Here is a 415,788-nt window from a genome sequence, read left to right as displayed (position 1 = left end):
TTCCCCGGGTAGTCATGGGCATAGGAATACGATTCTCCGTACCCCAAATCCTTCATAAGCTGTGTAGGGGCGTTTCTTAGGGGCAGCGGCACGGAGAGGTCTCCCGTATCACGAACCGCCTTCTGGGCACGGTTTATGGCCATATAACTGCTATTGCTCTTAGGCGAAGTAGCCAGATAAATGGCACATTGACTCAGAATGATGCGCGCTTCGGGATGGCCGATTACCTGAACAGACTGAAAAGTTGCATTGGCCATTACAAGGGCAGTCGGATTTGCCAGGCCAATGTCTTCGGAGGCGGCAATCAACATCCGCCTGGCGATAAACTTCACATCTTCTCCGGCCTCAACCATGCGGGCCAGCCAATACACAGCTGCATTGGGATCACTTCCGCGAATCGATTTGATAAAAGCCGAAATAATGTCGTAGTGCTGTTCTCCTGTTTTATCGTATCTGAGTGGATTTTCCTGTACGAGCTCGCTTACCCGGGCATCTGTAATTTTTACTATCTCGTCTGCCGCGGCCCCTACGACCAATTCAAAAATATTGAGCAGCTTACGGCCATCTCCTCCTGAAAGCCGGAGTAGCATATCCGTTTCTTCAAGGATGACGTTTTTGGATTTCAACCAGGGATCTTCACGCATCGCGCGCTCCAGGAGGGTGAGCAAATCCTTTTTTTCAAGGGCATTGAGTATATATACCTGGCATCGGGATAACAAGGCAGGGATTACTTCAAAACTCGGATTTTCAGTTGTTGCACCGATTAGGGTTACCCATCCTTTCTCAACTGCCCCAAGTAGTGAATCCTGTTGTGATTTGCTGAAGCGATGGATTTCGTCTATAAATAAAATCGGGTTTTTTGTGGTAAAAAGCCCGCCGCTCTGTTTGGCCTTGTCCAAAACCTCGCGGATGTCTTTTACCCCGCTGTTTATAGCACTGAGGGTGTAGAAGGGACGGCCGCTTTTTGAGGCGATGACCTGGGCCAGGGTGGTTTTTCCGGTTCCTGGAGGCCCCCATAGAATAAGGGAGGGGAGGGTACCTTGCTGAATTTGTCGGAAAAGGGCTCCTTCTGGGCCCACCAGATGTTCCTGGCCAATGAGCTCGTGGAGTTCTTCAGGGCGTATTCGTTCTGCCAGGGGTTCGTTCATGGACTAAAAATACTATAATTCGTAATTCCATCTCAGGGTGGGCAGTTATTTCTCTTGGACTTTCGCCTGCTTCATTAGTACCTTGCACCCATGGCAGATGATACTACCCATTACAAGTATACCAATGCTGTCCTTCTGGTTCCTTTTACACTCGTGCTGGGAATTTGGCTGGTGTATTATATGGAGTTGAGACTGGGTGTAAATCTCAATAACTGGGGTATTTATCCCCGAACCCCTATTGGTTTGAGAGGGATCGTGTTTTCGCCCTGGATTCACGGTTCACTGGAACACCTTTACAATAATTCAATCCCATTAGCCGTACTGACCGCAGCCCTCTTTTATTTCTACAGGAGTATCGCCTGGAAGACGCTGTTTTTGGGAGTCTTATTCTCCGGTCTGATCACATGGGGTATAGGACGCACCTCTTATCATATAGGTGCAAGTGGCTTGATTTATGTCCTGGCCAGTTTTATTTTCTTTAAAGGGATCTTTACGAAGTACTATCGACTGGTAGCCTTATCCCTGGGTGTTGTTTTTGTGTATGGAGGTATGTTGTGGTATATTTTCCCAGTACTGGATGGCATGTCCTGGGAAGGGCACCTGGGAGGGTTTCTTACAGGCTTGATTCTCGCCTTATTTCTGAATACCCCTGTTCCAAAACCCACAAAATACCCCTGGGAATCTGAAGATTACCAGGAAGACGCAGATCCTTTTATGAGGCATTTTGACGCCGACGGAAACTTTATCGAGCATCCGCCCGAGGAAGAACAAGGGTCAACGGATGCACTCCAAATACGCTATCATTACCGGGACGGGAAGGATGCCAAAACGGACTAGATTATCCCAGGCGTTGTCGAACCGCCTCATAAAGGAAGACGCCACAGGCCACCGATACATTTAATGATGCGATGGTACCGCTCATGGGGAGCCGTACATTGTCATCAGCAATTTTCAGCACGGCAGGGGAGACCCCTTTTTCTTCAGAACCCATCACCAAAGCTGTAGCACTTTTCAGATTTGCATCATAGAGGATTTTACCGGCTTTTTCAGAGGCGGTTACAATCTGCACGCCACTTGCCTGCAGGTAAAAAACGGCATCTTTTATATGCGGACAGCGCCCAAGGGGTACTTTAAAAACAGCTCCTGCAGAGGTTTTAACCGTATCTGCAGTAATTGGGGCGACCCCGCTCTGGGGGAGGATAACGGCATGGACACCCGTGCATGCAGCCGTACGGATTATGGCTCCGAGATTTCGGACATCGGATACCCCGTCGAGTAATAAGAATAAGGGATCGTCTGATGACCCGATTACCTTGTCGATCAGCGGTTGGTATTCCTCAAGTTTTACAGGGGAAATTGTAGCTACCACACCCTGGTGATTGCGATCCCTGAAACGTTCGAGTCGTTGCGGCGGGACGTAGCTGAGACGGGCCCCTTTCTTCTTGGCCAGCGCTTGCAACGCCCTGGCCAGGGATCCCTGCAGGCCTTTTTCAATGTATATACGATCAATTGCCTTATCGGACTCAAGGGCTTCCAGAACCGCACGTATCCCATAAATTTGGGTTTCCTGTTCCATGACATCAAAAGTACACTAATTTAAACAGGATTGACGATCGGACCGCCACTGTGAATCAAACCAGGTTATGCGTATCCATACGAATCAAGAAAAATAAAGGTGCAGGCTTTCTAGCTTTCAGGTTCTGAGTTGCGGTCCATAAAAAGAATAATGCTCATCAGGTCTTTGTCGCTATCCAGATCAAGGTCATTATCTTTAATAAAGGCTTTAAGACTTGCTCTCTGGTCTTGACTTATTTGGTTGTAAAGCTTACCCTTTTTTGGTACTAATTCGTCAATACGGTCAACCCCGGCTTTCTGAATGTAGTATTCTTCGAACTGCGTAAAACGACTGGGAGTGGCCTGCACAAATGAATTAGCGGCCTTGGACCCTTCTGTAAATTTAACCCGGGTACGCTTATAAAGGTCAAAGTTTTCTCCGTCGACAAGTTGGGTAAGGTATCCGTTGAGGGTTTTCCCATCTTTATCGATAAAGGTCATGAAACGCATAGGATTGCCGTCCACCTTAAGGATGATATTTTTATCCCGGCTCAATCCCCGAAGACCTTCTTGTGTCGGGGTCTCTTTTATTTCGATTTCCTCGTTCAGGGCGTTGTAGCGATAGAATACAGGTCCTACTTTCTCATCTTTGTAAAAAAGTTCTGCCGGCTGGTAAACATCTGCAGTGTATGGGGAGCCCGCAAAACTTTCCCATTCCAGGGTTCGTTTCTGAGAAGAATCAGAAACCGGGCCTAAAAGGGTGGCAATCGCACCGGCTGTACCTGCCTGGTCGGCTCCGCCACCTGCCATATTGGTTTGTATCTGCCCGGAAAATTGTCCGTATGTAAAACCGGTTAGGGCAACTGAAAAAACGAGTGTTAAAACTTTGTTAGTCATGATCATAGAAATTTTTCTAAAAATACACATTATTTAGATAGTTCGGGGGACTCAGGCACATTATTGCCACTTAACCCGTATAAAAGTGGGGAATCGTCATTTCGACCCGCGAGAATCCAGAATTTCTCATTTTCCTCGAAAGAAAGTAAAGATTTCATATTTCCCCTCAGGTAGAGTCCTGAATAAGCATGTGGCAATACGTCATACGTGCCATTGGAAGATGCCAGCAGGACAGTTCCCGAAATTGCATCCAACCGGGGCGTTTCCACTTCGGTTTCGTATATGTTGCCTGCCAATATCAGATCATCCCTGCCATCCCTGTTTAAATCCTCAGAAATAATGGCAAAAATTGGTGTAGTCTGCGCCTGTGCGGGTAAAGGTATAGGGGTAAAACTCCCATTGCCTTTATTGAGCAACAGATAGCTGCTAAAACTAGTGACTTCCCTCTCGTAACTCTCCTGCAGGGACTCGCCATAGACTTCCTCCAGGCTTGCGCTGGCGAACTCGCTGTAACTTGGGAATTTCTGGGCAATAAAGGGCATCTGTTGGGAAGAACACTCCCGTCCGCGGACAGGAACGTACTTTCCTTCGTACTTTTTACTCAGTACGATGTCAGGAGTTCCATTATTGTCAAAATCCGTAGCAAATACTTTAAAGGGTTTATCGGTGCTGGCCGTAAACTTAATATTGCGTCCGGCATTGCCGATTACGTAATCCGGCTTGCCATCTGCATTGGCATCGGTTTCACTGATTGCAAACCACCATCCTTTCATTGGAGCACCCAAGGCGTTTGAATCCTGTAGTTCGAACGAACCTCCTTTATTTTTAAAGAAGCCGACACCCGTCCATTCCCCTACTGCGATAAAATCCTGAAGGCCATCGCCATCAAAATCCGTTATTACAAGATCATTTATAATCCCGAAATCCAGTAATTCCGGAGCGATCTCTGGTGTCGCATTAATGAGGTTGCCATCCCGGTTTTCCAGGATGGCCGAAGGGGCATGCCGGGGATAATTCCCGGCGAGGATCCGATTCCCGACCAGCAGATCCTCATCGCCATCGCCATCAAAATCCAGTGTCGCCACTGCTTTGCCACTATAAGACACGCTCTCTTCCATGTTTGTGCCCCGGGCAAAGTTGCCTTGGCCATCGTTTAAGTAGATCCTATCCTGATACAGGGAAGAGCCCTGCTGAAATTCGTTGCCTCCGCTGACGACATACAGATCCAGGTCTCCATCGGAATCCACATCAAAAAATACAGACCCCATGTCTTCATATACCTTGTCTTTCTCAAAGTCGGGTAGGGCAACCGTTTCAAATCCCCTTTGTTTTTTGATCAAAAGCTTACCCGCCTGTCCCGAAGCACCGCCCATATAGGCATCCTGCAGGCCATCTCCGTTCACGTCTCCCTTACTGAAATACGGTCCGAAATTGGACTGTTTATACGGCAATAGAATTTCAGTATCAAAATCTACAAATGGATTTTCCTTATGAACGGCTGTAATGCCCATTTCCAAGGGATCCGCCGGTTCAAAAAGTGTGGTTATGGCTGAGTTTATGGTTTGGGGTTTCGCATCCCGCTTATGTACCTTCAATGTTTGATTGCCCTGAACATCCGTCAATAGCAACGTATTTCCATCCGGCCATAGGATTCTAAGGCTATCTGCCCGGGTATCGGTACCCAAACCAAAATGTGCTGCGGTTTCATGGGCAGACCGATATCCCCGAACCCTGCGCACTTCTATCATCTGTTGTGTTTCGCCACTGTAAAGGCGCACCTGTGGGAAGGATTCAGAGCTTTCACCCTCAACGGATACATTCAGGTAATTTCCGCTGTTGTGCTCTACCGATTGATTTTGGTATAAGAAGGCATTTTCATCCATATTATTGACCACAAGATCCAGATCGCCGTCATTGTCCAGATCCCCCATTGCAGCCCCATTACTAAAGGAAAGATCCCCGAGGCCCCAATCTTTCCCGCGCTCCTGAAATTCAAGATCGCCTTTGTTTTCATAAAGTAAATTGGACAGTTTTTCAGAAGGCATGCTGTTGTACAATTCTTTTTTGACTTCGAGAGGAACCTTATCTCTGTACTGTTTACGCGCTTGAAATACACGCTGTTGCAGGTCGTTGTCCAGGGCGTATTTCCGATAGCCATTCGTGACAAAAACATCTTTATCTGTATCAAGGTCAAAATCCGACATAAGAACAGACCAGCTCCAGTCCGTACTTGCCATGCCGGTCTGCTGAGAAATATTGCTGAAGTGGTTCTGACCCATGTTCAACTGCAACGAATTATACATGTACTGATAATGGTATCCGGCCTTGCGCGTCAGGTAGTCGAATCGGGCCACATCCATTGAGGCCATCAGGGTTTTGGAGCGATAATGGTCGCTTGAGGCCATATCGAGGACAAAGATATCCTGCAGTGCATCGTTGTTGATGTCGGCAATATCAATCCCCATTCCGTAATAGGAGATCTGTTGGGTATACTTGGAAATTTCATCCTTAAATGTTCCATCGCCCTGATTAATAAATAAGGCGTCGGGGAGATAATAATCACTGGCGAGATAGATATCGAGCCAGCCATCCGAATTGATATCGGAAACAGAAAGCCCCAGGCCAAATATCGGACGTTGTATGCCTGCATCCTTACTGATTTCAGTAAATGAATCCCCATCATTTCGATACAGGTGAGAACTATTAAAGAAAGGCGCTTCCGGGTTTTCTTTAATCAGGCGGTCTAAAAGAATCGGGTCCGCCCCGTAGTACTCGCTTTCGTTCATGACAATGCAATCCAGGTCTCCGTCCCTGTCGTAGTCAAAAAATGCCGACTGTGTACTGATACCCATATCGGCAAGGCCGAAGGCTTCGGCTACTTCCTCAAAGGTTCCGTCCTGTTGATTCAGGAACAACAGGTTTTTCCTGTCCGGCCGGGTGTTCGGCCCTCCCTGAGAGACATAGATGTCCAGCCAGCCATCTGAATTAATATCCACAAAGGTTACCCCGTTGGACCATTGTTTACCCGTATTGATCCCGGCGGTTTCCGTAACATCCTCGAATTTGAGATCACCTTTGTTTATAAAGAGCTTGTTTTCAACCTGATTGCCACAAAAGAAAATATCGAGGAGGCCATCATTGTTCAGGTCGGCAATCCCGGTACCTGCCCCGTTGTAGAAATAATCGTAATCAAATAGATTTTCTAAAGTGGCGACATTCTCCTCAATGCGATTTTCGAATTGAATACCGCTTTCTTCCGGCGCTATTTTCTTAAATACAGGCCCGGAAATAGACGCCTGAACCTCTCCTGAAGCCTCATCTTCCGCTTTATTTTTACAGGCGGACACAATAAGGAAAGCCAGGGCAAGGGGGATTGAAATCGAAGTGAAAAAGGATGATTTTAGGTTATAGGTTGTCTTCATAATGATCTAAAAAACCTGTGTTTACAAGAACCCAAAGGTAGTAAATTGGCATAGATTGGGCGTAAAGATCAAACGGTGTATTGACGGTAAAAGTTTTACCCGGGGAAAGGGGTATACTGGGCACAGAGTTTAGAACAAAGTAATTGTGAGCTGCTTAGGGTAGATGGATGAGAAATCGGGGAGGAGGTTTAGTACAGGTGCAGGTTGTTTTACGGCAAAAAAAAACCACCTCCAAAAGGAGGTGGTTTAGTAGGTATTTCACGGGTTTTACCCGTGTCTTCTGTGACTAGTAATCAAAACAGTAGTTAATCAATACAGGTCCGGCTTCGGTTCCCGTACCAATATCAGCGATCACAGCGCCACTAGGATGTATAATCTGGAAGCTGATTTCACCGTAGAAATCACCTGGGAAGAACCATTCTGCAGATTCAACACCAGCTGGAACTGTAATTGTTGCCGTACCTTCTGTATCATTATCAATACAGGCATATGAAGGAGTCTCATAAGGTGAACAAAGTCCAACTTCGAAAACTTCACCTGTACTTAAGGTCAGGGTCAGACCAGGTCCGCCATCACCAGTAGTAGTTTGCCATCCATCCCCGAAAGAATCCTGCATGTTCACAGTATATACACCTGGCGCAGGTCCGATTGGAGGACATACGATATCCGCAGTGTACTGGAAAGGTGAACTAAAGAAGGAACCGGTTAAGGTATTCGTGTTGTCTCCGATCGAATAACGTCTGCCATCATCGAGAACAAGCTCGTAGCGAATTACGAATTGATCACCACCTTGAACCTGATCACCGGTTAATCCTAGCGTACTGGACATCTCAGCAAGGGTTATCGTATTGGTGAAACGAGGATATCCAAATTCACCTATTGTGAATGTAGAGGGATCAATGGTTTCATGCAATACTTCATCTTTACTGTCGGTGTCTCCGGTGTTGTCCCGAAATGCGACATATACTTCGACAAATTCAATATTCTTCCCGTCTTCCTGGCTCTGAATCTCCTGTTCTACGGAGAAGAACCCTTCGGCATCGCCAATAGGCAATTCACTAGAAAGAATAGTCACGGTCCTGAGGATTGCTCCCCGGGTTTCATTAGCATTGATCTCGTCAATCGGGTTATCTCCCTCCTGACATCCTGAGAAGAGCAGCGCCGTCCCAGCCAATACTGTCATTATAAATTTGTTGCTATATTTTTTCATGTTCAGTTACTTTTTAGTTAGCTGGTGGGAAGGTTGGACTTGCTGGATTCGTATCCCAGAACACTTGTTCTGTAAGTGACGTTTTCTGGGTAAGCCCAGGATTTGTGATCACTTCGTTCTGTGGGTAAAGGAGCGTTCTTGGGAACGGTCCTGGATTGGCTTCCCAGTTAGGCAAGAGCGTTGTTGGGAATCCGGTGAGTCTGTAGTAAGTCCAGGCCTCCAGTGCTCCACCGTAAAGAGTGGTGAAGTATTGCTCAGCATAGATATTCTCCTTGTCGTCACCTGTAGCTGCGTTAAAGGCATCTACGATTCCATTGATGTAATCTTCCACATCAGCAGTGGTCGGTGCAGTTGTCAGGTCCGCACTTCCGTCCAGAGATCCGTATTCTTGTACAGTGGCTATGGACTTTTCAAGACCCGATCTAAGGAATCCTGCTCTTTCAGCATCAGATCCTGCCATCATTCCCCTCCAGAAATCTACATAAGAGGACATGATGATTGGCTCAATACCGGCTCCTCCACCACCGAGGCCTAAGCCTACGTTGCCGAAACTACTGTCGTCAAAGCGGCCACCTGCAGGATAAACCCCTACGGCTGCTCTTTTGAAGTTGTCCGGAGGTGTACCTTCATCGTTCCCATGACTTCTTCCCCAGTATCCGTTTGGAACGGAACAGTAGGTGAATCCATCATAGTGGGGTGGAGGCACAGCCAGTGAACAGTTGAGGTCTTCTTCGTTAGGATCAGCATCAGCACCCGGAGTCGCATCTACCTGACGGTAGAAGTAGTAGCGGATTCTTGGGTCCTCGTTGTTAAGCATCACTTCCATCATCCAGTTAGACTGGTAAATGTTCGCTCCAGAAGGTGTATAGTCAGCCGCATAATCCGGATGCCTGTTATCTGGCTGAAGTTCGCTGGTTCCATATTGCAGGAAGAAATCATCTTCAGCATTCTCGATGAAATTCCCATCAGCAATTACCGCATTAAAGGCAGAAGCATTACCTGTTGTGTAATACGCCTTCAGACGGATGGTGTTAATCAACTTTTCCCATTTCGAAATATCCTCGTCGTAAAAGAGATCAACGGCGCCAATGGTAGTTGGATCGGAAGCAAACGAAGCTTCTGCTTCATCTAACAAGTTTAAAGCGGCTGCGTATACATCCTGACCACTATCTAATTCTGGAGCAGGAAATTCAGCGGGATTACCAGCCTGGCTAAAGGCCGCTTCTCCTACCCAATCCACGATTAACATAAGCTGGTGGGCAAGAAGTGTCTTAGTGACACCAATATGAAATCCAAGATCTGTCTCAGGATCTTCATTTAAAGCTTCCAGGTTCTGAAGGTTTGTCAGGATACCGATGGAAACCGGATCTCCAACACCATTTCCGTTACTACTGTAAGTACGTCCCCAAACCCCATTTAAATCGGAGCCTGGATAGTTGTTGAAATAATCCCTACCAAACATGTAGTCTATACGGGTCAATTCTGCAGATTGATCACTCATTACCTGCATGTTGGTTCCATACGCCAGCTGCACTGATGTCAGCAGGAGGTTAGGATCCGCCTGGTCAGAAGCCAGGTCGTTCGGACTCACTCTCAAGTCCAGATCTGTCGTCTCACAGGAATTCAGTAAGGCTCCTGCAATAAAGACTATCGAAATATATTTAATCAAATTTTTCATAATAGCTATATCATTAACAATTTTTATTAGAAGGATGCTCTAAGACTAATTCCATATCTTCTTGAACTCGGACCGTTGAGGAAGTCAAATCCTCGTCCGTTACCAATACCAACACCTGCTACGTTCGGATCGAAGTTAGCTCCTGCTGGTGTATTGTAGGCATCGTACCAAAGGTTGAAGCCCTGAGCGGTAATCGTCAGCTGGCCAAATGGCGTCTTGTCTAAGAATTTCTTAGGGAAGCTATAACCGAAAGAAAGTTCCTGCAGACGGATTACAGAAGCATCGTAGATACGAGTCTCTGTGGGTCCGAATAACAAGTTGCTGAAGAAGTATGTGGAGTTGTTGATCTGTCTGTTGTTAGGTTCTCCTGTAGTTTGATTGACACCAGGAAGAACGTAAGTATTCAGACGGTCAGCAGTTTCTACAATAAGTCCCCGTCCAAGAAGCGCGGCAACAGTACTGGAGAGAACGTCTCCACCTTTGATATGGTTGATCTGGAAATTCAAACTCCAGTTCTTGTACCTCAGCGTGTTGATGAAGTTCATGGTGTAATCCGGAACGGCATCTCCAACGATTGGCACATTACCATCCAGGTCCTGCTCAACAACAACGTAGTTACCCGCATCGTTCACGAGGAAGTTTCCATCTGCATCACGTCCGATGGCAGTACCAACAATGGTACCGAGAGACTGACCTTCAATCGCTGCGTTAGAGCCCCGGAAGAGTCCTCCTCCTTCGGCTAAACTACCCGCATAAGCGATGAAATCCTGATCTTGCTGAGTTACCTTTTCATCGTTCGTAAAGAAGTTCACTCTTGAATTCCAGGTGAAGTTTTCACTTCTAAAGATGTCGATTCCGAAATCGGCTTCCCATCCTTTGTTCGTGATTTCTCCAATGTTATTCTGTGTGAAGCTAAATCCTGTTGAAGGAGAAAGCGGCTCCGTAACGATAAGGTCATTGGTTACCCGGCTGAAGTATGTTGCTTCAAACGAGATCCGCTGATCCCAGAATCGGGTTTCAAGTCCAAATTCAAGCTCTTCCAGTAATTCAGGTTTCAGGTCCGGGTTTGCCCGGAAGTTATCCACCTGGTTTGTAGTAAGGGATGCTCCGCTAAACGGATCGGTAAACCGAAGCGTGTTCTGCTCGATAACGTTAACCGTTGGGTATCCAGTCGGGAACGTAGCTGAAGTACCGTAGCTGGCCCGCAGCTTGAGGTAGTTCATACCAATATTGTTGTTCCAGTCTCCCTGAAAAGCATTGATAGGAAGGAAGGAAACACTTACCCCAGGATATGTCTTACTATTGTTTTCGGAGGTAAGGTTAGAAACCCAGTCTGTCCTGGCCGAAAGGTTAAGGAATAACCAGTTGTCGTAATCGAGGGTCGCCTGACCCAGGATACCAACAATATTCCTCTTTTGTGAAAACTGTATTGGAGTTTGGTTTTCGAAGTTGAAATGCCGTTTAACTCCAAATACGATCTGACCTGTACTTGCAGCTCCCTGCCTGTCAAAGTTATCCTGACGGGATGTCGCACCGACTGTGAAAGTCATTCCTAACTTCTCGGTGAGATCGTAATTTCCGTTCAAGGCAAAGAAATGATCCCAAATCGTATTGTTGTTATCATAAGTGTCGAGGAAACCGAAAATAGCCGAGGTAAATTCAACCCCACCTTTATTGGAACTGTTTTCATTACGCTCGTTGTAGAAGTCAAGACCACTTCTCCAGGTAAGGGAAAGATGATCGTTGATATCGTAGTTAAGCGATGCCGTCCAGTTTACACGATTCGTAAGCTGCTTGTACGTAACGTTCTTAGCAGTCCACCGTGGGTTGATGATGTCGTTACCATTACGGTAGTAAACACTGGAACCGTCGATTGGGTTTTCAAAAGGAAGTCCCATCAAATCCACTGAGATTGGCGTAAACATTACGTTACCGTAAACGGACAGACCGTCTGTACCATTACCCCTAGAGGAGGCGATCGGAGGAGTCCGGTAATCCGTACGGGCGTAATTTGCAGTGGCTGTAACGGAGAACTTGTTGCTCAATTGAGAACGTCCACCAACCGAAATGTTGAATCGATTCAGGGAGTTTCCAGGAGTAAATCCTTTATCATCCAGGTATCCAACGTTCACATTGAAATTTGTGCTCCCGTCCTGAGTACCACCAGCGATGTTTACGTTGGTATTGGAAACCGATCCTGGGCGGAAGAAATTATCCACAGAGTTGTAAGGCTTCCATGCGTACCGCGCTCCCTGTAATTCCGGGAATGCATCCCTTGTCTTTGAAACGGATGTAGTAGAGTAAGGGTGCTCTAAAGTACCCTGATCATCGATGGCTGATTGCTGTCCCCATCCTGCAACACCGTCGCGATCGAAACTTGGTCCCCAGTTGGAGAAGAACCATCCAAAGGACTGGTCGAACCCGTTACCATACTGTTGCTGGTAATCCGGAATGGACGCCATTTCATTCGTAAAGAAGGATTGCGAGATAGTGATCTCAGTCTTCTTAGCGCCTGTTGAACCAGACCCAGCCTTGGTAGTTACGAGGATAACCCCGTTTTTACCCTGAGTACCATATAGTGTGGCAGCTGCAAGACCTTTCAGAACTTCGATATTCTCGATGTTGTTAGGATCTAAATCCAGGAAACGGGAAGATCCCGTGTTACCATCGATAAAATCCCCGGTGGAGTTGGTGTCACTACTAAATGGAACCCCATCCACGATGAAAAGTGCCTGGTTACTTCCGCTAAAGGAACTAAGACCCCGAACTGTAATGTTCGTTGCAGAACCAGACATACCACCTGCGGCGACAACCTGAACACCAGATGCTTTACCGGAAAGGACCCGGGCAACATCACCTTCTGCTCGTTGCTCGAGGGACTCCGATCCAACGGAAGCGACAGCGTATCCGAGAGCTTTCTTCTCCCGCTTAATACCCTGGGCCGTTACCACAACCTCTTCGAGTGCCTGCGCATCTTCCATCATTTGGACATCGATTACGCTACCTGCACCAACTGTCCTGCGCTCGTCCTTTTGGCCGATGTAGGAAAAGAGAAGTACCTGTCCCGAACTGGCCGAGATTTGGTAGTTCCCATCGAAGTCGGATTGGGTACCCTGTGTGGTGCCCTCTACAACAATGTTAACTCCAGGTAACGGGAGACCATCCTGGTCCGTAACCGTACCTGAAATCGTTTTGTCTTGTGCAAACGAAACCTGCACAATAAACGCTAGCAACAGCGTCAAGATTCCATTCAATTTTGTTCTCATTGTTTAATTATTTGAATTAGCTAATTGCGAAAATCTTAATTTCATGTTAATAATCCAAACTTATTTTAATAAAACTTTAAGCAAGTCTGCGATAATTGAGGTTATCTCTATCTAGGTATTTTGATTTATCAATTCAATAATCTCAAGGAAGGATAATTGCGAAGTTTCCATTTTGCGGAACCTCCCGGGTCCTTTGTGTGGTGGTGGTCAATTGAATAGGTCTTAATGTGCAGGCAGCAGAATGTGTTAATAAAACGGTAATGAGGATTCTGTGCTATGTGCATAAGACCGTTTATTCCGGGTGTATCTTCTGTCAAAAGTTTTTTTAAGAAAAGTTTAAATACCGCCTGAATAATTGCACTTCAGGAAATCATTGAAGATTTTTTTAAGCAAGCACGTATTTTGAGTATATATATTAAGGTATACAAACTTCTCGGCAGAAAATGTAAATCTTGCTTTGAAAATTAGAGGTTCTGCATCCGAGTGGTTCGGTTGCTTCTGAAAGGATTTTGCAGAGCGCTGAATTATCAAATAAAATGCTGTCAGAGGGCTTCTTTTTTTTCAGTGGGTGAAATTCCCATAAAATTAATTTACAGGGGTTTGAATTATAGGGAATAATTGCTACATTTGCCGACCCTTAAACAGGGCTGGAATATATTTTTAGAGTTTATGCCAACAATTTCACAATTAGTACGAAAAGGAAGAGCCACAATTACCAAGAAGAGTAAATCGGCTGCTTTGGATTCGTGTCCTCAACGCAGGGGCGTATGTACCCGGGTGTATACAACAACACCCAAGAAGCCTAATTCCGCCATGCGGAAAGTAGCTCGGGTACGCCTTACCAACGGGAAAGAGGTGAATGCCTATATCCCCGGTGAAGGACATAATCTCCAGGAGCACTCGATAGTATTGGTTAGAGGCGGAAGGGTAAAGGATTTGCCGGGAGTTAGATACCACATCGTGCGCGGGGCACTGGATACCGCTGGGGTAGCCGGAAGAACGCAGCGCAGGTCTAAATACGGAGCAAAGCGCCCTAAGAAATAGGATTCACTAGTTAAGCAGTAGCAATGAGAAAAAGACAGGCAAAAAGACGTCCGCTGTTACCGGATCCAAGATATGGAGACCAGTTGGTAACGCGTTTCGTGAATATGATGATGTGGGACGGTAAGAAATCCGTAGCATTCAAGATATTCTACGACGCCCTGGATATTGTCGGGGAGAAGAACACGGATGAAGAAAAATCAGCCCTCGAATTATGGAAAGATGCCCTTTCCAACGTAATGCCGCACGTGGAAGTACGCAGCCGGCGCGTTGGGGGTGCGACATTTCAGATACCGATGCAAATCCGTCCGGACCGGAAGATTTCCACAGCCATGAAATGGTTGATCAGTTTCGCGAGAAAGCGAAATGAGAAATCTATGGCGCAAAAGCTTGCTGCTGAAATACTTGCCGCTTCCAAAGAGGAGGGTGCTGCAGTTAAGAAGCGTGTGGATACCCACAAGATGGCAGAGGCGAACAAAGCATTTTCTGACTTCAGATTTTAGTCGCAATGGCGAGAGATTTAAAATACACCAGAAATATTGGAATCGCGGCTCATATCGATGCCGGGAAAACCACCACTACAGAGCGAGTCCTGTACTACACAGGAGTAAGTCACAAAATCGGGGAGGTACACGATGGCGCGGCTACTATGGACTGGATGGAGCAGGAGCAGGAACGCGGAATCACGATTACCTCTGCGGCCACCACCTGTACATGGCAGTTTCCACTCGACAATGGTCAGCCTACAGAGGTGACCAAGCCTTACCACTTTAATATCATAGATACTCCCGGACACGTTGACTTCACTGTTGAGGTGAATCGTTCCCTGAGGGTATTGGATGGCCTTGTTTTTCTGTTTAGCGCTGTGGATGGTGTTGAGCCTCAATCCGAGACAAACTGGAGGTTGGCAGATAATTACAAAGTCCCGAGAATGGGATTTGTGAACAAAATGGACCGTCAGGGCTCTAATTTCCTCGCGGTATGCCAACAGGTTCGCGACATGCTTAAATCCAATGCAGTGCCGATCGTTTTGCCTATTGGAGACGAAGCGGATTTCAGAGGAATTGTCGATTTGGTTAAGAATCGGGCAATCGTTTGGAGTGAAGAGAATATGGGGTCTACTTTCGAGGAGATTCCGATACCAGAAGAGATGAAGGCCGAGGTGCGTCAGTACCGGGCTGAACTTATCGAGGCTGTTGCGGAATACGATGAGAATTTAATGGAAAAATTCTTCGAGGACGAAGATTCTATTACTGAAGATGAAGTACACGCCGCTCTGAGGGCAGCCGTTATGGATATGAGTATCATTCCAATGGTCTGTGGATCGGCATTTAAAAATAAAGGTGTTCAATTCTTGCTGGATTGCGTTTGTCGCTATCTCCCTTCTCCTCTTGACAAGGAGGCAATTGAAGGGACGAATCCGGATACTGAAGCACCTGCAATTCGGAAACCGGATATAAAAGAACCGTTTTCTGCGCTCGCATTTAAAATTGCCACTGACCCCTTTGTTGGAAGGCTGGCATTTTTCCGCTGCTACTCCGGGAAACTGGATGCAGGTTCCTACGTGTTGAACACGCGTTCTGGAAATAAGGAGCGAATTTCGAGGATTTATCAAATGCATTCAAACAAGCAGAATGCGATTGATTCCATCAGTGCCGGAGATATCGGAGCAGCTGTAGGTTTCAAGGACATCAAAACAGGGGACACCCTTTGTGATGAAAAGAATCCGATCGTTTTAGAGAGTATGGTTTTTCCAGACCCTGTTATCGGTATAGCCGTAGAGCCCAAAACTAAGGCGGATGTCGATAAGCTGGGAATGGCATTGGCTAAACTGGCAGAAGAAGATCCTACCTTCCAGGTAAAAACAGATGAGGCCAGCGGGCAGACGATTATCTCCGGTATGGGAGAGCTGCACCTGGATATCATTGTAGACCGATTGAGAAGGGAGTTCAAGGTTGAAGTAAACCAAGGACAACCTCAGGTAGAATACAAGGAAGCGATAACAGCCACAAATGACCACCGTGAAACTTACAAAAAGCAAACAGGTGGGCGTGGAAAATTCGCAGATATCGTCTTTACCATGGGGCCTTTGAGTGCCGATGACGAAGAGACCACCGGGCTGGTATTTGAGAACAAGATCAAAGGTGGGAACATTCCAAAAGAATACATCCCTTCTGTTGAGAAAGGTTTCAAACAGGCCATGAAGAACGGACCTTTAGCCGGCTTTGAGATGGATAGTCTTAAAGTTACATTGAATGATGGATCTTTCCACCCTGTGGATTCGGATTCACTTTCTTTCGAATTGGCTGCACGTATCGGGTACAAAGAGGCTGCTAAAAATTGCCGCCCTGTGCTTTTGGAGCCTATTATGAAGCTGGAGGTTTTGACTCCGGAAGAGAACATGGGAGATATCGTTGGGGATCTCAACCGTCGGCGTGGTCAGGTCAATGACATGTCGGACCGGGCCGGATCTAAAGTGATACGGGGAGAAGTGCCTCTTTCAGAGATGTTTGGCTATGTAACTTCCTTGCGTACCCTGTCCTCCGGACGGGCAACATCTACGATGGAGTTCTCACATTATGCTGAGACCCCGTCTAATATTGCAGAAGAAGTAATTAAAGCCACAAAAGGTGTAACCGCTTAATTTCGTTAGGATGAGTCAGAAAATCAGAATAAAACTCAAATCGTACGACCATAATCTGGTAGATAAATCTGCCGAGAAGATTGTGAAGACGGTTAAGACAACAGGAGCGGTGGTCACAGGTCCGATTCCGCTTCCAACGCATAAGAAAATATTTACAGTACTGCGTTCTCCCCACGTGAATAAAAAATCGCGGGAGCAGTTTGAGCTTAGCTCTTACAAACGCTTGCTCGATATATACAGTTCGTCCTCAAAAACTATCGATGCGCTTATGAAGCTGGAGCTTCCGAGCGGGGTAGAGGTCGAGATTAAGGTCTGATGATCTAAGCCAGGAGGTTGGAAATCTCCTGATACATGTCCGGAGCCCATTGGCGAAGGAAAAACGGTAACAAAAATACATTCGGGGTCGAATTATTTTTGACCCTGTTTTTTTGTCTGGAAGACAAAATTTTGAAGTTTTGAAGTGAAAAGGGGAGACCAGTCCCTGATGGGATAGGATGTTATAAAAAGCATCCTGGAGCGTCGGAAAAGGTCCCTTAACTATTTTTAATAATTAATGTAATTAGTATGTCTGGGTTAATTGGAAGAAAAGTAGGCATGACCAGCATCTTTGACGAGAATGGGAAGAACATTCCCTGTACCGTCATCGAAGCAGGGCCATGCGTAGTTACCCAAGTCAGAACCGAAGAGGTAGACGGGTACAGTGCCCTGCAACTCGGTTTCGATGACAAGGCAGAAAAGCGTGCAAATAAGGCTGAAACAGGCCATTTTAAAAAGGCAGGCGCTTCTCCCAAGAAAAAAGTCGTTGAGTTCCGGGATTTTGTAGGAGATTACAAATTGGGAGACACCGTTGGTGTGGATCTTTTTAAAGAAGGAGAGTTTGTCGATGTGGTGGGCACTTCTAAAGGAAAAGGTTTCCAGGGTGTGGTAAAACGCCATGGATTTGCAGGTGTTGGACAGGCCACTCACGGTCAGCACAACAGGCTGAGAGCACCGGGTTCAATCGGGGCGGCATCTTATCCGGCTCGTGTTTTCAAAGGTATTAAGATGGCAGGACAAATGGGTTCGGAGCGCGTGACAGTTCAAAACCTACGGGTGCTCAAAGTAGTTCCCGAAAAAAACCTGATCGTCGTTAAAGGATGTATTCCGGGTCATAAAAATGCATTCATAACAATTGAGAAGTAATGAAGGTAGCTGTTAAAGATTACAAAGGAAAAGACACCGGTCGTAAAGCTGAGCTTTCTGACGATGTTTTCAAAATAGAGCCCAACGAGCACGCTATATACCTGGATGTGAAGCAATACCTCGCCCATCAGCGGCAGGGAACGCACAAATCCAAAGAGCGCGCTGAAATTGTTGGAAGTACCCGAAAGATTAAGAAACAGAAGGGAACAGGAACTGCGCGAGCAGGTAGTATTAAATCCCCGATCTTCAAGGGTGGAGGTAGGATATTTGGCCCAAGGCCGAAAGACTACACCCAGAAACTCAACAAGAATGTCAAGAGATTGGCGCGGAGATCTGCCCTCAGTCTTAAGTCGAAAGAGAATGGGATTGTAGTGTTGGAGGACTTTACTTTTGAGCAACCCAGGACCAAGGATTTCATTGAGGTGCTGAAGGCGCTGGGTCTTGAAAACAAAAAGTCCCTCTTTGTGTTGGGCGATATAAATAATAACGTATATTTGTCGTCGCGCAATTTGGCGGGTTCTGAAGTTATAACTAATTCAGAATTAAGCACTTACAAAATATTAAACGCAAACAGCGTAGTCTTTTTGGAAGGTGCACTGGAAGCCATAGAGTCCAACCTTAAGAAATAGGAAATCATGAGTGTGTTGATAAAACCCATCATTACCGAGAAAATGACCTCCGATAGTGAGTTGTACAACCGCTATGGTTTCATCGTGGATCGTACAGCAAATAAGTTGCAGATCAAGGAGGCGGTTGAGACGGCTTACGGAGTTTCAGTTACTTCTGTTCGTACGATGAACTACGGAGCCGGTAGACGGACCCGATTCACCAAAACGGGAGTACAGCAAGGAAAGACCGGAGCCTTCAAGAAAGCAATCGTAGCTGTTGAGGATGGTGATGTTATTGATTTTTACAGTAACCTTTAAAGAAACGGCATGTCAGTCAGAAAATTAAAACCGATCACACCCGGCCAGCGATTCAAAGTTGTCAATGGCTTCGATGCAATCACAACGGACAAGCCGGAAAAAAGCCTCCTGGCGCCGCTGAAAAAATCGGGCGGACGAAATAAGCAGGGAAAAATGACCATGCGCTACAAAGGTGGTGGTCATAAGCGCCGGTATCGTGTCATCGATTTCAAAAGAGATAAGCAGGACGTAGTCGCAGAGGTGAAGTCCATTCAATACGATCCGAACCGATCGGCCTTTATCGCACTGGTCGAGTATACGGACGGGGAGAAGCGCTATATCGTTGCACCCAATGGGCTCGAGGTGGGTCAGAAGATCAACTCAGGGCCTGGTTCTGCGCCGGAAATTGGAAATGCTTTACCGCTTTCTGAAATTCCGCTCGGAACGATTATCTCATGCATTGAACTGCGCCCGGGTCAGGGAGCAGTAATGGCGCGGAGTGCTGGTACCTTTGCTCAGTTGATGGCCAGGGAAGGCAAATTTGCTACTATTAAATTGCCATCCGGGGAAACCCGAATGATTCTGGTCAATTGTATGGCCGCTATAGGTGCTGTATCCAATTCCGATCACCAGTTGATCGTTTCTGGGAAAGCAGGACGCAGTCGTTGGTTGGGTAGAAGACCTCGTACACGTCCGGTAGCCATGAACCCTGTAGATCACCCGATGGGTGGTGGGGAAGGTCGCGCTTCGGGAGGACACCCGAGATCGCGCAATGGTATACCTGCCAAAGGTTTCAGGACGCGCTCCAAAACCAAGGACAGCAACCGATATATTGTAGAACGTAGAAAGAAATAAAAGTAAAGATACATGGCACGTTCCCTAAAAAAAGGACCTTACGTTCACCTAAGTCTTGAGAAAAAGGTTCAGCAGAACCTGGATTCCGGAAAGAAATCTGTAATCAAGACCTGGTCGAGAGCTTCGATGATTACCCCAGATTTTGTTGGGCAAACCATTGCAGTACACAACGGGCGACAGTTTGTACCGGTATATGTAACGGAAAATATGGTAGGGCATAAGTTGGGTGAGTTTTCACCTACCCGGACGTTCCGGGGACATGCCGGAGCCAAAAATAAAGGTAAAAGATAAGCGGTATGGGTGTTCGTAAAAAACAGATGGCCGAAAGGTTAAAGGAAGAGCGCAGCCAGTTGGTTTACGCCAAGCTGAACAACTGCCCGACTTCCCCCAGGAAAATGCGCTTGGTAGCCGACCTGGTACGTGGAGAGGATATAGAGAAAGCTTTGGCGATCCTGAAATTCAATCCAAAGGAGGCTTCCAGACGCCTTGAGAAGTTGTTGATGTCTGCGATAGCAAACTGGCAGGCAAAGAATGAAGATGGCGATGTGGAAACAGCGGAGCTTTTTGTTAAGGAGATCCGTGTAGACAGTGGGCGTATGCTCAAGCGTCTGCGTCCCGCTCCACAAGGGAGGGCGCATCGGATTAGAAAACGTTCCAACCACGTTACCTTGGTTTTAGGAGCTAGAAATAACGCAGAAAGTCAAGTTAAATAGAATATGGGACAGAAAACGAATCCAATAGGTAATCGTCTCGGCATCATTCGTGGCTGGGAGTCCAACTGGTACGGAGGGAATGATTACGGAGACAAGCTTGCGGAAGACGACAAGATCCGGAAGTATATCCACGCCCGTTTGGCAAAGGCCAGTGTTTCACGTGTCATCATTGAACGAACCTTAAAGCTGATTACCGTAACCATTACAACTGCCCGCCCCGGTATCATTATTGGAAAGGGAGGACAGGAAGTGGATAAGCTCAAAGAAGAGCTCAAGAAAATTACGGATAAGGAAGTTCAGATCAACATATTTGAAATTAAAAGGCCTGAACTCGATGCAAATCTGGTCGCTGCGAGTATCGCACGGCAGGTTGAAAGCAGGATTTCATACCGACGCGCCATTAAAATGGGTATCGCGGCTGCCATGCGAATGAATGCAGAGGGAATTAAGGTTCAGATTTCGGGAAGATTGAATGGTGCAGAGATGGCCAGGTCTGAGTCTTATAAGGATGGTCGGATTCCATTGTCCACTTTCAGAGCGGATATAGACTATGCGTTGCACGAAGCTCATACCACTTATGGTCGCCTTGGGATCAAGGTCTGGATCATGAAAGGAGAGGTTTATGGTAAGCGCGAGTTGTCTCCTCTTGTAGGAATGAGCAAGGGAACTGCTGGCTCAGGAAAAAGGGATTCCAAGAAGCGTCGCAGAAAGTAAATTAAGAAGCTAAGAGAAGATGTTACAGCCAAAAAGAACCAAGTTTCGTAAAGCCCAGAAGGGGCGTATGAAGGGCAATTCGCAACGGGGCCACCAACTTTCCAATGGAATGTTTGGCATCAAGTCGCTGGATTCGTGCTTTATCACCTCACGTCAGATCGAAGCTGCACGTATTGCAGCTACCCGGTACATGAAAAGGCAGGGTCAGCTATGGATCAAGATATTTCCGGACAAGCCCATTACCAAGAAGCCTCTTGAGGTTCGTATGGGAAAAGGTAAGGGTAGCCCAGAATACTTCGTGGCTGTCGTAAAACCTGGAAGGGTTATGTTCGAAGTAGGTGGAGTCGATAAGGAAATAGCTCAGGAAGCACTGAGACTTGCCGCCCAGAAGCTACCGGTGAAAACAAAATTTATTGTGGCCAGGGATTACGATCCCTCCTAAAATTACAGGATGATGAAACAGGCAGAGATTATAGCAATGTCCAACGAGGAGTTGACAGAAAAACTGGCCGAGAGTAAGAAGCAGTATGCGGACATGAAAATGGCGCATTCGGTCACTCCTTTGGAAAACCCGCTTCAACTCAGAAAATCCAGAAGAACGGTTGCAAGACTGGCGACAGAATTAAATAAAAGGGAAAACCAATAATTGGTGCTGCTTTATGGAAAACAGGAATATTAGAAAAGAACGAGTGGGCGTTGTGACCAGCAACAAGATGGAGAAATCTATCGTGGTAGCTGAGGTCAAACGCGTAAAGCACCCTATGTACGGGAAGTTCGTCTTGAGGACCAAGAAATATGTAGCTCACGACGAGACTAACGATTGTAAGATCGGGGATACGGTGAAGATCATGGAGACGCGCCCGATGAGCAAGACCAAGTGTTGGAGATTGGTAGAAATACTTGAAAGAGCCAAATAATTATGGTACAGCAGGAATCCAGACTTAAAGTCGCAGATAACACAGGAGCTAAGGAGGTTTTAACCATCCGTGTCCTGGGAGGAACTAAGAGAAGATATGCATCTCTCGGTGATAAAATCGTCGTCAGTGTAAAGGAGGCAACTCCGAATGGCTCGATTAAAAAAGGAGCTGTATCTACTGCAGTAGTAGTGCGCACACGTAAGGAAGTTCGACGTCCAGACGGATCGTATATCCGTTTTGACGACAACGCATGTGTCCTTCTCAACCCCACCGGGGAAATGAGGGGTACCCGGGTTTTTGGCCCGGTAGCTCGCGAACTGCGAGACAAGCAATTTATGAAGATCGTTTCCTTGGCCCCCGAGGTACTATAAAGACAATTGAAATGAAAATTCGTATAAAATCAGGAGATACCGTACAGGTGATTGCCGGCGACCATAAAGGAAGTGAAGGCAAAGTGCTGAGAATCCTTCGCGATAAGAATAAAGCTATCGTAGAAGGCGTCAACACGGTATCCAAGCACGAAAAACCAAGTGCCCAGAACCCTCAGGGGGGCATTGTGGAGAAAGAAGCTCCGATACATATTTCCAACCTTGCACTGCTCGATCCGACATCGGGAGATCCTACACGAGTAGGTTACGAAGTTCGGGACGGAAAGAAGGTAAGGGTGGCAAAAAAATCCAATGAAGTTATTTAGTTATGGCTTACGTACCCAGATTAAAGAAAGAATATAACGAGCGCGTCATTCAGTCGCTCATGGAGGAGTTCGGTTATAAGAACATCATGCAGGTTCCCAAGCTCAAAAAGATCGTTTTGAGCAGAGGAGTTGGGGCTGCTGTGGCAGATAAGAAACTGATCGACCACGCGGTTGACGAATTGACCCTCATAACAGGCCAGAAAGCGATTTCTACACTTTCTAAAAAGGATGTAGCGGCTTTCAAACTTCGTAAGGGTATGCCGATTGGAGCCAAGGTGACACTCAGAGGCGAGCGCATGTATGAATTCATGGATCGCCTGGTAACCTCTGCCCTTCCAAGGGTTCGTGATTTTCAGGGGATCAAAGCCACTGGATTTGACGGTCGGGGAAATTACAACCTCGGTGTTACGGAGCAAATCATTTTTCCGGAGATCAATATTGACAAAATCAATCGCATCAATGGAATGGATATCACTTTTGTGACCTCTGCGGATACAGACTCAGAAGCGAAATCACTGTTAAGCGAATTGGGATTACCCTTTAAAAAGAATTAGAATGGCTAAAGAATCAATGAAGGCCCGTGAGCGTAAAAGGGCAAAAATGGTTGCAAAATATGCTGAGAAACGCAAGGCTCTTAAAGAGGCTGGCGATTACGAGGCACTGCAAAAATTACCTAAGAATGCTTCTCCGGTGCGGATGCACAATCGCTGTAAACTTACCGGACGGCCTAAGGGATATATGCGCACATTCGGAGTATCCAGGGTGATGTTCCGTGAAATGGCCAACAAGGGATTGATTCCCGGGGTAAAGAAAGCAAGCTGGTAATTTCCTTAAATACAGTAAAGAGATGTTTACAGATCCAATCGCAGATTATTTGACCCGAATCCGGAATGCGAACAGCGCAGGCCACCGGGTAGTTGAAATCCCTGCTTCTAATTTGAAAAAGGAGATAACCAAAATTCTTTTTGAACAAGGGTATATCCTCAGTTATAAATTCGAGGATGTCGGAGCTCAGGGAACCATTAAAATTGCCCTGAAGTACGATAAAATGAGCAAAGAGCCGGTAATACGGGAAATCCAGCGGGTAAGTACACCGGGGCTTCGGAAATATTCCGGATCCGGCGAGCTGCCCAGGGTGCTCAATGGCCTGGGTATTGCTATTGTATCTACCTCTCACGGGGTGATGACAGGAAAGCAGGCTCAAAGAGATAATGTAGGTGGAGAGGTTCTCTGCTACGTATATTAATATTTAAGATTCAACAGAATGTCTAGAATAGGATTAAATCCAATCGCCATTCCCGAAGGAGCCACTGTTGAGGTTTCGGATAACCTCATTACTGTAAAGGGTAAGTTGGGAGAGCTCCAGCAGGAGTTTTCTGAAGTAGAGGTAGTCGTGGAAGATGGACAAGTGGTCGTTAAGCGGCATACGGATCTAAAGGCTCACAAAGCCAAGCACGGTCTTTACCGGTCGCTTATCGCCAATATGTTGGAAGGTGTCACCAAAGGGTGGACCAAAGAACTCGAACTTGTTGGAGTAGGATATCGCGCCAGTAATCAGGGTCAGAAACTGGACCTCGCTTTGGGAATGTCCCATAACATTGTTATGGAATTGGCTCCTGAAGTAAAGGTGGAGACGACTTCTGAAAAGGGTAAAAATCCAACGATCAAGCTCACTTCCTACGACAAACAACTGGTCGGTCAGATTGCGGCCAAAATTCGCTCTTTCAGGAAGCCTGAACCCTACAAAGGGAAAGGAATCAGATTCAAAGGAGAGCAGATTCGAAGAAAAGCAGGTAAATCAGCATAATTAAGGTGTTATGGGACTAACTAAGTCTGAAAATAGAAGTAGAATCAGAAGGCGGATCCGCAAGGTTTCCTTCGGTAGCCAGGAGCGGCCTCGTCTTTCCGTATTCCGCAGTAATAAGGAAATCTATGCACAGATCATAGATGATACTACGGGTAAAACTTTGGCATCTGCCTCTTCGCGAGACAAAGATTTAAGTGATGTCAAGGGAACCAAGACTGAGCTTGCTTCGCAAGTAGGCAAGACGTTGGCTAAAAAGGCACTTGATGCAGGTATTGAAACCGTAGCTTTTGACCGGGGCGGATACCAGTACCACGGAAGAGTTAAATCACTTGCAGAAGGAGCCAGAGAAGGCGGATTAAAATTTTAATAGGAATTATGTACGGGAAATACAAAAATGTGGAAACAGTTAAACCAGGAGGTCTGGAATTGAAGGATCGTTTGGTAGGTGTTCAACGTGTTACCAAGGTAACTAAGGGAGGCCGTGCCTTCGGATTTTCTGCCATAGTGGTTGTAGGTGATGAAAATGGTGTGGTTGGACACGGACTTGGTAAATCCAAAGAAGTTGCCACCGCTATCGCCAAGGCAGTAGAGGATGCCAAAAAGAATTTGGTGCGTATTCCATTGGACAAGGGAACGCTTCCACATGAACAGAAAGGGAAATTTGGAGGAGCCAGGGTTTTTGTTAAGCCGGCATCACATGGTACCGGAGTTATTGCAGGTGGAGCGGTTCGTGCCGTTCTCGAAGCGGTAGGTGTTCAGGATGTACTTTCCAAATCCCAGGGTTCATCAAACCCACACAATGTTGTAAAGGCGACATTTGACGCCCTTTTGCAACTCAGGGATGCCAGTACTGTAGCAAAACAACGCGGTATTTCTCTGGACAAAGTATTCAACGGATAAGGAAGCAGGACAATGGCAAAAATTATCGTAAAACAGGTAAAAAGCAGTATCAAGCGCTCACAGAGACAGAAACGGACTCTGGAAGCCCTTGGACTCAAGCGAATTGGACAAGAGGTCGAGCATGAAAGCACACCCAGCGTCCTCGGAATGATCGATAAAGTAAAACATCTGGTTTCTACCCAGGAGGCTTAAAAGGTAATCACTATGGATTTAGGGAATTTAAAACCAGCAAAAGGCGCCGTACACCGGGCAGGTAAAACTGTAGGTCGTGGGCAGGGATCCGGTAAAGGAGGAACAGCTACTCGGGGCCATAAAGGTGCGAAGTCACGTTCCGGGTATTCCAAGAAAATTGGTTTCGAAGGAGGTCAGATGCCTTTGCAGCGCAGGGTTCCGAAATTTGGATTCACAAATATCAACCGGAAGGAATATCGCGGGATCAACCTCGATACACTTCAGGGGCTTATCGATAATGGAGCCATTGCCAAGGAACTCAACCTCGATCAGATGATCGAGATGCGTCTTGCGCACAAAAACGACCTTGTAAAGATAATGGGAAGGGGAGAGTTGAAATCACCTCTAAAAATTACAGCACATAAATTCACTGCCACTGCGAAAGCAGCTATTGAAGCTGCAGGTGGAGAGGCTATTAGTGCCTAAGCGAAAGCTTTATGAAGAAATTCTTTGAGATTGTAAATAATATCTGGAAGATCGAAGAGCTTCGGTCGCGTATTCTCGTGACCCTTGGCTTGTTGTTGGTATACCGCTTTGGGGCCCAGGTGGTCCTTCCGGGTATCGATACGGGGCAGCTCGCCGAACTTTCTTCAAATACGGAACAGGGTATTTTGGGGATTCTCAATGCGTTTACCGGAGGGGCTTTTGCCAACGCTTCTGTATTTGCACTTGGGATCATGCCGTATATCTCGGCTTCCATTGTTGTGCAGTTGATGGGAATTGCCATTCCTTATCTGCAGAAACTGGATAAAGAAGGGGAAAGCGGTCGTAAAACCAAAACACAGATTACGCGTTGGCTCACCATCGCCATTTGTATTGTTCAGGCCCCTGCTTACCTCTATAGCCTTGGAGCTCTGGGAGTACCGGATAGTGCTTTCCTCCTCGGAAAAGGCCTGAATTTTATAGTTCCCTCTGTAATCATTCTTGTCACTGGTTGTGTTTTTGCCATGTGGCTGGGTGAAAAAATTACGGATAAGGGTATCGGAAACGGTATTTCGCTCCTGATTATGATTGGGATTATTGCGACCCTTCCCCAAGCCTTTGTTCAGGAATCAGCGTCCCGACTCAATGGTAATGGAGGCCCGATGCTTATCCTTGTTGAGGTTATCCTATGGTTTGCGGTTATTCTGGCAAGTGTTTTGCTGGTCATGGCTGTTCGCCGGGTACCCGTGCAGTATGCGCGCAGGACTGCCTCAGGAGGTTATGAAAAGAATGTCATGGGATCACGTCAGTATATCCCGCTTAAGCTCAATGCATCTGGTGTAATGCCGATCATCTTTGCACAGGCGATTATGTTTGCTCCGGGATTGCTTGGAAGGTCCTTTAATACGACTGCTGTTGGGCAGTGGATGGAGGTTCAGTTTCAGGATATTTTTGGCCTGGCCTATAACATCCTGTTTGCGTTGCTAATCATTATTTTCACTTATTTCTACACGGCGATTACTGTGCCTACGAATAAGATGGCTGATGATTTAAAGCGAAGCGGAGGTTTTATTCCTGGCATCCGTCCCGGAAAGGAGACCGGGGATTTCCTGGATAAGGTAATGTCGCTCATTACATTTCCGGGATCCATATTCCTCGCCTTGTTGGCCGTATTGCCGGCTGTGGTGGTTAAACTGATGAATATTCAGCCCAGTTGGGCCCTCTTTTACGGGGGTACTTCGCTACTGATTATGGTAGGGGTGGCTATAGATACCGTACAACAAGTTAATGCATACCTGCTCAACCGCCATTACGATGGCCTGATGAAAACAGGTAAGAATAGAAAAGTAGCATAAACTATGGCTAAACAAGCACCGATAGAACAGGATGGTTCCATCATTGAAGCGCTTTCCAATGCCATGTTCCGCGTGGAGCTGGAAAACGGACATGTTGTTACTGCCCACATTTCCGGGAAGATGCGTATGCACTATATCAAGTTGCTACCCGGGGACAAAGTTAAACTTGAAATGAGTCCTTACGATTTATCGAAGGCGAGAATTACATATAGATACTAAGAAACCGGATACGATGAAAGTTAGAGCTTCCATAAAGAAAAGAAGTGCAGATTGCAAGATCGTACGACGCAAGGGACGGCTGTACGTGATCAACAAAAAGAATCCTAGATTTAAACAAAGACAGGGGTAATTATGGCAAGAATTGCAGGTGTTGATATACCAAAACAGAAAAGAGGGGTCATAGCCCTTACCTATATTTACGGTATCGGAAAGAGCAGAGCCCAGGAAATCCTGGAAATGGCCAAAGTAAGTGAGGACACTAAGGTTTCTGACTGGTCAGATGACGAAATCGGCAGGATCCGGGAGGCAGTATCTTCTTTAACCATTGAAGGGGAGTTGCGTTCTGAGACTCAGTTGAACATCAAGCGTTTGATGGATATCGGCTGTTACCGTGGGATTCGCCACAGGGTTGGACTTCCCTTGCGCGGACAACGGACCAAGAATAACTCTCGGACGCGTAAAGGAAAGCGCAAGACAGTTGCTAATAAAAAGAAGGCCACTAAATAATAAGTAGCAGGGCTGCTGCCAGGAAGTCGGGATCCCAGCGATTACGACCCCCGGATCAGCATTTCTCAGATTCATAATACTATGGCAAAGACAGGTACAAAATCAAAGACTACAAAGAAGCGGAAAGTTATCGTGGAATCCACGGGAGAGGCTCATATCACTGCTTCGTTTAACAATATTATCATTTCCCTTACCAATAAAAAGGGAGATGTTATTTCCTGGTCTTCAGCCGGGAAAATGGGGTTTCGGGGATCTAAAAAGAATACACCCTATGCGGCTCAGGTAGCAGCAGAGGAGTGTTCAAAAATAGCTCACGAAGCAGGCCTGCGTAAGGTTAAGGTTTACGTCAAAGGACCCGGAAACGGAAGAGAGTCGGCGATTCGTACGATTCACAATGCCGGAATCGAGGTTACTGAAATAGTCGACGTTACCCCACTACCGCACAACGGTTGCAGGCCACCAAAACGCCGCAGAGTCTAACAACGAATATTAATTTTTCACTGGGGGTGCAGATACGGTTATCGAAGGATTCGCCTTAATTCATAGTCGCACGCTCTAAAGATCAGAAAATGGCAAGATACACAGGACCAAAAACGAAAATAGCCCGGAAGTTCGGCGAGGCTATCTTTGGGGACGATAAGTCCTTCGAGAAAAAGAATTACCCTCCGGGAATGCATGGAAATGCGCGCAGGAGAGGTAAGAAATCCGAATATGCAATTCAACTTCAGGAGAAGCAAAAGGCCAAGTATACATACGGAATCCTTGAGCGTCAATTCCGAAACTTATTCGAAAAGGCAACCCGAAGCAAGGGCGTTACCGGTGAGGTACTCCTGCAACTTTGCGAATCTCGTCTTGACAATGTAGTTTTCAGGATGGGAATTGCGCCATCGCGCCGTGCTGCCCGACAATTAGTAGGTCACCGTCACATTACCGTTAATGGAGAAGTCGTTAATATCCCTTCGTATTCCATGAGTCCCGGAGATGTAATAGGTGTTCGCGAGAAGTCCAAATCACTTCAGGTTATAGGGGATTCCCTCGCTGCCAATAGCAGTGTATACGAATGGATTACATGGAACTCCGATAAAAGGGAAGGAACATTTGTTACCGTTCCTGAGAGAATGCAGATTCCTGAAAATATTAAGGAACAACTGATTGTCGAGTTATACTCTAAATAAAACAACACAAATCCGATTATGGCATTATTAAATTTTCAGAAGCCCGATAAAGTTATCATGATTGACTCCACGGATTTCGAAGGTAAATTCGAATTCCGTCCCTTGGAGCCAGGTTATGGACTTACGGTTGGGAATGCGTTGAGAAGGGTATTGCTGGCTTCCCTGGAAGGGTTCGCCATCACCTCAGTACGCATCGATAAGGTAGATCATGAATTCTCGGTTATTGAAGGTGTTGTTGAAGATGTTACCGAGATTATACTGAACCTGAAACAAGTCCGGTTTAAACGTCAGATCGACGACGTTAATGAGGAAACGGTTTCCATCTCTGTCAGCGGTAAAGATCAGTTGACGGCAGGGGATTTCCAGAAGTTTATTTCAGGATTCCAGGTGCTGAACCCGGACCTCGTAATTTGTAATATGGACCCAAAGGTGACTCTGAATATGGAGATCATCATCGAGAAGGGCAGGGGGTATGTTCCCGCAGAAGAGAATAAAAAGTCCAATGCGCCTCTGGGCAGTATTGCTGTGGATTCGATTTTCACTCCGATACGGAATGTAAAATACAGTATCGAGAATTACAGGGTGGAACAAAAGACAGACTACGAAAAATTAGTCTTCGAAATTTCATCTGACGGTTCCATTCACCCGAAGCAAGCGCTTACAGAAGCTGCAAAAGTCCTCATTCATCACTTCATGCTCTTTTCCGACGAGCGGATTACCCTGGAGGCCGATGAAATTGCACAGACGGAATCCTATGATGAGGAATCCCTTCACATGCGTCAATTGCTCAAGACAAAACTTGTGGATATGGACCTTTCGGTTCGCGCCCTTAATTGTCTGAAAGCTGCAGAGGTGGATAGCCTGGGAGATTTAGTGGCATTCAATAAGAATGACCTGATGAAGTTCCGGAATTTTGGAAAGAAGTCGCTTACCGAGCTCGAAGAATTGGTAATCAACAAGGGACTGAATTTTGGAATGGATTTATCAAAGTATAAACTGGATAAAGATTAAGTGAGGCCTGGCAACACTGCCTGAGTACCACACGAAACGATACTAAGCGATGAGACACGGAAAGAAAACCAATCACCTGGGAAGGAAAACGGCACACAGAAGGGCTATGCTGTCCAATATGGCGTGTTCGTTGATTGAGCATAAAAGGATCAATACCACAACGGCGAAAGCAAAAGCGCTAAAGCAATTTGTGGAGCCATTGATTACAAAATCCAAGGCTGAGAATAATAAGACGGCAGAAGAGGGAACCCATAATCGCAGGATCGTCTTTAAAAGTCTTCGCGACAAGCATGCGGTTACCGAATTATTCGGTGCAGTTGCTGAGAAAGTCGGAGACCGGCCCGGAGGGTACACGCGTATCATTAAGCTCGGAAACCGGCTTGGAGATAATGCGGACATGGCGATGATCGAACTTGTGGATTTCAATGAGATTTACAACGCAGGCAAACCCAAGAAGAAATCGACACGGAGAAGCCGACGCTCTAAATCGGATAAATCCGAGGCAGCACCTGTTGCTTCTGCAGAAACCAAGACAGACGTCGCACCCGAAGCAAAAGCTGAGGCGCCTGCGACGGAGGCTGTGGAGACTGCCAAGGAAGAAGTGACACAGGAAGTAGCCGAGGTCAAGGAAGAGGCAGCAGAAGCCGCTGCACCAGAGGCAGCGGAGGAAGTTACTCCCAAGGCTGAGGATTCAGATACAGCAGAGGAGGATTCTGATTCGAAGAAAGGTTCAGATGCCTAGACTACGGGTTTTTAAAAGTTATAAACAAGAAAAGGATAGTCCTCAACGGCTATCCTTTTTTTTATGTTATTTTGTTACTGAAGCTAAAAAAGGAAGATAGTATTATGAAGTACCAGGCCAGAAGGAAAGCAGTTATTGTATTGGCGGACGGGACCGTGTTCCACGGGAAGTCCGTGGGAGATAATGAGGGTACAGCCTTTGGGGAAGTTTGTTTTAACACCGGCATGACCGGGTATCAGGAAATCTTTACTGATCCATCATACTTTGGACAGCTTATGGTCACCACAAATGCCCATATCGGGAACTATGGAACCAAGGAAACCGAAGTGGAGTCTGAAGGTGTAAAAATATCAGGTTTGATCTGTAAGAATTTCAGTTATCACTATAGCCGTCCGGATGCCGATTCGAGTCTTAAGGAGTTTCTGGATGCCAACGGGCTTTTTGCGATTTCTGATGTAGATACGCGGGCTTTGGTGAGCTACATTCGGGATCATGGAGCTATGAACGCGGTTATTTCCACCCGGGTAAATGAATTGGAAACCCTAAAAGCCGAATTGAAGGAAATTCCCGGAATGGAGGGACTGGAACTGGCTTCCAGGGTCTCAACTAAATCACCCTACACCCATGGCGATCCGAATTCCAAAATTAGGATTGCAGCACTGGATATTGGAATCAAGAAGAATATTTTGAGAAATCTGGCGAAAAGGGGAGCCCTTATCCAGGTTTTCCCTCACGATACATCATTTGAAACAATGAAGGCCTGGAATCCGGATGGATACTTTATTTCCAACGGACCTGGGGATCCGCAGCCCCTGAAAGCAGCTGTAGCCACAGCCAGGGAAATCATAGAAAGCGGGAAACCCCTGTTCGGTATTTGCCTTGGACATCAGGTCATTGCCCTTGCCAATGGTGTAAGCACGTACAAAATGCATCATGGTCACAGGGGAATCAACCATCCGGTTATCAACCTCCAGACAGGAAAAGGCGAAATCACATCGCAGAACCACGGGTTCGCCATTAACCGGGAGGAAACCGAGGCCAATGAGGATTTAGAGATCACCCATATTCACCTGAATGACCAGACGGTAGCCGGGATTCGGATGAAGGATAAAAAGGTATTCTCTGTACAATATCACCCTGAAGCAAGTCCGGGCCCCCATGATGCCGAATACCTTTTCGATCAGTTTTTTGAGTGGATTGAAGAATCGGTCTCTGCGGATGCAGCCGTTTAAGGCTCCACCCAGGATAATGTTACTTTTTAAATAATTAATCTAAGATCAGCAAACCTATTTGATATGAGTATAATTCTAGATGTTCACGCCCGCCAGATATTTGATTCCAGGGGTAACCCTACCGTTGAGGTAGATGTAATCACTGAAAACGGAGTGCTCGGAAGGGCGGCGGTTCCTTCAGGGGCCTCAACCGGGGAGCACGAAGCCGTTGAGCTTCGCGATGGAGGGTCGGATTATATGGGAAAAGGAGTGCTTAAGGCGGTTTCAAATGTCAATACTGTGATTGCCGAAGCAGTGCGGGGAATGATGGTGTACGACCAGAACAGGATAGATCAGGCGATGATCGATCTCGACGGTACGACCAATAAGTCAAAATTGGGAGCCAATGCCATTCTTGGAGTATCACTGGCCGTTGCAAAGGCCGCAGCCAATGAAATGGGAATGTCCCTTTACCGCTATGTTGGTGGGGTCAGCGCGAACACGCTTCCGGTACCCATGATGAATATTATCAATGGAGGGTCGCATTCAGACGCCCCTATCGCTTTTCAGGAATTTATGATCATGCCTGTTAAGGCTGAAAGTTTTTCTCATGCGTTAAAGATGGGAACGGAAATCTTCCATCATCTTAAAAAAGTATTACACGACCGTGGCCTGAGCACTGCTGTTGGGGATGAAGGCGGATTTGCCCCTTCACTTGACGGTACAGAGGATGCCCTGGATACCATTGCCAAGGCGGTTAAAAATGCAGGATATACCATGGGCGATGAAGTGATGATTGCTCTGGATTGTGCCGCTGCCGAGTTTTACGAGGATGGCAAGTACAATTATAAGAAGTTCGAAGGCGACTCCGGAGCTGTGCGCAGTTCCGCAGAACAGGCCGAGTACCTGGCAGAACTTTGTGCGAAGTACCCCATCATTTCGGTTGAGGATGGCATGGATGAAAACGACTGGGCCGGATGGAAACTGCTTACCGAAAAGGTCGGTGAGACCGTTCAGTTGGTTGGAGATGACCTTTTTGTAACCAATGTTGAGCGATTGGGCCGTGGGATCTCAGAGGGCATTGCCAACTCAATCCTTATTAAGGTTAACCAGATTGGTACGCTTACCGAGACTATTGCTGCTGTAAACATGGCCAAAAATGCCGGATATACCTCTGTGATGTCTCACAGGTCTGGGGAGACGGAAGACAATACAATTGCCGACCTTGCGGTTGCCCTGAATACCGGGCAGATTAAAACGGGATCCGCTTCACGTAGTGATCGGATCGCAAAGTATAACCAGTTATTGAGGATTGAAGAGGAACTGGGTTCTGTTGCCTTTTTCCCCGGAGAAGCAGCTTTTAAGATCAAGAAGTAGTTTTTCAATTTCTTAACGATAGAAAAAGGTCCTGATTTCAGGACCTTTTTTAATTTAGCCCATCGGGATGTCCCCCCGTGTTTTAATTCCATATCTTAGAAGTATGCCAAGCAATTTCCTCTTTGTAGCTGCCGAAAACGATGCCATTCTCGATTGCAAAGCAGGGGGAATGGGGGATGTTGTCAGGGATGTACCCCGCGCAATAGCCGAAAGGGGAGATCAGGTCTCCATTGTGGTACCGTCCTATAGTCGGCTGCACCAGAAAGGTGAGTACATTGGCGCGGTAGCGTTTTTATTCGCCGGTACGTCTTATGAGGCGGAACTTTATAAGGTGAAACCAAAAAAGGAATTTCCGGGTATAGTTCATTATGTGTTGCACCATCCAGAGATTACCGCAGGGCAAATTGCCCATATGTACCACCACGATCCGGAAGAACCCTTCTACAATGACGCCATAAAGTTTGCCATTTTCTGTACGGGGGTCGCCGGGGCAATCCAGGAGTCCCGCTTTGGGAATCCCGATGTCATTCACCTTCATGACTGGCATACAAGTTTGCTCCTTTTTTTAAGGGAATTCCACCCGGATTACAACGCTCTTAAAGCGATCCGTTTTGTCTACTCCATACATAATCTGGCGATACAGGGGATTCGTCCGTTAAGGGATAATCCGTCCTCTCTTCAGGCATGGTTTCCGGATTGCAGCTATGAGTTAGGTGCTTTGCAGGACCCGCGATATACGGATTGCATTAATCTCATGGCCCTTGGAATCCGAAAAGCGGACGCTGTTCATACAGTCTCACCCTCTTATATGGAGGACATTTTAAAACCCAGTAAACCCCCCGAATTTATTGGTGGAGAGGGTCTTGAGAAGGACCTGGTCGCCGCCCGAAATGAGAATCGGTTATTTGGAATCCTGAATGGATGCAACTACAAAAATATCCGAACGGCTACCACGGGTAAACTATTTACGAATACCATTTCGGAAATCTTCCGCTGGCTGCAGATGGAGGATAAAAAATACAAGGCAGATTTTCTGGCCCACACCGGAGAAAAGGTGTTGAGACTTATGGAATCACCGCCTGCCATGATATGTGCCAGTGTAGCGCGGCTGACGGAACAAAAGTTCTATTTCTTTAAAAATGATCCCCATTCCCTTGAGGAAATACTAAGCGTACTACAGGAAGTCAATGGGATTTATATGCTGTTGGGAACCGGTGCTCCGGATTACGAGGAGTTTTTTCGGGAGGTGAGTTATGCCTATCCGAATTTTATCTTCACCAACGCCCAATCCGAAGACCTGATCGATTCGATGTATCTGGAAGCGGATCTTTATCTGATGCCCAGTCTTTTTGAGCCTTGCGGGATTAGCCAGATGCTCGCCATGCGAAATGGAAATCCGTGCTTTGCGCATGCCACAGGGGGTTTGAAAGATACCATCCGACATATGGAGACAGGCTTTCTTTTTGAAGGTGAATCCTATGAGGAAAAAATCACCGCCATTGGCAGAACCTTTAAAGAGGTAACCGACTTGTTTCTCAATGAACAGGAGCGATGGCAGAAAATTAAGAAAGCGGCCGCAAAGGAACGATTTACGTGGAGTTCTAGCGTGGAGGAGTATTATAAGGAACTCTATCAATTGTGATTTGACCCATATAGGAGGACCTTGTGTTAATAAAGGTTTAAAGGAGGGCTTCAAATTGTTAAGGTGGGGGCGTTTTCTTATTTTTACAGGACGTTCAAAATTTATCAGAATTCCAAACTATGGCAGAAGAAGCACAAATTTCCTTTGGAGGGAAAACTTACGATTTCCCCGTTGTGGAGGGAACAGAAAATGAACTGGCAATCGATATCAAGGCGCTGAGATCGGCCACCGGGCTGATTACTCTAGATCCGGGATTCAAGAATACCGGGTCATGTGAAAGTGCTATCACCTTTCTGGATGGAGAAAAAGGAATCCTCAGATACAGGGGTTACCCTATTGAAGAGCTAGCTGAGAAAGCCGACTTCCTGGAGGTTGCCTACCTGTTGATTTTTGGAGAACTCCCAAACACACAGGAACTCGAAAAATTCCATTCGGATATCAAGGCAGAGTCGCATGTTGATGAAGAAATGAAGAAGATTCTGGATGGATTTCCGAAATCGGCCCATCCAATGGGTGTTCTGTCTTCATTGACCAGTGCGCTTATCGCATTTAATCCCTCTTCAGTGGATGTCACTTCGGAAGCTGATCTGTACCATGCCATAGTGCGTTTATTGGCAAAGTTCCCGGTGCTTGTGTCCTGGACACTAAGAAAGAAAATGGGATTACCTCTCGACTATGGAGATGATTCCCTTGGATATGTACAGAACATCCATAAAATGATGTTCAAGCGGCCGAATCGGGAATATGAAATCAATGATACGGTGATTGAAGCCCTTGATAAACTCCTAATCCTTCACGGGGACCACGAGCAGAATTGCTCCACCTCAACGGTGCGGATCGTCGGATCTTCGCATGCGGGACTATTTGCTTCCATTTCCGCAGGTATCTCAGCCCTGTGGGGGCCACTCCACGGAGGGGCCAATATGGCGGTTCTCCAAATGCTGGAAGCCATACAGGCGGATGACGGAGATACCAAGAAATATATGGCAAAAGCCAAGGATAAGAATGACCCGTTCCGATTGATGGGCTTCGGCCATAGGGTTTATAAGAATTTTGATCCCAGAGCCCGGATAATTAAAAAGGCGGCAGATGAGGTTCTGGCCCAGCTCGGAGTCGACGATCCGATTCTCAATATTGCAAAAGGCCTGGAAAAGGAAGCCCTGGAGGATCCGTATTTCGTCGAACGCAAGTTGTATCCCAATGTGGACTTTTACTCCGGTATAATTTATCGCGCCCTGGGGATTCCGGTGGATATGTTTACCGTAATGTTTGCCCTCGGACGGCTGCCTGGCTGGATTGCCCAGTACCGGGAAATGCGGCTTAAAAATGAACCGATTGGACGACCCAGACAGGTTTATGTAGGTGAAAATAAACGCTCTTTCGTTCCTTTAAACAAACGATAGTCGATACTTGAATCAACCAGGAAAGGATTCCCAATCAGGGGGTCCTTTTTTGTATCTTCCAGCAACCCTAAACAAGATATCAATGTTTAATCTTCAGATTACCGATGAGACTTCTCCATTGAAATCCGTCGTGCTGGGAACCGCCATGAGTTCCGGCCCGATGCCCAAACCTGAAGAGGCTTACGATCCCAAATCCCTGGAGCATATCCTTGCCGGCACGTATCCGGATGAGGCTGATATGGTTCGTGAAATGCAAGGTTTTTCAGCTGTTCTAGAAAAGCATGGGGTTCAGGTTTTCCGCCCGGAAATTCTGGAAGACTGCAATCAAATATTTTCAAGGGATATAGCCTTTGTCGTTGACAACCGGTTGGTAGAGGCAAATATCCTGCCCGAGCGGGAACGTGAATTTGAAGCGATATTGCATGTTCTGGACCATTTGGAAGAGGACCAGGTGATCGTCCCGCCAGAAGAGGTGCATGTAGAGGGGGGAGATGTAATGCCCTGGAATGAGTATCTTTTTGTAGGGACATACACGGGCCCGGGCTATCGCGATTTCATAACTGCACGAACAAATCAGGAAGCGGTTGATTTCCTGAAAGATACCTTTCCAAAGCGTATCATAAAGCCTTTTGAATTACGGAAATCCAATACGAATCCGAGAAAGAACGCGTTGCACCTGGATTGTTGTTTTCAGCCTGTTGGCCGGGATATGGCCATTCTCCACAAGGAGAGTTTTATAAATCACGGGGAATACCAATGGCTGGTGGATTATTTTGGCCCTGAGAAAGTCTTTGAAATTACTGAAGATGAAATGTATCGGATGTTCAGCAACGTTTTTTCCATTTCCCCAGAAGTGGTCGTTTCAGAACGGAGCTTTGAACGCCTTAATACCTGGCTGCGGAAGCAGGGACTTACGGTAGAGGAAATTTCATATCAGGAAGTCGGAAAACAAGGGGGGTTGTTGCGCTGCAGTACGCTTCCTCTGGAGCGCGGACAGGCCTGAAGTCCCTTCTAATATCTAAAGCGGGACATTGTTTTCAGGTACCTGCCCGGTGTCGTCCCTTTTTCCTTCTTGAATGCCGTTATTAGCGTGGATCTTGAACTAAAGCCGCAGTTGGGTGCAATGGAGTCCAGCGTATATTTGGAGGCATTGCCGTTTTCAACTAAAGCGATGAATTTTTCAATTCGGAAGGCATTGAACCAATTTGAAAAATTCTTTCCGGTACACGTATTGATAACATACGAAATACGGTAGGAGGGAATTTCAGTTTCCTGAGCCAGATTATGAATGGTATATCCTACATTTTCATAGAGAAACCGCTCTTTCACAACCGTATTGATTTGATTTAGCAGTTCTAAATCTTCCGTACTTCCACCATTGACTGTTTTTTCGTCAGGATTCTTTGGCAATATAGGATCACCGTCAAAAATCCAGTAATATCCATAAAGCAGCCTGGGGCTAAAAAGGAGGTTTAGGGTGATCAGGAAAAGGGTTACAGCTATCGAAGTCATCATAAAAATCTGGGTATAATCCTTGAATTCAAAGAACAGGAACCCCAAAGCCGGAAGTAACAGCAGGACGACGATAATACTCCATAACACAACCAGCCTTCCGTAAAACAACACGTTTCTGGTATTGGGGCTCTTACTGAAATCCAGGCGGAATTCCACGAGGATTCGAGCGATCAGAAAGAGGAAGAATGCAGACCACAGTGTTCTGAAGGTAAAGTGGAAATTGGTCCATCCAAACAATCCTTCATTGACCTTTATAAGTTCGCTGGGATCGGCAAGCGTCTTTGAAAAGAGAGCTATCTTTTCATTTGAAGGGAGCAGAAAAAAAGGCAGGTAGTCAACCAGATATATTAGCGAAGGGATGAAAAACAGATAGTAATGAAGTTTCCAGTTCTTTTCACTTTTGAAGACCCCCCTGTAGAAAAGATACAGAAAAGGCGTAAAAAGATAAACCGTGAAATTCCCGCTCCTCATGATAAAAGGGACTTCTAGAATCCACCTGGTATTGTTGAGCAAAGACATCAACAGGAGATGCGTGAGAATCAGTACTGAGATACCGAGAAAACGATTGGCTGATTTCCGTGATAGGGGAAACAGCAGAAGTACCATGCTGGAGAGAATCCCGCATATAAGACCCGCTGAGGCGATCATGCTATAAGACTCCAAAATCTGCCGAAATATCAGTGATGGAACCGAAGATACAGAAATTTAGGGTATTATTTTAAAGCCCGCATCCCACTTGAGAAACAGCTGTTCGACATTTCTCAAAAATAGCCGATGAATCTCCATTTTGATCCTCAAATATACCCGCAGATTTAGCTACATTTGAGCACCTTTTTATTGTTTCTATGCAGATTACAAACTCCATCCTCATGGTGCGTCCTGTCCAGTTCCGAATGAACGAGGAGACAGCGGTAAATAATTTTTTCCAGGAAGACCTGGAACTTCGAAATTCAGTTATAAATCGTCAGGCGCAGGAAGAGTTTGACACCTTTGTCCAAAAGCTCCGGAAGGAAGGGATAAGGGTAATCGTTGTGGAGGACCGGGTGGAAACGGATACCCCAGATTCTATTTTTCCCAACAACTGGGTTTCTTTCCACAAGGATGGGACTGTGGTGGTGTACCCCATGTATGCCGAGAATCGGCGCAGGGAACGAAGGGAAGACATATTTGCAATTCTCGAGGAAGAAGGATTCGAAATACGTCAGATCTTAGACTATACGCGCGCTGAGTTGGAAGGGTATTTTCTGGAGGGTACCGGGAGTATCCTAATGGACCGGGAGAATCAAAAAGCCTATTGTGCCCTCTCAGACAGGGCAGATGAGGCCCTTTTTATTGAATTCTGTGAAGAATTCGAAGTAACCCCTGTGATCTTTACGGCCAATCAATCTGTAGACGGGAAAAGACTTCCTATCTACCATACGAATGTAATGATGTGTATAGGCGAACAATTTGCCGTGATTTGCCTCGATGCCATAGACGATAAAAAAGAGCGCAAAAATGTCCTGGATCATCTAAGGAGCGATGGGAAAGAGATTATCGAGATCTCGGAGTCCCAGATGCATGCTTTTGCCGGGAATATGCTACAGGTTTTGGGTACGGATGGAGAGCGACTTCTTGTGATGAGCCAGTCGGCCCATGATTCCCTGAATCCCGACCAGATAGCAGTAATCGAAAAATCATCGCGAATCCTTTCCAGCCCGCTGGATACCATTGAGACCTGTGGAGGTGGCAGTGCCCGATGCATGATGGCAGAGGTGTTTTTACCCGTTAAAATGCCCTGATTCAATTGCTGGGGTATAGCGGTAGGTTAAGGCTTTTGCGAACAGAGATCACCGGTTTGTCTGTGTTCTTTTCCTTATAGGTAAGCAGTAACTGATAAGACATGTATTCTTCGGGAATCTCTAACTCCAGCTGGCTGCCTCTTCTCAGAGGTTTCAACCCAATAGGTTCGCCAAAATGGCCGCGTTTCACTAAAATCCATTCAAAGTTTTCTGCTTCTGCCTCCGTGGGATTCTGCCATGATCCGTTTTCATACTTCAGGGCAGTAAAGACTCTTTTATCTCCGGGCAGAAGGATAAAGGCCGGGCGCAGGATAGAGATGCTTACCGGAACAACTTCGAAGGTCATATCGGTCCAGTGTGCCCTAAGTGTGTAGTATGATGGCTTTTTTTGTCCCCGATGGTCCACCAGGCCATCAAAAGTCACGTGATGTGCTTCCCATTGATCCTGCCAGTTCCTGATGACGACATGAGACTCCTCTAGGTTTTTGAGGTCTTCTACCTTGCTATCTGCTATGTAATAAGATATTTCCTGCCGGCTGTTTATGCGTTTGAAAGTGCTGATATCTGCTGAATCGCGGATCATCAGTCCGAGGGCATCAATAGGTATTTTTCTATTTTTCACCCTATGGATATACTCTTCTGAACCCTGTGATATTGAAAAATCTGCAAACAACCGACGTTGTGGATCAATATTCTTAATCTCATCGCAGAGGTCTTCAAACCAAACCAGAAAAGCACTGCGCTGAAGGTCGAGGGCAGGGCGGGCGAACCTTTTTCCGAGATTATCCCAAACGGGATTGCCCAGATTCCATGCTGAGATATGAGATTGATCTTTATAGCGTTTTATGATTTTTATAATTTTTTCCCGGAGCTCTTGCAATGCGACCTGATCTTCGCGGAAGTCCAGCGTATCGGGAATTCGAAAACTGTATATCAACTGGAGGCCCTGTTCAGCTGCTATTCGGAGCAAGTTATAGGAATAGACCTCAGGATCATCAACGCGAATGGTATTGACCCCGATATTTTTTAATTCGCGAAAGTCCTTTTCCAGAGTTGGACGATCCAGGACATAGTGGCTGCTGAACCATCGCTGTCCCTTTTTGTAGCGCACACCACGGATTTGATTATTGGGGAACGGTAGTGGAGTGTATGCGTTATCCTTTTCCACAATGGGTATTTGCGTATAAGAGCCCTCTTCTAGTGGATCCGCTTTCTGCAATAATTGCAATGATTCCGGGGATACCGTCCAATCCAAGTATGTATTGCCATAATTCGTTCCCAACGGAATATTTTGGTCCCATTTACTGTTAAAAAACACTCGAGCCTTTATCCTGGGATAGGTTTGATCAGACGTGCTAAGTGCTTCGGAAAACCACAGATCGCGATTGCCACCCAGATTTAAAGATCCAAATTCAGCGAGCATTACCGGAAGGTCCGGGAGCTTTTCAAAAGCCTTTTCAAAGGGTTCATAGAGGGTCTTGAATCCTCTCCATTGTCCGTCCTGGTTAAGTGTGCCATAATTCAGAGAGGTTACCCCAATCCAATCCATGTAGGCGTTACCTGGAAAATACATTTCAACATTTAAGGGATACAATGGATTCCACACCCAGATAACATTAAAAGCGCTTTGGGCTGAAAAACGATCATATACATATTGCCAGGCTTGCCTGAATTCCTGAGGACTATTCCCTCCACTGGAAGACCATGGGTATGAAGGATTGTCGAATTCATGTGCAAATCGGAGAAAGACCGGAGCATTAAAGGATTTGAGTCGCTCAGCAAACCTATCGATATAACCGTCAAACTGGCCGCTGAGGATTTTTTTAAAAACGCCCTTGTTCTCGTTCATTTCCGGGATGGAGTCAGAAGCTCTAAAATCGTTCATCCAGGGTTCCCAGGTGATCATGGGTAACGCCCCGGATTTGTAGATGTCCTGAATCAGATCCTGGGGTACCTCATTGGAGGGGCCGTCTCCCCACGCCAGGTAAAGGGAGATCAGATCAAATTTTTGTTCCAGGTCGTTCTCCAAATTCCCTATGGCTTCCATACTGGAGAGGCCATTTGGTTCGGTGGGATAGAAGATTCCGGAGTAATCAGGTCCTTTTCTGGGTGAGGGTAATTTAGCGGTAATACCTTCCCATTGACTGTACACGTATTGGTCTATAAGAAAGGCAGTCGTAAGGGTTCCGAGTAAGAGCACTGGTAGGGCTCCTTTACGTGCCCAAGTGAATACAAAGCGAGAAATTTTGCGGTAGATGGATTTTATCGATACCCCTATTTCCTGAATAAATTGGGGCAAATGCTCCTTGAAGATTCTACTATTGTTAGTAACCCCGGTTGCAAGATAGAGGCTGAAGAACATGAAGCTGGCGTTAAGGGCTGCAAACCCTGCCATCATTATCGAAAAAGGGGTAAGATCTCTGGAAAGACCATAGACGATTGCAAATACAGAGACCAGACCCACCAGAATATTGGGGATGACGATCTGAAGGTTGGTAACCTGGATTTCTTTCTTCTCAGTAGGCAGGTAGGGTACTTCTTTATTAATGATCGAATAAACAAAGCCCAGAAAATGAATCCACCAGGTACTGATCTGTAGTAGTCCTCCCGCTAGATGGAATCCACGTTCTGTGCGCTCAATAACCCATTTCTGTATGTAGGCCCGGATCAGCAAAGTACTAAGGGCGACAGGGGTTATGGCCAAAAGGAAAATCAGAATGTTTCCCGTCCATGGAGAGATTGAAAAAATAAGGGAGGCCACGGGAATACAAAAGCTCAGAAGGTAGATCAGACCGATAAGGAAATGCAGGGGCAACAAACCAAAATGCAATTTCTGACGCCAGGTGAACTTGGGAAACAATCGGGGGTAGACCCTGAAGAGCAAGTCAAAGGTGCCCCGTGACCATTTGAGCTGTTGTTTGAAATGTGTTAGGAGTGTTTCGGGTACCTGACCCCGGGCAAGCACTTTTGGTACATATACGGATTTCCAACCTTTGGCATACAACTGCATTGCTGTATGCATATCCTCGGCCAGCCCGGGTGCATGCCCACCGATACTGTCGAGGGCACTTCTTCGGAAAGTGCAATTTGCCCCAATGGCGTTTACAGTGCCATAGGAGTTCATGGACATCATCATAGGACCATAAAACTGATAGGTCTGCTCTGCTGCCCCCCGGGCGACAAGGGAACTTTTGCGATTGTGGTAAGACTGGACAATTTGTACAAAGCCCACTTCAGGATCTGAAAATTGGGGGAGAATATGGTCCAGGATATCCGGTTGTGGAATATGATCGGGATCCAGTATCAGGCAAATCTGCCCGGAAGCCTGTCTTAACGCATTGTTGATATTTCCGGCCTTGGCGTCCTTCCGCGTCAGCCGGGTCACATGACGGACACCTAATTGCTCACAAAGGTTTCTCAGGTAGGGATCGTTAGCTTCATCGCATAAGTATGCGGTATGGGGATAGGTAATATCCTTAATAGCCCGAAGGGTTTTCTCCACCATTTCTATGGGCTCACCAGGAAAATAAGTCGTTAACACATCTATGGATACTTCAGGGGTAACCGCAGGAGTTTTGGGCACTTTGATTGCTGCGTAATGGTACCAGAGGTATAGGTGCCGCAGCATCCCATACCCAAAGACTACACATAACATTCCATATAGAACCGGATGTCCCCGGAATGCTGGCTGAAAAAACCAATAGAGAAAATTCAGAATAGAAAGCACACCTAACAGGATCAGGATGCGGATAACCCATTGCTCTTTGGGAATCGGAGCCTGAATATGTGGGTTATCGTGCATATTCCGGGTTCAGGATGAAAAATGGAATATTCGCTGTTGCCACGTGACCTTCCTTGTCACTTAAGTACAGATACAGGCGGTAAGGCCCTTCTTTTAAGGGTGTCTGAAAAAGCACTTCCCTTGGATTTGGATGCGTAAAAACTGTCGGTATAACCCCCGGGGATTCCAGGTCTAAGGTTGCCTTTGGGGATCGATTCCAGTTTTCGGGTCGGATATTCCATTTCACTTCCAATTGAGAAGGATCCGGAGTTGCATGGTGAATGGAGGCGGTTACCTCCTCACCTGGGGTAAGGATTATATTCCCGGGGGCACCCTGACCTTCAAGCAATATGTATCCGAGCCTGGGGCCCCGATATGGCCTGACTACTTTACCCAGAATTCTATTGGTTTCATGGACAACCTGTGTAGGCCGTCCGTCGGGTAAAAAGGAACTAAACCAGGTAGGGGTAGCCTGATGTACAGCCCCCCAGTAAAAGAAAAACCCACCAAGAACACGCGTGCTGTCTAAGTCCATGATATCGGAATATCGCTCGGAGTATTGTTCAGCTTTCTTTGTGCTGGTTTTTTCAATAGGTGCCCCCCAGGAAGTTGTTTCTCTGGCCTCCCAGGGACCATTGATACCCCATTCGGTGATCATAAAGGGATGTTTATAAAATGCTGCTATGGTTTTCATTCTGTATGGAAGGGAAGCGATCGACCCGAAAACGTTAATAGAAAGAAAATCCAGTTCAGAACTCCCCCATTTAAGACTCAATACAGTCCTGCGACTCATGCCACCTACAGTGGTTGTTACCGGATGGTTTGGATCCAAATCATGACACAAGGAGATCAGGGCATTGAATTTCCTGACAAAATCTCTGTCCTGAAGGTAGTTTGGATAAAGAATTTCATTGCCCAAAATCCAAAAAAGCAGTGCAGGGTGATCCTTGTGCTGGGAAACCAATTCTGAGACTTCTTTGGTCGTCTGCTCCATATTACCGGGATCGGCATACCAGTTGTTTAGTTCGGTATATTCGGGTAACGGGATATCCACTGCTACCATTAGCCCCAGAGAATCAGCACGATCCAGCTTTGCTCCGAGATTTACAGGGTCGTAAATACGGATGGTATTACCACCGACTTCCTTAAAGGCTGCCCAGTGGTCATCCCCCACACAGGCGCCTTTAACAAAAAAGGGGTTTCCATCTTTGATGAGCTGATACCCGGAATCAGATTCCGCCACATATACTTTTTTGACATCATCTCTGGCGCTCTCCTTTTTTGAACAACCTGCCAGGCTTACTGAACAAGCTATAAAAATGAAAAGAGAGTTTATATTCGAAAACCACCGCATGAGACTGAATCCTTGCACGAAGTTATGACAAATTCCCTTTCCGGATTTGGATACCAACCCATTCAGGAGGGACGGGTTTTTCCAGGTATATGACCATAAGCCGGGCTTTTAAATGGGTTAATCAGCCCACTGAGGATTACGTTTTCTCCACAATATTCCGAATCATACCACTGAAGATAAAGTAGTGAAGTGGGACGATGGCATACCAGTACAGGCGACCCAGCAACCCCCTCGGACGAAAGGTTGCGGTCTGATGCAGAATGTCCTCATCGTCAATACGGAATTCCAGCCAGGCTTCTCCGGGCAACCGCATCTCGGCGAATAACAAGAGCCGGCCTTTTTCCCGATCGGCCAACAAGACCCTCCAGAAATCGAGGGAATCGCCGGCAAAGATTTTATCGGGATGCGTCCGGCCCCGCCTAAGGCCAACGCCTCCACTTATTTTATCCAAAAATCCGCGGAACCGCCAGAGCCAATTTGCATAATACCAACCATTTTCCCCCCCAATTTTCCATATGTTTTCCAGGACGGCTTCCCGATTGCCAACTTTCCGCTGTTTTTCGTCCGTAAGCACCCCGAATTTAGGTACCTGAATATACCGCTCCAGGTTTTGGTTGAACCGTCCGCTGACCATACTGTCTTTCCAACTGCTGACCACTAAATTCTGTTCGATTTTTTCGAAAGCCATGTCGATGGCTTCTTCATAGGTATGGGTTTTAATCCCCAGTAAGTCCTGAAGTTTGCTGTCGCGGGCCACAACTTCCATTTTCATGCTGTCCACAAGGTTTATGGCCAGCTTATAGGAGGTGGAAGTGACAAAATACAACCAGTAAGAGGAAAGTTTAGGAGTCATCACGGGGACTGTAAGTATCCAATTCCGGAACCCCCGAACCTTTGCATAGCGCTCCAGCATTTCCTTATAGGTAATGACGTCCGGGCCACCAATATCAAAGGACTGATTAAAGGTATCCTCCCTTCCCAGAACCCCGGTAAGGAACCGGATGACATCGCGGATGGCAATAGGTTGTGTTCGCGTCAGCACCCATTTAGGAGTGATCATTACGGGGAGTTTTTCACAGAGATCCCTGATAATCTCAAAAGAAGAACTCCCTGAACCCACTATGATTCCCGCCCGAAGAACAGTGAGCTCAAAGGGGCCTTCGTAGAGGATTTCCTCAACATTTTTGCGCGAACTGAGGTGTTTGGACAATTCGCTATTGTTCACAATTCCGCTGAGGTAGATGACCTGGGAAGGCTTTGCCTGTTCCATGTAGGCGTTGAAGTTTCTCGCCGATTTTGCCTCCTTGACGTCAAAATCGGAAATCGAGGAACTCATGGAGTGGATCAGATAGTAGGCCACATCAAAATCGGAGGGAAATACGCCGGGACCGGGTGGCTTCAGGAAATCTATTTCGACAACCTCTATTTTTTTCCGCGTTTCCGAATCAATGGAAAGGCGTTTCTCGTCCCGCACTGCACAGACAATATGATGACCTTGTCTGAGCAGCTCGGGCAGCAGGCGCATTCCAATATATCCATTGGCTCCGGTGAGCAGGATTTTTAAGGGGCGTACCTCTTGTGAATGTGCGGTCATAAGTCTTCCATGCTGGGGGGGGCCTCGGGAATCTGATCGGCCTTGTATCCGAGAAGCTTTACAAAAAACTTTTGTATCGCCTTGGTATCTGCCTGCACCCTGACAAAGTGATTGTCAACATGAACGGTATAAACACCGAGATCCCCTTTATACAGGGTCAGTTTATAATACGGAATGATTAAGCCATAGGTCTCTAATAAGGATCTGAATCGCAGAATAATTCCTTTGGGACGGAGTTCAATATTGCAGCTGTTCCGGTTATTATCGAGAAGTAGCAGATTTTGAATTTCAATACTCGAGCCGGTAATAAAAAGTTTAGGCGACCCGATGCCTTTAAGCGCCCATCTTTCTTTCAATGTGAAGGGCTTACCCAGAAGATCGTCTATCTTACGGGTTAGTTCGGGATTATTGTAGGATACATTAACGAGCATTCTGTGGATATTGAAGGTGATTCACTACCCCGGCAGCCCGGTTGAAACCAAAATATGTCAATAACATAGCGTTTTTACGTAAAGTTAGCCATTTCGATCGATTCCCTCAAACCTGCTGTAGTGCGTCTAAAATTATGTAGTTTTGCAGCCTTAATCATCGGTTTATGGACCTATCAGCCTTGTTGATTCAAAAGGTAAAAGAAGGGGTTAAGGACCTCTTTGGTGCAACGCTGGAAACAGTGGAATTACAACCTACGCGTAAGGAATTTGTGGGGGATATTACCGTTGTGGTTTTTCCCATGCTTCGCCAGGTGAAGGGAAACCCGGTCGAAATCGGAAATGCTATAGGTGAGTTCCTGAAATCCAACCTTCAGCAGGTTTCCGGTTTTAATACCATTAAGGGGTTTTTAAACCTTGAAATCAGCGATGCTTATTATTTGGATTTTTTCAATCACATCCGGAATGAAGTGTCCTATGGTTATCAAAAACCCAATTCCAAGGGGGTCGTTATGGTCGAATATTCTTCACCAAACACGAACAAACCCCTTCATTTGGGCCATATCCGAAACATCCTCCTGGGGTATTCGGTTTCCGAAATTTTAAAGGCAGCCGGGAATAAAGTCTATAAAACGCAGATCGTCAATGACCGGGGGATTCATATCTGCAAGAGTATGCTAGCCTGGGAGCGCTACGGAAAAGGTGAATCTCCGGAGAGCTCAGGATTAAAGGGAGATAAGCTGGTCGGGAATTACTATGTGGCCTTTAACAATGCCTACCGGGATGAAGTGCTGCGTTTGGTATCCGAAGGAATGACGCAGGAAGAGGCCGAGAAGCAGGCGCCAAGCCTAAAAGAAGCCCAGGAATTACTTCGCCTCTGGGAAGCCGGGGATGAAAAGGTCGTTGCCTTATGGAAGTTGATGAACGGCTGGGTGTATGATGGGTTTAATGCCACTTACGGAGCTCTGGGAGTGGATTTTGACACCTTATACTACGAAAGTGAAACCTACCTCCTGGGTAAGGATGTCGTGGCTGAAGGCCTGGAAAAAGGAGTGTTCTTTACCAAAGAGGACGGAAGCGTCTGGATCGATCTCACGGAGGATGGCCTGGACGAAAAGATTGTGCTCAGGGCCGATGGTACTGCGGTATATATGACCCAGGATATTGGGACGGCCATTCAGCGAGTTCGGGATTACCCGGACATTACGGGGATGGTTTACACCGTCGGCAATGAACAGGATTATCATTTTAGGGTGCTCTTCCTGATATTGAAAAAACTGGGTTATCAGTGGGCCGAAAACTTATACCATCTCAGTTATGGCATGGTAGACCTGCCCACAGGCAAGATGAAGAGCAGGGAGGGAACCGTCGTGGATGCCGATGATCTGATTGAGGAAATGGATGAAACGGCCAGGCAAATTGCAGAGGAACACGGCAGGGTTGATGATTTTTCCGCTGTTGAGAAGGAACAACTGTACCATACCATTGGGTTGGGAGCCCTGAAGTATTATATCCTGAAAGTGGATCCCCGGAAGCGCATGCTTTTTAACCCGGAGGAATCCGTGGATTTTCAGGGCAATACCGGACCCTTTATTCAATATACCTATGCCCGGATCCAATCGATACTCCGGAAGGCGGATTTTGATTTTGGGGCAACCATCCCGGCATCTTCCCTGGGCGATTTGCATGTCAAGGAAAAGCAACTCCTAAAAGACCTGGAGCAATTTCCACATATTGTGGAAGAAGCCGCCCTGCAATATAGCCCAGCCCTGGTTGCCAATTATACCTACGACCTGGTTAAGGATTTCAACTCCCTGTATCAGCAAGTTCCGATTCTTGGTGAAACAGATGAGGTGCACAAGAAATTCAGGGTGCAACTCACGGAAAAGGTGGGTGAAGTGATCCGGAATGCCACAGCATTGCTCGGGATTGAAGTTCCCCAGCGTATGTAGTTCTACATTCCAAGGCTTCCGTCTATAAGATCTATGATGGTTTCAATCTCTATAAGTAGGGGGAGGTAATGGTTCTTTTCAGTAAGGCGGGCGGTAAGTATAAAAATTAACAGGTGGTTTTCCAGGTTTCTTGAATGCAGCAGGTCCAGGTTGTTCGTTTTTGTATTACTTGGCAGGAGCCCCATTTCCCCCGTGAGGATCCCTGTATTTTCCAGGATACCCCGAATACTACCACCCTCTTTTAGGGCCAGCTCCATGACTTCGGCCCGTTGTTCCCTGAGGTTTTGTTCCTGCTGCCTAATTTGTTCGAGCCTTGAGGACCAGGTGGTAAGGTGGCCCCGAAGGGCAGGGTTCGAGAGGTATTCAAGCCGCCCGGAGTTGAGCAGTTCCTGTAGTACGGAGTTGTTTGGGTTATAGGTTATTTCATCAGAGAATGAGTGAAACAAGAGGCCTGAAAACTCGAGTTCACTCAGGCCTTCTCCACCCTGTATCATGACATTGGCAATTTCACTTGCTTTGTAATACGTCTGACGGTTTGCTTCAATGAGGTTTTCCAGTTTGATCCGGCTTGCTTCGAATTCGGCTCGCAGCTCGGTGAGGTAGAATTGCTCCCGCTTATTTTCAAGCCTGTGGTCATTCCAGTTATCCACATATAAGGCAAGAAGGATCCCCATAACAATAAGAAGTAATTCTCCCAGCCCGTAGAGCAGGTACTTTAAGAAGGAATTCCCGTTTATAAGTTTCCGGCGAAGCTGCCTGAGGTAAACAAACATATTCGGTATTTCTCTGCAATCTCCCTACTTGAGGGAGGCGGTGTTTTTTTGTCTCTTTAAAAGTACGTGTTTTTCATCATTCAGGGATTCTGTATACCCTTTCGCTTTTGGGCTGTAATGAAACAAACAAAAAAAGGGCTTCCCACTACAGGAAGCCCTTTTCTCATCAATCATCCAAAAAGACATCTATGCTTTTTCGCTGCTATAGCCGGATGCATTTACAGCAAGGTTATAGACCACCAGTCCGAAACCTATTTTGTTTATGGCGTCCCCGATATTGTAGATGACATCCATATTGAGGCCCGAGAACCATCCTTCATACCATCCTGGGGTTCCAGCCATATACCCAAGCGGATAAATCGCCCATCCGACGAGTACAAACCAGCAAAGGGTTTTGTGGGCACTGAGCACAGCACCTCCTGCGTTTTCTGCCAATTTCTTCGCGGAACCAAACCAAATGATGTAAACAATAATAAAGTAGGCAATCCCGGAAATCAGACCCCAGAGCCATGCCTGGTCGCGGAATACAGCTTCTCCGAAATAGCCGGTAACCAGCATAATCACTGAGAGAAAGATCAGGTTCCACATCAGGGATTTCTTAGCCCCGGCTACCCTGAGGATAAGGAAAAACTCTACGCACATCAATGGTACGGTAAGTATCCAGTCTACATACCTGAAGAAGGTAGGGGATTCCATGTTCACCGCCCAATAGTCACGCATGTACCAATAGTGGACCGCCGCGATAAAGGTGATCAGGCCGGAAACCAGAATTGAAACGCGCCACTTCTTGTCGAAATGATTCATAGACAGGAAGAAAAATGCGGAGGCAGCCATCATGGCCATACACCCAACAAAAAAGGTGAAACCTACATAATCGTCCGTAGCCATCTTGGTCACGAGCGAAAAATTTGAAAAAAGACTCATCATAATAATTAGTTTTTAGTAGTTTTGTTTAATAAAATTAATAAATAATTAAACAGAAATGTCTAAATAAAAACATAAATTGTTAAACATTATGAAAAATAATCGGTGGAAAAGTGCGGAATTGAGAAATGCCATGATGGTATCCACCTTCTTTTTTCTATGGCTGGCGATTTTTTTTGGTGAGTCTGTAGAGGAGGTATTGGCCTTTACGCTGATCTTTTCTTTTGGCATACTCCACGGGGCTAATGATTTGGAAATACTCAGGCGGAAAGGTATAGGCGGGAATCAGAAGAGAACCGGCCTGAGTATACTTGCAGCCTATATTGGTTTTGTCGGCCTCAGTGCCCTGCTTTTTTACCTGCTCCCAATACTTGCGCTCTCCCTGTTTATTGCATTCAGCGCCTATCATTTTGGAGAACAACATTGGGTGAAGCGCAAAGGCAACAGTAAACGCCTTCAGAAGCTGCTCTATTTGACCTATGGGTTGGTGGTACTTTTTCTATTGTTCTATGCGCACAGGGCAGAAGTATCCGAAATCATATACGATATCAGCGGGTATGCACCACCAGGGGATTGGATAGCTTACATCCTTTTTGGTAGTTTTTTGTTATTCCTGACCCTGGCATTCTCAAATTTCTACATAAGCCAGTTTCTACGCTACATCCTAAGGGAGTTGTTATTGTTGGGATTATTTTTCGTCGTATTTAATACGGCATCCCTTTTATGGGCTTTCGCCATATATTTTGTCGTTTGGCATTCCATTCCATCCCTTGCAGATCAGGTTCGGCTACTCTATGGGAATATCAGTCTTAAAAGTGGAAAGAAGTACCTAAAAGCCTCTGCGATCTACTGGATTGGAGCCTTATTTACCCTTGCCCTGGCCTTTATGTTTTTAAAAGACAGCGAGTACGGATACTTGCCCTTGTTCTTTTCTTTCCTGGCGGCGATTACGTTTCCTCATGTCCTTGTTATCACTCGACTCTACGGAAACCAGGACAAAGCATAATCTCTGTGTTTATTTGGTTGAAATTCGGAAGTATTCCTTCTAAAACAGCCCTGAGATATTACCATCCCGGTCAATTGTAATGCGCTCAGAGGCCGGGCTGGAGGGAAGACCTGGCATTCTGAGGATGTTACCTGCAATCGGCACAACAAACCCTGCCCCTGCGGCAATTTCAAATTCCCGAATATGGATATCAAAATTTTCAGGTCGCCCCAGTTTCTTCTCGTCGTCGCTAAGGCTTTTCTGAGTTTTGGCCATACAGATTGGGAGATTGCCATACCCCAGGGTTTCGAACCTTTTGAGTTGTCTGCTGGCTTTATTTGAAAGAATAACGTTTTCCGCCCCGTAGATGGTGCGGCAAATTTTTTCCATTTTGACCCGCGGGGAATCCTCAAGATCGTAGGTTGGCCTGAAACGCGTGTCGCATCCCGAGGCGGCTTTTACAACGGCTTCAGCCAGAGGGGCACAACCTTCTCCTCCCTTGGCCCAACCATTGCTTATTTCCACTGGAATTCCCTGTGCGGTACAGTGGTCCATAAGCAGTTTTTTTTCTGCAGGGGTATCCTTGACAAAATTATTAATGGCGACCACCACGGGTACGCCAAAACTTTGTAGGCTTTTAAGGTGCCGGTCCAGATTGGGAAGACCCGCCTTAAGCGCATCTGTGTCTTCCTCTGTCAGTTCTGAAATAGGTTTCCCACCGTGGTATTTTAAGGCACGGATTGTAGCGACCAAAACGATGGCTTTTGGGGACAATCCGGCCGTACGGCATTTAATATTAAGGAATTTCTCCGCTCCGAGGTCGGCCCCGAATCCAGCTTCGGTAACTACATAATCGGCCAGGCTGAGGCCCATTCGGGTCGCCAGGACGGAATTCGTACCCTGGGCGATGTTGGCAAACGGGCCGCCGTGAATGATGGCCGGGTTTGCTTCCAGGGTTTGGACCAGATTTGGCTTTATGGCATCTTTAAGAAGTACTGCCATGGCCCCTTCAGCCTTTAGATCTTTTGCATAAACCGGCTTCCCATCGAACGTATCACCAATATAAATGTTCCCGCACCTATTCTGAAGGTCTTCAAAGTCATTGCTAAGACAAAGGATTGCCATTATCTCCGATGCAGCCGTAATATTGAATCCGGTTTCCCTGGGGATTCCTCCCGCTTTTCCCCCTAGTGCAGCTATGATTTTTCGAAGTCCGCGGTCGTTCATATCCATACACCGCTTCCAGAGAACCGTTCGCGGGTCGATTCCCAGGTTACCTGTTTTTGCCTGAATATTATTATCGATCAATGCTGCAAGCAGGTTATTTGCCTTTTCAACAGCGTTAAAATCCCCTGTAAAATGCAGATTGATATCCGCCATAGGAATGACCTGGCTGTGACCCCCGCCAGCAGCACCTCCCTTGATCCCAAAGACGGGTCCCAGGCTCGGCTCCCGAATTACAGTAAGCGCTTTTTTGCCAATGTAATTCAGACCATCGCCCAAACCTATGGAAACCGTTGTTTTGCCTTCCCCGGCTGGGGTAGGGGTAATGGCGGTTACAAGGATAAGGTTGCTCTTGGAAGCTTTTTCCGAATCGATCAGCGAGAGGGGGAGTTTGGCTTTGTTGCTGCCGTAAAACTCCAGCTGGGATTCGGGGATATCTAATTTGGAAGCAATGTCCCGGATATGAAGGGCCTCGGCACCCTGGGCGATTTGAAGGTCGGTCATAACTTGTGTTGTTTGCTACGGAAAGGTACTAAAATACTTGAGATGGCAAGGGGTTGCTTTTCAGCCTCTGACATCCAGATTTCTTATCAGGCAGGCAGTTGATCCGGGCAGTTAGCCTACTCCAGATAATCCAAAACCAACTGATAGTTTTCAGGATGCCCTTCTAATTCCTCTTGAGGTACTTCCGTGGCCATAGAGGCATTGGAAGGATATTTGCCATCCTCCGAATCGAGTTTCCTGAATCCCTGACTCCATACATACAGGGGTTTCCAGGATCCTTTCGACTTCATACCTTCTATTGTAGTAGCAGGCAGATAGATGGGCAGTTTCACCACAGTTGTATTGGAAAGTGTTTTCCCGTTTTCATCAATGATAAGCAGGTTGCACCCACCGCTGCCACACACCATCGGATCCATGATGTAGAGCAGGTATTCCCGGGTGGTGTAATCATTGTCCAGGTCGATTTCAAGCTCCATAAAACGCAGGTTATCCAGCTGCTGCTGCGTATATCCGAAATCGTTAACTTCTTTGACCTGTTTCAGTCGGCTGCGGTCCGTAGTGTTCACCTTTTTTTTCAGGATTCCCTGCTGGTACGCCCTCATTTCAACGGTGTACTTCTCGCAGGAAACAACAGGGACAGTGATAATGGGTTTGCCTGAGTCATCTAAAAGCGAAACTCCTTCCGCCCCGATTTCGTAGTCTCGCTGCTCCTCGTAATACTCCCCTTCCGCCAAATAGGTGGTCGTCGTCTTAAAGCGTTTTTGGTCTTCCTGGTAGATACCAGAGATCGATCCACGTGAACCATCTGTACCATAGGGTGAAGACAGAAAGGTTCCTTCGACCTTATCTCCGTCATTCAACCTAAAACGAATAAAGTCGTAATTATAGGCCTCACCCATAGTACTCGGGGCAGCGGACTTACGCACATAACAGAAATCGCGCGACCCGGTTACCTCACCGCCAATCGTTTCTTCGGGCGGACTGGATATTTCTGCCCCCTGAGTTTCAGCGGGGGCCTTCGTTTTCGGATCGCCTTTACATCCAATAAGGGCGATCATAAACAGGAACGTTATGATTCGTCTTTCGGTCATATCTGGGTCTATTTTTTACGAAAAAACTGGATTGCGGAGATCAGGACAAGAATCAGCAGGACTGGGTAGATCAGAAAAATATCTGCTCGTATTACAGGGTCGGATTCCGGCAGGGTTGCCTCCCATTTGGGAATCAGGATGAACTCATAAACCAGATAGGCAAGGAGTGCCACCAGCGTTACCCATTGAATTTTAGTCAGTTTCATTTTTGTGGTGTTATTGGAACAAAAGAAATGGCCTGCCGGAACATTGGGATGCCTGACCCGGTTGTAGTAAATATAATAAGTTCTTTGAATTTTTTACGCCAAGGCCTAGACCAACTCTTCGAGTCGCGTTTCCATTTTTTGCTTGTAACTGAAATACATCAGGAAGAAAAGGGGCATTCCCAGGAAGAAAAAAGCCAGGGGGCTCCCATCCGAGTGGTAAGCGCCTAAAGCCCTGTAGAAAAGGGATTGTTTAAATAACGCTACCATGACCAGAGTCAGCAGGGAGGAAAAAATGAGGATTAAACCTACAGATATTACAGGAGAAGGTTCGAAAAGATATGAAGTTAGGATAGAGCCGATGAAGACAAGGTAACACACAAAAACCCATTTGGAATATCGCTTGAAGGCGAGGTAATATTTTAGGGCCTCATTAAAGGGATCTGCACTCAGATATCCGATCCGCCTTAGAACGTCCTTATCCAATCCGCGACCTGACAGGATTTGGACGATTTTGTCCATGGCTTCTTTTGAAAGCCCTGCCCACTTGTGTTTTTTGATCAGCGAAAGCAGCTGGGCGTTATCCAGTGTATCTAATGTGGCTATTTGCAGCGTTTTCATCGCTTAATCTCCATTTCTCAAGTGTTCTTGTCCGGGTTTATCACAAGTTTTCCCAACATGAATCAGGGCTTTTTTTTTGATAAACCTTCCGTAAAATACACCAGCAGGCGATCAATGACTCCTTCTCGGAGATGAAAGTCAAAAAATTACGATCTATTGCCTCAATTTGCTAAAATCGTGTTGTTCATCGAAAAAGTACAATATCATGTGTTTGGTATTGGCGTGGTTATGATCAAATGGGTGGGGTTACCCTCCCTCCCCAAAACCAAGATAATTCACACCCGTGCAATTTCCTTTCAGTTCTGCGTAACATTTCTTCAATTCCCGACACCTATAAAGGGTATACCGGTAGCATTAGGTTTCCCGGTGCAATTACTTTTCGAACTATAAATCATTTAGCATGCTATTGACCACTACGAACACCCTTGAAAACCACCCCATATCTGAATACCTCGGTATTGTAACGGGCGAAACCATTATTGGCGCTAATATATTCAAGGATATTTTTGCAGGCATCCGGGATGTTGTAGGCGGCCGGTCTGGCTCCTATGAGCGCGTACTGCGGGAAGCTAAAAACAACGCCCTTTCTGAAATGCAGGAAGAAGCCCGAAAAATGGGTGCCAATGCAGTCATCGGGATTGACCTGGATTATGAGACCCTGGGAGCCAATGGTGGGATGATTATGGTTACGGCCTCGGGCACTGCTGTGAAATGCTGAGATGAGGGTAGGCGAAATGGAGGTATGCTCCATTTCATCAGTGATCATAGGGGGGTGAAAAGTCCTGCCCACCCCAGTAACAAATTACACACAACCCCAGCAACTTCCATTCAGGAAACCCCCAAAATCAGGGATAAGGAAAGGCCACCCACAAAAACCTGAAACCCGCAGTCTACAATTGCGAATACGGCAAAGGTTTGAGAAATACACGTGTGATGTCGTTCATGGAGTTGGCGTATTCCTCGAGTTTGGTGATGCGCTGCCACTCGGGATGCGGGCCGAACTTAGACCAGGCTTCTTCATGCCCGGCTTTGTCCTTAAATGCCAGCAGGTAGGTAAGACAGGGCATTTGATGCCCTGAAATGTTTTCCCCGAAAAATACCATGGGCAACCCCACCTCCTCGAATATTTTGAATTCACTATCGTTGAACATCTTTACCTTTCGCCTCAGGGCATCCTCATTGTGGCTTTCGTATATCCGCAATTCGAATAGCTCGGAATCCTCAGCCGGTTTTAACAGGTCTGGAAAGCCCACAACGGATCGAATAAAACTGCTTTCGTACCTGTTGTATGCGATCTTTTCTTCAGGCGCTTCAAAATAGGGTTCGGCAGCCGAAAGGTAGTTACTATCCTTTCTAAGGGCATCTGTTACCGTACCGTAAGCTCCCATGTTATCATAAGCTATGAGCAGGTATAGCTTTTTGGGCAGGGCATCGCCTGCTTCCTCAAAAGCTCCCACATGTTTAATCCCCTGTCGGTTCAGGGCCGGGATCAGAGCCTTTTCCAGGTAAGTGTGCAAAACTTCTGCAGGCCTGAAAAAATCGAGCTCATACACCCTGAGTTCGTAGATCTGGGATTGTCCGAAGGAGCTGTTGAGGAGGAATCCGAATAAAACAATCAAGAAGAGGCGTCTGAACATGGCAAGGGTTATTTCGTGAATGTTGAAGTAGGAAGATACAATTTATCTTACTTACTCACTCGGGTCTAAGAATGGGGATTCGACAATTTTTTGCTTTATGGATTATTCAGTGACTCCTCAAAAAAAACCATCAGTGTGGAACTGATGGTTCAAGATTAGCTGATAGGGAAGATCGTGGACTACCTGAGTGAGATCTTCACATTTAAGTTTCCACTCGGAGTAAATAAGCTTGTAACCTTAAGTTTTTTCTCGGAGGTCGGGTCCGTACAATCCCAGGTAAGATTATCAATGTCGAGGTTTCGTGCCGCATCATTGACCAGGGCCGTCAATTGCAAATTGTTAGCAGAAGAGATATCACTGAAAACCGGGGTGTAATAATCAAAATCCACGAAAGGATCATCGGTAATCAATTCAAAGGGGGCTTTCACATTTATGTGTAAATTACCCACACGTTCTTCATAGCAAAGGTTGGAATAGATCAGGTCAAAAACCTCGTTATAAACTTCTACGGCAAAGTCTTTGGAACGCGAATTGAATTGAGCTTCTCCGTTTGGAAGGAATGTAACATCGATAGGAGACCTGTAGAAACCGTTTTCATCAATCTCATAGAAACAGACAAAACGATCTTCCCCAAAACTACACGCCACATAATCAGCGGCATTTTTTATAAATACAACCCCGTTCCCATTTCCCTTGGCGGTACCCTGGGGGCGAAAGAGGGCGGACATAGATGCCTTGCCCCTCTCCGTGGAGAGTATTTCGGCAATAGGGCTCTTGATTTGAATACTTTGCATTTCTTCTACTCCCAAAGCCGGTTCCTCTGGATCAGAGCAGGAAAAGATCAATAGCATTGATGCCAGTGCGATACAAGTTTTTGTTTTCATAATGTTTGTTTTTAGGTTTATGATTGCCTTTTAAAGCTCCGGAATTCAACATAGAGCTGGTTTCAGGCATGATACAAACACCTTAAATTTTTTTTTAAGGTTTGAAACTATGTTCCGAACGACCTCCTAAACGGGAATATGCCCATTACTAATGGGGTTTCATTGTTTTTCCAGGAGGGCCGTCCAGTGAAGCCACCCGTTTTTAACTTTTTTGCGAAAAGGTTATCTTTAAAGGAAAGCCTCCAACATTCAGCGTGTAATGCCTTCCAATGGGTTTATATTAAGAGCCAGGCAGGTTGTTCTGGACAACCTACTGAACCCCCAGTTCGGGGTTTCTGCGCTTGCGGAAGAACTGGGCATCAGCCGTTCCGAATTGTACCGGAGGGTCAGGGAAGCGGAACAAAAGTCGGCCAGCCAGTTTATTCGTGAGATTCGGTTGGACAGGGCCCTGGAGCTCCTTAAGACGGATCAGTACCCGATCACCGAGATCGCCTATATGGTAGGCTTTAACAGCCCTACTTATTTCTCTACCTGCTTTAGGGAATACTTCGGGTACTCCCCCAGCACGGCGGACCAGAACGGACATACCTCTAGGGATGCGAAGGTCTCTGAGCCATCCAAATCCAGAAAAGTGTTGCTCCCATTGGCTTTAGGGGCCCTAGCCATTCTATTTGCGATTTTTGGGATATCCGCTGTGGGGGGGAGCAATTCCCCGGAAGGAGAAAAATCCCTCGCCGTACTCAAATTTGACTATCTGGGCGCTGATTCTGCCCAGGGCTACAAAGCATACGCACTTGCGGACGAAGTCCTCAATTCCCTGAGCAACCTGAGTATGCTAAAGGTGGTGACCGCATCCTCTTCCTTTCAGGTCGATAAAAGGGAAGCCTGCTCGAAAATCGGAAAAAGGCTGGGTGTTGATTATCTGGTGGATGGGTCCCTTTCGCACCAGGGAAATCAACTTAAGGCTTCGGTTAAACTCATAGATGCCAAAACCGGAATTCAGCTTTGGTCTGAATCGTTCCAGGAAAATTCCGAGGCTATTTTTGAAATGCAGGAGGAAATTTCCAATAAAGTCGCCATGCAATTGAAGCGCTCCCTGCCTGAGGATGTAAGGGATCTGATCCGTCAAAGGAGGACTGCCAACCTGGAAGCCCTGGAATTATACCTCAAGGCCGTTAAAAAAGGAAAAGTGCGGTACGAAGATTCGATTACACAGGCCATACACTGGCTGGAAAGGTCAGTAGAATTGGATCCTTATTTTGCCGAAGCTTATGCAGAGCTTACCTTTTTGTACGGCAGGTGGCATTATTACGGCAGTTTAAACCAGGAGGAACGGGATCGGATGATGGAAAAGTATATGAGAATGGCCTTGGAATTGAACCCTGAAAGCCCTGAAGTGTTATTTGCCAAAGCGGATTTCGATTACATACAGGGCAACATTCTAAATGATTCTACCGAGATCATATCCGGCTTTCGCAAGGTGCTGGAGATGAATCCGAATCACCACAGAAGCAGTTACCGGCTCCACCAGGTCTTCAGGGGTATCGGGAAATATCACACTGCCCATGGCTATTTGGAGAACGCCTTGAGACTGGACCCGCTAAACCACCTTTATAACAATGTATATGCCCGGGATTTATTCTGGAAATGGGACCAGCGGGAAAAAGCCTTTGTGATCATTCTGGAAGAAGCGTCGAAGGAAAATCCAAGCAGGGGATCGATTTTTTTCAAAGCCATTATGTTGGCCGATCAACCGGGAGGCAATTATCTGTCGGCATTCAGCGTGATTCAGGAAGCCCTGAAAGAACAGCCCTATACCTATGGATTCTTATTTTGGGGAAGGCTCCTGGCCCTGGACTTGGATTTAGTACCCATGGCCAAAAAGTACGCCCATCTGAATCAGGTGAAGTTTCCGGACAACCCGATATACACCTATGAGCCGGCCTATGAGATCTGTATTATCGAGCAGCGGTACCCGGACGCCCTGGATCTGACCCATATTTGGATGGAGGACAAAGGGCTGGACAAAAAGCTTGGGTATACAAACCTGGCGAGGGTGTATTATTTGCAAGGGAATGTTAAGCAAGCCCGTGACATCCTGCTTCAGCATTTTTCTGAATTGTACAGGGATATAGCGTCCGGAAAAATGACGGTTGAGAGCCTGCAGCTTTCTGAAATTGGGCCGGTGCGGACATACATCGAAGTTCTAAGGGCAGAAGGTGATGAAGAAAAAGCTACGTTTTTCGCGGACTTTTTGTGTTCTTATTACAATCAGCACGGCAAACGCGTTATGTTGGCCAATAAATTTTATCCGATGCACTGCGCTTACGTGCAAAATGATCTGAAGGGATTCCTAAGGGCACTGAATGAAGCTTTTTTTGAGCCCGGACATCGGCTGGGCATTTACAGCCATCTGAAAGGTTCAACGTTTTCAGCCTTTGAAAAATACCCGGAATATCAGGAGCTTTTCAGGGAGATTGAAGCTGAAACCCACCGGATGCGCGCTGAGGTGATCACCTACCTGAAAGAAGAGGGGGACTGGGATCCGGTCTGGGATGCTGCTTTACAATAGCTTGGCGGGTGGAATTTTCGTCTGAATAGGACTATATGTTCCAGGGAATCCTGTCAATTTATGCGCACTACTTTGTTAATGGTTACGGTAACATGGTTATTTAAAGACCCGTATTGGATTGGTGCAGAAAACGACGTTTGCAATCTGGAATCAACGGTCCAGCAAGGGTTCCAAAAGTGCTTTTACCTCTTTGACCTGGGAAGGTTGCGGTGCACTGTAATTCCTGTACCCGGACGAATTATCAATGATCAAATACCTCGGATACCCTTTGGCAATTGATGAATCCTTCGAGCGGAGTTCCGCCCATAGTCTTGTTTCAAATTCCCTGTCCATCATATAATGCCAGCCGGTAAGGTTGTACTTACGTATCGCGTTCTTCCATAACTGAAGCGCATTGGGGTGTAACGTACGGTGCGAAATATACAGGAATACCAAGTCATCCCGGTTTTTAAAATGCTCTTTCAGGAGTGGGGGATTTTTGAACTCTTTTATGCAGGGAGGACAGGAGCTGAACCAGAGGTCCACATAAAGGACCTTGTTTTGAAATGGCTCTGAAGCTAAAAGTGCTTCAAGGTCCGAATATTCAGAGGCCACAAAACGAATCGAATCATCTCCCTGATAGGACGTATCCTCAAGATAGTCAGCCCCAAAGATCAAAAGTGCCACGACGCCGAGTACAATGCCCAGCCAAAGGAAGTTTTTGTTTTTAAAAGCCATTGAATGTCATTTCATTATGTGTCAAAGGTACTTAAAGGGTGAAATCAGGTGAAAGGTATTCGATCAAAACCTTTTTTGCATCCATGTTTTAAATGGAAAGGTGAGCCTGAATAATTGAAATCGAGCACAAAATCGCCTAGTCCGAAAATTATGGTGCTCAATAGCCGGAGTATTTTATCCGCGGAAACCTGCAACAGGCAGATGCGGGTTTCGATGCATATTATCAAACAATAGTACCTCCGAAGGCTTTCCTGTTTTGTTGTGGAAAGTATTCCAGTGGCAGGTATTGGAGCCCCTGTTCCGTGTTTGTTTCGACCGATTGAGGAATAGGGCCAGCTTCGATTGCCATAGCGCTATGCTTCCTGTTGTGATCCCTTCCCCAATCCACCTCAGATTATTATCTTTGCAAGACCTGAAAAAAGGCAAAATTTATGTTTGACAACTTAAGTGATAAACTGGACAAGGCCATGCACGTCCTTCGCGGGCATGGGCAGATTACTGAGATAAATGTAGCGGAAACCACCAAGGAGATTCGGCGTGCGCTTCTGGATGCCGATGTCAACTTTAAAATTGCCAAGGAATTCACCAATACGGTTCGGGATAAGGCCATTGGACAGAATGTACTGACCACGCTACAACCGGGCCAGTTGATGACCAAGATCGTCAAGGATGAGCTTACTGAGCTCATGGGTGGGGATGCCGAAGGGATTGACCTGTCGGGAAATCCTTCTGTAATTCTGATGAGTGGTCTTCAGGGCTCTGGTAAAACCACCTTCTCCGGAAAGCTGGCAAACTTCCTTAAAACTAAAAAAAGCAAGAATCCCTTACTGGTTGCCTGTGACGTCTATCGTCCTGCGGCTATTGATCAGCTGCATGTGGTTGGGGATCAGATTGGAGTTCCCGTTTATTCGGATAAAGAGAATTCAGATCCGGTTTCACTGGCCCAGGCAGGGGTTGCCCATGCCAAAGCCAATGGCCACAATGTGGTGATTATCGATACTGCGGGGCGTCTGGCTGTGGATGAAGCCATGATGACCGAAATCGCCAACATCCGCAATGCGGTAACCCCCCAGGAAGTACTTTTTGTGGTGGATGCCATGACGGGACAGGATGCGGTAAATACGGCAAAAGCATTTAATGAGGTTCTCGATTTTGACGGGGTGATCCTGACCAAACTCGATGGGGATACCCGGGGTGGGGCTGCGATATCCATCAAATCCGTGGTGAATAAACCCATCAAATTTATTGGTACCGGGGAAAAGATGGATGCCATCGATATTTTCTACCCCTCCCGGATGGCAGACCGAATCCTTGGAATGGGTGATGTCGTTTCCCTTGTGGAAAGGGCTCAGGAACAGTTCGATGAAGAACAGGCGCGCAAGATTCAAAAGAAGATTGCCAAGAATACCTTCGGGTTTGACGATTTTCTGAGCCAGATTCAGCAGATCAAGAAGATGGGTAGTATGAAGGATCTTGTGGGTATGATCCCCGGTGCTGGTAAAGCTTTGAAAGGGATGGATATTGACGATGATGCCTTTAAGCATATCGAAGCCATTATATACTCCATGACGCCCGAGGAGCGCTCCACTCCATCCAAGTTGGATGCGCGCCGGAAAAAGCGGATCGCCAAGGGGAGTGGTACAAGCATTCAGGAAGTAAATCAGCTGCTCAAACAGTTTCATCAAATGAGCAAAATGATGAAGATGATGCAAGGTGGCGGCGGCAAGAAAATGATGCAGATGATGCAGAACATGCGATAGGATTCGCCAGGTTCAATTACACATAAAAAATACGGATTATGAGGCTCCTCGACGGCAAGAAAATCTCCAATGAAATTAAGAACGAAATCGCGGCTGAAGTAGCCGGGATGACAGCCAGGGGGGAAAAAGTCCCGCATCTGGCCGCCGTTCTGGTCGGGAATGACGGAGCCAGCCTTACCTATGTAGGCAGCAAGGTAAGAGCCTGTAAGAGGATCGGATTTGATTCTACGTTAGAACAACTGCCCGAAGAAACTACAGAGGCAGAACTCCTGGAGGTGGTAAACAGGCTTAATGAAGATCCGGATATCGACGGGTACATCGTTCAATTACCCCTCCCCAAACATATTGATGAGGAGAAAATACTGATGGCCGTGCATCCGGATAAGGATGTCGATGGCTTTCACCCGGCCAACTTTGGCAAGATGGCACTGCAGATGGAAACCTTTATTTCGGCTACGCCTTTTGGCATTATGGAATTGCTCAAAAGATACGGGGTTGAAACTTCGGGAAAGCACGCTGTAGTGATTGGAAGAAGTAATATTGTGGGAAGGCCTATAAGCATTTTGCTCAGCCAAAAGGGCCCGGCAGGAAATGCAACCGTTACCCTTACCCACAGCCGCACCAGGGACATTGCCTCTCTGACCCGCCAGGCAGATATTGTGGTTTCGGCTCTGGGGATCCCAAACTTTCTGAAAGCAGATATGGTAAAAGAAGGTGCAGTGATTATCGATGTGGGAATCACCAGGGTCCCGGATGAGACCCGGGAAAGGGGCTACTACATTTGCGGGGACGTGGATTTTGAAGCCGTTAGTGAGAAGGCTTCATTCATCACCCCTGTACCCGGAGGAGTGGGGCCGATGACCATAGCGATGTTGCTGAAGAACACCCTATTGGCCAGGGAGCGGCACCAGGCCGCCGTATAAAGTAGTACTATATAAAAAACGGCTTATTGGTCCGTATTTTCTACCGGATTGAGGGTCTCAAATTCCGGATCTCCTTCATCATTTCTGCAACTTGAAAACCAAATCAGCAGGCCGAGGAGAATTGCTGCGTAATGCCAACGTTTCATGGTCGTAAGATTTTTGGGTAACGGCTTTAACCTCTAACGATTTATCCGGAGTTTTCGTATACTGAATCGTTGAACTTCAGGGTTTTGACGCTTCAGGTGAAGTTTTAATTTTTATTTGAGTATTGTAGCGCCTCTTAAAAAGCCCTATCTTTTTTAAAAAAATAGGTCATGCGCGTATTACTTACACTCGTTTTTTCAGCCATAATATTCTCGGGATGTGAAAATGCCGGAGATTCCACAAGTGCAAATACGATTCGTATTTCCTTTACAGAAGCCGTTGCGGACTCCCCAAAAGATGGACGTCTATTACTGATGTTCTCAAATGACGCCTCGCAGGAACCCAGGTTTCAGATCAGTGCAGGGCTCAATACCCAATTAATTTTTGGCATGAACGTGGAGGGAATGCAGCCCGGAGCTGGGATGGATTTTGATTCAGGTGCTTTGGGTTTCCCATATGAAAGTCTTTCAGAGATCCCCCCAGGGGAATATCAGGTACAGGCTTTGCTTCACGTCTATGAAACATTTAATCTCTCGACGGGTCATACCGTTAAGCTTCCCATGGATAATGGAGAGGGACAGCAGTGGAACAGATCTCCAGGGAACCTCTACAGCAAACCGATAACCGTTAATGTCGGAAAAAATGGAGTCACCGGACTTGAATTGGTGATGGATCAGATCATTCCCCCGATACCCGCCCCCGAGGATACCCCATGGATTAAACATGTCAAAATAAAGTCCGAAAGACTTTCTGAATTCTGGGGTCGCGATATGTATCTGGGCGCACATATTCTGCTGCCGAAGGACTTTGAAGCGCACCCGGAGGCCCGATATCCACTCATGGTTTTTCAGGGCCATTTTCCTTCGGACTTCGGGGGTTTTCGTACCACGCCACCCGATCCTGGAATGGAACCGGAATACTCGGAACGCTTCGGGGTTGAGGGCTATAATATTATCCAACAGCAGGAAGCATATGACTTTTACCAGCGCTGGAATTCACCCGATTTCCCCCGTTTCCTCATTATTGAGATCCAGCATCCCACACCCTATTACGACGATTCCTACGCGGTTAATTCAGCAAGTCAGGGGCCTTATGGAGATGCCATCACCTATGAACTGATTCCCTTTATCGAATCCCAGTTCCGGGGTATCGGAGCAGGGTGGTCGCGGTTTCTTTACGGCGGTTCAACAGGGGGGTGGGAGGCCCTCGCCGTACAGGTCAAGTACCCTCAGGAGTACAACGGATGTTTTGCTGCCTGCCCGGACCCCATCGACTTTCGGGCCTACTGCCTGACAAATATCTATGAGGACACCAATGCGTATTGGACGGAAAGTGCCCATAAACCCATAGAAGTCCCGGCACACCGTGATTACCTCGGTAATGTCCAGAGTACCATAAGGGAGAACAACATCCTGGAGCTCGTGCTGGGGGACAAAAGCCGCTCAGGCCAGCAATGGGATATTTGGGAAGCGACCTATTCTCCTCAGGGAGCAGAAGGGTATCCGCAACGCATATGGGATAAACGTACCGGAGTTATCGATAAGGAAGTAGCGGATTATTGGCGGGAAAATTACGACCTCAGATACATTTTAGAACGCGATTGGGAAAAGCTCGGACCGGAACTAAGAGGTAAAATCCATATTTACTGCGGTGACATGGACAACTACTATCTGAACAACGCCGTCTATCTGATGGAAGATTTCCTCGAGAGTACCACGGACCCGTATTACGAGGGCGAGGTGCTTTATGGTGATCGGGCGGAGCACTGTTGGAATGGCGATCCGGACCAACCCAATCACATCAGTCGCCTTCGGTACAACAGTATGTATGTACCTAAAATCATGGAACGGATTGCTAAATCGGCCCCTGAAGGTGCTGATATCACAAGTTGGAGGTACCGCTAGGGACCAGGGAATACATCACCTATGAAACCAAGAACGAACAAATTCGCCTGGGTAGCTTTCGGAATGCTGGCGATCACTATTGGATTTTATCCCCTTCTATATTTGCTCGGAGGACGGGATATGGGACTTCTCGCCACCAAGCCGGTTGAGATTCTCGGGAGTTTGCCATGGAATGTGGCTTTTTACGGTCATATTGTTTTTGGGGGAGCCTCCCTTCTGGTGGGCTGGACTCAGTTCAGCCGGGCACTTCGGCGCTATTACCTGAAGTGGCACAAAATCCTGGGCAAGGTGTATGTCGTCTCAGCCCTGATCAGCGGAGCATGCGGGATTTACCTTTCATTTTTCGCTACAGGTGGCTGGATTGCCAGCCTTGGGTTTTTCTTCCTCGGGGTACTTTGGATCTTTTTTACCCTCAAAGCTTATACTTCCATTCGCTCTGGGGACCTGACTGCCCATGAAGGTTATATGATCTACAGTTATGCAGCCTGTTTTGCTGCTGTTTCACTGCGAATATGGATGCCCGTACTTATATTGATTTTTAGTGAATTCCTGACCGCGTACAGAATCGTGGCCTGGCTTTGCTGGGTGCCTAACCTGATTTTTGCCTTTTACTGGGTCCGCCGCCGTGGCTTGCAACTCGGATGATATGCGCAGTAGTACTTCCTTTCATACCAGGCGCACCGATTTTCGGGACGAGGGATTCAAACTTCTCGTAGCGAAGCTGGATGCCGAACTCGAGGAACGCGATGGAGCTGAACACGGATTTTACGATCAATTCAATAGTATCCAGGGTCTGGATCGGGTCTTACTGGTGTTTGACGGGGAATCCCCGGTGGGTTGCGGGGCCATAAAACCGTTTAAGGCGGACAGTTTTGAAATCAAACGCATGTATGTCCTCCCGGCCTACCGGGGTTCGGGGGCAGCTCATAAAGTGCTTTCCGGCCTTGAGGAATGGGCCTTTGAGTCCGGGGCGGTACGATGCGTTCTGGAAACGGGTAAACGCCAGCCTGAAGCCATTGCTTTTTACCGGAAAGCCGGGTATTCAGAAATGGAGAACTACGGCCCTTATATCGGAATTGAAAACAGTGTTTGCTTTGTAAAAAGATTTCAAGGCAGGATTGCCAACTCTTGAAGAATTAAACAATATAACGATGACAAAACAGCGGTTACTTTCCCAGGCATTGATTGGCGGGGTCCTTTACTTCGTGGTATCACTAATACTCGAAAGGAGCTTTTCTTCGGAAGTGATGCAAAAAGAGGGTGTGGAAGCCCTGATTTTTGCCCTAGTCTATGGAGTGGGGCTGTGGGCCTACCATAGATTTATTAAAAAATAGACAGAATTATTTGGCGAATAGCTGATCTATGTTTCGGAAAGACTTGAATTCCAGGGCATTGCCGGCAGGGTCAAGAAAAAATAAGGTAGCCTGCTCCCCGGCCTCCCCTTTAAACCGAATATAGGGTTCAATAACAAAATCAACCCCTTTGGCTTTTAATTCCTCTGAAAAAGACTCAAACTGCTCCCAGGGCAGGACCACCCCGTAATGGGGTACCGGTACATTTTTACCATCCACCGCATTGGTGTGAAGAACCTCTTCTGTTTTTGGTTTGTAATGGATGACGAGCTGGTGCCCGAAGAGATTAAAATCCACCCAGTGATCACTACTTCGGCCTTCCTGGCAGCCCAGAATTTCGCGATAAAATGTTCGGCACTCATCCAGGTTGTGTACGGGTATGGCGATGTGGAATGGTGAGACGTTCTGCATACTAAACTTTCTTAATACCCGTAAAAATACAAAATACCCAAATCCGGCCGCACAATATGAGTGCTAGTTTTTGAGGAATTCCACGATTTGTCTATTGACATCCTCCTGATGCATGGAGTGCCCAAGGCCTTCGGTCGGAACCAGCGTGCTGTTTTCCCAGGCCTGGTGAACTTTCTCGGATGCGTGGAAGGGGGCGATCAGGTCCAGCCTGTCATGAAGCAAAAGCCCTTTTTTGGGATTTCCCCGAATAAACTCCGGGGTGGCAAATTCGTGGATGTGGTATCCGAATTCGTCATAAATTACCCGATCAAAGGCATTGAGCACCCGATCGTTAAATCCGAGCATTTGCTGATAGGACCTCGCTATGGCTTCAAATTCTGCCGGTGACCCAATGGTGACCACTTTTTCAACGGATTCATTGGGATGTCTGTGCGCGTGATACAGGGCAGTCATGCCCCCCATGGAATGCCCGATTACATATTTGGGCTCAAATTGCTTTACCATATGCTCCACGCACTCTCCATACAGAGGCACATGCAGGATTTTTCCTGTTGAATACCCATGGGCGGGAGCGTCGAAGGCGATCACATGAAAATTATCATTCCTGAGGACTTCGATCAGTTTTCGCCATCGAAAAGAGTTGCTTTCCCAACCGTGAATAAGCAATACACGTGGCCCCGTTCCTGGCCATTGGTAGGTTTGAATGCGCGACCCATTGACAATCTCCACACTGTGCCGGGCTTCATCCAGGTAGGGCTGTTGCTCCGGCTGTACTTTTCCTTTACGAACTTTGATAAAAGTCTCAAAGGCCAGTTTACCGGCGTAGGCAGGGTTGAATAGGGCAACCAGGTTGAACCACTTCCCGTAGGTTGTGGCAAGGACATTTTTAAGAAATACAGAAAAGGGGGTCATGGATTTGATGGAGCATTTATTCCCAGCCGACCATTACGTATTTTACCCTGGCTTCATCCGGAATCTGAACAGCTTCCACAGGTGTTCCGGAATATTTGAGGGCGCCCGGGAGCTCTTCCCTGGAAATGGTAAAATACATGGGGTTATCCTTGAGCAGTACCAGGACATTGTTCAGGGAGCTAACCACTTTACGGATTTCATATGTTTTTTCTATTTCTCCAAAAGTTGTTTCCATGCCGATTCCCTCAGCAGTTTTATACCTGGGATCCCGAATCCAGACCGATTCAATTCCGGGCACTGAATCCTGGGATGGGGTTAGGGTAAGCAGGTGTGCCCCTCCTTTTTCATAAATTTCGATTTTTCGATTCCTTCCCATATTCATACGTGTGGTGTCCCGGATCAGGGAATCCGTTTCAAAGACCGTTTCCAAATCCGAAACAGTATGGGTTTTTTCGAGTTTGCCAACCCGGTCCTTATCAACCCGGAAAGGATCTTTTTTATCAGTGGTACACTGGACAACCAAAAAGGCAAGGCACAGAAATAGCGGGATTTTTCTCATGTATTGGAACTAAAATTTGTTAGGGTTCTGATTATTTGAGCACTTTGTTTAAAATACCCATCACACCCCGGATAAAGGTAGCGCTGGTCAGGACTTTCACGATGGGATCCTGACGCCTGGAACTCCTTCTACGGGACGTTTTAGGAGCGGGAGGTGGGGCTTTGGATTGGGCTTTTTCAATTTTTTTATTGAGAATTTCATAGGCGCTTTCACGGTCTACAACCTCGTTATAGGAATCTGCAATACGCGAATTTTTTACAACTGTTGTAAGTTCCGCATCGGTGAGGATATCCATACGGCTCATCGGGGCGCGCATCAGGGTAGCGGCCAGGGGGGTCGGACGTCCTTTTTCATCCAGTACGGTTACCAGCGCTTCTCCGATTCCCAATCCCGTAAGGACTTCTTTGGTGTCGTAGTAGTCTGAAGTCGGATAATTTTCGGCCGTCAATTTAATGGCCTTACGATCTCTGGCGGTAAAAGCCCTGAGGGCGTGCTGGATTTTTAATCCGAGCTGGGAGAGTACCTCATTGGGAATGTCTGTTGGGTTTTGGGTGACAAAGTAAATTCCAACGCCTTTAGACCTGATGAGTTTGACAATACTTTCGATCTGCTCCAGCAGGGCATCAGAGGCTTCTTTAAAGATCAGATGGGCCTCATCGATAAAGAAAACAAGTTCAGGTCTTTCAGTATCTCCCTGTTCGGGAAAGGTGCTGTAGATTTCGGCCAGCAAACTCAGCATAAATGTCGAAAAGAGTTTGGGTCGGTTCTGGATGTCGGTAAGGCGAAGGATGTTTATCACCCCCCGGCCCTGGTCGTCAATTCGCGTGAGATCATCGACATCAAAGGACTTTTCGCCAAAAAACAGATCTGCTCCCTGCTGTTCCATTTCGATGACTTTTCTTAGAATCGTCCCCGTGGAAGCCGTGCTGATCCGGCCGTAATCTTTGGAAAAGGCTTCCTTGCCTTCCCCCGTGGCGTATTGCAATACTTTCTTGAAATCTTTGAGGTCTAAAAGCGGGAGTTTATTGTCGTCACAGTATTTAAAAATAACAGCCACGATCCCGGACTGAGTATCGGAAAGATCCAGAATTCGGGAAAGTAAAACGGGTCCGAATTCTGATACCGTAGCCCTTAGTCGCACCCCTTCCTGCTCGGAAAGCGTCAGGATTTCAACGGGGAAATCCTTAGGCTCAAAGGGGAGGCCGATTTGCTCATGGCGCTCGTCGATTTTCGGATGACCGGGGCTGGGCTGTGCCAGGCCACTCAGGTCGCCCTTAAGATCCATTAGAAAGACCGGGACCCCTTTTTCGGAAAGGTTTTCGGCAAGTACCTGAAGGGACTTTGTTTTACCGGTCCCCGTTGCGCCTGCAATCAGCCCATGGCGGTTCAACGTTTTCAAAGGGACCTTAACGTAGGCTCCGGTCAGGGCTTTTTCCTCTAGCATGGCCGCTCCCAGGGTAATGGAATCACCCTTAAAAGTATAACCCGCTTTAATTTCAGACCGAAATGCCTCCTCCTGGTTCATGTTTTGAATTTTGGTAAAAGTAGCGGAATTCAGCCAAATACTAAAGTGCGCTTTTCTTCAGGATCGAAGGATGTGCATGCCCGGATTTGTTATCTTTGACCCCATGGAAAAAGCAGCTGTACTGGCACAGGTTGAACAAGGTTTGATGCTGCCTCTGATGGAAGCATTTTACACCATACAGGGGGAGGGATACCACAAGGGTACGGCGGCGTATTTTATCCGTGTGGGGGGCTGCGATGTCGGTTGTCACTGGTGTGACGTAAAGGAGAGCTGGAATGCAGAAACCCACCCGCCTACTGATATCCATACCATTGCGGATGAGGCGGCACGATATTCAGATACCATTGTAATTACGGGTGGAGAACCCCTTACCTGGGATATGGGTCCGCTTACGGAGCAACTGAAAAAACGCGGATTAAAGATTCATATTGAAACCTCCGGAGCCTACCCGCTGACCGGGGTCTGGGATTGGATTTGTCTTTCCCCTAAAAAGAATAAACTTCCGATTGAACCCGCTCCTTCAAGGGCAGACGAACTCAAGGTCATCATCTATAACAGGCACGATTTGGTTTTTGCAGAACAACAGGCAGAAAAGGTATCAGATTCTTGCCTGCTGTATCTACAGCCTGAATGGAGTGTTCGCGAAAAGGTTACCCCGATGATCGTGGATTACGTCATGGAAAACCCAAAGTGGCGGGTATCCCTTCAAACGCATAAATATCTGAACATCCCCTAAGCGCGGGAAGTGTATTTGGAACCTGCTACCTTCCGCCTATAGCCTGAAGGTCGCGAATGCATTCTGCGTCCAGCCCGGGAAGTTCTGACAACCCCTTGGCAGCGCGTTTCTCAAGAACACTCAGGACTCCTGTCCCAAACTCCAACTCGGCCCGCATAAGACATCCCTCTACATCGCAGTGGTTGGAAGCTTCCGGGTCTTCATGGGGATTTACTTCGGGGGTTCCGAGGTCTACAAGCCCAAACAAATGGCCGAATTCATGGATTAAGGCTGTGCTTTCTACCTCTGCAACTGTAATGAGGACGCTCTTCGAGGCAAGGCTCCTGATGGTACTTTCATGAATGACCATGGAAGTGTTGCGGTAAACGGCACCCAATGTGACCAGGCCCTCGGATTCATCATCATTTACCGATGGGGCGTCTGCAAAATAGATATAAACGGAGAGAGTTCGTCCGTCGTTGTATGTCGTTCGGTTTTCTGTTTCAAGGGTGGCGATCTCCTGTAAGGTCAGATCGTTTTCATCCGGTGAGGGGAGGGGAAGAAAAAGATAACTGATGTCTTCCTTGAAGGTCCGTTCCTGAAGGTATTGACTAAGGTTGTCAAGGGCAAGGTCAGTGGGGCGGAAGCCATTGACATAAGCCACTTCAATCTGTATGCGATCAAAATCCTCATTTGTGAGGATGTCAGAACCGCTGGCACCTGCGCTGAGCAAGTTTGCAGAGCGGTCAACCCGGTCGGTATCACCACCGGAAATATCCGAATCATCGGTACAAGCGGACGGCATAAGCAAGCCACTCAGAACTAAGAGTGCAAAAAACCTTTTCAGCATCAGTATTTTTTTTGTAAAACTAACGTTTTCAGTGCAAATCACATGGACAACGGGGTAAGCCGTGCCAAATAATCGAAATGCGGGCCTTTCATGATCATTTCGACTTCAAAACCAAGCATGGCAACCTCATTTTTCAGGGTATTGAAGTCCAGAAACAGCCAGGGAAAGGTCGGTCCAATTTGGCCATCGTACTCCCATTGATAACTAACCTCTCCATAGTACGCTACATCTCCGGGAACCCAAACCCCACCATCTTCATCGGCATCAAACATATAGATCAAATCGCTGGAATCCATTAAGATCTGCCCTCCGGGTTTCAATAAAGTCTTTAAATGCCCCAGAAATACGGGTAATCCCTTTAAAGTACCTGCAATTCCGATCCCATTCATCATCAGGAGGAGCGTATCGTATTTGCGGGACTGGTATTTCAGGATGTCCGAACAGCTAGCAGATTCCACCCCTCTTTTTAAGGCGATTTCTATGGCTTCAGAACTGCTGTCCATCCCCGTACAATCCCGTCCCGTTTTCTGAAGGTAGAGGCAATGACTCCCGACGCCGCATCCAATATCTAAAACCGACCCCCGGCATTGCCTGAGCGCTTCCTGCTCCAGAGCGGGCATGCTCTCAAAATCCCTGAAGAAATACGAAGCGGGAACCTCTTCCAGGGTATTGAGGGAAGAACGACTTCGCAGCAGTCCCTGGGACTGGTCCGTGTAATAATCCATCAAAGCCTTTCCGAAAAGATCCACAGAGTGTACTTTTGAACAAACAGCCCGCTATCCGGCTGATTTAAAGAGTTTCAAAGGTAGCTAAAACTGCTTATTAAATGCAGGAAGAATTGCGATTACTACCCCAGCGGGCTGCCCAAAAAGACCCTGAGTCCCGCCGCTTTCTCAAAAAAATCAAATCGCGTCCCCCCCGGGATCTGGATGGGACGATGCGGAAATTGCATGACCATGAATTCCAGCATACAGATTGCCTGCAGTGCGGCAACTGCTGCCGAACCACCGGCCCTCTTTTTACCGATCACGATATTGCCCGGATTTCACGTCATTTAAAAATGAAACCATCGGAATTCAGCACCACTTATTTGCGGAAGGATGAAGAAGGTGATATGGTCCTTCATGGGGTTCCCTGTGCCTTTCTGGGTACCGATAATTACTGTTCCATTTATGAGGTTCGCCCAAAGGCCTGCAGGGAATTTCCACATACAGACAGACGTAAGTTCCATCAGATCAACCACCTTACCCTGAAGAATGTCGCAATTTGCCCTGCGGCTTTCCGCATCGTTGAAGCTATGAAAGCGGCCTACCCCAGGTACATGTGAGTTATGAAATTATTTGATTTGCTATAAATCAATACAGAATTTGATATTTTTACAATATGGATGCTGTTATCGCCTATTTTGAGGGTATTCCCTCCTCACACAGGAGCCTGATACTGGTTCTGGGGATTACTTTTTTCTGGATTCTTGAAGGAGCCGTCCCCCTGTTTAAATTCAACTATAGAAAATGGCGGCATGCGCTGCCCAATTTCTTTTTTACCCTAACCACGATTATTGTCAATTTTGCACTGGCCTTTCTCCTTTTAAAAACCAGTGACTGGGTTCAGGCAAATGATTTCGGGATCCTGAACTGGCTCCCGGAAATGCCCCTTTGGCTTTATGTCCTTCTGGGTGTTTTGCTCCTCGATTTTATCGGGGCATACCTCGCCCACTACGTGGAGCACAAGGTTAAACCACTGTGGATGGTTCATCTTGTGCACCACTCAGACCAGGAGGTCGATACCACCACGGCGAACCGGCATCATCCCCTGGAAAGCCTGATCCGGTTTTTCTTTACCCTTACCGGGGTTTTTATCATTGGAGCCCCCATAGGAATTGTGATGTTGTATCAATCCCTTTCCCTTGTGGCCACACAGTTTACCCATGCCAATATCCGTCTCCCCAGGCGGGTGGATAAAGCCCTTAGCTGGGTACTGGTCTCTCCGGATATGCATAAGGTGCACCACCATTTTGTACTGCCGTACACGGATTCGAACTACGGAAATATTTTTTCGATCTGGGATCGGCTTTTTGGCACTTATATGGAATTGGACCGGGATACAATTGTCTACGGGGTGGATACTTTCCCGGACAGAAAGGAGAACAGTAGCGTTGCAGGCCTTTTAAAACAGCCCTTCCATAAATACCGCAGACCCACTACAGTCGAGGTGCCAAGGGGGGATACGACCTAGTGGTACATCAGGTATTTCGCTCTGATTTTCTTAAATGCCTCAAGATCCTCCTGCCATGTTAAGCGAATTTCCGAGGCAGACATCCCGGCTTCTATCTGTTTTTGTAATTCGGCTGTTCCCGCGTGTTTGGTGAACCCTTCCGTTTTAAAGAATGCTGAAGTATTATCCCGGTGGGTATAGGCCTCTATAAGCCACTTGAGATCAACGGCATCCGGGGGAGGTACCTGGCTTAGATCTCTTCCATAGCATACTTTTCCCAATTGTTTTGGATTGCTAGCTCCCGGGCGTGACTCAGGCGTGTAGGAGTAATCGAAATGTGAATCCGAAAGAAAAGGCGCCCCGAAAGACTGAAACTGAAGGGAAGTCCCCCTGCCTGCATTGACGTGAGTTCCTTCAAGCAGGCCGAGGCTTGGGTACAATCGAACCGCCTGATGGGACGGCAGGTTAGGGGAGGGGGGAATGGGTAACACATAGGGGGTGTTTCGGCTGTACCCCTCAAGAGCGATCACCGTTAAGTCCGCTTTCACGCCATCTGCTAACCACCCTTCCTCGTTGATCATCCGTGCGTATTCCCCTATGGTCATACCATAAACAAGGGGGATTTCTGTTTTACCTAAAAAACTGCGGTGCTCTGCTTCCATCATTGGCCCGTCCACGTAATGGATATTGGGATTGGGACGGTCCAGAACCACAAGGGGAATCCCGGCTTCGGCACAGGCTTCCATCACCAGTTGCAGGGTTGCGATATAGGTATAGAACCTGACCCCTACATCCTGAATGTCAAAAAGGACCAGGTCCAGATCTACTAATTGCTCCTGAGTAGGTTTTCGATGCGCGCCGTGAAGCGAGAGGACGGGCAGGCCTGTGCGCGAATCCATCCCATCCATAACTTTTTCACCGGCGTCTGACAGGCCCCTGAAGCCATGTTCGGGAGCAAAGACTTTTTTTAATCCCATACCTGCACCCAGCAAGCTATCTGCCAAATGAACCCACATCCGGGAACCCTCTGCTCCTTCGCGGACCGGAGTAAAGATTACTGAAGTTTGATTGGCTACCAGGGCGAAGTCCTTACCGCGTAGGAGGTCGAAATAGGTTTCAGTGCGGTTTGCTGCAACGATAACCTCCTTCTCCTGCGCTTCGGATACCGTTTCGGTCGCCGAGTTTTGGGTCTGCTGTGACCCTCCACATGCCATAACGGTCAGAAGAAGAACTAAAAATGTATTTTTGAAGGCAGTTAAGACAAACATCCATTGAATTTAGAGTGGTACATCGCCAGGCGGCTTATAGGGAGTAAGGAACATAAAAGTAGTATTTCCGCCCCGATAATTAAAATAGCCATAGCGGCTATAGCCCTCGGCCTCCTTATGATGCTCATCGCCCTGGCAACAGGTGTGGGTCTGCGACATAAAATCAGGGAAAAGGTATCTGCTTTCAATGGCCATATTCAGATATACAATTACGACAACAATAGTTCGGAGGTCTCCATTATTCCTGTGAGCACGCATCAGGAGTTTTATCCTGAATTTAAGATTACCGATGGTGTACGCCATGTACAGGCCGTGGCGACTAAGGCCGGGATCATCCGTATGGAAGATACCTTTGAAGGCTTTATCGCAAAAGGGGTGGGTACGGATTACGACTGGTCCGCATTTGAAGAGTTTCTCGTTGGGGGCCGCCTCCCCGACTATTCAGACGCCCTCAATTCTGAAGTCCTGATTTCAAGGAGGATGGCCGAACGTCTCCAATTGGGGGTAGACAGCCTGTTCAACAGTTTTTTCCTGAAGGAGGAGAATCCAGATAGAATCCCTAACCAGAGGCGTTTCCAGGTAGTGGGTATTTACGACAGCGGTTTTGAGGAATTTGATGCCACCTATATCTTCACGGACATCCGCCATATTCAGCGTATGAACAACTGGCAGGCAGATCAGGTTGGGAATTTTGAGGTGTTCCTCGAGGATTTTGAGCAGATCGATGAAAAAGGAGCTGAGATTTACGGCAGGACGCTTTCCAATCTCGATACGCAGACCATTCAGAATAAGTACTATCAGATTTTTGAATGGATTGGTCTTTTTGATTTTAACATTGCCCTTATCATCGGGATCATGATACTGGTTGGCGGAATAAATATGATAACGGCCCTGCTCGTACTGATTTTGGAAAGGACTCCCATGATAGGTATTTTAAAATCCCTGGGGACTACAAACTGGAGCATCCGCAAGGTCTTTTTGTACAATGCCGCTTATTTGATTGGTTTGGGGCTATTGTGGGGGAATCTCCTCGGACTGGGAATCCTGGCGATTCAGTGGAAATTCAGGGTTTTTAAATTCCCGAACCCGGAGGAGTACTACATGACCTATATCCCGGTATATCTCGACCTTTCGACAGTTCTGATTCTGAATGCAGGCGTATTGGTGTTGTGTTTGCTGATGCTTCTGATCCCTTCCTGGATCATTACCCGGATCAGTCCCGTGAAAGCCATCCGCTTCGCCTAGATTATTCGGTTTAGTTCGGTGTGCTTTGTATCTTTGCCCGTCCATGGAATACGCTCAAAATATACTCGAGACCATTGGGAATACCCCACTGGTCCAAATAAATCGGATCACGGCAGAATTGCCCTGTCTGGTTTTGGCCAAATATGAAACTTTCAACCCTGGAAATTCGGTTAAGGACCGAATGGCACTCCGGATGGTCGAAGACGCCGAAGCCCGGGGGATATTGAAGCCCGGAGGGACTATAGTCGAGGGGACTTCAGGTAACACGGGTATGGGGCTTGCCCTGGCCGCCATAATAAAGGGCTATCGGATGATTTGTGTAATCAGTGATAAGCAATCCAGGGAAAAAATTGATATCCTCAGGGCCGTGGGTTGCGAAGTTCATGTTTGTCCTACGGATGTTGCCCCGGAGGATCCCAGGAGTTATTATTCTACAGCCAGACGTTTGTCTGAGGAGATTCCAGGTGCCTGGTATGTCAATCAATACGATAATCCGGCCAATACGCTGGCACATTTTGAAAGCACCGGTCCTGAGATCTGGAAGCAGACCGATGGAAAAGTCACGCATTTTGTCGTTGGTGTGGGCACGGGAGGCACGATTTCGGGTGTGGGGACATTCCTGAAATCCAAAAATCCGGACATTAAGGTATGGGGAGTGGATACCTACGGCTCCGTATTCAAGAAGTACCACGAAACCGGTATTTTCGATGAGAATGAAATTTATCCCTATATCACAGAGGGTATCGGAGAGGACATCCTTCCCGAAAACGTGAATTTTGAGGTAATCGACGGATTTACGAAAGTCACCGATAAGGATGCCGCCGTATACACCCGACGCCTCGCAAAGGAAGAAGGGATGTTTTTAGGGAATTCTGCAGGTGCGGCTATAAAAGGGGTACTTCAACTCAAGGAGCATTTCGGCCCTGAGGATATCGTCGTCGTTCTGTTCCACGATCACGGGAGTCGCTACGTGGGTAAGATTTTCAATGATGACTGGATGCGCGAGCAGGGATTTCTGGAGCCGGATCAGGTCGCTGAAAAATAAGGCCCCAACTTAAGACCTCAGGAAGGCTGCGTTCATCTCAATGCCTGTTCAACCCTTCGGAAAACGCCGCCTCCGTGCATACATCTGACCGCAATCAGAAGACGCTACGCTACATTAATCGGACACACCACCCGGGGGTCCGCTGCAGAATGTAACAATGGCAGGATTGTTTCGTCCTTTAAGTATCAGGCTTGTTCCACTAAAAGATAGGAAAGTATTACTTTTACTTAAGAAGTAGACGTATTAAGGTCTTGGAATTTTATTGTTTGCTCCAGAAATGATTGTTTCCAATCGGCGCGTAGCAGACACAAGCGCCCAAAGACCTTAAAAATGTTAAAGTTTTCTTAAATTATTTTTGACTTTTTTGTATCTTTAACCTAATAAGAACTGGAATGTTCAAGGAATTTGTGGAACGGTTGGGCTGGATGAATATTATCCTGCTTTTGGTGGTTTTATCTATAATAGTAGTTTCTGAAATACGCTTCCTACAGGGGGAAAAACTGGAAGCCATCTTCATAGGTCTCTGGGCTCCCACTATCCTCGGCTTTATGAACTACCTGAAATATAAGAAGTAGCGTGGAGTTCGTACTCATTTATTCCATTTTTGTAGGCTTCATCTTTTTGATGTGGCTGTTTTTCATCATACGGATGTTTTATAAACTTCGGAACAAATAGCCGGGTCCCCACTTTAGATTACCCTTCCATACTAAAGGTTTTAAAATGCTCCCCTTTGCCGGGATTTTTCAGCAAATAGGTCTGTATGATCCGCTCGGTTTCCGGATATGCCTGCTGCGGCACCAAAAAGTACTCAAGGTCTTCAAGGCTGCGCACCTGGGATTCCTTGGGCACAAATCCGTAACCTCTGTATGTTCCGCCGGAAATCCAGACAAAAGCTTCTTCATCCCGTTCCCTGCCTTTGGTACGAATCAGGAAATTTTCGGGTTTTTCCAATAGTGCCTCCAGGGCCTCCTCAACCCGTCGGTTGTAATTCGCGGCCGTTTCTGTTCCCCTGCAAACCCCTGAGCATTGAGGCACTCTGAAATGATTGCACTCGGAAACCCCTGATTGCAGATGACAGTATTTGGCGCACAGCCCATACTGTGTACAAAGGGTTTCGAGAAAGAGCCGGGCCTCGGCAGGTTTAAAGAAAACTTTCAGAGACTGCTGGCCTCTTCGCAGTTTGTTTACGGCGAGATGCCGTATGCCCGACTGGTCAGAATAGGTGAATAAGCCGTAAGAGGGATTTCTGGTTTTTTGTGCCCGGTTATAACGCGGAAAATATTTTTTTATGGCTGCCGCTTCCATGAGCAGGGCGACCAATTCCGAACCGGAATTTTCATAATCGAGCTCTGCAGTCTCCCGGCACATCATCAACTCCTTCTCAGACTTGTCATAGAAGTGGCTAAGCACCCGCTTTTTCAGGTTTATGGCCTTACCCACATAGATAATTTCCTTTTTAGCATTCAAAAAATAGTAGATCCCGGGCGACTCGGGTAGCCTCTGATAGGATGCCCTGGGAAGATGAGGTGGCAGGGTGGATTCCTGCGAACGCGCGTTTAGGAAATGTAGGATGGATTTCGTCCCTTCAGGATTTGCCAAAATGCGCTGAAACAGCAATGCAGTGGCCCTGGCATCTCCTGCGGCACGGTGCCTGTCTTCAAGGGGGATTTGAAGGCTGCTACAAAGCTTTCCCAGACTATAGGATTGGAGCCCAGGGTATACCTTTCGGGAAAGGCGAACGGTACAGAGTTTTTTACGTAGGAATTCGAACCCGGCCCGTTTGAATTCCTGCTGGATTATCGGATAGTCGAAATTGACGGAATGTGCAACAAACACCCGATCCCGGGTAAGGGCCTCAATCTGCGGGATCAATTCTGGGAAAAGAGGAGCCTGCCGGACCATTGCCGTATTAATCCCCGTGAGGCCCGTAATAAATGGCGGAATTTCACATTCGGGGTTGACCAGGCTGCTAAAGGATTCTGAGATCCCGTTCTCGTCCAAATTGAACAAAGCAATTTCAGTGATTCGGTTTCCATGAATCCCGTTTCCCGTGGTTTCTATGTCAACAATGGTATACAAATGCCGATTAATTTATTCTTTACTATTTACTAAATGTTTCCCTTACGACTGTCTGGTTCATGCCAGGAAAGTTTCCCCAGGATGGAGCTGTGCTTCTTTACCCTTAGCTGCAACCCGAAGGGAGCCCGAATTCGAGGCCACATTGAGAATCGAGATTTCCTTTTGATTCAAACCAACCTCCAGTAAACAACCCTTAATCCGGATTTTAAACGTGTAGGCATCCCAGGTCTCTGGAAGTGCAGGCCTGAAGGAAACTCCATCATCTGTCAGAACCATTCCGGCAAATCCTTTGACCAGGATTAACCAAACCCCTCCGGCGGCGGCCGTATGAATTCCTCCTAAAAAAGAGCCTCCGCTCATAACTTTCTTACTCTCGTTATAAAGATCGATTCCCGCAGATTCCAGAAAATACCGGTAGGCTTCCTCCGGATGTCCGGCCTTGCTGGCCACCAGAGCGTGAACACTCGGACTCAGGGAGGAACCGTGTTCCGTTCGGGGTTCGTAATACTCGTAATTCGCGGTCAGGATTTCCTGTGAAAACCCATCCAGCATGGCGAGGAGCTGAATGACATCCGCTTGTTTCAGTACCTGAGTATGAATGGCAATCCCATTAGGCCATCCCCAGTATTCCCCGGGATCAATGAGACGTTTCCGGAGCGCATCGGGCCGAATATCTTCGAGTTTAAAGTACCCGTCGAATTGCTCGATTATCCCTGTTTCCGGATCGGGCTGGGGGAGGAACAAGTTTTCTGAAATCTCCTGCCAATCTCCCCGGGCCATTTGAGGCAGTTCAATTTTTCCAACCAGGGCTTTGAGGGTCTCATTCTGTTCTATTGCAAGTCGGTCGTATACAATACAGGCCTTTTGAAGCGCATACCGCGCGAGATAATTGGTAAAGGCATTGTTGTCTACATTTTCATGGTACTCATCGGGCCCGAGTACCCGGATGATTTCATACCGTCCCTTGTCTTTTTTAAGGTGCACTCGTGAAACCAGAAAGTGGGCTACTTCAAAGAGGACTTCTGCTCCTTGCTTTACGATAAAATCCCAGTCTCCCGTGGCCTGGTAATACAACCAGATCCCGTAGACCACATCAGGAGAGATATGGATTTGCCAGCAATTAAAGTGGTTTCGTATTGGTCGACCGGTAAGTACGTCTGTAAAGAAAAAGTCGGGAAACAATTCGTCACCGGTTTTGCCGCTGGTCCAGGCGTAAAAGGCACCATAGTATCCAAGTCCCTGTGCTTTGCGGCGGGCGCCCTGCAGGGTGTCGTACCTGTAGGCGACAAGTCTTTCTGCAATCTCAGGATGTGTAAAGGCGAACATGGGGAGGTTGTAGGTTTCCTGGTCCCAGAAGGCGGCTCCCTGATAGACCTGACAGGAGAGACCCCGGGCACCAACAGGCAGATTTGCGTGGGTCGGGGTAGCGATAAAAGCCTGATAGAGGTTAAAGCGGGTAAGAAGCTGGGCTTCCGGATTCCCCGAGATCTGAATGTCTGAGATCTTCCAGAAGGCATCCCAGGGTTTTTTATGTGATGTGAAAAGTTCAGCATATCCCTTTCCAAGTGCATCGTGTACCATTTTCTGTGCTGCTCCAAGCGGATCCTCGAGTTCATTGCTATGTGCAATGGCAATGACTTTCTCCAGAGCCACAGTTTCTCCTGGCTTAAGATGAAAGGTGTATTCCCGGAAAATACTGTCCCCGGATTTGGAAATATGCATTTCTTCAGGAGGATTACCTTTTAGGTTTACCCCCTCTACGATGGCCACTTCGGTGCCTAACTCATAGGTCTGCAGGTGGCTTCCGATTAAATCTTCTGTTAATCTCAGCGTTTTACCGCTTTTGAAATGAGATCCGTTAAGGCTCCATACCTCCCCGTTTATCCCTGTTTTTAAGGTGTAAATGCCAGATTTTACGGCACTGAATTTGAACTCCTGAACAAGGAGATTATGAGTGTCATAGCTCGCAAACTTTCGGCTTTCCAATTCTACGCCCTGCCCGTTTGAACCGACCCATTGGATCTTCCTTGAGTTTAGTCCATATCGAAGATCGAGCCGATGTGAATAATTCTTTAAGGATCCGGAGAAAAGGGAGCAGGTTTCCCCATCTGCTTTTATTTCAGAAAACAGGCCATTGGGAACGTTACATAATTCACTCCAGCGACTGTCTTTAGCCTGATCCCAGGTATCTGTCACCACGCAGGCCACAAATTCTTCCGGTCCCCAATTATCAAAAGTGCCCCGGTAGCCCAGATAGCCGTTACCGATCATAAAATTACTCCCTGTAGTAACCAAATCTTCGGGGTCAAAAGCATCCTGGATGATTTCCCATCCGGTTTCTGTTGTGAGGTTATTTTTAAGCTCCATACGGGTAACTGAATTAGCAATAGCGTCGGAAAAATCTGCGAATTACTAGAGATTTTAAAAATAATGCAAAACCCTCAGGATGAAAAGGTGATCCGGGATTTCCTCAAAGCCCGCGGCAGCGAAACGCCCATGTTTACGCCTACGGGCAATATCCTTTCTATTGTCGTCAGCCTGATGCCAATCCGGTTGTAATTCTATTTTGCAGTAGAATTCCTGGATCCAATGCATGTTCGATGGGTAGAAGATGGGATTTACCTTCTTTATATCGGTGTTAAATGGTCCAAAGGGGTTGTTATTTACAACGAGGTAGAAGATGGCACAATTGACCTGTTCAAAACGAAACTATCGAGATAAGAGGACGCCGATTAATTTTTCTTGATACTCTCTTCCTTCAATGCTGTGACCAGTTCTTTAGCATAGTTCGAGGTCGTTTTCTGAAGATCCTTGGGATCTTCCAGTTTAAACCTCCCCAGCCATTGCAGGTTGTTTCCGTCTGTTGCCCTGATATCGTATAGAGCACTTTCGAGCTCAAGGGTGGTTCCTTCTACGGAGTATCCCGAGGCCCAGTCCAGAGCGGGATAATAAATCCAGTAGTATCCCCATTGCCCGTAATAATTCGGATCCGTCGACGGGTAAACTCCGGTTGGAATGAGTTCCTTGTACTTTTCGGTGTTTACAAGGTGGGTAATTATTACACCGTCAAAATTCATTTCGATGACTTGCTGACGCAAATCCTCGATCTGAGCTTCGGTAAGTTCGATGTCCACGGGCACTTTAATGCCCGACTCTTTGTGGTAAGCTACGCCATCAATTCCAAGTCCGTCAAGGTTCCGGGCGACATCCTGCTCAAAAATTGATCTGGAAATTTCATTTTTACCCCTGGCAATCACAAGGATTTTGTCATAGGATTTTTTTCCTTTTACCACGGCTTGTGATTTGGTCATGTACATGCTCCCACACCCGGAAATTATCAGGAGAAGACCCAGGGCAATACCATTTCGGTATACGGTTTTAAAGAAAGAACTTTCAGTCATGCTACTCATCTCTTTGTGTTTTTATTTCCAGGAATGGTTTAAGTCGCCGAAGGTATAAAAAAAGAAGGTTAACCGGGAATTTGAATCCAATTAAAGCGCATCCCACGCACCCCGGGATTGATGGAGGACCTGCAGCCTTTTTTATTCATTGTAATAATCGTTTTTACAAGGTCTGATTGGTTTATTTTGGGAACATCAGGGTGAGGCCTGCCCTGAAACCCCAACTTGCGGAGTTCGCATTTCCATAGGGAATACGGGGACCTATAAATACCTGTGTCAGCTGGTCTCCAATGGCAAAAACTTTGGAGCCAATAAGGTGAAGGGAACCCAGGGTAGCATTTAGACCCCAGTCGTGAGAGAGTTCGGTATTGAGTGACAATGCATATCCACCAGGGAAATTTCGGGCCAGAAAGGGCTGGAAAAAAGTAGCATTCACGTCCGACCGATCGGAATTTCCAGCAACGGACCAAATATGGTTCACCAGTGCTCCGATGGTAAAAGAGCCAGCTTGTTTTAATGCAACGGCTGTTGGCCCAACTCCGAATTGACCTGCTCCAAGCAGGTTATCCGTGGCCGTAGGGATAAGAAATACCGGGCCGGCACCCCAGATTAGTCCTCCCGAGGTCGGTTCTTTTGGTGAAAAAAAACTACTGAGAACGACATCCCCAAGACCGGTCTGACTGCCGCTCTCGCCAAAAATATCATTCTGAGAAATGACTGGTAAAATTACCCTCCCAATAAGATTCCAGTCCTCCCCTATACTCATCGGAATTACAGGTTGCACATTCATCAACCATCTGCTGCCATCTGCCGGACCCATTCCAAAGTCAAAATTGCTTTGAAAAGGCAAACTGACCAGGTTGGCGATAGGATTCAGTAATTCTTTTGCAAGTTCATCCTCCTCGCTCCGCAGTGCCTCATCCTCCTGGGAGAAGGCAAAAAAGGATAAAAGGGATGCAATTGTAAAAACCAGCGCTTTCTTCATTTATTTTGCTTTTGAATAAAGATACGTTTAAAAAACAGGTATACCTTTTTATGTTTGTTTGGTAGGATTTGGCCGGGACAAGGAGTCATCCTGTATATGGTTAAAATGGAGTCATCAAGTCGCCGGGTTGGGGTTTCAATCTGAACTGACACATTAGGGATGCCACAGTGCTAATTGCGTTTATATACCGATTCCCCCTCCTTTATGGTCTCCATAACCAGGATATCTTTAATAGCACCTGGGTCTACCTTGAGCGGATTGCGATCCAGAATGACCAGATCCGCCAGTTTGCCGGGCACGAGACTACCTTTTTGATTTTCTTCAAAATGCTGATAAGCCCCCCAATACGTTATTGCCCTCAAGGCTTCGTAGGGTGTCAAACGCTCTGATTCGCCAATGACGGCTCCTGAACGCGAGGTGCGTTCTACCGCAGTCCATACCACGCGCATCAGGTTAGGCAGGGCTACCGGGGCATCCGTATGGATTGTCAATTTGAGGCCTTTGTCGAGGGCCGTACGCGTGGGACTGATCCTGTTGCCAAGGGAATCTCCGATAATTTGCTTGTGCCAGTCGCCCCAATAAAAGGTATGTAAGGGGAAAAGTGACAGTATTACGTCCAGTTCCCTGAAGGAATCGATCTGGTCATCCCGAATATACTGGCCATGAATCAGGGTATTTCGACGGTCGCCCTTACCGTATTTTTCAACAAGGGGCTTAAAGGTTCGAATCATCTGATCCATAGCAGCATCTCCATTCGCGTGAACCAGGGTTTGCCAGTTATTTTTGAAACCTTTTTCAAAAATAGCTTGAACCACAGAGTCACTTGGGATGGCAGGATATCCCAGATAGTCTTTATCCTGTCCATCCGGGGGGAGGAGGTAGGGTGTCGTTCTCCAGGCGGTCCTCCCCTGAGGGGACCCATCCAGGGTTACTTTCATTCCCCCAATCCTGTAATGGTTTGTATAGGCCGAATCATGCCATTTGGAGCTCATATAATCGTCCACATAGAGGTAGTCTATATAACTAACCACATCGAGCTTAAATTTACCTGCCTCAGCACTTTGGGCTAAACCTTCATGGTTTTGCATGGCACGGCCCTCCTGGGCAGTGGTGTAGCCGTAAGAAAGAGCCATTTGCTGGCCAGCTTCAAAATACAGATCAGCTGACTCGGGATTTTTTGGCATCATGGCCTTTAACATAAAAGGTATTGCCGCCAATTCTTCCAAAACCCCATTGGGCTCCAAACTTCCCGCTTCCCTGCGAATAATGCCACCCTCAGGGTCCGGGGTATTGGATGAAATTCCCAAAACTTCCAAACCTTTGCTATTTACAGCGGCAAAATGACCCGAAATATGTACGATCATGACCGGGTACTCCGTACTTACCTCATCCAGGTCGTGCCGGGTTGGGAAGCGTTTCTCCTCCAGGACGGAATCGTCGAAACCCATCCCGTAAATCCAACCTGTCAGAGCCCGATTTTCCGGGGTATTCCAATCTTTAAGGATTTGGATCAGAGCAGGAATATCTTTTGCTTCAGCATCCGGTGGTGGAAGTATCTGTGCCCCAATGGCCTGTACCCCGAAATTTCCAAAATGGGCATGGCCGTCGATGAGTCCGGGAAGAAGGGTTTTTCCATTCAGGTTTACCATGGCATGACCTGGCCCGGCTACGCTCATGGCTTCTGCAGAAGCTCCGGCATACTCAATTTTGCCATTGCGCTCGACCAGGGCTTCAACATACTGAGGCGTATCTCCTTCCATGGTTAGGATATCTCCTCCGTAGTAAACCGTCGCCTGGCTGTCAGTACCGGATGGTGTCGTCTTTTCATCCGTACAACCTGCGAACATCAAGAAGGCAAGCATAATTATATACACACTGATCTTTGTCTTTCTCATATCACTATTTGATTTCGTCCCTTGCTTGCGCAGAAATCTGTTTAATTTTTTGACTGATGTATGGATCTTTTTATCGAAAGAATAATCCGATTAAAAAGGCACAGCCCTGCAGGTATAACAGGACTGTGCTTTAAGTGTAACTAATTTAAGAATTTCAGAATCAGCTTAATCCAACTCACCACTTTTAGCAGCGTCTATCATATCATCATTGGCGTAAATGGCCAGTTCTACCCTGCGGTTTTTCGCGCGGTTGGCTTCGTCATTTGGATATTTCGGTTGTGTCTCACCATACCATTTTGCGGTGAGGCGAGCCCCATCAACCCCCTGGGAAATTAAATAATCCCGTACCGCTTTTGCCCGCTTTTCCGAAAGGGACATATTGTATTCGGCGGACCCGGTATCATCTGTATGGCCTTCTATCAGGATGTTCGTGTCCTCGTAGCCTTTAAAAACAGAAGCCGCTGCATTGAGGTCACTTTTATAACTATCGCTGATTGCCGCCGAATTGATCTTAAAGGCCAGGGTTGCATCGAAGGTCATGTTGATACCTTCTCCTACGCGCTGTACTTCCGCGGTCGGAACGGCCTGGCTAAGTTCTTTGGCCTGTCGATCCATTTTTTTACCGATCAGGTTTCCGGCAGTACCTCCAATAGCGGCACCGGCAAGGATGCCCCATATGCTTCCACCAGAAACGGCAGCCCCTAACAGGGCGCCACCTGCTGCACCTGCTGCAGTACCCTGTTGTTGCTTATTCATGCCCTGAATGGCCGAACAGCTTATCAGCATACTTAAGGCTAGGAAGGCGGATAGAGTAATTGTTAGTGTTCTTTTCATGTGTAGAGATTTATAAAATTATTGACAAACTAGTGCTTTAAACATTTCTTTATTCATGTCCTTATAACCCAGCTCCATAGCCCTGGTTAAATCGCCGCATATGGCGGCTTTTTCCGCGGCGGACATCATGCCTCTGAGGTCCTGAGCTTTGGTTGTGCCGTACTTTTTGGCCATTTCCTGTAGGCCGGCATTGCTTTTGGAGACATAGACCTCCTGGGAATCCGGATACAAGCGGGCTGCCTCATCGTAAACGGCATAGGCACTCTTAAAATCGTCATGTACCAGGTACATGTCACCTTCCTGCAAAATGTAATTCACATTTTCCGGGTCCAGTTCCTTTGCTTTATTGAGGTAGACCATGGCGGAATCCATCTGCCCCATCTGCCGGTCATAAAGGGCAGCCATAAGCGCATAGTTGGAAGCGCGCTGGGCGGTATTCTCATTCATCTCCGTGAGTTTCATTACAGATTCCAATTGCTTCTTGGAACCTTCGATATCTCCGGTTGCATTCAGTGCCACCGCCTTTTGAAAATGCCCGGCCAGGCTGCGATCTTTGGTTCTTTTTAATACGTCGTCGGCTTCGGCCATGGCTTCAGTATGCATTCCCAGGGCGTTGTAGGCTTCTGCTTTACCTTCAGAAGCCAAAATTTTGGCATCCTTAGTTTTACAGTCTGATGAAAAAGCTTCAAAAAGCGAAAGGGCATCCTGGTAGGATTTGCTTTCCAGGGCCGCCTTGGCACTGGCATAGGATTCCTGGCATTTTTTGCCCATCGTAAAGGTTTGGGCAAACCCATTGCTCATAAGGAGCAGGAGTAAAATGGTAAGTAGTTTTTTAGATTTCATATTAAGTATAGTTTACGTGTGCTCATTGAATAACATGATAACAGGACTTATAGATGGGGTCATAACTTTACGGCTACCCCAAACCCGAGGTTCCAGTTGTCATAAGCGTTAATTTTGATATCATATGAAAGATTCAACAACAGATCCACATGGGGGGATATTTTCAAAAAAGGCTCAAATCCCATACGGATTAAACCGAAGGTGTCTTCTTTGGCATATTCGAAACCACCGCCAGCGAGTACGCCCAAATGGTTAAAAAGCCTGTAGGTTGCCGTGGCAACCAAAGCAATGGGATACGAACGCTCGGTTATTCTTGCCGATTCCCCTTCACCAATTTCCAGTTCAAATTGTTCAATAATGATATCCCCTGCCAGTCCTACAGCAAAACGCTCAGTGATTTCATAATTGTAAGCCATCATAAATGATGGAAGCGTTATCCATGATCGGATGCCGTCCTTCACACCGCGTTGTACATGGTCATGAGCCAGCAAAATGCTTAGAACATGACGGGACTCGTTTTCCTCAGATTCCGCTTCAACTCCTGTCTCTATGGTATCTTCAGAGGAGCTTTCTTCCTGTGCCCATGCCACTCCTCCTAAGGAGAAAAAGAGCAAAAGCGCTCCAAAGAGTATACGAAAAAAGGGATGCTTCATAGTTTGGGGTTTCAAAAACCGGAGATGTACTCAGTGTATTTTCCCATTGAACTAAAGCCGTCGACAAACCTTTTTGAGGAAGTCTTTAGCCTGGGTGTGGAATCAAATAATGGATGCAATAATTCGCCCCTTTAAAAATATAATTTTAAAACTGTTATAACAAATTAATCAGGATTCAGTGGAGCCATCCGAAAGTGATATCCGAGTGTGCCCGAATCCTCTCTAAAATTGTCGTTTTTGAACTTCTATTTTCCAAGCTCCTTTTTAATTTCCTCCTGTACACTATTAAAGCGCTCTTTAAGCTCTGATGAAATTTTTGTACCCATTCCTTTGAGCTTGCGAAGCTTAAGTGAAAGGTAAATACTGAAAATCCCCGCGGAGACCAATGCAAGTCCTATCCAGAAGACAATGGTCATACCAGCGAAGGCCGGATTCCATAGGAGCATAAAGGAAAACAGAACACCGAGAATTCCGAAAAGCAGGAGCGTACCCCATCCGGAATTATCAGCGTAGTTCTTTAAATCCAGGGCAAAACTGATCGCTCCGATCGAACGAAACAATACGAGAAAGCCAAGGCTAAAGGCCAGGATTATTTCTGTAATCCCAGGTCTGGAGATCAGTAGCATCCCAACCAGCAAGGTCATGATTCCAAAAATAAGGGTCCATCCCCAGTTTTCGAGTTCGTCCCGGTTCGAGATTGAAAAAACAATTTCAATGGCTCCGGATACGACAAAGGACCAGCCGAAGAAAAATGCCAGAGCTAAAAACGAGCTTTCAGGTGAGACAAAACTATAAATACCCCCTGCGAGAAATATCAGGCCTACAATCAGGAGAATATACCAGTTTTTAACGGAATTACGGACGGTTTTAATGGTTTGCATGGGTTGGTTTTTAAGAGTCTGGGATCTGCTTCAAATTAGTCTGAAACAAGACTTCGCCAGGCTGATTGGTTTATGGTCTGTAAAATACAGAAAAAAGGTATTGGAAAAAAGGGGCCTAGCCTAAAACGGACATTGGCAGACCTAAAATTAAGGGGCAATTTGGGGGGATTTTACGAAAGGCAACTTTTTTCCATTAGGCATGAAGGGCAATTGGATTAGGAAATGTAAACAGGTTTTTTTAAAACCTCTATTTGGACCGTTAAAGATGATTGTGGCCCCGGTAAGTGGTACCGAACTTAATTATTGCTGAGCTCCCGTTCTATCTCATGCTGAATTGCGCGGTACCTTGCCACTAATTCTTCAGAAAGTCTGGATGAAATGCCTTTGAGTTTGCGAAGGCGAAGCGAAAGAAAGAGGTTATATGCCCCCGCTGAGATGAAAGATAGTCCAGTCCAGATAATCAGCATACCACCTGAGAGCATATGGCTCATGAGTAAGGCAAAGGAGAAAAAAACACCCAGGACAGCCAGGCTCACCAGAACCCACCAGTATTTTGCGCCATAGTGCTTGAGGTCCAGGGAGAAAATAATGGCCGCTATGGATCGGAACAAGACGAGAAAACCCATGGTCAGGGTCATCAGAATGATTGTGAAATCTGGGTTGGAAACAAAGAGAATGCCGATCAGGATCGTTAAAATACCAAGGACCAAAGGCCAGCCCCAGTTATGCAGCTCTTTTCGGTTGGCCAGGGAAAACACAATTTCGATAATGCCTGCAAGGATAAACCCGAATCCAAGAAAGGTAGCCAAAGTGATCAGGGCTTCTGCCGGTCGGGCGATAACCATGAAGCCGACAGCGAAGTATATCAGACCGATAAGCAGAATGATATACCAATAACTGACTGAGGTTTTTATCGATTTGATCTCAGGATACTCCATAAGTTTAATGTTGAGGGGAGGAACTAAAAGAAGGCCTGCCTGGAATAGGTTAAGCCTGACACTTTAGAAAAATACTAAATTATACGGAACGAAATGGAAAATCTCCTTTTTTTCGATAAGTGCTCCTTTTGGAAGTGTGGACAGCAGCCCGTTTTAAAGCCCTACCATTTAATTAAACTAAAAGGTATTCAGTTACTCCACAGCCCGAATTTCGATCTCCTCGGGGAGCAGGGGCAATTCAAGGATTTCGAACCAATCCAATTCAAAATTTGTAAGAACGACGCCTCCTTCTGCAGATCCATTTCCCCTGATGTAGGAGATGGCGATGATCCCTGTCGGCAGGTCTACCCCATAATTTCCAAACAGTATGCGGTCCCCTGTTTCCAGTTCTATGCGTGCCTGAAGTTCCGGCAGGAAAGGTTCAGCTCCTTCCACCAGGATTCCGGAATCAAAATCATAAACCGCCGGCTGTGCAAAAAACAGGCTGGGTTGCTGATAAATAAAACGAACCAGCAGCTGGTTCCCAGAGAATCTAGAGTCGAACATACCCGGCCCCTGGGCGGGTAAACCCGGGGCAGTACCAGATTGGATAAATGTTCCAGTTTCGACATTGAAAATCAGATACGACGCATCCTCATTGAAAATCCAGAGTTCATTTCCCCTGAAGGTTGCTCCCTGAAAGTCCGAATTTAAATTAATGGTATCCGTTACTTCTCCAATGGACAAGTCCACGATCCAAAGGAATGGATTGCCTGAACCCGGATCCCTGTAATATAGTCCGAACCACTTTCCGGCTAAACTGAAGTTTACAACCCCGGCGGGTACAATTTCGGGAAAGAAGACGTCACGGCATTGTGAAAATTCCCTGTCGAATATCCGCAGCCCAAATTCCAGGGACATCCCCTCACTCTGATACGTATAAGGCATTACAACAAAGTTTTCATTGCCGTCCACACTCCGGATCACTTTAGGAGTCTCCGTTTCCCCCCTGAAACCGCATATGTCATTAACTTCATACGATACGCCGGATTCCAGGTTTTTGTAGTAGGCACGGGATTCTTGCTGCTGCCAGAAATAAAAGCCCACAGCATTCTGGTGGACGTCCCTGCGCCCGAAAAGCAGGAAATCCAGCCCGAGTTCTTCATTTATGTTGGTTATGATTGGCGGCGATCCTTCATTGGTTACATCCATTTGAATTTCCTCCGAATCTGAGCTAAGAAAGGTGTTCAGGCTGATTTTGGGTATGGGGTTTTCAGGTTGAGGATCGTCCTTGGAGCAGGATGAAATCAGCAGCAAAAGAACCAGCAGGACAAGGCTGATTAACCTATGGAAGAAGTATTGGGACATGAAGTCAAAGATACCAAAATCAAACAGGTCCTGCAGAAAGCTCCGTTGTTTAGCCCAACGCCCTGTTATAATTTTAAATTCCGACATAATTACCTAAATTTCAACTCTTCCTTAACGGGGGGTTATTCTACTTAAAACAGCACTATTTAAATGTACAGGTTTCCAGAACAGCTTAATTGGATAATTTGTGCGGAGTTAGTGCGCAAAGTGCTGCTGATCCTCCCTTTGGCCTTGCTTTTTTCGATGCAGCTTTCCGGACAGCACGATACGCTCTGGGTAAAAAATGGGAACGTGCTCTACGGGGAAATCAAGAGTTTCAGCTCCGGGGTTCTCAAGATGGAAACCCCTTACAGCGACGATGATTTCACCATCGACTACGATGAGGTCGTCCAAATGAGTTTGGAGCGCAGGTGTCTGATCATACTAAAAGGAGGGGAGCGCCTCTTTGGATTTATCAAGTCCAGGGATGACGGAAAAGTCACGATATATTCTACGGAGGGAACCCGGGAAGGTATTGACCTGAAGGACGTAACGTCAATTCAAGTGATAAAAGACGAGCTTTGGAATCGCTTCTCCGGGTATATCGATTTTGGATTCAACCTCACCAAAGCCAATAATCAACGCCAGTTGAATGCGGATGGGGGAATCTCCTACACGGGTTATAAATGGTTGATGAACGCCAAGATATCTTCTCTTTTCGCCAATCAGGATCAGGTAGAGCAAACGGAACGAACCAGTATCGATGCTCAGATAAACCGCCTGCTGGGAGATGAATGGTATGTGCTTATCTCAGCCTCCTACCTCTCCAATACCGAGCAGAACCTCGTTGGCCGTTATAGTGCCAAGGTAGGTGCAGGTAAGTTCCTGGCGATTACCGATAAACTCCTGTGGGGACTGGCAACGGGTATTAACTTCAACTTTGAAAACTACACGGACGAAAGCCTGAATAAAGAGTCTACAGAATTATTTATTTCTACCCGTTTCAATATGTTCGACTTTAAAGACTTCGATTTGGATACCAATGTGGACTTTTATCCCAGTATCTCGGAAAGAGGCCGGATTCGTGTGGATTACAATCTCAATCTGAAGTACGACCTTCCTCTTGATTTTTACATCAAGACGAGTTTTCAATTTAACTATGATAACCAGCCCCCGGAAACGGCAAGCGATTTTGACTACATTTTAACTACCGGATTCGGATGGAAGTTCAATTGATCCTGCCTGAATGTGAAGGTCCGGGAATACGCCGATTTTTATATGGTACCCGGTAAGGTAAAGGTGAGAAGGAAAATTGCCACCTGTCATCGCGGTCAAAATTTTTTCCATTTCTGAGAATTCATAATCCGCATTATTATAATTTCTGATTTACCTGTCACCTGAAATCCCTTTTAGACCCGAATATCGATAAACCTCACGCATACTTTCGCGTTATTCCCTATGTTCTGTGCGGTTTGGGGTGAATTATATTTGCTACAATTGTTTTATGCCTTCCGCTATAAGTGAAAATTTCTTTTGGGGAGAGGTTCGGGATATTCTCAGCAGATACGGTCGCAAGCCAGCAGAGTACACTCCTGTGTGTTCATTCCAGAAAATCAGAAGTTAGCCTTTTTGAAAGGTAGGAGGACATTGTACTATAGAATCATTCTTTCTAAAATGTATGATAAACTCTTATTCTAAAAACAATATCATTTGTGCCAAAAACATCCTCAACGGTCTGCCTTGTATAAAAGTATCCAATCCGAAATTCAGCTTTCCATGAAGGAGAAAATTCCTTGCCAATACCCGGAGTAATTCTAACAACATCATTAAACTGTTTTACACCTATGAGATTCCAGAAAAGCTCTAGTCCGATAGGGAGGTAAACGCCATCATTAAAACTAAACCATTCACCTTTTAAAAATAACACCATTTCCGCCTGATAGCGAAGCCTAAGTCCAAATGTGTTTTTCCAATTTGCAGTTTCTATATCAAAACGTTCTTCCAACCTAAGATAATGCCATATATTGATTTTAGGCCGATCTGGCCAGGTTAGTTTGTAACCTTGGAAAGGTCTAATTTCCAAACGATTAGACTCTGTATTATTGCTGGTAAAGAAGAGCGCTACACCGCCATATAATTTTGAATTATGATATAAATTCGGAAGAAGTCGTTTGGGCAGTTTATAGCTAACAGAAGGCCTTATAACAAATCTATACCACTCATTGGGAAAAACTGTTCTGGCCCCAATCTCACCATATAGATTCACCTTTTCTGACACGGTGTAGGATACATCATAATCCAACCAAATTTGTTCAGTAACAATGCCATTGGTGAGTGTGTCTTGAGCATTGACTGTGGGGTTTAAACCAATGCTAAAAAGCACGATAATTAAAATTAGTTTAAACTTCACAACAGAATTATTTTCCTATTACATAAACCGTTCTAGAAGGCGATAATATCTGTACTCGAATTATCCATTTTCTGCATTTTATGAATCTCTTATCACTTTTTCTATTTCACCAATTCAACTTCTCCGGGTCTCCATGTTTTATCTATCCATGGTTTTAAAGGACCATACACACGAAGGATGACTATAAAACTTTTTCCCGGAATGGTTTGCAACCAATTATTTTCCTGACCTGGTCCGGGGTTTGGTGAGAAAAAGACATCGAAAGAACCATCTTCGTTTTGCTTAAATCCTTCCGTTAAACTACCCACTGTTGGAAATTGCTGATCGGTCTGTAGCAACGAGCGTGTTTGGGTATCATAAATGGTTACCGCCCAAAAATCATTAACCGGTACATCTGCCGGGATATGCAATTTGTATTCTTTTGCGCCATCAAAGGGATTTTTATCTCCATCCAGAAATGCAATGGCGTAATCAGATCCAGCTCCTTCCATAGTAACGGCCATAGCCGGAGTAACGGCCGTATAGTTATAGTGGAACATATCCAATGCATCGGTATTATAGCCTCCGGTTTCAGTAGTGAAGAACACGTTTTTATCGGCAAAAGCCATTATCCATGAACTTTCAGTATCCGGATATATTTCAACACCCTCCAAATTCATAGCGGTACGCGGATAGTAAGTGATGGAGCGGGCTGCAGCATTTCCTATGGCAACAGCTTCAGTAAGTATTTTTTTCATTCTTTCGTCTGGAGCAAAAGGCTTTCCCTTTTCAATGCCGATGGATGCAAAGAGGCCTTTTGTTTGATTGTCGAGCATATCCACATACTCCTCATTAATCCATTCTGCTAAATGCTCATAGAACGAAAAGTCGTTGGTGTGTACCGTGTTAAAATCCACGCCCGAAATATCTACCAACTCCATTTTTTTGGCATTGTCTTTTTCAGTCAATGGATATATTTTTAGGTTTTCTCCGATCATCTTTACGGCTTTATCTATGCCATTTGCAATGGATGTACGTGTGAAAACAAAGACTCTATTGGTCGGGGACTGAATGACAAAATAACCTTCCGGAACCTCACCCTCATACCCTGGAGGTAGTATCAAATAGTTGCCGCCTTTGCCTTTGTCTTCGCCAAAAGGTCCGATATCGGCTATGTAGCGAAACCATGCATCGTTAAAAGCACCCAACATGCCCGGAGGAGTTTCCATAACTATGGGGCCGCTTTTACCAACGTTTATATATGGAGTTACATAAATGGTTGAAGTGTTTGCCGTTAGTAGAAGTGATTTCGAATCTAACAAGGTTTTTGTGATGCCTACTTTATTGTAATCATCCACTCCTACTTCTTCTAACCCAAGTATTAAACCTCTTACCGAAGCACCGGGAATACCTTTCATAAACGCATCTACTCCTCGCATTCTATCGAGGTAATCATAGACATTTTCCGATGTTTCTTTTGAAGGAACTCCATCAAAGTATTCTAAAGAACCAATACTTGTTTCTACCTTATCAGGAGTCAAAATACCCGTTGGAATTTCGGTGGTCATTTCGTACGTCTGAACGGTCTCTTTTTCTTTAACTGCTGCCTCTTGCTGACACCCTGCAAAAATCAAGACTAACAGGATTACGCTAATACCTCTTTTCATATTGTGATAGTTTAATTATTCTTCTAAAACCGCCAAGGCCGCTACTTCTTCTTTTGCCACTTCTAAATCAATCCTAAAATCGATATTAGCATGTAAGGCAGCTACAGCTGCTGCCCCCATCATTCTTCCATAAACCACATCGCTGTGCCAATGCACATTACATACGTTACGACTTATGCCAAACTGTTTTCCTCTTTCGAGAATATCATCGGCTTCCTCAGGAAATACCTCAGTTAAAATTAAGGCCCAGGCCCAACCAATAGCAGTATGTCCTGAAGGGTATGAGCCATCTTTGCGTAAAGCGGCTTCATCTTCAGGAGTGCAAATAGGGGTGTTATTTACCATAAATGGTCGTCCACGCTGATAGTGGTTTTTCGCAGCATAAGTTGATAAACCTGCGTCTGTCAAAGTTCTCCGAAGTATCATATACAAATGAGGCGTGGTCTCTTCAGATATTTGTACTTCCAAAACCCTATTAAATGCATTAACCGCTTCAGGGAATGATAATACCGCATCTTGAGTGGCTTGCTCTTTTCTGGCTTCATCTTTCGAAGCTACATACTTTGCAGCCATTTCCTGATCTAATTGGAGAGCTGCTGAGCCTTCTTCCGGTGGTGGAGGGACTAGTTCTAAACTATTTGGGATTGCATCTTTGGATAAATACCCCTCTAAAATTCCAGGGCTAATTTCCTTAAGATCCTTTGATAAAGATGTACTAGGTTGCGTTATAATCTTTGATTGCGGTCCACAACTTAACATTACTGCGGAGAGTATTACCGCTGTAAAAAAACTAGGCCTTAAAAATTTTCGTTTTATCATTGTAGTGGATAAAAATTTTCAGAATACGTCCTAATCAATATATTTAATATCGATCTTCTCAATCTTGCCATTAAACTTAAATGGCGCCCTGTCAAAGTAATCCAGTGCTACAGGTGATCCCAAATCCGCCCCAACATCAAAGGTTTCAGATGCGGTATGAATACTTGGTACAGAACGTTCTATTCTCCCTTGCCCAACTTCTTTACCATTGACTTTTAAAGTAATGGTCGCAGGAGCCATACGTTCCTTGGTATCATATTTTGTTACTACTTCAATTTTTACCTTCCCGGTGGGAATAGCTGATTTAGAACGAATCTTGTAGCGATTCAAGGTCATGGCATTGTATTCTGCTTTTAAAACACCCTGATCCATGTAGACTGTGAACCCTGATGAGATACCCCCTACAGCAAAAAAGACCCCTTCTGCACCCTCAGTAATTTCTGCATCAATCACTGCTGAGGTAGATCGTCCACTCAGGAACTTTGGAGCCATTGCTTCAGGAATTCGGTTTTGACCTTCATAAAAAGACCATTCTTTTAGTGGAGATGAAGGCAGTTCCTCAGGATGAAAGAATACAGTATACATGGAAGCACCAATCGGGTAGACCAAATTATCAGTAGCTTCCCGGTCGAAAATATCTTTCAATTCAGCTAATTTTTCCGGATTGTCTGAAGCTATATCATTTGATTGAGCATAGTCTTCTTCTAAGTTATAGAGTTCCCAGACTTCTTTTTCCGGTTCCCAGTTTATTATTCCAGTCGGGTCGGTAGACCATGGCGGTTTTGGGCCAGGTGTACCCGCAAACCAACCCTCATGATATACACCCCGACTGCCGAGGATTTCAAAATACTGGGTTTTCTTATTTGATTTTGCCTCCGGCTGATCAAAAGTGTAAGCCATCGATACGCCATCTAATGGTTGTTGCTCTATGCCATTTACAACCTTAGGAGGGGTGATGTCCAAAATGTCATACAGGGTAGCCGCGATGTCATTTACATGATGAAACTGTGAACGTGGCATTTCGTCATGTTTAATTTTTGCAGGCCATGAAATAACCATCGGTGTTCGTGTTCCTCCCAAATGTGCGGCTACTAGTTTGGTGCCCTGAAATGGGGATGAACCTGTATAGGCCCACCCATGGTGATACATAATATCCAGTTTTGGTCCACCCAGGGCATCCATTCCACCGTAGTCTTTATGAAGTACTTCAAGGTGTTCTTCAATGGTCGATGGCATTGAATTCTGTGCCAAAAGTTCAGAGATGGTTCCATTCATACCTTCTGAGGAAGGTCCGTTATCTGAGTTAATGTAGATAATCAGGGTATTTTCAAGTTGTCCCTGACGTTCGAGTTCATCTACAATTTTTCCATACTGCACATCAGTGTGCTCTAAAAACCCTGCATAAATTTCCATCAATCGAGATTGAAATTCGCGCTGTGAGGTAGGAATTTCGTCCCATTTTTGCTGGGTTGAAGCCAATGGGTTGAGAACCGCATCCTGAGGAATCCATCCCAATTCCTTTTGTTTTGCAAAAGTCATTGTTCGTAATGCTTCCCAGCCTTCATCAAATTTACCTTCATATTTATCTGCCCATTCCTTGAAAATCTGGTGAGGGCCATGGACGGCACCCGGCGTGAAATACACGAAAAATGGTTTATCAGGGTTTAATGTTTTACTGGTTCTAATCCACTGAATCGCTTTTTCCGCCAAATCCTCAGTTAAATGGTATTTGGAATCGTGTGGCGCTTGGATGGGATTTGTGTTTTCAAACAGAGAAGGTTCATACTGGGATGATTCTCCTGCCAAAAAGCCATAAAAGTAGTCAAACCCCAGCCCTGTTGGATAGCGATCGAATGGCCCGAGTTTGGTAATATCTGTAATTGGTGTGTTGTGCCATTTTCCAAAGGCGGCCGTATTGTAACCATACGCATTAAGCACTGTAGCAAAGGTTGCTGTGGACTTTGGTATTTTGCCCACATAGCCATCCCAATCAGAAGCCAATTCAGCAATCTGACCTGCTCCGACTCTATGGTGGTTGCGCCCTGTCAATAAGGAAGCTCGTGTAGGAGAACACATGGCCGTCGTATGAAATGCATTGTAGCTAATTCCTGATTTAGCCAAACGGTCCATCGTTGGCATATGAACAGGACCGCCAAAGGTTTCGGGATTGGAGAACCCCGCATCATCAGTCATAAAAATGACGATGTTGGGGGCATCCGCTGGTAGATGATTCTCAGCGGTACGCCACAGGTGTTTTGAGTCGGCAAGGGTTTTACCTGTGGTACTCGCTGAGGGTGGTTCCGGGAAGGGTAAGACTTCTTGTGCCTGCAGTTGCGTAACTCCTAAGAGTAAACCAATCAGACAAACTGTAGACAGATAGATATGGGTTTTCATTTTATCTCCTTTTTATGTACTGTTTTCCTTTATTTGTTAGGTAATTAAAATTACTTCACCAACTTAACATCCGGCATCGTCCAGGATTTGTCCCAAAACTTCTCAGTGCCGCCATATACACGAAGCACTGGTAACGGCTTCCTGCCGCCAGTCGGAATCCAGTTGGATTTCTGCCCTTTGGGCGCTTTCGGGCCAAAATATAGTGTCGTGCTGCCGTCTTTATTTTTCTGCATTGTTTCACCATCGATGGCGGAAGATAGTCCAGGGAGTTTCTCTGGGGTATAGATAAAGGCCCATGTTTCCACATCGTAAATAATCAGGGACCAGAACTGTTTTATCGGCGCGTTGGCAGGCATTGTAAATGAGTAGGTTTTTCCTGCTTCTAACTCCTTTCCGTCTTCATCGGCCAACGCAAATAGATATTGAGTAGCCGGTTGTGGCCCTACTTTTTGTGGATAGTATGTGCCTATAAAATAGCGCTCTGCACGAGTGTCGATATCTATCAAGTTTTCGTAAATAAAGCTAAAGCCACTGTTCTTATCTGCAAACATGCCGTTACCCCAGTGCTTTCCCTCCCACCAAGTTCGCGATGTATCAGCAGAATGCAATATCCGCTCCTGCATGTAATGATATGCATCTGTTACTGCCTGTCGCATGGCTTTCCTGGTTTTTTCATCTGGGTTGTAGGGTTTGCCTTTTTCGATACCGAGGGAGGCCAACATGCCCATCATTACCTTGTCCTGCTCTTTAACATTCTCCAGGCTGAAGATGGCGTGTACATCCTCAAACCAACGCTCATCGTATGAGGGTAGTGATGAAAACCGCATATCCGCGGGATCGATGAACTGAGTTTCTTTGGGGTCATTCAGATAATACATCTTGAGTGTTTTAGCATACGAATAAGCATCAGCAGTTGTTGCGGTCTCACTCTTGATCGAACGAAAGGCAAAATACACCCGGTAACTGGGGCTTTTGACTTCGAGATAACCAGATGGGATCTCCTTCTCATAACCGGGAGGAGTCAGCAGTATCTTGCCGCCTTTACCCTCATCGACACCCGATGGGCCGACGTCGGCAATCGACAATTGCCAGTGGTCGACAATTTGACCGTATAGACTCGCTTTGTCTGTTTCAGCAGGGATTTCTAGCACCACGGGTCCCTTGCTCAGGTCTGTGAGTGCTGTTATGTATGGAGTGACATTATTAGCGGTCAGCGTCTCCAGATTTGCTTCAGCTGGCTTTGAGTAGGCCAGAATTGTGTTTTCAGCACCTCCAACGCCCTTCGTCGCATGGGTAAAGCTATAGATGGCAACAGCAGGCATCGACCAGAGCACAGCTTCGAAGGCGCGCTGGTACTTCACTTGATAGTCTAAATCAGCAACCGAAGATTTTGACCCTGCGGGTGGCTTTCCACCGATGGGATCTGTTGGCAACGACTGGGCATGTAATTGGCCCATGAGGAAAGTGACAGCCAATAAACTACCTATTGTTAGCGCTTTAAACTTTATGACTTTCATTGTTTTAATTAAAAATTATTTAATGGATATTAAACTAAAAAAAGCTGGTGTTTGCAGTCTAAAGAATAGATTCTAATCAATATATTTAATGTTGATCTTCTCAATCTTACCGTTAAACCTGAATGGTGCTCTATCAAAGTAATCCAGCGCCACAGGCGAACCAAAATCTACTCCAACATCAAAAGTTTCCGATGATGTATGCCCGCCTGGTACAGAACGTTCCATACGCACTTGTCCTACTTCTTTTCCATTCACTTTTAAAGTAATCGTTGCAGGAGCCATACGCTCTTTTGTATCATATTTGGTCTCTACCTCAATGTTTACTTTACCCGTGGGAATAGCTGATTTAGAGGAAGCTTTATAACGATTTAATGTCATGGCGTTGTATTCCGCTTTTAAAACACCCTTATCCATATAGACGGTGAATCCTGACGAGATACCCCCTAAAGCAAAAAGTACTCCTTCTGCATCCTTTGGTATTTCTGCATCGATAACGGCCAAAGTAGAGCGTCCGCTTGTAAACTTTGGAGCAATTGCTTCAGGAATTCTACCTTGACCTTCAAAAAATGCCCATTCCGTCAAAGGGGAAGAGGGCATTTCACTGGAGTTGTAGAGCGCAGTATACAATCCTGCTCCAATAGGATATACGAGGTTATCTGAGGCCTCTTTGTCAAATACGGCTTTCAACTCAGCAAGTTTTTCCGGATTTTCTTTTGCCAGGTCTTGCGACTGTGAGTAGTCCTTTTCCAGGTTGTAAAGTTCCCAAACATCATTTTCCGGCTCCCAGTTCATAACACCGGAAATGTCAGTAGACCATGGTATTCGGGGACCTGGAGTCCCTGCAAACCAACCCTCGTGATAAACACCACGGCTGCCCATAATCTCAAAATACTGGGTTGTCCTGGTGGACTTGGCCTCAGCATTATCGAAGGTGTAAACCATGGATGTTCCGTCAAGCTGTTGCTGTTCTATTCCATCCACAAACTTAGGAGCTTCAATATCAAGAATGTCATAAATAGTCGCTGCAATATCATTCACATGATGAAACTGAGAACGAATTTTCCCATCATGCTTTATTTTTGCAGGCCATGATATAACCAGCGGAGTTCGGGTTCCACCCAGATGAGCAGCAACTAATTTGGTACTCTGAAAAGGTGCAGCCCCTGAAAAGGCCCAACCATGGTGATACATGATGTCAAGTTTGGGTCCACCCAAAGCGTCCATCCCGCCATAATCTTTGTTAAGAACATCCATTTGTTGTTCTTGAGTTGAAGGCATTGAATTCTGTGCCAAAAGTTCAGAGATTGTTCCATTCAAGCCTTCAGCAGAAGGCCCGTTGTCGGAGTTAAGATAGATAATCAAGGTGTTGTCCAGCTCTCCCTGACGTTCGAGTTCATCCACAATCTTTCCGTACTGCACATCGGTATGCTCCAGGAATCCTGCATAAATTTCCATCAGGCGCGATTGAAACTCGCGTTGGGATTCCGGGATATCATCCCATTTTTGCATGCTTTCTGCTAATGGGTTCAGCATGGCATCCTTTGGAATCCATCCCAGTTCTTTTTGTTTTTCAAAAGTCATGGTTCTAAGTACTTCCCAACCTTCATCAAATTTGCCGTCATATTTATCTGCCCATTCTTTGAAAATGTGGTGCGGACCATGAACCGCACCAGGAGCGAAATACACAAAAAATGGCTGGTCAGGATTTAATGTCTTACTGGTTCTAATCCACTGAATGGATTTTTCAGCCAAGTCTTCTGTAAGGTGATATTTGGCATCGTGTGGCGCTTCTACAGGGTTGGTGTTTTCAAACAATTGAGGTTCGTACTGTGATGTTTCTCCTGCCAAAAAGCCATAAAAGTAGTCAAACCCCAGCCCTGTTGGATAGCGATCAAATGGTCCTAGTTTAGTTATGTCAGTAACAGGAGTATTGTGCCATTTTCCAAAAGCAGCCGTGTTGTAGCCATAATATGTCAGCACCTGTGCAACCGTGGCTGTAGACTTTGGTATTTTTCCTACATAGCCGTCCCAGTCTGAAGCAAATTCTGCAATCTGGCCTGTAGCAACTCTGTGATGGTTACGCCCTGTCAATAGGGAAGCTCGCGTAGGAGAACACATGGCCGTAGTATGAAAGGCGTTGTAGGTGATACCAGTTTTAGCCAAACGATTCATCGTTGGCATATGAACAGGACCGCCAAAGGTCTCAGAATTAGCAAAACCCGCATCATCAGTCATAAAAATGACAATGTTTGGTGCATCTTTTGGAAGATGGTTCTCGACGGTACGCCACTGGTGTTTTGAGTCGGCAAGGGTTTTACCTGTAGTACTCGCTGAGGGTGGTTCGGGGAAGGGCAAGACTTCCCCCGTCATTGCCTTTCCTTTATTCGATTCCTCTGTATCTTTTGAGTTTGTGCATGCCAGGAATGTTGCCGCTGCCACAAACCAAATCAGACCGTACTTTATCGTTTTCATGATTATTGATTTAATTTTTAGTATTACTTCTGAGATGCTTTAACAAGCTCGGGAGCAACCCATTTCCCTTCAAGGACTTCTTTTTTTGGCCCATAAAGCCTCATCGTGGCATAAAAAGGACCATTTGGAGCAGGTAGCCAGTTGGATTCCAGGGCTGCACCCGGAGACTCTTTTTGAAGATAAAAAGTCAAAGAGCCATCTGCATTTAGTACAAATTGATCCATCATAGGAGAATTGAGTAGATACCTGTCTAAAGGATTGTCTATCAGTAGCTGTGTTGTCCCATCGTACATGGTAAGCGACCAAAAGGCCTTTACCGGTGGAAATTCATCTTTTTTAAATGTAATGGTATAGTTGTTTTTTGACGCGTCCAAAGGACTATCCTTTGCATCAGTCAAATAGGTAGGATAAATCGCTTCCTCTCCTGAGTTTCCATAAATACCCATTAGTGCGCCCATTGCACGAGGGATAAACAAGTCGTTCAAGTTATAGTTAGCTTTTGCGCTTTCATTTAAAAATGTTCTTGTGCCAAATATTTTTCCACTGGCTATTGGGTCATTAACAGCCTTTCCGGCAAATTCTTTCATCGCGGCAAGGCCCTCTTGCGCCCCTTCTTCCAGAGCTTCCTGAATCTCTGGAGACCACTTACTGATATCGAAATCACCTTTACCATCCAATCCAATCTTTGCAAACCTTTCGATAAGCGCTTGCTCTTCTTCAGGTGTTTTAACCAAAGTCAGCATAAAATCGAAATACGGAAATAACTCAGCGCTAAACTCGGTTCCGTCTTTCCATTCAGGAAACTCAATAGCAGGTACAGAAGCAGGTGCCTTCGTTCCGGAAAAAGAGCTATATGACTCAATGATGTAGCCGTCCTGAATATTTTTAACGTTATCTAAATCTTCAGGATTAAAAAGTTGTGTACGAGCGATGGCGAGAAGAAATTGGGTTTCGCAAGGAATAACTTCTGTAATACCTTCTGGGATTTCTCCCTTCCAATCAGGCCCTGTAATGAGATATTTACCGGGAACATTCCCCTTTGCTACCGTACTGATGTATGCAAAATTATGTGTGAAGAGGTCAATAAGTTGCACCTGATAAAACCTTTCGTTTTCAATCTCGGGGATGGTAAATACAACGGGTTCGGCTCTCAGATCTATCCATCCCATACAATAAGGTGTATCTGAATTTGGCGTAATAACGGCCTTGTCTTCAGGAGTATATACTCTGGCTGCACATCCCAATTGATTAAAATCCCCTTTGTATTCCGTTGATTTTTTGTCAAGGGTATAACTGTACATTGTTTTGTAGTTCAGTACTAGAGGAAAGCCATAGATATAGGCTTCTTTGGCAATGGTTTTAGCTTCGGCTGGTGTAAGCTCCGGGGCTTTTTGATTACAGCCGATGAACAGCGCAATCAAAAGCGTCGAAAGGAGAAATTTGAATTTCATTTTTTTAAAGTTTGATTCAACTAATAAGTGGTTAATCCATTGTATTTGATTTTTTGAACAGATTGGCAGGAATCAAAAACTGCATCTGAACCCGCCATTGCCACTCGGGTCCAAAATCGGGTCGTACCACATTGTAATACAATTGCGATTGCAGATTTAACGGCAATTTTCCACCGAGCATCAACACTTTTCCGCCACCGGCTCCCAATGGAACAATCCATCGATCCTCAGAATCCACTGTCCAGTCTGCCGTAATTATGGGAGCACTATTGACATACCATCCGCCGCCCAATTGACGCACCAGAAACAAGTTCAGAAGCATCCGGTTTACTTGCTCCCTATCCGAGTTTCCGGCAAAGGACCAGGTGTTATTCACCAAGCCCCCAAAGGTCCAGTCTCCAGGTTGTACCAATACAACAAGGGATGGGCCAGCACTCCATTTCTGGGTGCCGCGAATGGCTCCCCCGGTAGGCAATTCCACCACAGGGCCAAACCCCCACATGACACCCTTACTTTCGGGAACATAAAACCCGGTAAAAACAACATCGCTGAGTCCTGAAGAAAGGTTTCCGCTTTCCGAACCAAAATCGGGGATATTCACTATGGGAAAGATGGTCCTTGTAATGATTTTACCCCCTGCCAGAGGAATAACAGGTTGTATGTTTAGTACGTTCAAATTGCGGTTGAATTCTCCATAATTCATATTCAGGTTGTTCTGAAAAGGGAGACTTATTAAATCTGCTAATGGATTGGCAGCTGCCTCGGCCAATGCTTCTTTGGATTCCTGGGAGTGCAGCATCCCAACACCTATAAGAGCACATAGGGCCAAGCGGAGTGATTTTTTCATAGTATTTCAATTTGTTGTTCTTTGGCTTCAACGCCTTTGGTTGAAATCTCTTTACTACGGATCCCCGGGGTCTTTGCATGAATGCCATTTTCCCTGTTCTACGAGAGTAAAATCACCGGGTTTCCAGATTTTATCAAACCAAGGTTTCAGCGGATCCTAAAGACTGAGCAGGACAGGGCAGGACATTATTTTAGTCTTTATGAAAAGTCGTTAAACATTTGAACAACAGATCTTTAAACGACTTTTAAATATTCATTTAAAGATACGCAATCTCAAGGGGGTGGGTTAGACAACCCTGTATAGTAACGGCGGTTTGAAGAGGTCCGGCTATACGGTTTTGCGCAGGCGGGTGTAGAGGGGGGAATTCGTGAAGACAGAGAGGTTCTGTATGATTTCTTTAGCGAATTTCTGTAAGGTCCCGGAGGTAAGGTCATCGGGATCCAGCCTGGAGTACCAGGCCTCACCCAGGGTCAGCCAGAGATGGTACACGTCACTATCGGACTGGGTTAAGCCCAAATGTTTGGCAAACAGCTCCAGGGCAAAACTCCTTGCAGAAGATTCATAAGACTTAATAAACAGGTAATTGAAGCCCGGAGTGCTGCGATGGTGAAACAATTGCAGGTTGAATTGCAATGGGATCGTATATTCCCCCAACGCATCGTACAGATCGGGAATAAGGACCTTGAATTCTTCCTTACCCAATTTATTAAAAGCCTCTATGATATGCCAGTGTCTGGTCAGTAATTCATCGATAAAAATTTCAACGTCGCCAAAGTGGTGGTAAAAGGAGGCCCTGGAGGAGCCCACGTCCTTACTTATTTTATTGATGCTTAAGTTTTCCGGACCATACAAAGCAAAATGTTCATAGCCTTTCTCAATCCATAAGTGCCGTTTGCTTTCTACTTCAGACATAAATCACTTTTAAACCACAATAGTTTCGCCATGTGATTATTCTTGCTTCTGCGGATGCTTCTTTTCGCATTGCCGAAGGGAAATTAAAAAAAATTGCCAATATCTCTGGCTTTTTGACTTACGCCTTAAAACGCTGGAGCTTCCGGGATACTACCCAGTTTTCTAAGTTAGGGAATTAATCCATGTTTTGGGGAACACATATTCCCCGCCTACAGCCCATACGTCTTTTTTGCACTTTCGATCTGTGCTTTCTCCGTGGTTTCCGGAAAGAGCATGTATCTGGGAGCTATAATTGGCTTGACCTTTTCTACGGTGATTTGTGTTATCGTTGCGAAAGGAAAATTACCCCCGGTCATCCCGGTCAGTATTTTTTCCATTTCTGAGAATTCAGAATCCGCTTTGTCCGTAATTTTCGCTTTACCCGTAACCTGAAATCCCTTTTGTACGAGAATATCGATAAAACTCACGCACACCTTCGCGTTTTCCCCTATGTTTCGCACGGTTTGGGGTGAAGCTATATTGGCAACTATAATCTTGTCCCTTCCGAAATATGTGAAAATCTCCTTAGGCGAGACGTTCGGGACATTTTCAGCAGATGCGGTCGCCAGCCAGCAGAGTACACTTCTGTCCAGGTATTCCTTAACTTCTGAGGATAGTTCCATATCGGGTTTACTTGCGAAAAGGCCCTCATTTTATACAGACCTCCACGACAACCTTGCTTGCAGCGTTGATGGCAAAGTAACTTACACCTGAGGGCTCACATCAAACTGAAAATCCGGGAGGATTTTCAGAAGCAGGCCAGAAAAAGCAATTACTTATAGCCACTGTTGTGCTTTCGTTATTTTTTTCGTTCTGCCAATTCTGTGTCAACCATCTTTAACACTTCTTCAGTTTTTTCTTTGAAACCCATTAAATTTCGTTCATATGTCAAATTCAAAAGTTCCAAATGGTAGAATGGTCCTAAAACTTTTGGGTCATTAATTAACTGGTTATAATCATAAGCTGTCATTATTCCACCAGAGCCTTCCGGATTTTTAGTAAGCTTAAAGTTATCATATAAATTATCAGCTTGAATCAACCCTAATTGTTCAATTCTAGTAAGAATTCCATTTATATCTGATAAATCGGTTGTATAGTGTTTCGTAATTCGCTTTCTTAAATCGGTATTTTGAATAATATCAAAACCTCTTTCCTTTAAAAGCTCAAAACCCGAGTTGTTAAAAGTTTTGTAACCTCTGTGATAATAGACATCCATAAATAAACCGTCTAGTTTTTTATCATAGGGCAACTTGTTTTCAATATGCATTATCACTTCTCTACTATGAAGTATTTTAGTTTCTAAATTCTTTAAGTTTGTGGATAAAACAGATACGTCTTGATTCAGTGCTACTTGTATTTCAGACAGCGTTTCTAATTCCGACAATCTTAATTGTTTATTCTTATTCCAAGTATTTATTTGTAACGCAATTAAGATTCCGATAACCACAAGGACAATCTCCCCAATTGCATAGATGAGATATCTACTGAACTTATTTTCAGATAGTAGTCTTTGTCTAATTTTTCTAAAAAATTTTATCATTGGTTAGCGGTTGGTTATAATGAAACACAACATGTTTTATAAACATAAATATAGCCCTTATCCCATAATGTAGTTTCGCGTAAACGTAATTGAAGCTCTCCTTATCCATGATGCTGTTGTGCGCAGGCATTTATGTGGAATGTTGAATGAGGGTTAATTAAGCTTTCCTCATTGGTCCAGGTCTGACCAATTATACCTGGTCCTGCGGACCTTTTTAGCGAGGAGCGAGCTGGTGCGTTGGTGATAAGGGAGTAAATATCATTGAGTTGTTCATATTTAATTGTAGCGGAGGGATTACCTCGCTTTGCTCGGTGATCCCTTGGGCTCCCATCCTGCAAATGCAAACCTTGCCCTGGCTCTGCCAGGGTGGTTTCGCGTTCCTTTTCCCGCGTTCAAAGGAGCTTGACGCGGTTCTAAGAAGCACGAAACCCCACCGGATTCCCGGCGGGGTTTGCGTTAGATTGTGGAGCCGGAGGGATTCGAACCCTCGTCCAAACAAGCAATACTAATGCTTTCTACATGCTTAGTTTCTGATTGATTGTCGGCGCGAAACTGACCAAAAACCGCCTATTACGCGCTTAGCTTCTTTAGGTTTGCCCGGTTGCCGAAGCAACAACTGGGCTATGTTGACTTTTATGGTGCCCCCGGTAGGGTCGCCGTCAACAAGGGCTACCCGGGGACATTTAGCTTTCCCGCCTTGCGGGACTAGGCCTTAACTTACTATAATTCAGTTAATTAGGCTGCTAAAGCGTAGTTAGACTCGCCATTTAAAAATGTGAGTTATGAGATTAACGAGCTGTATCCCAGCGCTCGGCATGCTTACATCACCACTGATCTCGCTGTCAAAACCAGTCGGCCCCAAATTTCAATGAACTCTTATTTCTTCAGTACGCCTTTACGGAAAATTATGCTTCCGGTAAAGCGCGTACAAAGGTACGGATTATAAAGGGATTTACGCTCTGAATTGTTCCTCTGAAAGGATTTGCATACCCTTTGAAATCCACCTACTTTTGAGCAAATTTCATACCAAAAAGGTTTATGACATTCGGATTGATTCGCGAGCGCAAAAACCCGCCTGATCACAGGGCGGTTCTCTCACCGGCAGCATGCCAAAAAGTCCTGGAACGTTTTCCACAGGCGCAAATATTGGTTGAATCCTCTCCGGTTAGGGTCTTTTCTGATCAGGAGTATTCAGAAGCGAACATTCCCGTTGTCACGGATATGTCGTCCTGCGAAGTTCTTTTGGGAGTGAAGGAGGTTCCTTTGGACGCTTTGATTCCCGGCAAGAAGTACTTTTTCTTTTCGCATACGATTAAAAAACAGCCGTATAACCGGGAATTGCTAAGAGCGGTATTGCAGAAAAACATTGAACTCTACGATCATGAAGTCCTCACAAATAAGGCCGGAAAACGGCTGGTTGCCTTCGGCCGTTATGCTGGTATCGTAGGTGCTTACAATGGCATCAGAGCTTACGGATTGAAGACCGGGGACTTTAAGCTGCCCAAGGCAGAAACCTTGTCGGATCAGCAGGCGCTGATCCGCGAGCTTCGTAACCTGGAACTTCCTCCCATTAAAATACTACTCACCGGAAGAGGCCGGGTAGGAAATGGCTCGAAAGAGATGCTTGAAGGTATGGGACTGCAAAGAGTTGCTGTGAGCGATTACCTCACCAAGGAATTCAAACACCCGGTATACTGCCAGATTGATGCTTCGTATTACAACAAAAGAAAGGACGGGGTTCGCGGGAATAAGGAAGAGTTTATCGCGAATCCTGAGCTTTATGAATCCAATTTTTTCCGCTTCTCAAGGGTAACGGACCTTTTTATCGCCGGCCATTTTCACGGGCAGGGCGCACCCTATCTCATAACCCGGGAAGATGCGAAACAGCCCGATTTCAGGATACGGGTCATCGCCGATATCAGTTGTGATATCGACGGACCGGTCGCGCCTACCATTCGGGCATCCACAATTGCCGAACCCCTGTTTGGCTACAATCCGTTTACGGAATCGGAAACGGATTACAGGTCCCCGGAAGCCATAGCAGTTATGGCTGTGGATAATCTTCCGGCAGAATTGCCAAGGGATGCCAGTGAAGGATTTGGCGGTGCCTTTGTCAAGTATATTATTCCTGCATTTTTTGATGGTGACAAAGACGGCATCCTGGAACGCGCACTGATGACCAGAGCAGGAAAACTAACCCCCCGATACGCTTATCTCCAGGATTATGTCAATGGAACTTAAGAAATCTATTCTACAGGGATATCCCAGGTAATTTCAGGATGAACGCCCGGGGCCATGTAGGCGCCAAGTGCCCTTAGTGAAAGGACTATAGCATCTTTTATTTCCAGGGTTTTTACCTGAAGGGTGTAGGATTGCCCTGCCGGAATCTCAAATACCGGGGAACTGCTGTAAAAAGTGTACTCCATGATGTTTTCAAAAAGGAGGTCCGAACTCGTCCGATTTTCCAGAACGAGTTTCAGGATTTGCGTTTCGGGTATGTAGGATGCCTGTGTCACCACAATACTCGCCTTTAAAAAAGGAACCAGCCATTCTGCCCGCCCTACCCAGAGGCTATTGTAAACGGCTACGGTCCGTCGTTCCATCAGCGCCTCCTTCACAGCACTGCTGCTTCGGTCTTTTGCAAAGACCACAGTGAGTGGCCGGTGTTTGCCATGGTCTATGTAATCCCAGTCGATCAGCCCGTGAATATCACTTGTGCCCATAATGGTCAGGTTTTCATCCAGTGCAATTTGAAGGGCTTCCTGAGAATAATCCGTGGTATTGATGACTTCAATCCCGTGTAATTCTCCCTTGCTTATCCGTTCTTTCTGAAAATCGCTCAGTACCGGATTGCCCTGAGGTTGCTGGGCATACCAGGCAGGATGGTTCCAGAAGATGAAAGCACCCTGCTTCCTTGCTACGCTAAAGGGAACTTTCGGGTCGGTATCCAACAAGGCATTTGCATCGGTAATAAAAACGGCATTGTTATGACCCACCGGGCTGCTTCTTGTGATTTCTGAACCGTGGACAATTATCAGATCATGCGCTTTGGCCTCTTCAAGCGCGATTTGGTAAGACCTGTTTCGGTCCGGGTGGGGGATATCCTCAGCATGAGGCTGGTATTCCAGATGCTCTGTCAGGGAGATAACATCCAGCCCTTCTCTCAGGGCTTCCATTACACGGATATCCGGCCATACACTCCCATCTGAAAAAACAGTATGCTGGTGGAGATCTGTAGTGAGACTCAGGTAGCCCGGTATATCCGGAAAAGACACCGGAGTGGAACTGCTATGCGAATGCGGTTGAGCAAAAGCCGGACGTATTGAAAGGAGCAAGAGTATTGGGATCCAGAAGCGGAGGGATGGTGTCATATTTTTTTATGTATTTTTCGAACTCAATGGCCAGGGAGAACCTCCTTAGGGGGTTTGGGAAATAGCCGGGATTTTAAAGGCTATTTTGTAAAAAGGCCCCTCGATTACTTGTATGAATCCCGCAGCGCTATACATCCTCGATCAGCCCGAACCTTTTCGCACCATATTGTTACAACTCCAAACGCTCATTGAGCAGGCCGTCCCCGAATGTTCCCTGAAATTTAAATATAAAATTCCTTTTTATTATCTCAGGGACAAGCCTTTTTGTTATCTGAATTATTCGCGGGATTATGTGGACCTTGGTTTTATAAGAGGCGCCTGGCTCAAGAGCCATCCGGATGTTCTGATCTCGGAGGGTCGAAAAGTAGTCAAGTCCCTCCGCTATAGATCGGTGGGGGAAATAGATGTAGCGGTATTGTTTGAAGTCCTTGAAGAAGCCGTAGCTGCCCAGGATAAAAAAAACGGGCGACCTCCTCCGCAATCCTGGTAGGGGAAAGGATTCGGCCATAAATTTGAAAGGAATGCTGCCCGAGGGTAAGTCATTTTCTCCCCTGGGTTCCGATCCGAGATACAACCGATAATTCATAAAAAAACCGCCGGGTTAGCGGCGGTTTGTAAGTTGAAAGGAATACCCGTTATAGGGGTTCTGGTCCTTTATCAAAGGATCTATTTAAGGCGTTTAAAAATAAAGCGGGTAATAAAGATACCGGTACCATCTCCTTTACCGGAATCACTCTCTACACCACTGGTAACAAAGGCGAGTTCCCAGCCTTTTTCAATCATGGTATTCACTTTGGAAGAAAGCAGGGCATCATTTGAGGCAATATTCTGGAAGTTGATACCGGTGGCACTGTAGAAGTTCAGAATCTTGGTTTCTTCGAAATCATCTACTTTGGCTTCACCTCTTTTTGATTTATTCTGCTTTTTGTTGTCTTCAGTTCGCATGGTCGTATAGTCCTGATAGTTTTTGTCCTCTTCTGAGGAAATGATTCTGGAACGTCCCAGACCCATTGGAACAACAGATTCTATACTTGTTATGATTCGATATTCGTACGCCTGTGCAGCCAATTCAGGAATTGAGGCGCATAACAAGGCGATAAAGAGTAATTTTTTCAGCATGATATTTTATTTAAAGTTTTGAAATGATACATGTTACTGAGATAACTGATTCAGGGCCATAAAATTGTAATGATGGCCTTAAATGTGAGTCTTATCACGATTTTGCTGTAAAATACAGGCTACCTCTATTGTGCGGAAGGGGAAGAGAAGAACTTTCTCCTATCTTAAAACTGATTCACGGTTTTCCTCAGGGCTGTAAGCCGGGTGAGTAACTTTTCGAGTTGACTCAGAGGCAGCATATTGGCTCCGTCACTTTTGGCGTTTGCAGGATCAAAATGCGTTTCTAGAAATATACCATCTACACCTGCGGCAATTCCGGCTCTGGCGATGGTGTCAATTAGTTCGGGTTTCCCCCCGGTTACGCCTGAGGACTGGTTTGGCTGTTGAAGGGAGTGTGTAACATCCAGCACAACTGGTGCATATTGCTTCATTACGGGGATTCCGCGAAAGTCTACGATCATATCCTGATACCCGAACATGGTCCCCCGATCCGTAATCCAAACCTGTTCATTCCCGGAATCGGTGACTTTTCGCACTGCGTGGCTCATGCTTTCAGGGCTCATAAACTGTCCCTTTTTCAGGTTAACGGTTTTACCTGTTTTAGCTGCGGCAACGACCAGATCGGTCTGGCGAACCAGAAAAGCTGGAATTTGCAGGACGTCTACATATTGAGCGGCCCTCTTGGCATCTTCAACTTCATGAATGTCCGTGACTGTGGGAACTTTAAACGTCTCAGAAACTTTCCGCAGAATTTTAAGGGCCTTTTCATCCCCGATGCCGGTAAAGGAATCCACACGACTTCGGTTCGCTTTTTTGAAGCTCCCTTTAAAGACATAAGGGATGTGCAACCGGTCGGTTATGCCCACTATGGTCTCGGCAATACGCATTGCCATATCCTCACCTTCAATGGCGCATGGCCCCGAAAGCAAAAAGAAATTGTCTCCGGAAGTGTACTTGAGCTGAGGGATTGAAGAAAGGTCCATTTCTTAAAGTTTTGACAAAGATAGAAACTAAAGGGGGAGCTTTTAATACCTTGATATTTAAAACCACCATTATATGCGCCCAACCCTGTTCTTACTGGTATTGCTGGTCTCCTTTTCGCTTTTCTCCCAAAGGACCGAGCGCGGTTTTGGCCCGGTGTATCTGGAGCGGAATAATTTTCAGTTCAACTTATTGATGCCGGGATTTCAATATGAATTCGGGCTGGCCCGCAACCTCACCGTTGGCGCGGAAGTGGGTTTGAGTCTGGCGACCCCCACAGAAGGGTATTCGCTTGCACCAGCGTATCGGGCTTTTTCGCGTTACTATCACAATCTTAAGAGCCGGGCGTCCCAGAACAAAAATGTCACAGGAAATTCAGGGAACTATTTTTCGGTTTCCTTTCAGCAGTATTTTGTGGAATGGGAATTGGCAGGGAATCTGGATAACGAGGGACGGGACCTGAATTTTCTGGGCGTCCTCTACGGGATACAAAGGACTTACAATAATGGATTTGCTTTTGGAGCTGAAGTCGGGGCCGGGAATTATTTCAGAAACCGGATAAGCGGGGGCATAGGGCCTGCAGTGAATTTCAAAATAAGCTGGAACCCATTTCACAAGAGAAAACAAAATCGCATACCGGAATTTGATTAATTTGAATGGCCTTGGAATTTGGTCCGGATAAGATTGCGCTGGCTGGGGCAACCGCCCCCTCCCCAATCTCAAGATACCCGCAGCTTCTGCAAATTCCCAGCACAGGTTGAAAATAAAAACACCCTGGAATATCCGGAATGCAACACCTTTCAGATGCGCCAGTGCAGAAGGATTTCAGGGATCGGAATTTGTGTTTCCTTAAATTAAGTATAACAAGCGCATTTACAGGATTATTAGACGTATCTTTGCGCGCTTAAAATCAGCTATATGGCTACAATCAAAAATATTGCCATCATTGCCCACGTCGACCACGGGAAAACAACCCTGGTGGATAAAATACTTCACTATTGTGAACTCTTCAGGGAGAATGAGCAAACAGGGGACTTAATTCTGGACAATAACGATCTGGAGCGCGAACGCGGCATTACCATTGTATCGAAGAATGTTGCCGTAAACTATAAGGATACCAAAATAAACATCATCGATACTCCGGGCCACGCGGATTTTGGAGGGGAAGTTGAACGCGTGCTCAATATGGCCGATGGTGTACTTCTTCTGGTCGATGCTTTCGAGGGACCCATGCCACAGACGCGTTTTGTACTTCAAAAAGCCCTAAGCATGGGCTTAAAACCCTGTGTGGTGATCAACAAGGTGGATAAGCCAAACTGTACGCCCGAAGAGGTTCATGAACAGGTTTTTGACCTGATGTTCGAGCTGGGTGCAGAAGAATGGCAACTGGATTTCCCGGTCGTCTATGGCTCTGCCAAGGAAAACTGGATGGGTGAAGACTATTCGAAGCCCACAGATTCCATCGCCCCGTTGCTCGATATGGTGCTTGAACACATCCCGACCTTTGAGCCGGAAACGGGTAACACGCAAATGCTCGTTACCTCCCTTGATTTTTCATCATATACCGGACGTATCGCCATTGGAAGGCTGCAACGCGGTCCTCTCAAAGAAGGCCAGCCGGTTACCCTTGTAAAAAGAGATGGAAAGCAGGTGGCTTCGCGTATAAAGGAGCTCTATACCTTTGAAGGCCTTGGCCGGAGCAGGGTACAGGAGTTGCAAACCGGCGACATTGGAGCCCTGGTCGGACTCGAAGGCTTTGATATTGGAGACACTATTGCCGATATTGAAAATCCGGAAGCCCTGGGGACCATTGCCATTGATGAGCCCACGATGAGCATGCTCTTTACGATAAATGACAGTCCATTTTTCGGAAAAGACGGAAAATATGTTACCTCTCGACACATAAAGGAACGCCTGGAAAAAGAGCTTGAAAAGAATCTTGCCCTCCGCGTTAATGAAACGGACAGTGCAGACAAATTTATGGTCTTTGGAAGGGGTGTCCTTCATTTATCGGTTTTGATCGAAACCATGAGGCGGGAAGGTTATGAACTTCAAATCGGCCAGCCACAGGTTATTTTAAAAGAAATAGACGGCAAACAATGCGAGCCCATTGAGTCCCTGACCATCGATCTGCCGGAAGCTGTTTCCGGGAAGGCCGTGGAAATGGTCGCCATGAGAAAGGGTGAAATGACCAAGATGGAATCCCGGGGAGAGCGCATGCTATGCGAATTTCTGATCCCATCAAGAGGAATTATCGGACTTCGGAACCAACTCCTGACAGCTACCGCAGGGGAAGCCATTATGGCACACAGGTTTTTGGAATACCAGCCCATGAAAGGGGAAGTTCCTCAGCGTCAGAACGGGTCCATGGTTTCCATGGAGACTGGTAAAGCGATTCCATATTCCATCGACAAGCTACAGGAGCGCGGGCGGTTTTTTATCGATCCGGGAGAGGATATCTACGAAGGACAGGTCATTGGGGAGAACTCCCGAGGAGATGATATGGTCATCAATGTGACCAAAACCAAAAAACTCACCAACGTCCGGGCTGCAGGATCTGATGATAAGTCCCGCATTGTGCCGGCGATCAAGTTCTCCCTTGAAGAGGCTTTGGAATATATTCAAAAGGACGAATACGTGGAGGTGACTCCAAACCACCTGCGCCTTCGAAAGATCCATTTAAAGGAAACAGACAGAAAACGGGCGAAGTCCGCAGACGCCTGATTACTGGAGGTATAGTTCGGGGTGGTTCACAAGGCAACCTGTGGCAGCCCCGATAATCCCCGCATGGTTCTGCAATCCGGCCGGGATAACTTCGGTTTCTATATTGATGTATTCCTTGTATTCCTGAAAGTGTTTGGACGTTCCTCCCCCAAGGATGATCATGTCCGGATTCACAATAAGTTCCACTAACCCAAGGAACTTATTAAAACGCTTGCCCCATTTTTTCCAACTCAGGCCTTCGGCTTCCCGGGCCGAGGCAGCTGCCCAGGATTCTATTTTACTGTATTCTTTGTAGGGTATCTGACCGAGTTCGAAGTTCGGTATAAGCCTTCCGTCGAGAAAGGCACCACTGCCCAATCCCGTGCCAATGGTGATCATCACGATAAAACCTTTGAGTCCCTTACCGATACCGTAATTCATTGTGGCATAACCGGCAGCATCGGCATCATTGATAACTGTAAAATCATTCCCGGATGCCTTTTCAAATGTTTTTTCGATCGAGACATTCATCCAGGATTTATGCAGGTTGCCCGGGGACTTACACACCCCTTTTTTGACTACTGTGGGAAAGCCACATCCTACCGGCCCCGTGTAATTGAAATGCGACACAATTTCGGCGACTACTTCGCCCATTTCCTCTGGCTTTCTGCTTTTCGGTGTTGGGATCCGAAAACGATCCGATAGCATTTCACCGGTTTCCATGTGGATAAGTGCTCCTTTTATTCCTGAGCCTCCCACATCTATTCCGAGTACTTCCATGTATGGGTATTGATTTTGCCCTGCAAAGTACTAAAAAAGATCGGGTCTTAAAGATTCATTTCAGGGTGCCCCGCTGATACAGGAAATCAAAAACGAGCTGGTCTGCAGGGGCGACCAGATGGCGATCGCTGTAGGTCAGCCATACAATTTCCCGTACTTCTGAAGAAGGTTTTAGGTCTCCTGAATACAGTGCTGTATAGCAGCTGAGTCGGACCAAAATCCCCGGGGGTTGCCCATCTGCCTGCGCTTCAAAGACCCCCAGAAATTCGATGCTTTCCGCTTTCAGGGATACCCCCATTTCTTCTTTGGTTTCGCGAACTACGGCTTCGTGTTTTCCTTCGCCTTCAAGGGGTTTCCCTCCTGGGATGTAATACCGGTCATTCCCTTCGCTCCGGCTACCGAGTATGCGCCCGTCTTTCAGGTGTACCCAACTTACCGCTTCGATGATTTGATCGGTTGGTTCAATATAATAATCGATAGAATTCAGGGAGTGGTTTGGATCTATCCAATCGAGGAAGGCATCCACGGCTTTTCCAAAACCGCTCAGCGTATCATTCCGTTTGTTTCGACCCAGAGCACTGCTGATGGTTTCATCCCTGTTTCCGAAAGCGTAGCCGCCTTTCTTAATCCAAAGCAGGTTTAAGAGGTGTTGCATCAGTACGTTCCCCAACTGATCGATGGAAATGGCAATCTGCAATAGAAATTCCCCCAACCCCCTGAAACCCCTTTTGATCAGGGTGTAAAAAATCCCGTAAATCAGGCCGAAGAACCCGGTTGTCAGCAGCAGGATTATGGAGATGACAAAAAGCAGGAGCCCGACAAGGGGATGGGTTTTCCGGTCCGACTGTTCCCTGTTTTTGCGATAAATCATCCTGATTTGGGTTTAACCCGCCTTTTGAATTACTTCAAAGACCTTATTCCCATCGCATTTGAGGGTTTTTGACGGATATTTCAGGATGAGGGCATAGTCATGGGTGGCCATTAGGATGGTACGCCCCGTTTTGTTGATTTCCTGAAGTACTTTCATAACCTCTACACTGGTCTGTGGATCCAGGTTTCCGGTGGGCTCGTCAGCCAGTATGAGTTCCGGATCATTCAAAAGGGCCCGCGCAATGGCGATGCGCTGTTGTTCGCCTCCGGAAAGTTCATGGGGGAATTTGAAGCCTTTGGTCTTCATGCCAACCTTATCGAGAACTTCCTCGATCCGGGTGTCCATTTTACCGGAATCTTTCCAGCCCGTAGCCCTCAGGACAAAAAGCAGGTTATTGTGAATATTCCGGTCCGGGAGGAGTTTAAAGTCCTGGAACACGATGCCGAGCTTGCGCCTCAGATGGGGGATGTCCTTTTCCGGAAGGGTTTTAAGGTTAAAGCCCACGATACGGCCATTGCCCTGTTTCAGGGGAAGATCGGCGTAAAGTGTTTTCATAAAACTACTTTTCCCACTTCCCGTTTTTCCGATAAGATATACGAATTCCCCGGGCTTGACATCCAGGCTGATATCGTTCAGCACCATATTTTCCTTTTGGAATACGGCAACATCTTTGAGGGATAATACAGGTTCGGCCATTGTCTGTTTGTTGATATAAAAGTAAAAAGTTCCATTGGATAGAGCAGCACGGAGTCACAAAATTCCCTTAATTCATTTTCGCGGACATACTTGTAAACTGGAATCGCCGTTATTAATGGAAATTCGGTTATCCCAAGAGAACACTATGGAAAAACCTTATATCGCTCTGGCAGTCCTGCTTATGGCGACTGCAATCTGCCTCGGGCAGGAAACCATGGTTTACACCCATGACGAATCCCCTTATCAACAGGCGTTTAACCTTTACCGCAACAAACAATATCAGGCGGCTCAAACCCTTTTTGAGTCGGTTTTGGCTACAAGCCAGGACGAACAGACCCGCGCCAATAGCGCGTATTATATCGCCAATGCTGCGGTTCGGCTCAACCAACTTGGTGCAGACCGCCTTATGGAATCCTTTGTCGCCGACTATCCTACGTCCACAAAACGGAATTCCGCTTTTATGGATGTGGCCGATTATTACTTCGAGAATGGGCGCTATCCATATGCGCTGAAGTGGTATAACAAAGCGGATCCGGGTTCCCTGAACCGAAGTGAGCGGGAGCGTTTTGATTTTCGCAAGGGATATGCCTTGTTTAATTCAAATAAACCCGGCCAGGCAGAGCCTTATTTTCAGCGGGTGAGCAGTTCTGCCGAATACGGTTCCCAGGCAAAATACTACCTGGGCTATATCGCCTATCAACAGGACGACTACCAGGAAGCCAATGAGCGTTTTGATCAGATTGCAGATCAGGAAGTGTTGCAGGAGAAACTCTCCTACTATCAGGCAGACATGAATTTTAAGCTGGGCAATTTCAGGGAAGCGATCACTCAGGCCGAGCAACAATTGTCAAAAGCGAACCGAAGGGAGGTTTCGGAATTGAATAAAATCATCGGGGAGAGTTATTTCAATTTGAAGGAATATGAGGCGGCCGCGCCTTATCTGGAGCAATACCAGGGTAAGGGTGGAAAATGGAGCAATACCGATTACTATCAGTTGGGCTATGCATACTACAAACAGGGGGATTACGCCAATGCCATAGGACAATTCAACAAAATTGTTGACGGAGCGGATTTTGTTGCGCAAAACGCCTATTACCACCTGGCCGAGTGCTATCTCAACCTGGATAAGAAACAGGAAGCCCTTAACGCTTTCCGCAATGCATCACAGATGGAATTTGATGCGGAAATCCGGAAGGATGCCTATTTGAATTATGCCCGTTTGAGCTATGAACAGGGCAATGCTTATGAATCTGTCTCCGAGGTGCTGCAGGGGTATCTGCAGACTTATCCGGGGGATGGAAACGAAGCTGAAATCAAAAAACTGCTTATCGATTCCTATCTCTCTACCCGTGATTTTAAGGGAGCCCTGGCGCTTCTGGAGGAAAAGGAATCCTTTGCAAGCCCTGAGACCTACCAAAAGGTAGCATACTACAGGGGTGTTGAGGTATTCTTAGAGGAAGATTATCAAGGGGCTCTTGCCCTTTTTGAAAGATCCTTGTCCAGGGGAGGAGATCCTGTTTTCAAAGCCAGGGCACAGTATTGGAAAGCTGAAGCTGCCTTCGAACTGGGACGCTTTGAGGAGGCCCTTACGGCTTACACCCAATTCGGAAAATTACCTGCATCAAGTGCGCTCGAGGAGTACAAGGGGCTGGATTATCAGATAGGCTATGCACATTTCAAACGCAATGATTACGAAAATGCAGCCCGCTATTTCGAAAAGTATACCAGGAGCGGCGGCACGGGAGACCAGAATGCAGATGCCTTAATGCGGCTGGGGGATAGTTATTTTGTCAGTAGTTCCTACCGGGATGCCATTGCAGCATATGATCGTGCGCGGAGTTCGGGCAGCCCTGATCCTGATTACGCAGACTTCCAAAAGGCCCTTTCCCTGGGGTTCCTTGGACGGGAAGGCGAAAAACAACAGGCCCTTACCGCGTTTATTGATGCCTATCCCAAATCCACACTGAAAGACGATGCCTATTTGGAACTGGGAAATTCGTTTGTACAGGAAGGGAAAAGCTCAGAAGCGATAGCCGCCTATGATCGGCTTATCAGCGAGTATCGCATGAGTTCGCTTGTTCCAACGGCTATGATGCGCAAAGGCCTGGTTTTCTATAACCGGGGCGACAACCGCGAAGCTCTTGAAGTCTTTAAGGAGGTCACCCGGGTATATCCGGATAGTGACCAGGCCGTGCAGGCCGTGCAGACAGCGAAGCTGATCTATGTGGATTTGGGCGAAGTAGACGCTTATGCGCAATGGGTCCGGGGTCTGGATTATGTAGAAGTAAGTGATCAGGAACTGGAAACAGCTTCCTATGATGCCGCAGAAAAGCAATATCTGGATGGCAATGCAACCCGGGCCGAAAAGGCATTTGAAGCCTACCTGAAGGAGTTTCCCGGGGGAAGTCGTCATATCGAAGCGCGATTCAGACTCGCCACCTTGTATTTTCAGAGGGGTGAGACTGAAAAAGCCCTGGAGCCTTTTAAAATGGTGGCGGAATCCGGTACGGGAGAAATGGCGGAACAAGCGCTGACCCGTGTTTGTGAAATCCTGATTTCGGGCGAAGGGTACCCTCAGGCCATACCGTATTTAAAACGACTGGAGGCAATAGCGGATATTCCACAAAACCGAACATACGCCCAGTCCAATTTGATGAAAGCCTACTTTGAGAACAAGCAGTATTCCGAGGTACTTGAGTATGCGCAAAAGGTCCTTGATAACCCTTCCCTTAACGACCGCATCCGCTCTGATGCCCGCCTCATGACGGCTCGGGCAGCCATGGAAACCGGAGACGCTACCAAAGCAAGGGAGGCCTATGCCCTGGTTTTGGAAACAGGAGGCCGCGAAGCCAAGGCGGAAGCCCTTTACTACAAGGCCTTTTTCGAAAGGGAAGATGGAGATCCGGAGGCTTCCAATGCCAGCCTGCAGGAATTGGTACGCGATTATGCCACCTACAGGCAATGGGGGGGCAAGGGACTCATTGTAATGGCCTTGAATTACGACCAGTTGGACGATGCCTTTCAGGCCACTTACATCCTCGAGAGCGTTGTGGCCAATTTTGAGGACTTTCCGGATATAGCCTCCGAGGCGGGCCGGGAACTTTCAAAAATAAAAACTCGGGAAGCTACCCGAAATGCCTCTATAAAACCAGAAGGAAATTAAAGACGCCACCCGGATATGAAAATGACGAAACTGCTCATCCTTTGCCTGGTATTATCTTCAGTGTTTTGCCTGAATGCTCAGGAAAAGGACCTTGGAACGGAGACGGTGACCGTAGTACGATCCTACCGGCCCACGGTTAGCGATGCCTACAAATTAAAAACGGTCCCCAGCCTCAACGACAGTATTGTCGGCAGCAGGATCCCAATTCAATACAGTATTTTTTCAGTACCCGTGGCTTCAACCTTTGTCCCTGCCAAGGGGCAGGCAGCTACGGTTGCCCGTGTGGAACGCGAGAAGCTATACAACACCTACGCCTCTTTAGGACTGGGCAACTATACCAATGCGCTGGCGGATTTTTACACAAGTCTTGATTACGACCGGGGGAAGCACTTATTGGACGTTGGGTTGAATCATTTTTCCTCAAGAGGAGACATCGATGGGACCTTTCTCAATACGGATTTTTACAACACCGGACTGGACCTGACCTATGCCCGCCGGGAACGCGAATGGGATTGGAATCTCGGGGCGGGTATTGAGCACAGGAAGTACAATTGGTACGGACTCCCGGAGGGTACGTTAGAAACAGATCTCCCAGGAAATGTCGATGAAGCTCAGAATTACTTTATGGCTGAAATCAAAGGAGGGGTACATCTTTCGGATAGCTTTTTTGATGAAGCATCCGTCCTGGTCAGGGGCTTTTGGGATGCCGTTGGATCGGGTGAGAATCGCATGGCCCTTAAAGGCAATATTGGGTTGCCGATTAGCGATGAGACGTTCACCCTTGGTGTGAGTCTGGATTATGTTGGAGGGGAGTTCGAAAATGGTCCCCTGACGCAACTTCAAGCCGAGCCAGGAGTTGTATACAGTTATTTTCAGACCGGAATCCTGCCTAGCCTGGAATTAATCCGCGATGATCTGAAGCTGGAACTGGGGGCCAAAATTGTCCTGGGGCTCGATACCGAAAACAGCCAGACCGACTTCTATATTTACCCAGCAGTGAATGCTTCCTATGTCCTTTCAGAGGATATGTTGGTTGCCTACGGTGGGGTAGAAGGAGGGCTGATCCAGAATTCCTATTACGATTTCAGCAACCAGAATCCTTTTATTTCCCCAACGCTTATGGTAATGCCTACAGACAGGCAATATGAAGCATATCTGGGGATAAGGGGGCAATTACTGCCCCAGTTGAGCTATAACTTAAAAGGAACGTATCGTGCAGAGAATTTTTCACCTCTTTTTCTTCTGAATCCGGTAAACGAATTCCGCTCAGACGATAAAAGCTATATGTATGGAAATTCCTTCCGGGTATTCTACGACGATGTCAAAACACTGGGAATTTTCGCAGAGCTGGAGCTTTCGGTCAACAGAAATTTTACCCTGGGGGTAAATACCAGCATAAATGATTACAGCACGGAAACCGGAAATCCGGCCTGGAACCTCCCAAACCTGGAGGGAAGCCTTTTTATGGATTACCAAATCGGATCTCAATGGTATTTTGGTGCCAGCCTTTTTTATGTGGGCGAACGGGAAGATCTCGCATCCATTGCGGGATCCGTAATTCCACCTGAAGATTTTCCAGCTCAGATCCGAACACTCGAAGGGTATTTTGATGCGAACCTGCAATTGGGATATCACCTGAATGGGCAACTTTCCCTTTTTGCAAGGGCCAGTAATTTGGTGAATAATTCCTATCAGCGGTGGGCGAATTTCAGGGTACAGGGGTTACAGGTGATGGCTGGAGCGAGTTATAAATTTGATCTCTAAAGCGCTGTCAGGATCATTTTGATCTGACGCCTGACCGTTTTAGGAGCCCTTTGATCGAGGGATTCCGCATGCATTTGGTGGTTTTTGCCTAATTATAGTACCTTGAAAGTTCAAAAGTCAGTGTGATGTTTCTCAGAATACACCCAAATCTTGTCCTCATTGCGTTTTTAGGTGTTTTGCCTGTGTTTGTTTATTCACAAAATTTGATTTCCAATCCGGGGTTTGAAACCTACAATGAATGTCCCAGGCATTTAGGTAATTTACATCAGGATGTCGCCGATTGGACAACACCCACCTCAGGCACAACGGATTACTTCCATATGTGCAGTTTTCATATGGGAACCCCCGAAAACTTTAATGGGGTTCAGCGAACCGTGGAAGGTGAGGGCTATGCAGGATTCTATGCGTATGCTCCGGACGATTACAGGGAATATTTACAGGTACCCTTAAGGTCAACCCTCAAAGCAGGTGCGGTCTACAGGTTGTCTTTTTACGTCAGTCTTGCCGAACGTTCGGATTACGCCATTCGGGACTTTGGTATCCTCTTCAGCAGTGAACCCCTCGAAATAGATACCAAGAAGAATATCACCAAGGCCAAGCGTTTTGCCTATGCAGAGAATGAATACAACTATTTCGAGACACCGGCCGATGATTTCCTGTCGGATACCTCGGACTGGAGTCGGATCGAGGCGCGTTTTGAAGCAGAAGGCACAGAACGGTACCTGATTCTGGGGAATTTCCGCACCAATCGGCAAACCCGTACCACAAAGACCGGGAGAAGTTCCAATAAAGGAGCTTATTATTATATCGACAAAGTTGCGCTATTAGAACAGAAACCGGAACTGGCCATAGCACATGCGTCTTCTGAGCGCCAAAAGGAAGGGTTTCAACTCGATAGCCTGCAGGTGTTTCGGTCATTGTTATTTGAGTTTGACACCTACAGTCTTTCGCATCCGGGACGTGAGGAACTACAATCTCTTTATGAGTTTCTGAGGCAGGATCCTGATTTACAACTCCAGCTGGCCGGGCATACCGATGGGAAAGGAACTGTGGATTACAATAGGACACTTTCCGAAAAACGCTGTCTGGCCGTAGCGAAGTACCTTGAAAACCTTGGAATACCTTCAGGCAGGATACAATGGGAGGGCTATGGATCTTCAAGGCCTATCGCCTCTAATGAAACGGAAGTCGGCCGGAGTCAGAACCGCCGAGTGGAATTCCTTATCCGAAAAACCCGGCACCTGCCACCGGATTCCGAGAAATAAATCGCTGCGGCAGTCCTTTGTTTGGAATGTTCTGTAGTATCTGTTATCCCATTAGTGATCCCAGACTTTTGCGGATAGGATGGTCTTTTGGGCAAGGCACACAGATACCGCTCCCACAACGGATGATTTTTTCACAGGAACCAAAAAAAAAGCGGCCTCATTGAGGCCGCCATGTTTGGATTAGAAAGGGAATACAATTACCACATTACTGGAACTGCTACGCGGGTGTTACCCCATCCCATAACCATATGCGCACCGCCGTCAACTTCTTTAAAGGCGATGGAAAAAGCTTCAAGGGATTCTCCGGATGTGCTTGCAGCGGCAGTAGTCCGGGCTACATCTCCTTTTTCGTCGTAGGTATAAGCACCCCATTGATTCAGATTCTTGTTCAGGATTACTGTCCATTCCTTGTCACCTGGAATGGTAAACAGGGCATAGGTCCCTGCCTTTACATCCTGGCCACCGAATTTGACGTCCTTGTAAAAAGTGATTTCAGGAGCTTCATTTGCCCCGGTACGCCAGACTTTGCCAGCCGGTGCGAGATCGCTGAGCGATCGCCCTTTGAGCTGGGGCCGTCCATAAACAATTCGCATCGCCTTGTCGGAAACTTTATAGCTGGAAGGAAAGCTGGCCATATCCATGGGGCTCTTGTCCAGCCCGCTGAATTCCTGGGCGTTTGAGGAAGTTGTAAAAACAAGTGCAAGTACAAAAAGTGAAAGCGTTAGGTATTTTTTCATCTGAATGGTTTTTTTAGATGGCTAAAACTACACCCTTTTAGAAGAGCCCTGTTTTAAAAACTCGTTAAAATTTAGAGTTCTTACGAACCGATATTAATCAGGTGGTTTATTCAAATTAAACTTTCATATATAATTAAAAAACACTTATAATAGTAAAAAATGAAATTAATTATGAATTAAATGTTTTAAAATAGAAACTTTAAATCAATATTTGAATCAAATTTATATTGATATGTGTGGAATCGTTTGTGCATTTGATTTAAAACAACCCGCTTCTGAATTGAGGTCACGCCTGCTGGAAATGTCCGGTAAATTGCGACACCGGGGTCCGGACTGGAGTGGTATTTACGCCTGTGAGAACGCAATTCTCACCCATGAGCGCCTGGCAATTGTCGATCCGGCTTCGGGCCGGCAGCCGATTCTCAGTGCCGATGGGGAGCTCATACTTGCCGCCAATGGAGAGATTTACAACCACAGGGCCATTCGCGAGGCCCTGGGCGATTCGTATGCGTTTCAGACCCAATCCGATTGCGAAGTAATCCTGGCACTTTATAAAAAAGAAGGTACCGGATTTTTGGACTCCCTCAACGGGATCTTTGGATTTGCACTTTATGACCTGCCCAATAATCGTTATTTCATCGCCCGGGATCATATGGGAATAATCCCGCTCTATATGGGATGGGACAAACACGGTACTTTTTACGTGGCATCTGAATTGAAGGCGCTCGAAGGCGTTTGTGTCCGGATTGAAGTTTTCCCTCCGGGACATTTTTTAAGCAGTGAGCGTTCCGGCTTGCAGCGCTGGTATACCAGGGACTGGCAGGAGTATGATGCCGTTGCGGAGAATCCAACTGATATTCCTGCCCTTCGCAAGGGGCTGGAAGAAGCTGTACATCGGCAGCTCATGTCTGACGTACCCTATGGCGTTTTGCTATCGGGCGGACTGGATTCTTCAATAACATCGGCGATCGCCAAAAAGTATGCAGCGATGCGCATCGAAGCGGACGATACCACAGAAGCCTGGTGGCCCCGTCTGCATTCCTTTTCAGTAGGACTTGAAGGTTCCCCGGATCTCGCTGCGGCAAGGAAGGTAGCCGAGCACATTGATACGGTTCATCACGAAGTGGAATTTACCATTCAGGAGGGCCTCGATGCTTTGCGGGATGTTATCTATCATCTGGAAACCTATGATATAACCACTGTACGTGCCTCAACCCCTATGTATCTGTTGGCCCGGGTCATCAAATCGATGGGTATAAAAATGGTGCTCTCCGGAGAAGGAGCCGATGAACTTTTTGGCGGTTACCTCTATTTCCACAAGGCTCCGGGCGCGCGAGAATTTCACGAGGAGAATGTCCGTAAACTTGATAAACTCCACCTGTACGATTGTCTGAGGGCGAACAAATCCCTTGCCGCATGGGGAATTGAAGGTCGTGTTCCTTTCCTGGATAAGGAGTTCATGGATATCGCCATGCGCCTGAACCCCAGTGATAAAATGATCGGAGATGGGCGGATGGAAAAATGGGTTCTCAGAAAAGCCTTTGAGTCGTATCTACCCGAGTCTGTGACCTGGCGACAGAAAGAACAGTTTTCGGACGGAGTGGGATACAGTTGGATCGATACGCTGAAAGAAGTAGTGGAGGCAGAAGTTAGCGACGACCAGCTCACCAATGCCCATTACCGCTTTCCGATACAACCCCCTACCAGTAAAGAGGAGTACTACTACCGTGAGATTTTTGAATCGCACTTTCCTAGCGATGCAGCGGCTCGCAGTGTGCCCCAAGAGCCTTCTGTGGCCTGCAGTACGCAAACGGCCCTGGAATGGGACGAGGCTTTTAAGAATCTGAACGACCCTTCGGGCAGGGCTGTTCACCAGGTGCACGAAGAGGCCTATGAGGTATAGTTGCTTCAGGTTGCACTACCAGAGCCATCAGACCCATGTAACTAAAGGCTCAAGGGCAGCATTCCGGGTGTACCCTAATCCTCTTAAGTCACCAGGGCATAGATTATAAAGGCGAAGACCGTGATGAGAATGGGTGAAATGAATCCCATCGCCACCCCTCCGAGGCGAAAATCTTTTTGCTCCAGTTTTCCGGTGCTATAGGCGATGGCATTTGGGGGCGTAGAAATGGGCAGGAACAGAGCCGATGAAGCACTTAAACCGATTACGATGGGCAATATGACCGGATTCTCAAAGGTAAGAATGATCCCCACCGGGATAAGTATGGTCGCCGTGGCCGTATTGCTCATAACATTGGACATGAAAATCGTAAGAAAGCCAAAACCGAGTACCATGACGTAGAAATTCAAATCGAATTGTTGGATTTTTTCTACATACAGATCGGCCAGCCCGGTTTCCTTTATCGCCAATCCGAGGGCGAGTCCCCCCGCTACCAGCATGAGTGTGTCCCAGGGCAGGTGACGCACATCATCCCCGTTAATAATGCCCGACATGGTCAGCAGAATAATGGGAAGGAGTGAAACCACAGAAGCGGGGATACCATGGGCTTTTTCGGTTAGCCACAAAAGTAAGGTCAGCCCCATTACGATCAGGACAACCCTTTTTTTAATGCGTTCAAACCTGTAATTGACCTGGTATTCCGCAGTTTCTTCCGAGGGCAGTTCAATATGCATTTCCGTGCGTCTTGGAATGTATTTTCGGATGAGTAAAAACCAAAAGACTAGCGTAAGGATAATAGCAAGGGGAAAGCCAACGAGCATCCATTCCAGGAAACCTACATCAATACCATGCGTATTGAGGGCCTCCACAGCGATGGCATTGGGAGGAGATCCGATCAGAGTTCCCATACCTCCAAGGGATGCGGCTCCCGAGATTCCGAGCAGTGAAGCCTTTGTAAACGGTGCATCATCTTCCAGGGTACTGATAAATGGCATTACAGAAGCGATCATCATGGCCGCGGTTGCCGTATTGGACATGATCATGGAGAAGAGGGCTGTGGTGAGCATCATCCCCAGCAGGATGTATTTCGGATTCGTGCCGAATTTTGCAATTGACATGCGGAAGACTTCTTTGTCCAACCCGGTTTTCCGCATGGCTTCAGCCATAAAAAAACCACCCAGCATCAACCAGATTACACTGCTGGACCATGAATTGACGTATTCGCTGTAATAGGACTGAACATTTTCCGGGTCTATCTTGGAATAATAACTGTTCATCGCAAAAATGAGAAACCCGAAAACCAGCAATCCGACGGCAAAAGGGGGTATTGCCTCGGTAACCCAGAGTCCCACGGCGAGAAACAACAGGAAAAGCACGTAAATCTGGGCCTGATTCATGACGGGTTCGTACAGGGCGTAAGTCAGCCCAAAGGCCAGAATAATGGCAAGCAGGAAGTAGATAATTTTACTCTGAATATCTACCACCTTCTGCATTTGGGGCAGTAACTTTAAGGATGCGGTTCTCGAATCAGCCATGCGAAGCAGGGGTTTGAGTTCAAACTTGGGCAAAGGTACAGGTTACTCCAGTTTAACAACATAATAAATGTCATCTTTCGGGGAAGCTTTATGGGCTTAAAAATCGATGGAATTGTTCTTAAATTGTTGATAACTTCAAAGCATTGAATGCTCGGAAAGCACAGTTTTCATGGGCCATTCCGTATATTTGTAAGATTGTAAAATTTGAAGTCGAATTTCCTAAAAACAGGTATGAGCGAACAAGAAAATAAGAAGGCCTATGGCGCCGATAGTATTCAGGCACTGGAGGGGATTGAGCATGTAAGGATGCGTCCATCCATGTATATTGGAGATGTCGGGGTACGCGGGTTGCACCACCTGGTTTATGAGGTAGTGGACAACTCTATCGATGAAGCCATGGGAGGCTATTGCGACACCATTCACGTTACCATAAACGAGGACAATTCCGTCACCGTCGAAGATAATGGTCGGGGGATTCCCGTCGGCCTGCATAAAAAGGAAGGTGTTTCTGCCCTCGAGGTAGTTATGACCAAGATTGGGGCCGGAGGAAAATTTGATAAGGATTCCTACAAGGTTTCAGGTGGACTGCACGGGGTAGGGGTCTCGGTTGTCAATGCCCTTTCCAACCACCTCAAGGCAACCGTACATCGCGAAGGCAAGGTATGGGAACAGGAATACGAGAGGGGAAAGAGTTTATACCCCGTAAAAAGCATCGGTGATTCGGACAAGACAGGGACTGTGGTCACCTTCCACCCGGATGAGGAGATTTTCCAGCAAACCATCGAATTCAGCTACGATACCCTCGCCAACCGCATGCGGGAATTGTCCTATCTCAACAAAGGGATTACCATCAGCATCACGGATCGACGGGTAAAGGACAAGGATAATGAAGGCGAATTCAAAAACGAAACATTTAAGTCCGAGGAAGGCTTAAAGGAATTTATACGTTTTCTGGATGGCAATCGCGAACCACTGATTCAGAATGTCATCTCCATGGAGGGTGAGAAAAATGACATTCCTGTTGAGGTTGCCATGATCTACAATTCTTCGTACACGGAGAATTTACATTCGTATGTAAATAACATCAATACACATGAAGGGGGTACGCACCTCTCGGGTTTCCGCAGGGGACTGACTACCACTTTGAAGAAATACGCAGACAATTCCGGGATGTTGGACAAGGTAAAGTTCGAGGTTTCCGGAGATGACTTCAGGGAAGGCCTTACGGCTATTGTTTCCGTCAAAGTGGCGGAGCCTCAGTTCGAAGGACAAACGAAGACCAAACTCGGCAACCGAGAGGTTTCTTCTGCCGTGAGTCAGGCAGTATCCGAAATGCTGACGAATTACCTGGAGGAACACCCGGACGATGCGAAAGTGGTCGTTCAAAAGGTGATCCTTGCGGCACAGGCGCGCCATGCTGCTGCCAAGGCCCGGGAAATGGTACAACGTAAAAACCCAATGTCCGGAGGCGGACTTCCCGGAAAACTGGCGGATTGTTCCGAACAGGATCCCGAGAAGTGTGAAATATTCCTCGTAGAGGGAGATTCGGCCGGGGGAACTGCCAAAATGGGACGCGATCGGAACATACAGGCAATCCTCCCATTAAGAGGTAAAATCCTCAATGTCGAGAAGGCGATGCAGCATAAGGTTTTTGAGAATGAAGAGATCAAGAACATTTATACTGCCCTTGGGGTCACCATCGGAACAGAGGAGGATAGCAAGGCGCTGAACCTTGAAAAGTTGCGGTATCACAAAGTGGTTATTATGTGTGATGCGGATGTTGACGGGAGCCATATCGAGACGCTGATCCTGACGTTTTTCTTCAGGTATATGCGGGAACTTATTGAAGGTGGACATGTCTATATTGCAACCCCGCCGCTGTACTTGGTGAAAAAAGGAAATAAAAAGCGCTACGCCTGGGATGACAAGGAGCGGGATACCATTGCAACGGAATTTGGAAATTCCGGAGTGGGTATACAGCGTTATAAAGGTCTCGGAGAGATGAATGCTGTTCAGCTATGGGATACAACGATGAACCCTGAATTCAGAACGCTGCGACAGGTTACCATAGAAAACGCGACCGAATCGGACAGGATATTTTCAATGCTTATGGGGGATGAAGTACCTCCAAGACGCGAATTTATCGAGCAGAATGCCATTTATGCCAATATCGATGCCTAGCATCGCTTCTTTCAATTTAAAAACCCCCGACTTACAGGTCGGGGGTTTTTTTATAGGTTTAAAAAAAGAAAACAGCTGTGTAAGGCCAGCTGTTTTCGCAATTGAGGGTATTAAAAAAAACAGGAACTATTCGCGGTAAGCCAGGACGTTTCCCTGCAGGTCCATGAGCAGGTTTCCCTCCTGATTTTGTTTTATTTTCACTACGTTTTTAACCTTCTTTAAACCTGGATAGTGTATGGTATACACATCGGCATGGGCTTCCCATTGAAAATCCGTTTCCACCACTAATTCATCCCCGGCATAAAGGTTGTAACGTCCGAGATAGGCGTCATTAAAAATCCACTCCTCCCGTTCCATATGTTTGGCTCCACTGTCCCTGGAAGCCTGGGTTTGGGCCCATATTCCAATTACAGGGTCAGTATTTTCAGGAATTTCGGAACAACTGCTAATCGCAGAAATAGCCAGAATCATAATGAGGGAACTAAAAGTGCGCATGGTGTCGGTTTTAAGATTCGGTATTTAGGCCAACGCAGGCCCGAATCCGGGTATTGTTATTTTTCGATGTACGGTCGTTCAAAAACCGGATAATTCGATCAAAAGCATATTTCGTTAACAATTTCTGTGATTTTGAATCTTTTTTAACTCTTGACTTTAAGGAGTTGTTACAGGCGTCTTTTCAAGGGAAATTGACTATTTTTGCAACTCTTGAAACCCGATAAAATCAATCGATATGAAAGTTACCATAGTAGGAGCAGGAGCAGTAGGAGCAAGTTGTGCAGACTATATTGCCAGTAAAAATTTCGCGTCGGAAGTCGTTATCCTTGATATCAAGGAAGGAGTTGCTGAAGGCAAGGCAATGGACCTGATGCAATGTGCTTCCCTCAATGGCTTCGACACCCGGATTTCCGGATCTACAAATGACTATTCCAAAACTGCAAACAGTGACATTGCTGTGATTACTTCGGGAATTCCCCGTAAGCCTGGAATGACGCGTGAGGAATTGATCGGAATAAATGCGGGCATCGTCAAATCCGTAGCGGCAAACCTGCTGGAGCACTCTCCGGAGGTTATTTTAATTGTTGTCAGCAATCCGATGGATACCATGACCTATTTGGTACATAAAACCACAGGACTGCCTAAAAACAGAATTATAGGAATGGGAGGCGCCCTGGACAGTGCCCGCTTTAAATATCGTCTGGCTGAAGCTCTGGAGGCCCCAATTTCTGATGTAGATGGAATGGTAATTGGTGGACATAGCGATACGGGAATGGTGCCTTTGACGCGTCACGCCACCCGAAACAGTATTGCCGTTTCAGAATTCCTGTCCGAAGAGCGCCTGGATCAAGTGGCTGCGGATACCAAAGTAGGAGGGGCAACCCTCACCAAGTTATTGGGCACCAGTGCCTGGTACGCGCCCGGAGCAGCCGTTTCCGGATTGGTACAGGCGATAGCCTGTGACCAGAAAAAAATGTTTCCCTGTTCAACCTTGCTGGAAGGAGAATACGACCTGAATGACCTGTGCATAGGGGTACCTGTGATCCTTGGACGTGGTGGAATTGAGAAGATCGTCTCCATAGAACTCAATGAGGCGGAAAAGGCCAAAATGCAGGAAAGTGCTGCCGGTGTTTCCAAGACCAATGGCCTGCTGGACGTTTAAGAGTCCTATTTTTAAGTTTTACAGAAAAGGCATCTCGAAATGAGGTGCCTTTTCGCTTTCGGAAGCCCCTAGGTCCATTAGCGTGAAATGCAGGGTGCTACGTGCTTACAAATCAATTGTTTTTATTGGCAGTTCCTAGTGGAAATGATATATTTGCACGCTGTTTGCAACACCATAAAATATACAGTTAACCTCATAACTCATGCAGAATAAAGGACTTATAAAGCTCTTCGCCCTTTTGTTTGGCCTGGTAAGTATCTATCAGCTTTCCTATACATTCATCACATCCAAGATAGAAAGCGACGCCGAAGCTTACGCTGCAGCCTCAGTTTCTCCCGATGTAGCGGATTACGTAACGGAAAGGGAGACGGTAGAGGCCCGCTACCTGGATTCTATTTCAAAAAACCCAATCCTGGGCTTTACTTCCTATGAAGAAGCCAAGAAAAAGGAACTGAATAAAGGTCTTGACCTCAAGGGTGGGATAAATGTCACCCTGCAGATTTCCGTTAAGGATATCCTGAAAGGACTGGCCAATTATTCGAAGAATCCGGTCTTTAACAAAGCGCTGGCGGATGCGGATCTGGCTTCAAAAAACAGCGATGACACCTATCTGGAACTCTTTTTTGATGCCTTTGATCAGATTAAAGGGGATACCAAACTGGCTTCTCCGGATATTTTTGCCAATAAGGGCCTGAGTGATGAGGTCAATTTTGAGATGTCCGACGAAGAGGTTAAAGGTGTTATACGCCGAAAAGTTGATGAATCAGTAGTTTCTGCTTTTGAAGTCCTTCGCGAGCGTATCGATGGTTTCGGTGTTACACAGCCGAACATCCAAAGAGAAGGGAATTCAGGTCGGATTCTTGTGGAGCTCCCCGGAGCCCGTGATATTGCCCGTGCCCAGGATCTGCTCTCGAGCACGGCTCAACTCGAATTCTGGGAAACCTATGAGCCCGGTAACCAAAGCCTGCTCAATTTCTTCATTGAAGCCAATGAGTCGCTCAAGTCAATAGTGGAGAAGGAAGAGACCCCGGTCAAACCGGAATCAGAAATCGATTCCCTGCTTTCTGATGTCGCCCAGGATTCTCTGAACCTGGATGCACAGCGGAATCCGCTTTTTGAAAAATTACAACTCAGCGGCCCCGGATTTGCCGTGGGTATGGCTGCTGTTCAAGATACAGCTGAGATCGGTGCCTGGTTGCGACTACCCCAAATCAGGAGGTTGCTACCCACTGAAATCCAGTTCACCAAATTCCTTTGGGAACGCCCTTCACAAGGTACTGAAGTTGCCGCTCTCTTTGCCCTTAAGTCCAACCGGGACAACACTCCGAGAATGAGCGGGGATGTCGTCAGCGATGCGCGCGATCAGTTCGATCAGTACAACCGTCCCGCAGTCGGAATGGATATGAATGTAAGAGGTGCTCGTGAATGGCAGGAACTCACCAATGAAGCCAACCTGAATAATACGGGTATTGCCATTGTGCTTGACAATCGCGTTTACACCGCCCCCGGTGTTTCCTCCAAAGGAGGTATTGCCGGCGGGAGTTCGGAAATTACCGGAACATTTACCGTTACGGAAACCAAAGATATCGCCAATGTCCTGCGCGCGGGTAAACTTCCGGCCTCGGCTGAGATCATCGATTCTTTTGTGGTAGGACCTTCTCTGGGTCAGGAAGCGATTGACAGTGGTTTTATGTCCTTTTTGATCGCCATGATCTTTGTGCTGGTCTGGATGGTCTTTTACTATGGACGCGCCGGGTTGTTTTCGGATATCGCACTGGTCTTTAATATCGTCCTGATCTTTGGGGTACTTGCGAGCCTCGGGGCTGTGCTTACCTTACCAGGGATTGCAGGTATCGTGCTTACCATAGGGATGTCTGTGGATGCTAACGTACTGATCTTCGAAAGGATCAAGGAAGAACTTCAAAAAGGAAAAGGAATGGGTCAGGCTGTCTCAGACGGTTTTGACAATGCCCTTTCCTCTATTTTGGATGCGAATATCACCACGGGTCTTACCGCATTGATCCTCCTGGTCTTTGGAACCGGTCCGATCAAAGGATTTGCCACCACATTGATCATCGGTATCCTCACCTCCTTGTTTACAGCAATCTTTATTACCCGATTGCTTATCGACTGGTACCTTTCCAAGCGGGGTCGTAAACTGGACTTTTCCACACCTCTTACCAAAAACCTCTTTACAAATGTCAACATCAACTTCCTCTCTAAGCGGAAAGTGGCATATGTCGTCTCGGGAATTTTCCTGGTACTGAGTCTGTTTTCGCTCTTCACCAAAGGATTGGACCAGGGCGTTGACTTTGTGGGAGGACGGAACTACCAGATTCGCTTTGTGGATCCGGTGAGCCCGGCAGAGATTACCGGGGAACTCACGGCTGTTCTGGGTAGCGCAGGTGCCAAGACTTTTGGGGATGCCAACCAGATAATGGTCACCACGAAATACAAGGTAGATGAGCAGGGAACCGAGGTGGATGATGAAATCCTTGGGTTGCTTTTCACCACCCTTCAGAAATACCTTCCCGACGGGACCTCCTATGAGGATTTTGTTCCCGGCGGGACCAATGAAGATATTGGGGTAATGAAATACCGGAAGGTAGGACCTACTATCGCAGATGATATAAAGAAGAACGCCGTTTGGGCTGTGATTGGGTCTCTTGCGGTGGTATTCCTCTACATCCTTTTCAGATTCCGCAAATGGCAATTCTCACTGGGTGCCGTTACCGCGGTCTTCCACGATGTGCTAATTGTACTGGGTGTCTTCTCAGCCACGAGCGCCCTTATGCCTTTCAGTATGGAAATCGATCAGGCGTTTATAGCGGCCATCCTGACGGTTATCGGATACTCCCTCAACGATACGGTGGTCGTATTTGACCGTATTCGGGAGATTATCAATGAGAAGGGCTGGAAAGGCGGAGAAAATGTGAACCTGGCCCTGAACAGTACCTTGAGCCGAACACTTAACACCTCCCTGACTACTCTCGTAGTACTCTTGTCGATATTCATCTTTGGAGGGGAGACCCTTCGCGGATTTATGTTCGCAATGATCGTCGGGGTAATTGTGGGTACCTATTCGTCTCTCTTTATCGCAACACCGGTAATGTTTGATACCCTTTCGAGGAAACTGTCTAAAGGAAAGAAATAAGGATTTCCTGATATTTAGAAAAACCGCAGTCCATTCGGGCTGCGGTTTTTTTATGTTTGATCCGTATAGTGGATAATACCGCGGGATCCCTCATCCCCGGGACGTAATTCCAAAACTTTGGAAGCCTGCAATCCAGGTTCCTTTCGATGCGATACAAAGATGATGGCGGTCTGGCTCTCAGCTGCCATTTTGCGAACCAGGGCGATTAACAGAGCCGCTGAAGACTCGTCCAGGCCTGCTGTAGGTTCATCGAGAATAAGGACCGGCGGATGTTTGATCATGGCCCTGGCACACATCAGAAGCCTTTGATGCCCCTGGGACAGCTTTCCAAACAAGACATTCCCCAGATCGGATAAACCGAGTAATTCCAGCCATCTGCCGGCCAGTAACCTTTGCTGGTCTGTTGGTTTGGTGTACAGGCCAACGGAATCCAGAAGACCTGAAATCAGCATGGCTTCCGCACTGTGATTTCCTCGAAACCGATCTGTAAGGGCAGGGGTGAAGTAACCGATTTTCTCTTTGATGTCCCAAACACTTTCGCCACTGCCTTTTCGGGTTCCAAAGAGGTAGAGTTCCGTTCCGTAGGCCTTTGGGTTGTCCCCGATAATCATAGTAATCAGACTCGTTTTTCCACTTCCGTTGGGCCCGCGGAGTTCCCAGAAATCACCTTTTTCTATTCTCCAGTTGATCTTGTGCAGGATTCGGCTACTCTGGTAACTCAAATCTACGTTTCGGAATTCTATAAGCACATCGGGAAGGGAAACTTCTGGAACAGGGGCAGGGGGAAGCTCCCTTTTATAAACCTCCAATAGGGTCCCGGGTGAAGGTGGCGTATAGTTGGGGAAACCAATGATCCGGGATCCGGAAAGTTGCGCCCGCTGTTCGATATACGGCAGGAGGTCTTCAGCCCGACTTAGAAATTGCAGGAGCAGGATTCGATTAGCCCGGCTTTTCAATTCCGATTTCAACGCCTGCCGCGATGCCTGGTCGAGATTGTTAAAGAGGTCATCTAGGATCATAAAATCCGGGTTCTGCTGAAAGAGATGCAGGAGGAGGGCTTTTTTGCGTTCTCCGCTCGAGAGGGATTTCAGGGTACGGTTGCCCAGGTTCAGGCCCGAGAGGTCGTAACGTGCCTCGGCCTCCAGAAATGCACCCAGACTGGTATTGGAAAAAAACACGCCCCTTTTTCCGTTGAGAAAAGCAAGGGGTTCTGGTGCTGCACCTTTGAGTATTTTCTTCGCAAGCTCGGTTTTGGAAGAATTGTTATCGGTATAAATCGCCGTATGGGCAGGCATAACTGCGGTTTACCACGAATGTACGCGAACAGGAATTCAGTGCAAAATATGCAGGCGAAAAGAGGGGTGTAATGCCAAAAATTACAAGGGTGGCAGTGCAGCCAATTGACGCCATCCGGAGAGTTTACAGTTTGCAAAAGCTGATTAAGATCAGTCTTTCAACGGATCAGGATGCATACTTTTGGTATTCGATGAAAGGAAAAATAGGTAAATTCGTTTTGGTCTGCCTGCTTTGTGTAGGGATCATCAGCCTGATCGTATGGAGTATAACCGCTCTGTCTAATTAAATATCTAATGGTATGAAAAAAAACATGGGAAATGCGGATCGCGTGATCCGGTTAATTATCGCAGCTGTAATCGGTGTATTGTATTATACCGGGACCATATCGGGGACACTGGGTATTGTGCTCCTCGTGCTGGCCGGGGTATTTGTACTCACCAGTTTTATTAGTTTCTGTCCGCTCTACGCCCCTTTTGGTCTTTCGACCTGCCCGGCGAAAAAGGACTGATTCCTTTCTTGCAGGAACGACTTCTGGAATTTCTAAAGAGATTGGTGCGCCTTGTCCACCCTGAAAATGTGGACCGGGTTGCCTTTGTATTGCGTAGTGGTATCCAGGGTCATTCCCAATCGTAATGCCACATTAATCGACGGGGTATTGTCGATATGGATAATTGAAATCAGAGATTCTGCCCAGGCGTTTGCAAACGCCTTATCCCTGCAGTGTATTCCGGCCTCGGTTGCAAAACCCATACCTCTGAACCCCGGCAACAGGGAATACCCTATTTCCATTTCACTTTTTCCGTCAACCTCCTGGATAAGCAGCCCGCACATTCCCACGAGAACCTGTTGTTCCCTTTCAATAAGCGCATTCATGCCCCCAAGACCTTTGTCATACCTTTCAAAGATCCGGTCGAACTGTGACCGGCATGCCCGATCAGGGGAATCCGGAATCCCTTCCCAAAATCCTGTGCTGGCGGGATCCAGGTAAAAGGGAAACCAATCCGTATAATCGGCTGCACTGAACTTTCGAAAAATCAGTCTTTCTGTCGAAGAATGCTCGAGCAAATACCTAGTTCCATTCATCGGTGAGAATCCATTGGTGCGTGTACTTCCAGAGCGTGTTTTTAAACGCAGGTCTGAAATATCCAAAGTGTCCGGGTGCAGACCCTTCGTCCGTATAGTGAATCCGATTCATTTGGGCACTGGCATACTGCCTTGCCAGCCAGTCTACCGTTTTTGGCGGGGCCAGGGGATCCGCGGGAAAACTTAGGGATAAGATCGGCATTTTCAGGTCCTCAAAAAAATAAGATGCATCTTTAAAGGCCATCATATATTCGGGCTGTTTTCCCCATCGCCTCCATTGGCGTGCCATTCCTTTCGGAAGATTCTCAAAAAGGCCGAGGTGTTTGGCTGGAAAATATCCAAAAAAAGGGATGGTGAAGGGTATGATCATATTCCAGAATGACCACATTTTGGTTTTGTGCCAACCGGGAAAGCTTTTCCAGTAGCTGTTTTGAGATGCAGCCATAATGATCCTGTCAATACTCGGGTGCTCTGGGTTAAAACCGCATAGCTGACCTCCGATGCTATGGGTTACCAGGGTAATCGGGGATTCCGGATCATAGTCTTTTAGAAATCGCACAGCGCCGGCCTGATCATTGGCTCCCCACGCTATAAGGTTGGTGGGATTCCTTTTGAGTAAGTCAGGGCTTCCTCCGGAAGAACCAATGCCACAATAATCAAACGTTAGAACCGTATACCCCAGAGAGGCAAAATGCCTGGAAAAGGCGTAATAGAATTTTTGCAGCATCCCGGTGGCTGAAGAGATCAGTATGGATTGCCCAATCGGATCCGCGGGAATAAAGAGCGTTCCCCCCAGATCCCTTTCGGCCTGGGTGGGTATCATTACAGACTTTTCGCTATGGTTTTCAGGGGATTTTTTCATACCGGATGCGGTCGCCAGCTGCAAGCTTCCAACGGTCGCTCAGGCCGGCATTGATTTCCAGTACATACTGCACCGGACCAGAAGAGGGGATACCGGATTCACTCAGGGGAGTGGTGTTCTTTTGTATGTTCACGATCCTGAGGTCTTTATCAATAAAGAGGATGTCAAGGGAAATCAGGGTGTTTTTCATGTAGAAGGAGTGCGGTGCTTCTTCCTGAAACACGAATAGCATTCCCTGGTTTGCTTCCATGGACTTGCGATACATCAGCCCGGTTTGGATTTCGTAATCGGTCAAGGCCAATTCAATATCAAGGGCTGCAAGAACAGTATCGGTATCTGATTTCAGGATTTCTAATTCCCCTTCTTTTGAAAAGGCAATAGGCGTAGTATCTGTAAGTGTTCTCTGATCTTCTTTGCAGGCAGTACTACTCAAAACGACCAGGATCAATCCGAAAACCACGAATTTCTGAGTTTTAAGCAGCGGCATGGGATTTCGTTTTGCGGAACATGAAATAAAGCCCAATGGCGATAAAGGGTAAGCTCAGCCATTGCCCGGTACTGAGCAATCCAAGACTCTCTTCAAACCCACCCTGACTCTTTTTGACGAATTCGACAAAGAACCGGATGGTCCATAAGGCGACCAGGAACAGTCCAAATAAGTATCCGGGCTGGTCTTTTTTGGAGGTATTCCAGTAGAGGTAATACAAAAGCGCAAAAAGCCCGAGATACAGGACCCCCTCGTAAAGTTGTGAGGGATGTCGGTAGGGGATGGCCTCTAAATACTCTGAAAATTGCGGATTGTCTTCGAGGGCGTGATAAGCAGCATTCGGAGTATCTTCTCCGGTAATGGCCATGGCCTTGCGGGCTGGCATATCATCAGAATCCCGTACAAATCGCGTACCCAGAAAAAAGGAAGCCTCCGTTATCTTTCCGTTTATCTCCGAATTGAAAAAATTACCCAGGCGCACCAGAAAAGCACCCAGGGCGGTGGGGATAACCATGCGATCCAAAAGATACAGGACACTGAAGTCCTTGTGTTTACGGTGGAAAAGATACATTCCGATGATAACACCGATGGCCGCTCCATGGGAAGCCAGGCCGGTAAATCCGGTAAATTCGTATCCGTTGATCAACCCAAAAAGGGTGCTGCCCGCCCGCTCCCGAATTGGCAGAAGAATTTCGATCAGATGATTCTGATAGTAATCCCAATCGTAAAAAAAGACATGACCCAGGCGCGCCCCCAGCATGGTGGAGAGGACCATATACACGAAGAGGGAATCCAGGGCTTCCCGGGTTTTTCCTTCCCGGTCAAAAATACGTTTCATGATGTACCATCCAACTGCAAAGGCAACAATCCAAAGCAGGTTGTAGTACTTAATTTGCAGGAATCCAAGTTTAAACAAGGTGTCATCGGGATTCCAGGTAAAACCTAAAAAAAACATAGACGGGGCTTTGGGGGCTAAGATAGTAAATCCGAACGCGTCATCCTTGCAGCGCTTTTATTTATGACGGGATCATTTCGTGCTGCCGCAGAGGCTCTGTCAGCTAAAAGAGGCCAATTGGGCCATACCTAAAGGAGCCCCCCTTACTTAGGATTCCTCCTTTTCGGGAACCGGATCGTATCCGGAACCGCCCCAGGGATGGCAGCTTCCAATCCGCTTAATGGCCAACCATCCTCCTTTCCGCAGCCCGTGTTTCTGAAGGGCTTCAATGGAGTATTGGGAACAGGTAGGGAGATACCGGCAACTCGGAGGTGTGAGGGGGGAAATATACTTCTGATACCCCCTGATCATGGAAATAAAAAGAGCTGAAATGGAATTTTTCATGGCGCCTGAAACCTCTTGTCACAAGGTACGCTTTCCCGGAATCTAAACCAATGCGGTCGGTTATCGGGTTAAGAGTACCAGCCGTTTCAAGAATTTATCAGTTGAATTCGTTTAGGACCAGTGGACAAAATTGCCCCAAAACATGTTACAGGATTAGCTGTTCGGGTCAGAGCTGATAACTGGTGCCTTCCTTCCCGTCCTTGAGCTGGATCCCGAGTTCCGCCAGCGTATCCCTGATCTGATCGGCGGTGGCGTAATCCTTATCGGCCCGGGCTTTGTTTCGCATGTCGATTAGCAATTGGACCAGACCGTCCACTTTGCCGCTGGCCTCTGTACCTGCAATGGGTTTTTGGATTCCGAGAATATCAAAAACAAATGCATTCAGGCTCGATTCGAGATTTGTTTTGTCATCCGCGCTAAGGTTCTGTCGTCCTTCCCTGGCAAGATGAATCCATTTGACGGCTTCAAAGAGCTGGGCAATGAGGATTGGAGTGTTGAAATCGTCGTTTAAGGCATCATAACACCTTTGTTTCCAGGCGTTCAGATCTACATCCGACTTTTCCGAAATGGGAATGGAATCGAGAAGCGCCAGCGCATCCATCAGGCGGATATAGCCTTTTTCAGCAGCCAGCAACGCATCATCGCTAAGATCGAGAATACTCGTATAATGCGCCTGCATCATAAAGAAGCGTACCACACTGGGCGAATAAGCTTTGCTGAGGATCGGATTATTACCTTCAAATATTTCCTCCGGAAGCAGATTGTTGCCGGTGGATTTGGACATCTTCCTGCCGTTGAGGGTCAGCATATTGGCATGCATCCAATACCTGACCGGGCTTTGGCCATATCGGGCTTCGGCCTGGGCAATCTCGCATTCGTGATGTGGAAATTTCAAGTCCATCCCACCTCCGTGTATATCAAAGGTTTCTCCCAAGTATTTTGTGCTCATAACCGTGCACTCCAGGTGCCAGCCTGGGAATCCTTCTCCCCATGGAGAGGGCCACCGCATTATATGCCTGGGTTCAGCCCTTTTCCACAGCGCAAAATCCTGCGGATTGTTCTTTTCATCCTGGGCGGTCAGTTCCCGGGTATTGGCAATCATATCTTCCAGCCTGCGTCCGCTTAACTTGCCGTATTCAAAATCCGAATCGAACTTTTGAACATCGAAGTATACAGAGCCATTCTTTTCGTAAGCATATCCTTTTTCAAGGATTGCTTTAATAATCTCAATCTGTTCCACGATATGCCCCGTAGCGGTGGGTTCGATACTGGGTGGAAGAAAGTTGAATTTTCGGAGGATGTTGTGAAAATCAGTGGTATATCGCTGGACAACTTCCATAGGTTCTATCTTTTCCAGCCGGGCCTTCTTTGAAATCTTATCTTCCCCTTCGTCCGCATCGTCTTCAAGGTGTCCGGCGTCTGTGATATTCCTTACATAGCGGACCTTATAGCCCAAATGAAGGAAGTAACGGTAAACCATATCAAATGACATAAAGGTCCTGCAATTACCCAGGTGTACCTTGCTGTATACGGTGGGGCCACAAACATACATCCCTACATGACCTTCATGAACAGGGGTAAAGCTTTCTTTCTTACCGGACAGCGAATTGTAGATTCGCAGGTTTTGTTCCTCGTAGAGGGCCATAAGCAATGCCTTAGAATTCGGTTTCCAGATTGATATATTCAAGGAATTCTTTTCTCAGACCTTCCTCTTTAAAACGACCGCCGTATTCGGCAGTTACTGTGCTACTGTCAACATCCCTGATTCCACGGGAATTTACACAAAGGTGCTTTGCATCGATTACGCAAGCCACATCTTTCGTACCCAGCACATGCTGCAGCTCCCTGACGATTTGAATGTTCATCCGTTCCTGAACCTGAGGCCGTTTCGCGTAGTAATCCACAATGCGGTTCATTTTGGAGAGCCCGACTACAGATCCACTTGAAATATAGGCAATGTGGGCCTTACCCACAATTGGGAGCAGGTGATGTTCACAGGTGCTGTAGACCGTGATGTTTTTCTCCACAAGCATCTCCCCGTATTTGTATTTATTGTCAAAGGTGGAAGATTTGGGTTTCCGATCCGGATGCAGTCCTCCAAAGATCTCTTTTACATACATCTTGGCTACCCTGTTAGGCGTGCCTTTCAGACTATCGTCTTCCAGATCCAGACCCAGGGTAAGCATGATGTCCCTGACACTTTCGGAAATGCGTTCAATTTTTTCGGTTTCGCTGAGCACAAAAGCGTCTTTGCGCATGGGAGTGTTTTCGGAAGCCGAAAAGTGGTCATCTCCGTGAGATTCCTGAGGGGTTTCCAAGGCAGGATCAATTTTCATCAGACATCAATTTTCAAAGGGCAAAGATATGCATAAAATGCCACTTTGGAGCCGTGACCTTGGGCATCGCAGTATAAATTCATGTTAAGTCCGGCGGGCACTTCAAATGAAATTAAGTCCTGTATGGAAAGGTCATCGCATCCAAAAAAGCAGGAGGTAAACCCACTATTTATGCATTATTTTCAGGAGGAAGGCCTGTTTGATTATGAGGATGTTTTATTCCGCTTACAAATTAGCACATGGAAGCGGTTAAGCTCAAAGTACGGCACCTGTGACCCTGAACAACCGGGGAAAAAGCCAATGCGGTATTTTAAGAGGGGAAAAGACCGCGCTTTCGATCGCATAGGCAGGGTATTCACGGATATCGGGAGTTTCGAATCTTTTGGACTTGGAGTCCCATGTTAAAACCAATTGTTACTGCCTTTAAATGGCATTGATCTAAAACTCCAAAAATGCCATACTAAAAAGGGGATATGCCAGTTATATAAGAGGTAAAAACAACCTTTCCGCATGCGGTTTATGCGATTATTCTTAGTGGTTTTTCTCCTGTTTGCCGTAGAAGGATACGGGCAGAATTCCGGGGATTGCCGTTCGGCAATTCCTGTCTGTGCTGATGAAGCTTTTATCTGGGTCGCAGACGGGGCCGGGGATATAGACGATTTTGATCCGGATGTAATTCGTCAGACGGGATGCCTGGAGAAGGGGAGTGTCGGGTCCGCAAATATTGAAAATAATACGTCATGGTTCGTCTTCCGGGCGGGGACCGATGGGCAAATAGGATTCGATATTGAAGCGCTTCCGGTTTCCCCGGGAGGTACCATCACAGCAGAATGGGATTTTGCCCTCTATGGTCCGGACGTAGATTGCGCCTCGATAAGTTCTGGCAGTGCGCAACCCATCCGGTGTAATTATGAGGTGAATGACACCCGTTTTACGGGAATGGGCGTCAATCCGGAAAACGGTCAGGAAGGAGCTCCATTTGTAAAGGGAAGTCAGAATACATACGACGAGTTTCTCGATGTTCAGGCAGGGGAGCTCTACTTTTTGCTGATCAATAACTACAATACAAACTTTGACGGGGATGCGGAGTCGTATATCCTGACATTTACGGGTTCCTCTGTGGACGCCGATCAGAATAGCGCCCTGGACTGTACCCTCAGGGATGAATTCCTGGGATTGGATATTACGGCCTGCACAGGGGATCCGGATATTGTTTTGAGCGCTTTGAATTCTCCGGCAGGTCCGGATATAACCAATGTGCGTTGGTCCGTGGATATTGATCTGGATGGAACGCCCGATACCAATCTGCCTTCAGGTCCCACAGCCTTTACCTATACGGTAACCAGCCCGAATACAGGACGGTATTTTGTCGAGATTGAGACCTCTACGGGTCAAACGATTACAGATGATATCCTGATTATTTTTTATGGGGTTCCTGGCCCGATTCGCGTGGATACTTTGAGTGATCTCTCTGATAGTAATGATGTGGAAGTCGTGGTGCTGGGGGGAGGTAGTTACGAATATTCTGTAAATGGAAGTCCATTTCAGGATTCGCCAATCTTCCGGGATCTACCGCCAGGGGAGAACCAATTGGTGGTCAACGATAAAAATGGATGCGGGACAACCGAACCTATCCCATTTCTCGTCCTTGGATATCCCAAATTTTTCACCCCAAACGGCGATTCGATAAACGATACATGGAATGTGCAGGGACTCGAGACCCTTGCCGATCCGGTCGTTTTTATATTTGACCGCTATGGGAAATTGCTAAAACAAATTGACGAGACCAGTGAGGGATGGGACGGTACCTTCAACGGGCGACAACTCCCGGCTTCGGATTACTGGTTCCGACTGGAATACGGCCGGGTCGAGGGTGGAGAAGTGGTAAATAACGTCATTCGTTCCCATTTTTCCCTCAAGCGATAGGCCTGAGTTTCCCCGCTCCTCTAAAAGGTGCTTTCCGATATTAGAAATTCAGCGTATAGGTAAAGGTGTAGAAGGAATTCACACGCTCTACCGAGGCACTGCTGATATCCAGTTCAAAGATGGATTGTGGAATATTCTGCCGGGTCTGGCTAAAGGTAAAATCCAGGCGACTCGGACCAAAGCCGAATCCCAGACCTCCCGAGTAACCCTGAAGGTTACCCCATTCGGAATTGTTCCTGTACGGGCTTTGTTCCGATCTGTACCCACCTCTGAAGCTCACCCTGCCAATGCGATATTCTCCCCCTGCTCTCAGGGTGGAGACACCCCCGAGTTGCTGGGAAATAAATATGTTTTCAGAATTAAAATCGGGGTCAGAAGTCGGACGCAGTTCCGCTCGTGACATGTCCTGGAAGCCATAGTCAAAACTGAGCAGTCCTTTGTTACCAAAGACCATGGCAAGGGATCCGGTATAGCGGGCAGGGGATTTGATTGTGTACCTCGGGAAAAAGTTGACGATGCTAAAATCAATAAAAGTGATATCCGGGTTTTTGTCCGGAAAATCCGAATTTACCCTTTGGGATAAATCATCGACAAGCTGATACCAGGTAGGGGACTGGTAACTCGCCCCAACCCGGAAAATATCACCAAGTCTCGCTATGGCACCCAGGCCAATTGAAAAACCAGAGCCCTGGGTTCTTAGGAAATTATCGAAGCTCCCCAACTGTATTTCGGAGTCCGGGCTATACGAACTCTCATTAATGGTGGTGACACTTTCGTAAAAGACGGAGTGGAAGTTCAAGGATGTTCCGATGGAGAGAAAGTCCTTGTACTGTCCTGCAAAATTCATTGTGAACTTGCTGTTATACCCATAAGAGCTTTGCAGATAGCTTTGATCTACCCGATCGTAATCTGCGTTGGAAAAATATTCTGTATTGTTGTTGTCTTCAAAATCAACAGGGTCAATAAAACCAGACTGAAATCCGAGAAATGCCTGCTGGGCACCGAATCCCAGACTCCCTCCAATATCTAGGTATGCATCTTCGATGAATTCGCCTTCCTGAACCCTTAGTGGCCCCAGTGGAACCCCCTGGGCATAATTCAGGAAATATTGGTCGATACCTACAGGGGTATTTCCCCTTATAAAGATTTCATTGTCAAAATTCTGAACGAGGTCGTAATTAACAGCGAGTGCCAATTTCTTCCAGTCACCGCCTCCGTAGTTCTTAAACACCCAGACACCCCCCACCTGGTTGAGTTTAAAACGACTCCCACTTGTACTTGTAGCCGAGCCATTAAAAAGTGAATTGTTTTTCTTTTGGTGAACACTTCCGGTGATGCTGAACTGCCCGTTGTTAAATACAGCTGAACCAGCCGGATTGATGCCAAGGGCGGAGAGTTCTCCCCCGAGGGCACCAAAAGCACCACTTAAAGCCTGGTAACGCGCCGTTCCCTGTACGTCCTCAATACTGAATCTGAGAACATCATTTATCGTTTGTGCATTCGCCAAGGTGCATAGCAATACGAAGCTGAGGGTATAGATATGTTTCATTGGGATTGTTTTAAATTAGTAGGGAATAATTAGAAGCCACCGCGTCCGCCGGAACGTCCACCACCGGAGCGTCCGCCACCGGAGCGACCGCCGCCTGAGGACCGCATACCGCCGCCTCCGCTGCTTCGCATACTACCGGATGAACGCATGCCGCCTCCGCTACTCCTCATGCTGCCAGATGATCGGCTGCTGCCCGAACTGCGATAAGAGCCTGGCCTCGATGAGCCACTATAGTTTCTTCCTGAAGAATTGGAACTCCTGGAATAGCGGTTGGAGTAGTTGGATCCCGACCGGTTTCCGGAACTTCTGGAATAGGTATTACCCCTTGAAGCTGTATAATTTCGTGGCGCACCCGTATAGGTCCGGTTCGATCGCGAACTGTTGCCATACCTTGGCGTAGAACGTGTGCTTTTGCTACTCCTATATGCATTGTTTCTGGCAATCGCGCTCTGATTTCGATTTACAGACCGCGAATTGCTCCTCGAGGCCGATGTCCTGCTCCGGTCCACGCTGCGTATATTCGAACTCCTGCCACTGCTGCCGCGATCCAGGTTAGACCGCCCGCTATTGGAGCGCACTCTTGAACTATTCCCGGCTGCCATTACAGAACGGCCTCCGAGTGCATTAATATTATTGTATCTACTGTAATTTCCTCTGCGGCTATTGACATATCCACCGTATCTGTAATAGGGATAATGACCCCAGCCATAGCCTGGGTAGCCCCAGCCATATCCTGGATAACCCCAGCCCCAGCCCGGATAACCACCACAGCAGTAGCCGTATCCTGGAAAACCCCAGCCCCAGCCCCAGCCCCAGCCGTATGAGGGATAACCCCAGCCCCAGCCGGCACCCCAGCCCCAGCCGCCGCCCCAGCCCCAGCCGGAATAGCCCCAGCCACCGCCCCAGCCACCGTAGAGGTTTATGGATACATTAGTACCGCTATCACCCCAACCCGGCTGGCCGCCGTAGTCGTTGTAATTCTGGATATAATTTCCTTCTTCCAGGCCTAAACTGTCAATCTCTGTAGTGCTCGAATAGGCATCCGCATCCGTAAATACCTCGCCATCCATGTATTCATCGAGCTCCCTCGATTTTTCCCCGAAATAATCCTGGTAAAAATCGTCCCCGGTCGACTCTGTTTTAACCTGTGGCTGTTGATATTCCCGGACAACCACCCTTTCAGTGCGCTCAGCCGGACTGGCGTAGATGCCATCGCTGTCGTAATAGGAAGCCGAGTCGTAGGATCCACAGGAAACTACCAGGAACCCAAGGAGTCCGGAAAAGGTTGTTAAACTTAGATTACGCGGGGTTATAAGGGGTGTCATCGCAATAAAATTAAATTGTTGAACAGTCTAAAATTAGTTAGTTTTGGCCAACTGAATTGCTATTAAAGTTGCAAGATTTGTGCCAAACTAATTTCAATGGGTAAAAACTTAACAAAACGGTCCGAGGATTATTCCAAATGGTACAACGAACTGGTTGTAAAAGCGGATCTGGCCGAAAACTCCGGAGTACGGGGTTGCATGGTAATTAAACCATATGGATACGCAATCTGGGAAAAAATGCAGGCAGCACTCGATGCTATGTTCAAGGAAACAGGGCACGAAAATGCCTATTTCCCTATTTTTATTCCCAAATCCTATCTGAGTAAAGAGGCAAGCCACGTGGAGGGATTTGCAAAGGAATGCGCCGTAGTCACCCATTACAGATTAAAGAATGCGGAGGATGGCAGTGGTATCGTAGTCGATGAAACGGCAAAGCTGGAGGAGGAACTTATCGTTCGGCCTACCTCTGAAACCATTATTTGGGATACGTACAGAAGGTGGATTCAGTCCTATCGGGATTTACCCCTGAAAATCAATCAGTGGGCCAATGTAGTGAGATGGGAAATGCGTACCCGGTTGTTTCTCAGAACCGCTGAGTTCCTGTGGCAGGAAGGACATACGGCTCATGCGACCGAGAAGGAGGCTGTAGAAGAGGCCGAAACCATCCTTGATATTTATGCAAATTTTGCTGAAGGCCATATGGCCGTTCCAGTGATCAGGGGGACCAAGACGGCAAGCGAACGTTTTGCCGGCGCCCTGGAGACCTATTGTATTGAAGCGTTGATGCAGGATGGCAAGGCGCTTCAGGCGGGGACTTCTCACTTTCTGGGGCAAAATTTTGCCAAAGCTTTCGATGTTCAGTTCGATACGCGCGATGGACAGCGAGATCACGTCTGGGCGACATCCTGGGGGGTTTCCACCCGCCTGGTCGGTGCCCTGATCATGACGCACAGTGATGATAATGGTCTGGTGCTGCCCCCAAAACTGGCCCCAATCCAGGTTGTGGTAGTTCCTATTTACAAAGGAGAAGCCCAGCTTGAAGCGATCAGCACAAAAGTTCGTCCGCTTCTCGAAGCCCTTAAAGCAAGGGGAATCTCCGTAAAGTACGATGACCGGGATACGCATAAGCCAGGGTTTAAATTCAATGAATACGAATTAAAAGGGGTCCCAGTACGTGTGGCTATCGGGCCACGGGATATGGAGAACGGAACCTTTGAGGTTGCCAGACGTGATACTTTCGAAAAACAAGTCATTGCCTCGGAGGGTATTGTCGATCATATATCCGACCTCCTGGAGGAGATGCAACGTGCAATTTTTGCCAAGGCACTGGATTTCCGGGATACCCATATAACGGACGTGGATTCATATGAGGAATTCAAGGAAGTGTTGAATTCAAAGGGTGGTTTTGTATCCGCGCATTGGGATGGAACGGATGCAACCGAACAGCGCATCAAAGATGAAACAAAGGCAACCATCCGCTGCATTCCCCTGAATTCGGTATCCGATCCGGGGCAGTGTATGGTTAGCGGGAAACCATCCCCCTATCGGGTTATTTTTGCCAAGGCATACTAGGTAGAAAAAAACAGTTTCAGGAGTTGGTCTAGTTAAAAATAATTGTATTTTTGCACCTGCCTAATTAGAAGCGAATTATGCTTCGAGCCAATGGCCCGTTCGTCTAGGGGTTAGGACGCCAGGTTTTCATCCTGGTAACAGGGGTTCGATTCCCCTACGGGCTACGAAACGTTCTGAAACGGGTGTTTTTGTCGCCCGACTGGATTAAAAGACAAATTTTGGCCCGTTCGTCTAGGGGTTAGGACGCCAGGTTTTCATCCTGGTAACAGGGGTTCGATTCCCCTACGGGCTACATAGTTTTTGAATTAAGACATACGCTAAGAAAGATCTTTATGGCAAATCATAAATCTGCATTAAAACGCATCCGTAGGAACGAAGCCGTACGCCTTCGCAACCGTTATCAGCATAAGACCACCCGTAATGCGATTAAGAAACTTCGCATGGAAAAGGACAAAAAGAAAGCGGAAGCTTTGTTACCTTCTGTGGTTGGTATGATTGACAAGTTGGCCAAAAGGAATATTATACATTCCAATAAGGCTTCCAACCTGAAGAGCAAGCTTACAAAGCAGGTTGCAACCCTGTAACTAATCAGGCTCCTTTTGAAGTATTTATACCCGGCTTTGTCCGGGTTTTTTTGCGTTTAGACCTGAGGAAAACGACAGCAGAACAGGAAGGAATACGCCACTTGTATCAAACAAAAAACCCGGTTAAGTAACCGGGTTTTTTTATGATGTATGGTAAATTCCTATTCGTTCATGGTCATAAGGAATTCCTCATTGGAACGCGTCTGCTTGATGCGTTGTTCTATGAACTCCATGGCTTCCACCGGGTTCATGTCTGCAAGGTATTTCCTTAGAATCCACATGCGTTGCAGGGTTGTCTCGTCCAGCAGGAGGTCATCCCTACGCGTACTTGAGGCAACAAGGTCGATGGCCGGAAAGATCCGACGATTCGAAATGCGCCGATCCAATTGCAGTTCCATATTACCGGTACCCTTGAATTCTTCAAAAATAACCTCGTCCATCTTGGAACCTGTTTCTGTCAATGCGGTAGCGATAATTGTGAGGGATCCACCGTTCTCTATCTTCCGTGCTGCTCCAAAAAACCGTTTGGGTTTGTGGAGTGCGTTAGCATCTACACCACCGGAAAGTACTTTACCGGAAGCCGGTTGTACGGTGTTGTAGGCCCTTGCCAGACGGGTAATGGAATCTAGAAGGATGACAACATCGTGCCCGCACTCTGTAAGCCGCTTGGCTTTTTCCAAAACGATATTGGCGACCCGTACGTGTTCGGTTGCCTCTTTGTCAAAAGTAGAAGCGACGACTTCTCCCCGGACATTTCGCTGCATATCCGTTACTTCTTCCGGCCGTTCATCAATTAATAATATGATTTGATATACCTCCGGGTGATTTGCCGCGATGGCATTGGCCACATCTTTCAGCAACATGGTTTTACCCGTTTTGGGCTGGGCGACAATCATTCCTCGCTGTCCTTTTCCAATAGGGCAGAACAGGTCGATAATCCGGGTGGAAATATTGCTCTGGCGTTCTGCGAGATCAAATTTTTCCTGAGGGAAAAGGGGTGTGAGGTGCTCAAAAGCAACCCTGTCCCTTACAACCTGAGGATCGAGGCCGTTGATCTTATTGACCTTGATCAAAGGGAAATATTTTTCCCCTTCTTTTGGTGGACGCACGTTTCCAAGAACGGTATCTCCTGTTTTCAGACCAAAAAGCCTTATTTGTGACTGAGACACATAGATATCATCAGGGGAGGAGAGGTAATTGTAATCCGAGGAACGCAAAAACCCGTAGCCATCGGACATAATATCGAGAACTCCTTCACTTGCAATAATGCTGTCGAATTCGTATTCCGGCTGCTTGTACTTGTTTTTCAGCTCCTTATCGTAATTGCTGCTTTTCTTTTCGTTCGTATTCCCTTTGTTGGAATACTCCTTTTTGCGATGTGGCCCCTTTTGAGACTGGGAATCGCCGTTTTTGTCGTTTCTACCCTGTCCGGAATCCTTTTTATCCCTGCGCTGTCCGCTATCTTCCGATTTTTCGTGACCGTTAGAAGTGTGTTTGCGGGGGTTTGGTTTTCTGGGGGACTCGGTTTTCTGTGAAGGCTCCGATTTTCTGGATGCCTCCGATTTTCTGGATGCCTCTGGTTTTCTGGATGCCTCCGGCTTTCTGGGGTTTGGTTTGTTCTCCTGGGTTCTTTGAGCGGGGGGAGTCTCTTTGCTTTTGGATTCTTCGCTCACTATTTTCTGATCTTTCAGAACGCCTGGATTTGCGGCCTGCAAATCGAGAATTTGATAAACCAGGTCAAGCTTTTTAAGGCTACGGAATTTGGGAACATTTAGGTTTTTGGCAATGTCCTGAAGCTCAGGTAGCTTCTTGGCCTTTAATTCGGAAATCTCAAACATGTATACTTGAAAAAATAAATGGTTATGGATATTATCCTTTTGTCAATAAACTTGAAGAAAAGTTATTTGGATATTGCTTGGGAAAAAACCCTGAGTAGGGAAGTGCTATAACTAATAACGGAGCGAATATACGAATATTTTTCTATAAACCTTTTTATTCATCCCAAATGTCGATGTAAGGTCCTCTTTAACAATTACCTGCAATTCCCGGACTGAAAAACACTTAGGATTCCCTTCCAAATCACGTGCATAAAATATCAGATTCACGTATTTTTGTCTCTCAATTCTAAGAACGAATGATTCAGCGCATACAATCTGTATACCTTCTTGTAGCAGGCCTGCTCGCAGGGGTATTGCCCTTTTGGCTGAATTTATGGACAGATGAAAGAGGTACGCCCGTTTATGCGGAATACGACATAATGGTCTCTGGTGTTTTTTACGCTTCCGCTGTCCTTGCTGTAATCGCGTTATTGGGATTCAAAAATCGTAAGAACCAATTCGTGTTGAATCGCCTCAACATGTTATTGAACCTTTTTTTACTAGGATTTTTCGTTTACCGGGCCCTAAATTTATCCGGAGGAACTTCGGTTTCTGAGAAGGGTATTGGGATGCTGATTCCTGTATTTACTATCGTTTTTTTAGTGATGGCCAATAAGGCGATCAAAAAGGATGAAGATCTCGTAAAATCTGTGGACCGCTTGCGTTAAACCTTTTATCTTAGTAGTATTAGTGCGAAGAACCCCGGCTTTTGGCCGGGGTTTTGCATTGGGACCCCCCGGGAATCCTAAAGGAGTTCCTTCAGAATACCCCTGGCTATTCCAAAATGTGACAAATGGATTTTTCCAAGTAGTTTTAAAGAAGTTTGCCAACCTAAAAATAGCTCCATGCGTACTATACCAATAGCCTTTCGGGCCTGCTGTTTCAGGAGGTTCGTGAATTTCGATCCCTGGCATATGCCACCGGGGGCAACTATATAGACCCGGTCTTTGAGCCCGCGAAAAGGGGCAGGCTGGTTCTTTTTACGGGCTCCCAGGCCGACAAAACAGTCGATGCGGTTCAGGTGGTGTACGGCCTTCTTACGGATATGCCTCTCAATTCGATGTGGCTCAACTCAGGACCCTGGGTAAGGTTGTTGAATTAAAAATGGCGGATATTTTAGTGGAGTAGGGGGATGCCTTAGGCAGGGGTTCAAAGTTGTATTTCACAGTTAGCACCAGGCACGGCCAACTGCTACTATCCACTGAAACTGCTCACTTCAAAATAGCTACTAAAAATTGATTACTCGAGAACTTCATAGATCGTCAGGGGTTCCGATTTGTTCTTCAGGGATACTTCCCCGAGTTTGTTGCATTTAAAGGATTCCTTCACATGCTCATAGCAGTCCCTGGAGATGACGATTTGGTTTTCACCGGCTGCGCCCTGCAGGCGTGCCGCTACATTTACCGAATCCCCGATGACGGTATAATCCAGGCGTTTCAGACTGGAGGAACCGATATTCCCCGACACCATTTCTCCACTTTTAATCCCGATAGAAACCATAGGCTTGTATTCAGCAATTCCTTGTATTTCGGGGAGCTCCCCGATTTTATTTCGGATGGCTAGGGCCGAATCGATAGCGCGGTCCAGGTGATATTCCCCACGGAATACGGCCATTACCGCGTCCCCCATAAATTTGTCCACATATCCTTCGTGCGCGATGATTTCCTTTACTATGGCATCGAAATACGTATTGAGCATCTTTACGACCAAATCTGCAGGTGTTCGCTCGGTTATGGCCGTAAATCCACAGACATCGATAAACATCACTGTGGCTTCAATATTCTCATTTGCCGAAATTTGAGATTCGTATTCCTGACTCCCCATAAAATTCAGGACATTTTCATCCACATACATTTTTAAGATGTTATTCTCCTGAATCGCCTTTAGGGTTTCCTGCAACTGCCGCACGTGTTTGAGGGTTTTTTCCACAGTGATCGTGAGGTCCTCAAAATTGATGGGTTTCGTGATAAAATCGAAGGCCCCCCTGTTCATGGCAGTACGAATATTGTCCATGTCGCCATAGGCCGAAACAATGACCGATTTGAGCAAGGGATTGAGTTCATGGAGTTTGCTGAGCAGGGTGAGTCCATCCATTTCCGGCATGTTGATATCACTGAGGACCAGGTCGATATCGGGGTTTTCCCGAAGTTTCTCCAGGGCTTCCTTCCCATTTAAGGCAAAACTGAATTCATATTCGTTTTTACGAATCTGTTTCCGGAACTTCTGTTTGATCAGTATCTCGAGGTCTGTCTCGTCATCCACGACCAGTATTTTAGCCATCATGAAATTGAAATTAATTTGTCCTTTAAGAGCGTAAAATCCAGTGGTTTTGTCAAAAAGTCATTGGCGCCCAGTCTTTTCGCAGTATTTCGGTTTTCCTCATCCCCGTATGCCGAGATCATCATAACCACGGGTGGTGGTTGATCGTATTCCTTCCGAATTTCATCCAGGAGTTCCAGTCCACTCATCCCTGGCATGTTGATGTCCGATAGAATCAGGACGGCCTTCTGTTCCATTTGTTCCATGACCGAGAGGGCTTCTTCACCTGAGAACGCGAATTGGAAGTCGAGTTCCCCTTTTCGAATTTCCTTGCGGAAACGCTGACGAAACAGGATTTCCACATCTTTTTCGTCGTCTACTACGAGTATTTTCATCGGTCTTTAATTTTTTTGGGCCTTTTGCCAGTTGTTCACTTTACGGGAAGGAAAATACGAAAAGTAGTTCCCTGCCCTTCTTTGGATGTTACTTTAATTTCACCCCCGTGGCCTGTGGTTATGATATCGTAGCTCATGGAGAGCCCGAGTCCGGTACCCTGCCCCGTTGGCTTTGTAGTGTAAAAAGGTTGAAAAATCTTTTCAAGGGCCTCCCCTGGGATGCCGTTTCCATTATCACCAACCTCAATATCAATACCTTTTTCCTTCTTTGAGGTCCGGACAAATACTTCGGGGGAATAGCTGTCCGGATTCTCCTTTTTCTTCAGGTCTACAGCATAGAAGGCATTGGTCAGTAAGTTAAGAATAACCCTGCCGATATCCTGAGGCACGACGCTTATTTTACCAACATTTGGGTCCAGTTCTGATTTTATCTTAGCGTTAAAGGATTTGTCCTTGGCCCGAAGTCCGTGGTAGGCAAGGCGAACATATTCATCCACAAGGGTATTGAGGTCTGTGGATACTTTTTTTCCATCACTGCTGCGACTGTGTTGCAGCATCCCCTTTACGATGCTATCCGCACGTTTGCCGTGGAATATAATTTTCTTTTCGTTTTCGTCAATATCGTCTGCAAGACTATGAATCTCCTCCAGATTACCTTTATCCAGTGCTTCTTTCATTTCCCGGATCAACTCGGAGTTTACCTCTGAAAAATTATTGACGAAGTTCAGCGGGTTTTGAATCTCATGGGCAATTCCGGCGGTGAGTTCCCCCAGAGAGGCCATTTTTTCGGATTGGATGAGTTGTTGCTGGGCTTCTTTTAGCTGGTTGTAAGCCTTTTCAATCTCTCGAGCCTGCCGAAGCTCTCTCTCCTGGGTCCTTTTTCTTTCCTGTAGGAGAAGGCGCCTTTTCTGGATTTTGTGTACGCCAAAGACACCTGCGAAGAAAATTATCGCATATAAGGTAAACGCCCATGGAGTTTGCCACCATGGGGGATTAACTCTTATTTGAAGTTTAACACCATCTGTATTCCAGGCGCCAAGACCGTTTACGCCCCGTAACCTGAAGGTGTATTCGCCGGGGGGCACATTTATATAGAAGGGTGTTTCCCCATTTCTTAGATCACCGCGCCAACCCCGATCATAGCCTTCCAGCATAAACTGCAGCATATTGGACTCGGGTTCGTAAAAGTCAAAACACGCTACGGCAAAGGCGAAGGTATTTTCATTATTTCCCAATTCTATTAATTCGGTTTTCCAGATGGGTTCCTGAAGCAGGTCCTCCGGGCGATGTGCAAGACCACTGATCATTTTATCATCCATTAGCTTAAAACCGGTAATTCGCAGATCGGGGAGTTTTTTCTTTACGTTACCCAACAAATCATTGGGTTTAAACGCGTGGTATCCATCCCATCGTGCAAACAACAACTCCCCATCCTCGGTGAGGTATCCGGACGTTGTATTGCCAAGCGCTTTTCGTATTCCGTGGTGCTCATCGTAAATTGAGAAGGTTTCCTGAATCGGATCAAAGGCTATGAGTTCGGAATCTGTCCCAATCCATATATCCCCACCGGGATACTGAACTATCGATTCCAGCCTGCTTCCGGGTAATAAGCTGTTTGTAGCATTAAAACGTTTCACCTCCCGGGTAACCGGATTCAGTTTATATAGACCGTAATTCCAATCTATGAACCAGAGGTTTCCAGTGCTGCTCGCGGTGATATCGGAGACCATACCAAAGGGCAGCGACTCACTAATAAAAGGCTCAAAGGTGTTTGTATTCGGATCGAATCGATCCAGGAAGAGAGGCGTGGTATTCGATGGTGTTGGTGAACCGCCACCCATCCAGAGCGCACCATCAGGAGCTTCATAGATCGACCACACATTGGGTCCGGAGGGGCTATTGGGATCTGCAGGATCATGTTCAAAAAGTTCATATTCCTCCTTTACAGGATCGTAGCGAATGACGCCATGCCCCCAATACGGAATCCATATATGCCCGGTACTGCTCTGAATAATCGGGGCTAACCACCAGCTCTCAGGTTCATCATCTTCTGGAATGAATTCTCGAAAGGAATTCCCTGTAAGACTTCCGATGAAATACCCGTCCGTGGTGCCTGCCCAGATGTTACCGGATGAATCGAGGGAGATACTGCCTATAAATGCCGAGAGCTCCCGGGAAGACTCATCTTGCTTAAATTTTACGGCTTCAATATCCCCTGATTCCTGGTCGATTCTCCATAGTCTGGAAGTCAATCTTTCCGGGCTATTTGGGTTCGGAGCAGACTGTGCGATCCATATGGACCCATTGCTATCTTTAATGATACCGCGCTGGACGCGAACGGAATCTATGAGTTCCTGAGTTTCAAAATAGGGGAATTTGAACCTGTTTTCTTTCACTTTGTAGACCGCATAACCCTCTCCCGCTGTGGAAATCCAGACGGTCCCGTCATCACTTTGAAAGGTTTGCCAGATAAAGTTGGACGTCAATTGGTTTTCACCTTCCGAGGCCTCGAAATGCCTTGCAGTATTCAAATTCGGATCATAGATATTTAATCCACCCCCTACAGCAGAAATCCAAAGGCGGCCGTTGTGATCTTCCATAATGGAAGCAATATGATTCCAGGGCGCCGCGCTGGAGAGGTCCGTGCCTTTTAAAAAAGGCATGGAAAGCGCATCGGGAGCCTCAGGATTGAACGCATAGCGGGTAAAGGTTTTATTAGCCCTGTCAAAAAGGTGCAGCCCATCCCTTGCCGTGCCGACCCAAAAATTGCCCTTGCTGTCTTCAAACATGGCCCTTACCTTATTATTGGAAAGGGTGGTGGAATCCCCGGGATCGTGCATAAAGCGCTCAAAGGAGTCTGTATCCGGATCGTACCTGTTCAACCCGCCATTGTTGTCCGGGGTCCATGGCATACCTGTCGCAACCCATATCGTCCCTTCCGTGTCCAAGTAAAGCCCTCTGACTTCATTGTCCGACAGTGAGCGGGAATCGGTTGAGTCATGCGAATAGCGTCTGAATTTCCCCGTTTCTTTATTGAGCCTGGAAACCCCGAAGCGACCTCCTACCCATATGTCCCCCTCTGAATCTGCAATGATGGATGAGGTTTCGCCTATTAAAATAGATTCCGGATCGTTTACATCGTTGACATATCTGGTAAAGGTGTCTTGTTCCGGATTATATGCCGTTAGACCTCCACCGCTCCAGTGCGTCAGCCAGAGCATCCCGGATTTATCCAGATAAATATCTTCAATGTAGTCGCTATTGAGTGTATTTTGGTTTATGGGATCTGAATTATAGGTAATAAAATTCTTCCCATCATAACGGTGTAATCCCGCCTGTGATCCGAACCACATATAGCCCAGGCTATCCTGGATAATTGCCGTAACCGCATTGCCCGTTGACCCCCCGGGAAGCTCAAAGATTTCAAAAGCGATATCACTTTGCCCGGCGCCTCCTGCCGCATAATGTTGTCCATAGGAGTAAAAGGCACTAAAGAATACAAAAAGAACCAGAAAGATTTGCCTGGTAGAATAAGGACTTCGGGACATCGGTCAAACGATTATACAGGTAAGATAACAAAAAATACAGCCCCGTCACCTTGATTACTTTCGACTTTGAGTTTCCCATTATGCCCCTTGGTCACGATGTCGTAGCTCATGGAAAGCCCCAGACCCGTGCCTTCCCCTGTGGGTTTGGTGGTAAAGAAGGGCTGGAAGATTTTCTCTCTGATGTCATCGGGAATGCCACCTCCATTGTCCCGGACAGATATTTCCACGCCATCCGCGGTTTTTTGGGTTTTTACCCAAACCTTGGGTTCATAAGGACCGGTTTCCTTTTCCGTCCGCTCTTTTACGGCATGAAAGGCATTGGTAAGCAGGTTGAGTAGTACTCTTCCGATCTCCTGGGGTACCACTTCTATTTTACCTACCGCAGGGTCGAAGTCGGTTTCCATAGAGGCATTAAAGGATTTGTCTTTTGCCCGTAACCCGTGGTAGGCCAGGCGGAGGTACTCATCCGCCAGGGCATTGAGGTCTGTAGGTTCCTTCTTGCCATCACTGCTGCGACTGTGTTGCAACATACCTTGTACAATGCTGTCGGCCCGCTGGCCGTGTTGTGAGATTTTTTTGAGGTTTTCCCGGACGTCTCCGGCGATTGCTTGAGCTTCAGGTATATCTCCTTTTTCCAGTTCCTCTGACATTTCGTCGATGAGTTCACAACTCACCTCCGAGAAATTATTTACGAAGTTCAAAGGGTTTTTGATCTCGTGAGCGATACCCGCGGTAAGTTCCCCCAGGGAGGCCATTTTTTCGGAATGGATCAGCTGGGTTTGTGCCGCCTTTAATTCCGAATAGGCTTCTTCGATTTCCCGTGCATGCTCGAGTTCCCTGTCCTTTACGCGTTCCCGTTCTCTGCGTATGGTTCTCGACTTTTGAATTCGTTGTAGCATAAGGATAGTTGCCAATACAATGAGGCCATAGCCTGTGTAGGCCCACCAGGTTAACCACCAGGGCGGGGCAATTGTGAATGCAACCGTCTCGGGCTCACTCCAAACGGCATTTGGGCTTGCGGCACGCACGGAAAAGGTGTAATCCCCCGGTTTCAAATCGTAAAAATAGGCGGAGCGGGAACCCCCAACTTCGCGCCAGTCCTCGTCTACAGGGGAAAGCTTGTAGGCAAATTGATTTTTGGATGGATTATCGTAATGGATTCCTGTATAGGTTATGGAGACATTGTTCTGTGAGTACTTTAAAGGCACCCCTTCATTCCCAGAAAAGGGCACGGAATCGTCCCCTGCCTTCATTCCTGTGATCCTTGTGATCGGGGGCTGGCTGTCCCCACTGAAATTGGAAGGATTGAAGACCGTTACCCCGTTACTACCCCCGAAAACAAATAGTCCATTTGCCAATTCCAAAGCGGATTTATCAGCATAAAGATTTTGGGCTCCAGCCTCATTCCCATAGCTGGTAAAGGTTTCCGATTTTTTATCGAATCGTGCCAGTCCCCGGAAGGTACTCAGCCATAAAACCTCGTTTGCTTCATCTTCCAATATACCCTGAATGCTGGGGCTGGGAAGACCATCTGCTATACCGTAGTATTTAATCTCCTTCTTGTCCGGATGATACTTGTTTAGCCCTCCTTGCCAGGTACCCACCCAAAGGTACCCATCCTCATCTTCCAAAAGGGAATTGATATCCTGGGAGGAGAATACCGGACCTTTGCCGGGGTCATACCCATGCCTCACCAATTCATCTGTTTTTTTGTCGAGGAAAAACAAACCTTCATTGGTCTGAACCCAGAGTCCACCGCGTTTACTCTCGAGAACCTGAAGTACTTCATTGCTGACTACCTGACCCATCTCGCCCTGGCTAAAATCATACAGACTGTATTTCTCCCCGGACTGCCTGTATAACCCGGACATGGTGCAAATCCAGAGATCCCCTTCAGAATCCCGGTATACATAGTTCAAAAACTCGATGTTTTCCGAATCACTTAAGATATCTGGGTACAGGACCTCACCGGTATTCACATCATACCCGTATATTTTATTACCGGATCTGAAGAGCAGGCGCCCCTTGTCATATGCGTTGATCATTTGCAACCGATCAAACTGAGGCAATTTATCCCTGAATAAAAACTTTTCGATTTTACCGGTTTCAGGATCGATTTTATTCAGTCCTTCTGCCCCGGCCCAATTGAAGGTGGCAAACCATATATTGCCTTCTTCGTCTTCAAATGGATTACTCACCCAACCTTCCGTAACAGAGGCCGGGTCATCTGGATTATGCAGGTAGGAAGTCAGGGATTGCTTCGTGGGTATACAATACAATCCATAAGCCCCTGTACCGAGCCAAATATTGTCCATTTCATCTGTAAGGAAGGTAGTAAAGGGTCGGGACAACATATTTTCCGGCGTAGCGAAACGGCCTGCCTCGATATCGAATAATTCAATGCCTTTGTCATGACTGACCCATAAACGCCCTTTATCGAAACCGATCCGTACACTCCCGTCACCCGTTCCATTGTAGGGTTCTTCAAAGTCCCAAAACGCTATTGAATCCGCAGACATATCAATTTTTCCGAGACGCCTGAGGTTGGTTACAAGCCATAGATGGCCCTGATCATCCCATACCATATCCGTTGCGAATTCCCCATCTTTCCAGGCGTACTTTGAGAGTTGTTCATTGCTTTGGAATTCAGTGCCTTCAGGTCCCATGATTATAAAACCTTCATCGCTATATATGGCGATCTGACCTTTTTCATTACTGAACATTCCGTATACATTCTGGACGGGTTCCCCATTGGGCAGATCCACAAGTTCAAAGCTGTCTTCGGCCTCTGAATATCTGAGTAATCCCGGGTAATCGTTGTAACCCGTACCTGATACGATCCCAAAATACATTGTTCCCTTATGGTCCGCCTCAATATTGGCGACCATTGGTTGTGCATCAGCAGGATACTCCACGTATTCCTGCAATGGGTAATTCTTAAATATACCGGTCTGAGGATTATAGCGATAGATTCGATTCATGCTACCGATCCAGATATGGCCATCCTTTCCTTCTGCGAGTTTGTAGAGGAGCAAATCATCAATGGTGGTAGAATCCCTGGGGTCCGGGTAGAAATTCCTGAAATCGTATCCATCAAAAGTAAGGAGGCCGCTGAAGGTCGTTATCCAGATTTCTCCGTTCTGATCGGCCAGGAGATCTGTAATAATCATCCCGTTTAGCTCTTCGTAATGGTTGACCCGGCTGAATTGGTTTTGGCCAAATCCCCATAAGGACAAAAAGAAAAAAAGTACTAAACCTGAAAAATGCCGATTCATACAGGTAAAATAATCAAAAATTTGGTGCCCTTTCCCGTTTCGGACTCCACGGTCAACTGCCCCCCATGACCCTTGGTTACTATATCATAACTCATGGAGAGCCCGAGCCCCGTGCCTTCACCTGTGGGCTTGGTGGTAAAGAAGGGCTGGAAGATTTTGTCCCTGATGTCATCAGGAATGCCACCTCCGTTATCCCGCACTGATATTTCCACGCCATCTTTGTTTTTTCGAGTCGCTACCCATACCGCAGGTTCGTAGCCTTCTTCCTTTTTTTCATTCCGTTCGCTGATGGCATGAAAGGCATTGGTGATTAAATTCAACAGGACCCTTCCGATGTCCTGGGGAACCACCTCCACCTTTCCGACCGCATGATCGAAGTCGGTTTCCATGGTCGCGTTGAAGGACTTATCCTTCGCCCTCAGCCCGTGATAGGCAAGCCTTAAATATTCATCGGCAAGAATGTTGAGGTCCGTAGGCTCCATCTTGTCGTCACCGCTGCGACTGTGTTGCAGCATTCCTTTGACGATGCTGTCGGCCCGTTTTCCATGATGGACTATTTTTTCAAGGTTCTGTATAACGTCCTGGGCAATGGCATCGACCTCCTCTACATCCCCGTTTTTCATTTCTTCCAGCAATTCTTCCAGTAGCTCCCGACTCACCTCGGAAAAATTGTTTACAAAGTTGAGTGGGTTCTGGATCTCGTGGGCAATGCCTGCTGTAAGCTCTCCGAGGGAGGCCATCTTCTCGGCATGCACCAGTTGCTGTTGGGTCAGTTGTAATTCCTTCAGGGCGTCTTCGGCCCGCTTTTTTTCCTCCTTCAGCCGCTTCAGGTCGAGCCGGGCCTGGGTGAGGTCTTTGAAACGGGAATAGGCCAGGGAGAATACGGAAGCCGCTCTTTTGAGCAGGCCCCAGCTTTCTTCAGAGAGATCGCCCGGGGTTGCGGCCCCGATGGCCCCGTGCGAAAATTTATACAGATGGTAGGTCCGCTCCGGGATGACCTCCCCGTAATACCCCTTAAAAGCCCTGGAATGGGATTCACAATAGGAGATCCACTCTTTCCGCTCCGTTCCTTTCATGACAATGGATACCTGATCCGCCGGGGACTTGTAGAATTCAAGCATTTCACGTCCGACCCAGGTATCGTTCAGGTCCAGTTCAAAATGATCCGTGAGCATTACCTTTTCCTCCTCCCGAATGTCCTTGATGGCAAACCAGCATTCGGCTTTCTGCACTTGCTCGTCGTTGACGTAAATACTGGAAGTCTCCAGCTCTTCCACCCCGAGTAAGCCCATCTCACCCCGCAGGACCTGGACCACGTCCTTTAGTTCCTCGGGCTCCTGCATGGCCAGGGCCCGGGCCCTGACGCGTTCCAGTGCCGTTTCGATTTTGGATTCCCGGGCCTGGGCTTCCATGTTCTTCAGGTCCAGGAAACGCGTATAGGTTTGTTCAAATACGGCCGTAAAACGTTTGAAGATCTCATGCGCCTCGGGTATGGGTTCGTAAGTGATAAACAGCAGAAAGCCATGGTTGAACTTACAGAGGTGGTTGACCTGGTTGGTGGGCAATGAAAGCCCTTCGGCCTGCAGGGCTTCAAAGATGGGAAGCAAATCAGGGAAGGATAACATGTGATCGTAGTGTTCTTTCAGAGCTTTTTCCCCCAGTTCCTGTACCAGGAGGCTCTCGTCCCCACGCACAAATTCGCCCATCTCCTCGAAAGAGGCTTCGCCCCACAGGCGCAGGGTAAAAGGCTTCTGGATGGTACCCTCGCTGCTCATCCAGCACCGGGCGGATTTTTTGTCTGTGGCCAGGATGTTATACCCACAGCTCCAGGCCGGGATGCCCAGGGCCTGAATTTCCAGGAACAACACATTGGCGGCCTCGGGCAGTTCGTCACTGTGCTGCATGGCCATGGTGCGCGAACGCACTTTTTCCAGGGCGTTTTCTATCTGTGCCTCCCGGGCCTGTGCCTCCGCTTTTTTCAGGTCGAGAAAGCGGGCATAGGTCTGTTCGAAGACCCTGGTGAACCGGGCCAGCAAGACCTCCTCTTCTTCCTTTAATACCGTTGGGCATACCAGGTGCAGGTAACCATGCGAAAAATTGAAGCAGTAAAATACCGTCGGGTCGGGAAACTGACTTCGCACCATTTCCTCTGCCTCTTTAGAATTAAAGGTGGTAATGGCATATTCAAGATGGCTGTTTCGCACCTCGCCCGCCACGGTTTGGTGGAAGATGGTTTGTTGTCGTTTCCAGGCATCATAGCGCTCATCAAAAGTGGCATCCCCGTTTAAAGGCAGGTAAAACAAACCCATAGTATCCCCGCCGGGGGAGGTCACCCAGGTAAATTGCCTTTTGATCTCTTCATTGACCTCTACATATCCGCAGGTGACGAAATTTGTAACCCCCAGGGCGATGAGCTCCTTATACAAAAGGACGGCAACCTCTTTGAGCTCTTCACCCTTCTGCATGGCCATTGTCCGTGTCCTGACCTTTTCCAGGGCCGCTTCAATCTGGGCCTCCCGGGCCTGTGCTTCGGCCTTTTGCAGGTCGAGGAACCGCTGGTAAAGGGTGCCGAATTCCGAAGCCATCCGCTGCACAATATCTTTCTCTTCCTCGGTGGGTTCCCGATTGTGGGCAAAACCGATATATCCGAACCGGCAATAGCCTTCCGTGATAAATAATCCGTCTGGGAAATCTTCGATCTTCGGCCGGGCTTTTTCGGGGATGGCTGCGAGGATATCGGCGTATACCGCCCATACCTCAGGGAGCACTTCTGGGGGATATTCATTTACGTTGACGGCATTGGGCTCACTTTTCTTCCATTTTTCCTCCGTATCGATCCAGGCATCCGTTACCGCCAGGTCCACTTCCTGTTCGGCAACCACCCTGTAGCCATTGGTTCCGGTCGTACGGAAGTTCAGGGTGTTCTTCTCTTTGTCGATCAGGGTTAATACAGCATGGCTGGGGTTAATCCCCAAAATATCAAACTGCTGGAACAACGTGGACAACACATCGCTTAATTCCTCGGAATGTTGCATGGCCATGGTAGAGGCCCTTACCCTTTCCAAAGCAAGTTGAATCTCAGATTCCCGTGCCTGAGCCTCTGCTTTTTGCAGGTCGAGAAAACGGGTGTAGGTTTGTTCGAAGACCCTGGCAAACCGCCTTAGAATATCTGGTTCCGGATAGGGCTCCAGGGTTATGACCAGGAGGTAGCCATGGGTAAAGTAAGCAGCGTTCCACTGTTGCCACTCGGGAAATGACAGGCCTTTATCGAGAATTTCCTGAAAAAAGGGCCGGACCTCGTCAAGGGACATCATGTATTGATAATGTTTTATAAGCGCTTCTCCGGAAGCTTCAATGGCCAGAAAATCCTTCTTGCCTTTCCATCCTTTATACATTTGTTTATGTGCCGGATCGGTGGTATTGGGAACGGAGGCAGGGGGGAGGACTCCTTTTTCGTAGGCGAACCAGAATTGGTCAGTTTCCCTGTCTTTTTCGCACAATCCAAAGCCAGTCCCCCAAAGATTCCCGCCCAGGCTTCGGAGTTGTTCAAACAGCACAAAGGCGGCATCCGCCAGTTCTTCGGATTTTTGCATGGCCAGGGTCCGGGCCCGGACCCGCTCAAGCGCCAGTTCGATTTCCGCTTCCCGCCTTTGGCGTTCGGACTCTTTTAAATCCTCAAACCGCCGATAGGCCAGGTCAAAGACCCCGGCAAAACGCTCCAGGGTTGCCAGGTCTTCGGCCGGAGGTTCCGACACCACCCCGGGTAGGCTATAGCCTATTTCCCCATGCGTGGTACGGGCCATCACAAAAGTGAGCCCGCCAATGTGCCGGATGTCATCTGCAGAGGGGGCCTGAGGGTCTATCTGCTGGAAATTTCCAAGGGAAACCATTTTGTCCACGTAGTCTACTGCCGCTTCAGCATCCATTGCGTATACTACAGTAGGTTCTTCCCCCTGTTCCCATGAAGCCAGCAATGGGATGTCCCCGTGCATATGCCTGGGCAGTTCCATGACCATCCCAATACGTGTGCCGTCTCCCGAGGTCATGGCCTTCTGATAGGTGTCCGGCAGCCAGCGCATGTGCCAGAAATAATAGGCCTGGTGGCCCAGCTTTGTAAATTCAGACCGCATGGTGACCACAATTTCCAGAAGATCTGTGGATTCTTTCATGGCGGTCACTTTAGCCCTAATACGCTCCAGGGCCGCCTCGATTTCCAGTTCCAGGTTTTTGTTTTCAAGTTCAATCGTGCGTCTTTTGATCGCTTCCCGAAGTTGAAGGTTTTCGGCGCTTATTTGGTCATACCCTATGGTCTCGCCCTCCTGGGCCTTGCTATCCGGCGTGGAGAAATGCTGGTAAATAAAACACCAGCCGGCATCCGTGTCCCGGAGGATGGAAGTAAACCGGAACCTTCCGTAATAAGTCCATTCCTCCCCGGAGAGGAACCATGCGTCAAAGAAATGGGTGAGGAATACGAGTTCCCCAAAGCTCTCGAGCGTTTTTACCTCATTCCTATGTTGTGTCTTTCCCACAAATTGATCTGCCGTGACCCGAAGAAATTCGGCGGCATCTGTTGGGCTCAGAAATTCTTCATTATCCGTGGAGCCTATAAAACGATATGCGTCGTCGAAATAATGGTCGTAGGTTTTTACATCCCCTGTCAGGTAACTTTGCAACCAGGTATCATAGACTTCCAGAACCTCTGCTTCTATTTCTTTTGTAAGGATCATTTCCCTTCCTGTTTTACGGGTAATACAATTTTGAATACCGTGCCCTCTCCCTCTGCCGTCTCCATCTTAATGTCCCCCCCATGTCCTTTATTAATAATATCATAACTCATGGAAAGCCCCAGGCCGGTGCCCTCACCTGTGGGTTTGGTGGTAAAAAAAGGCTGGAAGATCTTATCCCGTATTGCAGGGGGAATACCGCCCCCGTTGTCCTGTACCGAAAGCGCTACCCCGTCCGCAGTTTTTTTGGTTTTTACCCATACAGTGGGCTGATATCCCGGCGCTTCTTTCTGCGTGCGTTCGCTGACAGCATGGAAGGCGTTGGTAATAAGGTTCAGCAGTACCCGCCCTATATCCTGGGGCACCACGTTTACCCTTGGCAGGTCCGGATCAAAATCCGTTTCCATAATTGAGTTGAAGGACTTGTCTTTCGCCCGAAGCCCGTGATAGGCAAGCCTGAAGTACTCATCTGCCAGGGCGGTGAGGTCTGTAAGTTCTTTCTTGCCGTCCCCGCTTCGGCTGTGTTGCAACATACCCTTGACGATGCTGTCGGCGCGTTTGCCGTGGTGTAATATTTTTTCCAGGTTCTGTATGACGTCCTGTGCAATAGCATCCACCTCCTCGACATCCCCGCTTTTCATTTCTTCCAGCAATTCTTCCAGAAGCTCCCGGCTCACCTCAGAGAAATTGTTTACAAAGTTGAGGGGGTTCTGGATCTCGTGTGCGATGCCAGCTGTGAGTTCCCCCAGGGAGGCCATTTTTTCTGAATGAATCAGCTGTTTTTGAGTGGCCTGCAAATCGCTCAGTGTCTCTTCGAGCCGCTGTTTTTCCTCTACCAATTTTACCGCCTGTTCTTCTTTTAGCTGTAAATCCAGAAAGCGGGTATAGGTTTGTTCAAATACCTTGGCGAAACGTTTAAAAATCTCATGGGCTTCCGGCACCTCTTCCCGTGTAATGAATAGGAGGTATCCGTAATTGAAATACGCCACGTGGTCTATCTGGTAGGAAGGGAAGGAACCATTGGTTTTCTTAAGTTGCTTAAGGACATCCCCAACCACCGGTAGGGTACTCATATATTCGTAGTGGGCAATACATTCCGCTCCGGCTATTTCCTTCACCAAAAGAGATTCCCCTTTCTGGCCCCTGTCGTAATACTGTTTAAAGATCCCTTCCCTAGGAACTGTGTAGGTGGGTAAAAGGCCCGCTTCATTCCCAAACCATTCAATGGAGTCATTTTCCCTGTAAATGTGGAAGGCGCATCCCCAGGTTTTGATCCCCAGGCCCCGGACCTCCTGATCCAGCAGGTGAGAAGCCTCTGCCAGCTCGTCTGAGTGCTGCATAGCCATAGTACGCGACCGGACGCGTTCCAGCGCGGTTTCGATCTGGGCCTCCCGAGCCTGGGCTTCAGCTATTAAAAGGTCATTAAAACGCGTATAGGTCAGGTCGAAAACTCTGCCAAACCTTTCAAGAATATCCAGGCTGCTATCAGAAAGGGGTTCATTGCCAACGGTTTGCAATCCGCCAAAATTGCTGAATGTAAAAGAGCAGACATATTTTTCCATTGCCCTGGAGGCCTCTTGTGCCTCCAGAGGGGCATTTCTGAATTCTGTTTGAGTGAATAGATAGTCGTCATAGACCCTTTTCTCCTCACCTTCTATGGTATAAATATATTTAGACTTCCTGTTGAGGTACCCCTCCATCATGGCGTGGTGAAAAGGGTAATCCTCGAAAAGCATATGATAGGATTCCGGTGATTTGTCGGTGTCGGCATTAGATGCCCAAACCGTATTGCATAATCCCGGGGCATCAATGATATTGATCATACACCAGTTCAGCGCAAAATCGAGCTTGGTCAATTCCTCGAAAACGATATTCACCAGATCTGATAGCTCTGAGGAACGCTGCATGGCCATGGCTCTGGTCCTGACCTTTTCCAGCCCTAACTCGATCTGGGCTTCCCGGGCCTGGATTTCCGCTTTCTTCAGGTCGAGAAAGCGCGTGTAGGTTTGGTCAAACACTTTGGCAAATCGCTGGAGAATGAGCGCTTTTTCTTTTTCAAGGGCTTCCGGGCCGAGCACCTGAATGGCCCCATTGGCAAAGTATGCTGTGGAGAGGGTTACCTCAGGCAGGCTCATCATTGCTTCCTTCGCCTCTGCATGTACGTCCTTAAAACCGGTCTCTGAAAAGAAGCGTTTGTCAAAATCCCTTTTTTTAGCTCCGTGGTATCTATAAACCACATAAGCTTCTTCCTTTTTCCATGGGGCCAGTAACGCTTCATAATAAGGATGATCCAGATAGGGAACATGATAGCTAACGGGATAGATGTCTTTTGTAAACCCGGACACCCAGTAATTCGCATCGCCGGTTTCCTTGTTCAAAATGATGATATTGCAGGCCTGGGATTCAAATTGCAGCTGTTTTAACTGTTCATTGATAAGAAGCACCACTTCCCGAAGTTCATCACTGTTCTGCATACCCATAGTCCTGGATCTGACTCTTTCCAGTGCGGTTTCGATCTGCGCCTCACGGGCCTGAGCCTCTGCTTTTTTCAGGTCGAGGAACCGGGTGTAGGTCTGCTGGAAAACCTTGCCAAAGCGTATCAGGATTGAATTTTCCTCTTCCGTATAGGGAATACCAGAGAAGTTCTCGATGTAGAGTCCGATATCCCTTCGTATGACGGTTGATGCGGCCAGTCCGGGACAACTCAAATAAAAATCCCGTGCCTTTTTGGTCAATCCTTCAATGTGGGGCAGCAGCTGCTCATAAAAGCTGTTCTTTTCTTCAAAATCCAGTTGGGTCGTAAAGAAATCCCTGCCTTCCTTTTTCGCTTCAGTGAATTGCCTGTCCCAGACCAGGTCGAGATACGGGACGGTAATCTTCGCTGGAATATCCTGTGTTTCGGCAACCCAAAAATGCCAGTCTTTTTTGGGCTGATAATCTACGACGATACCCGCATGTTCCGCATTGATATCCAAGAGCGCCAGCTGATCAAAAATAACCCGAATCACTTCTTTAAGTTCTTCACTGTTTTGCATTGCCATGGATCGGGACCTGACGCGCTCCAGTGCAGCTTCAATGTGAGCTTCCCGGGCCTGGGCTTCTGCTTTTTGGAGGTCCAGAAACCGGGTGTATGCCTGTTCAAAGACCTTGGCAAAGCGCGGGAAAATATGGCTCTCCTGAAAAGGTGCCAGAGAAGAGACCAATAAATAGCCATGGGAAAAAGATGCCCCGTAGTCCAGTTCCCAGGTAGGGGTCGTTATGTCAAAGCCCTTTTGTGCCACCTCTTCCATGGCTTTCTTAAAGGAGGGCAGGGTATACATTTTATCAAAATGGTCCTGAATGTAGTCTTCGGGAATCTCTATGGAAAAAAGCTCTTTCCCGGCCTTCCACTGATCATAGCGGTATTGATGGATGTAATCCAGGTCTACGGGTACCTGGAAGGGGGATATCATCCCTTTGTCTGCCAGGCTGTGCCACTGTTCCACTATATTCTTTTCTTTTGAACACAGCACAACGCCAAAGGCAAACAAATCCCCGCCCAGTTCCTTCATTTGTTCGAACATCACAGATGCCACCTCCGAGAGGTCTTCGCTGGAGCGCATGCCCATGGTATAGGTGCGGACTTTCTCCAGGGCCGTCTCAATCCGGGCTTCCCGGGCCTGAGCTTCTGCTTTCTGAAGGTCCAGGAAGCGGGTATAGGTCTGCTCAAAGACTTTGGCAAAACGGTGAAGGACATCTTCTTCCTTTTCAGAGGCCTTCTCACGTGAGGAGATACTAATAGTGCCGTATTTGTAATTCGCATCCACGAATTCAAGCTTTTCCAATTTAAGTTTCTTTTGGAAGTGGCTGAAATAAGTTGAAGCTGTGGCCTCATCACAGGCCTGAACCAGGGCATCGACTTCATCCTTAGAATGCAATGAGAGGCGCGAAAAGGTATTGCCGGCTTTCCAGGACTTAAAAGTGGTGTCTTCAAAGAGGAAACTTGGCAACTGGAAATGCGCGGGTTCGCTGTAAACGCCTTCCAGAGGGGAAAACCAGATGTCATAGAATTTCTCTTCCAGGTGGAAAACATTGATCCATGCCTGGATGAAATTCAAATTTAATTCCTTTAGCTGATCCAGGAAGACAATGGTCACCCCGGAGATATCCTCCGTTTTCTGCATGGCCATAGAAGCGGATCTGAGACGCTCCAGGGAGGCCTCGACCTGTGCTTCCCGGGCCTGTGCTTCTGCCTTCTGAAGGTCGAGGAAGCGCGTATAGGTCCGCTCGAATTCAATAGCAAACCGGTGCAGGATTGATTTTTCCTCATCGCTCAGGGACCTTCTGATGTCGATGCCGAAACACCCGTACTTCATAAAGGCTTCAGTATAGTATATACCCACCGGGAAAAATTCGGCTTTCAGCCTTTCAGCCCCTTCCAGCAATTCCGCCCAGGAAGCAAAAAAACTCCTGATGTCCTCCGGGGGTACGAAATGCTCATGTACAGGCTGCCCGCTCTCCCAGTCTGAAAAACAGAGAGCTGTATAGGGCTCAGATTTATCCAGTGGGTATACCACAGACCGGGATTTGAATTGCCACTCCCGGGGCGAACCTTCAGCCCAAGTGGTCCAGAATAAATGGGTATTTGCCGCTTCGTCGGGCAACCAGACAAAGGAGAATTCCGAATCGATGCCCAGTAGTAAGAGCTGTTCGTGGAAGACTTTGGACACCTCATTGAGCTCGCTGGAATGCTGCATGAGCATGCTTTGGGAACGGGCGCGTTCCAGGGCTGCCTCGATCTCCAGGTCGCGGGTGCGTTCCCTTATTTTTGCTTCGAGTTCCAGATTTTTTTTCCGCAGCCCTTCCATGGGGAAGGCTTCTTCCTCCGCGATATCCGAATCCGGAGTGGAGCCGTGAAAATGGGTTACCATCCATTTACCGTCTTTCTTTTCCAGCATGGATGAGAGCCTCAGGAGGAAGTGATGATTCATCTCGGGTATGGTAAGTTCAAACTCTTCCAGGATCAGGCATATCTTCCCGTTGGCGAAATATCTTTCCTCAATCGGCTTGCGCACGCGCTCAAACCCCTTTCCTTTGAGCTGTTCCGATTGAATCCGGGCCATCTTCTGTACATCCTGACACGTCTTCATAAATTCATGTTCGGCGCTCCCATAGCCTATGACGTCAGGCTGTACCACATCCACAAGTGCTTTTTCGTCATGGAAGTCCAGCATGACCCCGATCATCTGTTCATAGGCCGAACGTGCTGAAATATTATGTTTGGGAATGTCACTACTCATGCAACAGGTAATTTAATGATAAACTCGGTGCCTTTACCTTCTTCGGATTTCACTTCTAATGTCCCTCCATGGGCTTTTATAATGTCGTAACTCAGACTCAGGCCCAGACCCGTGCCCTGCCCGGTAGGCTTAGTGGTGAAGAAGGGCTGGAATACTTTATTCCGCACCTCTTCCGGCATTCCTTTGCCGTTATCCGACACCTGAATTTCAATTCCATTTTTCGTCTTCTTTGTGATCAGCGAAACGGTCGGGGAATACTCCTTTTGGGTGGTTTGTTTTTTCTCGTTGACCGCATAGAAGGCATTGTTGAGCAGGTTCAGGACTACCCGACCGATTTCCTGGGGAACGATATTCACCTTGCCGATGGAGGAATCCAAATCGGTCTTAAAGGTGGCATTGAAAGATTTGTCCCGGGCTCTTAGCCCGTGGTAAGCCAGGCGGACATACTCGTCGGCAAGGACGTTGATATCCGTAAGTTCTTTTTGCCCGTCACTGCTCCGGCTATGCTGCAACATACCTTTTACGATACTATCGGCGCGTTTACCATGGTGGTTTATTTTCAGTTCATTCTCTTTTATATCCTTAGTCAGATTTTGCACCTCTTTCAGGTTGCCCTTGCCGGTCTCTTCATCCAGTTCCTCCAGCAGTTCCATGTTCAATTCTGAGAAATTGTTGACAAAGTTCAGGGGGTTCTGGATCTCGTGGGCAATGCCGGCCGTGAGCTCTCCCAGGGAAGCCATTTTTTCAGATTGGATGAGCTGGCTTTGGGTAGCCTTTAATTCTGCATAGGCCTTTTCAATTTCTTTGGCCTGTTCGAGTTCTTTTTCCCGGGCTCTTTCCCGTTCCTTGCGGATGGTTCGCTGTTTCTGGAACAGGTGGAGGCGGTACCCGATAAAACCTACCAGCAGAAGGTAGAGGAAATAGGCCCATCCCGTCTGCCACCAGGGTGGTCTTATGGTAATGGCCATGGAGGCCCCTTCCTCGTTCCACACCCCATCGGCATTAGAACCTCTCACCCTGAAAAGGTAGGTGCCCGGAGAAAGGTTCTTATAGCTAACCCGGCGATCTAAGGAGGGTTCAGACCATTTGGTGTCGTAGTTTTCCAGTTTCCAGGAGTATAAATTGTCTTCAGGTTTCAGATAGTGGAGCGCCACAAATTCAAAGCTCAGGTCTCGCTGGGTGTGGTCCAGGGTTACCGCCTGCGTATAGGGAACAGCCTTTTCAAACAGGACGCCATCGGCAGAATTATAGACACTGTCCTGAATTCCAATTCTGGTTATGACCACGTTGGGGAGAGTACTGTCCTTCGCCGCCAGTTTTTCAGGGATGATGTGGTATAGTCCCTGATCCCCGCCAATCCAGATATCTCCTTTTTTCGTCTTAATCGAACTGTGGACACCTGTATATTGCTGGTACCCGTCAGCTTCGAAATAACTGGAATAGGTTTTTGTCGTAGTATCAAAAACAGACAATCCCCGCTGAGTGGGTAGCCATAGCTTCCCGAAGTCATCCATCAATAATTTTCCTTCCCCCCAATTTGTCACCACATCATTATGCAGTAACCCTATGTCTTCACCGAAGACTTCCACATCATTCACACCAGGGCCAACCAGGGCCAGACCTTCACCGCTATAGGCTGTGAACCACATTTTTCCGTTTCCAGCCTGATGAAATCCCGGTACACTGGGCAGAGACATCAAATCGAGGTTTCGATGGAAAATATCATTGTCCCGTTCATAAAGGTTCAGGCCTCCATCTGTACCCACCCACATTCTACCCCGGTCATCCTCTGTCATAAAAAGAATTTCATTACTGCTTAGGGTTAAGGTGTCCTGGGCATCAAAACGGTAATGTTCAAATTGTTCTTTTTCCTCCACATATTTAAATAACGCCTGATCATTATCACGCGGATCGCCCAGCCAGATCTGATTCTTAGAGTCTTTGAAGATTTTTACTATAACATTACTAGATAATAAGTGCGTGTCTGCACCCTCTGGCTCAAACCTTTTGATAACCATGCCTGTATCCGGGTCCAGGATGTATACCCCCTTCCTAATGGCAGAGAGCCAAAGGTTTCCATTACCATCCTCCGCCATTCGAATTACATTCACCTCCTTATCTTCAAGAAAAGGAATGCTTTCGTAGCTGAGGGTCTGTTCATTGAATCGGAGCAAGCCCTTATCAATGGCACATACCCAGATGCGCCCTTGAGAATCCTCATAGATTTGGTTAATATCACCCAACGAGTTTTTCCCTTCATTTCCTGGGCCTATAAAGTACTGGCGGAAAGTATTTTCCCCAATCTTTTGTGCAATACCATTCTGGGTGCCTACCCAGAGGCGTTCCCGGCTATCCTCAAAAAATGTCCAAATGGTGTCGTTGGGCAGGCGGCTAAGATCTTCCGGGTCGTTCCTGAAACTGGTTATTTGCCGTTTTTTTGGAGCCTGTTTATACATATTGGGACGGGTGCCCACCCAGAAAAGCCCGGATTTGTCCCTGAGCAAATTATATCGGAATCCATTTTTTGCAAATGCATTTTCCGCATCATTGAATCCGAGGTCATAGAGATGAAAGGCCCCATCAGAGAATGTATATCTTAAAAGGGCTACCAGGCCACGATCAGTACTATTGACATTGAATACTATAAAATCTAAATCTTGATAGGAAGGAATAATCGAACGTATATTTTTGAGGGTCTTATCGAAGGCCAGGACCCCCTGCCCGATTTTGTAATCTGATCTTTGAGCATTTTTCCTGTCGATCCTTGAAATTTCGTCATAGGATGAATTCCATATATTTCCATGCAAATCCTCAAAAGCGGTCCCTTGCCATTCCACCGCTTCCCGGGAGGGAAAATCGAAAGTTTCAACAACCTTTTGCTCTAACGGATCCCAGAGATAGAGATGCCGGTTATTGCCCATGGGGATCAGGCCGCTTTTCCCCGGGGGGGTGATATCCTGTATGGAATCGTTCCTATCCGTCCCCGGCAGGACTTCACCTTTCTTAAAAATGAGCTCAAAACTATCTTTTTTTCGCTCAAACCGCATTACATTACCTTTATCCTCCCTGAGCCAGAGACTGCTATCTTTTTGGGATTCAGCTAACTTAAAGTTCAGAACGATATCATTAATTCTTCCCTGCCTAACCGTTTGCGGATAGCGGGAAACGATCCCTGTTTCCGGGTTCAACCTGCAAAGGACCGGATCCTCTTCGCCATCGGAAATACTATTGAACCAAATATGATTGCTCAGATCCTCATATAACAAGAAACAGTTGTTATAGGGTGTTTTTGTAGGATCGTCATAATCAATAGGGTAAGTAGTGAATGTTTCCGTCTCCGGATTAAAAGAAAAGAGTCCGGTCCCTTCGCGAACCCCCCCGATCCACAACTTTCCATTTCTGCTCAAAAGGAGTCCCCCATTTAAGTTACGGATATGATAGGTTGTGTCTTTTTCCTGCCAACTTTTAATAACCTTCATTTGATACCCGTCAAATTTCACCAGACCATTTTGAGTAGTCGCCCAAATAAACCCCTGCCTGTCCTGAACCAAATTGACGGCCATTTCTTCAGGGAGCCCCTCTGCCACCCCGTATTTCTCAAAGGCCACTTTGTCCGGCAGGGTTTGTGTAGAAAGGAGGGAGGGCAGCAGCCCTATACACATGAGTAGAACATGCACTGGTTTTATAAGTATAGGGGTTTTTCGCATGGATTCCGGTATTTAGCTGGTTTTCGCCCGTTAAGGGGGTTTTTAAAGTAATAAGGATTTGCTCTCACTACTCATGCAACAGGTAATTTAGTGATAAACTCGGTGCCTTTACCTTCTTCGGATTTCACTTCTAATGTCCCTCCATGGGCTTTTATAATGTCGTAACTCAGACTCAGGCCCAATCCGGTGCCCTGTCCAGTAGGCTTGGTGGTGAAGAAGGGCTGGAAGATCTTGTCCCGCACCTTTTCAGGGATGCCGTTTCCGTTGTCCGTAACCCGGATTTCAATCCCTTTCCCAGCCTTCCGGGTTTGTACGGTAACCCCGGGTTTATATTCCTTGGAACCTTCTTCCTTTTTTTCGATGACTGCGTGGAAGGCATTGGTGAGCAGATTCAGCAAGACGCGTCCTATTTCCTGGGGCACCATCTCCACCAAGCCCGCATTTGGGTCCAGATCCACCAGCATGCTGGTATTGAAGGTCTTGTTTTTGGCCCGCATACCGTGATAGGCAAGCCGTTGGTATTCATCCACGAGGGTATTTAGGTCGGTAAGTTCCTTTTCGCCCTCACTGCTGCGGCTATGCTGGAGCATCCCCTTCACAATTCCGTCCGCACGCCGGCCATGGTGGTTTATTTTACTGAGGTTTTCTTTGAGATCTGCCCCAAGGGCTTTTACCTCTTCCCAGGCCCCGTTATCAATTTCCTCCTGCATTTCGTCGATTAATTCGCCGCTGACTTCTGAGAAATTGTTGACAAAGTTCAAAGGGTTCTGGATCTCGTGGGCGATGCCCGCCGTAAGCTCCCCGAGGGAAGCCATTTTCTCGGCATGAATGAGTTGTTTTTGGGTGGCCTTAAGCTCGGAAAGCGCCTCTTCCACAGCCTTTCTTTTCTGTTCGAGTTCCGCGATGGTCTCTTCCAGCAAGATAGAAGTAGTCCTTTTGACTTTTTCCGTTCGCTCCAGCTTAAAGTCCAGGATCTTAAGTTCCTTATCCACTCCTTTGAGCGCCTTTAAAAGCGCCTGCTTTTCACCTTCGGGTATGTGTTGACTTGCCTTGATAAAATCAGCTATGTGATTCAGGTTTTTATCCATCAAATCTCTTTTAGGGCAACAGTACAGGTGGTAAGGTTGTGCATTTCGAGGTTTCCGCCTGTGGCACGAGCTAATTCGGCATTCGAAAACATCCCGGCCATGGGTACATTCCAGACGTTTTTGATTCCTTCCAGTTCTTCAGACATCAACGGACCCAACGATAAGATACGCCCGGCACAACTAAAGACTACAAGGGCATCCGCCTCAGGCATTTTAGTATCCTTCAGGGTCTTGACGCCTTGAACTACCTTTTCCATGACATCCCAGTCGGGAGGCAGTGAAAAACGGACCTTTGAGCCCTGGGGAACTGTGCCGCTGGTATAAAAGGATCGATCCGTCCAATCGATGACCAACCCGGGGCGCATTACCGGGTCTCCTTTTTCCCGCTGGAGTTGCAAGGGAAAATTGGCTGCAATTTCCACCATAAGGTTTGCATTTTCTTCCGTCGCATTTTCAATTCCGCCAAACTTGACTGTGATATCCAGGGCGGGAATATCATCTATGGTGTACACGTGGTTGCCCTCACTTTTGGTAACCGTGCGTTCCGTGCCTATGGCTTTCCAGCCGCAGGTAGCTATCCCTTCCATTTTTACTTTGGTCTCATCAATGGCCAGGAGTACCATTCCTCTATCGCTTTCCCAATGGTCCGAAAACACAAAAGTTTCTTTAAAGGCATATTGGTCTCCTGCCGCTCCCCCAAAGGCCTTGATTTGGTCGCCGCATGAATCTCTTAATCCCATCAGGACCTGCTCTCCATCTGTCGCGGCGTGGCTGGTGGCCAGCATAAACCCAACTTCAGGAAATCTTGCTTGGCCCTTTTCAGACAGGATTTGGGCAGTTCTTCGATAATTGTCCTGATCGAAATCGGCGTAATAGATTTCAAAAAAATCCGGATTGAGGTCCAGGAGCAGGATCGCGGCTGATCCTTTTTCAGTCTCCTCATCGATAAACTCTCCATTGGTCGTGGCCCCAAACACCGAAATGTTTGCCTCTGAAAACAGGGTTCGGATAGCTTCCCGATCCAGCATTACCGAAGCAAAGACGAATGCCAGGGTAGGGGAAAACCCATCCTGAATACTGTCTTGAAGTCCGACTTTGAGCTCCTCAAGAGACACCCCTTTTATTGACTTAGCTTTCATATGCGCATTCTTTTTTTATTTTTCGGTCAGTACGACCCAGCTATTGGTTGTGGAGTGAAATTCGTGTTCCCCGTGCACGGCCTTCCCGAATTCCCCGTAGGTGTAAAAACCAGCCATGGGAACCTCCCAGATTTCATGTAAACCATCATTCTCCTGCTGAGCCATGGGTCCAAGGGCACTTAATCTGCCTGCACATGAAAATATGAGCAGGGCATCGGCTCCTGCCCCGGTTTTCTCCTTAAGGTTATCTGCCTTTTCGAGAATGGTCTCGACAATATCAAAATCCGGAGGGGTTGAAAAGTGGAATTGTGCGCCTGTGACAATCTCAGATTCGAGGATCAGTGCTCCTTTATCCTCATCGTATCCGATGGGGTTGCAGAACATTGGGGTTTTTCCTTCCCGGGTGATTTGGAGCGGATAATGCACCCCTTCCGTATTGAAAAAATTAATTTGGTTCTCCAAAGAAGCAAAGTCTATGCCCAAAAACCTTAGGTACACTTCCAGAGCGGGCTTATGGTCGATGGTTAGCACCATGTTTCCAACGGCTTTTGTAATGGTTCTCGAGATGCCAATGGGCTTCCATCCAGAGAGCGCCACCCCTCGTAACCCTATTTTATTCTCATCCAATACCAGGGCGGCTATTCCGTAATCGGTCACCTGAGAATCCGCAAAAACAAAGGTTCCCGTGAAGGTGATATCATCTCCGGCCATGCCTCCGAAGAGGTTAACTTCCGAACCCGCTAATTCCATTATATGGTGGATAAGGCTTTCCCCGTCCACGGTGATGCCTTTTTCACTGTGAAAGGTGCTGAGTAGGATAAAAGAGGGGTTAGAAAACGCTTTTTGTGCCTGACCCAACAGATCTGCGGCGGCTTCCTGTAAGCCGCCGTCCCCGATTTCCCGAAGAATGATGCGGTAGGAGGAAGGGTCGAGATCCAGAAGCATTGCCACAATCCCGCCCTTGCTTTCATGACCTTCGACAAATTCTCCGGAAGAAGTCGCACCGATCACCTGAATGCCTTCCCTGTTAAAAAGGGCAGACACTGCCTCCCGATCCTGTTTTATGGAAATAAAAACAATGGCCAGTGTCGGTAGATAGCCCTCACTCAGGCTCTGTCGCAAGGCTGCCTGAATTTCTTCTGGGGAATCTCCATGTATGGTTTTTGCCTTCATATTTTATGTAGTCTCCGTTTTAAAGTTCATATAAAAGGTAGTGCCTTCGCCCTGGGTGGTTTCAACTTTTAATTCCCCCCCATGTGCCTTTACAATATCATAGCTCAGGCTGAGGCCCAGGCCGGTTCCCTCCCCTGTGGGTTTGGTGGTGAAAAAGGGCTGGAAGATTTTTTCGAGGACCTTTTCCGGGATCCCACCCCCATTGTCCGAAATTGAGATTTTCAATTGGCCGTTTTCCCTTTTGGTCCGTACCGATACTGTCGGCTCGTACTTGCCCTTTTCAGAAGCGCCTCCCCCGGCAGATTTTTCGTTGACAGCGTAAAAGGCATTGGTCAGCAGGTTCAGCACCACCCGGCCGATATCCTGTGGGACAACATCCAGGGTCCCGAGTTTGGGGTCAAAGTCGGTATTGATAGTGGCGTTGAAGGACTTGTCCTTAGCCCGCAGCCCATGGTAGGCCAGGCGTACGTATTCATCGGTCAGGGCGTTGAGGTCCGTGGGTTCGCGCTGACCGTCGCTGCTCCGGCTGTGCTGCAGCATACCTTTGACGATGCTGTCTGCCCGCCTGCCGTGGTGGACTATTTTATCCAGGTTGTTCACCAGGTCTCCGGTCAGGGCCTTTACTTCTTCCAAATCTCCCTTTTCCATTTCCTCTAGAAGTTCTTCGAGCAGTTCCCGGCTCACATCTGAGAAATTATTGACGAAGTTCAGCGGGTTTTTGATCTCATGGGCTATACCTGCCGTCAGTTCCCCCAGGGAGGCCATTTTTTCGGATTGTATTAGCTGGGATTGGGTGGCTTTCAGTTCATCGAGGGTGTTCTCGACCTTCAGCTTGGCTTTTTCCAACTCCCTGAAATCCTCATACCGGGCGTAGGCCACGGCAAAAGTCCGCGTAAGGGACTGGAGGATATCCATTTCAAGGTCTGAAAGCGGCTCGGCGCTGCCGACATAGAGCATGCCCTGGGCAAAGGGTACCTGGTGGAGTACCAGGCGTTCAGGTGGCTGTTCCCCCGCCTGGTAGGATTTCGCACTCTTCACCTGTCCTTGTTTCATCAATTTTTTGGTCATTTCCACAAATTGCGCCTGATCCCAATGTTCAACAAGGATTTGTTGCCTCCGCCAATGATCCACACCTTTTTGAATAAGGGACATATCAAAATCAAAAGGCAGATCCATGGCAGCCAGGGCCTTCCCCCCGGGAGTGGTCAGGTATACGTGTACCATTTGATTCACCTCATCCATAATAAAAACGCCACAGCGGAAAAAAGGAATACCCAAAGTGGTCAATTCTTTCCATACCAGGGGAGTGATGCGCTCCAAATCTTTGGCGGTGCGCATAGAAGCAATTTCAGCCCGGACACGGTCCAGGGACGCCTGCTTTATCGCTTCTTTTTCCCGTGCCTCTGCTTCCACAAGGTCATTGTAGCGCCGGTACGTAATCTCTACCACCCGGGAGAATTTTCTAAGGATACTGATCTGCTCCTCAGAATGCGGAGTGGCCGCCCAGGCGTACAAGCATCCTTCGGGAAAATAAAGGAAGCAGCCATAATGCTTCGAAGATGTGCCCAGTCCCTGAACATCCACGGATTTTTCCAACCCCTCGTAATAACTCTTGATTTCATTGCCCTCTAGGACAGGGAAATAGTCTTCTTGCGACCTTAAATGGGAATATATCTCCTCAAGAACGGGATGTCCTTCTAATCTGAATTTTCCGCTAACTTCTATGATTTCTCCCTTGTCATTTATTCTGGAAGTGACGATTTCGCCTATGGGATCTTTAGCGTCGAGCAGACCTAAACCCAGGCGCAGGGCCTGAATTTCCAGTTTTTTAAATTCTTTAAAGATCACCGTAATGGTCTCGCGCAAATCTTCAGAACTGTGCATGGCCATAGCCTTTGCCCGGACCCGCTCCAAAGCAGCTTCGATCCTGGATTCCCGGGCCTGCTTTTCCGCTCGTTCCAGGTCCAGGAACCGGATATAGGTTTGTCCGAACACCGAGGCAAAACGGGTGAAAATATCCCGGATTTCTTCTTTTATAGGAGATTCCGAAAAGACAAAGAGGGTACCGTTGGGAAATATGAAACTGTTGTGCCATACGGAATCAGGGAGTTTGTCCAGGGCTACTTTTACAGGATATTCAGGGGCTTCATTGATAACTTTGAAATAGCTTAGTTTTTGAGCCCCTTCCAGAGTATATTCATATAAGGATTCCCCTTCGGACCAAGCTTTTTGCAGCCCCTGCAGCAAGGAGTGGCTGCGCATATCAAGGGGTCCAGAATGCAGGGTAATAGCGCCTTCATCCTTTAAGGACGCCGTCCAGACCTGCATAACCTGAGAAGGATTGAGGATGCCGATGCCACAGCGTGTGGAATTCCCTATCCCAAGGCTCAGGAGTTCATTGAAGAAGGTAGTCACCATATCGGCAATATCCTCAGTATTGTGCATGGCCATGGTCTTGGCCCGGACCCGCTCAAGGGCCGCCTCGATTTGTGCTTCCCGTGCCTGGGCTTCCGCCTTCTGAATATCCAGGAACCTTTGGTAGAGGCGTCCGAATTCCTTGGCAAACCTGACGACAAGCTCCTTTTCCTCCTCCGTGGCCCTTCGGGAGTGGTTAAATCCAATGTACCCGTAATTACAATGCCCCTGGGTGGTATACAACCCTTCCGGGTAGTCAGATGCATAAATGCGCTGATCTTCCGGCAAGGCGTTCATTACCTCATGAAGGACATCCCAAAGGTAAGGCAGGACTTCTGGGGGGTAGTCAATACAGTCAAGGGCGTGAAGTTCACTTTTTTTCCAGTTGGCAAAAGAGTTTTTCCATGCCTCTACGGCATTTACATCGATTTGCTGTTCCGCAATCGTGCGGTTTGTACCGCTGGTGGCAATGCGAAGCGTAAAGGTCTCATTTTCCTCATCGAATAGCGTTAGGTGAGTGAGCACAGGGTTGATCCCCAGGAAGTCAAACTGGTCAAAAAGGACTCCCAGAACATCTGTTAGTTCGTCCGTTGAATGCATAGCCATGGCCCGCGCCCGAATCCGTTCCAGGGCGGCTTCAATTTGAGCCTCCCTGGCCTGGGCCTCAGCTTTTTGCAAGTCGAGATACCGCCTGTAGGTTTGTCCGAATACGCTGGCAAACCTTTCCAGGACTCGATTGGCCTCCTCTGATAACGGGTTTTGTGTAAAGGCAAAGAGGACTCCATCCCTAAAGAAGAAAACATTGTTATACTGCTTGTCCGGCAGCGTTTTCAAGTCGACTTTTAACGGATACTCCGGTTCGTTGTTGAGGGCCCTGTAATATCGGGTGACATCCTCGCCGGTTAATTCATGATAAAACCTTTTGACTCCTTTTTCTCTGGCTTTTGTGACCTCCACAAGCATGGGGTGAACACCCATATTCAACATCCCCATCTTCAGATCGACATCCCCTTTCAGATCAGAATTTACAGACCAGGTCTCCATTCTATCGTTTTCATGGTGGATTCCAATGCCACAGCGTATAGAATTATCCAGACCCAGACCTACAACCTCCTGAAATAATGTAATAACAGTATCCGAGACATCCTGACTGTTATGCATGGCCATTGTTTTTGACCGTACACGTTCCAGGGAAGCCTCTATTTGTGATTCTCTGGCCTGGGCCTCAGCTTTCTGCAAGTCGAGATACCGCCTGTAGGTTTGTCCGAAAACGCTGGCAAATCTTCTCAGGATGTTTTTGGCCTCTTCTGTCAGCCGATTTTCCGTGAATGAAAACAAGATCCCTTCCGAAAAAAAGAAGCTGTTGTGGAATTGCTTTTCCGGAAGACGCTTCAGGTCGGCATTGAACGGGTATTCCGGTTCATTATTCAAAGCTTTGTAATAACGCTGAACATCTTCCCTGTCGTAATCGTACTGATACCCTGATTCTCCATTTTTCCAGGCTTTTTTAAGCCCCCTTAGCATGGGGTGGATCTCCATATTGAGCATCCCCATCCTCAAATCTATTTCCCCATCCTGATAGGCATTTGCAGACCAGGTTTCCATGCCATCATAGCCTTCCAGAATTCCAATACCACAGCGGATAGACTCATCCAACCCCAGTTTTTTTACTTCTTCAAAAAGGGTCGCTACCGTTTCGGAAACATCCTGGCTGTTATGCATAGCCATTGTTTTTGACCGTACCCGTTCCAGACCAGCTTCTATTTTTGCTTCTCTTGCCTGGGCTTCAGCCCTTTGAAGATCCAGAAAACGGGTGTACGTCTGTTCGAATACCTTGGCAAAGCGATACAGCGTTTCCTTGTCCTCTTCACTCGAGGTCTCGTGCCATGACATACTCACCGTCCCGTATTTGTGGTTTGCATCCACGAATTCGAGACGGTCATAGCGATTCTTCTTTTGCAATTGTTCAAAATAATGCCCTCCGAGCCTTTCGTCCATACCTACCAAAAACCCCATTACAACTTCCTCACCGGGCAAGGACACGTAGGAAAACCGGTCACCGTTCAGCCAGGATTTAACCGACGTATCCTCGAATTGGGCCGAGGGTTGCTTGTGGTAAATGGGCTCATCCCCGTGCCCAGCAATGGGCGACAACCACATCTCGAAATAGCCTTCGTCCAGGTGCCAGATACTGATCCAGGCCTGAATGAAATCCACTTCCAGAGCTTTCAACTGGTTGAACAACACGACAACCACCTCGAGGAGTTCTTTAGTAGAATGCATGGCCATGGATCGCGACCTTACCCGCTCCAGGGCCGTTTCTATCAGAGCTTCCCTGGCCTGGGCTTCGACATTTTTCAAATCGATAAAGCGGGTGTAGGATTGGTCAAAAACACTGCCGAATCGCTCTAATACCTGATTCTCTTCATCTGTAAAAACTTCCAGGCTGTATCGGTAAAACTGAATGAACGAATTATTAGATAAGACCGTGGTTCTGGATAATCCGGGGCAAGAAAATATATAATCCTGTCGGGTCTGGGGAACATCCCTGTGATTGGAATTATTGAAGTAATGCTCGAAAATACTGTCCTTCTGCGACTTGGTAAGTTGATCCGAAAACACGGATTTACCTTCTTTATCAGCACGAGAAATGCGGTCAAAAGCGGCACTTCGTATGTAGGGTACGTGTACTTTTTCCTGTCGCGTATATACTTCTTTGCTCCCGGAAGAAATAGCCAGCCACATGTGCCAGTCTTTAGAACCTCCCACCTTCTCATTGATCATTGCGGCATCTATCCCAATCCCCAATTGATTGAGCTGCTCACTCAGGATATTGATGACATTAAAGAGCTCAGAGCTGTTATGCATGGCCAGGGAAGCTGCGCGAACGCGTTCCAGGGCAGCCTCGATCTGTGCTTCCCGGGTCTGTGCTTCGGCTTTTTGAATATCCAGGAATCGCTGGTAAAGCCTGCTGAACTCTGTGGTAAACCGCAGCAGGATATCCGCTTCTTCAGGGTTGGCTTCCCTGGTTTGGTTGATGCCCAAAAAGCCGAATTTACAATAGGCCTGGGTAGTGTACAGACCGTTGGGGAAGTCCCGGGGAGACACTTTTTCTCCTTTTGGAAGCTTCGAGAAAATCCCATCGAAGAGCTCCCAAATGGTATCGAGGCCTTCTGTAGGAACCTCAAACCGCGTAATTGGATCCGGGTCCGTGTCCGGGGATTTGATGGAATCAGAAATATGCGCCCAATGCTCCGAAGCATCCAAGGCAATTTTTTCCTCCGCCATGATGCGTTTTCCGTTCCGCCCTGTCATTCGGTAGGTAAACGCATTCTCCTCCAGATGGAGTAGGGTCAGGTGCGTCCAGACCGTTTCCACCCCAAGTGTTTTCAACTGCTGGAAGATGACGGACAGCACTTCCGTGAGCTCCGAGGATTCCTGCATAGCCATAGCCCGTGCCCGAATCCGTTCCAGGGACAGTTGAATTTCGGCTTCCCGCACCTGGGCTTCCGCTTTTTTAAGGTCGATGAATCGGGTATAGGTTTGCTCAAAGACTTTACCGAAACGCCCAAGGAGGTTAATTGAACTTTCAGGAATGGGCTCCGGGGTGGAGACCAGCAACATTCCATGTCTGAAAAACACAGCCGAGTGTACCCTGCGGTCTCGTTTGAGTTTTTTGTTAAAGGGCAATCCAATAACCTCTTCCAGGTGAGAGATCCAACGCTGCAAATCTTCTCCGGTTTGATCAACTTCAATGGATTTCTTTCCGGCCTTCCAGGCAGAATACACTTTGGCAAGGGTGGTAGGTTCCTCAATACTTCCCCTGAAAAGTCGGTTGATCTGTTGCCCCCCTTGTTCTGTGGACCAAAATTCGATAACACCTTCTTCCTCCTGGACGATTCCGATATTCAGACGTTCAGGTGTATCCCCAAGATTTTCGATTTGTTCAAAAAGCACCGCGGCCACCTCACTCAATTCCTCGCTCCTGTGCATGGCCATCGTGCGGGCGCGAACCCGCTCGAGTGCAAGTTGTATCTCGGATTCCCTGGCTTGCTTTTCTGCCTTTTTCAAGTCCAGGAATCGCTGATAGACCCTTCCGAATTCACCAGCAAACCGGGTAAGGATTTCGCGTTCTTCCACGGTTGGCTGTCTGGTATGGGTATATCCGATGTACCCGAATTTGCAATGGCCCTGGACGCTGTATCCCCCTTCCGGGAAATGGGCTGCGGTGAGTCTTTCCCCTTTGGGCATGCTCTCAAAGGTTTCGGCCATCAGGGTAAATAGCTGTTCAAGGTCTTCTTTGGCATAATAAAGCACCTCCACATCTTCGGAAGCACCGGATTTCCATTTATCGTAAAGGTCCTTCCAGATGTCCATGCCCTGGATCTCGACAACCTGCTGACCCTGGATGCGCTTTCCGGAAATACCTGTAGACCGGTAAGTAAACGTATTTTCTTCCGTGTTCCAAAGGGTCAGCCAAACTGTTAACGGATCGATTCCGAGGCGGTCAAACTGTTGGAAAAGCGTACTTAGCACATCACTTAATTCCTCCGAGGATTGCATGTCCATGGCGCGTGCGCGTACCCGTTCCAGGGCCGCCTCAATCTCCAGGGCCCTTTCGCGCTGGCGGAGGGTTTCCTGTAATTCTGAAAGTTTGTCTATAGGTTTCCCCGGCCGATTTCCGCGTTTTACCGGAGTCTGAGATAAAGCACCTTTTTCCTTCCCGGTACTTTTATTCGGCTTTTTGCTCATCTTCAAATTCGATTTACCGTGTGGGGGTCAGAACCCGGGGAAGCAGAGTAGTTTACTATTCGCAATTCAATCATGTACAAACTCGTTTTTGTGCATGCAGGAAGTTACAAAAAAGGACGGGATTGCCATCAACTTTTAAAGACCGATTAAACAAAGGAACTCCTACAGGCTTTCTATCTTTGCGACTTACATTGCACAATGTCTAAAATCCTTCTTCTTTCCGATACCCATGGACATATGGATGACCGCATTCTGGACTATGCCGGGCAGGCTGATGAAATATGGCACGCCGGGGACATTGGTTCCCTCCAGGTGACTGATGCACTGGCGGAACTAAAACCCGTTCGGGCCGTTTACGGGAATATTGACGGTGCGGAGGTGCGACGGGAATTTCCCCTGGACAACCGTTTTACCTGCGAAGGCGTTGAGGTTTGGATTACCCATATTGGGGGATATCCGGGAAGGTATCAGAAAAGGGTAAGGGAAGAAATGCTTATGAATCCTCCAAAGTTGTTTATCTGCGGGCATTCGCATATTCTAAAGGTGCAGTATGACAAGCGTTTTGAGCTGCTGCATATGAACCCCGGTGCTTGTGGGAAAGTCGGGTTTCACAAAGTGCGTACAATGCTCAGGTTTGCCATTGAGGGTTCGGAAATTAAGGACCTTGAGGTGATCGAATTGGGGAAGCGAGGATAAAATTCCGCAGGAGTGTAACCTCAGGAGGGGGAATTACCGGAATTTCTAAAAAAGGGAAAAACCCTTAGTCCCCCATGCCAAATTATTCAATTTCCACGCAAGCACCTTTCATGTAGAGGCTTTGAATAGTCTCTGTCATTTTGGAAATCCCTGAGGACAGGTATTTCTTCGAAAAAAACGTAAAAAAAAAGAAGCCCTCTGAGGCTCCTTTTTTAGGCTTCGTATCGCATGAAATGACTTAGGCGGAATGGTCTTCCACAGGGGAATCCGAGGCGTTTTTCTTTACCGAGGCAATCCCGTTTTCCATGGCACTTTCGCTTGAATACATCTGGCTGGTCCCAATGACTTGTCCATTGGTAGCCATAAGGTCGAAGTACGGTTGATCACTTTTGGATAATTTTCTTTCGAAGCGGGCATCGTCCTTTGAGTTTGTCCTTACGGATTCAATGCCGTTTTCACAACCAGCCTTGCTCGTATATCCCTGGCTCGTCAGGATAACCTGTCCATTTTCTGCTTTTAGGTTGAAACGGAATTTCCCCGCTTTGTCGGTGTTAATTTCAAATTTTCCCATGATAAGTGTTTTTTTTAATTAGCTCTAAAGCTACTAAACTTTGGGAATTTTCCAATGAGACGGCCTTCTCTTTTTAAATCAATAACCAGGAACTTTTTTTATAAATCCATTTGTACATATTTAAAAAAGGCAACTCCGAATGCCTTCACATACAACACTACATGAATCTTTATCTTTGCATGTAAAATGTGTTATTCCCATGCGCTATTTTCTCCAGTGCTCCTTTTTTGGCAAAAATTACCACGGCTGGCAGCGCCAACCAGCGGATATCTCTGTGCAGGAAGTTATTGAAGATTGCCTCGGGAAGCTTTTGGGCCAGCGCATTGAAATACTCGGAGCAGGACGCACCGATGCCGGGGTGCACGCACGGGTGATGTATGCTCATTTTGACTGGGATGCACCCTTACCCGAAGATTTGGTTCATCGTCTGAATGCCTTCCTCCCCCCGGACATTTCCATCCAACGCGTTTTCCCGGTAGTGCCGGAGGCCCATGCCCGTTTTGATGCGCTGAGCAGGACCTATGAGTATTTTTTGGTGCAGCATAAAGATCCCTTTCAGGAGCATACGGCCTTTTATCAGAACCGCTCACTGGATTTCGATGGGATGAACAAAGCGGCCGGGTATTTAATAGAGTTCGAGGATTTTAAGGCGTTTTCAAGATCCCGGACAGATGTCAAAACCTATTTCTGCAAGATTTCGAATGCGCAATGGCATTGGGCAGGCGATAAATGGGTATTTACAATCACGGCGGACAGATTCCTCAGGAACATGGTTCGGGCTATTGTGGGCACTTTGGTGGAGGTTGGGAAGGGGAACCTTTCCCCGGAGGATGTTAAGACAATAATAAAAAGCCGGGATCGGTCCCGCGCCGGAGCCTCGGTACCTGCAAAAGGGCTATATTTGACCGGCATAATGTACCCTGAACAGATAGAACTCCAAGATGGAAAAAGATAGTGGTAAAGCATTTGACATGTACCTCTTTAAAAGGGTACTCGCCTTTACGCGCCCATACCCCATAACGTTTTTGGGAACGGCTTTGGCGGCCATTTTGCTTACCATTTTTTCCATCCTTACCCCATTGATCCTTAAAGAGATCATCGATATAGCCATTCCTCAGATGGACCGGGATATGCTTTTGAATCTCTCACTGGCCATGTTGGGTGTTCTGATTGGTCAGGTGGTTTGTCAGTTGCTTTTCACCTATTATGCCAACTGGCTGGGGGAATCGGTTATTATGGATATGCGCGTCCGGCTGTTTCGACAAATGGTCGGATTTCGAATGAAATATTTCAGCAACTCTTCAATAGGGGTGCTGGTAACCCGTTCGGTAGCGGATCTCCAGCGTATCGGGGAGATTTTTTCCCAGGGATTCTTCACCATTGTTGCCGATTTGCTCAAAATGCTGGCCGCCTCGATAATCATGCTTTGGTTGAATTGGAAGCTCGCCCTTCTTGTTTTTGCGATTTTACCGATTATTCTCTATGCGACCCGGCTTTTTCAGCGCGCGATGAAGGTGGCTTTTATAGAGGTGCGCGCACAGGTTTCCAATCTGAATTCCTTTGTGCAGGAACGCATAACGGGGATGAAAATCGTTCAGTTGTTTACCCGTGAGACTATGGAAAGTGAGAGCTTTCGTCTGATAAATGAAAAACACAAAAATGCCTGGTTAAAAACGGTCTGGTATAACTCTTTTTTCTTTCCCGTCGCCGAGATCGTAACCTCTCTGGCCATTGGCCTTGTTGTTTGGTACGGTGGATTGCAGAACATTGTGAATATTGGAAATGAAATCGCGGGGACCCTTTTCGCCTTTATCCTGCTGATCGAAATGCTGTTTCGTCCCTTAAGGCAGATTGCGGATAAATTCAATACGCTTCAAATGGGGATGGTGGCGGCAGGCCGCGTGTTTAAGATTCTGGATACGGATAGCCGTATTGAAGATACGGGCTCCCTGGATGTGGCACATATGGAAGGGGCGATCTCTTTCAATAAAGTTCGTTTCTCATATGAGCCCGGTGAGGAAATTCTACACGGGATTTCTTTTGATGTTTCCCCGGGGGAGAAGGTCGCTATCGTTGGGGCAACCGGGGCCGGGAAATCTACGATCATCAATCTGCTGAACCGGTTTTACGATATTGATTCCGGTACTATCCTCCTCGACGGTGCCGATATTAAGGAGTATACCCTTTCCAGTCTGAGGTTGAATATCGCCGTCGTCCTGCAGGACGTTTTCCTTTTTGCGGATACCATCGCAAACAACATATCCCTGGAAGACCCGGAGATCAGTAGGGAGGAAATAGAAAATGCAGCCCGGCAGATAGGCGTTCATGAGTTTATCAGCAGCCTACCCGGGGGGTATGACTACAACGTAAAGGAACGCGGGAGTATGCTTTCCAGCGGACAGCGCCAGTTGATCTCATTTTTGAGGGCTTATATGCGCAACCCCAGTATCCTTGTTCTCGATGAGGCCACTTCATCTGTGGATACGTATTCCGAACAACTTATACAACGCGCCTCTGAAAAGGTAACCGAAGGCCGAACTTCCATCATTATTGCCCACCGTCTTGCCACGGTCAAGAAAGCGGACAAAATCCTGGTGCTCGATAAGGGAGTGGTTGTTGAAATGGGTACCCATCAATCCTTGCTTGAACAGAAGGGATACTACAATGCGCTCTACGAAGCCCAGTTTATGGCCGAAGAGGTCCTTTAGGGCTTTGGGAGAAAATCCTCCAGCGTTACAACCCCGGTAAGCAGCATAATCAGGTTGATCAATAGGGAAAGGCCGAAATAGCCGATGATCACTAATACGGTGTACAGCATACTTCTTATCAGGGTAATTCCCAGCCCGTATCGGTGCAGTCGGATCAGAACGAAAAGGGAATACCCAATCATAAATACGATGTAGATCAAAGAGTATTTCAGGTAATCCTCCGGAACCAGAAACAGGATTAACATGCTTATCGGGAACGTCAGTATGGAGAAGTGGGCCAGGGAATAGGTTGCGGATACCACATGTTCCGGCAGGTTGTAATCCCTTTTATTAAAAGAAAGGATTCCTGCGATGGCCAGGAGTGGGATATAAAGCAGGAAGATGAAGGAATTATATTCCATCGTCGCGTCCAGGATTTTAGTGCTTGCGGCAGAAGAGGTACCCATCCCGAGGAAATCAAAGTCAATTTCATGGATACTATACTTCATGGCAAACAGGAGAATACCTGAAAGTCCCAGGGCGATCCCCAGATAACTCATCGGGTTGAGATAGCGTCTGCGGACCCCGTCTATGTAATCACCGATAACTTTTTCCGGGTGTACCGTCATGGTCCTGACCGTGCGGTGAAAACTGTTGTCCCAATCGAAAAATCGCTCCAGGATATCGGCAAACAACCCTCTGTAAGTAAGGCGATTCGGAGCGACTTTTGCACCACAGGCCGGGCAAAACACATAATCGGTCCTCAAAGCAGCCTTACAATTCTTACAGGTCATGTATTGAGGTCTTTGCTGATGATCCGTTCTAATTCCTCCATATCCTTGTAAGCGACAAATTCACCATTTTTTATATAGGAAATAGATCCGGTTTCCTCACTGACCACAAGGGTAAGTGCATCGGTGCGCTCCGTGATTCCAAAAGCTGCCCGATGGCGCAGGCCAAAACGATTTGGGATATTCTGTTGGCGGGATACCGGAAGAATGACCCGGGTGGCGACGATCTTGTTCCCTTTGATGATGGCAGCCCCATCGTGAAGCGGACTATTCTTAAAAAAAATACTCTCCAGGATCGGCTGGTTTATTTCAATCTGCATTTCATCCCCGGAGGACGTAATAAAATCCAGTGAGGTGTCCCGTTCAATTACTAGAAGTGCCCCTGTCCTGTTTTTGCCCATGATCTCACAGGCTCTGATAAGTGCATTTACATTGAGTTCCGTATTTACACCTTCCTCCCTTAGGAATTTAAAATGTTTTGTAAAACGTCGTTTTTTGGCAAAGTTCGTAGAACCAACTACAAGTAAGAATTTTCTGATCTCCTGTTGGAATACGATGATAAGGGCGATCAGGCCTACCTGCATAAAGCCCCCAACCATGCTCGCGGTCATGCGCATATCAAGGAGTTGCGTTCCTTTCCAGAAAGCCCAGATTATTACAATTCCCAGAAAAATGTTGATGGCTACCGTCCCACGGACCAGGCGGTAGAGGTAATAGAGCAGGATGGCCACCAGGAGTATATCGATCAGGTCCGTAACCCCTATGTCAAGAAAATTAAGAAAATCCAATCCCTTAGGCTTTTTGTAAAATTAGAAAAATTAACCCAACCTGTATCTAGCTATTCCCCTGAAGGGCTCCCCAAAGGTCAATACACTCTTTTGCCTCCTTTACATCGTGAACCCGCAGGATGTTTGCCCCTTCCTGAAGCGCTACCATATGCAGAGCCGTAGTCCCGTTAAGGGCCTCTTTTGGGGTAATTCCAAGTGTTTTGTGGATCATCGATTTCCTGCTGATGCCAACCAAAATGGGTGCGTCAAGCGTTTTAAAGGCGTTCAGGCCGCGAAGGAGCTCGAAATTCTGTTCTCTGGTTTTGGCAAAACCAAAACCCGGATCTGCAATACAGTCCGTTATGCCCAATTCCCGCGCTGCCGAAAGACGTTCAGAAAAGTAATACAGGATGTCGGGGATCAGGTTTTCGTAATCGGTATGGTCGGTCATCGTTTGAGGGGTGCCCTTCATATGCATCATGACGTAGGGTACCTGCCGTTTGGCAATAAGTGGGAGCATTTCTGAATCCCGAAGGCCGGCACTGATATCATTAACGATAGCCGCTCCGGCATCCAGGGCTTTTTCGGCGACTATGGCACGGAAAGTATCTACGGAGATCAGGGTTTGCGGGAATTCCTCCAAAATTCCTTCGACCATAGGAATAACCCTTTTTAGTTCTTCGGTTTGAGATACATCTGCAGCTCCCGGACGGGAACTGTACCCCCCTACATCAATAAAATCGGCTCCGTCCTTCAGCATCACTTCTACCTGCTTGAGTCCCAGATAGGGATCCCAGTATTTACCACCGTCAAAAAATGAATCCGGAGTAGAGTTTAGAACCCCCATGACCCTGGGACGGCTGAGGTCCACGAGGTCGCCTTTGCAGCAAATCGTCATAAATCGGTACCTTTGTTCTGTTGATTAGACCACATAAAATGGTACTTTTGGCAGGGTTCCTCCCCGCCGGGAAATTACACAAAATCTATGAAGGAAACATACCGGGCCTATGATGAGGTAATCGGGCAGTGCAGAGAGTTGTTCAGTAAGAAAATGAATGATTATGGAGCCGCATGGCGCATTCTCAGACTCCCTTCCCTGACCGATCAGATCTTTATCAAGGCACAGCGCATTCGAAGTCTGCAAGAAAACGCCACCCGTAAGGTGGACGAAGGAGAACGTTCCGAGTTTATTGGGATTATCAATTATTCCGTAATGGCCCTGATTCAACTCGAGCGCGGCGTCGTGGAAATGCCGGATCTGAGCACTTCTCAAGCCCTGGAACTTTACGATACCCAGATCGCCAATACCAGGTCGCTTATGGAGGCGAAAAACCACGATTACGGAGAGGCCTGGAGGGATATGCGGGTAAGCTCGTTAACCGACCTGATCCTCCAAAAACTATTGCGCGTAAAGCAAATTGAAAATAACCAGGGGGTTACCCAGGTTAGTGAAGGCGTTGATGCAAATTACCAGGACATGATCAACTACGCCGTCTTTGCGCTGATACATTTGGGCGCAGCGGATGAACCTAAAAAAGAAGAAGCTTGAAGTATTTTGTGCAATTTTGCCGCATAGCGGTGGGCGTTTTGTTTATCATCAGTGGGCTCATCAAACTCAATGATCCGCTCGGGTTTTCTTTCAAACTGGAAGAGTACTTCAGCCCGGCTGTTCTGGATTTGCCTTTTTTGGAACCCTACGCACTTGCTATTGCACTTTTTGTAGTGATCCTCGAGGTCATCCTCGGCGTTACCCTGCTTTTGGGATATCAGATTCGCCTGACCCTTTGGACGCTCCTGGCCACCATTCTGTTTTTTACCTTCCTCACTTTTTATTCGGCTTATTTCAATAAGGTTACCGATTGCGGGTGTTTCGGAGACGCGGTTAAGCTTACCCCCTGGGAGTCCTTTTCCAAGGATGTACTCTTATTGGTTCTTATCCTTATCCTGATTTGGGGAGAGAAGTATATTAATCCTTTGGGATCCAAGTTTTTCAGGTTAGGGACTACGGCTATGGCCCTGCTGGCCTGTATCTGGTTTGGCAACCACGTGCTGAACCATCTGCCCGTTGTGGATTTTCGCCCCTACAGACTGCAGGCGAGTATTCTCGAGGGTATGGTAATCCCCGAAGACGCTCCCAAGCCGGTATACGAATACGACTGGAAATTCAATATTGATGGCACGGACAAGGTGATCACTACGCTTGGGGAATACCCCGATGTTAAGGGGGAGTTTGTGGGATTGGAAGGTACCAGGGAGATTCAAAGCGGTTACGAACCACCCATTCACGATTTTACGATTGAGTACAATGGCCAGGACCTGGCATCTTCTATACTGCAGCGGAGGAACCTCCTGTTGGTCGTAGCCTATGATCTCGATAAAAGTGAAAAGGAAGCTTTTACAGCGATTAAAAAACATACCGATTCGGCCCTTACCCTTGGGTATTCTGTAGCTGGTCTTTCGGCATCTTCAGGGGAGGTTACCGGTTCACTAAAGGAGGCTTACGGCCTTGATTTTCCGTTTTATTTTACCGATATGACCGCCCTGAAGACGATCGTCAGGTCCAATCCGGGTCTGCTCAGGCTTAAAGATGGGATTATTGTCCAGAAACTGCATTTCAATGACCTGGATGAGTTGAACCTTCCGACGTTGGAAGAATCAGACCGGTATCCTGAGGATCTGAAATCCACCCTTGATAGCATAATGGTTATGGATCAGAAATACCGATCCGACTTCTCCATGGAGAATTGGGGAAAACAATTTGAAATCGACCAACAAAATATGGTGCTTATCGATTCGATCCTCCAGGTGCACGGCTACCCGGGTAAGAGCCTGGTCGGTCCTGAAACCAATAAGGCGGCCTGGTATGTCATTCAGCATTCAGAGCGTATTGATGAGTTTTTACCCTCGATCCAGATCGCTGCTGAGACCGGTGAGCTTCCGTATCGCCTTTATGCCATGATGCTTGACCGTTCCCTTATGGGGCAGGGCCTGCCACAGAAGTACGGAACGCAGGGCAGGTCTTATTTTATGAATACCCCGGAGGAAATAAACCTCATCTGGCCTATTGAAAATCCGGAAGAAGTCAATAACAGACGCAAAGCGGCCGGGTTCAACCAATCCGTGGAGGAGTACGTGGCAGACCTTTTTGGAGAAGGAACAGCGTACAAAGTATACACCCTGGAAGAAGTCCGGGAAATTGAAGCAAAACAACAATAAATACATAGTCTCATGAGGACAAAAATCGTAGCAGGCAACTGGAAAATGAATATGGATAAAGCGGGTACCAAAGCGCTATTATCCGATCTGATTGCGGAATTACCCCAGACCGGAGCACTTGTGATGGTTGCCCCCACCTTTGTAAACCTGGAATCGGCCGTGGATCAGCTCAATGGTATTCGCATTGAAGCCGTCGCTCAGAACATGCATTTTGAAGACAGTGGGGCATATACAGGTGAAATCTCCGCGGATATGCTTCGCTCGATTGGGATTCAAACGGTCATCCTCGGGCATTCTGAGCGCAGGGCATACTTTCATGAAACCGATGAACTTCTCGAGAAAAAAGTAGCCAAAGCCCTTGAGAAAGATATGCGGGTGATCTTTTGCTTTGGGGAAGAACTGGCCGACCGAAAGGCAGGGAAACACTTTGAAGTTGTGGAACGCCAGCTTAGTCGGGCCTTATTCAACCTGCCTGAGAGTGCATGGAATCAAATCATCCTGGCTTATGAGCCTGTTTGGGCCATCGGGACTGGTGAAACTGCTTCCCCGGAACAGGCTCAGGAAATGCATGCGTTTATCCGACAGCGTCTGGCCGCAGCCTTCTCAGAAGCTACTGCAGAATCCGTATCCATTCTATATGGGGGAAGTGTGAAGCCCGGAAATGCCAAAGAAATCTTTTCCAAAAAAGACGTAGATGGCGGCCTTATCGGCGGGGCGGCATTGAATGCAGCGGATTTTGTAGCCATTATAAAGGCATTTGACTAAGATTTTCTCCAATGAACTACGTCCGGTGTACCCTGGAAATGCATCCGTTGCAGCCGGCTACCGATATTTTTATCGCTGCGCTTTCCGAACTGGGTTTTGAGAGTTTTGAAGAAACCCAAACAGGTTTAAAGGCCTATATTCAGGAATCCCAATGGGATGAAGCCGCCTTTCTGGAGCTTCCGTATTTGAACAGTGCGCTCTGGACGTTAACCCATCGGTGGGAGGTCGTGGAGCCCGAAAATTGGAATGCGGTCTGGGAGCGCGATTACACTCCGATAACAGTAAGGGACAAATGCATGGTCCGGGCACCCTTTCATGCCCAACCCCCTGAAAACATCACCTATGACATCGTTATATCGCCGAAAATGAGTTTTGGGACGGGCCATCATCAGACCACCCGCCTGATGCTGGATTATCTTCTGGATCTCCAGATTTCGGATACATCTGTGCTGGACGTAGGTACGGGCACCGGGGTCCTCGCAATACTGTGTGGAATGTTGGGAGCTAAAGCGGTAACGGCAATAGATATCGACCCATGGTCCTTTGAGAATGCCGTGGAGAACGCCCATCGGAATCAGCAGGAGGGAATTGAAGTTTTACAGGGCTCGGTGGAGGTTGTGGCCGGCAGGGATTTTGATGTTATTCTGGCAAATATCAACAGGAATGCCCTCGAAGAACTCATGCCGGAATTATCGGCTGGCCTTCAAATGGGAGGCTCCCTGCTTATCAGTGGTTTTTACAGGGAAGATCTGGCGCATCTTAAAAAAGTGGCCCACTTACATGGCCTGGCATTTAGTAGTTCAAGAGAATCCGATTTATGGACGGCTGCCCACCTGGAAAAGAAATAGCGCACAGGTAAATCGGCCTTAAATCAAACAGATTTTCCACTCGGGAAAAACCCGTACTTCACAGGTCGGTGGCGCCGAAAAAATTTACTATATTCGTAACAAAGCCTTTCAATATGAGTACGAAAGAACGCTTAGAAGAATCCCTTTTGGTAGATGAAAAAGAGCAGGATCTCAATGAGATTGTACTTTTTAATGACGACGTTAACACCTTCGACCATGTAATTCAGACCCTGATCGATGTGTGTGAGCACTCTCCGGAACAGGCAGAGCAATGTTCCCTGATTGTGCATTACAACGGGAAATGTACTGTAAAGACTGGAGAGATCACCGATTTAAAACCCCGTTGCACGCGACTGTTGCAGGCGGGTTTGAGCGCCGAAATCCTGTAGTTTGAATAGCTCTGAAACTTCAGTCCCATGAAGGTCACTGAATTGGGAAGCATGTTGAAACCACATGCTTTTTTTTTGCCTTTTTACGTTTGAAAAATACTAAAGGATTTAGCAACCCACCAAGTTAAAAACCTCCTTCCCATGCAAACAGAAACTGTCGTCAAAATGAATAAGTCCTATACGGTGCTGATCAGTCTGATCGTTGCCCTTGGCGGCTTTTTACTCGGCTTTGACAGTGCGGTCATCTCCGGGGCAGTCCGTGGAATAACCCTCTATTTCGATATGACGGAATGGATGCTCGGTTTTTCTGTGGGATGCGTGGTCTTTGGCGCCATGGCAGGGAATCTATTAGCGGGTCCGTTAAGTGATCGATTCGGGAGGAAGCGCGTCTTGATCCTTGTGGCTGCCCTATTTACAATTTCAGCTACCTGGTCTGCCCTGGCAACCGGATATACAGAATTCATTATCGCCCGGATTATCGGGGGAATTGGAATCGGGGGGGCGATATTGATCGCACCGGTTTACATAGCCGAAATAGCTCCACCAAAATTACGCGGGAGTCTGGTATCCTTCAACCAGTTGAATATCGTAATTGGTATCTCAGTGGCGTATTTTTCCAATTATTTTCTGGTCAATATGGAAGGGGAAGCCTGGCGATGGATGCTGGGGGTAGAGGCCGTTCCGGCCCTGATCTATTTCCTGGCGCTTTTTACGGTGCCCAAGAGTCCCCGGTGGCTGATCCAAAAGGTCAATAATATTGCGCTTGCCCGCAAGATACTCACCAAAATTGGCGGCGAGTCCTATGCGGATGCTACCATTGAGGAGATACAGAGGGGAATTGACAGAAAAGAGGTAAAAGGGAAACTGTCGGATCTTCTCAAATCCAAATATGCGACAATCATGATTATCGCGCTGGGGATTGCTTTTTTTCAGCAAATCACCGGGATTAATGCCATATTCTATTATGCGCCGACCATTTTTGAACAGGCCGGGGGAAGTACCGACTCCTCATTTTTGCAGGCTATCGTAGTAGGGCTGACAAATTTAATATTCACCCTGGTCGCTATTTGGCTTATCGATAAATTGGGTCGGAAGCCCTTACTGCTCATCGGTACGACATGTATGACCATTGCCCTTCTGATGGCAACCTTTGCCTTTAATAATGCGAGTTATGTCTTTGATGAAGCGACACTTGCCAAGGTCAGTGATATTGAAATCGGCAATGCGTTGTCCGATTTAAAAGGGACTACATACTCCGGACAGGCCGAATTGTTTGAGGCTGTGGAAACACGGCTGGACCAGGAGCAGTTTTTGGCCTTCAGGCGGAATGAAATCACGAATTTTATCGACATTAATGCAACCCTGGTGCTTATTGCTATCTTGTTGTATGTAGCTTCCTTTGCCATTTCTTTGGGTCCCGTCATGTGGACGCTTATTTCTGAAATCTTCCCGAGTAAGATTAAAGGGATAGCGATTTCGGTGGTGGGCTTTTTCAACTCCCTGGTAAGTTTTTCAGTGACCCAGGTTTTCCCCTGGGAACTGTCCAATCTGGGACCAACAATGACATTCCTGATCTATGCCGTCTTTTCTTTCTGCGCCATCCTGTTCGTAAAGCGCTATGTGATTGAAACCAAAGGAAGGAGCCTGGAAGAGGTTGAAGAATTATTAATACGAAAATAAGGGACCTGCCTGACACAGGTTTTAACCGGGCTTTCCGATTCGCTGTAAACAGATAGGGGCAAATACCCGGTTCGGATCGTGTAATCCGGTGCCAGGAAAGGTTCACAATACAATTACTTATGAGTGAAAAAATTTTTGTGGGAAAAAATGAGTATCATCCCAATGAGGGTGAGGTTCAGGGCAGTCAGATTGAGCTGGAAGGTGAGGTCTTCTATAAAATAGCCAATAGTGATTTAATGCGGCCTTTTTTTATGAGCATCGTCAGCGACTCCAATCACTGGATGTTTATTTCGAGTAATGGGGGGTTGACAGCCGGACGGAAGAACAGCGAATTTGCACTTTTTCCATATTACACGGATGACAAGATTACAGAGAGCGCCGAAATTACGGGTAGTAAAACACTGCTGCGACTTGAGAAAGATGGGAAGACGTTTTTGTGGGAACCCTTTTCCGAACGACAAACAGGCGCCTATTCCATACGACGTAACCTCTATAAAAATGCCTATTGCAACAAAGTAATTTTTGAAGAGGTCAATTCGGACCTGGGCCTTACCTTGAGGTACCAATGGAATTCGACCAATCTGTTTGGTTTTGCTAAAAAGGCAAGCCTGATGAACCACGGGAATACCAGTGTGAACGTGCACCTGCTGGACGGTTTGCAGAATATCCTGCCCTATGGGGTGACCACTGACCTGCAGAACAGCAGAAGCAATTTGGTGGATGCCTATAAAAAAAGTGAATTACAGCCGGAAGCAGGTCTTGGAATATATAGCCTGAGCGCGATCATTGTGGATAAGGCAGAGCCCAGTGAATCTTTGAAGGCAAATGTGGCCTGGTCCGTTGGACTTAAGGACCCTTACTACCTGATTTCATCCATGCAACTCGATGCCTTTCGATCAGGATTGAAAATGACCTCAGAGACAGACATCCGAGGAGAAAAGGGGGCGTATTTTATCGGGGCAGAGCTGTCCCTTCCCCCGAAACAGGAGCACCACTGGATGCTGGTAGCAAATGTGAATCAGGGGCCTTCGGATATTGAAGGACTCCTTGAGGATCTCACCGACCCTGAGGCCCTGCAGCTCCGTGTTCTGGAAGACATCAGGCAGGGGACACGGCGCCTGATCGGGTTGACTGCGGCTGCAGATGGCCTGCAACTTACACGGGACCAGCTGCGCATTACCAGGCATTACGCCAACACCATGTACAATATTATGCGCGGCGGGATATTCGATCAGAATTACGAGATTGAAAAACGTGATTTTACCACCTACCTGCGGCATGCCAATTCAGGGGTTTATAAAGAACAGGAAGATCGGCTACAGGCATTGCCAGATACCTTTACACTTTTTGATTTACGGGAGCTAACCAAAACTGCAGATCCCGATTTCTTTCGGCTTGCCTGTGAATACCTGCCCTTAAAATTCAGCAGGCGGCACGGGGATCCCAGCCGGCCATGGAACCGTTTTTCAATCAACACCCAAAGTGAAAAGGACGGATCAAAAATACTGGACTATGAGGGAAACTGGAGGGATATCTTCCAGAACTGGGAGGCTTTGGCCCATGCCTATCCGGAGTTTATCGACGGGATGATCCATAAGTTTCTCAATGCCTCCACTTTTGATGGTTATAACCCCTATCGAATTACCAAGTCGGGGATCGACTGGGAAGTTATTGAGCCTGATGACCCATGGTCGTACATTGGGTATTGGGGAGATCACCAATTGATATACCTTCTGAAATTCCTTGAGTTTATCGAGGCGTATTATCCCGGTCGTCTCCTGAGCTACTGGGATCGGGATCTATTTGTCTATGCCAATGTGCCCTACAGAATTAAGCCATATAAAGACATCCTTAATAATCCGAAGGATACGATTGATTTCAATCATGAACTCGAACAGGAGATTTCCAGGCGGAAGGAGCAGATGGGCGCCGATGGTACATTAATACAATTCCAGGACGCACCCTACCGGGTAAACTTGGTGGAAAAATTACTCGCCACCCTTCTGGCCAAGGCATCCAATTTTATCCCTGAGGCAGGGATATGGCTGAACACCCAGCGACCGGAATGGAACGACGCCAACAATGCGTTGGTCGGCAATGGTGTCTCTATGGTCACCTTGTACTACCTGAAGCGTTTTCTCAGTTACCTCGAAGGGGTACTCGAGACTTATCAGCTCGAAAATGTGACTATTTCTGAGGAGCTGGAACGTTTTTTTAAGGAGGTTACCCAAGGGCTGCAAAAGTATGAAGGAGCTCTCAATGGCCCGATTTCAGATACAGTGCGCAAGGACATTGTCGATGCCCTGGGCAAGGCAGCGTGCCGGTATCGCACCCAGGTCTACGATCACGGATTTTCAGGTGTAAAAAATAAGATCTCAACCGCTGATCTTAAAGATTTTACCAGGGTCATGTCTTCCTTTGCAGACCATGCTATTAGAGCGAACCAGCGCCCTGATAAACTCTATCATTCCTATAACCTGATGACCGTTTCCGGGGAGGACTCCATTTCGGTAGCCCACCTGAGTGAAATGCTGGAAGGGCAGGTGGCTGTCCTCAGTTCGGGTGCCCTGAATCCGGAACAGGCCCTGGAGGTCCTGGATGCGCTTCGAAAGAGTGCGCTTTACCGCAAAGATCAGAATAGCTATATCCTTTACCCGGATAAAGACTTGCCCAGGTTTGTGGACAAAAACAAAATCCCTGATGACCAGGTAGGGAAGTCGTCGCTCCTGCTCAAACTCTTGTCGGATGGGAACCGTCAGGTTATTGAAAAAGATGTTGCCGGAAACTATCATTTCAATGGCAGTTTCAACAATGCCAAAAGCCTGGATAAGGCCCTTTCCGATTTGCCTGAGCAATACCACAGCCAGGTTTCAGAACAACGGGAACTGATCCTGGAGATTTTTGAAGCCGTGTTTGACCATAAATCCTTTACGGGTAGGTCGGGAACCTTCTTTGGTTACGAAGGTCTGGGTTCCATCTACTGGCATATGGTCTCAAAACTTGCCCTGGCGGCACAGGAATGTTGTATAAAGGCGCTCAATTCAAAGGTAGATTCCCAGACCTGCAAGGGGCTTCTGGAACATTACCGGCAAATCAACGAAGGAATCGGTGTGCATAAGCCTCCACAGCTGTATGGCGCATTTCCAACCGATCCCTATTCGCACACTCCTGCACATCGGGGAGCACAACAGCCCGGCATGACGGGTCAGGTCAAGGAGGATATTCTCGTTCGTATGGCCGAACTCGGAGTGCAGGTCGCAGAGGGGTGTATACATTTTGGCTCCGGACTGCTCCAGCCAGAGGAATTTCTCACTAAACCCCGGACTTTTGATTATGTGGATGTCCGGAATCGGGTTCAGACCATAGAGGTACCGGAAAAGGCCCTTGCCTTTACCTATTGCCAGGTTCCCGTGGTATATTGCTTTAGCGAAGAACCTTATTTGGAAATCCATCTATCGGATGGGACTGTGGAAACCCAGAAGACCGCTCACCTTGGAGCCTCACAGAGCGATGCTATTTTTAGGAGAACAGGTAAAATACAGCGGCTTAATGTTGGAATTAAAGTATAATCCAGGGCAGAAGTCCATAAACACCGGAATAACGCAGGAGAAGAGATTACTTCTTCTCCCGAACTAAAACACCTTAAAATGCTTTTTTTCTCCAGACCGGCCTTTTCGATCCTGAAGGCAGTGCCTTTTGCCGCACTGTTATTAAGTCTGCAGGTATCGAATGCCCAAACGCCAGAATATTCAGATAGCAGCTCTTTAAATATTGATAAAATGAAGGATGTAGATAAGTCCATCGAAGAAATCCTGACCCAACTAACCCTTGAAGAAAAAGTGGCCATGTGCCATGCCCAGTCCAAGTTTAGCACCCCTGGAGTTGCCCGCCTGGGAATTCCAGAGGTGTGGATGTCCGACGGGCCTCATGGGGTTCGGGGTGAAATCAACTGGGACAACTGGGGTTATGCCGGATGGACGAACGATTCGATTACAGCTTTCCCTGCCCTGACCAGTCTTGCGGCCACTTTCGATCCCACGCTTTCCCATGCCTATGGCGTAAGTCTGGGAGAAGAGGCACTCTATCGCCGGAAGGACGTTTTACTCGGCCCTGGGGTGAACATCTATCGCACTCCCTTAAATGGGAGGAATTTTGAATATATGGGGGAAGATCCCTACCTGGCCTCTGAAATGGTCGTTCCGTATATCAAAGGAGTACAACAAAATGGGGTAGCCGCATGTGTAAAGCACTTTGCCCTCAACAATCAGGAAAAATGGCGGAATTACGTTGACGTGGAGGTGAGCGACAGGGCGCTGCATGAAATCTATCTCCCCGCTTTTAAGGCTGCTGTTGAAAGGGGAGGAGTATGGTCCGTCATGGGCTCCTATAATAAGTTTCGCGGGCAATATTGCAGTCATCACGAACTTTTGATCAACAAAATCCTCAAAGGGGACTGGGCATTTGACGGTGTGGTTATTACCGACTGGGGAAGCGCCCATAATACGATGGAAGCCGCCCTGTACGGGCTGGACATGGAGATGGGTACAGGTACGGACGGACTGACAACAACCCTTGTCAATGCCTATGACAATTATTACCTCGCCAATCCATTTTTGGAGGCTCTGGAGGCCGGAGAAGTGCCTGAATCCGTATTGGATGATAAAGTAAGACGCATTTTACGCCTGATGTTTCGCACGACTATGAACCCGAATCGGGGCAGGGGCAGGATGAACAATCAGGAACACCTGAATGTAGCCAGAAAAGTGGCTGCATCGGGCATGGTATTGTTAAAGAATGAAGAGGCGTTTTTCCCCCTGGACCCTGAGGTTGAAATGACCATTGCTGTGATCGGTGAAAATGCCACCCGTTCCATGACCCTGGGCGGCGGCTCTTCTGAATTGAAAGCCAAAATAGAGGTGTCTCCTCTGGAGGGGTTGCGCGAGCGCTTTCCAAAGGCCACTATCCTGCATGCTATGGGATACGCATCCGGCCCTTCGGTATACGGCCGTGTGGAACCTTCCCCTTACGATGCAGATTCCCTGCGTCAGCAGGCGATCGAAATCGCAGCGAAAGCAGACAAGGTCCTCTTTATCGGGGGTCTGAACAAAAATCACAGACAGGATTGTGAAGGCGGGGACAGGGAGAGTATGGACCTGCCTTTCGGTCAGGACCGGTTATTGTCAGAGGTCATCGCTGTCAATGAGAATGTCGGGGTGGTTCTCGTCAGTGGCAACGCTGTGGCAATGCCCTGGATAGCAAATGTAAAGGGGCTACTGCAGGCATGGTATGGCGGCAGTATGGCAGGACATGCCCTGGCGGATATTGTAAGCGGAGATATCAGCCCTTCAGGCAAACTGCCGTTTTCATTTCCAGTAAAGCTGGAGGATAATGCCGCACATAGTTTCGGCGCTTCTTCATATCCCGGGATCAAAAAAGAACAATTTTATGAAGAAGGTATTTTTGTGGGTTACAGATGGCATGACACCCAAGATATAAAGCCCCTCTTCCCTTTTGGGTTTGGTCTGTCCTATACCCGTTTTAAGGTATCTGAAATCAAAACCGATCGAAAAAACTACAGGTCAGGGGATACCATTACCGTCTCTTTTGAAATACAGAATACCGGATCGGTGGCCGGCGCTGAGGTCGTACAGGTCTACATCGGGAAACCGAAATCCCGGGTAGCCCGGCCCGTAAAGGAATTAAAGGGGTTTAATAAAGTAGCCCTGGGTGCTGGAGAATTAAAGAAGGATACGATTGATATTCCGGTTTCCAGTCTTATGTATTACGATGAAGACATTTCTGATTGGCAGTTGGAAGCTGGTGATTACAGCCTCTACATCGGAAACTCCTCAGATCGGATATTCAGGGAGGTAAAAATAAAGGTTGCCACAGATTAAGGCGAGGCCTCGGGTTGTGGAATAATGTAAACCGAGTTATTGTTTTGAATAGATCTCAGCTTGTAAACCAGGAAGATTTTCCCCGATAATATTGGTCAGGGTTTCCTGAGTACTACTGAAGGAAAACAGTGTAATAGCTCCCGTTCCATCGGCAAGGCGCAGGACATTTCCTTCTATATCCCAGTTCCCACCTTCATTTCGAGAGTTTTCGGAGCACTGGAAAATAAACAACCCTCCGGTAATCGTGGTGACGATCAGGTCGTTTCCTGAGAAGGTCCAGGTATTGTTTTGGTTTATGGTGATTCGCCCTGTAATGGTGCAGTCTATTTCAGAAAGTACATTGGTAGTTGTACTCCCGTCCTGGTTAATATCCTGAGCCGGCGATATTGTTAACTCCGACAGGTTCCACGTCCCGACCACCAGATCGCGATTCGGATTGGTTGTGGAGCCACCATCGTCATCTGAACATCCGAACAGTGAAATCGAAATCAGAAGTATTAAAAACTTTTTCATAGGTTGTGATTCAATCGGACTGATTTGTGCTTGTGAAGATAATCATTTTTGCCAATGGCACATAAAACAGAGGTGTGACAGTTACCTTTATCGGGCCCCGGGTGTAACAGTATTGAAGTTAATTGCTCTCTAATAAAACATGTAACGAATCAACTGAAAATAAAACCGAATTCTATGATTTACCAAATTTCACGCATGGTGCTCTGGACCCTTGTATTCGGACTTTTTGCTTCGTGTTCACAGAGACCGACGTCCAAAGAGGAGATGAAGATAGCCCCGGCCAGCAGCTATTTCCCCAAAGAGCGCGCTCAGGTGCTTGTATTGGGCACCTTCCATTTTAATTATCCCGGACTGGATGCCATGAAGGCCTCCGAGGAAGATAAGATCGATGTGCTGGAAGAACCGAAAAAATCCGAAGTTACCGACCTGATTAATTACCTGAAAGCCTACAAGCCAACAAAGATTGCCCTGGAGGCACACCCGGACTGGGGTGCCGTGCGTAAATTCAGAGAATATCAAAAAGGCGGGCACAGGGATAAGCGGGATGAACGGTATCAGATCGGTATGCGCATGGCGGATGAATTAGGTCTGGATACGCTTTACAGCATTGATGCAGAAGCCCTTATTGAAGATCTTATTGAAGTGACAGATTCCACCTATCTGGAAGATTTGGGCGAAGGATATGATTTTAGAAGTGATTCACCTTACGACTCTCTTATGACAGAATGGTATATGGCAGACACCAGGATGATCAGCAAAGTACCTTTGTTGGATTATATGAAGCACATTAATAACCGGGAGTCCCATGAATATGGTTATGGCGCATACCTGATCGGCGATTTCAAACTTGGGGAATATCGCGGAGCCGATTTGTTATCCATCTATTGGTATAACCGTAACCTGCGGATCTTCAGGAACCTGCAGCGTATCTCTGAGGGACCGCAGGATCGGATCCTGATTGTTATTGGAAACGGACATGCCGCCATTTTAAGACAGCTGATTGAAATGTCCCCTGAATTTGATTTTGTAGAACTGGACAGTCTTTAGCTCATATTCCAATCCGCTTCGCATGAGGTTCCCGAATACCTGAGCCTCAATTATAACGTAGTTTTAACGCCTGAGTCCTTGCTGAATTTTTCCTTTTTTGTGTACTTCGTGCCATGACGGTTTTTGTGGACATGGATGAGGTGATTGCCGATACGTACGGCGCGCACATCAAGTGGTATAATAAACGCCATGGCGGCTCCCTGACACGTGAACAATGTATGGGCGGAGAGGTCTGGCAACAAGTCCCGGAGCACAGGGAAAGTATCTGGGGGCATTATTTCGAACCCGGTTTTTTCCGCGACCTGGAGCCCATAGCCCATAGCCGGGAAGTATTGCGGGAACTGGTGGAAAAGTATCAGGTGTATGTGGCCTCCGCTGCGATGCAATTTCCCAATTCCCTGATTGAAAAACACCAATGGCTCGATGAGCATTTTCCCTTTATTCACTGGCGCAACCGCATACTTTTGGGGGACAAGCACGTGCTGAGAGGAGATGTTTTAATCGATGACCGAAGCCATAACCTGGAAACTTTCCAGGGCCGCAGCATCCTTTTTACCTCTCCCCATAACATCAACACCAAAGGGTTTGAACGTGCGAATAACTGGAGCGAAGTCGGGGATTTATTGCTTTAAGGGGACGTTGGGTTTTTAGCAGGGGGGATGCCCGCCCACCCCCAGGTTTAAATTAAACTTCCCTGCTGAAACTTCCTATCAGGTGTCATCCAACAGGATACACACCCCCCCCGTCATATTATTCCAGATTTCAGCGCGCTCCTCCCGCCCGGCAGGTGTAACAATTTCCTCCAGATGTCGTCAATTAAGTATACCAACCACTAAGTACTTTCCCATGAAAAGTTTACTCCTTTATGCGTTACTCCTCGTTTTTGCCGGAAATGTTTTAGATATGCGGGGTCAGGACCCCGGAGAATATGCGCTCCCCACATGGCTTACACAACATGAAGCAGTGACGGCAGGTGTTTTGGAAGTGCCCGAAAATCACGATAAACCAAAAGGGAAGCAGATTCAGATAGCCTACGCAGTGGTCCGCGCAAAAGAACCGGTGGAGGGTGCACATCCCATGATATTTTTTTCAGGAGGACCTGGAGGCGTAACCCTCGACGAGGGTCTGTTGGGAGCCATCATGGAGCATCCCTTTCGGCAGAGCCGGGATGTTATTCTTTTTGATCAGCGGGGGATTGGTTTGTCTTCCCCCCTCCCTGATATGTCTTTCGATTCCTTTGAGATTTTGGCCAAAGATGCGGACCCGGAAGGAGAGCTCGCGCTCACCCGGCAAATGATTGAGGCGTATAAGATTAAGTGCGCGGAATTCAATGTGGAGCCCGCCCACTACAATTCGCAGCAAAGTGCCAGAGATGTAGGGATGCTTTTTGAGCATCTGGGATATGCGAAATACAATCTTTTTGGAGGATCCTACGGTACGCGCCTGGCCAGGGTAGTGCAGGATTTATTCCCCGACGCTGTTTATTCCTCTGTACTCGATTCGCCGGCTCCATTAAGCGGGGATTTCTTACTAAATCGACTGAATAGTTTTTCCCTTTCCCTCTCTCGGATCTTTGATTACTGTAATGACACCCCGGAGTGTAAAAAGGCCTATCCGGATCTTGAAGGGGATTATTTTAAGGCGATAGATCATCTGGAGAAATCACCATTACATGTTACTTTAAGGGATTCTATCCCGTTTGTGATCAATGAGCAGGACGGTATTTACCTGATCCGACGCCTGCTCTATCAGGACAATTCTCGTGAGAAGGCACCTGAGTTGATCCATGCCTTTCTAAATGGAGAAGGCGAAGTACTTCAAAACGTGCTTGAGTTTGAATACCGCCTTACCGGAGGGCTGAACCTTACCATGTTATTGTCCGTAGAAAAATACGAGAATTTCAACCCAGAAAATACCCCTGAAACAATACGGGAAGTATATCAGGATTATCCCCTGGTACCCGTTAAACTCGGATTTTTTGATGCGTTTTATCAGGCGGGCATGGATTGGCATCCCGGGCATATGCCTTTGGAAGACAGGCACTTTGAGGAATCGGATATCCCGACGCTTATTTTTGTGAATCGATACGATCCGGTAACGCCCCCGAAAAACGGCGTGCTGTTTAAAAAACAACTGAACAACGGTACCTTGCTGATACTCGATGAGGGTGGACACGGTGGCGGAAATGGGGATTGCAAAGACCAGGTGATCGTTGCATTCATGGATAATCCCAATCAATCACCCGATGTTTCCTGTTTGAATCTCTACAAAGAATAGGGCAGCGACAAGCCAGATGCCATTGGGGGATTTATGGTGGCTCTGGAGTGCAATTTGTGGAGGTTGTTTGGTATTTGGTAAAGCAAGGCGAGGGCCCCACCCACCCAACTTCAAATTACGCCTGCACCCTGCACCCATCAATCAGCCGTTGACTATTTATAAAAGGGGTCTTAGCCCCCCTGTTAAAAATCCCTACATTTAAGATCTGAGCCAGTGACCCATTTGTTGGAGCGGAACAAAAATCACCAACCATTTATGAGAAAATTCCCTAATGCGTTTGTAATCCTACTCGGAGTCATCGTTTTATCCTGGATTTTAACCTTTTTAATCCCTCACGGAACTTACGAAAGGGTTACCGATCTGCAGAGTGGTCAGACGACGGTAATCGGAGGGTCTTACCATGAAATTGCCTCTGAGTCCCTGAGCTTTTTTGATTTGCTCCTGGCCATTCCACAAGGCCTGGCGAGTCGTGCGGATTTGATTGTATTAATCCTCCTTTTGGGGGGATGTTTTTATCTTATCGAAAAGACGGGTGCCCTTGGACAGGGGTTACAGGTTGTTGTAGATCGTTTGAAAGGCAGGGAAGCATTGGCCCTTATCCTGGTTTCAATTTTATTTGCTGCCGCCGGGGCTACCATTGGATTACAGGAAGAAATCATTGCACTTGCGCCTATCCTGATACTATTTTGCCGCTCTATGGGGTATAATTCCCTTGTGGCCCTGGGTATAAGTTATGGCTCAGCGGTTTTAGGGGCAGCTTTCAGTCCGATAAATCCATTTGCTGTAGTCCTTGCCCAAAAGGAAGCGGAACTCCCTTTGCTTTCCGGGTCGGGATACCGCCTCGTCATTTTGGGTATTGCCCTTGTCCTCTGGATTTGGTATTTGTGGCGCTATGCCAGAAAAAATCGGGTTACCGCGGTTCCCATGAAAACAGAAGGCGCTGGTATTAGCTGGCGAACAGGTTTAATTCTGTTTCTGCTTTGTCTGACTTTTGCAGTTGTAACCTATGGGTTGATCACTCTGGATTGGGGTTTTAACGAAATTTCGGCTTGTTTTTTTGCTCTCGGTATTGCTTCGGGGCTAATTGGTAAAATGGGTATTGACCGAACCGGACTGGTATATATCGAAGGGATGAAGGAAATGACCTTTGCGGCTATCATTATGGGGATGGCCAGCACCATTCCCTTACTGCTCGAAAAAGGACAGATACTGGACACCATTGTCTACGCGCTCTTTACTCCGATTGAGAACCTGCCCCCCAGCATTTCTGCCCTGGGAATGATGGGGGCACAGGCCATGCTGCATTTCCCAGTTTCCAGTTATTCAGGTCAGGCTTTATTGAGTATGCCGATTTTAACGCCATTGTCCGATCTTATGGGAATCTCCCGCCAGGTATGTGTACTGGCATATCAATACGGGGCGGTGACGATGGACTTTATCGTACCGACCAATGGGGCCTTGATGGCGATTATCGCTGTAGCCGGGATTCCTTATAACAAATGGATACACTTTATCTGGCGCCCTCTTTTAATTTTGTTTTTGGTAGCAGCCCTTGGGATTGTAACCGCGGTGTTTACAGGGATATAATACCCGATGGACCCGGTTCGATAGCCCTATGAGACAGGGGCCGAAATATACGTGAGGGATCACTCCGACCCGGTCAAAAATCCCTCAATTTGATTTTGAAGTTTTAGTATTTCCTCCTGGTAGGTTTGCAGGTATGCCGTGTGAAACCCAAGGTTTCGCTGCATCCCAAACAGGTCGCCAAAGAGGGTGTTATTTTTACGAAAGCCCAGGTCTTCGGCCGAATCGAACTCACTGGATTTTCCAAAAATAAGCTCAATGCTTTCACGGTTCATCAGCAGGGGGGTGGTGTTATCCACGAACTTCCTGGTGAGGTCTTTAACGCGATCCTGCATGCCAAATAGGAGGTTGCCTTCAGAATAAAATTTGGAGATGTTGGTGCGGAGACTATCGTTTGAAATAAGGTCGATGTTTTCGGCGGACAACATATTGTCAAAGGCCACCCGGTTGGGTGTATAAACACTGAACTCGGCAAGTGCCGGCATGTTTCCGAGAATGGTCATCATGGACTCCGCGTCGGAGGATCCTTCCAATATGGAGGTGAGGCAGAGCTGTATAATGGAATCTTTTCTTTGGTTATGGGCGATAGAATATGCCACATTTCCAAAATCGTCTTCCAGATTCGTCCGAATCTCCTTCAAATATAATATCTCCTTTTTGCGCTGCATGCGCTCCGTCTGCCAGGAATCGATTTGCAAAGCCAGGAGGATACCGATAACCACAAGTGCAATTTCCCCCAAAGCGTAGAAGACATACCGACGTGTCTGCCCGTTTCTGATAAGATTTTGACGGATATTCCTGAAGAATTTAAACATATGGACTTCGGCCTTGTCTGCTTAAAATACAAAAATTAGCAGGAATTTCATGCTGCACCTGTCCCTCTGCGGGCAGAGCATCCCAGATTGCAAAGGTTCGGACCGGAACGCTTTTCTCAAATCCCCGTACACCAAAGGTTATCGTTACTGGATTTCCAGTTTCATCCTGCCACAAGGATTCGAAGTTTTGAAGTTGTGTAAGGTTCTGGTTGATCGTCGATCTGCCCTTTCAAGTCCGAATGCTCCACACATCAGAACACAGCGTTCCTAGCGGAATTTCAGTTCTAAAAAAGCCTCCTGAAGCCTCCGGGTTACCGGACCCATGCTTTCGGGATAAACAGTTTTTCCGTCGACTGTCGATATGGGGGTGATTTGCGTACTGGTCCCCGTTAAAAACGCCTCGTCCATTTCCAGGATCTGGGATGCGGGAATGCCCTGCAGCTGTACTTCAATTGACAGGGATTTACAAAGCTCCAATACCACCTGTCGGGTAATGCCATCGAGGATGAGGTGATTCGCAGGATGTGTATGGACCACATCGTTTTTTACGAAGAATACATTTGAGTGCGAAGCTTCTGTGATTATGCCATCGCGTTCAAATACAGTTTCATAGCAGTTGTGCGATTTGGCAAACTCATTGGCCATCACATTGCCTAAAAGGGAAGTCATTTTGATATCGCATCTCGACCAGCGAAAATCTTTTTGAAGCACTACGGCCACCGGGGTATGATTTATATCCGGCAGGGTTTTGGGCCAGGCGTACATCATTACAGTAGGTTGTATTCCAGCGGGATAGGAGTGCTGGCGCGGGGCTACACCCCGGGTAACCTGAATGTACAGCAAGCAATCCGCTTCTTCCAGGCCAGATGCGCTTAGCAGGGTTAGGATTTCCGTCTCCAGTGAGGATACGTCCAGGGAAATATCAATTTTCTCCAGACAGGTTCTGAGTCGCTCCATGTGGGCTTCCCGGTAAAAAAACCGCCCCCGGATTCGGGCCATAACTTCGTAGATGCCGTCCCCGAAAATAAATCCCCGATCAAAGACGGATATCCTGGCATCTGCAGCATCCAGGATTTCCCCATTGAGGTAAACTTTAGCAGGGTATGAATAGGTTTTCTGCACCGATAAATAGACTTTAAATCACGTTATTAAGATAAGGCGTTTTGACCAGAACAGGAGTTCAGATTGGCTGCCATCCCACAATTTGGAATTCCGGAAGCCGCTATCTTAAGGCTATCATAGCCAGCGGAGTATGAATTGGCTTTTTGGATTTCACGCAAATACGATTACTTTTCTTTGACTACCCGGAGTCCGGTGTGCTCCGTTGCACTTGAAGGGTGCTGGGCTGCAGGATCCACAAAATCATAAGCGCTGTAATCATAGGATTTCAGGCCCGAGGGGGTCTGGTAGTACTCCGCGGCATTCCCCCCAAGGTCGTACACCATAACTTCATCTTTTAATTTTACCATCGGATGGCTGCCCGTATTACGGATAAGTGATGTTTTGACTTCCTTCAGTTTTTTCTGCAAGTCTCCGACGTCCAATGCAGTAAGCTCATAACCCGCCAGGGTGTTCAGGTTATTCTGGGTTTTGTATGCCTCCCGGGCTTTTTTATGTAATCGCTCCGCTTCTTTCTCATTAGGAAGCCGATACGTCGCTCCGGTTTTTTCCTTCAGCCATTCCAGATAGGCACGAATTTCCGATTCACTAAGAGCGGTCACCGGGGAATTGGCGTGGAGCCTATCATAAGATTTCCCCGTAAAGGCATGATACTGAGCAAGGGTCACTTCATGAGTGCCTATCGCAATGGTGTCTTTTCCCAGGCTTGCGGTTGGGGGGATCAAAACGCCATCAAATGTAGTTCCAATCAGCCCGTCATCTGACATGTTTTTTTGCATGGAAAGAAGGGAAGCCAAAGGGCTATCCTTTTTAAAGGCCTCGTTTTTTGGTTTGGTGTCTTCAAAAAGATACTGGTCAATCCAGGCAATTTCCTCTTTCATTTTCCGTAGCTGATGGGTGATTTTCTGCAACCCATGCGGCTGACCGGGGAACCAGAGGAATTTTACAGGAGCCTGTCCAACTTGCTGCAGCCCTCTGTAATATTCCCAGCCCTGGTCCCTTGGGACCGCCCGGTCTTCGCTCCCGTGAAAAATAATTGTAGGGGTTTTGATTTTCTCGATCTCGAAAATAGGGGAGTTGTCGATATACCACTCATTGTAGTGTTTACCATTGGTGTCATCCCAGGGCGCCCCCCCGAAGTAGCTCTGGTCGAAAGTTACTCCAAAGCGGCAAGTGCCGTAATCTGAGGTCCAATTGATATCACCTGCGCCGGGTGCTGCCACCTTAAACATATCCGGGTATTTTAGTGTCATCCAGGTGGCCAGGATCGCACCGTTGGACCAACCCATAAGCCCGAGCTTATCCATATCGATAAGTCCCTGGTCATTCAGATACTGTATGCCGTTGTATAGGTCAATTTGCTCCAGGGAGTAGTAGTTGCCGTTTTTTATGGATTCAATAAAAGCCAAATTGTGGTTGCCGGACCCGTGATAGTTGGGTTTGAGCACAAAGGCACCCTTATCCGTATAGATTTGCGGATAGGTGGACCAGCGTTCTGACCATTCATCCTGATCCACTCCCGTAGGCCCGCCATGTATACTCAGGATCAGGGGATAGGTCTTTCCTTTTTCGTAGTTTTTGGGGTAATACAGGATTCCGTTAACCTCCTCATCATTTGCGCCTTTCCAGTAGATGATTTCGGATTTGGCAATCGGCTTCTTTTTTAATTTTTTATTCAAGGTGGTCAGGATTAAGGGATCCTCCAGAGATACATTTTTTCTATTTACCTTCAGGGTTGCCACATAGTATTCCGGCAGTTTAGAAGCTGTTGAATGTGTGTAAATGACGCGATCCGTCTCCTGATGGAAAGCAAGGATATTGGTGTGGTATTGAAGTTCCCCCAATTCAAAGTCCTTCCAGTTCCAGGTGTTGCCCTCTTTTTCGAAATAGCGAAGCTTTTGGAGCGGGCCATTTGCAAGCTGTACTATAACGTGAGGCCCATCCAGGAAATAGGATCCGGACAACCCATTCTCCCAGTCCAGGGGTACTTTTATAAAGTCTTTGCCCAAAAGGTCAAAATAGTAGAGCTCCCTGATCCCAGCCCCATTCCATTCCGGATCTGACGAAGTTTCTGCGTTAAAATAAAATCCTTTACCATCTTGGGTAAAACGAAATCCACCGGGACTTTGCAGCCCTTCCAGAATGGTTTGTGAAGTCCCTTTTTTAATATCCAGGAGCACATAGTTTGGTTTTGGATTGCCATCGGTGTTGTAGTCCGGGGAGGTGATTTCCTGGTAGACGATATACGCCCCGTCCTCAGAAGCCGAATAACTGTTTATCCTGTATGGGTTTTGGGTGAGGCGGGTGGTTTTTTTGGATTTCAGGTCAAAAGAATACAACCGGCGTGGGTTCCAATGGGCGGTATCCTCTACCACTGTTGTATTGTCCTTTTCATATGTAATGTCATACAGGGATTTTCCTTCTCCCGAAATAAATACAAGGGCACTGTCTCCGAGCCGTGAAAGGGAACTAAGGCCGTTTTCAAACTTGGAAACCTCTTCGGCTTCACCACCCTGGAGTGATAGTCTCCACAGGGACTTCCCTTTTTCACGACTGGATTTGAAATAAAGGGCGTTTCCATCTGCACTGAAAACAGGGTTGGATTCACTCTCCACGGAACGGGTTAATTGAATAACTTTTGGGGTATCGCTTACATTTTCAAGTCTTGTGAGGTAAAGATGGTTCACAAACTTGTCTTCTTTAACCAACCCCTTGCGCTGCAGCCATACGATCTTTGAGCCGTCTTTGGAAAAAGAAGGCTGGGTAAGGTAGACGGTGTTGATGATTTCTTCTGGGGTCCATAGATCTTCTTGTGCCGATAGAGCAATGGTGATCAGCAGGAAAAAAAGGGTGGAGATACGGTTCATGACTTGATTTATAGGTGTCGGATGGGTGATGGTATTCTGATGCGTAAAGATAGTATTTTCATCGGTTGACGGGAAGAACCGGCGAAGCCTCAAGTGCCCTGGAAGCCCTAAGCAGGATAGGGTATTAAGCTGCCATCTGAGACTCGATAAAATACCTTAGAATTCAGATGCTGTGTCGATGCCTTGTCACTTGTCTCTTTATCAGCGCTTTTGATCCGTACCGGTTTCAAATGTCTTCAAAATTTAGTTTCTTGTAAAAGCGAAAACACTATTTACCCATGTACCATTCCAGTACTTTGAAACTTTTAGGCTGCCTGCTGGGGATTCTGCTTTTATCTCATGCCAGGGGTACCGCACAGTGTGAATTCCTGAAAAGTGATATCGAGGATGTCCGCAGTAATGCCATGGAAGTGCTTCGTATTTCAGATACCTTAGAAACTTTTGCTATCCGGACAACCAATTACCGTTCGGCCCGCTCCAATAGCCGGAAGGCACAGATTTATGCTGGAGAAATCCTGGCGGCCACATACCGTATTTCGACCCGGGCAGCTGAGGCGAGACAAAGGGCTGAGCATTGCGGGGTCGAAGGTGCGGCCCAGTATCTCACGGGTGCAGATAGGTATGCGGAGAGAGCCAAAACCCTTGCAGACAAGGCATTTGGACTGGCGAAAAAAGCCTATGCTTCCAGAAACCTCAGCACTATTCAGCGGTACCTCAACGAATCTGTAACTACTGCGCGCGAAGCCCGGAAAGCCGCTATTCTTGTTGCACAGCAGGCATCAGAGGCCCACTTTTGCTGCGGCGGACAGGAAATCGTTGTTGCGGCCGGAAGGGGGTAGGAATGATTCCAAACCGCAGGGATTCAATGAAATACCCGTTACAGAAGGTCTACGCTGTTTATCTGCTCAATTGCTGGAAGGCGTTTGGAACCTAACCGCTTAGCACTTCCTTTAAGTAATGTCTTGAGGCCAAGCCAAAAAACAGGATTGCGAGTGTTTGGGATAAAAAGATACCGCAAAACGCCCATCTCAGACTCAAGTCTCCGTATTCAGGTTGAAATAAATCGCTTAAAAAGCCTATAGTCAGGGGTCCCAGTCCCAGCCCTATAATATTCAGAATCAGGAAGAGGACAGCAGAGGAAAAGGCCCGCATCCGGGCACTTACAAGGCTATGGGTAACCGCAATGGCAGGGCCCAGGTAGGCCCCAAGGAGGGCAGAAACCATGAAAATCATCCAAACCACTACATTCAAGGAGTCCGAAAACAGATAGATCCCAAAGGGGATCAGGGCCAATAATGCCGATACCATAGGAAGCCAGATATACCAGCGCATATCGGATCTTCTCATCTTATCGGCCAGGTAACCTCCCAAAAATGTACCTAAACCGCCCCCAATACCGAAGGAGATGCCCAACAGATATCCCGCTTTAGAGATATCAACGCCGTGTACCCGCTGTAAAAAGGAGGGTAAAAAGTTACCCGCACCGTAAGATCCGAACGCGATGAAACCGGATCCGAGGGCAATAAAGACAAATGTTTTTTTACCCATCAAGGTTCTGACAACATTGGAGAGTGTAAGATTTTCTGAGCTCAGCTGAGGGGGATCAAACCTGCCTTTTGGGGGTTCTTTTACAAAAAAGTAGATCAGGACCGCTAAGAGCACACCCGGAATCCCAACGGCATAAAAAGCAACACGCCAGCCGTAATGTTGGGCGAGCACACCCCCAATGGTAAACCCGACAAAGATTCCGATATATATCCCCACAGAGTAGATAGAGAGGGCAGTAGCCCGCTTCTGGGGCTCGAAGTAATCCGATATGATGGAGTGGGAGGGAGGACTGCCTCCCGCTTCGCCTATTCCGACTCCGATCCGCGCAAAAAGCATCTGTACAAAATTGGTCGCCATTCCAGAGATAACAGTCATGAGCGACCAAATGGCCAGGCTGGCACTTACAACATTTTTGCGATTCCCTTTATCTGCCAGGCGTGCTACGGGCAGTCCGAGGGTGACATACAGGGCAGCAAAAGCCAATCCGGTCAAAAGTCCTAACTGGGTATCGCTAAGACCAAGATCTGCTTTCACAGGTTCTGCCAGGATAACCAGCAATTGACGATCGATAAAACTAAAAGTATAAACAAGGGTCAGTATGGCGAGGACTACCCATTTATTCTGATTCGTCTGCGCCATTTTAGGGAGATAAGAACTATACCTCCTAAGTTAGATAAATAATTTTAACCCTGTATCCAGTCAATAATGGAGATTCGAACTGCACTTACAAAGCTCTGAGCTAAAGATACCTAGTATTCTATTAGCGTGCCGGCGAGGTCGTCCCTGGTCCGGACCGGATTCCTCGTATTTCCCAGAAGGGGTTCGAGTGTAGCTTCTTTAAGGTAAAAGGTCCCAACGGAGTTGTCCTCGTAATAAATATTGATTTTCAGGGGATTACCTGATCTCAGCGGCCGTCGTGTTACCAGCCTGGATTCCCCTATTTCTATACGCTGCATACTGACCGAAAAACCATCCTTCAGAACCTTGTAAAGGTAATCCAGTTCCAGATCGGTGGCATGGAATTGCAGGGCCTTTATCTTACGGTCAGAAGTTGTGTCATCCCAGTACCATAGGGTATAATAGGGAGACATGCCGGTTACCTCGGAATATTCGATAAAGGGTAGTTGCAGGGTAGAAGCCCTGGCAGATCCGACAATTACTTTGTTTTCCTGTATAACATCACCTATTTGCCCCTTCGCCTCTGGGGCGGCTAAAAAGAGCATCAGGCAGAGCGCCACAAGCAAATTGCTCCTGCGACTGGAGGATTTAAGGTACATGTTCATTTTCATATAGGTTCTCCTCCAAAAATAAGGTAGTTAATTGAGAAACAGGCAAAATAAGCTCTTGAAAGTCCATTATTCGACCATTTCACTAAGGATATCGATAACTGTCGCTCAAATGAATTTTCCTGTAAGACGTAATGCTGTATCCTTCGTTGAATGGCAACCTGTTCAGGTTCCCCCGGGCCCCGGTTCCCGAAAGAAACGCTTTCCCTTTAAAAAGGTAGTCAGGTAGCCTTCTATCCCCTGATTACAGGCGTAGGGTCAATAAAAAGGACGCAGGTACCTGCAGGGAACAGGAGCTACTCAGAGGTTTTGCCATCCGCCTTGAATTTCCGGAATTGGTAGAGGGCGAAAAAGGCCAAAACCCATTCGCCAACTAAACCCAGCGCAAAGGCAGGAGACGGGATACCGTCCAAAATTAAACTTAAGACCCGTCCAGAGCCCAGGCCGCCCATAAAAGCAATATTGAGGATGGTAGCGGATTTCCATAGGGCAGGTTTCACGATTCCGAGATACCAGACGATTGAAAATGCCAGATACAAGCCCATGATGGCCCTAAAAACATTGTACAGATCGGGAGAGGTTACCTCAAAATCAAAAAGCCAGGGTAGCGATACGCCAGGGTATAAACCATAGATCAGGGCCGCTGGAATGACAATGAACAGGGAGATGCTCAAATGCAGATTTTTCAGCTTCAATAGCTTCATAGAAGTACTTTTCCAAAGGGGTTAATGTGCTGAAAAACAGTTTATAGAAGAAACTAAATAAAGTTCTCTATTCAAAGTGTTTTACACCAATGGCTTCGTATAATTCTTTTGATGTATAGATGTTTCCATCCTTTATGGTGAGTTCTACCCTGCGGATATCTGAGATATCTGAAAGTGGATCCCCATCTATCAGGATGAGATCTGCCAGTTTACCCGCTTCAATGGACCCGAGCTTCGACCCATATCCGCTTACTTCTGCTGCGGTAAGTGTAGCCATTTTAAGCACATCGGCATTGGAAATACCGGCTCGCACGTAATTTTCAAGTTCATTGTGCAGGCCAAACCCGGACATGGCGTCCGTTCCAGGAACAAGGGTTATCCCGGCCTCATGCAGTGTGCGAACCATTTCCAGCAGGTTTGCAAAGGAGTCTTTGTATTGCTTTTCCTGACCTTCCGGAATCGGCAGGCCACCGGAATAAAAGCCCCTGCTCACTTGTACGGGCAGGCGGTCAAGGATTGCCTCAAACATCGGATCGGGTTCCCCTGCTTTGGTCGTAAGCATGCCTTCGAAGATCGATACCGTTGGATCTACCACGATGTCCTTAGCTTTTAAAAGTTTGATAAAGTTTTGGAAGTCAGTTCCATTGACATCTATTTCATGGGCGTGTTTCCCGATCATCGAAAACCTGAGGGGAGTACGGGTATCTATGGTATCCGACATAAAATTCAGGGCGATCATATTGATGTGCTGGATTTCGTCGTATCCGTCGGCCACGGCTTGCCGGGCCAGCATATGGGCCGGAATATGACCACTCACCCTGAGGCCGAGTTCATGTGCCTTGGCCGCAAGCGGCTTTACCCAGGCCGGATCTATGGAACTGTAGAGTTTAATTTGGTGGTAGCCCCTTTCCTTATAGAACGCTATGGCCTCCAGGCCCTCATCCAGAGAACTGATAATTTTACCAATGGGTCCGGCGTAGGGACCTGCCTGGTCTATAAAACCACTCATTACCAGGATGCGCGGCCCGATAACCGAATTGTTGTCAAACTCATTGGCTATGTCAGGCAGATCGAAGGAATTAGCCAGATCCCGTACCGAAGTAACCCCGCCAGCCAGGTTCAGTATACCGTCGGACCGGCTGAGGTGGGTATGCATATCAAAGAGGCCGGGCATCAGGGTTTTACCCTTCCCGTCTATCACTTCTGCGGCTTCGGGAAGTGCTTCACCCCCCGGAAGTACGGCCTTAATGGTGTTTCCGTCAATGACTACGTGTCGGTCGCTGAGGTTGGTTCCCGTTTTTGAATCAAAGAGGGTGACATTCGAAATAATTACCTTCCCTTCCGGGGTTTTGGTAAGTTCTCTGGCCGTTTTAGCGTAATATGCCTTTTCACTGGCCAGCTGGATTGCCAGAAGTTCGTCCGTAACGGATTCATAACCCTGCTTGATCGCCGTCAGCCATGAAGAGGGGGCGGCAAAAAACCGATCGCTGGTGTCAAACCAATAATAGTTCGGGGAGAAGCCATAGCCAACAACTTCAATAAGTTTCAGATTCAGCGTATCCCCCAGTTTTATTTCCTCAATTGCGGATATACTCAGCCTGCCGCTTGGGTAAATTTCCAACGATTTATTGGGTAAAGAAAGCATTTTTCGGATCAGCAGTTCCACATTCCCATAGCCGCTGTTTACCCCAACATAAAACCCGCCCCCGGCTACTGCTGCTTTGCCATTTTCTGAGGTGCTTTCCCATGTTGCTTCATTCTCAGAAATGACAAAACGTTCGCTAACGGTATCCTTCAGGTAATTGTGGCCTGTTATTTCTATAGACTCCGAGTATCCGTCAGCATTCAACCTGATGGTTTCCACCAAATGCGGGCCTCTGCCGCGATCGTTGTATTCCATTTCGTACTGATAGGCTCCTTCCGCAGATCGCCAGCTCTTGAAGTAGCCCGCTTCATTGTCTCCAAAATAGAGTTTGTAATCTATGGGTTGATAGGCGACCTCCTTTTTTTCAGGAGTACAGGAAATGGCAATCAGGGCTAAAAAGAACCAAAGGGAAATGGACTTCATTTGAGGTGGTTTAGGGGTGTTGGTTATTGAAATTATTTTATGCAAATGGGTTTAGTATCCGGCAGCCTGTCCGTCTTTTCTGGATTCGGATGCTCCGGTATACACCCGGTTATCGAGATCGATTCCGATGGCCTGATAGCCTCCGTAAATACCCACCCCGAAGGAGATGCGGTGTCCTTTTTTGCGAAGTTCCCGGATTGTGCCGTAATCAAATCCACTCTCCATATTTAAGGTTCCCCCATTGGTCATTCGGGACCCGGTGGGTTGGGAACTGCCTGCGTGGCGTATCCTGGGGGCATCTCCGGCTTCCTGCAGATTCATGCCAAAGTCGACCAAATTGATGACGATCTGGGCATGTCCCTGGGGTTGTACTGCCCCGCCCATTAGGCCGAAACTGACATGGGGTTTCCCATCCCTGGTGATAAATGCCGGGATGATGGTATGAAAAGGTCTCTTACCGGGCTCGAGGGCATTGGCATGGGTTTTATCCTGGACATTGAACATCTGCCCCCTGTTCTGAAGTACAAACCCAAGGCCATCGGGAACCATGCCGGAGGCAAATTCCGAATAGATACTTTGAATGAGGGAAACGATATTCCCATCCTTATCGGCTACGGTTAAATAGGTGGTGTTGCCCGACTCGATTTCCATATCGCCGGCGGGATAAGCGCGGGCAGATTCATCGGGACCAATCAATTCCCTTCGGCTTGCTGCATATTTTTTAGACAGAAGTTCGGAAAGGGGGATGTTGTTGAAAGCCGGGTCGGCATAGAACTTGGCGCGATCCTCATAGGCGAGCTTTTTCGCCTCTGTGAGGACATGAATATATTCCGCACTCCCAAAACCCATGGCTGCGATATCGTAGCCCTCCAGGATGTTCAGCATTTGCAGGGCTGCAGTACCCTGGCCGTTGGGTGGCAGTTCCCAAACATCAAACCCGCGATAATTGGTGGATACGGGTTCAACCCACTCCGAGGTGTGACCGGCCATATCCGAATAGGAAAGAAAACCGCCGTGTTTTTTCATGAACGCATCAATAGTGCGGGCAATGTCTCCTTTGTAAAAGGCATCCCGACCTCCCCTGGCTATTTTGTCATAGGTATTGGCCAGGTCCGGATTCTTAAATACTTCTCCTTTGGCGGGCGGTGTACCCCCGGGTAAATAGGTCTGTGCGAACCCGGGTTGATCCTGAAGTCCTTTGTAGTTGGAAACCATTTCATAGGCGATTACCTCCGATACCGGAAATCCATCACGCCCGTAACCAATGGCCGGTTGTAGAATTTCCGCCATGGGAAGCTTTCCGAATTTTTTATGGAGTTCGAACCAACCATCCACACAGCCGGGAACGGAGACCGGCAGTGGCCCATAAAGTGGGACGTATTTTATCTCCCGTTCCATAAAATATTCGATGTTCAGGGACTTAGGGGCCCGGCCACTGCCGTTGAACCCAAAGAGTTTTTTTTCCTTCGCATCCCATACAATGGCGAAAATGTCTCCGCCGATTCCACAACTGGCGGGTTCTACCAGGCCGAGAACGGCATTTGCGGCAATGGCGGCATCCATAGCCGAACCACCTTTCTTAAGGATTTCAAGGGCAGCCTGAGTGGCCAGGGGCTGGCTTGTGGCCGCCATGCCATTTCGCGCAAGCACCTCGGAACGCGTGGTAAAGGTTTCTCCTGTGAGGCGGTCCTGGGCATAAACTCCATTAAAGAGCAATTGGCACAGAATAAACGAAAACAATTTATACATGGGATCTGATTTGAAGTCCTAAAAATAGGGAAAAGTATCATGCCGGGCCGCCAAGGGCAATACGGGGTTTCCCATAAAAGTTTCTGAAGGTAAAAAACCTAAGGCCTGAAAAGCCGCTGATCAAAAATGAAGGGTTCACTGGAAAGTATTTTGGCCTGATGGATTTCCTTGTGGAGCGGGTTTATCAGGTAGTTGTAGTCGCCCTGTACAATGGCAGAAGGAACTTTTAAAACCAGCGCTTTCCCTTCCCGGATAAAGGCATCGCCTTCCCTCTGGGTGAAATCAGAAGGGGGGTGTGTTTTCCAGTTTACGGACTCCAGTCTTTTCTCAGGATAGTTTCGGATCAGTGCATCGGGTATTTCGATAGCGGTGAGAAAGTAGTCATTGGGGACAATATGCAGGGGTACGTGGACGGCCACTTCCAGATTAGCAAGCGCCCTCGATTGGGCGGTGTAGATCATACGGGTACCCTTGTTGTTCCACCGTCCTCCAAATTTTTCAGCCCCAATTCCGGACAGGTCCGCACTATACGTTTTCTTGCTTAGCCTGTAGACGATCATGCCAGTACGCCGTGCTGAATCCGACCCAGTTCATCTCTTACCATGTCGATGCCGATACTCGTATCCAGGAGGTCTTTTGGGCGGATTCTCCCAAAGGCGATATTGACTGAATCCATCCAGGTATAAAAATGTTCCTGATTTTCAAATACGGTCCTTCCATAATGAAGCAACTGGTAGATGGATACAATTCGTTCGCTCTGTTGTTGCCTGAAAACCTTGCGTTCCTCCCGGTGCCTTTCCAGGGTCCTGCTTGAAATATTGAGGTATTTGGCCCATTCCTTGGCCGTAAAAGGGGCAAAGTCCAAAATTTTGGCAAACTCGGGGTAGGGGATGCCTTCCCGTACCAGTTTGATCAGGTCGATAGATCGTTTGTCATCATTCCAGGAAAACGAGATACCCCCGTTATTCTCAATAAATAGTTTTTCAGCGGATGCCATATGAAATCCAATTATGTTTAAATATACGACAAATGTCGCAAATAATATGACAATTGTATAATAAAATTTAAGATTGCCGGAAGGGCTCAGGGGTTTACCGGTCTTAAAAGGCTATTGTGTTTGGAGGTATGAGATGTCCCTATTCCTCATAGACCATTTCCACATCATCCACGATAAGAACGCTGCCAATGGCCCCGGCAAAGTTGGCCCCGTCGAAGCTCGAAGAGGCTACAAATGTGATATGGGTTGGCAGGATAAAATTAGCGGAATCCCTGCTTACATATCCCTGATTCACGGGACGGGTATAGTCCGGAAAACTGCCATCCAGTTCGCCATAGGTGAAGTCAACTTCGATTTCTGTTAAATCCGACTGAGGGGTTTCACTCCGAAGCCAGGCGGTTGCCAGACGCTCCGTTCTACCCCCTGCCCGCACTTCCAAAAGCGCATAAATATCACAGGCATCGCCATAAGCCAGGACGTTCCCGTTTTTGTCCTTGTTCGATGGACCCGGGGTATAGGCGTATTTAAGCCGGAGTTTTGCAGGTCGGCCTGCGAAAGGTGTACCAAACTCAATAGCGGCTTCTGGATTCGATGGATCTATTTTATCGCTGTTAAAAACTCCGGTGAAAATAGAGCCTGCGGAAATTGGCGCCCCAAAGGCACCTGAAATAGGCCCATTGTCCAGGGTCTCCATTCTGGCGGAGAGATTTCCGCCCCCAAGGTCCAGGGGTGTTGTTGCCAGTTTGTTCAGGATTTGGGTGCCGGGATTTCCCGTTCCCCAAATGGTTGAGCTCGCATCTGCCCCCGGTTCAAAATAGTCGGTACTGGTCTTATACCATAAATTCAGCTCGTAATTATCCAATTGGGGATTATCTGCAGCGACAAAGGATTCAATCTTCCATGGATAGGTGCTGCCATCTTCGGCCGTGACTGTAATAATCTGAGGGGTATTCAGATCCAGGACATCCCCTACGGTTTTGTCGGCTGTAGCAAAAGAGGAAACCTCTAATTTTTCAAGTGTTATGGTCGATAAGTCCACGCCCGCAGGAATCTCAACAAGCACTTTGACACTGTCATTCAGGATCCGGGCACTGGAGGCCTGGTTGCTCACCGAAATTTCCTTTATGTTGCCAAATTTTGAACGTCCAAAGTAATCTTCCCCAATACAGGACATTGTGGATACCAATATTACCAATAGATACAGGACAACCTTCTTCATTACGCCGTAAATTAATTTCGTTTCTTACTCGCTCCAAAGTAATACGCCAAACCGAGTTTCAATGAAAGTAAATTTATATTGAAATCGATATTGTTGGTCACTACCCTGGATTGTTCTATACCATTTGTCTCCTTGTTTTTAACGTTGAGTTCATAACCCAAAACATCCAACTGCACTTCGAAGGCAAAGTTCTCAATGGCAAAAAAGGTTATCCCCGGGCTGATACCCACCCGAAAGTTGAATTCATCCGTATAACTGGTTTCGATTTCATCCAGGTTCTTCGTGTTTCGCGTAAGGGTATTCCCGACCCCGAAGGCAAGTCCTACTTCAGTGAAAAAACTAAGTCGTTCCGTTTTGGTAAGCGGGACCGTGGAGCGCACATTCGGAGTGAAGTTATAGTATCTGGATATGGAGTTCGATTGCACGGTGTCCGCATCCCGTAGCAGGGTCCCTTCAAAGGTCTCCTGGGCATACTCAAAATTCAGGCCCACCATGGCGTAATCCCCGGTATAGTATCCCCCTTTAAGTATTATGCTAAAGGCTTTGTCCTTGCCGTTGACGACATTCCGAACGAGCTGGTTTACATTGCTTAAATTCTTATCGCTAAGGGAGAAAGCCAGGCCGGTATAGATGTTTTTCTTCTGAAACGGTTTGAACTGTTCTGCGTAATAGGAAGACATCAGTTCATAGGGCGTTCGGGTACCTTCGTTTCTCGTGTTTTCCTGGGCCATCCCCCCCACTGGAAGGATTAAAATCAGGGTGATAAGGATGAGAAGGTGCTTCATATAGCCGGGGTTGATTATTATGTGTTTATTTAAGTGGCCTAATACGCTTCAAGGTACTAACTTTTTCTAAACCGTTTTATGTCCCGAGAATTCAGCTGTTACCGGAGGTTTACCCGCCAGCCATGCCATTGGGTACTATTTTGGGGTGTACCAAATCGGGCTCGATACGCCCCGTTCCTGGTGTACCAGAGGAATATTCTCAGGTAATTCCAAATTGTGCCGGACTTTGTCGAATAAGGTCCATCGGGGTGATGGGATTTCCAGTACCCTGACGTAGTAAAAGGCGGGCAGAGCCGCATTGAATTCTGGGTCCGTCCAGAAGGTGCTAAGTTCGGTCTCTCCAATGGTATTGGTATATTCGGCCGTCTCCATATTTACAGTGCTGCCAATGGAAGCGATTTTTCCTTCACCATCTACCGCTCGATCACCAGCCCAAACCACTTCAAAGATTTTCTCCTGTGTATTCCCCTGGTCATCTACCCAACCTTTGACGATTTGTACCCGATCCAGGTTGGCCCCGTCCGGATCCTTCAAACAATGGATCAGGAATCCGGGTGCATTGCTGCCTTCCACATTTTTCAGGACGCTTCCCATGGGCACACCTTTTCCATACCCGGCCTCAGCCATCCCCTGAGCTATATCTCCCTCGGAATATTCGAAACCGCCAAAAAAGCGCATTTTAATCCTGGGCCCCGAGGTTGAAAAAGTCTCCCGGTTGTACATGGCTTCCCAAATGGCCTCCCGGGTATTGGATTCAGCCCATACCCCCATTACCCCGGAAGCGGACATTTCCCAGCCCATATAGTTGTCCGTTTCACCCTCGAGTATTGGAAAATTCCATCTTTCATCATTACTCGGTTCCAGGGTTTTGAATTTGCCATAGAATTCCGATTCGTCCACAGAAGAGAGCCCGGTATGGGTATCGGTAGCACTGTTCGACCCATACATAAAGGGGTTGACCCCCAATTCCTGACCTATGCGCATCCCGGATTTAAGGCCTTCCCGCCAATATTCATACTTCCACATATCCCTGGAGGTTTTCGGGACTAATATGAGGTTCCCGCGATCCCAGAGCTCGTAATTTGCAAATTCATCCGCAGGGGAGAGATAAGGATGAGCCTCACTCTGTCCCTTGTATTGGAACAGTTCCATCAGCCGTTCATATTTTACGCGCAGTTCGGCCCATTCCCGGGTCATTGGTTTGCCATCGAACTGCTGCTCTTCATACATGCGGCCGTTGGACATATTGCCGTTGTGGGGGATAGCCAGAAGTCGATCACCCGTTTTTTCTTCGTATTGGCTCATCCACTCCCAGAGTTTTCGGGAATCCTGGGTTTCAAAGGTTGTAAGGGGGAGGGTCCCGCGGGCCTTGTCACCGCCTTCCTTGTAAATGATGTTTCTGTGGAGGTTGTCACCTCCGTTTGCATTTACGGTCCATTCATAGGCCGTAAAAGTGGTGAACTTTCCGGGCTCGTAGAACTTTTCGGCTGCATCAATGGTCTTGTTCCATGCACTCACCATCCATTTTGGATCCATGATAATTTCAGGGACCTGTCCATTGGACTGGAGGACAACCACTTCACTTTTGGCCGCAGCTGCCGCTGCCGGATCTCCGGAGTTAAAGGCCTTATTCCATCCCGCGACTACTTCCGATGCCATCATCTCAGGATTGCCATCAATCACTTCATTGATCGTTCCCATAGCATCGGAATGGTCCGAAATCAGAAACCAGTCATAAGGGCGTTTTAGTTTGGTTTTAATACCTGAGTTTGAGGTTACCTCTTCCCCCATTGCAAAGCGATAGGCGTCTTCAGGTGTCAGTATGGCCCCGTCCAGGCCGGCGTCAAAGGACCACCCGGTATGCACGTGCGTATCACCGAAATAAGCTTCCTTGAGTGGGTTAACGGGAATGTCACTTCCCGCATTGGAACTGACAGGCATCTCTTCCTTATCCGTGTTGATTTCTTTGGAATCGCTTTTACAGGAAAATGAGAAGAAAATGACAAGAAGCACAGTGGAGGTGAAAATGGTTTTCATGCGTAGAAGAATTGAAAAAAGATTTATGAATTTGCCTTTAAACAAACTGAGATACTAAAGTTACGAAATTGTAATAGAGATTATTGACCAATTTCCCGCTATGGACCTGCCTTAATCTCTTCCCGGGGATATTTGGTAATTTCACATGGAAATGCGTGGAAACTATTTCAGAAATACGGTATTTTTAAGAAAACATAAACAGCCCTAACGGCCTGATGGCAATTTATTTCGGATCCAAAACCTTTTATGCCCCGGGAACTGTAGATTACAAAGAGTATCTTAAAGCGAAATCATGAAAAATATTACCAGAATCACCCTCCTGTTAGTTCTATTCGGATTTTCCGGGAGTCTCAGCGCACAGAAACCGGCAGATAATGCGGCCTACTGGAACTACGCAAAAGCCTCTTTTCCCCAGCTGAAAGAACTGCTGGCCATCCCGAATGATGCCCATTTTCCAAAGGAAATAGAACGCAATGTTCAATGGTGTGAGGCGAATTTCAGCCAAAGGGGATTTACCACAAAAAGACTGGAAACCCCGGGAGCCCCTTTATTGCTTGCAGAGCGCAGTGCCAGAAACCCAAAGGCCAAAACGGTCCTGATCTACCTCCAGGTAGACGGCCAACCCGTAGATCCAAAATTCTGGAATCAGGACAATCCTTATGAAGCTACCCTGAAGAAAAGGACGGCAGACGGGGATTGGGAAACCCTGCCGTGGGACCGCCTCGATTCTGATTCCATTGATCCGGAATGGCGGATATTCGCCCGAAGTACCTCCGATTCCAAGGGTGCAGTAAATATGTTCTTAACGGCAATCGATATGATTAACGATCGGGGTGAGGCTCCAAATTTCAACATGAAAGTGATCATGGATTTTGAAGAGGAAATGGGGTCTCCCAATCTGCCTCGGGCAGTGCGGGAATACGATGAAGTGCTTGCTGCTGATATGCTCATTATTTTTGACGGCCCCCGGCACATCACAAACAGGCCATCCCTTACTTTTGGCGCCCGCGGCATATCGGAGATTACCCTTACCGTTTACGGTCCGAACTTCCCCCAGCATAGCGGGCATTATGGGAATTGGGCGCCCAATCCGGCGGTTCGCATGTCACAACTTATCGCGAGTATGAAAGATGCGAATGAACGGGTGACCATCCCTGGGTTTTATGAAGGGATAACGATAAGCAAAGAGGTCAAAGAACTGCTGGAAGCTGTGCCAGACGATGAAGCGTATATCAACAGGCGATTGGGAGTGGTCCGGGGGACAGGTGTAGCACCTACCTATCAGGAATCCCTGCAATACCCCTCCTTAAATGTCAGGGGGTTTAGTTCCGGTTGGGTGGGCGAAGAAGCGCGGACCATTGTACCTTCAACAGCAACTGCTGAGATCGATATAAGGCTGGTCCTTGAAAGCAATCCGGACCGGCTTATCAATTTGGTTCGGGATCATATCATAGCACAGGGATATTATGTTATTGACCGCGCCCCAACTCAAAAAGAACGGGAAACCTATGAGCGCATCTGTCAGTTTACCAGCATTACTTCCTACCTGGCTTTCCGAACTGATTTTGATTCGGAGGTAGGGATCTGGCTGGATCGTGCGCTTACCAATGCCTTTGGGGAAACTCCGGTAAAACAGCGTACGTCGGGTGGAAGTATCCCAATTTCGCCCTTTGTGCTGGAACTCGGTGTGCCTGCCGTTACCGTTCCCACGGTTAACCGGGATAACAACCAACACAGCCCTAATGAGAATATACGAATCGGGAACTACGTAGATGGAATTAAAACGATCCACCATATTCTGATCGAAGCGCTATAGCGTCCCTGGCAGTAGGGTTTATAACTACAGGTTGCCTAGGTGGTTCAGGCTCAGGTGGCAGTCAAAATGATAATAAGTTCATCGATTCTTCCCACGGATACCAATGGAGGAGAAATATGCGGTGCGATTGGCAAAGAAACCGCAGGCCTCGACTCCTGAGAAGTAAAGTTCCACTAGGGGGCAATACGTATCTGAAATATACCCCCTTACGCCTTTTTAAAAAGCTTTTTGACAATTCCCATAAGGAGTACAGCCACAGACCCAACGACAAAGCCGGTTAAAAAATCCTTTAGGAGGGAAGGCATGTCCGGGATGAGATGGTGCAGGAATTCCACATTATGGTTAAAGATACCCCCGGAGACCAGTAAGAGCGCCAGGGTTCCAACAACAGAAAGTATTTTGATGACCCATGGCAAGGCATTCACAAGGAACCGCCCTACTTTATCCGACAGCCCATCATTGCCGTCCTGCCAGTTAATCAGCCTGCGTCCATAATCGTCCATTCGTACAATGAGCGCCACAATACCGTAGACCCCTATCGTGGCTATTACAGCTACGGTCGAGACCACCAGGATTTGATTGGTAAGCGACTCATTGACCACAGTACTCAGGGCGATGATGACGATTTCGATGGACAGGATAAAATCTGTGAAGATGGCTTGTTTTATTTTCTTTTTTTCAAGTCCGGGCAAGTCATTCTCCGAAGCGACCTCTTTCCTGATATCTCCCGCTTGTTTTTTGTGCCCGAGGGCAAATTCGATAACTTTTTCCGCCCCCTCATAGGCCAGGTAAATCCCGCCAAGGATGAGTATTATCGTAATGGCCACAGGAAGGAAGGCACTGAGAAGGAAAGCGATAGGGAGGATAATGAGTTTATTGAGAAAGGACCCTTTAATGATCGCCCACAGAACCGGTAATTCGCGGCTGGCCATAAAACCCGTAGCCTTTTCCGCATTTACGGCCAGGTCGTCTCCGAGGATGCCGGCCGTCTTTTTGGTGGCAATCTTGCTCATGGAGGCCACGTCATCCATGAGGGTGGCGATGTCGTCCAATACTGCAAAAAAGCCTGAAGCCATAGGGGCGAATAAATTGGTTTTTAGGCGTATTTCAGAAGGAGACGTTCTACGGCCTTTTCAGCAGCGTTACCCTTTATCGCCTCTTCGATCAGGTCCCTGAGCAGGGAATCAATGGTTTTGTCACTGCACCCTAATTTCATCGCCAGTGATTTGCAGAGGAACAATTCCTTTTCATCGATCCGCCCATCCACCATCATCACGGAGATCAGATCATAGAGATGTTCCATTCGCTCTTCGGCGGTTTTAGGGGTAAAAAGCGCTACATCCTCAGGGTTTCTGATGATTCTTGTTACTTCATCCGTGGACATATGAAACTTTTCGGCCAACCCGATCACCAGGTCCATCTCCGCCCGGTCCACATCCCCGTCTGCGCGGGCTACGGAAAAGAGGTTCTTAAAATGGCTTCTTCGCTTTTTTTTGTCGTAGCTGTTGAATAGATCACTTAGTCCCATCTGAATGTTTTATGCGATTAAGAATTGTGGCGTCCTTATTTGATTTATCCCAACCATCCAAATGGGATGAAATCATAGGAATCCTTTGCGAATCTAAATATAGGAAATAATGCATCCTATTTTCTCCCAAGCAAGTTGATCACATACCCAAAAAGGAAGAAAACAAACCCGACCAAACTAATGGGGGGTAATCCTCCGTTCCATCCCCCCGGGTTGAGCCATCCTTTGTAGCCCATAAAGAATAAATGCACAAGTCCTAAAAGCATTGCAACCAATAAAAAACGACGGGATGTGATAAACCGGATAAACTTTTCGTCTTCCCTGAGGTGGGTCTGAAAACTTAGATTATAACCCCACAGGACTACGAAAGCAAGCACGCCCCCCAGCATGCTCAGTCCTCCAATCAGGTTGAGTGTGCCGTCCGCTTCGAAGAATTGGCCATAAACGGCTGGGTTAAAGAGTAGAAAACTTATCAGCGCATGTATCAATACCAGGAGGAATCCGGTCATGCCCAAAGCCTTTCGGGCATTGAGATAGCTTTGAGGTACTCGAACCCCAAGATTATTGAGGGGGCCAAAACCAAAATTGAATGTCAAAAGGATAAAGGCCGCAAGGGAAATCCCTTTATTAAGGATGTAGAAAGGAAAATCTTTCCAGGGCACAGGACCCAATAGATGATAACGTAAAATGGCGTAACCGATTGATAGCAGGCAGGTGACCAGTACAATACGGCCTGTAGCATTTGGTGGTTGAACTGTTGATTCCATTGGAGATCCTCGTTTGTCGCCTTACCCCTTCTTGAAAAAGGAGGTAGGGGCAAGTGCCGGCCTAAGGTACTCATTTGTTGATTTAAGCCATAATTCGAAGATCGGTCTGAATGTCCTGGCCGTCAAATTACAGTCCTTCGAATAGGGCTAATTGAAATTATATCCAACGCCAACAAAAAAACGTAGGTTATTTGTTCCATTTACCCATGAAAGATCAAAATTAATGGGTCCCAGGAGAGAGGCGTAGGATATGGTACTTCCTGCGGAGAAGAGCAAACTGGTTTCCAATCCGTTTTGCCACTCTCCCTTGGGATTGTAAAAATCCCTGGTAAAATCATCAAAAGTACCAAAGCCCACGGATGCCAGATCCACATGAGGGGTGAGAAACACTTTGCGCAACAGATTGATTTGTGTGCCCAGCGCAAGTTTTACATATTGATTTGCAATGACTTCCTTTTGATTTAAACCCGGGAAGGGACGCGTGTCATATCTGGGGTTTTCGATATTACCGCCGAGTATGTATTTCGCACCCAGGCCAAATTCCAAAGATGAAATATCGCCGTCATTCAGGGGGTCTTCGAAGAAAAAATGGGATGCGGCTCCCACGATTAGAGTAGTTTCCTGGCTTACCGGGATCCTTACTTCATAATCCAACCCAAGTTTTGTAAACCCATTGGTCTGCCCCTTTACCGGCTGAGCCGAATCCAAAGAATAGTCAATATCTACCTTGCTGTAAAGCGACCTTCCCAGGTAGCCCTGAATCGAAGTTCCCTGAGTGGCGAAAAACACCTTGTTCATGGAATTATGACGATACTGGCCGTAAATTTCAAAATTGTCAAAACGATAGCGTTCAAATTGGAAGAAATTGTCATTTACATTAGGGTCAATGGTTGGCTTAAGGCCCGTGTACTCATATTTTAAGCCGAAACCTATATAATTGATCAATGAATTCAGATTCAGATTGAGTTGATTATCGAAGATCCCGTTTCGGTAATTTATGTCATCCACGTATTCCCCCAGTACAAATACCTTTTCTTTTTGTTGCTGCCCCATGAATTCCGCGCGCCACCACCATGCCTTTTGAGAGCCGAACGAGGCCTGGTGCTGTAACCGAATTTTTGGCCGTTCAGCCAGATCTATGGTTGCCAATGACCTTGACGAAGTTCCCAGCACATTGAATCCGGTATAATTTAGTACCAATCCTACGCTGTTATCCGTGTCGAAATGCAAAGAGCCTTTAAACTGGTGCTTGGAGCGTTCAAAACCCCGCACCTCGAATACAAGGGAATCATCCGTATCCTGCAGCCCGTAGTTGATATGTGTGAAACGTGCAGTACCCATGGCACGGTCTATCCCGGACTTCAGATCCTGAACCGAATAGGGTGTATGGGGCTTTAAATTTGCGCGTTCCCGGACAAGGGTTCTGTTCCCCTTGCTTATTCCTTTGAAGACAATCTTGTCCAGGGTGATCTTGTCTGCCACATCGGGAATTTGGTGTGTTCTTTGATCGAACCCTTTTAGGCGCTCAGCCAGGGCCACCAGGGCATTGCTGTTTTCGGAAACCGCAATTTTGCCTTCTTCCATCATCGTCCTGGATTTGGCAAAATCGGAGGTGGAATAGGTCAGATTCGGGTAATGGTCGATCAGGATATCACAAAGGGCCCGACTTTCGGGGTTTTTGAGATTGCTGTTGAGCATGCCAGCCTGGAACATAAGCGCGCTCAGGCTTTCAAGTTTCTCCTTGGGCAACATGTTACCGCCGACATCGCTTCCGATGATGATGTCCGCCCCCAAATTTTTTGCGACATCAACCGGGAAATTATTCAGGACACCTCCATCGACGAGCAGGGTTTCATTATAGGGGACGGCAGAAAAAATACCGGGGATGGAGATGCTCGCCCGCATGGCAAAGGACAGGGATCCGGATTCCAGGATGACCTCTTTCCCGTTTACAATGTCCGTGGCCATGGCCCTAAAAGGTATAGACAGGTCGTCAAAGTCATTGACCTTGTGGGCCGGGTAGGTGAGGTACGAAATAAAGGTCCTCAGGTTTTGATCATTAATAAGCGAATTGCCTAAACGGAACTTTCTATTTTCGAGACTGAGGCTAATCATGTAGCGATTAAATTCACTCTCCTCCTCTACGGTTACATCGTTCAGAGAAATTCCACCGCCCATCAGGTTATCCCAGTCCGTGGAGCTGGCAATCTTTGCAATACTATCTCCGGAGTATCCCATGGCGTATAACCCCCCGACCATGGAACCCATGCTATTGCCCACAACCAGGTCTGGGACAATACCGAGGGAATCCAGGGCTTGCAACAACGGAATGTGTGCTATGCCCTTTGCACCCCCACCGCTTAGTACTAAAGCTACCTTGGGTTTCTTATCCTGGGAAACAGATGACAAAGGCACCAGACAACATAATAAAAGCAAACTTAGGAAGCGGTGCCAGGGCATAGTACGAGAGCGTTTGTTTTCTCAGTCGCAAGATACGAACCCCCTGCATACTTGGAAGCCTGTAGAGAATGCTTTGTTCTTTTACCTATGGTCTTCTTCCAAGATTAATTACTTAATTTTAGAGTTAGAGAAGACCAAATGTTAGAGGCCAAACGGATTAACCCATTCCAAACCCCCAATATTCTGGAAAGACCCAGGATTATAGAGTTGCTCGATAGGGGGGCTGCCAAACCTTTTATTTTGGTATCTGCCCCGGCTGGTTTTGGGAAAAGTGTGGCGGTACGTCATTGGTCGAAACAGCAGAAAAAATCCACCGCCTGGGTCACTCTGGGGGCTCCTCACAATAATCTTAAGTCTTTCGTGTCTTTTCTGGTAGCCGCGTTCAGGCAAACAAATTCCGGTGGATTTCAGAAGACGCTTGCACTATCGAGAAATCGAAATGGCAGGAGTTTGTCGGACATTGTAGATGTGCTTTCTCATGAAATCAATGCTTTGGGTAAAGCCCAACTTCTTGTACTGGATGATTATCACAATATTCAAGACCCAGGGGTTCATTTTTTGATGCAATCCTTACTGGAGCATCCCCCGGGAAATCTGAAAATTGTACTCATAACCCGAAGTGATCCCCCATTGAGGCTTTCAGGGCTGCGACTTTACGACAGGCTCTTTGATATATCAAAAGAGGATTTGAGGTTTACCGCAGGTGAAGTGGGGCTCTTGCTTGAGACAGGTACATTCAATAGAGCGGATTATAAACTAAAAGATGCCTTAGTCGATGCAGGAGGTTGGATTCTGGGAATAAAAATGATGCTCTCTGCTTATTCGCTTAATCCCAACGAGCTTACCAAGTATAGAAGGGAGGCCGATATGGAATACCTCGTTGGTGAACTTTGTGGGGAACTTTCATCCGAATATTTTGATGCCCTCTGTCTGAGCACTCTTCTGGAAAGCTTTACCGCTGAACTCCTTGATGTGCTCTTTGAGGCAACTCAAAAAACTAAGATACGGGGAAGCGCCTTTATTGAGGAATTCATGCGATTGGATCTCTTCCTCATGGAAGACGAGGTTGAGAAAGGATGGTTTCGTTTTCAGAACCTGTTCAGGAAATTGATCCGCAGTCAATGCAGGCATGAAGAATCAGCACAAAAAATGCAGGTATTTTCCCTGACAAGCAAATGGTTGGAAAGGAATGGTTATCTGAATGAAGCAATCGAGTATGCAGTTGCTGTAGGGAACTGGGAGCTGGCTGTTGCCCAGGTTTCCACCCACCGAGTACGAATCTTTGAAAAGGGCGAGTGGTGGCGGATTGATTCCTGGATTCAAAAACTGCCTGTTGATATTATACACGGAAATCAGATATTGCTCCTTTCCTTAATGTGGATCAATGAATTTACCTGGAAGATCTGGGAAATTCCAAAGTTGCTGATCCGTTTTGAGAATTTGGGAAACAAAAAGGGACTCGCTCCCCGGTATCAGGCGGAGTACGAAGCCCACCTTGGACATCATTACCTCTTTTATCAATCCGATCCTTCAACCGCACTGGATTATCTGGAAACTTCAAAAAGCAGGTTTCAGGATACGGGTATGCTCGGAGGGACCCGTGAATTATGTATTGGGATAGCCCGCCAAATGACTGAGGGTAAGGAACAGGCATTGGAAGGCCTGGATATATTGGAGAAAAACTCCCCATCCCAATCGCCTGTTTACCTCAGGAGCCTTATGACAAAGGTATTTGTACAACTGCTTTCGGCAGATTTCAAAAAGGCCCAATGGGAAAGCAATAGGTTTTATGTGGATGCAGGTAATTCTTCCTACCCTTCATTCAGGGCCTGGAGCCACTATCTGGCTGGGAACATCGATTTCCAATACGGTGGTAACGCTGCCCTCAAACATTTTGAAGATGCTGCTGAATACGAGGATTCCCTAAACAACCGCATCCTTATAGATGCCCTTGCAGCAATAGCGCTCACCTTTGCCATGGATAATGATGAATTCAACGCGTGGAGGTCCTTGGAGAAACTAAAAAACAAAGCCGTCCAATTCAAGGATCCTTATTTGGCCCTTGTAGCAAAATCAGCCGAAAAGAGGATACAGTTAATTTATGGCAAAGCGGATATGGCGCTCAACACACCTTTACCGGAATACGAATCCCAGGCCATGGAAATGTTCTGTTTGGTGGATGTACCTAAAATCACGGGAATCAGGGTGGCGGTTAGTAAGGGGGGGCATAAGGAAATCCGACATAACCTGAAGAGGATTGAGGGTTTGCTCAAGCTGCTCCATTTGGCCCATAATTTCTACCATGATACGGACCTTTATTTACTACGGGCACTTGGGAATTTCCGGATCGGCAAGCTCAAGAAAGCTCAAAAATGGCTGGCTCAGGCATCCCTCTCATATTCCTCCACACAGAATCTCCGTGCCTTTAATGAGATAAGCATGTCGAATCCCGAATTTTATGCATGGGCACCGGCATCCCACCTTCCTTATGGATTCAATAAAAGACAAGGCATACCTATGGGTGAGGACCACAAAGCATACATTGTAGCCCCTGACCTCAAGTCGAGACTTACGAAACGCGAACTGGAAATTGCCCGTTTGGTAGCGCTGGGGCTCCGGAATAAGGAAGTTTCTGAAGATTTAAATATACGGGAAGTCACCGTTAAGACCCACCTTACCAATATATTCCAAAAGCTCGGTGTCCAAAACCGCACCGCCCTTGCCCGGATGACGGATTTTCATTAGACCCCGCACTGTTCACCTCACTAGGGTTCCATCATACTACTTTAGTAGTAGACTTAAACATTTTATTAATGATTTGGTCAACATAAAAGGGTAATATTCTAAGGCCTTAAACTTACCTTTAACCATCCAATCGATGCGCAGTAATGGACTAAATGTAGGCTTTGAAGTGCGTAATTCATGGATGACTTTCTTTGAACTCGAACGGTTTAACCCTGGCTTTAAACAGTAATCACCCGTGTAGGACATATTACTACTGGATTTTTTCTCCCCCAATGTAACATTTAGAACAGGAGTTGAAGGCAGGGACAAAAATTATGTCCTTCCGGTAAAAAATCTTGATTTGGTTGGAGAACCGGGTAAGAACTTTGTAGTGTTCATGAAGGATGGCAAGGAGTTTAAAAACATTTTAACTGAAAATTAGATGAAATCGTTATGAGAAAATCGTTAGTAATTGCTGTTTGCACATCGGTCTTATTTATCGGTTGTAAGCAAAATCAGGACCAGACCTCCTCAGAAAGCCAGGCTAAAGAGGCCGTTAATCTGGATGACTTTACCTCCATGCAGATGACCGGTGTGGAGCAAATCTCGATTGATGTTGATCTGGACGGAGCTATTAAGCGTTTATCTAAAGGGGTCACCTATAAAACCATCTCCAATCAGGACAGGGAAGACTTTGACACTGAAGCCTTCACTGGGTACCATGCGTTTTTGGAGCAATCCTATCCCAACGTACACAAAACCCTGAAAAAAGAGGTGCACGGGGATCCGCGCCCCTATAGCTTGCTCTATACCTGGGAGGGAAAGGATCCAACCCTGCAACCGGCCCTGTTTTATGCCCACATGGATGTCGTGCCGGTTCCGGAAGATTCCAGGGACCAGTGGAAGGTAGAGCCTTTTGCGGGCACCGTAAAGGATGGTTACATCTGGGGGCGTGGGGTCCTGGATGACAAGAATCAGGTGCAAGCCATCCTGGAAGCAGCTGAGATGAAGATTAAAGAAGGCTGGCAACCTTCCCGTACCATCTATTTTGTGTTTGGACAGGACGAAGAAGTGGGCGGGGCCGAAGGTGCCAAAAAAATCGCGGATGTACTGGAAGAACGCGGTATTGAACGATTTGTCTACGTGATGGACGAATCGGCACCCTTAACGCCTGGTATTTTCCCCGGAATTGAAGAAAACACTGCCCTTATTGGCATTGCCCAAAAAGGATTTATCAGTCTGGAGCTGGCCATCAATGGTGTCGGTGGGCACTCGTCCATGCCTCCTGAAGAATCCAATATTGGTATTTTGGCAGAGGCCATAACGAAATTAGAAGCTGCCCAATTTCCGTATCGCATACATCCGGCAGTGCGTCAGCAATACCGTTATATGGGACCTGAACTGGATGCGGAAAATCAACCTTTATACGCCGCTGTTGCCTTTGGCAAGGATGGGGAGATCACTGATTTGGAACAACAATTCATTGACGAAATGGCCAAGAACGAAGTTACGCGTGCCATGCTCCACACCACAATTGCTCCTACCATTTTTAATGCAGGTATTAAGGATAATGTATTGCCGCCTTCGGCTACCGCTGTTGTGAATTTCAGGCCAATGCCAGGTGACAACCCCGAGGTTATCATGGAGCACGTTAAAAATGCCATTGATGACGATCGCATAACCATGCGCGACATTTCAGCTTCTACCCCTGCAACCAATATTGCCGATGCCAGTACCGGGGCCTATAAAATGCTGGAGAAAACCATCCGCCAGATCTGGGGCAATGATTTGATCGTATCCCCCTTCTTTGTAGTCGGTGGATCGGATTCCAAGCATTTTCAATCCCGACCCTTCGCCCCGGATGTGTATACCATTACCGCGATTCAATTGGAAAACACCGAAGAGTTCAAAGGCTTTCACGGGGTAAATGAGCGCATTTTAGTAGAGGAGTACGCCAAATCCATCGGCTTCTTTTATCAGATATTTGATAATCTGGAGGAACTGAAATAGTCTGCACATTGAGTTATCATCGCTTTATTTTAGGTGGATAGAACATCCGTTAAGGGCTTCCTGCGCTATCTGCAATTTTAAATTCTATCTATGAAAAAGAACACTTTTCTGTGCCCAAATTTCGGTGCGATGTTGTTGCCGGTTTTTGCAATAATAACCATGCTTGCGCCGGGGGCGATAAATGCACAGGACGACCCTCCGGCGGATAGTTCGGCAGAACTGGCCAGGAAGCTTGCAAACCCGAACGCCACCCTGGGCCAAATGCTATTTCCAATCGATTACATCCGATATAACGGGGACTTGCCTGATGCTGGACAGAATGGATTTGTACTTAATTTTCAGCCCTCCCTGCCTTTCCCGATTTCAGAGGGGATCAACCTGTATTTAAGGCCCCTGATCCCGGTTTATTTATCCCAACCCGTTCTTGGGGAGGATGGTTTTGAATCCAGGGGTGGTCTCGGTAATATCAGCGCGGATCTGGCGATCGGAAAGACATGGCCTTCCAAATGGATCACCCTTGTAGGGGTGTTCGGAGGGTTTCGCACCGCCTCCAACGAAGCCTTAAGGTCCCGTCAAACCACCCTTGGGCCTGAATTGATGGTAGCCAAACTGACCGGTTTCGGGGCTGTGGGATTGATTGTAAGCCATGCCTTTGGGGTAGGAAATTCCAACGACCCTGATCTTACATCGACCACCGTGTTGCCAGACGACTACTGGATAGCCGCTAGCGGCTCCACCAGTACCAGCGTTACGGCAGGCCAGTATTTTTATACTATAAATCTGACGAAGGGATGGCAAATTAATGCCTCACCTACGTTTGCGTACAACCACAGGGCCGAATCTGGAGACAGGTTAACCCTTCCCCTGGGTACCGGATTCCAAAAAGTGGTTCTCCTGGGTAAGATGCCGGTCAGGTTCGGGGCTCAGTACTGGTATTATGTTGCCTCTCCCGATTCCTTTGGTCCGCAACACCATTTCAGGATAACTATTGCGCCCGTGATTCCCTTGCCATGGTAGTAGGAGATATATTCATCTTTTAGGCTGTATAGATGCTATTTCCTTATACTTGAATTAATAAATTTTAAAGAATGTCAGGATCTAATCTTTGCTGTCTTATAAAACATAAAATCCTGTTTTGGATTTTTGCCCTTCTCTCTGTCTCAGGTATTTCACAGGAAAATCAGAAAACAGGCGATGCTGGTAATACCCTGAAGAGCCCTGATGCGGATGTAAAGGAGCAGGTGCTCCAAACCGCTGCGGAACTTCTGGAAGACAATGACTTCCCTGGATCCTGGCCCCTTTTCGGTACAGACCTACGCATGAAGATTGGCGGGTACTTAAAAGCCGATTTTCTCTATGATTTCGACGGAACTACCGATCAAAATCAATTCCTGATGTCGACCATTCCTGTGGAAGGGGAGGATGCGTTTGGCAATGAGGGTTACCTGTCATTTTTCGCGAAAGAAACACGGGTCAATATCGACTTGCGCCGAGTGGCGGAAAATAAGATCCCACTACAATTATTCATTGAAGGAGATTTTTTCACCCAGGGTAATGGGTTTCGGTTGCGGCATGCTTATATGACTGCAGGGGATTTTATCATAGGTCAAACATGGACGACACTATCCTTTCTGGAATCTATGGCATTTATGATTGACTTTGCCGCCGGGGATGCCTTATTCGGAGGCAGGACAGCCCAGGTGAGGTACCAGAAAAACCTGGATAAGGGGTACAGGCTTTCCATAGGATTGGAGTACCTCGGGTCCCTGGGTATTGAAAATTCATTTGGGTTTGACGGAAAAGCCAATTTGCAACTGCCGCTGTTGGCCCTGCGCCTGGACAAAAGATGGGAAACAGGGGTCTTATTTATGGGAGCCAGCCTGGCACAGTTGCGCTGGGATGGGGGAGACACCGGACCCAGTGATCAACTCCCACAGTTGGCCTTCGTTGTGGCTGGCAGGCAATACCTTGGAGAAAACAATTACTTCACCTGGAATGTCAATGCGGGCAGTGCCTATGGTGAAAATATTATCTCCTTTGCCGGGAGCTCAGCCAATGCACTCTTAAATGAAAACGGGGAACTGGAACCAATTGAAGCCTTTGCCCTTATGGCGGGCTTTATGCATCGATGGGCCCCGGGGCTGGAATCCAATTTTAATTATGCCTACGGCTGGCTGGATGCCCCGGAGACCCGTGCGGATTTTGCCTTAAAACGCGGAGGTGTGGGTCATTTAAACCTGATTTACCATTTTGATAAGAATTTCTCCATTGGCGCTGAGTACATGTGGGGTGCGCAACGGACCGCCAATGATGCCTATGGAAGTGCCGGCCGGTTACAGACTATGGCCAAGTTTGAATTCTGACATCTCAACGTGCAATTCGGTGATTCTGAAAGCGGTCTCGCATTAGCAGGTCATCCGGGGTTCTAAAATAAAAGTAAGGTTGATTGAAGAAAAAAGCCTCGCTTCATATTTCCTTTACGCCATAAACAAATAACTTTTCTTTCCGAATCGGAATTACCTTGGTAGGCCCGAGATCATGTGTGATTTCTGCCGCCCAGACTCGACCCCGTAAATTAAGTACCTCCAATTGATGATAGTCTTCCTTTGGATTTTTTGAGATAGCGTCTATTGCTTATCTTTCCAAAGACGTAGTCGTATCAAAACTCAGAACATTCAAACTATCTTTAACTGCCCCAGATAGATTCATCCCATCTAAACACCTGGACCTAAAATTTGAACAAATCCACCATACATATTATTCTTTTTTTGACTTTAATGGTGATTCCACAAATAAAAGGCCTTGCTCAAAAAACAGATACCATAGTTCATACAAACGGGAATATCCTCAAAGGCGATTTTAAAAAAATGGAATATGGTATAGTAACATGGAAAATGGACGGGATGGGAACAATAAGCGTTGAGATTCCTTTTGTAAGCACCATTGTTTCACAAAAACAGTTTGAAATCGTAATGAAAAATGGGACTATTTATTATTCCTCCTTTGAAGCATCTGACAGCACAGGTGCCGTTCTAATAAACCTAGCAGAAGAAAAAAAGGAACTAAATATTGATGACATTGTGGAAATCCATCCCATTCAGGGGAGTTTTTTGCAAAGGTTTTCCGGAAATATAAGTCTGGGCGGTAATTTTTCTAAAAGTAGTCAATTAACCACCGTAGCCTTTTCGGGTAATCTACAATTCAGAAATAAGAAAACATCCCTAAATACAGACTGGTTTTTAAACCTGTCTTATCAGAATGACAGCTTGATTACCAATAACTCCGAGGTCAATTTAAATTGGCAGCATTTATTTGAAAATAAATGGTCTTCACTGGTAGGTCTGGGGAGGAGTCAGAATTTGCAATTAGGGATCAAGGAAAGGTATAATCTCACTGTAGGAGCCATAAAGGACGTTACAAATACGACATGGAGCAGATTATATATGTTCGGGGGTGTGACCGGCATTTCTGAAAAATCATTTGATACCAACACTGCAACACAAAATGATATTGCAGGTTTAATCCGTTTGTCCTACGATATTTTTAAATACACCAATCCAAAAATCTCATTGAAGTCTAATATCAGTTACATTCCCTACTTTACAAGTGATAACAGATATAGGGTAAGTTTTAATTTGAATCCAAACGTCAGTGTGTTTAATAACAATTTTAAAGTTGGGTTTAATTTTTATTACAATTACGATAGCAGCCCTCCTGCCAGTTCACTTTCAAATGATGATTACGGCATAAACCTTCAATTAACCTATACCCTAAATTAGGGGGTTCAGGAGGTATGGTCAGCGAGGTGAATATGGCTATTTTAGTGGCCATTTGAAGCAATCTATTGAAATCTATGCGCAATGGAATATCTAAAACAAATCGGGCAGCTTAATCCTCCTTACCTTTTATGGTCGGCGCTGGGCCTCTTTGTTATAATCTTCATTCGCTATCTGATCTTCTCAGGGGTGTATCATCATTTTTTTCATAATTGGTTTGGGGATCGATTCCGGCATCGATTTCTGAGTATTTCTAAGTTGAAGCGCAAACAAATCAGGAAGGAGGTTTACAGATCTGCGATTAGCGCTGCTATTTTTACCGTCCTGGGCATGGGGATGATTGTGCTATGGCAAAGGGGCCATACCGCTATCTATACAAGTTTTGACGCCTATCCCGTTTGGTATTCGGTATTGAGCGTACTGCTTGTACTGATCATCCAGGATACTTTTTATTACTGGCTCCATCGCTGGATGCACCTTCCCGGGGTCTACCGATGGGTACATAAGGCACACCATATGAGCCTGCAAACCTCGGCCTTCACCTCTTTCTCCTTTCATCCTTTGGAGTCATTACTGCAGGCCATTGTCATCCCATTGTTGGTGCTCTGGCTGCCTCTGCACATTGGGGTCATCCTGGCGCTGTTAATGTTTATGACGCTGTCGGCAACGATCAGCCATGGGGGCGTGGAAATTTACGCCCCCAACTGGGCCCGGCACTGGTTGGCAAAATGGCTGATCGGAGCGGCCCATCACGATGACCACCACAAGAAGTTCAACTACAACTATGGACTTTATTTTACCTTCTGGGATACCTGGATGGGTACGGAAACTCCGGATTTTAAAGAGCGTTTTGAGGAACTGACACGGAAGGAGGAGGCGGTTTGAATACTCCGAATTTGGAACTCTTTTTCTTAAGGATATCCCCTTATTGAAATTATACCAGAAATAGCGAGCTTTCCCCTTTTTCCTTAAAATGATTCGATGTCCTTCGCCAACACTACTGGACTTTCTATTGGCTCAAGATCTTGAGGATTTGCTGAAAGTAAAAAAGAAGTCCTGACTGATCTGGATCATTTCACAAAATACTGATTACCAGTATGTTTAGTGCTTCAATGTAAATGAGCGCACAAATGGATCCTGGGATTTTCCGGCGATTCGCCTGGCTGCGGATCTGGAATAAAAAATGGACACTATGTACTTAGTAACGGTTACCCCTGAAAATGCTATACAGGAATCTTTCTTCTGTATAAAAGATACCCGAAGACAGGGGTTTAAGGATAAACTTCAGTGGTTTGGAAAGCGTTTCAAAGAGGGGCTAAGAATCAAGATCCTGAAAAATGAGGAAGGAAAAAGGTTGGGGTTTATTGAATATGTTCCGGGCAGGAACGCCTGGCGACCCATAGATGCCGATAACTATATGTTTATCCATTGTACCTATATCTATTCCATGAAGGAAAGGAGTAAGGGCTATGGTTCAATATTAATCTCAGAGGCTGAAAAGGAAGCCAAAGCATTGGGGATGGATGGCCTTTGTGTAATGACAAGTAATGGCGGCTGGTTAGCCAATAAGGATCTTTTCAGGAAAAATGGCTTTGAACAAATTGAAACCAAGGACAGGTTTGAATTGCTCTCTAAAACATGGATTGCGGATGCTGATAAACCGAAATTCCATAACTGGACGGAACAACAAAAAAAATATAAAGGTTGGCATTTACGCTATGCCGATCAATGCCCCTGGAATGAAAAGTCCGTATTTGCCATACTCAATGTTGCCCTTGATTATGGTGTGGAACTTAAGGTATCCAAAATCAATACTGTAAACGAAGCAAAAAGGGCGCCGTCCGGCTTCGGAGTTTTCAGTCTACTGCACAATGGAAAATTGCTGGACGACCATTATCTGAGCGCAACCCGTTTCAGGAATATTTTAAAAAGTGAACTTGACAAGGACAAGGGGTTGAAACAATCCTAACCGGGTGCAGAAGTAATTGATTGCTAACCCCCCGGGATCGATTTCGCACCTGGCAGATTTAATTATTGTTGCGCTTCCACGCTTCAAATGAGGCTTGCTTATCGGCTGAGGTAAGGGGATAAAGGCCAACTATGGACGCTCCTTCTTGTACCTGTTCAAGCACAAAAGTTTCATAAAGGGTCATGTCCATGCATTCTTCAGCTACTTCATCAGCCAGATGTTTTGGAATCACAATGACTCCGTCACCATCGCCAACCAGAACGTCACCGGGGAAGATGGCCACATCTCCGCAACCAATTGGAACATTGATGTCTATGGCCTGATGCAGGGTTAGGTTTGTCGGAGCAGATGGGGTTTGGTGATAGGCAGGAAAATCGAGGGCGGCGATTTCTTCGGAGTCCCTGAACCCTCCGTCCGTTACCATACCTGATGCCCCCCGTATCATCAGGCGGGTGGCAAGGATTGAACCCGCTGATGCTGCCCTGGCATTCTTTCTGCTGTCAAAAACCAACACACTACCCTTTGGGCATTGTTCTACCGCCATACGCTGGGGGTGATCCGGATTCTTGAATACCGAAATTGGATTCAGATCTTCCCGGGCTGGAATATATCTGAGGGTATACGCCTCCCCAACCATGTTGGGGTATTCCTTCTGCAAGCGCTGTACGCCTTGGATAAACTGGTTTTTCAGTCCTTTTTTAAAGAGGCAGGTTGCAATAGTCGCGGTACTTACCTGTTGAAGTTTAATTTTTGTAGCCTTGGATAAAGAAGTCATACTTTGATACGGGTATTTTGAAACGTTATAGGACCATATATATATACTAACGAATTTATTAGATGCCCACTTCTGGTCCTTCAGAAATGCCAAGTGACCTGTAGGTTATCCCCCAATTTCCGAATGGCCCTGGCCAAATGAATAATGGATAGAAGCGAAAGCGTGAATCGGAAGTTCCTAAATTTGTGGCATTGCGATAATACATTAGGTTATTTTGCCGGATCTTCAGTTTTCTGCTTCAATATTTGGGGATTAAACAAATATACATATATTTGGTAAACCAATCTGGTTAACCAATTACAAAATAATATTCCGGTTGGAGCTTTGTTCCCTCCGGCAGCCTAATTCATAAACGGCCTAATTAACGAACCAATTTAGAAACAATCCTATGAAGAATTCCTACTTCCTGGTTATCCTTCTACTAATAATGTGTCTTCAATCATGTATAGAAAATAGTATTGAAGGCATACTTGTTAAGTCGGTGGAGGAATTTGAAAATGCTGTTGAAAATGCCAAGCCAGGCGATGTAATCGTGTTGGCCAATGGAGTATGGAAGGACAGCGAACTCCTCTTTGAAGCAAACGGTACTGAAGCTAGTCCTATTACCCTTACCGTAGAGGAAAAAGGGAAAGTAACCCTGGAAGGCTTATCTAATCTCAGGATTGCAGGATCTTATTTAGTTGTCGAAGGCCTTGTGTTCAAAAATGGGTATACGCCCACAACGGAAGTCATTTCTTTTAAAAAGGACAAGAACACACTAGCGAGTCATTCGAGATTAACAGAATGTGTCATCGATAATTTTAGCAATCCCGAAAGGCATGAGCCGGATACCTGGGTGGCGATCTACGGAAAGAACAATCGCGTAGACCACAACCATTTGGTCGGCAAAAGAAATCGGGGGGTCACCATGATTGTTCGGCTCAATACAGAGGAGAGCCGGGAAAACAATCACCAAATTGACCACAACTATTTTGGCCCCCGGCAAAATTTAGGAAGCAATGGAGGCGAAACAATGCGCATAGGGACGAGTCATTACTCTCGTACAAACTCCAATACAATGGTTGCCGCCAATTATTTTGATCGGTGCAATGGGGAACACGAAATTATTTCAAATAAATCAGGCCAAAATACCTACAAGAACAATGTGTTTTACGAGTGCAGTGGGACCCTTACCATGCGCCATGGCGAAGAAACTTTAGTGGACGGCAACGTATTTATTGGAAACAACAAACCGAGTACAGGCGGGATTCGTGTAATCAATGGGAAGCAGACAGTGATCAATAATTATGGAATTGGCTTGACTGGCTACCGGTTCCGCGGGGCTTTTGTTATTATGAATGGCATTTACAATTCACCCATAAACAGGTATGATCAGGCCAAGGACGCGGTGGTCAGAAACAATACTTTTATCAACTGTGATCATGTGCAGTTGTGCGCTGGAGCAGATGCAGAGCGCAGTGCGCCACCCGAAGACTGTGTTGTAGAGAACAATATTTTCTATAATGAAGGCCGTGCAGACCTCTTTACGGTTTACGACGATATCAGCGGTATTGACTTCAGCGATAACATCATCAGTCCGAAAACAAAACCCATAAGTGAAACAGGTTTTGTGCAAATGAATCTCGAATTGGTAGAAGATGAAAGAGGTTTTTTAATTCCTTCAGATCCAAATTTGAAAATTGGAGCTCAAATTAGCCCGGACATCGCCACCAAAGAGAATACAGGTGTTGCCTGGTATCCAAAAGAAATGAATGAGGGGAAACGCGCCTCAGGAAATACTTTATCCGTAGCACCTGGCCTGAATACTTTGTATGAGGCGGCAAAGAATGCCGCACCAGGAGATGTCATAGAATTGCAGGAAGGTACGTATTCAGTCAACAAGACTATTGCAGTCAACTTTCCGCTTACCTTTAAATCCAATGCAACGAACAGGCCTGTAATTCACTTTGAGAAAAAAGCACTCTTTGAAATTGTCAATGGTGGAAGCCTGGCGCTGGAAAACCTAATACTCGACGGAAAGGAATCTCCTGACAGAACAGGGAACTCGGTAATTACTACCAGCAAGTACTCCATGAATAAAAACTACAAGCTTTTCATTGAGAATTGTGATTTTGTAAACTTAGATGTGAACCATTCATATGATGCAATTCGTGTTTATAAAAACACATTTGCCGACACCATCAGTATCCGGAATTCAAAATTTCACGCGATAACCGGTAATGTCATCGCCCTGGACAAGGAAACCGAGGATATAGGGATTTACAATGCCGAATACGTAATTATGGAAAATAATGTCTTTTCAGATGTTGGCGGGGCTGCTCTGCGCTTGCACAGAGGGGGTAAGGACGAAAGTACCTTCGGCCCCTTTTTGGAGTTAGATCACAATGTATTCGACAATGTCGGCCTGGACGCCCGCAATAAATACGGTGCTTCCATTTCTCTTTATGGTGTACAGGAAATTGATGTCAGCAATAACATATTTAACAACAGTAAAGGGGTAAACATGCATTTGGTGGTTGGTGAACCCATAGTTAGTATAGCCAACAACAACTTTTACCAATCGGACAACCTCGAGGTCACAGGGGATCAGGAATACAGTACGGAAAACTTGTGGTCTTTAAATCCTGGTTTTGTAGACTCCGAGACCTATGGGTTGCGTGAAGATTCTCCCTTAAAGGGTAAAGGAACGGATGGCCTGGATTTAGGACAGGTAAATAAGTAAAAAATGTGTAGAAGGATATTTCGCCTGATCGGTGTACAGTTGGCTGTTTTATGGATGGCCCAATTAAGCATGGTTCAGGCACAGGAGCATCCGAAACTTATCCTGACCAAAGCCGGGGTCGAGCGAATTCGGGCCGAACTGGGAACGGTACCCCTTTTCGATGCCTCCCTTGAAAGGATGCAGGCTGATGTAGATGCTGAAATAGCGATGGGTATCGATACGCCCATACCCCGCGATTATTCCGGGGGATACACCCACGAGCGGCATAAACGGAATTTTCTGATGCTTCAGAAAGCGGGAGTACTCTACCAAATCCTGCAGGATGAAAAATATGCCCGTTATGTACGGGACATGCTTTTTCAATACGAGGCCATGTATAAGGATTTACCCATTCATCCAAAAGAGCGGTCTTACGCAAGGGGCAAGTTGTTTTGGCAGTGCTTGAACGACTCGAATTGGCTTGTTTATGTGAGTCAGGCATATGACTGTATTTACGAATGGCTTAGCGCAGGAGAGCGCCAACAACTCGAAACCAATCTTTTCAGACCTTTTGCCGATTTTATTTCCATCGAGAATCCTCAATTCTTCAATCGGATTCACAATCACAGTACCTGGGGCAATGCTGCCGTAGGTATGATTGGTCTTGTTATGGGGGACGAAGAATTGGTGGAGCGTGCGTTGTACGGTATCAAAGATGATGGATTGAAAGCAGCGGAAAGAGATGATGATGGTGGGCTTATCCGAATGGAGGGACAAAAAGCCGGATTCCTGGCAAACCTCGACGAACCCTTTTCACCGGATGGCTATTACACGGAAGGACCTTATTATCAGCGATATGCAAGCTATCCGTTTCTTCTAATGGCCGTAGGCCTGCAAAATATCAGGCCGGAAATGCAGATTTTTGCACACAAGGACAGTGTGCTCCTTAAATCCGTTTATGCGCTCATAAATTTGTCGGATGCGGATGGGGAATTTTTTCCTTTGAACGATGCGCAAAAAGGGATGTCTTATTACTCAAGGGAATTGGTGTCTGCTGTGAACATTGCGTATCACTACGGAGAAAAAGATCCTGAACTGCTAAGTATTGCCAAAAAACAGGGTCGTGTTTTGTTGACCGATTCTGGTTTGTCGGTGGCCCTTGGCCTGCGCGAGGATAAATCCCTTCCATTTGAAAAATCTTCCGTGAATTTGACCGATGGGGCAGAAGGGAAGGAAGGAGGAATCGCAGTTTTGCGTCGGGATGACCTCGAACTGGTCTTTAAGTATACCGCCCAGGGTTTGAGTCACGGGCATTATGACAAACTCTCATATATGCTCTACGATCGGGGACAGGACATTCTGCAGGACTATGGAATGGCGCGTTTTGTCAATATTGAGCAAAAGGGAGGTGGGAATTACCTGAAGGAGAATACATCATGGGCAAAACAGAGTATAGCCCATAACACGCTCATACAGAACGAAACCTCTCATTTTGATGGAAGGTATGAAACGGGTAGCAAGCACCATTCCGAGCTTTATTTTTACGATACTTCAAACAAAGAGATTCAGGTGGTAAGCGCCAAAGAACGCAACGCCTATCCAGGAACGGAATTACATCGGACCATTGCACTTATAGCCGAAGAAGGTTATGATCATCCCATAGTCCTTGATATTTTAAAAGTAGAAGCTGAAGGCGACAATCAGTATGATCTCCCGTTTCATTTTATGGGGCAACTGATGGAGGCTAACTTTCAGTATGAAACACCAGCTGCACTTGAGGCCTTTGGAACCAAAAATGGGTATCAGCACCTGTATTTGGAAGGCTATGGAACACCCTCAGGTATTAATACCCAGCTTTCCTGGTACCGTTCAGGCAGGTTTTATACCCTAATCACGACCAGCGAAGCGGAGGACGAGTTACTGTTCACGCGCTTAGGAGCTGATGATCCGGAATTTAACCTCCGCAGGGACGCCGCCTTTATGGTAAGACGAAAAGGACACCCCAGTACGGTATTTGCATCCATAATTGAGCCTCATGGCAGTTATAGTCCGGTATCCGAAATAGCGGTAAAAGCCGAAAGTAAGATCAAGGCCTTAAAAATTCTGTACAGCGACAGGGAATATCTGGTCGTTGGTGTTGAGGATCAAACAGGGAATAGGTCGGTATTTCTGATGGTATTGGATGATGCCGATAAGACAAAAGAGCACAAATTGATAATAAACAATACGGAGTATGCTTGGACAGGCCCGTATTACTACTTGAAATCAAAACAATAACGGATTATGAAAACTTTCGGAGCGAGTAAAGAATTTTTATTGAATGAAGAACTGGAATGGGAAACCGTTGCTGAGGGGGTTGAACGCCAGATCATGGGTTATGACGATCGTATTATGCTCGTCAAGGTAAACTTTGAAGAAGGTGGTATAGGCCAAATGCACCAACACCAACATTCCCAGGTGACATACGTAGTCAGTGGTTCTTTTGAATTGACTATAGGGGAAGAGACGCGAACCGTCAAAGGAGGGGACGCCTTTTACATTCCACCACATGTCATGCACGGCGCAATCTGCAAGGAAGCCGGAACTTTAATTGATGTGTTTAGTCCCATTAGAGAAGATTTTATGGAGGGATAAATATTCAATGGATTGATAATTGAGCATTTTGAGTCCATTTAATGTGGTTAAACATCAAAATTTTAACATTTAATTCCCAAAATCGTTTTTAATTAACAATTCAATAACATATATTTGGTTATCCAAAGTGGTAAACCAATTTGGATAACCAGATTGGCTAACCAGGATTAACAACTGACGAATTAGCTAAAAAGTATGCAGAATTATGGGAATATTTCTGAAATAGAAAAAGGATAGGTGCACGCCTATCCTTTTAGAGATTACTTCTTGTAGGAGGGAAGTAATGCAAAAACACAAACTATATAAAGCTTATGTTCTTCACAAAAATAGTGAAAATCATCGGTTTTATAGTTGAAATCGTGTTTGACGGAATTCGGATTTCTCTAACCGGGTTCGAATTAACAACCAAAAGGATAATTAACACTAACTAAAAACTGATGAATCTGAGAATCTCATTTATTTTAGCAGCGATCCTGCTCTTCTCGTTTGGGGTCAATGCCCAGGATCGCGTTCAGGTTACCGGTACGGTAACTGACGATGCGAATCTCCCGATACCGGGGGCAACGGTAATTGTTCTTAATACCACCCGCGGAACTTCCACGGACTTCGATGGGAACTTTACCATTGAAGTGTCACCTGGTGAAACACTTCGATTTTCCTACGTAGGATTTGTTGCTCAAACTGTAGAAATTACGGGTCAACAAACAATTAATGTAAAACTACTTGAAGATCTGAATAAACTTGAAGAAGTTGTTGTCGTCGGGTATGGTACAAGGAAAAAAGTTCACATGACTGGGGCCGTTTCCAGTGTGGTAAACGAAGAATTAGATCAAATCCCGGTTGCCAGGGTTGATGATGCCCTGGTTGGGCAAATTGCAGGTGTCAACATATCAGCAACAGAAGGTGAAGCAGGTTCTGCGCCTACGATACGGATACGGGGTGTGGGGTCATTAAATGGCGACTCTGCGCCGTTAATCGTAGTAGATGGTTTACCTGTTGATAGCGATTTTCTCGGGAATTTGGACATGAATGAAATCGAGAGTTTCGATGTTCTGAAGGATGCCGCATCCTCATCTATTTATGGATCAAGAGGGGCGAATGGGGTCATTCTGATTACTACAAAACAAGGTAAGGAAGGAAAGACGCGGTTCAGCTACAATGGATTCATTGGGTTTAAGGAAGCCCGTCAAAGTGATCCCTATTATTTTTCTGTGGCCGAAACGGCAGCCGCTCAGCAAGAGGCTACCGGAACCCTTTCTGACAGGACCAGGTACAAGCGCCTGATAGGTGTTGATAGAGACTGGCAGGACGTTATCTTTGATGGCGGAAAAATTGAAAGTCACTCATTTAGCGCACGGGGCGGTAGCGAGAATACCAAGTTTAGCCTTTCCATGGGGTATCTTCACGACGAGGGTGTCCTGCTGACAGACGACTACAAGAGGTATAACCTCCGACTAAAACTCGATTCCAAAATTGGCAAAAATTTCAGGTTTGGAGGAAATCTTGCTCCTTCCTACACAAGAAGACGAAGGTTTGATGGTTCAACTCACGATATACTAAGACAGACACCATGGCTTCCTCTTTACCACGACGAGAATTCCATTCAATATGTGGATCGAAATGTATACCCGGATGTACAGATAGGTGACTATGCAGTGCAAAGACACTTCGACAATTACGATCTTTATGGAGATGGTAGTGAATTGGTCGATATTTCAAACACGTCTAATACAAACCCTGCAGCCAAGGTTCTGGAGCGTGATAGAAACGACTATAAGTTTAAACTAGCAGGGATCGTTTACGGTGAATTCCAAATTACAGATGGGTTGACCTTTAGGTCCAATCTCTCGGGGGATTACCAAAACACATTCCAGGATAGATGGCAAGGTGTGCTTTCTAGCAGGAATGGGGCTTCAGCGGCGAGCTATAATGTAAACAACGAGAATCGATTCCACATTGTTTCGGAGAATTATTTCTCATACAACAAAGTCATCAACAAACACGATATATCTGCATTTGCGGGTCTGTCATGGGAGAAATGGGAATGGCAGGGAGATGGCGCTGCAGGAACAGGATATACCTCTGACCTTATTAAAACCCTAAGTGCAGCAACCGTTCTCACCTCCATTGGTTCCTTTAAGTTGGAAGAGCGTTTTCAATCTTACTTCGGGAGGGTGAATTACGCTTACGATAATAAATATCTGGCATCAGTAAGTTTCAGACGCGACGGAAGTTCCATCTTCGGGGTAGATAAGAAGTTTGGTAATTTCCCTGCAGCCTCCATTGGATGGCGGATATCAGAAGAAAGTTTCCTTCAGAATAGCGGATTTTTAAGCGATTTGAAATTGAGGGTAAGCTATGGTTTCACCGGGAACAAGGATATCAGTACAGGTAATAGCATTATTGACCTATATCCCTCAATTCCTTTATTAGGAACAGATGTTTATAATTCGCAGGCAGCATTTATCGCTCTGAACATCGAAAACCCTAACCTCCAATGGGAGCGGCTGGAAGAGTTTAATCCCGGGGTTGATTTTGGTTTCTTCAACGGAATTATTACAGGGTCTTTTGATTACTATGAAAGAGTAAGTGACAATTTACTCTTGTACAACCCGGTATCTACCACAACAGGTTTCAGTAGTGCACTGGTTAATTTAGGAGAAGTTAAGAACAGCGGTTTTGAAATTGAGTTGAGGACCCGAAATATTGCAACAGAAAAGTTCCGATGGTCTACAACGATACTAGCCTCTATGAATAAAAATGAACTGACCGATTTTGCCGATGCAAATGGACAGATTCAAAATGTGGATGACAAACGGGCGGCAGAATGGATCAACTTGGAAGGTAACCCAATTTCGTCTTTCTACGGTTGGGTTGTCGATCGGGATATCCCGCTGGAATTCATCAATGATCCTTACCATCCGGTTGGTGCTGAGGCGCAGGATGTGTACGTAAAAGACCTTAATGGTGATGGGTTGATTGATGACGACGATAAGACTATTCTCGGGGATCCCTATCCAGATCTAATCTGGAGCATTACCAATGAATTCCGGATCGGTCTGGTCGACCTCAGTTTCTTGTTCCAGGGAAGTCACGGTGCCCAAATTCGGAACATGGGAGATCAGTATTTGTTCAACCACTTCAATAGTGCTCAGGACTTTAATACGGATACAACTCCAGACCAGGGCTTTATCAAAGAGAAAATCTTCACTAATGACATTATCCAAGATGCGTCATACGTGTCTTTGCGAAATATTAATGTTGGATTTAGTCTGCCCAGGGATATCAACGAAAAACTTGGGCTATCCAGATTTCGAGTATATCTCGCAGGTCAGAATTTGCTCTATTGGACCGCGAGTGATTATACAGGATTCAACCCGGAATCTATAAATAATACGAGCCCTACAACATATGGATACCAAAGAGCTGGTTCTCCTGTGTTTAGCACTATTTCCTTAGGAACGAACATTGAATTTTAGTCCACCCGACCGTAAAACGCAAAGTATGAAAACAATTAAATATATAGCACTGGCCTTCCTTATTGGATTCACAGGTGCCTGCGAGAAAGATTTTCTTGAGCCTACACCTGAGTCAGCCATCAGCAGCATCGAATATTTCAGCAATGACGATGAAATAGAAACAGGCGTAATTGGCATTTATGATGCTATGCAGGGAATTAACTCAACTAGTCTCAATGACAATCGAGGGATACAGATTGAGTATTATGTAACCGAAATGCGCAGCGATAATACACGGACCAAGAGTCAGGAAGGGGAAGCCGCTCAATTTGAGCAGTATAATGTATCTTCTGCAAATGGACTTGTCCAAAATTACTATCGCAGTTTCTACAACGTCATATACAGGGCAAACCTGGTTCTGGATAAATTGGAAAACGCTTCAGAAGCCATGGCGCCTCAATTCGAAGGGGAAGCAAAATTTGCACGAGCTCAGGCATATTTCAATCTTGTTAGGCTTTATGGCGACATTCCGCTTATAGACAGAATTATTGGACCCCTGGAGAATGATGTAGCTTTCACACGGGTCTCTACAACTGAGATTTACGAACTAATCGTTTCAGACCTGGAATTTGCAGCTGACAACCTCGGGAATGGTGAATTTTACCGGGCCTCCCGAGCAGCAGCTCAGGCACTTTTGGCGAAAGTTCATCTTACACTGGGTAATTATACGGATGCTCAGGTGCTTTGTGAAAGTGTGCTATCCAGTGGGTTTAGCCTTGAGCCTAATTTCAGTGATGTGTTCTATAATGAAGGAAATAACGAGGTTATTTTTGCCATTGCGTATAATCCTGGAGTTGAAACGGATAGTCAGGATTTTTCTGCTGAATGGTTAAATGGCGTTGGTCGTACCGTTGGGGTAAATTATGTAACGGATGAAGCGATTGCAGCTTTTGATGAATTCGGAGGTGACAGAACGGCCCTTTCTATAAGGACAGATCCGGCGCAGCCAACCCAAACTCAGGTGACAAAATATTTGCCAAATGGCGAAGATGGGGGTGCAGATGGCAAAACCTTTTCTACGGACGCAACCCTTTCCGGGAATGACTGGATTGTCATCCGTTACGCAGATGTTCTACTTATGCATGTGGAATCAATATTGGCAGGAGGACAGGAAACCTCTGCCGCGGCAGCCCTGGCTTCATTTCAACAAATTCGAGACAGAGCTGGACTAACCGATCCGGTTACAAGCATTTCTAAAACCGATCTTTTAAACGAGCGTCGCGTGGAACTGGCCTTTGAAAACCACAGGTTATTCGATCTGCTCCGGTTTGGTGTAGCTCAGGAAGTACTATCAGAATTTTCCAATAATAATGGATACAGTTTCGGAGCGACGGATTTACTGTTGCCTATTCCGCAAAGCGAAATTAATCTAAGTAAGGGATTGATGAATCAAAATCCTGGTTATTAATACTATATCATCAGTATCACTATGAAAACAACTAAACTTTTAACAGCCGTTTTGACCTTGATAGGTACAATAGTGTTGACATCCTCATGCGATTTCGACTATGATCTACCGGAAGAAGGTTCTATACCAGATGAAACCCCACCGAGCGCTAATTTCTCGGCGGCGCAGAGTGACACGGACTTTCTACTGTACAATTTTGCCAACTTATCCTCAAGTGCCACAACATATGAGTGGGATTTTGGCGATGGCAATACCTCAGCAGAAATAGATCCGTCAAATACCTATCCAGATGAAGGCACCTACACGGTAAACCTGACGGCATCAGATGCCCTGGGCGCAACAAGTACCTTTACAATGGATGTTACCGTTGTAGAACCCGAGGTGCCTGAAGCCATAGTGCCAGTGGTCCTGGAAGGTGATTTCGAGGATAACAGTCTTCCCGATGGATCTGGAGATGGACGTGATTCGTGGCGGAATGATTTTGGAGGGGTCATTCAGATAACTAGTAGCCCTGTGCAATCCGGGGATCAAGCATCGAAATATCCTTCTGATGGGGATCGAGTAGCTTATCAGGAAGGCATAGCAGTAACTCCGAATACGGACTACATTATCACATATTACTATACCCTGAAAACCAATAATCCGGGATCTGTTACCCTAACAGTACTTGGAGGTGGAATTACAGACCTTTCAGAGGTGGAATCCAAAAAACTTGTTGATTTAGTTGGAATGGATCAGGCGGATGCCGATACCTATACAAAGGTTGATCTTTCCTTTAATACGGGTGCCAATGCGACTGTAGCCATCTTAATCACCAATGAGGGCGAAGAAGCAAGGGTGGACAATATTTCTATGGCCCCTGTACCGGAATAAATAGTTTTCGCCAGATGTATAACCAATTAAGTTATTGAAACTATACAATGCGACAACTAGCACCCTTGGTGATATTTCTATTCCTGTCTGTTGGGGTTTATGGGCAGTCAGATGATGTTCTGGTTGCCGTTGATAACAGTAACGTCCGGCAGAAAAAAAAGAAAAAGCGCTACAGGTTACCAGAAATAGATTTGAGTCACTGGAAGGTTACATTGCCTATTTCTGATAATAATCGGCCTATTGAAGTAGAGCCACCTGAAATTCTGGAATACGCTACGAATTCTATTTTAGTTCCGTTTATGTATAATGATTCCACTGACGGGTCACTGGTTTTTCATGCCTATCCAGAGTCAACAACTGCAAATACCAAATATTCCCGAACGGAATTGCGCGAACAGATGGAACCTGGGAGTAACTCCGTAAACTGGAAGTTTTCCGAAGGTGGATTAATGAAAGGGACAATGCGAATGGAGGCTGTTTCGAAAGACCGGGGCGGGAAGTATCATAAGGTGATTATTATGCAAATTCACGGTAGACTTTCAAATGATCAACGTGATCAGATTGGCCAAAAGGATAACAATGCACCACCGATTTTAAAGATTTATTGGCAGGATGGTAAGATCCGGGTAAAAACAAAGGAGCTTACAAACAATGCCGTGTCTCCAGAAGGTGTATTGTTTGAAGAGGCTTGGAAAGATGACCGAGGAAGAACTTTTGAAGAGGAAGTAGGTTTTAACAAGTTTAATATCGAGGTTAAAGTCTCCAAGGGCAAATTGGTTGTGTCACTGAATAAAGGGGAATTCTTTGTTTATGATAATGCAAGTATTCGGAGATGGGATGTTTTCGAAAATTATTTCAAAGCGGGAAATTATTTGCAAACCCGGGATGAAGGAGCCTTCGCCAAAGTAAAATTTTACAAATTGGAAATTAGTCATTAGCGAATTATTTTGAGTTAGTTCAATTTGAGTAAGCCATTGGCCTTTTCTCAGGGCCAATGGTTTTTAAAAAGAACTAATGAATCTTCATATAAAACATTAAGAGGTTAGTCAGGATTATTTCTTAATTTTAACAAACCAATCTGGTTAACCAATTTTACTTCCAACTCCGAGAATATGAATTTAGATACTCTGACAAAAAATGAAAACGATGAAATCCAGCGTGAAATCATCGTCCAGATCAGGGATTTGATCAACTACAAGAATCTGGAGCCAGGCGATAAACTACCTTCGGAACGTTCACTTTCCGAGCGCTTTGGGGTAAGTAGGAACAATGTTCGGGAGGTGATTCGAAAACTAGAGTTTTATGGATTATTAATGTCCAAGCCTCAAAGTGGGACCTTCGTTGCTGACATTGGTCAGGTAGCTCTGAATGGCATGATCGAAGACATCTTAAAACTCGACACGCCAGACTTTAAGTCTCTTGTTGAGACACGAATATTACTTGAGCTCAAGACAGCGCGGTTGGCTGCGCTTCGAAGGACAGAGCAAAATTTAAAAGAGATGGAGGCCACCATTAAGGCCTATGAAAATAAAGTCCATAACGGTGAGGATGCTGTCCAGGAGGATCTATTGTTTCACCTGGCCGTTGCTCGGGCCAGTGGAAATGGCACAATGATCACATTTATGTTGATTATTACCCCTGAGATTATTACAAATTTTGAAAAGTATCACGTATGTGATAAGAATCAGGCTTTTACAGCCATACAGGAGCACTGGGATATTTATGAAGCCATAAAAGCAAAAAATCCGCAATTGGCTAAAGCAAATATGAAAACACATTTCAGCGCCCTGTACCAGTATTTGTATAATATAGAATAGATTGCCCTCGCTGTAAATATGCACGAATTTGCGCGAGGTTTAAATTAAGTAGGAGGGAAAGGGAGTCATATCGGTATTCGATACCTCTCATAAGTATTGCATTTTATTGCCCGCAATGGCAAGAACTTTCCAATCGTCCCTTTAACTGTAAACTTGAAGTATGAAGGTTAAAGGTTTGAGGTGGTGGATAATAGCCTTAATTTGTATTGCCACCGTAATTAATTACATAGACAGAACCGCGTTTGGAGTGATGTGGCCCGAGATGGGTAAAGATCTCGGAATGGACGAAACAGATTATGCGGTTATGCTGAACGTCTTTATGATTACCTATGCTCTAGGTAAATTTTTATCCGGAAAATTATATGACCAAATAGGTACCCGCCTGGGTTTTGTCTTTTCCATTGCACTTTGGTCGACCGCTGCTGTACTCCATGCATTTGCCAGAGGATTAGTGTCTCTTTCAATAGTGCGGGCAATGCTCGGACTGGGTGAAGCGGGGAATTGGCCCGGGGCTGTCAAGAGCAACGGAGAGTGGTTTCCAGTAAAAGAGCGGGCAATTGCCCAAGGAATATTTAATGCAGGCGCTTCTCTCGGTAGTGTTATTGCGCCGGCACTAATTGCATTCTTATACGCGCAGTTTGGTTGGAGGACCACCTTTATCATCTTGGGTCTGGTTGGATTTGTGTGGATCTTTCCCTGGCTTATTATCAATAAGGCCAAACCAGAGAGCCATGCCTGGCTTACTGATGAAGAACGCAAAATGATCCTGGCGGATCGTATTGTACCGGTGGCGGAAACAAAGCAAGAAAAGGGCCTTTCAATTATGGAAATCCTGGCATTTAGGGAATCTTGGGGGGTCTTGGTTTCACGCTTTTTTATAGAACCCATTTGGTGGTTATTCGTCGGTTGGATGCCTCTGTATCTAAATTCAAAATTTGATTTCAGTATTGAAGAAATTGGAAGTACCATCTGGATTTCCTATCTGGGAGGTATGGCCGGAAGTATTTTGGGCGGATGGTTCTGTGGAAAATTAATGGAAAAACACACGGTGGACTATGCGCGTAAAGTCTCTATCCTTATCGGTGGGCTTTTGATATTTATGGGCCTTTTAGGGATTATCTTTCTGGTGAAAGGGAATAACCCAATGACCTTTATCTACATCGTTGCCATCGTGCTTTTTGGATTCCAGTTCGCTATTGGGAATATACAAACACTTTCCAGTGATTTATTGCAGGGTCCCTCGGTGGGGACACTGGCGGGGCTTGCAGGCACCATTGCTGCCGTTTCCGTAATCATAATGAACTGGCTCATTCCACAAATAACCACAGTGTCCTATACACCGGCTTTCATAATTATTGCAGTATTGGCCCCATTGGCAGTGCTGTCGATTTATTTCTTTATTCGAAAGATTAAGCCTGTCGAATTGGATTCGAAATAATATAAATTTTTAAAAGTAGATCAATGACATCAAAACAAAAAGTAGCCGTTATAACAGGAGCAACCGGGGGTATTGGCTTTCAAGTTGCAAAAAGACTCGGCCAGGACGGATATGCAGTAGTCTTAAATGGAATAGAAGATGAGGCAGGTGCACAAAGGGTTGCAGAACTCACGGCTGAAGGGATTACCGCTGAATATTACGGCTTTGATGTTACGGATGAAAATGCCGTAACTGAAAATATCACAGCCATTGGAAATGAATACGGCAAAATAGACGCCTTGGTTAACAATGCTGGAGGGCTGGGTGGCCGGTCCCGGTTCGAGGAGATGACCACCGAGTTTTACAGGTTCGTCATGGCACTCAATCTGGATTCTACATTCTTCGCCTCACGGGCTGCTATCCCCTTTTTGAAAAAAGGTGAGAACCCTTCAATAATCAACTATACTTCAATTGCAGCCTGGAATGCCGGAGGGCCAGGTGCGGGAATTTACGGAACGTCCAAAGCTGCCGTTCAGGCCATTACAAGGGCTCTGGCAAAGGACCTCGCAGAATATGGCATCCGAGTGAATGCCGTATCTCCGGGCACTATAGATACTCCATTTCACAATCAAATTAAATCGACCAAACCAGAGGTCTTCGCTTCCTGGAAGAACAATATTTTACTGGGACGACTGGGTCAGCCAGAGGATGTTGCAGCTGTTGTATCCTTCCTAGTGAGTGATGATGCCGCCTTTCTTACAGCAGAGACCATTCAGGTCGGAGGTGGTCAGGGACTTGGAATCTAAGAGCGTGATATGAGCAGACTTAAAGGTAAAATTGCAGTTGTCACAGGGGGATCCAGAGATATTGGTCGAGAGATTTCAATCAAACTCGCCAGGGAAGGGGCTGACGTAGTTGTTAACTATTTCAATTCAGCCACGGGAGCTCTGGAAACAGTGAAGGAGATCGAGGCACTGGGACAACGAGCCCTTGCCGTGAAGGCCGACGTATCCAGCCTTGCAGACATCAGGGAATTAAAGGCAAGGGTGCAGGAAGTATTTGGTCAGCGGATCGATATTCTGGTTAACAATGCAGGGGGACTCTTCGCCCGTAAAACCCTGCAGGAATTTGATGAGGCCTTTTATGCGCAGGTTATGGATGTGAATTTTAAATCTGCAGTCTTCGTTTCACAGGCTTTTGAACCTATGATACCTGAAGGCGGGTCAATAGTCAACATTTCCTCTCAGGCTGCTCGCGATGGCGGTGGCGGTGGTTCGGCCCTTTACGCTTCGTCCAAGGGTGCATTAACGACCTTTACCAGATCCATGGCAAAGGAGCTTGGCGGAAAGGGAATTCGAGTCAATGCCTTATGTCCGGGATTGATTGGAACGAAATTTCACGATGATTTTACAAAAGATGAGATCCGAAACAAAGTTGCTGCCGCCACCCCATTAAAAAGGGAAGGTAATGCGAGCGAAGTAGCTGATCTCGTGGCTTACCTTGTGTCGGATGAAGCTTCGTTTATCAACGGTAATAATATCGATATCAATGGAGGGTTAGCCTTTAGTTAAGTAGCTCTCGTTTCATAATTCAATAAATAATAGCCTGATGAAAAAAGTAGTAACCTTCGGAGAAATCATGCTTAGGTTGGCTCCTCCGGGATTTTTGAGGTTTTCGCAAACCAATAGTTTTGATGTTATTTATGGTGGAGGGGAATCCAATGTGGCCGTTTCTTTGGCGAATTATGGTGTCCCTGTGGATTTTGTCACCCGATTGCCCGATAATGATATAGGTCAGTGCGCACTGATGGAAATGCGAAAGAGGGGAGTGGGAACGGATAAAATTGTCTTTGGAGGGGATCGCCTGGGCATTTATTTTCTGGAAACAGGAGCGGTATCCCGTGGCAGTAAGGTGGTATATGACCGAGCGCACTCCGCGATGGCCGAAATTGAGAAAGGGATGATAGACTGGGATACCGTCTTTGAAGGCGTGGAATGGTTTCATTGGACCGGGATTACACCTGCCATTTCTCAGGGAGCCGCAGACGCCTGTCTTGAAGCCGTAAAGGCCGCCAGTAAGAAAGGGGTTACCATTTCCACGGATTTGAATTACCGGGCCAAACTTTGGAAATACGGTGGCGATCGGGAGGCCATAATGACGGAATTGACCTCTTATTGCGATATTGTTCTGGGGAACGAAGAAGATGCCGAAAAACATTTTGGAATTAAACCGGAAGGATTAGACATCACGACGCAGGGAGAGCACGTTAAGGCCGAGGCCTTCCTTTCCGTTTGCGAGCAAATGATGGCCAAATTTCCTAAAGCTAAAAAAGTAATTACCACATTGAGGGGTTCTATATCTGCCTCTCATAATACCTGGGCCGGTGTGCTCTATGATGGTACAAAAATGTATAAATCCCCGGAGTATCAGATTACACATATCGTAGATCGCGTTGGTGGGGGGGATTCCTTTATGGGCGGACTCATCTACGGCTTGCTGACCTATCCGGATGACGACCAGAATGCGCTGAATTTTGCAGTTGCGGCCTCTTGTTTAAAGCATACTATCAAGGGAGATGCAAATTTGGTAACGGTACAGGAGGTTGAAAAGTTAATGGGAGGTGACGCTTCCGGGCGGGTCTCCAGATAAGATTTAAAATAATTGTTCATATAGAGGTCCCCGCAGGAATAGAGTGCTTGCAGGTCCGATATTCAAACGAGTAGGAAATGGCGAAGTATACGAGATTGGAGGTAGCAGGGGCTATGCGCGACACGGGCTTGGTTCCTTTGTTTTATCACCCGGATGCAGATGTGGGCATAAAGGTGCTGAAAGCCTGTTATGCTGGAGGCGCAAGACTTTTGGAATTCACTGCCAGAGGGGATTTTGCCTTCGAAGTATTTTCTGAAATGAATCGATATGCCCTGGAGGAATTGCCGGGTATGATTCTCGGGGTGGGTTCCATTACGGATGCCGCTGCTGCTTCACTTTTCTTACAGATGGGCGCTAATTTTATCGTAACCCCCTCCCTCAGAGAGGATATTGCAATAGTCTGCAATCGAAGGAAGGTTCTTTGGTCCCCGGGTTGCGGCTCGCTGACTGAAATCAACCGGGCTGAGGAACTCGGATGTGAGATTATTAAGTTATTCCCGGGATCCACCTACGGGCCGGGATTCGTCAAGGCTGTGCGAGGACCACAACCCTGGACCAGCATCATGCCCACAGGTGGCGTGAGTACGGATGAAGACAACCTGCGAGGCTGGTTTGATGCCGGGGTAACCTGTGTGGGAATGGGCTCCAAGCTTATTTCGAAAGAAATCATACAAAAAAAGGACTTTGCCGGACTTGAGGCCGAGGTAAGAGATGCCATTTCTACCATTTCCAGAATCCGTAATTGATTGATAAATGTCTGAGAGATCCGGGGACCAGTCGTTTGTAAAAAAACTCCTTGCCCTGGTCCTGGCATTTGGCCCGGGTATTTTTGCCATCGGCTACACCATAGGGACGGGAAGCGTTACTTCAATGATCGTAGCCGGGAGTACCTATGGGATGGAACTCCTCTGGGTACTGATGTTGAGTTGTGTTTTTTCCGGTCTTTTGATCTATGTCTACGGAAATTATGCCCTCCTAACGGGAGAAACGGCGCTTTATGCCTTTAAAAAACACCTGAAGGGCGGCAAAATCATAGCAATCCTTATCATCCTTGGGATTACCTTCGGCCAATGGAATTCTTTGATGGGCATCCTTGGAATTACAGCGAATATCATCTTCGAGATTCTGGCCATAAACTTTCCCGACCTCAGGGGCATTGAATATAAAACAGTCCTGCTTATTGCCATAGGGATTATTGTTGTCATGTATGGCCTATTGCTCATCGGCAAGTATACCTTCTTTGAAAAAGTACTGGTGATTTTTGTAACCATTATGGGTCTCTCATTTTTGATATCCCTGTTTATGGTATACCCTTTGCCTATGGATGTCCTTAAAGGTTTGGTGCCATCCGTACCTCAAGTCCCTGGGGGCAAAATGATGGTAGCTGCTTTTGTGGGGACTACAATGGCAGCGGCCACGTTTCTTTCTAGGCCGCTTTTTGTTCAGGGTAAAGGCTGGACCCGGTCACATTTAAAACGCCAGAAAAAGGATGCTATTACGGCAGCAGTTCTGGTATTTATTATCAGTGCTTCCATAATGGCAGTGGCAAGTGGGGCCCTGTTTTATCAGGGGCAACCCGTCACCAAAGTTTTGGATATGGTTCAGGTTTTGGAACCTATAGCAGGTAAGTTTGCGCTAACACTTTTCGTTTTTGGAACCCTTAGCGCTGGATTGTCTTCAATTTTCCCCTGTTTATTGATTGCGCCGATCTTACTGGCAGATTTTCAATCAGGTACCCTGGATACAAATTCAAGACAATTTCGGATTATAACGGCAGTAGCCTGTTTATTTGCCTTAATTGTCCCCGTATTCGGAGCTAACCCCATCGAAATGCAAATCCTGTCTCAGGTCTTCAATGTTTTTGTATTACCCCTTGTTATTGTTGGGATTATCCTGCTTATCAATAACAAAAAGCTCATGAGGGGTAATCCGACGCACGTACTGGTCAACGCAGGGCTGGTGGGCGCCTTGTTTTTTTCAGTAGTGATTTCCTATAACGGAGTTATGGCGTTGATTGAGTTCTTTTAAAGACTAAGAATACTCATAACCCGGATAGAAAAAGCGGGGTTCGCGCCTTAACTGATCAAGCGAGAATTTAACCCCTCGTCCGTCCCCCCCTTTTTTTTAATGCCGTATTTCACAATTCCAGGATATTGTGTTGACGATTTGTGAGCCAAATATATGTTGGATTTTGGATTGAATTGACAATCCGTCAGTTTTAAGACAGCGCATCGAATAATCCTGTTGGTTTACGCATTCAACAACTCGCATTTTCAATAAACTCAATCATGGACACTCCCTCCTAATACCCCCAGTAAGGATTTGCACCCACCTTGGTTTAAATAGTCTGAGTGCGCGCCAAGATCCTTAAAACATTGTCCGCAGATCTCATTACAACGCATTTTTCCTTTTGTTTCGGCCTTAAAGGATTTCAAGATTCTCCTCGCTGTCTTATTGTTAAAGTAAGGAGGGTCTTCATCGGGATTTTTGCGACACCAATCCAGGGTATTTTTCCAAAGGGCTGCACTAAGTGCTCCGCAGGCCCCACCATACAACCCCAGTCCACCTGCAAATCCGGCAACCATGACCATTTCTTCCTGAGAGCCTCCCATCTGCCTGACGACCTCGGAAGCGCAACTTTTGGTTTCGTTTTTCGTCTCGGCTTTTTGCTCCAGCATTTCAGTGGCCGCATCTATAGCCGCAGGGGCCCATGCTTCGGCGAGGTTAAAACAGCGGCTGTTCTCATTGCCCTTTATGGTGGTTTTAATCATGAATTTGGCCATGCCGGAAAGGGTGGTCAGGTCATATCCGATAATTTCACGGCAGTTCATCGTTTCGGTCAGGTTCAGAAATGATTGCACCACATGTCGTGTGGCCAACACGGCAACTGCTATGGCATCCGCTGCCTTTTCATTCCTGCGAAAAGACTCAGCCCCAACTGCCAATGTCGCACCCCAAAGCATACCGCATTGGTAGCCCTGGTTCAGAATTCCCCCGGCCATCAGGTTCATGGCTTTTTCCTCGGGTACCCTGGGGTGTCCAAACTGTCGGTTCAGTATAGTAGCAAAGGTCCTGGAACAGGTTCTGCACTCTTTGAGAATATCCTTTGTGCCTTTGCAGGGACAGCATCCATAGTATTATCCGGTTCCTTCATCTATACAGGTTTTAAGATTCACATTATTTCCGCCATACTAGCATGTCCGAATTAATGTGCTCAGGACGGATTGGGAAGCGATTCGAAGACACTTTTTGCGTTTGACTTTCCGAATTCTCTAACGGCTTTCTGCCTTCATCTTCTTTACTGTTTTCCCTGAAATCCATTTGGCCATTTTCTTCTTCCAAAAAGGGATTTTGACGTCATAGTAGAAATCGTGCTTGCCATGGTAAAACTCGTAATCCGCCCATCCCTTTAATTTATTCCATTCAGAAATCGATTTGAAGATGTTGAAATATACAAGCTGGTTTAAAGAGGGATGGATTACCGCTTTGGAGCGAAGGGCATTAATCAATTTTTCGTAAGCAGTTAAGGCCAGATTGCGGTTGCGTTCCGTTTCATTTTTTGTTTTTCGGGCTACCATCAGTTCCACCGGGGGCACAAAGTTGAAGCCATATTGAGTGAAGTGTTCGGTAAGATACTTACAGGTCAGGTCCGCACCAAACCCCGCGCAGGTAGCCAGTGCCATGGCGTATTTCCCAAAGAAGATGGGTCTATGCGCCAAAAAGCTTGTTCGCTCCACAAATTTCTTCATCAATGCACTGACGGTTCTGGCATAGGTAGGAGAGGCAAAAATGACCCCATCGGCAGCCTTCATTTCTTCAATAATCACATCACGATCATCCTGGTGAGGACAACTTTCTTCTCCATTATCGATACATGAATAACAACCGAAACAATCCTTAAGATCCAGTTCAGAGAGCATGAGGATCTTGTAATCTACATCGGGATGGGCATTTGCAAGCATCCCAAGTATTTTATAGGTATTTCCCCGGTGCGGGCTTCCACAGATGGCTACTATTTTTAATCTTTCATCCATTTTATAATAATATCTACCAGACGCTTCGGAGCTTACTCCACAAGTAATTCCTGATGTTGAAACTGCCTTACTAATTCTACCACAGGTTCAATGCTATTCCTGTCAACATAATCAAAACCATATCGTTCATCTTTACGGGCTCCCGGATCAGGGTTAAAAAGGGAGCCCATCCAAAGCATTTGTTTAACCCACCAGCTAACCTTGGTATGGTCCAACCTGCCTCTTAGCGCCACATGCTCCATTTGTGCAGCGAGTACAGCGGGAAGGGATTTAGCAACCCATCTGTTGAGTTTAGGGCTCGGACCGGCTCCGGATACGGAAAACAAGACTTTGGACCTGCCTTCAAGCTTCGACAAATTTTCATTAAGCCAGTCGCGGATAGACAGCCGAAAGTATAAAATTGAACTGCCCAGAATGAGAAAGTCATATTTGGACGGATCGGCTTTCGGATCCTTGATGTCAAATACAGGAAATCCTATGGCTTCGCCAATCCAGCTAGCGTATTGTTCTGTGCTGCCGTACTTGCCCGAATAAAATATTGCACCTTTCATAATATGTATTTCTTAGAGGTCCTATTAAAATTGTACTAATCCATAGGTCCAAATACAATTGCCTCATCTCCTGCCTCTATCCCCTCACAACTTATGGAGAAACTGCTGCCATCCTTCTTGAATTGGAACTGCAGTTGCTCATCCTCGCCATTCGAGCCCAGTGGAAGCCAGCGATACGGAAGATCCAATTCAGTTACTTTTGGATCTTTAAGTTTGAGGATGGCGTATTGCCCTTTTTTATTCTCAAACCCTTCAGGCTTTTCAAAAGTCAATTCGACGGTTTCCTTGTCAACTTTTTTTGACGATTTGAACTTCACGATGCGATCATCTATGAATTTCTCAGCATCAATATCCGACCAGATCTTGTCTTTGTTCATTTGCAGGGCCGCTAAAAATCCGCCCGTAATAGTACCTTCAAAACCCCCGCCCGGGAACGCCCAAGCCGAAGCAAAATAGAGGTTGGGAATCAGAAAGTTATTTCGAAATCTCCTGGATCCGGTTAATCGTTTGGTTTGGGCAAATCCATAAACTGCACCTCCGGGGTTTGAAGTGTACCGCTTGATGGTTTTTGGTGTAGAGATTTCGTAATACTCTATGCTGTCTCGAATTCCCGGGAATTTCGCTTCCAATCTCTCCAGTAAGATCTGACCTACCTCTTCCTTTTTCGCCCTGTATGCTTCATCACTCAAACCCTCCCAGTTTTTGAGATAGGCTACCGTACATATGACACCGGCAGCTTTATCTGGTGGTGCCAGTCCCGCATCGACCTTTTCATAGTCTACAAAGATGAAACTGCGCTTTTTCCAATCGCCGAGTTGATTCGGGTGCACATCCCTAAGACTTTTTACATCATCCCCTTGTATGAAATTTGAATAGTATTTGACCCCAAATTGATCTACTTTTTGATTAAACCCTAAGTACATGCATAAAAGCGAGGTAGACTGCGGGTGCGGGCTGATCTTTTGTTTAAGTGTGCTGGCGAAGGGCTCATCCAGCAAGGCGGGTACCAAAGGCATGGCACAATTGGCTACAACATTGTCACAAGCAATGGTTATGGACTGTCCATTATTGTTAAAACTATCGCTAAATGTCACCCCTGTGGCCCTACCGTTTTCTGTGATTATTTTCTCAACCTTTTTGCCCAATAACACAGTACCTCCATGTTCTTCGATAAAAGCGGCAAGATGATCAGAAAGTTTCTGTGAACCACCCTTTATAAAATAGCCCCCGCTTTCAATAAAGCCGGCAAAGGGCAAGCCAAAATAAAACATGGACAAGGTATAGGGGTCATCACCCCAGTAGGCAATATGCGCTACCAGGTCCAGTTTGGTTTTTTCATTTTTGATGTGCTTATCCAGCCAGGATCCTACTGTATGTTTCGTTGCCGTTACCAGATTGGGGTAAAGCAAAGGCATAAGCGGATAGATCAGCTTGCGTTTTAATGGGGATCGAGGTAAGTTCAATGCCTCCTTCCGGATTCCAGCCAGAACCTGCAAAAACTTTCTTATGCCCTTTTCCTCTTCAGGGTATTTGTCTATGAGTGCCTTTTTGGCCGCCTCAAAGCCGTGGGGAAACACAAAATCTTTGCTGTCTGAGGGAATACCGTAGAACTCGGGTACTTGTTTAAGTTCCACATTATCTTCTACTTCCAGCATTTTGAAAATGTTCCTAAGGGTACCGCCCTCCGCCAATCCGCTCATTTCATGAAGGCCGACTTCTATGATGAAATCCCCTCGTTTAAAAGTGGTTGCACAGCCTCCTGGTTTGTGATGTTGTTCCAGCAGCAGCACCTTTTTTCCGAATTTAGCCAGAGTGGCTCCAGCAGTTAAACCTGCCAGACCGCCACCAACGATGATCGTATTGTACTTCATAATTAATTCGAATATTCCGTTCTACAATGGATAAAATAACATTTGAAATTATGTAATACATGCCTGATTAACAATGACCTAGGTCATGCAATGGGGGGTTGATCTTAGGAAAGGGGAAGGGGCAGAATATTAGTGGAAGAATAAGCCGGGCCAAAGTTCAGCATGCGTAATGATCATGATCCGATTCTTGTCCTAATCTGCAAAACGGGATAACCTACAGTGGTTTCACCTACCTCGGGTACCATTGGAATTTGGGATATCACGAAATGTGGGCCATATCCAATTCCTTTATAAATTGACCAATTGAAAAACATGTTGGCATTCTGTGAACCCAAGAAAGTTGTTTTTGAATTTAAATTTGAGTGATTCGTAGTCTACATGAAATCTACCAGCCTTTCACTGGTTGCTTTTTCAGCCTTCACTTCGGTAGGTGCGAGATTTCTACCTTGCTATTGGGGTATATAAAGTGTAACAACCAAAGAAAGAGTTGCTCATTTAAAAAGTAATATAGAGTCAAATGAAAAAATCAATAGAGCTAATTGTACTAATCACATTATTTACTGCGTGTTCTTCTAGAACTACACTAACAAATGAAGAGGTTATTCAAAAAATCTCAATGGTCGAATTACAAAAGCATGTTACTGAATTAGCAGATGATAAATACCAGGGCCGTGGTGCGGGATATAAAGGTGAGCATGAAGCGGCTCTATATATAGCCAGGCAATACCAAAATATTGGTTTGGAACCGTTTTATGAAGATTCAAAAAACCCTGTCAGCTATTTTCAGGAATTTGACTTTGAAGTCTTAGATTCAACTAAGCCATGGGAAATCTTATCAACACAGAATGTGGTTGGTTTCTTGAAGGGGACTGAAAAACCGAATGAATATATTGTAATAGGTGGGCATCATGATGGTCAGGGAATGAGCAGTCAGGCAGATTATGGACGCAGTATTCCAGAAGATTTAGAAGTGGATTCTATACGGGCTTCAAATGATAAAATATGGAATAGTGCCGTAGACAATGCTGTAAGTATTTCGGCGATCATAGAAATGGCGAGAGTTCTAAAAAAATACAATATAAGAACAAAACGATCAATAATCTTTACCACATTCAGTGCTGAGGAAAATGGATTGAATGGTTCTGCTTTTTTTGCGAATGACCCTCCGGTTCCGATTAAGAACATCAAGGCAATGGTTAATCTGGAAAAAATCATTGGTGATCCAGATGCAGAGTTTCTTTATGTTTCATACGGCACAAATCCCGTATTCGAAGAAATAAGAATAGAAACGGATAGTTTGAGAGGACTAAAAATGACACCGTTTTATCCAGGGATGATAGCAAATACCGACCACTATGCCTTTGGACAAAGAAGGATACCCACTATTACAATGGGTACAGGCAGCATAAAATATGTACATACATCGTTAGACCATGCTGACAGATTAAACTATGAATTACTAAATAAGCGGACTCAATATATACTTTCATATCTAATAAGGTTAGTGAATGCTGACAGCGACTTCAAATTCTCCGGAAGTTTAGATGGGCTGTTGGGAGTGACTGGAGGTCAAGCTAGTGAAGAAGAAAAAAAGATTAAAAACTTTAACGGTGATGTAGCATTTAAAATTTCAACTGTGGTAAACGATTCTCATGGTTATAATGCGGATTTAAAATCTGGGGATTTGATAATTGCTATTGACAATATGCCTCTTAAGCGAAAATCATTCTATAACGGTCTTGAGGATTTAATTGGAGATATCACAGAAGAGACTATTGGAGAGGTTGAAAAAAGTAAGGTAACACTTCAACTTATTCGGGGAGATTCAATAATTGTAAGAACCATTACGCTAAAATGATTTGAAAAGCTAGGGAATATTTCCGCATTTAACTTTCCTCACTTCGGCCTGCAAGCAAGCTTGCGCCTCGTTCGAAAAGAAAAAGCCCGCCTTTTCAGGCGAGCTTTTCATGCTTAAGTGACCACGCCAGGATTACCTTCGCTGCGCTCGATTTTCCTGGCTATTCCCACCTGAAAATGCAAACCCTGCACCGCCTGGGGCGGTGCGGTTTTGTTTCCCGTGTCCACTTACGAAAGCAAGCTTTCGACGGTTCCCCGAACAACAAAACCCCGCAACATTTGTTGCGGGGTTTGCGAGTTAAGTGACCACGCCAGGATTCAAACCTGGAACCTTCTGAGCCGTAATCAGATGCGCTATTCAGTTGCGCCACGTGGCCGGAAATCAATTCCCTTGATTAAGGGGTTGCAAATATATTTCTTTTTAGATTTAGGGCAAAATAACTAAGCCCTGATTTACATTGAATTTACGAGACTATATTACCGAGGTGCCCAATTTCCCTGAAAAGGGGGTCAGTTTTAAGGATATTACTCCTCTTTTGGAAGATCCGCAGGGCTTTGCCCTTGCAGCCGATCAGCTACTTGATTTTACGGAGGGATTGCATATAGACAAGGTGGTGGGGATCGAAAGCCGGGGTTTCTTTTTTGCCCCTTTGCTGGCCCACAGGCTGAATGCCGGGTTTATACCCGCCCGGAAACCGGGTAAATTACCCCGTAAAATTCACAGTCAGGAGTACGAGTTGGAATACGGTACGGATGCCCTCGAGATTCACCAGGCAAGTATATCCGAGGGGGATCGGGTATTGATCCATGACGATGTGCTGGCTACCGGGGGCACGGCCCGGGCCATGTGCGATCTGATCGACAATCTGGGAGGGGTGGTGGTGCAGTGTAATTTTCTGATCGAACTCAGCTTCCTCAACGGAAGGGACAAGCTGGAAGGGGTTCCTTTAAAATCCCTGATAATCTACTAACCCAAAGCTTTGGTGGTTACATAATACCTCCAGCCGATAATGGCTAATTGCCATTTGCTGGCTTTTGATAAATCCAGGCGCTTTTTGCTGTAAGAGGGCAGGAGCCACTTGTTCAATCTGGCCAAACCAGTGAAGAATGCTTTTTCCATTGCGGTAAAGATACCATTCTGGACAAAATCAACAGAAAAATTTAGGGTTTCTCAAAAGGGTGGATTCCCTTACGTGCTTTACATCATATCAAAACAAGGATCAGAGTTAGGAGTACAGTAAACACGAATTTGGCAATGGCAATCATACTACTTGTTTTGAGGTTTAGCTTTGTTCGTCGGCCAATATATAATCTTCACCCTCCATCTGCCAAGCATTTCTGCAATTATTAACGATACTAACTACACTATTGTAAGTGTAAAAACCTTTAATACTCAAAATAGTAAGTATGATTCCTTGTAAAAGGTTACATAATAAAATAATAATACTTCTTTAAAGTTATAAAAAGATACATTTCAAGGGGGTTTTTAGGAAGTTTTCTGAATTGCAAGGGAAAAAAGGGCTCATTTTGGCCGTTTTTCGTGCATTAGGTTTTGCTGGACATAAAAACACCGGTCTTGACCAAGACCGGTGTCCGAATATTTAATGGCGCTTTAAACTGCTTTTATTCCTTCTTTGTGGTGATTTCAATGACGCCATCTTTCGCTTTTTTACCGAATTTCTCCATAGCCTTATCTCCCTTAAAGACATTGATGGTTTGGATCTGGTCCGGATCTAATGCATCCATCGCTTTTTCATTGGCCTTTTTACCGTCGATGTAGATAAGCGGTTTTTTGCCATCGGTGGAGATCACTTTCATTTGAGTATCATAGTCTCCGGACTTTTCAGAATTTATGATGATTTTCTTGTGTTTTGATTCTGAACCGTCATCCGTATGCCAAATCATGGTGTTTCCATCGTCGTCATCTTCATCAATGTCTATTGTAAAAATATTGGACTCTGAGTCCCCATCTCCATCGATGACTTTGACGAAAATATTCTTATGCGCTCCGGCTTCGCGGAGTTCTTCCTCACTGACCTCTTTTCCATCTACGATGACGATCTTCCTGCCGTCTTTTTCACGCACCTCGATCGTTTGATCATCTTCCTCCACTTCAAGGATTATCATATTTTCCCGTTCCTCAAGTAACTCGAGATATGCTTTTTCTCCTTCCTCCTCCGTGACCTCTTTTCCGTTAACAATAAAGACGGATTCCCCCTTGTCCATGCGGGTTCCGACCAAATGGCCATTTTCTTCTCCGGAGCGATGTACCCAGATCATTTTTTCGCCGGATCCGGTACTAAAATGAACTTCTTTGCCGGTGCTGAATTTTTTAAAGGTGCTGGCTTCCCCGAAAAACACGCCTCCTTCGGAATTGATGTAGATCAGCACCGGTTTAATGGGTTCTTCAGTGTCCGAATTGTAGCTGCCGCTGAAGGGATTGCCGTTTTCGGCTTTTCCGCTGATGCTAAACGAAAGGTTAATGATCTCACGGGCATCGTTCCGGACAGTGGTATAGGAAAAGTCCACCCCATCTTTGGCGAGCTTTTTCTTGAGTTCGACCAGTTCTTCATCCGTGGTCCCCTTTTCTATGGTAACCTCGATGGTTTTGGCATCTGACAATATGAGCTCCTGAACGGAATCCTGTTGGGTTACATAGACGGTCTCACGGTTAAAGGCCATCAGGAACAGGGCCAGCATGGGCAGGATCAGAAGGTACTTCGCCAAATGGATTGATTTGGATTGATTGCGTTGTAACATGACTATTCGTTTTTTGATTAATGATTGATTGAAAGGGCTGACAAGGGCGGGGGTCAGCTCATTCCCCGATACTTTTAAGAGGGCATACTGGTATTCACGAATCGACGGGAGGTCACTAACAGCTTGTGAATCAGCAAGGTATTCCAGGTTTTGTTGGATAACCTTTTGATACAACCAGACCAGAGGGTTTAACCATAGTACGATGGCAGTGACACGGGCCAAAAGGATATCCAGCGAGTGCAATTGCCTTCCATGTACTTTTTCGTGTTCCAGAATTAGATTTAGTTCTGTTTCCCCATGTGCCTCAGGATTATAGAATATGTATTTGAAAAACGAAAAAGGGCCTTTGATATAACGTGATGGAATAAAGACGTATCCATCATGGTTATAGGTGCTACCTGTTTTAATCATGGATACAATACGCAGCAGATTTTTAAAAACCACTACCGTAAAAAAGGCAATGCCCATAAAGTAGACCCAGAGCAGGGCGACATTCCAGTCCATACCGGCGGATTCAATTGCCGCCACCGGATTTAATTTGGCTGAAGCATTCAAAGGGACCGTTTGAATGATAATTTCTTCCCGGATTCTGATAAAAGGCAGTAGGAGTGAAGCCAGGAGCCCGCCCAGCAGGAAAAACCGGTTCAGTTTAAAAAAAGTTTCATTTTTCAGGAATACCTGATAAACCAGCAAAAAGATAGCGAGGATGGCTGAGGCTTTAAGTAAATAGTGTTCCATGGTCGTACTATTTCTTTTTTTCAATGAGTTCGATAATTTCCCTGAGTTCCGCTGCCGAGATTTTCTCCTCTTTTGCGAAATAGGAAACAAGACTCTTGTAGGAATGGTCAAAATAATCGGCTACGGTTTCCCCGATAAATTCTTTCCGATACGCTTCCCTGGAAACCATCGGAAAATATCTGTGGGTATTCCCGAAAGCTTCATGGCCTACAAACCCTTTTTCTTCCAGGTTGCGCACCATTGTGGATAAGGTGTTGTAATGCGGTTTGCGTTTTCCCGGGAATGCTTCCAGAAGTTCTTTTACAAAAGCCTTTTTGAGCTTCCAGAGCAGTTTCATCACTTCCTCTTCTTTATTGGTTAATTTTTCCATGTGCTCTTTTTTACTTTAGTTTGGCGTTCCAGTGGCTTTAAAAACTTCAGGGAGGGAATGAGAGCCTTTAGCTACCGCATTTCCCTTAGGTCCTCCTGGACTTAAAAAATAAATGGCATGCTCGATACGAATTTACCACTTACGGGAGTTAGGAGTAGACCTGAATCTCTTTGATTGCAGGGAAACTACAGATCTCCACAGTTTTTACAGATCAAATGTAACTAAAGAAACAGTAATAAAACTAAAAAAATAGTTAAAAAACTAAAAATATAGTTACAGCTCTAATTTCTATGGAATCTAACCGTAATACTTTTAAAAGAACTATTTTGTGCCGATGGATATCCTTTTTGTGATTCTGGGACTTGTCGTGCTCATCGCGGGAGGTGATTTCTTACTTAAAGGTTCTGTTGACCTTTCTTACCGCTTGTCCATTCCCAAGATTGTAGTAGGAATGACCGTAGTCTCCTTTGTTACATCAGCGCCAGAACTCCTGGTAAGTTTGCAATCGGCTATACGGGGTTATCCTGATCTCGCACTGGGGAATGTCGTAGGATCGAACCTGGCAAACCTGGGGCTTGTCCTGGGCATAACGCTTCTTATCGGGTCGCTCGACATACGCCGGAGCTTTTATTTTGTCGACTGGCCTGTGATGATGTTCTCCTCGCTCCTCTTTTTCGCCTTTATTTATTCGGATCGCCTGCTCGGAAAGACGGAAGGCATTATAATGGTGGTCGCCCTCTTTGTATTCCTGATTTACCTGTTGCGATTTCAGAAGCCGGCCGTTTACGAAGTGATTCCTGAGGTTATTTCCCTTTACCCGCTGTATAAAACCATTTTTTTTCTCGGGGCGGGTGGGGTTGCCCTTTGGGGCGGATCTAGGCTCTTGATTTCAGGGGCGGTGGGTCTGGCCACCAGTCTGGAAATAAGTGAGCGAATCATAGGAATTTCGGTGGTGTCCATCGGTACGAGTATTCCTGAGCTCGCTGCTTCCGTTATGGCCATGATTCGAAAGGAGAAGGCGATTTCGGTAGGGAACCTGATCGGTTCGAACATCTTTAACCTTTTGGCCGTGTTGGGGATCACTGCAATCATCCATCCTATTCACGTGGTAGATGACCACCTGATTGCGTATGACATTCCCTGGATGCTAGGGATCTCCCTACTTATTTTGCCATTGGTATTTATTCCCCGGAGCCGTCGCCTGGGCTGGCAGGAGGGACTGATCTTACTTGCGGTATACGGGACCTTCTTGATTACGACCTTTTCATAAAAAATCCGTCGGAAGGGTTAAGGCCCCACCGACGGTTTTAGCTTTGAACAGTATTGCTTTTCAATCAGGCTTCAACCTCGATATTCGCGCTTTTCACTGTCTTTATAATCCGTGCGGCTACTTTATACGGATCTGCATTTGAAGCCGGGCGTCTGTCTTCCAGCCAACCTTTCCATCCTTTTTCAACGGTTAGAATTGGGATACGGATGGAGGCTCCGCGGTCGGATACCCCGAAACTGAATTCATGAATGGATTGGGTTTCGTGAAGTCCGGTAAGGCGTTCGTCGTTAAACTCTCCGTAGACCTCTATATGCTCACGGGTAACAGGACGGAAGGCTTCACAAACCTTCTCGTAAATCTCTTTAGAGCCACAGGTTCTCAGAAGGTTGTTCGAGAAGTTGGCGTGCATTCCACTTCCGTTCCAGTCTCCCTTAACAGGCTTTGGATGGTACTCGATGTAGTACCCGTAGTCTTCTGTCAGGCGGTCTAAAAGATAGCGGGCTACCCATACCTGGTCGCCGGCGTTTTTTGCCCCTTTGGCAAAAACCTGGAATTCCCATTGCCCACAGGCAACTTCCTGGTTGATCCCTTCAAAATTAAGGCCTGCCTCAAGGCAGTAGTCCGCATGGCGTTCCACGAGTTCCCGCCCATGGGTATTGCGTCCACCCACCGAACAGTAGTACAGACCCTGTGGTCCCGGATATCCGCCTATAGGGAATCCAAGTGGCAGTTGGGTATGGGAGTCCATAATGAAGTATTCCTGTTCAAACCCAAACCAGAAGTCATCGTCTGCGTCTCCGTCGATAGTAGCCCTTGAGTTGGTCACGTGTTGTGTCCCGTCGGCATTCAAAACCTCGGTCATGACCAGGAATCCATTTTCACGGGCCGGGTCGGGATAAATGGCCACTGGCTTCAATAAAAGGTCTGAAGCTCCGCCTTCTGCCTGTTTGGTTGAACTTCCGTCAAAAGACCAGATTGGACAGTCCTCCAGCTTCCCGCTGAAATCTGTTTCAATCTTGGTTTTACTTCTCAGGTTTGCGGTAGGGTGATACCCGTCCAACCAGATATATTCTAACTTCGATTTACTCATGCGTACAGAATTTAAGTGTTTTTTATTTTAGACCGTCAAAAATAGAATATTTATACACTCGTTATATACACTTCAGGGGGTAATTATCAAAAAAATCGATGTAATTATTAACACCCCCTATAAATTGAGGGGGTATAGTCCTAAATTTATAGAATTGTGATAATTTTGCCCGTTAGGGATTTTATCCCCGGAATTCAAACACCCATCCTATGAATCAGCAACGAATGCAGGCACTTGCACAAAAGCCAACCACAGCCAAGGAAACAACACAGGATCCCGCTGCGCGCTCTGAAGTGTTCGGTAAATCTGTTTTTAATGAAGACCGGATGCTCCGCTTTCTTACCGAGGACGCCTTTAAAAGTGTTAAGGCAGCTATTTCCGCCGGGACCAAAATAGACCGCAAAATAGCAGATCAGGTCGCCGAAGCCATGAAGGCCTGGGCCATGACGATGGGGGCTACCCATTATACACACTGGTTTCAACCCCTTACCGGATCAACGGCGGAAAAGCACGATGCCTTTTTCGATTTGCTTCCCGATGGGAGGGCCATTGAAAAATTCGGAGGCAGCCAGTTGGTCCAACAGGAGCCGGACGCCTCAAGCTTTCCGAGCGGCGGCATTCGCAATACCTTTGAGGCCAGGGGATATACCGCATGGGACCCGACCTCCCCGGCTTTTATCTATGGAAAGACGCTGTGCATTCCGACCGTTTTTGTCTCCTATACGGGAGAAGCCCTGGATAATAAAGCCCCCCTTCTAAGAGCGCTTCACGCCGTGGATGAGGCGGCTACAGCGGTTGCCCGTTATTTCGATAAAAATGTCAACAAAGTAATTGCCACCCTGGGCTGGGAACAGGAGTATTTCCTGGTAGATAAGGCGCTGGCGCGAACACGGCCAGATCTGGTTCTGGCAGGGCGAACGCTACTCGGGCAGGCTGCCGCCAAGGGACAGCAACTCGATGACCACTACTTTGGCGTTATTCCACACAGGGCCTTTCAGTTTATGAAGGATCTCGAGCATGAATGCATGCTTCTGGGGATTCCGGTAAAGACCCGGCACAATGAGGTCGCTCCGAATCAATTTGAGTTGGCACCCGTTTTTGAAGAAGCGAATCTCGCCGTGGACCATAACCAGCTCCTGATGGATATTATGGATAAGGTCGGGGGCAGACTCGGGCTGATGGTTCTCTTTCACGAAAAACCTTTTTCCGGGATCAATGGTTCGGGCAAACACAACAACTGGTCCCTGAGTACGGATACCGGCACCAATTTGCTGAGCCCGGGATCTACCCCCATGAAGAACCTCCAGTTTCTCACGTTTTTTATCAATACCCTGAAAGCGGTCGATACCTATGAAGAACTGCTGAGGTCTTCAATCGCCTCGGCCAGCAATGACCACAGGCTCGGGGCAAATGAAGCGCCCCCTGCCATTATTTCAATTTTTGTTGGAAAACAGTTGGCCGGGGTCCTCGATGAACTGGAAGGGGTCTCCAAAGGCAAATTGTCCCCGGAGGAGAAGACAGAACTCAAACTCAATGTGGTCGGAAAGATCCCTGAAATCCTTATGGATAACACGGATCGGAATCGAACCTCGCCCTTTGCCTTTACCGGAAATAAATTTGAAATGCGGGGAGTTGGGTCCAAGACGAATTGTGCAAAACCAATGACGGTGCTCAATACGATTATGGCCCGCCAACTAAAGGAGTTTAAGTCCGAGGTCGATGCCCTTATCGAAAAGAAAAAACTCCGCAAGGACGAGGCGATTTTTAATGTCCTGAGAGAATATATCAAGGCGAGCAAACGCATCCGTTTTGACGGGGATGGCTACAGCGATGCATGGCAAAAAGAAGCTGCCAGGAGAAAATTGAGCAACAACACGAATACGCCTGCTGCCCTGAAGGTCCTCACCGCCCCGGATACCCTGGAACTTTTCGGATCCATGGGGGTGATGACAGAAACTGAAATCCGGGCACGAAAAGAAGTAGAACTGGAAACCTATTGCCTTAACGTTCAGATCGAAGGCAGGGTTATTGGAGAATTGGTATATAACTACGTCATTCCGGCGGTAGTAGGTTATCAGAACCAATTGCTGCAAAACCTGTCCGGGTTAAAGGAGGTTTTCGGAACTGGGCATAAAAAAATGGGGGCCGCCCAACTCAGTATTTTGGAAAACCTTTCATTTCACCTCCAGGAACTAAAGGTCAAAATCGATGCGATGACGGAAGCCCGGAAAAACGCAAATGCGATCGGCGAAGTCGGCGAAAGGGCCCGGACTTATTGCGAATCTGTTTTGCCATTTTTTGAGGAAATCCGCTACCATAGCGACCGTTTGGAGCGGCTCGTTGGTGACGACTACTGGCCGCTGGCGAAATACCGGGAGTTATTGAATTTGAAGTAATCCCCCGGATTCGCTTACTTTTGTCCTATTCCAAAAAATGAACATGGAGTCCAAAACACCCGGCCGCTACGAACAAAGAGGCGTTTCACCTACCAAGGATGATGTGCACAAAGCTATTGAGCATATAGACAAGGGGCTTTTCCCAAAGGCGTTCTGCAAAATAGTCCCGGACTACCTGACCGGGGATCCTGACTATTGCCTGGTCATGCACGCCGATGGGGCGGGTACGAAATCTTCCCTGGCCTATATGTATTGGAAGGAAACCGGTGATCTGTCGGTTTGGAAGGGCATCGCTCAGGATGCACTTGTCATGAACCTCGATGATTTATTATGTGTGGGTATCACGGATAAAATTCTATTGAGTTCAACTATCGGCAGGAATGCAAACAAAATTCCAGGAGAGGTCATCGCTGCCGTAATCCAGGGAACGGAAGAGTTGATAGCCGATCTTTCCAAATGGGGGGTTCACATCCATAGTACCGGAGGCGAAACGGCAGATGTGGGAGACCTGGTGCGGACCATTATAGTGGATTCAACGGTTACCGCGAGGATCCGAAGGGATCAGGTGATTGACAATTCAAGAATCAGGGAAGGAGATGTGATCGTCGGATTGGCATCCTACGGGCAGGCGACTTATGAAGCGACCTATAATGGGGGCATGGGCAGCAATGGCCTGACATCAGCGCGCCACGATGTATTTGACAACTCCCTCGCGTCTAAATACCCGGAGAGTTTCGATCCGGAAGTACCGGAGAACCTCGTCTATTCTGGTTCAGTGGGCTTAAAAGACCCGGTTGACGGGACCGATTTGGATGCCGGTCGGCTTGTACTTTCTCCGACCCGGACCTATGCTCCGGTCATCCGGAAAATCCTCGAGGCCCACACCGCCCAGGAAATCCACGGAATGATCCATTGCAGTGGAGGTGCCCAGACCAAAATCCTGCACTTTATCGAAAACCTTCACGTGATAAAAGATCAATTGCTTCCCGTCCCCCCTTTGTTCGAATTGATCCAGAGGGAATCCGCTACGAGCTGGAAGGAAATGTTTCAGGTGTTTAACTGCGGCCACCGCATGGAATTGTATGTGCCGGAATCCGTTGCTGAGTCCCTTATAGCGATTTCAGAATCCTTTGGTATCCCAGCCCAGATTGTTGGGCGGGTTGAAAAGTCAGCAGAAAAGAAGCTTACCATAGAGAGTCCCTACGGTACCTTTACCTATTAATCTATACGAATCCCTTCAGAATTCCGTTTTCTTCTTAAACAGGTCTTTAAATAAAAGAAACCATGGAGCGAAAAGCGTTTTTACGTTCACTCGGGGCCGGGGCAGCTTTTGCTTTGGTCTTTCCCTGTGTTCACGGATGTAGCAGCGATAGCGGTAATGAAGGAGAGCAGGAAGTTCCTACGGGTGTTGATTTTATCGTAGACCTGAGCGGTCCTGACGGAGCTGCTTTAGAGAATAATGGTGACTTTATCATTCGGAACGACGTGGTGGTGGCACGTAACCTGCAGGGCCAATTTGTAGCGGCCAGTCGTATTTGCAGCCATGAGCAAAATGCCGGTGTCTCCTTTGTCGAGACCCAGGGAGGTATTTTTGAGTGCGAAGTACACGGGTCCCGGTTCGATCAGAGCGGAACACCCCTTAACACCATCACCTCAAATCCGCTCAAGGTTTTTAATACAGAACTACAGGGTGACCTGCTCCGTATTTTTGAATAAACTCAATTTACAGGCATCCCCCAATTCGTTAACCACCCTGGTACTTAAGGGGTGATTTTACTTCTTTTTACGCTTGTCCTGACTCTGGAAATGGTTTCAAAAAATTGTACCTTCGCTGGGAACTCAGGAGTATATGCTGGAAAAACTCGAAATTGTAAAGCAACGCTTTGATGAGGTCTCTGACCTGATTATTCAACCCGATATTATTTCCGACCAGAAGCGGTATGTCCAACTCAATAAGGAGTATAAGGACTTAAAGGAAATAATGATTAAGCGGGAGCAATATCTGGAACTTCAGAGCCGAATTGAAGAGGCAGAAGAGATACTGGCGGACGGCAGTGATCCCGAAATGACTGAAATGGCCAAGATGCAGCTCGATGAGGCCAGGGAGGGACTTCCTGCCCTGGAGGAAGAAGTGAAGATGTTGTTGGTTCCCAAAGACCCTGAGGATGCCAAAGACGTGGTTATGGAGATCCGGGCTGGAACCGGGGGAGATGAAGCCAGTATTTTTGCAGGTGATCTCTACCGCATGTATACCAAGTATTGTGAATCCAAAGGCTGGAAAACCCATCTTCTTGACTTCAGCGAAGGTACCAGCGGGGGATATAAGGAAATTCAGTTCGAAGTATCTGGAGAGGATGTTTACGGCACGCTTAAATTCGAAGCCGGGGTACACCGGGTGCAGCGGGTTCCGCAAACCGAAACCCAGGGGCGCGTCCATACGAGTGCTGCCACGGTAATGGTGCTACCTGAGGCTGAGGATTTTGAGGTTCACATAGATCCGAAGGATGTACGCATCGATTATTTTTGTTCTTCAGGCCCCGGGGGGCAATCTGTGAACACCACTTATTCTGCTGTGCGTTTGACCCACGTGCCCACAGGTATCGTCGCCCAGTGCCAGGATGAGAAATCCCAGCATAAGAACAAAGACAAAGCTTTTAAAGTACTGCGCTCGCGCCTCTATGATATGGAATTGGCCAAAAAGCAGGAAGAAGATGCTGCCAAGCGAAATTCACAGGTGAGTTCTGGCGATCGTTCCGCCAAAATACGCACCTACAATTATCCGCAGGGTCGGGTGACCGATCACAGGATAGGACTTACGCTTTACGATCTGCAAAATATCGTAAACGGGGATGTTCAAAAAATCATTGACGAGCTGATGCTGGTCCACAATACTGAAAAATTAAAGGAAGCCTCTGAAACTTTCTGATCTGCCATGACTGTAGCTCAACTCACCGCGGAGATCCGGAGAAAACAGACTTTTTTGTGCATTGGTCTGGATACGGACCTGGATAAAATTCCAGCCTTTCTAAAGAATACGGAGGATCCGCTTTTTGCATTCAATAAGGCAATAATTGATGCAACCCATGACCTTTGTGTCGCATACAAGCCCAATACGGCCTTTTACGAGGCTTATGGGAGTATGGGGTGGATGGCCCTTGAACGAACCATTGCCTATCTGGAGGAATCCTACCCGAACCACTTCACCATTGCCGATGCCAAAAGGGGTGATATTGGCAATACCTCGGGACGTTATGCCCGGGCCTTTTTTGAGACCATGTCTTTTGATTCTGTTACCGTGGCACCCTATATGGGACGGGACTCTGTTGAACCCTTCCTGGAGTTCGAGGACAAATATGTGATCCTTCTTGCCCTGACTTCCAATGAAGGCGCTTTTGATTTTCAGGTACTCCCGGCTCCTCAGGAAGCCCTTTATTTGCAAGTTTTGCGGAAAACAAGGGAATATGCCAATGCAGATCGGCTTATGTATGTAGTAGGAGCTACGAAAGCTACTTTTCTTAAAGATGTGCGGGAAATCGTACCCAACCAGTTTCTGTTGATTCCAGGGGTAGGGGCGCAGGGGGGAAGTCTGGAAGAGGTATGCAAGTACGGACTCAATAATCAGGTAGGGTTATTGGTCAACTCTTCCCGGGGAATTATCTACGCTTCCGGAGAAGAAGATTTCGCCGAAGCTGCCCGTATAAAGGCCGCCCAACTTCAGGAGCAAATGTCTGCCATCCTCCTGAATTCAAAAATCTAAAGCGATCTCTGAAGCATTTTTTGAATTTTCTGGGCTTTCCGCTCAAAAAAGTCCTTTAAACGCGAATCTTTCTGTGCAGCTTCGAGTGCCTTCTGATTGAAATGTTGAAGCTGGTGTCTCAGCAGTTGCAACTCCTGTGAACCTGATCCGATCGGATTGATGGATCCCACTTTACAATACTGTTTTTCCATGGCGAATTGGGTTTCTTACAAATTTACGGTGAAAACCGCGCTTTAGATTATCGCCCCCCCGTGTATTTACCTATAATTTGGGCTATTTGTCTAAAATTTAACTTTTTTGTTATCTGAAAGGTGAAAATTCCCCCATCTCAATTACAATTCCTTAAAGTATCCATAACTCTTAATTTCCAGGCATTTGTAGTATATTTAATAAAGTGAAGGAATGAAAATCAGGATTTTTTGGATCTTATTTTGGATGTCCCTGTCTGTATGGGGACAACAGGAGTGCAGGTGTTGCGACGCCTCTTACCGGGTATTTGATTTCTGGCTTGGAAAATGGGAAGTCCGGCTCGCGGATGGTTCTCCAGCCGGGGTCAATGAAATTACGAAGGAACAGGGCGGTTGTATCCTCAGGGAGCAATGGAAAAGTGCAAAAGGCGGCGTAACCGGTACCAGTCTTAATTTTTATAATTCCAGCATTGACCAGTGGGAACAAATTTGGGTCGACAGCAGCGGTAATGTCCTGAAGTTAAAAGGTGGACCAGAGGGCAATCAAATGCGGCTCGCTTCGGAGCCTTTTAAGAATGCAGAAGGGAAGCTGGTAGTAAACCGCATTACCTGGACCCCAAATCCGGACGGAAGTGTTCGGCAGCACTGGGAGGTGCTTGAGGATGGAAAAGTAAGCCAGGTTCTATTTGACGGGTACTATCGAAAAGTGAATGAGTGAGTTTCGGGGTTGGAAAAATCGTAAAACCCCGCTTGGGATAGGCGGGGCTTTAAACTAACTAACTCAAAAATACTAACTCAAATGATCGGGGGTAAATTTGCAGTCTGCGGTAAAATCTCCATAGAAGTCTTTCCGCAAAATACCATTGTACCCTTTTCATTAGTAATAACGCTAAAAGTCAAGGCTTTAGTATGTCTGAAATTCTATTATTCGCAGGGTTTTGAAGCGGCTTACGATTTGTCCGAATGCAAATGATTCCGGGAGAATTATTGCAGAATTGAAAAAAAACCTCCCCTTTCGCATCTGAAGAATTTATTATCCGGAATAGGGACAGGGATTTTTTACATTTTCGGTAAATTGCAGTCCGCTTAATTCTCGAGAATCATGAAAGCCCAAACCCCCTATAAGCCTAAGCACAAAATTCGCATCGTAACTGCGGCCTCTCTATTTGATGGCCACGATGCAGCCATCAATATCATGAGGCGTATTATTCAGACCACCGGGGTTGAGGTCATCCATTTAGGCCATGACCGCTCCGTGGCGGAGGTCGTGGATTGTGCGATTCAGGAGGATGCCAATGCCATTGCAATGACTTCCTATCAGGGGGGTCATAATGAGTATTTCCGGTATATGTACGACTTGCTGCAGGAGAAGAATAGCGGTCATATCCAGATTTTTGGAGGAGGGGGAGGGGTAATCCTCCCTAAAGAAATAGAAGCCCTGATGTCTTACGGCATTACCCGGCTTTATGCTCCCGATGACGGACGCGAACTCGGTTTACAGGGGATGATTAATGATCTTGTGGCTACGGCCGATTACCCCGTGTCCGAGTTGCCCTTACCGGACCGATCACCTCTGAAAGAACTGATTCGGCAAAAAGATGTGCCAACCCTGGCGCGACTGATAAGCCTGGCGGAAAACAGGCCTGAGGCCTATCAGCAGGTACAGGAGTCTTTCCCTGCTCCTGAACACGTTGCACCAGTCCTGGGAATTACCGGTACGGGAGGCGCAGGGAAAAGCAGCCTGGTGGATGAATTGGTCAGAAGGTTCATCAATGAACACCCGGAGAAGACATTGGGGATTATTTCGGTCGACCCTTCCAAGCGTAAAACAGGAGGGGCGCTACTGGGAGATCGTATCCGGATGAATTCCATTCACCACCCGAACATCTATATGCGCTCCCTGGCGACACGGCAATCCAACCTGGCACTTTCCAAACACGTTAAGGAAGCCGTGAGTGTTTTGCAGGCTGCTGGTTTTGACCTGATTATCCTGGAGACTTCCGGAATCGGTCAGTCCGATACCGAGATCCTTGAGCATTCAGACCTTTCGCTCTATGTAATGACCCCTGAGTTTGGTGCTGCTACCCAGTTGGAGAAAATTGACATGCTCGATTTTGCCGATCTGGTGGCCATTAACAAATTCGATAAGCGGGGGGCTGCTGATGCCCTGCGGGACGTCAAGAAACAATATCAGCGCAATCACGGCTTATGGGAAACCGACCCGGAAACCCTTCCGGTCTACGGAACAATTGCCTCCCAGTTTAACGATCCGGGGATGAATCGCCTTTTCAGGGCGGTTATGGCTGATTTAAGCAAAAAGGGGATTGCCTGGGCTGCACCCGCTATGGAAGATGCCTCAGGGGATGAACCCGAAAAAATATTTATCATTCCCCCTTCCCGTACCCGGTATTTATCCGAGATTTCTGAAACGAATCGCGGATATGATCAAATGGTGGACACGCAGGTGGAAGTTGCTGAGCGGCTTTACGGCCTGTACTTGTCTATATGTGTGCTTTCGGGGACCGCTGTAACGGATTCCGCAGGCCTGCTCCCAACGGGGTTGGACACCGATATGTTTCTCGACAAAATCGGTTCGGATGCTGAGCGCGACATGTTAGCTGCGTTAATTGCCCGCTTTGAGACCGAGTTTAAAAACCTGAATCCGCACTATTGGGATCTTTTGCTGGCCTGGCCAGAGCTCAAAAAACGCTATAAAGAATCGGTCTATTCATTTACGGTCAGGGGTAAGGCGGTCGATATCGACACGCATACCGAATCCCTTTCACATTTGCAGATCCCGAAAGTTGCGTTGCCCCGTTACAGGAGTTGGGGTGAAATCCTGGCCTGGTCACTTCAGGAGAATGTCCCGGGCCAATTTCCATACACCGCAGGACTCTATCCTTTTAAACGCAAAGGTGAGGATCCTACCCGCATGTTTGCCGGGGAAGGAGGACCGGAGCGGACCAACCGGAGATTTCATTACGTCAGTCTGGAGATGCCGGCTAAACGACTCTCCACAGCCTTTGATTCGGTCACCCTTTATGGACAGGATCCCGGACATCGTCCGGATATTTACGGGAAGATCGGGAATGCCGGGGTTTCGATCTGCTGTCTTGACGATGCCAAGAAGTTATATTCGGGTTTTGATCTGTCGGATCCGAAAACCTCTGTGAGTATGACCATCAATGGTCCGGCTCCCATGTTGCTCGGATTTTTCCTGAATGCTGCAATCGATCAGAATTGTGAGAAATACATTAAAGCCCAGGGGCTTGAAAAGAAGGTTCAGTCTAAAATCGACCAGCTATTCAGTGATAAGAAGATGACCCAGCCCATTTATAACGGAGAATTGCCGGAGGGGAATGATGGTCTTGGGCTAATGCTTTTGGGTGTAACCGGAGATCAGGTGTTGCCTGCTGAGGTCTATGAAGGAATCCGGGCAGATACCCTTAAGCGTGTTCGCGGCACCGTTCAGGCGGATATCCTCAAAGAGGATCAGGCCCAGAATACCTGTATTTTTTCCACTGAATTTGCCCTGAGGCTCATGGGAGATGTACAGGAGTATTTTATCGAGCACGAAGTGCGTAATTTTTACTCTGTATCCATCTCAGGATACCATATTGCTGAAGCGGGTGCCAACCCAATCACCCAACTGGCCTTTACGCTTTCCAACGGGTTTACCTATGTGGAATACTATCTGAGCCGGGGTATGGATATCAATAAATTCGGGCCCAACCTCTCTTTTTTCTTTTCAAATGGCATTGACCCGGAATACGCAGTAATCGGTCGGGTAGCCCGAAAAATCTGGGCTAAGGCTATGAAAGAAAAGTACGGTGCCGACCCCAGGGCCCAAATGTTGAAATACCATATACAGACCTCTGGCAGGAGTCTTCACGCTCAGGAAATTGATTTTAACGATATCCGTACCACGCTTCAGGCGCTCTACGCTATTTACGACAATTGCAATTCCCTGCATACCAATGCCTATGATGAGGCAATTACCACGCCAACGGAGGAGTCGGTGAGACGAGCTATGGCCATTCAACTGATCATTAACAAGGAACTGGGCCTGGCCAAAAATGAAAATCCCCTTCAGGGGTCATTCATAATCGAGGAACTTACCGACCTGGTAGAAGAGGCGGTGTTGCTTGAGTTTGATCGGCTGACGGAAAGGGGCGGGGTATTGGGTGCCATGGAAACCATGTACCAGAGATCGCGGATACAGGATGAAAGCCTGCACTATGAAATGCTCAAACACACAGGGGAATACCCGATTATTGGAGTGAATACCTTTCTTAATTCCAAAGGGTCCCCTACAATATTGCCCGCTGAAGTGATACGGGCTACTGAAGCCGAAAAGCAGTCACAGATCGAAACCCTGAACCGCGTTCATCAACAGCACGAAGAAGCAGGGACAAAAAGACTTCAGGAATTAAAGCAGGCTGCAATACATAATGAAAACATGTTCGGTGTGCTGATGGAAGTGTGCAAGGTATGTTCCCTGGGGCAGATCACTCAAGCCCTTTTCGAAGTGGGGGGGCAGTATCGCAGAAACATGTAATGATAGGAAGGTCCTGGGGGCTAAGAAGACAAACTTTTGCGCCAGGCTTTAAAGGACTTTCTGAAATTGCGCAGTTCTTTTTGCATCAGGTGGACGTATTCCCGTTCCCGTACATTATCCATTTCAAGGCCTTTGCAATAGCTGTTGAGGTTGCGGATCATGATGCTGATAAACTGCAGGCTCTGCCTTCTGATGTTTAAGGACGGGGTGCTCGCAGCCAACGCAATCTGCTTGCGAATCAGCACAGCATCTGTGAGCAGGGCATCTGCTATCTGATCTCTTAAGCTATCAGAACTGGAGCTGTGCAGCGCGTCCTGGCGGTTGCCGATGCAAAATGAAATGGCCCGACTCATGGTCTGTAACTCCATGGCCTTTCGATAAACGTGAAGATCGCGAATACCTTTAGCGGACATCTCTTGGAAATTTTTATGTAAATTACTTTGAAGAACGTGTGCTATACTTAATATTAACAGTAAAAATTCCGTAATTTGCTTTAATATAATAAGAAGAAAATACTTTATACTTTGGATTTTAAATTAGATGGTTTAAACTGGGAAATCCTGGGCGTTTTACAAAAGAATTCCCGGGCCTCCTTATCTGGAATCGGGAGAAAAATCGGACTTACGCCACCGGCCGTTGCCGAGCGCGTAAAGCGGATGGAGGATTACGGGATTATAAAGGGCTACAATACTGAGGTTTCACATACCAAGCTGGGGTATCAGTTAAAAGCCATCATTACCCTGAGGGCATTTATGGGAAAACTCAAGCCCTTTCTGGAGCATGTTAAAAATTTGGAAGAAGTAATCAACTGCTACCGGATTACCGGAAATGAGAATATTATCATGGAAGTGGTTTTGAGGGATCAGTTCCATCTGGAAACCTTTATAGACCAGCTTATTCAGTACGGTGAGACCCGGACCCATATCATACTGTCTGAAGTTATTTCCAATGCTCCGGTGGGTAAGATGAAGTCTCCGAAAAATCGGGTATTATGAGTATATGGGATGTTTTTTGGATTTTACTTCCCTTTAATATTGCGTATCTTGTAACCACAGAATACGCATGCCTTTTCGGACGATACCCTATAATCGAAAAATTGGCCGGATTTTTGCAGCCAGTGGAAATATGAGAGGATTTTTTGTTTTCTTAATGTTGCTTGGGAGCGTCTCTTCCTTCGTATCAGCACAGGAGTTAGCACTAAAAAAGGGCATTGTCCTGGATTCACTCCCCATAAATGACTCCATTGCCCGTCAAATCGTACTCTATCTTCCACAGGATTTTGAGCTCACCACAAAATGGCCCATCCTCTTTCTATGTGATATGGACGGGGCTATTGAAAAGAAAATGCGCTATTTGAAAGCTCTGGCCGATAAAAACGGATATATCCTGGCCAGTTCAAGATCACTTAGTGATTCGGTTTCCCTGACCGATAAGATTTTAGCGGTAAGCGGTAGCCTTGGGAAGTTAAAGGATCTGCTTCCCCTCGATTTGAATCGCATTTACACTTCCGGCTACGACACGGGTGGCCAGCTGGCCACCATAGTGCCTTCTATGCTTCGTGGGGTAACTGGGGTTCTGTCTGTGGCCTCGGGTCTTCCGAACCTCGAGCTTATTAATCCTAAAGAACCCTTTGATTTTGTCGGTATAATGGGGAGGGCAGATTATCAATATCTGAACTTACTGGCCGAAGAAGAACTACTCGACCAACGAAAAGTGCCAAACTTTATGCTCTACCACGGGGAAGGACATGAATGGCCGGATCTCAGGTTTCTGGACCTGGGGATGCAAATCTTTACCCTAACGGGAATGAAACGGGGTACCATCCGCAAGGATGAAGGGCTTATCCAGTCTGCATATACCGATTACAAAGACCTGATCATGGAGTTGGAAGCTATGAATCAGCTTCGTCTGGCCCATCATTATGCGAAGCAGGGTGAGACACTTTTCGAAGGGTTAACTGCCACAGAATGGTTTAAGGCACGTGAAAAGGAAGTGCGCAAGTCCAAAGCCTACAAAGATCAGAAACGCGAATGGGAGGCGGTTCGCCTCAAGGAACTTATCCTGACTGAAGATTATATTTTTTATCTGGAGGAGGATGTGCTTAGTTTCAATCTTGACAACCTGGGTTGGTGGAATAATCAAATGGGCAAAATCACAAAGTATAAGAACAGTACAATTGCCGAAGAAAAGCTCCTCGGCAGGCGCCTTGATGGCTATCTTAATGCTATTGTAGATGAGTATATCGCACTTTCTGCCAAGGTGCCAAATCCGGATTACGATGGTCTTATCCTATTGAATATGTTGAAAACCATAACGTCTCCTTTTGATTACAACAGCTATCTGCAAGTCATCTCCCTGACCGCCAAATACGGGGATTTTGGGACGGCAAATTACTATCTGGAAGCACTTTTAAAAAAGGGCTATACGGATGCCGATCATTTGTACGAACTCCCGAACACAGGGCTTTTGAGGATCAGTCCGGAATTCAACGCCTTAATCGATGAGTATCTGGGAGAAGCCAGGTATGCCATTGAGTGAACACCCGGTAAATCGAAGGGTATCTGTATTGCGTGCACCAAAATTTCTCGGATGTCATACCATTAATTTTTTATTTTTAGTGCCACAGGAATTCCTTTTTTCAATGATGGGTAAAACAAACCTCAGGACAAACAGTGGTGTTCGCGCAGTCGTACTCCTGACGCTCTGTACCCTCCTGTTTTCAGGATGCCGGCAGGAGAAAAAGTACCACGATACCAGTGCCCGTGAAGTCCCTCAGGGGTCCGGCGCTTTAGCCGATATCACAGCATTTCAAAATAGCCTTGATGCCTCCTTCAGGGACCCGGAGATTTCTCCGCTTCCCGATCGCTTCAGAGCGCGCTTTGACGGTCTTGATTTCTATCAGCCCGATACATCCTTCAGAGTCGTGGCACGGTTGGATCGCACTCCAGACGCCCTTCCATTTCAGATGCCAACAAGTACTGACGAGGCTGCTTCTGAGCGCGTCTATGGAGTGCTGACTTTTATCTTAAAAGGGGAACCACATCAGCTGGAGGTCTATCAGAGCCCCGACCTCGTATTGGAAAAAGGATATGAAGATTATCTCTTCCTGCCCTTTTCGGATCGGACCAATGGTAAGGAAACCTATGAAGGCGGGCGATATATCGATTTGAGGATCCCCGGAGGGGATTCTATACTACTGGACTTCAATAAGGCTTATAATCCGTATTGCACCTACAATCCGAAGTACTCCTGTCCCCTTGTACCTAAGGTCAATCACCTGGATGTTGAAATTCGCGCCGGGGTCAAAGCCTTTAAGAAATGACGCAGGGATTCTCCAGAAACAAGGGCTTTAATTCAGGTAGCTGACGGCTTCTCCGAAAAACTGTATGGGGGCCTGTTCCGTGTTCATGCCAATCCCGGCCTCAATTGAGGTCAGTGTTGGTTCATCCGGAAATCTGCATAGGAATCCATCCCGTGTTCATGCAAATCCAGACCTTCTAATTCTTCCTGCCGGTCTACCCGAATCCCAACAATCTTTTTGAGTCCAAAAACAATTGTGAAAGCCGAAGCGACACAAAATAAACCAGCGGCGGATATCCCGCCGAGTTGATACAGAAATTGCTGTATCCCTGCCTTGGCGCCAAAAAGGCCTACAGCGAGTGTTCCCCAAATCCCACACATGAGGTGAACCGTAACCGCCCCGACCGGATCGTCCATTCTCAATCGGTCTATCAGCGCAATTCCTCCAACGATAATTCCCCCTGAGATTATTCCGATTATAACGGCCTCATTAGGGGACATCAGGTCGGCTCCTGCCGTGATCCCCACAAGGCCACCGAGGATGCCATTGAGAAACATGGTGAGGTCGTATGTCTTATATGCCAGGGTGGAAACCAAAAAGGATCCGACACCTCCAGCTGCAGCTGCCAGGCTTGTTGTCGTCAGGACAAGTGAAGTCAGGGCCGGATCTGCAGAGAGCACCGAGCCACCGTTAAACCCGAACCATCCCAGCCAAAGGATCAATACCCCGGCGGTGGCCAGGGGAATATTGTGTCCCGGAATGGCGTTCGATTTGCCGTTTTCGTCAAATTTTCCAATTCTTGGCCCGAGCAACCAAATAGCCACCAGGGCACCCCAGCCTCCCACAGAATGTACGAGCGTGGAGCCCGCAAAGTCATAGAACCCGCCATGCTCATTTCCTAATGTGGAAAGAAATCCTCCACCCCATTGCCAGGAACCTACAATAGGATAGACTATACCCACGTAAAGGAAGATAAACATCATAAAGGGGCCAATCCGAATTCGTTCGGCTACAGCGCCTGATACAATGGTTCCCGCAGTGGCTGCGAACATTCCCTGAAAGAGGAAATCCGTCCAATAGGTATATCCGCCATTGGCGTAGGCGGCGGTTACTCCTGCGGCATCCGTTTCCAGTCCAAAACCACCAAACCCCAGGAACCCATTAAATGCTCCGGGGTACATCAGGTTAAAGCCCCAGACATAATACATCAGCAGCCCTACAGTAATTATGAAAATATTCTTGAAAAGGATATTGATCGTATTTTTTTGACGCGTGAGCCCGATTTCCAGAAAGGCAAATCCCGAGTGCATAAAGAATACCAGTGCGGTACAGACCATCATCCATACGTTGTTGGCAGTAAAAGTGGCAAGATCCATAGAATGTGCGTTTTGAGCGATTGGTTAGTTAATTCCGGTATGGCCGTTTTCCCCTGTTCTGATCCTGTATACATCGAGGACCTCGGAAATAAAGATCTTACCATCCCCCACGTTTCCGGTGTAAGCTGAATCCAGGAGGGTTTGTACGGTCCGGTCGAGGAAGTCATCAGACACTACGATGACCAGGAAACGCCTTTGGATATCTGAAGTGCTATAGGCTATGCCCCTGTATATATGTCCCTGCTTTTCATTTCCAACCCCGGTAACGTCCCAGTAGCTGAAGAAATTGACTTCAATCGCATGCAAGGCCTTTTTGACTTCGTCGAATTTGGATTTTCGGATGATCGCTTCCACCTTTTTCATGGAGTATAACTTTAGTTAATCGGTTCAAATATATAAGAAAATAGAAAATACCCCTATAAAAATAGGGGTGACTTGCATTTAAGTATCATTATAATAATTATACCCCTAATAAAATAGGGGTATAATAATAAAAATAGAAATGTTTCTATAGGTTATGACCAGACAGATCTAAATCAGGTTAGGGAAGGGTTTAAAGGGGGAAAAAATGACATGTGAAAAGTTCTGGCCGATCTGGCAGGGACTAGAAGCTCCGTGAGAGCCAGAAGCCGAGGGCTGTCGACAACAGGCCAATGATCAGACTTCCCCCTGTATACCGAAAAAACATTGCGTAGTTTTCTTCCCGCAGCAGGGTGAACATTTCCATTCCAAAAGTGGAAAACGTTGTGAAGCCTCCACAAAATCCAACACCTAAAAGGAGCATTACTTCTCCTGATACTGAATTTTCCTTTAACGAAAGCCCAACGAGAAAGCCCAATAGGAGACACCCAAGGATATTGACGAGGAAGGTCCCAAAATAAAATTGGGATTCACTGGAATTAAGATATCCGCTTATGAGGTAGCGCAGCGCACTACCTGTCCCACCGCCTAAAAAAATAAGGAGCAGGTGTTTCATTGGAATAAATCTCTTGAGGTGAATGTAACATGCAGGGCGGGACTCATGGGATCGAATTCAGAAGAGGGCTTAGATCGCCTTCTTCAAATCAGAGTCTGCCGATTTAAAATTGTACACTTTTTTAGTGTTCTCAGCTTTTTGTCCCAAAACCGCATCCCGGTTGAAAGTAAATCGAAGGGAGGTGCTGAACGTTAGCAGAAGCACATTCAGGACGACAAGCGCTATGAATATGGTAATAAAAATCACCATCGGTAAAGGTTGTTTAATTGGCTAACGCAAATGTACGGCAATTCTTATATTTTCAACAATCTTTTTCGTAAAACGTTGTAAATGAATTGAAAACCTTTGTGGATGGTTCGAAATTCGTTACGGTCTAAGAATGTATTTCAGGAATACCAGAAGCGAGACAAACCCGATAAAAAAAATGAGAACCCAGACAACACCCTTGTACTGCTCACGCTGCCAATTCCTGTCCTTTCGATACATTCGAATGATTACAGCGACAAAAACAAGGACAAAAGCGATTGCAAAAATGAGTTGCCCGGTGGTGAACATATTTTTTATTTTAGCGCAAAGCTAAACCAAACCCCTACATAAATGAAAGAAAAAATAAAGGCTGTTGCCGAATTTCACCGCGCCTTTGGTCTGGGAATTTCAGAGGAGCCTACTGCTGATCTGGGCAGGCGGAAAAATGCGCTGCGTTTCAGCCTAATGCAAGAGGAGAACCAGGAATATTATGAAGCAGCCCAGAATGGCGATATGGTCGAGGTGGCCGATGCCCTGGGGGATATGCTCTATATCTTATGCGGCACGATACTCGAACACGGAATGCAAGAGAAAATCGAGGCAGTATTTGCCGAAATACAGCGGAGCAATATGAGCAAATTGGGATCCGATGGTAAACCGGTTTACAGGGAAGATGGCAAGGTGCTTAAGGGACCAAACTACTTTAAACCCAATATCGCCATTGTTCTGGATACTTAAAAAAAAAAGCCCGCTCCAGCGGGCTTTTCTATTACTTAACAGGGTATCTCCAGTCAAAGGGATCTTCAGCACGGTTGTACTGAATGTCGGTAATGCGCTTTTTGAAATGTGCTGCATAGCTCTCTTCGAGTTGTGGCAATTCATACCGCTGTCCCTTATATCCAAAACTGCTAATCGGGGAGATGACTGCTGCCGTCCCAGAACCGAACATTTCTTTTAACGCCCCGTTTTTCTGAGCCTCCAGCAATTCCTGAACACTGATTTTGCGAACTTCAGTCGGAATGTTTTCAGCTTCGGCCAGTTTAAGAATACTTTTCCGTGTAACCCCATCCAGGATGCGGTCAGAGGTAGGGCTGGTGAGGAGGGTATCTCCGATGCGAACAAAAATATTCATCGCTCCGGCCTCTTCAATATATTCGTGGGCGTTATCGTCGGTCCAAATAACCTGCTGATAGCCATCGGCCACCGCGAGTTGAGTAGGGTAGAACTGACCGGCATAGTTTCCTCCGGCTTTTGCATACCCGACACCCCCATTGGCAGCTCTTGAATAGGTTTCTTCGATACGGACACCGACCTTTCCTGCGAAATAAGACCCGGATGGGGAGCAGGCAATTATGAAGGTGTACTCATCTGCCGGTGAGGCGTGAAACCCCCGTCCTGAAGCAAAAATAAAGGGTCTTATATACAGCGAGCTTCCCTCGGTCCTCGGGATCCACTCATGGTCTGTCTCAACAAGTGTTTTAAGCCCTTCCATAAAAATGTCTTTCGGTACTTCGGGTATGGCGAGTCGTTTCGCAGAAATGTTTAGACGTTTCTGGTTTTCTTCGGGACGGAATAACCATACCCCTCCCTTGGAATCCTTATAAGCTTTCATACCCTCGAAAATCGTTTGACCATAGTGAAAGACTTTCGCAGAAGGATCCAGTGAAATGGCCTGATACGGCACTACCTTTGGATCTTGCCAGCTACCGTCTTTAAAGGTGCAGATAAACATGTGATCGGTATTGACCTTTCCAAATGGAAGGTTCGAAAAGTCAACGTTTGCCAGCTGGGAATCTGTTGTTTTCTGGACGGGAATTTGAAGAGTTGATAAATCCATACGCCTGATTTTGCAGTTTAAAATTACGTAAATTAAATCAGTACTCCTTTTAATTTATCCCTTAAAATCAAGAGATTTGCAAACTCAGGCTGTAAACTGACGACTATGAAATATTTTAACATTTTCCTTATCATTTTTTCACTTCTTTTCGGATGTAAAGAGGTCAAAACCGAGATGAAAACCCCCACTGAGGCTGAAGAAAGCCCATCGTTTGTCCTGGCTGGCGCACCCCTTACCGACGGAGTAATCTATGAACAATCTGAGCTCGGTCAGGTATTTGCAGACTTGAAACCGGGAGATTCGCTTAGTACGCGTTTTGAGGCGGAAGTTGCTGAAGTATGCCAGGCCAAAGGTTGCTGGATGCGTGTAAACCTGCCCAACGATGAATCTGTGATGGTCCGGTTTAAGGATTATGGATTTTTTGTTCCCAAGGATATCAGTGGGAAAACAGTTGTTGTTGAAGGAAGGGCATTTATCTCTGAAGTTGATGAAGATGAGCGCCGGCATTTGGCCGAAGATGCAGGAGCATCAGATTCGCTCATTGCGCAGATCAGGGGTTCTGAATTCGAGAACGGTTTCGAGGCTACTGGTGTTCGAATCTTGCAGTAGGATGGAGCGCAGGATCGTGCGGACCTCGGACGGGTCAAAGACCATTCAGCTGACCGACTGGAATGAGCAGTACCATTCAATGCATGGCGCGGTTCAGGAAGCCTATCACGTTTTTATTCAAGCAGGACTCGGGCAATTTTCCGACAGGGAACTGGAGATCCTCGAAATTGGCTTTGGAACTGGGTTGAATGCGCTGATCACCCTTTTGGAAGCTCCTTCCCATAACCTGAGCATAGCGTATACCTCCCTGGAAATGTACCCGGTACCTCAATCGGAGTGGAGTCAACTGGACTATGGATCCGATCTTGATTACCCCTCAGCAGCTCAGTTATTTAAACAACTGCATTTAAGTCCCTGGAACGAACCCGTAACCATCGGACCGGGTTTTTCACTTTGCAAACGGAAGTCGGATGTAAGGGAGTTTGCAACTGAGCATCCTTCTTTTGATCTGATTTATTTCGATGCTTTTGGCGCCCGGGTACAACCCGATCTCTGGACACTTGATATTTTTGAACGCATGTATAAGGCACTGAGGCCCGGGGGGATTCTGGTCACTTACGCGGCTAAGGGAAGTGTTCGAAGAGCCATGCAAACTGCCGGGTTTGTCACAGAACGCTTGCCCGGACCTCCCGGGAAACGGGAAATGTTAAGAGCCTCAAAACCCGCTTTGTCAGGTATTCCGGCCTAAAGTGTTAAATCCCCTATAATCTCTACGGCCCTCGGCGGGTAAAGCACTATTTTTGCATAAAAATAGCTTTGAAAGTACTCATAACAGGGGCTACGGGTCTCGTAGGTAAGGAACTGGTTACTCAACTCCGTAAGAAAGGTATGGGAGTGCATTACCTGACAACCTCCCGCGCTAAAATCCGGGACGAAGGTGATGTAAAAGGCTTTTTCTGGGATCCCGCTGCCGCATATATTGATCCTGCCAGCTTTGAGGGGGTCAAATGTATTATAAACCTTGCCGGGGCTACAATTTCTAGGCGCTGGACTGCTTCCTACAAAAAGCAGATCCAGCAGAGCCGGACGGATAGCCTGAATACATTAAAAGGCGGTTTGAACGCCCTCGATTCTCATGAAGTTGAATACGTGCTTTCTGCCTCTGCAATTGGGATATACCCGGATTCAGTAACCGATTTATACACGGAACAATCCGAAATTTCCGGCCAGGGGTTTTTGGCTGAAACCGTTCAGCTGTGGGAAAGTGCGGCCCTGGAATTTGAAACTATGGGTCTTCCTTTGGGGATTATGCGGATTGGTTTGGTACTCTCAAAAAAAGGTGGAGCCCTTCCGGAAATTGTCAAACCCGTTCGGCTGGGGGTGGGTGCTCCACTGGGAAGTGGACAGCAATGGCAGTCTTGGATTCACCTGGAGGACCTCGCTTCAATGATGATTTTTTCCCTGGAGGAGCGCCTGGAGGGGATTTATAACGCTGTGGCCCCGAATCCGGTCACCAATCAAAAACTCACTCAGGAAATTGCACGCATCCTCGGCAAACCCCTGTGGCTGCCAAAAGTTCCTTCCTGGGTACTTTCAGCTGTTTTTGGCGAAATGTCTAACCTCCTCCTGGCCAGCCAGCGCGTCAGTTCGGAAAAGATCGCTATGGAAGGGTTCAAATTTACTTACCACAATGTGCATCAGGCTTTGGAAAATTTACTGACTCCCTGAGATATCTGCCGGCGATGCTGCCGGAATCCTATTACTATTGCCGATTTTTAGTGACATTTTGACATTTTCTTAGAAATGGCAGTACTTTTGCCATCATTTAAGCGATGTAAATTTTGAATTTTCGTATGAATAAGGATAAAGAAATCAACGAACAGGACGATTTGTTGCAGGATCAGGAGGCGACTCTGGAAAACGGACAGCAGCAGGAAGCCAATGGAGAAGAGCGATCTGAAGAAGAGGTTCTAAAAGAGGAGTTGGGCAAGGAAAAAGATAAGTTTCTCAGGCTTTTTGCTGAATTTGAGAATTATAAGAAGCGCACCACGCGGGAACGGATGGATCTCTATAAGACAGCAGGGCAGGAGGTGATTTCAGCCCTTCTTCCTGTAATGGATGATTTTGACAGGGCTGTACGTGAAATAGACAGGTCGGAGGATTCTGAACTCTTCAAAGGGGTAACCCTTATACAGAATAAATTCCGCGATACCTTAAAGGCAAAGGGCCTGGAGGAAATTGAAGTGAAAACTGGGGATACCTTCGATCCAGAGGTGCACGAAGCAGTGACGCAGATTCCCGCTCCGGATAAGAAACTGGTAGGGAAGGTTATAGATGTTATCGAAAAAGGATACAAACTCGGGGATCGGATAATCCGGCATCCTAAAGTGGTTGTAGGAAAATAAGCTTATGAAGGAGGATTATTACGAAATACTGGGAGTCGAAAAAAACGCATCGGCCAGCGAAATCAAAAAGGCTTACCGAAAAAAAGCGATCGAATTTCACCCGGATCGGAATCCCGGAGATTCTGCTGCTGAAGAGAATTTTAAAAAGGCGGCCGAAGCGTATGAAGTGCTGAGTGATTCCGATAAAAAGGCACGTTACGACCGTTTTGGTCATGCTGCTTTTGAAGGGAATGGAGGTTTCGGTTCCGGCGGCATGAATATGGAGGACATCTTCAGCCAGTTCGGAGATATCTTCGGGGGTGCATTCGGAGGTGCATTTGGTGGCGGTTTCGGCGGTTTCGGGGGTGGACAGGCCCGCGTTAAAGGAAGTAACCTTCGTATTCGTGTGAATCTCAGTTTAGAGGAAGTCGCCAACGGAGTCGAGAAAAAAATTAAAGTAAAGCGCAAAATTCAGGCATCTGGAGTGACCTACAAGACTTGTGCTGCCTGTGGAGGTAGCGGGCAAGTGACACGGGTGACCAATACAATCCTGGGCCGGATGCAAACAGCTACTGCCTGTACAACCTGCGGGGGATCCGGGCAGGTGCTCGATCATAAGCCAGCAGGCGCAGACGCCCACGGACTGATTGCTCAGGAAGAGACGGTCTCTATAAAAATACCTGCAGGGGTCGAGTCGGGTATGCAGCTCAAAGTTTCCGGAAAGGGGAATGAGGCTCCGGGGAACGGGATACCTGGGGATCTTCTGGTTGCTATTGAAACCAAAGAACATCCGACCTTAAAGCGGGAAGGGGACAACCTTCATTACGATCTGTATATCAGTATCCCGGATGCAGTTTTGGGAACCTCCAAGGAAATAGATACCGTAGGGGGAAAAGTGAGGATTAAACTGGAGTCCGGTTTACAATCCGGTAAAATCCTCAGATTGCGAAATAAAGGGATAAAGAGCATTAACGGATATGGCACCGGCGATTTACTCGTTCATGTTAACGTCTGGACTCCTAAAGAGCTGAGCAAGGAACAACGAGAGTTTTTCGAACGTATGCAAAACGATGAAAAATTTGAACCAAAGCCAGAGAAATCTGATAAATCTTTCTTTGAGAAAGTAAAGGATATGTTCTCCTGAGGATAATTGCGTCCCATTAAAATAAAAAATGTATATTTGACTTGATATTGGGACTCCAATATTAATTTTCTTTTTCATAGCAATTTTTTTCCCATCCTTAAATTCGTTTAAGGATGGGTTTTTCTTTTAAAGCCGCGCCCCATTTTTGCAAGCTTTACCGCCAGTGTTAAAAAGCCCGGGTTGAAGCGCAGATCGTGCAATAGTTAGTCCTGAATACCTATCTTTAAACCACTCAAATCAAATCGGTATGGATCCCATTCTTTCCATCAGGGAAGTCAGTAAATCTTTCGGGAATTTTAAGGCACTGGACGGGGTATCGCTCGAGGTTCCAACACATTCTATTTACGGTTTGCTGGGTCCGAATGGGGCTGGTAAGACAACGCTGATTCGGATCATTAATCAAATTGCTTTTCCGGATCAGGGGCAGGTATATCTCGGAGGGGAACCGCTTAAGCCTGAACATGTGGCTCAAATTGGCTATCTACCCGAGGAACGCGGCCTGTACAAAAACATGAAAGTAGGGGAGCAGGCACTCTATTTGGCCCAGCTCAAAGGACTTTCCAGGGCTGATGCCCACAGGGAACTGAACTACTGGTTCGAAAAACTTGAAATCGGGGACTGGTGGAACCGCAAGGTTCAGGAACTCTCCAAGGGTATGGCTCAGAAAATCCAGTTTATTACAACGGTACTGCACAGGCCCAGACTCCTTATTTTCGATGAACCATTCAGTGGGTTCGATCCGATTAACGCGGCGTTGATAAAGGATCAAATCCTGGAATTGCGAAATGAGGGAGCTTCGATAATTTTTTCAACACACCGGATGGAATCCGTTGAGGAACTCTGCGAGTACATTGCACTGATCCATCGGTCTCATAAGATTTTGGAGGGAAGGTTATCTTCTATAAAAAAGGCTTACCGAAGCAATGAATTCAGGGTGCGATGGATGCCCTCAAAGCAGGAGGATGGGCTGAACGGGATGGAAGCTTTGGCACCGGTGGTTCGGTCCGCCTTTCACTCCGATGAAGGTATCTGGGATTTTGTGGTCAGCCTGGAGGATGCAAACCAGGGTGACTTTATGAATTACCTCACCCGGCGAGGTGTTTTATCCTCATTTCAGGAGGTCGTTCCATCAGTCAATGATATTTTCATTCAAACCGTTCAAAAGCAGGAGGCCCATGCGTAAACTTGGATTGATTATTCGACGGGAATACCTCGCCAAGGTCCGCAATAAATCCTTTGTAATCATGACGTTCCTGAGCCCGATACTCCTGGTGGGAATGGTAGTCCTGATTGCATATCTCACCAAGATCAATGACAACGAAAAACGCATTGTGGTGGTTTTAAACGAGAGTGGCCACTTCCAGCAGGAATTCCTTCCGCAGCCCGGGCTTGCTTTTGTGATGATGCGGGATATTTCAATTGAGGAGGCCAAGGACAGCACACTTTCCCTCGGTTATTACGGCTTGCTCCACCTCGAGGACCGGGGCCCGCTTGACAAAGTAGTTGAAAGCGCATATTTTTTTACCCGCGAGGCCCCCAGTACACAGGTACTGGAACATATTGAACGTATTCTGGAGCGGGAATTACGTGCCTACCGCCTGGAGGAATTGGGAATGAGCCCGCAGACGTACGCCAATCTCGGGAAGGGTTATGAGATCAACACTGCCACCTTTGCCGGGGAACGCAGCGGTAAGGGGATCAACGAATTTAAGGCTCTTGTGGGGGGTGGTTTTGGATACCTCATAATGATGTTCATTATTATATACGGGGGGTTTGTAATGCGTTCCGTTATAGAGGAGAAGACCAGCCGTATTATTGAAATTATCATTTCATCGGTCAAACCTTTTCAACTTATGCTCGGGAAAATCATCGGGACTTCCCTGGCGGGGGTCACCCAATTCCTGATATGGATCATATCCGCTTCGCTGCTGATGGTTCTCGCCCTGATCTTTTTGGACCTTGATCCCGCCATTTTATTGGAGAGGCCCGGGACTCCGGGCATGGACCCTGCCTTTCCGGTTGACGGGCTTCCGGCCGATGCGACCACATCTCTATTAATAGAGGAGTTCCTGAAAATCCCCATGGGCCTGATGATCGGTTTCTTTCTGATTTATTTTGTGCTCGGATACCTGATCTACAGTTCAATTTACGCGGCTATTGGAGCCGCGGTGGATAATGAGACGGATACACAACAGTTTATTTTTCCCATAATCCTGCCGTTGATGCTGGCGATATATGTGGGGTTCTTTTCTGTTTTTTCGAATCCACATGGCCCGATTGCAGTGGGATTTTCTATTTTTCCACTGACTTCACCCATTGTGATGATGATGCGCCTTCCGGGTGGCGTGGGTGAGGGGGGCGTTCCCATTTGGGAGCTCGTACTTTCGATTTTTCTTTTGGTCGTAACATTTTTAGGGATCGTTTATCTGGCCGCAAAAATTTACAGGGTAGGTATCCTGATGTACGGTAAAAAGCCTACATATCGGGAATTGTTCAAATGGCTAAAGTATTAGGTTGATGATGCAGGAAAATTCAAATGAAGTAAATGATTTTATTGAGAGTGACCTCTGGGAAAGTATCAGTGAGTTTCTCAATACCGGGATACATCTGGGAGAAGGGGATAAAGGATTCCATTTAACTTTTGGGATTTTGATCATGGTCAGCCTTTCCCTGATCGCTACCAAGTATTTGATGGGCTGGACCCGAAAGCTTATTACCCGCAGGATGGATCGGGATGATAAGATGAAGTTCATCACCATCTTTAAGTATGTAAAGTACCTGATCTATATGGTGGTCATTTTATTGACCATGAGTTCTGCCGGAATCGACATCACACTCCTGATCACCGCTTCGGCAGCCCTTTTTGTGGGTATTGGCCTGGCCCTTCAGGAATTGTTTCAGGATATTATGGGAGGCATACTGATCGTCGTGGACAAAACCCTGAGGGTTGGTGATATCGTGGAAGTGGACGGACGGGTTGGGAAAATCCTGGAAATCCGTTTACGGACTACGCTTGCGCATACCAGAGATGATAAAGTTATGGTGATCCCGAACCATAAGTTTATGAATGATACGGTATTTAACTACACCCAGAACCACCGCCTGACAAGGGAGTCCATTAAAGTGGGTGTAGCTTACGGCAGTGATGTAAAGCTCGTCTCCCGCCTGCTTTTAGAGGCCCTTGAGGGGGAGGAAGGAATCCTGAAACATACTGAACCCTTTGTAATGTTCGACGATTTCGGGGATTCCGCCCTGATGTTTTCAGTCCATTTTTACATCGATGACGCCTTTATGGAGCTTCGACTGAAAAGTCGTATCAGATATCGGATTGACGCCTTATTCCGCAAAAACGGGGTGAAAATTCCATTTCCTCAGCGGGATGTGCACTTTTATTCGCATACACCACTTACAATTGACAGGGATACAGAACCTGATGGTTCAGGCCAAAGCAACTAATGCCAATGCAGTTCGATCAGCCGAGATTCGAAAACTTTTCAGGGACCCTCCTTGTGGGTATGCGAACGCATATGAGTCTAAAGGAGAATACCACCCGGGACCTGTGGAGCCGTTTTATGCCAGCCCGTAAGGAAATCCGGAATGTCAGAGGGTCGGACCTCTACTCGGTGGAGGTTTATGATGACACCACTTTTTTCAGGAATTTTGATCCTGGAAAAACCTTTGAAAAATGGGCAGCTGTAGCGGTGGATACCCTTACTGAGACCCTCCCTGTTGGGATGGAGCGCTTAGAGATAGAAGCGGGGTTGTATGTCGTCTTTTCCTATACGGGGTTTCCGAGTGAAGCCCATAAAATGTACGCCTATATTTATGGGCAATGGATGCCTGATTCGGGTTACGAACCTGATTCCAGACCCCATTTCGCATTGATGGGATCCGGCTATAAAGGGGAGCATCCGGAGTCTCAGGAAGAATTGTGGATCCCCGTGCGAAAAAGAATGAGTTAATACGATGTCGGAAATGAAGTTTTATCTTCAATTTTTCCTGTCACTTTTTTGGTTGACACTACTTACTTCCTGTGGAAATGGAAATACCGGAGGCGTCCTGACCGTAGCGGCTGCTTCGAATACCCAGTTCGCTTTGGAAGAAATCACACAGGCTTTTACAGCTCAAACAGGTATTTCATGTCATCTGGTAACGAGCTCTTCGGGTAAATTGACGGCCCAGATTTCCGAGGGTGCGCCTTACGACATCCTGGTTTCCGCAGACATGAAGTACCCCATGCAACTCTATAGGGAAGGGCTTACGATTGGCCGCCCTGCGACCTATGCCTACGGCAAATTGGTGCTTTGGACCACCCAGCAGGGAATTGAGCCGGCCCTGGGAACCCTCGGGAGAACTGAAATCCGTTATATTGCACTTGCCAACCCGAAAACAGCCCCGTATGGGGCAGCAGCTATGGAGGTATTACAGTCTCGTAACCTGGAGGTTGCCCTGAAAGATAAATTCGTTTTTGGCGAGAGTGTCGGGCAGGTCAACCAATTTATAAGTTCCGGGTCTGCTCAAATCGGATTTACGGCCATGTCTGTGGTGACATCCCCCAGGTTCCGGGATTCAGGACGTTGGGTAGCACTGGATACCGCGTCCTACCAGCCCATTGCACAAGGCGTGGTGGTGATCCGGAAAAAGGACAGTGAGCAGGAAGAGGCGAAGCTGTTCAGGGATTTTCTATTTACCGATCAGGCAAAGGGAATACTGGGAAAGTACGGATACGCAAGCCATGAATAAGTTTGACGGACATATTGCAGAAATTCAGACCCATGAACAGCTCTCAAAAGTAACTGCAGTCCTGGAGGGTGGATTGCGGATTCAGGCTATGGTTATTGAAACACCAGATACGGCGGATTACATGGTTGAGGGTGGAAAAATATCGGTCCATTTCAAGGAAACCGAAGTAATCCTGTGCCTCCCGGAAACCTCCGGCATCAGCGAACCCAATCAGGTACAAGGAATCATTGTCTCCCTGGAATCCGGTGTCTTACTCACCTGGGTTTGCCTTCAAACTAAAATTGGGGATATCGGAGCGGTCATTCCCTCAGATGCCGTAAAGGCGTTGGACTTATCGATAGGGAAAAAGGCTGTAGCCTGCGTAAAAACAACGGAAGTAATGCTCTCGGTAATATGAGTTGGGATCCGCTAATACTGACTTTTAAACTCGCATTGGTCACCACGGCTATCCTGTTGGTGCTTTCCATTCCTTTGGCTTATTGGCTGGCCTATTCGAAGGTCCGCTTAAAACCCATCGTGGAAACACTGGTAAGCATGCCCCTGGTCCTTCCGCCAACGGTACTGGGTTTTTATTTTTTGATCGCATTTAGTCCCCGAAATGAATTTGGTGCCTTCCTGGACGAGTGGTTTGGATTGCAATTCGTCTTTTCCTTTCCAGGCCTGGTGCTCGCATCGGTGTTTTACAGTCTGCCTTTTATGGTACATCCCATACAGTCGGGCCTTTCAGGGCTGCCTGCGTCCCTGAGGGAAGCGTCTTACCTGATGGGGTATTCAAAATTCAGGACCCTGCTCAATGTTTTACTACCGAATATCCGACCGGCTTTGCTGACGGGGATCGTCCTTTCTTTTGCGCATACCGTAGGGGAGTTCGGGGTAGTCCTGATGATTGGGGGCAATATTCCCGGGCAGACAAGGGTTGCCTCCATTGCCATTTACGATGAGGTAGAGGCTTTGAACTACGGAACGGCAAACGTCTATTCGGCCATACTTTTTTCAGTGACATTTATGATTTTGCTCCTTGTTTACCTGGTCAACGGGGGGTATTTAAAAAAATATTGGAGATGATTGGGTGTAGGGTTGAAAAGGATTTGAATGCTTCAGGGGGTGGTATACACCTCAGCCTGAATCTCGATATTCCCAAAGGTGCGCTGGTAACACTTTATGGAAAATCCGGGGTTGGGAAGACTTCAGCACTTCGAATCCTGGCTGGCCTGCTCACTCCGGATACAGGGACCATTGTGGTTAATGGGAAGGTTTGGTTTGATGCTGAAAAAAAGATAAACCTCAAACCCCAGCAGCGTAAGATTGGATTTGTCTTTCAGGACTATGCCCTCTTCCCCAATATGACGGTGCGTCAGAACCTCGAATACGGTGGAGGTCGGCAATCCGACCCCCTTTTGGTGGATTCTCTGATGGATATGGTGGCCCTTAAGGATCTCCAGGGACGGTTGCCGGCTACCCTCTCAGGGGGTCAGAAACAGCGGGTTGCTCTGGCCAGGGCCCTGGTCCAGAAACCGGATATTTTGCTCCTGGATGAACCCTTGTCCGCACTTGATATGGGTATACGTGCCAAACTCCAGGATGACATCCTTCGGGTCCATCGCGAGTTTGGCCTGACCACTCTTTTAATCAGTCATAATCTGGGGGAGATCTACCGCCTTTCTGACCGGGTTATTATGATGGAAGGGGGCAAGGTAGTAAAGGAGGCCACCGCAGATGAATTATTTGCCGATCGGGATATAAGCGGCAAATTTAAGTTTACGGGGGAAGTTGTGCGCATTGAGGAAGCCGAAATCCTCTTTATCGTTCATGTGCTGATTCAGAATCAGGTGGTAAAGGTGGTTTCCCGGGCTTCTGAGATCGAAGGCCTACAGATCGGGGATACGGTACTGGTGGCTTCCAAGGCCTTTAATCCGGTACTTTACAAACTTGGTTGATGGTTTCTTATGGTTTCCTTCGTTTTCAGACATGGATCTTCATAATTTTGAATCTGGAACGGTTCTTGAAAAACGTTTGGCAGGAATCCCTTTTGTTTGCGGGAATCCCCCACTTTAAAACTCCATAGATGTCGAAAATATTAGTAATTGAAGATGAAGCCGCCATTCGCAGGGTGTTGGTTAAAATATTGAACGAAGAAAACGAGGCGTACCAGATCGAAGAGGCATCTGACGGGGCTGCCGGCATGCTAAAGATCCGGCAGTCCGATTATGACCTTGTACTTTGCGATATCAAAATGCCAAAAATGGATGGGGTTGAAGTGCTGCAGGAAGCTCGGAAGGAAAAACCTGAAATTCCTTTTATCATGATTTCCGGCCATGGAGACCTGGATACAGCAGTTCAGACGATGCGTCTCGGTGCCTTTGACTACATATCCAAGCCGCCTGATCTGAACCGCCTGCTGACGACAGTACGCAACGCCCTGGACCGGAAACAACTGGTTGTGGCCAATAAGCGCCTTAAAAAGAAGGTTGGCAAGAAGTTCGAGATGATCGGAGAGAGTCCTGAAATACAGAGCATCAAGGAGATCATTGAGAAAGTGGCCCCCACAGATGCACGGGTATTGATTACGGGTTCCAACGGTACGGGAAAAGAACTGGTCGCACATTGGGTTCATGAAAAAAGCACGCGTTCCAGCGCCCCTTTTATAGAGGTGAATTGTGCAGCCATACCTTCTGAACTCATAGAAAGTGAGCTCTTCGGACATGTAAAGGGGGCTTTTACCTCTGCGGTTAAGGATCGGGCGGGGAAATTCGAAGCAGCCAATAAAGGAACCCTTTTTCTCGATGAGATAGGGGATATGAGTCTATCGGCTCAGGCCAAGGTTTTGAGGGCCCTCCAGGAAAATAAGATTTCAAGGGTAGGTTCAGATAAAGATATCAGTGTGGATGTCCGTGTAGTAGCGGCCACAAATAAGGATTTGCAAAAGGAAATTGAAGCGGGTCGGTTTCGTGAGGACTTGTATCACAGACTCGCTGTAATTCTCATTCGCGTCCCTGACCTGAATGAAAGGCGTAAGGATATCCCGCTTCTTATCGCTCACTTTGCCAATAAGATTAGCGAAGAGCAGGGTTCAGTAGCGAAATCCTTCAGCGAGGATGCGATACGCCTGCTACAGGAGTACGACTGGACCGGAAACATACGCGAACTCCGAAATGTTGTGGAGCGCCTTATTATATTGGGTGGGCAAGAGGTCAGTGCCGAGGATGTAGCCCTTTTTGCAAGTAAATGAGCTAACCTACAAACTGCAGTCCCTGAGTTCGTCCAGCGCCTTTTGCGTAATTTCTTTGGTTCTCAGGTTGTAAAAACGTTTGGCGGGCGTCTGATCGTTGCGCTCGAGTTGTTTTTCACAGTGAGAATAGACCCTTTTGACAAAGATAAGTGCTTCCTCACAAGGGACTCCCTGCACAACTTCATTCAGGGAATTCTGATAGGTAATCAAAGCCTCTTCAATTTTGGCCTCAATGGCTTTATCGGCTTTTAGGATCCGGCTGGCCTGGGTATGCTTGCTTTCTTTGGTGTCAACATTCATAAGGCGTTGCCAAAAGGGAGGGGTATGGGTTTTATCGTGTTGCTCGAGGGCCTCCTCTCCGGCCAGGATGTAATCCATGGCGCGGGACAGGGGTATGCGAGTCCCTTCCAGGGTAGATACCTGGGTGGCTAATTTCAGGTTCTCCAGGCTTTCAAGAAGGTTTTTTCGCGCATAATCACATCCGCAATCCTGTAATTGGGTCCGCGAGCGTTCAATGGCATTAACCGCATTAAAGGCGTGGTATCGAATGAGCTGAATATCAGCTTCTTCGAGTGCCTGGGTGGTCTGTTCACCTATATACTCAATTAGGGATTCGGTATTGATACAAGCTTCTTCCGTGGTAGCGGATATCAGGAAAAACCAGCCTCCAATACAGAGAATGTAGCGTAGTAGTTTCATAACATAAGTTTCAAGCTGGCACAAAGGCCAGGTTGGATTTGGGTGAGGTAAAAGTACCCCACACTGTTTGCCGGGTCGAATTTTTTCGACTATAGACCCTTACTTAACGGCCTGTGACATGAGGGAGTTACAGTAGCTCGTTAAAGGGTCCTATTTAATGGAGGAATTGCACGAAGACCCCAATTTGTTTTATCTTTCAAGCATGAAAAAAATCAAAGCATCAGATTATCAGGCCGATGCAGCATGCAAACTCGCTGGCCTTGAAACCTACGAGGATTTTGGGCTTAGCGATAAGAAGTTGGAAAAGCGCCTTTTAAAGGTGCGTCGGGAACTGGGCGATTTCCAGGATAAGATGTACGCCCATGGTAAATATGCCGTGCTCGTATGCCTGCAGGGAATGGATACCGCAGGTAAAGATTCGCTTATTCGTGAGGTTTTCAAGGATTTTAACGCCCGGGGGGTTGTGGTACACAGCTTTAAGGTGCCCACAGAACTGGAGCGGAAGCACGATCATCTGTGGCGCCATTATATCGCGCTACCGTCCCGCGGAAAGTTCGGTGTATTCAACCGTACGCATTATGAAAATGTGTTGGTCACCCGTGTCCATCCGGAATATATCCTTGGGGAGTTTCTCCCGGATGTCAATAAAGTGGAAGATGTAGATGACGCATTTTGGGACCAGCGCTTCCGCCAGATCAACGATTTTGAGCGGAACCTTGCCGAAAACGGTACCCTTATTTATAAATTTTTCCTGCATATTTCAAAAGAGGAGCAGCGACAACGTTTGTTGAGGCGACTCAGGCTACAAAGGAAGAATTGGAAATTTTCCCCGGATGACCTGGATGAACGCGAATACTGGGACCAGTACAAGCGCTATTACGAGGATGCCATCCAACGCACATCAAAAGAACATGCCCCATGGTTTGTGATTCCCTCGGACAGTAAGGAAGGTGCCCGGCTTATCGTGGCGAGTATTTTACTGGAATTGCTCGAACAATATGACGATATACGCGAACCCGAACTGGATCCGGAAATTAAAGCGCATATTGAACAGTACCGCAATGAATTAAGAAAAGAGGGCTGAAATGAAGAGAGGTATGACTACAGGGATAGCGACCACAACCAAAGGCAGGATTAGACTCGGACTGGTATTGCTAATGATTTTTGCAGGAATAGGGATCGGATCTGCACAACAAGCGGACGTTCAAATGTTGCGGGAGATTTATACCGCCTCCTTAAAAGAGGGCAAGTCTTATGACTGGTTGAACCATTTGTCCAATCAGATCGGTGGGAGGTTGTCAGGATCCGTTCAGGCGGAACAAGCCGTAACCTACACAAAGAAGGAATTAGATGTGCTGGGCCTGGACCGGGTATGGCTGCAACCTGTCATGGTGCCAAAATGGGTCCGGGGTACTCCTGAGTTTGCGTATATCGAGAGCGAACCTGGAGAAACAAATAATGTTCCTGTTTGCGCGCTGGGAGGTTCAGTAGCGACACCGGCAGGCGGAATTAAGGCATCCGTGATTGAAGTACAGGGGGTCGAAGACCTTGCCAAACTTGGGAAAAGCCAGATTGAGGGTAAAATTGTTTTTTACAACCGTCCTATGGATCCTACCCTTATCAATACATTTGAGGCCTATTCGGGTTGTGTGGACCAGCGCTATTCCGGGGCCGAGGAAGCGGCGAAATTCGGAGCTGTCGGCGTGGTAGTGCGATCCATGAATCTGAGTATAGATGATCATCCCCATACAGGCTCGATGAGTTATGGGGAACTGGAACTGACCGAGCGGATTCCCGCAGCCGCCATCAGCACAAAAGGGGCAGATTTATTGAGTACGACCCTTAAACTAAATCCTGAAATCAAGTTTTTCCTGCGTCAGAATTGCCGGCAATTGCCCGATGTGCAGTCTTATAATGTGATCGGCGAAATTCGGGGTAGTGAGTTCCCTGAAGAAGTAATCGTCGTCGGGGGGCATCTGGATTCATGGGACCTTGGCGATGGTTCTCATGACGATGGGGCGGGATGTGTACAAAGTATGGAAGTTCTGAATCTGCTTAAGAAGGTTGGATACCAGCCCAGGCGGACCATTCGGGTAGTCTTATTTATGAATGAGGAAAATGGCCTCCGGGGTGGCCGGAAATACGCCGAAATTGCTAAGGAAAAAAATGAAAAACACCTCTTTGCCCTCGAAAGTGATGCCGGTGGCTTTACCCCCAGAGGTTTTTCTTTTGATTGTACCCAGGAGGAATTCAACCGGATCCTTACCTGGAAAAACCTCTTTGAACCCTATCTCGTGCACCAGTTCATACGCGGGGGCAGCGGGGCGGATATCGGTCCCCTGAAAGATCAGGGTTTGGTGCTCTCAGGGCTGCGTCCGGATTCCCAGCGTTATTTCGATTACCACCATGCCGAAACCGATACGTTTAAGGCAGTCAGCAAGCGGGAACTGGAACTGGGGGCTGCGGCCATGACCAGCCTGGTATACCTGGTAGATCGCTACGGGTTCATTTCTTCCAGCGCTTTACCGGATCGTCAGTAATTCGCAAACACTACATTTCGATCCTTTGGTTTTCCGTAACTTTGCCGCCAAAACACGGAATATGGACAATGGAATTTATGCGAAGTTCGCTACAGAAAAGGGAGATATCCTCCTGAAACTAACCCATGACAAAACACCTGGCACGGTCGGTAATTTTGTTGGTCTGGCTGAAGGAAAGGTCGCGAACCAGGCAAAAAAAGAGGGTACCCCATACTACAACGGGCTTAACTTTCACAGGGTTATCCCAGATTTCATGATACAGGGAGGGTGCCCACAGGGAACGGGTACCGGAGATCCCGGCTATAAATTTGATGATGAGTTTCACCCGGACCTAAAGCACGATGTGCCCGGAGTGCTTTCCATGGCAAACGCCGGACCCGGAACAAATGGAAGCCAGTTTTTTATCACACATGTACCCACGCCCTGGCTCGATCAGAAACACACCGTTTTTGGCCACGTGGTTGAAGGACAGGATGTCGTGGATTCCATTGCACAAGGGGATAAAATAGAATCCCTGGAGATCGTTCGCGTTGGAGCGGAAGCCGAAGCCTGGGATGCTGTAGCCGCTTTTGAGGCCTTTCGCAAGGGTAAGGAAGCTCGATTGGCCGCGGAGCGGGAAGCGCAGGAAGCCCAATTGTCATCCCTTTCTGAAGGTTTTGAAAAAACAGCCTCCGGATTGAGGTATAAAGTACTGGAGGCGGGCAACGGTAAAAAACCCGCGAAAGGACAACGGGTATCTGTTCATTACAAAGGGGCCCTTTTGGACGGTACCGTATTCGACAGCTCCTTTGAGCGAAATCAGCCAATTGAATTTGCCATTGGCACGGGCCAGGTGATACCGGGCTGGGATGAAGGCATCAGCCTCCTTGGTGTAGGCGATAAAGCCCGTTTTATCATCCCTTCTGACCTGGCGTATGGATCAAGAGGGGCAGGTGGGGTCATTCCCCCAGACGCCATTCTGGTTTTTGATGTGAGCCTGGAGGGTATCTCCTAATTTGAATATGCACTGAAATGGAGGACAGAGAAGTCGACATACTCCGCTATCCCATTGGTCTTTATGTGGCACCCGATCCAATTACGGATGACGTTCTCATGGACTGGATCGATGCGCTGGCGGGGTTTCCAGACAGACTTTCTGCCCTTGTGACCCCGCTTACAGAAGAGCAGTTGAATACCCCTTACAGGGATGGAGGCTGGACGGTGCGACAGGTAGTCCATCACCTTTCAGATAGCCATCATAATTCCTATATACGCTTTAAATGGGCGTTGACTGAGGAATCCCCACTGATAAAAGTATACGACGAAAAGGGCTGGGCAGCCCTGGAGGATGCTGCTTCCGGCCCTATTTCGCTATCTCTGGATCACTTGAAGGCGGTACACCAAAAACTTGTATACTTACTCAAACATCTGGACCGCGCTGAACTCAAAAGGGGTTTTGTACACCCTGAAAGCGGCTTTACCAGCCTTGAGGAAAATGTAGGTCGCTATGTATGGCATGGAAATCACCACTTTGCGCATATCGACCGCTTGCTTCAATCCAGGGGATGGCAGGGCTGATTTTAAGTTTCCCACCTTTGCCTTTTGCGGCCTGCAAATGCCGAACCGCCGGGGAAATTACCTTTTCAAATCCTTTTTCAGGGGAAATCGACCTTCCATTTGATATTGCAGCCGATACTCGGTTTTTGGTTTTCGGAAATGGGCCGGTTTTCAAGCAGGCAATCCAGAGCCTTCCTGAGATCTTTTCCGCTAACAGGAATGTTATTCCCGGGGCGGGAATCGTCCAGTTGCCCCCTGTAAACCAATAAATCATCCGAATCAAATAGATAGAAATCGGGGGTGCATGCGGCCTGATAATTCTGGGCGGTTTCCTGGGTGGCATCATAGAGATATGGAAAGGTGTACCCTTCGGACTTTGCGGTTTCCCGCATCCTATCGGGATGGTCCTGGGGATAGTTCTCCACATCATTACTGGAAATAGCAATAATACCGATACCCCTTTCCACATAGTCCTTTCCCAACCTAACGAGTTCGGGGTTCACGTGTATCACAAAAGGGCAGTGATTGCATATAAACATCAGTAGGGTGCCGCGGTTCCCTTTTAGATCGGCAAAGGAACAAATCTTACCACTTACGGTATCTGGCAGTAAAAAATCAGGGGCTTTGGTGCCCAGGGGGAGCATGGTACTTGGAGTTCTGGCCATCTTGCTATTTGTATCGAATCCTAAAGGTATTAAATACTTGTAAATTCCTTACATACTCCCTATCTTCTCGTCGATGCTTATGGGGCATATACGGGAAAACCACCCCGGAAAATGGAACAGAAACTTAGAATTCACAGCTGATGGTTTTGGGTATGGATGCACAGATAGATCAGTTGCGGATCAATTTTGACAGTGGGGCGCTCTGGACGATGAACATCGCACTGGCCCTGGTGATGTTCGGGATTGCCCTTGAAATCAAACCGGCAGATTTCCGTCAGGTTCTTCGAAATCCCAGGGCGGTGTTAACTGGCGTATGCTGCCAGTTTCTCCTTCTGCCAGCCCTGACATTTTTGCTGATCTGGTGGTGGCAACCTCAGCCGAGTTTTGCACTGGGGATGATCCTTGTCGCATCCTGCCCCGGGGGAAATGTTTCGAATTTTATGTCTCACCTCTGTAGGGGAAATACAGCCCTTTCGGTTAGTTTGACCGCTATCGCGACCCTTCTTGCCGTAATAATGACCCCTTTGAACTTACAGGGCTGGGGTAGTCTGTACCAGCCGTCTGCGGCCTTGCTCACCGATGTTCATATCAACCTCTGGGAGATGGTGCAACTGGTAGCGCTTTTGCTGGGGCTTCCCTTGATTACAGGAATGTTAGTTGGGTATTGGAAGCCAGAACTCGCGAAACGAATGGCCAAAATATTTAAGGTGGTGTCCCTGCTTTTCTTTGTGCTTTTGATCTTTATTGCCCTCTACAACAATCGGGATATCTTTATGGATTATGTGGGTCTTGTTTTTGCCCTGGTCTTTTTTCACAACCTCTCAGCGTTTCTCCTGGGTTATACTTCCGGCCGGGTGATGAGATTACCCTTTCGGGATGTAAAAAGCATCACCATTGAAACCGGGATACAAAACTCCGGCCTGGGATTACTGCTAATCTTTACCTTTTTTGAGGGCCTCGGGGGTATGGCGCTTATTGCCGCGTTCTGGGGTATCTGGCATCTGGTATCAGGACTGGCCCTGTCCGCTATCTGGGGTGGTATTCCGATACGGAAGGAATCCGTGCTATGAAGACCTATTTGTACCTTGCTTTTAAACGGATTATCCGGACCGGGTTTCATTGTTATTACAGAGAAATCCGAATGTGCCACATGGAGCGCGTTCCCACGGATCGCCCCGTAATGATTCTTCCTAATCACCAGAGCGCGCTCATGGACCCTTTGCTTTATGCGGCCTTTGCCAAAGGGAAGCCTTATTTTCTGACCCGTTCCGATGTCTTTCAGAATCGGGTTTTGAAATGGATTTTTGAAGGTCTCCGGATGATGCCTGTCTATCGCCTTCGCGATGGACGCGAAACCCTGGGTCGGAATCAGGAGGTGTTTGAGCGTTGTGCCGCCCTTTTTTCCCAGGGAGAACAACTCCTGTTGTTCCCTGAGGCCAACCATAGCCTCAGGCGTCGGGTACGCCCATTGAGCAAGGGATTTACACGCATCCTTAGCCAGGGATATACGCAACATCCGGAACTGGATATCGCTATCGTACCTGCAGGTATGAATTATCAGGCAGCGGCCCGCTTTCCCGATCGGGTTGCCATGTTTTTTGGGCAACCGATCAATACCCTGGGATACTGGTCAGAACAAAGACAGGAACTCGATTTCAACCCATTGAGGGAATGCGTTTTTGAAGCGATTACCGAACTCACCACACATGTCCCTACAGACATGAATTACGAAAAATGGGAAGCTGCCCTTGAGGAAGGAGGCACGGATTTCCTCGATCCGGAAACGGTAAATTTGCAGTTTAAAAAAGAAAGCCCACCTGTGCGAAAAAAAAGCAGGGGAGGGAAATCCCTGGCGGGGCACTTGTGGGACTGGGAATTCCGCCTTATCAACGCCCCGGTATGGCTCCCCTGGCGATGGATATCAAAAAACAAAGTTCCGGAGCCGGAGTTTATGAGCACTTTCCGGTTTTTGTACTGCCTGATTGTTTTCCCGCTGTATTTTTTGCTGGCGGGGGTTCTACTCTCCCTTTTTACGTCGGTGCTAACGGCAATAACTGCCCTCTCACTCCTATTTCTGCACAACTTTATCTACGTCAAACTCCGATAGACCGGGGAGCTTCATTTACATGATATGTCCAAAGAATATGGCATTCATCAGGAGTTTGTTGGTTCCATACCAGAATGCTCTGAAATTGGTGTTGTCAGTAAAAAGGACCACCCTCCCGCGACCGGTCCTTCCAATTTTCAGGGGAACACTCCCTGAGATTAATTCGGCATTCTCCTCGGAGATATACCCGCTCTGCAGGGGAGCAGTTGTATACTGAATGGGATTATTATAGCTCTCGGAATCGGGCTCCAGATAAATGTTGGTATTTCTAAAAAGGAAGATGTTTTCGTTTTTATACCCATAATTAATCGGATGGGAACGATCTGTGCGGGCTTCAAATATGGCGCCTCCGGTGACCTGCGCACCCTGGAAATCGCCCCGTTGTTCAAAGGAGATGTTTTCCGCTTTCAAGGTGTCCTTACGGAATTCAAGCTTCAGCATTTCGTGTTTGTCAAGCCATTGTGCGGTATTGCGGTAGGCGATAAGCGTTCCGCCTTCAGAAACCCATTTCTTGAGCTTATTGGCCATAGATTCTGAAATCCCACCACCCCGGAACCCCGGGATAATTATGTCTGTGTATTTGCTGAGGTCCGCCCGGTCTAAATAGTCTGTATCGATTTTTGTTATTTTCATCTCGTAACGGGTATCGAAGAGATGCCAGATTTCTCCGGCGTCATAGGAGCGTATTCCATCCCCGACCAAAAGCCCAACTTTGGGAAGGTTTATGGGGTCGAATTCCCGGCTTCCCAGATCAATACCTATGGTTTTCCCGGTTTTTACCCCGTGAATACTGACACCGCTCTCATGGGCCAGGCCGCTGAGAAGCGTGTGCATTTCTTCCGAACTCAGGGACTGCCCCTGTACGGGGACCATTACGGTGCCATAATCGTAGGAGGTTCCACCCAACTGAAATTGCTCCTTAGCGACTTTGGCACGAAGGCCTTTTTCTAAAATGGCATTGAGGAGTTTTGGGGTATAGTATTCGTGCCATTCGAACAAATAGGCATAATCACTCGCCTGGTCCACAGTGCCCTGGCGGGGATTCAATTCTGTTATCGCCGGCCCCGTTTCAGGTAGTCTTGCCGTTTCCGCGTAGTCCAGGTTGAAAGCAAGGGGAAAGGTCCATGCCGAAATATCGTAGAAGATACTATCGGTAAATGTAGTTCGCTTTTCAAACATCGCTTTGATGAGCTTTGGATTTTTCTGATCCAGGGGGACTACATAGCTGTATCCTTTTTGAAATTTCTTCCCATCGATTTCAGTATCCGATCCAAGCTCGTGGAAACGGATGCGATGTCTTTGCAGGATTTCGGCCAAATGCCAGGCTCGAGCCCCGTCTTTTGAGTCTCCGAAAATAATACCTCCGGCCGTTTTGCCTTTTGAATTGCGCATTTCCGTAAAGAATTCCCGCTGGTAGTCCAGGAGTTTGGCGCGCATATTCCAGGCCGCATCCATGGTAGAGACAGCAGTTACAAACTGGTTTCGAATGGTAAACGGAAATGCGAGTATTCCGTTTTCACTCTCCTGAATGTGCCCTCTGGAACTCGCCTGTTCAAAAAGGATGCCTATACTTCCATTCACGTCGGGAAACGTGGATCCCTTCCCGTAGTAATAATCGTCATAATCTTCTTCTGAATAATAGAGCGATCCTATTCCGTCAAGGGCTTTGACGTGATAGGTCCCTATTTCTGCAGTGAGTTCCTGGTTGCGTCCCGGAGTGAGTGGGTGTACGCGCGAAGGCTCTCCTGGCTGGAAGAAAAAAGTGGAATTCGTGCCCATTTCGTGGTGGTCCGTAAGAATGTTCGGATACCAGTCGTGGAAGGTTTTTATCCGTGCCCTGCTTTCGGGAAGTTGAACCGGGAGCCAGTCGCGGTTCATGTCGAACCAGTAATGGTTCGTGCGTCCTCCGGGCCAGATCTCGTGGTATTCCCTGTCGTTCTCATCGGGATTCAGGTGCATGCTCCGGTTCGAATTCGCCCAATAGGCAAAACGCTGAAGGCCGTCAGGGTTAAAGGAAGGATCCATCAGGATCACCATATCCTTCAGTTTCGTTTCGATAGCAGGTCCCTGGGCTGCTGCAAGGTAATAGGCGTAAGCCAGTCCGGCGTTTGCTCCACTGGGTTCATTTCCGTGAATGGAAAACCCCTGGTAGATAACAACAGGCATTTCCTCCGGGTTGAGGGAGGAAGCTCCGGCCTCAGTCAGGCCGAGGTGTTCCATGCGGATGGCATCAAGGCGTTGATGGTTTTCGGGAGCAGTAATCTTAAGGAGCAGGATAGGCCTGTCTTCAAAGGTTTTTCCGCGATCTTCAATTTGAATGCGATCTGAGGCCTCCGCCAGGGCGAGCATGTACTGCACCAGTTTATCATGGGTAACGTGCCATTGCCCGACTTCATGGCCGATAACTTCGGCTGGTTTGGGAATGGATGGATCATAGGTGGTTCCTTCCGGAAGGTAATACGAAAGGTCCAGGTCCTCCTGACTTAAGCCGAAAGTATGGATAAGGGTAAGCGCACATATTGTCAGTAAAAACCGTTTCATAGTTCTATAATTATTTGGATGTTGAGAAAGCCTTCCTCTCTTTTTCGGATTGTTACACTCACTTGAGATCGGACCGGAAATCCAGGCCCGGATACAAAAAAAGGCCTTTGTTTCGAAAGGCCTTAAGATTAGAACACGAGGTCCTAAATATCGTCGAAGTCCACATCAGTGAAACTATTCCCCGAAGATTCAACAGATCCGTTTTCTGAAAAGTCCGACTTTTTAAAGTCCTTCTGGTGTCGCTCTGAAATTACTTCCTGTCCTTTTTCGTCGATGATAAAGTCCATCATTTCACTGAGGATTTCCCTAAAGGGCTCAAAATCTTCTTTATAAAGGTATATCTTATGCTTTTTGTAGTGAAACGAACCGTCGTCGTGGGTGAATTTTTTACTTTCAGTAACCGTCAGGTAATAATCCCCGGCCTTGGTGCTGCGTACATCAAAAAAATACGTCCTTCGACCAGCCCTCAATACTTTGGAGTGTATCTCTTCCTGATCAATCAAATCTTTATCACGCATTGGGTCAAAACGGTTGGGTTAGCAAATCAAAAATGTGAAAAAAATGCTAAAACAGCAAGTTTCTAGGATTCTTTCTCGGATAGCTGATTGATGTAAAGCTCCTTGTAGTACCCTTCCTGGGCAAGGAGTTCATCGTGATTCCCCGCCTGAATTATCCGTCCATTTTCCAGAACGATCACCTTGTCAGCGTTGATTGCAGAAGAAATCCGATGGCTTACAATCACGGTGGTCTTCCCTTGGGAGGCTTTCTTTAGATTGGACAGGATCGCCTCTTCGGTTTCTGTATCGACAGCACTCAGGCAGTCGTCAAAAAGATAAATGGTCGGATCTTTAATAAGGGCCCTGGCTATGGAAACCCGCTGTTTCTGACCCCCGCTGAGGGTGATGCCCCGTTCTCCGAGAACGGTTTGATACCCTTTGGAAAAGCCCTCGATATTCGTATCCACTACTGCCATTTTTGCCACTTCCCGTATTTCGTCTAAAGTGGCATCTTCCTTTCCGAAACGTATGTTATTCTCAATGGTATCTGAAAATAAAAAGGCATCCTGGGGGACTGCACCAATAGCTTCCCTAAGCGATGTGAGGTTCAGTTCTTCAACCGGCCTGTCGTCGATTCGGATCTCTCCCGAGCTTACGTCGTAGAGTCTGGGAATCAGCTCGAGGATGGTGCTCTTTCCGGATCCCGTCTTCCCGAGAATGGTAAGAGTTTCCCCAGGACTGATTTCGAATGAAACATCTTTTAGGGCCTCAATGCCCGTATCCGGATAGATAAAGCCAACATTGTCAAAAGTGATCTTTCCGCGTACTGGCGTTTCGACATCCGAATGATTCTGAATGTCGGGTGCCTGCTTCAGGAATTCATTGATCCGTTTCTGTGAAACTTCCGCCCTTTGCACCACCGAAGTCAGCCACCCCACAATGGCCACAGGCCAGGTGAGCATATTGACGTACAGTATAAACTCGGCAATGGTTCCGATAGATTCAATCTCCCCGTTCAGGTATTGAACTCCACCTATATAGATCACAAAAATATTACTCACCCCAATGAGCAATATCATCAGGGGAAAAAACCAGGCATTGACCTTCGCCAGATCCATGCTTTTGGTTTTGCCCTCCAAAGCGAGCGCCTGGGCCTGTTGATTGATCTGCGGCTCCATGACATAGGCCTTAATGACCGAAATTCCTGAAAAGGTTTCCTGGGCAAACGTCGACAGGTCTGACAGGAATACCTGTACCCTTGTACTGCGTTTGTGGATGATGCGGCTGATCCAGTAAATGAGTACAGAGAGGACCGGCAGGGGGGTCAGTGCATAAAATGAAATCGTCGGAGCCTTGATGAACATCAGGGGAATCAGGCAGACAAAAAGCGTAAGGGTCTGCATCCCATACATAATCGCCGGACCGGCATACATCCGCACCTGGGTAACATCCTCACTGATTCGGTTCATAAGATCCCCGGTTCGGTTCGTTTTATAAAAATTCAGACTCAGACGCTGATAGTGATCAAAAACCTCATTTTTCAGATCGTATTCGATATATCGCGAAACATTGATAATGGTTTGCCGCATTAAAAAGGTAAAGAACCCCGAAAGCAGGGCGGCGCCAATAATGATCCCAATGTACTCGAGCAATTGCTGGCGGGCAACGGTCTCGGTGACTTCCGCCGCAAGGTATTTTTCCACCACGCCGATAATCTTGGCGACATAGGATGGCATGACGAGTTGAAACACCCTTGCGGTAATGGTTATAAGGATACCAATAACCAGTTTAAACCAGTATTTCCGGAAGTATTTATTGAGGTGTTTGAGTTCTTTCATTCCTGGGTGGGGTGAAAAATAAGGCTCCCTGTATTTGCGATGTCAAATATAGGTCTTTGCTGCGGATGGGGATGTTATAAGAATGATAAGATGATTTTTGCGTCCTTTTTAAAATAGATTAGTACTTTTGACCTCGTTTACCACTACATAGTTCTTTGCATGTTAACAAGAAGGCATCTCAGGGTTAAGGTAATGCAATGCATTTATGCCCTAGCCCTTGCCAGCGGAGGTTCGCTGGAAAAACAACAAGAGTTTCTCAACAAGAGTATCGGGCAAACCTATACGCTGTATCTTCTGATCTTGTCATTTCTGCGCGAGCTTTATCAGGCGGCGCTAGAACGCTCTGAAAAAGCATCCAGCAATTACCTTAAGTCAGGTCCGCAGGATAAAGGCAACCCACTGCGACTCAGTCAAAATCAACTACTTAAGCAGCTTTCAGAGAACTCAGAACTGACAGAGGCACTCAAGAAGCGAAAATTAAAGCAGTGGTACCTCAACGAAAAATATGTGAAGATTGTCCTTGCTGAATTATTGGACAGTGACCTTTATTCCGCCTACGCCCAAACCGATCAATCCTATGAGACGGATCGGGAATTCCTCATACAGGCATTTCGGGAGATAATCGCACCTAATGATAAGGTCTATGAATTTCTTGAAGACGAAGCGTTAACATGGGTAGACGACCTTCCGCTAATTAATACGCATTTAATCAAACAGTTCCGAAAAGTTAAACCGGACTCTGAGGCTTCGTTTTTCCTTCCTCCGCTTCTTAAAAACAAGGAGGATATGGAGTTTGCCGGGGAGTTATTGAAAAAAACGCTTTTGAAGGGAGAAGAGCTGGAAGCTGAGATCGAAGGGAAAACGCCCAATTGGGATAAAGACCGAATTGCCGAACTGGATGCTATTCTGCTTAAAATGGCGATTGCCGAATTGCTTTACTTCCCATCCATACCTGAACGGGTTTCCATTAATGAATATCTGGAGATTGCCAAGGAGTATTCAACGCCCAAAAGCAGTATTTTCATCAATGGTGTTCTGGACAAGCTCACAAAGGATTACAAGACCTCGGGCAGGCTTAAAAAGACCGGAAGGGGGTTATTGTAACTAAATATTTCCTAATTTTGCACCAATCTTAAAAAAAAGTCATCATGAAAAAATTAAGTATTATTCTCGGAGCTATTGCGATCACTGTATTTGTATCGTGCAAGGAAAAGGCTTCAGAGCGTATTGATGAAGGTAACGTTGCCGTTGCGGCAGAGCGTGACCAGGCATCTAAGAGCCTTCCTTCAATCGCATTTGAAGAGCAGGAGTTTGATTTCGGAACAATTGAGCAAGGTACTCCACAGGAGCACACCTTTGTTTTTACAAATACAGGGGAGGCGCCTCTGATCATTACCAATGCTACCAGCAGCTGTGGGTGCACCATTCCTGACTATCCAAAGAATGTGCCAATCCAACCGGGAGAAAAATCTCAAATGGTTGTCAAGTTCAACGGTTCTGGAATGAACCAGGTCATCAAAACGGTTACCCTGAGCACGAACACAGCCAAAGGGCAGGAAATGATTCGAATCAAAGCATTCGTTCAGCCTAAAGCAGGGGCTTCAACTGCAATGGGACCTGTCTCAGGAAACTAATTGGATAAGCTCCATATAACGAAAACCAGACTATGGGTGATTTAGGACAGTTTCTTCCGCTGATATTGATTTTTGCGGTTGCGTATTTCTTTATGATACGCCCCCAAATGAAAAGGCAGAAAGATGAAAAGAAGTTTGCGGAAGCCTTGAAAAAAGGAGATAAAGTCATCACAAAAAGTGGCCTTTATGGCAAGGTGGTGGATCTCAATGACAAGGATTTCTCCTGTATCATTGAAACAATGGCAGGACGTCTGAAATTTGACCGTTCAGCCATTTCGATGGAGTTGAGCAAGAAGCTTAACACCCCTGCAAAAACGCAGTAGGGGTTTCTTCGAGGGAAGAAAAAAAACACCGGCTTGTTGGTCGGTGTTTTTTTATGCCCCGGTGCTGAGGAGCGCAATTTAAACGCTCCGTACAATGTATTTGGGGATCAATAGTTAAGCCTGAGCGTGCCGGTAGATCATTTTTTCGCAGCTATACGCTTGCGAACAGCTTTGCCGCCTCCACTAAAACAGCAAAGTCAAGGGTTTCAATCTCTCGGGATTTCGATTCCCATGGCATCCACCTGAAGCACCTCTTCCGATTTTTCACGAGGCTTGTTAAGAAAGTACATTTTCATCATTCCCCTGTTCTTCACTTGCAACATTCCCCTGAATTCGCATTCAAAATGATCCTTGATCAGATGGTAGGTGCTTTCTGAAACATTGATTTTCCCGGGCAGGGAACCCGACTCCATGCGGGAAGCGATATTGACGGTATCCCCCCAGATATCGTAGGCAAATTTTTTGGTCCCGACTACCCCGGCAACTACTGGCCCCGTGTGTATTCCAAGTCGTATCTCAAAACCGGTGACTTCCGAGAAGCCGTCCCCGGAGACGATTTCCTGGATCTCCGATGCCACGTGTGCCATTTTAACAGCATGATCCTCTGTAGGAAAGGGCAGGCCTCCTGCGCACATGTAACAATCCCCCATGGTTTTGATTTTCTCCAGGCCATATTTTTCAACGACCTGATCGAAACGGGAGAAATAGTAATCCACAGTTTTTACAAGGTCTTCCGGACTCATTTTTTCAGAATAGGTCGTAAAACCGACAAAATCGGCAAACAGGACGGAAACAGACTGGAATCTTTTTGCTTTAACCCTGCCGTATTTCTTGAGTTCATCAGCGGTTTCCTCAGGAAGAATATTCTTCAGGAGTTCATCAGAGCGCGATTTCTCCTTTTCGATGACATCTCGTGTCCTGCGGATATATATATACCGCCTGTACAGTCCGTAGGCCAGTAAAAATGTCAGAAAGACGATTGCTATGGCCACATAAAGGGCAGCATCCTGTCGTTTCTCCCTCAATTCACTTATTTCTGCTTCTTTTTCGAGAAGGTTGACTTCAGATTGTTTTTGGTCGATCACGTAATTGGTCCGCAGGCGGGCCATCTGTTGGACATTTCCAATATTGCTGATACTGTCCTTATAGGTGGTGTAGTCCTTATAGAATTTAAGGGATTCAGCGGGTCTTCCAAGTAATTCGTACAATTCCGATAGCTGTAGATTTGCATCGCGAATTTGCTCTTTTAGCCTGTACTTCTCAGCAATTTCAAGGCTTTGTTTTGCAGTGCGGATGGCAGCATTGTAGTTTCCCTGGGATTTATGTACATCTGAAATAAAGGGTAAAAAAGCAGACACCCCATAGTAATCCCCTTCTTCTTCCAGGATGTCCAAACAGAGATTGAGCTTTTCAAGGGCCTCAGCATGCCTGCCCTGGGCACCGTAGATCATACCCAGGGAGCCCTCATAATAGCCAATTCCCAAAGTGTAATCAATTGACTTAAAAAGGGCGCCTGCTTCCTCAAAATAGATGAGGGCGGAATCGAGTTTTTCCTGCCGGTAGTAAAAATCCCCTGCATTTGCCAGACCTGTTGCAAGCGAAAGGGTATCGGTGGTCTTACGCAACATTGCAATGGCGCGCTTGTAATATTCGCGTGCATTACCTATGTTATCCATCATGGAGTAGGTATCTGCAATGGTTACATAAACACTTCCAAGTGTGATGGCTGACTCCGTATCCCCGGCATACTTGGCGGCCTGAAAATAATTTTCAATGGCGTCTACCTGATTTCCCAGTCTTAGATAGCCATTGCCTTTTTGCAGGTACCCCGAGTATAATTTTCGTGTGGAATCCTGCCTTAGGGCCACTTCGATTAACACATCACTGTACTCTAAAATCTTTTGGGGATCCTGAAAATCCGTGGCGAGATCAGTCAGAATCTCAAGGCTGTCCCTTGGTTCAAAAGCACCCTGGAGATAGACTTGCTCCAGGCTATCTACTTCGGATTGACTCTGGCTGAATAGCGAAAGCCCGGACATGAACAGGCATACTGCAAAACCAGATGAGGCTTTCCGAATTGCCCGAAAGCCTGTCTGTGCAGAGCGCTTTATAAAAAAGCTGGATATAGTGTTATTGAATTTACCGGCCAACCACCTTTATCTTTGGATCAATATTAAAAGTACCCCTTCTTCTTCTCCCGTCGTTGAATACCCTGAATTGTATTTTGTATTTGTAATCAGCGCCTTCGTCGGTAGTGTTGAGGATGGTTGCGCGGACCTCCCCGTCTTCCCCTCTTATGGTGTTAGAACCAAAAATATCCCGGCCCCCATTGCTTCCTTCATGATTGATGGTCCGGATTTCAACCCTATCCTCGGGCGAAGAAGTGGAAACGCCCCGCCAGATAATCACGTCCCCCACATTCGCCTCAATGGTGTAATCTTCGTTGCTCACATCTGGATCTTGTCCCAAAAAGCCACAAAAATCATTGACATTGGGATTCTCGATATCTGCGGTGTTCACCTCCAGGGTGATCACACGTTCTACCTGTGCTTGCAGGCTTATGCCCAATAAAAAAAAGAAGAGAATTATCGGGGATAGATTGCTTTTGGAAAGTTTCATTGTGATAGTGACTATTATAGTATACGGTTAGAAGTTAACCCAATTATTTTTAATCCTCTAACATTTACCCGTAAATTCCTGTGCTGCCTGCGCTTTACACGATATAATAACTGGCAAACCGTGGATCGCGCAGGAAGGCCATTGAAGTCACTAAAGGCAAATACATGAGGGTTTATAGAAAACAATATGCCCTAAATTCAGTATTTTAAACCTCTATAATCCGCGCTTATGAATCCAAGAAGAACCTTTTTAAAAAATAGCCTGCTCACAGGCTCAGCTGCCTTGCTGCTTCCCTCATCCCTTTGGGCAACCCCCAGGGGAATACTGGGAGCAAACGACCGTATACGCATTGGGCTTATCGGCTGTAATGGCATGGGGTTTTCGAACCTGTCCTCTTTTATGCGTAACCCGGAGATCGAGGTCGCTGCCCTCTGTGATGTAGATACCCGAGTTCTCGACAGGCGGGAAGCAGAACTAATTGAGGCGGGACGTCCCGGACCAAAGCGATTTACAGATTATCGGAAACTTCTGGAGGAGCAGGATATCGACATGGTCATAATAGGTACGCCGGATCATTGGCACTGCCTGCAGCTCATAGATGCCCTGGACGCCGGGAAGCACGTGTACTGTGAAAAGCCGCTTGCGAATTCCATCGATGAGGCAGATCGGATGTTAAACGCAGTTCACAATTCAAACCGCATGGTTCAGGTGGGTCAGTGGCAAAGGAGCGAACCCCACTTCGAAAAGGCTATTTCCTTTGTGCACTCGGGAGCGCTGGGCCAAATAAGGCTCGTAAAGTCATGGGCCTATCAGGGATGGATGAAGCCCATACCTGTATTGCCCGATTCAGAAGCTCCGAAAGAGGTGGACTACAATATGTGGCTTGGTCCGGCGGCTAAAATGCCTTTTAACCCAAATCGGTTCCATTTCAATTTTCGATGGTTCTGGGATTACGCAGGCGGTCTCATGACGGACTGGGGAGTACATCTTATCGACTACGCCCTCTATGGGATGAAGGCTGCGAGTCCAATTTCAATTACGGCTACAGGTGGGAAATTCGCCTACCCCAACGACGCTTCTGAAACTCCGGATACCCTGCAGGCCATATATGAATTTAGTGATTTTACGCTTCTCTGGGAACACGCCACAGGAATCGATGGGGGGAATTATGGCCGAAATCACGGGATTGCATTTATTGGAAATAACGGTACTCTGGTCCTGGACCGGGGGGGCTGGGAGGTTATCCCGGAAGTGGAACACGAGGGCTGGCGCAGGCTCACTGACAAGCCCAAGATGGAAGCCGTACCGCTGCAGCCTTCAATGAATAGCGGGCTAAACCTGCATACTTCAAACTTTCTGGAAGCGTTGAAAACCGGTAACCCCTCGATGCTGAAGGCGCCTGTGGAAGTTGGTTATCATGCCGCCAGGGTATGCCACATGGGCAATGTGGCCTATAAGATGGGGGGTAAGGTTTACTGGGACAGTGAATCGGGTCGTTTTAAGGACCCCGAAGCCAACGCCATAGCCCGAAGCCATTATCACAATGGCTGGAGCCTGGATTGAGCATCCGCAGAATGTCTTTATTTGCGATACCTGTCGTTAAGGCCAACCCCTTTAGCGATCATTGGGATGATTTTTTCCAGTCGTCTATCGCGGGTTATTTTTTGTTTGGCCGATGCGATGTATTCGCAATAATCATTCTGTTTGTAAGGGGTAAGCCCGAAGAATGCGGTATTTAGTGCGGGATCTGCCAATAAGAGGGCCTTTAAATCAGATGGAATTTCGCGATTCACAGACGGTTTGTGGCCGACCTTCAGGCCTTTCTTTTCGATCAGGATCGCCTCTTCCATGTACGCTTTCACTTTTTCGGCTTCAATGTGATCATCAGTCCTGAATTTCCAATGGCGCATGGCCCTGGTTTTCCCTTCCTGTGCATTCTGCAATACGCCCAGGGGATCCGACAGAAAAACCCCATTAAAAAACCAAAGGCCATAATGGTTTTTGAACGCCATGATTCCCAGGATATTTTTCCCCGCCCAGGTGTATACTGGCGCATTCCATTTCAGGGTTTCTTCTAGTCCGCATTCCAGTGCGAGTGTCCGCAGGGTTGCGATACCTTCTTTGAAAGCTCCGCTTTTTTGGAAATAGGCTTCTAGCTTCTCATTTGCTTCCATGTTTCCGGGGATTTTGTTGCCGTTAACTCGCAAATCCTGACGATAACTTCCACAGCTTTTTCCATACTTTGCAACGGGATGTATTCGTATTTCCCGTGGAAATTATGACCTCCGGCGAAAATATTAGGGCAGGGGAGACCCATATAACTCAATTGAGATCCATCCGTACCTCCCCGAATGGGTTTTAGAATAGGTGTTATCCCAACCAATCGCATCGCCTCCTCTGCCACTTCTACAATCGGAAAAACCGGAAGTATTTTTTCTTTCATATTGTAGTACTGGTCTGTGATATCCAGTTCTATTCCAGTTGCGTATTTCTCTCTGGCAGCCCTTACAAGGGATTCGAGGTGCGTTTTGCGTTTTTCAAATTGTGCCCTGTCGTGATCCCGGATAATTAACTGGGCGGAGGCCTCCTCGATATGGCCCTTCAGGTGATGGATATGGTAAAAACCCTCACGATCTTCAGTGCGTTCCGGGACCTCATTTTCCGGAAGTCCTGATAAGACCTCCCGAATTACGGTAATCGCATTGATCATTTTGTCTTTGGCAAGCCCGGGATGCACGCTCTTCCCCAAAGCGCGTATCTCAGCTTTAGCGGCGTTGAAATTTTCATATTCCAGTTCCCCGATCTCGCTTCCGTCCACAGTATAGGCCCATGCAGCCCGGAAAGCATCAACATCGAAGTGGTGGGCACCCCTTCCGATCTCCTCATCAGGGGTAAAACAAATTCGAACCTCCCCATGGGGGATTTCAGGATGCTTTATCAGGTATTCGACAGCGCTAATGATCTCTGCGATGCCCGCTTTGTCATCGGCCCCGAGAAGCGTGGTGCCGTCGGTCACGATCAGGGTTTGTCCTGTGTAGTTTGTCAGTTCGGGAAAGTAATTCGGGGACAGGACAATGTTCTTTTGACTATTGAGCACAATGTCCCTTCCGTCGTAGTTTTCGATTACCCTGGGCTTTACTCCCTCAGCTGTAAAATCCGGGCTTGTATCAAAATGGGAGATAAATCCAATTGTGGGTACCGGGCCATTCGTATTCGAAGGCAGGGTAGCGGTTAGGTAAGCCTTGTCGCTCAAGGCAACCTCCTGAAGCCCGATTTCTTCGAGATCTTGCTTAAGCAATTTAGCCAAGTCCCATTGCCGCTCCGAGCTCGGGCAGCTAGCGGAATTTGGATCACTCTCAGTGTTTATTTGCACATAACGCAGAAATCGCTCTTTAAGGGAATTCATAGGATCTTTTCTTCAAAAATAAATTTATGTATTCGAATAAAGCATCTCTTTTGTAATTTCGGACCATGTTTTGGAAAAACCTCTTTTTAGGCATTTTAGGTCTGGCCATAGGTCATTCTTACGGGCAGGACTGTCCTTTAGGGTTAGGTGGCACGGACCCGCAACAAATCGCCAAGGTCTTTGAATTTGATGTAAATCAGCAGGAACGTATGCTTCAATGGGTGGATTCTCTGGAGACGAAAAACGGCCCTTTGCAGACAAAACTCGATGAGCTTCTGGCGTCTCATCCCCAACGAACCCCGGATGAGCTTTCGGCTATGGGACAGAAATACGAGGCGATTAAAGAGGAGATGGTCCGCAATTCGCGATTCTACGACAGGCTCGTTCTCGGTATTTTCCGACCCGCACAGTATCGGAAATACGAAGAATTATGTGCGGAACTCGACCTGTACCCCCTGGAGCCTACCTCGCAGGCGATGTTAGGTGGGGATAAACATTAGTGACCGCCCTTAAAAGGGAGTAGGAGGCCTGAGGGGAAGTTTGTACTTTTGGTCAAATTTTCCGGCCCAGATGTATAAGAAACTCATACGCCCGCTTCTCTTCCGTTTTGATCCTGAAAAAGTTCATCACTGGTCTTTTAAAACCATAGGCCTTTTGTATCGCTTTGGTTTTGGCCCCCTTATACGGATGCGGTTCCTTCAAAGGGATAAACGCCTGGAAACAAAAGTTTTGGGGCTAACTTTTCCGAATCCTGTTGGGCTGGCTGCGGGTTTTGACAAGGATGCCAGGTTATTTCGGGAACTCGCTGGGTTTGGCTTCGGATTTATAGAGATCGGGACACTTACACCAAGGCCTCAGGAAGGCAATCCCAAAAAGCGCCTCTTCCGTCTAAAAGCGGACCAGGCCATTATTAACCGCATGGGTTTTAACAACCAGGGGGTTGACATTGCTGTTGACAGGTTAAAGGTTCCCCATGACGTTTTGGTTGGCGGGAATATAGGGAAGAACAAAACGACCCCAAATGACCAGGCGGTGGAGGACTATTTGTATTGCCTGAAGGAGCTTTATCCGTATGTCGATTATTTTGTGGTCAATGTTAGTTCTCCAAATACCCCCGGGCTAAGGGAACTTCAGGATAAAGCCCCCCTTACGGAATTGCTCAGCATGCTTAAGAAAGCCGGTAAACTGCATGCCGCTTCCCATGATACCAGGGAAAAACCAATACTTCTTAAAATCGCACCGGACCTCAACGAGACACAGCTTTTGGATATTGTTGAAATTATAGAAGATACGGGAACGGATGGCGTCATCGCCACCAACACAACGATTTCCCGGGAGGGGCTTCGTTCGGAGCCATCTTTGTCCGGGGAAACGGGGGGCTTAAGTGGCAAGCCACTTGCAGGCAGGAGTACGGAGGTGATCCGTTTTTTGCATCAAAAAAGTAACGGTGCTTTCCCGATTATAGGCGTAGGGGGTATCCACAGTGCAGAAGATGCCCTGGAAAAACTGGATGCCGGGGCAAGCCTTGTGCAACTGTGGACCGGATTTGTTTATGAGGGCCCGGCTCTGATAAAACAGATCAATACCGCATTGCTTAAGCGCAATCTTTCCTTAGATACATAAGGAATCCTTTAGATGCGCTTTGAAGCATGGGGTGGCATCTCGATTCCATACGCGTATCTTTGCCCAGGGGGTCAAAAGGGACTTTGGGAGGGAAACTAGGCCCTGGAAGAGGGGTATTTTTTGAGGAGAAAATTCCTTTTGTATTTGCCAAACAACCCGATATGCAACCAAAGTTCTGAATGCCTGGCGTTCAATTTTGCTTTAAACTTTTGTGAGGATTTATTGAAATACTGGGTTATGCTGTAGCAGCGGATTTTCCCTTCGTCGGCAAGCTTTTTGTATCCCTGATAACGCAGATAGGGGGCAAGACTCCGACCCCGGTAATCTTCGTATGTATACATGTTCTCCAGATAGGCCTCGTCTTTGGACAAATCAATGCGATTTCCTCTATACGTAAAGCTGTGGTAGCGCATCAGCATAAAGGCTGCAAGGGCATCCTGCCGGAAAAGCCCCACGGCCTGATAATCGGATTGGAGTCGATCCATGAGTTCTTCGGTATTCCAGCGGAGGTTTTGGTAGAGTTCTAAGACTACCTTTTTATCCACAGGCCCTGTATTGTAAAGGGCCGGGTCGTCCCGGATTTCCGGTTCTTCACAGAGATGGAGGCCTTCTTCATCAATCCAATATGGATTTATGGAAATCCCCACCCTGAGTAACAGATTAAAAAAGCTATGCAGGATTAACCCGTGTTTGATTCGGTGGCGGATCAGATGAAGTTTGTAAAACCTGCCGGCTTCCCGGTGTGAAGTTTCTTTTTTAGTATTATCTGCCATAGTTCCCATTTCCAGGCTTTAATTCCAGACGCTTTCGGAGTTCAGAAGGGGGCATTACGGCTCTTTCGTTTACCCGCGCCAAATTGTGTATCCGCTCCAGCAGGGCACGATTGGTGGCCAGGGTAGTTCGTCCTGCATCGTACCAGATATTGTCTTCTATCCCAACCCGGACTCCCCCTCCCATGGCAATAGCAGTCGAATTCATCCTTAATTGCCCATTTCCGATACCCGCAAGGCTCCAACAGGAGTCATTTGGTAATTCGTTCACCATCATCCCGGCATGAAGCAGGTTCGCCTGGGCACAGGCGATGTTCCCCAGGAGCAAATTAAAATAAAAGGGTGGCTCAAGTAGGCCTTTTCGGTGAAGGTAGTGGGCGTAGTTGATCATTCCCAGGTCAAAGGCCTCGAGTTCCGGGAGGATTCCGCGATTTTTCATCACACGGGCCAGGTCCTGGACCATGGATGGCGCATTAATACTGGCGGTCTGGTTGAAATTTAAAGAGCTCAGGGTTAGGCTTCCCATATCGGGTTTAAGGTTCCCATCGAGATAAAGCGGGTCTGCGCGCTGAGACAGTTCTGTAAAGTTGCGCCCACTCAAAGAGACACAAATGATGAGTTCGGGGGCAAAATCCCTGATGCCCCGAATGATCTCCGCGTAAATTTCCTTTTTATACGTCGGGACTCCTGACAGGGGGTCCCTGGCGTGGAGATGGACCATGGTAATGCCCAGGTCGCATGCTTTATGGACATCCCGGACTATTTCGTCCACATCGACAGGCACATGGGGCGTCAATTCCTTGGTGGGGATCATCCCCGTTGGGGTAAAGTTGACAATTAATTGTTCTGTCATCGCTATAACCTTTCAGGTTTTAAATGCTTTTTAGGTCCTTAAAACTATTCGAACTATATCTGGTTTATCAAATTATAGGATGTTTCGGCCGTTAATTCGTCAAAAAGAGGTGTCTGGAACGAGGCCACTGCGAAAACCCTTCATATACTTACCTCAGAAAAGGTTCTTAGGGTGTCTTCGGGTGAATCCAGTAATCCAAAACAAGGACATCTTCCAGCCATGGGGTAATGAGTTCCCCAAAGCGCTTGTGTTCCGGATGTGGCAAGTACGCATCGCGGTCAGCTTCCGAATCGAAGGTTAGTATAAAGCTGTGCGTGAATCCTTTATTGAGACCTTCGGGAGAATTATTGGTACCCCATTCAAAGGCCCTAATTTCCGATATCCTGGACGGCAGTGATGCAAAGGCCTTTTCAATTTGCTCAATGGTTCTCGGAGCAGTTTCTGATTTGAATTTAAAAAGAACTACGTGTCGCAACGCAGTGTTTTTATCTTTAGAGACAGGCATTTTATAAAGATCGACAATTTGGGCCTGAGTACAAGGTGCGCATAACATGAACACAAAAAACACGATGATTTTCATACGGATGGGATTTTGTCCAGTATTGGAAGATACGAAAACACGTTATGAATTCTGGCTTCCGGGAATTAGTGATACTTTTGAAGTGGAAAATAGTTAGGGATGCCTGAACGCGTTAAAATAATAGAATGCCCTAGAGACGCAATGCAGGGGATACGGACTTTTATACCTACGGATGCTAAAATACGGTATATTCAGTCCTTGTTAAATTGTGGCTTCGACACCATAGATTTTGGAAGTTTTGTATCACCCAGGGCCATTCCGCAGATGTCTGATACTGCTGCAGTTCTCGCTGGGCTGAATCTTGAAAAAACAAACAGCAACCTGCTGGCTATCGTGGCCAATCTCAGGGGGGCAGAAGCTGCATCTGAATTTCCCCAGATTGCTTTCCTTGGGTATCCGTTTTCCATTTCCGAGAATTTTCAGATGCGGAATACCCACAAAACTATAGAACAGTCGGTGGATATACTGAAGGATATTCTCGATGTGGCCGCCGGCAGTGGCAAGGAAGTGGTCACGTATATCTCTATGGGTTTTGGAAATCCCTATGGGGATCCCTGGGATATCGATATTGTCGGGGAATGGACAGAACGATTGATCGGGATGGGTGTTAAAATCCTCTCGCTTTCGGATACAATAGGGAGTTCAACTCCGGAAATCATATCTTACCTTTTTACAAACCTGATACCGCACTATGACCAGGTGGAATTCGGGGCGCACCTGCATACCCATCCGTTGAGCTGGCACGAGAAAGTGGAGGCCGCATACAAATCAGGATGCCGGAGATTTGACGGGGCGATTCAGGGATTTGGCGGGTGTCCCATGGCCAAGGATGAGTTAACCGGTAATATGCCCACAGAAAAATTACTGTCCTATTTCACAAGCCAGAAAGCAGATACCGGGGTAAACTGGATGGCATTTGAGGCCGCCTATAACAAGGCAAAGGACCTTTTCCAGAACTACCTCTGATCGCTTCGCAATAACCTGCCAGACGGTGGGCAGGACTTCACTGGAAATACTCCCATTAGTAGCGAAGTTGCAGCCCTGCAAACGCCCCGAAAGGATGTCCTGGTCTCAGCCCAGCGGGAACCCTGGAAACCAGGTAGGTCTCGTCCAGGAGGTTGATGATGTTCGCGGTAAGGCTCAGGTGTTTTCCCGCGTGGTATTTGCCGGCAAAGTCCAGAATAAAATTTGAAGCTACTTTTTCTCCATCCGGAATAGGTCCCTGCCCTGCCTGGGTTCGGAATTCCCCTGTGAACCGCGCATTGACATTCAGTTCAAATTTATCGTGTTCCAGGCTCAGGCCTGCATTCCACAGATGCTTTGAAATATACGGCATTTCATCTCCCACACTCACCTCTCCCCAAAGGTCTTCATCGCTTCCGAAATCACTCTGGAAGGCTGTGTCTGTGTAGGTGTAGGAAAAGGTTATAGGGAGGTCGAATTTTGAATTCCCTTGCAGCAAATTGTAGTTCAGAAGAAGCTCAACCCCACCTACGTTGACTGCCCCGGCGTTGAATTGATCCAGCGATCCGGTACCTCCGGAGGCAGCCAGGTCACTCCCTAAAAGATTGCTGTAATCATTGAAAAAACCAACAAGCTCCCCGGCGAAGTCTCCAAATGAGAATCGGGTCCCTATCTCATAATTAATACTCTCTTCCGGATTTTGTCCTTCTTCACTACCCGGAGGGGCAAACCCTTTGTGTACCCCTCCGAAGAGCGACAGGTTCTGGAAATTGTAATTAAAGCCAATCCCGGGAATAAAAATATCCACCTTGTTTTCCCTGGTAGAAAGGTCTGCTCCCGTTCGGTCAGGATCTGCATTCCCATAATTTACTCTACCGAGGGTCATGTTCTCGTAACGCAAACCAGGGGTGAGGGTAAGGTCATTGATTTTGAACTTATACATGGTATAGGCAGCAAAGGCACGGGCATCACTAATGCGATTGGCATCTGTACCCGGAATGCCCTCCGTGGTTAACAGCAGTTGCCCGTTTTGCATGGCATAATCGTCCAGCCACTGATACCGGTCTTCTTCATCATAATGGTATCTCAGGCCTACCTCTATATCGTGAAAGGTTTTCCTTCCTGTCCAGTGGAGGTCGAGTTTTGTCTGAATCCCCGTTGAGAGATATTCCCTGTTATTGTTCTTGAGGGAAAGCGCATCTGCCGGACTATCTGCGCTTCCACTGACTACCTGGTAGTACGAATCGAAAGTTTCGGGATCCTCCAGAATATCGGCAATACCTTCCCGGGCTCCGTCTAAGGTCAGGTAGTCGAGTTTATACCAGTTCCGATTGAAGTCGTTTCTGTAACCCGTGGTGCTAATCCTGAAATTTTCGCTTAAATCCAGGGTGTGCGAAATGGTAAATTGCACGTGATCCGTTGACATCAGATCCTGCTGAGATCCCGCATAGCGCCTTAAGGGCGTCGCTTCAAAATCACTTTGGGTCAGTCCCAGGTATGTTTCATCGGAGCGTTCGTCTGAATACTGGAATTTGAACTCTAGAGCTTGTTGTATAGCAGCTTCCGGACTCGTATTCAGGCGGAATTTGGCCACCAGGTCATTTTTGTTAAAACCGGTATCCCCGCCTCCGTCCAGGATCTTAAAGCCATCGGAACTGTAGTTCAGGTACTCAACGGCATATCCAAAATTCTTCCGGCTATCCCCCAACTGGGTATGGAGTCGGGAACTCTGAAAACTCCCGTAACTCGCATTGAGGAAGGCTCCAAAGGTCTCAGGCACTTCCGTGCTGAGCATATTGATGGCCCCGCCTGTGGTATAGGGACCATATTGCACCTGACTACTCCCTTTAAGTACCTCAACCGATTGCATTCGGGCAATCGTCGGGAAATAGTACGCTGCCGGGGCACTGTATGGGGCCGGGGCGATCAGGACCCCATCTTCCATTACGGTAATTTTGGAACTCCGCTCCGGAGAGGTACCCCTTAAGCTGATGTTGGGCCGGAGTCCAAAGCCATCTTCCTCAACCACATTTACCCCGGGTACGGATCTCAGTACCCTGCTGACATCTGTATAGTTAAATTTCTGAATTTCCTCAGGTGAAATATAATAGGATGAACCCGTGCGATTTTTTGCTGCAAACTTGCTTCCGAATATCACCTTGGCTTCAAGTACCACTTCGCTAAGGTTAACGGGAGTGCCCAGAGCAGTAGTATCCTGCTGTTGAGAAAAAAGCATGGGGGGGAGAAATATCAAAAGAACCTTCGTCAATGCACGCATGATTGTCTTAATTTGGACTAATTCTAAATAAAGTACAAATCTAAAACCTAACTTCTAATTTCCAAATTTCGGGAGCTAAAATCTTTGGTTTTTTTAAAGAGAAGTGTTGGTGACTATATCCCAGAGAATAAACTCCTTTCCTTACCCCAAAAAGTAGTATCTTTGCACGCAATTAATCCTTAATTGCCATGGAAGCTCACAGCGCCAAAATACTCGGAGAGGGCCTTACCTACGAAGACGTCCTCCTGGTTCCAAATTATTCCGAAGTACTCCCACGAGAAGTAAATATCCAAACCCAGTTTACGCGGAATATCCGGATTAATATTCCCATCGTATCCGCAGCCATGGATACGGTGACCGAATCCCGAATGGCGATTGCCATAGCCCGTGAAGGGGGAATTGGCGTGTTGCATAAGAATATGACTATTGAAGGTCAGGCCATGAAGGTTCGCAAAGTCAAAAGGGCGGAAAGCGGAATGATTCTGGACCCGGTGACCCTGCCTTTGGATGCCGTGGTACAGGATGCCAAGGCGAGTATGAAGGAGCACAGTATCGGGGGAATCCCGATTGTGGATGATTCGGGTCGTTTGATTGGGATTGTAACCAATCGGGATTTACGGTTTGAGAAAAATAATGAAAGGCCGATATCGGAGGTGATGACTTCGGAGAACCTTGTCACTGTTGGTCAGGGAACCTCCCTGGAGGAAGCCGAAGACATCCTCCAGGAAAATAAAATTGAAAAACTCCCTGTTGTTGATGCGGAGTACAAACTCGTCGGGCTCATCACTTTTAGGGATATTACCAAACTCACCCAAAAACCAATCGCGAATAAAGATTCCTATGGCCGACTTCGGGTGGCGGCAGCCATCGGGGTGACACCTGATGCCGTGGAAAGGGCAACGGCCCTTGTCGGTGCCGGCGTGGATGCTATTGTGATCGATACAGCACATGGCCATACCAGGGGAGTGGTTCAGGTTTTAAAAGATGTCAAAAAAGCATTTCCCAACCTGGATGTGATTGTTGGGAATATCGCGACCGCTGAGGCAGCGCGCTATTTGGTGGATGCCGGAGCGGATGCTGTTAAAGTAGGTATTGGCCCGGGTTCAATCTGCACTACACGGGTTGTTGCCGGAGTCGGTTTTCCTCAATTCTCGGCGGTGCTGGAAGTAGCCGAAGCGATCAAGGGAAGCGGTGTCCCGGTAATTGCCGATGGCGGGATACGCTACACGGGGGATATACCGAAGGCTATTGCTGCGGGAGCGGACACGGTAATGCTCGGTTCCCTGCTGGCCGGAACAAAGGAATCTCCCGGTGAGACCATTATTTACGAAGGACGGAAATTCAAGTCCTACAGGGGTATGGGTTCTGTAGAGGCGATGAAACACGGTTCAAAGGACCGCTATTTTCAGGATGTGGAGGATGATATCAAAAAGCTTGTACCCGAAGGCATAGTAGGCCGGGTACCCTACAAAGGGGATCTGTTCGAGAGCATTCACCAGTTTGTCGGTGGGCTAAGGGCTGGAATGGGGTATTGTGGAGCCGCCAATATTGCAGCATTAAAGGAAAATGGGCGTTTTGTGAAAATTACCTCCAGTGGCATCCATGAAAGCCACCCGCACGATGTCACTATTACCAAGGAATCGCCCAATTATAGTCGTTAATCGCATTGGCCTGAAGAATTTCAGGCATCGCTGAAAAAAAATAGGTGTTTTTGATCGGTGGTGCAGTCTACCGGCCCTCAACGCTGTATTCCTGCCAGTCTTTCTGCTTGTAGATATCCTCCCCGAAAAATTTGGCGATCTTCAGGAAATCCCCGGGTTTCTGATAGCCGGGTACCGGAGACAGCATACGTATGTCTTCATCGAGGAAAACCACTGTGGGATAGCTCATTTGTCCCTGCAAAAGGGAAGCTGCCAATTGGTGATATCCCCGGCGACCTGAAGCCACGAAGGTATAGGTCTTGCCGCCGTATTCGATAGGTTCTTTTTGCTCGGCATCCAATTTGACCATATAGAAGTGCTCGCGCATGTACGCGGCTACCTCAGGGTTCTGAAAGGTATCCTTGTCCATTTTTTTGCACCAGCCACACCAATCCGTGTAAACATCGATAAAGAGCTTTTTGGGCTGAGGATCTGTTGAGGCTTTCTGCACAGCTTCTTCCCAGGTCATCCAGGAAACTTCCTGACCCCGAACCCCTGAAAGGGCAAGAAAGCATAAAATCAGAGTGATGCTTATGTATTGAATCTTTTTCATCTCTTAGATAAGCGCAATTTGGTGCGTTAAAAACCTAACGTTCAAAAGCGGCTTTTATTTTACGTTTACAACCCTTTCCTCAGGCTCAAAAAGGCCTGCAGGATCCACCTGATTCCGGGTGATATCCTCGAAGGTCTCGTGAGCGCGTATCAGGTGCGCTTTACCTTCGTGCCAGAGTACTTCCGCCGGACGGTATCTCGAATTATAATTACTCGCCATAGAGAAACAATACGCCCCGGCATTCTTAAAACACAGGATATCCCCTTCCGAAATCTCGTTAATCCGACGATTGCTGCCAAAGGTATCGGTTTCACAAATATAACCCACAACGGAGTAATAGCGTTCTTTTCCCCCGGGATTGGATATGTTGATGATCTCATGTGAGGCACCGTAGAACATGGGGCGGATCAGATGGTTGAATCCGGAATCAACCCCTGCAAATACGGTGGAGGTAGTCTGTTTTACGACATTCACCCGGGCCAGGAAATAACCGGCTTCGCTTACGAGGAATTTTCCGGGCTCGAATGCGAGGACGAGTTCTTTTCCATACTCCTTGCAAAAGTCATTAAATCTGCTTCCGAGTTTGCTTCCCAGTTCTTCCACATTGGTTTGGATATCCCCTTCCTTGTAGGGCACCTTGAAGCCGCTCCCAAAATCAATAAAGTCGAGGTTTCTGAAATTCTTTGCCGTTTCGAAAAGGATTTCAGAGGCATAAAGAAACACTTCGATGTCCAGGATGTCACTTCCCGTATGCATGTGGATCCCATTGATATTCATTCCGGTGAGGTCGACAATTCTAAGGAGGTGTGGAATCTGGTGTATGCTAATTCCGAATTTAGAATCAATATGCCCTACCGAAATGTTGGAATGACCCCCGGCCATCACATGAGGGTTAATACGGATACAGACAGGTACCTCGGGATGCCTGGATCCGAATTGCTCGAGTACGGAAAGGTTATCGATATTTATCCGAACCCCCAGACCTGCTGCCTCTTCAAGCTCACTTAGAGATACACCGTTAGGGGTAAAAATAATTTCTTCCGGGCTGAAACCCGCGTGAAGCCCCAGGCGTACTTCCTGAATGGATACGGTATCCAGGCCACTGCCCAATTGCTTCATCAGACGCAGGATACTGAGGTTTGAAAGCGCTTTGACCGCGTAATTCAGCTTGAGGGAGGGTACGGACTTAAAGGCCCTGGTGAGCCTTTCATATTGGGATCGAATCTTTTCGGAATCATAGAGGTAGAGAGGAGCACCGAACTCTTCTGCTACGTTGTTTAAAATCTGAGCGTCCACAACTTAAAGGGTTTAAGCAAAACTAGAATACTTTAAGGGCATGCGCAATAAGGAACAGCTTTAAAAAACAAACAATATGTTACAAATGAAACAATTTACAAACCACTTGACAATAGTTTCCCTGCGTTGTATCTTTCGGGAGGCCTATGAGAATCCCATTATTCCCCTTACAGACGGTTTTTTTTCCCGGTGAAACGGTGCCCCTGCACATATTTGAGGCGCGATACAAAGCCCTCATCCGTGATTGTATGGACGAAGCAATCACTTTTGGCATCCCGGTATTCATAGATAATACGATGGTTTACGGGACAGAAGTTCAGTTGAAAGAGATCGTCAACACCTATGAAGGAGGGGCTATGGATATTGTTTGCGTGGCCCGTCAGGTTTTTAAAGTTATAACCTTTGATCCGCAGATGGATGATAAGTTGTATCCTGGGGGCGTTGTCACCTTTTTGGATCCCATACAGGATAGCGATCCGAAGCTTGTCGAGTCTGTTCTGAATGCGTGCAAAGAGCTCTACACCTTAATGGAGCTGCCTTTTGGGCCCATTAAGCGAGAAGTATTCAATAGTTTTACCCTTGCGCACAAGATGGGTCTTTCCTTTCAGCAGGAATATCAATTGTTGCAGCTGACCAGTGAAAAAGTTCGCCTCCAATTTTTACTGGACCATCTTGAACAGACCATTAAGGTCCTGGGACAGCTGAACCGGACCCGCGAGCTCATCGAACTCAATGGCCATTTCAGGAATTTTGACCCTCTGGATTTCGAGGATTATGCCCTTGAATAAACCCATATTATTTCTATTAGGGGAAGTCAGGCCTGTTTCCTATTTTTGCAGCCAACATCTGATGAAAAAGACATGAATTTACACGAATATCAGGGTAAAGAGATCCTTTCCAGTTTTGGAGTCCGCGTTCAGCGGGGAATAGTGGCGCATAATGCGAAAGAAGCAGTAGATGCCGCGAAAACCCTAACACAGGAAACCGGTACGAGCTGGCATGTTATCAAAGCACAGGTTCATGCCGGGGGCCGTGGTAAAGGAGGTGGAGTCAAGCTTGCAAAGGACCTCTCACAGGTTGAGGAACTGGCGGGTCAAATCATCGGAATGAATCTGGTGACCCCACAAACTTCAGCTGAAGGCAAAAAAGTTCATCAGGTATTGGTGGCCGAAGATGTGTATTACCCCGGGCCGAATGAGACCAGCGAATACTATATGTCTGTTTTACTCAATCGCGCTACCGGCAGGACGATGATTATGTATTCTCCTGAAGGCGGTATGGATATCGAGGCCGTTGCGGAAAAAACACCTCATCTGATTTTTACAGAAGAAATAGATCCGGCCGTTGGGTTATTGCCATTCCAGGCGAGAAGGATTGCGTTTAATTTCGGACTCTCCGGAACTGCCTTCAAAGAGATGACGCGTTTTGTAATGGCGCTTTACAGGGCTTATGAGGAAAGCGATGCCAGTCTTTTTGAGATAAACCCGGTCCTCAAAACCTCAGACGATAAGATCATGGCCGTTGATGCCAAAGTCACCATTGACGACAATGCGCTTTACAGAAGAAAGCAGTATGCTGAGATGCGGGACTTGAGGGAAGAAAACCCCATAGAGGTAGAAGCCCGGTCTGTCGGACTCAACTATGTAGATCTCGACGGGAATGTGGGTTGTATGGTCAACGGAGCCGGACTGGCCATGGCTACGATGGACTTGATTAAAATGGCAGGAGGGGAGCCGGCAAACTTCCTGGACGTAGGAGGCACCGCTGATGCCAAACGGGTAGAGGAAGCTTTCCGGATTATTTTAAAGGATCCCAACGTTAAAGCAATTCTGATCAATATCTTTGGTGGAATCGTCCGATGCGACAGGGTTGCACAAGGCGTGGTCGATGCCTATAAAAATATGGGCGACGCCATTAAGGTTCCCATCATCGTAAGACTTCAGGGAACAAATGCCGAACTGGCAAAAGAAATTCTTGACAATTCAGGTCTGGCGGTTCATTCAGCTGTGCAATTTCAGGAGGCGGCGGACAAGGTCAAGGAAGTGCTTTCCTGAGAAAAATATATCTATTGTAAAAAAGAAAAGGTTATGCCAGCTGGCATAACCTTTTCTTTTATGAGGTAACCCGAAATTCCAGAGGGATGAAATCGCCCTTATAACTGGAATGTCAAGTTGCTTCCCAGGGTGGGCTTCAGTCAGCGTTTATTCCTCATACATGGTATACTTCCGGGTTTCCCATGCCCCGCTGAGCAGAAGATTCCCATCACTTTAGTTTAATGATGAATTGCGAATTATTAAACAAAAGCTATAATTTATTGTTAATACCTATTAATTCTGTAACAAAAGCGATCGGGCTGTCGTCTATTCTCACATACAGCTATTTATTCATCAATCATCAAACAATCAACATCATGAAAAAAGTTAGTTTACTACTGGTAGCCGCCGCGCTGCTGATTTCCAGTAATGCCCTGGCCTTTGAAGGGGAATCAAGCCCAAAAGACCCCGAGTCTGAAATTTGCACACAGATTTCAGATCTGTTGAGGAAGAACAGATTTGAAATCCAAAGCAAAGGAGACCTTACCGCATTTGTCCGTTTTACGCTCAATAGTGAAAACGAAATTGTCGTACTCTCTGTGGAAACTGAAGATGATCGACTGGAAGGATATGTAAAGGCCCGCCTGAATTATCACAAGTTGGGCGATCAGGACTTCGAAGAAGGGAAATTGTATCATTTGCCCATTCGGATTAAGGCCTGATTCCAGCTTACATGAATGATTATAAACCCGATGGCTTACCATCGGGTTTTCTTGTGTTCAGGCTAACCGCTGTCCATAAAACCTGTATTATATCTAATAAGCATACGAAATCTGTAAAAACGTTGTTTAAGTAGTAGCGCGTTGCTCAAACTCAATGCATGAACAGTTATAAAGAAAAACTCAGCATCCTATCGGAGATGATCTCCCTGGCCCGTGCGGACAAGGAAGTCGAACTCACCGAATTCGATTTTTTATGGGGCGTTGCGGAACAACTCGGCGTGCATCGGGAAGATTTTGAATCCCTTTTTGAATCTCCGGCCCCGAATATCATTCCCAAAACCCTGCTAGACCGGATTTTGCAATTCCACCGTCTGGTCCTCATGATGAATGTCGACCGGAGCCAGACCTTTAAGGAAATCGATAAATTGCATAATATAGGCCTTCGCCTGGGCCTTCCCCCTTCGGCTATAGATCAGGTGCTTGTCCTGATGCATCAATACCCGGATAACATTATTCCGCCCGAAACGCTCATCGGTATTTTCAAGGCTCACTACAACTAGTTTTTAGCTTTCCCATTCGTATTTCTCGTTAAACACTGCCACTAAGGCAGTGGAAAACAGTATGAAGGCGTCAAAAAGGCAGGTTTTGTGCTTCGGCATATCCTTTGACTGTATTTAAGCGATTCTGAAATGGATTGTTTAATTAAAATATCAAGCATCATGAGTTTAATAAGAAGAAATACAGATTTACTCCCAGGACTTTTAAACGACGTTTTTACCCCGGATTGGTTTGGAGGCATGGATTCGTACAAGACGAATCTCCCTGCGGTGAATATTGCGGAAGGCGAGACCGAATTCGTCCTTGAACTGGCCATTCCCGGAAAAAAGAAGGCAGACTTTAACGTCGAGTTGGACAATGACGTCCTGACCATTTCCATGGAGTCCCAGGAAGAACAGGAGGAAAAAAAGCCGGAGTTTACCCGCCGTGAATTCCATTATGCCTCTTTCAAACGCGCCTTTACATTGCCCGAGAGTGTTAATCAGGACGGCATTGAGGCAGATTACAAAGATGGCATACTGAAGTTTGTGCTTCCGAAAAAAGAAGAAGCACTTCCCAAGGCCAAGCGCCTCATTGAAATTGGGAAATAATGAGATTATCGGGCCCTGTTCCAGGGTCCCATAATGGTTGGTTTGTTTAGTTGGTTAGTTAGGAAAGCGCCCCGGACTTCTGGGGCGCTTTTTTTATCCTGAAGTTTCCTGCAGGGTTTTTATTTCGTCCCTGAGCTGGGCCGCCATCATAAAGTCCAGTTCCTTGGCCGCCTTTTCCATGGCGCTCCGCTTGTCGCGAATGAGTTTTTCCCGTTGCTCCGGAGTCAGGTAGGCCGGGTCCGGTTCTTGCGCGGCCCGTTCTTTCTTTTCAAAATGAAAAGTGGACACCGAATTGCGGGCCAGTGCACTATCCAGGTTTTTAACCAGTGCTTTTGGGGTTATCCCGTGTTCGGTGTTATAGGCCTTTTGTTTCGCCCTCCTGTAGTTGGTACCGTCTATGGTTTTCTGCATGCTGTCCGTGACCTTATCGGCATACATAATCGCCTTACCTCTGAGATGTCGCGCTGCCCTTCCAACGGTTTGGGTAAGGGAACGGTTGCTTCTTAAAAACCCTTCCTTGTCCGCATCAATAATGGCGACCAGGGATACTTCCGGCAGGTCTAATCCTTCTCGCAGCAAGTTGACTCCCACCAGCACATCGAAGATTCCTTTTCGTAAGTCCTGCATAATCTCGACCCGTTCAAGGGTATCCACATCGCTGTGGATATAGCGACAGCGAACGTCGATGCGAGTCAGGTATTTGGTCAATTCTTCAGCCATGCGTTTGGTGAGTGTGGTCACCAGTGTCCGTTCGTCCAGCAGCACCCGTTGCTGAATTTCCTCCACCAGGTCATCGATTTGATTTTTGCTCGGCCGGATTTCAATAACAGGATCCAGCAATCCGGTAGGACGGATGACTTGTTCGACATAGATCCCCCCGCTTTTCTGCATTTCGTAGTCAGCCGGGGTCGCACTCACATAAATCACCTGGTTTTGCAGCGCTTCAAATTCTTCAAATTTTAGTGGGCGGTTGTCCATGGCTGCCGGAAGACGAAAACCGAAATCAACCAGATTTTCCTTCCGTGACCGGTCACCGCCGTACATGGCGTGAACCTGGGGGATGGTCACATGACTTTCATCGACCACCATAAGGTAATCGTCCGGGAAGTAATCCAACAAGCAAAAGGGTCGTGTTCCCGGCTCTCTTCCGTCGAGATAGCGGGAGTAATTTTCAATGCCTGAGCAGTAACCGAGTTCCCGAATCATTTCCAGGTCGAAATTCGTGCGTTCCTCCAGGCGTTTGGCTTCCAGGGGTTTCCCGATCTCCCTGAAATAATCGATCTGTTTGGTGAGGTCCTCCTGAATCTGGTGAATTGCGTTTTGCAGGATGTCCGGGGAAGTCACGAACATGTTCGCAGGATAGATCGTAAGCGTTTCATACTGTTCAAGAACCGTATTGTTGTGAGGATCGAAAGATTCGATTTCCTCGATTTCGTCCCCGAAAAAGTGAATGCGGTACGCGTGATCCGCATAACTTGGAAAAATATCAACCACATCACCCTTAACCCTGAAATTGCCATTTCGGAACTCCGCAGTAGTCCGGGAATACAAACTCTGAACCAGTTGATGGAGCAGCTTTGTCCGGGCCAGAACCTGATCCCGTTCCAGCCTGATGACATTTTTCTTGAATTCAATCGGATTCCCAATTCCATAAAGACAGGATACCGAAGCGACTACAAGTACGTCCCTGCGTCCGGAGAGTAGGGAGGAAGTGGTGCTCAACCGCAGTTTTTCGATATCCTCATTAATGGAGAGGTCTTTTTCGATATACAGGCCCGTCGTTGGAATATAGGCTTCAGGCTGATAGTAGTCGTAATAGGAAACGAAATACTCTACCGCATTATTAGGGAAGAACATTTTAAACTCTGAGTAGAGTTGAGCCGCCAGGGTCTTGTTATGGGCCAGTACCAGGGTAGGCCTTTGTACCTCCGCTACCGTATTGGCTATGGTAAAAGTCTTACCTGAACCCGTAACACCCAGCAGGGTCTGGTACCGCTCCCCATCTATAATTCCTTGCTTTAATTGGGATATGGCCTCCGGTTGATCTCCGGTCGGTGAAAAATCTGAAACAACCTCAAACTGCATGTGTCAAAAATACAAAACAACGCCTTAAGGAGGGGATTTCATGTGGGGGAATCCTATCGCTTCAGGCTGAAGTGACCCTGCAGGACCTGGTTGTTTTCGTTTACCGCCCGAAACCAGTAATCCGAAGCGGGTAGCGGGCTTCCGTTAAAGGTGCCATTCCATCCCTGGGAGCGTGGATCGATCTGTGCAAGGAGTTTCCCATACCGGTCAAAGATGTGCAGTTCCCGGATGGTATTGATACCGGATGGAGGTGGAATATATTGCCAGGTATCATTGATGCCATCCCCATTGGGCGTAAAGAATTTGGGAAAGCCGTCCAGGGATAAATCCGGCTCGACCAGCGTTTCGGTAATCCCGCATCCGTTTTTGTCCCGGACATAAACGCGATAGTTGTCAATCGGAAGGTTGACAAAACGGTTGCTATCCTGATAGGGCCCTCCTTCATCCAGGGCATACTCATAATCCCCTGAACCGCTGACAATTACTTCAATGGTAATAACCCCTGCACCGAGTTGCACGTCCGTTCGCTCTACAACAGCAACTTCGGACTGGGTAACAGTAAAGACCTGTTCGCTCCGACATTCAAAATTGCCATCGGGTCCTGATATATTGTTATAGATCTCCAGACGGTATTCACCCGTTTCGGGAACCTCAAATTCAGGCCCTTCGGCCAGTAATTCTTCTCTTCCAAAGGGGGGTATACGGTACCATCGGTATCCATCGGCAGGATCTTCCGCGCGTACAGTGGAATCTCCCTCCCCGCAAATACCAATGGCAGGAGGAAAATTAAGAGGCGGGCTCAAATCGATCAGATTCCCTCCTGCATCAAAATAGGGGCCACATCCCAGAATGGTCGAAAAATTAGTCTGTTCACAATTCAAGGCTTCCCCGGCAATATTAAATGGGACCACACGAATGTAATACACGCGATTGGGTTCAAAATTGAGGACGTCTGTTTCGGTGACATTCCCCAAATTGGCATTGTCGAGAATATCATTCAGAAAAGGGGACGTCCCAATGGATAGCCGATACCCTTCGGCCCCGGGTACTGCCGTCCATTGTAAAAGTGGGGAAAGGGGTACATTCCCCTCTCCGTCGGCAGGGGAGAGCATTACTGCACAATCGGGCAGTGGGGTGTCAATTCCGGTAGTAAAGCTGTATTCTTCGCAACCACTGGCCAGACCATTTAGATTTTCCGGGATGATTCGTACAAAAATTTCGGTTTCGGGGGGCAGGTCACCGGGTGGATCTAAGGACAGTAAATCAGAAACTACCTGATCATTGACAAGTTCAGAGCCTCCGGGGCTCGTGCCCAGGGAAACGCGATACTGGGTAGCGGTAGGGCTACAATCCCAGCGGATGTCGGTTTGAACGGGTACATTTACCGCCCCGTCAATAGGATTCGCCAGGGTAGTGCACCCGGGCGTTATATCCACAATTTCTGTGGTAAAGCTATAAGTGTCGCAGGCAATGGCAGGCTGATTGAGGAAGAAAAGATAGATGGTTACAAAGATTTCCGTATCATCTGGCAGACTACAGGGAGGTGTCCATGAAGCCTGAGATCCTGTAGATGTCCTTCCAAGAATATCGCTTCCCCCGGGGATGCTCCCAAGGGAAATCTGGTATCCGGTTACACCGACCACCTCTTCCCAGCTAATGGTGGAAATAACCGAAACATTGCTCTGGCCGGGAGCCGGAAAAATAGGATCGGGACACTCCTGCCCCCAGGCAGACAGACTGCACAGAAGTACAAGGACCCAGCAATTTTTTTTTAGCAATTCCATTTCACAGAAAGTGGAAAATACAAATTAATCGAGAAAAGTCCGGGTCAATTGGGGTGAAACCGCCGTTTTAACGGTTTATGAGGTAAAGGACAGTTTTATAAATCCCGCTTTCTCAAAAGCGCATACGAGAGATATATGAAAAGGACAGTCCATCCCAGGACCAAAGCGATTTCATACCAATGTACATGGTAGTTCAATTCAATGCGTTCCCCGATTTGATCGGCGACGGACTGAACGGCGTTTAACCGACTGAAGGGCTCCTTGATCAGGTTTGCCATGGACTCTAAGGGAAGAAGGCTCTTCAGGATCTTAGCCGTATCCCAGGATACCAGTTTCCACCCGAGCAATCCAAAGATTACCTGCTCCAAAATGGCCCAGATAATCAAAAAACCCAGGGCGAAGGCTGAGCGCTTCACCAGGATTCCAAGAAAGAGGCAAAAGCTGAAAAACCCTACGAGCTTCACAAAAAAAGCAAGGAGGAATTCCAGGTCTGAAAAGACGATGGAAATTTCATTATAATCAGAATACATCATTCCCAAAATCAGGGAAACGACAAAAACGAATACGGTAGATATGCCTGCAAAGACAAGTACGGTAAGGAATTTTGAGGCGATAAACTCTTTTTTGGAGAGGCCATCGATCAGGTTTTGTTTGATCGTTTTATTCGTGTATTCATTGGACATCATGGAGACGATCACAATAGCCAGAAAGAGTTTAAATATGGCCGCCACAAAGGTGTTGAAGTGCCAGATGTAAGGGAAATTGAAGATGCCCTGGTCCGCCAGGTGAAACTCGATAGGTCCGATATCGAATTTAATGGCTGCAATTAGTGCAATGGAAGTCAGCAATACAAAATACGCCACGATCAGGAAGCGGCTGGAACGGCTGTTCCAAAGCTTTATATATTCTATTTGGAGCAGTCGTTTCATGAGTGGATTTGTTCCTGATTATTGGTGAGGGTCAAAAATTGCTGTTCCAGGCTTTCTTTTCGTTTTACGAGGTGTGTCAGGGTAATTTGTTTTTCAAAACAGCGGTGATTCAAATCCTGAGCCTCCAGAGGTGTATTCAGGTATGCGATAAAAATATCGCCCTCCTGGTCGATATGGCTGAACTCCCCACTGCCTTCAAGCACTTTTTTAAGGGCGTTCATATCGTCGGCCTTGAGTTCAAAGAACCCATGGCTTGCGAGCATGCCGTCAACTGTGCCGTCATAGAGGTTTTCTCCTTTCCTGAGAATCACTACATGAGAACATACCTTTTCAACCTCATCCAACAGGTGAGAGGCCAACAGGATGGTGGTTCCTTCCCCGGCTATTTTTTTAATGAGCTCCCGGATCTGGTGAATCCCCTGTGGATCCAGGCCATTGGTAGGTTCATCGAGGATTAGTATTTCCGGATTGTTGAGTAGGGCAGAGGCAATAGCCATACGCTGCTTCATTCCAAGAGAAAAAGTTTTGAACTTGCTTTCACGCCTTTCCCACAGGCCAACCAGAGTCAGCTTTTCCTCAATACGCGATTCGGGGACCTCTTTAATTTTGCATACCAGTCGCAGGTTCTGGACCGCATTCATATAGGGATAGAAATTGGGTCTTTCGATGATCGCCCCTACTTTTTTGAGCGCATCATGGGTTGAGGTATTGCCATCGAACCAGCTAAAAGAACCCGAAGTAGCATTTACAACGTTCAGGACAATGCCCAGGGTGGTGGATTTCCCACTTCCATTCGGCCCGAGTATCCCATAGACATTCCCTTTTTCTATGGTAAAGGAAAGGTTCTTGACGGCGGTGAGATGTCCAAATTTTTTGGTTAGGTCGGTAACCTTAAGGATTGTTTCCAAATGGAATGATTTAACGAGGGTTTCTATAGTTGACGAGATAATACGTAATTTGTTACAATCAATTTCAAAATCCCCTTCATGTCTCAGGATCCCGTTATTTCCAAAAAGAAGCCGGCCTTCCCGGTCTGTCCTGAACTGGACGCCTATCTGGAAACGTTTAACAGGAAGGTCGAAATCCCTATTTTTTATGAAGACCTGTTGCGTTTTTCGGGGTCTGTTGTGGTTTATGATAACAAAGAGGAAGATTCCCTGTGGGTGCGTGTTTTCTATTCGGATTCGGATCGGAAGGAAATTGACCTGAGTCTTAAACGGGTGTATTCCATCCTGCATTCGGACGGGGGCGACCGAATCTTCCAATACCTAAATGTGGATGCCGTGGACTTCTGTACCTTCGGGAATTCCAAGCCCTTCAGAATTCGGGTCCGGAACATCCTGAACGATAATTTCACGTATTTCTATGTAAAAAAGACGGATGCCTCCCGGATTTATGGCCTGGAACTCGAGCATATGCTCTCTCCGTACAATCTCAATTTCCTGGTCTATAAAAACACCCTGATCGAGGAACATATTGCCGGTATTCCCGGAGATGTTTTTATAAAGGAAATGCTCCCTTCCTGTTCCGAGTCGGAGAAATCCCAGTTGGCCAAGGAGTTTGTGAAATTCAACGAACGCTGTATGATCTGCCTGCTTGGCGATATGCGCTCCTACAACTATGTCGTCATTCCGGTCCACGATTTTGACCATGTGGTTTACAAGATTCGCGCCATTGATTTTGACCAGCAGTGTTATGAGGGGAAACTGGCCATTTACCGCCCGCAGTTTTTTAAGGAGAACCGGATTATGGTGGAAATGGTCCGTAAAAAATTGCTTGTGGATTCTGTGGACCAGTATAAGGTCGAGGAGCGCTCTATTGTGGCTAAACGTATCCTCAGTTCAGGGAATCGCCTTAAAAGACTTGTTGAAATCGCTAAAAAGGATACCATCTCAAGGCCGGAACATATCGACCGGCTTAAAAAGGAGATCTATGATCTGACCCTCGACATGCAGTTTAAGAAATGCACCCATATGGGGGAGATCTTGGCCCTTGCCCTGGATTTTGTGCGCCGCAATTACGAGCACGTCAGCATGAAACAGATTATCGAAAAGAAAATTGATATTTAGCGCATTCTTGTAGGCTACTGCCTCACTAAGGGGAAGGCGTACGTTCTTTAATGGGATGAGCTTTGCGGGGGACAGAGCCCAATACTTTCCTTTATGAGAGTAAGTGTGTTGATTCGCAGGGACATGCCCCCCTCCCCGGACGTAAGTTAAAATCTGTAGCTGCAAATTCCAGGCAGCAGATGCCACTTTCCAGGCCGCAAACTACTGTTTTAAAAATCCTCAGGACTTTTGTTCCTGGTTGAAATAGACCAGGTAATAGTACATGCCGCGCTCTTCATCCCAACCCTTCTCCACAAACTTCTCTGCGGATTCCGGATTGATAAAATCCAACTTAATCTGGATATGGGTATCCAGATTGATCACATTCTTGATCTTTTTCCGACTGTCGGATACTGCCTTGTTGGCGATCTGAAAAGAGGAAACGTCTTCGATACTATATTTGGGCCCACGCTCGGATTTGTAGTGTTTAAACTCGGGAATGAGCTCAGGGTTGTCTAAAACCTCATTTAGAAAATTGCTTTCCTCAAAAGTGTCATTTTTGGCAAAATGGTTAACCGCGCGATTTACAAAAAGCACTTCCTGTTGTTTATCCTCTGCGGGGAGCACCACATCTTTTGCGAAATTTTGGCAGAATTTCAGGTAGTTTTTGGTGTAGAAATTCTCATCTGTTAGCGGTTCCAACCCCAGGAATTCCTCGATCCAGTACTTTGCATCGTACCGATTGCTGTCAATGGAGAGGATTTTGTAGCCTTCCTCAGCTTCTTTGTTAAAGATAAGGCATCCCTTATCCAGGCGCATAAGGTTCACCCCCTGCTTAATTAGCATATCCAGGTTGCCTTCTTTTTCTCGGAATTGAAGGAAGTCCTGTTTTATTTCACTTTTAAAAATCCCCAGGGCATCTACGCGTTCATTGTCCAGTAAAACATCTGTCATGTGGACGACATAACATTCCCCGTTTTTTATGTGGGGATGATTTGATTTGTCAAACAGGTGAGTGGCAATGCTTCGGGAAGCACTATGAAGTTGATCTGGTGCCTGAAAGACCTTTTGGGCTGCCTCCCATATGGGGTTAAACTCCAGTCCGGCCTCATGGTGCAAACGGAAATAATTTTCCTCCTTTTCCCGAAATGGCTTAAAAAAGTACTCTTTTAACAATCCGTTTATTTCGTCGTTCAGGGGAAAGGTCGTTTCAGAAAGGAAAAGGGGTTCTCCACGATGCTTATTTCCAACGCGGTGTACGGAAATGGATTCTAACTGAGTAGCGTAAAGGTTGATCATTGAAAGGTCTTAAGGGGGGTGTGTAAAGGTTGATTTAGTTCCAGTTTTCATCAAAATCCAGATCGTCGTAACTTCCGAAGGGCTCTTCTGTTTCCGGATTCGGATCGGCTTCAAATCGTTTTTCCGGAGGTGAATCCGGCAGTTCTCCAAAACTGAAGAGGAGATTGGGGTAACTGCGTCCATCTTCAATTTCAGCCTGATCCGCCAATTCCACGAAAAACGTCCACATGTTCATGAAATCATACACATACAGCAGTTTCGGAGCCGCCTCGTCCATGACTTCCGATAACCTCGTATCCTGCATAAGTCGCGCATCAGTAGTTTCACCCAGCGCGAAGAGTGTAATCTCCAGTTCCTGATTCCAGTTTTCGTCAGCGGTATAAAATGAAGCCATTTCATTACCCAAAAACCCGAATGATTGTGAGATTACATTGTGCAATTCCTCCAGACTGATTTCTGAATTTACTTCCAGGTCCCGGAAAACATCATCCTCAGAATCGAGGATAACACGGATTTTATAGATCATTGTTGTACGCGTTTGGATTCCGGCAAATTTACGAAGAAATCCCCGTTTTAGAAGCCCTTTTCAGCTCCATTAATGCATACCATTGAAACCCGAAAAGGAGGGAAGCGAGGAACAAATGTGTAGCCTGGCTTCCCCATGGAAAAGCAAAGTAGTTCATGGCAATTCCCGAAAAGATAAGTCCGAGTAAGACCATTAATGAGGCATTGATTTTTTCGAACCCCGAACGCATGGAATACACCCTGTAGGCGGCCCATACATGGAGAATTAACAAGAGGATAGAGAAGGACCTGTGGACGTAAAAAACGATGTCCGGATTCTGAAGCCAGAGCTCCCGGGCCTGCATGCCGACTAATTCAGACTGGTGATCTATATACTGGCGTACCTGTGTCCCTAAAAGAATTTGAAGCATGCTTAAGGGCACAATCGCCCACCAAAGCCGTGAAGTAATCCGGTCATACCGAAAATGACGGGTTTTTGTATCCGAACTGTGAATGATCCACAGTAGCATTCCCACGATCACCAGGGCCATAAACATATGGAGTGTGATCTTTGCGGGTTCGAGTACGGAATAGACTACGGTGGCACCCAACCACGCCTGAAAGCCAATAGCCAGGACCCCAAGCCAGGCAAACAAGGTCCTGGACCGTTTCTCTTTCCACCAGGCCAGCGAACTTATCGCTAAAAGTAACATTGCCAAACCCGCAAGGGCTCCAAGGAGTCGATTGATGTATTCAATCCAGGTATGCGTGGCGTTGAAAATGGCATAATCATGACGGGTATAGGGCTCCCAGTTCGCCATGCTGAAGTCTGACGTACTTGTGAAGTCGTTTCTGGCAACCAGCAATGCTTCTTCCCGAATGATCACCTGTCCCTCCATATAAGTCTTCCCGGGGGTCCATAACAATTCGGTTTCCTCTGTGGGTGGAATGTAGTAGCCAAAGCATTTTGGCCAGTCCGGACATCCCATACCACTTCCGGTCATCCGAACCACTGCCCCTGCCAGGATTACGAGATAGACAAGGATAAGTGCGGTTTTTGCCAGTCCCGGATACCATTTTTTCATCCTTTCAATCATCTTCACTTAGGTTTTTGAGTGCCTCATTCGAAAGTTTCAGTCCCAGTTCAAGTCCCTTATGAATCATGTAGCGGTGTGCATCCTCCTGTTTGTTGGGTATTTCTCCCTCCAGGATGGCTTCTTTAATCGCTTCTTTTATCAGTCCGATTTCGCGGGAAGGCTTCAAATCGAAAGTCTTCATGATGGTTTCACCACTTACGGGTGGCTGGAAATTCCGGATCCGGTCCCGGGCTTCAACTTCTTTGATTTTTTTTCTGACCTCCTGGAAATTCTTTAGATACCTTCTTTGTTTTCTGGGGTTTTTGGTCGTAATATCTGCTTCACAGAGCGTCATCAGATCCTCGACATCCGCGCCAGCATCGAAGATAAGGCGCCTTACAGCTGAATCTGTGACATGGTCATCGGAGAGGGAAACAGGTCGGGAGCTCAGCCTGACAACCTTTTTTACATATTTCATGTGTTCGTTCAAAGGCAGTCGCAACCTTTTAAAAAGGGGATAGACCATTTTTGAACCCACGAATTCATGTCCGTGGAACGTCCAGCCAATATTTTTATCAAAGCGCTTGGTTGGCGCCTTTCCAATGTCGTGCAGCAAAGCGGCCCATCGAAGCCAGAGATTGTCGGTCTTTTTGGAGATATTGTCCACGACTTCAAGGGTATGCCAAAAGTTATCCTTATGGCGCTGTCCCTCGATTTCTTCGATACCCTGAAGGGCCGTTAGCTCTGGAAGGATGTACTCCAGCAGGCCGGTTTTATGCAAAAGGGCGAGCCCGACCGAGGGCTGTTTTGCCGCCATGATCTTTTGGAGTTCATCGACGATTCGTTCACGGGAAACAATGCGAATACGGTCCCGGTTTTCTTCGATCGCCTGAAGCGATTCAGGAATAATCTGAAAGTTGAGCTGGGTGGCAAAACGGATAGCCCGTATCATGCGAAGCGGGTCATCCGAATAGGTGATTCCCGGTTCCAGGGGCGTGCGGATAAGACCCTGATTCAAGTCGGCCATCCCCTCAAAGGGATCGAGCAGGGTTCCGAATGTATCTGGCCTGAGGTCCAGAGCCATTGCATTGATGGTGAAATCCCTGCGCTGCTGATCTTCTTCCAGCGTTCCGTCTTCTACAATCGGCTTTCGGCTGTCTTTCCGGTAGCTTTCCTTTCGGGCTCCTACAAATTCCAGTTGCAGATTGCCCTGGCGGATCATAGCAGTACCAAAATTTTTGAACACATTCACTTTTGGCTTTCCGGGAAGCAACTGGGATACTTTTTTTGCCAGATCGATACCGCTGCCGATGGCCACAACATCAATGTCCTTCTGTTCTCCGCGCTCAAGGAAATAATCCCTGACAAACCCGCCCACGACATAGGCCTCGAGACCCAGCTGGGATGCAGCTGAACTGATGACCTCAAAAATGGGATCTGAAAGTGCTTTTTCGTAACGGGGATTTTCCATAGTCCGATGCCGGAGGCCTTCCTATTCCGCTCCCTCTTTATTACCATGCTTCAGGAAGGGGGATTACCGAATAACCTGCTGTTGCAAAGGTACCACATCCCGCATTTCTGTTAAAGTCTTTCTGCAATTAGTGGAGTGCAGGGAGATTGCGGTGGTAATTACTAATTTGAAATCAGGGGGGTGGGGGGAACCATAGGGTTTGAGGAATCCCAGACACGCTCTTAAGCCATGGATAGGCTATAGCCAGATGAGGGTTATGCCAAAAGCTAAGGCATTACCAGATAGGTAGTGAGCCTGTTACTGACTTCAAGTTCTTTTAAAGTGCTGTACCGCTTCCAAACCCCGAGGGCGTTTAAGTAACAGATTGTAATTCCTTTTTTGCCGTCTAAAAAGCCCAACCGAAAAAAGTAATGATGCACGAATTTCCAGAGGGTTTTTGCGCCCATCAACAGATAGTTGAATCGCTTTTCCCTGTAAAAATCCTCTTTTGCCTTTAATCGGCCATAGTGCAGCATTTTACCTTTGTAGTCCTCGTAATTCTTATAGCAATAATGGATCAGGTTGTTCTTAAGGATTCCGGATGAGCCACTAAATACCAGAGTTTCATGAACGAGTTTCTTGTCTGAAAACTGTGCCTCGCTCTTTCGGAATAGCCGATAGTTTTTATCGGTTTGCCACCCGCTGAAGTTGAGGGGTTCCTGCTGAAACATAAAGCTGCGGTAACACCAGAATGCCGAATGTGGCGTACCGGAATCGATAGTGTTCAGCAATTCGACCTGTAATTCCGGAGTAACCACTTCATCTGCATCGAGAAATAAAATCCAGTCATGAGACGCTTTCTCGAGAGCTCTCGTCTTTTGTTTGGTAAAATTATCAAAGGCATGCTGAACGACAGACACATCTGGATCCTGCAGGAGGACTTCATACGTACCGTCAGTGCTATAGGAATCTACAACAATGATTTCGTCAGCGAATCTCACTGAATCAATACATCGCTCGATATATCCCTTCTCATTATAGGTAATGATAAGGGCTGTAAGTTTGTTTTTGGCTTTAGGTTGCATGAACACGGCTTAAAAGGCCACATTGTAATAACAAACAATCGATGAAAAAATTGTATCTCCCAGAATTGCGCAATTAAGCGCGGAAAGGGGTCAACCATGAAGGGTAGGTCGGGGTTGACTTGGATTAAACCGATACGCTGTAAGTCCTCAGGGCATCGTTCAGGGAGGTTTTCTTATCGGTGCTTTCCTTGCGTTTTCCGATGATTAGTGCACAGGGAACCTGGTAATCACCTGCCGGGAATGTCTTGGTATATGTTCCCGGTATGACTACTGAACGGGCAGGAATACGCCCTTTGTACTCCACGGGTTCTGCACCGCTCACATCGATTATTCTCGTTGAAGCTGTCAATACAACGTTGGCACCCAATACAGCTTCATTTTCCACCCGAACGCCTTCCACAACAATAGACCTGCTCCCGATAAATGCATTATCCTCTATGATGACCGGAGATGCCTGAAGCGGTTCGAGAACGCCTCCTATACCCACGCCACCACTCAGGTGAACGTTTTTTCCAATTTGGGCACAGCTTCCGACGGTAGCCCAGGTATCCACCATGGTTCCCTCATCCACATACGCGCCGATATTTACGTAACTCGGCATCAGGATTGTGCCCGGAGCGATATACGCACCATGGCGGGCTACGGCATGGGGTACCACACGGATACCCCTGGATTCATATCCTTTTTTAAGTGGAATTTTATCATGATACTCGAAAATGCCAACCTCCTGGGTCTCCATTTTCTGAATGGGAAAATAAAGTACAACTGCCTTTTTGACCCATTCATTGATGATCCACCCATCCGTCCCGGGACTTGCACACCTCAGCGTGCCTTTATCTATGGCATCCACGACCTCCCGGATGGCATCTCGGGTTTTGGGTTCTTTCAAAAGTTCCCGGTTATCCCATGCGGCTTCTATCGTCGAACGTAGGTGTTCCATAATCGATTTTCGGCAAATATAGGAACGCCTCCATATTTATACGAATTTTAAGCGCTTTGCTTTGAATAGTTTATTTTTGCAGAAATTTTGGGATTGGCACGTATTTTGGCATTGGATTATGGAATCAGGAGGACAGGGGTAGCGGTTACAGATCCGTTCCAGCTTATCGCCTCCGGCTTGACCACGGTACCTACGGAAGATTTATGGACCTTTTTGGATACGTATTTGAAGGAAGAAGATGTGGAGCGTATTGTCGTGGGAGAACCCAAACAAATGGATAACACCCCTTCGGAAGTGGAAGGTGCCATCGGAAAATTTTTGCTGGAATTCAGCAAGCGCTATCCGAAGATGCCGGTTTCGAGGGAAGATGAACGCTTTACCTCCAAAATGGCGCTTCGCGCAATGATCGACGGGGGTATGAAGAAGAAAAAAAGAAGACAAAAGGGGGCCCTTGACGAAATTAGTGCCACCCTTATATTACAATCGTTTTTAAGCAGGAAAACTTTATGATTTTACCTATTGTAGCCTATGGAGATCCGGTTTTGCGGAAAATGTGTGCGGAAATCGATTCGGACTACCCGGAACTGCAAACCCTGATAGACAATATGTGGAAGACCATGTATCAGGCGAACGGAGTGGGACTGGCGGCCCCTCAGGTCGGTAAACCGATACGCCTTTTTTTGGTGGATACGAGCCCTTTTGCAGAAGATGAGGAGTTCTCCGAGGCAGAGCGTGATGTACTCAGAGGTTTTAAGCGGGTTTTTATAAATGCCCGGATGGAATCGGAAACAGGATCAAAGTGGGCCTTCAATGAAGGCTGTTTGAGTATACCAGATATACGGGAAGATGTCAGCAGGCATCCCGAAATTACATTGAGCTACATGGATGCAGATTTTCAACCGCATACGGAAGTCTTTGATGGTCTGCTCGCCAGGGTTATCCAACATGAATACGACCATATTGAAGGCATTTTGTTTACCGACAAAATTTCCTCCCTCAAACGCCGATTGCTCAAAGGCAAGCTTGGCAATATTTCAAAGGGCAAGATATCGGTGGACTACAAAATGCGTTTTCCGGCACAAAAGCGAATGCGTTAACCGGCGGGCTTGCTTCTTTTTCAGTTTTGAATTTAAATCGGCCTTCCCATTTCAAAGAATTTATCATATTTGCACCTGCATTTTAGACTATGAGTTTAGACAAAATATTATCCATAGGGGGAAAACCGGGGTTGTATCAACTGGTAACCCAAACCAGGTCCGGACTGGTGGCCCAGTCTCTGATTGATGGAAAAAAGATTTCGGTTGGTATAGCCAATAATATCAGCGTGCTGTCTGAGATTGCCATTTACACCCTTGAAGAGGAACTTCCCCTGAGAGAAGTCTTTCAAAAAATTAAGGAAAAAGAAAACGGATCCAAAGCTTCGGTTGCACCTAAGGCAGGGAAACTGGCCCTTGAGGAATACTTTTTCGATGTACTTCCCAATTACGATGAAGATCGGGTCTATCCGAGCGACATTAAAAAGGTCATCCAGTGGTATAATCTGTTGGTAGAACACAAAATGGCAGATTTTTCAGATCCGGAATCCGATACGGAACCCGATGAGGAGACCCCGGGGGAGGAAGCAGAAACTGCGGCCAATTAGTCCTGGACAAATACCCTATCACAAGGTTCTGACCAAAGGGGGCATCAGGCACGTACTTTTTCTGTCTGCCCTGCGTACTTTTCAACGTTTACTTAGTCCGGTTTTTATACCAGGGAAGGAGGGAGTCCGGCTCATTCCAGGGCACCTGCCTGGAGGGATAGAACTGAATATTTCGCCTGCGAAAATACGGGATCTGCCCCGCGAGCCTTGTTTTGTAATCCTCCCATGACCTTTTGGATGTTTCGGTCCATCCGATTTCAGCAATTCCCAGCAAACGCGGAAAAGCAAGGTATTCCAACTCTTCCATCGTGCTTATGGTTTCTGACCACAAAGGGGCTTCAACCCCAAGTATGGCTTCCCTCGGGACATTTTTTGCATAAAGATCAGGGGTCCAGGAATAGGCACGCTCTACCGGGATATATGCCGCCCAATGGAGGCCGAATTTCGAAATACTGTCGTACGACATATCCAGATAAGCTCTTTTTGCAGGGGACATCAGTACTTTCATGCCCTGTTCAACGGCTTTTTCAGCGTTCTCCTCATCCTGCCAGAACTGGGCGACCACATTGGAATCCAGAGAAACTGTAGCCACTTCATCCCACCCCATGGGTGTCTTCCCATATTTACGGACAATCGGGACAACCCTTTTGATAAAATAGGCGTAATCTGAAGGTTTGGTCGCATGGCTTTCATCCCCTCCAATATGGAAATAGGGGCCGGGGCTCATGGCAGAAATTTCCCTGACCACGTCGTCGATAAATTGGTATACGGTGTCCTTCCGGGTATCCAGCGTGCTGAACCCGACCCGCATGCCGGTGTAAGGTTTGGGGGTTTTACCGTTCCCATTGAGAAAAGGATAGGAGACAGAAGCAGCATTCGTATGTCCGGGCATATCCACTTCAGGTACAAGGGTAATAAACCTTTGAGAGGCATAAGCAACGAGGTCTTTGAAATCTTCCTGGGTGTAAAAACCGCCCGATCCACCTCCGACCTCTGTTTGCCCGCCAACCTCCGTTAGTTTGGGCCAGGAAGTAATTTCAATTCGCCAGCCCTGGTCGTCAGTGAGATGCAGGTGCAGATAATTCATTTTGTAATAGGCGAGTACGTCCAGGTATTTCTTTACGTCTTCCACACTAAAAAAGTGCCGGGCAACATCGAGCATGCTTCCGCGATATGTGAATGCAGGTTTGTCTTTGATCAACCCCCCGGGTATTACCCATACCGGATTCGCACCAAGCGTATCATTGGCGTATTCAGGTATGAGTTGACGCAGGGTTTGCACCCCTCGAAATGCCCCTTCCGCAGTTGATGCAGTCAATAAGATGCTATCCCGAACTATCGCCAATTCATAGGCCTCCTGGTCCATTCCCTGGTTTTTATTCAGGTAGATTCCGCGAAATGGACCCTCCATGGAATCCGGATTCAGGGGTAGTGTCAATTTTGTGACCCCTGCGATTTCCTGCGAAAGGTATTCGCCCACTCCGGAGAAGGATGCTTCGCCCTCCACGGTGTAAATGGCACTGTACTGATCCAGCGCAAATGCGGTCTGATTCCCGATAACCTCCAGGGGTTTTGGCAGCAACGCCTCAGAGGACAGATCGGTTTCAGGCAAGACCAATTCTGGTAATTTTTGGGTTTCACTACAACCCAGGGAGAGGGTAAGGACAAAGAATAAGGGTAGCTGCCAGAAAGGACGGTAATTATTTTTAGGGTTTTCCATTTAGAACAGTTTAATCGGTTGTGATAAAAGGTGCGAGGGCTTTTTCCCAGATGTCGTACCCCGATTCATTCATGTGGAGTCCATCATCTATGAACAGGGAGTCATTCAATGTTTTATCTGTGAGCATCGGGTTCCATACATCGACAAAATCCAGTGTTTCCTGTCGGCTGGTCCAGCGTTCGAGTTTCCGGTTGAGTTTCCTGTATTTCCTTCTGAGGTTCCAGCGGCTGATACTGGGTTTTGCAGAAATAATAACAATGGGAATACCCGGCAAGGCTTGATCAAGTCTTTTTGTGATTTCCTGAAGCGTAAGGATTACCTCGCGAATTTTTTTGCCTTCTGCCAGGTCATTGTCCCCTTCGTAGATAAAGACTTTTTTCGGCCTGTAGTCAAGCACCAGGGGCTCCAGGTAGTACAGGAGGTCTGAGGCCTGAGATCCTCCAAAACCTAAATTGAGGATTTTTTGGCTTGAAAATCGTTCCTGCAGATCCTCCCACATACGAATGCTTGAGCTTCCTGTAAAAAGCAATACTTCTTCCTCCCGATCCCACAAACTGTCAGTTTTCGCTTTGAGATCGATTATTTCGGATTCAAAACGAAGTGGGTCCTGAGGATAAATATTTACAGTAAACCCAAACACCAGACCGAGCAGAAGTACATAAAAGAAAGTATTGGCAGGGCATTGCAGCTTTTTGCAGGAGCAAGACATCGGATAGAGGAAGCGATTTCTATTCATTTCGTGCGTATGATCAGGATGTGCAATATCCGGGATATCGGGTTGTATTAAAACCTAAAATTAGAAGATTTTTTATGAATTATTCATTAAATTAGGTGGCCTTGCGAAAAGAAGCCTAATCAGGGCTCTAAGACGTTATCAAATTGAAATTGCAATAATTATGAGTGACACTTCAGAAAAGTTGTCGAAATTAAAAGGTACAGCTATTCAACAACTCAGTGAATGCGGAATTGCTTCTGTGGACCACGAACGCCTGGATGCCATGGTGAACCGCCTGAAAACTGTGGTTGATAATTTAGATGCCACCCTGGTATCGGTTAGCGATGAGTCTGAGCTGGAAACAGTACGGAGGAATTTTGTCCAAAAAACGCTGGGGGTTTCCGATAAGGACAAAGGTATGGCTGCGATCAATGCGGTGGCTGGAAAAATGTCTGGAATCCACCAAAAAAGCCGTCCCGCTTTTTACTACCTGGTACAGGAAGAACTGAGCTGAATTAACGGGGATTTGAAATGAAAACCCACGCGTCATAGTGGGTTTCTTTGTGCCGAATTCCTATCTCCAGGGAAAGATTGGAGATGCCTCCGGGTAAATTCATGCGATCATTCCCGATACCCCGGACCTTTAACAAACCGCCCTGGCGTGGCGCCCGTGTGCTCGCCTTCGGAGATTACTTGCGTCCCATTGACGAAAACGTGTTCAACCCCGGTAGCGTACTGATGTGGATCTTCAAAAGTTGCATGATCTTGAATATTCGATGCATCAAAAACCACCACATCCGCGAAATACCCCGGTTTTAAAGCTCCCCTTTGTTTAAGGCGCAGGTTTTCTGCCGGTAGGGAAGTCAATCTACGTATGGCTTCCTCGAGGGAAATTACTTTTTCTTCCCTTACGAAATGAGAGAGCAGACGGGCGAAGGAACCATACGCCCTTGGATGGGTGCTCTGCTCCAGAAAGACGCCTTCATTGGTATAGGAGCCCGCATCTGAACACACGGCCATATAAGGCAGGGCCAGTTTCTTTTTAATATTGGCTTCACTCATGGAGAAATACACGACCTGAATTCTGCTGTCATCTTCAAATATTAAATCTGCAATGGCCTGAGCCGGAGAAATTCCGCGTGTCGCTGCCACTTCGGCCAGGGTCTGACCAATAAGCCCCCGGAGGGATTTATTTTTAAATCCCACGAGTAGGATGTTTTCGGCAGGGACGTGGAAATTGACCTCCCGTATCATTCTTGCCTTCTTTTCCGGATCGGCTATGTAAGCCATGGTTTGGTCATGTCCGCCTTCCCGGGCCCAGGGGGGTAACAAGACATTGAGCCCGGTGGAACTTGCATTGTACATATACATATCCGTAGTTACCTCAACACCCCGGGCCCGGGCGTCTTCAATCAGGGTAATGGCACTATCCAGGAGGTCCCAGTTATCCTGGCCGGAGGCTTTGAAATGATACACCTCAGACCGGATTTCTGCATTTTCTGCGATATCGATCAACTCGCGTATCGCAAAGAGGAGACTGTCTTCTTCATTCCGGATATGGGAGATATACATTCCCTGGTAGGCTGCAGCTTCTTTAGCGAGTTCGGTAATCTCTTCGGTGCTGGCGTGTCCGCTGGGGACGTACAGGAGGGAAGTGGATAAGCCTACAGCGCCTTCCTCCATGGCCTGTCGCGTCAGCGCTTTCATCTTTTCGAGCTCTGCATCGGAGGGAGGCCTGTTCTCGTAGCCCATTACGTACTCCCTCAGGGTACCGTTGCCCACAAATGAAGCGATATTCGTGGATACTCCCTTGCTTTCCAAATGTTCCAGGTATTCACCCAGTGTGGTCCAGGCTACTTCGTATGTAAAATCCTGTTGCCCTTCTTTCATGTTTTTTTTCATTGAGTCATTCAGGGGGCCCATGGAGCGTCCTTCCCCCATTACCTCAAGGGTAACCCCCTGTCGCAAATCACTCTGAGAACGCCCGTCTATCAGAAGTGAAACGTTGGCCCAGCTCAGCATGTTGATAAAACCGGGAGCCACCTGCTTCCCCTCCGCATTGATTTCATTGGCTGTCCGGGCTGCGGACAAATCTCCGATAAATGATATGGTATCTGCACGGATTCCAATATCCGCTTTGAATCCAGGGGTACCGCTACCGTCCAAGACGGTGCCTCCGCGTATGATAACGTCGTAGGACTCCGGCTGGCCACAGGCCGCTAAGAGTAAAAAAAGGGCAAATAATCGAATTGACATAGGTTGGTTTTAAAGGGATTCGCGTAGGACTAAAATTAGGTGAATTTATAGTGGTTGCCAAAATGTTGGATTTGTACCTTTGGCCAAACTTCAATACCATGAATACCAGGGCACAACAACTAGCTGCTTTTGACCGGCTTTTAACCATTATGGATGAACTGCGGGCGGAGTGCCCCTGGGACAAAAAACAGACCATGGAATCCCTGAGGCACCTCACCATTGAGGAGACTTATGAATTGGGCGATGCCATTCTGGACCAGGATATGGAGGAGGTAAAAAAAGAATTGGGTGATTTGCTCCTCCATATTGTCTTTTATGCAAAAATCGGTTCAGAAACACGCGATTTTGATATGGCTGATGTCGCCAACGACATCTGTGAGAAACTCATCCGGAGGCATCCGCACATATACGCCGACACAGAAGTTAAAGGGGAGCAGGAAGTAAAAGCCAATTGGGAAAAAATCAAACTGCAGGAAGGTAAGAAAAGCGTCCTGGAGGGAGTGCCGAATAGCCTTCCAGCCCTTGTAAAGGCAAATCGAATCCAGGAAAAAGTTGCAGGAGTTGGGTTTGACTGGGAGCGTCCCGAGCAGGTTCTTGAAAAAGTAAAGGAAGAAATCGGGGAGTTGGAAGACGAACTGACCAATGGCAGTGTTGAAGACGTGGCTTCAGAATTCGGTGATGTGCTGTTTTCACTGGTGAATTACTCCAGGTTTCTGGGTGTTAACCCGGAGAACGCCCTGGAGCGAACCAATAAAAAATTCATCAACAGATTTAAGTATCTCGAATCCAGGGCCGCCGAAGCGGGAAAAAACCTCAGTGAGATGACCCTTGCGGAAATGGATGTGTTCTGGGAAGCTGCCAAGGTAGCGGACCAATAATAAATTTGTATGCTGGAACAGCCCTTTTGGCACCAACAGGTCTGAATCCCGGAATAATTCTGAACCCCTACCGAATTGAAACAGTATACCCGTGAATTTCGCTATAATATACGGCTCGCAAGCCCCGTCATTCTGGGGATGCTGGGTCACACTTTTGTGGCCTTTGCAGACAATGTTATGGTGGGTCAGCTGGGAACCGCAGAACTGGCAGCGGTTTCCCTGGGGAATAGTTTTGTATTTATCGCCATGTCCCTGGGGATCGGATTTTCCACAGCCATAACCCCCCTGGTAGCAGAGGCAGAAGGGGCGGGGGATGCCCGGGAGGGAAGGGGAGTGCTTCAAAACGGACTGGTACTCTGTACCCTTTTAGGGGTGCTCCTTTTTGGGGCCGTTTTGATGTGCAAACCCCTGATGTACCTGATGGATCAACCAGAAGAAGTTGTCCTTCTGGCAATACCCTACCTGGATCTCGTGGCTTTGTCCCTGATCCCGCTAATCGTATTTCAGGCGCTCAAACAGTTCTCGGAAGGTCTTTCCAAAACGCGGTATCCGATGTATGCCACAATTCTCGCGAATGTCATCAACATCGTTCTGAATTACCTTCTGATTTTTGGGATGTTCGGTTTTCCCAAACTCGGGATTGTCGGGGCGGCCATAGGAACACTGGCTTCGAGGATTTGTATGGTCTTTTTCCTCTGGTGGATCTTTGTGCGTCGTCCTTTCTTCAGGGGATTCGTCGAGAAACTCCGATTTCGGCAGGTGGAGCGAAGACTTATTCGCAAAATTGCAAACCTGGGCTTTCCCTCCGCCCTTCAAATGTTTTTTGAAGTGGCGATATTCACGGCTGCCATATGGATGAGTGGCATTCTGGGCAAGAACCCTCAGGCCGCGAATCAAATTGCCCTGAACCTCAGCAGCATGACCTTTATGTTTGGAATGGGACTTGGGGTTGCTGCAATGATTCGTGTTGGAAATCAGAAGGGCTCCGGAAATTTTCCCGAACTCAAAAGGGTGGCTACTTCTATATTCCTGATGACCATACTTCTGGAGATCGGTTTTGCCGTTTTATTCCTTTTGGGAAGAAACCTGCTCCCTACGATGTACCTGGATGTAAATGATTTGAGCAATCAGGCGGATAATACAGAGGTACTTGCTATAGCGGCCCGCCTGCTTCTGGTCGCTGCGTTTTTTCAAATATCCGATGGGTTACAGGTCGTTGTCCTCGGAGCGTTGCGCGGCCTTCAGGATGTGCGTATACCCACACTTTTAACCCTGGTAGCCTATTGGGGCATCGGGTTTCCTTTTTCGTTTTACCTCGGACTACATACCCCGTTGAAAAGTACAGGAATTTGGATTGGGCTCCTGCTGGGCCTTACGGCCTCATCAATTATGTTGTATCTTCGTTTCAGGTATATGACCCGCAGGTTGTTGCAGCCCATGGATGGTGCTTGAAGCCTTGGGTTGGTATGAATTAAACCGTTGCTGATGAAGCTTCCAAAATTTCTACTCGGGGATAATACAGATTTCCCAACTGCTATTTTTATTATCCATACGGATTTTCCACGTTTTGTCCTCAACCTCGAAAATGATGAAGTCGAGTGGCTCGAAGAGTTTTCGGATGAGGACCAGAAAGAGCTTCCACAGGAAACCGAACGGTTAATTGCAGAAGCCACTGAATTTTACGACAGGGAGGTTTCCCGATACCAGGATTGAGATGTGGGAGACCCTGATTGATAAGGATCATGAGTGGTTCCTTTACCTGAACCGACTGGGGACACCCGCATGGGATCCTTTCTGGTTATTTCTATCCGATAAATGGGCGGCCATCCCGCTTTATGCACTGCTCTTATTTCTGGTGTACCGGCAGTTGGGCTGGAGAAGATTGCTCCTATTCCTTGTGTTTATTGGCCTTCTGATTACGGCTACCGATCAACTTTCCGGGTTTTTTAAATACGGTGTGCAGCGTCTGCGACCCTGTCATGAACCCGAATTTGAGGGCGTAATGCGATTGGTTAAAAAAAGCTGCGGGGGTCGCTTCGGGTATTTTTCTGCCCATGCTGCGAATTCTTTCGCATTGGCTTCTTTCTTTGTGGTCTTCTGGGGTGGTAAGAGGCGCCTTTGGGCCTTCCCGTTAATTCTTTGGGCGCTCCTGGTCGGATACAGCCGGATTTATCTCGGCGTGCATTACCCCCTTGATGTGCTTTCAGGATGTTTTGCCGGGGGCATGCTGGGATGGCTATTTGCCCGACTTTACCAGAAAGCAGATCTCAAACTATTTTCGTGATTAGCGGGAAATTGCCGGCCCTTTTGTTATCAATGGAGCCCATTTGAGGTCAATACCGGAAAAATTTCCATTTACTTCGGATTCAGGGAATCCGAACCTGGGTTGAGTTTCGGGTTGCGGAAGTGATACACTATTCCCAGGAGGGAAACCAGGGCTGTGAGGGCAAAAAATGTCAAACTGACCCCTATTGAAATATCCTCCTGCAGCCCGAGCCATTTGGCCCCATAATAAAATACAACTTCACGGCTGCCAATCCCCCCTATCGTCAAAGGAAGTATGGCTACAATGCTGCTAATCATAAAGATCAGCAGGTATTCCACGACCGATCCCGTAACCCCAAGGGCCATGAGGATGAGGTAGACTGAAACCAATTGTGCGAACTGCACCAGGGCAGAGTACCCCAGGGATATCCAGAATATGGAGTGCAGGAGTGGAAATGCCCTTTGATGCGCCCACCTGTACAGAAGTATTCCTATAGGGATACCTGCCCAAACAAGGGCCTGATAGGTTTCGAGTCGGGGATGGGAAAGCCAGGGCAGTAAGATTATACAGTAAATCGCAAGCAGGGCAAGACCGCTTAACCTGTCCAGTAACAAGACCTGGGCAAGACTCTTTCCAGGGGTGCCAAAAGTGCGATGGAGGAGATACCCTTTATACGCATCCCCCCCAATTCCACCCGGCAGGAAAAGATTGTAGAACATTCCCAGCAGGTAGAGTTTCCGATTACTCCTTTCATCTAAATGGATTTTTATTTTGTGGAAATACAAATTTAAACGGCGGGCTGCGATCCATTTGGATCCCGCAAAGGCCAATAACGCCATCAGCAGATACGACAGCTGTGCCTGTCTTATCACTTCCCAGACCTCAGTAAATGGAATACGGGTAAAGACCAGATAGAGCAACAGGATGCTGAAGAGCAATTTAAAAACTGCCAGCCCTTTTTTACGCAACTTCTCCACCGATCGTAACGTTTTTAATCCGGTAAGGCCTTTTGTTCTGTGACTCGTAATAGGTTCGAATCAGCAATTCCATCACAATTCCGATGGTAAAGAGCTGTATGCCCCCCAGGATAAACATCAGTCCGAAGATCAATAAGGGTCGGTTCCCGATGTCCTGGCCAAAACCAAATTTGACAATCAGCAGATACACATTGATCCCAACACCCAGGAGGATCATCAGAACACCGATAATCCCGAATAGATGGATGGGTCGCTGAAAGTATTTGCGGATAAATAACAGGAGCATCATATCCGCAACTACCTTGAAAACCCGACCGAGTCCGTACTTGGACTCCCCCGCATTTCGCGGATTATGCGTTACCGGGACCTGTTTGATCTGGGCCCCTTCCAGAAACGCCAGGAGGGTAATAAACCGATGCATTTCGCCATAGAGATTCAGCTCTTTGGCAATATCCCTGTTAAATACCTTTAAGGCACACCCGTTGTCCCGGATATCGAGTTTTGAGACCCGTCGTACCATAAAGTTCGCGATCCTGGAGGGAATTTTTTTCACCAGGGAGTCCTTACGGTCCTGGCGTATGCCTGTGACAACATCGTATTCTCCGCTTAAGACATAAGGGAGCATACCCGGCAGGTCCGAAGGGTCGTTTTGAAGGTCTCCGTCCATGGTGATTACATAGTCTCCCTGGGCGTAATCAAAACCTGCGGCCAGGGCCAGGCTCTGCCCATAGTTTTTTTTAAGAGCGATCAGATGCACTTTCGGATCCCTGAGGTCTTTGATTACCCTGCGCGTGCGATCGGTTGAAAAGTCATCCACATATACGATTTGATAGTTGTACCCGGCAAGGCTTTGGTGTATGCGTTGGGTAAGCAGGGATACATTTCCTTCCTCATTATACAGGGGGATAACGATGGAGAGAAGGGCCTCGGTCAGGACAGGCATGGAATTCTCATTTAGCTGGTTTGATCAGGCCGGTACAGTTCGAGGAGTGCATTGGCAGCTCTCCCGGGAGTGATCTCTTTTCGAATTACTTTGGTTTTATAGGCCTCATAGGCTTTTTGAATTTCCGGATCCCGGTAAAAGTTGCTCGTCAGTGCGGATTCGATGCGCTGTTTCAACCAGTGGAGGTTCTGCGTATTTCTTTTGGTCTCGAAACTTCCGTCCTCATGGCAGGAAGCAGCATACCGATCAATCATTTCCCAAACTTCTGCAATTCCGCTTCCCTCTATGGAGGAGCAGCGCATAACCGGTGGGGTCCAGCCATTGTCTTTGGGAGGATAGAGGTGGAGCGCACTTTTAAAAATCCCCTCTGCTTTTTTGGCCGCTTCCAGATTTGGTCCATCGGCCTTGTTGATAACCACGGCATCGGCCATTTCCATAATACCTCTTTTAATCCCCTGCAATTCATCACCCGCCCCGGCAATTTTCAACAAAAGAAAGAAGTCGACCATTCCGTGAACGGCTACCTCACTCTGTCCGACCCCTACGGTTTCCACAAGAATGACATCAAATCCCGCCGCTTCGCAAAGGGTGATGCTCTCCCGTGTTTTTCGGGTAACACCCCCGAGGGAGTCCCCGGCTGGGGAAGGTCTGATAAAGGCATTTGGAGTTCTGCTTAATTCCTGCATTCGGGTTTTGTCTCCCAGAATACTCCCTTTACTCAGGCTACTGCTCGGATCTACGGCCAGGATGGCCACCCGATGCCCACGGGATATGAGGAAGAGACCCAATGCTTCAATAAAGGTGCTTTTGCCCGCTCCGGGGACACCTGTAATTCCGACACGGATACCGGAAGCGGCCTCTTTCAGGCAGGCTTCCACAATTTCGCCCGCCCGTATTTCGTCTTCAGGACGGGTACTTTCAACAAGGGTAATGGCCCTTGAGAGCGCCGCCGTATCTGAAGCGATTATCCCTTTTACAATCGCTTGTGTGTCCGCAGCCTCCTTGCGCAACAACAGTCTGGCAGCAGCATCTTTCCTCGCTTTGAGAGCACTTTTTTTCAAGGGGTTATCAATTTAATGGAACGCGCACACGGGTTGTGTCCCAGGCAAATTGCAGGAACAAGGCCCCGTCAGAATCCGCTGAAACAAAGGAAATATCGAAATTTTCCACAATTTCCGCCATGCTTTCTGGGGAAACGTTGATTTGTATCACATCCGATTCAGGATTCCGGGTGGTTTCCTTACCCCCGCTAATAAGGGTAACGCCCCAATCCGCAACTTCCCGATTAAAGATCACTGTCCATTGCGTCTCCCCCGGGACGGTCCACAGGGAATAGGTTCCGGCGGGCAGGTTTGCCCCACCCACTGAAAGATTTGTAGAAGTGTAAAAACGCGTCGGTTCATTTGCCCCGGTACGCCAGACTTTTCCATAAGGTACAAGTCTTCCAAAAATGGTCCGTCCCTTCTTCGAGGGGCTGGAAAAAGTTACGGAAAGGGTCAGGCCGTCCTGTTCGTAATGCGCCATTTTCTCAGGACTGTTCTTTTTGGTCTGTTCTCTAAGTATCGGCACTCCGACAAAGTAAAAAAGCAGAACCAGAGCGACTAATATCCCCCCGATCCATTTGAGTGTTTTCATTTCGGTGTAGTTTAGATCCCCTAAGGTAGGAAATAGCCGGTAAAGAACTCAGGTGAACTCTGCCTGGATTCGGCTTTAAACCCCATGTTTTTCAAATAAGGGATTCAAAAACATACTGGGTTTCATTCACATAGGTTTCACCCGGATATAGGAAGGAATTCGGAAAATGGCCATGTCGGGGTGCATCGGGAAGGTTTTGGGTCTCGAGGCAAATTCCGGCAAAACCTCCCGGAGTATAGACTACCACGGCCGGTTGGTTCGTATGCATTGTCATCCTGACTCCGGAAACAGCCGAGGTGAGCCGGGCCGCAGCTTCCCTTTGAGAATTCAGTAAAAATGGGGTGTCCAAAGGGAGTTCTCCGATGGGCCGTGCCGTTTGAAAATCGAATTCCGTTCCACTTACCTCCAGTATGCGCCCAGTGGGCAAAAGTTTTGAGTCTGTTTCTGCCCTTTTAGCAGCATGGAGAAGGAATTGATAGTGCGAAACCTGGGGTTGGGAGTCGATTTTAAAGTAGGTGTGGTTCGTTAGGTTAACGACGGTAGGCTGGTCCGTTGAAGCCTCGTAACGGATGATCAGCACATTTTTTGAAAGAGTATAAGTGGCTTTTACGTCGAGATTTCCGGGAAATCCCTCTTCCAGATGCGGGCTTTTGTAGGTGAGGCGCACTTCAGATGTATCAGTGCTTTCAGCCTTGGATATCATCTTCCAATACCGCTTTGCAAAACCGCGTTTTCCCCCGTGTAATGTAATACCGTCCGAATGGGATATTGGAAATGTTTCCCCTTCCACTTGCAGGAAACCTCCCGAAAGTCTTCCTGCGAAGCGACCAGCACAGGCCCCGATGGCAAATGGATCGTTCAGGTAGGCTTCAGGGGAGTTCAGGCTTACGCACAAATCGACCCAGGAATTATCGGAAACACGAAATTTTAGTTTTCTAATAATAGCCCCATAATCAAGGGCTTCCAGGGAGAGATGGTCGTTTTTAATGCTAACTTGCTTCAAGGGGTTGCGCAAAAGTTTTACTAAAAATAGCCTTTTTTGCAACACTGCATTTCTTCACTCGTCTATAAGATGGTAACTAAAGACAACGACTCTGGAAACCCGGGAACTGATCTCTTCTGACTTGATTGCGCAATGCCGGAACAATAACCGTAAAGCGCAGCTGGCACTCTACAGGAAATACGCTCATGGTATGTTTTGTGTGGCCATGCGCTTTGTAAAGAATACCGCCGATGCGGAAGATATTACCCAGGAGGCTTTTATACGCGCCTTTCGGAAAATGGATCAGTTTGAAGGAAATGTAACCTTCGGAGCGTGGTTAAAACGGATTGTCGTCAATCGGAGTATTGATTTTTTAAAAGCCCGGAAACAACATTTCGTGGAGTTGGAGGAGCACCGTCTGACGTTATCTGAGGAACCGGACTGGAATGTTGACCAGGAGGTACAGGTTAACGAGGTGAAAGCAGCTATAGAGGCACTGCCGGAGAAATATCAATACGTAGTGCAGTTGTATTTGGTTGAAGGGTATGATCACTCGGAGATATCAGAAATACTGGATTTAAAAGAAACGACCTCACGCTCCCGCCTAATGCGAGGTAAAACCTATCTCAGGGAGTTGTTAAAAAATAAAAGCTATGTCACAGGATCTTAAAGAATTATTCGAGAGAGAGCGAAAGAAGGAGTTTCAAATGCCCGAGGGGCACGAGTCCCGGTTTGAAGCGCGATTGGAAGAATCCTTTGGTGGAGGAAGGAAGCGGTCCTTTATGTGGATCGGACTGGCCGCATCCCTTATCGCCCTGCTGGGCCTGACACTTTGGATGCAGAACGGAGAGGCTCCCCTGACGGAAGGTCAGCAAACCCTGGTCCAGCAAGCCGCTGATTCCACGGATGCCTCAAAAGGGCTCTCGCTTGGAGATCTCTCCCCGGATTTAAAGAAACTTGAGGCGTATTACACGGCCAGTATTAATATGGAGCTGGCCAGCCTTGATATTTCTGAAGAGAATAAAGAGGTGGTAGACGATTTTATTGTGCGCCTGGATGATCTGAATTCAGAATATCACAAACTCAATAATGAGCTAAATGAAATTGGTCCGAATGAACAAACCATTGGAGCAATGATTAAAAATTTGCAGTACCGGTTGCAATTAATGTTAAAGTTGAAGGAGAAATTAATCGAATTAAAATCATCAAAAAATGAAACAGTTTATTCAAATAGTATTTAGAGCAGTCCTGCTACCCGTGATTCTTTTCACAGGATTTCATCTGGCGTCTCAGGAAACCAGGACATACAGGGAGGAGTTTAAAGTGGGGCCGGACGTGGTTGTCGAGGTAAATACAAGCTATGCCGACATCGAATTCGAAACCTGGTCCAAAAACGAAGTGGAAGTAGAGGCAACTATCACCCTTGAAGGGGCGACGGCCGAGGAAGCCAATGCCTATTTTGATCGGCCCGTAGTGGAGATTTTGGGCAACAGTTCCAAAGTGTCCGTGCGTTCGGGAGGACGTGGGAATAGCAATAGCTGGGTATATGCCCCTTCGGGTATGGAATACGGTGATATGGACTTTGATTTCGAAATGCCGGAACTCCCGGAAATGCCTGAAATGCCTGAAATAGCACCGATGGTCGCGGACATCATAGCCTCTATTCCCGAATTGGTAGATATGCCGCCAATGCCCCCCATGCCCAACGCCAATTTTGATTATGAGGCGTACAAAAAGGACGGTGAAAAGTATATGAAGAAATGGCAAAAACAGTTCGAAAAGGAATTTGATGAAGAATACCAGGAGGAGTTTGAGGCCTGGGGAAAGGAGATGGAATCCAGGGCTATGGAAATGAGTACCCGAATAGAGGCTCGTGAAGCCGCCCGTGAAGCGATGCGGGAACAAAGGGATCTCCAGCGTGCCGAGATGCAGGAGCAGCGCGAAGCCATGCGCGAACAGCAGGAGGCGGCAAGGGAGCAGATGATGGAGGCCCGGGAGCAGGCGCGCGCAGCGCAGATGGAGGCTCGCGATGCGCATCGAAACGCTAAAGTCTTTTATGTACGCGGGGCGTCGGGAAACCAGAAGTTCTCGATAAAAAAGACGATTAAAATCAAAATGCCCAAAGGAGCACGCCTGGATATGAATGTGAGGTACGGAGAGGTTAAATTAGCGGATAACGCCTTAAACACCCGGGCAAACCTGTCGTATTCCAGTTTGCTTGCCAATAATATCAATGGAACAGATACCAATATTGAAGTGCGGTATTCCCCGGTTACCGTGGAGCGCTGGAATGGAGGAAGATTGCAGACGGAGTATTCAGATGGGGTCCGCCTCAGTGAGGTAAGCCAGTTAAATATGGTGGCGCGTTCGTCCATGGTCACCATAGACCAACTCCTGAGAGAGGTTTCCATTGATTCCAAAATGGGGTCCCTGATTATCGGGGGCGTAGCTGAGGACTTTAAGGAAATGGATGTTTCGGTACAATATGGGGAATTCCGCTGCAAATTGCCGCGGAGTTCCTATAATATTGAGGTTCGTGGCGCCAAGTCTGAAATCCTCTATCCGGATTTTGTTCACTGGGATAAATCCCAGGGAACGGGCCCAATCCTGCGCAAGGGTTACAGCCAGCAAAAGGATAGCGGCCGATCTATCCTTATCAATGCGGCGTACAGCGATGTAACCCTGAATTAATGGGGCTGAAGGGTATGGATCCTTAGCAGACTCGAAAAACCTGTTCAGAGCCTATAAGGCGCTTTCTAATGCAGGTCTTCTTTCAGGAATTCGGCAAAGTTGGCCTTAAACCGGTTCAGTCGGGGGACCGAAACATTCTGCACATAGGGATTATTCGGATTGTTCTTTTCGTAATCCTGGTGGTAATCCTCGGCCGGATAAAATTTGGTGAGGGGTGTGATTTCGGTTACAATAGGCGCGCCGTAAACCCCGCTTTCTTCCAGGGCATCCATATAGGCCCTTATTGTTTTCTTTTCCGCATCATTCGTGTAGAACGCGATGGAGCGATATTGCGCTCCCCGGTCCGGACCCTGACGATTTAATGTAGTAGGGTCATGTGATCCGAAAAACACCTGTACCAGTTCAAAATAGCTGATGACCTCAGGATCGTAATATACTTCCACCGCCTCGGCATGACCTGTTCTGCCATAACTCACCTGCTCGTAAGTCGGATCGATTTCCGTGCCTCCGGCGTATCCGGACACGACTTCTGCCACTCCTTTTACACTTTCGTAAATGGCTTCCACGCACCAAAAACACCCACTGGCAAAATAGGCTTTTTCATACTTGGAAAGATCTTGTATTTCAGTGACTTCCGGTGTTGCAACTTCAGTAACCATTTCAGGTTCTGTCTTCTTGCCCTGAGACTGGCAGGAAGATGCCATGATGAATAAGATACCGAAACTCAATAGATAGCGTGCGTTTTTCATGTGTACCAACTTTGGAGTTCGAAATTACAAAGTAAGGAGGTGCATGATGTTTTAAGAAATGTTAATTCTCAGTAGGGTTTTTGTAATTTTCACGATTAAAAAGAAGCATCCGATGAAATCCCATCCGATTTTAGATCCCAGGTACGACTTCAGCGAGTACTGCAGGGTAGACCTTTCCGTAACCAATCCGGAGCTCGGGGATGCTTTAAAAGATGCCCAGTCCTGCCAAAGCTTCCTTGACGGGATCCTCAGGAGGAATCAAAAAGAAATCGCTTTTGGTGGGTATTTGGAACATCGGGGCCTCTATGATGGATTTCGACATTTCAATGCGAACCCATCGGAGAAACGGGAATACCATCTCGGTTTGGATCTGTGGGCTCCAGCGGGTACTTCTGTACACACGCCCTGGGCCGGGCGACTGCACAGTTGGGCCAACCGGGAAATACCTGGTGACTACGGGCCCGTAGTGATCCTGGAACACGAGATACAAGGCGAAACCCTGTACTCCCTTTTCGGCCATCTCTCCACCGCTACACTAGAGGGGCTTTATCCGGGAAAGGTCTTCCTGGCAGGGGAGCGGTTTGGTTTTCTGGGCAATCCCCATGAAAATGGAGGGTATGCACCCCATGTGCACTTTCAATTGATACGCGAGCTTGAAGGATCCCAGGGGGACTATCCAGGGGTATGTTCCCTGGATCACCTTGAATACTATCGGGAAAATTGCCCCAACCCCCTTGAGGTATTGGGTTATGGTATCTAGGCAGGACGGTCGAAATGCAGAAATATCAGATAACCCGTAATCCCGCTCACCCCCACTTGCCGTCATTATAGAACCGTTTATCGGGGCAAATTCAACTAACCGATTTTTTGTGGTTTTTGGTCGATTTGGCAGCCCGTGGCCTGCCTACCCATGCGTTACTACTATATAATATCGCATATCGTGAAAAAGTTTATTTGCCTTCTCAGCCTCTTTTTTTGTGTACTCGCCCTTCAGGGACAGGAGCGGACTCCTCAGGCCAAAGTTGAGGTCAAAACACAGGAGCTGGTTCCTGTTTGGAAACTCCTGAGCAATGTGAAATCGGAAACAACCCTTTTCGCCCGCTTGTATCGCCGTCCGAATACCCGGATTAAAAAAGCACTTGCGTTTAAGACACTCAGGAGCCGGCCGGAAATGGCTTAAGAATCGATTTTCTGAGGGCTGCCAACAGCCTGCTGAAGCACCTCCCAAACATTTTCCGCCACTATTTTGTGCCCTTCTTCCGTCGGGTGTATGCCATCCTCCTGATTGAGTTCAGGTATGCCGCCAACGTCTTGAAGTAAAAAGGGAATTAGGAGGATATCCTCGCTTTCTGCTATTTCTGGAAATATTTTCCGGAATTCATCTGTGTACTCCGGGCCCATATTCGGTGGGAGCTGCATGCCTGCGAGAACAATGACAACCTCCGGATAGGTTTTGCGTACCTGCGCAATCATGGCCTTTAGGTTTTTCCGGGTCTCGGAGAGTGGAATCCCCCTTAAGCCGTCATTTGCGCCGAGTTCGAGGACAAATACGTCAACGGGTTGTCTCAACACCCATCCCAGCCGATTGCTTCCGCTGGCGGTTGTTTCCCCGCTTAGTCCGGCATTGATTACTTCGAAAGAGTACCCAAGGGAATCCAGGCGCTGCTGGAGTAAGCCAGGAAATGCCAGATTTGGATCCAGGCCGAGGCCCGCTGTGAGCGAATCCCCGAAGAAGAGAATGGTACCTGATTTCTCAGGTTTCGTTTCGGGTGACTCCGCAACCGGAGTTATTTCTGAGTTTTCGGTGGATTTAGAAGAAGTGGCGTCCCCGCAACCAAAGAGACAGATAAAGCAAAAAATATAACTAAATTTTAAGAGTCTGGGAGATCGGTTGTGGCTCATTTCTGGTTTGTATTGTGTAATTTTTGCAGCTTTAAACCGGATGATCCAGTCTATGTCAAAGATATTAAACGTTCAGCATCTTGGAAAGAGTTATCTCAGTGGCGGCAAGTCCTTGACGGTACTCGATGATATTTCGTTCGAAGTGGCTTCGGGTACGAGCTATGCTATTGTGGGCCCCTCGGGGTCCGGAAAGACCACTTTGCTGGGGCTCTGTGCGGGTCTGGATACACCAGATACGGGTACTGTTGCGTTATGCGGCTCCCATCTCACCGAGCTCGACGAAGATGGCAGGGCATCGCTTAGAAATAAAAAAGTAGGATTTATTTTCCAGAACTTCCAGTTACTGCCGACGCTTTCGGCCCTGGAGAATGTCAGTGTCCCTTTGGAATTAAGGGGCACAAAAGGGGCAGCCAATACCGCAAGAACCCTCCTGGAAAAGGTAGGCCTGGGAGATCGGACCCATCATTACCCGAGTCAATTGTCCGGGGGAGAGCAGCAGCGCGTTGCTCTGGCCCGCGCCTTTGCCAACCGACCTGAGATTCTTTTTGCGGACGAGCCCACCGGCAACCTCGATGAGGAAACGGGGGAACGGGTTGTTGAATTGCTCTTTAACCTGAATAAGGAAGCGGGAACTACGCTGATCATCGTTACCCACGATCTGAATCTGGCCCGGCGATGCGATGGCCTGATGCGTTTGAAGGGCGGGCGAATCTTCAATTCAGAAACAGCTTCTCATCCATGAATCCTGAGCAAAACAGTGCCGGTTTATCCTGGTTATTCCGAATGGCCTGGAGGGATGGCAGGGCCAGCCTCAAACGATTAGCGCTTTTTATGAGTGCTATTGTACTGGGTATCGCTGCCCTTGTCAGTATTCAGAATTTTGGAAAAACCCTGGAAGAAACTATATCAGGGCAGTCCAGGGAGCTTATGGGTTCGGATTTCCTTATCGATAGTGATCACCCGGCCAATGAGAGGGTTCAGGGTATCATCGATTCCCTTGGAGGGGAACAAAGCCGTGAGGTGAATTTTGTGTCCATGGCTCTTTTTCCGGGCAAAGAGGGCAGCAAATTGATCCGGGTACGGGCTATGGACGGGGAATACCCCTTTTATGGTGTCTTGTCCACGCGACCGGATGTCGCCTCAGAACGCTATCAGGCGGACGGCTCAGCCCTGGTAGATGCCACCCTTATGGTGCAGTTTGGATTACAACCGGGAGATTCCATAAAAATAGGGGACCGGATATTTCCAATAGGGGGAAGCCTACTGGAGGCTCCCGGGAATACAGTTGTTTCCACATCCGTTGCACCAGCGGTCTGGATTCCGTTTAACACCCTTGATCAAACGGGTCTTATCCAGACCGGTAGCCGACTTCAATACAATTATTACTTTAAGGTCGATCCGAGTATGGACCTGGAAAAGCTTTACACTTCTATCGATCCTGTGCTGGATGATGAGGGAGCGGATCTTGATTTACACACAGACACTTCAAGACGGCTGGGCAGGCGTTTTGAGAATGTAGGCAGATTTCTGAAACTGGTAGCCTTTATCGCCCTATTGCTCGGATGTCTGGGGATTGCCAGCTCGGTCCATATTTATATGAAGGAAAAGCGAGCGTCTATTGCCATTTTAAAGTGTCTGGGTGCCTCGCGGAAACAGACCATGGCTATCTTTCTGATACAGATTGCGGGCATCGGTCTTTTGGGGGGTATCCTCGGAGCCGCCCTGGGCTTAATACTGCAGCAGGTTTTCCCCCAGTTTGTGCAGGACTTCCTTCCCGTTGAACTCGCCTGGGAAACCCATTGGGGACCCGTTCTTCTCGGCGTCGGCCTCGGGGTACTGATGGCCGTGCTCTTCGGATTATTACCGCTGCTAAAGAGCTGGTTCATCAGCCCGCTTTCAGTATTGCGGATCAGCGAAGGGGATACCCGTGGTTCCAAACGGTTAACCGCATTTGTATTTGCCCTCATCGCCCTTGGAATCTGGGCAGCTGCTGCCCTGCTTCTTGAAAATGCGACCCGCGCCTTTTGGTTTGTCCTGGGAATTGCGGTAACCTTTATGATTCTGGCGGGGATTGCATGGGGACTTATGCGCTTAATACGGAGGTTTTTCCCGCATAATTGGGGCTTTGAGGCCCGCCAAAGCCTGCTTAATCTGTTTCGGCCCAATAACCAGACCCTGGTGCTGGTTCTGGCAATTGGGATCGGTACCTTTTTGATCAGTACCTTGTACTTTACTCAGGATATGTTGCTGGCCCGGGCGGAAATAGAGGATGATACCCCTGCGGCAAATCTGATTCTGCTGGATGTTCAGGCCGAACAGGAAGGGGAGGTTGAAGCCATGATCCGTCCCCGCGGATTGCCCGTACTGGAGAATATTCCCATAGTCACGATGCGGCTCGATCAGATTGAAGATCAGAAAGTTGAAACGATTCGAAAGGATACGACATCCACGATCAACGGATGGATTTTGAATCACGAATTCCGGGTGACCTACCGCGATTCACTCATACCCTCAGAGCAACTTGTCGATGGGGAGTGGATATCCACTTTTGAGGACAAATCGGGCCCAGTACCTATTTCCCTTTCCGATAATGTAGCCCGGGATGCCCAGGTTTGGGTGGGGGACACCCTTGTGTTTAATGTACAGGGCGTATTGATGGAAACAGTAGTAGCCAGCATCCGGTCAGTAGATTGGGGTCGTTTACAATTGAATTTTTCGATAGTCTTTCCTGAAGGGGTACTCGAGGATGCACCCCGATTTCATGTACTTACGACCTATGCGGAAGGGGAAACGGAGTCCGCTGTTTTTCAGCAGGAACTTGTGAAATCCTTTCCAAATATTTCCGTCCTCGATGTGCGACAACTGCTTTCGGCTGTGGGGGATATCCTGGAGAAGCTATCCTGGGTGATCCGATTTATGGCCTTTTTCAGTATCCTTACCGGGTTTATCGTCCTGCTTGGAGCCGTTCGAACCAGTAAGTTCCAACGGATTCGCGAAAGCGTGCTCTTGCGTACCCTGGGTGCCAGAGGGCGACAGATTCGCCGCATTGCGATTATGGAATACCTGTTTTTAGGGGGTATCGGCAGCCTGATGGGAGTCCTGCTCTCCCTTCTGGGGACTCAGTTGCTGGCTTATGGGGTGTTTGAACTGAGTTTTACACCATCCTGGATACCCTTTCTTGTAGTGTTTCCAGGAATCACGCTGACCGTGCTTACGATCGGCCTTTTGAACAGTCAGGGAGTTCTCAGCAGTCCTCCGCTGGAAGTGCTGCGCAAAGAAGGGGTTTAACCAATTTCTGTATTTCAGATCAGGGCGTTACGATCCGAATGGGATACTTTTCGAATACAGCCTCCTGCTCGGAAACCGTGAGTTCACTCAGTGTCTTGCCCAGGATTATCCTGGAATAAGTGTCGCGGACCTCGCTGATCGCCAGTGCAATCTGATCTTTCAGGGATACGAACTGGCTGTACTTTACATCTTGTTCCACCTCAATGATGTAAAGCGAACTCTGTTCAAAAGTCCGGGCATGTCCGGCGACTAAATTGAGCATCTGTTCCCGGCTAACCAATTGGTCTGCTACAATAAGCTGATCCCGCTCGTTCATGTAAACCCGGAAAACATTGGCCCCTCCTGCATTCTGTTGCGCCAGGGCAGGGTTGACAGGATTACCTATGTCTGGCAAACTGGTCTCAAAAGCCTGCCGGTCGATAAGCTGGTAGGTAAACAAGCGATAGTACGGCAATGACAGATCCGCTGCATCGAGCAAATCCAAATAAGCTGATGCTTCAAGGGCTGGATCCAGGTTTTCATGTAAGAGGGATTCCCTCAGAATTTCGAATTGAATCAGCGTCGAAGCTGAAGGGTCTATAGTATTGGTATCCAGTACGCTACTACAGTTACTTAAAGCGATACTATCTCTTCTTAACGTTCGGAATCTCGGGCCGAAATACTGCTCAGGAGCTCTGACGACGCTCTGGCCTGAGGCAATCCTTTGCAAGAGCCCCCTGTAGGCTTCACCGGCGGTATTTTCGAGTAAACCCTCAGCAATGAGCTCATTTTCAAAGCGGGAAACAAGGCTGTCCAAAGTATGGGGGCCGGCCTCAAAGGTTTCTGCAATACATCTAAAAAGTGCGGTTTCCAGTTCCTCGGCCTGGGCCGATGTTGTAGTGGGTATGGTCAATATTGAAATCAAAAGGAAAAGACAGAAATGAAATTTCCTGTATAAACCCATGTAATTCTCAACCCGTACCTGGTACTTCATAGCAGTAGGGAAGATACGGAATTTTGGAATTTGGGACGGGTGGAATCCCGATGAACAGTTACTTCTCCCGATACCATGCCAGATCCTTTTATGGGAATACGACATTCTCTTAATAAAGGGAGCTCCGTGCTTTGGAGGTTGGATTATTTGGTCTGGTGATCGGTTTTTGCAGCTGATCCCGGTATCTTGAATTTCGGGGGAGGGGGGCTCCCCCTGAAACCCAAGAATGTCTTATAGTAATTAAACAGGAAGGCAGAGGCTATACTTCAGTTTGGACTTTGACGCCTCTATTCCATTCCGGGTTGTTTAATTTCAAATCCCTCAGCCTTTTTGGCCGTATCCACCTGGTTTTTGACATCCTTCAGCAATGCTTTCGCGTCGTATACTATGCCATCTTTGACTGTATACTTGACACCGCCAACGCGAACGACTTCATTGTCTTCAGTAAGTTTTATCGCCCCAGTGCCATAAAGTGCCTTGAAGTTTTCAAGGGGGTTAACTTCTACCACTACAAGGTCGGCGAGTTTCCCCGGGGTTACGGTTCCGATTTGATCGTCAAAGCCAAGTGCTTCTGCCCCGTTTAGGGTTGCGGCCCGGATTATTTCCAGGGGATGGAAACCGGCTTCCCTGAGTAGCTCCATTTCCCGTATATAGGCAAAGCCGTAGAGTTGGTAAATAAAACCGGAATCCGATCCTACCGTGACACGCCCTCCCCGGTTTTTGTACTCATTGACAAAGGTCATCCAGAGTTTGTAATTCTCCTTCCAGGCCACCTCCTGCTCCGTACCCCAGTAATGCCAGTAAGAGCCATGGGATATCTTACTCGGGGCGTAGAACCGCCAAAGAGAGGGCAGGGTATAGGTTTCATGCCATTCTGCACGTCGGGCACGGTGAAGGTCCCTGCTCGCTTCGTAAATATTGAAAGTCGGATCCAAAGTAAAGTCCAGAGATATGAGTTCCTCCATTACGGCATTCCAGTGATCGGAATAGGGGGCTGCAGCCTGTTGCCATAGTTTGCCCGCTTCCTGGAAACGATGCTGCTCATTGTTGTAATTGTAATCCAGTGGATAGTCCTGAACGGTACGGTCTGTGAATAGGGCTTCTGGCAGTCCATACCAGTGTTCCATGCTCGTCAGTCCGGCCCGGGCCGAGTTCAATACATTCCAGCGCGCCACATCAAGCTGGGCGTGATGGCAAGCGGAGCGGAGGCCCAGTTTTTTATTCTCATCCAGGGCTGCGTTCATAATTTCCGGAGCCGCCCCAAAAAACTTGATACCATCTGCCCCTTTTTTGGCATTCGCCCGTACCCATTCCCGTGCTTGTTCTCCCGTAATTATGGGGTCATCGCTGCCTTGCCCGAAACCTGTGTAGACAAATATCCGAGGGGCAACGATACTGTTAGCCGCACTTTTGCGCTTTAGGTCCATCGAAAAATCGACGCCTCTTCCACTGGGCTCCCTGACAGAGGTGATTCCATGGGCCATCCAAAGTTTGAAGACGTAATCCGGCTCTGCCCCCTGGGCCTTGCCTCCAATATGCCCGTGCATATCGACAAAACCAGGCAGGACATACATGCCCTCTGCCTGAATTTCTCGACCTCCCGTTTTCAGGGTGGGTCTGCGTTCCGGGTCGATATCCACACCCGGATAACCCACTACTTTGACCTGTACAATTCGATTCTTTTCAATGACGATATCCACAGGTCCCTGAGGTGGGGCGCCATTGCCATTTATAAGGGTGGCACCTCTTATTATGAGCTGGTTAAAAGGGCCTTCAGAGAGGGATTCCTGTCCGAAAGCGGAATTGATCAGGAACAGGCAGATCGCAATGGCGAGAATAAAATTTTTCATAATACTGAGGATTGGTTGGTCTAATTTCATCGGGTCCTAAAACGCCCTGACAATTTATTTAATTGGGTACGCGAATGTGATTTCCTAAAAATAGTGCGTTCAGAAACAAACGATTCGTCCCGTACCACGAACCCCTGAAGTTGGGGTTATCCGCAAAGAGTACGATGCGACCCCTTCCCTGAGGACTGACGAGCAGGGAAGCGGAGGAGTCCAGGAATTCTTCCCGGTTTTTTTCGCTGAGATACCCATCGATATGTGCGTTTTTAGCATACTGTCCAACGGTTGCATATGGGTTTTTACTGGGCTTGAGCCATACCTCATTATTCTTGTACACAGGAAGCTGTGGGTGTGAATATCCAAAGGCAAGGGGATGGGTCAGATCCAGGTCTATTTTGAGAATCACGCCCCCGACACTTTCTTTTCCAATGTTTTCAGAGGCATCTCCGTACGGAAGACGATTTACGGATTCTGTGCTGTCTTTTTCAGCTTCGACCAAATGCACATCCGCCCATTCATTTTCTATGGCAACTTCGGATCCCCCGGCAATGGTGATAAGGGTGTTTCCCTTGGCGACCCATTCCCGGATACGTTCCTTTTCCGAATCATTCCACCTGTATCGACCGCTAACCAGTACAAGCATGTTGTAATTGTCCAGACTTGCGCCCCGAAAATCCCTGAGGGGAATTTTCGTAATTGGCATATGAACCCGGGTGTCGAGTAAGTGCCAGACCTCCCCGGCCTCATAGGATCGAACGCCTTCCCCGATCAGCATGGCCGCTTTGGGTTTTTGCAAGGGCCTTGAGTATCGGCTTCCCAAATCCACACCTTTTAGATGATATCCGCTGGCTACGGCATAGGTAGGGACTTTAAAGGTTTCCTGGGCTTGCAGAATCAGGTCGTGGACTTCCTTTGGTGTCTTTTTTTGAAGGGAAACCGGCAGGACCAGGGTCCCGGGTGTAAATGATTTCTCGACTCCCCCTACCCGGGTGGTAAAGGGTTTGAAGGCACTACTCAGGACGAGGCCTTTGGACTGCAGGTTGTAGAGCATTGCCGGGGCATTGTAATCCTGCCAGTCAATCAGGTAGGCGTAGTCTGAGTGCGGCACGGCAGGTACCGGATAGAGGCCTTGAGTATCGGTAATTTGCTCACCGCGGCTGACGGCGCGCACCGGGCTGTATTTCATATTGTAAAAATTTGCCACAGACCAGGCCGAAGCATCGTAAAAAACACTGTCCCTATAGGTTTCGTACGTCTCAAAAAACGTTTGAACCATTCGATACTGTGGCTGATTTGTCGGAACGACGATGGCATCTTCTCCATCCTTGTAAACCTCGATTTCATGGATCAGGAGTTTGTCAATAAATGCCTTAAAGCGGTTCTTGTCGTATTTTTCCTCCACCCTGTAGGCCCCGATACGTCCGTTTGCCGCATTTTCCAATCCGCTTTTAAAGAAATCCTTTTGATAGGCTCTCAGCATGGCTTTGTTTTCGACCGCTGCTTTTACCGTGGTCATACTGGATACCAGCTGATTTCGGATTGTAAAGGGAAAAGTGATTTCTCCAAAGGGCGTTTTCTGAGCATGTCCCCGGGAACTGGCCTGTTCGAAGAGCAATCCCAGTCCTCCCTGGAGGTCGGGATAGGAAGACCCATATCCCGGATAGGTACCATCAAAAACTTCCTTTGTGAAGTAGAGCGACCCGATACTGTCCAGTGATTTTGAAAAATAAGACCCAAAAAGGGTATTCAGGTCTTCGTAGTTTTCACGTGGCATGATAGGATCCAAAGAGCCATTGGCCTTCATGGGTTCAAAAAAGTAGGTGCTTTGACTCCCCATTTCGTGAAAATCGGTAACCACGTTGGGGTACCATTTGTGGTACCATTGTAATTTTCCACGGCTCTCCGGATTAATGGCTAGCAACCAGTCCCTGTTGAGGTCAAACCAGTAATGATTGGTTCGACCACCCGGGAAGTACTCATTGTGCTCGGCATCCTGAGAATCCGTAACCAGAGGGTTGCCCCGGTATGAATTGGCCCATTGGGTATGCCTGTCGCGCCCATCCGGATTGATGGTAGGATCGATAAATACCACTGCCTCACGTCTGAAGCGCTGGATTACAGGATGATTGGAAGCGACCAGGATATAGGCACTCAAAAGGGCGGCTTCAGAACTTGAAGGCTCATTTCCATGTACGTTATAACCGAGCTGCACAAAGATGGGTAAATCCGCCTGGGGATCCGCCGACTGTTTCGGATCTGTATAGGCCAGATGCTGACGCTGCAACTCCTCAATATTGGAAAGGTGGGCGGGTTCACTTACCCGCAGCATGACAAGTTTGCGCTTCTCATGCGTAAATCCATAGGTTTCAATTTCTGCGTTATCCGAGGCTTCTGCCAGGGTCTCCAGATAGTGAACAATACGATCATGACGGGTGTGATATTCCCCAATACCATAGCCGAGAAAAGTTTCCGGTGACGGAATGGCTTCATTATAGGGTTCGTACTGTTTTAGAAAATAATCCTGGGCCTGGAGCGGCAGGCAAGCCACTAAAAGAACAAAAATAAGGGGTACGCGCATGGGTTGGTTATTAATTTGGTTCGTCCGACTAAATATAGGAAATCTCGTTGGTTTGGCCGGTATAAGATGGGATTTCGGCCCAGGGGTATTCCCAGGATCAGGCCAGGGAATGAAACGGATCCTGCTGAACCTCTTTAAATCGGATAATGTAATAGGTTCCGCGTTTTGAAAGATCGCGGATCACAGAGCCTTTAAGTTGTCGGCTCAGGTTGTGAATGAGTTTTAAGCCGAGGGATTTCGATGCTTTGTAGTCCATATTGTCGGGGTACCCGATGCCATCATCCCCAATTCTGAGGACAAATCCCTGCTCATCTTCTTTTTCAAGGGAAATGCTTATCTCGCCGGATTCACGACCTTCAAACCCGTATTTGAGCGCATTGGTTACCGCTTCATTTATCAGAAGGCCCAGGGGCAGGGCGGTATCTATCCCCAGTTCAATTTCAGGGATATCGATTTTAAGTCGAATATCGGTTTCCGAACCCCGGACAGACTTCACCAGGTAATCTGCCAATTGCTGCACATAAGTGCTGTACTCTATGCATGAAAGATCTTCTCGCATATAAAGCATCTCGTGGACCATGGCCATACAGACTACCCGATTCTGACTGCTCCGAATCTGTTTGAGTGTCTGAGGGTCCTCAATTGACCTGCCTTGCATCCGAAGCAAGCTGGAAACGGTCTGAAGGTTGTTTTTCACCCTGTGATGCACCTCTTTGAGCAACATATCCTTTTCTTCGGCGCGTTGCAAAAGCATTTCCTTACTCTGATAGAGATCGCGGATTCCTTTAACCAGGCTCCTGCCAAGCACACCCCCGAGTAGCAGGAGGAATACGAGGAAAACCAAAGCGGAAAACAATGGGATGACATCCTGCGGAACGGAATTGACAACACCCATCAAACCCTGCTGCTGCTGCACGTAAATAAGTGCAACCCCGAGGATTGTCCCGCCCAGATACAGATTGCCATAGCGGGTTTTGACCAGATAGCCACTAAAAACCAACAGGGCAAAGAAGCTGATAAAGGGGCTTGCCACGCCTCCGGTAAATACGGATAGCCAGATGAGTTGTATAAAGGTAATTACGGATGCGAGCAGATAGGCGTTCAGGCCGTTCTGGAGATAGTGCAATAAGGCCGCATTTATTCCAAAAGAAATGCCAAGGCCGACAAGCAGTAGTGGGGCAGGGTGCAATACGCCCAGGGAAAACCAACTTATCAGGGCGAGCAGAACACAACTCGCCCCGGCAAAAATACTGGTGTTGCGAAGCAGGATGGAAACTTCTTTAGACCGTTCCAGATCTTTCCGCTTTTTTTCCAACCTGATAAAAAACGGCTTAGTTGGCATAGGTGGAGGCAGGTACCAAATGGATTATAATATTTCCTGAAGTAAAGCTACTTCTAATTGCCTTATAATCAAAATTCGAAGCGGTATCCACTAAAAACCGATCCCTTAGGATCGCTTTTTAGTATTGAAATAATAAACCGGTTTAATCCTCTACCAGGACCCATTCGCCTTTGGCGATCAGGGGTTCGGCCTGTTTGAATTTCACGGTTTTATTTTCTCCGGAAAGCACATTTTTAATGGTAACCCGTTCATTCCGTCCTATTTTGGCCTTTTCCCTGGTTATGGTTTCGGTAACCTGTGGCCGCTGTCCCTGCTGTGCGCCAGCTGCCCTGTTACGGGCGGCAAGTTCATCAGTGTTGGGTATCTCAGCTTTGGAAGTCTGGAGGTTTTCTTTGGGGCGACGCACCTGACGTGCTTCCTGAATTTGCTGGGTGTTGGCTGAAGGGAGCTCCCCTTTAAACAAAAAGGATACCACCTCTTTGTTGACCTTATCAATCATCGATTTAAAGAGCTCAAAAGCTTCAAACTTATAGATGAGCAAGGGATCCTTCTGTTCGTGTACAGCCAGCTGAACAGATTGCTTCATTTCGTCCATCTTTCTCAAATGCGTTTTCCAGGCATCGTCGATGATCGCCAAAGAAATATTTTTCTCAAAATCCGTGATCAACTGCCGGCCCTCAGAATCATACGCATTTTGAAGGTTTGTGACCACATTCAGTGTTTTGATGCCATCTGTAAAGGGCACGACAATGCGTTCGAATTTGTTTGAATTGTCTTCGAATACCTTTTTAATTACCGGAAAAGCGGAGGCAGCGGAGCGTTCCATTTTCTGATTGTAGTGGTCGTAGGCTGCGGCATAAACCTTTCTGGAGATCTCCTGCACAGAAAGTTTACCGAATTCCTCTTCGTCCACCGGAGCGGTAATTGAGAAGTATTTGATCAGCTCAAATTCAAAATTTTTGTAATCGCCCGCCATCTTATTCGTCTCTGCGATTACCTCACAGGTATCGTAGATCATATTGGCAATGTCAACTTTCAGGCGATCACCCTGCAAGGCGTGTCTTCTGCGCTTATAGACGACTTCCCGCTGGGCATTCATAACGTCGTCGTATTCCAGGAGTCGCTTACGGATACCAAAGTTGTTCTCTTCCACCTTTTTCTGAGCCCGTTCAATGGATTTGGTCATCATGCCCGCCTGAATGACTTCTCCTTCTTTCAGACCCATGCGGTCCATCATTTTGGCTACCCGTTCCGAACCGAACAAGCGCATCAGGTTATCCTCGAGGGAAACGTAGAATTGCGAACTTCCCGGATCTCCCTGACGACCGGATCGCCCTCTTAACTGACGGTCCACCCGCCTGGAGTCATGTCTTTCCGTACCTATAATGGCAAGCCCTCCGGCTTTTTTGACCTCATCACTGAGTTTAATGTCTGTTCCCCGTCCCGCCATATTGGTGGCAATGGTAACAATACCCGGGTTTCCAGCTTCGGCAACAATATCCGCCTCCTTTTTATGCAATTTTGCATTGAGCACATTGTGCCCGATTTTACGGATGTTGAGCATACGGGAGAGCAACTCGGAAACCTCTACAGAAGTCGTTCCGATAAGTACCGGCCTCCCGGCATTGGAAAGTTCGATAACCTCGTCGATAATAGCATTGTATTTTTCCCGCTTTGTCTTGTATATCAGGTCATTGCGGTCATCCCTTGCAATAGGGCGGTTTGTCGGGATTTCAACGACATCCAATTTGTAAATCTCCCAGAATTCTCCTGCCTCTGTAACCGCCGTACCGGTCATCCCGGAGAGCTTGCGGTACATTCTGAAGTAATTTTGAAGCGTAATGGTCGCAAAGGTCTGGGTCATCGCCTCGATCTTTACATTTTCCTTTGCCTCAATCGCCTGGTGGAGTCCATCAGAATATCGGCGTCCGTCCATGATCCGGCCGGTTTGCTCATCGACGATCATGACTTTGTTTTCCATCACCACATATTCCACGTCTTTTTCGAAAAGCGCATAGGCTTTGAGCAACTGTGTGAGGGTATGGATCCGCTCGCTCTTTACGGCAAAGTCCTTAAAGAGCTCTTCTTTTAACCGGGCTTCTTCTTCAATTTCCAGGTTCTGGTTTTCAATCAGGGCGATTTCTCCCCCGATATCCGGCATGATGAAGAATCCACTATCCTGGTCATCACCCGAAATATATTCGATTCCCTTATCGGTAAGTTCTATTTGGTTGTTCTTTTCGTCTATGACGAACAGCAATTCAGCATCCACTTGAGGCATTTCCCGATTGTTGTCCTGCATATAGAAATTCTCCGTTTTCTGAAGCAGTTGTTTAATGCCTTCTTCACTCAGGAATTTAATCAGGGCTTTGTTTTTGGGAAGCCCCCGGTGCACGCGAAGCAGGAGGAAGCCACCTTCCTTGCTGTCCCCTTCGGCAATTTTCTTTTTGGCTTCTGCGAGGACTCCGGTCAGATAGCGCTGTTGTTTTTGCACGAGTTCTGAGACTTTCGGCCGGAGTTCGTGGAATTCATGACGATCTCCCTCGGGGACTGGTCCTGAGATAATCAGCGGTGTCCGGGCATCATCCACAAGTACAGAATCCACCTCATCCACAATGGCGTAGTGATGCGGGCGTTGTACCAGGTCACCGGGGGTATGAGCCATATTATCCCTGAGGTAATCAAATCCAAACTCATTATTGGTGCCGTAGGTAATGTCGGCATTATACGCTGCCCTCCGGCTTTCCGAATTGGGCTGATGCTTGTCAATACAGTCTACAGAGAGCCCGTGGAATTCAAAAATCGGACCCATCCAGGCGCTGTCACGTTTGGCGAGGTAGTCGTTTACAGTTACCAGGTGAACTCCTTTCCCCGACAGGGCATTAAGATACACCGGTAGGGTCGCAACCAGGGTTTTTCCTTCCCCGGTCTGCATTTCAGCTATTTTTCCCTGATGCAGTACGATTCCACCGATCAATTGTACATCGTAGTGAACCATATCCCAGGTTACTTCCTTTCCTGCCGCATCCCAGGAGTTGCTCCAGATGGCCTTATCTCCTTCCAGGGTTACGTAGTCCGCAGTGCCCGAAAGCTGACGGTCAAATTCACTTGCCTGTACCGTCAGGGTTGGGTTGCCGGCAAACCTGCGGGCCGTTTCCTTTACTACGGCAAAAGCCTCGGGAAGGATTTCTTCCAGGGTTTCCTCCGTTTTTTGATAGGAGGCGTCCTCCAGCTGGTCGATCTGGCTGTAGAGACTTTCATTCAGGTCGATATCTGTGGAGTTTTTAACCTGTTCGCGAAGTTCGGCAATCTGAGCCTCCAGATCTCCGATGCGCTCCTGAATAAGCACTTTGAATTCACCGGTTTTTGCCCTGAGCTCGTCGTTGGAAAGGGACTCGAGCCCCCTTTCGAAAGACTTGATTTTTTCAACCAGAGGTTGCAGGGATTTGACGTCCTTGGCAGCTTTGTCACCTACAAATGCCTTTAAGATCGAATTGACTATACTCATATTACAATTTTGTTATCTGTTGCCTGGTCCGGGTAGCATCTCAGGAGACATCCGGAAAGGGGTCGTTCTAATGATTTTGGCCATTGTCAACGGTGCAAAAGGTATTCCAGTTTCCGCAATGGCCCGAAAAACGTTCCCCGGGCTGCCAAAATTACATAAAAAAAAAGCCTCCGAGGAGACTTTTAAGGGTTTGTTATGTGGTTTGTCAGTATTCGTCTTCGTTCCATAAATAATCTTCTTCCGTAGGATAATCGGGCCAGATCTCTTCGATAGATTCGTAGATCTCGCCACCTTCTTCTTCCATGGACTGCAGATTTTCCACAACCTCAAGCGGAGCTCCCGTGCGGATCGCGTAGTCGATTAACTCGTCTTTGGAGGCCGGCCAGGGCGCATCACTCAGGTAGGATGCCAATTCTAATGTCCAATACATAGCAAAATCGGGTTTTTAAATTTTTGCAAAAATAAATTTTAAACCAAAATGACAAAGAAAATCAGGGTTTAATTCTTAACTCTATGAAATTTTTGCGGAAAAGGCAACTACTTAACGGTGAAATTCACAAATTATTCCTTTAACGGATTAGGAATCCATTTTATCTCATCGGCCCGAAGCTCAGCGGACAATTTTCGGGCAAGTACAAAGAGATAGTCCGAAAGCCGATTCAGGTAAACCAGGAGAATGGAAGATACTTCAGTCTGCTCATTCAACAATGTGGTCATCCGCTCTGCACGCCGGCAAACGGTTCGTGCAATGTGACAGTATGACACCACGGGATGTCCCCCGGGGAGTATAAAATTGGTCATGGGGGGCAGCTCGGTATTCAGCGCATCCATTTCATCCTCGAGAAGGAGGACGTCAGCCTCCGTTACCTGAGGGATTTCAATCCGCATTTTTTTGGGGTTATCCGGATCCTGGGGCTCCGTAGCCAGCATGGAACCAGCGGTAAATAAACGATCCTGAATGTTCTGGAGAAATTTCCGATGGTGGTCCTCGATCTCCTGATCCCGTAACAGCCCAATCCATGAATTCAGTTCATCGACCGTACCGTAAGACTGAATCCGGATGTGATGCTTGGGAACACGGGTTCCCCCAAAAAGGGCCGTAGTGCCCTGATCCCCGGTTTTAGTGTAGATTTTCATAGCGCTTTATTCCTCAAATCCGGAATGATATCAGTTATTGGTATCGTTTCGGTCCTTTAATTTCCTCCCTTCCATAAAGGATCGGGATTTTCTTCTTCTCGATTGCTTTTTGTTGTAGACGGAAATTAGAAAATAAACCACAAGCAACCCGCCGAGTATGTAGAATAATTCATTTCCCATGGCCTTCAAAAATAACCCTTTATGTTCGTATTCTAAAATGCTCTCGCGCCTGTTCCCTCCTGAATAAAAGCAGCCCGCCCCAATAGGTCTCAAGGACCACTCGAACCGATGGATGCGCCTTTATTTCGCCCCAGCGTTTATACCCGGAAGGGGAGACCCTGAGATTTCCAATGTAAACAATGCTGTCGTTATGCCAATTCCCCCGATCTGAAAGAAAGGTATCGACAGACTCGGACGGTGTTTCAAAAATAAAAAAGTCGTAGGGCGGAAGCGCGCCTAGAGTTTCCTTCATAAGCAGCTGCCCAAGCGGGGAATCAGGGGGTGGGGTCCCGGCCACCCCAACGCGATCCGGTTTGAAATACTCCAGGCTCGCCCGGAGTAATTTAGTTTGAACAGGGGACTTCTCCAGATGGGCCCCATACAAGCCCTTGTCCAGAAAACCATAGATAAATGGGGAATGGACCCCATGACGGTTTTTGGACCTTAACCAGAACAACCATTGATCGAAAACACCTGATATGGGCATCTGAGAAGCGTTAAATTCTTAATTTATTCGCCCGTTTCCAAGGCGGATAGCTCAAACCACCGTTCTGTTTTTTGATCCAGTTCACCGATGACCATCGCAAATTCCCTGGAGACCTCATCGAGGGTTTCCCCGGGCAGGTCGGGAGTCATCAATTTTTGCTCAAGTTCCGATTTTTGCTTCTCCAGCTGGCTGATGGTCTTTTCCAAAGCGCGGATCTCCCGTTGTTCGGTATAGGTGAGTTTACCTTTTCGGGCCACCTGGGGTTTGCGGGAAGTCCCTTCCTGAGCTGTTTCGGCTTCGGGTTTGGGGTCTTTAAGATTGTTTTGCTGGTAGTCCCGCAGATCGGAATAATTACCTGGGAAATCCGTTATGCTCCCTGCGCCATCAAAAAGGAAAAGGTGATCCGTTATTTTATCCATAAAATACCTGTCGTGCGAAACGATCAGCAGCGTGCCCGGATAATCGAGAAGGAAATTTTCAAGGACATTCAGGGTGATGATATCCAGGTCATTTGTAGGTTCATCCAGGATGAGAAAATTCGGGTTCTGGATCAGAACGGTACATAAAAAAAGTCTTTTGCGTTCCCCTCCACTAAGCTTTTCGGTATAATCGTACTGTTGCTTCCGATCAAAGAGAAAGCGCTCCAGCAATTGTTGTGCACTCAGCTCCCGACCTTTTTTTAGCGGAATGTAATCTCCGAATTCCCGGATGACATCAATGACGCGTTGGCCTTGCTGCACCTGTAATCCTTCCTGGGTGTAATACCCCATTTTCAGGGTTTCTCCCTTTACCACTTTTCCTGTATCCGGCTGAAGATTCCCGCAGATAATCTCGAGAAAGGTGGATTTTCCGCTGCCATTGGAGCCCACCAGGCCCACGCGTTCCCCACGCTTAAAATTATAATTGAAGCCCTCGAACAGAGTGCGGTCCCCGTATTTCTTGGAGATGTTATGGACCTCCAGCACTTTGGTACCCAAACGCTCCATTTGAATTTCGAGTTCGACTTCATGGACTTTACGCCTTTCGGATGCCCGGTGTTTCAGCTCGCCGAAATCCGCTATACGCGCTTTGGATTTGGTTGTTCGGGCCTTGGGTTGCCGCCGCATCCACTGTAATTCCTTTTTGAAAAGCGCTTTGGTTTTCTGAAGGTTTACAGCCTCCAGGACTTCCCTTGATTCCTTTTCCTGCAGATAATAGGCGTAATTGCCTTTGTAGTTGTGCAAAACCCCGTCCTCGAGTTCAAGGATGTGGTTGCAGACCCTGTCGAGAAAATACCTGTCATGGGTCACCATAAAAAGGGTGCTGACATGGGTTCTGAAGTATTCCTCCAGCCATTCGATCATCTCAAGGTCAAGATGGTTGGTCGGTTCGTCCAGGATCAATACATCAGGCGTATCCAGAAGGATATGTGCCAAGGCGAGCCTCCTGCACTGCCCTCCGGATAAATTTGCCACGGGTAATGCGGTATTATCCAGTCCGAGTTTGGAGAGGATCTGCTTGTACCGGGTTTCAAGATCCCAGGCATTGGCCTGTTCCATGGCCTCAAATGCCCTTTGATACGCCTTTTCGTTTTCAGGATGCTCAAGCGCTTTTTCATAATCGGCGATAATCCGGACCAGGGTGTTTTCAGAAGCGAAAAGGGTTTGGTAAATGGTGAGGTTTGGGTCCAGGTAGGGTTCCTGTTCCAGGTATCCGATTTTTACGCCTTTGCGGCTGGTAACTTCCCCAGTATCTGCCGGGTGTTTGCCCGCCAGTATATCGAGAAGGGTACTTTTTCCCGTTCCATTCCTGGCTACAAGGGCAATTTTCTGCCCCTGGTTGATCCCGAAGGTCAGGTTGGAAAACAGGATGCGTTCCCCGAAAGATTTCGAAAGGTTTTCAGCACTGAGCAGGTTCAAGGAAGCGTTTTTTTGAGGTTAAACAGGAAAAGGTAACGGATAAGAAGTGCGAGCCAGATCGGGATCATTACAGGCGAAAAGACTTGTATTCCAAATATCCATAGGCTGGCGGTGAGTAAGAGAAAGATAAGGAGTATCCCGGCGTATTTGCGATCTAACTGCGGATGCGACGTTTTGTTAAACACCCTGAAGGCCATGATCAGGTTAATGGGAAAGGCCCATAGCAAATTTGCATTCCAGGCCGTAGCCGTATGGTCTGTGAAAAACCAAAGAAAGACCAGGACGAGGCCCGCAGTTCCTGTGGTAAACAACAGAAGGAAATCAAGAACCTTGCTGCGGGTATTGTTTCGGTAGTCTATCCAGGTGATGATAAGGGTCATGCCCAGGACCAAAAGCATCCAGAACATCGGGGCAGCCGTAAACACCGATTTTGGGTTCAGGGGTTTAATGTCCAGTATAAGCCGGTTCCGGTTTGTAAGGGGGGCTTCCTTTGAGCTGGCATTTCCAATTTGACGTTCTACGTATTTGGGAAGAAAAGCGTATTCACTGGGTGCTGCTTTTCGGTCAATGACCGAGCCCAGAGCGAGATCAATCCCAAAACTCGACCAACTATTCCAGTTGAGGTTTTCCTGGATCAGATCCCTGAAACTTTTCGGGTCTCCCATCCCGTCAAAGGAATATTCCAATGAGGGTCCCAGCACATTGCTCAGCACTTCGGGTATCTTGGTAGCGCAGTTCTCAAAGAGGAAATCGTATTTGTAGAAGCGATTTTCGGGCTGGTTGTTCCTTTCGAGAAAGGTCAGCAAGGCCCCCATTTCGGTCGGACTGAGGTCCAATAGCTGCTCGCGGACAAAACGGTTTTCCAACTGGTAAGTGTAGAGAAAGTTTTCAAATTGCTGCTTGCCCAGGGCATACGGTAGTTTTCCCCTGGTGAATTTAACATAGAAATTGGGCGTGTTAAAATCAAAGGTCCCGTAATTGTATACCCAGTCTGCACCTATGGCCGGATCCCTGAAACGGAAGGCGCTATGCCCAAATGAGGAATACAATTCAGTTCCCGGACCACAGGTAATGACGCTAAACTGAGCCTCGGGCCCCGGAGTGTAGGTCTGGGCAGAGGAATTGGAAGTAAAAAGTAAACAGGCCAGCAGCAGGAAAATGGGAGGTACTCTCATTACAGTCGCAATTCCGGTTTTGGGTTTGGGTCAAAGTTCCGAATTATTTGATTACCTCCGACCTCTGTAATTCGGGCATGGACCCAGATCTTTTTGCCCGTATTTGAGTTTAAGTGATTTATGCTATTTTTACGAAAACCAACCTTACCGATGAAATACCTTCCAAATCTCATTACGCTTCTAAATGTGCTCTTCGGATCCATCGCAGCGGTTTTTGCCGTCTTAAACCGACTGGAATGGGCTGCCGTTTTTTTTATGCTGGGGGTGCTATGTGATTTTGCAGACGGATTGGTCGCCCGAAAACTGGGCGTGCAATCCGAATTGGGGATTCAACTCGATTCCCTGGCCGATATGATCACAAGCGGCCTGGTACCCGGTTTGGTCATGTGCCAGTTATTGGCCATGTCTGTAAATGCCGGTTGGAATGCTGATAGCTTTTTCGCTGAAGCCCTCGCCCAGGGAGGTTGGTGGGGCGCCTGGTTTCCTTTTGCCGGACTTTTGATTACGCTTTCGTCTGCGGTTCGCCTGGCCCGGTTTAATATAGACGAAAACCAGGTAAATTCCTTTATCGGGCTGCCTACCCCAGCCAATGCCTTATGGATACTTTCCCTGCCGCTGATCCTTATGTATAACGGAAGTGAGTTTACGAATTCCCTTATTCTGAATCCCTGGTTTTTATCCGGACTTACCCTCCTGAGTGCCTATCTCCTGAATGCACCTATCGAATTGTTTGCGCTGAAATTCGACAATTATAGTTTTCGGGATAACAGCCTTAAATATATTTTTATCGTCCTCAGCCTGGTCATGGTACTCACCTTGCAGTTCCTGGCAATACCTTTAATTGTGCTGTTTTACGTGCTGACCTCCTTATTCAGTAAGAAGGCTTCCTAAGAATAAAAGTGGAGACTAAAAGGAAAGTTTCTTCTTCCGGAGCTCAAAATTCTGACCCAAATATACTTTTCGGACCATTTCGTCTGCTGCCAGGTCCTCCGGAATTCCCGATTTGAGGATTCCCCCTTCGAACATCAGATAGGATCGCTCCGTGATGGCCAGAGTTTCCTGTACGTTGTGATCTGTGATCAGAATACCGATGTTTTTGTCCTTTAATTGCGCCACAATGCGCTGAATGTCCTCCACTGCTACAGGATCCACGCCGGCAAAAGGTTCATCCAGGAGGATGAATTTAGGATCGGTTGCCAGGGCTCTGGCAATTTCAGTCCTGCGTCTTTCTCCCCCGGAAAGCAGGTCACCCCGGTTTTTTCGAATATGGCCAATCCCGAATTCTTCCAGGAGGTTTTCCAGGCGCTCCTGTTGGGCTTTTTTACTCAGGCTGGTGAGTTGCAGAACACTGAGGATATTGTCCTCAACGCTTAATTTTCTAAATACGGAAGCTTCCTGGGCAAGATAGCCAATCCCGTACTGGGCCCTTTTATACATGGGGAAATTCGTGATTTCCGTCTCATCCAGGTAGATGTTGCCGCCATTGGGCTTAATCAGCCCGACAATCATGTAAAACGAGGTGGTTTTTCCAGCTCCGTTTGGCCCGAGTAACCCCACGATTTCTCCCTGATTTACTTCCAGGGAAATCCCCTTGACCACCTTGCGGCCCCGGTACGATTTCATGATATTTTCAGCTCTGAGTTGCATGATGATAAGGCCAAAACTACTCCTTTTTAGGCCCGTGAAAAAAAAATTTGAGAATTATTAACGTAGCTAAAGACTGCATTATTGGCCTTTTCGACGCTTGGCGGCTTCCATCTGCTCCTTTTTAGCTTCATTTTTCAACACCTTCCCTGAAATAAAGATACTCACCTGGTAGAGCACCAGAACCGGGACAGCTACAATAATCTGACTGGCGACATCCGGAGGGGTTATGATGGCCGAGAGGATCAGGACCAGTACAAGGGCAATTTTTCGGTATTTCGTAAGGATTTCAGGCGTTACCAGGCCAACCTTAGTCAGGAAATAGATGATTATCGGCAATTCAAACATAATGCCGCAGGCGATTACCGAAGCCCGCACGGTTGAAATAAAGGAGGAAATATCGATTTCATTCAGCACTTCCTTGCTCACTTGATAGGTGCCCAGAAAATTTATGGAGAGGGGGGCGACCACGTAATACCCAAAGAGCACACCCATAAAGAACAGGAGGGAAGCGATGAGGATAAAACCTCTGGAGTTTTTTCGCTCATTCTCGTAAAGCCCCGGGCTGATAAACTTCCACATCTCATAGAGCACATAGGGGAAGCCTATAATAAAGCCCGCCCAAATTGAAGTCCAGATGTGGGCCGAAAACTGCCCTGCCATGGTCCGGTTCTGAATCGTAAATGGGAGCGAATCCGCACAAAAGGCCGAATCAACACCGATTTGGGTAGCGATATTACAAAACAGGCGATAGGTGGGGAAACTCATTTTCTTTGGCCCGAAAATGACGGTATCAAAGATAAAGTCCTTCATCAAAAAAGCTACCAGGCCTATCAGCACAATGGCCACGGTAGAGCGAATCAGGTGCCATCGAAGTACTTCCAGATGGTCCAGAAAGGACATCTCGTTGGGGTTTTTCGCGGTCTCTGCCATCAGATTATACCTTCCTTAATCAGGTTATGGATATGGACCACACCTTTATATTGACCGTTGTCTACTGCCAGAAGCTGGGATATGTCATTGTCCTGCATATGCTTCAGTGCTTTGATGGCAAGGATGTCGGTTCCGATGGTCTTGGGATTGGCACTCATGATATCACGGGCAAGGAGGCCGCTGATATTGTCATGCTTATTGAGCATTCTTCGAATATCCCCGTCGGTGATAATCCCGATCAATTTTCCGTTGTCGACTACTGCTGTGACCCCCAGCATTTTTTCTGAAATCTCAACAATTGCGTCCTTTACAGGGGTCTCCGGAGCAACCTCAGGAATCAGGTTTTGGGTCGTGATGTCTCCTACCCGCAAATACAGTTTTTTTCCCAGGGTTCCCCCGGGATGGTATTTGGCAAAATCCCTGCTGCTAAACCCCCTTAACTTGAGCAGGCATACTGCAAGGGCATCGCCCATTACGAGCTGGGCCGTAGTGCTGGTGGTCGGTGCCAGGTTATTCGGACAGGCTTCTTTTTCGACAAAGGTGTTCAATACAAAGTTGGCTTTCTCGGCTAGAAAGGAATCCATGTTCCCGGTCATGCCGATAAGCACATTAGAACCCCTTTGAATGAGGGGTACAAGCATTTTGATTTCAGGCGTATTTCCACTTTTGGAAATACAAATGACCACATCGTTTTTTTGGATGGTTCCCAGATCCCCGTGGATGGCATCAGCCGCGTGCATAAAGATTGCAGGAGTGCCTGTGGAGTTCATGGTAGCGACAATTTTTGAAGCGATGATCGCGCTTTTGCCAATGCCACTAATGACCACCCTTCCTTTGGACTGCAGGATACAGGATACGGTATCTGCAAAATCAGAATTGATCAGGGTCCTCAGGTGATCAATTGCGGCTGCCTCGGCAGCAATGGTCTTACGCGCTAAATCCAGTATCGCTTTCTGATCCTTCAACGTCTCGATAGTATTTACAACTGAGGCAACGGTTTCCTTAAAATAGCCTTAAAAAAGATGGTCATCCAAAAGAATGTGCTATCTTTAAGAAACAAAATTACACAAACTTATTCGAAAGAATTCCAATCTTTTCCCTTTTCCCAACAGGGCTTCGAAATTCTCCCGAAATGCCCTTTATCCGCCCGGGGGTAGATACCCCAGACGCTTCCTGGGGATTGTGCAGAACACGTTTGAGGCATGGTTAACAAAGACATCGATTTAAAGGATTCCCTGAAAACGTATTTTGGGTTCTCACAATTCAAGGGACTCCAGGAGGAGGTTATAAAAACACTGTTGAATCACAAAAATACTTTTGTGATTATGCCCACAGGTGGCGGCAAATCCCTTTGTTATCAGCTTCCCGCTCTTATGGAGCCCGGCACAGCCATCGTGGTCTCGCCATTAATTGCGCTGATGAAGAATCAGGTGGATGCCATCCGTGGTGTTTCGGAACACGAGGGGGTTGCACACGTACTCAATAGCTCCCTGACCAAAAATGAAGTTCGAAAAGTTAAAGACGATATTACTTCCGGGATTACCAAGTTGCTTTACGTGGCTCCTGAATCCCTGACCAAAGCGGAATACGTAGAGTTTCTGAAAGGGGTGCAGCTGTCCTTTGTCGCTATTGACGAAGCGCACTGTATTTCGGAATGGGGTCATGACTTCAGGCCTGAATACCGGAATCTCAGATCCATTATCGACAGGTTGGGAGATGACATCCCTATTATAGCGCTGACGGCTACCGCAACCCCCAAAGTACAGGAGGACATTCTGAAGAACCTCGGAATTCCCGATGCCCGTGTGTTTAAAGCTTCCTTTAATCGCCCGAACCTCTTTTACGAAGTACGGCTGAAAACAAAGAACGTAGATGCGGATATCATCCGCTTTGTCAAGAAAAATGTCGGCAAGTCGGGCATCATTTATTGTTTGAGCCGAAAGAAAGTTGAGGAACTCTCACAGGTACTCCAGGTTAACGGCATTTCTGCAGTGCCCTACCATGCGGGGTTTGATGCCAAAACCCGTTCGAAATACCAGGATATGTTCCTGATGGAAGATGTCGACGTCGTGGTAGCCACCATCGCCTTTGGGATGGGAATTGACAAGCCGGATGTGCGCTATGTGATCCATCACGACATCCCGAAGAGTATCGAGAGTTATTATCAGGAAACGGGCCGGGCCGGACGGGATGGGGGAGAAGGACATTGCCTCGCCTTCTATTCCTATAAAGACGTTGAGAAACTCGAAAAATTCATGGCGGGCAAACCCGTTGCGGAACAGGAAATCGGAAATGCCCTTCTTCAGGAAATCGTCGCTTATGCGGAAACCTCCATGTCGAGGCGGAAGTTTATTCTTCATTACTTCGGGGAAGCTTTTGATGAGGTAAACGGGGATGGCGCAGATATGGATGATAATACGCGAAACCCCAAGGAGAAGGAGGAGGCGCGCGAAAGTGTGCTGAAGTTGCTCCGCGTTGTGGATGGGACAAACGAGAAGTTTAAAGCCAAGGAGATTGTTCTGACCCTTATGGGCATGACAAACGCCCTTACAGCATCACATAAAACCGATGATAAACCGATTTACGGTATCGGAAAGGAGCACGACAAGCATTACTGGATGGCGCTGATCAGGCAAGTGCTTGTCGCAGGCTTGCTGCATAAAGAAATCGAGCAATATGGCATCCTTCATCTTACGGAGGCAGGGCGTAACTTTCTGGAAGCCCCCACTTCATTTATGATGACCAAGGATCACGTGTATCATGAGGACGCTGCAGATATGAGTGGAGGCGGCAGTGCGCCACGGGATATGGCTTCTGACCCGGTACTCCTGAAATTACTCAAAGACCTTCGCAAAAAGGAGGCGCATGAACTGGAAGTGCCCCCATATGTAATTTTCCAGGATCCCTCATTGTCGGATATGGCCCTGAAATATCCGATCAACCTAGAAGAACTGACTAATGTTCATGGTGTAGGGGAGGGCAAAGCCAGGAAATATGGAAAACCCTTCCTGGATTTGATTCGCAAATACGTGGATGAAAATGAAATCACCAGGCCTGAAGACCTCGTGGTTAAAAGCACCGGCGCAAATTCAGGACTCAAACTATACATTATTCAGAATGTAGACCGGAAATTGCCTCTCGATGACATAGCTGCGGCCAAAGGACTCGAAATACCCGATCTGGTGCGGGAAATGGAGCAGATCGTCTTTAGCGGGACAAAACTCGACCTCGGTTATTATATAGACGACATCCTCGATGAGGATCAGCAGGAAGAAATTCACGAGTATTTTCTGGAATCCCAAACGGATGATATTGAAGATGCCATTAAGGAGTTTGACGGGGAATACGAGGATGAAGAATTGCGGATGTACCGCTTAAAATTTATCAGCGAAGTGGCAAATTAATTGAGTTATCAATTCCCGTCATTATCAAAAAAAAACCCGGCTTGTAGCCGGGTTTTTTATTCGGTAACATCCCCCTTTATTAATTCATATTTCCAGTAGTGATAAGGGCGAGAATCACTCCGCCAAAGAGGATGTAGAATATCAACATCAACAGGGACAGTCCAATTCCGATATACGAAAGGATTCGGGCCGACCTTATATTCTCATATCCGGAATACCGCTCAGGTTCTTCCCGATAAAGGGCTTCGGCCTTACTTGCGTTATTCAGCCCGATGATTCCAAAAATTGCTCCGAACGGCCCGCAGCACAAGAGAGTTCCCACAAGGCAGAGAATTCCCATGGTTTGCGCGGTACTGGCTCCGGGTAGGGGCTCCTGTGTCATGTTAATTGGCTTTTAGGGATTATTGAGCCCATTGCTCGCTTATGCGCTGCACTTCTTCCATATAGGCTTCCAAACCACCCATTGCTGAAATTGTATAGGCCACATAGGCTGCATAAAGAACCCCCACGACCATGCCGATAATCGCTATGGTCTTGGCAGTCTTCAACTGGCTGTAGTTGGAGTAGAGTTCCGGATTCGCCATATAGGTCTTTTCATCATTACGCAGAATGAAAAAGGCAATGGCAGCAATAATGGCACCCGGGATACCCATGAAGCAGCAACAGAGCAGTGACAGGATAGAAAGAACGAGTGCCAGGGTTACATTTGGTAATTTTTGTTGTTCCATAGTATAAGTTTAGTTGAGTAATTTAATGATGTAGTTCGCAAGGATGCTAAAGACTGTAAGGCCACCCAATACCGCAATGATGGTATTCTCCTTGCGAAAGTTCACAAACCGGTTCAGTGCCAAAAAACCAAAAAGGGTTAGCATGGGCAGGAGGGCCGGGTACATTAGAAAAGAAGCTGCAAATTCACCTTTTAAGAGAAAGGCCACCGAGCGTTGCAGGCCGCAACCCGGACAATCGATACCCAATACCTGCTTACTGAGGCAGGGGAGCATTAATTTCTCCTGCAACATCCATATCAGAAGAAGGGGTCTCATAAGGTGATTTCTCGGTTCGTTTCCCGAAAAATACTATTATTTTTAGGCAATGAAAACAAAAAGTGGTTTTAATTACGCAATGGTGATCATAGGGGTATTTCTCTTGTTTACCTCCTCCTATTGGGACTACACGGAGGTTTCATTGGCCGCCGGTTTTGCGTTTCTAATGGCTGGGATTTACAAATTGTCCCAAAGAACCGGTGAATCTCTGGAGTCCCTAACCAAAAAAAAGCACGATGAGTCGGTTTAAACCGGGGGACCGGGTCCAGATGCTGGATGAAATGGTATCCGGGACTGTAGTTTCGGTTACAGCCCAAGGGTTGCAAATGCGCACCTCAGACGGATTTGTCCTTGAGGTGGCTGAGGGGAGTGTGGTGCTATTGCCCGAAGATGACGGGGCCTTACTTGGAAACATCGATTTCAGAAATGCCCTTAAAGATTCGGATACCCGGCCTGCATGGCCCAAAAGAACTGGGCGCAGACCCCGGCAGGCGCCTCCGATGGAGGTGGATCTGCATATCGAAAAACTAGTGCCCTCAAGCAAGGGTTTAAACCCCGTTGATATCCTGGATTTCCAGCTCGATGCTGCCAGGGGACAACTGGAATTTGCCCTGCGCAAAAAAATTCAGCGTATCGTTTTTATTCACGGTGTGGGTCAGGGGGTACTCAGGGAGGAGTTGAAGACCTTATTCAGAAGATACGAAGGCCTGGAAGTTCGGGATGCGGACCCCAGATCCTATGGCATGGGCGCCACTGAAGTTTATGTGACCCAGGCTGGAATGCGTTAATCCTGGAAGGTAATAAAACTGCCGAATTCCTCGACGGCAATATTGGTTAGCCGTTCCCCCGCCTCGTTAACAAAAGAGACATCTTTCAAACGTATAACGTGTTCAAATTGTGTCGTATCGCTTTCACTGCGTGTGGTAAAGACCAGGACTTCCCCTGCCTGAGCCGGTATTTCCTCCGTAACCGTTGGGGTCACAGGGGGGACGGCGTCACAAAAATAGGAGGAGCTGATCGCGCCGTTGAACAATCGGTACCGCACTTGTGATTCACCGGGGATAGCGCTTCGGAGGGTGTCGGCTGAAGCTTCATTCCGGATCAGCCCGTTGGCAAGGTCCAGGATTAGCGCGTCGAATTCATTGAGTTTAAAAAACAGGCGGGTATTCGTGCTGGCCACATCGCAAAACGCTAGTGGAACCTGATCGAAGTCAATGGTTTCGATCTGCAGTTCTCCATCGGAACATCCCATCAGACCGGTAAAAAACAGAATAAGAATACCTTTTTTCACGGGGCCAAAGTTAAGAGAAAGACCGGTTTATCTGCTAATCCTTTTGCGGTTTTTAGTTGATTTTCCACTGAAACGGTTATTTTTGATTCCATTGACCAGATTTATGAAACAAGTATATCTCGATAACGCAGCCACGACCCCACTGAGGGAGGAAGTAATAGCAAGCATGCACGAGGCGCTCTGCGGCTGTTATGGAAACCCATCATCTACCCATGCGTTTGGCAGGATGGCCAGGACGGGGATTGAAAAGGCGCGAAAGAGTATTGCCGCCCAGCTCAATGCACAACCCGGAGAAATCATTTTCACCTCGGGAGGAACCGAGGCAGACAATATGATTCTCCGATGCGCCGTTCGCGACCAGGGTGTAACTACGCTTATTACCTCAAAAATTGAACATCACGCCGTATTGCATACGGCTGAAGCCCTGGCTGAAGAATACGATATAACGCTTAAATACCTTCCCCTGGACGCGGATGGAAACCCTGACCTTGCCGAACTCGAAAGGGCGCTGCAGGAAGATGATTCCCGAAAGCTGGTCAGCCTGATGCACGTAAACAATGAAATCGGGAATCTGCTGGACTTGGAGGCTGTCGGTTCTCTTTGCAGGGAGTACGGTGCACTTTTCCATTCGGACACAGTACAGTCCGTGGGTCATTTTCCATGGGACCTATCGCGTACCCCAATTGATTTCCTGACCGCGGCGGCACACAAATTCCACGGTCCTAAGGGAGTGGGTTTCGCCTATGTCAGGAAAAACAGCGGACTCAAACCTCTTATCCTCGGAGGATCCCAGGAAAGGGGATTCCGGGCAGGTACCGAGCCCTACCACAACATTGTCGGCCTTCACAAGGCTTTTGAGACGGCCTATGCCCATCTGGATGAAGAGCGGGAGTATGTGGCTGGTCTCAAATCACATTTTATCGAAGAGCTTAAAAAGGCCATTCCCGAAATTCAGTTTAATGGTCTTTCCGGGGATATGGAACGAAGCACTTATACGCTTGTCAATGTACGCCTCCCGGTTGATCCGGCCAAAAGCCAGCTCTTGCTATTCCACCTGGACCTCAATGGTATTGCGTGCTCAAAGGGAAGTGCGTGCCAGTCGGGAAGTGATTCCGGATCTCATGTGCTGAATGAAATCCTGGATGCAGAAGCCTTGAGCCTGCCATCACTCAGGTTTTCGTTCTCCCATTACAACACTTTGGAAGAAGTGGATTACGCGGTAGGGGTCCTTGAAGAATTTGCGAATTCGTAAGGGGTTAGCCCTTGTTGAGATTCTCCTTGTCATATGGAAATTTCCGGGCTGCCTTTTTCATCATTTTATCGATGAGTTCTTCAGTGTTCTTGCCGGACTTTCGGTTGATTTCCTGTTCGTACTTCCAAAGCAACTTTCCGGTTCGCCCATCGCTTATCTTGATCCCGATCCGCCCGTAGTCGGCATCGAAGAGAATGTAATCCAGAAAACTTATTTCGGTAGGGACTCCATTGGATAGGAGGATGTTGACGTCCATATTCCCGCTAATAATCCCATCGACTTTAAGGATTTCTGAAAGCTCTTTAATGGTATACCGGTCTATATTTTTGAAAGAAATCTCGTTTTGAGCCAACATGGCGTTGGTATCCTCGATGTTTTGAAAACGCACAGAAAACTTCTTCTTCTTTTTGCCCCGGCCAAAATAAGTTTCCAGAGCTTCCTGAACGGCATAGCCCTCCTGTTGTTCAAGCCTGTTAATTTCTGACGCCTCGATTTCCTCACCCAATTCGAGGTTTGTAAAGAATGGAATAATCGCCAAAACCTCGTGCTCTGAACTCAGGTCATCAAATCGATTGCTGAGATAAATATTTTTTTGGGCAAGAGCATTTGTCCAGACAAGCAAAAGCAAACAAAGAAAAGGTAATCGAAATGCAGATTTCATATTGGGTCTCCGGGTCGCAAATTATACGGGTTGCAAAAATAGGTAAAACACAGTAGACAGCCTTCATAAACTTCCCGGAACCCTGACCCCGGCGCCTGAATCAGCGTTTAAAAAACTGGATGGTAAAGATTTCTTTGTTCCCCACATTGTCCACAACTTCAACTTCTAAATCACACTGTCGTTCATTGAGAATGCGATCGTCAAAATTATAGGTAAGAGTCTGTTTCTTAGGTTCGTATTCCATTAGAATCCACTGGCCATTTAGTGTGGCAGAATAACTTGAGATCCCGCTAAGGTCATCTGAAATCCTCAGGCTCAGATAACGGTAATTGGTAAGCCATTGATTCTTTTTGAAATTTTTGGGCCGGATAACCGGGGGCACGGTATCCCGGGCGAGGGTATACCTGCCCAGGTTCCTGCTTCGGGCTGTAAATTGATCTTCACGCCTGTAGGTTTTTTGGTGTTGAGGACGGTCGCTTTCATCGAGTCTGGCAATAAAATACTGCCCCCTATCCTCACTGGGCAGGTGCGAAACGTCAAAAGTAAGGGTGAAGTTGCGGTGCATCGGTAGGGACGGTTCATGAATCCGCACTACTGCAGAGTCCGATTCCAGGTTCAGAAATACATCTTTGTAAAAGCTGCCCGCCGGAAAATAGACCTGTGCCCCCTCGAGTTTGAAACTCGCCGGTTTATCTGCATAAACGAAATAGGCCGTTTTTTCAGGCGTTTCTGTCTCCAAAATCGGGAGCTGTTTCCCTTCTAAGGGAATTCTCAATACCGTCTGATTCCCAGCAAGGTCGGAAATCTGCATTTCGACAAGGTAGCTCTGCCCTGGGACCACGTCTATGGCGCCCTCGTTGAACAGGGTATTATAAATACTGAGTTTATTGCTTTCCTCCCGGAAGCACTTTTGAATCCGATCCTGGTATCGGGCGTAATACGGATAGTCGATTAAGGTGTTGATATACCGGGTTTCTCCAAAAGAAAAGGATTCAAAATCAAGGTCGGTATACGTCTTCCCATTTACCCGTTGGATGACCCTGTACACCCCATTCTTGTTGGCGGCCATATCCTGACGATCATAGGTTTTTATCCCAAACCCAATACGTCCGGAACCTTCCACAGGCTCTGCCAGCAAGGTGCCATCCGCTTGCCTGTTGATTTTGAGCTGGGTCCGCTTTCCCTTCTGATTCACCTGAGCGCCCGCTGAGAGGGGGTAGGCAAATAATCCTGAAATGACCGGATTGGTGGCATCCCGTACTTCAAGACCATATAGCAAAGGGTTGGTCGGTTTTTCATCAAGGCTGTTTCTGATTTCAAAATGCAAATGAGGCCCGGCAGAGCCGCCTGTATTTCCGGAAAAGGCGATGGTATCTCCTTTGGAAACCTTCAGGGTTCCAAATTCAGGAAACACCTCCAGGGGATATTGTTGCTTTTTGTATTGCAGCTCCTTTACGTATTTCTCGATCCTCGGCCCGAATTTTTGGAGGTGGGCGTAAACGGAGGTATATCCATTCGGATGTGCGATATAGAGTACTTTTCCATAACCCCAGTGGCTGACTTTGATCCGGCTGACCGTCCCCTCCTCAATTGAAAAAACGGGTAGTCCTTCCCGCTGCTGCGTCTTTATATCAATTCCTGCGTGAAAGTGATTTGAGCGCAGTTCTCCAAAGGTTCCGGAGAGGATTAGTGGAATGTCCAATGGTGAACGAAAATCCGGCTCCGAACCCGCGTATTGACCAAAGCCCAAAGATCCGAGGAACAAACCCAGCAGTAAAAGCACACTTTGTTTCATATTCACCAATGAGGTGCGAAATTACATATTCGACGCGCAAATGAAAAACAGGAGTGATGTCATGCACGGTCAGAATACCTCTAAGGCAGAACATCTGGCCTGGTGGGTTTGAAAAAAATATTGCGAAGTCCCGCATGGAATGCTATCTTTGTGTAAAAGCATTGTTCCTTGCCAATGAGTGAATTGGTCGAAGTCGTAGATTCTCTTGAGAATAAAATCAGTAAGCTTCTGCACAAGCTAGAGCTGGAGCAGCAGCAAAAACTGGTACTCGAAAGGGAAATGGAAGGGCTAAAAAGCCAATACGAGGATGCCCAAAGATCCGTGGAAGCATGGGAGGAGAAGTACAAATCCCTGAAGATGGCAAATACAGTGCTGGGCAGTGAAACAAATAAAACAGAAGCGAAGCTCAAAATAAATGCATTAATCCGGGAATTGGACCAGTGTATCGTCCAGCTTTCAGAGTGAATGCGCGTTCAAAATGACGGAAAAGCTCAAGATCAAATTGTCTATTGCGGATCGGATTTATCCGCTGACCATTGATCCCTCTCAGGAGGAAGGGCTCCGCAAGGCCGCCAAGACTATAGATCAGTTGGCCAAAAAATTTGAACAGAATTACGCCGTCCGCGATAAACAGGATGTGTTGGCCATGTGTGCCTTACAATTTGCATCTAAAATAGAGCAGGGCGGGATTGAACGAAAAGAAGACACCCTGGAGGTTACGGAGCGTTTAAAGGCGCTTGACCAGTTAGTTGCTTCTAAAATGAGCGTTCGCTAAGTTCTTTAACATACCAAATGATATTGCCCACATTGGTCACTATTTTTTGACAAACTCAACACTAATTTTTTTAAAAAGGGTGAGTTTAGGTTGTAAAAGCAAGCCTTCGAGAAAGGATCCTTGAGCAATCTGGTAGCCCTAAACCTGTTTATCGGAGTTTGTACAAAACTTCATCAATGTGGGCTTTTTTATGTTTTTTCCTGAGAGTATCCGGGGGAAATCGTAAATGTGTTTCGCAACCCTTTTGGAGAAGGGTTCTGCTGCCTGTAACACTTTTAAAACGCTAAGTTATGGACATTACAACAGGTATTATAGCCCTGGGAATAGGACTGGTAGTGGGATTTCTGATCGCAAAATTGCTCGAAAAGGGTAAAGCGACCAAAACCCTTGAAGGGGCAAAGAAGGAGGCTGCATCAATTCTCAAAAATGCAAAGACCGAAGGAGAAAGTATAAAGAAAGAGAAGATTTACCAGGCCCGGGAAAAATTTCTGGAACTCAAGGCGGAACACGAGAAGGTCATTAACAATAAGGACAAGAAAATTGCCGAAACCGAAAAGCGTACCCGCGATAAAGAGTCCCAGGTAAGCAGTGAGCTGGCGCGGAATAAAAAGCTCAATGCGCAGCTGGAAACAAAACTTCAGGATTTTGAAAAAAGGAAATCCATATACGAGCGCAAGCAGGAAGAAGTTGAAAAACTCCATAAAAACCAGATAGAGCAACTGGAAGTGATTTCCGGTTTGTCGGCCGAGGATGCTCGGGGACAGTTGTTGGAATCCCTCAAGGAATCCGCCCGCTCCGATGCTATGGCATTCCTCCAGGAATCCCTGGAAGAGGCTAAACTCAGCGCCCAGCAGGAAGCCAAAAAAATCATCGTAAATACCATTCAGCGGATTGGAACAGAGGAAGCGGTAGAGAACTGCGTGTCTGTCTTCAATCTGGAGTCGGATGATGTCAAAGGGCGTATCATTGGGCGTGAAGGCCGAAACATTCGCGCCCTTGAAGCGGCTACCGGGGTAGAGATCATTGTGGACGACACTCCAGAGGCTATTATTCTGTCTTGTTTTGATTCCGTCCGAAGAGAGGTTGCCCGACTCTCCCTTCATAAACTGGTAACCGATGGTAGAATCCATCCGGCGCGGATCGAGGAGATAGTTCGCAAGACTGAAAAACAGATCGAGCAGGAAATTCTCGAAGTTGGCAAAAGAACTGTAATCGACCTTGGGATCCACGGTCTGCATTCGGAATTAATTCGGATGGTAGGCCGCATGAAGTACCGGTCTTCTTATGGTCAGAACTTATTGCAACACTCCAGGGAAGTAGCTAAACTCTGTGGCATCATGGCCGCGGAACTGGGTCTGAATCCCAAACTCGCAAAACGGGCAGGGTTGCTGCACGACATTGGAAAAGTGCCGAATTCGGAAACTGAACTCGAAACACCTCATGCCATTCTGGGTATGCAATGGGCGGAGAAATACGGCGAGAAGCCAGATGTTTGTAACGCCATCGGGGCCCACCACGATGAGATCGAGATGAACACCCTGATTGCCCCGATAGTACAGGTCTGTGACGCCATTAGCGGTGCCCGTCCGGGTGCCAGACGACAGGTCCTGGATTCCTACATTCAGCGCCTTAAGGATTTGGAAGAGATTGCCTTTGGTTTTGGAGGTGTACAGAAGGCATACGCCATTCAGGCGGGTCGTGAGCTTAGGGTGATGGTGGAAAGTGAAAAAGTCAGTGATGAAAAGGCGGCTCAGCTCTCGTTTGAAATTTCTCAGAAGATTCAAACGGATATGACCTACCCGGGCCAGGTAAAGGTTACCGTAATCCGCGAGACCCGTTCGGTCCATTTGGCGAAATAAACTTCCGACGGCTATCCGGAGGTCAAACCCCGGCATCATTACTCCTGAAGCTATTTGAGTTGCCCGGATTCGAATTTATACACTTCCCGTCCTAAACTCGCCAGGAAGGGTAGTCCCGTCTGGTCGTATTCGTAATGGTCATCGTTGAAGATTCCATTGGCGTTCACCAGGATGGTAGCGGTAAGCATAAATTCAATTCCTTTTTCGGTGTCTTTAATATACGCGCAGTCTGTCAGCGTTCCATAGGCAAATCCAACCTTATTATAGATCTCTATGGCATCGGGTATGGGCTCCTCTGTATCTCCGTAGATAAAAAACTTACAGTACCCGTCCGGATATATGTCTGCCGGATAGCCCGATAATCGGGGCAGGGTCTTCATCGAAGTCAGCAGAAATTCCCTCTGGTCCGCATTGATCTTAAGTCGTTCCTCCTCCGGGAAGTTTTCCGGGAAAACAACCCGCTTTAACAGCCCGTGCAGCGTCTGGACCGGCAGGTAATTCTTCATACTGAAATCAAAGGGTTCTGCAATCAGGGAATCCCCGTCATAGAAGCCGGTTCCTTTCCGTATTCCTTTAAGGTCAAGGGGAGTGGGAGGACTGCTGATGATTGGATCCGAAAGGACCGTGATACTGTCATTCATGTATATGACCAGGGGTTGTGTGGTCCGATCCTCCCTGTGATATCCCAGTCTATGGCTTATCCGGACAGGACCTGCATTTTTGTCGCTGATACGTGCATTGATCTCATCCTGGCCCAGAAACTCGATTAAACGGTTACTCGCATGGTTGTCACTTACCGCAAAGATTTTATCAATATCCTCCGCGAAAGAATTCTCCACGCTATCCCCTTCGATATAGTAGCGGTTTGTTCGCTCCAGGCTATCCAGGCTATTTAATTTTTCAAGGGCAGCCAGCGCTATTGGAAATTTTACCGTGCTCGCCGGGTAGAAATAGGTGTCTCGGGCAACCCGGTAATCGTAATCCGTAAACCTTACGGAATCACCTTCCCGGTTAATACGGGTATAACGTATCTGGATCTCGTATTTTTCAGGGTCCTGCATTACGCGTTGAATGTCCGGGTTCTCCGAACGGAGGATACTGAGCAGTGGATCTTCCCGGTGCTCAGGTGACTGACATCCGGAAAACAACAAAAGCATTGCACTGGCAGGAGCCCATGCGAAGAAGCCGTAAAACAGTGCTTTTAAGCGGGGTGTACTCATGTGGTCGAAGCTATAGCGGTTGGTTATTTAATCTACTAGTGTTCCTCTGTGCGGTTTCAGGGCATCGCGAAATGCCGGCATTTCCGTCTCCCCTACGACCAAAAAAGCGAAACTGTGCATCTCGGAGAGTCGCTCAACACCTGTGGGCAATTCCGGATAGAAGAGTGGCGATTCTTTCAGGTGGTGTTCAAAATGCCTAGCGGTTTCGGCAGCTTGCGGGCCCCGGAAGTCCCAAATAAGTTTTATTTTTTTCCCCAATGTCTTCTTTATGATGTAGTAACAGACGTTCCTTTTTCAGCAAATGCCTTAAAGTCCTTCATATAGGTCAGGGATTGCTTCTTAAACATACCTGGCATCAACCACCCCATAAGTTTCATGGGCAAGCCTGAAAATTGAAATTCGGTTTCAGAGGTCCAGCGGCATTTGGCTTCTCCCAATTCTTCAAAGTAGTTTTTCTGGATATTGTGCACGCCCTTGGCGTCATAAGTCAGGTGGTATTGCTCTGGAAAATTCTTTTTGATAATCGTTTCAATCATCACCAGCTGCCGTTTCCCCATGAGGTATTCCAATTCAACCTGAGCGCCCTCTTCCCCGGAAAGGCCTGATATCGGACGAAGGGACTGTAGTCCACGTTGCCAATGTTTAAAGTTGGTGGTATCCTCGAGCAGGTTCACTACCTTTTCCCTGGGAAGCTCAATGTCGATTTTGGTCGTGTAGGTCACGGCACAAAGGTTTCTTCTAAGATATTAAAATTGAGGGATTCACCGTACTAAAAATGTGTTAATGCACCTCCCTCGTGCTTGTGGGGGAAGGCGATATTGTTATTTTTGACCAATGATTCTGCGCAATTTCAATGCCCGTGGTCAAAAGGCCGCACTCCCATTGCTGCTTATCCTGTTTGTTTTTGCAGGTTGCGATGGGTTATTCAGGGAGCAACCCAGCGAAACGCCTATTGCGCGGGTCGGTGAGTCCTACCTTTACATGGAGGATATCCAACCCAGACTAGTAGGTTCGTTAAGCGAGGAAGACAGCGTGTCTTTTGTCAATAACTTAATCAACGAATGGGCTACCCGTCAATTGTTGCTTTCCAAAGCGCGCATCAATCTTCCGGAAGCGCAATTGGCCGATTTTGAATTGTTGATTTCAGACTACCGTGCCGAACTCTACAGTCGGGCCTATAAAGAAGCCCTGGTCGCCCAGATCGCTGATACCCTGGTCGGGGAAGAAGAATTACTGGCGTTTTACGAAAAAGAGAAAGATAACTTCAGGTTGCAGGAGAAAATCGTGCAGCTCCGGTTTATTGAAATCCCTCAGCAATTCATAAACAAAGAGGAAGTCACCAGGCGATTGAAGAGTTTTGAAGGGAATGATTTGAAGTTTCTGGATTCTGTGGGCGTACAATTTAAAAAACTCCATTTCAATGATTCGCTCTGGGTTCCTGTGGCCCGCGTGGTAGAAGAAATTAATCCGCTGACCTATGAGAATGAGGCCGAGTACCTAAATAAATCACAATTCTTTCAGCTGGAGGATTCAACCGGGGTATATTTGACTAAGGTTGTGGATGTTCTGGAACCGAATGAAGTGGCACCCCTGAATTATATCGAGCCAACCCTTCGGCAGGTACTGCTCAATAGAAGGAAAATGAAATATTTACGCTCTCTTGAAACCGACCTTATGGATGAGGCCATTCGGGAGAAAGAATTTGAAATCTATGAAACGAATTAATCTTGCTTTACTAATCGGGTTTCTGACATTTGGAATGTCTGCGGGTATGGCCCAGGTCCTGGATTCCATACCCGATACACAGGTTGAACCCCCGGAGGAAATCATACAGGGGTCATATACTGAAAAGGCTGCTGATGCCCCACCGCGTCAACGCGTAAAGCTGGATGGGATTGCAGCTGTGGTAGGAGACTATGTTATCCTGGATTCTGATGTGGAGAAAACGCTGATCGATTTGAGAAACCAGGGTGCCACCGAGGAAGATGTGGATCAGTGCAGCCTCCTGGGAAAGCTTATGGAAGACAGGCTCTACGCCCACCAGGCCGTACAGGATAGTATTTTGGTAGCGGATGACGAGGTGAACAGCACCAGTGAACAGTATATCCAGGAGTTTGTTCAGCGGCTCGGATCTATGGAAAAGGTTTTGGAGTTCTACAACCAGGAAACCGTTGAGGACTTGCGCGAGGAGCTTTTCAAAATCAATAAGCTGCAGATGCTTTCCCAGCGCATGCAGCAGGATATCGTTGGGGAAATCGAGGTGACTCCGGAAGAAGTCCGGCAGTTCTTTAATAAAATTCCCGAAGACGAAAGACCCGTCTTTGGTGCAGAGCTCGAAATCGCACAGATTGTCAAAAAGCCTGAAATCCCTGAAATAGAAAAACAAAAAGTTGTCGACCTGCTCAATGAAATCAGGGCAGACGTGGTTGATAACGGGGCCAGCTTCAGGGTTAAAGCGATCCTCTACTCACAGGATCCCGGCTCAAAATCTAAGGGCGGATTTTACTCCATGACGCGTCAGACACCGTTTGTAAAGGAATTCAAAGATGTCGCGTTCAGCCTTAGGGAAGGAGAAATCTCGGAACCATTTGAGTCCCCTTTTGGATATCATATCATTTTTATCGAGAAAATCCGGGGACAGGAGCTGGACCTGCGGCATATACTGATTCAGCCGGAAGTTCCGCAGAAGGCCCTGGATGATGCCCGCAAAGACCTGGACAGCATTCGGACGCATATCATGGAGGGCAAGTACACCTTTGCCGAAGCCGCTTTGAATTTTTCGGACGAGAAAGAGACCAAATTCGATGGTGGGGTTTTACGGAACCCGGCCGATTTCGGATCGCGTTTTGAACTGACCAAGATGGATCCAAAACTCTACAATCAGGTGCGCAACCTGAAAGACAATGAAATTTCGAATCCGACACTGGAACCCGATCCGCGCGGGGGTCCCCCGAGTTACAAGATTCTGATGGTGACCAACCGCTATGATGAGCACCAGGCGGATTTTGCCAGGGACTATATGAAAATCCAGGAGCTGGCCCTTCGCGATAAACAATTCCGCGCCATCCGGGATTGGATGTCCGAGCGCATCGACGAAACCTATATCAGTCTGGATTCAGAGTACCGGGAGTGCTCATTTACCAATAACTGGTTAAAGGATTAATATGTCGGATGTTGAAGCAGTAGGTCGCCTGGTTGAAAAGCATAAGGCCCTAAAAGAAGAAATCGGGAAAGTCATCGTGGGACAGCATGAGGTAGTGGACCAAATCCTCTGGTCTATTTACACCGGAGGCCATTCCCTTTTAATCGGAGTCCCCGGCCTGGCAAAGACCCTAATGGTCAATACGATTGCCAAAACCCTGGGCCTGGATTTTAAACGGATTCAGTTTACGCCCGACCTGATGCCAAGCGATATCCTTGGAAGTGAAGTGCTGAATCAGGATCGAAAATTCGTTTTTGTGAAGGGTCCCGTTTTTGCGAATATTATCCTGGCCGATGAGATCAACCGTACGCCTCCGAAAACGCAGGCCGCTCTGCTGGAGGCTATGCAGGAGCGCGCCGTGACCATTACCGGAAAGCAATACAAACTTCAGGAGCCCTATTTTGTTCTGGCTACCCAAAACCCGATTGAACAGGAGGGAACCTATCCGTTGCCCGAAGCCCAGCTCGATCGCTTTATGTTCGCCATTCGTTTGGAGTACCCAACGCTGGAGGAAGAAATACAGGTTGTCAAAAACACCACAGACGACCGGAAAGTTGAGCTTTCCACCTTGTTTACCGCAGAGGAAATCCTGCAGGTTCAGCATCTGATCCGCAGAATACCCGTGCCGGATAACGTGGTTCGCTACGCTGTGGAACTCGCACAGAAAACAAGGCCCGGACAGGCTGGTGCCTCTGACCTGGTCAACCAGTACCTCGATTGGGGCGCGGGACCAAGAGCTTCTCAAAACCTGGTGCTTGCGGCCAAAGCCCATGCCGCAGTCGATGGCCGATTTTCCCCGGACATTGCGGATGTTAAGGCGGTTGCCCCCGGAATCCTGAGGCACCGGATCCTCAGAAATTACAAGGCCGAGGCCGAAGGGATTACGGATGAGGCGATTATTGAGAAAATCCTCTGATCCCAAAGGTTGTACGGCAATTTGCCCGGGCTCCTGGAATTATAAGATTATCAGGTGCTAAAATGAGGGTGCTTTCCTTACAAAGCTGTTAATTTCCCCTATAGAAACTTATTAAAAGTCCATTGTAAAACTTGTGGATTTGTCAAATTCCCAAATCAGATGAATCGCACTGTGAATAGTTTTATATACCCTTTCATTTTAGTACTTTTGATAGCGATACAAACCCAGAAATCCCAAAGACAATGGCATTCGATATTGAGATGATCAAAGAGGTTTACTCCCGATTCCCGGCACGTGTGGATAAAGCGCGGGAATTGACTGGAAAACCCTTAACTCTTTCAGAGAAAATCCTTTATTCTCATCTTTGGGATGGTACGCCTGACCGCGTTTTTCAGAGGGGAAAGGACTATGTCGATTTTGCACCGGATCGGGTGGCCTGTCAGGATGCTACGGCACAAATGGCATTGCTGCAGTTTATGCATGCCGGTAAGCCTCAGGTGGCGGTACCTACGACTGTGCATTGCGATCACCTCATTCAGGCAAAGGTGGGCGCAACTGCCGATTTAAAGCGGGCTAATGAGACCAGTAACGAGGTTTTCGACTTCCTCGAATCTGTCTCCAACAAATACGGTATTGGCTTTTGGAAGCCAGGTGCGGGAATCATCCATCAGGTAGTGCTCGAAAATTATGCCTTTCCGGGCGGAATGATGATTGGTACAGATTCCCATACGGTTAACGCCGGGGGACTTGGAATGGTCGCCATAGGTGTGGGCGGAGCGGATGCAGTTGATGTCATGGCCGGGATGGCCTGGGAACTGAAATTCCCGAAATTGATCGGGGTAAAGCTTACCGGGGCCTTGAGTGGATGGACTGCTCCGAAGGATGTGATTCTCAAAGTGGCCGATATCCTTACGGTCAAAGGGGGAACCGGAGCGATTATTGAATATTTTGGAGAGGGTGCTACTTCCATGTCCTGTACAGGGAAAGGCACTATATGCAATATGGGGGCAGAAGTTGGAGCGACGACTTCTACTTTCGGATATGACGCTTCAATGGACCGGTATCTGAGAGCCACGGGTCGGGCTGATGTTGCAGATGCCGCCAACGCAGTGGCCTCATACCTGACTGCGGACCCGGAAGTATACGCAGACCCGGAGTCCTATTTTGACCAGGTGATTGAAATTGATTTGAATACCCTGGAACCCCACCTGAACGGGCCATTTACTCCGGACCTTTCAACGCCTATCTCAAAAATGTCTGAGGTTGCGAAGGAGAACGACTGGCCCCTGCGGGTAGAAGTAGGCCTTATCGGTTCCTGTACAAATTCCTCTTACGAAGATATCTCCAGAGCGGCATCCCTTGCCAAACAAGTAGCGGATAAAAAGCTGAAGACAAAAGCCGATTTCACCATTACCCCGGGTTCCGAACAGGTCCGGTATACCATCGAACGCGATGGCTTTATCGATACCTTCAATAATATTGGGGCAACGGTTTTCGCCAATGCATGTGGTCCCTGTATCGGGATGTGGGATCGCTATGGAGACAAGGCCGCGAATGGCCCTAGAAACACAATCGTACATTCATTTAACCGGAATTTTGCGAAACGCGCGGATGGGAATCCGAATACGCTGGCCTTTGTGGGATCCCCTGAATTGGTCACTGCTATTGCCATCGCAGGACGTCTGGATTTTAACCCACTAACCGATACCCTTATCAATGAGGATGGGGAGGAAGTCCGCCTGGATGAACCCAGGGGATACGAATTGCCTCCGGAAGGCTTTGCGGTAGAGGATGCGGGGTATATCCCACCGAACGAAGATGGCAGCAGTGTAGAGGTTGTCGTGGCATCCGATTCGGAGCGCCTTCAGTTGCTCGATCCATTTGAGCCCATCAAGCCTGAGTCCCTGCAGGGGATGAAGCTATTGATCAAAGCTTTCGGAAAGTGTACAACAGATCATATATCTATGGCAGGACCCTGGCTTCGATTCAGGGGTCACCTCGATAATATTTCCAATAATACGCTTATCGGCGCGGTCAATGCCTTTAATATGAAAACGAATTTTGTCAAGAATCAATTGACAGGTGAATACGGGGGCGTACCGGATACACAACGGGCCTACAAGGCAGCGGGCATTAAAACCATAGTTGTAGGGGACCATAATTACGGAGAGGGCTCTTCCAGGGAACATGCGGCCATGCAGCCCAGACACCTGGGTGTTGCTGCTGTCCTGGTTAAGTCTTTTGCCAGGATTCACGAGACTAACCTGAAGAAACAGGGAATGCTGGCCCTTACGTTTAATAATGAGGGGGATTACGACCTGATTCAGGAGGATGACACTTTTAATTTTGTGGACATCGAGTCCTTTGCTCCTGGCAAACCCCTGACTATTGAAGTGGTTCATGCCGATGGGAGTCGGGACAATGTCGTGGCCAACCACACCTATAATCAGGCTCAGATTCAATGGTTCCACGAGGGCTCGGCCCTTAACCTGATCAAAAAGCAAAGCGCTTCATAATTCATATCAGAAGAACCCTGCCTTGAGCAGGGTTTTTTATAGTTCCTGACCCAGACATGAAACTCCGTAAAAAGACGCTTCTTAATATCGTACTGATTCTCTTTGTAGTGTCTTTTTTTGTGACTCCCCTCGGACACTATTCAAAGGTGGGGCTTATGCAATTGTTCTCCTTCAGTCCCCATATTGTGGACTCTTCTAAGCGCCAAACACTCTCTTTCTACAACTGGACGCTTAAAGACCCCAATTGGGAGTTTTTTAATTTTGAACGTTCCAGGGGTAAAGTGATCCTGATCGATTTCTGGGCATCCTGGCGTTTGCCCAGCCTCCCCGAACTCAAATCGATACAAGGGCTTTACGAGGACTACGGAGACCGGGTGGACTTCTATATTGTCACCAA

365 protein-coding genes, 3 tRNA genes, 2 other RNA genes and 1 pseudogene (1 of these 371 running past the window's edge) are annotated in these 415,788 nt (G+C 47.1%); 191 read left to right on the top strand and 180 right to left on the bottom strand.

Annotated features, from left to right (window positions below; all coding sequences use genetic code 11):
- Positions 1–1,148: replication-associated recombination protein A (locus QU605_RS06430; protein WP_289724447.1), on the bottom strand; the 1,148-nt coding region annotated here is incomplete at its 3' end.
- Positions 1,149–1,238: 90 nt separating this feature from the next.
- Here QU605_RS06430 and QU605_RS06425 point away from each other — a divergent pair.
- The gene (locus QU605_RS06425) at positions 1,239–1,985 is read left to right on the top strand and encodes a rhomboid family intramembrane serine protease (RefSeq protein ID WP_289724446.1); all 747 of its coding nucleotides are present in this window, start codon (positions 1,239–1,241) and stop codon (positions 1,983–1,985) included.
- A 1-nt stretch (position 1,986) separates the two neighbouring features.
- Here the strand turns inward: QU605_RS06425 and rlmB are convergent, their stop codons facing one another.
- The 6 genes from rlmB to QU605_RS06395 form a co-directional block, all read right to left on the bottom strand.
- The gene (gene rlmB / locus QU605_RS06420; RefSeq protein WP_289724445.1) at positions 1,987–2,724 is read right to left on the bottom strand and encodes a 23S rRNA (guanosine(2251)-2'-O)-methyltransferase RlmB; all 738 of its coding nucleotides are present in this window, start codon (positions 2,722–2,724) and stop codon (positions 1,987–1,989) included.
- Between the two features lie 110 nt (positions 2,725–2,834).
- The gene (locus tag QU605_RS06415) at positions 2,835–3,599 is read right to left on the bottom strand and encodes a hypothetical protein (RefSeq protein WP_289724444.1); all 765 of its coding nucleotides are present in this window, start codon (positions 3,597–3,599) and stop codon (positions 2,835–2,837) included.
- 29 nt (positions 3,600–3,628) lie between these two features.
- Positions 3,629–7,021: a VCBS repeat-containing protein gene (locus tag QU605_RS06410; protein WP_289724443.1), complete on the bottom strand. Its 3,393-nt coding sequence runs from the start codon at positions 7,019–7,021 to the stop codon at positions 3,629–3,631.
- Positions 7,022–7,307: 286 nt separating this feature from the next.
- Positions 7,308–8,195, bottom strand: a complete 888-nt coding sequence (locus tag QU605_RS06405; protein ID WP_289724442.1) for a hypothetical protein — start codon at positions 8,193–8,195, stop codon at positions 7,308–7,310.
- A gap of 49 nt (positions 8,196–8,244) precedes the next feature.
- Positions 8,245–9,909, bottom strand: a complete 1,665-nt coding sequence (locus tag QU605_RS06400) for a SusD/RagB family nutrient-binding outer membrane lipoprotein (protein ID WP_289724441.1) — start codon at positions 9,907–9,909, stop codon at positions 8,245–8,247.
- A 26-nt stretch (positions 9,910–9,935) separates the two neighbouring features.
- Complete coding sequence (locus QU605_RS06395) at positions 9,936–13,175, bottom strand: SusC/RagA family TonB-linked outer membrane protein (RefSeq protein ID WP_289724440.1); 3,240 nt, start codon at positions 13,173–13,175, stop codon at positions 9,936–9,938.
- A gap of 669 nt (positions 13,176–13,844) precedes the next feature.
- Here QU605_RS06395 and rpsL point away from each other — a divergent pair.
- From rpsL to QU605_RS06210, 37 genes and pseudogenes are all read left to right on the top strand, one after another.
- Complete coding sequence (gene rpsL / locus QU605_RS06390) at positions 13,845–14,219, top strand: 30S ribosomal protein S12 (protein WP_013305196.1); 375 nt, start codon at positions 13,845–13,847, stop codon at positions 14,217–14,219.
- A 23-nt stretch (positions 14,220–14,242) separates the two neighbouring features.
- The gene (gene rpsG, locus QU605_RS06385; RefSeq protein WP_289724439.1) at positions 14,243–14,719 is read left to right on the top strand and encodes a 30S ribosomal protein S7; all 477 of its coding nucleotides are present in this window, start codon (positions 14,243–14,245) and stop codon (positions 14,717–14,719) included.
- 5 nt (positions 14,720–14,724) lie between these two features.
- Positions 14,725–16,860: an elongation factor G gene (fusA, locus tag QU605_RS06380; protein WP_289724438.1), complete on the top strand. Its 2,136-nt coding sequence runs from the start codon at positions 14,725–14,727 to the stop codon at positions 16,858–16,860.
- 10 nt (positions 16,861–16,870) lie between these two features.
- A complete protein-coding gene (gene rpsJ, locus QU605_RS06375; protein ID WP_013073266.1) occupies positions 16,871–17,176 on the top strand; it encodes a 30S ribosomal protein S10 in 306 nt (101 codons plus the stop codon).
- Positions 17,177–17,424: 248 nt separating this feature from the next.
- A complete protein-coding gene (rplC, locus tag QU605_RS06370) occupies positions 17,425–18,042 on the top strand; it encodes a 50S ribosomal protein L3 (protein WP_289724437.1) in 618 nt (205 codons plus the stop codon).
- The gene (gene rplD, locus QU605_RS06365; RefSeq protein WP_289724436.1) at positions 18,042–18,671 is read left to right on the top strand and encodes a 50S ribosomal protein L4; all 630 of its coding nucleotides are present in this window, start codon (positions 18,042–18,044) and stop codon (positions 18,669–18,671) included. The genes rplC and rplD overlap by 1 nt, the downstream gene beginning before the upstream one ends.
- A 6-nt stretch (positions 18,672–18,677) precedes the next feature.
- A complete protein-coding gene (gene rplW, locus QU605_RS06360; protein WP_289724435.1) occupies positions 18,678–18,968 on the top strand; it encodes a 50S ribosomal protein L23 in 291 nt (96 codons plus the stop codon).
- A 9-nt stretch (positions 18,969–18,977) separates the two neighbouring features.
- On the top strand, positions 18,978–19,802 hold the full coding sequence (gene rplB / locus QU605_RS06355; protein ID WP_289724434.1) for a 50S ribosomal protein L2: 825 nt from the start codon (positions 18,978–18,980) through the stop codon (positions 19,800–19,802).
- A gap of 12 nt (positions 19,803–19,814) precedes the next feature.
- A complete protein-coding gene (gene rpsS, locus QU605_RS06350) occupies positions 19,815–20,093 on the top strand; it encodes a 30S ribosomal protein S19 (RefSeq protein ID WP_289724433.1) in 279 nt (92 codons plus the stop codon).
- Between the two features lie 5 nt (positions 20,094–20,098).
- A complete protein-coding gene (rplV, locus tag QU605_RS06345) occupies positions 20,099–20,515 on the top strand; it encodes a 50S ribosomal protein L22 (protein WP_289724432.1) in 417 nt (138 codons plus the stop codon).
- A gap of 3 nt (positions 20,516–20,518) precedes the next feature.
- On the top strand, positions 20,519–21,229 hold the full coding sequence (gene rpsC / locus QU605_RS06340; protein WP_289724431.1) for a 30S ribosomal protein S3: 711 nt from the start codon (positions 20,519–20,521) through the stop codon (positions 21,227–21,229).
- 19 nt (positions 21,230–21,248) lie between these two features.
- The gene (gene rplP, locus QU605_RS06335; RefSeq protein ID WP_289724430.1) at positions 21,249–21,671 is read left to right on the top strand and encodes a 50S ribosomal protein L16; all 423 of its coding nucleotides are present in this window, start codon (positions 21,249–21,251) and stop codon (positions 21,669–21,671) included.
- Between the two features lie 12 nt (positions 21,672–21,683).
- Positions 21,684–21,875: a 50S ribosomal protein L29 gene (gene rpmC, locus QU605_RS06330; RefSeq protein ID WP_289724460.1), complete on the top strand. Its 192-nt coding sequence runs from the start codon at positions 21,684–21,686 to the stop codon at positions 21,873–21,875.
- 13 nt (positions 21,876–21,888) lie between these two features.
- Entirely contained in the window at positions 21,889–22,146 is a 258-nt protein-coding gene (rpsQ, locus tag QU605_RS06325; protein WP_289724429.1) for a 30S ribosomal protein S17, read from the top strand.
- A 2-nt stretch (positions 22,147–22,148) separates the two neighbouring features.
- Positions 22,149–22,517: a 50S ribosomal protein L14 gene (rplN, locus tag QU605_RS06320; protein ID WP_289724428.1), complete on the top strand. Its 369-nt coding sequence runs from the start codon at positions 22,149–22,151 to the stop codon at positions 22,515–22,517.
- 11 nt (positions 22,518–22,528) lie between these two features.
- Positions 22,529–22,840 (top strand): 50S ribosomal protein L24, encoded by a 312-nt coding sequence (gene rplX, locus QU605_RS06315; protein WP_289724427.1) that lies wholly within the window; start codon positions 22,529–22,531, stop codon positions 22,838–22,840.
- A 2-nt stretch (positions 22,841–22,842) separates the two neighbouring features.
- Complete coding sequence (gene rplE / locus QU605_RS06310) at positions 22,843–23,394, top strand: 50S ribosomal protein L5 (RefSeq protein ID WP_289724426.1); 552 nt, start codon at positions 22,843–22,845, stop codon at positions 23,392–23,394.
- Between the two features lies 1 nt (position 23,395).
- On the top strand, positions 23,396–23,665 hold the full coding sequence (gene rpsN, locus QU605_RS06305) for a 30S ribosomal protein S14 (RefSeq protein WP_289724425.1): 270 nt from the start codon (positions 23,396–23,398) through the stop codon (positions 23,663–23,665).
- A 22-nt stretch (positions 23,666–23,687) separates the two neighbouring features.
- Positions 23,688–24,086 carry a 30S ribosomal protein S8 gene (gene rpsH, locus QU605_RS06300; protein ID WP_289724424.1) on the top strand — a complete coding sequence of 133 codons (399 nt, stop codon included), beginning with the start codon at positions 23,688–23,690 and terminating at the stop codon, positions 24,084–24,086.
- Between the two features lie 18 nt (positions 24,087–24,104).
- A complete protein-coding gene (gene rplF / locus QU605_RS06295; RefSeq protein ID WP_289724423.1) occupies positions 24,105–24,647 on the top strand; it encodes a 50S ribosomal protein L6 in 543 nt (180 codons plus the stop codon).
- A 10-nt stretch (positions 24,648–24,657) separates the two neighbouring features.
- Positions 24,658–25,014 carry a 50S ribosomal protein L18 gene (gene rplR / locus QU605_RS06290; RefSeq protein ID WP_289724422.1) on the top strand — a complete coding sequence of 119 codons (357 nt, stop codon included), beginning with the start codon at positions 24,658–24,660 and terminating at the stop codon, positions 25,012–25,014.
- 8 nt (positions 25,015–25,022) lie between these two features.
- Positions 25,023–25,547, top strand: a complete 525-nt coding sequence (gene rpsE / locus QU605_RS06285; protein ID WP_289724421.1) for a 30S ribosomal protein S5 — start codon at positions 25,023–25,025, stop codon at positions 25,545–25,547.
- 12 nt (positions 25,548–25,559) lie between these two features.
- Positions 25,560–25,739: a 50S ribosomal protein L30 gene (gene rpmD / locus QU605_RS06280; RefSeq protein ID WP_289724420.1), complete on the top strand. Its 180-nt coding sequence runs from the start codon at positions 25,560–25,562 to the stop codon at positions 25,737–25,739.
- Between the two features lie 12 nt (positions 25,740–25,751).
- A complete protein-coding gene (gene rplO / locus QU605_RS06275) occupies positions 25,752–26,204 on the top strand; it encodes a 50S ribosomal protein L15 (RefSeq protein WP_289724419.1) in 453 nt (150 codons plus the stop codon).
- A gap of 11 nt (positions 26,205–26,215) precedes the next feature.
- A complete protein-coding gene (gene secY, locus QU605_RS06270; protein ID WP_289724418.1) occupies positions 26,216–27,556 on the top strand; it encodes a preprotein translocase subunit SecY in 1,341 nt (446 codons plus the stop codon).
- A 3-nt stretch (positions 27,557–27,559) separates the two neighbouring features.
- Complete coding sequence (infA, locus tag QU605_RS06265; RefSeq protein ID WP_088341556.1) at positions 27,560–27,775, top strand: translation initiation factor IF-1; 216 nt, start codon at positions 27,560–27,562, stop codon at positions 27,773–27,775.
- Between the two features lie 13 nt (positions 27,776–27,788).
- On the top strand, positions 27,789–27,905 hold the full coding sequence (ykgO, locus tag QU605_RS06260; RefSeq protein ID WP_010519235.1) for a type B 50S ribosomal protein L36: 117 nt from the start codon (positions 27,789–27,791) through the stop codon (positions 27,903–27,905).
- A gap of 2 nt (positions 27,906–27,907) precedes the next feature.
- The gene (gene rpsM / locus QU605_RS06255) at positions 27,908–28,282 is read left to right on the top strand and encodes a 30S ribosomal protein S13 (protein WP_289724417.1); all 375 of its coding nucleotides are present in this window, start codon (positions 27,908–27,910) and stop codon (positions 28,280–28,282) included.
- A gap of 81 nt (positions 28,283–28,363) precedes the next feature.
- The gene (rpsK, locus tag QU605_RS06250; protein WP_289724416.1) at positions 28,364–28,762 is read left to right on the top strand and encodes a 30S ribosomal protein S11; all 399 of its coding nucleotides are present in this window, start codon (positions 28,364–28,366) and stop codon (positions 28,760–28,762) included.
- 89 nt (positions 28,763–28,851) lie between these two features.
- The gene (gene rpsD, locus QU605_RS06245; RefSeq protein WP_289724415.1) at positions 28,852–29,457 is read left to right on the top strand and encodes a 30S ribosomal protein S4; all 606 of its coding nucleotides are present in this window, start codon (positions 28,852–28,854) and stop codon (positions 29,455–29,457) included.
- An 18-nt stretch (positions 29,458–29,475) separates the two neighbouring features.
- Complete coding sequence (locus QU605_RS06240; RefSeq protein WP_289724414.1) at positions 29,476–30,468, top strand: DNA-directed RNA polymerase subunit alpha; 993 nt, start codon at positions 29,476–29,478, stop codon at positions 30,466–30,468.
- Positions 30,469–30,517: 49 nt separating this feature from the next.
- Positions 30,518–31,018 (top strand): annotated as a pseudogene (rplQ, locus tag QU605_RS06235) (50S ribosomal protein L17); the annotation flags it as partial.
- A 296-nt stretch (positions 31,019–31,314) separates the two neighbouring features.
- Entirely contained in the window at positions 31,315–32,442 is a 1,128-nt protein-coding gene (carA, locus tag QU605_RS06230) for a glutamine-hydrolyzing carbamoyl-phosphate synthase small subunit (protein WP_289724413.1), read from the top strand.
- Positions 32,443–32,505: 63 nt separating this feature from the next.
- Positions 32,506–33,798, top strand: coding sequence for a phosphopyruvate hydratase (eno, locus tag QU605_RS06225; protein ID WP_289724412.1), 1,293 nt, complete (start codon positions 32,506–32,508; stop codon positions 33,796–33,798).
- A 103-nt stretch (positions 33,799–33,901) separates the two neighbouring features.
- Complete coding sequence (locus tag QU605_RS06220; protein ID WP_289724411.1) at positions 33,902–35,440, top strand: glycogen synthase; 1,539 nt, start codon at positions 33,902–33,904, stop codon at positions 35,438–35,440.
- Positions 35,441–35,559: 119 nt separating this feature from the next.
- The gene (locus tag QU605_RS06215) at positions 35,560–36,843 is read left to right on the top strand and encodes a citrate synthase (RefSeq protein WP_289724410.1); all 1,284 of its coding nucleotides are present in this window, start codon (positions 35,560–35,562) and stop codon (positions 36,841–36,843) included.
- An 82-nt stretch (positions 36,844–36,925) separates the two neighbouring features.
- Positions 36,926–37,846 carry a dimethylarginine dimethylaminohydrolase family protein gene (locus tag QU605_RS06210; protein WP_289724409.1) on the top strand — a complete coding sequence of 307 codons (921 nt, stop codon included), beginning with the start codon at positions 36,926–36,928 and terminating at the stop codon, positions 37,844–37,846.
- An 8-nt stretch (positions 37,847–37,854) separates the two neighbouring features.
- On the opposite strand, the gene QU605_RS06205 is transcribed toward QU605_RS06210, so the two are convergent.
- Positions 37,855–39,006 carry a helix-turn-helix domain-containing protein gene (locus QU605_RS06205; RefSeq protein WP_289724408.1) on the bottom strand — a complete coding sequence of 384 codons (1,152 nt, stop codon included), beginning with the start codon at positions 39,004–39,006 and terminating at the stop codon, positions 37,855–37,857.
- Between the two features lie 197 nt (positions 39,007–39,203).
- Here QU605_RS06205 and ctlX point away from each other — a divergent pair, with 197 nt between their 5' ends.
- The gene (gene ctlX, locus QU605_RS06200) at positions 39,204–40,139 is read left to right on the top strand and encodes a citrulline utilization hydrolase CtlX (RefSeq protein ID WP_289724407.1); all 936 of its coding nucleotides are present in this window, start codon (positions 39,204–39,206) and stop codon (positions 40,137–40,139) included.
- Between the two features lies 1 nt (position 40,140).
- On the opposite strand, the gene QU605_RS06195 is transcribed toward ctlX, so the two are convergent.
- From QU605_RS06195 to QU605_RS06180, 4 genes are all read right to left on the bottom strand, one after another.
- Positions 40,141–43,941, bottom strand: coding sequence for a glycosyltransferase family 2 protein (locus QU605_RS06195; RefSeq protein WP_289724406.1), 3,801 nt, complete (start codon positions 43,939–43,941; stop codon positions 40,141–40,143).
- Positions 43,931–45,163 (bottom strand): glycoside hydrolase family 2 TIM barrel-domain containing protein, encoded by a 1,233-nt coding sequence (locus tag QU605_RS06190; protein ID WP_289724405.1) that lies wholly within the window; start codon positions 45,161–45,163, stop codon positions 43,931–43,933. Before QU605_RS06190 ends, QU605_RS06195 begins: the two co-directional genes overlap by 11 nt.
- 247 nt (positions 45,164–45,410) lie before the next feature.
- Entirely contained in the window at positions 45,411–46,868 is a 1,458-nt protein-coding gene (locus tag QU605_RS06185) for an SDR family oxidoreductase (protein WP_289724404.1), read from the bottom strand.
- Positions 46,865–47,299 (bottom strand): hypothetical protein, encoded by a 435-nt coding sequence (locus QU605_RS06180; protein ID WP_289724403.1) that lies wholly within the window; start codon positions 47,297–47,299, stop codon positions 46,865–46,867. Before QU605_RS06180 ends, QU605_RS06185 begins: the two co-directional genes overlap by 4 nt.
- Positions 47,300–47,463: 164 nt before the next feature.
- On the opposite strand from QU605_RS06180, the gene argS reads away from it, so the two are divergent.
- The gene (gene argS / locus QU605_RS06175; protein ID WP_289724402.1) at positions 47,464–49,248 is read left to right on the top strand and encodes an arginine--tRNA ligase; all 1,785 of its coding nucleotides are present in this window, start codon (positions 47,464–47,466) and stop codon (positions 49,246–49,248) included.
- Positions 49,249–49,250: 2 nt separating this feature from the next.
- Here argS and QU605_RS06170 read toward each other — a convergent pair whose 3' ends face one another.
- Together QU605_RS06170 and QU605_RS06165 are read right to left on the bottom strand one after the other, a co-directional pair.
- On the bottom strand, positions 49,251–50,021 hold the full coding sequence (locus QU605_RS06170) for a DUF6090 family protein (RefSeq protein WP_289724401.1): 771 nt from the start codon (positions 50,019–50,021) through the stop codon (positions 49,251–49,253).
- Between the two features lie 186 nt (positions 50,022–50,207).
- Positions 50,208–50,945, bottom strand: a complete 738-nt coding sequence (locus QU605_RS06165) for a bacteriorhodopsin-like (RefSeq protein ID WP_289724459.1) — start codon at positions 50,943–50,945, stop codon at positions 50,208–50,210.
- 91 nt (positions 50,946–51,036) lie between these two features.
- Here QU605_RS06165 and QU605_RS06160 point away from each other — a divergent pair, with 91 nt between their 5' ends.
- The gene (locus QU605_RS06160; protein WP_289724400.1) at positions 51,037–51,951 is read left to right on the top strand and encodes a Brp/Blh family beta-carotene 15,15'-dioxygenase; all 915 of its coding nucleotides are present in this window, start codon (positions 51,037–51,039) and stop codon (positions 51,949–51,951) included.
- 39 nt (positions 51,952–51,990) lie between these two features.
- Here QU605_RS06160 and QU605_RS06155 read toward each other — a convergent pair whose 3' ends face one another.
- The 4 genes from QU605_RS06155 to QU605_RS06140 form a co-directional block, all read right to left on the bottom strand.
- Entirely contained in the window at positions 51,991–53,658 is a 1,668-nt protein-coding gene (locus QU605_RS06155; protein WP_289724399.1) for a formate--tetrahydrofolate ligase, read from the bottom strand.
- A gap of 116 nt (positions 53,659–53,774) precedes the next feature.
- Positions 53,775–54,749 carry a hypothetical protein gene (locus tag QU605_RS06150; RefSeq protein ID WP_289724398.1) on the bottom strand — a complete coding sequence of 325 codons (975 nt, stop codon included), beginning with the start codon at positions 54,747–54,749 and terminating at the stop codon, positions 53,775–53,777.
- Positions 54,750–54,757: 8 nt separating this feature from the next.
- Positions 54,758–54,955, bottom strand: coding sequence for a hypothetical protein (locus QU605_RS06145; RefSeq protein WP_289724397.1), 198 nt, complete (start codon positions 54,953–54,955; stop codon positions 54,758–54,760).
- Positions 54,956–55,060: 105 nt separating this feature from the next.
- The gene (locus tag QU605_RS06140; protein WP_289724396.1) at positions 55,061–55,573 is read right to left on the bottom strand and encodes a hypothetical protein; all 513 of its coding nucleotides are present in this window, start codon (positions 55,571–55,573) and stop codon (positions 55,061–55,063) included.
- A 400-nt stretch (positions 55,574–55,973) separates the two neighbouring features.
- Between QU605_RS06140 and QU605_RS06135 the strand changes: the two genes are divergently transcribed.
- A complete protein-coding gene (locus QU605_RS06135) occupies positions 55,974–56,291 on the top strand; it encodes a YbjQ family protein (RefSeq protein WP_289724395.1) in 318 nt (105 codons plus the stop codon).
- 172 nt (positions 56,292–56,463) lie between these two features.
- Here the strand turns inward: QU605_RS06135 and QU605_RS06130 are convergent, their stop codons facing one another.
- Both QU605_RS06130 and QU605_RS06125 read right to left on the bottom strand, forming a co-directional pair.
- Entirely contained in the window at positions 56,464–57,210 is a 747-nt protein-coding gene (locus tag QU605_RS06130; RefSeq protein ID WP_289724394.1) for an NIPSNAP family protein, read from the bottom strand.
- A 179-nt stretch (positions 57,211–57,389) separates the two neighbouring features.
- On the bottom strand, positions 57,390–58,094 hold the full coding sequence (locus QU605_RS06125) for a hypothetical protein (RefSeq protein ID WP_289724393.1): 705 nt from the start codon (positions 58,092–58,094) through the stop codon (positions 57,390–57,392).
- A 259-nt stretch (positions 58,095–58,353) separates the two neighbouring features.
- Between QU605_RS06125 and QU605_RS06120 the strand changes: the two genes are divergently transcribed.
- On the top strand, positions 58,354–60,666 hold the full coding sequence (locus tag QU605_RS06120; protein ID WP_289724392.1) for a helix-turn-helix domain-containing protein: 2,313 nt from the start codon (positions 58,354–58,356) through the stop codon (positions 60,664–60,666).
- Positions 60,667–60,816: 150 nt separating this feature from the next.
- On the opposite strand, the gene QU605_RS06115 is transcribed toward QU605_RS06120, so the two are convergent.
- A complete protein-coding gene (locus QU605_RS06115; protein WP_289724391.1) occupies positions 60,817–61,383 on the bottom strand; it encodes a TlpA family protein disulfide reductase in 567 nt (188 codons plus the stop codon).
- Between the two features lie 431 nt (positions 61,384–61,814).
- On the opposite strand from QU605_RS06115, the gene ffh reads away from it, so the two are divergent.
- Both ffh and folD read left to right on the top strand, forming a co-directional pair.
- Positions 61,815–63,143 carry a signal recognition particle protein gene (gene ffh, locus QU605_RS06110; protein WP_289724390.1) on the top strand — a complete coding sequence of 443 codons (1,329 nt, stop codon included), beginning with the start codon at positions 61,815–61,817 and terminating at the stop codon, positions 63,141–63,143.
- A 38-nt stretch (positions 63,144–63,181) separates the two neighbouring features.
- On the top strand, positions 63,182–64,066 hold the full coding sequence (gene folD, locus QU605_RS06105) for a bifunctional methylenetetrahydrofolate dehydrogenase/methenyltetrahydrofolate cyclohydrolase FolD (RefSeq protein WP_289724389.1): 885 nt from the start codon (positions 63,182–63,184) through the stop codon (positions 64,064–64,066).
- 23 nt (positions 64,067–64,089) lie between these two features.
- Here the strand turns inward: folD and QU605_RS06100 are convergent, their stop codons facing one another.
- Positions 64,090–64,212, bottom strand: a complete 123-nt coding sequence (locus tag QU605_RS06100) for a hypothetical protein (protein ID WP_289724388.1) — start codon at positions 64,210–64,212, stop codon at positions 64,090–64,092.
- 168 nt (positions 64,213–64,380) lie between these two features.
- Between QU605_RS06100 and QU605_RS06095 the strand changes: the two genes are divergently transcribed.
- Genes QU605_RS06095 through QU605_RS06080 form a run of 4 tightly spaced genes read left to right on the top strand, consistent with a single transcriptional unit; the run spans position 64,381 to position 67,448 of the window.
- Positions 64,381–66,114, top strand: a complete 1,734-nt coding sequence (locus QU605_RS06095) for an alpha/beta hydrolase-fold protein (protein WP_289724387.1) — start codon at positions 64,381–64,383, stop codon at positions 66,112–66,114.
- Positions 66,115–66,135: 21 nt separating this feature from the next.
- On the top strand, positions 66,136–66,759 hold the full coding sequence (locus tag QU605_RS06090) for a DUF2306 domain-containing protein (RefSeq protein ID WP_289724386.1): 624 nt from the start codon (positions 66,136–66,138) through the stop codon (positions 66,757–66,759).
- A gap of 1 nt (position 66,760) precedes the next feature.
- Positions 66,761–67,246 carry a GNAT family N-acetyltransferase gene (locus tag QU605_RS06085; RefSeq protein WP_289724385.1) on the top strand — a complete coding sequence of 162 codons (486 nt, stop codon included), beginning with the start codon at positions 66,761–66,763 and terminating at the stop codon, positions 67,244–67,246.
- 19 nt (positions 67,247–67,265) lie between these two features.
- Complete coding sequence (locus tag QU605_RS06080; protein WP_289724384.1) at positions 67,266–67,448, top strand: hypothetical protein; 183 nt, start codon at positions 67,266–67,268, stop codon at positions 67,446–67,448.
- Between the two features lie 6 nt (positions 67,449–67,454).
- Here QU605_RS06080 and QU605_RS06075 read toward each other — a convergent pair whose 3' ends face one another.
- The 4 genes from QU605_RS06075 to QU605_RS06060 form a co-directional block, all read right to left on the bottom strand.
- Entirely contained in the window at positions 67,455–67,877 is a 423-nt protein-coding gene (locus QU605_RS06075) for a VOC family protein (protein ID WP_289724383.1), read from the bottom strand.
- A gap of 63 nt (positions 67,878–67,940) precedes the next feature.
- Complete coding sequence (locus QU605_RS06070) at positions 67,941–68,789, bottom strand: alpha/beta fold hydrolase (protein WP_289724382.1); 849 nt, start codon at positions 68,787–68,789, stop codon at positions 67,941–67,943.
- Between the two features lie 16 nt (positions 68,790–68,805).
- Positions 68,806–69,348 carry a hypothetical protein gene (locus QU605_RS06065; RefSeq protein ID WP_289724381.1) on the bottom strand — a complete coding sequence of 181 codons (543 nt, stop codon included), beginning with the start codon at positions 69,346–69,348 and terminating at the stop codon, positions 68,806–68,808.
- 31 nt (positions 69,349–69,379) lie between these two features.
- Positions 69,380–70,873: a helicase HerA-like domain-containing protein gene (locus QU605_RS06060; RefSeq protein ID WP_289724380.1), complete on the bottom strand. Its 1,494-nt coding sequence runs from the start codon at positions 70,871–70,873 to the stop codon at positions 69,380–69,382.
- Between the two features lie 103 nt (positions 70,874–70,976).
- On the opposite strand from QU605_RS06060, the gene QU605_RS06055 reads away from it, so the two are divergent.
- Positions 70,977–71,609: a 7-carboxy-7-deazaguanine synthase QueE gene (locus QU605_RS06055; RefSeq protein WP_289724458.1), complete on the top strand. Its 633-nt coding sequence runs from the start codon at positions 70,977–70,979 to the stop codon at positions 71,607–71,609.
- A gap of 25 nt (positions 71,610–71,634) precedes the next feature.
- Here QU605_RS06055 and QU605_RS06050 read toward each other — a convergent pair whose 3' ends face one another.
- Positions 71,635–72,438, bottom strand: a complete 804-nt coding sequence (locus QU605_RS06050) for a hypothetical protein (RefSeq protein WP_289724379.1) — start codon at positions 72,436–72,438, stop codon at positions 71,635–71,637.
- 38 nt (positions 72,439–72,476) lie between these two features.
- Positions 72,477–73,187, bottom strand: a complete 711-nt coding sequence (locus tag QU605_RS06045; protein WP_289724378.1) for a class I SAM-dependent methyltransferase — start codon at positions 73,185–73,187, stop codon at positions 72,477–72,479.
- 77 nt (positions 73,188–73,264) lie between these two features.
- Between QU605_RS06045 and QU605_RS06040 the strand changes: the two genes are divergently transcribed.
- Together QU605_RS06040 and QU605_RS06035 are read left to right on the top strand one after the other, a co-directional pair.
- On the top strand, positions 73,265–73,765 hold the full coding sequence (locus QU605_RS06040; protein WP_289724377.1) for a YkgJ family cysteine cluster protein: 501 nt from the start codon (positions 73,265–73,267) through the stop codon (positions 73,763–73,765).
- 56 nt (positions 73,766–73,821) lie between these two features.
- The gene (locus QU605_RS06035) at positions 73,822–74,673 is read left to right on the top strand and encodes a sterol desaturase family protein (protein WP_289724376.1); all 852 of its coding nucleotides are present in this window, start codon (positions 73,822–73,824) and stop codon (positions 74,671–74,673) included.
- Here QU605_RS06035 and QU605_RS06030 read toward each other — a convergent pair.
- Complete coding sequence (locus tag QU605_RS06030) at positions 74,670–75,920, bottom strand: exo-beta-N-acetylmuramidase NamZ family protein (protein WP_289724375.1); 1,251 nt, start codon at positions 75,918–75,920, stop codon at positions 74,670–74,672. The genes QU605_RS06035 and QU605_RS06030 overlap by 4 nt on opposite strands.
- A gap of 3 nt (positions 75,921–75,923) precedes the next feature.
- Between QU605_RS06030 and QU605_RS06025 the strand changes: the two genes are divergently transcribed.
- The 3 genes from QU605_RS06025 (at position 75,924) to QU605_RS06015 (ending at position 78,785) form a co-directional block, all read left to right on the top strand.
- Positions 75,924–77,165: an ABC transporter permease gene (locus QU605_RS06025; protein ID WP_289724374.1), complete on the top strand. Its 1,242-nt coding sequence runs from the start codon at positions 75,924–75,926 to the stop codon at positions 77,163–77,165.
- Between the two features lie 43 nt (positions 77,166–77,208).
- Positions 77,209–78,210, top strand: a complete 1,002-nt coding sequence (locus QU605_RS06020; protein WP_289724373.1) for a PLP-dependent cysteine synthase family protein — start codon at positions 77,209–77,211, stop codon at positions 78,208–78,210.
- Positions 78,211–78,602: 392 nt separating this feature from the next.
- Positions 78,603–78,785 (top strand): hypothetical protein, encoded by a 183-nt coding sequence (locus tag QU605_RS06015; protein ID WP_289724372.1) that lies wholly within the window; start codon positions 78,603–78,605, stop codon positions 78,783–78,785.
- 118 nt (positions 78,786–78,903) lie between these two features.
- Here QU605_RS06015 and QU605_RS06010 read toward each other — a convergent pair whose 3' ends face one another.
- Together QU605_RS06010 and QU605_RS06005 are read right to left on the bottom strand one after the other, a co-directional pair.
- Entirely contained in the window at positions 78,904–80,289 is a 1,386-nt protein-coding gene (locus QU605_RS06010) for an exonuclease domain-containing protein (RefSeq protein ID WP_289724371.1), read from the bottom strand.
- 57 nt (positions 80,290–80,346) lie between these two features.
- Positions 80,347–82,656: a glycosyl hydrolase family 65 domain-containing protein gene (locus QU605_RS06005; RefSeq protein WP_289724370.1), complete on the bottom strand. Its 2,310-nt coding sequence runs from the start codon at positions 82,654–82,656 to the stop codon at positions 80,347–80,349.
- Between the two features lie 63 nt (positions 82,657–82,719).
- Here QU605_RS06005 and QU605_RS06000 point away from each other — a divergent pair, with 63 nt between their 5' ends.
- Positions 82,720–82,848: a hypothetical protein gene (locus QU605_RS06000; RefSeq protein WP_289724369.1), complete on the top strand. Its 129-nt coding sequence runs from the start codon at positions 82,720–82,722 to the stop codon at positions 82,846–82,848.
- Between the two features lie 173 nt (positions 82,849–83,021).
- Here QU605_RS06000 and QU605_RS05995 read toward each other — a convergent pair whose 3' ends face one another.
- From QU605_RS05995 to QU605_RS05955, 9 genes are all read right to left on the bottom strand, one after another.
- The gene (locus QU605_RS05995) at positions 83,022–83,690 is read right to left on the bottom strand and encodes a hypothetical protein (protein WP_289724368.1); all 669 of its coding nucleotides are present in this window, start codon (positions 83,688–83,690) and stop codon (positions 83,022–83,024) included.
- A 181-nt stretch (positions 83,691–83,871) separates the two neighbouring features.
- Positions 83,872–84,675, bottom strand: coding sequence for a hypothetical protein (locus QU605_RS05990; RefSeq protein ID WP_289724367.1), 804 nt, complete (start codon positions 84,673–84,675; stop codon positions 83,872–83,874).
- Positions 84,676–84,845: 170 nt separating this feature from the next.
- A complete protein-coding gene (locus tag QU605_RS05985) occupies positions 84,846–86,570 on the bottom strand; it encodes an amidohydrolase (RefSeq protein WP_289724366.1) in 1,725 nt (574 codons plus the stop codon).
- A gap of 165 nt (positions 86,571–86,735) precedes the next feature.
- The gene (locus tag QU605_RS05980) at positions 86,736–87,404 is read right to left on the bottom strand and encodes a YiaD family glycine zipper/OmpA-like lipoprotein (RefSeq protein ID WP_289724365.1); all 669 of its coding nucleotides are present in this window, start codon (positions 87,402–87,404) and stop codon (positions 86,736–86,738) included.
- Positions 87,405–87,422: 18 nt separating this feature from the next.
- Complete coding sequence (locus QU605_RS05975) at positions 87,423–88,247, bottom strand: tetratricopeptide repeat protein (protein ID WP_289724364.1); 825 nt, start codon at positions 88,245–88,247, stop codon at positions 87,423–87,425.
- 59 nt (positions 88,248–88,306) lie between these two features.
- Positions 88,307–88,900: a hypothetical protein gene (locus QU605_RS05970; RefSeq protein WP_289724363.1), complete on the bottom strand. Its 594-nt coding sequence runs from the start codon at positions 88,898–88,900 to the stop codon at positions 88,307–88,309.
- A 245-nt stretch (positions 88,901–89,145) separates the two neighbouring features.
- The gene (locus tag QU605_RS05965) at positions 89,146–89,781 is read right to left on the bottom strand and encodes an HdeD family acid-resistance protein (RefSeq protein ID WP_289724362.1); all 636 of its coding nucleotides are present in this window, start codon (positions 89,779–89,781) and stop codon (positions 89,146–89,148) included.
- A gap of 296 nt (positions 89,782–90,077) precedes the next feature.
- Positions 90,078–90,719, bottom strand: a complete 642-nt coding sequence (locus QU605_RS05960; RefSeq protein ID WP_289724361.1) for an HdeD family acid-resistance protein — start codon at positions 90,717–90,719, stop codon at positions 90,078–90,080.
- Between the two features lie 192 nt (positions 90,720–90,911).
- Complete coding sequence (locus QU605_RS05955) at positions 90,912–92,153, bottom strand: hypothetical protein (RefSeq protein ID WP_289724360.1); 1,242 nt, start codon at positions 92,151–92,153, stop codon at positions 90,912–90,914.
- A gap of 63 nt (positions 92,154–92,216) precedes the next feature.
- Here QU605_RS05955 and QU605_RS05950 point away from each other — a divergent pair, with 63 nt between their 5' ends.
- Positions 92,217–93,281: a DUF481 domain-containing protein gene (locus QU605_RS05950; protein ID WP_289724359.1), complete on the top strand. Its 1,065-nt coding sequence runs from the start codon at positions 92,217–92,219 to the stop codon at positions 93,279–93,281.
- A 433-nt stretch (positions 93,282–93,714) separates the two neighbouring features.
- On the opposite strand, the gene QU605_RS05945 is transcribed toward QU605_RS05950, so the two are convergent.
- From QU605_RS05945 to ssrA, 12 genes are all read right to left on the bottom strand, one after another.
- Positions 93,715–94,455 carry a DUF2490 domain-containing protein gene (locus QU605_RS05945; protein WP_289724358.1) on the bottom strand — a complete coding sequence of 247 codons (741 nt, stop codon included), beginning with the start codon at positions 94,453–94,455 and terminating at the stop codon, positions 93,715–93,717.
- Between the two features lie 101 nt (positions 94,456–94,556).
- Positions 94,557–96,101 carry a DUF1254 domain-containing protein gene (locus QU605_RS05940; RefSeq protein ID WP_289724357.1) on the bottom strand — a complete coding sequence of 515 codons (1,545 nt, stop codon included), beginning with the start codon at positions 96,099–96,101 and terminating at the stop codon, positions 94,557–94,559.
- Positions 96,102–96,116: 15 nt separating this feature from the next.
- Positions 96,117–96,920, bottom strand: coding sequence for an acid phosphatase (locus QU605_RS05935; RefSeq protein WP_289724356.1), 804 nt, complete (start codon positions 96,918–96,920; stop codon positions 96,117–96,119).
- A 30-nt stretch (positions 96,921–96,950) separates the two neighbouring features.
- Entirely contained in the window at positions 96,951–99,314 is a 2,364-nt protein-coding gene (locus QU605_RS05930) for an arylsulfatase (RefSeq protein ID WP_289724355.1), read from the bottom strand.
- 50 nt (positions 99,315–99,364) lie between these two features.
- On the bottom strand, positions 99,365–100,831 hold the full coding sequence (locus tag QU605_RS05925) for a DUF1254 domain-containing protein (protein WP_289724354.1): 1,467 nt from the start codon (positions 100,829–100,831) through the stop codon (positions 99,365–99,367).
- A 72-nt stretch (positions 100,832–100,903) separates the two neighbouring features.
- On the bottom strand, positions 100,904–103,303 hold the full coding sequence (locus QU605_RS05920; protein ID WP_289724353.1) for an arylsulfatase: 2,400 nt from the start codon (positions 103,301–103,303) through the stop codon (positions 100,904–100,906).
- A gap of 23 nt (positions 103,304–103,326) precedes the next feature.
- Positions 103,327–104,754 carry a DUF1254 domain-containing protein gene (locus QU605_RS05915; protein ID WP_289724352.1) on the bottom strand — a complete coding sequence of 476 codons (1,428 nt, stop codon included), beginning with the start codon at positions 104,752–104,754 and terminating at the stop codon, positions 103,327–103,329.
- Positions 104,755–104,785: 31 nt separating this feature from the next.
- Positions 104,786–105,601: a hypothetical protein gene (locus QU605_RS05910; protein ID WP_289724351.1), complete on the bottom strand. Its 816-nt coding sequence runs from the start codon at positions 105,599–105,601 to the stop codon at positions 104,786–104,788.
- Positions 105,602–105,928: 327 nt separating this feature from the next.
- Positions 105,929–106,513 carry a TetR/AcrR family transcriptional regulator gene (locus QU605_RS05905; RefSeq protein WP_289724350.1) on the bottom strand — a complete coding sequence of 195 codons (585 nt, stop codon included), beginning with the start codon at positions 106,511–106,513 and terminating at the stop codon, positions 105,929–105,931.
- Between the two features lie 209 nt (positions 106,514–106,722).
- The gene (locus tag QU605_RS05900; protein ID WP_289724349.1) at positions 106,723–107,175 is read right to left on the bottom strand and encodes a pyridoxamine 5'-phosphate oxidase family protein; all 453 of its coding nucleotides are present in this window, start codon (positions 107,173–107,175) and stop codon (positions 106,723–106,725) included.
- A gap of 176 nt (positions 107,176–107,351) precedes the next feature.
- Positions 107,352–108,092 (bottom strand): DUF6090 family protein, encoded by a 741-nt coding sequence (locus QU605_RS05895; protein WP_289724348.1) that lies wholly within the window; start codon positions 108,090–108,092, stop codon positions 107,352–107,354.
- A 461-nt stretch (positions 108,093–108,553) separates the two neighbouring features.
- Positions 108,554–108,952, bottom strand: a transfer-messenger RNA (tmRNA) gene (ssrA, locus tag QU605_RS05890).
- A gap of 178 nt (positions 108,953–109,130) precedes the next feature.
- Between ssrA and QU605_RS05885 the strand changes: the two genes are divergently transcribed.
- Positions 109,131–110,333 carry an NAD(P)-dependent oxidoreductase gene (locus QU605_RS05885; protein WP_289724347.1) on the top strand — a complete coding sequence of 401 codons (1,203 nt, stop codon included), beginning with the start codon at positions 109,131–109,133 and terminating at the stop codon, positions 110,331–110,333.
- A gap of 5 nt (positions 110,334–110,338) precedes the next feature.
- On the opposite strand, the gene QU605_RS05880 is transcribed toward QU605_RS05885, so the two are convergent.
- Entirely contained in the window at positions 110,339–111,463 is a 1,125-nt protein-coding gene (locus QU605_RS05880; RefSeq protein WP_289724346.1) for an Sb-PDE family phosphodiesterase, read from the bottom strand.
- Between the two features lie 112 nt (positions 111,464–111,575).
- Between QU605_RS05880 and QU605_RS05875 the strand changes: the two genes are divergently transcribed.
- Positions 111,576–111,953 (top strand): DUF1801 domain-containing protein, encoded by a 378-nt coding sequence (locus QU605_RS05875; RefSeq protein WP_289724345.1) that lies wholly within the window; start codon positions 111,576–111,578, stop codon positions 111,951–111,953.
- 176 nt (positions 111,954–112,129) lie between these two features.
- On the opposite strand, the gene QU605_RS05870 is transcribed toward QU605_RS05875, so the two are convergent.
- The gene (locus tag QU605_RS05870) at positions 112,130–112,579 is read right to left on the bottom strand and encodes a hypothetical protein (RefSeq protein ID WP_434967916.1); all 450 of its coding nucleotides are present in this window, start codon (positions 112,577–112,579) and stop codon (positions 112,130–112,132) included.
- A 167-nt stretch (positions 112,580–112,746) separates the two neighbouring features.
- Positions 112,747–113,565: a 3-deoxy-8-phosphooctulonate synthase gene (kdsA, locus tag QU605_RS05865; RefSeq protein WP_289724343.1), complete on the bottom strand. Its 819-nt coding sequence runs from the start codon at positions 113,563–113,565 to the stop codon at positions 112,747–112,749.
- A gap of 73 nt (positions 113,566–113,638) precedes the next feature.
- On the opposite strand from kdsA, the gene QU605_RS05860 reads away from it, so the two are divergent.
- The gene (locus QU605_RS05860) at positions 113,639–114,214 is read left to right on the top strand and encodes a hypothetical protein (protein ID WP_289724342.1); all 576 of its coding nucleotides are present in this window, start codon (positions 113,639–113,641) and stop codon (positions 114,212–114,214) included.
- A gap of 267 nt (positions 114,215–114,481) precedes the next feature.
- Positions 114,482–116,287: a translational GTPase TypA gene (gene typA, locus QU605_RS05855; protein WP_289724341.1), complete on the top strand. Its 1,806-nt coding sequence runs from the start codon at positions 114,482–114,484 to the stop codon at positions 116,285–116,287.
- On the opposite strand, the gene ppgK is transcribed toward typA, so the two are convergent.
- From ppgK to QU605_RS05840, 3 genes are read right to left on the bottom strand one after another with little or no spacing between them, the layout of a single operon-like run.
- A complete protein-coding gene (gene ppgK / locus QU605_RS05850; protein WP_289724340.1) occupies positions 116,288–117,046 on the bottom strand; it encodes a polyphosphate--glucose phosphotransferase in 759 nt (252 codons plus the stop codon).
- 55 nt (positions 117,047–117,101) lie between these two features.
- Positions 117,102–117,917: an NUDIX hydrolase gene (locus QU605_RS05845; protein ID WP_289724339.1), complete on the bottom strand. Its 816-nt coding sequence runs from the start codon at positions 117,915–117,917 to the stop codon at positions 117,102–117,104.
- Positions 117,918–117,929: 12 nt separating this feature from the next.
- Positions 117,930–118,613 (bottom strand): cell division ATP-binding protein FtsE, encoded by a 684-nt coding sequence (locus QU605_RS05840; RefSeq protein WP_289724338.1) that lies wholly within the window; start codon positions 118,611–118,613, stop codon positions 117,930–117,932.
- A 145-nt stretch (positions 118,614–118,758) separates the two neighbouring features.
- Here QU605_RS05840 and QU605_RS05835 point away from each other — a divergent pair, with 145 nt between their 5' ends.
- From QU605_RS05835 to QU605_RS05825, 3 genes are all read left to right on the top strand, one after another.
- Positions 118,759–121,776 (top strand): tetratricopeptide repeat protein, encoded by a 3,018-nt coding sequence (locus QU605_RS05835; protein ID WP_289724337.1) that lies wholly within the window; start codon positions 118,759–118,761, stop codon positions 121,774–121,776.
- Between the two features lie 15 nt (positions 121,777–121,791).
- On the top strand, positions 121,792–123,540 hold the full coding sequence (locus QU605_RS05830; protein ID WP_289724336.1) for a TonB-dependent receptor domain-containing protein: 1,749 nt from the start codon (positions 121,792–121,794) through the stop codon (positions 123,538–123,540).
- A 125-nt stretch (positions 123,541–123,665) separates the two neighbouring features.
- Positions 123,666–124,805 (top strand): OmpA family protein, encoded by a 1,140-nt coding sequence (locus QU605_RS05825; protein ID WP_289724335.1) that lies wholly within the window; start codon positions 123,666–123,668, stop codon positions 124,803–124,805.
- A gap of 197 nt (positions 124,806–125,002) precedes the next feature.
- Here QU605_RS05825 and QU605_RS05820 read toward each other — a convergent pair whose 3' ends face one another.
- Positions 125,003–125,542, bottom strand: coding sequence for a DUF2911 domain-containing protein (locus QU605_RS05820; protein ID WP_289724334.1), 540 nt, complete (start codon positions 125,540–125,542; stop codon positions 125,003–125,005).
- Positions 125,543–125,774: 232 nt separating this feature from the next.
- On the opposite strand from QU605_RS05820, the gene asnB reads away from it, so the two are divergent.
- Positions 125,775–127,445, top strand: coding sequence for an asparagine synthase B (gene asnB / locus QU605_RS05815; protein WP_289724333.1), 1,671 nt, complete (start codon positions 125,775–125,777; stop codon positions 127,443–127,445).
- Between the two features lie 83 nt (positions 127,446–127,528).
- Here asnB and QU605_RS05810 read toward each other — a convergent pair whose 3' ends face one another.
- The gene (locus QU605_RS05810) at positions 127,529–128,977 is read right to left on the bottom strand and encodes an SLC13 family permease (protein ID WP_289724332.1); all 1,449 of its coding nucleotides are present in this window, start codon (positions 128,975–128,977) and stop codon (positions 127,529–127,531) included.
- A gap of 231 nt (positions 128,978–129,208) precedes the next feature.
- Here QU605_RS05810 and gyrB point away from each other — a divergent pair, with 231 nt between their 5' ends.
- Complete coding sequence (gene gyrB / locus QU605_RS05805; protein WP_289724331.1) at positions 129,209–131,158, top strand: DNA topoisomerase (ATP-hydrolyzing) subunit B; 1,950 nt, start codon at positions 129,209–129,211, stop codon at positions 131,156–131,158.
- A gap of 126 nt (positions 131,159–131,284) precedes the next feature.
- Here gyrB and QU605_RS05800 read toward each other — a convergent pair whose 3' ends face one another.
- On the bottom strand, positions 131,285–131,653 hold the full coding sequence (locus QU605_RS05800) for a hypothetical protein (RefSeq protein WP_289724330.1): 369 nt from the start codon (positions 131,651–131,653) through the stop codon (positions 131,285–131,287).
- Positions 131,654–131,888: 235 nt separating this feature from the next.
- Between QU605_RS05800 and QU605_RS05795 the strand changes: the two genes are divergently transcribed.
- Positions 131,889–132,815 carry a malate dehydrogenase gene (locus QU605_RS05795; protein WP_289724329.1) on the top strand — a complete coding sequence of 309 codons (927 nt, stop codon included), beginning with the start codon at positions 131,889–131,891 and terminating at the stop codon, positions 132,813–132,815.
- 202 nt (positions 132,816–133,017) lie between these two features.
- Complete coding sequence (secDF, locus tag QU605_RS05790; protein ID WP_289724328.1) at positions 133,018–135,969, top strand: protein translocase subunit SecDF; 2,952 nt, start codon at positions 133,018–133,020, stop codon at positions 135,967–135,969.
- A 50-nt stretch (positions 135,970–136,019) separates the two neighbouring features.
- On the opposite strand, the gene QU605_RS05785 is transcribed toward secDF, so the two are convergent.
- Positions 136,020–137,264 carry an ATP-binding cassette domain-containing protein gene (locus QU605_RS05785; protein ID WP_289724327.1) on the bottom strand — a complete coding sequence of 415 codons (1,245 nt, stop codon included), beginning with the start codon at positions 137,262–137,264 and terminating at the stop codon, positions 136,020–136,022.
- Positions 137,265–137,563: 299 nt separating this feature from the next.
- Here QU605_RS05785 and QU605_RS05780 point away from each other — a divergent pair, with 299 nt between their 5' ends.
- A complete protein-coding gene (locus tag QU605_RS05780) occupies positions 137,564–137,773 on the top strand; it encodes a YgaP family membrane protein (RefSeq protein WP_289724326.1) in 210 nt (69 codons plus the stop codon).
- Positions 137,774–137,805: 32 nt separating this feature from the next.
- On the opposite strand, the gene QU605_RS05775 is transcribed toward QU605_RS05780, so the two are convergent.
- The 7 genes from QU605_RS05775 to folE form a co-directional block, all read right to left on the bottom strand.
- The gene (locus tag QU605_RS05775) at positions 137,806–138,348 is read right to left on the bottom strand and encodes a GNAT family N-acetyltransferase (protein ID WP_289724325.1); all 543 of its coding nucleotides are present in this window, start codon (positions 138,346–138,348) and stop codon (positions 137,806–137,808) included.
- Positions 138,335–139,210, bottom strand: coding sequence for an alpha/beta hydrolase family protein (locus QU605_RS05770; protein WP_289724324.1), 876 nt, complete (start codon positions 139,208–139,210; stop codon positions 138,335–138,337). Before QU605_RS05770 ends, QU605_RS05775 begins: the two co-directional genes overlap by 14 nt.
- Entirely contained in the window at positions 139,194–139,697 is a 504-nt protein-coding gene (locus QU605_RS05765) for a DUF192 domain-containing protein (protein WP_289724323.1), read from the bottom strand. The genes QU605_RS05770 and QU605_RS05765 overlap by 17 nt, the downstream gene beginning before the upstream one ends.
- On the bottom strand, positions 139,684–140,652 hold the full coding sequence (gene lgt, locus QU605_RS05760) for a prolipoprotein diacylglyceryl transferase (protein WP_289724322.1): 969 nt from the start codon (positions 140,650–140,652) through the stop codon (positions 139,684–139,686). Before lgt ends, QU605_RS05765 begins: the two co-directional genes overlap by 14 nt.
- Positions 140,653–140,799: 147 nt before the next feature.
- Entirely contained in the window at positions 140,800–141,036 is a 237-nt protein-coding gene (gene yidD, locus QU605_RS05755) for a membrane protein insertion efficiency factor YidD (RefSeq protein WP_289724321.1), read from the bottom strand.
- Between the two features lie 166 nt (positions 141,037–141,202).
- Positions 141,203–142,681: a cysteine--tRNA ligase gene (cysS, locus tag QU605_RS05750; RefSeq protein ID WP_289724457.1), complete on the bottom strand. Its 1,479-nt coding sequence runs from the start codon at positions 142,679–142,681 to the stop codon at positions 141,203–141,205.
- A 10-nt stretch (positions 142,682–142,691) separates the two neighbouring features.
- On the bottom strand, positions 142,692–143,372 hold the full coding sequence (gene folE / locus QU605_RS05745) for a GTP cyclohydrolase I FolE (RefSeq protein WP_289724320.1): 681 nt from the start codon (positions 143,370–143,372) through the stop codon (positions 142,692–142,694).
- A 123-nt stretch (positions 143,373–143,495) separates the two neighbouring features.
- Between folE and QU605_RS05740 the strand changes: the two genes are divergently transcribed.
- Both QU605_RS05740 and QU605_RS05735 read left to right on the top strand, forming a co-directional pair.
- Entirely contained in the window at positions 143,496–143,777 is a 282-nt protein-coding gene (locus tag QU605_RS05740; RefSeq protein WP_289724319.1) for a hypothetical protein, read from the top strand.
- Between the two features lie 105 nt (positions 143,778–143,882).
- The gene (locus QU605_RS05735; protein ID WP_353655879.1) at positions 143,883–145,298 is read left to right on the top strand and encodes a T9SS type B sorting domain-containing protein; all 1,416 of its coding nucleotides are present in this window, start codon (positions 143,883–143,885) and stop codon (positions 145,296–145,298) included.
- 40 nt (positions 145,299–145,338) lie between these two features.
- On the opposite strand, the gene QU605_RS05730 is transcribed toward QU605_RS05735, so the two are convergent.
- Together QU605_RS05730 and QU605_RS05725 are read right to left on the bottom strand one after the other, a co-directional pair.
- Positions 145,339–146,847 carry an aromatic hydrocarbon degradation protein gene (locus QU605_RS05730; protein ID WP_289724318.1) on the bottom strand — a complete coding sequence of 503 codons (1,509 nt, stop codon included), beginning with the start codon at positions 146,845–146,847 and terminating at the stop codon, positions 145,339–145,341.
- 29 nt (positions 146,848–146,876) lie between these two features.
- Complete coding sequence (locus tag QU605_RS05725; protein ID WP_289724317.1) at positions 146,877–148,172, bottom strand: hypothetical protein; 1,296 nt, start codon at positions 148,170–148,172, stop codon at positions 146,877–146,879.
- A 96-nt stretch (positions 148,173–148,268) separates the two neighbouring features.
- On the opposite strand from QU605_RS05725, the gene proS reads away from it, so the two are divergent.
- From proS to rpsT, 4 genes are all read left to right on the top strand, one after another.
- Positions 148,269–149,744 (top strand): proline--tRNA ligase, encoded by a 1,476-nt coding sequence (gene proS / locus QU605_RS05720; RefSeq protein ID WP_289724316.1) that lies wholly within the window; start codon positions 148,269–148,271, stop codon positions 149,742–149,744.
- A 92-nt stretch (positions 149,745–149,836) separates the two neighbouring features.
- Positions 149,837–149,908 (top strand) — tRNA-Glu (locus QU605_RS05715).
- 56 nt (positions 149,909–149,964) lie between these two features.
- A tRNA-Glu gene (locus QU605_RS05710) sits at positions 149,965–150,036 on the top strand.
- 40 nt (positions 150,037–150,076) lie between these two features.
- Positions 150,077–150,328: a 30S ribosomal protein S20 gene (gene rpsT, locus QU605_RS05705; protein ID WP_289724315.1), complete on the top strand. Its 252-nt coding sequence runs from the start codon at positions 150,077–150,079 to the stop codon at positions 150,326–150,328.
- A gap of 161 nt (positions 150,329–150,489) precedes the next feature.
- Here rpsT and rho read toward each other — a convergent pair whose 3' ends face one another.
- On the bottom strand, positions 150,490–152,166 hold the full coding sequence (rho, locus tag QU605_RS05700; RefSeq protein ID WP_289724314.1) for a transcription termination factor Rho: 1,677 nt from the start codon (positions 152,164–152,166) through the stop codon (positions 150,490–150,492).
- A 296-nt stretch (positions 152,167–152,462) separates the two neighbouring features.
- Here rho and QU605_RS05695 point away from each other — a divergent pair, with 296 nt between their 5' ends.
- Positions 152,463–152,873 (top strand): DUF4293 domain-containing protein, encoded by a 411-nt coding sequence (locus QU605_RS05695; protein ID WP_289724313.1) that lies wholly within the window; start codon positions 152,463–152,465, stop codon positions 152,871–152,873.
- A 571-nt stretch (positions 152,874–153,444) separates the two neighbouring features.
- On the opposite strand, the gene QU605_RS05690 is transcribed toward QU605_RS05695, so the two are convergent.
- From QU605_RS05690 to QU605_RS05640, 11 genes are all read right to left on the bottom strand, one after another.
- Positions 153,445–154,488, bottom strand: coding sequence for an adenylate/guanylate cyclase domain-containing response regulator (locus QU605_RS05690; protein ID WP_289724312.1), 1,044 nt, complete (start codon positions 154,486–154,488; stop codon positions 153,445–153,447).
- Positions 154,485–154,859, bottom strand: a complete 375-nt coding sequence (locus tag QU605_RS05685; RefSeq protein WP_289724311.1) for a response regulator — start codon at positions 154,857–154,859, stop codon at positions 154,485–154,487. The genes QU605_RS05690 and QU605_RS05685 overlap by 4 nt, the downstream gene beginning before the upstream one ends.
- A gap of 35 nt (positions 154,860–154,894) precedes the next feature.
- Positions 154,895–158,407, bottom strand: coding sequence for a sensor histidine kinase (locus QU605_RS05680; RefSeq protein WP_289724310.1), 3,513 nt, complete (start codon positions 158,405–158,407; stop codon positions 154,895–154,897).
- Positions 158,408–158,418: 11 nt separating this feature from the next.
- Positions 158,419–161,577 carry a sensor histidine kinase gene (locus tag QU605_RS05675; RefSeq protein ID WP_289724309.1) on the bottom strand — a complete coding sequence of 1,053 codons (3,159 nt, stop codon included), beginning with the start codon at positions 161,575–161,577 and terminating at the stop codon, positions 158,419–158,421.
- Between the two features lie 101 nt (positions 161,578–161,678).
- The gene (locus tag QU605_RS05670; RefSeq protein WP_289724308.1) at positions 161,679–166,409 is read right to left on the bottom strand and encodes an ATP-binding protein; all 4,731 of its coding nucleotides are present in this window, start codon (positions 166,407–166,409) and stop codon (positions 161,679–161,681) included.
- On the bottom strand, positions 166,406–171,685 hold the full coding sequence (locus QU605_RS05665; RefSeq protein WP_289724307.1) for an ATP-binding protein: 5,280 nt from the start codon (positions 171,683–171,685) through the stop codon (positions 166,406–166,408). The genes QU605_RS05670 and QU605_RS05665 overlap by 4 nt, the downstream gene beginning before the upstream one ends.
- Entirely contained in the window at positions 171,682–175,392 is a 3,711-nt protein-coding gene (locus QU605_RS05660; RefSeq protein WP_289724306.1) for a two-component regulator propeller domain-containing protein, read from the bottom strand. Before QU605_RS05660 ends, QU605_RS05665 begins: the two co-directional genes overlap by 4 nt.
- Positions 175,393–175,463: 71 nt before the next feature.
- The gene (locus QU605_RS05655) at positions 175,464–176,480 is read right to left on the bottom strand and encodes a sensor histidine kinase (protein WP_289724305.1); all 1,017 of its coding nucleotides are present in this window, start codon (positions 176,478–176,480) and stop codon (positions 175,464–175,466) included.
- The gene (locus QU605_RS05650; RefSeq protein ID WP_289724304.1) at positions 176,480–177,619 is read right to left on the bottom strand and encodes an FIST signal transduction protein; all 1,140 of its coding nucleotides are present in this window, start codon (positions 177,617–177,619) and stop codon (positions 176,480–176,482) included. Before QU605_RS05650 ends, QU605_RS05655 begins: the two co-directional genes overlap by 1 nt.
- 15 nt (positions 177,620–177,634) lie before the next feature.
- Positions 177,635–178,792: an FIST signal transduction protein gene (locus tag QU605_RS05645; RefSeq protein WP_289724303.1), complete on the bottom strand. Its 1,158-nt coding sequence runs from the start codon at positions 178,790–178,792 to the stop codon at positions 177,635–177,637.
- 3 nt (positions 178,793–178,795) lie between these two features.
- Positions 178,796–185,959, bottom strand: a complete 7,164-nt coding sequence (locus tag QU605_RS05640) for a sensor histidine kinase (RefSeq protein WP_289724302.1) — start codon at positions 185,957–185,959, stop codon at positions 178,796–178,798.
- Between the two features lie 198 nt (positions 185,960–186,157).
- On the opposite strand from QU605_RS05640, the gene QU605_RS05635 reads away from it, so the two are divergent.
- Positions 186,158–186,655 (top strand): metallophosphoesterase family protein, encoded by a 498-nt coding sequence (locus tag QU605_RS05635; RefSeq protein ID WP_289724301.1) that lies wholly within the window; start codon positions 186,158–186,160, stop codon positions 186,653–186,655.
- Between the two features lie 238 nt (positions 186,656–186,893).
- On the opposite strand, the gene QU605_RS05630 is transcribed toward QU605_RS05635, so the two are convergent.
- A complete protein-coding gene (locus tag QU605_RS05630; RefSeq protein WP_289724300.1) occupies positions 186,894–187,226 on the bottom strand; it encodes a YegP family protein in 333 nt (110 codons plus the stop codon).
- A gap of 199 nt (positions 187,227–187,425) precedes the next feature.
- On the opposite strand from QU605_RS05630, the gene truA reads away from it, so the two are divergent.
- Together truA and QU605_RS05620 are read left to right on the top strand one after the other, a co-directional pair.
- Entirely contained in the window at positions 187,426–188,181 is a 756-nt protein-coding gene (truA, locus tag QU605_RS05625) for a tRNA pseudouridine(38-40) synthase TruA (protein ID WP_289724299.1), read from the top strand.
- The gene (locus QU605_RS05620) at positions 188,168–189,934 is read left to right on the top strand and encodes an ABC transporter ATP-binding protein (protein WP_289724298.1); all 1,767 of its coding nucleotides are present in this window, start codon (positions 188,168–188,170) and stop codon (positions 189,932–189,934) included. Before truA ends, QU605_RS05620 begins: the two co-directional genes overlap by 14 nt.
- On the opposite strand, the gene QU605_RS05615 is transcribed toward QU605_RS05620, so the two are convergent.
- Genes QU605_RS05615 through folP form a run of 3 tightly spaced genes read right to left on the bottom strand, consistent with a single transcriptional unit; the run spans position 189,931 to position 192,369 of the window.
- On the bottom strand, positions 189,931–190,707 hold the full coding sequence (locus QU605_RS05615) for a DUF3667 domain-containing protein (RefSeq protein WP_289724297.1): 777 nt from the start codon (positions 190,705–190,707) through the stop codon (positions 189,931–189,933). The two genes, QU605_RS05620 and QU605_RS05615, sit on opposite strands and share 4 nt — an antisense overlap.
- Positions 190,704–191,492 carry a diadenylate cyclase CdaA gene (gene cdaA, locus QU605_RS05610; RefSeq protein WP_289724296.1) on the bottom strand — a complete coding sequence of 263 codons (789 nt, stop codon included), beginning with the start codon at positions 191,490–191,492 and terminating at the stop codon, positions 190,704–190,706. The genes QU605_RS05615 and cdaA overlap by 4 nt, the downstream gene beginning before the upstream one ends.
- 46 nt (positions 191,493–191,538) lie before the next feature.
- Positions 191,539–192,369, bottom strand: a complete 831-nt coding sequence (folP, locus tag QU605_RS05605) for a dihydropteroate synthase (protein WP_289724295.1) — start codon at positions 192,367–192,369, stop codon at positions 191,539–191,541.
- An 87-nt stretch (positions 192,370–192,456) separates the two neighbouring features.
- Between folP and QU605_RS05600 the strand changes: the two genes are divergently transcribed.
- The 8 genes from QU605_RS05600 to QU605_RS05565 all read left to right on the top strand — a co-directional run bounded on the left by QU605_RS05600 (position 192,457) and on the right by QU605_RS05565 (position 204,266).
- Entirely contained in the window at positions 192,457–193,020 is a 564-nt protein-coding gene (locus QU605_RS05600; protein WP_289724294.1) for a DUF1599 domain-containing protein, read from the top strand.
- Positions 193,017–194,687: a BT_3928 family protein gene (locus QU605_RS05595; protein ID WP_289724293.1), complete on the top strand. Its 1,671-nt coding sequence runs from the start codon at positions 193,017–193,019 to the stop codon at positions 194,685–194,687. The genes QU605_RS05600 and QU605_RS05595 overlap by 4 nt, the downstream gene beginning before the upstream one ends.
- Before the next feature lie 12 nt (positions 194,688–194,699).
- Positions 194,700–195,452, top strand: coding sequence for a triose-phosphate isomerase (gene tpiA / locus QU605_RS05590; protein WP_289724292.1), 753 nt, complete (start codon positions 194,700–194,702; stop codon positions 195,450–195,452).
- 11 nt (positions 195,453–195,463) lie between these two features.
- On the top strand, positions 195,464–196,300 hold the full coding sequence (gene prmA / locus QU605_RS05585) for a 50S ribosomal protein L11 methyltransferase (RefSeq protein ID WP_289724291.1): 837 nt from the start codon (positions 195,464–195,466) through the stop codon (positions 196,298–196,300).
- Between the two features lie 113 nt (positions 196,301–196,413).
- Entirely contained in the window at positions 196,414–196,689 is a 276-nt protein-coding gene (locus tag QU605_RS05580) for an ATP-dependent Clp protease adaptor ClpS (protein ID WP_289724290.1), read from the top strand.
- Between the two features lie 141 nt (positions 196,690–196,830).
- The gene (locus tag QU605_RS05575; RefSeq protein WP_289724289.1) at positions 196,831–198,369 is read left to right on the top strand and encodes a sugar porter family MFS transporter; all 1,539 of its coding nucleotides are present in this window, start codon (positions 196,831–196,833) and stop codon (positions 198,367–198,369) included.
- Between the two features lie 119 nt (positions 198,370–198,488).
- Complete coding sequence (locus QU605_RS05570) at positions 198,489–201,938, top strand: 1,3-beta-D-glucan phosphorylase, GH149 family (protein WP_289724288.1); 3,450 nt, start codon at positions 198,489–198,491, stop codon at positions 201,936–201,938.
- A gap of 78 nt (positions 201,939–202,016) precedes the next feature.
- The gene (locus QU605_RS05565; RefSeq protein WP_289724287.1) at positions 202,017–204,266 is read left to right on the top strand and encodes a beta-glucosidase family protein; all 2,250 of its coding nucleotides are present in this window, start codon (positions 202,017–202,019) and stop codon (positions 204,264–204,266) included.
- A gap of 36 nt (positions 204,267–204,302) precedes the next feature.
- Here the strand turns inward: QU605_RS05565 and QU605_RS05560 are convergent, their stop codons facing one another.
- Positions 204,303–204,779, bottom strand: coding sequence for a hypothetical protein (locus QU605_RS05560; RefSeq protein ID WP_289724286.1), 477 nt, complete (start codon positions 204,777–204,779; stop codon positions 204,303–204,305).
- 174 nt (positions 204,780–204,953) lie between these two features.
- Between QU605_RS05560 and QU605_RS05555 the strand changes: the two genes are divergently transcribed.
- The 4 genes from QU605_RS05555 (at position 204,954) to QU605_RS05540 (ending at position 209,690) form a co-directional block, all read left to right on the top strand.
- Entirely contained in the window at positions 204,954–205,826 is an 873-nt protein-coding gene (locus QU605_RS05555; RefSeq protein ID WP_289724285.1) for a DUF5694 domain-containing protein, read from the top strand.
- 113 nt (positions 205,827–205,939) lie between these two features.
- Positions 205,940–206,458, top strand: coding sequence for a 5' nucleotidase, NT5C type (locus tag QU605_RS05550; RefSeq protein ID WP_289724284.1), 519 nt, complete (start codon positions 205,940–205,942; stop codon positions 206,456–206,458).
- Between the two features lie 214 nt (positions 206,459–206,672).
- Positions 206,673–208,103 (top strand): alpha/beta fold hydrolase, encoded by a 1,431-nt coding sequence (locus tag QU605_RS05545; protein WP_289724283.1) that lies wholly within the window; start codon positions 206,673–206,675, stop codon positions 208,101–208,103.
- A 255-nt stretch (positions 208,104–208,358) separates the two neighbouring features.
- Complete coding sequence (locus QU605_RS05540) at positions 208,359–209,690, top strand: YfcC family protein (RefSeq protein WP_289724282.1); 1,332 nt, start codon at positions 208,359–208,361, stop codon at positions 209,688–209,690.
- Between the two features lie 59 nt (positions 209,691–209,749).
- Here the strand turns inward: QU605_RS05540 and QU605_RS05535 are convergent, their stop codons facing one another.
- The 3 genes from QU605_RS05535 to QU605_RS05525 form a co-directional block, all read right to left on the bottom strand.
- Positions 209,750–210,502 carry a DUF6090 family protein gene (locus QU605_RS05535; RefSeq protein ID WP_289724281.1) on the bottom strand — a complete coding sequence of 251 codons (753 nt, stop codon included), beginning with the start codon at positions 210,500–210,502 and terminating at the stop codon, positions 209,750–209,752.
- A gap of 267 nt (positions 210,503–210,769) precedes the next feature.
- Entirely contained in the window at positions 210,770–211,624 is an 855-nt protein-coding gene (locus QU605_RS05530; RefSeq protein ID WP_289724280.1) for an aminotransferase class IV, read from the bottom strand.
- 164 nt (positions 211,625–211,788) lie between these two features.
- The gene (locus tag QU605_RS05525) at positions 211,789–214,488 is read right to left on the bottom strand and encodes a prolyl oligopeptidase family serine peptidase (RefSeq protein ID WP_289724279.1); all 2,700 of its coding nucleotides are present in this window, start codon (positions 214,486–214,488) and stop codon (positions 211,789–211,791) included.
- Positions 214,489–214,766: 278 nt separating this feature from the next.
- Here QU605_RS05525 and QU605_RS05520 point away from each other — a divergent pair, with 278 nt between their 5' ends.
- Complete coding sequence (locus QU605_RS05520; RefSeq protein WP_289724278.1) at positions 214,767–215,327, top strand: hypothetical protein; 561 nt, start codon at positions 214,767–214,769, stop codon at positions 215,325–215,327.
- A 91-nt stretch (positions 215,328–215,418) separates the two neighbouring features.
- Here QU605_RS05520 and QU605_RS05515 read toward each other — a convergent pair whose 3' ends face one another.
- The 10 genes from QU605_RS05515 to QU605_RS05470 all read right to left on the bottom strand — a co-directional run bounded on the left by QU605_RS05515 (position 215,419) and on the right by QU605_RS05470 (position 226,881).
- The gene (locus tag QU605_RS05515) at positions 215,419–216,675 is read right to left on the bottom strand and encodes a spinster family MFS transporter (protein ID WP_289724277.1); all 1,257 of its coding nucleotides are present in this window, start codon (positions 216,673–216,675) and stop codon (positions 215,419–215,421) included.
- Positions 216,676–216,785: 110 nt separating this feature from the next.
- Positions 216,786–217,319 carry a hypothetical protein gene (locus tag QU605_RS05510; protein WP_289724276.1) on the bottom strand — a complete coding sequence of 178 codons (534 nt, stop codon included), beginning with the start codon at positions 217,317–217,319 and terminating at the stop codon, positions 216,786–216,788.
- A 299-nt stretch (positions 217,320–217,618) separates the two neighbouring features.
- Entirely contained in the window at positions 217,619–218,026 is a 408-nt protein-coding gene (locus tag QU605_RS05505; protein WP_289724275.1) for a DUF4345 domain-containing protein, read from the bottom strand.
- A 67-nt stretch (positions 218,027–218,093) separates the two neighbouring features.
- Positions 218,094–220,094, bottom strand: coding sequence for an amidohydrolase family protein (locus QU605_RS05500; protein ID WP_289724274.1), 2,001 nt, complete (start codon positions 220,092–220,094; stop codon positions 218,094–218,096).
- A 51-nt stretch (positions 220,095–220,145) separates the two neighbouring features.
- On the bottom strand, positions 220,146–221,843 hold the full coding sequence (gene ggt / locus QU605_RS05495; RefSeq protein WP_289724273.1) for a gamma-glutamyltransferase: 1,698 nt from the start codon (positions 221,841–221,843) through the stop codon (positions 220,146–220,148).
- Positions 221,844–221,941: 98 nt separating this feature from the next.
- Positions 221,942–222,403, bottom strand: coding sequence for an RES family NAD+ phosphorylase (locus tag QU605_RS05490; protein ID WP_289724272.1), 462 nt, complete (start codon positions 222,401–222,403; stop codon positions 221,942–221,944).
- The gene (locus tag QU605_RS05485) at positions 222,400–222,840 is read right to left on the bottom strand and encodes an Xre family toxin-antitoxin system antitoxin (protein ID WP_289724271.1); all 441 of its coding nucleotides are present in this window, start codon (positions 222,838–222,840) and stop codon (positions 222,400–222,402) included. Before QU605_RS05485 ends, QU605_RS05490 begins: the two co-directional genes overlap by 4 nt.
- 139 nt (positions 222,841–222,979) lie before the next feature.
- Positions 222,980–224,059 (bottom strand): PCMD domain-containing protein, encoded by a 1,080-nt coding sequence (locus QU605_RS05480; protein ID WP_289724270.1) that lies wholly within the window; start codon positions 224,057–224,059, stop codon positions 222,980–222,982.
- Positions 224,060–224,070: 11 nt separating this feature from the next.
- Positions 224,071–224,844, bottom strand: a complete 774-nt coding sequence (locus QU605_RS05475; protein WP_289724269.1) for a hypothetical protein — start codon at positions 224,842–224,844, stop codon at positions 224,071–224,073.
- Positions 224,845–224,979: 135 nt separating this feature from the next.
- Positions 224,980–226,881 (bottom strand): DUF3604 domain-containing protein, encoded by a 1,902-nt coding sequence (locus tag QU605_RS05470; RefSeq protein WP_289724268.1) that lies wholly within the window; start codon positions 226,879–226,881, stop codon positions 224,980–224,982.
- A 292-nt stretch (positions 226,882–227,173) separates the two neighbouring features.
- Here QU605_RS05470 and QU605_RS05465 point away from each other — a divergent pair, with 292 nt between their 5' ends.
- Positions 227,174–228,697: a M20/M25/M40 family metallo-hydrolase gene (locus QU605_RS05465; RefSeq protein WP_289724267.1), complete on the top strand. Its 1,524-nt coding sequence runs from the start codon at positions 227,174–227,176 to the stop codon at positions 228,695–228,697.
- 206 nt (positions 228,698–228,903) lie between these two features.
- Here the strand turns inward: QU605_RS05465 and QU605_RS05460 are convergent, their stop codons facing one another.
- The 4 genes from QU605_RS05460 to QU605_RS05445 all read right to left on the bottom strand — a co-directional run bounded on the left by QU605_RS05460 (position 228,904) and on the right by QU605_RS05445 (position 233,407).
- A complete protein-coding gene (locus QU605_RS05460; protein ID WP_289724266.1) occupies positions 228,904–229,773 on the bottom strand; it encodes a DUF808 domain-containing protein in 870 nt (289 codons plus the stop codon).
- A gap of 20 nt (positions 229,774–229,793) precedes the next feature.
- The gene (locus QU605_RS05455) at positions 229,794–230,225 is read right to left on the bottom strand and encodes a TerB family tellurite resistance protein (RefSeq protein WP_289724265.1); all 432 of its coding nucleotides are present in this window, start codon (positions 230,223–230,225) and stop codon (positions 229,794–229,796) included.
- A 116-nt stretch (positions 230,226–230,341) separates the two neighbouring features.
- Complete coding sequence (locus tag QU605_RS05450; protein ID WP_289724264.1) at positions 230,342–230,992, bottom strand: hypothetical protein; 651 nt, start codon at positions 230,990–230,992, stop codon at positions 230,342–230,344.
- Between the two features lie 147 nt (positions 230,993–231,139).
- Complete coding sequence (locus tag QU605_RS05445; RefSeq protein ID WP_289724263.1) at positions 231,140–233,407, bottom strand: patatin-like phospholipase family protein; 2,268 nt, start codon at positions 233,405–233,407, stop codon at positions 231,140–231,142.
- Positions 233,408–233,590: 183 nt separating this feature from the next.
- Between QU605_RS05445 and QU605_RS05440 the strand changes: the two genes are divergently transcribed.
- From QU605_RS05440 to QU605_RS05410, 7 genes are all read left to right on the top strand, one after another.
- Positions 233,591–236,197, top strand: coding sequence for a helix-turn-helix transcriptional regulator (locus QU605_RS05440; RefSeq protein ID WP_289724262.1), 2,607 nt, complete (start codon positions 233,591–233,593; stop codon positions 236,195–236,197).
- Between the two features lie 432 nt (positions 236,198–236,629).
- A complete protein-coding gene (locus QU605_RS05435) occupies positions 236,630–238,186 on the top strand; it encodes a M20 family peptidase (protein ID WP_289724261.1) in 1,557 nt (518 codons plus the stop codon).
- Between the two features lie 90 nt (positions 238,187–238,276).
- Entirely contained in the window at positions 238,277–239,203 is a 927-nt protein-coding gene (locus QU605_RS05430) for a hypothetical protein (protein ID WP_289724260.1), read from the top strand.
- Positions 239,204–239,274: 71 nt separating this feature from the next.
- Positions 239,275–240,549 (top strand): DcaP family trimeric outer membrane transporter, encoded by a 1,275-nt coding sequence (locus tag QU605_RS05425; protein ID WP_289724259.1) that lies wholly within the window; start codon positions 239,275–239,277, stop codon positions 240,547–240,549.
- A gap of 372 nt (positions 240,550–240,921) precedes the next feature.
- Entirely contained in the window at positions 240,922–241,965 is a 1,044-nt protein-coding gene (locus tag QU605_RS05420) for a DUF481 domain-containing protein (protein ID WP_289724258.1), read from the top strand.
- Between the two features lie 81 nt (positions 241,966–242,046).
- On the top strand, positions 242,047–242,847 hold the full coding sequence (locus QU605_RS05415; protein ID WP_289724257.1) for a sterol desaturase family protein: 801 nt from the start codon (positions 242,047–242,049) through the stop codon (positions 242,845–242,847).
- Between the two features lie 307 nt (positions 242,848–243,154).
- On the top strand, positions 243,155–243,931 hold the full coding sequence (locus QU605_RS05410) for a GNAT family N-acetyltransferase (RefSeq protein WP_289724256.1): 777 nt from the start codon (positions 243,155–243,157) through the stop codon (positions 243,929–243,931).
- 58 nt (positions 243,932–243,989) lie between these two features.
- Here QU605_RS05410 and QU605_RS05405 read toward each other — a convergent pair whose 3' ends face one another.
- Entirely contained in the window at positions 243,990–244,706 is a 717-nt protein-coding gene (locus QU605_RS05405) for a ribonuclease activity regulator RraA (RefSeq protein WP_289724255.1), read from the bottom strand.
- A gap of 388 nt (positions 244,707–245,094) precedes the next feature.
- On the opposite strand from QU605_RS05405, the gene QU605_RS05400 reads away from it, so the two are divergent.
- The 14 genes from QU605_RS05400 (at position 245,095) to QU605_RS05335 (ending at position 263,751) form a co-directional block, all read left to right on the top strand.
- Positions 245,095–247,428: a chondroitinase-B domain-containing protein gene (locus QU605_RS05400; RefSeq protein ID WP_289724254.1), complete on the top strand. Its 2,334-nt coding sequence runs from the start codon at positions 245,095–245,097 to the stop codon at positions 247,426–247,428.
- A gap of 3 nt (positions 247,429–247,431) precedes the next feature.
- On the top strand, positions 247,432–249,684 hold the full coding sequence (locus QU605_RS05395) for an alginate lyase family protein (RefSeq protein WP_289724253.1): 2,253 nt from the start codon (positions 247,432–247,434) through the stop codon (positions 249,682–249,684).
- A 6-nt stretch (positions 249,685–249,690) separates the two neighbouring features.
- The gene (locus QU605_RS05390; protein WP_289724252.1) at positions 249,691–250,041 is read left to right on the top strand and encodes a cupin domain-containing protein; all 351 of its coding nucleotides are present in this window, start codon (positions 249,691–249,693) and stop codon (positions 250,039–250,041) included.
- 437 nt (positions 250,042–250,478) lie between these two features.
- On the top strand, positions 250,479–253,520 hold the full coding sequence (locus QU605_RS05385) for a SusC/RagA family TonB-linked outer membrane protein (protein WP_289724251.1): 3,042 nt from the start codon (positions 250,479–250,481) through the stop codon (positions 253,518–253,520).
- 25 nt (positions 253,521–253,545) lie between these two features.
- Positions 253,546–254,967, top strand: a complete 1,422-nt coding sequence (locus tag QU605_RS05380) for a RagB/SusD family nutrient uptake outer membrane protein (protein WP_289724250.1) — start codon at positions 253,546–253,548, stop codon at positions 254,965–254,967.
- A gap of 21 nt (positions 254,968–254,988) precedes the next feature.
- Positions 254,989–255,840: a PKD domain-containing protein gene (locus QU605_RS05375; RefSeq protein ID WP_289724249.1), complete on the top strand. Its 852-nt coding sequence runs from the start codon at positions 254,989–254,991 to the stop codon at positions 255,838–255,840.
- Positions 255,841–256,031: 191 nt separating this feature from the next.
- Complete coding sequence (locus QU605_RS05370) at positions 256,032–256,778, top strand: polysaccharide lyase family 7 protein (protein ID WP_353655878.1); 747 nt, start codon at positions 256,032–256,034, stop codon at positions 256,776–256,778.
- A 174-nt stretch (positions 256,779–256,952) separates the two neighbouring features.
- On the top strand, positions 256,953–257,657 hold the full coding sequence (locus QU605_RS05365; protein WP_289724247.1) for a FadR/GntR family transcriptional regulator: 705 nt from the start codon (positions 256,953–256,955) through the stop codon (positions 257,655–257,657).
- Between the two features lie 160 nt (positions 257,658–257,817).
- Positions 257,818–259,095, top strand: a complete 1,278-nt coding sequence (locus tag QU605_RS05360; protein ID WP_289724246.1) for an MFS transporter — start codon at positions 257,818–257,820, stop codon at positions 259,093–259,095.
- Positions 259,096–259,118: 23 nt separating this feature from the next.
- Positions 259,119–259,880 carry an SDR family NAD(P)-dependent oxidoreductase gene (locus QU605_RS05355; protein WP_289724245.1) on the top strand — a complete coding sequence of 254 codons (762 nt, stop codon included), beginning with the start codon at positions 259,119–259,121 and terminating at the stop codon, positions 259,878–259,880.
- A 9-nt stretch (positions 259,881–259,889) separates the two neighbouring features.
- Entirely contained in the window at positions 259,890–260,645 is a 756-nt protein-coding gene (locus QU605_RS05350; protein ID WP_289724244.1) for an SDR family NAD(P)-dependent oxidoreductase, read from the top strand.
- Between the two features lie 37 nt (positions 260,646–260,682).
- Complete coding sequence (locus tag QU605_RS05345; RefSeq protein WP_289724243.1) at positions 260,683–261,723, top strand: sugar kinase; 1,041 nt, start codon at positions 260,683–260,685, stop codon at positions 261,721–261,723.
- 77 nt (positions 261,724–261,800) lie between these two features.
- A complete protein-coding gene (locus tag QU605_RS05340) occupies positions 261,801–262,469 on the top strand; it encodes a bifunctional 4-hydroxy-2-oxoglutarate aldolase/2-dehydro-3-deoxy-phosphogluconate aldolase (RefSeq protein ID WP_289724242.1) in 669 nt (222 codons plus the stop codon).
- A 7-nt stretch (positions 262,470–262,476) separates the two neighbouring features.
- Positions 262,477–263,751: an NRAMP family divalent metal transporter gene (locus QU605_RS05335; RefSeq protein ID WP_289724241.1), complete on the top strand. Its 1,275-nt coding sequence runs from the start codon at positions 262,477–262,479 to the stop codon at positions 263,749–263,751.
- A gap of 254 nt (positions 263,752–264,005) precedes the next feature.
- On the opposite strand, the gene QU605_RS05330 is transcribed toward QU605_RS05335, so the two are convergent.
- From QU605_RS05330 to QU605_RS05315, 4 genes are all read right to left on the bottom strand, one after another.
- Complete coding sequence (locus QU605_RS05330; RefSeq protein ID WP_289724455.1) at positions 264,006–264,824, bottom strand: C-GCAxxG-C-C family (seleno)protein; 819 nt, start codon at positions 264,822–264,824, stop codon at positions 264,006–264,008.
- 171 nt (positions 264,825–264,995) lie between these two features.
- Positions 264,996–265,757 (bottom strand): flavodoxin family protein, encoded by a 762-nt coding sequence (locus tag QU605_RS05325; RefSeq protein ID WP_289724240.1) that lies wholly within the window; start codon positions 265,755–265,757, stop codon positions 264,996–264,998.
- Between the two features lie 32 nt (positions 265,758–265,789).
- Positions 265,790–266,308: a flavodoxin domain-containing protein gene (locus tag QU605_RS05320; protein WP_289724239.1), complete on the bottom strand. Its 519-nt coding sequence runs from the start codon at positions 266,306–266,308 to the stop codon at positions 265,790–265,792.
- Positions 266,309–266,343: 35 nt separating this feature from the next.
- Positions 266,344–268,179, bottom strand: coding sequence for an FAD-dependent oxidoreductase (locus tag QU605_RS05315; protein ID WP_289724238.1), 1,836 nt, complete (start codon positions 268,177–268,179; stop codon positions 266,344–266,346).
- Positions 268,180–268,696: 517 nt separating this feature from the next.
- On the opposite strand from QU605_RS05315, the gene QU605_RS05310 reads away from it, so the two are divergent.
- Positions 268,697–270,037, top strand: coding sequence for a M28 family peptidase (locus QU605_RS05310; RefSeq protein WP_289724237.1), 1,341 nt, complete (start codon positions 268,697–268,699; stop codon positions 270,035–270,037).
- 302 nt (positions 270,038–270,339) lie between these two features.
- On the opposite strand, the gene QU605_RS05305 is transcribed toward QU605_RS05310, so the two are convergent.
- Positions 270,340–270,413 (bottom strand) — tRNA-Arg (locus QU605_RS05305).
- A gap of 81 nt (positions 270,414–270,494) precedes the next feature.
- Between QU605_RS05305 and QU605_RS05300 the strand changes: the two genes are divergently transcribed.
- Positions 270,495–271,007, top strand: a complete 513-nt coding sequence (locus QU605_RS05300) for an adenine phosphoribosyltransferase (RefSeq protein WP_289724236.1) — start codon at positions 270,495–270,497, stop codon at positions 271,005–271,007.
- Here the strand turns inward: QU605_RS05300 and QU605_RS05295 are convergent.
- The 3 genes from QU605_RS05295 to QU605_RS05285 all read right to left on the bottom strand — a co-directional run bounded on the left by QU605_RS05295 (position 271,004) and on the right by QU605_RS05285 (position 273,904).
- Positions 271,004–271,156, bottom strand: a complete 153-nt coding sequence (locus tag QU605_RS05295; RefSeq protein WP_289724235.1) for an SsrA-binding protein — start codon at positions 271,154–271,156, stop codon at positions 271,004–271,006. The genes QU605_RS05300 and QU605_RS05295 overlap by 4 nt on opposite strands.
- A 503-nt stretch (positions 271,157–271,659) precedes the next feature.
- On the bottom strand, positions 271,660–273,534 hold the full coding sequence (locus QU605_RS05290) for a M56 family metallopeptidase (RefSeq protein ID WP_289724234.1): 1,875 nt from the start codon (positions 273,532–273,534) through the stop codon (positions 271,660–271,662).
- Between the two features lie 7 nt (positions 273,535–273,541).
- Positions 273,542–273,904, bottom strand: a complete 363-nt coding sequence (locus tag QU605_RS05285; protein WP_289724233.1) for a BlaI/MecI/CopY family transcriptional regulator — start codon at positions 273,902–273,904, stop codon at positions 273,542–273,544.
- A 334-nt stretch (positions 273,905–274,238) separates the two neighbouring features.
- On the opposite strand from QU605_RS05285, the gene QU605_RS05280 reads away from it, so the two are divergent.
- A complete protein-coding gene (locus QU605_RS05280) occupies positions 274,239–275,174 on the top strand; it encodes a calcium/sodium antiporter (protein ID WP_289724232.1) in 936 nt (311 codons plus the stop codon).
- A 64-nt stretch (positions 275,175–275,238) separates the two neighbouring features.
- Here the strand turns inward: QU605_RS05280 and QU605_RS05275 are convergent, their stop codons facing one another.
- Positions 275,239–276,264, bottom strand: a complete 1,026-nt coding sequence (locus QU605_RS05275; RefSeq protein WP_289724231.1) for a glutamine synthetase beta-grasp domain-containing protein — start codon at positions 276,262–276,264, stop codon at positions 275,239–275,241.
- Between the two features lie 224 nt (positions 276,265–276,488).
- Here QU605_RS05275 and QU605_RS05270 point away from each other — a divergent pair, with 224 nt between their 5' ends.
- The 5 genes from QU605_RS05270 to pyrF all read left to right on the top strand — a co-directional run bounded on the left by QU605_RS05270 (position 276,489) and on the right by pyrF (position 282,417).
- Positions 276,489–278,660 (top strand): glutamine synthetase III family protein, encoded by a 2,172-nt coding sequence (locus QU605_RS05270; RefSeq protein ID WP_434967915.1) that lies wholly within the window; start codon positions 276,489–276,491, stop codon positions 278,658–278,660.
- 43 nt (positions 278,661–278,703) lie between these two features.
- Entirely contained in the window at positions 278,704–279,882 is a 1,179-nt protein-coding gene (locus QU605_RS05265) for an AIR synthase related protein (RefSeq protein ID WP_289724229.1), read from the top strand.
- Between the two features lie 62 nt (positions 279,883–279,944).
- A complete protein-coding gene (locus tag QU605_RS05260; protein WP_289724228.1) occupies positions 279,945–280,376 on the top strand; it encodes a QcrA and Rieske domain-containing protein in 432 nt (143 codons plus the stop codon).
- 133 nt (positions 280,377–280,509) lie between these two features.
- On the top strand, positions 280,510–281,586 hold the full coding sequence (gene prfA, locus QU605_RS05255; protein WP_289724227.1) for a peptide chain release factor 1: 1,077 nt from the start codon (positions 280,510–280,512) through the stop codon (positions 281,584–281,586).
- Between the two features lie 6 nt (positions 281,587–281,592).
- Entirely contained in the window at positions 281,593–282,417 is an 825-nt protein-coding gene (gene pyrF, locus QU605_RS05250; protein ID WP_289724226.1) for an orotidine-5'-phosphate decarboxylase, read from the top strand.
- Here pyrF and QU605_RS05245 read toward each other — a convergent pair.
- Positions 282,414–282,608, bottom strand: a complete 195-nt coding sequence (locus tag QU605_RS05245; protein WP_289724225.1) for a hypothetical protein — start codon at positions 282,606–282,608, stop codon at positions 282,414–282,416. The genes pyrF and QU605_RS05245 overlap by 4 nt on opposite strands.
- A gap of 211 nt (positions 282,609–282,819) precedes the next feature.
- Here QU605_RS05245 and QU605_RS05240 point away from each other — a divergent pair, with 211 nt between their 5' ends.
- Both QU605_RS05240 and QU605_RS05235 read left to right on the top strand, forming a co-directional pair.
- A complete protein-coding gene (locus QU605_RS05240) occupies positions 282,820–283,323 on the top strand; it encodes a hypothetical protein (protein ID WP_289724224.1) in 504 nt (167 codons plus the stop codon).
- Positions 283,324–283,707: 384 nt separating this feature from the next.
- Positions 283,708–287,163 carry a methylmalonyl-CoA mutase family protein gene (locus tag QU605_RS05235; protein WP_289724223.1) on the top strand — a complete coding sequence of 1,152 codons (3,456 nt, stop codon included), beginning with the start codon at positions 283,708–283,710 and terminating at the stop codon, positions 287,161–287,163.
- Between the two features lie 20 nt (positions 287,164–287,183).
- On the opposite strand, the gene QU605_RS05230 is transcribed toward QU605_RS05235, so the two are convergent.
- Positions 287,184–287,576, bottom strand: coding sequence for a cyclin family protein (locus tag QU605_RS05230; RefSeq protein WP_289724222.1), 393 nt, complete (start codon positions 287,574–287,576; stop codon positions 287,184–287,186).
- Positions 287,577–287,687: 111 nt separating this feature from the next.
- On the opposite strand from QU605_RS05230, the gene QU605_RS05225 reads away from it, so the two are divergent.
- From QU605_RS05225 to QU605_RS05215, 3 genes are all read left to right on the top strand, one after another.
- Positions 287,688–288,158, top strand: a complete 471-nt coding sequence (locus QU605_RS05225) for an Lrp/AsnC family transcriptional regulator (protein WP_289724221.1) — start codon at positions 287,688–287,690, stop codon at positions 288,156–288,158.
- Between the two features lie 130 nt (positions 288,159–288,288).
- On the top strand, positions 288,289–289,701 hold the full coding sequence (locus QU605_RS05220) for an alpha/beta hydrolase (protein ID WP_289724220.1): 1,413 nt from the start codon (positions 288,289–288,291) through the stop codon (positions 289,699–289,701).
- Complete coding sequence (locus QU605_RS05215) at positions 289,664–290,485, top strand: DUF1684 domain-containing protein (RefSeq protein WP_353655877.1); 822 nt, start codon at positions 289,664–289,666, stop codon at positions 290,483–290,485. The genes QU605_RS05220 and QU605_RS05215 overlap by 38 nt, the downstream gene beginning before the upstream one ends.
- Positions 290,486–290,595: 110 nt before the next feature.
- Here the strand turns inward: QU605_RS05215 and QU605_RS05210 are convergent, their stop codons facing one another.
- From QU605_RS05210 to QU605_RS05190, 5 genes are all read right to left on the bottom strand, one after another.
- The gene (locus QU605_RS05210; protein WP_289724219.1) at positions 290,596–291,840 is read right to left on the bottom strand and encodes an ammonium transporter; all 1,245 of its coding nucleotides are present in this window, start codon (positions 291,838–291,840) and stop codon (positions 290,596–290,598) included.
- Between the two features lie 24 nt (positions 291,841–291,864).
- A complete protein-coding gene (locus tag QU605_RS05205; RefSeq protein WP_289724218.1) occupies positions 291,865–292,203 on the bottom strand; it encodes a P-II family nitrogen regulator in 339 nt (112 codons plus the stop codon).
- A gap of 241 nt (positions 292,204–292,444) precedes the next feature.
- Positions 292,445–292,816, bottom strand: coding sequence for a fluoride efflux transporter CrcB (crcB, locus tag QU605_RS05200; protein WP_289724217.1), 372 nt, complete (start codon positions 292,814–292,816; stop codon positions 292,445–292,447).
- A 69-nt stretch (positions 292,817–292,885) separates the two neighbouring features.
- Positions 292,886–293,065 (bottom strand): hypothetical protein, encoded by a 180-nt coding sequence (locus QU605_RS05195; RefSeq protein ID WP_289724216.1) that lies wholly within the window; start codon positions 293,063–293,065, stop codon positions 292,886–292,888.
- Between the two features lie 117 nt (positions 293,066–293,182).
- Complete coding sequence (locus QU605_RS05190) at positions 293,183–293,371, bottom strand: hypothetical protein (protein ID WP_289724215.1); 189 nt, start codon at positions 293,369–293,371, stop codon at positions 293,183–293,185.
- A 42-nt stretch (positions 293,372–293,413) separates the two neighbouring features.
- Here QU605_RS05190 and QU605_RS05185 point away from each other — a divergent pair, with 42 nt between their 5' ends.
- The gene (locus QU605_RS05185; RefSeq protein ID WP_289724214.1) at positions 293,414–293,800 is read left to right on the top strand and encodes a pyrophosphohydrolase domain-containing protein; all 387 of its coding nucleotides are present in this window, start codon (positions 293,414–293,416) and stop codon (positions 293,798–293,800) included.
- Between the two features lie 31 nt (positions 293,801–293,831).
- Here the strand turns inward: QU605_RS05185 and QU605_RS05180 are convergent, their stop codons facing one another.
- Positions 293,832–294,899, bottom strand: a complete 1,068-nt coding sequence (locus QU605_RS05180; RefSeq protein WP_289724213.1) for a branched-chain amino acid aminotransferase — start codon at positions 294,897–294,899, stop codon at positions 293,832–293,834.
- Positions 294,900–295,004: 105 nt separating this feature from the next.
- Between QU605_RS05180 and QU605_RS05175 the strand changes: the two genes are divergently transcribed.
- The 14 genes from QU605_RS05175 to QU605_RS05110 all read left to right on the top strand — a co-directional run bounded on the left by QU605_RS05175 (position 295,005) and on the right by QU605_RS05110 (position 306,948).
- Positions 295,005–295,508, top strand: coding sequence for a DUF4920 domain-containing protein (locus QU605_RS05175; RefSeq protein ID WP_289724212.1), 504 nt, complete (start codon positions 295,005–295,007; stop codon positions 295,506–295,508).
- 1 nt (position 295,509) lies between these two features.
- Positions 295,510–296,196, top strand: a complete 687-nt coding sequence (gene mnmC2, locus QU605_RS05170) for a tRNA (5-methylaminomethyl-2-thiouridine)(34)-methyltransferase MnmC2 (RefSeq protein ID WP_289724211.1) — start codon at positions 295,510–295,512, stop codon at positions 296,194–296,196.
- Positions 296,197–296,264: 68 nt separating this feature from the next.
- A complete protein-coding gene (locus tag QU605_RS05165; RefSeq protein ID WP_289724210.1) occupies positions 296,265–297,176 on the top strand; it encodes a TIGR01777 family oxidoreductase in 912 nt (303 codons plus the stop codon).
- A 125-nt stretch (positions 297,177–297,301) separates the two neighbouring features.
- The gene (locus QU605_RS05160; RefSeq protein WP_289724209.1) at positions 297,302–297,853 is read left to right on the top strand and encodes a nucleotide exchange factor GrpE; all 552 of its coding nucleotides are present in this window, start codon (positions 297,302–297,304) and stop codon (positions 297,851–297,853) included.
- Positions 297,854–297,857: 4 nt separating this feature from the next.
- Positions 297,858–298,976, top strand: a complete 1,119-nt coding sequence (gene dnaJ / locus QU605_RS05155; protein WP_289724208.1) for a molecular chaperone DnaJ — start codon at positions 297,858–297,860, stop codon at positions 298,974–298,976.
- Between the two features lie 247 nt (positions 298,977–299,223).
- Positions 299,224–300,159 carry an ABC transporter ATP-binding protein gene (locus tag QU605_RS05150; RefSeq protein WP_289724207.1) on the top strand — a complete coding sequence of 312 codons (936 nt, stop codon included), beginning with the start codon at positions 299,224–299,226 and terminating at the stop codon, positions 300,157–300,159.
- Positions 300,152–301,489, top strand: a complete 1,338-nt coding sequence (locus QU605_RS05145; protein WP_289724206.1) for an ABC transporter permease — start codon at positions 300,152–300,154, stop codon at positions 301,487–301,489. The genes QU605_RS05150 and QU605_RS05145 overlap by 8 nt, the downstream gene beginning before the upstream one ends.
- A gap of 4 nt (positions 301,490–301,493) precedes the next feature.
- Positions 301,494–302,432, top strand: a complete 939-nt coding sequence (locus tag QU605_RS05140) for a mechanosensitive ion channel family protein (protein ID WP_289724205.1) — start codon at positions 301,494–301,496, stop codon at positions 302,430–302,432.
- Between the two features lie 5 nt (positions 302,433–302,437).
- Entirely contained in the window at positions 302,438–302,938 is a 501-nt protein-coding gene (locus tag QU605_RS05135; RefSeq protein ID WP_289724204.1) for a GyrI-like domain-containing protein, read from the top strand.
- Between the two features lie 13 nt (positions 302,939–302,951).
- Positions 302,952–303,719, top strand: coding sequence for a molybdate ABC transporter substrate-binding protein (gene modA / locus QU605_RS05130; protein ID WP_289724203.1), 768 nt, complete (start codon positions 302,952–302,954; stop codon positions 303,717–303,719).
- Positions 303,712–304,116: a TOBE domain-containing protein gene (locus tag QU605_RS05125; protein ID WP_289724202.1), complete on the top strand. Its 405-nt coding sequence runs from the start codon at positions 303,712–303,714 to the stop codon at positions 304,114–304,116. The genes modA and QU605_RS05125 overlap by 8 nt, the downstream gene beginning before the upstream one ends.
- Complete coding sequence (modB, locus tag QU605_RS05120; protein WP_289724201.1) at positions 304,113–304,784, top strand: molybdate ABC transporter permease subunit; 672 nt, start codon at positions 304,113–304,115, stop codon at positions 304,782–304,784. Before QU605_RS05125 ends, modB begins: the two co-directional genes overlap by 4 nt.
- On the top strand, positions 304,781–305,656 hold the full coding sequence (locus QU605_RS05115) for a sulfate/molybdate ABC transporter ATP-binding protein (protein ID WP_289724200.1): 876 nt from the start codon (positions 304,781–304,783) through the stop codon (positions 305,654–305,656). The genes modB and QU605_RS05115 overlap by 4 nt, the downstream gene beginning before the upstream one ends.
- A gap of 128 nt (positions 305,657–305,784) precedes the next feature.
- Positions 305,785–306,948: a sigma-54-dependent transcriptional regulator gene (locus QU605_RS05110; RefSeq protein ID WP_289724199.1), complete on the top strand. Its 1,164-nt coding sequence runs from the start codon at positions 305,785–305,787 to the stop codon at positions 306,946–306,948.
- A 6-nt stretch (positions 306,949–306,954) separates the two neighbouring features.
- On the opposite strand, the gene QU605_RS05105 is transcribed toward QU605_RS05110, so the two are convergent.
- Positions 306,955–307,647 carry a hypothetical protein gene (locus QU605_RS05105; RefSeq protein WP_289724198.1) on the bottom strand — a complete coding sequence of 231 codons (693 nt, stop codon included), beginning with the start codon at positions 307,645–307,647 and terminating at the stop codon, positions 306,955–306,957.
- A gap of 202 nt (positions 307,648–307,849) precedes the next feature.
- Here QU605_RS05105 and QU605_RS05100 point away from each other — a divergent pair, with 202 nt between their 5' ends.
- The 4 genes from QU605_RS05100 to QU605_RS05085 all read left to right on the top strand — a co-directional run bounded on the left by QU605_RS05100 (position 307,850) and on the right by QU605_RS05085 (position 311,744).
- Positions 307,850–308,731, top strand: a complete 882-nt coding sequence (locus QU605_RS05100) for a PPK2 family polyphosphate kinase (RefSeq protein ID WP_289724197.1) — start codon at positions 307,850–307,852, stop codon at positions 308,729–308,731.
- A 73-nt stretch (positions 308,732–308,804) separates the two neighbouring features.
- Positions 308,805–310,187 (top strand): M20/M25/M40 family metallo-hydrolase, encoded by a 1,383-nt coding sequence (locus QU605_RS05095; protein ID WP_289724453.1) that lies wholly within the window; start codon positions 308,805–308,807, stop codon positions 310,185–310,187.
- Positions 310,188–310,248: 61 nt separating this feature from the next.
- Positions 310,249–311,181, top strand: a complete 933-nt coding sequence (locus QU605_RS05090) for a peptidylprolyl isomerase (RefSeq protein ID WP_289724196.1) — start codon at positions 310,249–310,251, stop codon at positions 311,179–311,181.
- A 17-nt stretch (positions 311,182–311,198) separates the two neighbouring features.
- Positions 311,199–311,744, top strand: coding sequence for a YfiT family bacillithiol transferase (locus QU605_RS05085; RefSeq protein ID WP_289724195.1), 546 nt, complete (start codon positions 311,199–311,201; stop codon positions 311,742–311,744).
- Positions 311,745–311,821: 77 nt separating this feature from the next.
- Here the strand turns inward: QU605_RS05085 and QU605_RS05080 are convergent, their stop codons facing one another.
- The gene (locus QU605_RS05080) at positions 311,822–312,388 is read right to left on the bottom strand and encodes a thioredoxin family protein (protein ID WP_289724194.1); all 567 of its coding nucleotides are present in this window, start codon (positions 312,386–312,388) and stop codon (positions 311,822–311,824) included.
- Between the two features lie 152 nt (positions 312,389–312,540).
- Here QU605_RS05080 and QU605_RS05075 point away from each other — a divergent pair, with 152 nt between their 5' ends.
- Together QU605_RS05075 and QU605_RS05070 are read left to right on the top strand one after the other, a co-directional pair.
- Positions 312,541–313,458: a bile acid:sodium symporter family protein gene (locus QU605_RS05075; protein ID WP_289724193.1), complete on the top strand. Its 918-nt coding sequence runs from the start codon at positions 312,541–312,543 to the stop codon at positions 313,456–313,458.
- A complete protein-coding gene (locus QU605_RS05070) occupies positions 313,455–314,495 on the top strand; it encodes a 1-acyl-sn-glycerol-3-phosphate acyltransferase (protein ID WP_289724192.1) in 1,041 nt (346 codons plus the stop codon). The genes QU605_RS05075 and QU605_RS05070 overlap by 4 nt, the downstream gene beginning before the upstream one ends.
- A 15-nt stretch (positions 314,496–314,510) precedes the next feature.
- Here the strand turns inward: QU605_RS05070 and QU605_RS05065 are convergent, their stop codons facing one another.
- From QU605_RS05065 to QU605_RS05055, 3 genes are all read right to left on the bottom strand, one after another.
- Entirely contained in the window at positions 314,511–317,036 is a 2,526-nt protein-coding gene (locus QU605_RS05065; RefSeq protein ID WP_289724191.1) for a M14 family metallopeptidase, read from the bottom strand.
- Between the two features lie 143 nt (positions 317,037–317,179).
- A complete protein-coding gene (locus tag QU605_RS05060) occupies positions 317,180–317,554 on the bottom strand; it encodes a PUR family DNA/RNA-binding protein (RefSeq protein ID WP_289724190.1) in 375 nt (124 codons plus the stop codon).
- Positions 317,555–317,616: 62 nt separating this feature from the next.
- Entirely contained in the window at positions 317,617–319,371 is a 1,755-nt protein-coding gene (locus tag QU605_RS05055; RefSeq protein WP_289724189.1) for an ABC transporter ATP-binding protein, read from the bottom strand.
- Positions 319,372–319,530: 159 nt separating this feature from the next.
- On the opposite strand from QU605_RS05055, the gene nusB reads away from it, so the two are divergent.
- Genes nusB through yajC form a run of 3 tightly spaced genes read left to right on the top strand, consistent with a single transcriptional unit; the run spans position 319,531 to position 321,328 of the window.
- Positions 319,531–320,475, top strand: coding sequence for a transcription antitermination factor NusB (gene nusB, locus QU605_RS05050; RefSeq protein WP_289724188.1), 945 nt, complete (start codon positions 319,531–319,533; stop codon positions 320,473–320,475).
- Positions 320,476–320,519: 44 nt separating this feature from the next.
- Entirely contained in the window at positions 320,520–321,005 is a 486-nt protein-coding gene (locus tag QU605_RS05045) for a DUF1573 domain-containing protein (protein WP_289724187.1), read from the top strand.
- Positions 321,006–321,037: 32 nt separating this feature from the next.
- Positions 321,038–321,328: a preprotein translocase subunit YajC gene (gene yajC, locus QU605_RS05040; RefSeq protein WP_289724186.1), complete on the top strand. Its 291-nt coding sequence runs from the start codon at positions 321,038–321,040 to the stop codon at positions 321,326–321,328.
- A 206-nt stretch (positions 321,329–321,534) separates the two neighbouring features.
- Here yajC and QU605_RS05035 read toward each other — a convergent pair whose 3' ends face one another.
- Together QU605_RS05035 and QU605_RS05030 are read right to left on the bottom strand one after the other, a co-directional pair.
- Positions 321,535–323,478, bottom strand: coding sequence for an adenylate/guanylate cyclase domain-containing protein (locus tag QU605_RS05035; protein ID WP_289724185.1), 1,944 nt, complete (start codon positions 323,476–323,478; stop codon positions 321,535–321,537).
- The gene (locus tag QU605_RS05030) at positions 323,468–323,947 is read right to left on the bottom strand and encodes a hypothetical protein (RefSeq protein WP_289724184.1); all 480 of its coding nucleotides are present in this window, start codon (positions 323,945–323,947) and stop codon (positions 323,468–323,470) included. The genes QU605_RS05035 and QU605_RS05030 overlap by 11 nt, the downstream gene beginning before the upstream one ends.
- A gap of 228 nt (positions 323,948–324,175) precedes the next feature.
- Here QU605_RS05030 and QU605_RS05025 point away from each other — a divergent pair, with 228 nt between their 5' ends.
- On the top strand, positions 324,176–325,510 hold the full coding sequence (locus QU605_RS05025; protein ID WP_289724183.1) for a Gfo/Idh/MocA family protein: 1,335 nt from the start codon (positions 324,176–324,178) through the stop codon (positions 325,508–325,510).
- Between the two features lie 17 nt (positions 325,511–325,527).
- Here the strand turns inward: QU605_RS05025 and QU605_RS05020 are convergent, their stop codons facing one another.
- Together QU605_RS05020 and pepT are read right to left on the bottom strand one after the other, a co-directional pair.
- On the bottom strand, positions 325,528–326,121 hold the full coding sequence (locus tag QU605_RS05020; protein ID WP_289724182.1) for a YdeI/OmpD-associated family protein: 594 nt from the start codon (positions 326,119–326,121) through the stop codon (positions 325,528–325,530).
- Positions 326,100–327,353, bottom strand: a complete 1,254-nt coding sequence (gene pepT / locus QU605_RS05015; protein ID WP_289724181.1) for a peptidase T — start codon at positions 327,351–327,353, stop codon at positions 326,100–326,102. The genes QU605_RS05020 and pepT overlap by 22 nt, the downstream gene beginning before the upstream one ends.
- A 65-nt stretch (positions 327,354–327,418) precedes the next feature.
- Here pepT and QU605_RS05010 point away from each other — a divergent pair, with 65 nt between their 5' ends.
- Both QU605_RS05010 and QU605_RS05005 read left to right on the top strand, forming a co-directional pair.
- Positions 327,419–327,853: a hypothetical protein gene (locus tag QU605_RS05010; RefSeq protein ID WP_289724180.1), complete on the top strand. Its 435-nt coding sequence runs from the start codon at positions 327,419–327,421 to the stop codon at positions 327,851–327,853.
- A gap of 70 nt (positions 327,854–327,923) precedes the next feature.
- Positions 327,924–328,976, top strand: coding sequence for a quinone-dependent dihydroorotate dehydrogenase (locus tag QU605_RS05005; protein WP_289724179.1), 1,053 nt, complete (start codon positions 327,924–327,926; stop codon positions 328,974–328,976).
- A gap of 95 nt (positions 328,977–329,071) precedes the next feature.
- Here QU605_RS05005 and QU605_RS05000 read toward each other — a convergent pair whose 3' ends face one another.
- The 3 genes from QU605_RS05000 to QU605_RS04990 form a co-directional block, all read right to left on the bottom strand.
- Complete coding sequence (locus QU605_RS05000; protein WP_289724178.1) at positions 329,072–329,749, bottom strand: hypothetical protein; 678 nt, start codon at positions 329,747–329,749, stop codon at positions 329,072–329,074.
- A complete protein-coding gene (locus tag QU605_RS04995; protein WP_289724177.1) occupies positions 329,739–330,599 on the bottom strand; it encodes a beta-keto acid cleavage family enzyme in 861 nt (286 codons plus the stop codon). The genes QU605_RS05000 and QU605_RS04995 overlap by 11 nt, the downstream gene beginning before the upstream one ends.
- A 166-nt stretch (positions 330,600–330,765) precedes the next feature.
- Positions 330,766–331,179: a Dabb family protein gene (locus tag QU605_RS04990; protein ID WP_289724176.1), complete on the bottom strand. Its 414-nt coding sequence runs from the start codon at positions 331,177–331,179 to the stop codon at positions 330,766–330,768.
- A gap of 99 nt (positions 331,180–331,278) precedes the next feature.
- On the opposite strand from QU605_RS04990, the gene QU605_RS04985 reads away from it, so the two are divergent.
- Positions 331,279–332,145, top strand: coding sequence for a hydroxymethylglutaryl-CoA lyase (locus QU605_RS04985; protein WP_289724175.1), 867 nt, complete (start codon positions 331,279–331,281; stop codon positions 332,143–332,145).
- Positions 332,146–332,200: 55 nt separating this feature from the next.
- Here the strand turns inward: QU605_RS04985 and QU605_RS04980 are convergent, their stop codons facing one another.
- On the bottom strand, positions 332,201–334,420 hold the full coding sequence (locus tag QU605_RS04980; RefSeq protein WP_289724174.1) for a TonB-dependent receptor family protein: 2,220 nt from the start codon (positions 334,418–334,420) through the stop codon (positions 332,201–332,203).
- Positions 334,421–334,608: 188 nt separating this feature from the next.
- On the opposite strand from QU605_RS04980, the gene guaB reads away from it, so the two are divergent.
- Entirely contained in the window at positions 334,609–336,081 is a 1,473-nt protein-coding gene (guaB, locus tag QU605_RS04975) for an IMP dehydrogenase (protein ID WP_289724173.1), read from the top strand.
- 67 nt (positions 336,082–336,148) lie between these two features.
- Here the strand turns inward: guaB and QU605_RS04970 are convergent, their stop codons facing one another.
- Both QU605_RS04970 and lysA read right to left on the bottom strand, forming a co-directional pair.
- The gene (locus QU605_RS04970; RefSeq protein ID WP_289724172.1) at positions 336,149–336,673 is read right to left on the bottom strand and encodes a thioredoxin family protein; all 525 of its coding nucleotides are present in this window, start codon (positions 336,671–336,673) and stop codon (positions 336,149–336,151) included.
- A gap of 54 nt (positions 336,674–336,727) precedes the next feature.
- A complete protein-coding gene (lysA, locus tag QU605_RS04965) occupies positions 336,728–337,969 on the bottom strand; it encodes a diaminopimelate decarboxylase (protein WP_289724171.1) in 1,242 nt (413 codons plus the stop codon).
- A 146-nt stretch (positions 337,970–338,115) separates the two neighbouring features.
- On the opposite strand from lysA, the gene QU605_RS04960 reads away from it, so the two are divergent.
- From QU605_RS04960 to QU605_RS04940, 5 genes are all read left to right on the top strand, one after another.
- Entirely contained in the window at positions 338,116–338,757 is a 642-nt protein-coding gene (locus tag QU605_RS04960; protein WP_289724170.1) for an LON peptidase substrate-binding domain-containing protein, read from the top strand.
- Positions 338,758–338,829: 72 nt separating this feature from the next.
- The gene (sucC, locus tag QU605_RS04955; RefSeq protein ID WP_289724169.1) at positions 338,830–340,023 is read left to right on the top strand and encodes an ADP-forming succinate--CoA ligase subunit beta; all 1,194 of its coding nucleotides are present in this window, start codon (positions 338,830–338,832) and stop codon (positions 340,021–340,023) included.
- 356 nt (positions 340,024–340,379) lie between these two features.
- Entirely contained in the window at positions 340,380–340,724 is a 345-nt protein-coding gene (locus tag QU605_RS04950; protein ID WP_289724168.1) for a hypothetical protein, read from the top strand.
- Positions 340,725–340,882: 158 nt separating this feature from the next.
- Positions 340,883–341,284 carry a TerB family tellurite resistance protein gene (locus QU605_RS04945; RefSeq protein ID WP_289724167.1) on the top strand — a complete coding sequence of 134 codons (402 nt, stop codon included), beginning with the start codon at positions 340,883–340,885 and terminating at the stop codon, positions 341,282–341,284.
- Between the two features lie 159 nt (positions 341,285–341,443).
- A complete protein-coding gene (locus QU605_RS04940) occupies positions 341,444–341,872 on the top strand; it encodes an Hsp20/alpha crystallin family protein (RefSeq protein ID WP_289724166.1) in 429 nt (142 codons plus the stop codon).
- Between the two features lie 93 nt (positions 341,873–341,965).
- Here QU605_RS04940 and uvrB read toward each other — a convergent pair whose 3' ends face one another.
- From uvrB to QU605_RS04920, 4 genes are all read right to left on the bottom strand, one after another.
- Positions 341,966–343,957, bottom strand: coding sequence for an excinuclease ABC subunit UvrB (uvrB, locus tag QU605_RS04935; protein WP_289724165.1), 1,992 nt, complete (start codon positions 343,955–343,957; stop codon positions 341,966–341,968).
- A 53-nt stretch (positions 343,958–344,010) separates the two neighbouring features.
- A complete protein-coding gene (locus tag QU605_RS04930; protein WP_289724164.1) occupies positions 344,011–345,741 on the bottom strand; it encodes a T9SS type B sorting domain-containing protein in 1,731 nt (576 codons plus the stop codon).
- 95 nt (positions 345,742–345,836) lie between these two features.
- Positions 345,837–346,670, bottom strand: coding sequence for an ABC transporter permease (locus QU605_RS04925; RefSeq protein ID WP_289724163.1), 834 nt, complete (start codon positions 346,668–346,670; stop codon positions 345,837–345,839).
- Positions 346,667–347,578 (bottom strand): ABC transporter ATP-binding protein, encoded by a 912-nt coding sequence (locus QU605_RS04920; protein ID WP_289724162.1) that lies wholly within the window; start codon positions 347,576–347,578, stop codon positions 346,667–346,669. The genes QU605_RS04925 and QU605_RS04920 overlap by 4 nt, the downstream gene beginning before the upstream one ends.
- Before the next feature lie 78 nt (positions 347,579–347,656).
- On the opposite strand from QU605_RS04920, the gene QU605_RS04915 reads away from it, so the two are divergent.
- Positions 347,657–348,739 (top strand): hypothetical protein, encoded by a 1,083-nt coding sequence (locus QU605_RS04915; RefSeq protein ID WP_289724161.1) that lies wholly within the window; start codon positions 347,657–347,659, stop codon positions 348,737–348,739.
- 219 nt (positions 348,740–348,958) lie between these two features.
- Here the strand turns inward: QU605_RS04915 and QU605_RS04910 are convergent, their stop codons facing one another.
- The 6 genes from QU605_RS04910 to QU605_RS04885 all read right to left on the bottom strand — a co-directional run bounded on the left by QU605_RS04910 (position 348,959) and on the right by QU605_RS04885 (position 355,072).
- Positions 348,959–350,017, bottom strand: coding sequence for a nucleoid-associated protein (locus tag QU605_RS04910; RefSeq protein WP_289724160.1), 1,059 nt, complete (start codon positions 350,015–350,017; stop codon positions 348,959–348,961).
- Between the two features lie 34 nt (positions 350,018–350,051).
- A complete protein-coding gene (locus tag QU605_RS04905) occupies positions 350,052–350,543 on the bottom strand; it encodes an IS1096 element passenger TnpR family protein (protein WP_289724159.1) in 492 nt (163 codons plus the stop codon).
- Positions 350,544–350,571: 28 nt separating this feature from the next.
- Positions 350,572–351,606 (bottom strand): COX15/CtaA family protein, encoded by a 1,035-nt coding sequence (locus QU605_RS04900; RefSeq protein WP_289724158.1) that lies wholly within the window; start codon positions 351,604–351,606, stop codon positions 350,572–350,574.
- A gap of 4 nt (positions 351,607–351,610) precedes the next feature.
- Positions 351,611–353,068, bottom strand: coding sequence for a CCA tRNA nucleotidyltransferase (locus QU605_RS04895; RefSeq protein WP_289724157.1), 1,458 nt, complete (start codon positions 353,066–353,068; stop codon positions 351,611–351,613).
- 266 nt (positions 353,069–353,334) lie between these two features.
- Complete coding sequence (locus tag QU605_RS04890) at positions 353,335–354,132, bottom strand: glycosyltransferase family 2 protein (RefSeq protein ID WP_289724156.1); 798 nt, start codon at positions 354,130–354,132, stop codon at positions 353,335–353,337.
- Positions 354,133–354,256: 124 nt separating this feature from the next.
- Positions 354,257–355,072: a 2,3,4,5-tetrahydropyridine-2,6-dicarboxylate N-succinyltransferase gene (locus QU605_RS04885; RefSeq protein WP_289724155.1), complete on the bottom strand. Its 816-nt coding sequence runs from the start codon at positions 355,070–355,072 to the stop codon at positions 354,257–354,259.
- A 93-nt stretch (positions 355,073–355,165) separates the two neighbouring features.
- Here QU605_RS04885 and ruvX point away from each other — a divergent pair, with 93 nt between their 5' ends.
- The 3 genes from ruvX (at position 355,166) to QU605_RS04870 (ending at position 356,714) form a co-directional block, all read left to right on the top strand.
- Positions 355,166–355,582, top strand: a complete 417-nt coding sequence (ruvX, locus tag QU605_RS04880; protein WP_289724154.1) for a Holliday junction resolvase RuvX — start codon at positions 355,166–355,168, stop codon at positions 355,580–355,582.
- Complete coding sequence (gene def, locus QU605_RS04875) at positions 355,579–356,169, top strand: peptide deformylase (RefSeq protein WP_289724153.1); 591 nt, start codon at positions 355,579–355,581, stop codon at positions 356,167–356,169. The genes ruvX and def overlap by 4 nt, the downstream gene beginning before the upstream one ends.
- Positions 356,170–356,258: 89 nt before the next feature.
- Complete coding sequence (locus QU605_RS04870; RefSeq protein WP_289724152.1) at positions 356,259–356,714, top strand: DUF5606 family protein; 456 nt, start codon at positions 356,259–356,261, stop codon at positions 356,712–356,714.
- Positions 356,715–356,802: 88 nt separating this feature from the next.
- On the opposite strand, the gene QU605_RS04865 is transcribed toward QU605_RS04870, so the two are convergent.
- Both QU605_RS04865 and QU605_RS04860 read right to left on the bottom strand, forming a co-directional pair.
- Complete coding sequence (locus QU605_RS04865) at positions 356,803–358,434, bottom strand: beta-N-acetylhexosaminidase (RefSeq protein WP_289724151.1); 1,632 nt, start codon at positions 358,432–358,434, stop codon at positions 356,803–356,805.
- 10 nt (positions 358,435–358,444) lie between these two features.
- A complete protein-coding gene (locus QU605_RS04860) occupies positions 358,445–359,170 on the bottom strand; it encodes an SGNH/GDSL hydrolase family protein (protein WP_289724150.1) in 726 nt (241 codons plus the stop codon).
- 160 nt (positions 359,171–359,330) lie between these two features.
- On the opposite strand from QU605_RS04860, the gene QU605_RS04855 reads away from it, so the two are divergent.
- Positions 359,331–359,663: a DUF2853 family protein gene (locus tag QU605_RS04855; protein WP_289724149.1), complete on the top strand. Its 333-nt coding sequence runs from the start codon at positions 359,331–359,333 to the stop codon at positions 359,661–359,663.
- Between the two features lie 107 nt (positions 359,664–359,770).
- Here the strand turns inward: QU605_RS04855 and QU605_RS04850 are convergent, their stop codons facing one another.
- The gene (locus tag QU605_RS04850) at positions 359,771–361,405 is read right to left on the bottom strand and encodes an N-acyl-D-amino-acid deacylase family protein (protein WP_289724148.1); all 1,635 of its coding nucleotides are present in this window, start codon (positions 361,403–361,405) and stop codon (positions 359,771–359,773) included.
- A 98-nt stretch (positions 361,406–361,503) separates the two neighbouring features.
- Here QU605_RS04850 and mazG point away from each other — a divergent pair, with 98 nt between their 5' ends.
- The 4 genes from mazG to QU605_RS04830 all read left to right on the top strand — a co-directional run bounded on the left by mazG (position 361,504) and on the right by QU605_RS04830 (position 364,567).
- Entirely contained in the window at positions 361,504–362,283 is a 780-nt protein-coding gene (mazG, locus tag QU605_RS04845; RefSeq protein WP_289724147.1) for a nucleoside triphosphate pyrophosphohydrolase, read from the top strand.
- 75 nt (positions 362,284–362,358) lie between these two features.
- Positions 362,359–363,735, top strand: a complete 1,377-nt coding sequence (locus tag QU605_RS04840; RefSeq protein WP_289724146.1) for an MATE family efflux transporter — start codon at positions 362,359–362,361, stop codon at positions 363,733–363,735.
- A 33-nt stretch (positions 363,736–363,768) separates the two neighbouring features.
- On the top strand, positions 363,769–363,996 hold the full coding sequence (locus QU605_RS04835; protein WP_289724145.1) for a DUF8828 family protein: 228 nt from the start codon (positions 363,769–363,771) through the stop codon (positions 363,994–363,996).
- A 1-nt stretch (position 363,997) separates the two neighbouring features.
- On the top strand, positions 363,998–364,567 hold the full coding sequence (locus QU605_RS04830) for a phosphatase PAP2 family protein (RefSeq protein ID WP_289724144.1): 570 nt from the start codon (positions 363,998–364,000) through the stop codon (positions 364,565–364,567).
- A 71-nt stretch (positions 364,568–364,638) separates the two neighbouring features.
- Here QU605_RS04830 and QU605_RS04825 read toward each other — a convergent pair whose 3' ends face one another.
- The 5 genes from QU605_RS04825 to QU605_RS04805 all read right to left on the bottom strand — a co-directional run bounded on the left by QU605_RS04825 (position 364,639) and on the right by QU605_RS04805 (position 369,107).
- Positions 364,639–365,526: a lysylphosphatidylglycerol synthase transmembrane domain-containing protein gene (locus QU605_RS04825; RefSeq protein ID WP_289724143.1), complete on the bottom strand. Its 888-nt coding sequence runs from the start codon at positions 365,524–365,526 to the stop codon at positions 364,639–364,641.
- Positions 365,510–366,469, bottom strand: a complete 960-nt coding sequence (locus QU605_RS04820) for a glycosyltransferase family 2 protein (protein ID WP_289724142.1) — start codon at positions 366,467–366,469, stop codon at positions 365,510–365,512. Before QU605_RS04820 ends, QU605_RS04825 begins: the two co-directional genes overlap by 17 nt.
- Positions 366,470–366,480: 11 nt before the next feature.
- Positions 366,481–367,530 (bottom strand): methylmalonyl Co-A mutase-associated GTPase MeaB, encoded by a 1,050-nt coding sequence (gene meaB / locus QU605_RS04815; RefSeq protein ID WP_289724141.1) that lies wholly within the window; start codon positions 367,528–367,530, stop codon positions 366,481–366,483.
- A 7-nt stretch (positions 367,531–367,537) separates the two neighbouring features.
- Positions 367,538–368,104 (bottom strand): DUF2911 domain-containing protein, encoded by a 567-nt coding sequence (locus QU605_RS04810; protein WP_289724140.1) that lies wholly within the window; start codon positions 368,102–368,104, stop codon positions 367,538–367,540.
- Positions 368,105–368,195: 91 nt separating this feature from the next.
- The gene (locus QU605_RS04805; protein WP_289724139.1) at positions 368,196–369,107 is read right to left on the bottom strand and encodes an aldose epimerase family protein; all 912 of its coding nucleotides are present in this window, start codon (positions 369,105–369,107) and stop codon (positions 368,196–368,198) included.
- A 121-nt stretch (positions 369,108–369,228) separates the two neighbouring features.
- Between QU605_RS04805 and QU605_RS04800 the strand changes: the two genes are divergently transcribed.
- Genes QU605_RS04800 through QU605_RS04790 form a run of 3 tightly spaced genes read left to right on the top strand, consistent with a single transcriptional unit; the run spans position 369,229 to position 371,777 of the window.
- Positions 369,229–369,756 (top strand): RNA polymerase sigma factor, encoded by a 528-nt coding sequence (locus QU605_RS04800; protein WP_353655876.1) that lies wholly within the window; start codon positions 369,229–369,231, stop codon positions 369,754–369,756.
- On the top strand, positions 369,740–370,327 hold the full coding sequence (locus QU605_RS04795; RefSeq protein WP_289724138.1) for a hypothetical protein: 588 nt from the start codon (positions 369,740–369,742) through the stop codon (positions 370,325–370,327). The genes QU605_RS04800 and QU605_RS04795 overlap by 17 nt, the downstream gene beginning before the upstream one ends.
- Entirely contained in the window at positions 370,299–371,777 is a 1,479-nt protein-coding gene (locus QU605_RS04790; protein WP_289724137.1) for an OmpH family outer membrane protein, read from the top strand. The genes QU605_RS04795 and QU605_RS04790 overlap by 29 nt, the downstream gene beginning before the upstream one ends.
- Positions 371,778–371,842: 65 nt before the next feature.
- Here QU605_RS04790 and msrA read toward each other — a convergent pair whose 3' ends face one another.
- Positions 371,843–372,526: a peptide-methionine (S)-S-oxide reductase MsrA gene (gene msrA, locus QU605_RS04785; RefSeq protein WP_289724136.1), complete on the bottom strand. Its 684-nt coding sequence runs from the start codon at positions 372,524–372,526 to the stop codon at positions 371,843–371,845.
- 112 nt (positions 372,527–372,638) lie between these two features.
- Between msrA and QU605_RS04780 the strand changes: the two genes are divergently transcribed.
- Positions 372,639–373,286: a peptidoglycan DD-metalloendopeptidase family protein gene (locus QU605_RS04780; protein ID WP_289724135.1), complete on the top strand. Its 648-nt coding sequence runs from the start codon at positions 372,639–372,641 to the stop codon at positions 373,284–373,286.
- A gap of 180 nt (positions 373,287–373,466) precedes the next feature.
- Entirely contained in the window at positions 373,467–373,706 is a 240-nt protein-coding gene (locus QU605_RS04775; RefSeq protein ID WP_289724134.1) for a hypothetical protein, read from the top strand.
- On the opposite strand, the gene QU605_RS04770 is transcribed toward QU605_RS04775, so the two are convergent.
- Positions 373,703–374,428 (bottom strand): arylesterase, encoded by a 726-nt coding sequence (locus QU605_RS04770; protein ID WP_289724133.1) that lies wholly within the window; start codon positions 374,426–374,428, stop codon positions 373,703–373,705. The two genes, QU605_RS04775 and QU605_RS04770, sit on opposite strands and share 4 nt — an antisense overlap.
- A gap of 52 nt (positions 374,429–374,480) precedes the next feature.
- Here QU605_RS04770 and QU605_RS04765 point away from each other — a divergent pair, with 52 nt between their 5' ends.
- On the top strand, positions 374,481–375,170 hold the full coding sequence (locus tag QU605_RS04765) for an ABC transporter ATP-binding protein (protein ID WP_289724132.1): 690 nt from the start codon (positions 374,481–374,483) through the stop codon (positions 375,168–375,170).
- Positions 375,171–375,211: 41 nt separating this feature from the next.
- On the top strand, positions 375,212–377,716 hold the full coding sequence (locus tag QU605_RS04760) for an ABC transporter permease (protein WP_289724451.1): 2,505 nt from the start codon (positions 375,212–375,214) through the stop codon (positions 377,714–377,716).
- Positions 377,717–377,735: 19 nt separating this feature from the next.
- Here the strand turns inward: QU605_RS04760 and QU605_RS04755 are convergent, their stop codons facing one another.
- The 10 genes from QU605_RS04755 to QU605_RS04710 all read right to left on the bottom strand — a co-directional run bounded on the left by QU605_RS04755 (position 377,736) and on the right by QU605_RS04710 (position 392,880).
- Positions 377,736–378,689: a hypothetical protein gene (locus QU605_RS04755; protein ID WP_289724131.1), complete on the bottom strand. Its 954-nt coding sequence runs from the start codon at positions 378,687–378,689 to the stop codon at positions 377,736–377,738.
- A 287-nt stretch (positions 378,690–378,976) separates the two neighbouring features.
- Positions 378,977–380,539: an amidohydrolase family protein gene (locus tag QU605_RS04750; protein WP_289724130.1), complete on the bottom strand. Its 1,563-nt coding sequence runs from the start codon at positions 380,537–380,539 to the stop codon at positions 378,977–378,979.
- A 58-nt stretch (positions 380,540–380,597) separates the two neighbouring features.
- The gene (locus QU605_RS04745) at positions 380,598–383,114 is read right to left on the bottom strand and encodes a M14 family zinc carboxypeptidase (protein ID WP_289724129.1); all 2,517 of its coding nucleotides are present in this window, start codon (positions 383,112–383,114) and stop codon (positions 380,598–380,600) included.
- A gap of 97 nt (positions 383,115–383,211) precedes the next feature.
- Positions 383,212–384,429 carry a sensor histidine kinase gene (locus QU605_RS04740; RefSeq protein ID WP_289724128.1) on the bottom strand — a complete coding sequence of 406 codons (1,218 nt, stop codon included), beginning with the start codon at positions 384,427–384,429 and terminating at the stop codon, positions 383,212–383,214.
- Positions 384,430–384,598: 169 nt separating this feature from the next.
- Positions 384,599–387,964 (bottom strand): preprotein translocase subunit SecA, encoded by a 3,366-nt coding sequence (gene secA, locus QU605_RS04735; RefSeq protein WP_289724127.1) that lies wholly within the window; start codon positions 387,962–387,964, stop codon positions 384,599–384,601.
- A 205-nt stretch (positions 387,965–388,169) separates the two neighbouring features.
- The gene (locus QU605_RS04730; protein WP_010520089.1) at positions 388,170–388,394 is read right to left on the bottom strand and encodes a DUF2795 domain-containing protein; all 225 of its coding nucleotides are present in this window, start codon (positions 388,392–388,394) and stop codon (positions 388,170–388,172) included.
- 131 nt (positions 388,395–388,525) lie between these two features.
- Positions 388,526–389,101 carry a cob(I)yrinic acid a,c-diamide adenosyltransferase gene (locus QU605_RS04725; protein WP_289724126.1) on the bottom strand — a complete coding sequence of 192 codons (576 nt, stop codon included), beginning with the start codon at positions 389,099–389,101 and terminating at the stop codon, positions 388,526–388,528.
- Positions 389,102–389,300: 199 nt separating this feature from the next.
- On the bottom strand, positions 389,301–389,807 hold the full coding sequence (locus QU605_RS04720) for a hypothetical protein (protein WP_289724125.1): 507 nt from the start codon (positions 389,805–389,807) through the stop codon (positions 389,301–389,303).
- A 23-nt stretch (positions 389,808–389,830) separates the two neighbouring features.
- On the bottom strand, positions 389,831–391,705 hold the full coding sequence (locus QU605_RS04715) for an ABC-F family ATP-binding cassette domain-containing protein (RefSeq protein WP_289724124.1): 1,875 nt from the start codon (positions 391,703–391,705) through the stop codon (positions 389,831–389,833).
- On the bottom strand, positions 391,702–392,880 hold the full coding sequence (locus tag QU605_RS04710; protein WP_289724123.1) for a lipoprotein N-acyltransferase Lnb domain-containing protein: 1,179 nt from the start codon (positions 392,878–392,880) through the stop codon (positions 391,702–391,704). Before QU605_RS04710 ends, QU605_RS04715 begins: the two co-directional genes overlap by 4 nt.
- Before the next feature lie 150 nt (positions 392,881–393,030).
- Between QU605_RS04710 and QU605_RS04705 the strand changes: the two genes are divergently transcribed.
- Positions 393,031–393,771, top strand: coding sequence for a CDP-alcohol phosphatidyltransferase family protein (locus QU605_RS04705; protein WP_289724122.1), 741 nt, complete (start codon positions 393,031–393,033; stop codon positions 393,769–393,771).
- A 15-nt stretch (positions 393,772–393,786) separates the two neighbouring features.
- On the opposite strand, the gene lptB is transcribed toward QU605_RS04705, so the two are convergent.
- The 3 genes from lptB to QU605_RS04690 all read right to left on the bottom strand — a co-directional run bounded on the left by lptB (position 393,787) and on the right by QU605_RS04690 (position 396,422).
- On the bottom strand, positions 393,787–394,527 hold the full coding sequence (lptB, locus tag QU605_RS04700; protein WP_289724121.1) for an LPS export ABC transporter ATP-binding protein: 741 nt from the start codon (positions 394,525–394,527) through the stop codon (positions 393,787–393,789).
- Between the two features lie 78 nt (positions 394,528–394,605).
- Positions 394,606–395,457: a twin-arginine translocase subunit TatC gene (tatC, locus tag QU605_RS04695; protein WP_289724120.1), complete on the bottom strand. Its 852-nt coding sequence runs from the start codon at positions 395,455–395,457 to the stop codon at positions 394,606–394,608.
- Positions 395,457–396,422 (bottom strand): KpsF/GutQ family sugar-phosphate isomerase, encoded by a 966-nt coding sequence (locus QU605_RS04690; protein ID WP_289724119.1) that lies wholly within the window; start codon positions 396,420–396,422, stop codon positions 395,457–395,459. The genes tatC and QU605_RS04690 overlap by 1 nt, the downstream gene beginning before the upstream one ends.
- Before the next feature lie 237 nt (positions 396,423–396,659).
- Between QU605_RS04690 and recQ the strand changes: the two genes are divergently transcribed.
- The gene (gene recQ / locus QU605_RS04685) at positions 396,660–398,861 is read left to right on the top strand and encodes a DNA helicase RecQ (RefSeq protein ID WP_289724118.1); all 2,202 of its coding nucleotides are present in this window, start codon (positions 396,660–396,662) and stop codon (positions 398,859–398,861) included.
- Positions 398,862–398,940: 79 nt separating this feature from the next.
- Here recQ and QU605_RS04680 read toward each other — a convergent pair whose 3' ends face one another.
- Genes QU605_RS04680 through QU605_RS04670 form a run of 3 tightly spaced genes read right to left on the bottom strand, consistent with a single transcriptional unit; the run spans position 398,941 to position 399,904 of the window.
- Positions 398,941–399,243, bottom strand: coding sequence for a CCC motif membrane protein (locus tag QU605_RS04680; protein WP_289724117.1), 303 nt, complete (start codon positions 399,241–399,243; stop codon positions 398,941–398,943).
- 19 nt (positions 399,244–399,262) lie between these two features.
- Positions 399,263–399,589, bottom strand: coding sequence for a CCC motif membrane protein (locus QU605_RS04675; protein WP_289724116.1), 327 nt, complete (start codon positions 399,587–399,589; stop codon positions 399,263–399,265).
- Between the two features lie 9 nt (positions 399,590–399,598).
- A complete protein-coding gene (locus QU605_RS04670) occupies positions 399,599–399,904 on the bottom strand; it encodes a DUF2752 domain-containing protein (RefSeq protein ID WP_289724115.1) in 306 nt (101 codons plus the stop codon).
- 49 nt (positions 399,905–399,953) lie between these two features.
- Here QU605_RS04670 and QU605_RS04665 point away from each other — a divergent pair, with 49 nt between their 5' ends.
- A complete protein-coding gene (locus tag QU605_RS04665) occupies positions 399,954–400,154 on the top strand; it encodes a hypothetical protein (RefSeq protein WP_289724114.1) in 201 nt (66 codons plus the stop codon).
- Entirely contained in the window at positions 400,141–400,692 is a 552-nt protein-coding gene (locus tag QU605_RS04660; protein WP_289724113.1) for a Smr/MutS family protein, read from the top strand. Before QU605_RS04665 ends, QU605_RS04660 begins: the two co-directional genes overlap by 14 nt.
- Here the strand turns inward: QU605_RS04660 and QU605_RS04655 are convergent.
- A complete protein-coding gene (locus QU605_RS04655) occupies positions 400,689–401,195 on the bottom strand; it encodes a hypothetical protein (protein WP_289724112.1) in 507 nt (168 codons plus the stop codon). The genes QU605_RS04660 and QU605_RS04655 overlap by 4 nt on opposite strands.
- Positions 401,196–401,298: 103 nt before the next feature.
- Here QU605_RS04655 and QU605_RS04650 point away from each other — a divergent pair, with 103 nt between their 5' ends.
- Positions 401,299–402,447: a cysteine desulfurase family protein gene (locus QU605_RS04650; RefSeq protein WP_289724111.1), complete on the top strand. Its 1,149-nt coding sequence runs from the start codon at positions 401,299–401,301 to the stop codon at positions 402,445–402,447.
- A 4-nt stretch (positions 402,448–402,451) separates the two neighbouring features.
- On the opposite strand, the gene QU605_RS04645 is transcribed toward QU605_RS04650, so the two are convergent.
- On the bottom strand, positions 402,452–403,108 hold the full coding sequence (locus QU605_RS04645; protein ID WP_289724110.1) for a DUF4136 domain-containing protein: 657 nt from the start codon (positions 403,106–403,108) through the stop codon (positions 402,452–402,454).
- Between the two features lie 100 nt (positions 403,109–403,208).
- On the bottom strand, positions 403,209–404,891 hold the full coding sequence (locus QU605_RS04640) for a M23 family metallopeptidase (RefSeq protein WP_353655875.1): 1,683 nt from the start codon (positions 404,889–404,891) through the stop codon (positions 403,209–403,211).
- Between the two features lie 186 nt (positions 404,892–405,077).
- Here QU605_RS04640 and QU605_RS04635 point away from each other — a divergent pair, with 186 nt between their 5' ends.
- The 4 genes from QU605_RS04635 (at position 405,078) to rny (ending at position 407,537) form a co-directional block, all read left to right on the top strand.
- Positions 405,078–405,368 carry a hypothetical protein gene (locus QU605_RS04635; protein WP_289724109.1) on the top strand — a complete coding sequence of 97 codons (291 nt, stop codon included), beginning with the start codon at positions 405,078–405,080 and terminating at the stop codon, positions 405,366–405,368.
- A 13-nt stretch (positions 405,369–405,381) separates the two neighbouring features.
- Complete coding sequence (locus QU605_RS04630; RefSeq protein WP_289724108.1) at positions 405,382–405,678, top strand: cell division protein ZapA; 297 nt, start codon at positions 405,382–405,384, stop codon at positions 405,676–405,678.
- A gap of 53 nt (positions 405,679–405,731) precedes the next feature.
- Positions 405,732–405,838: non-coding RNA, 6S RNA (gene ssrS, locus QU605_RS04625), on the top strand.
- A gap of 130 nt (positions 405,839–405,968) precedes the next feature.
- Entirely contained in the window at positions 405,969–407,537 is a 1,569-nt protein-coding gene (gene rny / locus QU605_RS04620) for a ribonuclease Y (protein WP_289724107.1), read from the top strand.
- A 50-nt stretch (positions 407,538–407,587) separates the two neighbouring features.
- Here rny and QU605_RS04615 read toward each other — a convergent pair whose 3' ends face one another.
- From QU605_RS04615 to QU605_RS04605, 3 genes are read right to left on the bottom strand one after another with little or no spacing between them, the layout of a single operon-like run.
- Positions 407,588–408,757 carry a serine hydrolase gene (locus QU605_RS04615; RefSeq protein ID WP_289724106.1) on the bottom strand — a complete coding sequence of 390 codons (1,170 nt, stop codon included), beginning with the start codon at positions 408,755–408,757 and terminating at the stop codon, positions 407,588–407,590.
- Between the two features lie 27 nt (positions 408,758–408,784).
- The gene (locus tag QU605_RS04610; protein WP_289724105.1) at positions 408,785–409,015 is read right to left on the bottom strand and encodes a hypothetical protein; all 231 of its coding nucleotides are present in this window, start codon (positions 409,013–409,015) and stop codon (positions 408,785–408,787) included.
- Between the two features lie 8 nt (positions 409,016–409,023).
- Positions 409,024–409,479: an SRPBCC family protein gene (locus tag QU605_RS04605; protein ID WP_289724104.1), complete on the bottom strand. Its 456-nt coding sequence runs from the start codon at positions 409,477–409,479 to the stop codon at positions 409,024–409,026.
- Positions 409,480–409,591: 112 nt separating this feature from the next.
- Here QU605_RS04605 and QU605_RS04600 point away from each other — a divergent pair, with 112 nt between their 5' ends.
- The 5 genes from QU605_RS04600 to QU605_RS04580 all read left to right on the top strand — a co-directional run.
- Positions 409,592–410,482 (top strand): peptidyl-prolyl cis-trans isomerase, encoded by an 891-nt coding sequence (locus QU605_RS04600; RefSeq protein WP_289724103.1) that lies wholly within the window; start codon positions 409,592–409,594, stop codon positions 410,480–410,482.
- Positions 410,469–411,920, top strand: coding sequence for a peptidylprolyl isomerase (locus tag QU605_RS04595; protein ID WP_289724102.1), 1,452 nt, complete (start codon positions 410,469–410,471; stop codon positions 411,918–411,920). Before QU605_RS04600 ends, QU605_RS04595 begins: the two co-directional genes overlap by 14 nt.
- A 1-nt stretch (position 411,921) precedes the next feature.
- On the top strand, positions 411,922–412,875 hold the full coding sequence (locus tag QU605_RS04590) for an AAA family ATPase (protein ID WP_289724101.1): 954 nt from the start codon (positions 411,922–411,924) through the stop codon (positions 412,873–412,875).
- A 242-nt stretch (positions 412,876–413,117) separates the two neighbouring features.
- A complete protein-coding gene (locus tag QU605_RS04585) occupies positions 413,118–415,391 on the top strand; it encodes an aconitate hydratase (protein ID WP_289724100.1) in 2,274 nt (757 codons plus the stop codon).
- A 56-nt stretch (positions 415,392–415,447) separates the two neighbouring features.
- Positions 415,448–415,788, top strand: the 5' portion of a protein-coding gene (locus QU605_RS04580; protein WP_289724099.1) for a TlpA family protein disulfide reductase. 232 nt of this gene lie beyond the right edge of the window; 341 of the gene's 573 nt are visible here — the first part of the coding sequence; the start codon lies at positions 415,448–415,450; its stop codon lies beyond the right edge, outside the window.

Origin of the sequence: Robiginitalea aurantiaca (genome assembly GCF_030380815.1) — a bacterium.
GTDB classification, from domain to species: Bacteria; Bacteroidota; Bacteroidia; order Flavobacteriales; family Flavobacteriaceae; genus Robiginitalea; species Robiginitalea aurantiaca.
The sequence above is the reverse complement of the archived record's forward strand: the minus strand, read 5'-3'. Positions and strand labels throughout refer to the sequence as shown.

Excerpts from the sequence above, each read along its gene's own strand:
- QU605_RS06425 (WP_289724446.1), top strand. The coding sequence starts at position 1,239 with ATGGCAGATGATACTACCCATTACAAGTATACCAATGCTGTCCTTCTG.
- rlmB (WP_289724445.1), bottom strand. The coding sequence starts at position 2,724 with ATGGAACAGGAAACCCAAATTTATGGGATACGTGCGGTTCTGGAAGCC.
- QU605_RS06415 (WP_289724444.1), bottom strand. The coding sequence starts at position 3,599 with ATGACTAACAAAGTTTTAACACTCGTTTTTTCAGTTGCCCTAACCGGT.
- QU605_RS06410 (WP_289724443.1), bottom strand. The coding sequence starts at position 7,021 with ATGAAGACAACCTATAACCTAAAATCATCCTTTTTCACTTCGATTTCA.
- QU605_RS06400 (WP_289724441.1), bottom strand. The coding sequence starts at position 9,909 with ATGAAAAATTTGATTAAATATATTTCGATAGTCTTTATTGCAGGAGCC.
- QU605_RS06395 (WP_289724440.1), bottom strand. The coding sequence starts at position 13,175 with ATGAGAACAAAATTGAATGGAATCTTGACGCTGTTGCTAGCGTTTATT.
- rpsL (WP_013305196.1), top strand. The coding sequence starts at position 13,845 with ATGCCAACAATTTCACAATTAGTACGAAAAGGAAGAGCCACAATTACC.
- rpsG (WP_289724439.1), top strand. The coding sequence starts at position 14,243 with ATGAGAAAAAGACAGGCAAAAAGACGTCCGCTGTTACCGGATCCAAGA.
- fusA (WP_289724438.1), top strand. The coding sequence starts at position 14,725 with ATGGCGAGAGATTTAAAATACACCAGAAATATTGGAATCGCGGCTCAT.
- rpsJ (WP_013073266.1), top strand. The coding sequence starts at position 16,871 with ATGAGTCAGAAAATCAGAATAAAACTCAAATCGTACGACCATAATCTG.
- rplC (WP_289724437.1), top strand. The coding sequence starts at position 17,425 with ATGTCTGGGTTAATTGGAAGAAAAGTAGGCATGACCAGCATCTTTGAC.
- rplD (WP_289724436.1), top strand. The coding sequence starts at position 18,042 with ATGAAGGTAGCTGTTAAAGATTACAAAGGAAAAGACACCGGTCGTAAA.
- rplW (WP_289724435.1), top strand. The coding sequence starts at position 18,678 with ATGAGTGTGTTGATAAAACCCATCATTACCGAGAAAATGACCTCCGAT.
- rplB (WP_289724434.1), top strand. The coding sequence starts at position 18,978 with ATGTCAGTCAGAAAATTAAAACCGATCACACCCGGCCAGCGATTCAAA.
- rpsS (WP_289724433.1), top strand. The coding sequence starts at position 19,815 with ATGGCACGTTCCCTAAAAAAAGGACCTTACGTTCACCTAAGTCTTGAG.
- rplV (WP_289724432.1), top strand. The coding sequence starts at position 20,099 with ATGGGTGTTCGTAAAAAACAGATGGCCGAAAGGTTAAAGGAAGAGCGC.
- rpsC (WP_289724431.1), top strand. The coding sequence starts at position 20,519 with ATGGGACAGAAAACGAATCCAATAGGTAATCGTCTCGGCATCATTCGT.
- rplP (WP_289724430.1), top strand. The coding sequence starts at position 21,249 with ATGTTACAGCCAAAAAGAACCAAGTTTCGTAAAGCCCAGAAGGGGCGT.
- rpmC (WP_289724460.1), top strand. The coding sequence starts at position 21,684 with ATGAAACAGGCAGAGATTATAGCAATGTCCAACGAGGAGTTGACAGAA.
- rpsQ (WP_289724429.1), top strand. The coding sequence starts at position 21,889 with ATGGAAAACAGGAATATTAGAAAAGAACGAGTGGGCGTTGTGACCAGC.
- rplN (WP_289724428.1), top strand. The coding sequence starts at position 22,149 with ATGGTACAGCAGGAATCCAGACTTAAAGTCGCAGATAACACAGGAGCT.
- rplX (WP_289724427.1), top strand. The coding sequence starts at position 22,529 with ATGAAAATTCGTATAAAATCAGGAGATACCGTACAGGTGATTGCCGGC.
- rplE (WP_289724426.1), top strand. The coding sequence starts at position 22,843 with ATGGCTTACGTACCCAGATTAAAGAAAGAATATAACGAGCGCGTCATT.
- rpsN (WP_289724425.1), top strand. The coding sequence starts at position 23,396 with ATGGCTAAAGAATCAATGAAGGCCCGTGAGCGTAAAAGGGCAAAAATG.
- rpsH (WP_289724424.1), top strand. The coding sequence starts at position 23,688 with ATGTTTACAGATCCAATCGCAGATTATTTGACCCGAATCCGGAATGCG.
- rplF (WP_289724423.1), top strand. The coding sequence starts at position 24,105 with ATGTCTAGAATAGGATTAAATCCAATCGCCATTCCCGAAGGAGCCACT.
- rplR (WP_289724422.1), top strand. The coding sequence starts at position 24,658 with ATGGGACTAACTAAGTCTGAAAATAGAAGTAGAATCAGAAGGCGGATC.
- rpsE (WP_289724421.1), top strand. The coding sequence starts at position 25,023 with ATGTACGGGAAATACAAAAATGTGGAAACAGTTAAACCAGGAGGTCTG.
- rpmD (WP_289724420.1), top strand. The coding sequence starts at position 25,560 with ATGGCAAAAATTATCGTAAAACAGGTAAAAAGCAGTATCAAGCGCTCA.
- rplO (WP_289724419.1), top strand. The coding sequence starts at position 25,752 with ATGGATTTAGGGAATTTAAAACCAGCAAAAGGCGCCGTACACCGGGCA.
- secY (WP_289724418.1), top strand. The coding sequence starts at position 26,216 with ATGAAGAAATTCTTTGAGATTGTAAATAATATCTGGAAGATCGAAGAG.
- infA (WP_088341556.1), top strand. The coding sequence starts at position 27,560 with ATGGCTAAACAAGCACCGATAGAACAGGATGGTTCCATCATTGAAGCG.
- ykgO (WP_010519235.1), top strand. The coding sequence starts at position 27,789 with ATGAAAGTTAGAGCTTCCATAAAGAAAAGAAGTGCAGATTGCAAGATC.
- rpsM (WP_289724417.1), top strand. The coding sequence starts at position 27,908 with ATGGCAAGAATTGCAGGTGTTGATATACCAAAACAGAAAAGAGGGGTC.
- rpsK (WP_289724416.1), top strand. The coding sequence starts at position 28,364 with ATGGCAAAGACAGGTACAAAATCAAAGACTACAAAGAAGCGGAAAGTT.
- rpsD (WP_289724415.1), top strand. The coding sequence starts at position 28,852 with ATGGCAAGATACACAGGACCAAAAACGAAAATAGCCCGGAAGTTCGGC.
- QU605_RS06240 (WP_289724414.1), top strand. The coding sequence starts at position 29,476 with ATGGCATTATTAAATTTTCAGAAGCCCGATAAAGTTATCATGATTGAC.
- carA (WP_289724413.1), top strand. The coding sequence starts at position 31,315 with ATGAAGTACCAGGCCAGAAGGAAAGCAGTTATTGTATTGGCGGACGGG.
- eno (WP_289724412.1), top strand. The coding sequence starts at position 32,506 with ATGAGTATAATTCTAGATGTTCACGCCCGCCAGATATTTGATTCCAGG.
- QU605_RS06220 (WP_289724411.1), top strand. The coding sequence starts at position 33,902 with ATGCCAAGCAATTTCCTCTTTGTAGCTGCCGAAAACGATGCCATTCTC.
- QU605_RS06215 (WP_289724410.1), top strand. The coding sequence starts at position 35,560 with ATGGCAGAAGAAGCACAAATTTCCTTTGGAGGGAAAACTTACGATTTC.
- QU605_RS06210 (WP_289724409.1), top strand. The coding sequence starts at position 36,926 with ATGTTTAATCTTCAGATTACCGATGAGACTTCTCCATTGAAATCCGTC.
- QU605_RS06205 (WP_289724408.1), bottom strand. The coding sequence starts at position 39,006 with ATGATCGCCTCAGCGGGTCTTATATGCGGGATTCTCTCCAGCATGGTA.
- ctlX (WP_289724407.1), top strand. The coding sequence starts at position 39,204 with ATGCAGATTACAAACTCCATCCTCATGGTGCGTCCTGTCCAGTTCCGA.
- QU605_RS06195 (WP_289724406.1), bottom strand. The coding sequence starts at position 43,941 with ATGCACGATAACCCACATATTCAGGCTCCGATTCCCAAAGAGCAATGG.
- QU605_RS06185 (WP_289724404.1), bottom strand. The coding sequence starts at position 46,868 with ATGACCGCACATTCACAAGAGGTACGCCCCTTAAAAATCCTGCTCACC.
- QU605_RS06180 (WP_289724403.1), bottom strand. The coding sequence starts at position 47,299 with ATGCTCGTTAATGTATCCTACAATAATCCCGAACTAACCCGTAAGATA.
- argS (WP_289724402.1), top strand. The coding sequence starts at position 47,464 with ATGGACCTATCAGCCTTGTTGATTCAAAAGGTAAAAGAAGGGGTTAAG.
- QU605_RS06170 (WP_289724401.1), bottom strand. The coding sequence starts at position 50,021 with ATGTTTGTTTACCTCAGGCAGCTTCGCCGGAAACTTATAAACGGGAAT.
- QU605_RS06165 (WP_289724459.1), bottom strand. The coding sequence starts at position 50,945 with ATGAGTCTTTTTTCAAATTTTTCGCTCGTGACCAAGATGGCTACGGAC.
- QU605_RS06160 (WP_289724400.1), top strand. The coding sequence starts at position 51,037 with ATGAAAAATAATCGGTGGAAAAGTGCGGAATTGAGAAATGCCATGATG.
- QU605_RS06155 (WP_289724399.1), bottom strand. The coding sequence starts at position 53,658 with ATGACCGACCTTCAAATCGCCCAGGGTGCCGAGGCCCTTCATATCCGG.
- QU605_RS06150 (WP_289724398.1), bottom strand. The coding sequence starts at position 54,749 with ATGACCGAAAGACGAATCATAACGTTCCTGTTTATGATCGCCCTTATT.
- QU605_RS06145 (WP_289724397.1), bottom strand. The coding sequence starts at position 54,955 with ATGAAACTGACTAAAATTCAATGGGTAACGCTGGTGGCACTCCTTGCC.
- QU605_RS06140 (WP_289724396.1), bottom strand. The coding sequence starts at position 55,573 with ATGAAAACGCTGCAAATAGCCACATTAGATACACTGGATAACGCCCAG.
- QU605_RS06135 (WP_289724395.1), top strand. The coding sequence starts at position 55,974 with ATGCTATTGACCACTACGAACACCCTTGAAAACCACCCCATATCTGAA.
- QU605_RS06130 (WP_289724394.1), bottom strand. The coding sequence starts at position 57,210 with ATGTTCAGACGCCTCTTCTTGATTGTTTTATTCGGATTCCTCCTCAAC.
- QU605_RS06125 (WP_289724393.1), bottom strand. The coding sequence starts at position 58,094 with ATGAAAACAAAAACTTGTATCGCACTGGCATCAATGCTATTGATCTTT.
- QU605_RS06120 (WP_289724392.1), top strand. The coding sequence starts at position 58,354 with ATGCCTTCCAATGGGTTTATATTAAGAGCCAGGCAGGTTGTTCTGGAC.
- QU605_RS06115 (WP_289724391.1), bottom strand. The coding sequence starts at position 61,383 with ATGGCTTTTAAAAACAAAAACTTCCTTTGGCTGGGCATTGTACTCGGC.
- ffh (WP_289724390.1), top strand. The coding sequence starts at position 61,815 with ATGTTTGACAACTTAAGTGATAAACTGGACAAGGCCATGCACGTCCTT.
- folD (WP_289724389.1), top strand. The coding sequence starts at position 63,182 with ATGAGGCTCCTCGACGGCAAGAAAATCTCCAATGAAATTAAGAACGAA.
- QU605_RS06100 (WP_289724388.1), bottom strand. The coding sequence starts at position 64,212 with ATGAAACGTTGGCATTACGCAGCAATTCTCCTCGGCCTGCTGATTTGG.
- QU605_RS06095 (WP_289724387.1), top strand. The coding sequence starts at position 64,381 with ATGCGCGTATTACTTACACTCGTTTTTTCAGCCATAATATTCTCGGGA.
- QU605_RS06090 (WP_289724386.1), top strand. The coding sequence starts at position 66,136 with ATGAAACCAAGAACGAACAAATTCGCCTGGGTAGCTTTCGGAATGCTG.
- QU605_RS06085 (WP_289724385.1), top strand. The coding sequence starts at position 66,761 with ATGCGCAGTAGTACTTCCTTTCATACCAGGCGCACCGATTTTCGGGAC.
- QU605_RS06080 (WP_289724384.1), top strand. The coding sequence starts at position 67,266 with ATGACAAAACAGCGGTTACTTTCCCAGGCATTGATTGGCGGGGTCCTT.
- QU605_RS06075 (WP_289724383.1), bottom strand. The coding sequence starts at position 67,877 with ATGCAGAACGTCTCACCATTCCACATCGCCATACCCGTACACAACCTG.
- QU605_RS06070 (WP_289724382.1), bottom strand. The coding sequence starts at position 68,789 with ATGACCCCCTTTTCTGTATTTCTTAAAAATGTCCTTGCCACAACCTAC.
- QU605_RS06065 (WP_289724381.1), bottom strand. The coding sequence starts at position 69,348 with ATGAGAAAAATCCCGCTATTTCTGTGCCTTGCCTTTTTGGTTGTCCAG.
- QU605_RS06060 (WP_289724380.1), bottom strand. The coding sequence starts at position 70,873 with ATGAACCAGGAGGAGGCATTTCGGTCTGAAATTAAAGCGGGTTATACT.
- QU605_RS06055 (WP_289724458.1), top strand. The coding sequence starts at position 70,977 with ATGGAAAAAGCAGCTGTACTGGCACAGGTTGAACAAGGTTTGATGCTG.
- QU605_RS06050 (WP_289724379.1), bottom strand. The coding sequence starts at position 72,438 with ATGCTGAAAAGGTTTTTTGCACTCTTAGTTCTGAGTGGCTTGCTTATG.
- QU605_RS06040 (WP_289724377.1), top strand. The coding sequence starts at position 73,265 with ATGCAGGAAGAATTGCGATTACTACCCCAGCGGGCTGCCCAAAAAGAC.
- QU605_RS06035 (WP_289724376.1), top strand. The coding sequence starts at position 73,822 with ATGGATGCTGTTATCGCCTATTTTGAGGGTATTCCCTCCTCACACAGG.
- QU605_RS06030 (WP_289724375.1), bottom strand. The coding sequence starts at position 75,920 with ATGTTTGTCTTAACTGCCTTCAAAAATACATTTTTAGTTCTTCTTCTG.
- QU605_RS06020 (WP_289724373.1), top strand. The coding sequence starts at position 77,209 with ATGGAATACGCTCAAAATATACTCGAGACCATTGGGAATACCCCACTG.
- QU605_RS06015 (WP_289724372.1), top strand. The coding sequence starts at position 78,603 with ATGTTCAAGGAATTTGTGGAACGGTTGGGCTGGATGAATATTATCCTG.
- QU605_RS06005 (WP_289724370.1), bottom strand. The coding sequence starts at position 82,656 with ATGGAGCTTAAAAATAACCTCACAACAGAAACCGGATGGGAAATCATC.
- QU605_RS06000 (WP_289724369.1), top strand. The coding sequence starts at position 82,720 with ATGCAAAACCCTCAGGATGAAAAGGTGATCCGGGATTTCCTCAAAGCC.
- QU605_RS05995 (WP_289724368.1), bottom strand. The coding sequence starts at position 83,690 with ATGACTGAAAGTTCTTTCTTTAAAACCGTATACCGAAATGGTATTGCC.
- QU605_RS05990 (WP_289724367.1), bottom strand. The coding sequence starts at position 84,675 with ATGAAGAAAGCGCTGGTTTTTACAATTGCATCCCTTTTATCCTTTTTT.
- QU605_RS05985 (WP_289724366.1), bottom strand. The coding sequence starts at position 86,570 with ATGAGAAAGACAAAGATCAGTGTGTATATAATTATGCTTGCCTTCTTG.
- QU605_RS05980 (WP_289724365.1), bottom strand. The coding sequence starts at position 87,404 with ATGAAAAGAACACTAACAATTACTCTATCCGCCTTCCTAGCCTTAAGT.
- QU605_RS05975 (WP_289724364.1), bottom strand. The coding sequence starts at position 88,247 with ATGAAATCTAAAAAACTACTTACCATTTTACTCCTGCTCCTTATGAGC.
- QU605_RS05970 (WP_289724363.1), bottom strand. The coding sequence starts at position 88,900 with ATGAAGCATCCCTTTTTTCGTATACTCTTTGGAGCGCTTTTGCTCTTT.
- QU605_RS05965 (WP_289724362.1), bottom strand. The coding sequence starts at position 89,781 with ATGCAAACCATTAAAACCGTCCGTAATTCCGTTAAAAACTGGTATATT.
- QU605_RS05960 (WP_289724361.1), bottom strand. The coding sequence starts at position 90,719 with ATGGAGTATCCTGAGATCAAATCGATAAAAACCTCAGTCAGTTATTGG.
- QU605_RS05955 (WP_289724360.1), bottom strand. The coding sequence starts at position 92,153 with ATGTCGGAATTTAAAATTATAACAGGGCGTTGGGCTAAACAACGGAGC.
- QU605_RS05950 (WP_289724359.1), top strand. The coding sequence starts at position 92,217 with ATGTACAGGTTTCCAGAACAGCTTAATTGGATAATTTGTGCGGAGTTA.
- QU605_RS05940 (WP_289724357.1), bottom strand. The coding sequence starts at position 96,101 with ATGAAAAGAGGTATTAGCGTAATCCTGTTAGTCTTGATTTTTGCAGGG.
- QU605_RS05935 (WP_289724356.1), bottom strand. The coding sequence starts at position 96,920 with ATGATAAAACGAAAATTTTTAAGGCCTAGTTTTTTTACAGCGGTAATA.
- QU605_RS05930 (WP_289724355.1), bottom strand. The coding sequence starts at position 99,314 with ATGAAAACCCATATCTATCTGTCTACAGTTTGTCTGATTGGTTTACTC.
- QU605_RS05925 (WP_289724354.1), bottom strand. The coding sequence starts at position 100,831 with ATGAAAGTCATAAAGTTTAAAGCGCTAACAATAGGTAGTTTATTGGCT.
- QU605_RS05920 (WP_289724353.1), bottom strand. The coding sequence starts at position 103,303 with ATGAAAACGATAAAGTACGGTCTGATTTGGTTTGTGGCAGCGGCAACA.
- QU605_RS05915 (WP_289724352.1), bottom strand. The coding sequence starts at position 104,754 with ATGAAATTCAAATTTCTCCTTTCGACGCTTTTGATTGCGCTGTTCATC.
- QU605_RS05910 (WP_289724351.1), bottom strand. The coding sequence starts at position 105,601 with ATGAAAAAATCACTCCGCTTGGCCCTATGTGCTCTTATAGGTGTTGGG.
- QU605_RS05905 (WP_289724350.1), bottom strand. The coding sequence starts at position 106,513 with ATGTCTGAAGTAGAAAGCAAACGGCACTTATGGATTGAGAAAGGCTAT.
- QU605_RS05900 (WP_289724349.1), bottom strand. The coding sequence starts at position 107,175 with ATGGAACTATCCTCAGAAGTTAAGGAATACCTGGACAGAAGTGTACTC.
- QU605_RS05895 (WP_289724348.1), bottom strand. The coding sequence starts at position 108,092 with ATGATAAAATTTTTTAGAAAAATTAGACAAAGACTACTATCTGAAAAT.
- QU605_RS05885 (WP_289724347.1), top strand. The coding sequence starts at position 109,131 with ATGACATTCGGATTGATTCGCGAGCGCAAAAACCCGCCTGATCACAGG.
- QU605_RS05880 (WP_289724346.1), bottom strand. The coding sequence starts at position 111,463 with ATGACACCATCCCTCCGCTTCTGGATCCCAATACTCTTGCTCCTTTCA.
- QU605_RS05875 (WP_289724345.1), top strand. The coding sequence starts at position 111,576 with ATGAATCCCGCAGCGCTATACATCCTCGATCAGCCCGAACCTTTTCGC.
- kdsA (WP_289724343.1), bottom strand. The coding sequence starts at position 113,565 with ATGGACCTTTCTTCAATCCCTCAGCTCAAGTACACTTCCGGAGACAAT.
- QU605_RS05860 (WP_289724342.1), top strand. The coding sequence starts at position 113,639 with ATGCGCCCAACCCTGTTCTTACTGGTATTGCTGGTCTCCTTTTCGCTT.
- typA (WP_289724341.1), top strand. The coding sequence starts at position 114,482 with ATGGCTACAATCAAAAATATTGCCATCATTGCCCACGTCGACCACGGG.
- ppgK (WP_289724340.1), bottom strand. The coding sequence starts at position 117,046 with ATGGAAGTACTCGGAATAGATGTGGGAGGCTCAGGAATAAAAGGAGCA.
- QU605_RS05845 (WP_289724339.1), bottom strand. The coding sequence starts at position 117,917 with ATGATTTATCGCAAAAACAGGGAACAGTCGGACCGGAAAACCCATCCC.
- QU605_RS05840 (WP_289724338.1), bottom strand. The coding sequence starts at position 118,613 with ATGGCCGAACCTGTATTATCCCTCAAAGATGTTGCCGTATTCCAAAAG.
- QU605_RS05835 (WP_289724337.1), top strand. The coding sequence starts at position 118,759 with ATGGAAAAACCTTATATCGCTCTGGCAGTCCTGCTTATGGCGACTGCA.
- QU605_RS05830 (WP_289724336.1), top strand. The coding sequence starts at position 121,792 with ATGAAAATGACGAAACTGCTCATCCTTTGCCTGGTATTATCTTCAGTG.
- QU605_RS05825 (WP_289724335.1), top strand. The coding sequence starts at position 123,666 with ATGTTTCTCAGAATACACCCAAATCTTGTCCTCATTGCGTTTTTAGGT.
- QU605_RS05820 (WP_289724334.1), bottom strand. The coding sequence starts at position 125,542 with ATGAAAAAATACCTAACGCTTTCACTTTTTGTACTTGCACTTGTTTTT.
- asnB (WP_289724333.1), top strand. The coding sequence starts at position 125,775 with ATGTGTGGAATCGTTTGTGCATTTGATTTAAAACAACCCGCTTCTGAA.
- QU605_RS05810 (WP_289724332.1), bottom strand. The coding sequence starts at position 128,977 with ATGGCTGATTCGAGAACCGCATCCTTAAAGTTACTGCCCCAAATGCAG.
- gyrB (WP_289724331.1), top strand. The coding sequence starts at position 129,209 with ATGAGCGAACAAGAAAATAAGAAGGCCTATGGCGCCGATAGTATTCAG.
- QU605_RS05800 (WP_289724330.1), bottom strand. The coding sequence starts at position 131,653 with ATGCGCACTTTTAGTTCCCTCATTATGATTCTGGCTATTTCTGCGATT.
- QU605_RS05795 (WP_289724329.1), top strand. The coding sequence starts at position 131,889 with ATGAAAGTTACCATAGTAGGAGCAGGAGCAGTAGGAGCAAGTTGTGCA.
- secDF (WP_289724328.1), top strand. The coding sequence starts at position 133,018 with ATGCAGAATAAAGGACTTATAAAGCTCTTCGCCCTTTTGTTTGGCCTG.
- QU605_RS05785 (WP_289724327.1), bottom strand. The coding sequence starts at position 137,264 with ATGCCTGCCCATACGGCGATTTATACCGATAACAATTCTTCCAAAACC.
- QU605_RS05780 (WP_289724326.1), top strand. The coding sequence starts at position 137,564 with ATGAAAAAAAACATGGGAAATGCGGATCGCGTGATCCGGTTAATTATC.
- QU605_RS05775 (WP_289724325.1), bottom strand. The coding sequence starts at position 138,348 with ATGAATGGAACTAGGTATTTGCTCGAGCATTCTTCGACAGAAAGACTG.
- QU605_RS05770 (WP_289724324.1), bottom strand. The coding sequence starts at position 139,210 with ATGAAAAAATCCCCTGAAAACCATAGCGAAAAGTCTGTAATGATACCC.
- QU605_RS05765 (WP_289724323.1), bottom strand. The coding sequence starts at position 139,697 with ATGCCGCTGCTTAAAACTCAGAAATTCGTGGTTTTCGGATTGATCCTG.
- lgt (WP_289724322.1), bottom strand. The coding sequence starts at position 140,652 with ATGTTTTTTTTAGGTTTTACCTGGAATCCCGATGACACCTTGTTTAAA.
- yidD (WP_289724321.1), bottom strand. The coding sequence starts at position 141,036 with ATGAAAAATTCCATTTCAGCTCTTTTTATTTCCATGATCAGGGGGTAT.
- cysS (WP_289724457.1), bottom strand. The coding sequence starts at position 142,681 with ATGGCCCTCTACGAGGAACAAAACCTGCGAATCTACAATTCGCTGTCC.
- folE (WP_289724320.1), bottom strand. The coding sequence starts at position 143,372 with ATGAAAATTGATCCTGCCTTGGAAACCCCTCAGGAATCTCACGGAGAT.
- QU605_RS05740 (WP_289724319.1), top strand. The coding sequence starts at position 143,496 with ATGGAAAGGTCATCGCATCCAAAAAAGCAGGAGGTAAACCCACTATTT.
- QU605_RS05735 (WP_353655879.1), top strand. The coding sequence starts at position 143,883 with ATGCGGTTTATGCGATTATTCTTAGTGGTTTTTCTCCTGTTTGCCGTA.
- QU605_RS05730 (WP_289724318.1), bottom strand. The coding sequence starts at position 146,847 with ATGAAACATATCTATACCCTCAGCTTCGTATTGCTATGCACCTTGGCG.
- QU605_RS05725 (WP_289724317.1), bottom strand. The coding sequence starts at position 148,172 with ATGACACCCCTTATAACCCCGCGTAATCTAAGTTTAACAACCTTTTCC.
- proS (WP_289724316.1), top strand. The coding sequence starts at position 148,269 with ATGGGTAAAAACTTAACAAAACGGTCCGAGGATTATTCCAAATGGTAC.
- rpsT (WP_289724315.1), top strand. The coding sequence starts at position 150,077 with ATGGCAAATCATAAATCTGCATTAAAACGCATCCGTAGGAACGAAGCC.
- rho (WP_289724314.1), bottom strand. The coding sequence starts at position 152,166 with ATGTTTGAGATTTCCGAATTAAAGGCCAAGAAGCTACCTGAGCTTCAG.
- QU605_RS05695 (WP_289724313.1), top strand. The coding sequence starts at position 152,463 with ATGATTCAGCGCATACAATCTGTATACCTTCTTGTAGCAGGCCTGCTC.
- QU605_RS05690 (WP_289724312.1), bottom strand. The coding sequence starts at position 154,488 with ATGATGGCTAAAATACTGGTCGTGGATGACGAGACAGACCTCGAGATA.
- QU605_RS05685 (WP_289724311.1), bottom strand. The coding sequence starts at position 154,859 with ATGAAAATACTCGTAGTAGACGACGAAAAAGATGTGGAAATCCTGTTT.
- QU605_RS05680 (WP_289724310.1), bottom strand. The coding sequence starts at position 158,407 with ATGTCCCGAAGTCCTTATTCTACCAGGCAAATCTTTCTGGTTCTTTTT.
- QU605_RS05675 (WP_289724309.1), bottom strand. The coding sequence starts at position 161,577 with ATGATTATTACAGATCTCCTGGCCGATCAGAACGGAGAAATCTGGATA.
- QU605_RS05670 (WP_289724308.1), bottom strand. The coding sequence starts at position 166,409 with ATGATCCTTACAAAAGAAATAGAAGCAGAGGTTCTGGAAGTCTATGAT.
- QU605_RS05665 (WP_289724307.1), bottom strand. The coding sequence starts at position 171,685 with ATGAGTAGTGACATTCCCAAACATAATATTTCAGCACGTTCGGCCTAT.
- QU605_RS05660 (WP_289724306.1), bottom strand. The coding sequence starts at position 175,392 with ATGCGAAAAACCCCTATACTTATAAAACCAGTGCATGTTCTACTCATG.
- QU605_RS05655 (WP_289724305.1), bottom strand. The coding sequence starts at position 176,480 with ATGGATAAAAACCTGAATCACATAGCTGATTTTATCAAGGCAAGTCAA.
- QU605_RS05650 (WP_289724304.1), bottom strand. The coding sequence starts at position 177,619 with ATGAAAGCTAAGTCAATAAAAGGGGTGTCTCTTGAGGAGCTCAAAGTC.
- QU605_RS05645 (WP_289724303.1), bottom strand. The coding sequence starts at position 178,792 with ATGAAGGCAAAAACCATACATGGAGATTCCCCAGAAGAAATTCAGGCA.
- QU605_RS05640 (WP_289724302.1), bottom strand. The coding sequence starts at position 185,959 with ATGAGCAAAAAGCCGAATAAAAGTACCGGGAAGGAAAAAGGTGCTTTA.
- QU605_RS05635 (WP_289724301.1), top strand. The coding sequence starts at position 186,158 with ATGTCTAAAATCCTTCTTCTTTCCGATACCCATGGACATATGGATGAC.
- QU605_RS05630 (WP_289724300.1), bottom strand. The coding sequence starts at position 187,226 with ATGGGAAAATTTGAAATTAACACCGACAAAGCGGGGAAATTCCGTTTC.
- truA (WP_289724299.1), top strand. The coding sequence starts at position 187,426 with ATGCGCTATTTTCTCCAGTGCTCCTTTTTTGGCAAAAATTACCACGGC.
- QU605_RS05620 (WP_289724298.1), top strand. The coding sequence starts at position 188,168 with ATGGAAAAAGATAGTGGTAAAGCATTTGACATGTACCTCTTTAAAAGG.
- QU605_RS05615 (WP_289724297.1), bottom strand. The coding sequence starts at position 190,707 with ATGACCTGTAAGAATTGTAAGGCTGCTTTGAGGACCGATTATGTGTTT.
- folP (WP_289724295.1), bottom strand. The coding sequence starts at position 192,369 with ATGACGATTTGCTGCAAAGGCGACCTCGTGGACCTCAGCCGTCCCAGG.
- QU605_RS05600 (WP_289724294.1), top strand. The coding sequence starts at position 192,457 with ATGAAGGAAACATACCGGGCCTATGATGAGGTAATCGGGCAGTGCAGA.
- tpiA (WP_289724292.1), top strand. The coding sequence starts at position 194,700 with ATGAGGACAAAAATCGTAGCAGGCAACTGGAAAATGAATATGGATAAA.
- prmA (WP_289724291.1), top strand. The coding sequence starts at position 195,464 with ATGAACTACGTCCGGTGTACCCTGGAAATGCATCCGTTGCAGCCGGCT.
- QU605_RS05580 (WP_289724290.1), top strand. The coding sequence starts at position 196,414 with ATGAGTACGAAAGAACGCTTAGAAGAATCCCTTTTGGTAGATGAAAAA.
- QU605_RS05575 (WP_289724289.1), top strand. The coding sequence starts at position 196,831 with ATGCAAACAGAAACTGTCGTCAAAATGAATAAGTCCTATACGGTGCTG.
- QU605_RS05570 (WP_289724288.1), top strand. The coding sequence starts at position 198,489 with ATGAGTGAAAAAATTTTTGTGGGAAAAAATGAGTATCATCCCAATGAG.
- QU605_RS05565 (WP_289724287.1), top strand. The coding sequence starts at position 202,017 with ATGCTTTTTTTCTCCAGACCGGCCTTTTCGATCCTGAAGGCAGTGCCT.
- QU605_RS05560 (WP_289724286.1), bottom strand. The coding sequence starts at position 204,779 with ATGAAAAAGTTTTTAATACTTCTGATTTCGATTTCACTGTTCGGATGT.
- QU605_RS05555 (WP_289724285.1), top strand. The coding sequence starts at position 204,954 with ATGATTTACCAAATTTCACGCATGGTGCTCTGGACCCTTGTATTCGGA.
- QU605_RS05550 (WP_289724284.1), top strand. The coding sequence starts at position 205,940 with ATGACGGTTTTTGTGGACATGGATGAGGTGATTGCCGATACGTACGGC.
- QU605_RS05545 (WP_289724283.1), top strand. The coding sequence starts at position 206,673 with ATGAAAAGTTTACTCCTTTATGCGTTACTCCTCGTTTTTGCCGGAAAT.
- QU605_RS05540 (WP_289724282.1), top strand. The coding sequence starts at position 208,359 with ATGAGAAAATTCCCTAATGCGTTTGTAATCCTACTCGGAGTCATCGTT.
- QU605_RS05535 (WP_289724281.1), bottom strand. The coding sequence starts at position 210,502 with ATGTTTAAATTCTTCAGGAATATCCGTCAAAATCTTATCAGAAACGGG.
- QU605_RS05525 (WP_289724279.1), bottom strand. The coding sequence starts at position 214,488 with ATGAACCGTATCTCCACCCTTTTTTTCCTGCTGATCACCATTGCTCTA.
- QU605_RS05520 (WP_289724278.1), top strand. The coding sequence starts at position 214,767 with ATGTACCATTCCAGTACTTTGAAACTTTTAGGCTGCCTGCTGGGGATT.
- QU605_RS05515 (WP_289724277.1), bottom strand. The coding sequence starts at position 216,675 with ATGGCGCAGACGAATCAGAATAAATGGGTAGTCCTCGCCATACTGACC.
- QU605_RS05510 (WP_289724276.1), bottom strand. The coding sequence starts at position 217,319 with ATGAACATGTACCTTAAATCCTCCAGTCGCAGGAGCAATTTGCTTGTG.
- QU605_RS05505 (WP_289724275.1), bottom strand. The coding sequence starts at position 218,026 with ATGAAGCTATTGAAGCTGAAAAATCTGCATTTGAGCATCTCCCTGTTC.
- QU605_RS05500 (WP_289724274.1), bottom strand. The coding sequence starts at position 220,094 with ATGAAGTCCATTTCCCTTTGGTTCTTTTTAGCCCTGATTGCCATTTCC.
- ggt (WP_289724273.1), bottom strand. The coding sequence starts at position 221,843 with ATGTATAAATTGTTTTCGTTTATTCTGTGCCAATTGCTCTTTAATGGA.
- QU605_RS05490 (WP_289724272.1), bottom strand. The coding sequence starts at position 222,403 with ATGATCGTCTACAGGCTAAGCAAGAAAACGTATAGTGCGGACCTGTCC.
- QU605_RS05485 (WP_289724271.1), bottom strand. The coding sequence starts at position 222,840 with ATGGCATCCGCTGAAAAACTATTTATTGAGAATAACGGGGGTATCTCG.
- QU605_RS05480 (WP_289724270.1), bottom strand. The coding sequence starts at position 224,059 with ATGAAGAAGGTTGTCCTGTATCTATTGGTAATATTGGTATCCACAATG.
- QU605_RS05475 (WP_289724269.1), bottom strand. The coding sequence starts at position 224,844 with ATGAAGCACCTTCTCATCCTTATCACCCTGATTTTAATCCTTCCAGTG.
- QU605_RS05470 (WP_289724268.1), bottom strand. The coding sequence starts at position 226,881 with ATGAAAACCATTTTCACCTCCACTGTGCTTCTTGTCATTTTCTTCTCA.
- QU605_RS05465 (WP_289724267.1), top strand. The coding sequence starts at position 227,174 with ATGAAAAATATTACCAGAATCACCCTCCTGTTAGTTCTATTCGGATTT.
- QU605_RS05460 (WP_289724266.1), bottom strand. The coding sequence starts at position 229,773 with ATGGCTTCAGGCTTTTTTGCAGTATTGGACGACATCGCCACCCTCATG.
- QU605_RS05455 (WP_289724265.1), bottom strand. The coding sequence starts at position 230,225 with ATGGGACTAAGTGATCTATTCAACAGCTACGACAAAAAAAAGCGAAGA.
- QU605_RS05450 (WP_289724264.1), bottom strand. The coding sequence starts at position 230,992 with ATGGAATCAACAGTTCAACCACCAAATGCTACAGGCCGTATTGTACTG.
- QU605_RS05440 (WP_289724262.1), top strand. The coding sequence starts at position 233,591 with ATGTTAGAGGCCAAACGGATTAACCCATTCCAAACCCCCAATATTCTG.
- QU605_RS05435 (WP_289724261.1), top strand. The coding sequence starts at position 236,630 with ATGAGAAAATCGTTAGTAATTGCTGTTTGCACATCGGTCTTATTTATC.
- QU605_RS05430 (WP_289724260.1), top strand. The coding sequence starts at position 238,277 with ATGAAAAAGAACACTTTTCTGTGCCCAAATTTCGGTGCGATGTTGTTG.
- QU605_RS05425 (WP_289724259.1), top strand. The coding sequence starts at position 239,275 with ATGTCAGGATCTAATCTTTGCTGTCTTATAAAACATAAAATCCTGTTT.
- QU605_RS05415 (WP_289724257.1), top strand. The coding sequence starts at position 242,047 with ATGGAATATCTAAAACAAATCGGGCAGCTTAATCCTCCTTACCTTTTA.
- QU605_RS05410 (WP_289724256.1), top strand. The coding sequence starts at position 243,155 with ATGTACTTAGTAACGGTTACCCCTGAAAATGCTATACAGGAATCTTTC.
- QU605_RS05405 (WP_289724255.1), bottom strand. The coding sequence starts at position 244,706 with ATGACTTCTTTATCCAAGGCTACAAAAATTAAACTTCAACAGGTAAGT.
- QU605_RS05400 (WP_289724254.1), top strand. The coding sequence starts at position 245,095 with ATGAAGAATTCCTACTTCCTGGTTATCCTTCTACTAATAATGTGTCTT.
- QU605_RS05395 (WP_289724253.1), top strand. The coding sequence starts at position 247,432 with ATGTGTAGAAGGATATTTCGCCTGATCGGTGTACAGTTGGCTGTTTTA.
- QU605_RS05390 (WP_289724252.1), top strand. The coding sequence starts at position 249,691 with ATGAAAACTTTCGGAGCGAGTAAAGAATTTTTATTGAATGAAGAACTG.
- QU605_RS05385 (WP_289724251.1), top strand. The coding sequence starts at position 250,479 with ATGAATCTGAGAATCTCATTTATTTTAGCAGCGATCCTGCTCTTCTCG.
- QU605_RS05380 (WP_289724250.1), top strand. The coding sequence starts at position 253,546 with ATGAAAACAATTAAATATATAGCACTGGCCTTCCTTATTGGATTCACA.
- QU605_RS05375 (WP_289724249.1), top strand. The coding sequence starts at position 254,989 with ATGAAAACAACTAAACTTTTAACAGCCGTTTTGACCTTGATAGGTACA.
- QU605_RS05365 (WP_289724247.1), top strand. The coding sequence starts at position 256,953 with ATGAATTTAGATACTCTGACAAAAAATGAAAACGATGAAATCCAGCGT.
- QU605_RS05360 (WP_289724246.1), top strand. The coding sequence starts at position 257,818 with ATGAAGGTTAAAGGTTTGAGGTGGTGGATAATAGCCTTAATTTGTATT.
- QU605_RS05355 (WP_289724245.1), top strand. The coding sequence starts at position 259,119 with ATGACATCAAAACAAAAAGTAGCCGTTATAACAGGAGCAACCGGGGGT.
- QU605_RS05350 (WP_289724244.1), top strand. The coding sequence starts at position 259,890 with ATGAGCAGACTTAAAGGTAAAATTGCAGTTGTCACAGGGGGATCCAGA.
- QU605_RS05345 (WP_289724243.1), top strand. The coding sequence starts at position 260,683 with ATGAAAAAAGTAGTAACCTTCGGAGAAATCATGCTTAGGTTGGCTCCT.
- QU605_RS05340 (WP_289724242.1), top strand. The coding sequence starts at position 261,801 with ATGGCGAAGTATACGAGATTGGAGGTAGCAGGGGCTATGCGCGACACG.
- QU605_RS05335 (WP_289724241.1), top strand. The coding sequence starts at position 262,477 with ATGTCTGAGAGATCCGGGGACCAGTCGTTTGTAAAAAAACTCCTTGCC.
- QU605_RS05325 (WP_289724240.1), bottom strand. The coding sequence starts at position 265,757 with ATGGATGAAAGATTAAAAATAGTAGCCATCTGTGGAAGCCCGCACCGG.
- QU605_RS05320 (WP_289724239.1), bottom strand. The coding sequence starts at position 266,308 with ATGAAAGGTGCAATATTTTATTCGGGCAAGTACGGCAGCACAGAACAA.
- QU605_RS05315 (WP_289724238.1), bottom strand. The coding sequence starts at position 268,179 with ATGAAGTACAATACGATCATCGTTGGTGGCGGTCTGGCAGGTTTAACT.
- QU605_RS05310 (WP_289724237.1), top strand. The coding sequence starts at position 268,697 with ATGAAAAAATCAATAGAGCTAATTGTACTAATCACATTATTTACTGCG.
- QU605_RS05295 (WP_289724235.1), bottom strand. The coding sequence starts at position 271,156 with ATGGAAAAAGCATTCTTCACTGGTTTGGCCAGATTGAACAAGTGGCTC.
- QU605_RS05290 (WP_289724234.1), bottom strand. The coding sequence starts at position 273,534 with ATGGAACACTATTTACTTAAAGCCTCAGCCATCCTCGCTATCTTTTTG.
- QU605_RS05285 (WP_289724233.1), bottom strand. The coding sequence starts at position 273,904 with ATGGAAAAATTAACCAATAAAGAAGAGGAAGTGATGAAACTGCTCTGG.
- QU605_RS05280 (WP_289724232.1), top strand. The coding sequence starts at position 274,239 with ATGGATATCCTTTTTGTGATTCTGGGACTTGTCGTGCTCATCGCGGGA.
- QU605_RS05275 (WP_289724231.1), bottom strand. The coding sequence starts at position 276,264 with ATGAGTAAATCGAAGTTAGAATATATCTGGTTGGACGGGTATCACCCT.
- QU605_RS05270 (WP_434967915.1), top strand. The coding sequence starts at position 276,489 with ATGCAGGCACTTGCACAAAAGCCAACCACAGCCAAGGAAACAACACAG.
- QU605_RS05265 (WP_289724229.1), top strand. The coding sequence starts at position 278,704 with ATGGAGTCCAAAACACCCGGCCGCTACGAACAAAGAGGCGTTTCACCT.
- QU605_RS05260 (WP_289724228.1), top strand. The coding sequence starts at position 279,945 with ATGGAGCGAAAAGCGTTTTTACGTTCACTCGGGGCCGGGGCAGCTTTT.
- prfA (WP_289724227.1), top strand. The coding sequence starts at position 280,510 with ATGCTGGAAAAACTCGAAATTGTAAAGCAACGCTTTGATGAGGTCTCT.
- pyrF (WP_289724226.1), top strand. The coding sequence starts at position 281,593 with ATGACTGTAGCTCAACTCACCGCGGAGATCCGGAGAAAACAGACTTTT.
- QU605_RS05245 (WP_289724225.1), bottom strand. The coding sequence starts at position 282,608 with ATGGAAAAACAGTATTGTAAAGTGGGATCCATCAATCCGATCGGATCA.
- QU605_RS05240 (WP_289724224.1), top strand. The coding sequence starts at position 282,820 with ATGAAAATCAGGATTTTTTGGATCTTATTTTGGATGTCCCTGTCTGTA.
- QU605_RS05235 (WP_289724223.1), top strand. The coding sequence starts at position 283,708 with ATGAAAGCCCAAACCCCCTATAAGCCTAAGCACAAAATTCGCATCGTA.
- QU605_RS05230 (WP_289724222.1), bottom strand. The coding sequence starts at position 287,576 with ATGTCCGCTAAAGGTATTCGCGATCTTCACGTTTATCGAAAGGCCATG.
- QU605_RS05220 (WP_289724220.1), top strand. The coding sequence starts at position 288,289 with ATGAGAGGATTTTTTGTTTTCTTAATGTTGCTTGGGAGCGTCTCTTCC.
- QU605_RS05215 (WP_353655877.1), top strand. The coding sequence starts at position 289,664 with ATGAGTATCTGGGAGAAGCCAGGTATGCCATTGAGTGAACACCCGGTA.
- QU605_RS05210 (WP_289724219.1), bottom strand. The coding sequence starts at position 291,840 with ATGGATCTTGCCACTTTTACTGCCAACAACGTATGGATGATGGTCTGT.
- QU605_RS05205 (WP_289724218.1), bottom strand. The coding sequence starts at position 292,203 with ATGAAAAAGGTGGAAGCGATCATCCGAAAATCCAAATTCGACGAAGTC.
- crcB (WP_289724217.1), bottom strand. The coding sequence starts at position 292,816 with ATGAAACACCTGCTCCTTATTTTTTTAGGCGGTGGGACAGGTAGTGCG.
- QU605_RS05195 (WP_289724216.1), bottom strand. The coding sequence starts at position 293,065 with ATGGTGATTTTTATTACCATATTCATAGCGCTTGTCGTCCTGAATGTG.
- QU605_RS05190 (WP_289724215.1), bottom strand. The coding sequence starts at position 293,371 with ATGTTCACCACCGGGCAACTCATTTTTGCAATCGCTTTTGTCCTTGTT.
- QU605_RS05185 (WP_289724214.1), top strand. The coding sequence starts at position 293,414 with ATGAAAGAAAAAATAAAGGCTGTTGCCGAATTTCACCGCGCCTTTGGT.
- QU605_RS05180 (WP_289724213.1), bottom strand. The coding sequence starts at position 294,899 with ATGGATTTATCAACTCTTCAAATTCCCGTCCAGAAAACAACAGATTCC.
- QU605_RS05175 (WP_289724212.1), top strand. The coding sequence starts at position 295,005 with ATGAAATATTTTAACATTTTCCTTATCATTTTTTCACTTCTTTTCGGA.
- mnmC2 (WP_289724211.1), top strand. The coding sequence starts at position 295,510 with ATGGAGCGCAGGATCGTGCGGACCTCGGACGGGTCAAAGACCATTCAG.
- QU605_RS05160 (WP_289724209.1), top strand. The coding sequence starts at position 297,302 with ATGAATAAGGATAAAGAAATCAACGAACAGGACGATTTGTTGCAGGAT.
- dnaJ (WP_289724208.1), top strand. The coding sequence starts at position 297,858 with ATGAAGGAGGATTATTACGAAATACTGGGAGTCGAAAAAAACGCATCG.
- QU605_RS05150 (WP_289724207.1), top strand. The coding sequence starts at position 299,224 with ATGGATCCCATTCTTTCCATCAGGGAAGTCAGTAAATCTTTCGGGAAT.
- QU605_RS05145 (WP_289724206.1), top strand. The coding sequence starts at position 300,152 with ATGCGTAAACTTGGATTGATTATTCGACGGGAATACCTCGCCAAGGTC.
- QU605_RS05140 (WP_289724205.1), top strand. The coding sequence starts at position 301,494 with ATGATGCAGGAAAATTCAAATGAAGTAAATGATTTTATTGAGAGTGAC.
- QU605_RS05135 (WP_289724204.1), top strand. The coding sequence starts at position 302,438 with ATGCAGTTCGATCAGCCGAGATTCGAAAACTTTTCAGGGACCCTCCTT.
- modA (WP_289724203.1), top strand. The coding sequence starts at position 302,952 with ATGAAGTTTTATCTTCAATTTTTCCTGTCACTTTTTTGGTTGACACTA.
- QU605_RS05125 (WP_289724202.1), top strand. The coding sequence starts at position 303,712 with ATGAATAAGTTTGACGGACATATTGCAGAAATTCAGACCCATGAACAG.
- modB (WP_289724201.1), top strand. The coding sequence starts at position 304,113 with ATGAGTTGGGATCCGCTAATACTGACTTTTAAACTCGCATTGGTCACC.
- QU605_RS05115 (WP_289724200.1), top strand. The coding sequence starts at position 304,781 with ATGATTGGGTGTAGGGTTGAAAAGGATTTGAATGCTTCAGGGGGTGGT.
- QU605_RS05110 (WP_289724199.1), top strand. The coding sequence starts at position 305,785 with ATGTCGAAAATATTAGTAATTGAAGATGAAGCCGCCATTCGCAGGGTG.
- QU605_RS05105 (WP_289724198.1), bottom strand. The coding sequence starts at position 307,647 with ATGAAACTACTACGCTACATTCTCTGTATTGGAGGCTGGTTTTTCCTG.
- QU605_RS05100 (WP_289724197.1), top strand. The coding sequence starts at position 307,850 with ATGAAAAAAATCAAAGCATCAGATTATCAGGCCGATGCAGCATGCAAA.
- QU605_RS05095 (WP_289724453.1), top strand. The coding sequence starts at position 308,805 with ATGATTTTTGCAGGAATAGGGATCGGATCTGCACAACAAGCGGACGTT.
- QU605_RS05090 (WP_289724196.1), top strand. The coding sequence starts at position 310,249 with ATGGACAATGGAATTTATGCGAAGTTCGCTACAGAAAAGGGAGATATC.
- QU605_RS05085 (WP_289724195.1), top strand. The coding sequence starts at position 311,199 with ATGGAGGACAGAGAAGTCGACATACTCCGCTATCCCATTGGTCTTTAT.
- QU605_RS05080 (WP_289724194.1), bottom strand. The coding sequence starts at position 312,388 with ATGGCCAGAACTCCAAGTACCATGCTCCCCCTGGGCACCAAAGCCCCT.
- QU605_RS05075 (WP_289724193.1), top strand. The coding sequence starts at position 312,541 with ATGGATGCACAGATAGATCAGTTGCGGATCAATTTTGACAGTGGGGCG.
- QU605_RS05070 (WP_289724192.1), top strand. The coding sequence starts at position 313,455 with ATGAAGACCTATTTGTACCTTGCTTTTAAACGGATTATCCGGACCGGG.
- QU605_RS05065 (WP_289724191.1), bottom strand. The coding sequence starts at position 317,036 with ATGAAACGGTTTTTACTGACAATATGTGCGCTTACCCTTATCCATACT.
- QU605_RS05060 (WP_289724190.1), bottom strand. The coding sequence starts at position 317,554 with ATGCGTGATAAAGATTTGATTGATCAGGAAGAGATACACTCCAAAGTA.
- QU605_RS05055 (WP_289724189.1), bottom strand. The coding sequence starts at position 319,371 with ATGAAAGAACTCAAACACCTCAATAAATACTTCCGGAAATACTGGTTT.
- nusB (WP_289724188.1), top strand. The coding sequence starts at position 319,531 with ATGTTAACAAGAAGGCATCTCAGGGTTAAGGTAATGCAATGCATTTAT.
- QU605_RS05045 (WP_289724187.1), top strand. The coding sequence starts at position 320,520 with ATGAAAAAATTAAGTATTATTCTCGGAGCTATTGCGATCACTGTATTT.
- yajC (WP_289724186.1), top strand. The coding sequence starts at position 321,038 with ATGGGTGATTTAGGACAGTTTCTTCCGCTGATATTGATTTTTGCGGTT.
- QU605_RS05030 (WP_289724184.1), bottom strand. The coding sequence starts at position 323,947 with ATGAAACTTTCCAAAAGCAATCTATCCCCGATAATTCTCTTCTTTTTT.
- QU605_RS05025 (WP_289724183.1), top strand. The coding sequence starts at position 324,176 with ATGAATCCAAGAAGAACCTTTTTAAAAAATAGCCTGCTCACAGGCTCA.
- QU605_RS05020 (WP_289724182.1), bottom strand. The coding sequence starts at position 326,121 with ATGGAAGCAAATGAGAAGCTAGAAGCCTATTTCCAAAAAAGCGGAGCT.
- pepT (WP_289724181.1), bottom strand. The coding sequence starts at position 327,353 with ATGAATTCCCTTAAAGAGCGATTTCTGCGTTATGTGCAAATAAACACT.
- QU605_RS05010 (WP_289724180.1), top strand. The coding sequence starts at position 327,419 with ATGTTTTGGAAAAACCTCTTTTTAGGCATTTTAGGTCTGGCCATAGGT.
- QU605_RS05005 (WP_289724179.1), top strand. The coding sequence starts at position 327,924 with ATGTATAAGAAACTCATACGCCCGCTTCTCTTCCGTTTTGATCCTGAA.
- QU605_RS05000 (WP_289724178.1), bottom strand. The coding sequence starts at position 329,749 with ATGGCAGATAATACTAAAAAAGAAACTTCACACCGGGAAGCCGGCAGG.
- QU605_RS04995 (WP_289724177.1), bottom strand. The coding sequence starts at position 330,599 with ATGACAGAACAATTAATTGTCAACTTTACCCCAACGGGGATGATCCCC.
- QU605_RS04990 (WP_289724176.1), bottom strand. The coding sequence starts at position 331,179 with ATGAAAATCATCGTGTTTTTTGTGTTCATGTTATGCGCACCTTGTACT.
- QU605_RS04985 (WP_289724175.1), top strand. The coding sequence starts at position 331,279 with ATGCCTGAACGCGTTAAAATAATAGAATGCCCTAGAGACGCAATGCAG.
- QU605_RS04980 (WP_289724174.1), bottom strand. The coding sequence starts at position 334,420 with ATGCGTGCATTGACGAAGGTTCTTTTGATATTTCTCCCCCCCATGCTT.
- guaB (WP_289724173.1), top strand. The coding sequence starts at position 334,609 with ATGGAAGCTCACAGCGCCAAAATACTCGGAGAGGGCCTTACCTACGAA.
- QU605_RS04970 (WP_289724172.1), bottom strand. The coding sequence starts at position 336,673 with ATGAAAAAGATTCAATACATAAGCATCACTCTGATTTTATGCTTTCTT.
- QU605_RS04960 (WP_289724170.1), top strand. The coding sequence starts at position 338,116 with ATGAGAATCCCATTATTCCCCTTACAGACGGTTTTTTTTCCCGGTGAA.
- sucC (WP_289724169.1), top strand. The coding sequence starts at position 338,830 with ATGAATTTACACGAATATCAGGGTAAAGAGATCCTTTCCAGTTTTGGA.
- QU605_RS04950 (WP_289724168.1), top strand. The coding sequence starts at position 340,380 with ATGAAAAAAGTTAGTTTACTACTGGTAGCCGCCGCGCTGCTGATTTCC.
- QU605_RS04945 (WP_289724167.1), top strand. The coding sequence starts at position 340,883 with ATGAACAGTTATAAAGAAAAACTCAGCATCCTATCGGAGATGATCTCC.
- QU605_RS04940 (WP_289724166.1), top strand. The coding sequence starts at position 341,444 with ATGAGTTTAATAAGAAGAAATACAGATTTACTCCCAGGACTTTTAAAC.
- uvrB (WP_289724165.1), bottom strand. The coding sequence starts at position 343,957 with ATGCAGTTTGAGGTTGTTTCAGATTTTTCACCGACCGGAGATCAACCG.
- QU605_RS04930 (WP_289724164.1), bottom strand. The coding sequence starts at position 345,741 with ATGGAATTGCTAAAAAAAAATTGCTGGGTCCTTGTACTTCTGTGCAGT.
- QU605_RS04925 (WP_289724163.1), bottom strand. The coding sequence starts at position 346,670 with ATGAAACGACTGCTCCAAATAGAATATATAAAGCTTTGGAACAGCCGT.
- QU605_RS04915 (WP_289724161.1), top strand. The coding sequence starts at position 347,657 with ATGTCTCAGGATCCCGTTATTTCCAAAAAGAAGCCGGCCTTCCCGGTC.
- QU605_RS04910 (WP_289724160.1), bottom strand. The coding sequence starts at position 350,017 with ATGATCAACCTTTACGCTACTCAGTTAGAATCCATTTCCGTACACCGC.
- QU605_RS04905 (WP_289724159.1), bottom strand. The coding sequence starts at position 350,543 with ATGATCTATAAAATCCGTGTTATCCTCGATTCTGAGGATGATGTTTTC.
- QU605_RS04900 (WP_289724158.1), bottom strand. The coding sequence starts at position 351,606 with ATGAAAAAATGGTATCCGGGACTGGCAAAAACCGCACTTATCCTTGTC.
- QU605_RS04895 (WP_289724157.1), bottom strand. The coding sequence starts at position 353,068 with ATGGAAAATCCCCGTTACGAAAAAGCACTTTCAGATCCCATTTTTGAG.
- QU605_RS04890 (WP_289724156.1), bottom strand. The coding sequence starts at position 354,132 with ATGCAACCTAAAGCCAAAAACAAACTTACAGCCCTTATCATTACCTAT.
- QU605_RS04885 (WP_289724155.1), bottom strand. The coding sequence starts at position 355,072 with ATGGAACACCTACGTTCGACGATAGAAGCCGCATGGGATAACCGGGAA.
- def (WP_289724153.1), top strand. The coding sequence starts at position 355,579 with ATGATTTTACCTATTGTAGCCTATGGAGATCCGGTTTTGCGGAAAATG.
- QU605_RS04870 (WP_289724152.1), top strand. The coding sequence starts at position 356,259 with ATGAGTTTAGACAAAATATTATCCATAGGGGGAAAACCGGGGTTGTAT.
- QU605_RS04865 (WP_289724151.1), bottom strand. The coding sequence starts at position 358,434 with ATGGAAAACCCTAAAAATAATTACCGTCCTTTCTGGCAGCTACCCTTA.
- QU605_RS04860 (WP_289724150.1), bottom strand. The coding sequence starts at position 359,170 with ATGAATAGAAATCGCTTCCTCTATCCGATGTCTTGCTCCTGCAAAAAG.
- QU605_RS04855 (WP_289724149.1), top strand. The coding sequence starts at position 359,331 with ATGAGTGACACTTCAGAAAAGTTGTCGAAATTAAAAGGTACAGCTATT.
- QU605_RS04850 (WP_289724148.1), bottom strand. The coding sequence starts at position 361,405 with ATGTCAATTCGATTATTTGCCCTTTTTTTACTCTTAGCGGCCTGTGGC.
- mazG (WP_289724147.1), top strand. The coding sequence starts at position 361,504 with ATGAATACCAGGGCACAACAACTAGCTGCTTTTGACCGGCTTTTAACC.
- QU605_RS04835 (WP_289724145.1), top strand. The coding sequence starts at position 363,769 with ATGAAGCTTCCAAAATTTCTACTCGGGGATAATACAGATTTCCCAACT.
- QU605_RS04830 (WP_289724144.1), top strand. The coding sequence starts at position 363,998 with ATGTGGGAGACCCTGATTGATAAGGATCATGAGTGGTTCCTTTACCTG.
- QU605_RS04820 (WP_289724142.1), bottom strand. The coding sequence starts at position 366,469 with ATGCCTGTCCTGACCGAGGCCCTTCTCTCCATCGTTATCCCCCTGTAT.
- QU605_RS04810 (WP_289724140.1), bottom strand. The coding sequence starts at position 368,104 with ATGAAAACACTCAAATGGATCGGGGGGATATTAGTCGCTCTGGTTCTG.
- QU605_RS04795 (WP_289724138.1), top strand. The coding sequence starts at position 369,740 with ATGTCACAGGATCTTAAAGAATTATTCGAGAGAGAGCGAAAGAAGGAG.
- QU605_RS04790 (WP_289724137.1), top strand. The coding sequence starts at position 370,299 with ATGAAACAGTTTATTCAAATAGTATTTAGAGCAGTCCTGCTACCCGTG.
- msrA (WP_289724136.1), bottom strand. The coding sequence starts at position 372,526 with ATGAAAAACGCACGCTATCTATTGAGTTTCGGTATCTTATTCATCATG.
- QU605_RS04780 (WP_289724135.1), top strand. The coding sequence starts at position 372,639 with ATGAAATCCCATCCGATTTTAGATCCCAGGTACGACTTCAGCGAGTAC.
- QU605_RS04770 (WP_289724133.1), bottom strand. The coding sequence starts at position 374,428 with ATGAGCCACAACCGATCTCCCAGACTCTTAAAATTTAGTTATATTTTT.
- QU605_RS04765 (WP_289724132.1), top strand. The coding sequence starts at position 374,481 with ATGTCAAAGATATTAAACGTTCAGCATCTTGGAAAGAGTTATCTCAGT.
- QU605_RS04760 (WP_289724451.1), top strand. The coding sequence starts at position 375,212 with ATGGCCTGGAGGGATGGCAGGGCCAGCCTCAAACGATTAGCGCTTTTT.
- QU605_RS04755 (WP_289724131.1), bottom strand. The coding sequence starts at position 378,689 with ATGAAGTACCAGGTACGGGTTGAGAATTACATGGGTTTATACAGGAAA.
- QU605_RS04750 (WP_289724130.1), bottom strand. The coding sequence starts at position 380,539 with ATGAAAAATTTTATTCTCGCCATTGCGATCTGCCTGTTCCTGATCAAT.
- QU605_RS04745 (WP_289724129.1), bottom strand. The coding sequence starts at position 383,114 with ATGCGCGTACCCCTTATTTTTGTTCTTTTAGTGGCTTGCCTGCCGCTC.
- secA (WP_289724127.1), bottom strand. The coding sequence starts at position 387,964 with ATGAGTATAGTCAATTCGATCTTAAAGGCATTTGTAGGTGACAAAGCT.
- QU605_RS04730 (WP_010520089.1), bottom strand. The coding sequence starts at position 388,394 with ATGTATTGGACATTAGAATTGGCATCCTACCTGAGTGATGCGCCCTGG.
- QU605_RS04725 (WP_289724126.1), bottom strand. The coding sequence starts at position 389,101 with ATGAAAATCTACACTAAAACCGGGGATCAGGGCACTACGGCCCTTTTT.
- QU605_RS04720 (WP_289724125.1), bottom strand. The coding sequence starts at position 389,807 with ATGCCCATATCAGGTGTTTTCGATCAATGGTTGTTCTGGTTAAGGTCC.
- QU605_RS04710 (WP_289724123.1), bottom strand. The coding sequence starts at position 392,880 with ATGAGAGTACCTCCCATTTTCCTGCTGCTGGCCTGTTTACTTTTTACT.
- QU605_RS04705 (WP_289724122.1), top strand. The coding sequence starts at position 393,031 with ATGAAATACCTTCCAAATCTCATTACGCTTCTAAATGTGCTCTTCGGA.
- lptB (WP_289724121.1), bottom strand. The coding sequence starts at position 394,527 with ATGCAACTCAGAGCTGAAAATATCATGAAATCGTACCGGGGCCGCAAG.
- tatC (WP_289724120.1), bottom strand. The coding sequence starts at position 395,457 with ATGGCAGAGACCGCGAAAAACCCCAACGAGATGTCCTTTCTGGACCAT.
- recQ (WP_289724118.1), top strand. The coding sequence starts at position 396,660 with ATGGTTAACAAAGACATCGATTTAAAGGATTCCCTGAAAACGTATTTT.
- QU605_RS04680 (WP_289724117.1), bottom strand. The coding sequence starts at position 399,243 with ATGACACAGGAGCCCCTACCCGGAGCCAGTACCGCGCAAACCATGGGA.
- QU605_RS04675 (WP_289724116.1), bottom strand. The coding sequence starts at position 399,589 with ATGGAACAACAAAAATTACCAAATGTAACCCTGGCACTCGTTCTTTCT.
- QU605_RS04670 (WP_289724115.1), bottom strand. The coding sequence starts at position 399,904 with ATGAGACCCCTTCTTCTGATATGGATGTTGCAGGAGAAATTAATGCTC.
- QU605_RS04665 (WP_289724114.1), top strand. The coding sequence starts at position 399,954 with ATGAAAACAAAAAGTGGTTTTAATTACGCAATGGTGATCATAGGGGTA.
- QU605_RS04660 (WP_289724113.1), top strand. The coding sequence starts at position 400,141 with ATGAGTCGGTTTAAACCGGGGGACCGGGTCCAGATGCTGGATGAAATG.
- QU605_RS04650 (WP_289724111.1), top strand. The coding sequence starts at position 401,299 with ATGAAACAAGTATATCTCGATAACGCAGCCACGACCCCACTGAGGGAG.
- QU605_RS04645 (WP_289724110.1), bottom strand. The coding sequence starts at position 403,108 with ATGAAATCTGCATTTCGATTACCTTTTCTTTGTTTGCTTTTGCTTGTC.
- QU605_RS04635 (WP_289724109.1), top strand. The coding sequence starts at position 405,078 with ATGAGTGAATTGGTCGAAGTCGTAGATTCTCTTGAGAATAAAATCAGT.
- QU605_RS04630 (WP_289724108.1), top strand. The coding sequence starts at position 405,382 with ATGACGGAAAAGCTCAAGATCAAATTGTCTATTGCGGATCGGATTTAT.
- rny (WP_289724107.1), top strand. The coding sequence starts at position 405,969 with ATGGACATTACAACAGGTATTATAGCCCTGGGAATAGGACTGGTAGTG.
- QU605_RS04615 (WP_289724106.1), bottom strand. The coding sequence starts at position 408,757 with ATGAGTACACCCCGCTTAAAAGCACTGTTTTACGGCTTCTTCGCATGG.
- QU605_RS04600 (WP_289724103.1), top strand. The coding sequence starts at position 409,592 with ATGATTCTGCGCAATTTCAATGCCCGTGGTCAAAAGGCCGCACTCCCA.
- QU605_RS04595 (WP_289724102.1), top strand. The coding sequence starts at position 410,469 with ATGAAACGAATTAATCTTGCTTTACTAATCGGGTTTCTGACATTTGGA.
- QU605_RS04590 (WP_289724101.1), top strand. The coding sequence starts at position 411,922 with ATGTCGGATGTTGAAGCAGTAGGTCGCCTGGTTGAAAAGCATAAGGCC.
- QU605_RS04585 (WP_289724100.1), top strand. The coding sequence starts at position 413,118 with ATGGCATTCGATATTGAGATGATCAAAGAGGTTTACTCCCGATTCCCG.